Here is a 327536-nt window from a genome sequence, read left to right on the forward strand (position 1 = left end):
GCCCCGCCCCGCCGCCGAGTGCGCGGCCCTCGCCCTGACGTGGTCGGCCGTCGTCGCCGCCCCCGCGGCCCTCGCGCTCCCGCTCGGTCCCGCCCTGGCCGTCCACCTGGCGGCGACGGCAGCCGCCCTCGTCGTCGCGGTCCGCCCGTCGCTCCTGGCCGCCCTGCTTCCGGCGGCGGGGGCGGGCTGGTCACCGCCGTCGCCGACCGGACCGCCCGCCGGCGAAGGCCACGCCCCCGGCCACGCGTCCGACGACACCGCGGGCCCGGGCGGCGGCACAGGCAGCCCGGACGGCACCACCGGCGGAGCACCCGCCGCCGCCCGGCCGGGCTCCTCCTCGCGTGCGGCGGTGGACCCCGTCCGCGCCGTCGCCGGGACGGCGCTCGTCTGCGCACTGCTGTCGGCGGCCAGTGCGGCGCTGCTCGGACTGGCGACCCGGCCCGCCACGTTCACGGCGCTGGGCGTGCTCGTGGCCCTGGGCGTCGCCGCGGCGACGGCGGCACGGGGGCTCGTACGGATCGTCGCCGCCTGCGCCGCCGTGGTGGGCACGACGGGGCTCGCGGCGGCGACGGCGGTGGCCGCGGGGCTGCCCGGGCACCGCATCGGCCTCGCGCTCCTCGCCGTACCGGTGGCGGCCGCCCTGCTCGGCGCCCGGCTCGGCCGGCACCCGGTCGCCCTGCCGGTGGAGGCGACGGCCGCCGCGGTCGTACCGATCGCCGTGGCACTCGCGGTGCCGCACCCGCCCACCGTGGCGCTGGTGCTCGCTCTCGCGGGGGTGGTGGCCGCGGGCACGGCGGTCCGGGCCGAGCGCCGGCCCCTCGCCGGGTACGCCGCCGCGGTGCTGTTCGTCGCGGCGACCTGGGTGCGCCTGGCCGCGTCCGGGGTGGCCGTGCCCGAGGCGTACACCCTGCCCGTGACCGTCCCCGCACTGGCCGTGGGCTTCCTGCGGCGCCGCAGGGATCCGTCCGCGTCGTCGTGGGTCGCGTACGGGCCCGGGCTCGCCGCGACCCTCGTGCCGAGCCTGCTGGCGGCCTGGGGCGACCCGGACTGGCCTCGTCCGCTGCTGCTCGGCCTCGCCGCCCTCGGCGTGACGCTCGCCGGCGCCCGGCTGCGGCTCCGGGCCCCTCTGCTCCTCGGCGGGCTGACCGTCGCCCTGGTCGCGCTCCACGAGCTCGCGCCGTACGTCGTCCAGGTCGTCGACGCGCTGCCGCGGTGGCTGCCGCCCGCGCTCGCGGGGCTGCTGCTGCTCGCCGTGGGCGCGACGTACGAACGGCGGCTGCGCGACGCGCGCCGGCTCCGGGAGGCTCTCGGCCGGATGCGCTGAACGGGTGAACGGTGCGGGCGGCCGAGCGCGCCGAAGGCCCCGGAGACTCTCGGTCTCCGGGGCCTTCGGTCCGGGTGGTGGGCGATACTGGGTTCGAACCAGTGACCTCTTCGGTGTGAACGAAGCGCTCTCCCACTGAGCTAATCGCCCGGGCGCACCGCACACATTACCCCATGTCAGCGGTGCCTCATGACCACCTGACCACCGGCCGCGAGGGGCTCTCCGGCCGGTCGCCGTCAGGTGTCGGTCACTGGTCGATCTTCCAGGGCATCATGAACCCGAACTTCCAGAGGTAGACCGCGCACAGCACGCCGATGATCACCAGTCCGACGGTGGTGAGGATGATGTTGCGCCGACGGACCTTCGGGTCCAGCGCCCGCTGTGCCGCCTCGGTCACTTTCCGTTTCGTCCAGTGCAGCACGAGCTGCGCCCAGACGAACTCGGTCGCCCAGATCGCCATGCCTGCGAAGATCACCAGCCAGCCCGGTCCGGGCAGCGGAAGCATGATCACTCCGGCCACGACGACCGCGAGGCCGACGATGAAGACGCCGACCTGCCAGCTCAGGTGGAGCGTCCGGCGTCTCTTCACGAACTCGGGCGCCCTGGAGCCCAGAACCGGCTCGCTCGGCGCGGCCACATCCCCCGTGGCGGAGCTCCGGGCCGCAGTCGCGGCAGCCCCGGTCCGCTCGTCACTCTCCGCATTCATAAACCCAACGTACCCGACGAATCGGCGCGCCGGAATGACCGCACGGTCGTACGTGGAACTCCTCCGTACGGGGTACCCCAAGGATCACAAAACAGACAGAGGGGTTTACAACGGCACCGTAGGTGGCATGTCGATTTCGCCGACGTGCGAATCCCCGAGCGCACACTGAGCGAAAGGCCCTGGCGCTTATGAACACCACGGTCAGCTGCGAGCTGCACCTGCGCCTCGTTGTGTCGAGCGAGTCCTCACTGCCTGTACCCGCGGGCCTGCGGTATGACACGGCCGATCCGTATGCCGTGCACGCCACCTTCCACACCGGAGCCGAGGAGACGGTCGAATGGGTGTTCGCCCGCGACCTTCTCGCCGAGGGCCTTCATCGGCCCACAGGCACCGGCGACGTCAGAGTCTGGCCGTCGCGCAGTCACGGCCAGGGCGTCGTCTGCATCGCACTGAGCTCTCCCGAGGGCGAGGCCCTGCTGGAGGCCCCGGCGCGGGCCCTGGAGTCGTTCCTGAAGCGGACGGACGCCGCGGTCCCGCCCGGCACGGAGCATCGCCATTTCGATCTCGATACCGAGCTCTCGCACATCCTGGCGGAAAGCTGAACCAGGGCGAGGGCAGCAGGCGCCGTCCGACTCGGGGAGACGGCACCGCACGTACACGGACAACCGCATAGGGCATGCTCCGGCGCCGTCGTCGCGGAATCCACCGCGACGACGGCGCCGTCGCGTTCTCCGGGGACCCGCTAGAGTCAGCGCAATTCGGCGGGCGCCCAGCCCGCAGCAGGCCAGGGAGCGAATCGTGCTGATCCCTCACGACACCCGCATCGCCCTCGACATCGTCGTCGATCTGGTGAACACCGCGCCCGAGCGCGCCGGCAGCCCCGAGGTCGACGAGCTCGGGGACGTGCCGTCGCTGTACACGTTCGTGAAGAAGTACAACATCAGTGACGTGGGTGAACTCGGCGAACACGATCTGAACGCCGTGCTCGAGGTGCGGAGCCGGTTCGAGGAGGTGTTCGCGGCTCCGGACGCCCGCACCGCAGCCGAACTCATCAACCGGCTCGTGACCTCGGCGGGGACCACGCCGCAGCTGACCGACCACGACGGCTACGACTGGCACGTGCACTACTTCGCGCCCGGCGCGTCGGTCGCCGAGCACCTCGCGGCCGACTGCGGCATGGCCCTGGCGTTCATGATCGTGGCGGGCGAGCAGGAGCGGCTGCGGCGCTGCGAGGCCCCGGACTGCGGCCGCGCCTTCGTCGATCTGTCCCGCAATCGCTCGCGCCGCTACTGCGACAGCCGTACCTGCGGCAACCGCCTGCACGTCGCCGCCTACCGGGCGCGCCGCAGGGAAGCGGCCGGCTGAGTTCCGGTCGCGTCACGGTCGCCTCACAGCAGGAAGAGGTCGTGGACCGCGGCCATGAGCAGAAGACAGCCGATCACCCCGAGGAAGATCATCAGGGGCGGCTGGGAGAGCGCGAAGAGACAGCCACGCGGCTCGTCTGAGGGGGCGGGGGCCTGGCCCCGGGAGGTATCCAGCATCTCGGGGTGATGATGACGCAGGACGGGCCCCGATGATCGACCAACACGCGTGAACGCCGGGGCAGTTCACCGGATCCCGTGGTGCCGTCCACCGCCGGGACCGCGGACCGCGGGGACCGGCCGCCTCCCGCGGCACGGATGCCGTGTCACCAGCGGGTCAGATGCCGTGCTTCTTGAGGATGGCCTCGATGTCGCTGAAGTCGTCGTCCGCGCCTGCGGCGGACTGCTTCCTCCCCTTGGGCCCGGCGGTCCCATCGGGCTGAGCGGCCGGGCGGCCTGCCTTGCCCAGCGCGGGCGCCGAGGCCGAGGGCGCGACCGCGCTCCGGTGGCCGGCGCCGTCCTCAGCGGGCGCCTTGGCCAACCGGCGCCGCTCCACGGCGCGCGTGGTCATGAACAGGCCCCACGCAGCACCCAGCACGCCCACGCCGACCCAGGCCGTGGGGCTGAACACCGTGCCGGCCGCCCATTCGACGACGCCCGTCAGGACGAGGCCCAGGGGGACCAGCGCGTACGCCGCGATCCGGGCCGCCGTGAGGAAGCGCTTCCGGTACGCCGCGACCGCGGCGACGCCCAGCCCTGCCGCGGACACCGCGGCACACAACGTCTCGGCAAGCATCCGGTCCTCCTGACGGGCGGAAGGGCAACCCCGGAGGGACGCCCCGGGGACAGCGGTCACCTCCATCCTGCACCGGGCGGCGGGGCCGGGGCCACGCCCCCGTCCCACCTCAGGGAGATCTCCGGGACGCCCTCCTCCTCAGGTGCCGGGCAGATCCGGGTTGGGGCCCGGTCGCCGCGGCTGGAAGACTGGCTCCCATGAGCGACTCCTCCCCCGCCCCCGTCGTCCTGGACGTCTGGTGCGAGCTGCAGTGCCCCGACTGCCGTACCGCCCTCTCCGATCTGCGGGCCCTGCGCGCACGCTACGGCGACGGGCTGGAGCTGCGGCTGCGCCACTTCCCGCTGGAGAAGCACAAGCACGCCTTCGCCGCCGCGCAGGCCGCGGAGGAGGCCGTCGAACAGGGCAAGGGCTGGGAGTACGTGGAGGCCGTGCTCGCCCGGGTCGAGGAGCTGGACCGCGAGGGCGAGCCGTTCCTGGTCCGGATCGCCGGTGAACTCGGTCTGGACGCCGACGAGTTCGACACCGCCCTCGTCGACGGACGGCACATCCTGATCGTCGACGCCGACCAGGCCGAGGGCAAGGCGATCGGTGTCACCGGCACCCCGACGTACGTCATCGGCGACGAGCGGCTCGACGGCGGCAAGAGCCAGGAGGGGCTGCGCGAGCGCATCGAGGAGATCGCCGACCGGCTCCTCGCGGGTTGAGGTCGGCGCCCGCGGCGGCCCCGGCGGCCCGCAGCGCCCCCCGAGGCAACCCCTTCCGCCCGGACGGCGGCCCACGGCATCCGGTCCGGGCCCCCGCGGTCGGAGTGCCGGGTCCACTCGGGCGGGCCCGCCGGCCCGGCGGAGCCTGTACCGAGGGGACGGCGGGACGGGTAGCGCGCCGGGCGGTCGGCGCGGCGGAACGCACCGGGACGGACCCGCTCGACGCGAACAGCCCGCCGGCGCGCGGCGGGGTCGTACCGGTGGGCCGGACGGATCCGGCAACGCGGCGGGGTCGTGTCGACGGGACGGACAGGCCCGGCGCGGCGAGGTCGTGCCGGGCAGGCCGGACGGTCCCGGCGACAAGGCCCGGGGCTGTGCCGGTGAGACGGGCCGATCCTCGCGGAGCCGGTCTAGAGCAGGGGCTTGGTCAAGTGGTGGAGCACGGGCCGGTAGCCGAGTGACGCGTAGAGGCCGGCGGCCGGGATGTTGCCGGAAGCGACGTGCAGTCGGAGCTCGGGGGCGCCGGCCGCGTGGGCGAGCCGCTCCGCGACCAGCATCAGGGCCCGGCCGTACCCCTGGCCGCGGTGCCCCTCGCCGACGTGCACGTCGTACACGTACGCGCCCCGCTCCCCCGGGCGCGGCGGGCGCTCAGCGACCCAGACGTGGCCCACGGCGGCGCCGTCCACGACCAGGGCCCGCAGGAACGCGCCACGCGTCGCGGCGCCGTGGGGCAGCTTCTCGCGGTGGTCGGCCTCGGACCGGGCGCGGGCCCGGTCCTCGGGCAGGCCCCGTTCCGTCCAGGTGCGTGCGTACCGCTCCACGGCACCCGCCCGCCACGAGCGGAACTCCTCGTCCGTGAGGGGGCGGCCGTCCACTCCCCCGGGCAGCTCGGGCGGCTCGGGCGGCGCCTCCTTGGACAGCGTGCGGCCGCTCTCGGCGTACCAGAGCGCGCCGGCCAGACGCAGCGCGGCGGCGGCCTCCGCGGGGACGACGGTGACGATGCGCGTGCAGCCCCAGCCGCGCAGCACCTCCTCGGCGGCGAGGGCCGCGACCGTGCCCCGGCCGCGACCCCGGTCGGCCTCGTCGATCCGCAGGGACCGCAGCACGCCCGTGGGCGGACCGGCGTCCGGGTCGCGGGCGAGCTCGACGGTGCCCACGGGCCTGCCGTTGACACAGACGTCGTAGCCGCGTGCCATGGCGCCGTCCGCGCCCCGCTGAAGCGGCCCGGTCGGCCGCAGGGTGGTGGTCATCAGGGGTGTTCTACCTGTCCCCGGGCCACCCGTCACCATGCCCGTACGGGCTCAGTCCCTCAGGGCAGGGGATCGGGGTCCGCGGCGGCGTGCTCCTCGAAGATCCGCATGGCCTTGGCCGTCAGGGGCCCGGGGGCCCCGGGCAGCTCGCGGCCGTCGACACGGTGGACGGCCTGGACGTCGCGGGTCGAGGAGGTCAGGAAGATCTCCTCGGCACGCTCCAGCACGTCCATCGGCAGGTCCGCCTCCTGTGCCCCGGTCCAGTCCGCGGTCAGGGCGCGGGTGATCCCGGCGAGGCAGCCCGAGGAGAGGGGCGGGGTGAACAACTGGCCGTCGACGACGACGAAGATGTTCGAGCCGGTGCCCTCGCACAGCTGCCCGACGGTGTTGGCGAAGATCGCCTCGGACGCGCCCTGCTCATGGGCCCGGGCGAGGGCGACGACGTTCTCGGCGTACGAAGTGGTCTTCAGCCCTGCCAGCGCACCGCGCTCGTTGCGGGTCCACGGCACGGTGATCACGGCGGTGGTGTCGGGCCTTCGCGTGGCCGCGGCGAGGGCGACGACGAGGGAGGGGCCCTTGTCGCCGCGGTCGGAGCCGAGAGGCGAGAGCCCGCCCGTGTAGGTGATCCGCAGCCGGCCCAGCGGCATGGGGTTGGCCTCGATCACGGCCTCGCAGGCACGGCGCACCTCGTCGTGGTCCGGGTCGGGCAGGCCGAGGCCGCGGGCCGAGCGGGTGAGCCGGTCGAGGTGGCGGGTGAGGGCGAAGAGGCGGCCGTCGGTCGCCTTCACGGTCTCGAAGATTCCGTCGCCCACGGTCAGCCCGTGGTCGAACACGGAAACCAGGGCGTCGTCGGCGTCCCGCAGTCCGCCGTTGACCCAGATCCTCATCACGCGGTCCTTCCACTCTGCACGTACGTTCCCGACGCTACCGCGAGCAGCCGGGCCGCCTTCAGCTCGGTCTCGTCCCACTCCCTCTCCGGGTCGGAGCCCCAGGTGATCCCCGCGCCGGTGCCGAAGCGGAGCACTCCGGGGGCACGGTCGATCCAGAAGGTGCGTATGCCCACGGCGAGCTCGCCGGTGCCCCGGTCGGCGTCGACCCAGCCGATGCCGCCGCAGTACGGGCCGCGGGGTGCCGTCTCCAGCTCGGCGAGGATCCGCAGCGCGCTGGACTTCGGCGCACCGGTGACCGAGCCGGGCGGAAAGGTGGCGTCCAGCAGCTCGCGCCATCCCGCGCCCGCCACCAGCTCGCCCCGGACGGTGGAGACGAGGTGGACCAGGCCGGGGTGGGCCTCGACGGCGCACAGGGCCGGGACGGTCACCGACCCCGAGGCGCAGACACGGCCGAGGTCGTTGCGGACCAGGTCCACGATCATCACGTTCTCGGCGTGGTCCTTCTCCAGCAGGTCCGCGGCCGTGCGGCCGGTGCCCTTGATCGGCCCGGACTCGACCGTGCTCCCCTCGCGGCGCAGATAGAGCTCGGGCGAGGCGGTGGCGATCTCCACACCGTGCGCGGGGAGCCTGATCGTTCCCGCGTACGGGGCCGGGTTGCCGCGCGCGAGGAGCGCGGTCAGGGCGTCGACGTCGGCTGCGGCGGGATCGGGCAGCGGGGCCGACAGCACCCGGCAGAGGTTCGCCTGGTAGACCTCGCCGGCCGCGATGTGCTCGCGGATACGTCGCACGCCCTCGGTGTACGCGGCCCGGTCCAGGGAGGAGGTCCAGTCGCCGGGGGCGGGGCCGCGCCAGCGTTCCGGGTCCGGGACGGGCACCGGCGCCTGGCGGACGTCCCCGAAGCGGGCGCAGGTCAGACGCCCTTCGAAGTCGGCTGCGACGGCCCAGAAGCCGGACGAGTCCAGTGCCTCGGGGTCGCTGGTGACATCCCTGAGGTCGGTGGCGAAGAGGCCGCCGAAGCGGGCCATGGGAGCGAGGTCGTGCACGGCTGTGAGTCTATGGCGGGCCCCCGGCGGCCGCTCCGGCGCGCACCCGGGGACGAACCCCGCGTGAGCACAGCTCAGCACGCTGCGGAAACGCGTTTTTGTGCTGGCCCAGGAATCCGCTAAAGTTCAACACGTCGCCGGGACGCGGAAGCGGACCGGAAACGACAAGCGGACGTGGCTCAGTTGGTAGAGCATCACCTTGCCAAGGTGAGGGTCGCGAGTTCGAATCTCGTCGTCCGCTCGAAGAGGGGGATCTTCCCGACCCCCGCACTCCGGGGTGGAGTGGCCGAGAGGCGAGGCAACGGCCTGCAAAGCCGTCTACACGGGTTCAAATCCCGTCTCCACCTCCAAGGACGATTAGCTCAGCGGGAGAGCGCTTCCCTGACACGGAAGAGGTCACTGGTTCAATCCCAGTATCGTCCACGCAGCACACGCAGCACCCACGGCCTCCGGGCCGTGATCCCGAGGACGATTAGCTCAGCGGGAGAGCGCTTCCCTGACACGGAAGAGGTCACTGGTTCAATCCCAGTATCGTCCACGCAGCACACGCAGCACACGCAGCACCCACGGTCTCCGGGCCGTGGCCCCGAGGACGATTAGCTCAGCGGGAGAGCGCTTCCCTGACACGGAAGAGGTCACTGGTTCAATCCCAGTATCGTCCACAGCCCGGAGCCCCCGGCCGCACTGAGCGGCCGGGGGCTCCGTCGTGGGTGCCCGGCGTCGTGGGTGCGGAGCCACGGCCCGCGCCCCGGGCGTCCGGCCGCTGCCGGTCGGCCGCTGCCGGGAGGAACCGCTTCCGGGGCGGCCCGGCGGTCAGGACGAGAAGAGCATCCTGCCGAAGCCGCGCTGACGGTGGTGTCCGCCGTGGTGACCGTGGTGCGGGGCACCCCAGGCCGGCTGCGCGGGCGCCGGGTAGCCCTGCGCTGCGGGCGGCGGCGGCGGGGCCTGCTGCCCCCACTGGCTCTCCAGCCGGGTCAGCGCCTCCAGTTCCCCGTAGTCCAGGAATATCCCCCGGCAGCCGCTGCACTGCTCGATCTGGACGCCGTTGCGGTTGTACGTGTGCATGGGTGCATGGCACTTGGGACACTGCATCGTTGGGTCAGCTCCTCGCCGCTCGGTCTCATTGGGTGATCCCGTTCCCACACTACGACGGGATCATGTCGTCCAACTCGGGTGGGAGAGAGGCAATTCGGGCGCAAGCGTCGGTCATCGCCCTTTCCGCGTCGTCGAGATCGCGCGACTCGGCGGTGCTCTTCGCCACGGCGAGGGCGGCGGCCTGGACGGTCAGGGCGCGGGCCGGGACGTCGAGCGGCGGCCACGGGTCGGCTCCGGCGGGCCCCGCCGCGGGGCCGCCTGCCACACGGTACGCGCCGAGGAACCGCGCCCAGTCGTCCGGTGCGAGGAGGCCCGCCGCGAACCAGGCGGCGGGGCGGGCGAGGTCCCAGGCGGGGTCGCCGAGACCGAGGTCGTCGACGTCGATGAGGTGCCAGGCGCCGTCGCCTGCGGGGTGGCGGACCAACTGGCCCAGATGCAGGTCGCCGTGGCACAGCCGGGCGGGAACGGGTGCGGGACCTTCGTCCCGCGCCCAGGCCGGCAGCCGGTGCCAGGCGCCGAGCACGGCGCACGCGGCGGGATGCGCGGGGGCGGCCGTGTGCATCCGGGCGACCGCGGCGGCCGCCTTGGCCGGCCCCCGCATCACCGGCAGTGGGCCGGGCAGTGCGTCGAGCGGCACGGTGTGGAGCCGGGCGAGTAGTGCCGCGGCCTCCTCCCAGGGGGCCGCGTCCGGGTCGGAGGGGTCGACGGGGCTGCCGTAGGGCCAGGTGGTGACGGGGCGCTCGCCGAGGGTGGCGGCGTCCAGGACGGGCGGCAGCAGGATCCCGGCGAGCCGGGGGTGCGCGGCGAGGGCGACCCGTATGCGGTGGTCGGCGGGGTCGGTCCAGGGCGCGTGAGCCTTGGCGACGGCACGGCCGTGGCGTACGACGACCGCGTCGGCCCGCTCGGCCAGCACGTCCGCGTCCTGCCCGCAGGCCCGGCACGCGTCCCGCGGGCCCGGCACATGCGCCGCCTCCCGCGCCACCTCCGACAGGGCACGCACCAGCGCGCGATCGCTCTGCTCCACGCGCCGAGGGTACGGGCAGGGACGTCCGGCCCTCCGGCGGGGCCCCGCCCCGACGGCCGACGCGACGGGAGGCGGGCCGGACACGGACCGGCGGGGCCACGCCGCCGGGGCCGGGCACCAACGGAGAACCGGGCCCGGACGCGATGCGCAGGACCGCGCCGGGCCCCGGCGGACCCGAAGCCGGTCACAAGCCACGGACCGGACGGACAGGACCGGACGGACTCCGGTGGCGTCGAAGTCGCCAACCGGGCATGAGCGAGAGCGGGCGCGACTGCCTGTCCGCCGCCGCGGGGCCAGGGCCGGGGCACGCCTTCACCGCCGGGAACGCCCTGAACGCCGGGGCACACCTTGCCCGCCGGGAACGCCGGGCACGCCTGGAACGCCTGGAACGCCGGGGACGCCCATGCCGGGCACACGGCCGGACGGCAGGGCCGTCGCCCGGGGCCGGAAGGCCGGGGACCTCTCGGCCGCGACGTCCCGGGCAGAAGCTCCGTGGCAACACCCCCCGGGAGAGGGAGAAATAGCGCCGGCCGGCCAGCTCCCCAGCTGGCCGGCCGATCGCTGTCGCCCGCCGCACCCCCGTCCCCACGGGGTTTCGGGTGGGATGTCCCCGGCCCGGGCCGCTCTCCCGGGCCCGGGGCGCCGCTCAGCGCCCCAGCATCACGCCCACGGACGACGCCTGTGTGACCACTGCTTCCCAGCCGCCGAAGACGACGACGAGCAGGGTTGCGAGGGGGAGGACCATGGCCGTGGCGACCAGCGGGTGGCGACGGCCGCCGGGGCGGCCGTCGAACGCGGCGAAGGCCTTGCGCCCCTCCGTGCGGATCATGGTCCGCGATGCCGTGTCCGCCATGGTTCCTCTCCCGTCGAGTTGGCAGCGGCGGGTGCGTGACCTCGGGGGACGAGTGCCGCCCCCGCCGCTTGACCTCAACACTAGGGAGCCGGGCGGTCCTCCACGTCATGCCCGCGTACCGATTGACGGGCCTCCAGGAGGATGAGTCCACCCGGCCGCGTGTACTCCCCTGGGTGGAGAAGTGGACCTAGGTATGGGGGTCTTCCCGGAGGGGGCGGCTGTCTCCGGGCGCCTCGGCGGGCACGGGCTGCTCGACCAGCGCCAGCACCCGGTTGGCCATGAAGCGGGCCGTTCGCACGATGGAACCGGAACGCGTGACTTCGCTCACTTCGACCACCCCTCGCCGGACCGCTGTCTCGACCCGTCGGCCCGCCCGGCTTGCCACCACTTCGTACGTCCTCGTCGTGTCCCCCGCGTCCACGACTATCTCCACGCGGTCACCCTTCATCGATCCAATCCCCCTTCTGCCACGCCTCATTGGGATCGCACACGGGTCAGCGGCCCTGGATTCCGGGGGCTCCTGACCACTCCTCAATTCTCCCACCGGGCACTGACAATCGATCGGCCCGCGAGGGCGCGGCCTATGAGCACACCGGCCCGCGGGTACGTAAGCTGTGCCACGTCAGAAGGACCACCGGCCGGCGGGGATGAACATGGCGATGATGCGGCTCCGGCGCGAGGATCCGCGTGTCGTCGGCTCGTTCAGGCTGCACCGGCGGCTCGGCGCCGGCGGTATGGGGGTCGTGTACCTCGGTTCGGACCGCCGCGGTCAGCGCGTCGCGCTGAAGGTGATCCGGCCGGACCTCGCCGAGGACCAGGAGTTCCGGTCCCGCTTCGCCCGCGAGGTGTCGGCGGCCCGGCGCATCCGGGGCGGCTGCACGGCGCGGCTGGTCGCCGCGGACCTCGAGGCGGACCGGCCCTGGTTCGCCACCCAGTACGTACCCGGTCCGTCCCTGCACGACAGGGTGGCCGGGGAGGGTCTGCTGTCCGCCGCCGAGACGGCAGCCGTCGGGGCGGCGCTCTCCGAGGGGCTCGTGGCCGTCCACGAAGCCGGGGTGGTCCACCGGGACCTCAAGCCGTCGAACATCCTCCTCTCCCCCAAGGGCCCCCGGATCATCGACTTCGGCATCGCCTGGGCCACCGGCGCGAGCACCCTCACCCATGTGGGCACGGCGGTCGGCTCCCCCGGCTTCCTCGCTCCCGAGCAGGTGCGCGGCGCCGCTGTCACCCCCGCGACGGACGTCTTCTCGCTGGGGGCCACGCTGGCGTACGCCGCCACGGGTGACTCCCCCTTCGGACACGGCAGTTCCGAGGTGATGCTCTACCGGGTGGTGCACGAGGAACCGCAGCTGCACGGCGTTCCGGACGCGCTGGCCCCCCTGCTGCACGCCTGTCTGGCGAAGGACCCCGACGAGCGGCCCAGCACCCTGCAGCTGTCCATGCGGCTCAAGGAGATCGCGGCCCGCGAGGCCCAAGGGCTTTCCGAGGTGCGTCCCCCGGCGCAGCGGGAACGCACCGAGCAGGAACTGCCGTCGGGCCGTCGCACCGCGCGGTACACGGAGCGGACCACCCAGGGCAGGCCGCCCGGCACCGGGGGGAGCACGGGGTCCGCCGCCTCCCGCGAGCGGATGCCGAGGCAGCAGGCATCCCGTACGGGCGGCTCGCGGCCGCCGCAGTCGCGGGGCGGCGCGCAGACCGGCGGCCGGCCCGCGTCACGGCCGGGGACGAGGACGACGTCGACGGGACGCAGACCGGCCAATCCCCGGCTGCTGCGTCAGCGGATCTTCGTGTTCGTCGTGGTGACGCTCGTCGTGGCGCTCGGCATCACGGTCGCGCAGGGGCTGCGGGGCTAGTCAGCTCCCGGGGCGGCCCGTGGCCACCGCGTAGAACGCCACCGCCGCCGCCGCACCGACGTTGAGTGAGTCCACGCCGTGGGCCATCGGGATGCGCACCCACTCGTCGGCCGCCATCAGTGCCTTCGTGGAGAGCCCCTCGCCCTCCGCGCCGAGCATCAGCGCGACCCGGTCCAGCCGGTGGGGAGCGGCCTCGTCGATCGCCGACGCCTTCTCGTCCGGGGTGAGCGCGAGCAGCTTGAAGCCCGACTCCCGTACGGTCTCCAGACCCTTGGGCCAGGATTCGAGGCGGGCGTACGGAACGGAGAACACGGCGCCCATCGAGACCTTCACCGAGCGCCGGTAGAGCGGGTCGGCGCAGTCGGGCGAGAGCAGCACCGCGTCCATCCCGAGGGCGGCGGCGCTGCGGAAGATCGCCCCGATGTTGGTGTGGTCGTTGACCGATTCCATGATCACGACGCGGCGGGCGTTCTGCAGGAGCTCGCCGGCCGACGGCAGCGGCTTGCGCTGCATGGAGGCGAGGGCGCCCCGGTGGACGTGGTAGCCGGTGACGCGTTCGGCGAGGTCCGGGCTGACCGCGTAGACCGGGGCCGGGACCTCGTCGATGACGTCGCGCATGACGTCGACCCACTTGGCGGAGAGCAGCATCGACCGCATCTCGTAACCGGCGTGCCGGGCGCGGCGGATGACCTTCTCCCCCTCGGCGATGAACAGGCCCTCCGCGGGCTCGCGCCTGCGCCGCAGTTCGACGTCGGTCAGGCCCGTGTAGTCACGCAGGCGGGGGTCCTCGGGGTCGTCGAGGGTGATGAGATCTGCCACAGGGTGATACTGCCTTGTCCGGGAAGAGGTGCCAACGGGCGGGACGGAGTTGCGTTACCGGTGGTTACTTGTGGGGGCCCTCGGCGACGACGTCGCCGACGACGATGACCGCGGGGGGCCGGACGTCCTGCGCCCTGACCGTCTCCGCGACCGTCGCGAGCGTCGCGTCCACCCGGCGCTGAGCGGCCGTGGTGCCTTCCTGCACCAGGGCGAGCGGGGTGTCCGGCGCCTTGCCGTGGGCGACGAGGGCCTCGGCGATGGCACCGATCTTGTCGACGCCCATGAGGATCACCAGCGTGCCGGTCAGCTTGGCGAGCGACTCCCAGTCGACGAGCGAGCGGGGATCGTCCGGCGCGACGTGGCCGCTGACCACCGTGAACTCGTGCGCCACACCCCGGTGGGTGACCGGGATGCCGGCGGCGCCGGGAACGGAGATCGAGCTCGAGATGCCCGGCACGACCGTGCAGGCGATGCCGGCCTCTGCCAGCGCCTGGGCCTCCTCCATGCCGCGGCCGAAGACGAACGGGTCGCCGCCCTTGAGCCGCACGACCGACCTGCCCGCCTTGGCGTGCTCGACGAGGGCGTTGTTGATGGCCTCCTGCGCCATGAAACGGCCGTACGGGATCTTCGCCGCGTCGATCACCTCGACATGCGGCGGGAGTTCGTCGAGCAGGTCGCGCGGGCCGAGGCGGTCGGCGATGACGACGTCGGCCTCGGCGAGCAGCCGGCGGCCGCGCACGGTGATCAGGTCGGGGTCGCCCGGCCCGCCGCCGACGAGGGCGACGAAGGGCGTACGGTCACGGCTGTGCGGCGCGGCGAGGGAACCGTCGCGCAGTCCTTCGACGATGGCGTCCCGCACGGCGGCGGACCTTCGCGGGTCGCGGCCCGTGAGCACCGCGACCGTCACCCCCTCGCTGCGCCCGGTGGCCGGGGTCCAGGCGGTCGCCGCCTCGGCGTCGTCGGACCGCACGCACCAGGTCTTCGTCCTCTCCGCCTCGGCGGAGGCGGTCTCGTTGGCGACGGGATCGCTGGTGGCGACCAGCGCGTACCAGGCGTCGGCGATGTCCCCGTCCTGATAGCGGCGCCGGGTCCAGGTGATCTCGCCCGTCTCCGCCATGGCTTCGACGGACGGGGTCGCGGACGGCGAGATCAGGGTGATGTCGGCACCGGCGGCGATGAGAGCGGGGAGACGGCGCTGGGCGACCTGGCCCCCGCCCAGGACGACGACGCGGCGGCCGGCGAGACGGAGCCCCACGGGGTAGGCGGGGTGCTCCTCGCGGGCGTCCTGCTGCTGGTGCGCGGGGCTCGGGGCGTGCTTGCCGGGATCGGCCATGGCGGTGCGGCTCCTCGGTGCGGCGGGCGGGGCCGCTGCGACGGTGAAGCGGCTGGTGGGGACGGGTGGGACGGTCCTGGCGAACACGATACGGGGTGCGGGGCGCGCTGTTGCGGGCGCGCTGGGCTTGTTCGGTGGCGCCGGGGCCCGGGCGGGGACATCGGCGGCGCGGCGGTGTCCCGGGCGCGGGCAGGTGTTTCCGGTCGCGGGCAGGTGTCGGGGCGCAGGCGGGTGTCGGCGGGCGCAGGCCGGTCGGACGGGGGCAGGCCGGTCGGCGAGCGCGGGCCGGGGCGGACGAGGGCAGGCCGGTCGGCGGTCGCGGGGCTGGCCGCCCCGGGCGCGGGCCGACTGTCCGGGCGCAGGCCGGTCGGGCGCGGTCCCGGGCGGCGCGCTCCAACGAGGGCAAGGGCGGGCTGGGCCCTCGCCGCCGGGTGCGCCCCGGGGGCGCGGGGTGTGCGCAGGTGCGGGTCCTTCCAGAGCGGGGGCGCATCCGGAGGCGCGGAGGAGCGTGTTCGGGACGCTCCGGCGTGAGATGGGCGCGCCCGGCCCCGCGGCACCCGCCGTTGGGCCGGGGCGCCGTGGGTCGTGCCGACCGGCATGCGAGTCCCCCGTACCCCTGGACGCTCACGGCCGGAAGGGGCGCGCGGCCGACCGCCCGGGCCGCAGGCCGTGGCCCCGCAGCAACCCCGACGCCTACGCCCGGGACACGCCGCACACGCAACCCCCGAACCGCAGGCCGTGGCCCCACAGCAACCCCCGACGCCTACGCCCGGGACACGCCGCACACGCAACCCCCGAACCGCAGGCCGTGGCTCCACAGCAACCCCCGACGCCTTCGCCCGGGACACGCCGCACGCGCAACCCCCGAACCGCAGGCCGTAGTTCGGCAGCGCGCCATGGCGCCGCGAACCCGAGACGGCCGGACCAGGCAAGCCCGGCCCCGCCCCGCCCGGCGCGGTGGCCCGCCTCACGGCCCGGGGCTTCCGCGCCCGGGAGCCCCCGCGCTCCGAGCAGGGCCGAAGCCCCGGCACCGACCGCCGGTGCCGGGTCGCGGCGCGAGCGCCGCGCTACTTCTCCGTCACACCCGCCGAGTCGAACGTCGCCACCTCGTGCATCGCGCGGGCCGCGCTCTGGACGAGGGGGAGGGCGAGCAGCGCGCCCGTGCCCTCGCCGAGGCGGAGGTCGAGGTCCACCAGAGGACGCAGGCCCAGCTTGTTCAGCGCCGCGACATGGCCCGGTTCGGCGCTGCGGTGGCCCGCGATGCACGCCGCGAGTGCCTCGGGCGCCACCGCCCGGGCGACGAGCGCGGCCGCGCCCGCCGAGACGCCGTCCAGGACGACCGGTGTACGCAGCGACGCTCCGCCCAGGATGAAACCGACCAGGGCCGCGTGCTCCAGGCCGCCGACCGCCGCGAGGACGCCGACGGGGTCGGCCGCGTCCGGCTGGTGGAGCTCCAGGGCGCGCCGGACGACGTCGACCTTCCGCGCGTGCATCTCGTCGTTGATGCCGGTGCCGCGCCCGGTGACCTCCGCGGGGTCCACCCCGGTGTACACGGAGATCAACGCGGCCGACGCCGTGGTGTTGGCGATGCCCATCTCACCGGTGAGCAGCGCCTTGTTGCCCGCGGAGACCAGGTCGCGGGCGCTCTCGATGCCGACTTCGATCGCGGCGAGGACCTCCTCGCGGCTGAGCGCGGGGCCGGTCGTGAAGTCGGCCGTCCCGGGGCGCACCTTCCGCGGCAGCAGCCCTGGGGTGGCCGGGAGGTCGGACGCGACGCCGACGTCGATGACGCAGACCTCGGCGCCGACCTGGTTGGCGAAGGCGTTGCAGACCGCTCCGCCGCCGAGGAAGTTCGCGACCATCTGGCCGGTCACCTCCTGGGGCCAGGCCGTGACCCCCTGGGCGTGCACCCCGTGGTCGCCCGCGAAGATCGCGACGGCCGCGGGCTCCGGGATCGGCGGCGGGCACATCCGCGACAGTCCGGCCAGCTGCGCGGAGATGATCTCGAGCATGCCGAGCGCGCCCGCGGGCTTGGTCATCCGCTTCTGCCGCTCCCACGCCTCGCCGAGGGCCTTGGCGTCCAGCGGGCGGATGTTGGAGACGGTCTCCTGGAGCAGGTCGTGCGGCTCCTCGCCGGGCAGCGCGCGGCGGCCGTACGTCTCCTCGTGGACGACCCAGGACAGCGGCCGGCGCTTGGACCAGCCCGCCTGCATCAGTTCGGGCTCCTCCGGGAACTCGTCGACGTAGCCCACGCACAGGTAGGCCACGACCTCCAGGTGCTCGGGCAGGCCGAGGGCGCGGACCATCTCCCGCTCGTCGAAGAAGCTGACCCAGCCGACGCCGAGTCCTTCGGCACGCGCCGCGAGCCAGAGGTTCTCGACGGCCAGGGCGGACGAGTACGGCGCCATCTGCGGCTGGGTGTGCCGGCCGAGGGTGTGGCGGCCGCCGCGCGTCGGGTCCGCGGTCACGACGATGTTGACGGGCGTGTCGAGGATGGCCTCGATCTTCAGTTCCTTGAACTGCTTGGCCCGGCCCTTGGGCAGCGACTTGGCGTACGCCTCGCGCTGGCGCTGGGCGAGTTCGTGCATCGAGCGCCGGGTCTCGGCGGAGCGGATGACGACGAAGTCCCAGGGCTGGGAGTGGCCGACGGACGGCGCGGTGTGGGCGGCCTCGAGGACGCGGAGCAGGACGTCGTGCGGGATGGGGTCGCTGCGGAAGCCGTTGCGGATGTCGCGGCGCTCACGCATCACCCGGAGCACTGCCTCGCGCTCGGCGTCGGCGTACCCCGGTGCCGGCGCCCCGTGGATCTCCCCGGCATCCGCCTCGATGTCCTGGGCGGCGCCGTGCAGACCCTCGTCGGCGGGCTCCGCCCCGGCCTCCCGGTCCGGCTCGGTCCCGGCGGGCTCGGCCTGGACGCCGGGCTGCGCCTCGGCCGCCGGCCCGGGCTCGGCGCCCGGCTCCGATTCGGGGGCGGGTTCCGCCGCGGGGGCCGGTACGGACCCGGCGGTCCCGTGGTCGGCGGCCGCCGGTGCGACGGGCGGCTCTGCGTCCGCTGCGGCCTCGGCACCCGGCGTCTGCCCGGCGGCCGCGGCCACGGAGTCGACGGGCTCGGGCTCGGCCACGGGGCTCTCCTCGGTCACCGGTGCGGGGGGCGCGGTGGGCTGCGTGCCGTCGGGGGCATCGGCGGCCGGCCCGTCCTGCCCGGCGGCGGCGGTCCCGTCCGTCGCCCCCGCCTCGCGGGGTGCGGGGACGGTGGCAACGGCCTCCGCTTCCGTCAGGGGCTCCCGTTCCGGAGCCTCGCCGGGCGCGGCCGCGGCGGTCTGCTCCGGAGCGGTCGCGGGCTCCGCCGTCTCCGCCTCGGGGGCGGGTACGGGCTCGGCCACGGCGACCGGGGGCGCATCCGCGACCTCGGGCTCCGGCTGCTGTCCCACGGCGGGCTCGGCGGCGGACGGGGAAGTGGCGTCGGCGGTCCCGGTCACCGCCTCCCGCTCCTGCTCCGCCGACGCGGGCGCGGGCGCGGTCACGGCCACCGGTGAGGGGGCGAGCGACGGCCCCGTCGGCAGGGAGCCCTCCACCGGCACGAACTGCCCGGTGGCCATGGGGTCCTGCGGCACCTCGGCGGGCACCGCGGCCGGGTACGGCTCGGTGGGCGCCGCCTGCGCGGCGTGGACGGCCGCTTCCGCGGCAGATCCCTGTACGGCCTGCGGGGGGACCGTTTCGGCTGCGGTCGTCTCCGGTGCCGTCTCCTCGGGCGCGGCCACGGCGACGTGGGGCTGCGCCTGCTGGGCGGCCCACGGGGAGGTGGCCTGCGGCGGGATCTCACCCAGCTGCGGTCCGGGGAGCAGGTCGCCCTCGTCGCGCGGTACGTCGAGGTACTCCAGTCCACCGGTCGGCGGACCGGCGACGGGCGCCGCCACGGCGCTCTGCCGGGGCGCGGCACTGCCACCGGCCCGATGGGCGGCGGGGCCTCGGTCGGCGAGCGAACGGACGACACCGCTGTTCGCCTCGGGAACCGGCGGACCCATGTGGAGAGGACGGCGCGCCGGTGTCTGCGTGGCCACGGCCGGCGGCGGCATCCGCACACCCCCGAGGTCGAGGGAGCCGGAGTCCCGGCCGCCGGCCTCGTGGGCACCGGTCTCGTGCGCCGGCTGCTCGGCCGCGCCGTGCTGTTCCGGAGCGGACTGTCCCTGGTCGACGGGCCGCACCTGGACGGCCGGCTTGGCGTGCAAGGGGCTCTGGCCGTGAGGCGCCGGTTCCGCCGGGACGGCGTACTGCCCCGGGTCCACGGCCTGCCCGGCCACCGCCTGTTCCGCCGTCGCCTGCGGGGCGACCGCCTGCGCGTGGAGGGCCTGCTGCGGTACGCCCTGGGCGTAGGCGGCGTGCTGCTCGGCTGTGGGGAACTGCTGCTCGTGGCCCAGGTACTGCTGCTCCTGTGCGGCAGGGGCGGGCGGCTGCCCGGGCGCGGGCACGGCAGCCGCTCCGGCGTCGGCGTACCTGGGCTGGGTGCCCGGAACCGGCGCGAACCGGGCCGCCGAGGTGTCCTGGGCGACCGGTACCGGCTGGACGTGGCCCCCTTCCTGAGCCGCCGTCGGGGCCGGCTCGGACGCGGTGGGCGGGGCAGCAGCGGCCTGCGGGTCGCTCCACGCCCCCTGCGCGCCCGGCATCAGGAGGAGGTCGTCGTCCTCGGTGACGGCTTCAGGGACACTGCCGGAGTGGTCGAGGTAGGTGTACGCGCCGGGAGCGGGGACGCCCGGCTGCTCCACCATGCCTGCGTTCTCCGGCAGTCCCTCGCCCGGGACCTGGCCGGTGTCAGTCATGCGTACCCCTCGCCCATCGGTTGTGCTCCTTCAGACCTTCGCCCGGGGCGCCCGATCGCGGCACACACCCGTGCCCGTCACTACAAGAACGAGCGTGTGCCCCACGCGGCACGAAAGCCCGCAGACACAAGCATTGTCGTGGGCGTTCGCGTCCGCGGCAGCAGGATCCGCCACGGTTTGGTGTGGACTGCGCCACGTTGCGCGTCCCCCGGTCGCGCCGTACCACAGCGGGGGTCAAAATCATCCCCTTTTCCGGATATTGACGAGCGAATCGACCAACGACCGGCTGCGGTACAACGATCGGCCAGCCTACCGCGCCACGGTTCGGTGCCCGGTTCAGGGGGCGGGCCGGGGCCGGCCGGAACGGGGTCAGGAGGGCTGTTCCCGACGGTGGCCGGCGATCAGGAAGACGACCGACCGCTCGCGTTCCGACCAGTCGCCCGGATCGAGTTCGACGGACTGGAGCAGGGCGCACTCGACGGCGTAGCCGCCCTCCGTGAGCGCCGCGCCGATCGCCTCGGCCTCGTCCCTCGTGGAGGCGTGGGTGACGATGCGCTCGGGCCTTCGGTCGGCGCAGGCGGTGACGACGGGGACGCCGCCCCCGCCGATGCGCACGACGTCGGGTTCGGGAAGCCGTTCCAGGACGTGCGGCGCCCGGCCGCGGACGGTCTGCAGGAGGACGCCGTGGCGGCGGGCGGCGGCGTCCGCCCGGATGCAGGCGGCGGGGTCGTCGTCGACGGCGATGACGGCGGCGCCGAAGCGGGCCGCGTCCGCGGCGAGCTCCCCGCTGCCGCAGCCGATGTCCCACACGAGGTCGCCGAGGCGCGGTCCGAGCCGGGCGAGTTGGGCGGCGCGCAGCTGCGGCGACTCGCTCTCGGCGGCCGGCCGGCCCTCGTCGCCCGGCAGGGCCCAGCCGCGCACCTGGGCGGGGTAGCCGGGCTCCCGGCCCGCCACCCAGCCGGCACCGCCCTGGGTACTGGCGGCGCCGCCGACCACGATGACCACGTTGGGGTCGCGCCAGCTGTGGTCGGCGACCTTGTCCGAGGTCAGCACGGTGACCTGCTCGCGCTCGGTGCCGAGTTCCTCGCAGATCACGAAGGTGCGGTGGACTCCGTCGAGCAGCAGGGCGAGTTCGGCCGGTCCGGCGCCCGGGGAGGTGAGGACGGCGACCTTGGGATGGGCACGGCAGACGTTCACGGCGCGGCGCAGCGTGCGGCTGTGGGCGACGACGGTCTGGGCGTCGTCCCAGGGCATCCCGGCCCGGGCGAAGGCGGCGGCGACGGAGGAGACCGCGGGGACGACCTCCACCTCGAGGCCGTGCTGCGGTGCGCGCAGGGTGCGGACGACGCCGAAGAAGCCGGGGTCGCCGTCGGCGAGGACGACGGGGCTGCCGCGGTGGCCCGCGATCCTGCGGGCGGCGAGGTCGACGCTGCCGAGGCGGATGCGTTCGGCGCCCGGCGGCACTTCGGGAAGCGCCAGGTGGTGGGCGGCCCCGGCGACGAGCGTGGCGGCGGACAGGGCGGACCTGGCGGCCGCGGTCAGCGGCGAGCCGTCCCAGCCGATCACCGTGACCCGGTCGGCCATCGTCGTCGTTCTCCTGGTGTCGTCGCAGGTGAGGACCGTGCCCACAGGGGGTGCGGGGCAGGCAGGGCCGAGGGTACCTCGTGCGGGTGACGGGCGCTGGCGCCGCCCGGCTCGCGGGGCCCGCCCGGCCCGACTGCGGGGGGGGTTCGTTCCCCGGTCCGCCCCGGCACGGGTGGGGGGCCGTCCCCTCTCCTGGCACATCGATCGCCGGTCCGGCCCGTCGTTCCCGGGTCCGTCCGGCCGGATGCGGTGGGCTCACCGTCCGGTCTCCACGGGGTCCGGTGCGGTGGTCCGTCCCGGACCGCGGCGCCGGCGGGTGACGCGTCCGGTTCGGGCGGGTCAGTTCCAGTCGGTGTAGGCGCCGAACCCGCCCGCCTCGGCCATCTGGTCGGCGACGCCTTCGAGGTCCTCGGGGAGCAGGCTCCAGACGATGAAGTCGGTGCGCAGATCCGCCCAGCCCCCGCCCTCGACGCGGGTGCGGGCTATGCAGGCGCCGCGCAGGACGCCCTCGCTGATGCAGCCGATCTTCTGCGCGACCTGCTGGGAGGCGGTGTTGTCGGCGGCGGTGCGCAGTTCGAGGCGCTCGAACCGCTGGTCGCGGAAGAGCCACTGGGCGGTGGCGAGGGCCGCCTCGGAGGCGTAGCCCTCGCCGCGGGCCCAGGGGGCGACGATGTACGACATCTCGGTGGAGCGCACCCGCCAGTCGGTCCTGCTCAGCCTGATCACACCGACCAGGCGCTGGGTGAGGAACTCGGTGACGGCGAGGTCGATGCCCCGGCCGGCGGCGCGTTCGGTGGGGGCGTGGTCGGTGATCCAGTCGTGGGCGGCGGCCTCGGTGTACGGCTGGGGCACGGCCGTCCACGCGGCGACCTGCTCGTCGTTCATCATCTCGGCGAGTGCGGGGGCGTCGGCGGGTTCGAGCGCGCGCAGCACCAACCGCTCGGTGCTGATGGAGATGTCCGGAAAGGTGGTAGTCATGCGCAGCTCCATGCCGAAGACCGTCGTAAGGGCCGTAAAGCCACAGCATGCAGCATCGGGTCGGCGATGTGCATGGCCGGGTCGGGACGGCCCACGATACGCCGCAGGCCCCGCGCACCACCGGGGTGCGCGGGGCCTGCGTTCAGCGGTATGGCCTCAAGGCCCGTACGGGCGGCGTCACTTGGCGGGAGCGCCGAACGCCGGGACGACCGAGCCGGTGTAGGTGTCCTCGATGTACTTCTTCACCTCGGGGGAGTTGAGGAGCTTCGCGAGCTTCCCGACGCGCGCGTCCTTCTCGTTGCCCTTCTTGACGGCGAGGAAGTTGGCGTAGGGGTTGCCCTCCGCCTTCTCCAGGACGAGGGCGTCCTCGGCGGGCTTGAGGTCGGCCTCGATCGCGTAGTTGCCGTTGATGACGGCGGCGTCCACGTCGTTCAGGGCGCGGGGCACGGTCGCGGCCTCCAGCTCCTTGAACTCCAGGCCCTTCTTGTCGGTGATGTCGGACAGCTTGGCGCTGGTGCCGACACCCGGCTTGAGCGTGATCAGGCCGTGCTCGGCGAGGAGCTGGAGCGCGCGGCCCTCGTTGGTGGTGTCGTTGGGGACGGCGACGGTCTGACCGGGCTTGATGTCCTCGACCGACGTGACCTTGTTCGAGTACAGGCCGAGCGGCTCCAGGTGGACGTTGACCACCGGGACGATGGTGGTGCCGTTCTTCTTGTTGAAGTCGTCCAGGTACGGCTTGTGCTGGAAGAAGTTGGCGTCGACCTGGCCGGACTGGGTGGCGGTGTTCGGCAGGACGTAGTCCGTGAACTCCTTGACCTCCAGCTCGAGACCGGCCTTGTCGGCGAGGTTCTTCTTGACGAAGTCGAGGATGTCGGCGTGCGGGGTCGGGGACGCCGCGACGACGAGCGGCTCGAACGCCGCGGCCTTGTCGCCGGATCCGGCCGCGGCCGGGTCGGAGGAGGTGCCGCAGGCGGTGAGGCCCAGGGCGAGGGCGGCGGTGGCGGCGGCGGCCGCGGTGAGCTTGATGTTCTTGCGGGAGTTGCGCACGAAGAGTGCCTCTTTCTGGTGTTGCGGTGATGACGCCCGGACAAGGAGTGCGGGCTCGCCGGAGGTGCCGGGGCGAAGCGCCGGCACCGGAGTGGTGCCAGTGGTGGTCAGGCGGTGCGGCCGCGGCGCGACAGCAGCCGTACGATCCCGTCGCCGATCAGCTGTACGGCCGTGACGATGGCGACCAGGACGACGACGGTGACGAGCATGAACTCGGTCTCGAACCGCTGGAAGCCGTAGGTGACGGCCTTGGAGCCGAGGCCCTCCCCGCCGACCGCGCCGGCCATGGCCGAGTAGCCGATGAGCACGATCACGGTGGTGGTGACGGCGGCGACGATCGAGGGCAGGGCCTGCGGGAGCAGCACCTTGCGGATGATCGTCGGGATGGATCCGCCCATGGACTGGACGGCTTCGACGAGTCCGTGGTCGACCTCGCGGATCGCCGTCTCGACGAGTCGCGCGAAGAACGGGATGGCGCCGACGGCCAGCGGCACGATCATGGCCGTGGGGCCGATGAAGGTGCCGACCACGGCCGTGGTGAAGGGGATCAGCGCGATCAGCAGGATGATGAACGGCAGCGAGCGGCCGATGTTCACGACCACGCCGACGGCCTTGTTCACGGGGGTGTTCTGCAGCAGCCCGCCCTTGTCGGTGAGGACGAGGAGGATGCCGAGGGGCAGTCCGCCGAGCGCGGTGACCAGGGTGGACCACAGGACCATGTAGAGGGTGTCCAGGGTGCCCTGGGTCAGCAGGGGCTGCATCTCCGACCACGTCACTTGACGGTCTCCTTCACCAGTGCGGCGCCCTGGGCCCCGGTGTTCTGCGCGGGCACCGCGGCCGGCGCGTCGTCGTCCACGACGTCGACCTGCAGGCCCTGTTCGCGCAGGAAGCCGACGGGTACGACGTTGTCCTCGTAACGGCCGGGCAGTTCGATGCGCATCCGGCCGATCTGCCTGCCGCCGACGGTGTCCATCGCGGCACCGAGGATCGATATGTCGATGTTGTAGGTGCGGGACAGCTGGGAGATCACCGGCTGCGTGGCGGCCTCGCCGTGGAAGGTGACGTCCACGACCGTGCGGTCCGGGCCCGAGGCGTCCCCCGTGACGGGGAACAGCTCGCGGGCCAGTTCGGAGCCGGGCGTGGCGAGCAGTTCGCCGACCGTGCCGGACTCGACGATCCGGCCCTGCCGCATCAGGGCGGCCGAGTCGCAGACGGTCTTGACGACGTCCATCTCGTGCGTGATGAGCAGCACGGTCAGTCCGAGCTGCCGGTTGAGGTCGCGCAGCAGCTGGAGGATGGACCGGGTGGTCTCGGGGTCGAGGGCGCTGGTGGCCTCGTCGGAGAGCAGCACCTTGGGGTTGCCGGCGAGTGCGCGGGCGATGCCGACGCGCTGCTTCTGACCGCCGGAGAGCTGTCCGGGGTAGGCCTTGGCCTTGTCGGCGAGGCCCACGAGGTCGAGGAGTTCGAGAGCGCGGCGCGAGCGTTCGGCTCCGGTGACGCCGAGGATCTCCAGCGGCAGCTCGATGTTGTCCTGCACGCTGCGCGAGGACAGCAGGTTGAAGTGCTGGAAGACCATGCCGATGCGGCTGCGCGCCCGGCGGAGTTCCTTCCCGGCGCGGTTGCCGCGTCCGGCGAGGGCGGTGAGGTCGGTGCCGTCGACGACGACGCTGCCGGAGGTGGGGCGCTCCAGCAGGTTCACGCAGCGGATGAGGGAGGACTTACCGGCTCCGCTGCGGCCGATGACGCCGAAGACCTCACCCTCGCGGACGTGCAGGTCGACGCCGTCCAGAGCGGTGATGTCGCGGCCTCGCGACTGATAGACCTTCGTGAGGCCCGTAGTGGTGATCACAGGGGTTTCCGTCACTGTCGAGTGCACGGCGCGGGGTTCCCTCGCCGGGCACGGGGCATGTCGTCTTGGGGACAGTCGGCGCAGCACGGGTGGCCGTTCGGCAACGTGTGCGCGGGGCAGGCGCGGTCCGTCGCCTCACGGCGGACACGGCATGGCTGTCGGGGTCTCGCTTCGGGGCGCGAGGCTCAGGCAGGGGCCCTCAGAAGGCGCACATTCGACACATACAACGAGCACCGGGCGTCGTGATCGCCTCGGTCGCAAGGGTGCGGCTGCTCGTCGTGGTCATGCGGCAAGTAAAACAGACCGCCCCGGGAGCGGATCACGACTGTCCGAATAGCGGAATCAATGGGTCCGAAATCCGGACGTCAGGCGGTGGCGGTGAACGCGACGCCGTGGGCCGTGGCCTGCGCGGACACGGCCGAGAGGTCGGGCACGACGATGTCGGCCACCAGCTCGGAGGCGGCGTGGGCTGTGGTCGACGCCACGGTGGTCGTCCCGGCGGCGCGGCCCGCGGCCGGCCCCGCGGGCGCGTCCTCGAAGACGACGCAGCGGGCCGGGTCGACGCCGAGGGTGCGGGCGGCGAGCAGGAACGGCTCGGGGTCCATGCCCCTGGTGATGTCGTCGGCGGCCATCAGGGTCTTGGGCCGGACGCCGACCTCCGCGAGCCGGGCCTCGGCGAGCCGCCGGGTCGCGGGAGGTGACGACGGCCCATCGCTCTGCGGGCAGGGACCCCAGCAGGGCGGCAGTGCCGGGCGGCAGGACGACGCCCCCGGCGACGTCCTCGACCTCGAGTTCCTCGATCCGCGCCACGGCCTCCGGTACGACGGCCGCGGGCAGCAGGTCCGCGGCGATCTCGGTGGCGGGCCGGCCGTGCAGTTCGACGCGGGCGAAGTCCTCTGCCGCGATCCCGTACTCCCCCGCCCGTCGGGTCCAGCACCGGTGGACCGACTCCGGCGACGAGACGAGCGTCCCGTCGTCGTCGAACAGCAGGGCCTCGGCGTGGATCTTCATGGTTCCGGATCGCATGACTCCCGACCCTGAGCGCCCGAGCGCGGGCCCCGGCGGCCACCGGCCCTCGCGGACGGGTCCCGCCGGGGCCGCGCGCAGGGGCCCTTTTGGCCCGTAATACGCTCTCACCCATGCTCGACGCCCTGACGGTCGCGGTGTCCGTGGCCGCTCTCGCCCTCGCCGCCTGGTGCGGTCTCGCCGCGTTCCGGGACCAGCCCACCAAGGACTGGCACTTCATCGGCATGGCCGTGGTCACGCTGCTGGCCCTGGTCCAGCTGGTGATCGGGGTGGTGCAGCTGGCGAGGGGCGAGAAGGCCGACGAGGGCGCGACGATCTTCATCGCCTATCTGATCGGGGCGTTCGCCGCCGTTCCCGCTGCCGGGTTCCTGTCGCTGGCCGAGCGGACCCGCTGGGGTTCGGCGACGGTCGCGGCCGGGGCGGTCGTGCTCGCGGTGCTGGAGGTCCGGCTCCACGACATCTGGGGAGGCTGAGATGGCCGGGAAGAGCCGGGTGACGGGTCGCACCGCCGAGGACGGGGTCCGCGAGGCGCGGGCGACGAGGCTGGTCAAGGGGCCCGGGTTGCTGCTGGTGTGGCTGTACGGGGTGATGTCGGTGGGCGCCGTGTCGCGTTCGGTGTACCAGATCGCCACGGAGTACGACCGCGCCCCGCTGGCGTACGCACTCTCCGCGATGGCCGCCGTGGTGTACGCGTTCATCACGTACACCCTGTTCCGCGGCGGCGAGACGGCGCGCAGGGCGGCCCTGGTGTGCTGCGCCGCGGAGCTGGTGGGCGTGCTGACCGTGGGCACCTGGACGCTGGCGGATCCCTCGGCGTTCCCGGACGCCACGGTCTGGTCCGACTACGGCATGGGGTACCTCTTCATCCCGGTGCTGCTGCCCGTGACCGGGATGCTCTGGCTGCGCGGGGCCCGGCGCTGAAACCGGGCCCCGCGCCGGCACTCCGTACCGGCTCCGGGCCAGGGCGTCTCCGACGCCTGGCACGCACGCTCGCCCCGTTGTCGGAGTCATCCGAGTACGTCCAGTACGAGGACGATTTTCCGCCGTGCGATCGCACGCACCGGACGCCGCAGACCCCGCCCTGCGGGCGGACGGAGCTGCTTCCGCCACACCCCCTAGGTGTGCTGACCGGACAGGTTGGTGACGCGGCTGGCTGGTGGGTGGCCGCCGATGCGGTGCTCGCGCCGCAGCCGCAGAACTTGTGCCTCGACGGCGGCCGGAGTGCGGCGGGGCTGGTGGTGCGGGCGGCTGGAACGGTCCTGCATTCCGGCCTCGCCCAACTGCCGGTAGCGGCCCGCCCACCGGGCGGCGGTGGTGTGGCTGACCTGGAAGCGTTCCGCGGCCCGCCGCAACGGCCAGCCGTCGTCCACGACACACCGGGCCAGACGCAGCCTGCCGGTCGGCGTCAGCGGGGCATTACGGTGGGACACGAGGGCCTCCTGGCGGTCGGCGGTAGATGTCGCAATCCACACCGAACCCAGAAGGCCCTCACCTGTTCAAGCACCCAGCACGCGTGTCACCAACGTCCCGGGACAGCACACCTAGGCGCTGGTGACGAAGCTCCCCGCGGTCCGGGCCGAAGGCACCGCCGCCGCCGCGTCCTTCTCCATCGTGACGAGCGTGAGCTTCGGGTTCATGACCCGGGTGGACACGGGCGCGTAGCCGTGGCTGCGGTACAGACGCAGATTCCGCTCGCTGCGGTGGCCGGTGAGGAGCTGGAAGCGGCGGGCAGCGGGCTCGCCCGCGAAGTGCGCCTCGATGGCGTCGAGCAGCCGGCCGCCGAGACCGTGGCGCTGCATCCGGGGGTGGACGATGAGCTTGCCGAGGGTGGCGGTCCCCTCGCCGTCGACCTCGCCGCGCACGGACGCGATCACCTCGTCGCCGAGGCGTGCCACCAGGGCGTGCCCGCGGCCGAGCTCGTCCCGCAGGTCTTCGAGGGACTGGGTGAGCGGTTCCATGCGGTAGTCGCCGTAAAGCTCGGCCTCGCTCTGGTAGCACAGGTACTGCAGCTTGAGGATCTGTTCGGCGTCCTCGGCCGTCGCCGCTGAGATGGTCACGCTCGTGCCCATGTGTGCATGCCTCCCGCTCACCTGCTGCCCGGGTTGTCTACCGCTCCATTCCCCGGAGTTCAGGAGCCGCAACCTCTGTCGCGAGCATTCTGCGCAAACATCCCAGGCAGCGGGAACGCATCGGCCCCAGACTTCCTTGTGAGATTCCCAACTCTCCTGCGATTTCGCGGTATGTGGGGTCTTCCGGGGCCAGCATCGCAGTCAGGAGCCGGCGGCAGCGGCCCGGTGCGCGGGCGACCGCGGCCCTCAGGGCGCGGCGCCGTTCCGCGACGAGCGCGGCCCGTTCCGGGCAGGCGGCGGGTCCCGCGGCGGGTTCGGCGGCGTAGGGGCGTTCACGCCGGGCGCGGCGCCGGGCGCGGCGCGCCTCGTCCCGTACGGCCCCCGCGACCCAGCCCGCGGCGTCGGCCGGCGGGCCCTCCGCGTCGAGCCGTTCGAGGAGCCGTAGCCAGACGGACTGTTCGAGGTCCCCTGAGTCCAGGGCCTCGCCGTGCGCCTCGGCGCTCGCCTCCGCCGCGACGAGCGGCCGCAGATCGCGCACGAGCGCACCGGCGGCGCCGGGTGGCGCGGGCGCGGTGCGGGCCCCGGCGGCGTTCCGGGCGGGCCCCGGCCCGGGACCGCTCCGGACGACGGTCGCGGGCCGGGGCACCACGGCACTGCGCAGGGCGGCGGAGGCTGCGGCGGAGTCCTCTTCACACGGTGTCATGCCGTGCGGGACGCCCCACCGCGAGCTGCGGTTTCCGTCGCGGCACGCTCTCACCCGACCGTATGACGGCCGTTCGGCGGCTGACGCGCAGCGGCCGGGCGACGGTGGTCGGTGCCCGGCCGCTGCGCGTACGACGGACCGTCAGCCGTCAGCCGTCAGCCGTCGACGAAGTCGGCGCGGGCCAGCAGGCCCGTGTCCGGGTTGTCGGTGAAGATCCCGTCGATGCCCTGCTCGAAGTACACCTTGAAGGCGCCGAAGACGTCCCCGTAGGCGTTCGGGTCCGTGCCGCGGCGGAAGTCGGCGGGCAGGAAGGAGTTCTCGTTCCGCATCGTGTACGGGTGGAGGATCAGACCCCGGGCATGGGCGTCGCGGACGAGCGTGGTGGGCGTGCCCAGCCTGCCGCTCGCGTCCCTCGGCACGACGAGGTCGAGGGTGGGGCCGATGCCCTGGGCGTACGAGGCGATCCACTCCAGGCCCTGCGGCGTGACGAGGTCCGCGACCGTGCGCGGGTCTCCGGCCTCGACGAAGTCCCAGGGGCGGGTGTTCGCCCCGGAGAGCAGCACGACGCGCGGCGAGTCCACCAGCCTCGCGAGCCGCTGGATGCTGCTCGGCTCGAAGGACTGGAGGAAGACGGGCGAGTGCGCACGGTGCCGGCCGTGGCGGCGCAGCAGCTTCGCCAGGCGCTCCTCCAGGCCGAGGCCGATGCCGCGGAAGTAGGTGGGGTGCTTGGTCTCGACGTGCAGCCAGACCGGCCGGCCACGGCGGCGGCCCTCCTCGTCGGCCCAGCGCAGCACCTCCTCGAAGGTCGGGATCGTCCAGCGGCCGTCGTAGACGGTGTTCTCCTGGCGGGTCGCCGGTATCCGCTCCTTGGCGCGCAGCGTCTTCAGCTCGGCCAGGGTGAAGTCCTCGGTGAACCAGCCCGTGATACCGGTGCCGTCGACGGACTTGGTCGTCCGGCGGGAGGCGAACTCGGGACGGGAGGCGACGTCGGTGGTGCCGGTGATGTCGTTCTCGTGGCGGCAGACCAGGTGCCCGTCCTTGGTGGGGACCAGGTCCTGCTCGACGACGTGCGCGCCCATGTCCAGGGCCAGCTGGTAGGACCCGATGGTGTGCTCGGGCCGGTAGCCGCTCGCCCCGCGGTGGGCGATGACGGTGGGCACGGGCAGCGAGCGGTAGCCGGAGCCGTGGCCGCCGTGCCGCTCCCCGGGAGCCCGGTCGGTCCCGGCGGCGCGCTCCTCGGCGTGCGCGCCGGGCGCGGCGGCCATCCCGAGCGCCGCCGATCCGAGCACGGCCGCCCCCAGAAGGGTCCGCCGCCCGGGGGTACTTTCCGCACCGTGTGTCATGAACGCTCCTCTGTTGCCTGGTGATGTCCCGCACCCGTTCGGCGGGCCCGCGCGGCGCACAGGCTAGGCGCGGGCGCGTTACGTGCGGGAGACCCGGGGCAAACACGCCCCAAACTCAGGTCAACACTGTGTATCTGCTCGGTGAACCCAATGTGCGGTCGGGCGGCACCCGCGAGTATCGTCCTCACCTGCAGAGACTTCGCCGGCCGTACCCGCCGTTCCGCCCCTGACACCGGAGGACCCGTTGTCCCGCTTGTCGCTCATCAAGGCAGTGCTCGGACCGATCCTGCGCCTGATGTTCCGCCCGCGGGTGGAAGGCGCGGAGAACATCCCCGGGGACGGCCCGGTCATCCTCGCCGGCAACCACCTGACCTTCATCGACTCGATGGTGCTGCCGATCGTCTGCGACCGCCCGGTCTACTTCATCGGCAAGGACGAGTACGTCACCGGCAAGGGGCTCAAGGGCCGGCTGATGGCCTGGTTCTTCACCGGCGTCGGCATGATCCCCGTCGACCGGGACGGGGCGAACGGCGGTGTGGCGGCGCTGATGACGGGCCGCCGGGTGCTGGAGGAGGGCAAGGTCTTCGGCATCTACCCGGAGGGCACCCGCTCCCCCGACGGCCGTCTGTACCGCGGCCGTACGGGCATCGCGCGGCTCACCCTGATGACGGGCGCGCCCGTGGTCCCGTTCGCCATGATCGGCACCGACAAGCTCCAGCCGGGCGGCGCCGGCCTGCCGCGTCCCGGCCGGGTGACGGTCCGCTTCGGCAAGCCGATGGAGTTCTCGCGCTACGAGGGCATGGACCGCGACCGCTATGTGCTGCGGGCGGTGACGGACTCGGTGATGACCGAGGTGATGCGGCTGTCCGGCCAGGAGTACGTGGACATGTACGCCACGAAGGCGAAGGCCGCCTGAGGCCGCCCCCGGGGCCGGCACCCCGGGATCCGGACCCGGGCCGGCGGGTCCCGCACGGAGTACGGCCCCCGTCGCCCGATCGATCGAGGCGGCGGGGGCCGTGTCGTGCGTCGGTGTCGGGGCCGTGTCGCGCGTCAGTGCTCGACGCCGTCCGCCAGCTTCTGGCCGCGCATGAGGAACCACGCGGCCACGGCGGTGGCGAGCAGCACCGCGGCGCCCACCCCCGCCGCGAGCCGCAGCCCCTCGACGAACGCCTCCTGCGCCGCACCGACCAGTTCCGCCTGCTGGTGCGCCGGCAGTGCGGCCGCGGCCTCCACGGCCCCGCCGAGCGACTCACGGGCGGCGGAGGCCACGTCCGCGGGCACCCCGGCCGGGGTACCGAAGTCCCGGTACACACCGGTGACGATCGAGCCGAGCAGCGCGATGCCGAGCGCCGCGCCGAGTTCGTACGCCGTCTCGGACACGGCCGAGGCCGATCCGGCCTGCTCCTTCGGCACGCTGGACAGGATGACGTCGGCCGTGACGGTGAAGGAGAAGCCGGCGCCGACGCCGACGACGAGCAGGGCCGCGCCGAGCAGCGGGTAGCCCGTGGAGCTGCCGATGACGGTCAGTACGGCGAGTGCGGCACCCACGGCGGCGAGTCCTCCGGCCACGACGGACCGGACGGAGAACCGGCGGGCGAAACGCCCGGCGACGAGTCCGGTCGCCACCGCGCCGATCGCGGCGGGCAGTTCGGCGAGCCCGGCCTCCAGCGGCGGCCGCTCCTGGACCAGTTGGAGGAACTGGGAGAGGAAGAAGACGAGTCCCGAGAGTCCCAGGATGGTCAGCAGGTCGGCGAGCACCGCACCGGAGAAGCCGCGGTGGCGGAACAGCCGCATGTCGAGAAGCGGCGACGGCAGGGTGAGCTGCCTGCGGACGAATCCGTACAGCGCGGCGGCGCCGATGAGCGCGGCGGCGGCGGACTCCCAGCCCACACCGTGACTCGCGGTCTCCTTGATCGCGTAGACGACGCCGACCACGCCGATCAGCGACAGGGCGACGCTGATCAGGTCCCAGGGGCCGGCGACGGGGTTCTTCGACTCGGGCAGCAGCCTGATGCCGACGAGGACGAGGACGGCCATCACGGGGAGGTTGATGAGGAAGACCGAGCCCCACCAGAAGTGCTCCAGCAGGAAGCCTCCGACGACCGGTCCGACGGCGGCGCCGGCCGACGCCATGGCGCCCCAGACGCCGATGGCGATGCTGCGTTCCCGCGGGTCGTGGAAGATGTTGCGGATCAGCGCCAGCGTGGAGGGCATCAGCGTGGCCCCGGCGACGCCGAGCAGGGCCCGGGCGAGGATCATCGTCTCGGGCGTGGTGGCGTAGGCGTTCAGCACGGACACGGCACCGAAGGCGACGGCACCGGTCAGCAGCAGCTTCTTGCGGCCGATCCGGTCGCCGAGGCTGCCCATGGAGACGAGCAGGCCCGCGATGACGAACGAGTAGACGTCACCGATCCACAGCAGTTGGGTGCCGGTGGGCTTGAGGTCCTCGCTGAGGAAGGGCGTGGCCAGGCCGAGTACGGTGGCGTCCACGGCCACCAGCAGGACGGCCAGGACCAGCACCGCCAGGGCGAGCCAGCGTCCGGGGCGGTACAGGGTCTCGTCCGTCCCGCTCGTACGCTGGACGGTACTGCTGGTCATTTCTCCACACTCCGTCGTGCTCCCCCGAGCAGCAGCTCGGCGATCATGTACTGGAAGTCGTTCTTGGCGACCCGGCCGTCCATGACGGCCCAGGCGCAGGTGCCGACGAGGCCGTAGAAGGCCTCGGTGAGCCAGGTGGGCGACAGGTCGATCCGGAACTCGCCCTGCTCCTGGCCCCGGCGGAACAGGGCGCCCACGCGTGCGTCGAGCCGGGCCCAGCCCTCGTCGATCCGGTCGCCCTCGAACAGCTGGTTCTCGGTGACCAGGAACGCGAGGAGCTCCGCGGCGGGCTCCATCTCGGCGACCAGCCGGCGCAGCGCGTCGCCGGCGGGGCCTTCCTCGAGCGCGGCACGGCCGACGGCCGCCTCGAACTCCTCGATGCCGAAGGCCTCGAGCGCCTTGACGAGCGCGTCCCGTCCGGCGAAGTGCCGGTGCAGCGTGGCGCGCCCGATGCCCGCCGCGCGGGCGACCTCGTCCATCGTCGCGGTCGACTTGCGGGCAAGGAGGGCGGCGGCGGCGCGCAGCACCTGTTCACGATCCATGACCATGAGACAACCATACACCGAATGAGACGTCAATGTCTCATTCGGTAAATCAATGCCTCACCGTGGGGTGGGCAGGGAAAGTGAGCGCATGAAGCCACTGCTGCTGATCGACATCGATGGCCCGCTCAACCCCTACGGCGGGAAGCCCCAGCGCCGGCCCGAGGGGTACACGACGCACCGGATGCGGCCCCGCGGCTGGGCACACGACAAGCCCCTGCGGGTCTGGCTCAACCCGGGCCACGGCGAGGAGCTGCTCGCGCTCGGGGAACGGTACGAACTGGTCTGGGCGACGACGTGGAAGGGCGAGGCGAACGCCTGGGTGGGCCCGCAGCTGGGGCTGCCCGAACTGCCGTTCGTCGACTGGCCCGTGATGCACGGCGCCGCGCCGCGGGGGACGTTCTGGAAGACGCAGTACGTGCTGGAGTACGCGGCCGGGCGGCCGTTCGCCTGGATCGACGACGAGATCACGGATCTGGACCGCGAGTACGTCGAACGGAAGCACCTCGCCGCCGCCCTGCTGCTGCACGTCGACCACCGGATCGGACTGATCCGGCCGGACTTCGACGCGCTCGCGGACTGGGCGGCGGCGCTGTGACGGGCGGCGCAGTGAGTGGCGGTGCCGCGGTGACGGGTGGTGGTGCGGTGGCTCCGGTCGGGCCGTTGCCGCCGTGACGGTCAGTGCTTGGCGGTGGCCCAGGCGTGCTGGGCGGCGAGGTCCGCCTTGACCTCGGCGAGCTGGACGGCGACGGCCGACGGGGCCGTACCGCCGCGGCCGCTGCGGGAGGCGAGCGCGCCGGGGACGTCGAGCACGGTCCTGACCTCGGGAGTGAGGTGCGGCGAGATCTTCGCGAACTGCTCGTCGGTGAGCTGGTCCAGCTCGATCCCGTGCGCCTCGCACTCCTTGACGCACTCGCCGGCGACCTCGTGCGCGACACGGAACGGCACGCCCTGCTTCACCAGCCACTCCGCGATGTCCGTGGCGAGCGAGAAGCCGGCGGGTGCGAGCTCCTCCATCCGCTCGCGGTTGACGGTCAGGGTGGCCATCATCCCGGTGAAGGCGGGCAGCAGCACCTCCAGCTGGTCGCAGGAGTCGAAGACCGGCTCCTTGTCCTCCTGGAGGTCGCGGTTGTAAGCGAGCGGCAGGGCCTTCAGCGTGGCGAGCAGGCCGGTCAGATTGCCGATCAGCCGGCCGGACTTGCCACGCGCCAGCTCGGCGATGTCCGGGTTCTTCTTCTGCGGCATGATCGACGAGCCGGTGGAGAAGGCGTCGTGGAGCGTCACGAAGGAGAACTCCTTCGTGTTCCAGATGATGACCTCCTCCGCGATCCGGGAGAGGTTCACACCGATCATCGCGGTGATGAAGGCGAACTCGGCGGCGAAGTCCCGCGAGGCCGTGCCGTCGATGGAGTTCCCCGCGCTGCCGTGCTCGAAGCCGAGGTCCCGTGCCACCGCCTCGGGGTCGAGTCCGAGCGAGGACCCGGCGAGCGCGCCGGAGCCGTACGGGGAGACGGCGGTCCGCTCGTCCCACTGGCGCAGCCGCTCGGCGTCCCGGGACAGCGACTGGACATGGGCGAGCACGTGGTGGGCGAAGAGCACGGGCTGGGCGTGCTGGAGGTGCGTACGGCCCGGCATGGCGACGTCCGGGTGGGCCTCCGCGAGGCCGACGAGGGCGTCCTGGAGCTCTGCGACGAGTCCGCCGATGATCCGTGCGTGGTCCCGCAGGTACATCCGGAAGAGCGTGGCGACCTGGTCGTTGCGGGACCGGCCGGCGCGCAGCTTGCCGCCGAGGTCGGGACCGAGGCGCTCCAGGAGACCGCGCTCCAGAGCGGTGTGGACGTCCTCGTCGGCGATGGTGCCGGTGAAGCTGCCGTCCGCGACGTCCGCCTCCAGCCGGTCGAGCCCGGCGAGCATCCGCTCCAGCTCGTCGGCGGTGAGCAGGCCCGCCTTGTGCAGCACTCGGGCGTGGGCGCGGGAGCCGGCGATGTCGTACGGCGCGAGCCGCCAGTCGAAGTGGACGGACGCCGACAGCTTCGCCAGCGCCTCCGCGGGACCGTCGGCGAACCGGCCGCCCCAGAGCCGGACGTCACCGTTGTTGCTGCTCACAGCACTTGCTCCTCAAGAATTGCCGGGCTTCGGATGTGCGGCCGCCTCCCCTGCTCCCCGGGCCCTGGCAGGTCCGGGTCCCGGCGGGCGGGAGGGGAGGCGGCGGTGGTGCATCCAGGTAATCAGGCGAGGTCGCGCTTCGCGGCGATCTTCGACGAGAGTCCGAAGATGTCGATGAAGCCCTGGGCCTTCGACTGGTCGAACGTGTCGCCCGTGTCGTAGGTCGCGAGGTTGAAGTCGTACAGCGACTGCTCCGACCGCCGGCCGGTGACGACGGCGCGGCCGCCGTGCAGGGTCATCCGGATGTCGCCGGTGACGTGCTGGTTGGCCTCGTCGACGAAGCCGTCCAGGGCCCGCTTGAGCGGGGAGAACCACAGACCGTCGTAGACGAGCTCGCCCCAGCGCTGCTCGACCTGCCGCTTGTACCGGGCCAGCTCGCGCTCGACGGTGACGTTCTCGAGCTCCTGGTGCGCGGTGATCAGCGCGATCGCGCCCGGGGCCTCGTACACCTCACGGGACTTGATGCCGACGAGCCGGTCCTCGACCATGTCGATCCGGCCGATGCCCTGGGCGCCGGCCCGCTCGTTGAGCTGCTGGATCGCCTGGAGGACGGTGACGGGCTTGCCGTCGATGGCGACCGGCACGCCCTCCTTGAAGGAGATGATCACCTCGTCGGCCTCACGGGCCTCGGCCGGGTTGGAGGTGTACTCGTAGATGTCCTCGATCGGGCCGTTCCAGATGTCCTCCAGGAAGCCGGTCTCGACGGCCCGCCCGAAGACGTTCTGGTCGATGGAGTACGGCGACTTCTTGGTGGTCGCGATCGGGAGCTGCTTCTCCTCGCAGAACGCGATGGCCTTGTCCCGGGTCATCGCGTAGTCACGGACCGGTGCGATGCACTTCAGGTCCGGTGCGAGGGAGGCGATGCCGGCCTCGAACCGCACCTGGTCGTTGCCCTTGCCGGTGCAGCCGTGGGCCACGATCGAGGCGCCGTGCTTCTTCGCGGCGGCCACGAGGTGCTTGACGATCGTCGGCCGGGAGAGGGCGGAGACCAGCGGGTAGCGGTCCATGTAGAGGGCGTTGGCCTTGATCGCCGGGAGGCAGTACTCCTCGGCGAACTCGTCCTTGGCGTCCGCGACCTCCGCCTCGACGGCACCGCAGGCGAGCGCGCGCTTGCGGATGACGTCCAGGTCCTCGCCACCCTGGCCGACGTCCACGGCAACGGCGATGACCTCGGCGCCCGTCTCCTCGGCGATCCAGCCGATGGCGACGGAGGTGTCCAGACCGCCCGAGTAGGCGAGTACGACGCGCTCGGTCACGGGTTTCTCCTTACGGTGCATGCGGTGATGGGTATAACTATGCAGTGCTCCGTATGTTTTGTCAACGCGCGGGAAATCCGGTGGCCGCCGATCACCCCCCTGCGTAGCCTCCCCTCCATGCCGCCCAGGGGGAACGCGGCCGTCGAGCGGCTGATGCAGGGGAAGGGGCTCCACGAGGCGCTCGGGTCGACGAACCCGGACGCCTGGCTGGAGCTCGACGCGGAGGTCCGCGTCGTCCGACCGCACACACCCGCGCGTCAGCCCCGGGACCGCGCCCGCGTGCCCGCCCTGGAGCTGTGCCACCGCGACGGAAGAGTCCGGGAAGCGGCTCTGGAGCAGGTCGCCGGCGACCCGGAGCTGCTGCCGCTGCTGGTGATCCGGACCGCGGACTGGGCCGGGCCGGTCCGGACGCGGGCCCGTGAGCTGCTCCCCGCCCTGCTGGAGGCGGCGGCGCCGGAGGAACTGGTACCCCTCACCGCGCTGACGTTGCGGCTGGCACGCCGCGAGCGGGGCGGCTTCGCACGCGAGACCCTGGTCTCCTTCCTGCGGTCGTGCCCGCCCGCCGCCCTCGAGCCCCTGCTGGTCGCCCCGGACCGCCGCACGCGTCGCCTCGCCTTCGCTCCGGCCATGGAGCGGGGGCTCCTGCCCGTGCACCGCCTGGCCCGAGCGGCCGCGGCCGACGACGACACCGTCGTGCAGAACCTGTGCGCCGAGGCCGCCCTCGCACTCGACCCCGCCGGCGACGACGTGATCGTCCCCCTGCTGCACTCCCGGCATCCCGCCGCACGCTCCGCCGGGGTCACGGCCCTGCGCCGGGCCGGGCGCCACGGCGAGGCCCGTCCGTACCTCACCGACCGCTCGGGGCTGGTACGGGCCTGCGCCCGCTATGTGCTGCGGCAGGGCGGAGTCGAACCGCTCCCCCTCTACCGCGCCCTGTGCGCCGACCCCGCCGACCCGGGCATACCGGACTGGGCGCCCCTCGGGCTCGCGGAGTCCGGCGAGCCCGCGGACGCCGCGCTGCTGTGGCCGCTGACCACCCATCTCATGCCGTCGGTACGGGCCAGGGCCGTCGCCGGGCTCCGCCTGCTCGGCAGGGCCGACGTGGAGCGGCTGCGGCCGCTGCTGGACGACCCCACGCCCGCCGTCGTCCGGGAGGCCGCGACCACGCTCCTCCCGTGGGCCGACCTGCTGCCGGAGGACCGGCTCCTGCGACGGCTCACCGACCGCCGGCAGCCCGCCCACGCCCGGCGGGCGGCATTCCGTCTGCTGCGCGCCCGGGGCGGGCTCGCGGAACTGCGGGCGGCCGTGGCGCTGCTCGACGACCGGAACCCCGCGCTCCGGGCCCTCGCGGAATCCGCGATCCGGCAGTGGGAGCCGCCGGTGGGAGGAGACCACGACCCGGCCGAAGTGGACGCGCTGCTGGACCGCTGCAGGCAGCTCTTCAGCGAGTACGTGCTGCTGCGCCTCCGGTGGCGGGCGGGACTGCCCGACGGGCCCCGGGCGGACGGGGATGCGGGAACGGAAGGGGAGACGGGGGCTGCAGGGCGGCCGGTGAGGGGCGCGGTGCCGGGCGGGGCCGGAAAACCCCTGGCCAACAACGCGGAACAGCACCGCCGTTCGCGCGTCCGGGCCATAATCCGGACATGGGTCAGACGTACGCACGCATAGACGGCCGTATCCGCGCGTTCATCGAGGAGCAGCCGGTCTTCTTCACCGCCACCGCGCCGCTCGCCGCCGACGGGCATGTCAACCTCTCCCCCAAGGGCCGCAAGGGCACCCTCGTCGTCCTCGACGAACTCACCCTGGCCTACCTGGACTTCGGCGGCAGCGGTGCCGAGACCATCGCCCACCTGCGGGAGAACGGCCGCATCACCCTCATGTGGTGCGCGTTCAGCGGGCCGCCGAAGGTGCTGCGGGTGCACGGGCACGGCGAGGCGGTCTTCCGCGACGACCCGCGCTGGGCCGGCTACCTCACGCGCTTCCGGGACGCCGACGGCGACGGCGCCCGCGCGGTGATCGTCGTCCGCGCCGCCCGGATCGGCGACGCGTGCGGATTCGCCGTCCCGTTCATGGACTACCGCGAGGAGCGTACGCAGCACGCGGAGTACCTCGCGCGCAAGACCGACGAGGAGTTCGCGGCCTACTGCGAGAAGAAGCCGCACGTCGGAGTGAGCCTGGACGGGCTGCCGGCGCTCCCGCTGCCGCTGCCCGCGCGCACCGACCGGGCCGCACCGGACACGGTTCCCGCTCCCCGCTGAACACCGCCGGGGCGTCGGGCCGGGCGCCTCGCGGACTCCCCACCGGGCGTCGCTCCGACCGGGCCGCCCGGCGATTGAACTCCTCGGACCTCGTCTCCGTATCCACCTGAGCGAAACGGATGACCGAGGAGCAGCGGTGACGATGATTCAGAGCGGTCGGGCCGCCAGACGCCTGACCATGCAGGCGATCCGGCCGCGCCGCAATCCGGCGACGGTGCTGCTGGTCGCCACCTGGGCCGGGGCCGCCGCCGTCCTCTGGCTGTGGTGGGACAACACCGCGGTGGTCCACATGGACACCGCGGAATGGCTGATCGGCGGGGGCCGCATCACGGGCCTGCTCGGCGGCTACATGATCGCCCTCGTGGTGCTGCAGATGGCGCGTGTTCCGGCGCTGGAGCGGCGGGTCGGTTCCGACCGGGCGACGCGCTGGCACGCCATGAGCGGCCGGTACGCGATCAGCCTCGTCGTCGCCCATGTCGTCCTCACCGTCTGGGGGTACTCCGTCCAGGCCCGCACCGGCCTCGTCGAGCAGACCGTCACCGTCGTGGTCGACTTCCCCGAGATGATCGAGGCGACGATCGGCACCGCGCTGCTGCTGGTGGTCGGCTTCGTCTCGGCGGGCGCGGTGCGCCGCCGGATGCGCTACGAGACCTGGTACTACCTCCACCTGCTGACCTACGTCGCCGTCTACCTGACGTTCTGGCACCAGCTCGCCACCGGCTCGGAGTTCGTGGCCAGCGCGACCGCCCGCACGATCTGGTACGTGCTCTACGGAACGGTCGGCGCCCTGCTCCTGTGGTACCGGATCCTGGCGCCGGTACGGCTCAACCTCCGGCACCGGATGCGGGTGGAGTCCGTGGTCGACGAGGCCCCGGGCGTGGTGTCCGTACTGATCACGGGCCGGCGGCTGCACCGGATCGGCGCGGAGGCGGGCCAGTTCTTCCGCTGGCGGTTCCTCGCCGACGGCCTGCGCTGGAGCTCCAATCCGTACTCCCTCTCCGCCCCGCCCCGCCCCGATCTGCTGCGCATCACCGTCAAGGCCGCGGGCGAGCACAGCAGGGCGCTCGGCCTGCTGGAGCCCGGGACCCGGGTCTGGGCCGAGGGGCCGTACGGGGCCATGACCGCGGGCCGGCGCAGCCGGAACAAGGTGCTCTTGATCGCCGGAGGCGCCGGTATCACCCCGCTGCGGGCACTGTTCGAGACGCTTCCCGGTGGCCCCGGGGACCTGTCGTTGCTCTACCGGGCCGGTTCGACGGAGGACCTGGCGCTGTGGACCGAGCTCCAGGAGATCGCCGAGACGCGCCGGGCGAAACTGCTGTACGCCGTGAACGGGCCGGACGGGGCGCGTCCGGAGATCACCACCGAGCGGCTGAAGGAAGTGTTCCCCGACATCGACGAGCACGACGTGTACCTCTGCGGCCCGCCCGGGCTCGCCGAGGAGTCCTACAACGCACTGCGGGCGGCGGGTGTGCCGTCGCGTCGTATCCATCACGAGTCGTTCGAGATGTGAGGCCGTACGTGAAGAGGAAGCATCCACTGCGCCGGATGATGATCGCGGTGGCCGGCACGACGTCGGCCGTCGCGCTGCTCCTGACCCTGAAGCAGCCGGGCACCACGGTGGCGGGAGCATCGTCGCAGGCAGGCGGCGCCCCGCCGGCGGCCTCGGCGCCCGCCGGCAGCGGCGCCGTCCCCGCGGGCGGGGAGACCGTCCTGGGAGACGAGGCCGACACGCAGTTCGGGCCCGTGCAGGTCGAACTCACGCTGAGCGACGGGCGGATCACCGGCGCGCGGGCCGTCAAGGTGCCGAGCACCGACGCCAACAGCCGCAAGATCGCCGCCGACGCCGTACCCAAGCTCAACCAGGCCGCCGTCGCCGCCCAGAACGGCCGGATCGACACCGTCTCCGGCGCCACGTACACCAGCGAGGGCTACATCCGCTCCCTCCAGAGCGCCCTCGACAAGGCGGGCGCCGGGGCGGGTACGGGCCAGGGTGCCGCGCCGGGCACCGGGAGCGGCCAGGCCCCGGGCGGGAACGGGTCGGGCGAGAAGCCGGACACGGGCTCGGGATCCGGGTCGGGATCCGATGCGGGTGCCGAAGCGGGCCAGGGCGCCGGCGCGACGGAGTCGGTGCTCGGGGACGTCGCGGGCACGCAGTACGGCGACGTGCAGGTGCGCGTCACCGTCAGCGGCGGCCGGATCACCGGCGCCGAGGCCGTCAGGACGCCCGGCTCCGACGCCAACAGCCGCAAGATCGCCGCCGACGCCGTACCCAAGCTCAACCAGGCCGCCGTCGCCGCCCAGAACGGCCGGATCGACACCGTCTCCGGCGCCACGTACACCAGCGAGGGCTACATCCGCTCCCTGCAGAGCGCCCTCGACAAGGCGGGCCTGTGACCGGCGAGCAGGCGCGGATGCGCCATGTCGAGCATGTGATGGGCACGGTGTTCTCCTTCGACGTCCGGTTGGACGGCGAGGCCGACCGCGAGCGCGTGCGCGCCGGACTCGCCGCGGCGGTGGCCGGACTGCACCACGTGGACGAGGTGTTCTCGCCGTACCGCCCGGACAGCCAGATCAGCAGGCTCGCCAGGGGTGAACTCACCCCGGCCGACTGCGAGCCGGACGTCGCCGAGGTCTTCGCGCACTGCGAGACCGAGGAGCGCCTGAGCGACGGCTGGTTCACCCCCCGCTACGCCGGCGGACTCGATCCCACCGGCCTGGTGAAGGGGTGGGCCGTGCAGCGTGCGGTGGACATGCTGGCCTCTTCGGGCGCCGCCGCGGTCTGCCTGAACGGCGGCGGCGACGTCCAGCTGTACGGCGGTCCGTGGCGCGTGGGCATCTCCGACCCGCTGCACCCCGGCGGGCTGGCGGCCGTCGTCGAGGCGCACGACACGCTCTCCGTCGCCACCTCGGGCCCGGCGGAACGGGGCTGCCACATCATCGACCCGCGGACGGGCGGCGCACCGGACGACGGCCTGGCGTCCGTGACCGTGGTCAGCCGAGGGCTGACCCAGGCGGACGCACGGGCGACGGCCGCGTACGCCATGGGCCCGGGAGCACGCGCCTGGCTGGAGCAGCTCCCCGGCACGGAGGGCTTCGCCGTCGCCGCGGACGGCACCACCTGGCAGACCAGCGGTTTCGCCCGCCATCTGGCGCGGCACGGCGACGGGGAGGACCGGGCGGCCTGAGGAGGGTCCCTCGGGCGCCGGAACGGCGGTCGGGGGACGTGGACTTGTCACCGGGCGCGCCCGCCCAGCGGGAGCGCGGGGAACGGTGTTGGCGGGACGGCCGGTCGCGCCGCGTTGGCAACCCGATCCGCCCCGGCGGGACCGCCGGAACAGCGGTCGCGGACGTGCGCTCACCCCCCGGGCGCCCACCCGGCGGAAGCGGAACCGCCGGTCGCGCCGCGTTGGCGACCCGATCCGCCCCGGCGGGACCGCCGGAACAGCGGTCGCAGGACGTGCACCCGCCCGGCCGCCCACCCGGCGGAAGCGGAACGGCGTTCGCGGGACGCCGCCCGCCCCCGGACGCCCGCGCCGCCGCCGTCCCGGTTCCCAACGGCCGTGGGGACGGGGGAAGTCAGGACGGGTCGCGTCGTACCGGCCCGGTCGTGGAGGCCGCCGGTGGTGCGTCGGCGAGGGCCTTGCGTCAAGGAGGCTCCGGCGCGCTCACCCCTCCGGTCCGGGACCGGGCGGGACGGCACCCGGTCCGAACGCGCGGTGGGCGAACGTACCGGGCCCGGCCGCGCTGTGCGCGTCCGTACCCGGCCCGTACCCGGTCCGACCGTGCCGGCCGGGCCCGGTCAGCGGTCCTTCTGCGCCAGACGCAGCAGATGGTCCGCGAGTGCCTGGCCGCCCGCCGGGTCGCGGGAGATCAGCAGCAGGGTGTCGTCACCCGCGATCGTGCCGAGGATCGCGTGGAGTTCGGCCTGGTCGATGGCCGAGGCGAGGAACTGGGCCGCGCCCGGGGGCGTCCGCAGGACCACCAGGTTCGCCGAGGCCTCGGCGGAGATCAGCAGCTCGCCGGAGAGGCGGCGCATCCGCTCCTCCTTGGCGGACTCCCCCAGCGGTGCCTGCGGGGTGCGGAACCCGCCCTCGCTCGGCACCGCGTAGATGAGTTCCCCACCGGTGTTCCGGATCTTCACCGCCCCGAGCTCGTCGAGGTCGCGGCTGAGGGTCGCCTGGGTGACGCTCAGCCCGTCGTCCGCGAGCAGCTTCGCCAGCTGGCTCTGGGAGCGCACCGGCTGCCGGTTGAGAATGTCCACGATCCGGCGGTGGCGGGCCGTGCGGGTCTGCGGCACGGACGGGCCTCCCCCGGACTCCGCCTGGGGGTACGCCCCGTTCTCGGTGCCCTGGGCATCGGTCATCGTCGTCTCATTCTCCGGATCGTCCGTCCCCTTGTGCCTCGTCGAGGATGCCCGGGAGCGCCCGGAGGAAGGCGTCCACCTCCGCGTCGCCGATGATCAGCGGCGGCATGATCCGTACGACGTCGGGGGCGGGCGCGTTGACCAGGAGTCCGGCACCCTGAGCCACCTGCTGCACCTGGGCGGCGAGAGGCTCGGTGAGCACGATACCCAGCAGCAGGCCCGCCCCGCGGACGTGGGAGACCAGCGGGTGCCCCAGGGATTCGATCCCGTCCCTCAGCTTCTCCCCGGTCCGCTTGACCTCGTCGAGCGTGCCGTCGAGGGTGCCGAGGACGGCCAGCCCGGCGGCGCAGGCGACCGGGTTGCCGCCGAACGTGGTGCCGTGCTGCCCGGGCCGGAGGAGTTCGGCCGCCGGGCCGAAGGCGATGGCCGCCCCCAGCGGCAGTCCGCCGCCGAGCCCCTTGGCGAGGGTGACGACGTCGGGGTCCACGCCCTCGTGCGCCTGGTACTCGAACCAGTGGCCGGTCCGGCCGACGCCCGTCTGCACCTCGTCGAGCACGAGCAGCGTCCCGGTGGCGCGGGTGATCTCCCGTGCGGCCTGGAGATAGCCGGGCGGCGGTACGACAACGCCGTTCTCGCCCTGCACCGGCTCGATGACGACCAGGGCGGTGTCCTCGGTGACGGCGGCCCGCAGCGCGTCGGCGTCGCCGTACGGCACATGCGTGACCTCGCCCGGCAGGGGCAGGAAGGGCTGCTGCTTGGCCGGCTGGCCGGTGAGCGCGAGCGCGCCCATGGTCCGGCCGTGGAAACCGCCCTGAGTGGCGACCATGTGCGAACGGCCCGTCAGCCGGCCCATCTTGAAGGCGGCCTCGTTGGCCTCGGCCCCGGAGTTGCAGAAGAAGACGCGGCCGGGGCGGCCCGACAGCTGCAGCAGCCGCTCGGCGAGCGCGAGGGGCGGTTCGGCGACGTACAGGTTCGACACATGGCCGAGCGTGCCGATCTGGCGGGTGACGGCCTCGACGACGGCCGGATGGGCGTGGCCGAGGGCGTTGACGGCGATGCCGCCGACGAAGTCCAGGTACTCGGTGCCGTCGGCGTCCCAGACCCTGGCGCCCTCACCGCGTACGAGCGAGAGCGCCGGGGTGCCGTAGTTGTCCATCATCGAGCCCTGCCAGCGCTGGGAGAGCCGCTGGTTGGCCGTGGTGTCGCTCATGCCGGTCCCCCTTCGGTCCCGTCTGGCACGACCATCGTGCCGATGCCCTCGTCGGTGAAGATCTCCAGCAGGATGGAGTGCTGTACGCGGCCGTCGATGACCCGCGCGGTGTTCACGCCGTTGCGCACGGCGTGGAGGCAGCCCTGCATCTTGGGGACCATGCCGCTGGAGAGCTCGGGCAGCAGCTTCTCCAGTTCGGTGGCGGTGAGCCGGCTGATCACCTCGTCGCTGCGGGGCCAGTCCTCGTAGAGGCCCTCGACGTCGGTGAGGACCATCAGCGTCTCCGCGCCGAGCGCGGCGGCCAGCGCGGCCGCGGCGGTGTCCGCGTTGACGTTGTAGACGTGGCCGTCGTCGGCGGAGCGGGCGATGGAGGAGACGACGGGGATCCGCCCGTCGTCCAGGAGCGCCTTGATCGCGCCGGTGTCGATCTCGGTGATCTCACCGACCCGGCCGATGTCGACGAGCTCGCCGTCGATGGTGGGCCGGTGCTGCGTGGCGGTGATGGTGTGGGCGTCCTCGCCGGTGAGACCGACGGCCAGGGGGCCGTGCTGGTTGAGCAGCCCCACCAGCTCGCGCTGCACCTGCCCGGCGAGCACCATGCGGACGACGTCCATGGCCTCGGGGGTCGTCACACGCAGACCGGCCTTGAACTCGCTGACCAGGCCGTGCCGGTCCAGCTGGGCGCTGATCTGCGGCCCGCCGCCGTGGACCACCACGGGCTTGAGGCCGGCGTGCCGCAGGAACACGACGTCCTGGGCGAAGGCGGCCTTCAGCTCCTCGTCGACCATGGCGTTGCCGCCGAACTTGATGACGACCGTCCTGCCGTGGTGGCGGGTCAGCCACGGCAGCGCCTCGATCAGCGTCTGTGCCTTGGGGAGTGCGGTGTGCTTGCGGGTGCTCATCGGCTCCGGCTCTCTCAGGACTCGCTCGGAACTCACGTCACTGACTCGCCCGGAAGACGCCCGGTAGATGCCCGGGGGCCGCCCGGATCTCCCGGAAGACGCCCGGGAGGGGCTCGTCAGGAGGAGTAGGCGCTGTTCTCGTGGACGTAGTCGGCGGTGAGGTCGTTGGCCCAGATGACGGCGGACTCGGACCCGGCGGCGAGGTCGGCGGTGATCCGCACCTCCCGGTACCGCATGTCGACCAGCTCGCGGTCCTCGCCGACGGAACCGTTCCGGCACACCCAGACGCCGTTGATGGCGACGTTGAGCCGGTCCGGCTCGAAGACCGCCGCGGTGGTGCCGATGGCGGACAGGACACGGCCCCAGTTCGGGTCCTCGCCGTGGATGGCGCACTTGAGGAGGTTGTTGCGGGCGATGGAGCGGCCCACCTCGACGGCGTCGTCCTCGCTCGCGGCGTTGACCACCTCGATGCGGATGTCCTTGCTGGCGCCCTCGGCGTCGCCGATGAGCCGGCGGGCGAGGTCGTCGCAGACGGCCCGTACGGCGTCGGTGAACTCGTCGTGGCCGGGGGTGATCCCGGACGCGCCGGAGGCGAGGAGCAGCACGGTGTCGTTCGTGGACATGCAGCCGTCGGAGTCGACCCGGTCGAAGGTGACGCGGGTGGCGTCGCGCAGGGCCTTGTCCAGGCCGGCGGCGTCCACGTCGGCGTCGGTGGTGAGGACGACGAGCATGGTGGCGAGGCCGGGGGCCAGCATGCCCGCGCCCTTGGCCATGCCGCCGACGGTCCAGCCGCCCCGGGTCACGACGGCCGTCTTGTGCACGGTGTCGGTGGTCATGATGGCGATGGCGGCCTTCTCGCCGCCGTGAGCGCTGAGTTCGGCGGCCGCCTTCTCGATGCCGGGCAGGAGCTTGTCCATGGGCAGCAGGACACCGATGAGACCGGTGGAGGCGACGGCGATCTCGCCGGCGCTGTGGCCTTCGAGGACCTGGGCGGCCTTCTCGGCGGTGGCGTGGGTGTCCTGGAAGCCCTTGGGGCCGGTACAGGCGTTGGCGCCGCCGGAGTTGAGGACGACGGCGGAGACCTCGCCGCCCTTGAGGACCTGCTCGGACCAGAGGACGGGGGCGGCCTTGACCCGGTTGGAGGTGAAGACACCGGCGGCGGCGTGACGGGGTCCCTCGTTGACCACGAGGGCCAGGTCCGGGTTGCCGTTCTCCTTGATCCCGGCGGCGATGCCGGCCGCCGTGAATCCCTGTGCAGCGGTGACGCTCAAGGTGCCACTCCGATCGTGGAAAGGCCCGTGGTCTGGTCCAGACCGAGGGCGATGTTCATGCTCTGGACCGCGCCGCCCGCCGTGCCCTTGGTCAGGTTGTCGATGGCGCTGATCGCGATGATGCGGCCGGCGGTCCCGTCGAGGGCGACCTGGACGTGAACGGCGTTGGAACCCTGCACGGACGCCGTGGCCGGCCACTGCCCCTCGGGGAGCAGCCGGACGAACGGCTCGTCCGCGTACGCCTTCTCGTACGCGGCGCGTACGGCCTCGGCGGTGGTCCCCGGCACGGCCTTGGCGCTGCAGGTGGCGAGGATGCCCCGGGGCATGGGCGCGAGGGTGGGCGTGAAGGACACGGTGACGGGCTCCCCCGCCACCGCGCTGAGGTTCTGGATCATCTCCGGGGTGTGCCGGTGGCCGCCGCCGACGCCGTAGGGGCTCATGGAGCCCATGACCTCGGAGCCGAGCAGATGGGGCTTGAGCGCCCTGCCGGCACCGGAGGTGCCGCTGGCCGCGGTGATCACGGCCTCCGGCTCGGCGAGTCCGCCCGCGTACGCGGGGAACAGCGCGAGCGAGACCGCCGTGGGATAGCAGCCGGGCACCGCGATGCGCCTGGACCCCTCCAGCGCGGCGCGGGCACCCGGCAGTTCGGGGAGGCCGTACGGCCAGGTCCCGGCGTGCGCGGAACCGTAGAACCTCTCCCAGTCGGCGGCGCTGCGCAGCCGGAAGTCGGCGCCCATGTCGACGACCAGCACGTCGTCGCCGAGCTGCTCGGCGACCGCGGCGGACCGGCCGTGGGGCAGCGCGAGGAACACCACGTCATGCCCTGCGAGCACATCGGCGGTGGTGGTCGCGAGCACCCGGTCGGCGAGCGGCAGCAGATGGGGCTGCAACGCCCCGAGGCGCTGGCCGGCGTTCGCGTTGGCCGTCAGGGCCCCGATCTCGACCCCGGGATGCGCGAGGAGCAGCCGGAGCAGTTCCCCGCCCGCGTATCCACTCGCTCCCGCGACTGCTGCACGTAGTGCCATCGGTTCCTCCGTACTCGATGGCATGACTATACGCATCACTGCACTTTTATGCAACGAAGTGATCTCCCGGGCGGCATCGGTGTGAGACTTGGCGCTGCCGGTGCTGCCGGACCTGCCGGACCTGCCGGCCGAGGTCACCGCCGCGGCGACCGCCCGCGGTCTGACCCCCGTGGCGCTCGCGCGCAGCGAATCCCGTGCCCGTGCCCGTGAAGTCCTGCCTCCCGGCACCGAGATCGACTACGGCGGGGTCACGAACGTCCTGCACGCGCTCGAGGAGCGGGGCCCCAGGCGCTGTCGAGTCACGGTCCGGTGTGCAGGGTGCCGCCGAGAGCGGTGACGCGCGAACAGCGCTGCGGGTCGATACACCTGGCACGCGGACGGGGAGCGGTCCACGTTTCACTCTCAGTGCCTCGCCGTACCCAAGTCCCCCACAACCTGGGCAAGTGCCCGGACGGGGGCGAACTCGGTGTCGCTGCGCCAGACCAGGCCCCAGCGCAGGCCTGGCCAGTCGTGAATGGGCAGATAGACGATGTCGGGGCGGGCGTGGTACCGGGTGACGTGCGCGCCCAGGTTGTGGATGACGTCCCCGGCGGCGACCTGGGTGAACAAGTCGTCCAGGCTCTTGATGACCGGGCTGTGGCGTTCTATCGGGCGGCCGCTGGGGGTTTGGAAGGGCGTGAAGGCGTCCGCCCAGTAATCGGGTCCGGCCGGGCCCTGCCAAATGCCGAAATCGCCGAAGTCCTCCAGGGAGACCGATGGCCGGACGGCCAGTTCGTGGTCGTGGGCGACGAGTGCCACCGCGTGCTCGGTGTAGATGACCGGCCCCACCGTGAGGTCGGGCTCCTCCACGGGCAGCCAGGCGACCAGGACGTCGATCTCTCCCCGCCGCAGCGGGCCGAACGCGTCGATGAACGGGTTGTGCCGTATGCGCAGGGCCCACTGCGGGTGGCGGGCGCGGAACGCCTCCCAGTAGGGCCGTAGATCGTGGGCGTTGCTGGGCAGCATGCCCACGCGTAGCACCTCGGTCGTGCCCCGCGCGGCGAGCCTGGCCCGCTCCACGCTCTCCTGTAGCCCCCGGTAGACCGGTAGCAGGTCCTCGCGCAGTTGCTCGCCCAGCGGGGTCAGCCGCACGTTTCGGCTGGTGCGCTCGAACAACCGCGCCCCGACGCCTCGTTCCTGCTTCTTGAGAGCCTGGCTGACCCGCGCTTGCGACACGTGCAGCCGTTGGGCCGTCCTGCCGAAATGAAGTTCTTCCGCAAGCGTCAGGAAGATCTCGATGTCCCTCAGCTCCACCCGTCCCGTCCCCGTCCCCCTCGGCGCTGTGACGACGCACCACGATCCATAAGCGGCAGGTTATCCGGCCTTTCGTGATCTCCCGTTGTTCCCCCGACGGCCGGGCGAAATGCTGAAGGGGCAGGCCGGACGACCAACCCGGCGATCAAAGTGAACACAAGGGGGCGACATGTCACAGGCCACCAGACAGACCGTGAGCTGGGACGAGCGGGGGAACTGGGCTCTGAGTGGGGGCGCGGACGGTGGGCTTTCGCCGGCGGGGCTGCACCGGATGCGCGAGGTGCTTGCCGGTTACGTCGAGTCCGGGGCGGTTCCCGGACTGGTCGCCCTGGTCGGCAGGGGCGACCAGGTGCACGTCGAGGCCTTGGGCACCCTGCACGCGGCTCATCGATCGGATGCTCGGTCGGTTGGCCGTTCGGGGGGCGGATCGGACGCCGGACTCCACGGTGGATCGGAGGGCGGATCGCCGGACGGCGCTGCTCGCGGTGACCGGCGAACTGCGGGGGCTCCGGGTGGTGCGCCGATGCGTCGGGACACCCTCTTCCGCATGGCCTCACTGACCAAGCCGGTCACTGCCGCGGCGGTGATGATCCTGGTCGAGGAGTGCCGACTGCGACTGGACGACCCGGTCGAGACCTGGCTGCCCGAGCTGGCGAACCGGCGGGTGCTGGCGCGGATCGACGCCCCGTTGGACGACACCGTGCCCGCCCGGCGCTCGATCACCGTGCGCGATCTGCTGACCCTGACCTTCGGTTTCGGTCTGGTACCGGCTCCGCCGGACACGTACCCGATCCAGGTCGCCGTCCGGGAGCGGGGCGTCATCGGTGACGGGACCGCGAACTGGCCGACGGTCGGACCGGACGAGTGGATCAAGCAGCTGGGCGCTCTTCCGCTGATGTACCAGCCCGGCGAACGGTGGCAGTACCACGTCGGCTCAGACGTGCTCGGGGTCCTGGTCTCGAGAGTGGCGGGCCGGCCCTTCGGGGAGTTCCTGCGCGAGCGGCTGTTTGGGCCACTGGGGATGGTGGACACCGGGTTTCACGTGCCCGCCGACCGGATGCACCGGCTTCCCACCAGCTATGCCCACGACCCGGAGACCGGCGAACTCACGACCTGGGACGAGGCCGTCGGTGGTAAGTACAGCCGGCCGCCGGTGTTCGAGGCCGGTGGTGACGGTCTGGTCTCCACCGTCGACGACTACCACGCGTTCCACCGGATGCTGCTGAACAAGGGGAGCCACGGAGGCGAGCGCGTCCTCTCCCGCGCCTCGGTCGAGCTGATGACCATGGACCACCTGACGCCGGAGCAGAAGGTCGAGAAGGACCAGTTCGGTGACCTCTTCGGACGGCACGGCGGCTACGGCTTCGGCATGGCGGTGCGCACCCATCGCCGTGACCTCGCGTCCGTGGGGCAGTTCGGGTGGGACGGCGGCCTGGGCACGACAGCGTACGCCGACCCGGCGGAACGGCTCATCGGGATTCTGCTGACGCAGACGGCCATGGACTCCGCGGACACCCCCCGACTCCACCAGGACTTCTGGACCACCGTCTACCGGACGCTCGACGACTGACCAGAGGCGGGTACTCGGTCGGTGAACGAGTGTTCGGTCCAGTGAGCCGGCACGCGCTCGACCCGCTCGGACGTGCGGGCGCTCTGCCGTGGCAGCTCGACTGTGTTCGGGCAGCGTGCGCGGGCGGGCGCGGTGTCCGGGTCGCCGATGCGATACAGCGTGCACCGCGGGGCCGATAGCCCCCGAAGGGTCTGCTGTGTCGGGGCGGCGGCAGGACGGGCGAGATGGTCGGCCGTCTGCTCGGCCGGGGCGGCGAACTGGAGTGCCGGCTTTGCAGGAGGCCTTGGGTGGCGGTGTCCGGAAGCGGTCCTCTGGGACTCCCTGTTCAGGGCGACCGGGCTGTGATTGTGCATCGGAGTTGTCCAGCGGGGCCAACTGCGGTGCTCGGTCACACGCCGCGATGGCGTGCCCGGCACTGCTCGGGGCCACTGTGGTGATCCTCGGTTGACATCCGCCCCGGCGTCCGCCGCCCGGGCCGTTTCCTCGTTGCTCCACAGCGCGGCCGATGAGTCTGTTGCTCCCGGTCGGTCCAAGCTCGTGACGTCCCACGAAAGGACACAGCCATGTCGGAGCTTCTCGTCGACTTCATCACCTCCCTCGACGGCCATGCATCGGGAGAGGGATGGCCCGGATTCTGGGGCCTCGAGGGCCCGGAGTACCTCGCATGGCTCGGCGAGCAGCCCGAGGCCACCTACCTGATGGGAGCGAACACCTACCGCCTGATGTCGGGCTTCGCCGCAGGCGAGGTCCCCCCTGGCCAAGACGAGTTCCGGCCCGAGGAAGAGGCGTCCGTCGACGAGCTCACGCAAGCGCCCAAGGTGGTGTTCTCCTCCTCGCTCAAGGAGCCACTGACGTGGGCCAACTCCACGCTCGTCCGCGACGACGCTGTCGAGGCGGTCCGCGCCATGAAGTCGAGTGGCCCGGGGCTCCTCAGCACGATCGGCAGCCTCAGCCTGTGCCGGTCCCTGCTACGAGCCGGACTCGTCGACCGCTTCCGGGTCGTGATGTTCCCGGTGATCACCGGGGCCACGGGCGAAGAACGCATCTACGACGGCTATCCGGACGTTGCCCTCGAGATGATCGAGCACCGCACCTTCGACGGCCGCATCCAGCTGGTCGAGTACAAGCCCCGCGTGCTCGAGCACCCGCCGCTCGGCGTCCCTGCGTGACGTCGGCCCGTCCGCCGGTCTGGACGACTGCCAGGCCGGTGCCGACCGGCGCGGAGCAAGACCCAGTAGGGGGCGAACGGCCAACCCCAGAACACCCGGCCCCACCGGGCCCCGAACCGCGTCGCAGGCCAGCCCCCGTACGCCCTCCCAGGCCGCAGCCTCCGCAAAGATCCCCTTCCGGACATGGATGCGCCGCTGGACGCTTCCCCGGCAGAGCGTCGCGAGCTGAGCGCTCTACATGGCCGATGGGGCCACCTGAAGCGCTCAGTCACAATCGGCCGAGGCGGGAGGGCCGAGGGGCGCCTCGGCACCGCATCCGGCGATGCGTCGCGGAGCGGGCCCATAGGATCGCCGGCATGGCCCTTCGACCTGCCCATCTGAACATCAAGGCGCTCGACCACTCGGCGGTCGGCCGGTTCTGGGCGGAGGCGCTCGGCTGGAGTGCGTACGACACGGGATCCGGCGCGACCACCTACGTCGGACCCGCCGGCGGCCTCGTCTGGCCGGACCCGGTCACCGTCGGCATCGACGTCGTCGCCGTCCCGGAACCCGGGACGGCGACGAAGAACCGCGTGCACCTCGATCTCGCCACGGCCTCCGCGGCCCATCAGGCGGAGTTGGTCGCGCGCCTCCGGACCCTCGGCGCGACGCCGGCCCACGTCGGCCAGGGCGACGTGCCGTGGACGGTCCTCGCCGACCCCGAGGGCAACGAGTTCTGTGTACGGGAGCCCCGGGAGATCCACCGGGACACCGGGCCGATCGCCCGGATCGTGGTCGACTGCGCGGATCCGCGGGCCATGGCCCGGTTCTGGGGCGAGGCGATGGACTGGACCCTGCACGAGGCGACCGACGATCATGCGGTGCTGCGCTCCGCCAAGGATGTCGGCCCTCGTCTCGCGTTCGTGCGCACGCCCGGAGTGAAGACCGTGCCGGACCGCGTCCATCTCGACCTGCTGCCGTACCCCGGTGGCGACAAGGGCGCGGAGGTGGCCCGGCTGCGGGCACTCGGCGCCACCGACCTCGACCTCGGCCAGGGCGACGTCCCGTGGACATGCCTGACCGACCCGGAGGGCCACGAGTTCTGCGTCCTCGCCCCGTCCTGACGCGACCGGGGGGAGAAACCTTCTTGCCGGTCCGATGATCACGGGTTAGGGTCCCCGGGCACGTATCGGGGGGATCGGGCAGGCGGGGGACATGACAGACGAAATCGGCGCGTCCGCGAAGAGCGTGAGCGCCTGGGGGCAGGCCGTCGCGGCAGTGGCGTTGGTGGGGACGCTCGGCGTGGGGTTGTGGGGCCTCGGGGAGGCGTCGTCGTCCGGGACCGGCGAACGCCCGCCCGCCACCTGCTTCGACGGCGAATCCGAAGAACCGGACGACGGGACCGGCAAGGCGCGCCGGGTGCTCTCCGGTAGGCAGCTGTGCGAGGCCCTGCACCGTCCCGACCTCGCGGAGCTGCTGGGTACGCCGGGAGAGCGCGCGAAGTCCGCCGTCGGGAGCGACAGCACCGTCGGGTCCGGCAGCAACGCGCTGGCCGTCCCCTCGGCCGAGGTCGAGTTCGAGACGTACACCGTGACGCTCGGGGCCACCTACGACGGCCGCCCGGTGGCCGGGTCCACCGCGTACCCGGGGAACGACGCGCAACGGGTCACGGCCCTCGGCCGGCCGGCGGTCCTCTACTCGGACCGCACCATCAGCATCAGCTTCCGCCTCGACGGGAGCGATGCCTCCTCCGACGGCCCCGGACTGCCGGTCCGCACCCTCAGCGTGGCCCAGGACGCCGAGGACGGCGGGGGCTCCTTCGAGGTGAGCCTGTGGCGCACGGACGGCAGGGTGCCCGACGACGCGGTACTGCTCCGGGTCGCCGAGAAGGTGCTGCCGACCGTTCCGGGGTGGGCCGACCGCCGGTGAGGTCGCGGCGGGGCGCATCGCCCCGCCTCGCCCGTCGAGGGGACCGGGCCGGCCTCGGTCCCCCTCCCCGGGCAGCGGGGCCGGGCCCCGGCGTCACGGCACGAGCCGGGTCATCACCTCGGGGGGCAGCGACGGATTGGCTGCGGCCGCCTGCGCCACCTGCCGGTCCGCATCGTCGAGCAGGCCGGTCAGGACCTGCGGGGGAAGGGCGGGATGTCCCGCGGCGGCGCGCCTGCCCCGCCCGTCCGCCAGACAGGCGAGCAGCACGGCGGCCGTCGCAGCTCCGTGGGCGGCGACCTCCCTGAACACCCGCTGGACCGGGGGGTCGTGCCGCGCCAGTTCCTCCAGCAGCGCCGGCGACGCGGGGCCGGCGCGCCCGCCCCTGGGGCCCCGGCCGAACGCCCTTCGCCTCACCCGCCGGCTCGACCTCGACGCGCCTGGTTGCGCGCGCCGCCCCCCTCGTGGCGCCGTGCACGCCGGGGGCGGCGCGGACCTCACCCTTCCGGGACTGCGACCTCGGGCTCGGATCCGGTCGTGGCCCCGGGCTCGGGATCGGGCTCCCAGCGCAGCAGGTCTCCCGGCTGGCACTCGAGCACCTCGCAGAGCGCGGCCAGCGTGGCGAAGCGCACCGCCTTGGCACGGCCGTTCTTGAGCACCGCCAGGTTGGCGGGCGTGATGCCGACCCGTTCGGCCAGTTCGCCCACCGACATCTTCCGCCTGGCGAGCATCACGTCGATGTCGACGGTGATCGGCATCAGATCACCTCGTCCAGCTCGGCCTGCATCTGGGCCGCCTCGGCATCCCGCGCGACGGCCTGGGCGAGCAGCATCCGGAGGACGAGCACGATGAGCGCCACGCCGAGGACGGCCAGGACGACTCCGCCGATCAGGAGGACCACGCCCGGAGCGACGGCCTCGCCCGGCGCCAGGAGGACCGCCAGCGCGAACACCACGACGGCGGCCGCCACGAGCGCGCCGATCACCACGTCCACGTACCGGAAGGCGGCATGGGAGAAGACGGTGCCGCGCGCGACCATCGTCACCAGCCGCCACACGGAGACCAGGACGACCTGGACCGTCACCACGCCCAGGACCGTGATCACGAGGAACGGGGTGCGCAGATACGTGTAGTCCGCGTCGAGTTCCTCCATGTCGACGGCCAGCAGCGGAACCATGACCGCCTGCACGAACACCGAGCCGGCGAGCAGCACCACGAGCACGGCACGCAGCGCGATCACTGTCAGCTTTCCCATCGCCCCTCCTTCGATCGAGTCGCGATGGAAATCTATCGAAATTCGATAGGCGAGGCAAGTGAGGGCCGGACGGGGCGGCGCGGTGTCGCGCAGGCGGAGCGCACGGCAGAGCGGGGTGACGGTACGGCGGGGCCCGGCACACGTCGAAGTGCGGACAAGGGCAACGGCACGGCGCGGGCACGGTGACGGACGCGGCGCAGGCGACGGACGCGGCGCGGGCACGGTGACGGACGCGGCGCAGGCGACGGACGCAGCGAGGCCGGACCCGCCGCGGTCGGCGGACGCGGCGCAGGCGACGGACGCAGCGAGGCCGGACCCGCCGCGGTCGGCGGACGCGGCGCAGGCGACGGACGCGGCGCAGGCGACGGACGCGGCGCAGGCGACGGACGCGGCGCAGGCGACGGACGCGGCGAGGCCGGACCCGCCGCGGTCGGCGGACGCGGCCCATACGCCGGACGGGCGGGCGCGCGGGACGCGCCGCAGCGGTCGGACCCCTCAGCCCGTCAGCCCGGTCCCGCCGCCGGCCTCACTCGCCGAGGGCGACCCGCGCCGCCGCGAGACGCTCTCGCGCCCCCGCGATCCACCCCTCGCCCATGTCGAGCGGTACGGCCACCGCGACACCGGTGCTCGGGCCGTCGCAGACCTCGACCACCCAGGGGTCCTCGATGATGAACCGGAGACAGGCCGTGTCGCCTTCCCGGGGCCAGTCGGCCGTGAACGGGTCGTCAGGGTCCGGCTCCGCCTCGACCTCCTCGATCGCGTCCAGCAGACGGCCCAGATCCGTCAGGTCGTCGGAGTCGAAGCCGAGATGGACCGTCCCGCTCACGAAACCGCTGATGACCACGGCTTCGGCGGCGTAGTACCGGGCGCTCCCGCCTGAGGCGACGGGAGTCGCCGACGGGAGGCGGACGCTGACGCTCTGATCACCGTCGCCGAGTCGGATGAGTTCCAGCGCTTCCGGCGCCCGGTGCGAGTACATGGCGGGAAAGGTACCTCGGCGGTTCGTGCTCGTGTTCGGCGGGAACGGACGCGGTCCCGCCGGCCGGGCACCACTTCCCGGGCCGTCTCCACACAGGCCCTGCGGGAGCACACGGACGCCCAGCCGGACCGACAAGGGCCGCCTGGCCGGATCCGCCCGGGCCCAGCCGATTCGGACACGGCCCGCCCGGATCGGGCACGAGCCCCGCCGCGGCGCACGGAAGCCGGGCAGAACCGTGCCCCGGCACGGCCTCCGCGGACGCGAGCCGGTGCGTGATCAGGGCGTGCGTCAGCCGGGACGGTCGAGGGCGTCGCCTCCGCGTCGCAGGAACTCCCGTTCGGCGGCGTTGCCCGCCAGGTCCGCGGCGGTCTCGTACGCGGCTGCCGCCCCCTCCGTCCGGCCCAGCCGGCGCAGCAGATCGGCGCGTACGGCGTGGAAGACGTGGTAGGCCTCGAGGCCGAGGCCGTCCACGAGGGCGAGCGCCGGCCCGGGGCCTTCGGTCTCGGCGACGGCGACCGCCCGGTGGAGGGCCACGACCGGGTTCGGGGCGAGGGCGTGGAGCTGGTCGTAGAGCCGGAGGATCTGCCCCCAGTCCGTGGCAGCGGCGGTCGGCGCGTCGCTGTGGACGGCGTTGATCGCCGCCTGGATCTGGTACGGTCCGGGCCGGCCACGGCGCAGGCACCGGCGGACGAGCTCCTGCCCCTCGGCGATGAGGTCGCGGTCCCAGCGCGTGCGGTCCTGGTCGGCGAGCAGCACGAGGGCGCCGTCCGGCGCGGTGCGCGCGGCCCGGCGGGACTCGGTGAGCAGCATCAGCGCCAGCAGCCCCGTGACCTCGGGCTCGTCGGGCATGAGGGCGTGCAGCAGCCGGCCGAGGCGGACGCCCTCGGCGCACAGGTCGTCACGGACGAGCGCGTCGCCGGAGCCGGCCGCGTACCCCTCGTTGAAGACGAGGTAGACGACGGCGAGCACGGACCGCAGGCGGTCGGGGAGATCGGCTTCGGCGGGTACGCGGTAGGGGATTCCGGCGTCGCGGATCTTGCCCTTCGCCCGGACGAGCCGTTGGGCCATCGTGCGTTCGGACACGAGGAAGGAGCGGGCGATCTCCGCCGTGCTCAGCCCTCCGACGAGCCGCAGGGTCAGGGCGACCCTCGCCGCCGGCGCGAGGGCCGGGTGGCAGCAGGTGAAGATCAGCCGGAGCCGGTCGTCGCGCACGGGGCCCTCCTCGCCCGGCTCCTCCGGGGCGTACAGCAGTGCGGCCTGGGCGTGCCGGTCCTCGCGTGAGGCCTCCCGACGCAGGCGGTCGACGGCGCGGTTGCGGGCGGTGGTGATGATCCAGCCCGCGGGGCTGGGCGGTGGGCCCGTTTCCGGCCATCGCCGGACCGCCGTGGTGAAGGCGTCCTGGACCGCCTCCTCGGCGACGTCGATGTCACCGAAGACGCGGACCAGGACGGCGACCGCGCGCCCGTACTGCTCGCGGAACACGCGCTCCACCTCGGCGACGGAGGCCGTCGCCCCGCCGGATGTCATCCGCAGCTCTCACCGTGCTGCAGGGGCCGGACCTCGATCGGGAGGGTGATCGCGCGGGCGAGCTTCCGGCCCCATTCCAGCGCGGCGTCGAGGTCGTCGGCCCGGACGACAGTGAAACCGCCCAGGTGTTCCCTGCCCTCGACGTAGGGGCCGTCGGTCATCAGGACCTCGTCGTCCTCGAGGTGGAGCACGGTCGCCGTGCTCGGCGGGAACAGACCCCCGGCGAAGACCCAGGCGCCCGCCTCCCGCATCTCCGCGTTCACGGCCTCGAGGTCCCGCATGATCGGCTCCAGCACGTCGGGCGGTGGCGGGTCGCCGTCGGGCTGGTAGATGCTCAGCAGGTACTGCTTCATGGTGTCCTCCCTCAGGGGTGCCTGCACGTTCCGGCTCCGCGCCACGGCCGCGGGACCACGTACGGGTACGGGTTCCCGGTCCGGCCGCGAGGTGCGACCGAGCGGCGTCTCACCTTCTGTACGAACGGGCCGGCCCCGTATCGACACCGTCGCCGGCTTCCGGTGCGGGGCACGGCCGTCCGGCGCCTTCGCCGCCCCCGGTTTCAGCGTCCCCCGGTGCCGTCGTCCGGCGTCCGTCGTCGTCCGTCGTCGTCCGCCCTCATCGTCCCTCCGGTTCGGCGTCCCTCCGACGCGTGGCCGGGCGATTGACATGCAACCTTTTGGCTGCCTATGGTTCATGCAACTGGATGGCTGCATATCCGAGAACGGTCGACGACGGACGGACGGACGGCGGACGAGCGTTCGCGCGACGATCGGGAACGCGGAGTGGTACCGGTGGACGAGGTGTTCAGGGCACTGGCCGACCCCAGCCGCCGACGGCTGCTGGACAGCCTCAACGCCCGCAACGGGCAGAGCCTGCGACAGCTGTGCACAGGGGTGGACATGACCCGGCAGTCCGTCAGCAAGCACCTGGCCGTGCTCGAAGCGGCCTGTCTGGTGACCACGGTCCGCAGCGGCCGGGAGAAGCTGCACTACCTCAACGCCGTGCCGATCAACGCCATCGCCGACCGCTGGATCAGCCGGTACGACCGGGAGCGCGTGCGCGCCCTCGCCGCCCTGAAGGCCGCATTGGAGCGAGAACCCATGAGCGACGCCCCCGCATTCGTCTACACCACGTACATCAGGACCACCCCGGAACGGCTCTGGGAGGCCCTGACCGATCCCGCCTTCACCCGCCGCTACTGGGGCGTGACGCTCACCTCGGACTGGGCGGCGGGGTCGACGATGGCCTGGGAGCAGTTCGGCGCCACCGTGTCCGACCCCGAGCAGGTCGTGCTGGAGTCCGCGCCCGGCCGGCGGTTGTCGTACACCTGGCACACCTTCACCCCGGAGTTCTCCAAGGCCTGCGGACTGCCCGACGAGCTCGCCGACAAAATGGCGGCGGAGCCCCGGTCGAGGGTGACCTTCGAGATCGAGCCCGCCGGCGACATGGTCAGGCTGACCGTGGTGCACGACGGCTTCGAGCCCGGGAGCGCCGTCCTGGAGGGCATCGGCGGCGGCTGGCCGGCGATCCTGTCCAGCCTCAAGACGCTGCTGGAGACGGGAGAGCCGCTGGGCGAACCCCGGTGACCGTCGCCGGTCCGGTCCGGCGACGGGGGCACGGGAAGACCCGGTGACGGACGTGGCCGAGTCCGGCGGCGGAGGCGGGCGAGCCGGGTGGAAGCGGGCGGGTCCCGCGACCACTGAGCGGGCCCCGTGCCGCGGGGTCCTGGGCACGGGCGCGGCGTGCCGTCGGACTCAGCTCTCCAGCCGTAGGTTCCAGCGGCCCGACCTGCCGATCAGGACGACCGTGGACAGCGGCCGCACGTCCACGTTCCAGTACGTCGCGGGCGGCGCCTTCAGCGCGTACACGAGCGCCGCGCGCACCACGGCGGGCTCCGCGACAGCGAGGACGGAACTCCCGTCGTCGGCGGGCCGGGTGTCGAGCCAGCCCCCTATCCGCGTGATGAAGCCCAGCAGGGGCTCACCCCCGTGCGGCGCCGAGCGCGGATCGGCGAGCCAGCTGTCCACCGCGTCCGGCTCCACCGCCGCCACCTCGGCGAAGGTACGGCCGCGCCACCGGCCCATGTCGCAGTCGCTCAGGGCGGGCTGCGCCAGCGTGGCGTAGCCGAGGGCGTCGGCGGTCCCCCGGCTGCGGGCGGTCGGCGAGCAGTAGCGCAGTTCCGCCGCGCCCAGCGGAACGAGCGCGGGCGCGGCGAGCTGCACCTCGTGCCAGCCGGCCTGGTCGAGGGGCCGGTCGTCGTCGAAGCGCTCGGCCAGCCGGGACGCGCAGCGCGCGGCGGTGACGAGGGTGACCCGAACACTCATGGCGGGATCGTGGTGCCGGACGCCTCCCAGGTCAAGAGGGGTTACTGACCGTTAACGCCGTTCACCGCGGCTTCAGGGCCATCCATTTCTCCGGGTCGGTGATCGGGGCGAAGCCGGCCTTCTCGTAGACCCCGTGCGCATCGTCCGTGGCGAGGACGATCCGCCGCAGCCCGAGCGGGACCAGCCGATCGCGTACCGCCTCGGCCAGCGCGGTGCCCAGTCCCTTGCCGCGCACGCCCCTGTCGACGTAGACGTCGCACAGGTACGCGAAGGTGGCGTGGTCGGTCACGACGCGCGCGTAGGCGACGAGTTCGCCGGAAGCCCGGTCGTAGGCGCCGAAGTTGAGGGAGCCGGCGATGGCCCGGTCCTGCTCCTCACGGGTGCGGCCGAGGGCCCAGTACGCGTCGGTGGAGAGCCAGTGGTGGATCCGGGCCGGGTCGAGCCTGGCCGGATCGGAGGAGATCTCGTACGCGCCGGGGGTGACGGTGGTGTCGCTCATCCCCGTACCTTCGCAGTGCCGGCGGCGTGTTGTCAGCGGGCTCCTGCCACGTCCGTTCCGGTCACCGCACTCGCTCCCGTCCCGCTCGGCCCGCACCGCACACCTCGATCCCGGCCCGCCCCCGGCTCCGGTCCGCGCTGCCGCGTTCCCCCTCAGTCCGCGCCGCGTCCCAGCACCTCGTCGCAGGAGATGCGCAGCCGCCGCACCCCTTCGGTGATCTCGGCCGGCCCCGCGACCCCGGCGAAGCTCAGCCGGAGGTGCCCGGCCGGCGGTTCGGCGCTGAAGTACGGGCGTCCGGGCGCCACGGCGACCCCGGCTCGGAGAGCGGCCGAGACGAGCGCCGTCTCGTCCGTGCCGTCGGGCAGGCGCAGCCAGAGGTGGTGGCCGCCGGCCGGGATGTGCGGGAGGGCGAGTTCCGGCAACCGTAGGCGCAGGGCGGCGGTCATGGTGTCCCGTCGGGCCTTCAACTCGGCGGTGACGGCCCGGAGGTGACGGCTCCAGGCCGGGGCGCCGACGAGTTCGAGCGCCGCCTCCTGCAAGGGCCGGGGGACGAAGAAGTTGTCGACCACGTGGATGGCGCGCAGGCGCTCCAGCACGGGTCCGCGCGCGGCGAGCGCCCCGACGCGCAGACTCGGGGAGGTGGCCTTGGTGAGGGAGCAGACGTGGACGACGACACCGTCGGGGTCGTCGGCGGCGAGCGTGGCCGGGAGCGGGCCGGCGTCGGCATGGACGAGGCGCCGGGCGAAGTCGTCCTCGATGACGAACGCCCCGGCGGCACGGGCGATCCGCAGTACCTCGCCGCGGCGCTCGGGGGCGAGCACGGCCCCGGTGGGGTTCTGGAAGAGCGGCTGGGTGACGAGGACCCGGGCGCCGGTCGCGCGGAAGGCCGCTTCGAGGAGGTCGGGCCGGACCCCGTGGGCGGGTTCGACCGGCACCGGCACGGGCCGCAGCCCGGCGGCCCGGGCGATGGCGAGCATCCCCGGATAGGTGGGCGATTCCACGAGCACCGGTGTGCCGGGCGGGGCCAGGGCGCGCAGGGCGGTGGTCAGCGCGGACTGGCCGCCGGCGGTCACCAGCACCTCGGCGGCGCTGAAGTCCGGGCCGATGCCGCGGGCGAACCAGTCGCGGAGTTCGGGCAGCCCGTCGGTCGGCGGACGGCCCCAGGCACCCGGGCGCCTGCCGGCGCGGGCGAGTGCGGCGGCCATCGCCTGCTCGGGCTGGAGCGAGGGGTGCAGATAGCCGCCGTTGAACTCGATGACGCCGGGCGGCGGCGCGGCGAGCGTGACGAGGACCCCGGAGGCGTCCACGGCACGCGGCACGACCTCGGCGGCGACGTCCGCGCTGAGGGCGACCTCCTGCCAGGACGTGTCGACGGCGGCCCCCGGGTCCGTCCTCGGCTGCGCGCGGAAGGCCCCGGCTCCCGGGCGGGTGACGACGAGCCCTTCGGCTGCCAGTCGGGCCAGGGCGCGGGAGACCGTGACCGGCGAGACCCGATGCCGCTCGACGAGCGCTCGACTCGATGGCAGCTTCTCGCCTGGTGAGTAGCGGTTCAGCTCCACTCTCAGGGACTTCACCAGTTCGGCCACACTGCTACGCTCTTGCATGAGAGCACAGAATAGCGCTACCGGCGCGAACCCGATAGCGGTCGCCGATACGCCGCCGCCCGGTCCGTCCGTCACCGCCTCCCCGGCCGGGCCCGGATCCCGGCACGGCACTCTGCTGGCGTCGCTCGGCGTCGTCGCCTTCTCCCTCACCTTCCCGTCCACGGTCTGGGGACTGGAGTCCTTCGGCCCGTGGTCGCTGGTCGCCGTGCGGAGCGTCCTCGCCGCCGTCGTCGCGGGGGGCTTTCTGCTCGCTCTGCGGGTGCCGCTTCCCGAGCGGCGGCACTGGGGCTCCCTGCTCGTGGTCGCCGGCGGTGTGGTCGTCGGCTTCCCCCTCCTCACGACCCTCGCGCTGCGGACGTCGACCACGTCGCACGCCGCGGTGGTCGTCGGCCTGCTGCCGCTGACGACCGCCGCCTTCGCGGCCGTCCGCACGGGCCGGCGGCCGTCCCGGACCTTCTGGGCCGCGGCGCTCGCCGGCGCGGCGGTCGTGCTGGGGTTCACCCTGGGCCAGAGCGGTGGTGCCCTGTCGACCGGCGATCTGTATCTCTTCGGCGCGTTGCTGGTCTGCGCCGCGGGCTACACCGAGGGAGGCCGGCTGGCCCGGCCGATGCCGGGCTGGCAGGTGATCGGCTGGGCTCTGGTCATGTGCCTGCCGCTCGCCATGGCCGGCGCGGTGTTCGCCCTGATGGCCGAACCGGTCCGGCCGAGCGTGCAGGGGTTCGCCGGACTCCTCTGGGTGGCCGTGGGATCGACCTTCTTCGGGCTCTGGGTCTGGTACCGCGGCATGGCGGCGATCGGCATCGCCAGGGCCAGTCAGCTGCAACTCGCCCAGCCGCTGCTCACTCTCGTCTGGTCGGTGCTGCTGCTCGCCGAGCCCCTCTCGCCGGCCGCTCCCGTCGCCGCCGTCGCCGTTCTCGTCTGCATCGCCGTCACCCAGCGGTCGAGCACCTGAGGGTGACACAAGCCACACATCGGGACGTAGACTCTGAGTACCGTCAAACCCCCGTCAAGGAGGTCAGGCACGATGGAAGCGAGTGTCGGAGACAAGCTGCTCGTGCACGGCCGCGTCGTCGGTCAGCACGACCGGACGGCCGAAGTCGTCGAGGTGCTGGGGGACAAGGGCACGCCGCCCTACCGCGTCCGTTTCGAGGACGACGGTCACGAGTGCCTGATGTCGCCCGGCCCGGACTGCGTCGTACGTCACCGCCAGCAGTCCTGAGCCGGAGGTTCAGCGCGGCGGCCGGACCCGGGTCGGATAGTGGTCGGTCACCACCCTGGCCATGGCGCCGATCCGGTCCGTGACGACTTCCTTCGACGCGAAGAAGCAGTGGCCGCGCACCTCCGGGTACCGACGGGCGAGGGTGAGGTGACGGGAGAGCTCCGCCGGGTCCTGCCAGGCGGCGGGCTGTGCGGGATCGCCGGCCTTGTAGAGCGCCTCACCGACGAACAGATCCACGCCGGTGCCCCGGGCCACGTCCGCCCACCAGGGCACCAGCTTCGCGTAGTCGGCGGCGCTGAACCCGATGTTCCAGTACAGCTGCGGGATCACGTAGTCGATCCAGCCCTGGCGGACCCACTTGCGGGTGTCGGCGTACAGGTCGTCGTAGGTCTCCACACCCGCCCGCGTGGCGGAGCCGAGCGGATCGGTGGAGGAGTTGCGCCAGACCCCGAACGGGCTGATGCCGAAGCGGATCCCGGGGTCGACGCGCCTGATGCGCGCGGCCGTCTCCCGCACCAGCAGGTCGATGTTGTTGCGCCGCCACGCGGCCTTGTCCCGGAACCCGCCGCCGTACTGCCGGTACGCGGCGTCGTCGTCGAAGACCTCCCCGGCCACCGGATAGGGGTAGAAGTAGTCGTCCCAGTGCACGGCGTCGATCGGATAGCGCTCGACCGCGTGCAGCATCGCGTCCTGCACGAAGGCCCTGACCTCGGGCAGACCGGGGTTGTAGTAGAGCTTTCCACCGTACGGAAGCACCCATCCGGGGTTCCGCCGCGCCGGATGGTTCGCCGCGAGACGCCCGAGGTCGGTGTGGCCGGCGACCCGGTACGGGTTGAACCAGGCGTGCAGCTCAAGTCCCCGCGCATGCGCCTCGGCGACGGCGGTGCCCAGCGGGTCCCAGCCGGGATTCCGCCCCTGCACTCCGGTCAGGTACGCGGACCACGGCTCGTACGGGGAGGGCCACAGGGCGTCGGCGGTCGGCCGCACCTGGAGGATCACGGTGTTCAGCCGGCGGGCCACCGCGCGGTCGAGCTGGGCCAGCAGCTCGGAGCGCTGCTGGGCCGCGGTCAGTCCCGGCCTGGAGGGCCAGTCACGGTTGGCGACGGTGGCCACCCACATCCCCCGGAACTCCGGGGGGCAGCCCCGCCGGCGTCCGCCCGCCGGCGCCGCGACCGCCTCCCCCGCCATGCCCAGCGCGGCGAGCGCGCCGGCCGCCGTGACGAATCCCCGCCGGGTGATCTGCCTCATATGCCGGGTCATGTACCGAGCCTCCGCACCGCCGTGCACCGCGCCTTCGCGGGCGTCCGCGCACAGCATGCCCGCCCCGGGCACCCGTGCACACGCACCGGCGGAGTAACGTCGTGGCGTCGAGGCGGGTGCCGGAACCATACGGGGCCCGCCGCACCGAGATCAGCGAAAGGCACGATGTGACCGACACTGTGGCCGGCGTATCCCGCGTCGGAGTGGTGGGCTGTGGCCAGATGGGCGCCGGCATCGCCGAGGTCTGCGCCCGCAGCGGACTCGAGGTCAAGGTCGCCGAGACCACCGGCGAGGCCCTGGAGATCGGCCGTACGCGGCTGTGCACCTCGCTCGCGAAGGCCGCCGAACGCGGCAAGATCAGCGAGGAGGAGCACCGCGAGACGCTGGAGCGGCTGACCTTCACCACCGACCTCGGGGAGTTCGCCGACCGCGACCTCGTCATCGAGGCGGTCGTGGAGAACGAGCAGGTCAAGACCGAGATCTTCCAGGTGCTCGACCAGGTGGTGACCAGCCGGGACGCCATCCTCGCCTCCAACACCTCGTCCATCCCGCTGGTGAAGCTGGCGGTCGCGACCTCCCGCCCCGACCAGGTCATCGGCATCCACTTCTTCAACCCGGCACCGGTGCAGAAGCTCGTCGAGCTGATCCCCGCGCTGACCACGTCGGAAGAGACGATCAAGCGCTCCGAGGCCGTGGTCGAGCAGGTGCTCGCCAAGCACGCCATCCGCGCCCAGGACCGCTCGGGCTTCGTGGTGAACGCCCTCCTGATCCCCTACCTGCTCTCGGCGATCCGGATGTTCGAGTCGGGGATCGCCAGCCGTGAGGACATCGACAACGGCATGGAGCTGGGCTGCGCCCACCCGATGGGTCCGCTCAAGCTCTCGGACCTGATCGGCCTGGACACGGTCGCCTCGGTGGCCGACTCGATGTACGCCGAGTTCAAGGAGCCGCTGTACGCCGCCCCGCCGCTGCTGCAGCGGATGGTGGACGCGGGACGGCTGGGCCGGAAGACGGGCTCCGGCTTCTACACCTACTCCTGAGCCGCGTCGCACCTGCGTCGCGGCGCACCACTGCGTCGCGTCGTACCTCTGAGGCGTTCCGCGCGGCCTGCGGCGCGTGATTCGCACAGGCGTTTCACACGGGGTGTGAGGAGCGTGTCCGCATATGCCGTGCGCACACGCTCCCCTGCTCCCATCAGGGAGTGTTGACTCGGGATCGCTCGGCCGAGGGACCACCGGACGACCATCCCGAACAGGAGCACACAGGTGACCACCGACCCCGATCACTTAGCCGCCGTCGAGGAGTTCGCCGAACTGCGCCGCTCCCTCGACGTCGGCCTCGCCCGCATCGACGGGCACCTCGCCCTGCTGGCCCAGCGGCACGACCGCATCGACCGGGACGTGGACGATCTGGCCGCGCGTGTGGTGACGCTCGAGCACAGCCGATGGCCTCTGCCCGCGGTCGCCGCACTCACCGCGCTGGGCGCACTGGCGGTGGCGGTCTGGCAGGCGGTCGGCGGCTAGGCCGTGCGGCGAAAGTCCCTCCCGCCCTGCGGGCGGACGGAGCTGCTTCCGCCACACGCGCCAACGCCGACGAATCCCGCGACCGGCCACGGGCACGCACCGGCGCGGGCTCGTCCCGGGCACACCCGGGACGTCACGGGCTCACCCGAGGCGCAGATGGTGCAGCATCAGCAGCCCGGCCGCCATGCCGGCGGCCGGGACCTCGCCGCGGGCGATCATGTCGGGAACCAGCTTCAGCGGTATCCACTCACGGCGCGAGGACTCGAAGTCGTCCTCGGGCGGGCCGATGTAGGTGGCCCCCTCCGACCAGTAGAGATGGTGCCGGGCGTCGGTGAGCCCGTTGGACGGTTCCACGGTCAGCAGATGCCGGAGCCGGCCGGGGCGCCAGCCGGTCTCCTCCTCCATCTCCCGGGCCGCCGCGAAGGCGATGTCCTCGCCGTCCTCCACGACGCCCGCGGCGAGTTCCCACCCCCAGCTGTCGGTGATGAACCGGTGCCGCCACAGCATCAGCACCTCGTTGGCCTCGTTGACGGCGGTCGCGACGGCGACCGGGCGGAGCCGGATCAGGAAGTGGTCGAGATGCCGGCCGTCCGGCAGCTCGACATCAGCGAGATTGACCCTGAACCAGCGGTTCTCATAGACGGTTTGCTCGCTCAGCTTCGTCCACTGCACGGTTCTGCCACCTTCCGACAAGTAGATGGCAATATCGCAGCAGGAGCACGGGCCGAGGGGAACGCTCACAGGAGGCGCAGCAGGCTCACAGAGGTACGCGCAGGGCCCCTTCGATGACGTCGGCCGCCTCGGCGGCCGTCGCGGACCCGTTCGCCGCGAGGTTCGCCCGCACGGCCCGGAGCCGGTCCCTGAGCCGATGAGACTCCATCCCCCTGGCCCGTTCGGTCATTTCGACGGCCGTCCGCGCGGCCCGCTCGGCCTCGCCCTGACGCAGCTCGATCTGGCTGAGCATGGCCAGCCGGTGGACCCGGCCACGGTCGTGGGACGGCACGGCGGCCGCCGCGTCCGCGTGCTCCCTGGCCGCCCCCAGCTCCCCCAGACACAGCAGCGCCTCGGCGACCTGGACGTTCACCAGTCCCGGCTGCACATAGCCGGTCTCGTCCGGCTCGTGCCCCGGGTGGATCCGCTCGGCCTCCTCCTCGGCACGACGGATCCTGCCCAGCGCCGCGCCCCCGTCGCCGAGATGCGCGTACGCCTTCGCCTGCATCGCATAGAGGTCCGTGGCCAGCGCCGGGGTGATCTGCCGCCCGGCCGTCCGCAGCGCGGCCTCGGCGAACGCGACGGCCTGCCGGTACTCCCCCATGAACAGGGACTGGTTGACGAGCAGCGCGATCACGTACGCCCCGAGCCCCCGGTCGCCACTCGCCTTCGCCAGCCGCAGCGCCTGGTGGAAGTAGCGCTGTGCCAGCCCGTGGGCGTCCGAGTCGTAGGCGCAGATCCCTGCGACGGCCACCAGACCGCCGGTCGCCCGGTGCAGTTGGCGGCCGAGTGCGTCGCTGTAGGCACCGCGCAGCAGCGGGGCCGCCTCGCTGTTGAGGAATCCGACGATCCGGGAGCGGGTGGCGATGCCCCCGGCCTTGCGGTACATCAGCTCGTAGTGGGCCCGGGCGGCGCGGAGCATCTTGACGTCGGCCATGCTGACCCGGGTGCGGCCGTCACGGGAGACGTCCGCGTCCTCCGGGGGGTTCTCCCACTCCCAGACGGGCATCACGGCGGGTGTGCCGGTGACCGCCGGTGCGCCGATGACATGGGGACGCTGCTGCTCGTCGGAGCGCCACAGCGCGGTGGCGCGCTCCACGAAACCGGAGAGGGGGGAGCCGTGCCGGACCGCGGTCTCCCCCGGCACACCGAGTCCGATGTCGTCGAGGGTGACCACGCGTCGCAGCCGGCGCGCGAGCACCTCGCAGATCAGGTCGGGCACCTGGCCGCGGGGACGCTGGCCCTTCAACCAGCGTGCCACGGCCGTGTGTTCGTAGCGCAGCGAGAGGCCTCTCGCCCGGCCCGCCTGGTTCACATGGGCGGCCAGGCCCGCGTGCGAGACGCCCGCCTCGTCGAGCAGCGCGTCGAGCAGGGTGTTGGGCTGCATGGGGCCCTCCGTTGGCTCGGTGTGGCCCAGAGTAGTGGAGCGGGCTTCGCACGGGGTGTGAAACAAGTGCATATATCCGTGCCGTGCGCGCTCTGCCGCCGTCCCGCTCGCGCCGGTTGACTGTTCTTCCTCTCAAGGAGGCGGCCGGGCCGCCGGCTCCCCCTCGTACAGTGCGGCGGCCCGCATCCGCGCCGTCCGTCCTGCTGATCTGCCCGACACTCCGCGGCAGGACGGACGGCGCCGGCCGCGAACGGCCCTTTCCCCGTCGGTGATTGGAGGGCTCAGGGCGGGAACGGCGCAGCTCCGGCTCGGGACTGCGCCGGCACCCGTGCCCGGCCGTCGCGCGGCACCGCCGCTCCCGGGACACCGCTCGCCGAGCCGTCACCCTGGCACGACGGCAGGAACGCACGACCGCAGGGCCGGCACGGGCAGCGCGGACGCGGGGCCCGAGCGGTCCGGCAGCGGGACCGGCCCGGTGGTGACCGCCGCGATCACCGCCGGACGAGTGGGCGCGAGGAAGCGGGACGGTGGTGTGCATACGCAAGGGGCGCGTCCGGACCGGTCCGGACGCGCCCCTTCGTTGTCGGCGAACGATCAGGCGCCGCGCAGCACCGCTCCGGTGCGCTCGCCGGCGAGTGCGACGGCGGCGTCACGGGCGGCCGAGGCCTCCTCGACGGTCAGCGTGCGGTCGGGGGCGCGGAACCGCAGCGCGTACGCCAGCGACTTCCTGCCCTCGCCGACCTGCTCACCCTCGAAGACGTCGAACAGGCGGATGGACTCGAGCAGTTCGCCCGCGCCCTCCTGCAGCGCCTTCTCGACGTCGGCGGCGGGCACCTCCGAGGCGACGACCAGTGCGACGTCCTGCGTGGCCACCGGGAACGTGGAGATCCGCGGTGCCTGGAGGGCGCCCTCTCCGGCCCGCTCCAGCAGGTCCAGCTCCATCTCCATCGCGCAGGTACGCTCCGGCAGTCCGAGCGCCTTGACGGCGCGCGGGTGCAGCTCGCCCGCGTGGCCGACGAGGGTCTCCTCGCCGTCCACCAGGGCGTACAGCGCGGCGCAGCGACCCGGGTGCCACGGCGTGTGCCGGTCGGCGCGGACGGTGAGCTCGGCACCGGCCTCACGGGCCACCGCACGGGCGGACTCGATCGCGTCCGCCCAGTCCGCGGGACGGCCCTCGCCCCACCAGCCGGCCTGCTCGCGCGCGCCCGCCAGGACGGTGGCGACCCGGCGCGGCTGGTGCGGCAGCGCCGCGTTCAGCACCGCGATCTCCTCGTCGGTCGGGCGGCGGTCGACCGGCAGCACACCGGGGACCGTCTCCTCGCCGGTGGGCCGGAAGACCAGCCCGGTCTCGAAGAGCGCCAGGTCGTGCGACCCACGGCCCACGTTGCGCCGCAGCGCGGAGAGCAGTCCGGGCAGCAGCGTGGTGCGCAGCGCGGGCTCCTCGTCGGAGATCGGGTTGACCAGCGTGACCACCGTGCGCCGGGGATCGTCGACGTCCAGACCGAACTGGTCCAGGACCGCCTCGCCGACGAACGGGTAGTTCAGGGCCTCGACGTAGCCGGCGCCGGCCAGTGCGCGACCGACGCGCCGGTGCAGGCGCTGACGGGCGGTGAGCCCGCGGCCGGACGGCGGGGTGGGCAGCGTGGACGGGAGGTTCTCGTACCCCTCCAGCCGGATGACCTCTTCCGCGAGGTCGTTCGGCTCGTGCAGGTCGGGGCGCCACGACGGGACCGTCACGAGGAGCTCGTCCTGGCCGTAGACGTCGCAGCCGACCTCCTGCAGCCGCCGGACCACGGTCTCGCGGCCGTAGGCGACGCCGGCGACCCGGTCCGGGTGGTCGGCGCGCATCGTGATGGTGCGCGGCGCGGACGGGGCGACGATCTCGGTGACCCCGGCCTCGGCGGTGCCGCCGGCCAGGAGCACGAGCAGGTCGACCGTGCGCTGGGCGGCCGCGGCGGCGGCCTGCGGGTCGACTCCGCGCTCGAAGCGCCGGGACGCCTCGGACGACAGCTTGTGGCGGCGGGCCGTGCGGGCGATGGAGACCGGGTCGAAGTGGGCGGCCTCGACGACGACCTCGGTGGTGCCGCGGACCTCGCCCGTCTCCGGGTCGGTCTCGGAGTCGGCGATCTCCGTGTTCGCCCCGCCCATCACGCCCGCGAGGCCGATCGGTCCGCGGCTGTCGGTGATGACCAGGTCCTGGGCGTCCAGGACGCGCTTGACCCCGTCGAGGGTGGTGAACTTCTCGCCGGCCTCGGCGCGGCGGACCCCGATCGGGCCCTCGAGCCGGTTGCGGTCGTAGGCGTGCAGGGGCTGGCCGAGCTCCAGCATCACGTAGTTGGTGATGTCGACTGCCAGCGAGATCGGCCGCATCCCGGCCTTCTGCAGCCGGCGCTGCATCCAGATCGGCGAGCGGGCCTCGGGGTCGAGCCCGACGACGGTGCGCGCGGTGAAGCGGTCGCAGCCGATCGGGTCGGCGATCCGCACCTGGTAGCCGTACGAGTTGGGCGCGGGGACGTCGAGCAGCGCCGGGTCGCGCAGCGGCAGGCCGTAGGCGGTGGCGGCCTCGCGGGCGACACCGCGCATCGACAGGGCGTAGCCGCGGTCGGGCGTGACGGCGATGTCCAGGACCTCGTCGTACAGCTCCAGCAGCTCGGTGGCGTCGGTGCCGACCTCGATCTCCGGCGGGAGCACGATGATGCCGTGCGTCCCGTCGTCGCCCATGCCGAGCTCGTCGGCGGAGCAGATCATGCCGCGGGACATCCGGCCGTACGTCTTGCGCTCGGCGATGCGGAAGTCACCGGGCAGGACGGCGCCGGGCAGCGCCACGACGACCTTGTCGCCGACGGCGAAGTTGCGGGCGCCGCAGACGATCTCCTGCGGCTCGCCCGTACCGTTGGCCTGCGCCACGTCGACCGTGCAGAAGCGGATGGGCTTCTTGAACTCGGTCAGTTCCTCGATGGTGAGCACCCGGCCGACGACGAGCGGGCCGGTGAGGCCGGCACCGATCTGCTCGACGGTCTCGACCTCGAGGCCGGCCGAGATGAGTTTGGCCTGTACGTCACGGCCGGTCTCCGTCGCCGGCAGGTCGACGTACTCCCGCAGCCATGAAAGCGGGACCCGCATCAGATCTCCATCCCGAAGGGCCGGGTGAACCGGACGTCACCCTCGACCATGTCTCGCATGTCTTCGACGTTGTGGCGGAACATCAGCATCCGCTCGATGCCGAACCCGAAGGCGAATCCGCTGTACTTCTCGGGGTCGACGCCGCAGGCGGTGAGCACCTTCGGGTTGACCATTCCGCAGCCGCCGAGCTCGATCCAGCCCTCGCTGGAGCAGGTGCGGCAGGGCCGGTCCGGGTTGCCGACGGACTCGCCGCGGCAGACGTAGCAGACCATGTCCATCTCGGCGGACGGCTCGGTGAAGGGGAAGAAGTTCGGCCGCAGCCGGGTCTTCATTCCCTCGCCCCCGAAGAGCGCGCGGACCATGTGGTCCAGGGTGCCCTTGAGGTCGGCCATGGTGAGGCCCTCGTCCACGGCGAGCAGCTCGACCTGGTGGAACACCGGGGTGTGGGTGGCGTCCAGGTCGTCGGTGCGGTAGACGCGGCCGGGGCAGATCACGTACAGCGGCGGCTCGCGGTCGAGCATCGAGCGGACCTGTACGGGCGAGGTGTGCGTGCGCAGCACCACTCCGGAACCGGACTCGCCTCCCTCGCCCCCGGTGCCCTCGGCGCCCTTCACGAAGAAGGTGTCGTGCTCACCGCGGGCGGGGTGGTCGGCCGCGATGTTCAGAGCGTCGAAGTTCAGCCACTCGGTCTCGACCTCGGGGCCCTCGGCGACCTCGTAGCCCATGGCCACGAAGATGTCCTCGATGCGCTCGGAGAGCGTGGTCAGCGGGTGGCGGGCGCCGGCCGGGGTGCGGTCGTACGGCAGCGTGACGTCCACCGCCTCCTCGACCAGGACCCGGGCGTCGCGCTCGGCCTCCAGTTCGGCCTGGCGGGTGGCCAGGGCCTTGTTGACGGCCCCGCGGGCCTGGCCCACGCGCTTGCCGGCCTCGGCCTTCGCGTGGGGCGGCAGGGCGCCGATCTCACGGTTGGCGAGCGCGAGCGGCGCCGTGGGGCCGGTGTGCGCGATCTTCGCCTCGTGGAGCGCGTCGAGGTCGCCCGCGGCGGCGAAGGCGGCGAGCGCCTCGTCCCGCATGCGCTCGATCTCTTCCGGTTTCAGTGCCTCGACCTCGACAGGGTCGTACGACTTGTTCGGTGCCGACATCTCTTCCCGTACTTCCGATGGGGTGGCTGGGGCGCCCGCTCGACGACCGAGGACGCAAAGGTGCCAAAGGACGAGTTTAGCGGGGTGACAGTACGCGAATGAGCCCGTGGGGCGCGGGTGCGCTTATCAGGCGAGATAAGCAGGCGTGCCCACGGGCAACGTAAATCGGAACTCCGCGCCGCCGCCCGGGCCGCGGCCGACGGTGATCGTCCCGCCGTGCGCCTCGACGATGCCCTTCACGATGTACAGGCCGAGACCGGTGCCACCGCGCTTGCTCCCCCGCCAGAAGCGGGTGAAGACACGGCCCATCGACTCCTCGGGGATGCCGGGGCCTTCGTCGCTCACGGTGACGGTCGTTCCCTTCTCGTCGCTGCTGCCGGACGCGGGTGCCACCTCGATGGTGACCGTTCCCTCTCCGTGGCGCACCGCATTTTCCAGGAGGTTGCCCAGCACCTGGTCGATCTTGTCGGGATCCGCCCAGAGCTCGGGCAGGTCGTGGTGGACCCGGACGAAGAAGCGGTCCGGGGACTGGCCGCCCGCGGTGTACGCCTGGACGTGGCGGCCCACGGCGGCGGCGACGTCGACGGGCTGGCGCCGCACCTCCAGCCGGCCGGAGTCGATGCGTGAGATGTCGAGGAGCTCCGCGATGAGCCGGGTCACACGGTTGGCGTCGGCGTCGACGGTCTCCAGCATCAGCCGCTTCTGGTCGTCGGTGAAGCGCTCCCACTTGGCGAGGAGGGTGGCGGTGAATCCCTTGACGGAGGTCAGCGGGGAACGCAGCTCGTGGGCGACGGTGGCGATCAGCTCGGCGTGGCTGCGCTCGGTGCGGCGGCGCGCCTCGGTGCCGCGGACGCTGACGACGACACGGCGCACGGGGCCCGTGGGCGTCTCCCGTACGTAGCGGGCGGAGACCAGCACCTCTCGGCCGCCCGGCAGGAGCAGATTGCGCTCGGGCTGGCCGACCCGGGTGGCGAGGCCGCCGTACGGGTCGGTGAGGGGCCACCAGCGGCGGCCCTTGAGGTCCTCCAGGGGCAGCACGTGGTCCAGCGACCGGCCGAGGGCGCGGTCGGCGGGAACGGCGGTGATCCGTGCGGCAGCGGCGTTGAAGCAGATGATCCGGCCGTGCTCGTCGGCGACGACGAGGCCGTCGGGGAGGTCGTCCGGGCCGATGCCCGGACCGGCGCCGTCCTCGGCGCGTGCCGACGCCAGGAACGCCTCCGACGGCCCGCTCGTGCCGACAGTCATCCCCGTACCCCACCTCTCGAACCGGTGCAGTGGGTCCCCGAGTGCGTCACCCTACTAGTCGGCGGTGACGGAGCGACACCCTGCGTCCACCGGGGCCCGCCCGTGTCCGGAAAGCATCGCCGCCCTCCCGGAGGCACTCGGCTCCGGGCGGAGTCCCCCCGGCGGACACGGGCCGAAGGGCACGGCGGGGCCCCGGGACCGGGTCCGGGCCGCGGACGCGACGGCCTAGCCGTCGGTGGCGGCGCTGCAGCCACCGGGAGTGCGCTGGGCGCGTGCGGAGGCGTAGAGGCAGACGGCGGCGGCGGTGGCGAGGTTGAGGCTCTCGGCCTTGCCGTGGATCGGCACGCGCACGACGGCGTCGGCGAGCGCCCGGGTCGCCTCGGGGAGGCCCCACGCCTCGTTGCCGAAGATCCACGCGGTGGGCCCGGACATGGTCCCGGCGTCGAGCTCGTCGTCCAGGTCGTCCTCGCCGGCGCCGTCCGCGGCGAGGACGCGCACGCCTGCCGCTTCGAGACCGCTGACGGCCCGCTCGACGGGGACGCCCACCGCGACGGGCAGATGGAACAGCGAGCCCACCGAGGCCCTGACCGACTTGGGGTTGTACAGGTCCACCGAGGCGTCGGTCAGCACGACCGCGTCCGCACCGGCCGCGTCTGCGCAGCGCAGCACCGTGCCGGCGTTCCCGGGGTCGCGCACGTGCGCCAGCACGGCCACGAGCCTCGGCCGGGCGGCCAGGATGTCCTCGAACGGCGAGTCGAGGAAGCGGCAGACGCCGACGAGACCCTGCGGTGTCACGGTCTGGGAGACCTCCGCCACCACGGTGTCGTGTGCGTGGTGGATCCGGGCCCCGGCGGCGCGGGCGGCGTCGACGATGTCCGCGTACCGCTCGGCGGCCTCGACGGTGGTGAACAGCTCGACGAGCGTCGGCAGGCCGTCGCCGCCCCGGTGCGCGACCGCCTCCCGCACGGCCTGCGGCCCCTCGGCGAGGAACAGCCGCTCCTTGGAACGGAAGTTCCGCTTCGCGAGCCGTCGTGCGGCGACGACCCGCGGAGACCGCGGGGAGATCAGCTCGGGGGTCCCCATGGGGGCTCTCACTTCCTTGTGGGCTCGGCGGTGCGCGGTCGGCGGGCGGGCGTGGGTGGGGCGGCGCGGCGCGCGTACCCGGTCCGGAACACACTCGGACCCGCAGACCGTCGGCCTGCGGGTCCGGGCTGTGTCCGGTGGGACGCGACCGTCAGGCCGCGGCCTTCGGGGCGTTGACGTCGCTGGGGAGCGCCTTCTGGGCGACCTCGACGAGCGCGGCGAACGCGTTGGCGTCGTTGACCGCGAGCTCGGCCAGGATCTTGCGGTCCACCTCGACGTTGGCGGCCTTCAGACCCTGGATGAAGCGGTTGTAGGTGATGCCGTTCGCGCGGGCAGCGGCGTTGATGCGCTGGATCCACAGCTGACGGAAGTCGCCCTTGCGCTTCTTGCGGTCGTTGTAGTTGTAGACGAGGGAGTGGGTGACCTGCTCCTTCGCCTTGCGGTACAGGCGGGAGCGCTGACCGCGGTAACCGCTGGCCTGCTCGAGGATCGCCCGGCGCTTCTTGTGGGCGTTGACTGCCCGCTTGACGCGTGCCACTTGTTGACTCCTTGTAGCGGGGCCGTGGTTGTCCTCACACGGCCCGGAAACGAATTGGTCCCGGTCTTGCCCGGAAGCCCCCGGTCACCGGGGGCGGCGGTCAATCAGATGCCCAGCATCTTCTTGATCTTGGCGGCGTCACCCGGGGCCATCTCGGCGTTGCCGGTGAGGCGACGCGTCAGCTTGGACGACTTGTGCTCGAGCAGGTGGCGCTTGCCGGCGCGCTCACGGAGCACCTTGCCGGAGCCGGTGATCTTGAAGCGCTTCTTGGCACCGCTGTGCGTCTTGTTCTTCGGCATCGCGCCGTTCTCTCCTCGTCAGTGGCGCTTCCGTCGCCGGTCGTAAACCGGCAGGCGAAAGCGTCAGGTGTGTCGGTTGATGTCCGGGACGGTCGCCCCGGAATCAGGCCTCGGCGGGCTCTTCGGGGGAAGCCGCGGCCTGGGCGGACCGGTCCCCCTGGCGCTCCGCCTTCCGGGCGGCCTGCGCCTCACGGGCCTCGGCCATCGCCTCGGTCTTCTTCTTGTGCGGACCGAGAACCATGATCATGTTGCGGCCGTCCTGCTTCGGGTTCGACTCGACGAAACCGAGGTCCTGGACGTCCTCCGCCAGCCGCTGCAGCAGCCGGTAGCCGAGCTCCGGCCGGGACTGCTCGCGACCACGGAACATGATCGTGATCTTGACCTTGTCGCCCTGCTTGAGGAACCGGACGACGTGACCCTTCTTGGTGTCGTAGTCGTGCGGGTCGATCTTCGGCCGGAGCTTCATCTCCTTGATGACCGTGTGCGCCTGGTTCTTGCGCGCCTCACGGGCCTTCATGGCCGACTCGTACTTGAACTTCCCGTAGTCCATGAGCTTGCAGACCGGCGGACGGGCGTTCGCCGCGACCTCGACGAGGTCGAGGTCGTACTCCTGCGCAAGCTCCAGGGCCTTGGCAAGCGGAACAATCCCGACCTGCTCGCCGCTGGGACCGACAAGTCGCACCTCGGGAACGCGAATCCGGTCGTTGATGCGGGGCTCGGCGCTGATGGATCCTCCTCGGTAGCACCACGCGGCCGTCTGGCGGACAGCCACGCAACGTCTGTTTCTGTGTGGACCAACCGTGCCGGTGCAACAAAAATGCCCCGACGGGACACAGGCGGGGCTCCTCGAATACCGGAGCACCGACGCGTCGGCCGCGGGGCGCTGCTTCGGACGGCTCCATCGTCCGTACGGAACGATGGTCGCCGTCTGACCGGTGACCCGCCGCCCGCGAGGGCAGCCAGGTGGGAGATCGGAGCCTCCACTTGTGGGTCGGACACATGGGCGTCCGACCGGTCGTTACACAAGGTTAGCAGCTCCGGCCCGGAGGGGCGAACCGGAGGACGGACAGGCCCGGGGACGGGGCTGTGCGGCGACGGCGGGTTCAGCCGTAGACCGGGCCGGTGTACTTCTCGCCCGGGCCCTGGCCCGGCTCGTCGGGGACGATCGAGGCCTCGCGGAAGGCCAGCTGGAGGGACTTCAGACCGTCCCGCAGCGGTGCCGCGTGGAAGGAGCTGATCTCCGTGACACCCGCGTCGAGGAGGCCGGCCAGCGCGTGGATCAGCTTCCGGGCCTCGTCCAGGTCCTTGTGCTCGTCGCCGTCCTCGGTGAGTCCCAGCTTCACCGCGGCGGCGCTCATCAGGTTCACCGCGACCGTGACGATCACCTCGACCGCGGGGACCTCCGCGATGTCGCGGGTCATGGCGGCGAAGTCGGGAGCCTGCTCGCCCGCAGGCTGCTCGGGGGTGGGGGTCGCGTCACTCATGGGGCACACGATATGCGGTGCTCTCAGACCCTTGTGTACAGGGGCTCTCCCGGCGGTACCGCCGAGGCGGGCAGCAGGGCGAGGTCGAGTCCGCGCACCAGCCGGGCCCTGAGCGTCTCGTCGGCCGCGAGGGCGCGGGCGACGCGCTGCGCGGCTTCGGCGGGGGGCGCGCCGGCCCCGTTGTCGAGGACGAGGGCGAGGGTGCCGTCGGCGTTGCCGGGGCCGAGATGGGCGCGGAGCACCGCGGGCTCGGCCGCCACCACGGCCCGTACCGCACGGATGACGGCCGGGTCGGCCAGCGGGTCGGTGCTGGTGCGGCCCTCGGCCAGGGCGAGCAGCGCACGGCCGGACAGCTCGTACGGCACCGGGCCGGCGAGGTCCAGGACCACGGTGTCGGCCTTCTCGTGGGCGGCCGCCTGGAGCGCCTGGTGGAGGGGCACGGCGACGGGCCTGGCCTGCGGGTCCCACAGGGCGAGCGCGGCGGTCGACGTGAACGCCGGCAGGGCGCGGCGGTTCCCCGCCGTCAGGGTGGGGACCGCCATGTCGCTGGTCTTCTCGCGGCGCAGTCCCGACTCGTCCTCCTCGACCTCGCCGAGCACGGCGACGACGGGGACGAGGAGCCTGGCGCCCTTGAGCGCCTCCAGCACGCGGGCCTCCGCCGTCCTGTCCCGGTCCCAGGCCGCGAGCGCCGCTTCCAGGGCCGGGTCGGCGGTGCCGTCGTCGTCGGGGAAGCCGGAGTCGGGAATGTTCTTGAGCGCCACGCGTCGAGCCTAGTTCGTCGGCCGTGGTGCCCGGGACGGCGGGGGCGCGTCCTGCTGCTCCCGGCCTGGTTCGGCGTGGGCGCGCGGGTCCGTCGGGCCGCGGAGGGGCGCGCGCCCGGCGCGCGGTCAGGACCGCGCTCGCCCCGGACCGGCTCCCGGGGAGGGGCGGGCAGGTGGGGCGGCGAGCTCCGGGGCCGCCGGGGCCCGGGCACCCGCCCCGGCAACGCGGTCAGGTCCGGCGGCCACGCCACAGGACGACCGCCGCGGCCAGCAGCAGCGCGCCGAGACCGCCGGTGACGGGGGCGAGCCAGCCGCCACCGGTCTCGGCCGAGGGGCCGTCCGGGCCGGTGCCGAAGTACTCCTTGCGGTGGCCCTGCACGGACGCGGTCTTCGGGTCGGTGTCGCCCCGTACCGGTTGGCCGCCCTTCTCGATCGCGGCCGCCGGGTCGACGATGCCGTACCCCTTGGAGTCGTCACGCCCGCTCTTCGGGCCACCGCGTGCGGTGTCGGCGAGGAGCCGCTTGATCTGGGCCGGGGTGAGCCGCGGGTGCGCGGCGCGGACGAGCGCGACGGCGCCGGAGACGAAGGCCGACGCCGCGCTGGTGCCCCAGCCCTCGTAGTACTTGCGGTCGGGGTCGGCGATGACGACGTCGACGCCCGGGGCGCTCACGGTGGCGTACCAGCGCCGGGTGGAGAAGGCCGCGTGGGTGCCGTAGCGGTCGACGGCCGCGACGGCGATGACGCCGGGGTAGGCGGCCGGGTACGAGATGTGGTCGCCCTTCTCGCCCCCGTTGCCCGCCGAGGCGACGACGACCGCGCCCTTGGCGAGCGCGTACTGGACCGCGGCGTCCTCGCCGGCGTCCGGGTGGGCGGACTCGCTGTCGTCGCCGAGGGAGAGGTTGATGACGTGGGCGCCGTTGTCGGCGGCCCAGCGGATGCCCTGGGCGAGGGCGGTGCCACGGGTGCTGCGCGCCTTGGCGCGGGCCGGGTCGGCGCCTTCGAGGATCACCCGCACGGGAAGGATCCTGGCCTCGGGGGCGATCCCGAGCACCCCGTCCTCACGGCCGGGGCCATGGCCGTGACCGGCGATGATCCCGGCCATCGCCGTGCCGTGCCGGGCCCAGGCGCGGTCGCCGCGCTTCGCGCCGAACCCGATGAGGTCCTTCGTGGGCAGGACGCTGCCCTCCAGGTCCGGGTGGCTGTCGTCGACCCCGGTGTCGAGCACCGCGACGGTGATGCCCGCGCCCTTGGTCGTCCGCCACGCGTCCTCGGTGTGCAGGGCGTCCAGGGCCCACTGCCGCACCCGGATCCCGTCTGCCTGCGCGGGCGCGGCGGAGACGAGCGAGAACGCGACGGCGGCGGCCATGGCGCCCAGGAGGCGCCGGGGCGTGGCGCGGGTGCGGAATCGTGCTGCCGTCATCGGGGGCGCTCCGGTGAAGTGGCGGACGTGCGCAGCGCGCGCTCGACCTGGTCCGCGATTCCCTTGGCCTCGTGGCCGAGGCCGGCCTGGGCGGGGGCGGACGTCTCGCCGGGGACCGTGGCCTCGGCGGCGGGCATGGGTTCGGCGACGGGGCGGCCGTCGGCGAACCCGGAGACGGCGAACACGACGACGGGCGCGTCGGTGAGCACGCTGATCGTCCAGCTGGCCCGCTGGCGGTCGCCGAAACCGGCGGCGACGGTGCCGGGGACCGCGTACGTGCGGGGCATCAGGTCGGCCCGCTCGTCCAGGCCCTCCTCGGAGAACCGCTTGCGCAGGGCCGCCATGGCATCCCGGTCCGCCTCGGTGACGACCATGCCGACGGTCGTGACGCTGGAGGTGGTGGCGTCGGTGTAGGTGGCGCGGAGCACGCGCAGGCAGCCGACGGGCCGGAGCGCCTTCAGCAGCAGCGGGTCGAACACACCGCTGCACGGGCCGTCGGGCGCGACGGCCACGCGGGTCCACACCCGGTCGGCACCGCCGGGCCCCGCGCCGTCGCCCTTGATCGTGCGCGGGAAGAGGGTGTCGACGGGGACGCTGTGCCAGAGCGTGCGCGCGTCGGTGTACAGGGGCTGGGAGGCGGGTGACGCGGCCGAGTCGTCCACGAGCCAGCTCCCTGTGACCGCCCCGCCGATCAGCCCGAGTCCGAGGACGAGGCAGACGACCGCGCCCGCGGTCCTGGCGGGACGGCTGTCCCGGACGGGACGCAGCCGCGTGGTGATCTCGGTGGGTGTCTCCGGAGGGGCGCCGGCGAACGGGCGCGGGGGCGCGGCGTGCGACGTCCACGGCCAAGGGCTGCCCGGTGCGCTCGTGACTCCCTGTCCGCCTGTGCCCCCGGTGACGCCCGTGGCCGGTCCGCCGGCCGGTGGTACCGGTGCGGGTCTCACGGGTACGGGTGCCGTGGGTACGGGGGGCGGGGCGGGCGCCGCGGGTACGGGCGGCGCTGCGGCGGCCGGGGCCGTCCGGGGCTCGGTGGCCGCGCCGGGTGCCGAAGGTGCCGCGCCGGGTGCCGAGGGCACCCCACCGATACGCGGGGGCGTGAGGGGGCGCGGAGGTATCTCCCCCGCGCCACGGGGTGGTGCGGGGGGAGCGGGGGGACGGCTCCGGCTGTCGGGAGACGAGGCCGGTGACGGGGCCGGAGGCTGCGGAGAGGACGACGCGGAAGGTTGGGGGGCGTGGGGCGCGCCTGCCTCCGGGGCGGTCGGCTCGGCGGGCCGCTGCGCCCGCGTGGCCGGGGCGGAGCGGGGCCGGACGGGCGCAGAGGCGGAGCGGGAGTCCGGGGCGGGCGGCGGGGCCTCGCGCATGCCCGAGCGCGGGGCCCGTCCGCCCGGTTCGTCGGTGCCGGGCACGGGAGCGCCCGGATCACCACCGGCACCCGGAGGTACGGACGGCCGAGCCTGCCGGCCCGCAGCACTCCCCGGTTCGCCGGTGCCGGGCACGGGAGCGCCAGGGCTTCGGCCTGCGGCCCCGGGTTCCGACGGTCGCGGCCGGCGACGGGGATCCGAACCGGAGGCCGGGCCGGTGGAACGGGCAGACCCGGAGGCCGGGCCGGTGGAACGGGCAGAGCCGGTTCCGGAGCCGCCCAACTCGCTCGTGGCGCGCGCGGGATCCTTCGCCGCGCGGGCAGGATCGTCCGCCGCCCGGGCCGGCGACATCGAGAGGGCGTGGCCCGTGGTGGCGGCCGTGCGGGAGCCGGGTGCGGCGGCTGAGGGAGTGTCAGGGGATGCCGTGCGCGGGCGCGGGGCCGGGGGGACGGAGTCGGCCCGGGGGTCCGGGGTGGAGTCCGTGATCGGACGGAGACGGGTCGTCGTCTCGGTGGGTGCGGGAGCCGGGACCTGCGGGGCGTGGGGCGGGCGCGAAGGGATGCGCGGGCGCTGCGCCTCGGTGCTCATCCGCCCCCCGTTTCCTGGTGCTCGTAGCGCCGCCGGATCGCCTTTCGGTGCAGGCCCGTTCGCCGCCGCGCCCCCTCACTCTACGGGCTGGAGCGCGCCGGAAGGGAATGGGGACCGCGGCTCCGGGGGGATCTGCGCAGAACGTCCCCCTACCCTCGGGTAGACCGGTCTGGCAAGCTCTGCGCATGACTCCCCGTGCCGCGCTCAGGACCCGGTACGACCGGGCCACCGCCCACCTCGACGCGCCCCTCGCCATCGTGGACCTGGAGGCGTTCGACGCCAATGCGGCGGATCTGGCCAGGCGCGCGGGCGGGAAGCCGGTCCGGGTGGCCAGCAAGTCCGTGCGGTGCCGGGCGCTGCTGGAGCGCGTGCTGGCGAAGGACGGGTTCTCGGGGATCATGTCCTTCACGCTGGAGGAGTCGGTCTGGCTCGCCCGGGCGGGTTTCGGCGATGTGCTCCTGGCCTACCCGTCGGCCGACCGTGCCGGTTTCGCCGAACTGGCCGGCGACGCCAAACTCGCGGCCGCCGTGACGGTCATGGTCGACGACCCGGCGCAGCTGGACCTGATCGACCGCGCCCGGGACGGCGGCACCGAGGAGGTCCGGGTCTGTCTGGAACTGGACACCTCGCTCCGTCTGCTGGGCGGCCGGATCCGTTTCGGCGCTCGCCGCTCGCCGCTGCGCGCCCCCGAGGACCTGGCCGAGCTGGCCCGTGCGATCGTCGCCCGCCCCGGCTTCCGGCTGGTGGGGCTGATGGCGTACGAGGGACACGTCGCGGGTGTCGGTGACGCGGTCGGGGGCAGCCCGCTGCGCTCGCGGGCGGTCCGCCTGATGCAGTCCGCGGCCCGGCGGGAGCTCGCACAGCGGCGAGCGGCCGTGGTGCGCGCGGTGCGGGCGGTGGAGCCGGAGCTGGAGTTCGTCAACGGCGGCGGCACCGGCAGTGTGCAGCACACGGCGGCGGAGGACGCGGTCACGGAGATCGCCGCGGGCTCCGGCCTGTACGTGCCGAGGCTCTTCGACAACTACACGTCGTTCAGCGGGCGTCCCGCGGCGCTGTTCGCCCAGCCCGTCGTGCGTCGGCCGGGCGTCGGTGTGGTGACGGTGCTCGGCGGCGGCTACCCGGCCTCGGGCGCCGCCGGCCGGGACCGGCTGCCCGTGCCGTTCCTGCCGGAAGGACTCCGCTACGACCCGATGGAGGGGCCGGGCGAGGTGCAGACGCCTCTGCTGGGGCCGCCGGCGGACGATCTGCTCATCGGTGACAAGGTCTGGTTCCGGCACGCGAAGGCCGGGGAGTTGTGCGAGCGGTTCGACTCGCTGCACCTGGTCGAGGGTGAGCGGGTGACGGCCACGGTACCGACGTACCGGGGCGAGGGCCGTACGTTCCTCTGAGCCGCCGGAGCGAGCCGGTCTCCACCAGGAGCCCGGGCGGCCGCGGCCGACGGGCCCCGGACCCGGGAACGTTCAGGACTCACCGGACCGGAACGTCCGGGACGCCCCGGAACGTTCAGGGCGCGACCGTGGAGCCGACTCCGCCGCCGGCGTCCGTCAGCGGGCGGATGCCCTTGATGATCCGGTCCATGTCGCCGAGCGGCGGGGCGTCCGGCCCCGCGTCGAAGGCGAAACGGACGATGATCAGCGATTCGGAGCCGACGGCGGAGGGGAAGACCAGCGACTGGACGTAGCCACCAGGGCCGGCACCCGTCGTCACCCGCCAGCGCACCACATGGCCGGTGCGCCCGGCGACCGTGACGGGAGCGGACTTCACCAGCTCGTGCCCCTTGATGCCGCCGTGGATGCGGTTGCCGACGCGGTCGTTGTCGTACGCCCAGTCCGCGGCGATGCCGACGTCCTGGCCGGCCAGTTTCTCGGGCGACTTCACGTTGGTGACGGTGGCCGTGCGGGAGGACACCGTGCCGTGGCGGCAGAACTCGGCGGAGTCGCCGGGGCACTTGTAGGAGTCGGCGGTCACCATGGTCGGCACCGGGTCGATGCCGGAGACCGACTTCTCCCAGCCGTCGAGCAGCGGCAGGGAGATGCCGTTGAGCTGGTCGACGAGGACGTCGGGGTCGCCGGCGGCCGGGGGGCCGGGCTCCGGGCCGTTCCCCGTCGCGGCGGGCGCCGAGGGGGCGGCCTCCGCGGACTGCGGGGCCGTCCGCTCGTCGTCCTTGCCGAGGACGACGACGCCGGTGACGATCGCCGCCACGAGGACAGCGCCGGCGGTGACGAGCGCGACGATCGCGCCCCTGCCGATGCCGCCGCCCTGCCCGGATCCGCCGACGAGCGGCACGGGCGCGGTGACCGCCGGCGCGGCGGCCGGGAGCTGCGGGGCGCCGGCGGGGCGGGTGTGCCCGGTCCAGGCACGGCCGTCCCACCAGCGTTCGTGGGTCGGCGTGCCTGGGTCCGGATACCAGCCCGGGGGTCCCCCCAGGCCGCCAGGCGCAGGGGGAGGGGTCGTCATGCTCATCCGGCCACCTTATGAGGGGCCGGGCGAGGGCCTACACAGGGGTGACGTACGCGCCCGAGATGCCGCCGTCGACGAGGAAGTCGGTGGCGTTGACGAAGGACGAGTCGTCGCTGGCGAGGAAGGCCACAGCCGCGGCGATCTCCTCCGCGTCGGCGAACCGGCCGACGGGGATGTGCACCAGCCGACGCGCCGCCCGCTCGGGGTCCTTGGCGAACAGCTCCTGGAGCAGCGGGGTGTTGACCGGTCCCGGGCACAGGGCGTTGACCCGGATGCCCTCGCGGGCGAACTGCACGCCCAGCTCGCGGGACATGGCGAGGACGCCTCCCTTGCTCGCGGTGTACGAGATCTGGGAGGTCGCCGCGCCCATCCGGGCCACGAACGACGCGGTGTTGATGATGGAGCCCCGGCCCTGGCGGCGCATGTAGGGGATGGCGGCCTTGCAGCACAGGTAGACGGAGGTGAGGTTGACCTCCTGGACCCGCTTCCAGGCGTCCAGGCCCGTCTCCAGGATGGAGTCGTCGTCGGGCGGCGAGATGCCGGCGTTGTTGAAGGCGATGTCGACGCTGCCGTACGTGTCGAACGCGGTCCGGAACAGCGCCTCGACCTGTTCGGCGTCGGTCACGTCGACCTTCACGAAGGTCCCGCCGACCTCCTCGGCGGCGGTCTTGCCCGCGGTCTCGTCGATGTCGCCGCAGACGACGTGGGCTCCCTCGGAGGCGAGACGGCGCGCGGCGGCCAGGCCGATACCGCTGCCGGCTCCGGTGATGACGGCGGTGCGGCCGACGAGCCGGCGGCAGACGGGGGTGTCGCTGTGGGCAGTGGTCATGGGTTCTCAGGCCTCCGTGCTGATGAAGACGTTCTTGGTCTCGGTGAAAGCGGTGAGGGCGTCGGGACCGAGTTCACGGCCGAGGCCGGACTGCCCGTATCCGCCGAAGGGGGTCCAGTAGCGGACGCTGGAGTGGGAGTTGACGGAGAGATTGCCGGCGGCGACCGCTCCGGAGACCCGCAGCGCGCGGCCCACGTCACGGGTCCAGACGGAGCCGGAGAGCCCGTACTCGGTGGCGTTGGCGAGGCGTACGGCGTCGTCCTCGTCGTCGAAGGGCAGGACGACGGCGACGGGCCCGAAGACCTCCTCGGTGGCGACGGGGGCCTCGGGGGCGACACCGGTGACGAGCGTCGGCGGGAACCAGAAGCCGGGGCCGTCGGGGGCGCTCCCCCGTACCGTCGCGAGGTCGTCGGTGACGTACGACCGTACGCGGTCGAGCTGGGCGCGCGAGATGAGCGGTCCCATCTGTGTGGCCTCGTCCGCGGGGTCGCCGACCACGACCGACTTCAGCGCCGGGGCGAGCCGGTCGAGGAAGTCGTCGTACACGGAGCGCTGGACGAGGATGCGGGTACGGGCGCAGCAGTCCTGGCCGCTGTTGTCCAGGAAGGCCATCGGTGCGGCGTCGGCCGCCGCCTCGACGTCCGCGTCGGCGAAGACGATGTTGGGGCTCTTGCCGCCGAGTTCGAGGGTCACCCGCTTCACGCGCTCGGCGCAGAGCGCCATGATCTGCTTGCCGATCCGGGTGGATCCGGTGAAGACGATCTTGGCCACTCCGGGGTGGCGCACCAGCGCGTCGCCCGCGACGGGGCCGTGGCCCGGCAGCACCTGGAAGAGGTGCTCGGGAAGACCTGCCTCCAGGGCGAGTTCGGCGAGGCGCAGCGCGGTCAGCGGCGTGGTCTCGGCGGGTTTGAGGAGGACGGCGTTGCCGGCGGCGAGCGCGGGGGCGGTGCCCCAGGCGGCGATCGGCATGGGGAAGTTCCAGGGCGCGATGACGCCCACGACGCCGAGCGGTTCGAGGAGGGTCAGGTCGATGCCGCCCGGCACGGGGATCTGGCGGCCCGTGAGGCGTTCCACTCCCCCGGCGGAGTAGTCGAGCAGATCGCGGACGTTGCCGGCCTCCCAGCGGGCGTTGCCGATGGTGTGTCCGGCCTCGCGGACCTCCAGCAGGGCGAGTTCCTCGATGTGGTCGTCGACGGCGGCGGCGAACCGGCGCAGCAGCCTGGCCCGGTCGGCGGGTGCCGCGGCCGCCCAGGCGCGCTGGGCGCGCGCCGCCCGGCCCACCGCGGCGTCGACGTCGGCGGCGTCCACGCCCGGGACGGTGGCGATGACTTCCTCGGTGGCCGGGTTGAGCACGTCGAGTGCGTACGGTTGCGACAAGTGGTGCCTCACATGCGTTCGAAGGAGCGGCGGAGCTCCCAGTCGGTCACCGCGGCGTCGAAGGCTTCGAGCTCGACCCGCGCCATGTTGCGGTAGTGGGCGACCACCTCGTCCCCGAAGGCGGCCTTGGCGATGGGGCTGGTCTCCCAGAGTTCGGCGGCCTCGCGCAGGGTGGTCGGGACGTGCTCGTAGTCGCCGCCGTAGGCGTTGCCGGCGCAGACCTCGGGCAGCTCCAGCTGGTGTTCGATGCCGTACAGGCCGGCCGCGACCAGCGCGGCGACGGCGAGATGGGGGTTTACGTCGCCGCCGGGCAGGCGGTTCTCGAAGCGCATCGAGCGGCCGTGGCCGACGACGCGCAGGGCACAGGTCCGGTTGTCGTGGCCCCAGGCGACGGCGGTCGGTGCGAAGGAGCCCGGCTGGAACCGCTTGTACGAGTTGATGTTCGGCGCGTACAGCAGGGAGAAGTCGCGCAGGGCGGCGAGCTGCCCGGCGAGGAAGTGCCGCATGACCTGCGACATGCCGTCCGGCCCGTCGCCCGCCATGGCGTTGCGGCCGTCGGCGTCCGCGAGGGAGAGGTGGATGTGGCAGGAGTTGCCCTCGCGCTCGTTGTACTTCGCCATGAAGGTGATCGAGACGCCTTCCTGGGCGGCGATCTCCTTGGTGCCGGTCTTGTAGATCGCGTGCTGGTCGCAGGTGACGAGAGCCTCGTCGTAGCGGAACGCGATCTCGTGCTGGCCGGGGTTGCACTCGCCCTTCGCGGACTCGACGGTCAGTCCGGCCGCGGCCATCTCGTTGCGGATCCGGCGCAGCAGGGGCTCGATGCGGCCGGTGCCGAGGACCGAGTAGTCGATGTTGTACTGGTTGGCCGGGGTCAGGCCCTGGTAGCCGCGGTCCCAGGCCTGCTCGTAGGTGTCCTTGAACACGATGAACTCCAGCTCGGTGCCGACCTGAGCCGTCCAGCCGTGCTCGGCCAGACGCTCCAGCTGGCGGCGCAGGATCTGGCGGGGTGCGGCGACGACCGGGGCGCCGTCGTTCCACGCCAGGTCGGCGATGAGCATGGCCGTGCCCTCGTTCCACGGGACACGGCGCAGTGTGGCCAGGTCGGGGTGCATGGCGAAGTCGCCGTAGCCGCGTTCCCACGAGGACATGGCGTAGCCGTCCACCGTGTTCATCTCGGTGTCGACGGCGAGCAGGTAGTTGCAGCCCTCCGTGCCGTGCTCCAGGACCTCGTCGAGGAAGAACCGGGCGGCGAACCGCTTGCCCTGGAGCCTGCCCTGCATGTCGGGAAACGCCAGGACTACGGTGTCGATCTCACCGCTCGCGACAAGGACTCTCAGCTCCTCGACGGTCAGCGGGGGTGTGCGGTCTGCCACGGGATTGCGCCTCCTAAGGTCAGCCGGGAGCCATAAGGTATTGCCGAAGACCATTGCTTGGGAAGGGGAAACCGCAACGTGCCGGAGAACAGCGAGTCCGGGGACCGGCTCACGTCCGTGCTGCGGCCGGTGCGCGGGGGCAACGGTTTCGAGGAGGCCCTGGAGCAGATCCTGCAGGTCGTGCGGCTGGGCCTGGTGCCCGGCGGCGAGCGGCTGCCCGCGGAGCGCGAGCTGGCCGAGCGCATGGGGATCAGCCGGGTCACCCTGCGCGAGGTCCTGAAGGTGCTCCAGGAGGAGGGCCTGGTCGAGAGCCGGCGCGGACGCTACGGAGGCACGTTCGTCCTGAATCGCCCGCGCACCGAGGGCGAGGACGAACTGCGCCGCCGGGTCGCGGCCGTCGACGTCGAGGACACGCTGCGCTTCCGGGAGGTCCTGGAGGTCGGCGCGGCGGGGCTGTGCGCGGCGCACGGGCTCTCCGAGGAGGGGGCAGGGCGGCTGCGCGCCGCGCTGACGGCCACGCACGACGCCCCCCTGGACGACTACCGGCGGTGCGACACGCTCTTCCACCTCACGCTCGCCGAGCTGTCCGGCTCACCCACGCTGACCACGCAGTACGCGGCGGTCAGGGCGACCGTGAACGATCTGCTCGACTGCATCCCGCTGCTCGTGCGCAATCTGGAGCACTCCCAGCAGCAGCACGTCGCGCTGGTGGAGGCGGTACTGGAGGGCGACGCGGACGCCGCGCGCGAGGTGATGCGCGAGCACTGCGAGGGCACGGCGGCCCTGCTGCGCGGCTTCCTCGCGTGAGACCCGGTGCGCGGCCTCTCCGCGGGGGCGCGGATGGGGCCGCTGACGCGGGGCCTGCATGCCACCGCGCACCGCCGGGAAGGCGTCGGCGTAACCCGAAAGTAACGCACGGGTCTTGCGTTAGCCCCGTAGTCACCGCAAAGGTATGGCTCCATTCCATTGGGCCCGACGCGGGAGCTCTGCCATGACGCTGGAAGACACCGACACCACCGGGAGCGGCAACACCCCACCGGACACCTACCTCGAACGCCGGACCCTGCGCCGCGGCAGCGCGGGCTGGCTGCTGCTCACCGGGCTCGGCGTCGCCTACGTCGTGTCCGGCGACTTCTCCGGCTGGAACATCGGTCTGTCCAAGGGCGGCTTCGGCGGACTCGCCGCCGCCACCGTACTCATGGGCGTGATGTACGCCTGTCTCGTCTTCGCGCTCGCCGAACTCTCGGCGATCCTGCCGACGGCGGGCGGCGGCTACGGATTCGCCCGCCGGGCACTCGGCACCTGGGGAGGGTTCCTCACCGGAACGGCGATCCTGATCGAGTACATCCTGGCGCCTGCAGCCATCTCGATCTTCATCGGTGACTACGTCGAATCGCTCGGACTGTTCGGGCTGGAGTCCGGCTGGCCCGTCTACCTCGCCTGCTTCGCCGTCTTCATCGGCATCCATCTGTGGGGCGTGGGCGAGGCGCTGCGCTTCAGCCTCGTCGTCACCGCGATAGCCGTCGCCGCGCTGCTCGTCTTCGCGGCCGGCGCGTTCACCGACTTCCAGGTGAGCGGACTCGACGACATCCCGGTCGACAAGGACGCGGTGGGCTCCAGCTCCTGGCTGCCGTTCGGGCTGCTCGGCATCTGGGCCGCGTTCCCGTTCGGCATGTGGTTCTTCCTCGGCGTGGAGGGCGTGCCGCTCGCCGCGGAGGAGGCCAAGGACCCGGTCCGGTCGATGCCGAAGGCGCTCGCGCTGTCGATGTCGATCCTGGTGGTGCTCGCCCTGATCACGTTCTTCGCCGCCACGGGAGCCCGGGGCTCGGCCGCCATCCAGGAGGCCGGCAACCCGCTGGTGGTGGCACTGCAGGGCGACGGCGACCCGACGGCGCTGAGCCGCTTCGTCAACTACGCCGGACTCGCCGGCCTGGTCGCCTCGTTCTTCTCGCTCATCTACGCCGGGTCGCGCCAGCTGTTCGCCCTGTCCCGCGCCGGCTATCTGCCCCGCTTCCTGTCGCTGACGAGCCGCCGCAAGTCGCCGTACCTCGGCCTGCTGATCCCCGGCGCGATCGGCTTCGCGCTCGCCGCGGGCACCGGGGACGGGGCGCGGATGCTGAACATCGCCGTCTTCGGCGCGACGATCAGCTACGCACTGATGGCGCTGTCCCACATCGTGCTGCGCCGGCGCGAGCCGGAGCTGCCGCGCCCGTACCGCACGCCCGGCGGTGTGGTGACCTCGTCCGTCGCCTTCGTCCTCGCGCTGTCCGCGCTGGTGGCGACCTTCCTGGTGGACAAGGACGCGGCGTTCATCGCGCTCGCCGTGTACGGCGTCGCCCTCGCGTACTTCGCCTTCTACAGCCGGCACCGTCTGGTGGCCCGCGCACCGGAGGAGGAGTTCGCGGCACTCGCCGCCGCCGAGGCGGAACTGGCCCGCGACTGACAGCCTGGTGTCCGGACCCCGCGCCGGCCACCGGCGCGGCGGTCCGGGCGGCCGCGCGACGGGGCGGCCGGACGCCGAACGCCGGACCGCGCGCCGACGTCCGGCGCTCCCGTGCCGAACCTGCCGCGCCCTCGGACGCCGGGAGTCCGGCCGGGCACGACCCGGGGCGCCGGACCCGGGCGCCCCGGACCGACCGGACTCCCGGCCCACCCACACCACCCACCACGACCGGAGGACCCGCGACCGTGACCCAGCCGCTCATCGGCGTCAGCACCTACCTGGAGGACGCCTCGTGGGGAGTGTGGCGACTGCCCGCCGCACTGCTGCCCGTCGGCTATCCGCGCCTCGTCCAGGCAGCGGGCGGCATCGCCGCGATGCTGCCGCCGGACGAGCCGGACCGGGCCGCCGCGGCCGTGGCCCGGCTCGACGGACTGGTCGTCGCGGGCGGACCCGACGTCGAGCCCGTACGGTACGGAGCCGAACCCGGGCCGCGCACCGGACCGCCGGCCCGCGAACGGGACTCCTGGGAACTCGCCCTGATCCGCGCGGCGCTCGACACCGGCACCCCGCTGCTGGGGATCTGCCGGGGCATGCAGCTGCTGAACGTCGCGCTCGGCGGCACGCTCGTCCAGCACCTCGACGGTCACGTGGAGGCCGTAGGCGTCTTCGGCCGGCACGCCGTGACGCCGGTGGAGGGCACGCTGTACGCCTCGCTGGTGCCGGCGGAGTCGTCGGTTCCCACGTACCACCACCAGGCCGTCGACCGCCTCGGCGACGGACTCGTGGTCTCCGCGCACGCGGACGACGGCACCGTGGAGGCCGTCGAACTCCCGGAGCCGGCCTGGGTCCTCGGCGTGCAGTGGCACCCGGAGATGGACGACGACACCCGCGTCATGGCGGGCCTCGTCCGGGCCGCCTCCTGACCGCTCCCGGCCCGTCCCACCGCCGACGACCCCTGCAGGGCGGGTCGATGCCCGTCCAGGACCCCGGTGGACCGACCACACGCCGCCACGCCGACACCGCACCCGGACCCGCGCCACCACGCCGACAGCGCATCCCGACCCACCCCACGGTGCACCCGGACCCGAGCCGCCGCCCCTCGGTGCACCCGACACGCGCCGCGGGTCCCGGACTCGCCGAAGCCACCCCGGCCTCCGCCCGTCACGGCCCGCGCCGCCAGCCGCCTCCCCGCCCGGTTGCCACGCTGTCGCCGCCGGGTCCCACGCTCGTCGATGCCGCCCCGGCCCCGCGCGTCACGGCCCGCGCCGCGAGCCGCCTCCGCGCCGGGCTGCCACGCTGTCACCCCGGGCACGGGGCCTCGCAGACGACCGGTGCCCCTCACCGTGCCACGACCGGCGCCCCTCACCGGGCGGCCATCGGTTCGGGATCACGTACCCACCGGGCACCCGCGGAGCGCGCCCGCCCAGCCGCCCCGACCGCATCCCGCTCGCGCTCCCGAATCCCGTTCCCGCTCCCGCTCCCGCTCTCACCCGGCTGACCGCGTCAGCGACAGCAGGTCGCGGGCCGGGCCCGTCGGGCGGTGGCCCTGGGGCCAGACCGCGCGGAGGTCGCGGCGGAGGCGGACCGCCTCCACGGGGACGCGGACGAGGCGGCGGGAGGCCAGCTCCTCCGTCACGGCGAGTTCGCTGAGGACCGCGGGACCCGCGCCGCTGACCGCGGCCGCCTTCACCGCGGTGGTGGAGGCGAGCTCCAGCAAGGGCTCGGCCAGGCCGCCATGGCTCGCGAGAGCCGAGTCGAGCACCTGGCGCGTGCCCGAGCCGCGCTCACGCAGCACCAGCGGGGTCGCGGCGAGCCTCTCGGGCGACAGGGGCGAGCGCCGGCGCGCCCACGCGTGGCCCGGCGCCGCGACGACGACGAGCCGGTCATGGCCGATGACCGCGCCGTCGAGCCCCGGCGGCACGGCGAGGCCCTCCACGAAGCCGAGGTCGGCCTCGCCCCGCAGCAGACGCTCCGCGACCGCCGCCGAGTTGCCCGCGAGCAGCGACACGGCCGTACCCGGGCGCTCCTGTCGGAGTGCGATCAGCCAGCCGGGCAGCAGATACTCGGCGATGGTCATGCTGGCGGCGACCCTCAGCCGGGAGTCGCGCCTGTCGCGCAGCGCCTGTGCCCCGGCGTCGAACGCCTCGGCCGCCTCCACGATCCGCCGCGCCCAGTCCGTGACCAGCGCTCCCGCGTCGGTCAGCCGGGAGCCGCGCGGCGAACGGTCCACCAGCGCGACGCCCAGCTGCCGCTCCATGGACCGGATCCGGCTGCTCGCGGCGGGCTGGGTGATGCCGATCTCACGGGCGGCGCGCCCGAGGCTCCCGTGCCGGGCCACGGCCAGCAGCAGTTCCAGCGCCGCCAGGTCGGGCACCCGGTGGGCCACCGGCCCGCGTTCCCCATCGCTCATAAAGTCAGCTTATGGGGCCATAGCGAAGGACTGCCTGGTGGGAGGCCGGTCGGGGCCGGACAGTGGGATCATGGTCACCGTCGCCCATCCCCGGACCCCCAGCTCCGCCGTGCCGCCCGGGCCGGTCCTCCCGGCCCGCCCCCCGGTCCGCCAGGTCCGCTCCGGTGGGTCACTGCGCCGTCTCGGGCCGAACTGGTACGCCTCCGTCATGGGCACGTCGGCGGTGGCCATCGCGGGTGCGTCCCTGCCGCTGGTCCCGCCGGGACCGCGCGAGGTGCTCGAATCGGTCTGGGTGCTCTCCGCGCTGGCGCTCGCCGCGCTGCTCGTCGCCCGTGCCGCGCACTGGATCCGCCACCGCGACAGGGCGCGTGCCGATCTCCTCGACCCGGCTGTGGCCCCGTTCCAGGGCTGTGCGGCGATGGCGCTCCTCGCGGTCGGCATCGGCTCGCTCGCGGTCGGCGGTGGCGTCATCGGCGAGCAGGCGGCGGTCGTGTCGGCGACGGTGCTGTTCGCCGCCGGCACCGTGGTGGGGCTGACGGCCGCGGTGGGGGTCCCGTACCTGCTCGTGACCCGGGGCAGGGTGCGGGTGAGGGACGCGTCCCCGGTGTGGCTGCTGCCCGTGGTGGCCCCGATGGTGGCGGCCACCCTGGGCGCGCTCCTCGTGGGCCGGGTGCCCGCCGGACCGTGGCGGAGGGCCGCGCTGCTGGGCTGCTACGGGCTGTTCGCCCTGAGCCTGACCGCCGTCCTCGTGATCCTGCCGCTGGTGGCCGTGCGGCTCCTCCGTGACGGGCCACCGCCGCTCGCCCTCACACCGGCCCTGTTCCTGGTGCTCGGCCCGCTGGGCCAGTCCACCACGGCCGTCCACAAACTGGCGGACGCGGCCCCCTCGGCCGTCGGAGCGGCGGACGCGGCGGCCCTCGGGTCCTTCGCGGCCGGCTACGGGACGGTCGCGCTCGGCCTCGCGCTGCTGTGGCTCGTCCCCGCCGCGGCCCTGGTGGTACGGGCGGCTCGCCGGGGGATGCCGTTCGCGATGACCTGGTGGGCGTTCACCTTCCCGGTCGGTACGTGTGTCACGGGGGCGGCCGCACTGTCCGCGCGCACCGGTGTCGCCGCTCCGGCCTGGGCGGCGGCGGGTCTCTACGCGTTCCTGGTCGTGGCCTGGGCCGTCGCCGCGGCCCTCACCCTGCGGGGTCTCACCGGCGGAGCGCTGCTCGCAGCGCCGTCGGCGCCGCCGCCAGTGACGGCCCGTACCAGGTGAGCATGCGCCCGTCGACGAGCGCGGCGGGGATCCCCGGGAACGCCTCGGGGCCGTCGTCCGCGGTGAAGCGGTAGGGCTCGTCGGGGAGGACGACGAGGTCCGCGCCCGCCGCGTTCAGTTCGTCGAGCGGGATGCGGGGATAGCGGTCCGGGTGTGCGGCGTGGACGTTGTCGACGCCGAGACGGGCGAGCAGATCGCCGGCGAAGGTGTCACGGCCGAGGACCATCCAGGGCCGCCGCCAGACCGGCACCACCGCACGGCGCGGCTCGGCCGGGGGTTCGACGGCGTCCCAGGCGGCCTCGGCGTCGTCGAGCCATCGGGGGCGGGGCACGCCGCAGGCGCCCAGGACCCGTTGCAGTTCGGTGAACGCCTGGGGCAGGGTGCGCACCTCGGTGACGAGCACCTCGACCCCCGCGGTGCGCAGCGCGGCGAGGTCGGGCTCCCGGTTCTCCTCCTCGTTGGCGACGACCAGGTCGGGCCGCAGCGCGACCACCGCCTCCACGTCGGGGTTCTTCGTGCCGCCGATCCTGGCCGCGGCGAGGTCCGCGGGGTGGGTGCACCAGTCCGTGGCGCCGGCGAGCAGCCCGGGCGCGCTGACCGCGATGGCCTCGGTGAGCGAGGGCACCAGCGAGACGACCCGCGTCACGGTGCCACGGCCTCGATGTGGTCGGCGACGGCGACGACGAGGAGGCGGGTGCCGGGGCGGGTGGCGCGCCAGCGGTGGAGCACCCCGCCGGAGAGGAAGAGGGTGTCGCCCTTCTCCAGCCGGTGGGCACGGCCCTCGGCCTCGACCTCCGCGCCGCCGTCCGCCACGTACATCAGCTCGTCGTTGCGGTGCTGGTGCTCGCCTCCGGCGTCCTGCTCACCGGTGAACTCGACGGCGTGGAGCTGGTGGTGACCCCGCACCAGATGGCGCACGCCCGGCCGGGCGGCGAGGGCGGCGTCGTCCGCGCGGACGATGTCGACGACCCGGCAGGAGTCGGCGGCGGCGAGCAACTCGGCGGCGGTCGTCTCCAGCGCGTCGGCGACACGGTGGAGCGAACGCATGCTGGGCCGGGCCCGTTCGTTCTCGATCTGGCTGAGGAAGGGCACGGACAGCCCGCTGCGTCCGGCGACTGCGGCGAGCGTGAGATCCAGGGCCCGGCGCCTTCGGCGGACGGCGGAGCCGACACGGAGCGCTTCCTTGTCTCCCATGACTGAGGTCCCTCCTCCTCTCTGTACCTTACGCACGTTCCGGCCCGGGCAACCCTCCGTCGCCCCTGCCGCAACGGCGAGGACCCCGCCACGTTATGTGACGGGGCCCTCACCGGTGGGGGGATTCAGTTGGTCTGCTGCGGCGATGAGCCGTTCGCGGCGGCCGCTACCGGCGTCCACCTGTCGGCGAGGCCGGGGTTCTCCTCCAGCCAGGCGCGGACGGCTTCCTGCTCCTTGCCCTTGCCGGTCTCCTGGATCTTCGCCTCCAGGCCGGTGAGCTGCGCCTCGGTCATCTTGAAGCCCTGGAGCCACTTGCCGACCTGCGGGTTCTCCTCGGAGAAGCCCTTGCGGGCGAGGGTGTGGATGCCGTCGCCCTTGCCCCAGGTGCCCTTCGGGTCCTTCAGCTTCTTCAGGTCGTAGGTGCTGTAGGCCCAGTGCGGCGACCACAGGGTGGTGACGATGGGCTCCTTCTTGTCGTACGCCCGCTTCAGCTCGGCGAGCATGCCGGGCGTGGAGCCGTCGACGACCTCGTACTCGCCCTCCAGGCCGTACTCCTTGAGGACCTTGTCCTCGAGCAGCCCCATCATCCCGGCGCTGGGCTCGATACCGACGATGCGGCCCTTGAAGCGGTCGGCCTTGCCCTTGAGGTCGTCGAGGGAGTCGACGTCCTTCATGTACGCGGGAACGGACAGCTCCAGGGAGGTCGGGCCGTACCAGGAGCCCTTGTCCTCCAGCTTGTCGCGGTACCTGTCCCAGTACTGGGCGTGGGTGACCGGGAGCCAGGAGTCCGTCTGGAAGTCGATCTGCCCGCCGGCGAGCCCGGTGTAGAGCGACCCGGCCTCCAGCTGCTTGGCCTCGACCTCGAAACCGCGGCGCTCCAGCAGTTCCTTCCAGAGGAAGGTGGAGGCGATGCCCTCGTCCCACGGGATGTAGCCCACGGAGATCTTCTTGCCCCGGCCGACGTCGCCCGCGCCGCCCGCCCCGGTGGGCGCGGCTCCGCCGAAGACGCCCATGCCTCCCGCGACGAGCGCGAGGACCACGACGCCGACCATCGCGACGACCGGCTGGGGACGGTGGTTCCAGATCCTCAGCCCGCCTGCCGCGGCCCCGGCCCGGGCGAGGGCCCGGCGGCGGAGGGGCGAGACCTGGCGCCCCAGCGCGCCCGTCATCCGGTCCAGGTACATGGCGAGGATGACGATGGAGACCCCGGCCTCGAAGCCGAGTCCGATGTCGACGTTGCCGATGGCGCGGTAGACGGCACCGCCGAGACCGCCGCCGCCGACCATGCCCGCGATGACCACCATCGACAGGCCCAGCATGATCACCTGGTTGATACCGGCCATGATCGTGGGCAGCGCGAGCGGCAGCTGGACGCGGACCAGCGTGTTGCGCGGCGTGGTGCCGAACGCCTCCGCGGCCTCCACCAGCTCCTTGTCGACCTGGCGGATGCCGAGCTCGGTCATGCGCACGCCGGGCGGCAGCGCGAAGACGATGGTGGCGATGATGCCCGGGACCACACCGACGCCGAAGAAGATGATGCCGGGGATCAGATAGACCATGGCCGGCATCGTCTGCATGAAGTCCAGCACCGGCCGGATCGACGCGCTGACGGCCTTGGAGCGGGACGCCCAGATGCCGAGCGGCACCGCGATCACCAGCGTGACGATGGTGGCGACGAGCACCAGCGAGAGGGTCGACATGGCGTCGTCCCACAGCTCCACGGAGTCGATCAGGGCGAAGCCGGCGAAGGCCAGACCGCCCGCGAGCAGACCGCGCAGCCACCAGGCCACCACGGCGAGGATGCCCGCGAAGAGCAGCGGCTCGGGTGCGGACAGCGCCGCGTCGATGCCGTCGTACATGCCCGTGACGACCGAGCTGATCGCGTCGAACAGCCAGGAGAGATGGGACTGGAGCCGGTCGACGCCGCCGTCGACCCAGTCGCCGAGGGGAAGCCTAGGCACTCGCGCTCACCTGCTTCTGCTGCGGCAGACGGCGGACCGGGGTGTCGCAGGGCACCGGCTCACCCGGCTCGCCGCCGACGAAGCCGATCAGCCGGGACTGCGGCACGACGCCGACGACCTGGCCCGAGGCGTCCTTGACGGCCACGGGATGCGGGACGCGGGCGCTGACGGCGCACACCTCCGCGACGAGGGTGTCGGGCGTGACCGTCTCGCAGCCGCACGCGTCGGCCTCGTCGGCGCTCTGCGGCTCGCTCATCACGGCGGCGGCCGTCAGCACCCGGGAGCGGTCCACGTCCTGGATGAACGACGTCACGTAGTCGTCGGCGGGGCGGAGCAGGATGTCCTCCGCGGTGCCGAGCTGGACGATCCGGCCGTCGCGCATCACGGCGATGCGGTCACCGAGGCGCATGGCCTCGTTGAGGTCGTGGGTGATGAAGACGATGGTCTTCTCGAGCCGCTTCTGCAGTTCGAGCAGCTGGTCCTGCATGTCGCGGCGGATCAGCGGGTCGAGGGCGCTGAACGACTCGTCCATCAGCAGCAGGTCGGCGTCCGTGGCGAGGGCACGGGCGAGCCCGACGCGCTGCTGCATACCGCCGGACAGCTCGTCCGGCCAGGACTGCTCCCAGCCGGCGAGGCCGGCGAGCTCCAGCGCCTCGGCGGCGCGGCGCTCGCGCTCGGCGCGGGCCACGCCCTGGACCTCCAGGCCGTAGGCGGCGTTCTCCAGGACGCTGCGGTGGGGGAACAGCGCGAAGTGCTGGAAGACCATGCTGATCTTGTTGGCGCGCACGTCGCGGAGCCCGCGGGCGCTGAGCGCGGTCAGGTCCTGACCGTCGAAGAGGACGCGTCCGGCGGTCGGTTCCAGCAGTCCGTTGAGCATGCGCAGCAGCGTGGACTTGCCGGACCCGGAGAGACCCATGACGACGAAGATCTGCCCCGGCTCGACGGAGAACGAGGCGTCGATCACCGCGGCTGTCGTTCCGTCGGCGCGGAGCTCGTCACGGCCTGCGCCGCTCTCGAGCCTGCGTACCGCCTCGTCGGGTCGTCTGCCGAACACCTTGTACAGATGCTCGGCCTGCAGCCTGGACACATACACCTCACGCGTCGAACCGAGAAACGGCCCGCTTCCCCCGGCGGCGGGCCGTGGAGCGGCCGGGTTCTGCCCGCTGCCCGGCGCCCTCACTGCTTGCAGGCACGATGGGGTCCGCTCCGGCGCCGCGCCTGCCCCGGCCCTCGGGATGACAAACGCGAGCGTGATCCAGTTCACGGGCATGTCGGCAGGTCACGGCGGGTCGGCCGGGCGGTCATGGGCGGCTCGGTGGCCGCGCCGGGGCCGTGCGGCGCGAGGGCCGTGACGGCCGAGGGCGGAGTCCGCGGCGGCCGGTCAGCAGCCGGCCCTCACGCCCGGTGCTCCCGGGTCGGGGTTGTTGTCGGCGGCGTACGGCATCATTCGGACTGTGACGCGACGCCTGATGCTCCTCGACACCGCCTCCCTGTACTTCCGGGCCTACTACGGGGTGCCGGACTCCGTGCGCGCCCCCGACGGCACGCCCGTCAACGCCGTGCGCGGGCTGCTCGAATTCATCACCCGGCTGGTCCAGGACCACCGTCCTGACGAGCTGGTGGCCTGCATGGACGCGGACTGGCGGCCGCAGTGGCGGGTCGAGCTGATCCCCTCGTACAAGGCGCACCGGGTCGCCGTGGAGACCGAGACGGGGCCGGACGAGGAGGAGGTCCCGGACACCCTCTCCCCCCAGGTCCCCGTCATCGAGGACGTCCTGGACGCCTTCGGCATCGCACGGGTCGGCGTCGCGGGCTACGAGGCGGACGACGTGATCGGCACGCTCACGGCCCGGGCGACGGGCCCGGTCGACATCGTCACCGGCGACCGCGACCTGTACCAGCTCGTGGACGACGCCCGCCGGATCCGTGTGCTGTACCCGCTCAAGGGCGTCGGCATGATGCAGGCCACCGACGAGGCGGTGCTCCGCGAGAAGTACGGCGTGGACGGCCCCGGTTACGCGGACCTGGCGCTGCTGCGGGGCGACCCGAGCGACGGACTGCCGGGGGTGCCGGGCATCGGCGAGAAGACCGCGGCGAAGCTGCTGGCCACTTACGGGGACCTGGCCGGGATCATGGCCGCGGTCGACGACCCCGCGTCCCGGCTGACGCCGTCCCAGCGCAAGCGGCTGGACGAGGCGCGGCCCTATGTGGCGGTGGCCCCGAAGGTCGTCCGGGTGGCGGGCGACGTGCCCCTGCCCGGCTTCGATCCCGCCCTGCCGAAGGAGCCCCGTGACCCGGGCGGACTGGAGCAGCTGGCCGCGCGCTGGGGTCTCGGGAGGGCCGTCGGCCGGCTGCGTACGGAGCTGGCGACCGCGAGTCCCCGCGACTGAGGTGTTAACTTAGGCAAGCCTAAGCACCTAGAGTCAGGGGAGACCGCCGTGGCAGAGACAGCCGCCCGCAAGGCACCGCAGGTCCATGAGGCCCGCGTCCTGCGCACGGAACGGATCACCCCGCACATGGTGCGTCTCGTCCTCGGCGGCGAGGGACTGGCGTCGTTCGCCACGGAGGGCTTCACCGACCAGTACGTGAAGGTCGTCTTCCCGGTGCCGGGCGTGACGTACCCCGAGCCGTTCGACATGGCCCGGATCCGCGAGGAGCTCCCCCGCGACCAGTGGCCGAGCAATCGCACGTACACCGTCCGTTCCTGGGACGACGTCCACCGCGAGCTCGTCATCGACTTCGTGGTCCACGGTGACGAGGGCCTCGCGGGGCCGTGGGCGGCCCGGGTCCGGCCCGGGGAGACCGTGCGGCTGCTGGGGCCCGGCGGCGGCTACGCACCCGACCCGGCGGCGGACTGGCATCTGCTCGTGGGCGACGAGAGCGCGCTCCCGGCCATCGCAGCCTCGCTGGAGCACATGCCGGTGGGCTCGCGGGTCCATGCCTTCGTCGAGGTCTCGGGCCCCGAGGAGGAGCAGAAGATCGCCACTCCGGACGGGACCACCGTCACCTGGCTGCACCGGGGTGCCCGTCCCGTCGGCGAGGCGCTGATCGCCGCGGTGCGCGGACTGGACTTCCCCGAGGGCGAGGTGCACGCCTTCGTCCACGGCGAGGCGGGCGCGGTGCGCGAACTGCGCCGCCATCTGCGGCTGGAGCGGGGCGTCCCGCGCGAACGGCTGTCCATCTCGGGTTACTGGCGCCTGGGCAGGACCGACGAGGCCTGGCGGGCCGTCAAGCGCGACTGGAACGCGGAAGTGGAGCGCGAGCAGGAGGCGTAGCGACCGCTCCGCGCACCCGAAACACCGTCCGCCCCACGGGCCCCGCCGCAGGATCGTTTGCGCTGCTCAGCTCACCGTTCTCCCCCGCTGTCCCCGGCCGGTCCGCCCGCAGCGGCGGGCCAAGGACTCGGCCGGAACACGGACGCGTAAAAAGTTCGGCGCGACGGCAGTCAAGACCCGCCTCCGCTCCGTATAGGGGAAGTGACACCCGCGGTGACGCAGGTCCGGGGAAGAGGGACCCGCCGGAGCAGACCGCGGCGAGGGGAGAGCGGTGAAGGAAGCGATACGCATCACAGGGGCACCATCGGCGGGGCCGGGACTCGACGAACTGCTCGTCCGGGTCGCGCGCGGCGATCAGCAGGCCTTCTCGCGTGTGTACGACGCGGTCTGCGGACCCGTACTCGGCGTCGTACGCGGGGTGTTGCGCGATCCCGCCCAGTCGGAGGAAGTGACGCAGGAGGTCCTGGTCGAGCTGTGGCGCACCGCGGCGCGCTACCAGCCCTCCCGTGGCTCCGCCCTCACCTGGACCCTCACTCTCGCCCACCGTCGCGCCGTCGACCGCGTACGCTCCGCCCAGGCCGCCGTCGAACGCGAGCAGAAGGCCGCGCGGCTCGGCGGCACACCGGCGTTCGACGACGTCGTCGAACAGGTCGAGGCCCGGCTGGAACGGGAGCAGGTACGGCGTTGCCTGCGCACGCTGACCGAGCTCCAGCGCCAGTCGGTGACCCTGGCGTACTACCGCGGTCTCGCCTACCGCGAGGTCGCCGAACTGCTCAAGGTGCCGCTGGGCACCGTGAAGACACGGATGCGCGACGGGCTGATCCGTCTGCGCGACTGCCTGGGGGTGAACGCATGAGCGCCGCGGCGAAGGGAGCGGGGCGGGACGCCGAACTGCACACGCTGACCGGCGCGTACGCCCTCAACGCGCTCGGTGACCGGGAGCGTGCCCGGTTCGAGCGGCATCTGGCCGCGTGCCCGGCCTGTGAGCAGGAGGTACGGGAACTCGGAGCGACGGCGGTACGGCTCGGGCTCGCCGTCACGGAGGCCCCTCCGTCCGCGATGAAGACGCAGGTGCTGGCTCGGATCTCGACCGTGCGCCAGGAGCCGCCCAAGGTCGCCGCCGCGGAGGCCGGCCGTATTCCGGTCCCGGTGCACAGGGCCCGCCCGGCCGGCCGGCGCAGGCTCTCCGGCTTCGTCCTCGCCGCGTGCGTCGCGGGGCTCGCGGCGCTCGGCGGGGTCACGGTCGTGCAGCAGCGGGCCGCGGACGAGGCCAGGACCGAGGCCCGTGAGGCCGCCGAACTGGCGCAGCGGCGCACCCAGGCGCTCGCGGACATCCTCACCGCGCCGGACGTACGCACGCTGAGCGCCGCGCTCGGGGAGGGGGCGACCGGCACCGTCGCCGTCTCCCGCGAGCGTGACCGCGCCGTGTTCCTCGCCTCCGGTCTGCCCCGGCCGGACAGCGGCAAGGTGTACCAGCTCTGGTTCGCGGACGGCGGCACCATGCGTCCGGCCGGGCTGCTCGCCTCGACGGGAAGTGCGGAGGCGCTGCTGATGGACGGCGCGGTCGGCCGGGCGACGGGCATGGGCATCACCGTCGAACCATCCGGGGGATCCCCGGCGCCGACCTCCGAGCCGCTGGGCCTGCTCAGCTTCCCCGCGGGATAGCCCGGACGTTCACGCCCGCGCCCGGGCGGGGCGGGATCCCTCCCCGTGGGCCGGGAGCTTCCGCCCGCGCCCGGGCATGTGGGGGTTCCCGCCCGGCAGCGGCGGGCGTCGCCGCCGCGGCAGCGGCGGGCGTCGCCGGCCGCCGCCGCCCGGATGGGTCCGGGTGCCGCGGTGCGCCTTCGGGGCCCGCTCGGCGCGGTGTCCGTACGCCCGGGCGGGGGCGCTCGGCCGCGTCCCCCTGCTGCCGGCCCGCTCCCCCGGGCCTGTCCTTCCGGTCGGCGCACCGCGGCCTCCGCGCCCCGTACGCTGACCGGATGGGCGGCGCGCACAGGGCGGATCGGGCGGACCGGGTGGCCGGGGCGGTGGTCGGCTCCGCCGTCGGCGACGCGCTGGGCGCGCCCTTCGAGTTCGGACTGCCCGGCGTGTACACGGCCCGGTTCCCGGACGGTGTGGGGGAGATGTGCGGCGGTGGCGGCTGGGACCCCGGCGAAGCCACGGACGACACCCAGATGGCGGTCCTCGTCGGTGAGTCGCTCCTGGAGCGCGGCGGGTTCGACCCCGCCGACATGTTCGACCGCTTCCGTCGCTGGGCCGCGGGCGAGCCCAAGGACATCGGCCTGCAGACCGAACAGGTGCTGGGCAGCGGTGACCCCTGGGACCTGGCGGCCGCGCTGCACTTCCAGGTCAACGGCCGTGCGGCGGGCAACGGTTCACTGATGCGGGCGGCAACGTCCGCCGTGTACTTCGCCGGCGCAGGCCGCGCCGCGACGATGGCGGTGGCCCGCCGGATCGCGGCGCTCACCCACGGCGACTCCGCGGCGTGGGAGGGCACGGCGGTCCTCCACGAGCTGATCCGGGTGGCACTCGAAGGGAACGACCCGGTGTCCCCCCGCGCGGTCACCGCCGCGCTCGACGAGGTGCACACGGACCACCGGGAACGTTGGGCCACCGTCCTGGCGCCGGACTGGCAGCCGGACGACGCGACCGAGTTCAACGGGGCGGTCTGGCCGTGCCTGGGTTCGGCGCTCTGGGCACTGCGGGCGACGTCGTCCTTCGAGGAGTCGCTCGGTGCGGCGATCGACCTCGGCGGGGACACGGACACGGTGGCGGCGGTGACCGGAGCCCTGTCCGGGGCGGTGTACGGCGCGGGGGCGATCCCCGCCCGCTGGACGCGTCCCCTTCACGTCCCCCTCCCGGGCCACGGCCCCCGGGTCCTGCGCATGCAGGATCTCCGGCTCCTGGCGCTCACGCTCGCGCGCTAGCGGGAGGTTCGGGCGGCGTGCCCCCGCGTGCTTCCAGCCCGCCGGGCCCGGCCGCACCGAACCCCCGGCTTCCACACGCCTGGTGCACCGCACCACCGGGGGCGGCGCACCAGGCGCGAGGTCAGCCGACCGAGCTGTACGCCACCACGCCGCGCAGCACCGCGTCCACGGCCTTGCGCGCGTTGCGGGCCACCGTGGAGTTCTCGCCGGGCGCCGCTGCCGCGATCTGGCCGAGCACGTCGATGACCTGCTTGCACCAGCGGACGAAGTCGCCCGCGGGCATCTCCGCCTCGCGCAGCACCTCGTCCAGGCCCTTGCCCGAGGCCCACTGGTACGCGGCCCAGGCGAAACCGAGATCGGGCTCGCGCTGGCCCACGCCCTCGGCCTGGTTGATGCGGAAGTCCTCCTCCAGGGCGTCGAGCCGGCCCCAGATCCGCACCATCTCGCCGAGCGCGGCCTTCGCCTTGCCGGAGGGCAGCTTCGGCGCCACCGCGTCGTCGGCCTGCCGCGCCTCGTACACCAAAGCCGAGACGCAGGAGGCGAGTTCGGCCGGGTTCAGCCCCTCCCACACGCCTTCGCGCAGACACTCACTGGCCAGCAGGTCGAGCTCACCGTAGAGCCGGGCGAGCCGCCGGCCGTGCTCGGTGACCTCGTTGCCCCGCAGGTAGTCCAGTTCGGTCAGCAGCGCCACGATGCGGTCGAAGGTGCGGGCGATGGTGTTCGTCCGGCCCTCGATGCGCCGCTCCAGCTGGCGGGTGTCGCGCTGGAGCCGGTGGTAGCGCTCGGCCCAGCGGGCGTGGTCCTCGCGGTCGTCGCAGCCGTGGCAGGGATGGGCGCGGATCTCCTTGCGCAGCCGGGCGATCTCGCGGTCGTCCGCGGCGGCGGCGCGCGGCTTGCGGTGCCGGTCGGGCACGATGTGCCCGGCCTTGGTCCGCAGCGCCGAGGCGAGGTCGCGCCGGGACTGCGGCGAACGCGGGTTGAAGGACTTGGGGATGCGCATCCGCTCCAACGGCTCGACGGGGACAGGGAAGTCCATCGAGGCGAGCCGCTTGACCTGCCGCTCGGCCGTCAGCACCAGGGGGCGCGGCCCGTCGTGGTACTCGTACCCGCGGTGGCCGTTGGACCGGCCGGCGGGCAGCCCGGGGTCGAGGACGAGCGCGAGGCCGGCGAACTTGCCGGTGGGGACGTGGATGACGTCGCCGGGCTTGAGCTTCTCCAGCGAGTCGGCGGCGGCCGCGCGGCGCTGCACGGCGCCCTGCTTGGCCAGCTCCGTCTCACGGTCCTTCAGCTCGCGCCGCAGCCGCGCGTACTCCTCGAAGTCGCCCAGATGGCACGTCATGCCCTCCCGGTAGCCCTCGAGCCCTTCCTCGTTGCGCTGCACCTGACGCGAGATGCCGACGACCGACTTGTCCGCCTGGAACTGCGCGAAGGAGGTCTCCAGCAGTTCACGCGAGCGGTGCCGCCCGAACTGCTGCACGAGGTTGACGGCCATGTTGTACGACGGCTTGAAGCTGGAACGCAGCGGATACGTACGGGTACCGGCGAGGCCGGCGAGAGCCCCCGGGTCCATGCCGCGCTGCCAGAGCACGACCGCATGGCCCTCCACGTCGATGCCGCGCCTGCCCGCCCGCCCGGTCAGCTGCGTGTACTCGCCGGGGGTGATGTCGGCGTGCTGCTCGCCGTTCCACTTGACGAGCTTCTCCAGCACGACGGACCTGGCGGGCATGTTGATGCCGAGGGCCAGGGTCTCGGTGGCGAAGACGGCCTTGACGAGGCCGCGGACGAAGAGTTCCTCCACGACCTCCTTGAAGGTCGGGAGCATCCCGGCGTGGTGCGCGGCTATGCCCCGTTCCAGGCCCTCCAGCCACTCGTAGTAGCCGAGGACGTGGAGGTCCTCGCGCGGGATGGAGGCCGTGCGCTCCTCGACGACGGCCCGCACCTCGAGACGGGACTCCTCGTCGTTGAGCCGCAGCCCCGCGTACAGGCACTGCTGGACGGCGGCCTCGCAGCCGGCGCGGCTGAAGATGAACGTGATGGCGGGCAGCAGCCCTTCCGCGTCCAGCCGCTCGATGACCTCGGGCCGTCCCGGGGTCCAGATGCGGCCGCGCTGCCTGCGCTCGCGCTCGCGGTCGGCCTCGCGGACCATCTTGCCGCGGCGGCGGTCGCGCGGGTTGTACGTGCGCGAGTTCTCCATCCTGGCCAGCCGGACCAGGTCGGGGTTGACCTCGCGTCGGGCGGCGCCGCGCCCGCCGTGGTCGGTCTCCTCCTCGAAGAGGTCGTACATCCGGCGTCCGGCCAGCACGTGTTGCCACAGGGGCACGGGGCGGGACTCGGAAACGATCACCTCGGTGTCACCGCGGACGGTGTCCAGCCAGTCGCCGAACTCCTCCGCGTTGGACACCGTCGCCGAGAGCGACACCAGGGTCACCGACTCGGGGAGGTGGATGATCACTTCCTCCCACACGGCGCCGCGGAAGCGGTCGGAGAGGTAGTGCACCTCGTCCATGACCACGTGACCCAGCCCGTTCAGCGACTGGGAACCCGCGTACAGCATGTTGCGCAGGACCTCGGTCGTCATGACGACCACCGGCGCCTCGGAGTTGACGCTGTTGTCGCCGGTGAGCAGGCCGACCCTCCCGGGGCCGTACCGCTTCACCAGGTCCGAGTACTTCTGGTTGGACAGCGCCTTGATCGGGGTCGTGTAGAAGCACTTGCGCCCCTGGGCGAGGGCGAGGTGCACGGCGAACTCGCCGACGATCGTCTTGCCTGAGCCCGTGGGAGCCGCCACGAGCACGCCCTTGCCCGCCTCGAGCGCCTCGCAGGCCTCGATCTGGAAGGGGTCCAGCTCGAAGTCGTACATCTCGCGGAAGGGAGCGAGCGCGGTGGCCTGCTCGGCGGCGCGGGTCCGGGCAGCTGCGTATCGCTCGGCTGGTGAGAGGTCCTCTGTCATCTTGTAGTCGAGCCTACCCGCCAGGTCCGACAGCGGGCGCGATCTTATTCGAGCGCGGACGGAGACTCAGGGTGAGCGGCCGGACGCGGCGCGCTCACCCGGGGGGACCCTCGGAATCAGGTGACGTCGTCGTACCCGTTGACGCGGCCCCGGTCGCCGCTCTGCTGCTCGGGGAGCGCGCGGGCGGCGGGGACGGCCTCGATCTCGCCGATGGCCTCGGGCGTGAGGTCGAGCTCGGAGGCCTCGTCGTCGCTCAGGCCGGCGTCGGGGTTCTTGCGTCCCCGGCGGGCGTCGTTGAGGAAGGAGAAGCCCACGGCGACGAAGTAGAGGACGGCCAGGGGGCCGGCCAGGAGGAGCATCGAGATCGGCTCACCACCCGGTGTGGCGATCGCGGCGAAGGCCGTGAGGCCGATGATCATTCCGCGCCACCAGCGGAGCATCCGCCTGCCGGTGAGCACACCGGTGATGTTGAGCAGGATGAGGAGCAGCGGAAGTTCGAAGGCGATACCGAAGACGATCACCATGCGGGTGATCAGGTCCAGGTAGTCGTCCAGCGGCAGCAGCGGCTTCGCACCGGACGGGGCGAACCCGAGCATGATCTCCGCGGTCTGCGGCAGGATCGAGTACGCGAGGTAGGCGCCGCCCACGAAGAGCGGGACGCCGGCGGCCACGAAGCTCAGCGCATAGCGCTTCTCGTGGTGGTGCAGCCCGGGGGCGACGAAGGCCCAGAGCTGGTAGAGCCAGACCGGGGTCGCGGCCAGTACGCCCGCCATGAGGGCGACCTTCAGCGCGATCGTGAACGGCGACAGGAGGCCCTGGGTCGTCATCTCGGCGCAGAGCTGGCCGTTCCGCATGACGACCTCGCCGTTCACGCAGCCGACCGACTCGAGGATCGGCCGCATCAGGAAGGCGAAGATCTCCTTCTGGAAGAAGGCTGCGACGATCGTCACCACCGCGATCGCCAGCACCGACTTCATCAACCGGTTGCGCAACTCACGCAGGTGTTCTCCGAGCGGCATCCGCCCCTCGGCGTCCTTCTCCTGCTTGCGTGCGGACTTGAGCAACCCACTTCCTCGTCTCGTGCGGGAACCGTCGGGGGAACCGGGTCAGCTCTGGGTCGTGCGGTTCGGCTCCGAGACCGGGCGGCTGCTCGTCACATCGCCGGGGGCGGCCTGGATGGTGCGCGGGGCGCCCTTCTGCGCGGCGGGGTCGGCGCCCGGCGTCGTCTGACCGCCCGCCGGCTCGTCGTCCTTCTTCATCGCCTTGGCCTCGCTCTTCAGGATCCGAGCGGACTTGCCGAGCGAACGGGCCATGTCGGGCAGCTTCTTGGCACCGAACAGCAGCAGGATGACCACGATGATCAGGAGGATCTCGAGGGGCTTCAGATTGCCGATCATGTGCGACTTCCTTCTCACTGAGGCGGCTGAAGGGCGGGCTGCCCGGCGGCGGTCGGACAGGAGTCCGATCGCCGACATGGCAGCGATCGTAACCCGCCGGAGTAAACGCAGGGCAATGGCTGTGCATACCGGCGATTGCGACCCGAACCGGCAGCGCGTCCACCACAGGCAGGGTACCTCCGGGCCGTCCGCCGGAGGAGACCGCGTATCCGCTACCGCAGGGCCTCGCCCGTGCGCGCCAGACCCGTCGCCGCTCTCTCCAGGTCCTCCGCGGCGCGGTTGACGCGTTCCGCGGTGGCGGCCACCTGCCGGCCCAGTCGCTGGACCTCCAGGAAGACACGGACACCGAGGACGCCGAGGACGGCGATCCCGAGGAACCCCAGGGCGATGGCGAGCATGGGCCAGAACATGGAGCAGAGCCTAGTGCCGCGAGCGGAGGGGTGCGCCGCGAGGCTCGCGGCCCCCCGGTGCGCTGTGCCGCCGGGCGGACGGACTGCTCACCCACCGTGCGCATTCGGGCGACTCCGCAAACGCCGCGAAGTACTGCCGTGCGGGTTGCCGCGGGACCGGTGAACCCTTCGGTCACGGCACCGGAGGCCGGAACGGGGTCAGACGGTGGAGTGGAGGCGCAGCGTCCGCACTCCGCCGCCGGTGAGGAGTTCGACTATCCGCTCCCCCGCCGGCTTGCGGACGGCGGCCCCGCACTCGGGGCAGGTGAAGGAGTAGAAGGTGGTCCGCCGGCTCGCACCGATCGCGAGCCGCAGCGCGCCCGCCGCCAGTTCGAAGCGGCCGCGGCAGTCGGGGCAGGCGGCCTTGAAGAGGGTCGGGACCTTCGGCGCCTGAATTCCGGACAGAGCGGACATATCCCTCATGGTTCCCATCGATCGGCCGTCAGTCCTGACTGTCGTACGCGGCGAGCGCCTCACGCGCCGCCTGCCGCGCGCTCCCCGCGAGGTCGGACGGCGACACGATCCGGCCGTCGCGCCCCAGCCGGAGCGCGAGCCGCCGCAGGGACGCCGGGTCAGGGGTGCGCAGGGTGATCCGCAGACCGCCGTCGGGCTGCTCCTCCGCGCTGTCGTGCGGGTAGTACTCGGCCACCCAGCGGCCACCCGGACCGACCTCGACGACGACCTCCGGATCCTCCGCCGACGGCTGCACCAGCCCCTCCGACAGATCGCGCAGCTCCGTCTCGGGCGGTGCCGACGGCTCGTCCAGGAGCCGGATCTCGGCCACCCGGTCGAGCCGGAAGGTCCGGCGCGCCTCGGAGAGGTAGCACCAGCCCTCCATGTACGTGTGGCCGACGGCGAAGAGGCGGATGGGGTCGACCTCGCGCTCGGTGAGCTCGTCCCGCGCCGGGGAGTAGTAGCGCAGCCACAGTCTGCGCCGCTCGGAGATGGCGCGGTCGACGTCGGCGAAGACACCCCCCTCGGACTCGAAGGTCACGGAGAGCCGGGAGCTGGCGCCCGCGGACTCCCCGGCCGCGGCCTCCAGCTTGGCGGTGGCCCGCACCAGTGCCTCGCGGTCGCCCTCCCGCAGCCCGGGCAGCGTGGCGACGGCGCGCGCGGCGACCAGGAGCGCGGTCGCCTCGTCGGCGGCCAGCCGGAGCGGCTCGGCGACGTCGTCCGGGTTGTGCCACCAGATGCGCTCACCGTCGGTGTCGATGTCGAGGAGATCGCCGCCGCGGAAGCTGGTCCCGCACATGGGCAGCACGTCGAGGTCGGAGATCAGCTCGTCCTCGGTGATCCCGAAGGCCCGGGCGACGTCCCCGACCCGTGCGCCGGGGCGTTCACGCAGATACGTCACCAGCGAGAGCATCCGCCGGGTCTGGTCGATGGCGTTCGCGGCCATGCCTGTACGAGTCCCCCTCAGCCCTTGGCCACGGCGCGCAGCCGGTCCACCACATCGGCCCGCAGATCCGCGGGCTCTAGCACGACGACGTCCGGTCCGAACTCCACCAGCCAGGCGTCCAGACCGTGCCCGTACGGAATCTCCAACTCGTCCCACCCGTCTCCGAGTTCCCGTACGGATGTGGCGCGGGCGCGCAGCGGGTAGCCCGCGCCGGCCCGCAACCTGATCCGCGCGGTCCTCGTGGCGGTCTCGCCGGCCCAGCTCTCGACCGTCTCGCGCACGGTGACGACGTCCGGCACCGGCGCGGTGAAGGCGCCGGTACGGGAGCGGACCTTGCCGGTGATACGGGAGAGCCGGAAGACGCGCTCGGCGCCGCGGTCGCGGTCCCAGCCCGCGAGGTACCAGTGCCCGCGCCAGCACTCCAGCGTCCAGGGCTCGACGTGGCGGGTCTCGGGGCGCACCGCGTTGGACTTGCGGTAGTCGAAGACGACGGGCCGCCGGTCGCGGCAGGCGAGCATCAGCGGCTCGAAGGCGGTCTCGTGGACCGGGATGCGCGGCTCGAGGGCGCTGTGCTGGACCTCGTACAGGTCCTCCGCCTCGGGCATTCCGGCGGCGCGCAGCTTCTGCAGGGCTCCGCTGGCCGCGCCGGCGAGCCGGGCCTGCTGCCAGACCTTGGCGGCGAGGCCGAGCGCCGCGGCCTCCTCGGCGTCGAGGGTGATGGGCGGAAGCCGGTTGGAGTCGCGGCGGGCGAGATAGCCGGTCTCGCCGTCGAGGTTGTCCACGGTGGCGATGACGAGTCCCAGTTCGCGGAGGTCGTCCTTGTCGCGCTCGAACATCCGGTTGAAGGCGTCGTCGGAGGCGGCTTCCATGTAGGCCTCGATGGAGCCGCGCAGCTCCCGCTTGCTGAGCGGCCGCCGCGTCCCGAGCAGACACAGCGCCAGGTTCATCAGCCGCTCGGCCTTGGCAATGGCCATCGACGCCCTTCCGCCCTTCCTCACCGTTCTTCTGATCGTCGAACCTACCGCTACGGAGCGTCGTGGCAAAAGCGCGGGGCCCATGCCCGTACAGGCATGGGCCCCGATCCGGACCGGCTGCGATCAGACCGCGACCAGGTCGCAGACGAAGATCAGCGTCTCGCCCGGGGCGATACGGCCGCCGCCGGCGCCGCGGTCCCCGTAGGCGAGGTGCGCCGGGATGGTCAGCTGGCGGCGGCCACCGACCTTCATGCCCTGGACGCCCTGGTCCCAGCCCTTGATGACCTGGCCGGCGCCGAGCTGGAACTGCAGCGGGGTGCCGCGGTTCCAGGAGGCGTCGAACTCCTCGCCGGTGGAGAAGGCCACGCCCACGTAGTGGACGGAGACGGTGTCCCCCGCCTTGGCCTCGGGCCCGTCGCCCTCCCAGATGTCCTTGATCTCAAGGTCGGCCGGCGGCTCGCCGCCCGGGAAGTCGATCTCGGGCTTCTCGATGCTCACGTGTTGCTCCTTGCGTTCTCTGTGCGAGTCAACGCGGACAGTCTTACAGAACCGCCAGGATGTCGACGGAGAAGACCAGCGTCGACTTCGCCGGGATCGGGCCCTGGGCCTGGTCGCCGTAGGCCATGTCCGGCGGCACGACGAGGAGCACCCGGCTGCCGACCTTCTTGCCCTCCAGCCCCTTCGACCAGCCCGGGATCACCCCGGCGAGCGGGAAGGTGACGGGAGCGCCCTTGGAGTAGCTGCTGTCGAACTCCTTGCCGTCCTTCCACAGGACGCCCTTGTACTGGACGGCCACCGTGTTGTCGGCCTTGACCGCGGGGCCGCTGCCCTCGATGACGTAGTTGGAGACCAGCTTGGTCGGCGCGGCCTTCTTCGGCACCGTGATCGAGGGTGCCTTGCCGTCGGTGTTCGTACCGACCTTGGGCAGGTCGATGTTGTCCTGGGCCACCTCGGTGCCCTTGGCGGACACGGGGAGGGTTGTGCCCTTGACGACGTCCATGACGAACACGAGCGTGGCGTTGGGCGGGATGTCGCCCTGGCCCTGGCTGCCGTACGCGAGCGACGGCGGGATGGACACCTCGAGGCGGCTGCCGACCTTCTGGCCGTCGAGCGCCTTCTGCCAGCCCTCGATGACGCCACCGCCACCGATCGTGACGGCGAAGGGCTCGCCCCGGTCGAAGCTGTTGTCGAACGGCTTGTCCCCGTCCCAGACCTGGCCGAGGTAGTCGACCTGGGCCTGGTCGCCCTTCTTGAGGGCCTGGCCCTTGCCCTCGCTGATGACCTCGACCTTGAGGTCCTTGGGGGGCTTGCCCTCGCCCTTGGCGAGCGTGGGCTTCTCGCCGAACTTCGCACCCGCGGTGATGGCGGGCAGTCCGTTCGACGTCTGGGCGGAATTGGAGCCCTTGTCGTCGCCGCACGCCGCTGTGGAGAGCAGCAGCAGGGGCACGACGAGCAGGCCGGCAAGTCGGCGCACGTGTTCCTCAGATCTCAGACGGCACTTCGGTCGCTCGACACTCTAGGCCGTGCCGAGGGCCCCGTACGAGAGACGTACGGGGCCCGAGGGACGTTCCCGGCCCGCCCTGCCGGGTGCTGGCGGGCGGCCGTACCGCTACATTCCGGCGATCAGCTTCTCCACCCGGTCATCCACGGAGCGGAACGGGTCCTTGCACAACACGGTGCGCTGCGCCTGGTCGTTGAGCTTGAGGTGCACCCAGTCGACGGTGAAGTCCCGCCGCTGCTCCTGCGCCCGGCGGATGAAGTCGCCGCGCAGTCGCGCCCTCGTGGTCTGCGGGGGCACGGACTTGCCCTCGAAGATCTTGAGGTCGTTGCAGATCCGGGCGGCCTGGCCCTTCTTCTCCAGGAGGTAGTAGAGCCCGCGCCGGCGGTGGATGTCGTGGTACGCGAGGTCTATCTGCGCGACCCTCGGGTGCGACATCGTCATGTTGTGCTTGGCCCGGTACCGTTCGATGAGCTTGTACTTCATCACCCAGTCGATCTCGGTGCCGATGCGGTCGAGGTCCTCCTCCTCGATGGCGTCGAGGGTGCGGCCCCAGAGCTCCAGGACCTGCGCCACCGTGCCGGTGCGGATGCCCCGGCGGTCGACGAAGTCCACGGCCTTCTCGTAGTACTCCCGCTGGACCTCCAGGGCGGAGGCCTCGCGGCCGCTGGCCAGGCGCACCTTGCGCCGGCCGGTGATGTCGTGGCTGACCTCGCGGATGGCCCTGATCGGGTTCTCCAGCGTCAGGTCGCGCATGACCGTGCCCGCCTCGATCATGCGCAGCACCAGGTCGGTGGCCCCGACCTTGAGCAGCATCGTCGTCTCCGACATGTTGGAGTCGCCGACGATGACGTGCAGGCGGCGGTAGCGCTCGGCGTCCGCGTGCGGCTCGTCCCGGGTGTTGATGATGGGCCGGGAGCGGGTGGTCGCGGAGCTGACGCCCTCCCAGATGTGCTCGGCGCGCTGGCTGACGCAGTACACCGCGCCGCGGGGGGTCTGCAGCACCTTTCCCGCGCCGCAGAGCAGCTGGCGGGTGACGAGGAACGGAATCAGGATGTCCGCGAGCCGGGAGAACTCTCCGTGCCGGGCCACGAGGTAGTTCTCGTGGCATCCGTAGGAGTTTCCCGCCGAATCGGTGTTGTTCTTGAAGAGATAGACGTCGCCCGCGATTCCCTCCTCGTGCAGGCGGCGTTCGGCGTCGACGAGCAGGCCTTCGAGGATGCGCTCGCCGGCCTTGTCGTGGGTGACCAGTTCGGTCACGTCGTCGCATTCGGGAGTTGCGTATTCCGGATGCGAACCCACGTCGAGGTAGAGGCGGGCCCCGTTGCGCAGGAAGACATTGCTGCTGCGGCCCCATGACACGACTCGGCGGAAGAGGTAGCGCGCCACTTCGTCAGGTGACAGTCGGCGCTGTCCCCTGAACGTGCACGTGACGCCGTACTCGTTCTCCAGCCCGAAAATGCGGCGGTCCATGAGGGAACATTACGCCCGATGGCCTGAGCTGAAACCGGGTTCGACGGCACCGCTTCGATCATTTTCATCCGCCGGCGCGTCGTGTGCGCCGCTGCCGGGAGCTGCGAGGACCCGTCCGGTGGCCAGGAGAACGAGCAGGGCGGCGATCCCGCCGCCCCCGGCGACGGCGAAGCCCGCGGTGGTCCCGCCGAATTCCACGGCCGGGCCGGCGGCGGCCGTGCCGACCGCCGCGCCCACGCCGAAGGTGGTCACCAGCCAGGAGAACGCCTCGGTGACGGTCCCGCGCGGCGCGTGCCGATCGACGACGAGGAAGGCGCACGCGATCGCGGGCGCGAGGAACAGCCCTGAGACTACGCCGAGCGCGGTCATCGCGGGCACGGCCGGGGTGAGCAGCAGCGGCAGATAGCCCAGCGCCAGCAGGCCGGTGATCACGCGCAGCCGCCGCTCGGGAGCGCCGGCCCAGTCCCGGGCACCGTAGGCCGCACCGCCGATCAGGGCGCCGAGGCCGAGGGCCGCCATGAACCAGCCGTACACGGCGTCTCCGCCGTGCTCGTCGGCGTAGGCGAAGGCGGCGACCGTGATGGAGCCGAGGGCGAGGCCGACGAAGAAGAACGAGCCGAGCAGGGCGAGCAGCCCGGGCGAGCGCAGGGCGCCCAGCCAGTGGGCCTCGCGCGGCGCGGACCGCCAGGCGCGGGAGGGCCCGGAGACCACCACGGAGAGTGCGCCGAGGACACCCAGGACGTTGACGACGAGCAGCGCGGCGGTCGGCGACATCAGCCAGACCAGCAGCGTGACCAGCAACGGGCCGACCGTGAACATGACTTCCTGGGCTATCGCGTCCATGGCGTAGGCGCGGTGCACCCGGTCCTGCCGGTGGCCGAGGACGTCCGGCCACAGGGCGCGCAGCCCGCCCTCGAGGGGCGGGGTGAAGAACCCGGCGACGGCGACGGCGGCGTAGGCCAGGGGGAGCGAGTCGATGCCGGCCACGGCGAGCAGGCCCATGCCGAGCGCCGAGAGGACGGCGGCGGGAAGCTGGACCCTGGGCTGCCCGTGGAGGTCGACCATGCGCCCGAGGAGCGGCTGGCCGGCGGCGGTGGTCAGTCCGTAGACCGCCGCGAGGGCGCCGGCGAGGGTGTAGCTGCCGCCCTCGGCACGGGTGAAGAGCACGATCGCGATGTGCGCGACGCCGTTGGGCAGCCTGCCCACGAGCGTGCCCGTGAGCAGGCGCGCCGCGTGGGGGGCCTTGAGGATGTCCATGTACCCGGAGACTCCGGCACCCATCGCTTCCGCCTCTTCGCTCCCACCCCGGCCGGATCTCGCCCCGACCTGGGAAGTTTTACGTATAACTAGATGCGTCATACGTACCATGTCAGATGCGGCGAGTCCACTCCCGCGGTGTACGGGACCGAGCGCGGAGGCGAGTGTGCAGACCCGGGAGCCCGCCGGCGGAGCGCGGCCGACCAGCAGGGACGTGGCGCGGGCGGCCGGGGTGTCGCAGGCCACGGTGTCGCTGGTGCTGGGCGGGAAGTGGCGCGGCCGGGTGTCCGAGCGCACGGCCGGTCTGGTGCGCGAAGCGGCCTCGCAGCTCGGCTACCGGCCGAACCTCGCCGCGCGCAATCTGCGGCTCGGCCGGACGCGCACGGCGCTGCTGGTCGTTCCCGCGCTGACCAACGAGTTCTTCGCGCGCGTGTACGGCGGCGCGGCAGCGGTGGCCGCCGAGCACGGCTTCGGCGTGGTGCTGTACCCCTCCCCCGAGGGCGTGGGACCGGCACGGGACCCCTTCGCGTCCGCGCGGGCAGCCCTGGACGGGGTGATCGCCTCCTCGATGGCGGCCGGGGCGCTGGACGCGATCCGCGGTTCCGATCTTCCGCTGGTGATGCTGGACAGCGACCCGTCGGACCCGGCGTCCGCGGCCCAGGTGAACCTGGACGTCGCGGACGGTATGCGGCAGGTGACGGACCATCTCCTCGCCCTCGGCCACCGGCGCTTCGTCCATCTGTCCTCCGCCGTGCCGTCCTGGACCTTCGAGGTCCGGGCCCGGGCGCTGGAGGCGGAACTGCGGGCCGTGCCGGAGGCGGAGCTGCGGACGGTTCCCTCGCCGCTCGACGTGGCCGGTGCGCTGGAGGCGGCGGGGCGGGCGCTCGCCGCTCCGGGGCCGCGGCCCACGGCCCTGGTGTGCGACGACGACATCCTCGCGGCCGGTGCCTGCAAGGCGGTCCGCCGCCTGGGGCTGCGGGTGCCGGAGGACGTCTCGGTGACCGGTTTCGACGATCTGACCCTGGCGACGGCGGTGGAGCCGGAACTCACCACGGTCCGTCTCCCGGCCGAGCGGATCGGCCAGGCCGGCATGACGGCGCTCCTCGACGTCCTCGCGTCCCGTTCCCCGGCCTCCGGCGCCCTCCCGGTCACCCTGGTCCCCCGGGGCTCCACGGGCCCGGCACCGGCGGCCTGACGGCCTGGCGGGGTCCGCGCGGCTGGGCACACCCCCACGGACACAGGACTCCACGGGCCCGGCACCGGCGATCGCAGGCCCGTGGGGGGCCGGCCGGCGGCTGGGCGCCCGGCCGCGCACACCCCCACGGACACAGGACTCCACGGGCCGGCACCTGCGATCGCAGGCCCGGGGGCCGGCCGTGGCCGCGCACGGTGCCCGTACGGACGTCCTCGCCCCGAAACGACCGCGCCCCGCCCGTGGGATCACGGGCGGGGCGCGGAGGACGGGATGTGCGCGTTACGCCTCGTCGTCCGAGGTCTCCTCGTCCGAGGGGGCCTCCGTCGGGGTGGAGGCGGCGTCGTCGGCCCCGAGCAGACGGGACAGCTGGCGTCCCACGATCCGCTTGAACTTGCGCTGCTGGGGACGCGTGCGGTCCAGGACCGCGACCTCCAGGCGCTCCGCGGGGATCTCCCGCTCGCCGCCGTTGGTGTCGCGGGACAGGGCCTGCACCGCGAGCTTCAGGGCCTCGGCGAGCGACATCCCGTCACGGTGCCGCTGGTCGAGGAAGGAGCTGATCTGCTCGGCGTTGCCGCCGACCGCGACGGAGCCGTGCTCGTCCACGATCGAGCCGTCGTGCGGCAGCCGGTAGATCTGGTCGCCCTCGGGCGACGTACCCACCTCGGCGACGACCAGCTCGACCTCGTACGGCTTCTCGCCCGCGCTGGAGAAGATCGTGCCCAGGGTCTGCGCGTAGACGTTGGCGAGGCCGCGGGCCGTCACGTCGTCCCGGTCGTAGGTGTATCCGCGCAGGTCGGCGTAGCGGACGCCGCCGATGCGCAGGTTCTCGTACTCGTTGTACTTGCCGGCTGCGGCGAAGCCGATCCGGTCGTAGATCTCGCTGAACTTGTGCAGCGCGCGGGACGGGTTCTCGCCGACGAACACGATGCCGTCGGCGTACTGCATCACGACCAGGCTGCGGCCGCGCGCGATGCCCTTGCGGGCGTATTCCGCCCGGTCGGCCATCGCCTGCTGTGGTGAGACATAGAACGGCGTCGACACCGGCTATCCGTCCCTTTCTGTCAGTGGCGAGGAGTCACCGCCCAGCGGTGTCCTGGGGAACATCAGAGCAGTGTGGCCCTCGGGCCGTCGGGCTGCTCCCTCCGGCGCTCCAGGACCGCGTGGGCGATCTCGGAGGCCTCGGCCTCGGTCAGCTTGCGGAAGCCCTCGTCGGTGATGACGGTGATGATGGGGTAGATGCGGCGCCCCACGTCGGGTCCGCCCGTGGCGGAGTCGTCGTCGGCAGCGTCGTACAGGGCCTGGATGACCAGGGTGAGCGCCTGCTCCTCGGTCAGGTCCTCGCGGTAGAGCTTCTTCATCGACCCGCGGGCGAAGATCGACCCGGAGCCCGTCGCGGCGTACCCGTGCTCCTCGGAGCGGCCGCCGGTGACGTCGTACGAGAAGATCCGGCCCTTCTCCCGGTCGACGTCCCAGCCGGCGAAGAGCGGGACCACCGCGAGGCCCTGCATGGCCATGCCGAGATTGCTCCGGATCATCGTGGACAGACGGTTCGCCTTGCCCTCGAGGGAGAGCTGGGCGCCCTCCACCTTCTCGAAGTGCTCCAGCTCGAGCTGGAACAGCTTGACCATCTCCACCGCCAGGCCGGCGGTGCCGGCGATGCCGACGGCGGAGTACTCGTCGGCCGGGAAGACCTTCTCGATGTCGCGCTGGGCGATCATGTTGCCCATCGTCGCCCGCCGGTCACCGGCGAGCACCACTCCGCCGGGGAAGGAGGCGGAGACGATCGTCGTGCCGTGGGGTGCCTCGATCACGCCCTGCACAGGGGGCAGGACCCGCTTGCCCGGGAGCATCTCGGGAGAGTGCTCGCCGAGGAAATCCATGAACGACGAGGAGCCGGGCGTCAGGAAGGCTGCCGGCAGACGCCCGGTGCTACGAGGGTTGGCTTCCACGCGTTTCCTTCCGGATGGGCGGCGGCCCGCCTGCGGACGAGCCGCGGGCCGATCTTGAAATGCACTGCACGGACCTTACCCGTGCCGTCGCCGGTCATCCGTCCCGGCACCGGCCGCCTTGCGCGGACCGCTGCCGGGACGGACGACGGGGCTGTCCCAAACGGGAGCCGGGGCGCTACTGGCCGCCCTTCTGCACGAAACTGCGCACGAAGTCCTCGGCGTTCTCCTCGAGGACGTCGTCGATCTCGTCGAGCACGGAGTCGACGTCGTCGGACAGCTTCTCCTGGCGCTCCTTGAGGTCCTCGGAGGTCTCCGCCTCCTGCGCCTGCTCCTCGACCTCCTCGGTGGAACGCGTGGCCCGCTGCTGCCCGCCGCCGGTGTCCTTGGTCGCCATATCCCTCACCCCGCTCGGATTGCCCGCTTGGTTCGGACTCAAGATCAGACCCTACAAGGAGGGTCCGACATCGGCCCCGCACTTTCCTCAACGTCCGGGGCCCACCTTCATGATTCCCGGACGCGGGTCATTTCAGCCCCCGGAGAGGACTCGGACCAGGTCCTCCGCGGTCCGGCACCGGTCCAGGAGCTCCTTGACATGGTTACGTGTACCACGCAACGGTTCCAGCGTCGGAACGCGCTGCAGGGAGTCCCGGCCCGGCAGGTCGAAGATCACCGAGTCCCAGGAGGCGGCGGCCACGTCGTCCGCGTACTGCTCCAGGCAGCGGCCGCGGAAGTAGGCCCTGGTGTCCTCGGGAGGCTTGCTCTCGGCCCGCTCGACGTCGGGCTCCGTCAGGAGCCGCTTCATCTTGCCGCGGGCCACCAGGCGGTTGTACAGCCCCTTCTCGGGGCGCACGTCCGCGTACTGCAGGTCCACGAGGTGCAGGCGGGCGGCGTCCCAGTCCACGTTGTCGCGCCTGCGGTAGCCCTCCAGGATCTCCCGCTTGGCGATCCAGTCGAGCTCGCCGGACAGGCTCATCGGGTCGTTCTCGAGCCGGTTGAGGGTGTCCTCCCAGCGCACCAGGACGTCCTTGGTCTGCTCGTCCGCGTCGACGCCGAAGCGGTCCTCGACGTACTTGCGGGCCAGCTCGAAGTACTCCATCTGCAGTTGGACGGCGGTGAGTGTCCGGCCGCTGCGCAGCGTGACCAGCCGCTGCAGGGTCGGGTCGTGGGAGACCTGGTGCAGCGTGCGCACGGGCTGGTCGACGGCCAGGTCGACGTTGATGAAGCCGTCCTCGATCATCGACAGCACCAGCGCGGTCGTGCCGAGCTTGAGGTAGGTCGAGATCTCCGACAGGTTCGCGTCGCCGATGATCACGTGGAGCCTGCGGTACTTCTCGGCGTCGGCGTGCGGCTCGTCGCGGGTGTTGATGATGGGACGCTTCAGGGTGGTCTCCAGGCCCACCTCCACCTCGAAGTAGTCGGCCCGCTGACTGATCTGGAAACCGTGCTCGCGGCCGTCCTGGCCGATCCCGACCCGGCCGGCACCGGTCACGACCTGCCGGGACACGAAGAACGGCGTCAGGTGCCGCACGATGTCCGAGAAGGGCGTCTCCCGCTTCATCAGGTAGTTCTCGTGCGTGCCGTAGGACGCGCCCTTGTTGTCGGTGTTGTTCTTGTACAGGTGGATGGGCTGGGCGCCGGGCAGCTGGGCGGCGCGCTCGGCGGCCTCCGCCATGATCCGCTCGCCGGCCTTGTCCCAGAGCACGGCGTCCCGCGGATTGGTGACCTCGGGGGCGCTGTACTCGGGGTGGGCGTGGTCCACGTAGAGCCGGGCGCCGTTGGTGAGGATCACGTTGGCCAGGCCGATGTCCTCGTCGGTGAGCTGGCTGGAGTCGGCGGCCTCGCGGGCCAGGTCGAAGCCCCGGGCGTCGCGCAGGGGATTCTCCTCCTCGAAGTCCCAGCGGGCACGCCGCGCCCGGTGCATCGCCGCCGCGTAGGCGTTGACGATCTGGGACGAGGTGAGCATGGCATTGGCGTTCGGGTGGCCGGGGACGGAGATCCCGTACTCCGTCTCGATGCCCATTACTCGCCGTACGGTCATGCGGCCCTCCTTGCCCGGCGGCGCTCCCGTCCGGGAGCGGCGCTCAAGTACCGCTCGTTCTCCGTTGCGTGTGCGGTGCCCGTCCCCGCACGGCGCGACGCGGCGGTACGGACGAGCCTAGAACGCCTCTGCGCTGGGGGGGAGATCAATTCGGTCATTGCCCTGTGTGGTGCGATTACCCGTCCGGAACCCCTCGGAAAGCAGCCGGCTGCGGATGCCCTCCCCCGATTTCCAAGGGGAGCCCCAGGACATCCGCAGCCGGGCTGCGATCTACAGGTACTGACCGGTGTTCGCCACCGTGTCGATGGAGCGTCCGGTGTCCGCGCCCTGCTTTCCGGTGACGAGGGTGCGGATGAAGACGATCCGCTCGCCCTTCTTTCCGGAGATCCGGGCCCAGTCGTCCGGGTTCGTGGTGTTCGGCAGGTCCTCGTTCTCCTTGAATTCGTCGACGCACGCCTGGAGCAGGTGCGCGACGCGGAGACCCTTCTGGTTGTGGTCGAGGAAGGCCTTGATGGCCATCTTCTTCGCCCGGTCCACAATGTTCTGGATCATGGCACCGGAATTGAAGTCCTTGAAGTACAGGACTTCCTTGTCGCCGTTGGCGTACGTGACCTCGAGGAAGCGGTTCTCCTCGGATTCCGCGTACATCTGCTCCACGACCGACTGGATCATGCCCTGGACGGCCGCCTCCTTGGAGCCGGTGTGCTCGGAGAGGTCGTCCGCGTGCAGCGGCAGCGAGGGCGTGAGGTACTTCGCGAAGATGTCCTTCGCCGCCTCCGCGTCCGGACGCTCGATCTTGATCTTGACGTCGAGCCGGCCGGGCCGCAGGATCGCCGGGTCGATCATGTCCTCGCGGTTGGAGGCACCGATCACGATCACGTTCTCCAGGCCCTCCACACCGTCGATCTCGGCGAGCAGCTGGGGGACGATCGTGTTCTCGACGTCCGAGCTGACACCGGAGCCGCGGGTGCGGAAGAGTGACTCCATCTCGTCGAAGAAGACGATGACGGGCGTGCCCTCACTGGCCTTCTCACGCGCACGCTGGAAGACCAGGCGGATGTGCCGCTCGGTCTCGCCGACGTACTTGTTGAGGAGCTCGGGGCCCTTGATGTTGAGGAAGTAGCTCTTCCCCGCGGGCTGGCCGGTCACCTCGGCCACCTTCTTGGCAAGGGAGTTGGCGACGGCCTTCGCGATCAGCGTCTTGCCGCATCCGGGCGGGCCGTAGAGCAGGATGCCCTTGGGCGGCCGCAGTTCGTGCTCCTTGAAGAGATCGGGATGCAGGTACGGGAGCTCGACGGCGTCCCGGATCATCTCGATCTGCCCGCCGAGGCCGCCGATCTTGTCGTAGTCGACGTCCGGGACCTCTTCGAGGACCAGCTCCTCGACCTCGCTCTTGGGCACGACCTCGTACACGTACCCGGACCTGGACTCGAGCAGCAGGGCGTCGCCGGGGCGGATGGTGACGTCCAGCAGCGGCTCGGCGAGCCGTACCACCCGTTCCTCGTCGGTGTGCCCGATCACCAGGGCCCGCTCGCCGTCCTCGAGGATCTCCTTGAGGGTGACGATGTCCCCGGTGCGCTCGAACTCCATGGCCTCGACCACGTTGAGCGCCTCGTTGAGCATGACCTCCTGGCCGCGCCGGAGCTCCTCGGCCTCGACGCCGGGGCTGACGTTCACCCGGAGCTTGCGGCCCCCGGTGAAGATGTCGGCGGTGCCGTCCTCGTTGGCCTGCAGGAAGACACCGAAGCCGGCCGGCGGCTGCGCGAGCCGGTCGACCTCCTCCTTGAGGGCCACGATCTGGTCTCGGGCCTCACGGAGCGTGTTCGCCAGTCGTTCGTTCTGTGCGGACACGCCGGCCAGGTTCGTCTGCAGCTCGACGATCCGCTCCTCGAGAATCCTCGTATGACGCGGAGAGTCGGCGAGCTTGCGGCGCAGGACGGCGATTTCCTGCTCGAGATAGGCGACCTGGCCGGCGGGGTCTTCAGACCCCCGCCCCGGCCGGAAGCCGCGGTTGTTGTCGTCGTCGTGGGCTGCCACGGTCCTCACCTCCTCCAAGGGGAGCTGGACGCTTCCTGACCCTACCTGGGTGGGTGGTGATTGAAACCCCTAGATCACAAAGACGGAAGGGGTGTGTCCGATCTTCACCCTTGCGCTGCCCCTCACGCCAGGGGAATACCCACCCATCAACATCGGAAAGCGGGCGGTTGTATGGTCGGAACGGTCAACACCCGTCAGGGCTGGCCCGTATTGATACAACACGGCTCGATGCACACCGCGCAGGAACGGCAGGCGACATGAACGAGGCTCTCGAAGTCTGGATCGACCAGGAGCTGTGCACCGGCGACGGCATCTGCGCCCAGTACGCGCCCGAGGTCTTCGAGCTGGACATCGACGGTCTGGCCTATGTGAAGAGCCCCGACGACGAGCTGCTGCAGGACCCCGGTGCCACAACGCCCGTACCACTGCCCCTGCTGACCGATGTCATCGACTCGGCCAAGGAGTGCCCGGGCGACTGCATCCACGTACGCCGCGTCTCGGACAAGACCGAGGTGTACGGGCCCGACGCCGAGTAGCCCGTCCGTCACGGACCGAGGGTGACTCCTCACACACTCCCGGTGGTGTCGCCGCCCTCACCGGACTCGACGAACTTCCCCCCGCTCCAGTGCCACTTGACCGTCTCGCGCCGGTCCGGGCAGCAGCGCGGCACGTCCGGCGACGAATAGCCCAGCAGTCCGGCCGTGACGACTCCGTCACCGACGGCCAGCTCGCCGACGCTCTGCCGTCGTGCGGGCTCCAGCAGGGTGGCGACGACGCGGGAGTCGCCCGCCCGCGACCGGGCGAGCACGTAGATCCCGTTGGGCGGGGTTCCGGAACCGGCCTCGCAGCGCGCCGCCACGACCGTCTCCGGGCCGCCGTCGCCGTCCAGGTCCCCCGTCGCCTGCTTCACGACCACGGTGGGCGCTCCGCCGCACTCCAGGGGCAGCGCGACGTCGTCGACCCCGGGGGCCGGTGCGGGAGCCGCTGCCGCGGCGGTGGTGGCTCCCCGGTCCCCGGACTGCCCCGCTCTGGCGTGGTCCGGCTGCAGCAGACCCGCCATGGCGACGACCGCGGACATGGCCGTCGCGGTGGCCAGCCAGTGCACCGGGCGGGCGTGTGTGTGCGCGAGATCCGGGACGGCGGAGGTCTGCACCGAGGCGTCTCCTGTGAGCGGGCGGTTCCGGTGGGGTGCCCCGCATCGTGCCACACGTCACAGGGCGCGGGAACAGCGGGGTACGAAACCGCCGTGGCGAAAAACCGGCACAAACCGCCCGGCGCGAACCAACGCGGCCGGGCCGCCCGGGAGTTCCCCGCCGGTGACCGGAACTCGTCGTCGGCCCGGCCGCGTTGCCGGGAATGCGTCCGCCCCGCACCCGGAGCCGGGTGCGGGGCGGTCCGCTGACGGGTACTCAGCCCTTGTTCGGGCCCTCGTAGTCCTCGCCGTAGGCGCCCTTGGCGGGCCTGCGGCGGCGCATCGGCGGCTCCACGCCGTCCGCGAGCCGGCGGGCGGTGACCAGGAAGCCGGTGTGGCCGATCATCCGATGGTCGGGGCGCACGGCCAGGCCCTCGACGTGCCAGTTGCGGATCATGGACTCCCACGGCTGCGGCTCGGCGTAGCAGCCGATCTCGCGGATGGACTCGACGGTCCGCGCGAGCTGCGTCGTGGTCGCCACGTAGCAGCACAGGATGCCGCCGGGGACGAGCGCCTTGGAGACGGCCTCCAGGCACTCCCAGGGCGCGAGCATGTCCAGGATGACGCGGTCGACGTCGGCGTCCGAGAGGTTGTCCTGGAGGTCCCCGACGGTGAGCGTCCAGGCCGGGTGCGGACCGCCGAAGTAGCGCTCGACGTTGCCCCTGGCGATCTCCGCGAAGTCGTCACGGCGCTCGTAGGAGTGCAGCATTCCCTCGTCGCCGATGGCGCGCAGCAGGAAGGCGCTCAGCGAGCCGGAGCCGACACCCGCCTCGACGACGCGGGCCCCGGCGAAGATGTCGGCGAAGGCCAGGATCTGCCCCGCGTCCTTGGGGTAGACCACGGCTGCGCCGCGGGGCATGGACAGGACGTAGTCGGGGAGCAGGGGGCGCAGCGCGAGGTAGGCGACGTTTCCCGTGGTACGGACAACACTGCCCTCGGGGGCGCCGATCAGCTCGTCGTGCGGGAAGGAACCCTTGTGGGTGTGGAAGTTCTTCCCGGCCTCGAGCGTGAACGTGTAGTGGCGTCCCTTGGGATCGGTGAGCTGGACCTGGTCCCCGACCTTGAAGGGCCCGCGACGGCGGGCGGCACCGGTCGGTTCGGACATGTGACCAGTGTATGGGCTGCGGGAACCCGCCCGTGCCACGCGGTTCAGGAGCCGGGACGGGCCATCGCGGCCACGAAGGCCCGCTCGACGTCCGCAGTGGAGAGCACTCCGTAGATCTCCCCGGTCTCCTCCACCACCAGGTACTCGGTGGCCGGATTCGCGCGCAGCCGGTCCAGGAGCGCCTCGCCGGCGAGTTCGGCCGGGACCTTCATGCCGTCGGTGAGGTCCTGGGCGAGGCCGCCCACGGCGACCCAGGGGCGGCGGTGCTCGGGCACGCCGACGATCGCGGTCTCGCGGACGAGGGCCGTCGGGTCGCCGTGCCCGTCGACCACGACGAGGGCGCGGGCACCGGCCTCGTTGGCGCGCCGCAGTGCCTCGGAGAGCGGGGTGTCCGACCCGACGGGGACGGCCCGCCGGGTGAGGGCCCGGGCACGCAGTTCGGGCAGGTGCTCCCGCAGACGGGCCATGCGCAGGCTGTTGCCCGCGCCGGTCCAGATGATCGCGGCGAGGATGGCGGCGAGCAGCGCGTCGGTGACGGTCTCCATGCCGCCGATGTCCTCGGTGGCGTTGCCGAGTGCGCCGGTGTGGGTCAGCAGCGGCAGGCCGATGAGTACGGCGACGGCGAGGGCGCGGCCCACCCACGCGGCGGCGACGGTGCCGCTCATCGGCTTGCCGGTGATCTTCCAGACGACCGCGCGCAGCATCCGGCCGCCGTCCAGCGGCAGTCCGGGGAGCAGGTTGAAGGCGGCGACGATGAGGTTGGAGATCATCAGGCCGGCCAGCAGCACACCGGGGACGGTGCCGGGCTCGACCGCCTGCATGCCGGCGTAGAAGACGGCGGCGAGGACGAGCGACAGCAGCGGGCCGACGAAGGCGAGGACGAACTCCCGGCCCGGGGTCTCCGACTCCTTCTCGATCTCCGAGACGCCGCCGAAGAACTGGAGCTGGATCCGCCGCACGGGCAGCTTGTAGCGCAGCGCCGCGACGGTGTGGGCGAGTTCGTGCACCAGCACGGACGCGTAGAAGGCGACCGCGAAGAACAGGGAGACGAGATAGCGGGCGCCGCCGAGCTCCGGGAGGACCCTGTCCAGCTGGCCGCCGAAGACCCAGGTGATGAGGGCCGCGACCAGGAACCAGCTGGGGGCGACGTACACCGGCACACCGAAGGGGCGGCCCATGAGGATGCCGCCGCCGGGCTCCGCCGAGCGGTCCCGCTTGCCGCCGCCGGGGTCCGCTTCCCCCGTGCCGGACCGCGCGCGCGTACGCTCGCCGCTCTCCTCGTCCTTCTTCACGGGTTCCCTTCGTCACGAGGCGTCGCTCGCTCGATCATGCAGTGCGAGAGGGTCTGACGTCGATGGTATGCCGCTCGCTGTCGGTGGCGGGCCGTAGGGTCTGAGTCATGAGTACGAGTCAGCCGCCCGTTCCGGAAGGCCCGCCGCACCCCGAGGGGGTGCCGTCGCCCGCCGAGCGGACGCTCCCCCCCTCCGCGGCGGTGCCGCCGCAGGCCGCCGGGGTGCCGCCGCAGGCCGCCGGGGTGCCGCCGCAGCCCGCTCCGGTGGATGTGCCCGGCTCGGCCGACGGGCATCCGGTGCCGCCGGAGGATCGCCCCTCCCCGCCGGAGGGCCGGCCGCCGATGTCGCTGTCGCCCTCGCGGGCGAGCGACTTCATGCAGTGCCCGCTGCTCTACCGCTTCCGGGTGATCGACCGGCTGCCGGAGAAGCCCAGCGAGGCGGCGACCCGGGGCACGCTGGTGCACGCGGTGCTGGAGCGGCTCTTCGACGCGCCGGCCGTCGAGCGCACGCCGCCGCGTGCGAAGTCACTCATTCCCGGTCAGTGGGACCGGCTGCTGGAGTCCCGGCCGGAGCTGGGCGAGGTGTTCGCGCAGGACGAGGACGGCGAGCGGCTGGCGCGCTGGATGTCCGAGGCGGAGGCGCTGGTCGAGCGGTGGTTCTCGCTGGAGGACCCGACGCGGCTGGAGCCGGCCGAGCGCGAGCTGTTCGTGGAGACGGAGCTGGAATCGGGGCTCCGGCTGCGCGGGGTGATCGACCGGGTGGACGTGGCGCCGACGGGCGAGGTCCGGATCGTCGACTACAAGACGGGCAAGGCGCCCCGCCCCGAGTACAGCGAGGGCGCGCTGTTCCAGATGAAGTTCTACGCCCTGGTGATCTGGCGGCTGAAGGGCGTGGTGCCGCGGCGGCTCCAGCTGGTCTACCTGGGCAGCGGGGAGGTGCTCACGTACGACCCGGTGGCGGCGGACCTGGAGCGGGTGGAGCGCAAGCTGCTGGCGCTGTGGGACGCGATCCTGCGCGCCACGGAGACGGGCGACTGGCGCCCGCGGCCGACGAAGCTCTGCGGCTGGTGCGACCACCAGGCGGTGTGCCCGGAATTCGGCGGGACGCCGCCGGTGTACCCGCTTCCGGTCGTCCCGGCGGGGTGACGCACGGCCGGCCGCCGCCCGGGGGAGGGCGTCGCCCGGGGGCAGGGCAGAATGGGGCCGGTCCCGTATTCCTGAGGAGATTCCGTGGCTATCCGCGTCCTACTCGTCGACGACCAACCGCTCCTGCGCACGGGCTTCCGGATGATCCTGGAGGCCGAGCAGGACATCGCCGTGGTCGGTGAGGCCGGGGACGGCCTGCAGGCCCTGGACCAGGTGCGGGCCCTCCAGCCCGATGTGGTGCTGATGGACATCCGGATGCCGCGGATGGACGGCGTCGAGGCGACCCGCCAGATCACCGGCCCGGAGCGGGACGGCCCGGCCAAGGTGCTGGTGCTGACCACGTTCGACCTCGACGAGTACGTCGTGGAGGCGCTGCGGGCGGGCGCGAGCGGCTTCCTGCTGAAGGACGCCCCGGCGAACGAGCTGGTGCAGGCGATCCGGGTGGTCGCGGCGGGCGAGGCGATGCTCGCGCCGAGCATCACGCGCCGGCTGCTCGACAAGTACGCCGGCCATCTGCCGTCCGGCGAGGAGCCGGTGCCGAACACGCTGCACACCCTGACCGAGCGCGAGGTCGAGGTCCTCAAGCTGGTCGCCCGCGGCCTGTCGAACGCGGAGATCGCGGCGGACCTCTTCGTCAGCGAGACGACGGTGAAGACGCACGTGGGCCATGTCCTGACGAAGCTGGGCCTGCGCGACCGGGTCCAGGCAGCGGTGTACGCGTACGAGAGCGGGCTGGTGCGGCCGGGAGCGCAGTGACGGGCACACGGGCGGTGTGCGGTGCTCGGAGGGGCGCCGCACCGTAGGGCCGCGGCCGGTTGGGGCGGGCCGGCCGGTCGTCCGCCGGTGAGCGGGGCGGCGACGGCCCACCGTGGGCCCGCTGCCACCGCCGGGAGCGACGGACCCCGGGGCCGAGGGCCCCGGGGTCTTCTGCGTGCGGCCGGGCCGGACCGGGACTGCTCCCGGACCGGCCGTCGGACGGGCGTCAGTCCTTCTTGATCTCCCAGAAGCGGAAGACGGTGGAGGCGTCGAGCGTCCACTCCAGGCCCGTGATGGTGCCGTTGTAGACGGCGTACTGCTTGCCCTGCCACAGCGGGAGGATCGGCAGTTCGTCGGCGACGATGTCCTGGAGCTTGGCGAACTTGTCACCGGTGGAGGAGCGGTCGGCGACGGCCGCGGTCTCCGGGATGATCTTGCCGGTGATCTGCTTGTTCTCGTAGTTGTTGCCGAGGACGTTGCCCTCGCCGAAGAACGGCTGGGTGAAGTTGTCGGCGTCCGGGTAGTCGGGGACCCAGCCCTTGACGTAGACGCCGTACTTGCCCGCCTGGATGCCCTTCTCGTACTGCTCGAACTCGACCGACTTGACGTCCGCCTCGAACAGACCGCTCTTGTTGAGCTGCTGCGCGATCGCGGCCATCTCCAGGTCGGTGGCCGGGCCGTAACGGCTGGGCGTGGACCAGAGGGTGATCTTCACCTTCTCGTCGATGCCCGCCTCGCGCAGGGCCTTGCGGGCCTTGTCCGGCTGCGGGTGGCCGCCGTAGCGGTCGAAGAAGGCGGTGTTGTGACCGGCGATGCCGGCCGGGACGATCGAGTGCAGCGGCTCGGCGGTGCCCTTGTAGACGTCGCGGACCAGGGCGTCCCGGTCGACGAGGTAGGCGAAGGCCTGGCGCACGGCGAGCTTGCCGGTGACCGGGTCGTTCATGTTGAAGACCAGGTGCTGGACCTCGGCGCTGTTGCCCTCGACGACGGCGATGCCCTGCTTGCCGGCCTCCACGGAGGCCTGGAGCCCGTCGATGTCCTGAGCGGTGAGGCCTCGGTAGGCGACGTCGACGTCGCCCTGCTTCAGGGCCGCGCCGAGGCCCTTCTGGTCGCCGCGGAAGAACGTCAGGGTGACACCGGTGTTCCGGACCTCGGCGTTGCCCTTGTACTCGGGGTTGACCGAGAAGACGGCCTCCTTCTCGCTGAAGGAGTCGAGCTTGTACGGGCCGGAGCCGACCGCCTTGCCGTCCGTGCGCAGGGAGCCGGCCTCGTACTCGCGGTGGTCCACGATGGAGCCCGCACCGGAGGCGATCTTGCTCGGGAAGGTGGCGTCGGGCACCTTCAGCTTGAAGACGACCGTGCGCTCGTCGGGCGTCTCGATGCTGTCGATGGTGGAGAGCAGCGGGCCGGGACCGGAGTCGCTGGCGATCTTCAGCGCGCGCTCGAAGGAGAACTTCACGTCCTTCGAGGTCAGGTCGTTGCCGTTGCTGAACTTGAGGCCCTCACGCAGCGTGCAGCGGTAGACCGTGCTGCCGCTCTCGAAGCCGCACTTCTCCGCGGCCTCCGGCTGCGGGGTGGAGCCGCCCTTGGGGAAGCTCATCAGGGACTGGAAGACGTTGTTGAACAGCAGCCAGGAGCCGGGGTCGTAGCCGTCCGCGGGGTCGGTGGCGAGGACCTCGTCGGAGATGCCGACGGCGACGCGGACGCCGCCTTCGGACCCGTCGCCCTGCTCCGAGCCGCAGCCCGCCAGCAGTACGGCGGACAGCCCCGCGGCCAGCGGCGCCGTCGTGCGCTTGAATCGTGCCTTCACAGAACCTTGCCTCTTGCTCTCGTTTCCGGCCGCGCCCTTCGCGACCGGGTCATGAAGGGTCAGGCGGTGCCGCGCTCGAGTTCCCACAACTGGAGGTCGGAGGACGCGTTGAGCGTCCACTCGACCCGGTTGATGTCCGACCGGGCGGCGACGTACTGCTTGCCCTGCCACAGCGGCAGCACCGGAACATCGGTGGCGACGATGTCCTGGAGCTTGGCGAACGGGAGGGCGGCGGCACTGCGGTCGGCCTTGCGGCGGGACTCCGGGATGAGCTGATTGCGCGCGGCGGTGCTCACATACGGGGTGTTGAGGAAGTTGTCCTCGTCCAGGAACGGGGCGATGTAGTTGTCCGGGTCCGGGAAGTCGGGGAACCAGCCCAGGCCGTAGACGGCGTAGTCGCCGCGCTTCTGCGCGGGACGGTACTCGGACCACTCCGTGCCCTTGACCGTCACGTCGAAGAGGCCGCCGGCGTTGAGCTGGTCGCGCAGCGCCGCGAACTCCTTCGCCGTGCCGGGGCCGTAGTGGTCGGTGGTGTAGTGGAGGGTGAGCTTCACCGGGGTGGTGATTCCGGCCGCGTCCAGGATGCGGGCCGCCCGGCGGCGGTCGGGCTCGGCGTAGCGGTCGAAGAACGAGTTGGTGTGGCCCGTGATGCTCGTGGGGATCAGCGAGTAGAGCGGCTCGGCCGTGGCGCCGTAGACATTGCTCGCGATCTTGCCGCGGTCGACGACGGAGGCCATGGCCTGGCGGACCGCCTTGTCCTTGACGGACGGGTCGTCGGTGTTGAAGGCGAGGTAGCGGATCTCCAGCCCGGGGACCTCGCTGAGCTCGATGTCGTCCTTCGGGTGCTCCTGCAGGTCCCTGATCTGCTCCGGGGACATGGCGCGGGCCATCATGTCGATCTCGCCGGACTCCAGGGCCTCGCCCATGGTGTCGGCGTCGGCGAAGGAACGGAGCTCGACCTGGTCGTTGCGGACCTCCAGGTCCCCCTTGTAGTGGGGGTTCCTGGTGAAGACGGCCCGGACGAGCCTGTCGCCGTCGGTCTCGGCCGCCATCGTGTACGGACCCGAACCGTCGACCTGGAAGCCCTCGCGCAGCTTGTCCCCGTCGTAGCTGTCGCGGCTGAGGATGCCGGCGACCGGCGTGGAGAGCTTGTACGGGAAGGTCGCGTCCGGCGCGGTCAGGTGGAAGACGATCTCCTTCTCACCCCGGGCCTCGACGCTGTCGACGGTGGAGAGCAGCGCGGCCGTGCCGTTGTCGGACCTGATGTCCAGCACGCGCTCGATGGAGAACTTCACGTCCTCGGCGGTGACCGGCTCACCCCCGGCGAAGGTGAGTCCGTCGCGCAGGGTGCAGCGGTAGGTCTCGCTTCGGGTGTCGGTGAACCCGCAGCGGGAGGCTGCCTCGGGCACCGGCCGGCCGCCGCCGCGCGGCACGTGCATCAGCGTCTGCACGGTCTGGCGCAGGACGTTCCAGGCGCCGGTGTCGTAGGCGAAGGCGGGGTCGAAGGGCGCGGGGGTCCCGCTGTCGGCGACGAACCGGTCCGTGGTTCCGACGACAATGGCGTTGCCTCCGTCCGGCGCCCCGGGCGTCGTGCCACAGGCGGCGAGTACGGGGGCGAGCAGGCCCAGCAGGGCCGGCAGCACCAGTGTCTTGCGGTTCATCCTGGACTTTCTCCCTCGATCCCTCACTGGGATACAGCGGTTGCGGGATACTCCGCCGCGGCCGCCTGTTCGGGCGGTGCGATCGGGCCGGGATGCGGGGGCGATCGGTCCTGCGGGCACGATGACGAGGGTGGTCCTCGTGACACGTCGGTGGTGCGGCGAAGCTCTCGCGATGAGATTAGTGGTTGAGCCAGGAATGCTGGACCGGGGCCGAGTTGGGGAGTGCGTCCCGATGAGCAGGCATGGCGCAGCGTCGATATTCACGCGCCGGAATGATTCGTACACCGACCCATCAATCCGGACACATGGGGATACCCGAATCACCGCAGATCGGACCGCGACCGTCATGGCCGCACTGTTTATGCAGCATCATGCGTGATGAACGTCACGAAAGATGGATGGTCACGGAAAATACACGGTCCACTGCCCTTGGTTCCCGTGGATATTCCTCTGCACGCTCGGTGAATGCCTCAGTTCATCCGCGTAATCAGGGTGCGCAGAAAGGAGAGATCCACTTCCTCGAGCGAGCCGACCACGATCCGCCCGTCGGCCGGCGCGATGGGCGCCACCGACGGAACCGCCACGACCCGGCAGCCGGCCGCCTCGGCGGAGGCCACACCCGTGGCCGTGTCCTCGATGACGGCACAGCGGGTGGGGTCCGCGCCGAGCCCCCGGGCCGCGTGCAGATACGGGTCGGGGTGGGGCTTGGTGCGGGGCACCTCGTCCCCCGCCACGCTCAGCGCGAACCGGTCGCGGCCCAGGGAGGCGAGAACCCGGTCGATGATGCGCCGGTGGGAGGCGGAGACCAGGGCCGTGGGCACGTTGTGCGCGGCGAGCTCGGTCAGCAGGCGCTCGGCGCCGGGCATCAGCGGCACACCGCAGGCGATGCGGGTCTCGAAGCGTTCGTTGAGCAGCACGGTGAGCTCGGCGAGGGTGATGTCGGCACCGGTCGCCTCGATGAGGTAGCCCGCGCTCCGGGTCATCGGGCCGCCCACGACGACGTCGCGCCACGCCTCGTCCAGCTCGTGGCCGAGGTCGGCGAAGACCTCACGCTCGGCGTCCCACCAGAAGCCCTCGGTGTCCACGAGGGTGCCGTCCATGTCGAGGAAGACGGCCTGCAGGGCGGAGCCGCCCGCCGTGCGGGCCAGGGACGCGGGGACCGTACTGGTCATCCGGACACCTCCATCGGGGACGCGCAGGCCGGCCGCCAAATCGGGCGACCGGCCTGTATGGGACCGACCAGTGTACGACGCGCGCGACCGAAGCGCGCGATCCGTCACCGCGCGTTGAAGTACTTCGCCTCCGGGTGATGGATCACGATGGCGTCGGTGGACTGCTCGGGGTGGAGCTGGAACTCCTCCGAGAGCTTGACGCCGATCCGCTCGGGCTCCAGCAGCTCGGCGATCTTGGCACGGTCCTCGAGGTCGGGGCAGGCTCCGTAGCCGAGGGAGAACCGGGCGCCGCGGTACTTCAGGGCGAACATGTCCTCGATCTCCGCCGGGTCCTCGCCGGCGAACCCGAGCTCGGCGCGGACCCGCGCGTGCCAGTACTCGGCGAGGGCCTCGGCGAGCTGGACGGACAGGCCGTGGAGCTCGAGGTAGTCGCGGTAGGAGTCGGAGGCGAACAGCTTGGCCGTGGCCTCGCCGATCCTCGAGCCGACGGTGACCACCTGGAGGCCGACGACGTCGGTCTCGCCCGACTCCTCCGGGCGGAAGAAGTCGGCCAGGCACAGCCGGCGGCCGCGGCGCTGCCGGGGGAAGGTGAAGCGGGTGCGCTCGTTGCCCTGCTCGTCGAGGACGATCAGGTCGTCGCCCTTGGAGACGCAGGGGAAGTAGCCGTGGACGACGGCGGCCTCGAGCAGGTTCTGCGTGTGGAGCTGGTCGAGCCAGCCCCGCAGCCGCGGGCGGCCCTCGGTCTCCACCAGCTCCTCGTAGGACGGTCCGTCGCCGGTGCGGGCCTGCTTCAGTCCCCACTGGCCCTTGAAGAGCGCACCCTCGTCCAGCCAGGAGGCGTACTCCTTGAGCTGGATGCCCTTGACGACCCTCGTCCCCCAGAACGGGGGCTCCGGCACCGGGTTGTCGACGGCGACGTCGGAGCGCACGGCACCCTGTTCCTCCGGCCGCTCCTCGACGACCGCGGTGGCGGTGCTCCGTACCCGGCGCTGCTTCAGCTCGGGGAGCGCGGCGCCGGGGACACCGCGCTTGACCGCGATCAGGGCGTCCATGAGGCGGAGGCCCTCGAAGGCGTCGCGGGCGTAGCGGACTTCGCCCTCGTAGATCTCGTGGAGGTCCTGTTCGACGTAGGCGCGGGTGAGGGCGGCTCCGCCGAGGATGACGGGGTAGTCGGCGGCGAGCCTGCGCTGGTTGAGCTCCTCCAGGTTCTCCTTCATGATCACGGTGGACTTCACCAGGAGCCCGGACATGCCGATCACATCGGCCCGGTGCTCCTCGGCGGCCTCCAGGATCGCGGAGACGGGCTGCTTGATCCCGAGGTTGACGACGTTGTAGCCGTTGTTGGACAGGATGATGTCCACGAGGTTCTTGCCGATGTCGTGGACGTCGCCGCGGACGGTGGCGAGCACGATCGTGCCCTTCCCTTCCGCGTCGGACTTCTCCATGTGCGGTTCCAGATAGGCCACCGCCGACTTCATCACCTCGGCCGACTGCAGCACGAACGGCAGCTGCATCTGGCCGGAGCCGAACAGTTCGCCGACGACCTTCATGCCGTCCAGCAGGGTGTCGTTGACGATGTCGAGCGCCGGGCGGTCCGCGAGGGCAGCGTCGAGGTCGGCCTCCAGCCCGTTCTTCTCGCCGTCGACGATGCGCCGCTTGAGACGCTCCTCCAGGGGGAGGGCGGCCAGCTCCTCGGCCTTGCCGGCCTTCAGGGACTTGGCGGTGGCGCCCTCGAACAGGGCCATCAGCTTCTGCAGCGGGTCGTAGCCCTCGGAACGCCGGTCGTGGATCAGGTCCAGCGCCGTGGTGACCTGCTCCTCGTCGAAGCGGGCGATCGGCAGGATCTTCGAGGCGTGCACGATCGCCGAGTCCAGCCCGGCCTTGACGCACTCGTCGAGGAAGACGGAGTTGAGGAGGATCCGCGCGGCGGGGTTGAGCCCGAAGGAGATGTTCGACAGGCCGAGCGTCGTCTGCACGTCCGGGTGGCGCCGCTTCAGCTCGCGGATCGCCTCGATGGTGGCGATGCCGTCCTTGCGGGACTCCTCCTGGCCCGTGCAGATCGTGAAGGTGAGGGTGTCGATGAGGATGTCGGACTCGTGGATGCCCCAGTTGGTGGTGAGGTCGGTGATGAGCCGCTCGGCGATCTCGACCTTCTTCTCGGCGGTGCGGGCCTGGCCCTCCTCGTCGATGGTGAGCGCGATCAGCGCCGCTCCGTGCTCCCGGGCCAGCTCCGTGACCTTCGCGAACCGCGACTCGGGACCGTCGCCGTCCTCGTAGTTCACCGAGTTGATCACCGCCCGGCCACCCAGCTTCTCCAGACCGGCACGGATCACCTCCACCTCGGTGGAGTCGAGCACGATCGGCAGCGTCGAGGCCGTCGCGAACCGGCCCGCCAGCTCCTCCATGTCCGCCACGCCGTCCCGGCCGACGTAGTCGACGCACAGGTCGAGCATGTGGGCACCCTCGCGGATCTGGTCCCGGGCCATCTCCACGCAGTCGTCCCAGCGGGCGTCCAGCATGGCCTCGCGGAACTTCTTCGACCCGTTGGCGTTCGTCCGCTCCCCGATCGCCAGGTACGAGGTGTCCTGGCGGAACGGCACCGTCTGGTACAGCGACGCGGCACCGGGCTCGGGACGCGGGGCGCGCTCGGCCGGCTCCAGGCCGCGGACCCGCTCCACGACCTGCCGCAGATGCTCCGGCGTCGTCCCGCAGCAGCCGCCCACCAACGACAGCCCGTACTCGCGGACGAAGGTCTCCTGCGCGTCCGCCAGCTCCGGTGCGGTCAGCGGATAGTGCGCGCCGTCCTTGCCCAGCACCGGCAGGCCCGCGTTGGGCATGCAGGACAGGGGCACGCGCGAGTGACGGGCCAGATAGCGCAGGTGTTCACTCATCTCCGCCGGCCCGGTCGCGCAGTTCAGCCCGATCATGTCGATGCCGAGCGGCTCCAGCGCCGTCAGCGCCGCGCCGATCTCCGAACCGAGCAGCATCGTGCCCGTCGTCTCCACCGTCACCGAACAGATCAACGGGACGGTGAGTCCGGCGACCTCCATCGCCCTGCGCGCACCCAGGATCGCCGCCTTCGTCTGCAGCAGGTCCTGTGTGGTCTCCACCAGCAGCGCGTCCGCGCCGCCCGCGATCATGCCCTCCGCGTTCTGCTGGTAGGCGTCGCGGAGCGTGACGTACGGGGCATGGCCGAGCGTCGGCAGCTTCGTCCCCGGTCCCATGGACCCGAGCACCCACCGCTGCCGCCCCGTGGCCGCGGTGAACTCGTCCGCCACCTCGCGCGCGATGCGCGCTCCCGCCTCCGACAGCTCGAAGACGCGCTCGGGGATGTCGTACTCACCCAGGGCGGCGAAGTTCGCCCCGAACGTGTTCGTCTCCACACAGTCCACACCGACCTCGAAGTAGGCCGAATGGACCGAACGGACGATGTCCGGGCGGGTCACGTTCAGAATCTCGTTGCAGCCCTCGAGATCCTGGAAGTCGTCGAGGGTGGGGTCCTGCGCCTGCAGCATCGTGCCCATCGCACCGTCGGCGACCACCACACGGGTGGCCAGCGCGCGGCGCAGGGCGTCGGCTCGGGTCCGGCTGTCGTGGGACGTACCGCTGCCTGCGGAAGTCGGGCTGTCGGCGGAAGGGGTCGGCAACGAGGCCATGAAGGTGCTCCCTGGAGTGCGACGGCTGTCGGCTTTGCGGCTTCCCTCGGAAGGCGCACCCGGCCAGCGTAGCCGTGCGGGGCCCGGCGCGGCGGAGCGGTCCAGGAGATGGACTCCGTGTGTCCCCGGAGATGACCGGGCGCGCAGGGTCTTGCCACACTGTTCCGGCAGTAACACCGATTCGGCATCGGCCGATAGTGTTCAGCATTGTCGAACGAGGTTGGGTAGAAGGGCCGGGATGATGGCGAAGAACATCCAGTCACTGGAACGGGCGGCGGCGATGCTGCGCCTGCTCGCGGGTGGCGAGCGCCGTCTCGGCCTGTCGGACATCGCCTCGTCCCTCGATCTGGCCAAGGGCACCGCCCACGGCATCCTCCGCACCCTCCAGGCGGAGGGGTTCGTGGAGCAGGACCCCGCTTCCGGGCGCTACCAACTGGGTGCGGAGCTGCTGCGGCTGGGCAACAGCTATCTGGACGTCCACGAGCTGCGGGCCCGCGCCCTGGTCTGGACGGACGACCTGGCCCGTTCCAGCGGCGAGAGCGTCCACCTGGGCGTGCTGCACCAGCAGGGCGTCCTGATCGTGCACCACGTCTTCCGCCCCGACGACAGCCGCCAGGTACTGGAGGTGGGCGCGATGCAGCCGCTGCACTCCACGGCCCTGGGCAAGGTGCTCTCCGCGTACGACCCCGTCGCGCACAGCGAGGTCCTGGAGATCGACCGGGAGGCGTTCACGCCGCGCACCGTGACCGCCCTGCGGGCCTTCGAGGGCGAACTGGACCTGACCCGGGCACGGGGCTGGGCCTCGGACGTGGAGGAGACCTGGGAAGGGGTCGCGGCGGTGGCCGCGCCCATCCACGACCGGCGCCGGATGCCGGTCGGCGCGATCGCCATCACCGGCGCGGTGGAACGCGTGTGCGACGACGACAAGGAGCTGCGGGCCGAGCTGATCGCCGCCGTGCGGGACTGCGCCCGCGCCGTCTCGCGGGACCTGGGCGCCGGCCGCTTCTGACCCGTCGCGCCGTCGCGCACGCCCCCGCGCCGCTTCCCCGCCCCGTACCGATTGGCGCATTCCGGCCGTGGCGGGCCCCGCTCCCGCCGCGCCCGCGCCTCGGCGGGCCCCTGGAACCGGAAGCACCGGGCGCCCCCTCGCGGACAGGACACCACGCCCGCACGGGCCCGTTCCGTCCACGCACCGCGCCCGGTTCCGGACCGGCCGGGATCCCTCACAGCGGGCGATTTCGCCCGTCCGGGCGCACCATCGATAACGAAACGGTTTTCGGCCACACAACCCTTGACGCCGTGTTAACCAGAGGACAAAACTGCCGTGCATCGGTCGGCATTGTCGAACACCTACCGGCAATACGCGCTAGAGTGTGACAACGCCAAGGGCCGGTATCGCTCTCACCCCGAGGGCGCGAACCACGGAGGGACCCGTTGGTTCGCCTTCCCCTGGACGAAGGACAAAGGAGTCGCGGGTGTCCAGCTCCGACATCTTCATCGGCGAGATCATTGGTACCGCCGTTCTCATCCTGCTCGGCGCCGGCGTCGTCGCCGCCGTCGTACTGAAGCGCTCCAAGGCACAGGGCGCCGGCTGGGTCGCCATCGCCTTCGGGTGGGGCTTCGCGGTCATGACCGCCGTCTACATCTCGGGCCCCCTCTCCGGTGCCCACCTCAACCCGGCGGTCACGCTCGGCATCGCGATCACCAGCGGTGACTGGAGCAACGTCCCCGTCTACTTCGCGGGCCAGATCATCGGCGCCATGCTGGGCGCCTTCCTCGCCTGGCTCACCTACTACGGCCAGTTCAAGGCCCACCTGACGGACCCGGAGGTCGTTCCTCCGCCGCTCGAGGAGGGTCTGGTCGACGACAGGTCCGCCCCGAATGCCGGCCCCGTGCTCGGCATCTTCTCCACCGGCCCGGAGGTGCGGGTCTTCTGGCAGAACCTCGTCACCGAGATCATCGGCACCATCGTGCTCGTCCTCGCGGTCCTCACCATGGGCCTGAACGACAGCGGAAAGGGCCTCGGCACCCTCGGCGGACTGATCGTGGCCTTCGTCGTGGTCGCCATCGGCTTCTCCCTCGGCGGTCCGACCGGTTACGCCATCAACCCGGCCCGCGACCTGGGCCCGCGCATCGTGCACGCGCTGCTCCCGATGCCGAACAAGGGCGGCTCCGACTGGGGCTACGCCTGGGTGCCCGTTGTGGGACCGCTGATCGGTGCGGCCGCCGCCGCGGGTATCTACAACATCGCGTTCGCGTGAGCCGTACGCCGTCCCCTCAGAACCTTCAGGAGCACACCGTGACCGACGCACACACCGCCGGCCCGTTCATCGCGGCCATCGACCAGGGCACCACCTCGTCCCGCTGCATCGTCTTCGACAAGGACGGCCGGATCGTCTCCGTCGACCAGAAGGAGCACGAGCAGATCTTCCCGAAGCCGGGCTGGGTCGAGCACAACGCGACCGAGATCTGGAACAACGTCCAGGAGGTCGTCGCCGGGGCCATCGAGAAGGGCGGCATCACGGCCGCCGACGTCAAGGCCATCGGCATCACCAACCAGCGCGAGACGACGCTCCTCTGGGACAGGAACACGGGTGAGCCCGTCCACAACGCGATCGTCTGGCAGGACACCCGCACGGACGCGCTCTGCCGGGAGCTGGGGCGCAACGTCGGGCAGGACCGTTTCCGCCGCGAGACCGGTCTGCCGCTGGCGAGCTACTTCTCCGGTCCTAAGGTCCGCTGGATGCTCGACAACATCGAGGGCCTGCGCGAGCGCGCCGAGCGGGGCGACATCCTCTTCGGGACCATGGACTCCTGGGTCATCTGGAACCTGACCGGCGGCGTCGACGGCGGCAAGCACGTCACCGACGTCACCAACGCCTCGCGCACCATGCTGATGAACCTCCACACCATGGAGTGGGACGAGAAGATCGCCCAGTCCATGGAGGTGCCCATGGAGGTCCTTCCGGAGATCCGCTCCTCCGCCGAGGTGTACGGAGAGGTCAAGGAGGGCGTCCTTGCGGGCGTCCCGGTCGCCTCGGCGCTCGGCGACCAGCAGGCCGCGCTCTTCGGCCAGACCTGCTTCTCCGAGGGTGAGGCGAAGTCCACCTACGGCACCGGCACGTTCCTGCTGATGAACACCGGCAGCAAGATCATCAACTCCTACTCGGGTCTGGTCACCACCGTCGGGTACAAGATCGGCGACGAGGCGCCCGTGTACTCGCTCGAGGGCTCCATCGCCGTCACCGGCGCCCTCGTGCAGTGGATGCGCGACCAGATGGGCCTCATCAACACCGCGCCCGAGATCGAGACGCTCGCCGCGTCCGTCGAGGACAACGGCGGGGCCTACGTCGTCCCGGCGTTCTCCGGTCTGTTCGCCCCGTACTGGCGCTCGGACGCCCGTGGTGTGATCGCCGGCCTCACCCGGTACGTCACCAAGGCGCACATCGCGCGCGCCGTGCTCGAGGCCACGGCCTGGCAGACGCGCGAGATCACGGACGCCATGACCAAGGACTCCGGCGTCGAGCTGACCTCCCTGAAGGTCGACGGCGGAATGACCTCCAACAACCTGCTGATGCAGACCCTCTCGGACTTCCTGGACGTGCCCGTGGTGCGTCCGATGGTGGCCGAGACCACCTGCCTCGGCGCCGCCTACGCCGCCGGCCTGGCCGTCGGCTTCTGGCCCGACACCGACGCCCTCCGCGCCAACTGGCGCCGGGCCGCCGAGTGGACCCCCCACATGGACCCTGCCAAGCGTGATCACGAGTACAAGTACTGGCTCAAGGCCGTCGAGCGGACCATGGGCTGGCTCGAGCACGACGAGAGCTGACGAGGAGCAACCGAGAATGACCACCCTGCAGAGCGTCCCCTCGCTGGGGACGCACCCGGCCTCCGGCTCCCTCCCGAGCCGCGCCGAAACGAGGGAGCAGCTTGCGAAGGCGACCTACGACCTCCTGGTGATAGGCGGCGGCATCCTGGGCATCTCCACGGCCTGGCACGCCGCGCAGGCCGGGCTGCGGGTGGCCCTGGTGGACGCCGGCGACTTCGCCGGCGCCACCTCCTCCGCCTCCTCCAAGCTGCTCCACGGCGGTCTGCGCTATCTGCAGACCGGCGCCGTGAAGCTGGTGGCGGAGAACCACTTCGAGCGCCGCGCCCTCTCCCGCGAGGTGGCCCCCCACCTCTCCAACCCGCTCACCTTCTACCTGCCGGTCTACAAGGGAGGACCGCACGGCGCCGCGAAGCTCGGCGCCGGCGTCTTCGCCTACTCGGCGCTCTCCGCGTTCGGCGACGGCGTCGGCCACGTGATCTCGCCCGCCAAGGCCCAGCGCGACGTGCCGGAGCTGCGCACGGAGAACCTGAAGGCCGTGGCCGTCTACGGCGACGACCAGATGAACGACGCCCGGATGGCGCTGATGGCTGTCCGCGCGGCCGTCGAGTCGGGGGCGGTCGTCCTCAACCACGCCGAGGTCACCGGGCTCCGCTTCACCGAGGGCCGGGTCACCGGCGCCGAGCTCAGGGACCGTACGGACGGCACCGAGTTCGGTGTCACCGCCCGTCTGGTGCTCAACGCGACCGGCCCGTGGATCGACCACCTGCGGAAGATGGAGGACCCGAACGCGGCGCCCTCGATCCGCCTCTCCAAGGGCGCCCACCTGGTGCTCAAGCGCACCTCCCCCTGGAAGGCCGCGCTGGCCACCCCGATCGACAAGTACCGCATCACCTTCGCCCTCCCCTGGGAGGACATGCTGCTGCTCGGCACGACCGACGAGGAGTACGAGGGCGACCCGGCGGACGTCGCGGTCAACGAGAAGGACATCGCCCAGATCCTGGACGAGGCCGCCTTCTCCATCCGCGACCAGCAGCTGTCGCGCGATCTCATCACCTACTCCTTCGCGGGCCTGCGGGTGCTGCCGGGCGGTCCCGGCGACACCTCCAAGGCCAAGCGGGAGACGGTGGTCACCGAGGGCCGCGGCGGCATGCTGTCGGTGGCAGGAGGCAAGTGGACGACCTTCCGCCACATCGGCCGCACGGTGCTGAACAAGCTGGCGGAGCTGCCGGGCCGGCCGCTCGCCGACGACATGGAGCCGATCTCGCACCTGCCGAAGAAGCTCCCGCTGCCCGGTATCGCCAACCCGCGCGCCGTCGCTCACCGGCTGCTGGTCGACGCCCCGGCGCCCGGGCCCCGGATGGCGGCGGACACCGCGCGGCACCTCGCCACGCACTACGGCTCGCTGTCCTTCGACATCGCCCGGCTGGCGAACGAGAACCCGGACCTGGCCCAGCGGATCCACCCGGACGCCCCGGAGATCTGGGCCCAGGTCGTGTGGGCGCGCGACCACGAGTGGGCCGAGACGGCTGACGACGTGCTGCGCCGCCGCACCACGCTCACCATCCGCGGTCTGGCCACGGACGAGATCCGGGGGAAGGTCGAGGACCTGCTGAACAAGCGGTCCTGAGACCGGACCGTAGCGGGCACGGTCCGCGCGGCGAGGGCGGCTCCTCCCGGAGCCGCCCTCGCCGTACGCCGGGACGTCGGGCGACCCGAGGGCGGGGAAGGCAGTGGCCGTCACCGGCCGGGGCCACCGGTCCCACCGAGGCCGTGGGCACTCCTGTGGCGAGGCCGGCCGCGTCCTCGAAGTCCCCTGCCCGTGCCGGTGGTTGCCGACCGGCGGGCGGCCGCACGGCCCGTCGGGGTGGCGGTGCGCGGGCGCACGACCAGGGCCGCATACGGGGGGAGAAAGCGGGTACGTCTGGGGCCACACAGTGCACCCAGGCGGTCGGGCCGGGCAGGTGACGTGCTCGTGGAGGTGGTCGACGTACGCGAGGACCCGGTCCTCCCCGCAGGCGGAGGCGGCGGCGCAGTCGAACCGGCCGTCCGGTGCACGACACGACGGGAAGCCGGTGGCCCCGGTCCGCACCGAGATCGCGCGGTGGCAGCTCGCACGGATCTCCGACCGGAACCGGTGTTCCACCGGCCTGTGCCGGTGCCGTACGGAAGTTCACCCTGCCGTGCACGGGGACTGCGGACCGGTGCCAGTGAAGCCGTAAGGTTGGGGCGTACGAAAGGGAACGTCGGAAGGAGGCCTGGGTGATCGAGCTCGAGGGGGTTCCCGAGCTGATCGACCCGGTCATGGTGGCCGCGTTCGAGGGCTGGAACGACGCCGGCGACGCCGCGTCCACCGCGGTCGCGCACCTGGACCGCGAGTGGAAGGGCGAGGTGTTCGCGGCGCTCGACGCCGAGGACTACTACGACTTCCAGGTCAACCGGCCCACGGTGTGGCTGGACGCCGGAGTGCGGAAGATCACCTGGCCCACGACCCGGCTCTCCGTGGTGCGGGTCGGCGGGGAGAAACCCCGCGATCTGGTGCTGGTCCGGGGGATCGAGCCCTCGATGCGCTGGCGCTCGTTCTGCAACGAGCTGCTGGGATTCGCCCATGAACTCGGGGTCGAGATGGTGGTGATCCTGGGCGCCCTGCTCGGTGACACCCCGCACACGCGTCCCGTTCCGGTGAGCGGTGTCACCTCGGACCCTGATCTGGCCAGGACGATGGACCTGGAGGAGACCCGCTACGAGGGCCCGACCGGCATCGTCGGCATTCTCCAGGAGGCCTGCACGCACGCCGGGGTCCCGGCCGTGTCGCTGTGGGCCGCCGTGCCGCACTACGTCTCGCAGCCGCCGAACCCCAAGGCGACGCTGGCCCTGCTGAACCGGCTGGAGGACCTCATCGACCTGCGCATCCCGCTCGGCGAACTGGCCGAGGACGCGCGGGCCTGGCAGCTCGGTGTGGACCAACTGGCCTCCGAGGACAGCGAGGTGGCCGAGTACGTGCAGACGCTGGAGGAGGCCCGGGACACCGCCGAGCTGCCCGAGGCGTCCGGTGAGGCCATCGCCCGGGAGTTCGAGCGCTATCTTCGCCGGCGTGACGGCGGCCCCGGGCAGGGGCCGGGCGGTCTGGCCACGGAGGGCGGCGACGGGTCGTACCTGCGGGACACCGCGGGCGGGCGCCCGAAACCCCCGAAGCCGTCGCGGTCGGAGCCCGGGGCGGAAGGGTCCGAGGACGAGGACTCAGGCGCACCGGGGCCCTCGGAGCCCTCGGCGTCCGCGGAGTCCACGGGCGCGAAGGAGTCCTCGGGTTCCTCGGCTTCCTCGGCTTCCTCGGGTTCCTCGGGTTCCTCGGGTTCCTCGGGTTCCTCGGGGGCTCCCGAATCCACCGGGTCCACCGGGTCCACCGAGCCGTCGAGTTCACCCGGGTCCACCGGGTCGTCGAGGTCTCACGAGTCCACCGACTCCTCCGACGCGTCCGATTCCCCGGATTCCTCCGAGGACTGACTCCTCCGAGGAGCGGGCGCAGCGCGCCGAGCGGGTGGTGCCGGCTCCGGCCCCACCCGCTCACGCGCTCCCGCCCCGTCCCGCCGGGCGGCGCGCGCGGCCCGTGCTCGCCAGACGCCGGCACCTGCCCGCGGCGAGGCGCAGCCGCGCGTCCGGCACATCGCGGCGACGGGCGTGGCCGCCGGCACCCCACCGCGCCCGCGCCCGCGCCTGGCTCGCGCCGGCCCGTCAGCCGCAGTGGAAGCGGGCCGCCGCCCAGTCGCCGTGGTCACCGGACTTGGAGCCGTCGGTGTCGGTGACCTTCAGACGCACGTGCCGGGCACCGGTGACGTCGACCTCGGCCGGTACGGTCGGCGAGGCGCCGGTGACCTCGGGCGAGGTCCACAGCACCTTGCCGTCCGCCTCGACGGAGAACGCCACTTCGCCGTAACCGCCGATCTCGTCGTCGATCCCGGTGTCCGCGGTGAACGTGGTGCAGCGCCCGCCGAGGTAGACCTCGATGTCGGAGTCGGCGTGCGCCCCGATGCCCTTCTCGTACTCCGTGCCGGCGAGGGTCAGCGTGCGGCCGTCGTTCGCGCCGGACTCCCCGTTGCTGCGGTCGCGTTCGGGTGGGCCCCAGCCGTTGGTGGACGTCAGCCACACCAGGTCGCTCGCCCACACGTCGCCCGCGGGCGGCTCGGGCATCACGGCGACAGCGAACCGCTGGACGGCGGTGCGGAGTTGTCCCGCCGCGCCGTACCGGACCGCCGCGGTGAGCGTCGCCTCGCCGGGCTTCGCGTCCTTCGCGGGGGTCACCTCGACCTCGACCCTCCGGGTCGTGCCCGCGGGGATGCGGTCCACCTCCGGTGCGGGCGTCACCCGCCAGCCTGCCGGGACGTCCAGGGACACGGTGACGTCCGTGGCGTCGCGGCTGCCCGCGGTCACGTCGACGGCGACCTTCCCCGGTGTGCCGGCGCCCAGTTCCTGTCCGGCCGGTGCGGCGGCCGCTGCGGCTGCACCGGGGACGGCCCCGCCGACCGCGGCCGTGTCCTCCAGTTCCAGTGCGAAGGCGCGGTCCGTGGGCAGTGCCGCGGTCTTCACCCGGACCACCCCGCCCCGGTCGTCGCGGTCGTACCACCAGCCCTGCGGGGCCTTGGCGAAGGCGGCCGCGCCGCTCAGCCTGGGCAGGGTGCGGCCGTCGAGCCGGACCGAGCTCGGGGCGTCCCCCGTGTGCACGGTGAAGTCGTACGGGCGCGCCCGGGACTTGCCGTCGAACGATCCGCGGCTCGCGCCGATCCGTACCGTCACGTCGCCACCGCCGCGCCTCGGCGCCTCCACCTCGGCGCGCTGGGTGGCGTACTCGCCGGCGCGGTGCCGGCGCGTCACACCGTCGTCCTCGTAGAGCGTGAACGACGACGAGCCCTGCGGATAGACGTCCCAGGCGAGCGGGGAGCCGGGGCCGCGGTCGGCGTACGAGCGGATGCCGCCGGGCCACATCGGCACCGTGGCTCCGGCCCGGACGAACAGCGGCAGCGTGTCCAGCGGCGCGCTGTAGTCGTCCACCGTGGCCGGTCCCTCGTAGGTGCGTCCGCTCCAGTAGTCGATCCAGGTGCCCTTCGGCAGACGGATCCCGTCGCGCTCGGTGGCGTCCTGGTACACGGGCGCGACGAGGAAGTCACGGCCGCTCAGGAACTGGTACTTGGCGGCGTCCGTCGCGGCCTCCGGGTCGTCCGGGTACTCGAGGACGAGCGGCCGGGCGAGACCGACCCCGGTCCTCGTCGCCTCGTGCGCGTACGAGTACACGTACGGCAGCAGCGCCTCGTGGAGTTTCAGGTAGCGGCGGTTGACGGACGTGTACGGCTCGCCGTACCGGAAGGGCTGTTTGTCGTTCGCGGCCCAGCCGTCCATGGTCATGGTCACGGGCAGGAACGTCTTCCACTGCAGATCGCGGGTGTACGTCGGGGCGCTGCCGCCGAAGATGCCGTCGACGTCGCCGGTGGTGTAGGCGAGTCCGGACATGGACGCGCCCGCGTAGGTGGGGATCTGCCAGCGGATGTACTCCCAGCTGCCGGCCTGGTCGCCGGACCACTGGACGCCGCAGCGCTGGGCGCCGGACCAGCTCTCCGGGGCCCAGGTGAAGCCGCGGGCGTCGCTGTTCGCCTCGATCCCGGCGTAGGCGTCCTTGCAGCCGTCGAGGGCGAACTTGTAGCCCGGGCCCACCCAGGCCACGTCGAGCTTGGCGACCCGCTGGCCGGCCCTGACCTGTTCGGCGAGCGTGTCGAGACCGTCCTCGGTCCACAGACCGAGTTGCATCCTGCGCTGCTGGAGGCCCTGGGCGGTCTCGGAGAGGTCCTCGTAGCCGCAGCCGTAGCCGTCGTTGACCAGCATCCAGCCGTTGGGCATGTCGTGCTCCACGTAGCCGTCGGCGACCTTCAGCGCGTCGAGGGTGCGCCGCTCGCCCCGGTTGGCGTTGTGCAGGTAGCAGTCGGCGTCGCCGATCTCCAGGCCGTACACGGGCGGCAGGAAGGGCCGGCCGGTGAGCGCGGTGTACTGGCCGATCACGTCCTTCATGTCCGGGCCCGCGAAGTAGTAGGCGTCGAAGCGCTGTTCGCGCGCGGTGGTGGTCACCGGATCGCCGAAGACATAGGTGTTGGGCGCGTACGTGTTGCGGTAGACGCCGTAGCCGGCCGAGGAGAGGTAGAACGGGACGGAGTTGGGGTGGCCGCCGTCGTTCCAGTCGTAGTCGACGCCGACCTCGACGGTCTTTCCCCGGTGCGAGGTGTTGCCGCGGCCGTTCTGCATCCCCGCGCCGTAGAACTGCTCGTCCGCCCCGCGCGCCAGGGTCTGGGTGGTACGGTCCCCGGCCCACGTCAGGCCCTGGGTCTCGGCCCAGAGCCGGGTGCCGTCGGCGCGGTGGAGGGCGAACCTCAGGGGCGACTTGTAGGCGCGCAGCGTCACTTCGGACGTGCTGAGTTCGTACCGGTCGCCGCGGTCCCTCCAGCGGGTGGCCGGGGGTCTGCCCTGCGGGAGGACGATGTCGGCTCCGGTCGGGTCGGTGAAGCCGCCGTCCGGGGCGAGTTCGATCCGGAAGGTCTCCGGCGAGACGAAGCTGACGCGGGCCTCGGTCCGGCCCGCGGTGAGCCGGTAGACGGGTCCGTCGGCGGCGAAGGCGGTGACGTCCCCCACCGTCGTCGGGGACGCTTCGGCCTGGGCGGCGCCCGGCCCTGCGAACACCGTGAGGAGACCGAGCACCAGGCCGGCCACTCTCGCTCTCATGCGCATTGGTGATTGCATGGCGAGTGTTTAGCGCAGAAACGAGCATTCCGCCATGGACAAAACAACGGCCGCCCCTGGACCCGTGCGGGAGTCCAGGGGCGGCCGGGACGCCGGGGCGCAGCCCCCGGGAACGCGTCCTGGTTACAGGGCGACGCCGAGCAGGGCGTCCACGGCGCGCGACACCAGACCGGGCGCGCCCTCGTCGGTGCCGCCCTCGGCGCGCTGGGTCTCGACCCAGCGGTCCACGGCGGCCAGCGCCGCCGGTGCGTCCAGGTCGTCGGCGAGCGCCGCGCGGATCTCCTCGACGAGGGCGTCGGCGGACGGCCCGTCGGGCCGGGAGACGGCCGCGCGCCAGCGACCGAGGCGGTCCACGGCCTCCCGGAGGACCTCGTCGGTCCACTCCCAGTCGGCACGGTAGTGGTGCGCGAGCAGCGCCAGCCGGATGGCGACCGGGTCCACGCCGTCGCGGCGCAGCGCGGAGACGAAGACGAGGTTGCCCTTGGACTTGGACATCTTCTCGCCGTGCAGGGCGACCATGCCCGTGTGCACGAAGGCCTGGGCGAACGGGTGCTCACCGGTGAGGACCTGGGCGTGCGAGGCACCCATCTCGTGGTGCGGGAAGACGAGATCGGAGCCGCCGCCCTGCACGTCGAAGCCCATGCCCAGGTGGTCCAGGGCGATGGCGACGCACTCGATGTGCCACCCGGGCCGGCCGCGTCCGAGGCTGCCGCCGTCCCAGCTCGGCTCGCCGTCCCGGGCCGCCATCCACAGCATCGGGTCGAGCGGGCTCTTCTTGCCGGGACGGTCCGGGTCGCCGCCGCGCTCGGCGGACAGCGTGCGCATCACCTCGGCGTCGTAGTGCGACACCTCGCCGAAGTGGGGGTCGGACTCGACGGAGAAGTAGACGTCGCCGTCGAGCTCGTACGCGGCGCCCGCGTCACGGAGCCGCTCGACGAGCGGGACGATTCCCGGTATGGCCTCGACGGCGCCGATGTAGTGCCGCGGGGGCAGCATCCGCAGCGCGGTCATGTCCTCGCGGAACAGGGCGGTCTCGCGCTCCGCGAGCTCGGTCCAGTCCTGGCCGTCGCGCTCGGCCCGCTCCAGGAGCGGGTCGTCCACGTCGGTGACGTTCTGGACGTAGTGAACCTGCCGCTTGGTGTCGAGCCACACGCGCTGGACGAGGTCGAACGCGTTGTAGGTCGCCGCGTGACCGATGTGGGTCGCGTCGTACGGGGTGATGCCGCAGACGTAGATACGGGCGACGGGACCGGGGTCGAGGGTGACGGGGCCGCCGGTCGCGGTGTCGTGGATCCGGAGGTCGCGGCCCGTGCCGGGCAGGGCGGGGACCTCGGAAGCGGGCCAGGCATGCATGTCATGAGCGTAACCGGATGCATGTTCCGGATACGAACCGGACGCCCCCTCTTGGCCGGTTAGGCGCTCTTGCGGGGGCGTCGGACGCCGGGGTAGGGCACCGAGCCGGTCCTCTGCGGCCGGCCCGCCCGGGAGCGCTTCGGCGCGGCGGCGGGGCATCGGCGCGGCGGCCCGGGGATCGGCATCCGGTCCGGCCGGGGAGCGCAGGTCGGAGAACGGCGTGCGGCCCGGGGAGCGCAGGTCGGCCCGGGGTCGCGGGCTCGGCGCCGGGCCGGGTGCGTGCGGTCGACGGGCTCCGCCCGGGGTCGGGCGCCGGGCCGGGTGCGTGGGGCTGCCTACACCGGCGGCCAGGGGATCGCGGGCCAGTTGCCCGCGGGCTCCGGATGGCGGGCGACCGTCCGCAGGGCACGGACCCGGTCCTGCACCGCGGCCACCTCGTCCCGGGTGATCAGCACGGACAGCCGACCGGACAGCGGGGCCCCGTCGTCGAGGGAGGCGTCGAGGGCCTCCAGGACCGTGAGCGCCTCCTCCGTCAGCGGCTCCCCCGCCCAGCCCCACAGCAGGGTCCTCAGCCGGTCCTCCACGTTGAACGTGACGCCGTGGTCGATCGCGTACAGGCGTCCGTCCGGAGCGGGGAGCAGATGCCCGCCCTTGCGGTCGCCGTTGTTGATCACCGCGTCGAGCACGGCCAGCCGGCGCAGCCGGGGGTCGTCCGCGTGTACGAGGAGCGCCGTACGCCCCTCCCCCACCTCCGCGAGGCCGACCGCCTTCCAGCCGTCCTCCGGCTCGTCGCCGTCGACGAGGGCCAGCAGGGACTGCGCCGGGTCGGCCTCGATCCACAGCTGGCACATGCCCTCGCCGTACGGCCCGTCACGCAGCACGGTCGGCGGCACCAGCCCCCATCCGGTCGCCTCGGACAGCTCGTAGGCGGCCACCTCGCGCTGGGCCAGCGTGCCGTCGGGGAAGTCCCACAGCGGGCGCTCGCCCGCGACGGGCTTGTAGACGCAGTGCGCCTCCCGGCCGTCGAGGGCGACCGAGCAGTACAGCGCCGCGTTGGACGCCTCGCGGATACGGCCGCGCACGGTGATCTCGCCCCGGGTGAGCAGTTCCAGGGTCCCGTCGTGCGTCGTCACGCTCCGCGGCGGTATCCGTTCTGGCGCGGGCATACGTGTCCCTCCGGGTCGAGCGGCAGGCTGCACAGCGGGCACGGCGGCCGTCCCGCGTTCACGACGTCCAGCGCGCGCTTGGCGAAGGCCCTCGCCTGCGCGCCGGTCAGCCGCACGCGCAGCATCGGCGGACCGTTCTCCTCGTCCTGCAGCAGCCGCTCCTCGGCCTCCGCGAGGTCCTCCTCGGAGTCCGCGTCCAGCTCCACCAGCGCCTGGGCCTCGACGATCATGCGCTGTTCCTCGCCGTCCCAGGCCAGGGCCATCGTGCCGACCCGGAACTCCTCCTCGACGGGCACGTCGAGCGGCGCGGTGTCGGCGACGTCCGTGGGGGCGACGGCCGGGACCGGGGCGTTGCCCCCGGTGCGCCGCACCACCTCGTCGAGCAGCTCGTCGATCCGCTCGGCGAGCGCGGCCACCTGGGTCTTCTCCAGGGCGACGCTGGTCACCCGCCCCCCTGCGGAGGCCTGCAGGAAGAACGTACGACGTCCAGGCAGCCCGACCGTGCCGGCCACGAAGCGCTCCGGCGGGTCGTACAGGAACACCTGACGGGTCACGTCCTGCTCCCTTGGAATTCAGAGGATTCTCGGTGTCGGAAGTGGGCTTCCGGTTTCGGCCCGTCCACCCTACTGCGCCCGGCGATCACGGTGCGCCCGCGCCGCCGCCGACCACCGCCGTCCCGTCCGTCCCGCCCTCCCGGGGCTCGTTCGCGTTCTCGCGCGGCCGGAGCGAGTCCAGGTCCCCCGTGTCGCCGAGCCGCAGCAGGAACGGCCGCAGGCGGGTGTAGCGGATCGCCGTCACGGAGCACGGTTCGACGTGGATCCGCTGGAAGAGGTCGAGGTGCATGCCGAGGGCGTCGGCCACCAGCGACTTGATGATGTCGCCGTGGGAGCACATCACGTACACGGCGTCCTCGCCGTGCTCCTGCTCGATCCGGGTGTTCCAGTCGCGTACGGCGTCGACGGCCCGGCCCTGCATGGCCCGCATCGACTCGCCGCCGGGGAACGCCGCCGCGGAGGGGTGCCGCTGGACGACCTCCATCAACGGCTCGCCGGCGAGCTCCTTCAGCTTGCGGCCGGACCACTCCCCGTAGTGGCACTCCCCGATCCGTTCGTCGCTGTGCAGCGGGAGGCCGGGCCGTGCGTCGAGCAGCGGCTGCAGGGTCTCCCGGCAGCGCTGCAGCGGGCTGGTGACGGCGGCCGCGAGGGTCAGCCCGGCGAGCCGGGCGGGCAGGGCCGCCGCCTGGGCGGTGCCGCGTTCGTCGAGGGCGACGCCGGACGTCCAGCCGGCGAGCACCCCCGCGGTGTTGGCGGTGGACCGTCCGTGCCGTACGAGGATCAACGTGGCCATGCCGGCCAGCCTAGGACGTGTCCGGGCGACCGGGTGACCCGGCGCCTGCCCGACGGCGCCCGCACGGCGGTACCGGCAGCCACCACCGCCGTGCGGCCCTGCCCGTGCGGGGGCGCGTGCCCGGCGCCGCGGCCCGCCCGCCGGCGGCTCGTACCCGCCGGTCTTCGCGCCGCCCTTCCCGCCGCTCTTTCCCGCCCCTCCACCGTGGTGCGTCGTCGGCTCGTCCGTGGCGCGTCGGGCGCGAACCGGGCGGTGCGCCGCGAGGCTTCGCGCCGCCGAGGTGCGCGCGGGGCGCGGGAGCGGAAGAATGCGCGCCGTGATCGTGGACTGCGCCATCTACCGTGACGGCCGCCGGACCGAGGGCCCCGAGGATCTCTCGGACGCGCTCGCCCAGGCCCGTGCGTCCGAGAACACCTTCCTGTGGATCGGGCTGCACGAGCCGAACGAGGAGGAGTTCGGCCGGGTCAGCAGTGAGTTCGGTCTGCACCCCCTGGCGGTCGAGGACGCCCTCAAGGCCCACCAGCGGCCCAAGCTGGAGGTGTACGACGACTCGCTGTTCCTCGTCCTCAAGCCCGTCGTCTACGAGCCGGAGTCGGACAAGGTCAGCGCGGACGAGGTGATGGTCTTCGTCGGCGACTGCTTCGTCGTGACGGTGCGGCACGGCGAGGCCGCGCCGCTGGGAGCCGTGCGGCACCGGCTGGAGGCCGACCCGGACGTCCTGCGGCACGGTCCGACGACCGTCCTGTACGCCGTCAGCGACGCCATCGTCGACCGCTACATCGAGGTGGCCGCCGAGCTCCAGGTCGATCTGGAGGAGCTGGAGGCCGCCGTCTTCGAACCCGTCGGGGACACCCGGCACACGGCCGCCCGGATCTACGGCTTCAAGCGCCAGGTGCTCGAGTTCCGTCGGGCCACCGGGCCGCTGTCCGCTCCCATGGCCAAGCTGGCGGGCGCGTCGGTGCCGTTCGTGGACGAGCACTCCCAGCCGTTCTTCCGCGACGTCAACGACCATCTGACGCGGGCCAACGAGCAGGTGGACGGACTGGACCGGCTGCTGTCCGACGTCCTGTCCGCCCACCTCGCCCAGACGGGCGTGCGGCAGAACGACGACATGCGCAAGATCTCCGCCTGGGCGGCCATGGCGGCGGTACCCACGCTGGTCGCCGGCGTCTACGGCATGAACTTCGAGCACATGCCCGAGCTGCAATGGGAGTGGGGCTATCCGGCGGCGATCGTTCTCATGGTCCTCGTGGTGTGCGGGCTGCACCGGCTCTTCAAGAGCCGCGGCTGGTTGTAGGACCGGGCCCGCGCGGCCTCCCGGCGACCGGGCGGAGTCGGACGGGGAACGGGCGACGACAGGAGCCCGGGCCAGGGTGGTGGCGGCCCGGCGAGCGCCCGGGCGGAGGCAGCCGGCGGCCCGACGGGGCTCAGACGACGGGGGCCGTGGTCGCGGGGCCGCCGAGGGCGTCGCGCCGCTCGGGCATCCGGAGCGTGACCATGCGCCGCCAGCCCCCCGCGCGCTCGAAGGCGTACAGGGCGTGGATGCCGGCGGCGAGGACCGCCGACTTGGCCCGGGGCCAGTTCAGGATCCGCCCCATGTGGGACATGACGGCGAGGCTGACGTCCCGGTATACGGCGATCTCGGCGAGGGCGCACTCTCGCAGGGTGCCCTGGATGGCCCGTCCGTGCCCGGCGCGGGCGAGGCCGAGGAGTTCCTCGTGGCAGTAGGCGAGGTGGTTGTCCTCGTCGTTGCAGATCTGCTTGACGGCCTTGCCGACCTCGGGGTGGTCGCCGAAGAACTTCACCAGCATGTCCATCTGGTCGGCGGCGCGCTGCTCGGTGACCCGGCTGTGCGAGAGATAGACCACGATGTCCCGCTCGGTGAGCCGTTCGTCGCGGCGCAGTTTGTCGTGCGCCAGCCCGATCCCCTGCTTCTCCAGGAGCATCGTGTAGTCGGTGTCGGGCGGGACGTCGACCGGTTCCAGGCCCCGCTTCTTCAGGAGGGCGTCGAAGATCCGGCCGTGCTTGTCCTCGTCCGCGCCGTGGCGGGTGATCTTCGGGGCGAGACCGCGCATGCTGTCGGGGACGAGCGCGGCGATACGGCCGTTCTCCCAGCCGCCCTGGGCCTCGCCGCTGGCCGCGATCGAGCAGAAGAGCTGGTAGGAATCGTCGTTCTCGAGGATCTCCTGGAAAAGGCTTCGGGCCGAGAGCATCACTGCCACCTCCGTGAGGCCCGTGGGCGACGGGCATCCGCAAAGAACGAGTCAATTGCGGATCGGACGGACAGGCAACAGGTGAGCGGGGCGACTCGGCCGAAAGAAGGAGCACCGGCGCGTTCCGGGCCCCCGGAGGGCGTACGGGCACCCTGCGCGGGAACTCCGCGGCGCCCTCCGCGGCACGTGTGCGGGCGCCGCCGGTACGAGGTGCGCCGGCGTCGTCCGCCGGAGACGCGCGGGGACTTCACCGCGAGAGACCGCGGGTGACGGCCCGAGGCCGTTCGTCGCCGATGCGCCGGGGCCGGGGCGTGACCGAGAACGCGGTGAGGCGTTAGACCTCGTGACGGCCGTGGCGGGGATGACCCCGAGCCCCCACCACGGCCGCAGGCATGTCCGGCCCCGGGCACGCGTCGGGCACCGGAGGACCGGCACCCGTCCCGCGCCGGCCGGGTTCGCCCACGTCGACGCCCTTGCGGCCCCCGGGCGGCCGCGGCGCGGGCCGGGCGGAGCGGACGCCGGTCACGCGACGCCGGCACGCTCCAGGGCCTCGGTGCCCGCCCGCAGAGCGGTCAGCCGCTCCTCCAGGGTGAAGCCGGCGGGGGCGAGGGTCAGGGTCGTCACTCCGGCGTCGGCGTAGGCGCGCATGCGGTCCGCGATCCGGTCGACGGTGCCGAGCAGGGCGGTTGAGTCGATCAGCTCGTGCGGTACGGCCGCGGCCGCGCCTGCCTTGTCGCCGGAGAGGTACTTGTCCTGGATCTCCGCGGCTTCCTTCTCGTAGCCCATGCGCTGCGCCAGCTGGTTGTAGAAGTTCTGCTTGCGGCTGCCCATGCCGCCGACGTACAGCGCGGTGTACGGACGGAACGTGTCGGCGAGGGCCTGCACGTCGTCGCCGACGGCGAGCGGCACGGTGGGGCACACGTCGAAGCCGTCCATCGTCAGCCCGGCCTTCTCGCGGCCCGCCCGGATGTGCCGGAGCGCGGTGTCCTCGAGGTGCTCGGCGGAGGGGAAGATCAGCAGCGCACCGTCGGCGATCTCACCCGTCTGCTCCAGGTTCTTGGGGCCGATGGCGGCGATGTACAGCGGGATGCGCTCGCGCTCGGGGTGGACGGTCAGCTTGATGGGCTTGCCCGGACCACCGGGGAGGGGGAGCGTCCAGTGCTCGCCCTCGTACGTCAGGCGCTCGCGGGTCATGGCCTTGCGGACGATCTCGACGTACTCGCGGGTGCGGGCGAGGGGCTTGTCGAACTTGACGCCGTACCAGCCCTCCGACACCTGCGGTCCCGAGACGCCGAGGCCGAGCCGGAAGCGGCCGCCGGAGAGCGAGTCCAGGGTGGCGGCGGTCATCGCCGTCATCGCCGGCTGACGGGCGGGGATCTGCAGGATCGCGGAGCCGACGTCGATGCTCTCGGTCTGCGCGGCGACCCAGGAGAGGACGGTCGGCGCGTCGGATCCGTAGGCTTCGGCGGCCCAGCAGACGTCATAGCCGAGGCGGTCCGCCTCCTGCGCGACGGCGAGATTGTCGCCGTCCATGCCCGCGCCCCAGTAGCCGAGGTTGATGCCCAGCCGCATACCGCTCCCCTTACCGCTCCGCACTGCTTCGAATGTGCCGGTTTACCGACGAGTAACGTCCTTGTCGCGGGACTCTAGCGCGGGGAACCGTGCCGCGTCAGTGGTGCCCCGGTGACGGCTTCGCGGGCGAGTTGTCCACAGGGTCGCTCCGGGTGGGGCCGTGGCCAGTAATCTCGCGCCCATGGAGCAGAGGCAACTCGGCCGGACCGGCCTGCGTGTGTCCCGGATCGGGCTCGGCACCCTCACCTGGGGGCGGGACACCGGCGAGCACGACGCCGCCGACCAGGTGAAGGCCTTCTGGGAGGCGGGCGGCACGCTGGTCGACACCGCGGACGTGTACGGCGGCGGCGAGGCGGAGTACCTGCTCGGCCGGCTGGTGGAGCGGCTGGTTCCCCGGCGCGATCTGGTCATCGCCACGAAGGCCGGCAGCGTGCTCGACCCGGCGCGAAGGTTCGACGGCTCGCGCGGTCATCTCCTGTCCGCCCTGGACGCGTCTCTGGAGCGGCTGGGGACCGACCACGTGGACCTGTGGCAGGTCCACGGCTTCGATCCGCTCACACCGCTGGAGGAGACGCTCCAGGCGCTCGACATCGCGGTGAGCAGCGGCCGCGCGCGCTACGCGGGGGTGTCGGACTTCTGCGGCTGGCAGCTCGCGAAGGCCGCCACGTGGCAGCTCGCGGCCCCGGGCACCCGGACCCGCCTGGCCGGCACGCAGATGGAGTACTCGCTGCTGCAGCGCGGAGTCGAGCGGGAGGTGCTGCCCGCGGCGCTGGACCTCGGCGTGGGGCTGCTGCCGTCGTCCCCGCTGGGCCGCGGGGTGCTCACCGGCAAGTACCGGCACGCGACGCCTGCGGACTCGCGCGGGGCGTCGGAGCAGCTGGCGGCCTTCGTGGAGCCCTACCTGGACGAGTCGGCGACGCGCATCGTGGACGCGGTCGCCACGGCCGCTGACGGGCTGGCGACGACCCCGCTCGAAGTGGCTCTCGCCTGGGTCCGCGACCGGCCCGGCGTGGTGGCGCCGATCGTCGGCGCCCGCAACGCACAGCAGCTCGCGCAGGCGTTGTCAGTGGAGGGTCTTAGTCTTCCTGACGAGATCTGCCGGGCGCTGGACGACGTTTCGGCGCCCGTGCACCGCTATCCCGACCAGGACTGGAGCTCGCTGTGACTGCGCTTCCCGGGGCGAGCCCCGGCACCCCCGCCGAGGACCCCGTGTCCGGGCACTCCGCGACCGAGGAGCCCGTGTCCGGCGGTTCCGGCCCCGGCTCGTCCGTCCCCGCGGAGGAGGACGGTGCCGCCCCGGACCGGGTGTCCGACGACGCGGCGGGCGGCGAGGCCGGGGCCGACTCCTCCGGCGAGGAGGCGGGCGGCGGGGCCGGGGGCGGGTCCACCGGCGGCGCCGAGTTGACCGAGGCCCAGGCGGAGCTGGCCGCGCAGCGGGAGCTGCGGTCGCGGATCGAGCAGCGCAAGGCCGAGAAGAGCGCGCCGATCGCCGCCGGCGGCAAGCTGAGCGGCACGGCGGCCGATCTCCTGGCGGCCGTACGGGCCGTGGAGAGCGGCACCAAGCCGTCGGGCACGTTCTTCGAGGCTTCCGCCGCACCGAGGAAGCCGGCGCCGACGTCCGTGGCCGCGCCGGACCGGCCGCGGGTGCCCGCGCCGGAGCCCGCCCGGCAGCAGGTCGATCCGGGCACGGTGTCGGCCGTTCTGGAGGTCCTGGTCTCGGGCGGTGCGCCCGAGGGCCTGGCCGCGCGGGTCGCCGGAGTGCTGGGCGAGCAGGCCGCCGACGCGCTCCGGGAGGACCCCTGGCGGCTGCTGGCGGTGCCCGGGGTGCAGCCGGAGCAGGCGGACGGGTTCGCCCGGGCACTGCTCGGCGCGGAGTGCCGGCCGGACGACGGCCGGCGGGCCGCGGCGCTGGTCGCCTGGCTGCTGGAGCGTGCCGCGCTCCGCGGGCACACGGCGCTGGAGTCCGGGGCGGTGCGCTCGGCGCTCGCCGGACGCTCCGTGCCGGACCCGGACGAGGCGGTGCAGCAGGCCGTCGCCGAGGGGGCGGTGCTGGTCTTCCAGGACGGCGTCGACGCCGTCGGAGAGCCGGAGGATGCCGGAGAAGCCGAAGGCGCCGACGAGCACGAGGCGCCGGAGGCCGGGGACGCCGCCGGGCCGCAGGAGCGGGTGCCGGTCCTGCTGGGCCTGGACCGGTACGCCCTCGCGGAGGAGAGCCTCGCGGACGGCCTGGCCCGGCTGGTCAAGACCGTGCAGCCGGCGTCCTGGGAGGACGCGGCCGGCGCTGCGGGGACACCGTCCGCCGCGGAGCTGATCCGCGCCGCAGCGGGACACGGCCTGGTCGCGCACACGGGCGGCGAGGCGGCGCGCGCCGAACCGGCCGCCCTCGTCGAGGCCGCGCGCGGCCTCGGCCTCCGGGCGGTCGCCGCCGCCCACGGCGAGAACGGCCGGCGCAGGCTGGGCACCGGAGCGGTCACGGTGCAGGGACTGCTCGCCGGTACGGAGGGCCCCGGTCGGGACGAGGACGGCACGCTGGCCGTGGATCTCCTCGCGGTCCTCGACGCACCGCAGCTCGACGTCGAGACCGCCGCCGTGCTCGTGGAATCCCTGCCGGACGGTTGCCGGCTGGTGCTGAGCGGGGACCCGGGTGTGCTGTGGTCCGCGGGCCCGGGCCGCGTGTTCGCCGATGTGCTGGCTGCCCGGGTGTGCCCGGTCGTCGCCTCCCGCACGCCCGATCCCGGGCCTCTGGGCGAACTGGTCTCCGGGATCGGCATCGGCGAACTCACCCGGGTCGAGGCCCCGGGCAAGGAGGTCGTGATCATTCCGGTGCGGGACGCGGGCGAGGCCGTGCACCGTACGGTCCAGCTGGTCGCGGACTCGGTCCCGAGGGCGATCGGGGTGCCGTCGGCCGAGACCCAGGTCATCACCGTCGGCCACGGCGGGTCCGCCGGCACGAGGGCACTCAATGCCGCCCTCAAGGAGCGGTTCAACCCCGGTCCGGGCCGCTTCGGCGGCTTCGACCCGGCCGACCGCGTCGCCTATGCCGCGGCTCCCGGGCGGACCCTGACCGGCACGGTCGTCTCCGCCGAAGCGGAGGGGCTGCGCATCGACTGCGAGGGCACCGCCGTGCTCGTCCCGAAGGAGCTGGTGGAGTCGACGCTGCGGCACGGCTGGGCGATCACGGCGCACCAGGCGGCCGGGATGCGCTGGCCCGCGGTCGTCGTGGTACTGCCGGGAGACGCGGCGCAGGGTTTGAGCCGTCCCTGGGTCTACACCGCGTTCAGCCGCGGCGAGCGCCATCTGTCCGTGGTCCACGGCGTGGAGCAGGTCCTGCCGCACGCGGTGGCCGAGATCCCGTCCGAGGACCGGACGACGCGGCTGCGCCCGCTCCTGGAGAGCCTGCTCGCTCCGCGCGACGCCGAGGCCGCCCACGCCTGAGCGGGAGCGGTGGCCCGGTCGGCGCAGCCGTCAGCCCCGGCCGGCGGCCGTGCGGCGCGGTGGACGACTCGCCGGAGACGCCGGACGGGGCGCGGCGCACAGGCCCGCGCGTCCGGAGTGGCCTCCGCCCGGCCGTGAACAGGGACGGACGGAGGACCCCGGTGCCGGCCGCACCTCACCGCGCGGCGAGGCCCCGCTCGGGGATCGGTGATCTCCGGGCGGGGCCTCGCGCTGCGCTGCGAACGGTTCTCGTCACGCCGAGTGCAGACCGTCCAGGTCCTCGTCCAGGTCCTCCTCGTCGAAGACGGAGCTGACGTCGAAGCGGCAGACGACGCGCTCCGGATCCGCCTGGTCGAAGGGAGTGCTGAGCCATTCGCCGGGCTCGGGGAGGTCGTCGACGGCGGCCACCCACAGCGTGGAGTCGCCCTCCTCCAGACCGAACTCCTTGTGCCGCGACGCGATCTCGTCCGGCTCGAACTCGCCGAACAGCACCCCGAGCGCGGCGTGCACACTCGCCCCCACGACCGCCGCCGACGTGTCGTCCGCGGCCTCGTCCCGGTCGAGGTCCGCGACCCGCTGGGCCTGGGCGAGCAGCCGCTGAGGCTCCACGACGGCGTAGTCGCGGCGGATGAGAACACTCAGCGCGTTCGGTTCGTCCGGCCCCGTGTAGGGCGGCATGGAGTCGTCCGCGCCGGGGATCTCGAAGGGGGTGACTTCGTCGTAGCGGTCGTAGAGCCGCTCGTCGTACGCCTCTGCCGCGGCGGCAAGGGCGTTGAAGGCTGCGTACACCGCCGGGTCGTCCTCTCCCGTGCGGCGTTCGACCGCTTCGAGGTGGCGGTCCAGCGCGGCTTTCACCGCCTCGGCGGCGGCGCGGACCTCGGCAGCCGTGGGCTGCGCAGGAGCGGATGCATCAGACATAGTGCAGACGCTATCCGTACTCGGCCCGTGCCCGCACAATAGATGCGATGCCGGAATACGAATTTGTCGACGTGTACGTGCCTCGTGGGGTCTCCCGCAAGGAGGCCACCCGTCTGCTGACCGACCATGCCGAATACGGTCACTGGGAGTTGGACAGGCTGACTCTCCTCCGTGACGGCAGCCGCCGTGTGCGGCTGCGCCGTCGCATCATCCGACAGGTGCGCGCCACTTGGTGAGCGCCTGCCGCACGCAGGACGGAGCGGGCCCGCGATCGCGGGCCCGCTCCGTTGTGTCATCGCGCTCTCACGCGGAGGCACGGGCCTTGCGGTAGAGGACGGCTCCGCCCAGCAGCAGGCCGGCGGCCGCGGAGGCCCCCAGGCCGAGCGAGCCGGCGCCCGTCTGGGCCAGCTCCTCGGTGGCCCTGGGCGGCGTGACCGTGTTGGCACCCGGCGTGTTCGGGGTGGTGGGCTCGACCGGCGTGCCCGGCTCACCCGGCTCGACGGGCGTCCCGGGCTCACCCGGCTCACCCGGCTCCCCCGGCTCACCCGGCTCACCCGGCTCACCCGGCTCACCCGGCTCACCCGGCTCGACCGGGTTGTCGCCGTCGTCGCCGTTGCCGCACTCGTTGCCGAGGGCGCCGTTGCCGAGGCCGCCGATCGTCACGCTGTTGCCGCAGGCGTTCACGGGCACGTGGACCGGCACCTGGACGGTGTTGCCGGAGCCCACGCCGGGCGAGTTCGACGTGCCGCCCTCGGCGTGGGCGCCGTCGTCCTCGCCGTCCTCCGAGGTGTTGGCGCAGTCGTTGCCGAACGCCGGGTTCAGCGCGCCGATGACGTTGACGGTGTTGCCGCAGACGTTGACCGGGACGTGGACCGGCACCTGGACCGAGTTCCCGGAGAGCACGCCCGGGGAGTCGGAGGCGCCGCCGTGGGCCCCCGCGCCGCCGTGTGCGTGTGCGTAGCCGCCGCCGAGGGCGAGCACGCCGCCCGCGGCCGCCACGGTGATCAGGCCCTTGCGCGTGACCTGTCGCATAGCTGGTTCCTGCCTTCTGACTTCCGGACTGCCCCGGGCGTCGCGCCCGGGAGCGGGGTGGAATGCGGGCGGCCCCGGAGTGCACGGCGTGCACTCCGGGGCCGCCGGGTCAATCCCTCACAGGGGCACGTCGCAACGTCAGTCGTTGACGCAGACGTTGCCGAAGGCCGGGTTCAGCAGACCGATCACGGAGATCGTGTTGCCACAGACGTTCACCGGCACGTGGACGGGCACCTGCACGACGTTGCCCGAGAGCACGCCGGGGGAGTTCACGGCGGCACCCTGGGCACCCGAGTCGGCGACGGCCATGCCCGCACCCGCGAGAACCAGACCACCAGTGGCAGCCGCAGCAGCGACGACCTTCTTGATCATTATTCCTCCTAGTTGGCAATGCGATCCCAACTGCGGACCGCACACCTGTAACGAGGAGGGGGTAATGGGGCTACTAGCGTATGAGCCCATTCACTCTTTTCAGTCAAATACGCACGCGCGGACGAATGTTGGCGTTTCGTTTCTGCACGGCATTCCCCACCTTACCGGCGGTGACGGACGCGCCGGGGCACCGCACCGCGGCGGGGCCCCGGCCTCCGTGCCGCCGGTTCAGCTCGCGTCGAGGAAGCGGTCCAGCACCCGGACGCCGAACTTCAGACCGTCGACCGGAACGCGCTCGTCCACTCCGTGGAACATCCCGGCGAAGTCCAGCTCCGGGGGCAGCTTCAGCGGGGCGAAGCCGAAGCAGCGGATGCCGAGGTCGTCGAAGGACTTGGCGTCGGTGCCGCCGGAGAGCATGTACGGCACGGCGCGGGCGATCGGGTCCTCGGCACGGAGGGCCGACTGCATGGCGTCCACGAGATCGCCGTCGAAGCTCGTCTCCAGCGCCTTGTCGGCGTGGACGTCCTCGCGGCGGACCCGGGGGCCGAGGAGCCGGTCGAGGTCCGCGAGGAACTCCTCCTCGTGGCCCGGCAGGAAGCGCCCGTCCACGTGCGCGGTCGCCTGTCCGGGGATGACGTTCACCTTGTAGCCGGCGCCGAGCATGGTGGGCGCCGCGGAGTTGCGGAGCGTGGCCCCGATCATCTTGGCGATGCCGCCGAGCTTGGCGAGGGTCGCCTCCATGTCCTCCGGGTCGAGCGGGGTGCCCAGCGCGTCCGACAGCTCGTCCAGGAAGGACCGCACGGTCTTGGTCACCCGCACCGGCCAGGTGTGGCGGCCGAGCCGCCCGACGGCCTCGCAGAGCTCGGTGATGGCGTTGTCGTGGTTCGTCATCGAGCCGTGCCCGGCGGTGCCCTCGACCGTGAGGCGCATCCAGTGCATGCCCTTCTGGGCCGTCTCGACGAGGTAGAGCCGGAGGTTCTCGTTGACGGTGAAGGAGAAGCCGCCGACCTCGCCGATCGCCTCGGTGACCCCCTCGAAGAGGTCGGGGTGCTTGTCGACGAGGTACCGGGCGCCGTACGTGCCGCCCGCCTCCTCGTCCGCGAGGAACGCCAGGACCACGTCGCGAGGGGGCCTGCGGCCGCTGCGCAGCCGGTCCCGCACGACGGCGAGGGTCATGGCGTCCATGTCCTTCATGTCCACCGCGCCCCGGCCCCAGACGCAGCCGTCGGCGATCTCTCCGGAGAAGGGGTGGTGGGTCCAGTCGTCGGCGTTGGCCGGAACGACGTCGGTGTGGCCGTGGATGAGCAGTGCCGGGCGGGAGGGGTCCTCGCCCTCGATCCGGGCCACGGTGGAGGCCCTGCCCGGGTGCGACTCGATGATCCTCGGCTCCAGACCGACCTCGGCGAGCTTCTCCGCCACGTACTCGGCGGCCGCCCGCTCGCCCGGCCCCGAGTGGTCGCCGTAGTTGCTGGTGTCGATCCGGATCAGATCGCGACAGAGGTCGACGACCTCGTCCTCTCCGGAGACCCTCCGGGCGGTGTCCGTCTCGCTCACGCTGTTTCCTCCCGCTGTCGCTCTGGTGGTCCCTCACATCCTCCCCCTCCCGGGGCCGCGCCCCAAGAGCGGCCGCCCGCCGACACACGCCCGTCACGGACGGCGGGCGCTCCCGCTGCCCGGGCGCCGGGAGCGGGGGCGTGATCGAGCACCTCCGAATGTTTGCTATGGTTTTCCACGTCGGAACGGCCCAGGGCCGGGAGACAGACACCTTGTCCGGGTGGCGGAATGGCAGACGCGCTAGCTTGAGGTGCTAGTGCCCTTTATCGGGCGTGGGGGTTCAAGTCCCCCCTCGGACACCACCAGGGAACCCCAGCTGAGCTGGGGTTCTTTGTTTTGGCCGGGCCGGTGCCCCGGTCGGTACGGGACGAGGTGGGAAGGCCGTGGGACGCGGACGACGGGCGGCGCCGGTGGCTCCGCTGCCGCAGCGGGACGGGATCGACCCGGTGCGGCTCCGGCTGCCCGAGGACCCGGACCGGGTCTGGCCCACCGTGCGGGACCATCTCGTCCACCGCTTCGCGGGCGCGGTCGGGACCGAGCGTGTGGACGCCATGCTGCGGGACGGGCGGTTCGTCGGCACGGACGGCCCCGTCGCCCCGGACGAGCCGTACACCGCGGGGCGGTACGTGTGGTTCCACCGGGACTTCGCGCCGGAGCCGCCGGTGCCGTTCGAGATCGGGATCGTCCACCGCGACGAGTTGGTGGTGATCGCCGACAAGCCGCACTTCCTGGCGACCACCCCGCGCGGCAGCCACATCACGGAGACCGCGCTGGCCAGGCTGCGGCGTGATCTGGGACTGCCCGGGCTCCAGCCGGCGCACCGGCTGGACCGGCTCACCGCGGGGCTCGTGCTGTTCGTCGTGCGGCCCCGGGACCGGGGCGCCTACCAGACGCTGTTCCGCGACCGCCGGGTGCGCAAGGAGTACGAGGCGGTGGCCCCGTACGACCCGGGCGTCGCGCTGCCCGTGACCGTGCGCAGCCGCATCGAGAAGGAGCGCGGCGTGCCCGCGGCCCGGGAGGTGTCGGGCGAGCCGAACAGCGAGAGCCGGATCGAGCTGCTGGAGCGGCGGGGCGGGCTGGGCCGGTACCGGCTGCTGCCGGCCACCGGCCGTACCCATCAGCTGCGGGTGCACATGAACGGTCTGGGCCTGCCGATCCTGGACGACCCGCTCTATCCGACGGTGCTCCCCGAAGGGCCGGAGGACTTCTCGCGTCCGCTTCAACTGCTCGCGCGGACGCTGGAGTTCACCGACCCCGTCACCGGGGAGCAGCGCCGGTTCACCAGCCGTCTGCGGCTCGCTCAGTGGCCGCGGTCGATCCACTCCTGAAGGTGCGCGGCCTCCACGCCGATCGTGGTCGTCCCGCCGTGACCTGGGCGGACCAGCGTCTCCACGGGGAGCGTGAGCAGCCGGTCCCGGATCGAGTCGATGATCGTCGGGAAGTCGGAGAACGACCGGCCCGTCGCTCCGGGGCCGCCCTGGAAGAGGGTGTCACCGGTGAGGACGGTGACCAACTCGGGAGCGTGGAGGCAGATCGCGCCGGGGGCGTGGCCGGGGGTGTGCAGGACGGTCAGTGCGGTGCCGGCGACGGTGAGGGTCTGCCCGTCGGCGAGTTCGCCGTCGGGAGCCCGGCCGGGGTGGGTCTGCTTCCACAGGGGGAGGTCGTCCGGGTGGAGCAGGATCGGGGCGCCGGTGGCCGCGGCGAGCGCCGGTGCCGCGTCGATGTGGTCGTCGTGGGCGTGGGTGCAGACGATGGCGCGCAGCTCCCGGCCGCCGAGGGCGGCGATGATGGCGTCGGCGTCGTGGGCCGCGTCCACGACGATCGCCTCCTCGTCGTCGCCGACGATCCAGACGTTGTTGTCGACGTCCCAGGTGCCGCCGTCGAGGGAGAAGGTGCCGGAGGTGACGAGGTGGTCCACGCGGGCGGTCACAGGACCACCACCGAGCGCAGCACGTCGCCGGCGTGCATGCGGGCGAAGGCCTTCTCCACGTCGCCGAGTCCGATGGTCTCCGTGACGAACGCGTCGAGGTCGATCCGGCCCTGGAGGTGCAGATCGACGAGTGTGGGGAAGTCGCGGGAGGGCAGGCAGTCCCCGTACCAGGAGGACTTGAGCGCGCCGCCCCGGCCGAAGACGTCGAGGAGCGGCAGGTCCAGCTTCATGTCGGGGGTGGGGACGCCGACGAGGACGACGGTGCCGGCGAGGTCCCGCGCGTAGAACGCCTGCCGGTACGTCTCGGGCCGGCCGACGGCGTCGATGACGACGTCCGCGCCGAAGCCGCCCGTCAGCTCGCGGATGGCCTCCACCGGGTCGCCGGTACGGGAGTTGACGGTGTGGGTGGCGCCCATCGTCCTCGCGGTCTCGAGCTTCCGGTCGTCGACGTCGACGGCGATGATGCGGCCGGCCCCGGCCAGCCGCGCGCCGACGACGGCCCCGTCACCGACGCCCCCGCAGCCGATGACGGCCACGGAGTCCCCGCGGCCCACCTGGCCCGTGTTGACGGCGGCGCCGATGCCCGCCATCACGCCGCAGCCGAGCAGGCCCGCCGTGGCCGGGGAGATCGCCGGGTCGACCTTGGTGCACTGGCCCGCCGCCACGAGGGTCTTCTCGGCGAACGCGCCGATGCCCAGGGCGGGCGACAGTTCGGTGCCGTCCGTGAGGGTCATCTTCTGCACGGCGTTGTGGGTGTCGAAGCAGTACCACGGGCGTCCGCGCCGGCAGGCGCGGCAGTGGCCGCACACGGCACGCCAGTTGAGGATCACGAAGTCGCCCGGCTCCACCTCGGTCACCCCGTCGCCGACCGACTCGACGACACCCGCCGCCTCGTGCCCGAGGAGGAAGGGGAAGTCGTCGTTGATCCCGCCCTCCTTGTAGTGCAGATCGGTGTGGCAGACCCCGCAGGCCTGCACCTTCACCACGGCTTCCCCCGGTCCCGGGTCGGGGACGACGATCGTCTCGACCCGTACCGGCTCGTTCTTCCCGGGTGCGACCACACCTTGCACCTGCTGCGGCATTGCTGGACCTGCCCTTCGTCGCGCAGTGACGTCGTCACCCACTATGACGTGCGCGGGGGTTGGCCCGTGCGAGCCGGGCGCCGAAAACGCGTCCGCGGGCCCGAAGTGCCCGGAGCCAGGGCTCCGGGCACGGCGAGACCCCCGCCGGTGCCGGCGGGGGCCTCGTCCGGATGGTGCCGTACGGCGGCCGCGGCGTCAGACGGACTGACCCTCCGCGGCGATGCGCCGGACCCTGTTGCGGACCGTGAACCAGCCTCCGACGAGGGCGAGCGCGATCAGCGGCAGGCAGTTGACGGTGGTGCGGCTGATGCCGCCGTCCATCCACATGAGGACCAGGACGGAGGCGAGGAAGACCAGCGTGACGATCTGGGTCCAGGGGGCCCAGGGCAGCCGGTACGCCGGGCGGGTGAGGCGGCCTTCCTTGGCGCGGTTCACGAACAGCAGCGAGCAGACCATGATCATGCCCCAGGTGCCGATGATGCCGATGGAGGCGAAGTTCAGCACCAGTTCGAAGGCGTCACCCGGCATCACGTAGTTCAGGAAGACGCCGACGATGCCGAAGCCCGCGGTGAGCAGGATGCCGCCGTAGGGGACGCCGCCCTTGTTCATCACGCCCGTGAACTTGGGGGCGGAACCCGAGATCGACATCGAGCGCAGGATCCGGCCGGTGGAGTAGAGGCCGGAGTTCAGGCTGGAGAGGGCGGCGGTGAGCACGACGAGGTTCATGATGCTCGCGGCGCCGGGGATGCCGAGCTTGTTGAAGACGGTGACGAAGGGGCTCTGGTCGCCGGTGAAGGCCGTGTAGGGCAGCAGCAGGGAGAGCAGCACCACGGAGCCGACGTAGAACAGGGCGACGCGCCACATGATCGAGTTGATCGCCTTCGGCATGATCTTCTCGGGGTTCTCGGTCTCACCGGCGGCGACGCCGCACAGCTCGACGGAGGCGTAGGCGAAGACGACGCCCTGGATGAGCAGCAGCATCGGCATGACGCCGCTCGGGAAGACGCCGCCGTTGTCCGTGATGGTGGACAGGCCCGGGGTGTGTCCGCCGACGTCGTGCTGCGTGACGACGAGGAAGATGCCGATCAGCATGAAGAGCACCAGCGCGCCGACCTTGATGATCGCGAACCAGAACTCCATCTCGCCGAAGTACTTCACCGAGATCAGGTTGGCGGTGAGGACCACGGCGAGGGCGATCAGCGCGAGGACCCACTGCGGGACGTCGCTGAACGCCGACCAGTAGTGGGCGAAGACCGCGGCGGCGGTGATGTCCGCGATGGCGGTGGTCGACCAGTTGAGGAAGTACAGCCAGCCCGCCGTGAAGGCGCCCTTCTCGCCCATGAACTCACGGGCGTAGGAGACGAAGGCGCCGGAGGAGGGCCGGTAGAGGACCAGTTCGCCGAGCGCGCGGACGACGAAGAACGCGAAGACGCCGCAGAGGGCGTAGGCGATGAAGAGCGACGGGCCGGCGCTGGCCATCCGGCCACCCGCTCCGAGGAAGAGGCCCGTACCGATGGCGCCGCCGATGGCGATCATGTTGATGTGCCGCGACTTGAGGTCCTTGCGGTACCCGGCGTCTCCGGCGTCCACGTGGGGGGTGCCGGTGGCCGGGGTTCCGGCGACAGGCGTATCGGCCGCAGTCATGGTGCGGTCACTCATGTAGGTGTTCGCCTTCGTGAGGGGGTGTGCGGTACCGGAATTGCTCCGGCGGCCTTCCTGCGGTGCGGAGGTGGGTCACCGCGGCGAGGCAGGGCGGGCGCAGACGGCCCGACACCACATGGTCAGGGCAACCCTGGGATTTTGGCAGTGGCGAACCTCACTCAGACACATATCTGAGGTATTTCAGAGGTTGCGACAAGGTGAAGCAAGGTCATTCGGCGGCACCAGCGAGTGGTGGCTGCCTCAGGGGGCGAGGACGTCCAGCTCCTGGAGGGCCCCCACGGCGATCTCCCGGGTCAGTCGCTCGGCACGCTCCGCGTCGCCTTCGCGAACGGCTTCGGCGACCTGGACATGGAGGGTGACGGCGGCCGGGTCCGGGTCCTCGAACATCACCTGGTGGTGGGTGCGTCCCGTGAGCACCTCGGCCACGACGTCGCCGAGGCGGGCGAACATCTCGTTGCCGGAGGCGCTGAGCACGATGCGGTGGAAGGCGATGTCGTGCTTGAGGTAGCCCTCCAGCTGGTGGCCGCGGGAGGTGGCGACCATGCCGAGGGCGCACTCGGTGAGCGCTGCGCACTGGTCGGCCGTGGCGTTGCGGGCGGCGAGCCCGGCGGCGACCGGCTCGATCGCGGAGCGGAGCACGGTCAGGGAGCGGAGCTGCCGCGGCCGGTCGGCGCCGGCGAGCCGCCAGCGGATGACACGCGGGTCGTAGACGTTCCACTCGTCGGCCGGCCGGACGGTCACCCCGACGCGGCGCCGGGACTCGACGAGGTGCATCGACTCCAACACCCGGACCACTTCACGGACCACGGTGCGCGAGACGTCGAAGCGCTGGGCCACCTCGTCGGTGCGCAACACGCTCGCGGGCGGGTACTCGCCCGCGGTGATCGCCAGGCCGAGGCTGTCCAGAACGCGTGTGTGCAGCCCGTGGCCCTCTGTGGTCATGGGCCAAGGGTACGGGGGCACCACTCGTGAAGAAAAAGTATGACGTTTATGTCTCAGGCTCTTGAATAAGTCGTACCTATTAGGTTTCAGTAGCGCACGGCCCGACGTCCGACCGGCGTCCGGGCCGATGTCGACGAGGACAGCGAGGCACCTATGAGCACCCCCCACGTGGTTGTGGTGATGGGCATGGCAGGGACCGGCAAGACCACCATCGGTCCCCTGATCGCCGAGGCACTGGGCGTTCCCTACGCCGAGGGCGACGACTTCCATCCCGCGGACAACATCGCCAAGATGTCCGCCGGCATCCCGCTGGACGACGCCGACCGCGAGCCCTGGCTGGACGCCATCGGCCGCTGGGCACACGGCAGGGCCGGGCTCGGCGGGGTCGTCAGCTGCTCCGCGCTGAAGCGGATCTACCGGGACCGGCTGCGGGCCGCCGCGCCGGACGTCGAGTTCCTCCATCTGACCGGCGACCGCGCGCTGATCGAGCGCCGGATGGCCGAACGCAAGGGCCACTTCATGCCCACCGCGCTCCTCGACTCGCAGTTCGCCACCCTGCAGCCCCTGCAGGACGACGAGGCCGGCGTCGCCGTCGACGTCTCCGGCTCCCCCCAGGAAATCACCGAGCGGGCCGTCGCCGCGCTGCGCCGGCTCGAGGACTGAGGATTCACCGTGACCCGTCTCAGCGTCGAGATGCTGGCAGCGGACGCCACCGAGCCGATCACCTCGGCCGGCAACGCACAGCTCGGCATCGCCGTACTCGCCGGCATCGCCGTCATCGTCGTGCTCATCACCCGGTTCAAACTGCACGCCTTTCTGGCGCTGACGATCGGCTCACTGGCGCTGGGCGCCATCGCCGGTGCTCCGCTGGGCAAGACCATCGTGTCGTTCACCACCGGACTGGGCACCACCGTCGCCGGTGTCGGCGTACTGATCGCGCTGGGCGCGATCCTCGGCAAGCTGCTCGCCGACTCCGGCGGCGCGGACGAGATCGTCGACACGATCCTCGCCAAGGCCGGCGGCCGGGCGATGCCGTGGGCGATGGTCCTGATCGCCTCGATCATCGGCCTCCCCCTCTTCTTCGAGGTCGGCATCGTCCTACTGATCCCCGTGGTGCTCATGGTCGCCAAGCGCGGCAACTACTCGCTGATGCGGATCGGCATCCCGGCCCTCGCCGGACTCTCCGTGATGCACGGCCTCATCCCGCCCCACCCCGGCCCGCTCGTGGCGATCGACGCCATCGGCGCGAACCTGGGCGTCACCCTGGCCCTCGGCCTCGTCGTCGCGATACCCACCGTCGTCATCGCCGGCCCGCTGTTCTCCAAGTACGCGGCCCGCTGGGTGGACATCGAGGCTCCCGAGGGCATGATCCCGCAGCGGGCGACCGAGGAGCTCGAGAAGCGCCCGAGCTTCGGGGCCACGGTCTCCACCGTGCTGCTGCCGGTCGTCCTCATGATGTCCCACGCGCTGGTGGAGATCGTCGTCGACGACCCCGAGAACCCCCTCCAGCGGGTCACCGCCGTCATCGGCTCCCCGCTGATCGCCCTGCTCGCCGCAGTGATCGTGGGCATGTTCACGCTGGGCCGCGCCGCCGGCTTCTCCAAGGAGCGGATCGGCAGCACCGTCGAGAAGTCGCTCGCCCCGATCGCCGGCGTGCTGCTCATCGTCGGCGCGGGCGGTGGTTTCAAGACCACGCTGATCGACATCGGCGTCGGCCAGATGATCCTGGACTTCTCCAAGAACTGGGCCATCCCGACCCTGCTGCTGGCCTGGCTGATCGCGGTGGCGATCCGTCTGGCAACGGGCTCCGCGACCGTGGCGACGATCTCCGCGGCCGGTCTCGTCGCCCCGCTCGCCGCGGACATGGGCACCGCGGAGGCGGCCCTGCTCGTGCTCGCCATCGGCGCCGGCTCGCTCTTCTTCAGCCATGTCAACGACGCCGGATTCTGGCTGGTGAAGGAGTACTTCGGGATGAACGTCGGCCAGACGGTGAAGACCTGGTCGGTGATGGAGACCATCATCTCGGTGGTCGGCATCGTCTTCGTACTGCTGCTGTCCCTCGTGCTGTAGCGACGGTCAGTCCCGGTCGGGGTCCCACAGCGGGTGCTCCCGGCGGGCCCACGGGCGCTCGACCGACCCGGTGCGCATGCCACGGCGTGCCTCCGGGTCGGCGAGCGCCTTCGCGATGTGCCCGGCCAGGACGACGCCGATGGTGAGCGCCAGCCAGTCGTGCACGAACGTCGCCCCGTTGCGCCAGACCAGCGGGGCGAGTCGCGTGAACCACATCAGCAGCCCCGTGCCGAGCATCACGAGCACCGCGCCCGCGATCCACGCGGCGTACAGCTTCTGCCCGGCGTTGAACTTGCCGGCCGGGCGCTGCCCGGGGCCGTGCCGGCGGCGGAGCGCGGACCGCAGCCAGGTGCGGTCGTGCGGCCCGAAGCGGTTCAGCCGCCGCAGGTCCCTCCGGAACGCTCGGGAGGCCAGGCCCAGCAGGAACGGCACCGGGAGGAGCAGCCCCGACCACTCGTGCAGGGTCACCACGAGCCCGCGGCGGCCCACGAGCTCGGCGAGGCCCGGCACGTACAGGCACGCGGCCGTCGCGACGCACAGCAGCATCAGTGCCGCGGTGGCGCGGTGCACCAGGCGTTCGGCCGGGCTGAACCTCCTTACACGGTGCGGGGGTTCAGACGGTGGGGGCGTCGTCGCGGCCGTTCGACCGGCCGACCCAGGCGTCGATGTCATAGCCTCGCTCCTCCCAGTAACCGGGGCGCACGTCCCGGGTCAGGGAGATCCCGGAGAGCCATTTCGCGGACTTGTAGAAGTACATGGGTGCGACGTACAGCCGCACCGGGCCGCCGTGCGCGTGGGAGAGCGGTTCGTCCCGCATCCGCAGGCAGACCAGGACGTCCGAGCGGCGGGCCTGGTCGAGGGTCAGGCTCTCGCTGTACACGCCGTCGAAGCAGGTGAAGCGGACCGCACGGGCCTCCGGCCGGACACCCACGGCGTCCAGCAGGTCCGCCAGCCGGACGCCTTCGAACGGGGTGTCGGGGACGCGCCAGCCCGTCACGCACTGGACGTCGCGTACGAGGCGGGTCTGCGGCAGCCTGCGCAGGGCGGCGAGGGTGAACTCGGCGGGGCGCTCGACCAGTCCGCCGACGGTGAGCCGGTAGTCGGTGGGGGTCTTCCGGGGCACGGAGGAGGCGACCGAGTAGTAGCGGAACCCGCCGCCGTTGGGCAGCAGTCCGGTGAGCTTGGTCGGGTCCTTGTCGGCGACCGACCCGAGGAAGGCTTCGAGACCGCGCTGGAGCCAGGGCGCGGCGGCGACGCCCGCTGCGCCGAGGCCGAGCACCGCGAGCACGGTGCGCCGTCCGACGGGTGCGCCCTCCGCGTCCGCGTCCGGGGCCGGGGTCGGGGCCGGGGCCGGTTCCAGGTCCGGCTCCGGAGCCGGTTCCAGGTCCCGGGCCGCCGACGCGCCCGGGGCCAGGTCGGGTTCCGAGCCCCGGGCCGGTTCCCGGGCCGGGGCCGGTTCCCGGGCCGGAGCCGGGGCCGCCGATGCCCCCGGGGCCTGGGGCGTTCCCGGACTCGCCGAGGCGCCCGTGGACGGGACCGGCGGTGTGCCCGGGGCCGCCGAGGGACGCGGGGGCGGGTCGGACGGCGCCGGGCCCGGGGGCGGGGTGGTTGCGTTCACCCCTCGATTCGAGCACCCGCGGCCGCCGGGATCCAGCGGCCGCGGGTGTCCGTCAGACTTCCGTCACACCTGGGCGCCGGGCGCGGGCTCCGTCCCGGCTGCCTGCTCCAGCCGGAAGGCCTCGTTGCCGAGCCCGATCCGGGCGTGCACCTCGGGGCGCACCGACTTCAGGACCGCGCCGTAGACCAGACCCCCGACCAGGGCGGCGCCGATGATGCCGGGCAGGATCCAGCTCAGCCAGGAGCCGGGGCCGGCGCCGATCAGCACGTCGAAGTCCTTCACCGTGTAGACGGCGATCGCCAGGAGGGCGAGACCCGCGAGGCCGGAGGAGACGAGCCGCCAGGCCTGCGGTCCGGCCGCGCCGCGTCGTACGAAGAAGGCGATCACGGCGAAGGAGGCCGCCGCCATCAGCAGGATCACCCCGAGTGCCCCGATGTTGCCCATCCAGGTGAACAGGCGCAGCACCGGAGTGGTCGGGTCGCCCGCGGGCATGGAGTCGGTGGCGGCGAAGGCCACGATCACCGCGACGGAGACGACGGACTGGAGCACCGAGCCGGTGGCGGGGGCGCCGCTCGTACGGTTCGTCCGGCCGAAGCCGGCGGGCAGCAGTCCCTCGCGGCCCATGGCGAACGCGTACCGCGCGACGACGTTGTGGAAGCTGAGCAGCGCCGCGAACATGCCCGTCACGAAGAGGACGTGCAGCACGTCGGTGAAGGTCGCGCCGAGTCGGCTGCCGGTGAGCGAGAACAGCAGCCCGGGGCCCTGCTCGGCCGCCTCGCGGGTGACGGCGCCGGGGCCCGTGGCGACGGTGAGCGCCCAGGCGCTGAGCGCGAGGAACAGCGCGGCGTAGCCGACGGCGAGGAACATCACGCGCGAGACGACGACCTGGGGGCGGCTGGTCTCCTCCGCGTACACCGGGGACTGCTCGAAGCCGACGAACGCGGCGATGCAGAAGCACAGGGCGGTGCCGAGGCCCGCGCCGGTGAGGGTGCCGGGGTCGAAGGCGCTCAGGGAGAGGCCCTCGGGGCCGGGGTCGGTGACGGCGGCGACGTCGAAGACGACGACGAGGGCGCACTCGACCACGAGGAGGACGCCGAGCACCTTGGCGTTGAGGTCGATCTTGAGCCAGCCCAGCACGGCGACGACGGCGGCGGCGGCGAGCGCGGGGACCCACCAGGCGACGGTGAGGTCGAGGTGGGTGGCGAGCAGGCCCGAGACCTCGAAGCCGAGGATGCCGTAGATGCCGACCTGCATCGCGCTGTACGCGACGAGGGCGACGAGTGCGGCCCCGGCGCCCGAGGTGGCGCCGAGGCCGCGGGCTATGTAGGCGTAGAAGGCGCCGGCGTTGTGGACGTGGCGGCTCATCTCGGCGTAGCCGACGCTGAACAGCAACAGGACGACACCGAGGATGACGTACAGCAGGGGCTGGCCGACGATGCCCATCACGCCGTAGACGGTGGGCATGACCCCGGCCACGACCATCAGCGGTGCGCTGGCGGCGAGGACCGAGAGCAGCAGGCCCGCGGTGCCGAGCCGGTCGGCGCGCAGCGCCCGTTCCTGGCCTTTGTAGGTGTTGATCTCGCTCGTGCTGGTGGCGCTCGTGCTGGTGCTCGAACTGGCCGGCGGCATGGCGGGGCGGTCCCTTCGGGGATGGGTCGTTCAGGCGGAGCCGAGCGCGGCGTCGCGCGCGGCCTGGAAGGCGTGGTGCGGGTCCCGGTCCGGGTAGGACCAGGGGTCTGGGGTGGCGTGCGGCCCGATGCGGTGGAACAGCGCTGCCGCCTCGGCGGATCGGCCCTCGCAGTACTTGGCGTGGGCGAGGAAGTTGAGGTCGAGGCGGTTGCGCGGGTGGTCCTCGCCCTCCCACTCCAGCCACCAGTCGAAGGCGGCCTTCATCACCTGGCGGGCCCGCCGGCCGGTCCAGTGGCCGGAGGCGACGGGGTCGGCGGGCTCGCCGCCGGCCGCGGCCAGCACCCGGTAGCGCTCGGCGTGCGCGACGACGGGCAGGACGGCGAGCGGGGAGTCGGCCGGGGCCTGTTCGGCCGCCCAGGACGCGAAGTCGTACACCTCGTGGAGCGGGTCCTGGCCCGCGCCGGCGTGGCGTTCGGCGAGCCGGGCGGCCATCAGATGGTGGGCGTGGTGGTGCTCGGCGTGGCGGACGCGCACCTCGTCGAAGAGGCGGACGACCTCCTCCTCGGTGCCCAGGGTGCGGGCGAGGAGCAACTGGGCGAGCCACGGGGTGGGGTCGTGGGGCGCGAGCTCGGCCGCCGCCAGGCAGGCGGCCCTCGCGGACTCCGGCCGTTCCTTGCCCCGCAGGGCGGCCTTGACCTCGGCGCAGGCGAGCAGCGCGGCCGCGTCGGGGCTGCCGGGCTCCGCGAGGAGCCAGTCGCGCGCCCAGGCGGCGCTCGACGGCGGCTCGCCGAGGACGACGAGCCGATGGCCCCGGCGGTCCCAGTCGTCCCCGGTCGCGGTGAGCATCGAGCGCACGGCGCTCCACCGACCCTGGGTCAACTGACTGCGCACGGACACGAGTTCGGTGTCGTCGAGTGCGGGGTCGAAGGACTGACCGGAGCGCCCGGCGCGACGGCGGCGGCCGAGCGGAGGCGGAGGTGGGGGCATCCGCGTTGCTACTTTCACATCAGGCTGTGAGCGAATGATCGCGCTCAGCAAAGCGGTAGGGAAGGCTCCCCGTCAAGGCCGGCCCTTCCACAAGCCCGCCGTTGCCCATCCGCGCCATGCGGGACAGGGCGGCTCGACCACCGCTCAGCCGGTCGGTCGGTGCCGCTGTCCTGCGGCGATACCATGCAACTCGTCGCACACGATGCTCTCCTGACGAAGCGTCATGTCTCACCGGCGCCACGTCGTCGCGGCCCCGGTCACGACACCGCCTTCGCCGCCGCCCGGCCCGCCGCACGCCCCGAGAAGATGCAACCGCCGAGGAAGGTCCCCTCCAGCGAGCGGTAGCCGTGGACGCCGCCGCCGCCGAACCCGGCCGCCTCGCCCGCCGCGTACAGCCCGGGCAGCGGCTCGCCGCCGTCGGCGAGGACCCGGGACGAGAGGTCCGTCTCCAGGCCGCCGAGCGACTTCCGGGTGAGGATGTTGAGCCGTACGGCGATGAGGGGACCGGCCCCGGGGTCGAGGATGCGGTGCGGGGACGCGGTGCGGATGAGCTTGTCGCCGAGGTACTTGCGGGCGCCGCGGATGGCCGTGACCTGCAGGTCCTTGGTGAAGGGGTTGGCCATCTCCCGGTCGCGGGCGATGATCTCGCGGCGCAGTGCGGCCTCGTCGACGAGGGGTTCCTTGGTGAGCGCGTTCATGCCGCGCACCAGCGCCGTCAGGTCCTTCTCGACGACGAAGTCGGCCCCGTTGTCCATGAACGCCCTGACGGGACCGGGGACTTCGGCCCGCGCCCGGCCGATGACCCCGCGGACGGAGCGGCCGGTGAGGTCGGGGTTCTGCTCGCTGCCGGAGAGGGCGAACTCCTTGCCGATGATGCGCTGGTTGAGCACGAACCAGGTGTGGTCGTGGCCGGACCGGGTGATGTGCTCCAGCGTCCCGAGCGTGTCGAAGCCCGGGAACAGCGGCACCGGCAGCCGCCGTCCGCGCGCGTCCAGCCAGAGCGAGGACGGCCCGGGCAGGATGCGGATGCCGTGCCGGGCCCAGATGGGGTTCCAGTTCTCGATGCCCTCGGTGTAGTGCCACATGCGGTCGCGGTTGATGTGGCGGGCGCCGGCCGACTCGGCGATGCCGAGCATCAGTCCGTCGACGTGGGCCGGGACGCCGGAGAGCAGCTTCGCGGGCGGGGTGCCGAGCCGCTCGGGCCACTGGGCGCGGACGAGGTCGTGGTTGCCGCCGATGCCGCCGGAGGTGACGACGACGGCCTGGGCGCGGAGTTCGAACGACCCGGTGACCTCCCGGCTGCTCGCCTCGCCCCGTTCCACCGCGGACGGCTCCAGGATCTCGCCGGTGACGGTGTCGAGGGCGCCCGAGGTACGGCCGAGCCCGGTCACCCGGTGACGGAAGCGCAGTTCGACCAGCCCGCGGGCGACGCCTTCCCGCACCCGGCGCTCGAACGGCTCGACGATGCCGGGCCCGGTCCCCCAGGTGATGTGGAAGCGGGGCACCGAGTTGCCGTGCCCGTTCGCGTCGTAACCGCCGCGCTCGGCCCAGCCGACGACCGGGAAGAACCTGACGCCCTGCGCGTGCAGCCAGGGCCGCTTCTCGCCTGCGGCGAAGTCGACGTAGGCCTCCGCCCAGCGGCGCGGCCAGTGGTCCTCGTCGCGGTCGAACCCGGCCGTGCCGAGCCAGTCCTGGAGTGCCAGGTCATGGCTGTCCCTGATGCGCATCCGGCGCTGCTCCGGCGAGTCGACGAAGAACAGTCCGCCGAACGACCAGTGGGCCTGCCCGCCCATCGACCGCTCCGGCTCCTGGTCGAGCAGGACGACCTTCCGCCCGGCGTCGACGAGCTCGGCGGTGGCGACGAGCCCCGCCAGCCCTGCCCCGATCACGATGACATCGGCGTCGTACGCCATGGTTGGTGTCCCCCTCGGAGCGGGCGCCCGGCGGCGCGACCCAGTGCGGTGGCTCCGATCTTCTGTACGCGGCAGTAACTCGTCAACAGTTCCCACCGGGGAGAATGCGGCGGCGCCCGTCCTGCTGCGCCGGGGCGGTGCCCCGGCGCCGGTCCGGAGGCCGCGCGCCGGCCGACTGGGCGGCCGCTCCCCCGGCTGGTTGGATGGCGCCATGAGCGCCGCTTCGCATCCCGCCGAGGAGATCCTGGACATCGTCGACGAGAACGACGTGGTCGTGGGCCGGGCGCCGCGCGGCGAGGCATACGCGAAGGGCCTGCGCCACCGCTGTGTCTTCGTCCTCGCCCGGGACGCCGAGGGGCGGGTCTTCGTCCACCGGCGCACCCCGACGAAGCTCGTCTTCCCGTCGCTGTACGACATGTTCGTCGGCGGTGTCGTCGGCGCGGGCGAGTCGTACGACGACGCGGCCCTGCGCGAGGCCGAGGAGGAGCTGGGGGTCCGTGGGCTGCCGCGTCCGGTCCCGCTCTTCACGTTCCTCTACGACGCGTCCGCGCCCGCGCCCGCCGGCGGACCGGAGCCGGTCCGGCACACCTGGTGGTCGGCGGTCTACGAGGTGCGCTGCGAGCTGCCCGTGCGACCGCAGGCCGAGGAGGTCGCCTGGCACCGCTTCCTGCCGGAGTCCGAGCTGGAGGCGCGGCTCGCCGAGTGGGAGTGGGTCCCCGACGGGCTCGCGGCGTACGAGCGGCTGCGGCGGCACCGGGGGCGCTGAGCGGCGCGCGGCGTCGCGCCGTCCGGGAGCCGCGGGGTCGCCGGGCCGGGCGGCGTGCTGCCGGGCGGGTAGGGTGCGGCGCGTGAGCGACTTCGTACGGAGCCTGCGGCTGTGGGTCGCGCCGCGGCGGATCCAGGAGGAGGGCGAGACCCCGGACTACCGGTTCTCGCTCGCCAACGAGCGCACGTTCCTCGCCTGGATCCGGACCGCGCTCGCGCTCATCGCGGGGGGCTTCGCCGTCGACCAGTTCCTGCCCGACCTCCAGTGGGGAGTGCGGGTCGGGCTGTCGCTCGGACTGATCGGGGCGGGGGTGCTGTGCGCGTTCCGGGCGGTCCACCACTGGGTGCGGTGCGAGCTGGCGATGCGGCGGGGCGAGGACCTGCCGCTGTCGCGTTTCCCCTCGCTGCTCGCGCTGGTGGTGGGTGCCGTCTCGGTCACCATGGTGGTGGTCGTGGCCACGGGGCGCGGATGAGCACACCCGCGCGCGATCCGGGGCTGCAGCCGGAACGGACCCGGCTGGCCTGGCGGCGCACGACGCTGGCGTTCACCGTGGCGGCGGTGCTGGCGGTCCGCCAGGTGGTGCGCGACGGCTCGGTGACGGCGGGCGATGGCGCCGCGTTCGCGCTGAGCGCGGTGGTGTGGCTGGGGTTCCTCGCGGTGGCGCACCGGCGCATCCGGACCATGGCCGCCCGGCGTCCACCGGAGGCCATGCCCTTCGCCCAGGCGGCGGCCGCGACCGCGTGCACGCTCGGGCTCGCCGTGTTCGCCGTCGCGGTCCTGTGGTGACCGGGCGCGGGCGGCGGGCCGGCGGGGCGCCCGTGGTGGTCAGGACCCGTCCGCGACGGTGACGACGATCTTGCCGTGGGTGTGGCCCTCCTGGCTGAGCCGGTGCGCCTCGGCCGTCCGCTCCAGCGGGAAGACCCGCGCCACGTGGACGGAGACGACCTCCTCCTCGACGAGTTCGCTCAGCCGGTAGAGGTCGGCCGTGTTGGGCCGCACGAACACATAGCGGCCGCCCAGCTCGGTCACCGAGTGATCGGCGATGGAGGCGATCCTGCCGCCCTCGGCCAGCACCCGGGCGGACACCGCCAGCGTCTCGCCCCCCACGCAGTCGAAGACCGCGCTCACCCCGTCCGGGGCGAGGGCCCGTACACGCTCGGCCAGCCCCTCGCCGTACGTCACCGGCTCGGCGCCCAGGTCGCGCAGGTACGCGTGGGACGACTCGCTTCCGGTACCGATCACGCGTGCGCCGAAGTGCCGGGCCAGCTGTACCGCCATCGACCCCACCCCGCCGGCCGCCGCGTGGATCAGGACCGTGTCGACGTGCCCGACGCCGCCCAGCCCCTGGGTGATCACCTGGTACGCGGTGAGGCCGGCCAGCGGCAGTCCGGCCGCCTCCTCGAAGCCGATGTTGCGCGGTTTGCGGGCGAGGGTGCGGACCGGGGCAGCGACGTACTCGGCGAAGGTGCCCCGCGACAGGAAGTCCTCGCGGACGTACCCGATGACCTCCTCGCCCTCGGAGAACTCGGGGACCGACGGGCCCGGCCTGACGACGACGCCTGCGACGTCCCAGCCCGGGACGACCGGGAAGACGGCCTCGAGGACCGGGTCCAGCAGGCCTTCGCGGCACTTCCAGTCGACCGGGTTGACGGCCGCCGCGCGCACCTCGACCAGGACGGAGTCCGGGCCGGCCTTGGGCATGGGGCGCTCGCCGTACTCCAGGACCTCGGGTCCGCCGTAGCGGCGGTAGCTGATCGCCTTCATACGTCCGACACTCCGGCCCGCCCGTGCCTTCCGCAAGCCGGAGCGCCTCGCCTCGCGGACCACGGGGAGAAACGCGCGGCACGACTGAAGAAAACAGAACAAACAGATATTTCGGACTAGCGTGGTTCCGGCCGGATGGTCACCGGACCATCGTTCCCCGAACCACTCCGAAGGTGAGCAGGATGACCGTTGTCCACCAGGAACACCCCACGCACGAGCACGCCCACGGCCCGGGTTGCGGGCACACCGAGTTCGTGCACGGCGATCACATCGACTACGCGCACGACGGCCATGTGCACCGGTCGCACCAGGGCCACTGGGACGAGTGCGAAGCGGGCGGGCACCGGACCCACGCCGATCACCCCCATCAGCACGGGGAGGGCTGCGGACACGTGTCGGTCCGGCACGGCGACCACGTCGACTACGTCCACGCCGGCCACCGCCACGCGGCCCACGACGGGCACTGGGACGACCACTGACGCGGCGCGGCCGCACCGGGCAGCCCGGGCCCGGCGGCTCTCGACGGCTCTCGGCGGCGGCCGTGGTGCCCCGGTGGCGGACGGCGGCTCCCGACCCGCGGCCGCTGCCGTCGAAGGGATCCGGCCGGCGCCCCGCCGGTGACCGTGCCGCCGCCTTCCGCCCGGGGAGGGCCGACTGGCAGGCTGGGCGCACCAGTCGGCCATGAACCCGGGAGTCGAGCTGACCGCCACCGCCCCGTACACCGTCCGGCTCACCCCCGCCGTGCACGCGTATGTGCAGCCGGACGGGGGCTGGTGCCTCAACAACGCCGGATTCGTCAGCGACGGCGAGTCCACGCTCCTCGTCGACACCGCGGCCACCGAGCGGCGCGCCCGCCTGCTGCGCGAGACGCTGCTGGCGACCGGCGCGCCCCCGCCGCGCACGCTGGTCAACACGCACCACCACGGCGACCACACGTACGGCAACGGGGTGTTCACCCCCGGCGCGACGGTCGTGGGGCACGAGTCCTGCCGCACGGAGGTGGTCGCGGCGGGGCACCAGCTGCATCTCATCTGGCCCCGCACGGAGTTCGGGGCCATCACGATCACCCCGCCCGACACGACCTTCAGCGAGCGGCTGACGCTGCGGGCCGCCGGGACGGAGGTGCGGCTGATCCACCCGGGCGCCGCCCACACCGTAGGGGACACGATCGTCCATCTCCCGGAACACGGCGTGGTGTTCACCGGCGACCTGGTCTTCCAGGGCGGCACGCCGTTCATCCCGACGGGCTCGCTGAGCGGTTCGCTCCGCGCGCTGGGGCTGCTGCGCTCACTCGGCGCCGAGACGGTCGTGCCCGGCCACGGACCGGTGACCGACCCGTCGGCCTACGACGCGACCGAGCGCTACCTGCTGTACGTGGCCGAACTCGCCGAGGCCGCGCGGGGCAAGGGCCTGACCCCGCTGGAGGCGGCGCGCGGCGCGGACCTCGGCGAGTTCGCGGCGCTCCGGGAGAGCGAGCGGCTGGTGGCCAACCTCCATCGCGCCTACGCCGAACTGGACGGGCTCCCGGAGGGCTCCCCCCTCGACATCGCCGCGGTCTTCACGGACATGACGGCGCTGAACGGGGGCGTACCGGTGGCGTGCCACGCCTGACCGCGGCGGTACGCGGCGGCGGCCGGCGCACCGCGTCGCTCACCAGCGCGGCACCGACGGGGTCCGCCAGCCCGGCTCCGCCTTCCGCATGGCCGCCGCGTCGTCGCGGTCGCGCATCGCGCCGTCGTCCTCCAGCCAGCGCCGGTGCAGTGCGGCCAGCCGGTCCCGGTCGAGTTCGACGCCGAGTCCGGGGGCGTCGGACACGGCCAGCCGGCCGTTCCTGAAGGTGTGGCGGGCGGTGATGACGTCCTCGGCCTGCCACGGGTAGTGGCTGTCGCAGGCGTACGTCAGGCCGGGGACCGTGGCGCCCACGTGGGTCATCGCCGCCAGACTGATCCCCAGGTGCGTGTTGGAGTGCATGGACAGTCCGACGCCGTACGTCCGGCAGACCGCGGCGAGCTCCCGGGTCCGCCGCAGCCCTCCCCAGTAGTGGTGGTCGGCGAGCACGATGCGCACGGCGTCCCGCGCGAACGCCTCCGGCACCTCGGGGAACGTCGTCACACACATGTTGGTCGCCAGCGGGACCCCCGTGCCCGCCGCGACCTCGGCCATCCGCCCGGTGCCGCTCACCGGGTCCTCCAGGTACTCCAGGACCCCCTCGAGCCGGTCCGCCACGTACAGGGCCGTCGCTACGGACCAGGCCCCGTTCGGATCGAGCCGCAGCGGCCGGCCGGGGAAGGCGTCGGCGAGTGCCAGGACCGCCGCGATCTCCCGGTCGGGCTCGAACACCCCGCCCTTGAGCTTGAAGGAGCCGAAGCCGTACTCCCGCTCGAAGCGGCGCGCCTGCGCCACCACCCCGGCCGGGTCGAGCGCAGCGCCCCAGTCGTCGCTCTCGCCGCCTTCGGGATGGGCGGCCCAGCGGTGGAAGAGGTACGCGCTGTACTCGACGGAGTCGCGGACCCTGCCGCCGAGGAGGGCGTGGACGGGCAGTCCGAGGGACTTGCCGAGAGCGTCCAGACACGCGACCTCGAAGGCGGAGACGACCGAGAGCCGGAGCTTCGCCGCGGTCTGGACACCCCGCAGTCCGCCCGCGTCGACCCGTTCGTCGGCGGCCCGTGAGTCGCCGCACACCTGGTCGGCGAGGGCGAAGAGCCCGTTCAGATCGGTGACCGGGCGGCCTCGCAGCGCCTCGGCGAGCGGCCGGGCGAGGTCCAGGTACTTCCCGTCGCCGTAGGTCTCGCCCACGCCGCTCGCCCCGGAGCGGGTGACCACCTCCACGACGAGCCTCGGCGTGTAGGGCTGATGGACTCCCTGGGTGTTGAGGAGCGGCGGGTCGGCCGTGAGGACCGGGGTCAGCCGGATCGTGTCGATGAGCAACGCGGTGTCCATACGTGAACTCTATTCATGGATGCGACCATGGGGCCAGGCTCCGGAGCCGGGTCCGCGCGCTTCCCGGGCCTCACTCTGGACGACATACCGACTGGTCGGTCATCATGAGCGCAACCGATCTGCCGCCCCACCGGAGGTACCCCGATGAGCTCAGTCCACCCCCCGGGCCTCGACCCCGACAAGCTGCGGGTCCATCTCGACCGCGCGCTGCCGGGCCTGGTGAGCGGACCGCTCGAGGCCCGGCTGATCCAGGGCGGCCGCTCGAACCTCACCTACTCCGTCACCGACGGCGCCGGCCGGTGGATCGTGCGCCGCCCGCCCCTCGGTCATGTGCTCGCCACCGCCCACGACATGAAGCGCGAGCACCGGGTCATCAGCGCCCTGCACCCGACGGCCGTCCCGGTGCCCGAGCCGCTGCTGCTCTGCGAGGACGACGGGGTGCTCGGCGCTCCCTTCTACGTCATGGAGTTCGTGGAGGGCACTCCCTACCGCACCGCCGAGCAGCTCGCGCCGCTCGGTCCCGAGCGCACCCGCGACGCCGTCCTCGGCCTCGTCGACACCCTCGTCGATCTGCACGCCGTGGACCCGGAGGCGGTGGGACTGGGCGACTTCGGCCGCCCGGAGGGCTTCCTGGACCGGCAGCTGCGCCGCTGGGGCAAGCAGCTCGCCGCCTCCCGGGGCCGGGAGCTCGCGGGCATCGACGAGCTGCACGCCTCCCTCGGCCGCGCCCTGCCGGCCTCCCCCGCGCCGGCCGTCGTCCACGGCGACTACCGCCTCGACAACGTGCTGGTGGGCGAGGACGACCGGATCAAGGCCGTTCTCGACTGGGAGATGTCCACCCTCGGCGACCCGTTGACCGATCTCGGCCTGCTGGTGATGTACAGCCGGAAGCTGGAACTGCCGGACTCCCCCATCAGCACCACGGCCGGGGCCGCCGGCCACCCGGACGCCGCGGAGCTGGTGGAACGCTACGCGGCCCGCTCCGGCCGGGACACGTCCGCCGTCTCCTGGTACACGGCGTTCGCCTGGTTCAAGCTCGCCGTGATCCTGGAGGGCATCCACTACCGCTACACCCTCGGCCAGACCGTCGGCGCCGGCTTCGACCGGATCGGCGAACTCGTCCCCCTGTTCATCGAGCACGGCCTCACCACCCTGCAGGAAGGCTGATCACCCATGGACTTCGCATTCGACGCACGTACCGAGGAACTGCGGGCCAGGCTGCTCGCCTTCATGGACGCGTACGTGTACCCGGCCGAGGCGGTCGAGCAGGAGCAGCGCGCGCGCCTCGCCTCGCCGTGGGACACCCCGGCGGTCATGGACGAGCTCAAGGCTGAGGCGCGGCGGCAGGGTCTGTGGAACCTCTTCCTGCCCGACTCCGAGCACGGCGCCGGGCTGACGAACCTCCAGTACGCGCCGCTCGCCGAAATCACGGGCCGCAGCCCCCACTTGGCGCCGATCGCGCTGAACTGCGCCGCGCCGGACACCGGCAACATGGAGGTGCTGGCCCAGTTCGGCACGGACGAGCAGAAGAAGCAGTGGCTGGAACCCCTGCTGGCCGCGGACATCCGCTCCGCCTTCGCGATGACCGAGCCCGAGGTGGCGTCGTCGGACGCGACGAACATCGAGACGCGGATCGAGCGCCGGGGCGACGAGTACGTCGTCAACGGCCGCAAGTGGTACATCTCCGGGGCCATGAACCCCGACTGCCGGATCCTCATCGTCATGGGCAAGACCGACCCGGACGGCCCGGACATCCGGCGCCAGCAGTCGATGGTCCTCGTCCCGCGTGACACCCCGGGGGTGGAGGTGCGCCGGGCGATGCGGGTGTACGGCTTCGAGGACCATTCCCACGGCGGCCACGCCGAGGTCGTGTTCGACGACGTCCGGGTGCCGGTGTCGAATCTGGTCGGCGAGGAGGGCGGGGGCTTCGCGATCGCCCAGGCACGCCTCGGACCGGGCCGTATCCACCACTGCATGCGGCTGATCGGGATGGCCGAGCGGGCGATCGAGCTGATGTGCCGGCGGGCCGTGTCCCGTACGGCCTTCGGCAAGGCGATCGCCCAGCAGGGCGTGGTGCAGAACTGGATCGCCGACGCGCGGGTGACGGTCGAGCAGCTGCGGCTGCTGGTGCTGAAGACCGCGTGGCTGATGGACACGGTCGGCAACCGCGGTGCGCACACCGAGATCCAGGCGATCAAGATCGCCACACCGCGTGCGGTCGTGGACATCCTGGACAAGGCGGTGCAGGTGCACGGCGCGGGCGGGGTGAGCCAGGACTTCCCGCTCGCCGAGCTGTGGGCGGCGGCACGGACGCTGCAGCTGGCGGACGGCCCGGACGAGGTGCACCAGCGGTCGCTGGCGCGGCGCGAGCTGAAGAAGTACCTGTAGGCCGTACACCTGGTGCGGTGACCGCCGGAGGGCTCCGGCCCTCCGGCGTGCCGCGCAGTCACTCGGGCGGTGCGGGCCCGGGCGCTCCGCACCGGTCGCGGACACCGTGGGATCACGGCCCGCGCGCGAGTCAGGGACGCAGCGCCCTGAGCAGCAGGTCGGCGAGGTGGTCGGCGACCTGCTGCGGGCTGAGCGGGCCGTCCGGGCGGTACCAGGTGGACAGATGGTGGACGGAGCCGAAGTGGTAGTCCACCACCAGGTCGGCGGGGGTCGCGTCGGAGAACACCCCGCTCTGCTGCCCCTCCTCGATGAGCGCCCGGAACCGCTCGTGGTAGCGCCGGCGCTCGGCGCGGACCTGCTTGTTCTTCTCCGGGCTGAGGTGGTGCATGGAACGGAAGAAGATGGAGGCGTCGTCGAGGTTCTCGATCGTGGTGACGACGACGTCGGCGGCCGCCGACCGCAGCCGCTCCTCGACGGGGGCGTCCGCCTCCGCGAAGGCGTCGAGGCGCTCCTGCTGGAGTCTGAGGACCCGGGAGTAGACCTCCTGGAGGAGGTCCTCCTTCGAACCGAAGTAGTGGTACAGCGCGCCCTTGGTGACGCCCGCCGCCTCGACGATCTCCTGGACGGACGTACGGTCGTAGCCCTGCTCGGCGAAGAGCCGGGTGGCGGCGGCCAGCAGCCTCTGGGGGACGGGGGTGCCGTTCCCGTCCGTCGTCCTGGCCATTGCCGCCACCCGCCTTTCCGCTCGGTCGTCCTGTGCCGCGCGCCGGGGCGCGGGGGTGTCTCATGTGCGCGAACGCAGTTCCCGCCTGAGGATCTTCCCACTAGTCGTCTTCGGGAGCTCGTCCAGGATCTCCACCTGCCTCGGGTACTTGTACGCGGCGAGCCGGTCGGCGCAGTATCCGGCGAGTTCGTCGGGGCCCACGGCCGTTCCGGGGCGGAGGCTGACGTACGCCTTGACGGTCTCGCCGCGGTAGGCGTGCGGCACGCCGACGACCGCCGCCTCCCGGACGGCGGGGTGGGTGTACAGCACGTCCTCGACCTCCCGGGGCCAGACCTTGAAGCCCGAGGCGTTGATCATGTCCTTCTTGCGGTCGACCACGTAGAGCCAGCCGTCGGCGTCCATGAAGCCGATGTCCCCGGTGCGCAGCTCACCGTCCGGGAAGCCGGCCGCGGTGGCCTCGGGGAGCCGCCAGTAGCCGGGGACGACCTGGGGGCCGCGCACGGCGATCTCGCCGCGCTCGCCGAAGGGGACCTCCTCGCCGTGGTCGTCGAGGATCCGTACGACGGTTTCGGGCCCGGGGAGTCCGACGGAGAGGGTGCCGGACGCGGGGTCGACCGGGGCTTCCCGCTCGGGGGGCACCGAGGCGCAGGGTGCCGTGCACTCGGTGAGGCCGTAGCCGTTGCGGATGTAGGGACCGAAGCTTGCGCGGAACTTCTCCACGAGGGCGGGCGGCACGGGCGCGCCGCCGGAGGAGATGACGGCGAAGGACGCGAAGTGGTCGGGTCCGGCGCCGGGGTGGGCGGCCAGGGCCATGAAGGCCGTGGAGGGGCCGACGGTGTAGGCCGGCCGGTGTTCGAGGAAGGCGTCGAGGACGACGCCCGCCTCGAAGCGGTACGCGAGCGCGAGGGTGCCCGCGTTGGCCACGCAGGCCGCGAGTTCGCACACCATGCCCGTGATGTGGAAGAGCGGCGCCAGGGCGAAGTAGCAGGCGCCTTCGGGGACGGGGTGGCCGGTGCGCTGGCGTTCGGCGTTGAAGGTGAGGCCGCCGTGGAGGTTCATGGCGCCCTTGGGCCTGCCGCTGGTGCCGGAGGTGTAGCTGATCAGGGCCACGTCGGTCGCGGCCGGGTCCCGGCCCCCGGGCGCGGCGAGTCCGGCGCGGGCGACGGTGACGAGGTCGTCGGTGTCGCCGGGCTCCGGCAACCGCTCGAAGCCGAGGACCCGGCTGTCGTTGCGGGTCTGGAGGTCCAGCTCGCAGGCGGTGACGGCGAACCGTACGGGGGTGGCAGCGGCGGTCTCGCGCAGCTGCGTCTCCCAGGCGCGGTCGGAGCAGATCAGCACCGTCGCGCCCGAGTCCTCCAGGACGTGGGTGACCTCGGCCGACTTGTACATGGGGTTGAGCGGGACGACGGTGGCGCCCGCCTTCCACGCGCCGAGCAGGGCGAGGACGAACTGGGGGGTGTTCTGGAGCATCAGGGCGACACGGTCGCCGGGGGCCACTCCGCGTGCGGCGAGATGGCCGGCGACGGAGTCCGAGAGCGCGTCGGTCTCGCGGTAGCTGAGACGTCCGTCGAAGTAGGCGAGGGCCGTGCGGTCCGGGGCCCGCCCGACGGCCGAGCGGAAGGAGTGCACGACGCTCGCCGGCGGGTGCACGGGCGCCCTCTGGGCCTCCGTCAGCTGGGAGAGCCAGGGCCGGGCCGCGTAGTGGGACGTCACCGGGCCGCTCCCTCCCACTTCTGCTGGATGTGGTTCATGGTGCCCAGCCAGCGGTCGGGGTCGGCCGCGCGGGCCTGGTGGTAGTCGGCGACCTCGGGATGCGGCAGGACGAGGAAGCGGTCGGCCCCGATGGCGTCGAACAGGGCGTCGGCGACGTCCTCGGGCTCGATGGCGCTGGGGGCGAGGACGAGTTCGCCCGCCGATCCCGCCGCGGTGAGCATGTCCGTGCGGACGCCCTGCGGGCAGATGGCGTGCACGTTCAGGCCGCGGTGACGGTACGTCAGCGACAGCCACTCGGCGAAGGCGAGCGCGCCGTGCTTGGTGACGCTGTACGGGGCGGCGCCGATCATCGTGAGGAGTCCGGCGGCTGACACGGTGGACACGAAACGGCCGCTGCCGCGCTCCAGCCAGTCGGGGAGCAGGGTGCGCACGGCACGGACGTGTGCCATGACGTTCACGTCCCAGGCGGAGGCCCAGACGTCCTCGTCGGCGAGGGCGTCGCCGGGCGAGGCGAGCCCGGCGTTGGCGCAGTAGATGTCGACGGTGCCGCCGAGCGCGTCCCTGGCCTCCTCGACGACGGCGGAGGCGTCACCGGGGACGGCGAGGGCGCCGATCTCGTCCGCGACGGCCTTGGTCCGGCCGGGGTCGATGTCGTTGACGGCGACGCGTGCGCCCTCCGCCGCGAAACGGCGGGCGAGTGCGGCACCGATGCCGCCGCCCGCGCCGGTGACCACCACGTTCGCGCCCTGCACCGTACTCATCGGACCTGCCTCTCCGTCGCGGCTCGCTACGGACGGCAGACTAACCAGTCGGTATGTGCCCATGGAAGAGGGCCGTGGCGAACATCGCGCCGAGAGCGTTCCCCGCGGCCGGGCCCCGCGCTAGCGTGCGTGGCCATGACAGTTGTAGCTATCACGGAGGTAGTGCGATGAGCCTGTCCAGACGGGGTCTGCTGGCCGCGGGAGGCGCCGCCGGCGCCCTGGTCGCGACCGCCTCCGCGGCGCCCCCCGCGGCGGCGCAGGGCGGGCCGATCCGGGTGCGCACCGGCTTCGAGCGACTCGCCGCCGACGGCTACCGGCTGCTGTCCGGCGAACGGGTCGGCGTCGTCACCAACCCCACCGGCATCACGCGCGACGCCCGTCACCTCGTCGACGTGATGCACGCGGACGACCGGGTGGACCTGGTCGCCGTCTTCGGGCCGGAGCACGGATTCCGCGGCACCGCCCAGGCGGGCGGCTCCGAGGGCCGCTACGACGACCCCGCGACCGGGCTCCCCGTCTACGACACGTACCTCAAGAGCGGACAGCCGCTCGCCGATGTCTTCACCGCGTCCGGCGTGGACACGGTCGTGTTCGACATCCAGGACGCCGGGGCCCGCTTCTACACGTACATCTGGACGCTCTACGACTGCATGGTGGCGGCGGTCCTGGCCGGGAAACGGTTCGTCGTGCTGGACCGGCCCAATCCGGTCACCGGCCGCGTCGCCCTCGGCCCGGTCCTGGACAAGGCGTTCGCGACCTTCGTGGGCCGCGAACCGATCGCCCAGGCCCACGGAATGACCGTCGCCGAACTGGCCCGGCTGTTCAACGGCGAGTTCCTGACCGCTCCGGCGGAACTGGACGTCGTCCGGATGTCGGGCTGGCGGCGGGACCACTTCCACGACGCGACGGACCTGCCCTGGGTGCCGCCGAGCCCCAACATGCCGACGCCGGAGACCGCGCTCGTCTACTCCGGCACCTGCCTCTTCGAGGGCACCAACCTGTCGGAGGGTCGCGGCACCACCCGCCCGTTCGAACTGCTCGGCGCCGAGGGGATCGACCGCGCCTGGGCGGAGGCGGCGAACGCGCTGGGTCTTCCGGGCGTGCGCTTCCGCGAGGCCTACTTCGCGCCGACCTTCTCCAAGTTCCAGGGCAAGACGGTGGGCGGGGTGCAGCTCCATGTGCACGACCGCGAGGTGTTCGACCCGGTCCGCACCGGCATCGGGCTGCTGGTGACGGCGAAGCGGAGCTGGAGCGGCTTCGCCTGGCGGCCCGACAACTGGATCGACAAGCTCACCGGCTCCACGCGGGTGCGCACGATGATCGACGCGGGCGCCGGGACGGACGAGGTCGTCGGGGCGTGGCAGCAGGACCTGGCCGCGTTCCGCGCGGTGCGACGGGAGTACCTGCTGTACCGGTGAGGGAGGTCGACCCACCCCGGGCCGGGGCGGGGACGGGACGGCGGGCCCTCCGCGGGCCCGCCGACACCCATGGACCATGAACGCGTCCGCTCACCGCCGTGACCGCCGGCCGCTGATCGCCCTGCCGGGCTGCCGCGCCTCGCCCGCCGCCTCCGCAACTCCCGTCACCGGCCGCCCGTGCCGCTCCCCGCCCGCCACGGCCGTGCGGGTCGCGAATCGGCCATGGCCCACCCGTACCCACGACTTCAGGGCGCCTTCCGGGCAACGCCGCGGGCAGGGCCGGTACGGGCGCCGCAACGACCTCGGACGGGGTTCGCCCCACGTCCACGACCTCCGTGAACCGGGCGAACCGGTGCGGACGTTCACGCTCGGGCCCCGGTCGGCGGGCACACCCCCGGTCCGGGTGGCTCCGTACGCCCACCTCCTGGACCCGCGTGCCCTCCGCGGCACGGCGAGGCATCCCGTCGAGGAGCGACGCCCGGTGGCGCCCTCGGTTCCGCCCGGCCGCGGGAGGGATCCGACGCCCGGCGCGGGCCCGTCGGCGGCTACGACGTGGTCGTCCGCCTGCACCGGATCACCGCGGCCGGTTTGCTGCGTTGATACGCCGTTCTTTCCGAATCGCCACACATATCTCGCTGTACGGATGTTCGAGGGAGCCGGACGGGGTACTCGTACGTCCATTCCTTGACGCGGAAGTACCAGCGACGGCGTTCGAGCGACGGAGGTGGCAGTGCCATGGCCGGATTCCGGAGTCTTGCGAGACAGGTGCGCGACCCGCGGTGCGATCTGGCGCTGAGGCGCTACTCACTGCGCAAGTGCCTGGAGAGGTTCGCCCCCTACGGGCACCGGGCGACCTGGGACCACCTGTGTTCCAGGCACGGGATCGCGCCCGACGACAGGGATCCCGATCCGGCGCGGCTGGTGGCCGCGCTCGGCGAACTGGAGGAAGCGCGGGCCGTGTGGCTCGCGTACGAACGGGACTTCGCGGCACGGCGCAGGCGCGAGAAGCACGACGGTCTGCGGAGGCCGGGGTCCTTCGACGACTGGCACCGGCGCACCTGGGGTGGCAACGGCATCGCCCGGTGCGACGACCCCGGGGTGCACCCGACGGATCCGCTGGCCGATGTGCTGCGCCGGCTGATCACCGCTCTGGAGGCGGCGCCCTCGGCGGTCTGCCCGGTGTGCGCGGAGCGCCGGATCGTCTGGCGGCATGACCTGGACCAGGAACCGTGGTTCGGCCCGGTGTGCTCGGGCTGCGGGATCGTGGTGCCGCAGCCCGTACTCACGCACGAGGCGCTGACGGCCGCCAAGCGGGCGCACGGCAGGGAACTGGCGTCGGTGGCGTAGCGCGAGGACGCGCGGGGCGGCCCGGTCCGCAGGACGGCGCGCCCCGCGTTCGCCGGTGACGCCTGGCACCATCGGATACGTGATCCAGGTCTGTCTCAACGGGCGCCGCGGCGCGGGGGACTCCGCCGCGGTGCCCATGTCCCCGCAGGCGCTCGCCCGGTCGGCGGCGGCCGCGGTCGCCGCGGGCGCCTCGGAGGTGCACGCCCGCCCGAGAACGCCGTGCGGGAGCGGCTCGCTGTCACCACGCGTGGTGGGCCCGCTGGTCGAGGCCGTGCGCGGGGTGGTCGACGCGCCGTTCGGGGTGGCGGCGGACGGCTGGGCGGAGCCGGACCCGGAGCGCCGCGTCGAGCGCGTCCGCTCCTGGACGGTGCTGCCCGACCTCGCGTCGGTCGACTGGCACGAGGACGGTGCCGAGGAGGTCGCCGCCGCCCTGCTGGAGCGCGGCGTGGCGGTGCAGGCGGTGATCCGTTCGGGCACGGACGCGGCCCGGCGCTTCACCGCGTCCCCGTGGGCCCCCGCGGTACGACGCGTGCTGGCCCGGGTCATGGACCCCCGCCCCTCGACGGCCCCGGAGACCGCGCGCGCCCTGCTCGCCACCCTCGGGACGGTCCACGGTGTCCCGGTCCTGCCCCACGGCGTGGACGGCGGCGCGTGGCCGGTGCTGCGGCTGGCCGCGCGGCGGGGGCCGGACGTCCGCACCGGTCTGGGGGACGTGCTGCTCCTGCCGGACGGCAGGCCGGCGGAGTCCAGCGCCCAACTGGTCGCGGCCGCGGTGCGGTTGACGGGCGCAGGCCGGCGGCTCTGACCGCGCGGTGACCGGTGCCCGGCCGGGGCGCTCCGGACCAGGGCCCGGCCGGGCGCCGTCCGCGCGCAGCGCGGGGCCTGCGGCGTCCGGCGCGTGCGATCGCACGGCGGACGGTCACGCTCGTACCCGACTCACTCGGATGACTCCGACCACGCAGCGAGCGTGCGTGCCAGGCGATCGCGGGCCAGGAGGGGCCTTCGCAACACGCCTAGCAGACGGGAATTCGTTCGCCCATCGGATTTGCGCACGGGGAGAGTTGGGCCCGATGGCAAACCGACCGAGGAGCCCGACCATGTCGACGCTGCGCGTCACCGCCGAGCCGCTGACGATCCACGAGCACCCGAACGCCGACGCCCTGGAACTCGCCCAGGTGGGCCTGTACCGGGCCGTCGTCGCGAAGGGCGTCTACCGCAGCGGGGATCTCGCCGTCTACATCCCCGAACAGGCGGTGCTCCCCGCGCCGCTGGTGGACGAGCTGGGGCTGACCGGACGGCTCGCCGGCAAGGCGTCCGACAGGGTCAAGGCGGTCCGCCTGCGCGGCGAGCTGTCGCAGGGCATCGTGTGCAGGCCGAAGGCGCTCGACGGCACCGACCTGGCCCGCGCGGCCGCCGAGGGAACCGACTTCGCGGAGCTGCTCGGCATCACGAAGTGGTCCCCGCCGATCCCGCCCACGATGAGCGGCGACGTGGAGGCGGCGCCCGAGCTGCTGCCCTGGGTCGACATCGAGAACCTGCAGCGCTACCCCGACGTCTTCGCGCCCGGCGAGCCCGTCGTCATCACCGAGAAGCTCCACGGGACCGCCTGCCTCGTGACCTTCGTCGCCGACGACGGCGCGGCCCCCTCCCCGCACGGGGAGCCCTCGGGGAGGGTGCTGGTCTCGTCCAAGGGATTCGGTGCGAAAGGGCTCGCGCTCAAGGAGGACGCGCGCAACCTCTACTGGCGTGCGGTGACCGGCCATGCGGTACCGGAGGCGGCGGCGCGGCTCGCGGCCGAGCTCGGGGCGACCAGGGTCGGCGTCTTCGGCGAGGTGTACGGAGCCGGGGTGCAGGACCTGTCGTACGGCGCGAACGCCCGCTCCACCGAACTCGGTTTCGCGGTGTTCGACGTGTCGGCCGAGATCGACGGCCAGGTCCACTGGCTGGACGCCGCGCGGTTGCTCGAAGGGGGACTCCCCCTGGTGCCGCGGCTGTACGAGGGACCGTTCGCCCTGGAGAAGGTGCTGGAGCTGGCGAGCGGCCGGGAGACGGTCTCGGGCAGGGAACTGCATCTGCGCGAGGGGGTCGTCGTCCGGCCCGTGACCGAGCGCTGGAGCCCGGTGGTGGGCGGCAGGGCGATCGCCAAGTGCGTCAGCCCTGCCTATCTGACCCGCAAGGGCGGCACCGAGTACGAGTGACCCGTCCGGCGCACGGTGGCCCGTCACGGGGGTGCGGGCCGCCGTACGCCGCTGCCGCCCCGGGCGCACGACGGCCCTGCGCCCCCGTCCCCGGGGCGGACCCGGCCTCCGTGAGCCCACGGCCCGGGCCCACGGTCGGCGCAATGGGCCCCGGTCGGACGCGGGCGGGCGGAGACTCGGCGGGTGCGGCTGAGACGCGGACCTTTCCTGACGTGGGCGATGGTGGCGCTCACGCTGACGACGGGGATGGTCGAGGCGGTCAGCTTCCTCGCCCTGGGGCCGGTGTTCACGGCCGTCCAGACCGGCACCATGCTGTTCCTGTCGTTCGCGCTCGCCGGGGTGGCCGGACTGTCCGTCGCGCCGTGTCTGGCCTCGCTCGCGGGGTTCACCGTCGGAGCCCTGCTCTCCGCGCGGTTCGAGTCGCTGTCGCAGGTGCGGGGCCGCCGGTGGTTGCGGGAGGCGCTGATCGCCGAGGGTCTGGTGCTGGGCGTCGCCGCCGCGGTGGCGTGGGGCGTCGAGCGGCACGGTGAGTCCCTCACGGGGCGGCACTACGTGGTGGCCGGGCTGGTGGCGCTGGCGATGGGGATCAGGAACGTCTCCACGCTCCGGGCGGGGGTACGGGGGCTGCCGACGACGGTCACGACCCGGGCGTTCACGGCGCTGATCGGCGGCTCCCCGCTCGCGGCGGACAGCCGTATCGCGCCCGGCGCGGGCAACCAGGTCCGGCGGGCCGCCGCGGTGGCGGCCATGTTCACCGGCGGTCTGCTCGGCGCGTGGCTGCTGCACGACGGCAGGCTCAGCGCCGCCGCGGTCCTGCTGGGCACCGCGGTGCTCGTGGTGGCCATCGCGCTGAGTTTCACCCTCGTACCGAGGGAGCGGACCTCCGAGGCCGGCTGAGGGCGCGGCGCGTCCTGCGGGCCGTGGCGTCCGACGGGGCCGGCCCTCGCCGCACGTCGTCGGCCTCCGTGTCCTCAGGCCCCGGCGTCCGGCGTCCCTCTGCGCTCCGGCAGCAGCCTCGAGCCCGCCATCCGCTCGCCGAAGACGTCACCCGGGTTCGACAGGACGCAGGTCTCCAGTGACAGGCAGCCGCAGCCGATGCAGTCGGTGAGATGGTCGCGCAGGCGTTGCAACTGCTTGATGCGCTCGTCGAGTTCGGCGCGCCAGCCCTCGGACAGGCGGGCCCAGTCCTCGCGGTCGGGGGTGCGGCCCTGCGGAAGGGCGGCGAGAGCGTCGCGGATCGTGGCGAGCGGGATGCCGACCCGCTGCGCGGCGCGGACGAAGGCGACCCGGCGCAGCGCGTCCCGGCCGTACCGGCGCTGGTTGCCGGCGGTACGGCGGCTGCTGATCAGCCCCTTGGACTCGTAGAAGCGCAGCGCGGACACCGCGGCCCCGCTGCGTGCGGACAGCTGGCCGACGGTGAGTTCGGGGGCCTTCGAGGGATGGTGGGGCACCCGCGCAGCCTACGGGAGAGCCGCGCGGCCGTCCGTTGACATCAGCCGCCGACCCGAGCATGCTAAGCAGTCGCTTAGAGATGCAGGGACCGGGTGAGAGGCAGGGACAGGGACATGGCCGAGCCGAGGATCTTCACGTCCGCCGAGGAGCTGACCGCCGGGGTCGGCGAGCAACTGGGCCACAGCGACTGGCTGGAGGTCGACCAGAAGCGGATCGACCTCTTCGCCGACGCCACCGGCGACCACCAGTGGATCCATGTGGATCCCGAGCGGGCTGCCTCAGGGCCGTTCGGGACGACCATCGCGCACGGCTACTTGACGCTCTCGCTGCTGCCGGCGCTCGTCCCGCAGATCATGCGGGTCGAAGGCATGCGGATGGGCATCAACTACGGGACCAACAAGGTCCGTTTCCCCGCCCCCGTCCCGGTGGGCTCACGGCTGCGGGCGAGCGCGGTCCTGAAGAGCGTCGAGGAGGCGGGCGGCGGGGTGCAGGTGACGGCCGTGGTCACCGTGGAGCGCGAGGGCGGCGACAAGCCGGTGTGCGTCGCCGAGTCGGTGTCCCGCTACTTCTTCTGAGCAGCGCGTTCCGGGTCGCGGACGTTCCGTCAGCGCGTTCCGGGCAGCGGACGTTCCGGGCCACGAGGGCACGGTGAGCCGCGGACGTCGCGGGTCGCGGACGTTCCGGGCAGCGGAACGTCCGCACCGCGAGGACGGTGCGTCGTGGACGCTCAGCCCCGCCGGGGCGGCTGCGTCCGCGCGGACACCATGCGCAGGACGAGGTCGGCGTACAGGTCGCCGACCTCTTCCGGTGTCCTGCGTCCCTGGACGTTGAACCAGCGCGCGACGTCGATGCAGAGCGACAGCACCGCCAGCGTGGTGCCGGGCACGTCGGGGACGTCGAAGTCGCCCGACTCCACGCCGTCGCGGAGGATCCCGCGCACGACGGCGTCGCTGCGCCGGCGCAGCTCCACGATCTCGGCCCGGTGCTCCTCCGACAGGGCGTCGAGCTCGTACTGCACCACGCGTGCGGTGTCGTGCCGTCCGGCGTGCCAGCGGACGAAGGAGCGCACCGCCTCGGCGAGCCGCTCACCCGGCGTGCCACCGCCCTCGGACGCGGCCGACAGCACCTCGAGCGCCTTGTCGTGCCCGATCCGGCTGATCCGGTGGAGCAGCTCTTCCTTGGTTTTGTAGTGGATGTACAGGGCGGCCGGGCTCATGCCCGCGCGGCCGGCGATGTCCCGGGTCGTGGTCGCGTGGTAGCCCCGCTCGGCGAAGGCCTCGACGGCGGCGACGAGGAGCTTGCGCGCGGCCTCGGGCGCGACCTCGCCCCACGGCACGTCCTCGGCCGTCGTGTCGTGCGCCGCAGTCATGGCTCACCCCTTCTGCCCGCCGTCCCTGTGAGTGCGGGACGAACACCATACCCCGAACCTGAGCAAGCGCTTAGTGCATCGACGCGGCTCCTCGGCCGAAGCGCACGGGGGCTGCGGTCGACGGTCAGAACGCCGAGACCCCGGTGAGCGCCCGCCCGATGATCAGCTTCTGGATCTGGCTGGTGCCCTCGTACAGCGTCATCACCCGTGCGTCGCGGAGCAGCTTCCCGACCGGGTACTCGTCGATGTAGCCGTATCCGCCGAAGACCTGGAGGGCGTTGTTCGCGGCGCGGACGGCCGCCTCGGAGGCGAAGAGCTTGGCCTGGGACGCGGCGGTCGCGAAGTCCTCGCCCCGGTCGACGAGATCGGCGACGCGCCAGGTCAGCAGACGGGCCGCGTCCACGTCCACGGCGATGTCGCTGATGAGCTCCTGCACCAGCTGGTAGGAGGCGATCGGCTTGCCGAACTGCTCGCGCGCGGCCGCGTGGCCCACGGCGGCGTCGAGCGCGGCCTGGGCTATGCCGACGCAGCCGGCGGCCACCGACATCCGGCCCTTGGCGAGAGCGGACATGGCGACCGAGAAGCCCTTGCCCTCCGGACCGAGCATCGCGCCGGCGGGCACCCGGACGTCCTGCAGGACCAGTTCGGCGGTGGCCTGGCCGCGCAGACCGAGTTTCCCGTGGATGGTGCGCCGGGTCAGGCCGGGGGTGTCGGTGGGGACGAGGAACGCGGAGATGCCGCGGTGCCCCGGAGCCTCGCCGGTGCGGGCGAAGAGCAGGACGACATCGGCCCAGGTGCCGTTGGTGATGAACATCTTCGAGCCGTTGATCACGTAGTCGTCCCCGTCCCGCACGGCGCGGGTCGTGAGGCTGCCCGCGTCGGAGCCGGTACCGGGTTCGGTGAGGCCGAAGCAGCCGAGGGCCTCGCCCGCGGCGAGACGCGGCAGCCATCGGCGCCTCTGCTCCTCGCCGCCCCAGGCGGCGATCGTCTTGGCGACGAGACCGAGGGAGACCGAGACGATCCCGCGGACCGAGGAGTCCCCGCGGCCGAGCTCCTCGGTGACCAGGCAGTACGCGAGGTGGTCGCCGCCCGAGCCCCCGTACTCCTCGTCGATCGTCAGCCCGAGGAAGCCGACCGAGCCGAGCTTCTTCACGATCGCCCGGTCGACGTTCTCGGTCCGGTCCCACTCGGCGGCGTACGGGGCGACCTCGCGCTCCACGAAGTCACGCGCGAGCCGGCGCACGGCCCGCTGCTCCTCGCTCAGCTCCAGGTTCACCACGGGCCCACCCCACTTTTAACTAACACTGCTAGTTTCTGTTCGGCAGGGCCTACTATGTGCCGCATGGCCCGACCGCGCAAGCCCCTCCTCAGCAGAGATCGCATCGTCGGGACGGCGAGCGCGCTGGTGGACGCGGAGGGCCTGGACGCGGTCTCCACCCGGCGCCTCGCCGCGGAGCTCGGTGTCAGCGGCCCCTCGCTCTACAACCACTTCCGCAACAAGGACGAGATCCTGGACGCCGTGGCCGACGCCGTCAGCGCCAAGGTCGATCTGTCGATGTTCGACGAGTCAGACCCCCGCGACTGGCGCACCGCGCTCCACGACTGGGCCGTCTCCTACCGAGCCGCCCTCACCGAACACCCCAACGTCGTCCCGGTCCTGGCCCGCGGCCCGGGCCGCCGCCCCGCCGGACTGAAGGTCGCCGACGCGGTCTTCGGCGCCATGGTCCGCGCGGGCTGGCCGCCCGTCCGGGCCACCCACATCGGCGCCCTGATGCGCTACTTCATCACCGGCTCGGCCCTCGGCTCGTTCGCAGGCGGGTTCGTCGACGACGAGACCGCCTACGACCCCTCCGACTACCCCCACCTCGGCCAGGCCCATCTCCTCGCCGAACGCCAGGAGAAGATCGACGAGGGCGCGTTCGAGACGGGGCTGCGGGCCCTGCTGGACGGGCTGACGGCGCAGTACGAGGCGGGCGCGCGGGCGGAGCGGGCGAGGACCGCCCCGGCGGACGGCTCGTAGCGGCGCACCGTCCCGCGCCCCGCCGTCCGGCCGCTCGGCCCGGGTACGGGAACACTTCGGTCCGCGCCGAACGGTGAGTGCGCCACCCTGGACGCATGGATGCCAGGAAGATCGCCGCGCTCGCGGCGCTGCTCGCCGACGACACCCGGGCCGCCGTCTGCCTCGCCCTGCCGGACGGCCGCGCGTGGACCGCCGGGGAACTGGCGCGGCACGCCCGGGTAGCGCCCTCGACGGCCAGCGGGCATCTGGGGAAGCTCGTCGCCGGCGGACTGCCGGCCGAGGAGCGGCAGGGCCGGCACCGCTATGTGCGGCTGGCGGACGAACGGGCCGCCGGGCTCGTGGAGCAGCTGGCGTCGTACACCGCCCCGGACGAGGAGCCCTCCGGGTCCCTGAGAGCGGCGAGCGCGCGGACCGCCATGGCGCGCGGCCGCACCTGCTACGACCATCTCGCGGGACGGCTCGGCATCGCGATCACCGACGCGACGACGGGCTGCGGGCTGCTGCGCAGCGACACCGGCTTCGCACTGACCGCCGACGACGGGCTCGACTGGTTCCGAACGGGCGGGATCCCGCTGCCGCGCGGTGGACGGCGGCCGCTCGCGCGGGCGTGCCTGGACTGAACGGAACGCCGGCCGCATCCGGCCGGTTCGGCGGGCGCCGAGCTGTGCCGGCACACGCTCGCGGCCGGCTGGTGCGAGCGCATCGGCTCGGAGCGGGCCGTGCGGGTCACCGCGGACGGGGAGCGGGCCCTCGGCAGGCTGCTGGGCATCGGGACGGAGGCGCTGCGGTGAGGGGGCGCCCGGACAGGACCGGGGACGCTGCGGTGAGGGCCGAAGCGACGGCCGCGTACGGTCGCCGCATGACCTCGACCCAGTGGCGCGCCTTCGGCGCGGCGGGAACGACGGTGGTCCTGTGGGCCTCGGCGTTCGTCTCGATCCGCAGCGCGGGTGCGGAGTACTCCCCCGGTGCCCTCGCCCTCGGCCGGCTCGCCGCGGGCGCCGCGGTGCTCGGCCTGATCTGCGCGGTACGGAGGGAAGGGCTGCCGCCGCGCCCCGCCTGGCCGGGGATCGCGGTCTCCGGGCTGCTCTGGTTCGGCGTGTACATGGTGGCCCTGAACTGGGGCGAGCAGACGGTGGACGCGGGCACCGCGGCCCTGGTGGTGAACGTCGGGCCGCTCGTGATGGCGCTGCTCGCCGGATGGTTGCTCAAGGAGGGGCTGCCGCCGCGGCTGCTCGCCGGGATGGGCGTCTCCTTCGCGGGCGCGGCGGTCGTGGGTCTGTCGATGTCCGGCGGGGGTTCGGCGTCCGTGCTCGGGGTGCTGCTGTGCCTGCTGGCCGCGGTGTCGTACGCGGCCGGCGTGGTGGCGCAGAAGCCGGCCCTGCGGCACGCGTCGGCGCTGCAGGTCACGACCTGGGGCTGTGCGATCGGCGCGGTGGCCTGTCTGCCGTTCACCGGCGTACTGGTGCGCGAGGCCGCGGAGGCTCCGCTGTCGGCGACGCTCAACATGGTGTACCTGGGCGTGTTCCCGACCGCGCTCGCGTTCACGACCTGGGCGTACGCACTGGCCCGTACGACGGCGGGGCGGATGGGGGCGACGACGTACGCGGTGCCGGCGCTGGTGGTGCTGATGTCGTGGCTGTTCCTGGACGAGGTGCCGGGCCTGCTGACGCTGCTCGGCGGCGCGGTCTGCCTGGCGGGTGTGGCGGTCTCGAGGTCGGGGTCCCGTGCGCCGGCCCGGCGGGACCGGGCCGGCGACGGGAAGGCCGCTGCGGCGGCCGGGGCTCCGGAGGTCACTCCCGGGCAGCCGCCCGCTTCGCGAGAACCCTGATCGAGCCGAGCGCGATCACGGCCAGCACGGTGATGTAGGCCGAGACGGCCATCGACGTACCGGACGCCTCCAGCAGCAGCACCATGATGAACGGCGCCAGGCCGCCGCCGAACACGGCCGCGATCTGGTAGCCGAGCGAGGCGCCCGTGTAGCGCATCTCGGCGGTGAACAGCTCGGCGAACAGGGCGGCCTGCGGCCCGTACATGATGCTGAGGAAGCAGCTGGTGACGAAGGTGCCGACGGCCAGCCACAGCAACGACGCGGTGTCGATCAGCAGGAACAGCGGGAAGGCCCACACGAGCAGGCCGATCGCGCCCGCCGCGTAGATGCGCAGCCGTCCGACACGGTCGGAGAGGGCCGCGGAGGCCGGGATGAGCGCGAGCTGGGTGAGGCTGACGCACAGGGAGACCGTGAGGACCGCCTCGCGTTCCATGCCGAGTTCGCGGGTCGAGTAGTCCAGCACGCCGGTGATGATGATGTAGAACGTGGCGGTGTTGACGGCGAAGGAGCCGCCGGCGAGGAAGACGGTGCCGAGGTGCCGGCGCAGGATGGTCCGCAGCGGAGAGCGCGGCTCGCTCTTCTCCGCCTCCGCCAGGGCCTGTTCGGCCTCGCGGAACTCGGGGGTCTCCTCGACCCGGGCGTGGATGTACCAGGCGAGACCGAGCACGAGGAAGCCGACGAGGAACGGCACCCGCCAGCCCCAGGACGCGAAGGCGGCGTCGTCGGTGAGGGCGCCGGCGGCGAGGAACACGGTGTTGGCGGTCACCACGCCGATGGGCACGCCGAGTTGGACGAGGCTGCCGTAGAGCCCGCGCTTGCCCTCCGGCGCGTACTCGGTGGCCATGAGCATCGCGCCGCCCCACTGGGCGCCGACGGCGACGCCCTGCAGCACCCGGAGCAGGACCAGGAGCAGCGGTGCCGCGATGCCGATGGTCTCGTACGTCGGCAGCAGGCCGATGCCGGTGGTGGCGAGGCCCATGAGGGTGAGGGCGAGGACGAGCATGGGCTTGCGGCCGCGCTTGTCGCCGAGCTGACCCGCGATGATCCCGCCGACGGGGCGCGCGAGGAAGCCGACGGCGAAGGTCGCGAAGGCGGCGAGGACTCCGGCCGAGGCGCTGCCCGCGGGGAAGTAGAGGTCGCCGAGGACGAGCGCGGCGGCGATGCCGAAGACGAAGTAGTCGTACCACTCGACCGCCGACGCGAGGGCGGCGGCGCCGGCCACGCGGCGGCGGTGCCGGTCGGTGGGAGCGGTCGGCCCGGGATTGCCGGCGAGCGGGGAAGGGGGTGCCGTGTCCATGCGTGCACACTCCGAGGGTGCGGGGGACGAAGGGTGCGGGGACCGTACCGACCGGATGGTATGGCGGTCAACGGGTCGCGCAACAGGACTTTTTGCTCGATCATTACCCGTCAGTAGCACGCGGGGCGTGCCAGGGTGGGCCCGTGGAATTCACGCATCCGCCCGCCACCGCGGCCTGGCTCCACCAGGACTCCAGGCAGGGCTTCGAAGTGGCGTTCTTCCGGGTCACGGACGACGGCCGGCGCATCGACGGCTACGCGGCCGTGACGGAGGACGGCGAAGCCTTCGCCGTCGAGTACGACATCGAACTGGACGCGGCCTGGCGGACGCGGACGGCACGGGTCCGCGGCCGCTCGCCCTCGGGCAGCCGCACGGTGCTGCTGGAGACGGACGGCTCGGGCCACTGGGCGGTCGACGGAAAGCGGGCGCCGTACCTCGACGGCTGCTTCGACGTCGACCTGGAGGCGTCGGCGATGACCAACGCCCTGCCCGTGCGGAGGATGGCGCTGCCCCACGGCACCGAGGCGTCCGCGCCCGCCGCCTGGGTGCGCGCCCTCGACCTCACCGTGGAGCGCCTGGAGCAGAGCTACACCCGCACCACCGACCGGGGCACCCACACCTGCTACGACTACCGGGCGCCCGCCTCCGGCTTCTCGTCCCGGATCGTCTTCGACGAGTCCGGACTCCCCCTGGAGTACCCGGGGATCGCCGTCCGCGCGGGCTGACGGAGACCCCCGGGCCTCGCTACGGGAAGACGACGAGCGCCCTGCCCCCCTTGCCCGCGAGCATGTTCTCGAAGGCGGCGGGGATGCCGTCGAGGCCGATCCGCTCGGTGATGAGGGTGCTCAGGTCGAGCCGGCCGGCCCGGATGTGCTCGGCGAGGACCGGAACGTCCCTGGCCGGGTCGGAGTTGCCGTAGACGCAGCCCGAGAGCGTACGGCCCCAGTGGAACAGCTCCAGGGCGTGGAAGGTGACCTGCTGGTCCTTGCCGCCGATGCCGACCACCGTCGTCCGCCCGCCGCGCCGGGTCGAGTCCCAGGCGGTACGGATCGTCACGGCGCGGCCCACGCACTCCACGGCCACGTCAGCGCCCTGGCCGCCGGTCAGTCCGCGGATCTCGCGGGCGGTTCCGTCGGACGCGACGACGAAGTCGGTGGCCCCGGCGGCGAGGGCGAGGCCCTCCTTCGCGGGCGAAACGTCCACGGCGATGACCTTCGAGGCGCCCGCGATCCGGGCCGACTGGATCGTGGCGAGCCCGACTCCGCCGACGCCGAGGACGACGACGGACTCCCCCTCTCGCACCCGGGCCGAGTGGTGCACCGCACCGTAGCCGGTGAGGACCGCGCACCCGAGCAGGGCGGCGTCGGTGAGCGGCACCCCTTCCGGGAGCGGCAGTACGCAGTTCGCCGCGACCACGGTCTCCTCGGCGAAGGCGGCGACGTTCAGCCCCGGATGGAGTTCGGTGCCGTCCTCGGTGACGGCGTGGACGGCGCCGGCGCCCCTGAGCGCTCCGGCGCAGAGCCACACCTCGCCGAGGGAGCAGTGGTGGCAGCGCCCGCAGGACGGCGCCCAGTTGAGCACCACGGCGTCGCCGGGGGCGACATGGGTGACGCCCTCACCGACGGACACGACCGTGCCCGCGCCCTCGTGCCCGAGGACGGCGGGGACCGGCACCTGCATCGTGCCGTTGGACAGGGACAGGTCGGAGTGACAGACCCCGGCTGCGGCGAGGCGCACCCTCACCCGGCCGGGGCCGGGCTCGGGCAGTTCGATGCCGGTGATCTCCAGGGGGGAGCCGACGGCGGGCAGGACTGCGGCGCGGACCACGGTGGTTGTCTCCCGGTTCAGAACTGCAGGGACTTGGTGTGCAGGTACTCGGCCAGGCCGTGCGTGCCGAGTTCACGGCCCACGCCCGACTGCTTGTACCCGCCGAAGGGCGCCAGCGGGTTGAAGCGGCCGCCGTTGATGTCGACCTGGCCGGTGTCCATCCGGCGGGCGAAGGCGACGGCCTCGTCCTGGTCGCCCCACACGGCGCCCGCGAGCCCGTAGACCGTGCCGTTGGCGATCCGCAGGGCGTCGTCCTCGTCCTCGTACTCGATGAGCGAGACGACCGGCCCGAAGATCTCCTCCTGCGCGATGGTCATGTCCGGGGTGACGTCGGCGAAGACGGTCGGCGAGACGTAGTAACCCTTCCCGCACGGCGCCTCGGGGCCGCCGGCGACGAGCCGGGCGCCCTCGGCGACCCCGCGCTCGATGAAGCCGCGGACGCGTTCCCGCTGGCGGGCGCTGACGAGCGGGCCGAGGCGGTCGCCGGGGACGTACTTGGCGACGGCCTCCGCGGCGAGGGCCACGGCCTCCTCGTAGTGGTCCTTGTGCACCAGCATCCGGGTCCAGGCGCTGCACGTCTGGCCGGAGTTGGACATGACGTTGGCGATGCCGACGTTCACGGCGCGGCCGAGGTCCGCCCCGGGGAGGATCACGTTCGCGGACTTGCCGCCGAGTTCCAGGGCGACGCGCTTGACCGCCCCGCCCGCGGTCGCGCCGATGCGGCGGCCGACGGCCGTGGAACCGGTGAAGGACACCAGGTCCACGCCCGGGTGCTCGGCGAGAGCCTGCCCGGCGACCGGGCCGAGGCCGGTGACGAGGTTGAACACGCCGGCCGGGAGCCCGGCCTCGTGGACGGCCTCGGCGAAGAGCCGGGCGGTGAGCGGGGTGTCCTCGGCGGGCTTGAGCACCACGGTGCAGCCCGCGGCGAGGGCGGGGGCGACCTTGGCCACGATCTGGTGGAGCGGGTAGTTCCACGGGGTGATCGCGCCGACGACGCCGACCGGCTCGTGCAGCACGACGGAGTTGCCGACCTTCTCCTCGAAGGCGTACGAGGCGGCCAGTTCGGCGTACGAACCGGCGACGAGGAGCGGCAGTCCGGCGTGGACGGTCTCGGCGAGCTTGGGCGGTGCGCCGAGCTCGGCGGTGACGGTCGAGGCGATCTCGTCCTTGCGGGCGGCGAGCACGTCACGGAGAGCGGCGATGCGCGCGGCACGGTCCGCGGGCGCGGTCGCGGCCCAGTCGGGGAAGGCGTCGCGGGCGGCGCGCACGGCGGCGTCGACGTCCTCCGCCGAGCCGGCCGGGACATGGGCGATGACCTGCTCGTCCGCGGGATTGACCACCGCGATGGTGCCGGCTCCGGCGGCGGGGCGCCACCTGCCGCCGATGTACATCCCGTCGTGGGCCTTCATCCGCTACTCCTTCGGGCGTGGCAAGGGGTGACCGCAGCCCAAACTAGCGGTGTTAGTTTTTTGGCGCCAGAGTGGTCGGTACCGGGGCGGTGTGATTCTCCCCCACCCCCCGGCGGGTGGTTCGAGGGCGCGCGTCCCGGGGGCTCTCGCACGGGGGCCCGGTGCCGGATGCGCGGGTCGGACGACCACCGAGCACAGCCGGGCCGGCTCGGCGGTCGGCGCCATCGGCCGGTCGCCGGCGGTGCGCGGGCGATCGCCGCCGGAGCGATCGCCGCCAAGCGGCGTACGGCCGGCGGCCGATCGCCACGTCGCCGCCGCACGGCGCCGTCGTCGCCGACTCGCGCCCGCCGCCGTACGGCAGGGCCACCTCGCGCCGTCGCCGCCGACTCGCGCCCGCCGCCCACCCGGCGGGCCGAGAGCGGAAGGCAGTCGACGGTCCGAGACCGGACAGCGACGCAGGCGAACCGTCCGCGGCCGCTCACCGAAGCCGCCCCGTACGGACAGACCGCACGGCGCCGCCGTCGCCGACTCGCGCCCGCCGCCCGCCCGGCGGGCCGAGAGCGGAAGGCAGTCGACGGTCCGAGACCGGACAGCGACGCAGGCGAACCGTCCGCGGCCGCTCACCGAAGCCGCCCCGTACGGACAGACCGCACGGCGCCGCCGTCGCCGACTCGCGCCCGCCGCCCGCCCGGCGGGCCGAGAGCGGAAGGCAGTCGACGGTCCGAGACCGGACAGCGACGCAGGCGAACCGTCCGCGGCCGCTCACCCAGCCGCCCCGTACGGACAGACCGCACCGCGCCGCCGTCGCCGACTCGCGCCCGTCGGCGCACGTGCTGTCTCACGGACGCCGGACGCGCCGGAGTTCCTGGGGTGTCCGGGCGTCCGGCGTCCGGCCCGCGGGGGCGAGGGTGGGGATCCCGGCCCCCGCGGGGGCGCTCAGGCCGGGGTCTGACCGAGCGCCGTCGGGGACGGCTGGGGCTGGCGGACGGCCGGCGGGGAGATGGACGCGACCTGGGCCCGGCCGCGGTCGACCTGCTGGCCCCCGTTGATGGCCGGGGGCACCGACTGGCCCTTCTCCTCCGGGGACTTGGCCACCGACGACCACGTACGCAGCCGGTGACTGGCCGCCTCGTCGAGACTCACCGGGGCCCCGCGCTGCTCCGCGAGCCGGCTCGCCTCGCGGCCGAGTGCGGCCACGTCGTCCCACCGCAGCCTGAGCACCACGGAGAGTTCGGCCCCGCCGTCCGGGAGCCCCTTCATGATCGGCCCGTCACCATCAGTCATTGCCGCTCCTGTCGTTGAGGCACAGACGCTCGAATTCCCGGGTGTCCACTAGTACGCGGCGGGCGCTCCGGGTGTTCAGCGCGATGCCGCCCGGACCGCAGTCCCAGGCCGGCCGCCACGACGAGGAGCAGGCCGAGCATCACGAACGGCGCGGCCGTACCGGCGACACCCGCGACGACACCGGCCGAGGCCGGGGCGGCGACCTGCCCGAGGCGGTTGCCGGTGAGCCGGAGTGCCAGCGCGGTCGAACGGGCCTCGGCGGGAGCAGCCCGGACCACGGTCGTCATCGAGAGCGGCTGACCGGCGCCGAGACAGAAGCCGAGTCCCACCAGCACGAGGGCGAGCGCCCACACGGGTACGGGCAGGGCCACGCCCGCGCACAGCGCACCCGCCAGCAGACAGGTCACGGTGAGCAGTGCCGTACGGCCCATGAGCCGGATCATCGGGGTCATCACCAGCCGGCAGGCGATGGTGGCGGCCGCCCGCAGGCTCAGCAGCAGCCCCACGACCGACGGCGCGATACCCCGGTGCTCGCCGACGACGGGGAGGTACGCGGTGAGGACGTCGGTCGCCGACAGCACGGCCAGGCTGATGACGATGCCGCCGGGCACGCCGCGGGTGCGCAGGATGCGGTGGACGGGTACCGAGGCGCGGGCGTCGCGTCGGCCGGTCGGCACGGGGCCCTCGATGCGCCACAGCGATGCGAGGGCGACGGCGGCCACGCCTGCCGAGCCGAGCAGGGCGAGTCCGCTCGTACGGGCCGTGCCGGCGCCGATCACGGCGCCGGCGGCGAGCGGTCCCGCGAGCTGGCCGAGTGAGGCGCCGACGGTGAAGTGGCCGAAGTTGCGGTCCTGTTCGTCGGGTGCCGAGCGGCGGGCCACGATCGACTGCGCCCCGATGACGAAGCAGAGGTGACCGAGGCCCATGACCCCGCTCCAGACGGCCATCGCGGGCAGGGAGCCGGCGACCCCGCTCAGCGCGCAGCCCCCGGACATCAGGACGACGCCCGCGGGCAGCAGCGGGGCGCATCGGCCCTGGTCGGTCCTTCGGCCGAGCGGTACGGCGGCGATCAGCGGCAGCAGCGCGTACGCGCCGGCGACGACGCCGATCGCGCGCTCGTCGGCGCCGAGGGCGAGTGCCCGGTAGGAGACGGCGGGGCGCGCCATCGACACCGCCCCCTGCGCGAAGCTGAAGGCGATGACGAGACGCAGGAGCCAGCCGCGGCGCATCAGACGATGCCGAAGAGGATTCCGGCGCCGAGTACGACGAGCGAGGTGAGCGCGGCCCACTTGACCGTGAAGCGGGTGTGGTCGCCGAACTCGACCTTGGCCATGCCGACGAGGACGTACACGGCCGGGACGAGCGGGCTGGACATGTGCAGCGCCTGACCGGCCAGGGAGGCGCGGGCGATCTCCAGCGGGGAGACCCCGTGGGCGGCGCCGGCCTCGGCGAGCACGGGGAGGACACCGAAGTAGAAGCCGTCGTTCGACATGAAGTAGGTCAGCGGCAGGCTCAGCAGTCCGGTGACGAGTGCCATGTGCGGGCCCATCCCGTCGGGGATGGCGGCGACGAGCCAGTCCGCCATGTGCTGGACCATGCCGGTGCCGGTGAGCACCCCGGTGAAGACGGCTGCGGCGAACACCATGCCGGCGACGTTCAGGACGTTGTCCGCGTGGGCCGCGATGCGCGCCTTCTGGTCCGCCATGTGCGGGAAGTTGACGGTGAGGGCGAGGGCCGCGCCGAGGAGGAACAGCACGGGGATCGGCAGCACTTCCATGATCATCGCGGCCAGGAGCGCGACGGTGAGCGAGGCGTTGAACCAGTAGAGCCTCGGGCGCAGGGTGGGCCGCTCGGGGTCCAGGCCGCGGAAGCCGTCGCCGTCCCCGGACGTGCCGGCGCCGCCCCCCGCCGTACGGCCGGCGGAGTCCGGCGTTCCCGGCGCACCCGTGCCGGCCGGGACCGCGGCGGCCTCGGCGCCGCTGCCGCCGCCGGTCTTCACGAGGACGGTCCCGGCCCGAGGCGCCGGCGCCTCGGCCGGCGTCAGGTAGCCGAGGCGCCTGCGCTCGCGGCGGCCGAGGACGTAGGCGAGGGCGAAGACGAAGAGCAGCCCGACGCCGAGTGCGGGGATCATCGGCACGAAGATGTCGGCGGCATCCAGCTTGAGGGCGGTCGCGGCACGGGCGGTCGGGCCGCCCCACGGCAGGGTGTTCATCACGCCGTTCGCGGTCGCGGCGACACCGGTCATCACCACCAGGCTCATCCCGAGGCGCTTGTAGAGCGGGTACATCGCCGACACGGTGATCATGAAGGTGGTGGAGCCGTCCCCGTCGAGCGAGACGATCGCGGCGAGCAGGGCCGTACCGACCACGACACGCAACGGGTCGGCCTTGCAGAAGCGCAGGATGCCCCGCACGATCGGGTCGAACAGGCCGACGTCGATCATCACGCCGAAGTACACGATGGCGAACATCAGCATCGCCGCGGTGGGGGCGAGGTTGCCCACGCCGTCCAGCACGTAGTCGCCGAGCTTCGCCCCCTGGCCGACGAGGACGCAGAACAGCGCGGGGACGAGGACGAGTGCCGCGATCGGCGACATCTTCTTCATCATGATCAGGACCAGGAAGGTCGCGATCATGGCGAAGCCGAGGATGGTCAGCATGGCGGGCAGCACCTCACGTTCGTCCTTGAACTCCCACCGGAGCCGGCGGTCCGGACGACGTTAGGTGCCGTCGTTTCGCGTCAACAAGATGTCGGCGTGTGAGCAATAAGCGCAAAACCCCAGCTCAGGATGGGTGCGGGAGTCATGGGCGAGGTCGGCCGCGCGACAGGGAGGGCCACGCCGCGGACCGGCCCCTCAGGACCTCAGCGGGCCGGCGCCACGTCCACGGCGAAACCGTTGAGCACGGCGGTGCCGGAGAGCGGGTCGAGCAGCGAGCCGTCGAGCAACTGGTTGACGTTCACCCCCGGCCGGGCCGCCGCCACCGACAGACGGGTGCCGGGACGGTCGTGCCCCCATCCGTGCGGGAGACTCACCACCCCGGTGCGCACGTCGTCGGTGATCTCGACCGGGACCTCCAGCTCTCCCCCGGCCGCCTTGATCCGGGCGAGGGCTCCGTCGCCGAGCCCCAGCCGGGCGGCGTCGTCGGGATGGACCTGGAGGGTGCAGCGGTTCGAACCGCCGTTGAGGGCCGGGACGTTGTGCATCCAGCTGTTGTTGGACCGCAGATGGCGGCGGCCGACGAGCACGAGCCGGTCGTCGCGAGCGCCGAGCGCGGCCCGCAGCCGCGGCAGGTCCTCGGCGATGGGGCCGGGCAGCAGTTCGACGCGCCCGCTGCGGGTCCTGAGCACCTGGGGCAGCCGCGGCCGCAGCGGACCGAGGTCGATGCCGTGCGGGTGCGCGAGCAGATCGTCGAGGGTCAGGTCGTACGGGCCGAGGCGGAGCATCATGTCGAGACGCCGTTCCGGGCCGCTGCGGCCGCTCAGCCGGCCGGCGAGCTCCCCGGCGTCCTGGCCGTGCACCGGCGACCGGGGGTCGGCGACGGCCCTGGCGAGGGAGCCCGATATGACCATGTCGTCGACGACGGACGGCTCGGCGCCGTGCATGCCGCCCACGGCCAGGATCAGCCGGGCGTGGATCTCGCACTCGTCCAGGGCGCCCTCGTCGAGCGGGATGGCGGGAGGGGTGTAGCGGACCTGGTTGCGGACGGCGAGTGCGTTGAACGAGAAGTCGTAGTGCCCACTGCGCGACGGGGGCGGCGGGGGGAGCACGACGTCGGCGTGGCGGGAGGTCTCGTTCAGATAGGGGTCGACGCTGATCATGAGGTCCAGCCCGCCGAGCGCCCGGTCCAGCCGGTCGCCGTCCGGCGCGGACAGCACCGGGTTGGCGGCGATGGTGATCACGGCGCGGATCCGCCCCTCGCCGGGTGTCTCGATCTCCTCGGCGAGGGCCGCGATGGGCAGTTCGCCCTTGGCCTCGGGGTGGCCGGCGACCCTGCTGGCCCAGCGGCCGAGCGCGAAGCCCTTGCCGGGCGGAGCCGGTTCGGTCGCGGGCCGGGGCGCGCGGTCGTGCGCGGCGAGCGGGAAGAGGACGCCGCCGGGCCGGTCGAGATTGCCGGTGAGGACGTTGAGGACGTCGACGAGCCAGCTGGCGAGGGTGCCGTGCTCGACGGTGCAGCTGCCGATGCGTCCGTAGACGGCGGCGGTGGGCGCGGCGGCGAGTTCGCGTGCGATGGCCCGGATGACGGCCGCGTCCGTGTCGCAGGCCGCGGCGACGGCGTCCGGGGTGAAGTCCCGCAGCGCCTCGCGCACCGCGTCCACGCCCTCGATCCGTCCGTCGAGCGAGCCGGTGTCGGTGAGACCCTCCTCGAACAGCACCTGGACGAGCGCGGCGAGCAGCAGCGCGTCCGTACCGGGGCGGATGGCCACGTGCCGGTCGGCGAGCCGGGCGGTGCGGGTGCGGCGCGGGTCGACCACGGTGAGCCGGCCGCCGCGGCGGCGCAGCGCCTTGAGCCTGCCCGGGAAGTCGGGTGCGGTGCACAGGCTGCCGTTGGAGTCCAGGGGGTTGGCGCCGAGCAGCAGCAGATGGTCGGTGCGGTCCAGGTCCGGTACGGGGATCGCGACCGCGTTGCCGAAGAGCAGTCCGCTGGAGACGTGCTTGGGCATCTGGTCGAGGGTGCTGGCCGTGAAGAGGTTGCGGGTGCGCAGCGTGGACAGCAGGACGGGCGGGTAGAGCCCGCCGGCCATGGTGTGGACGTTGGGGTTGCCGAGGACGACACCCACCGCGTTCGGGCCGTGTGCGTCGATCAGCGGGCGGATCCGGGCGGCGATGACGTCGAACGCCTCGTCCCAGCCGACCTCGCACAGTTCGCCGTGCTCGTCGCGCACGAGCGGGGCTCGCAGCCGGTCGGGGTCGGAGTCGAGTTCTCCGAACGAGGCGCCCTTGGGGCAGATGAACCCCTCGCTGAAGACGTCGGCGCGGTCGCCGCGGACCGTGGCGACCCGCTCGCCCGCGCCGTGCCGTTCGACGGTCAGGGTCAGTCCGCAGGTGGCTTCGCACAGCGGGCAGATCCGCAGGGCGGTACGGGTGGCGTCGGTTCCTGGCATGGGGCCCTCCCCGGGGCGGCGGCAGCGATGACGCACGGGCACCGGTGAGCATACCGACCGGTACGAACGTTGGGGAGGCCCTTCGATCGTGCCCGCACGGCCGGCGCCCGAGCCGCGCCCGGCGGCTCCACGCCGCCACCCACCCGGCACCGGCGCCGCCGCCCGCCCGGGCGACTCCCACCCACCCCGTCCGGGCGGGCTCGCCACGGCGGCGGAGTGCTGCCGTTGACTGGGGCCACCCGGCAATCCTACTGTCGACCATAGGATTCCTTGGACCGGACGCATCGGGAGTGCGGATGAGCGGTATCGAGCAGGCGAGGAAGACGGCCGAAGGGCTGGAGTACCTGTCGGGGTTCGGCAATGAACACAGCTCGGAGGCCGTCCCGGGAGCTCTGCCGCTCGGGCGGAACTCGCCGCAGCGCGCACCTCTGGGGCTGTACGCCGAGCAGCTGAGCGGCAGCGCGTTCACCGAGCCGCGTGCGCACAACCGCCGCTCCTGGCTGTACCGCATCCGGCCGTCGGCCGCCCACCCCCCGTTCGTCCGCACCGACAACGGCGCCCTGCGCACCGCGCCGTTCACCGAGACCGTGCCGGACCCGAACCGGCTCCGCTGGGACCCGCTGCCGGAGCCCGCGCCCGGCACGGACTGGCTGGCCGGTCTGTGGACCCTCGGCGGGAACGGCGACGCCACCCAGCGCACGGGCATGGCCGTGCACCTGTACCACGCCGACGTCTCCATGGAGCGTCGGGTGTTCAGCGACGCCGACGGCGAGCTGCTGATCGTGCCCGAGCAGGGCGGGCTGCTGCTGCGCACGGAGCTGGGCCTGCTGTCCGTGGAACCCGGCGAGGTCGCGCTGGTCCCCCGCGGCGTGCGCTTCCGCGTGGAACTGCTCGCCGACACCGTCCGGGGCTATGTCTGCGAGAACTACGGACAGCCCTTCACCCTGCCCGAGCTGGGCCCGATCGGCGCCAACGGACTGGCCAACCCCAGGGACTTCCGGGTCCCGGTCGCGGCGTACGAGGACGTCGAGGGCGCCGTGGAGGTGGTCAACAAGTTCTGCGGCAACCTGTGGACCGCCACCTACGACCACTCGCCGCTCGACGTCGTCGCCTGGCACGGCAGCCATGTGCCGTACGTCTACGACCTGCGGACGTTCAACGTCATGGGGACCATCTCGTACGACCACCCCGACCCGTCGATCTTCACGGTGCTCACCTCCCCCAGCGACACCCCGGGCCTCGCGGGCGTCGACTTCGTGGTGTTCGCGCCGCGCTGGCTCGTCGGCGAGGACACCTTCCGGCCGCCGTACTTCCACCGCAACGTGATGAGCGAGTACATGGGCCTCATCGAGGGCGCCTACGACGCGAAGACCGCCGGAAAGGGAGGCTTCGTCCCGGGCGGCGGCTCGCTGCACAACATGATGTCCGCGCACGGGCCCGACCGGGAGACCTTCGACAGGGCGAGCGCCGCCGAGCTCAGGCCGCAGCGGATCGACGACGGTCTTGCGTTCATGTTCGAGACCCGCTGGCCGGTCACCGCCACCGCCCAGGCGGCGAACGCGGACCACCTGCAGAGGGCGTACGACGACGTGTGGCAGGGTCTGGAGCGCCACTTCCGGTCCTGAGGCCGGATCTGATACGGAGTTGCCGTGACCGCCTTCGCCCCCGACTCGCTCGTCCTGAACCGCAAGCTGCCCCTCTGGTACCAGGTGTCGCAGTCGTTGCGTGCCTCCATACTCGGCCGCAGACCGCACGACCCGCTGCGCCTGCCGACGGAGGAGCAGCTGGCCGAGCACTACGGGGTGAGCGTGCTGACCATGCGGCAGGCGCTCAAGGAACTGGAGTCGGAAGGCCTCATCAGCCGGCACCGGCGCCGCGGCACCTTCATCGAACCGGGGGTCCGGCGCAGTGCGCCCCGGCGGCTGCTGGGCTCGATCGACGCGATCGTGGCCCAGCAGTCCGGTGAGCTGACGACCGTCCTCGGGCACGCCCCGGAACCCGTGCCGGGCGAACTCGCCGAGTTCTTCCCGGACACGGAGGAGGTCGTCACCTACCGCAGGCTGCGGTGCGACGGCGACAGCGGGGAGCCCGTGAACTGGGCGGAGAACGCGGTACGGCCCGATGTCGCCGCCCTGCTGGAGGTGGCGGACCTGGAGCGCTGGCCGATGACCAAGGTGTTGCGGGACGCCGTCGGGGTACGGATCAGCCGCATCACGGACACGGTGGAGGCCCGGCTCGCCGACCCGGAGACGGCGGAGCTGCTCCAGGTCCCGCTGCTGTCGCCGATCCTCCACTACACGGGCGTGACGTACGACGCGGAGGGGCGGGTGGTGGACGTGGCGCGGATCCGTTACCGGGGCGACCGGTTCTCGTTCTCCGTGACCGTCGAGGCGGAATGAGCGGCGCGGGGGGCGGCGCGGGGGGCGGCGCGGGCGGCACCGCCGTGCCGCTGGACGACATCATGCCGTGGTCGGCCGGGCCGTTGCGGCTCGGCCGGGGCTGGGTGGTGGCGCCCGACGTGCGGACGCTGCGGGCCCGGTGGGACGCCCTGGTCGCGGCCGCGGGCGAGGAGCGCGCCGCCCTGTTCCGGGAGACCCGCGCCCGCGGTCTGGACCGCCCGGTCGCGGCGCTGCCCGGGCAGGCCGGCGGGACCGGCCGGTTCGCCGAGGAGCACGGGGCCTGCCCGGAGCCGGTGCGCTTCGCGCACGGGCCGTTCGACGAACAGTGGCTCCTGCCCGACCACCGGCTGATCGACGTGGCGCGGCCCGAGCTGTGGCGGGTCGCCGACGGCGTGCAGCTCTTCGCCGTGGAGCAGGGCCGCGTCCCGGGCGAGGACGGGCCCGCCGTCCTCGTCTCCGGCGTCCTCCCGGAGGGCCGACCGGCCGGGAAGCCGGGCCGCATACGCCCCCTGTACCGGCGGCCCGGCGGGCGGGAGCCCAATCTGGCGCCGGGGCTGCGGGCCGCGCTGCGCGAGCGCTTCCCGGACGCTGCCGGGCCCGGGGACGTGCTCGCGTGGGTGGCGGCCGCGGGACGGACCACGGCCCGGGGCTGCGAAGTGCCGTTCACGGCGGACCCCGGAGTGTGGGCCCGCGGGGTCGAGTTGGGCCGGCGGCTCATCGGCATCCAGCTCAGGGGCGCGCGGGACGGTGAGCGGCCACGGCTGCCCGGCGGGCGGCGGCCGTACGTCCGGGCCGCTGTCCCGGAGCGGCCCCTGTCCATGGTCTACGACGCGGAGGAGCAGGTCCTTCTCCTCGACGGGGGGCGGATCGCTCCGGTGCCGGCCGAGGCCTGGGGCTTCCGGGTGGGCGGCGTCCGGGTGCTCGAGGACTGGTTCGCGCGACGGACCGCGGAGCCGGCGGCGGGCACGCTGGAGGCGCTGCGGCCGTCCGCGTGGCCGCAGGAGTGGACCTCGGAACTGCTGGAGCTGATCACGGTGCTCGCGCTGCTCGGGCAGCTGGAGGGCGCGCGCGAGGAACTGGCCGGGGAGATCGCCGGTACCGGCTGGCACGATCTGCGCGTACCCCCCGCACCGAGGGCCGCCCGCGCGCCCGCGTCCGTGCTCGACCACCACGAGGAGGGGCCGGGCGGGCAGTTCGTGCTGCTCTGAGCCCGTGTCCGACACATGGCGCCGACCGCCCGCGGCTCGGCACGCCCGACCCGTTTCGGGCCCCGCCCGGCGGAGTGCCCCACCTCCCCGCAGGCCGGCACGTCCCCGTACCGGGGTGACAAAGGTGGTACGTACACGGTATTAACGGCTTCCATGAGCCAGCCGCTGCCCCTGGAAGGCATCACCGTCGTCGCGGTCGAACAGGCCGTGTCGGCCCCGTTCGCGACCCGTCAGCTCGCCGACCTCGGCGCTCGTGTGATCAAGGTGGAGCGGCCCGACGGCGGTGACTTCGCCCGCGGCTACGACACCGCGGCGGGCGGACTCGCCTCGCACTTCGTCTGGTGCAACCGCGGCAAGGAGTCCCTCGCCGTGGACCTCAAGGACCCCCGGGGCCTGGAGGCGGTCCGCCGGCTGATCGCGACGGCGGACGTCTTCGTGCAGAACCTCGCCCAGGGCGCGGCGGCCCGCCTCGGGCTGGACGCCGCCGCGCTGTGTGCCGCGCACCCGCGGCTGGTCGCGGTGGACATCTCCGGGTACGGGGCGTACGGCCCGTACGCGCACAAGCGGGCCTACGACATGCTCGTCCAGTGCGAGGCCGGGCTGGTGTCCGTGACGGGCACCGCGGAGCGGCCCGTCAAGGCCGGTATCCCGGCCGCGGACGTCGCCGCGGCCATGTACGCGTTCTCGGGGGTGCTGGCCGCCCTGCTGCGGCGCGGCACGACCGGCCGCGGCGGTCCGGTGGAGATCTCGATGCTGGAGTCGCTCGCGGAGTGGATGGGGCACCCCCTGCACCACGGGATGCACGGGGGCGACGCCCCGGAGCGCACGGGCCTCGCGCACGCCGTCATCGCACCCTACGACGCGTACCCCACGGCCGACGGGGGCCAGGTGCTGCTGTCGGTGCAGAACGACCGGGAGTGGCGGCGGCTGGCCGAGCAGGTGCTGGGCCGGCCCGGGCTGGCCACGGATCCCGGCTTCGCCACCAACAAGGCGCGGACGGAGAACCGCGGCAGGACGGACGCCGTGGTCGCCCGGGCGCTGGCCCGGCTGGACACGGCGGACGCCGTGACGGCGCTGGAGGGGGCGGGCATCGCCTGCGCCCGGCTCAACACCGTGGCGGATCTGGCGGCCCATCCGCAACTTGCGGCCAGGGAGCGCTGGCGAGAGGTCGCGACGCCCGTCGGCCCGTTGCGGGCGATGCTGCCGCCGATCACCTTCCCGGACGGTCCGGAGCCCGGCATGGGCGCGATCCCGGCGCTCGGCGAGCACACGGACGCGCTGCTGCGCGAGGCGGGGCTGACGGCGGACGACATCGCCGAGCTGCGCCGGGACGGGGTCGTTCCGGCGGGGCACTCGGACGGCGGTCGCGTCGGTTGACGCGGATGCTCACGGCCGGTTCGCGACTCCGGGACGGGACGCGACCTCTCGGCCGGTCTGGCCCCTGGGCCGGTGCGGGGCTGACCGGAGCCGGTGGCGTACGCACGCGGACCCCCGGGCAGGGCCGGGGGCCGCGCACACGCGGCACGAGACGGGACTCGGCGGGGTGGTCGGACCTACGGTGACCGGGCGGGAGCGAGGGGGACGGGTGCGCGTGAACGGTCACGCGTGCCCGGGCCGCCGGCCGGCCACCCCGCCGGTCACTGCCCTCGGCTGCCGAACAGCGACCGGCGCAGCCGCCGGAGCGGCGCGAAGAGCGAGACGCGCGCGCTCTTGCTGCGACGACTGTGCGCGATGTCACGCGTCGTCAGCTCACGCATGAGGGACGTCGCCTCGGCCGCCTCACGCTGTGGCACGGCGGGTCCGCCGAGCACCGCGAGATGGCGGTCGAGACGCGAGCTGGTCGCGCTTGTTCCGCAGGTGATCGCAGGGACCCGCGCCCTGCTGCGCATCGTTATCTGTTCCATGTCACTCCCCACCCGTACGAGGGCACCCGGCCCGGGCAGATTAACCCTATCGCCCCGGCCTCACACTCGTGTATCCCGCCTGAGCGATTCAGCACACACGTACGGGGGTTGACGACTACGCAGTGAATCCACCTGATTCCAGGGCGAGTTGGACGGCCCCGCGAAGTCGACCAAACCTCCGGCCGCACAGCCCCGAACACCTGTCACCAGGCAGCGGGGACCGGCTCGTTCACGACGGTTCCCGCAGCCGACGAGAGTCCACGACAGGACGGGACCGACATGTTCTCTCATCTCATCAGGGGCACACGGGGGCGCAGGAACCTCGCCGCGCTCGTCTGTGGTGCGCTGGCGGCAGGGGGGCTCGCGGCAGCCGGAGTGAGCTCCACGCTCGCGCCGGGCGCCGCCAACGCCTCCAGCCACCGCGAGGCCCCGCTGATCTCCGGGCAGCCCCAGTACGACACGACGGACGTGTACGCGTTCGTCAGTCCCGACCGGCCCGACACCACGACGATCGTGGCGAACTGGCTGCCGTTCGAGGAACCGGCGGGCGGACCGAACTTCTACCGCTTCGCCGACGACGCCCGCTACGACGTCCACATCGACTCCGACGGCGACGCCCAGGGCGACCTGCTCTACCGCTGGACCTTCCACGACCAGGTCAGGAACGGTGACACGTTCCTCTTCAACACCGGCCCGGTGACCAGCCTGGACGACCCGGACCTCAACATCACCCAGACCTACGACCTGGAGATGATGCGGCTGCGGGACCAGCATGTGATCTCCACCACGAAGATCGCGAACGATGTTCCGGTCGCCCCCTCGAACGTGGGCAAAGCGTCCATGCCGGACTACGCGAAGCTCCGGAAGGAGGCCGTGCGCGAACTGAAGGACGGCACCACCGTGTTCGCCGGCCAGGCCGACGACCCGTTCTTCCTCGACCTCCGGGTGTTCGACCTGCTGTACGGAGGGGACCTGTCCGAGGTCGGTCGCGACACCCTGAAGGGCTACAACGTCAACAGCATCGCCCTGCAGGTCCCCTCCGAGCACATCCGGCAGTCCGAGGGGCAGCCCGTGGTCGGCATCTGGACGACCACGCACCGCAGGAGCGCGAGCGGGGACTGGACCCAGGTCTCCCGGCTGGGCATGCCGCTGGTGAACGAGGTCGTCATCCCGCTGAAGGACAAGGACAAGTTCAACGCCTCGTCTCCCTGGAACGACGCGGACTTCCTCAAGTCCGTCACCAATCCGGAACTGCCGAAGCTCATCGAGGGCATCCACAAGATCGAGGCCCCCGAGGAGCCCCGCGACGACCTGGTGTCCGTCTTCCTCACCGGGGTGAAGGACCTCAACCAGCCGCCGAACGTACGGCCGGCCGAGGCGCTGCGTCTGAACACGGCCGTACCGCCCACGGGCGCGCCGAAGCGGCTGGGCGTGCTGGACGGCGACAACGCGGGCTTCCCGAACGGGCGCCGGCTGACCGACGACGTCCTCGACATCGCCCTGCAGGTCGTCGAGGGCGAGCTCGTCGGGAAGAAGAACGATCTCGGCGACGCCGTGGACAAGAACGACGTGGAGTTCGAGAAGGCCTTCCCGTACGTGGCACTGCCGACCTCGGGCTCGAACGGCCCCCTGGCCGAGGCCGGGGGAACCCGCAGCGGCCTCGACGGCGGCGCGGAGCTGACGTCGGGGAGCGCCGCGGACGAGCGCACGGTACTGGCCGTCTCGGCGGGCGCCGCGGGCGCGGGCGTCGTGCTCGTCGGACTCGGCCTCGCGTGGTGGCGGATGCGGCGGCGCGGCAGGTGGTCATGACGCCGGCCACCCGGTCCGTGTGGCGTCTCGGGGCCGGCGTCGTGGGACTGGCGTTCGTACTGACCGCCGCGGGTGCGGTGCTCGGCGGGCCGGACGACGCGCCCCCCGCGCCGGCCGCCGTGGGGGCGGTGGTCCCCGGGGCGGCGCCCGGGCAGAGCGTGCGCGTCCTCCAGGACCGTCTGAAGGCCCGGCCCCAGGACGCGGGCGCCTGGGCGGCGCTCGGTGCGGCGTACGTCGAGGAGGCCCGGGCCGACGGCGATCCGTCGCGGTACCCCCAGGCGGGAGAGGCGTTCACCCGCTCCCTTGGGCTGCGGCCCGACGGCAACGCCGACGCACTGGCCGGCCGGGCCGCCCTCGCGGCGGCCCGGCACGACTTCCCCGCAGCGCTCCGGGACGCCGACCGGGCGCTCGCGGTCAATCCGTACAGCGAGCGCGGTCTGGCCGTGCGGATCGACGCCCTCGTCGAACTCGGCCGTTATCCGGCGGCGTTGGAGGCGGCGCGGCAGGCGGACGCCCGCAGACCGGGCATTCCGGTGTTCACGCGGCTCGCCTACGTGCGGGAACTCCGCGGGGACACGAAGGAGGCGCGCCGCGTGCTGGAGCTGGCCCTCGATTCGGCGAGCACACGGGCCGACGTCGCCTACACGGCGACGGCCCTCGGCAGGCTCGCCTGGTCCCAGGGCGGCTACGACGAGGCGCTGCGGCAGTGCGGCCGGGCCCTGAGGGCGGAGCCGGACAACCTGGAGGCCCGTGAGTGCCGGGCGCGGGCCCTTGCCGGAAAGGGGGACATCCCCGCCGCCGTCAAGGAGTTCGAGCACATCGTCGACCGGTCCCCGCTGCCGGGGCGGCTGGTGGCGCTCGGCGAGCTGTACGAGGCGGGCGGCCGCCCCGGGCCCGCCCGCCGCCAGTACGAGGTGCTCGGCACCTGGGCGGAGCTCGCCCGGGCGGGCGGGGTGAACCCGGATCTGGACACGGCCCTCGCCGCCGCCGACCACGGCGACCGCGCCGCGGCCCTGCGCGCGGCCCGCGCCGAATGGCAGCGCCGTCGCACCGTGCACACCGAGGACGCCCTCGCATGGGCGCTGCATCGCGCGGGGCGCTCCGAGGAGGCCCTTCCCCATGCGCGGGCGGCGACCGCGACGGGCTACCGGGATGCGGCCCTCCTCTACCACCGGGGAATGATCGAACGCGCCGTGGGCGAACGGGCGGCCGCGCGTGCCTCGTTGACCCGCGCCCTGGCGCTCAACCCCGCCTTCTCCCCCCTCGGCGCGCGCGAGGCGCGCCGCGCGCTCGACGGTCTGGAGGCATCATGACCGATCCGTATCCGATCACCCTCGCGGCGCTGCTCGCGGCCCTGGCGCTGACCGCGGGGGCACGGGGGTGCCTGGGCCGGGCCCGCGGAGTCCCGCCCCTCCCGCGGCTCCGGGCACGCGCCCGCCCGGCGCTGCCGGGACGGTCCGGGCGCGGCCGGTACGGGGACGGCCGGTACGAGGACGGCACTGCGCCCGGCGGTCGCACCGACCGGACGCCGCGGGCCCTGCCCTCCGGGCGGACGGCGCCGCTCGGCGGACACGGCCCGACCCGGGCGCCCGGGCTGCCCGGGCCCGGCCGGACGGTGCGGTGCGCGACCGAGACCGCCGCGGCCCCCGAGGACACCGCCGCCCCGCCGGCGGCGACGGCGGCCCCCGGCCCGCACCCCTCTCCTGCGCCGGCCCGGCCGGCCCGGCCGGCCCGGGCAGTCGGGTCGCGGTCCCCAGGGCCCGGCGGCACACTGCGCCAACGGACGGCACACGGCGGGCCGAAGGGCACACGGCCTGAACGAGCAGCACACGACGGACCGGACGGCACACAGCGCCAACGGACGGCACACGGCGGACCGGACGGCGCACGGGCGCGCGGCCGGGGGCACACGGTCCGGGCCGCGCTGGTGGTGGCGGCCGGCGTGGCCGCCCTGCTCGTCGGGGCGGGGGCGCCCGCCGTGGCCCACCCGCTGGGGAACTTCTCCGTTAACCGCTACGACGGACTCGTCGTCTCCGAGCACGAGGTGCGCGTCGACCACGTCGAGGACCTCGCGGAGATCCCGACCGCGCGGATCCGGCCGCGGGAGATGCCCCCCGCCGCGCTGGCGGCGTGGGCGGAGCAACGCTGCGCCGTCGCGGCGCGCGAGGCAGGGCTGCTCGTGAACGGCCGCGCGGTGCGGCTCGAAGCCGGGTCCGCGCGCGCGTCGGTCCGGCCCGGCCAGGCGGGACTGCCCACCCTGCGCGTCGAGTGCGCGATGCGCGCCCCGCTGCCGGGCGGGAGGGCGGACCTGGCGTTCACCGCCGCTCCCGGTGAAGGCGCGGGCTGGCGGGAGATCACGGCACGCGGCGACCGTACGACGCTGACCGCGTCGGACGTCCCCCGCGAGTCCGTGTCGCGCAGGCTCTCCGTGTACCCGCAGAAGCTGCTGGATTCCCCGCCGGCCGGTACGGAGGCGCGGCTCACGGCCGTACCCGGCGGACCGGTGCTCGACGACGCGGCGGCTGCGGCGCCCCCGTCGGTACTGCCGCGCGGGGTCGACCGCTGGACCGGGGCACTGACGGAGCTGGTCGAACGGCGGGACCTCACCGTGCCGTTCGGCGCGCTCGCGCTGCTCGTCGCCCTGGGTCTCGGGGCCCTGCACGCGCTCGCGCCGGGCCACGGGAAGACCCTGATGGCCGCGGCGGCAGCGGCGGGCGGCCGGAGTTCGCTGCGGGAGGTCCTGGCGCTCGGCGCCTCCGTGACCGTCACCCACACCCTCGGGGTCTTCGCGCTGGGTGCGCTGATCGTGGCGGGATCGGCCGTCACCCCGGCCGTCGTCGGCTGGCTGGGCATGGCGAGCGGGGTCCTGGTCGCGGTGGCGGGGGCGCTGCTGGCGCGGCGGGCGTGGCGGGACCGGGCGCAGGGGCGGGGGCACACGCATGTCCACTGGCTCGGCGGCGGACGGTTCCGTACGTACGCGCACACGCACTCCTCCGGCGACGGCCACGAGCCCGCCCACCGGCACGGGCACGGGCACAGCCACGGGGACGGCAACGACCACGGCCACGAACGGAGCCGCGACGGCGCGAGGGACCACGGGCACGGACACCACCACGAGCCCGACCACCACCACGAGCACGAGCACGGGCACGGCCCCACGGACGAGCACGCCCACCACCAGCACGGACACGGACCCGGACACCCGCACGGACACACCGGCCACGGGCCCACCTCCACCGGCGACACGCACCGCCACGACCACGACTCCGAGCGGCAGCGCCCGCTGCGCCGCAGCATCCTGCTCGGGCTCGCGGGCGGCCTCGTCCCCAGCCCTTCCGCCGTGGTCGTGCTGGTCGGTGCCGCGGCGCTGGGCCACGCCTGGTTCGGGCTGCTCCTCGTCATCGCGTACGGGGCGGGACTTGCCCTCACCCTCACCGCCGCCGGTTTCGCCGTCGTACGCCTCGGGGCCCGGGTGGCGGCGCGGCTCGCACGGCGACGGGCGGCCGGGCGGCTGGTCGGGTTCGTCCAGCGGTCGGCACCGATCGGCACCGCGCTCACCGTGGTCCTGCTGGGATGCGGATTGGTGCTCAGGGGGGCCGCAGGAGCCATGACGTGAGCTAGCTTGGAAGGGTTTCCACCGTGATGACCGCTCTGCTGCGGACGGAGGGCTCGTCATGACCGAAGTGCCGGGCGACGGACGGGACGACGGGACACCGGTCGCGGGGCGCTACCGCCTGCTGGCCCGGCTGGGCGAGGGTGGCATGGGCGTCGTCTGGCGCGCCCGGGACGAACTGCTCGGGCGGGAGGTCGCGGTCAAGGAGGTCCGCGCGCCCGCCGGGTTGGGGACCGGCGAGGTGCAGCGGCTCTACGCCCGGCTGGAGCGCGAGGGCTGGGCCGCCGCCCGGATCTCGCACCGCAACGTGGTCACGGTGTACGACGTGGCGTCCGAGGACGGGCGGCCGTGGATCGTGATGGAGCTCGTCCGCGGTCTCTCGCTCTCCGACGCGCTCGCCGCGGAGGGCCCGATGTCGCCGCCGCGTGCCGCGCACATCGGCGCGGAGGTGCTCGCGGCCCTGCGCGCGGCCCACGGCGCGGGCGTGCTGCACCGGGACGTGAAGCCGGGGAACGTGCTGCTCGCCAACGACGGCCGCGTCGTCCTCACGGACTTCGGGATCGCCTCGGTCGAGGGCGCGTCCGGGCTGACCATGACCGGCGAACTCGTCGGCTCGCCCGAGTACCTCGCCCCGGAGCGGGCACTCGGCCGCACCCCGGGTCCCGGGTCGGACCTGTGGTCGCTCGGGGTCCTGCTGTACGCGGCGGTCGAGGGGCGGTCGCCGTTCCGCCAGGACACACCGCTCGGCACGCTCCGCGCCGCCGTCGACGAGGAACTGCCCGCCCCGCGCCGGGCCGGTGCGCTGGAGCCGGTGATCGCCGGTCTGCTGCGGAAGGACCCGGCGGAACGGATGTCCGCGGAGGAGGCGGAACGCCGGCTCCGGGTCATCGGGGCGGGAGGAACGCCCCGTACCGGCTCCGCGGCGGGCCCTGGTCCGTACGCGGCGCCCGTCGCCTCAGCCACGCCCGCCACCGCCGCCGCGCGGCCCGGTGCCGCCGGCCCGCCCACGGGTACGACGGTGTCCGCGGCCACGGTCCCGGGCGGCCCCGGCCCGTCGGCGGGGCGGCCGCGGCGCGCGGCCGTCGCGCTGACCGCGGGGATCGCCGCCCTGCTGCTGTCGCTGGGCGGTCTCACCTACGTCCTGCTGAACGACGGGAACGGAAACGGGGGCGGCGGTACCGGGGGGACGAACGGCAGCGGGGCGGACGGCGGTTCCGGGAGCGGCGGTCCGACGGGCGGGAGCGGTACGGCGTCCGGTCCGGCGACGCCGTCCGGCGCGGGCCCCTCGGCGTCGGCCGGCGGCGGGGCCGCGGCGACCGGTGGTGGCGGCCCCTCGGCCACGGAACGGGCGCCGCAGAGCGTGCACGTACGGGTCCACGCGACCCGCGCCGAGTACCGCGGGGCGTGTCCCCCGCCCGAGGCCGCGGCCCCCGCGTTCCGTGCGACGGTCACCGTGGGAAGCACCCCGGTATCCGTGGCGTACCGCTGGGTGACCGGGAGCGCCCGGAGTTCGGACGGGGGCTGGAAGACGCTCGACTTCCCCTCGGGCGAGGGGAAGTCGCGGGGGATCGATCATGTGGAGACGGCCCCTGCAGAGGGCGCGGTGCACCACGACCGGATCCGGGTGGAGATCAGGAGTCCGGTCGCGGCGCGGTCGGAGTGGGTGGCGTTCTCGGTGACGTGCGAGGAGGAGTCGCCTTCGGGCACGCCGTCGTCGTCGGGCTCGCCCTCGTACCCGGACGGGTCCGGTCAGGCCACCGAGCGGAACGGGGGCAGATAGCCACCGGACTGTCCGGAGGCCGTCGGGTGGTACGACTCGCCGATGTTCAGCCAGTTGACGCTGTGCAGCCATGAGGCGCCCGAGCAGATCTCGTGCCCGGTGAAGGACGGCACGACGTCGGCGAACGTGAAGCCGTGGTCGGCGACGCGTTTGGCGATGGCCGCGTTGAGGTGGTCGGCTCCGCTGTTGATCGCGGCGCGCTCGTTCTCCGTGAGTCCGGCGATGCAGCTGCCGTTGAGCTTGTAGAAGCGGGGATAGCCGAGGACGACGACCCGGGCCGACGGCGACTTGGACCTGATGGTCGAGTACACCGAGTCGAGCCGGGCCGGGAGGGTCGTGTCCACGAAGCGCTTGGCCTCCTGGACCCGGGCGACGCAGGTGCTCTCGGACTGCAGCACACAGGTCGTCATCACGTCGGCGAAGCCCGCGTCGTTGCCGCCGATCGTGAGGGACACGAGGTCGGTCCCCGAGTTGAGGGGAGCCAGCTGGTTCGCCAGGACATCACCCGTACGAGCGCCCGAGCATGCGGTGAAGGCGAACGACGAGGGTGAGTTGGCGGCCGCCCAGAGGGCGGGGTAGGCGCGGTTGGTGCGCTTGCACGAGCCGCTGTCGCCGAGGTAGGCGCCGGCCCCGACGCCCGAGGAGTACGAGTCGCCGAGGGCCACGTAGTCGACCGCGGCCGCGGATTGAGCGGCCTGGGCCTGGCCCGCGCCGGTGAGGGCGAGGGCGGCGCCGAGGAGGAGTGAGGATGAGATTGCCGCGATTCGGGACAGTTTCATGGAACCTCCCATTAGCAGGATCTCTGCTCAACTGTCGTAGCATGTCCCTTAGTTCGCCGGAAGTGTTCATGCCAAAAACAATGCGGGCGGACGTCCGGGGCGTTACGCAGTGGTTCTTGACGACCCGCCGGAGACGACGGGCAGGGCGGAACCCAGCATTCCGTCAATCCACCCCATACAGGGTCAAACACGCCGGGCTTCCGTGATCTCCGGCAGTCCGCCCGCACCCTGACGGACGCACACCTCCGCCACCGCCGCCCCGAGGGACCCGACAGCGGCGCTCGCGGCACTCGGACCGGCCCCGCACGCGCCGTTCACACCCTCCCGCCGCACTGCCGGCCGGACCTCCGCGGCCCTCCGTCCGACATGCGCACACCCCAGCCGCCACTGCGATTGCCTTTCGCCCCTCAGGTATCGCATTGCATAGCAGGTTTGTGCATTTCAGCGCGCGATGGCAAAAGAAGGAGAAAAGTGCGCCCTACGGCCAGGTCTTGTCATACAGTCCCAATCATCAATACCGTCGTACATCCACCCGCAACGGACCATCAAAGGCGACTCCTGGGGAGGGGTTCGACGTCGCGACGGTCCGTGGCGGGGCGCGGTAGGGGGGTGCCGTGCTCGGTCGCACTTGTGCCGAGTCGCGTACCGCGCGGCCAGCTATGCCAGCTCGCCCAGCCTGTACGGAGATCCATGCCGTCCTGGCGGGGGTGAGAACAACCCCCCTTTCGAACCGGACACTCATCCGGACCGCCCGGGGGCGGGCGGTCCACCGGACGAGAGGGAAACCGACTCATGAGCTCGTTCCTGCGCCCGGCGGTCCCGGGTCCTCACGATCCGACGCCCACGGCCGGGGCGCCCGCACCGGTCATGGCCACGGCCACCGCCACCGCCACCGCCACCCTGGGCCGCATACCGGCCCAGTACCGCCCGATCTCCTCCCACCTCGCCATCGCGCCGCCGGTCAGCGTCGTGATCCCGGCGATGAACGAGGCCAAGAACCTTCCGCACGTCTTCGGGACCCTGCCCGAGTGGATCCACGAAGTCGTGCTCGTCGACGGCAACTCCACGGACGACACGGTGGACGTCGCCCGGGAGCTGTGGCCCGGCGTCACGGTCGTCAGACAGGCCGGCAAGGGCAAGGGGGACGCGCTCATCAGCGGTTTCGCCGCCTGCACCGGTGACATCATCGTCATGGTCGACGCGGACGGCTCGGCCGACGGCCAGGAGATCGTCAGCTATGTCTCCGCCCTCGTCGGCGGTGCCGACTTCGCCAAGGGCTCCCGCTTCGCCAACGGCGGCGGCACCGACGACATGACCCCGATCCGCAAGCTCGGCAACCGGGTCCTGTGCGGCATCGTCAACGCCAAGTTCGGCGCCCGCTACACGGACCTCTGCTACGGCTACAACGCCTTCTGGCGCCACTGCCTGGACAGCATCACCCTGGACTGCACCGGCTTCGAGATCGAGACCCTGATGAACATCCGGGTCGTCAAGGCCGGACTCCGGGTCCAGGAGGTCCCCAGCCACGAGTACCTCCGCATCCACGGCATGAGCAACCTCAGAGCCGTCCGCGACGGACTGCGGGTGCTCAAGGTGATCCTCAAGGAGAAGGGCGTCCGCCGCGCCGCCCGCCGCGTGCCCGCCATCGGCCTCAACTCGCCCCGAGGTGAGGTCGCTTGAACCAGCGGACGTTCTCCGTGGTGATCTGCGTCTACACCGAGGACCGCTGGAGGGACATCCTCGCCGCCGTCGAGTCGGTGCGCCGGCAGTCGCTCCCGCCGCTGGAGACGCTGGTCGTCGTCGACCACAACCCCCGGCTGCTGAACCGCCTCACCGAGGAGTTCGCGGCCCGCCGGGAGGCGGCGTCACCGGGAGAGGTGGTGCGGGTGCTCGCCAACGCGGGCCCCCGCGGCCTCTCCGCCGGCCGCAACACCGGCATCGCCGTGGCCCGCGGGGAGTTCGTGGCCTTCCTCGACGACGACGCCGTGGCCGAGCACGACTGGCTGCGGCACTTCGCCGAGGGGTACGACGACCCGCGGGTGATGGCCGTCGGCGGCAGGACCCTGCCGGTCTGGGCCTCGGGCCGCAGGCCGGCGTGGTTCCCCGAGGAGTTCGACTGGGTCGTCGGCTGCACCTACCGCGGGCTGCCGCCCGGCCGCGTCCCCGTCCGCAACGTCCTCGGCGGCAACGCCTCCTTCCGCCGCACCGCCTTCGACGCCGCCGGCGGGTTCGCCACCGGCATCGGGAGGGACGGCGACCGACGTCCCCTGGGCTGCGAGGAGACCGAGCTGTGCATACGGCTCGGCCGGGCCCTCCCGGACGCGGTGCTGCTGATCGACGACCGTGCCGTCATCCACCACAAGGTCCCCGTGCCGCGGGAGCGCTTCCGCTACTTCCGCACCCGCACCTACGCCGAGGGGCTGTCGAAGGCGCTCGTTTCGCACAGCGTCGGCAGCGGCAAGGGCCTGGAGACCGAACGCCGGTACACCACGCGCGTGCTCCCGGCGGGTGTCGCGCGAGGGCTGCGCGACGCGCTGCTGGGCCGACCCGGCGGGGCCGGCCGGGCCTGCGCCATCGTCGTCGGCGTCGCCACGGCCGCGGCCGGGTACGCGGTGGCGCGTGCGCGGTCCGGGGTGGCGTTCTCGCACGGGCCGGTCGCCGCGTACACCCCGCGTCCGGAAGGCACCTCATGAACGAGGCCGTACCGATCCTCATGTACCACGCGATAGCGCACCGGCCCGCTCCGGCGACCCACGGGCTCTCCGTGGCACCCGGGGCGTTCGCCGAACAGATGGAGCTGCTCGGCGAGCGCGGCTTCACCCCGGTCACGGCCGCCGGGCTCGGGCGGGCCTGGCGGCTCGGGGAACCGCTGCCGCCGCGACCGGTGCTGATCACCTTCGACGACGGCTACGAGGGCGTCCACCGGCACGCCCTCCCCGTGCTCGACAAGCTGGGCTTCGCATCGACGTTGTTCGTGTCGACCGGCTGGCTGCGCGGTGCGCACGAGGAGGGCGGCGCGCCCGACACCATGCTGGACTGGGGTCAGGTGCGGGAACTGGCCGCGGCGGGCACGGAGATCGGCGGGCATTCGCACACCCATCCGCAGATGGATCAGCTGGACGACACCCGGCTCCGGTTCGAGGCGCTGAACTGCAGGGAGATCATCGCCGGGGAACTCGGCGCCGCGCCGATGTCGTTCGCCTATCCGTACGGCTACTCCAGCCGCCGCGTCCGGCAGGCGGTGCGCGCGGCCGGCTTCGCACAGTCGCTGGCGGTGGGGAACGCCCTGGCCCGCCGGCGCCAGGGGCCGTACGCGCTGGAGCGGGTGACCGTGCGCCGCTCCACCGGCATCGACGCGTTCGCACGGCTCACCGAAGGCCGCCACGTGGCCCGCGACTTCGCCCGGGACCGGGCCCTGACCAAGGGGTACGCGGTGGTGCGCCGCGCGAGGAGCGCCATCCGGTTGCTGCGTACATGAGTGACCTTTGGTGCGTACACCAGTGCGGGCTCGGAGACCGGCGGCACGCGCCAAAAGGCCGTGCACCGAGGCCCGACGTGCCGGATCATGGCGCCATGACCGCCACCCCTGAGCACGCTCTGCCGATCCGGCTCAACGTCGACGACAGCGATTCGCCGTCGGATGTCGTCGACGCGCTGTTCCTCGGCCGCTTCGCGACGGGCGAGCAGCCGTATTCGCACAGTTCGACGATCGACCGGGTCAAGCCCGGCGCCACGCTGCTGCCGCCGGGCGCCCGGGTGCTGCGGGCCGCGCGCGACGACGACCGGAGCGCGACGCTCGCGGAGGGGGACGGCTGGACCCTGCTGATCTCCCGGTGGAACCGCGGCGCGGACGTCACGGTCACCGCGGTCAGCTCCGAACTCGCCGAGAACGTCCACAAGGAGGCGACGGACGGCGTCCAGGACGAACCCGAACCCCAGCCCGAGAACGTCACCATGGGCTTCTGGTACGTCTCCCCGCGCCGGGGTCCGCACCGCACGACCCGTCAGATCAGCGCCGGCACCTGGGAGGAGGTCCGGCCCAACTACACGACCCCGGTGGCCCAGGCCATGGACCGGCTGATGAAGGTGACACCGGACGACATCGCGGGCCGGCTGCTCCTGCTGCACGGCCCGCCGGGCACGGGGAAGACCTCCGCGCTGCGGACGCTGGCCCGCTCCTGGCGCGACTGGTGCCAGGTGGACTGCGTCCTCGATCCGGAGCGGCTCTTCAACGACGTCGGCTATCTGATGGACATCGCGATCGGCGAGGACGAGGGCACGGCCAAGAGCCGCTGGCGGCTGCTGCTCCTGGAGGACTGCGACGAGCTGATCCGCGGCGAGGCGCGGCACGCCGCCGGCCAGGCGCTCTCCCGGCTGCTGAACCTGACGGACGGGCTGCTCGGCCAGGGCCGGAACGTCCTCGTGGGCGTCACCACCAACGAGGACCTGGAGCGGCTGCACCCCGCGGTCGTCCGGCCGGGCCGCTGTCTCGCGCGGATCGAGGTCGGCCCGCTCACCCGCAAGGAGGCCGTGTCCTGGCTGGGCTCGGAAGAGGGAGTCGGCCGCGAGGGCGCGACGCTGGCGGAGCTGTACGCCCTGCGGCGCGGGACGGTGCCGGCGTCCGTGCCGTCCCAGCACGACGGGGCGGACGCGGGGCTGTACCTCTAGGGGCGTGTGACGAAAGCAGCCCCGTCCGCCCGCAGGGCGGGGCGGGCCTCGGGTGTGTGCGATCGCAGGGCGGAGGATCATCCTCGTCCCGGACCTACTCGGATGACTCCGGCAACGCAGCGAGCGTGCGTGCCAGGCGTCGCGGGCCAGGAGGGACTTTCGCCACACGCCCTGTCCGGACCCCGGCCGCGGGGGGCCCGGCCACGCCCGCGCCTCCCGACCAGCACGGCCGCCGGCCCGGTCGGCCGGTGGACGAACACCGGGCCGCGCGCCTCAGGTCGACGCGGCCGGGGGCCAGGTCCCCAGGGCCGGCCGGCACGCACCGGCCCGTGCCTCAGGTCGACGCGGCCGCCGGCCGGTTGGGACCGGCCGCCCGGGTCACTTCCCGTAGGTGGCGCGCAGCGCGTCCTGTACCGCCGACAGGGCGTCGGCACGGGACAGGCCGAGGCGGTGGACCTGTTCCGCGTACGCCTGGGCGGCCGTCGCCGCCTGGCGCTCCGCCGCGTCCCCGGCCGCCGCGACGAACGTGCCGTTCCGGCCGCGGGTTTCGATCACGCCGTCTCCCTCGAGGGCGCGGTACGCCTTGGCGACGGTGTTGGCCGCGAGGCCGAGTTCCTCCGCGAGGCCCCGCACCGTGGGGAGTTTGTAGCCGACGGGCAGTGCGCCCGAGCGCGCCTGGGCGGAGATCTGGGAGCGGAGCTGCTCGTAGGGCGCGGGGGCGGCATCCGTGTCGATGACGATTTTCAAGGTCACCACGTGATTGTCCCCCACTTCCTGGCCCCGGGCACGCCGCTGGGGACCCTCCCGAAATTGAGAGGCGTACACGGGGGCGCGCGCGTAGCGTGCCGCATCATGACTGTGATCGTCCGCGCCTTCCGTGCGCCCGGTGACGCCGAAGCGGTCGCCCGGGTCCGTCGCGCCGCCCTGCCGTTCATGCTGGTCACCCCGGAGGCCCTGGTGTTCGAGACGGAACATGCGCATCCGCTCGCGCACTACCGGCCGCTGGTCGCCGAGGAGGACGGCGAGATCATCGCCACGGCCCAGGTGGGGCTCGCGCACGACAGTCCCGAGCCGGGGGTCGGCTACGCCAACGTCTATGTGCATCCCGAGCGCCGTGGACGGGGCGCGGGGACGGCCGTCGTACGCGCCGCAGAGGAGTATCTGGCCGGCGTCGGCGCCGGCGAGGTCTACACCTGGGTGCTGGACGAACCGGAGCACCGGGCCTTCGCCGAACGGCTCGGCTACCGGGCCGGGCGCACGGCGCACTTCCTCCGCCTCGATCTGGCCGCCGGGACGCTGCCGCCGCTGCGGACCCCGCCGGACGGGGTGCGGATCGTCCCGGCGTCCGACTTCGCCGGTGACCCGCGGCCGCTGTTCGAGCTGGACGCCGCCACGACGGCGGACGAACCGGGCGATGTGACGGCGGAGTTCACGGACTACGGCCACTGGCTCGACGAGACCTGGGGCCATCCGCTGTTCAGCCCGGAACTGACGTCGGTCGCCGTCGTGGACGGCCGCCCGGTGGCGTTCAGCGCGGCCCGTACGGACGGCGCGGCCCGTTACGGGACCGCCATGACCGGCACCGCACGCGCCTTCCGCGGCCGAGGGCTGGCCAGGCTCGCCAAGAACGACTCGCTGCACCGGGCGCGGGCGGCCGGGTTCACCGAGGCGTTCACCGGCAACGACGCGGGCAACGGCCCGATGCTGGCCGTCAACGAGTGGTTCGGCTACGAGATCTGCGCGACGGAGGTACGCCATGTCCGCACGCTGGGGTGAGTCCTGGGTCGACGTCACCCTGGTCAAGGCCGGTCGTACGAAGATCCGTTACCCGGCTGAGGTGGTCGCCGACGACGGCACCCGGATCACCGTCCGTGCCCCGTGGGCGGGTGAGGGTGTGAAGGACTTCGGGTTCGTCCGCTTCGAGCCGGGCGATGTGTTCACCGAGCACTACTGGCGCGACCGCTGGTACGCGGTGAAGGAGGTCCGGGCGGGCGACGGGACGCTGAAGGGCTGGTACACGGACATCACCCGGCCCGCCCGGGTGTCCCGGGACGAGCTGGTGGTGGAGGACCTGGACCTGGACCTGTGGGTGTCGGCCGACGGCTCCCTCGTCCTGCGCCTGGACGAGGACGAGTTCGCCGCGAGCGGTCTCGCCGAGCGGGACCCCCTGGCGGCCGAGGAGGCGGAGCGCGCCCTGGACGCGCTGGAACTCCTGGCCCGGCAGGGCCGGTTCACCCGGCTGCTGGACTGACGCGCGTCATCGGCAGCGGCACCGAACGGTCCGGAACGCCCGGGTCGTGGGCGACCGGGTCGTCGTCCTCGTGCCAGTGGAGGACGAAACGCTCGCCCCTCCGGTACGCCTCGAACCCCGCCCTGCCGTACGCGACCATGTCGTCCGGGAGCGCGGCGAGAGGGTGCCAGGCCAGCTCAGAGCACTTGTGGGGCTCCCGGTTGTACGGCTCGCCGCCCCTCCCGTGGTCGGCCTCGAAGAACCAGCCCGTGCGAGGCGGATCGCCCGGCCCCCGGTGCTGCATCACCAGCGCGACGCGCAGGTCCTCCGGGGCGAGTTCGACGCCGATCTCCTCGCGTGCCTCGCGCACCATGGCCGCACGCACGTCCTCACCGTCCTCGACGTGACCCGAAGGGCCGTTCCACAACCCGTCGGCGTATCCCGTGCCCGCCCGGCGGGCCAGCAGGACCTCGTCGCCGCGGCGCAGGACGAGATGGACGTCGACGATCTCGCTGTGCCGGGGCCGGACCGTGCGGACCTCCTCGTCCGCCCGGTCGGGGGCCCCGCCCGTGTCCTCACCGGACCGGTCCGCGGCGGCAGGGGCGCCCTCGTCCCGCCCTGCGCGATCCGTCCGGGCCACCAGGGCGTACCGCTCGTCGTGCACCGGCCGGCCCCAGAGCGCGGGCACGTCCGACAGCCGTTCGTGGTCGATCCTCCGTGCCAGCGGACCGAGGGCGCCGAGCAGCCGGGCCGCCGGCAGTCCGCTGCCGCCCCACACCCCTTCGACCAGCACCAGCCGCCCGCCGGGACGCACCAGGGACACCCAGTGGGCGAGGGCAGCCTCGGGGTCGGGCATCGCCCACAGGACATGGCGCACGAGCACGGCGTCGAACCGGCGGTCCCCCACCGGAGGGCGCTCCGCGGGGCCCGTCAGCACCTCGGCCCCCGTGCCGGCGAGTTTGCGGCACGCGGCCTCCACCATCCGCGGCGAGAGGTCGACGGCGGTCACCCGGTGGCCCTGCTCGGCGGCGAGCAGGGCCAGGCTGCCCGTGCCGCAGCCGAGGTCGAGCACGTCGGAGGGCGCCGGCGGCAGCCAGTGCCGCATGCGCTCCGCCCAGGCGCGGCGGACCCCGGGGTCGCGCAGCCCGTGGTCGGGCTCGTCGTCGAAGGTGTCCGCGGCGGCGTCCCAGTCGATCGTCGTCATGCGTCCGATCGTCGCAGCCGCCACTGACAACGGGTCGGTCAGCGAAGGGGCTTGCGGTAGTGGAAGCGGTCGTACGGACCTTCCGTCCGGCGCTCGACGACCTCGTAGCCGTACCGCTCGTACATCCGCCGGTTCTCCCACATCATCGCGTTCGTCAGCAGCCTTACCTCGGGCAGGCCGAGTTCGCGGGCGTGCTCCTCGACCCAGGCCAGCAGCCGGCGGCCGAGGCCGGTGCCCTGGGCGTCGGGGTGGACGGCGATGGAGTCCAGCCAGAGGTGGCCGGGTTCGGGGACCAGCACCAGGACCCCGTCGACGGGGTCACCGGTGACGCGGACCCGGCCGGCCGCCACGTTCGCCGCGTGGTCGGCCTGCATCGGGGCCGGCACGAGGCCGATCCGTTCGATGTAGTGGTGGTAGGCCGCGTCGGTCACGGCCTTCACCCGCGGGACGTCCGCGGGACCGGCCGGGCGTGGGGTGCCCCCCGCGCCCCGGAGGCGCGGGGGGTGGGAGGCGTCCGTCATGCCGTCACACTACGGCGGCGCCCGACCAGCTTCTTCACCGAGGGCCAGGCCAGCAGCACCGCGATCACGGCGTAGACCGCCACCGAGAACGGGGTGTCGACCAGGCCGGTGACGCTGCCGTCGCTGATCTGGAGCGCGCGCCGCAGCTGCTGTTCGGCTGCCGGGCCGAGGATGACGCCGATGACCGCTGGCAGCACGGGCAGTCCGTACCGCCGCATGCCGAATCCGATCAGGCCGATCAGGAGCAGGATCAGCAGGTCCAGGGGCTCCCCGCCGACCGCGTAGGCACCGACGGCGGCGAAGAAGAGGATGCCCGCGTACAGGTAGGGCCGCGGGATGCGCAGCAGCTTCGCCCACAGCGGTGCGAGCGGCAGGTTCAGTGCGAGCAGCAGGACCATGCCGACGAACAACGACGCGATCAGGCCCCAGACCAGGTCGGGTTCGCGTTCGAACAGCAGCGGTCCGGGCTGGATGCCGTACTGCTGGAAGGCCGCGAGCATCACGGCGGCGACGGCCGTCGTCGGCAGTCCGAGCGTCAGCATCGACACGAGCGTGCCGGCCGCCGACGCGGACGCCGCGGACTCCGGTCCCGCCACGCCCTCGATGGCCCCCTTGCCGAACTCCTCCTTGTGCCGGGAGAGCCGCTTCTCGGTGACGTACGACAGGAACGTGGGGATCTCCGCGCCGCCCGCGGGGACGGCACCGAAGGGGAACCCGATCAGCGGGCCGCGCAGCCAGGGCTTCCAGGTCCTGCGGACGTCGGACCCGGCGAGCCAGGGGCGGCCGACGGGTACCGCCTCGCCGGTGGTGCGGCGCAGATGGGCGGCGACCCACAGCGCCTCGCCGATCGCGAACAGGCCGACGGCGACGATGACGACGTCGATGCCGTCCGCGAGCTGGAGCGAGCCGAACGTGAGCCGCTGCTGTCCGGTCAGCTGGTCCAGGCCGACGAGGCCGAGGGTGAGTCCGACGAGCAGCGAGGCCAGTCCGCGGATGCGGGAGGAGCCGAGGACGGAGGTGACGGCGATGAAGGCCAGCACCATGATGGCGAAGTAGTCGGGGGCCCCGATGTCGACGGCGAGTGCGGCGACGGCCGGGGCGAGCGCGACGAGCAGGACCGTGCCGATCATGCCGCCCGCGAAGTGGCCGACGGCGGCGGCCGCGAGCGCCTGTGCTCCCCGGCCGGCCTTGGCCATGGGGTTGCCCTCGATCGCGGCGACCACCGCCGCGCTCTCGCCGGGGGTGTTGAGCAGGATGGACGTGGTCGATCCGCCGAACATGGCCCCGTAGTAGATGCCCGCGAACATGATGAACGCGCCGGTCGGTTCGAGGCCGTAGGTGACGGGCAGCAGCAGCGCGACCGCCATGGCCGGGCCGATGCCGGGCAGCACTCCGATGGCCGTGCCGAGCAGCACTCCGAGTGCCGCCCAGAGGAGGTTGACCGGGGTCAGTGCCGTCCCGAAGCCGTCGAGGAGGGAGTTGAGCGAGTCCATCGGCTAGAGCACCCCCATCAGCGGGCCACCGGGCAGCGGTACCCCGAGCAGGTTGTTGAAGACGAGGAAGGTGGCGAGTGAGAGCACGGCCGCGATCAGCGGGTCGCGCCGCGGGTGCCTGCTGCCCAGCGCGTACGCCGAGCCCCAGAAGAGCAGCGCCCCGGAGACGGGGAAGCCGAGCGGCTCGATGAGCACGGCGTTGCCGAGGAAGACACCGGCGAGCAGCAGCACGGTGCGCCGGTCGGCGGGTTCGGCGAGGTCGATGTCCTCGCCGGTCCCGGCCTCGCCGCGGCCGCCGCGCAGCACGTCCACGGCGAGGAGGGCGGCGGTCACCAGCAGTCCGGTGCCGACGACGAGCGGCACGGTCCCGGGTCCCACGGGACCGCGCTGGGCGAGGTCGAGGGGCATCGTCAGCGCGTCGGTCAGGACGAGGACGCCGATGACAGCGAGCAGCAGGCTCACACCGAGTTCGGAGTGGTCCCTCAGCCAGGAGCGGCCCGCCGGGGCGGCGGGTGCCTCCGGTGCGGTCGGTGTGGTCCGCGTGCTCACAACCCCAGCTCCTTCAGTACGGAGTCGACGCGGCGGTCCTGCGTCTGAAGGAAGTCGCCGAACTCGTCGCCGGGCAGGAAGGCGTCGTCCCAGCCGTTCTTCCGCATCGACTCCCGCCACTGCTTCGAGCCGTGCAGCTCGGTGACGAGGCCGATGAGCTTGTCGCGTTCGGCGGCGGAGAGTCCGGGCGGGGCGACGATGCCGCGCCAGTTGGTGAAGTCGGTGTCGAGTCCGGACTCGCGCAGGGTGGGTGCGTCGAGGCCGGGCACGCGCTTCGGCCCGGTCACGGCCAGCAGCCGCAGCTCCCCGGACCTGATCTGGTCGAGGTACTCGCCGACGCCCGAGACACCGAAGGCGATCTTGTTGCCGAGGATGGAGGCGAGGAGTTCGCCGCCGCCGTCGAAGGGAACGTAGTTGACGGACCTGGGCGCGATGCCCGCTGCCCGTGCCATCAGCATGGGGGCGAGGTGGTCGGGGCCTCCGGGTGAGGAGCCGCCGCCCACGGGCACCGCGGCGGGGTCCTTCTTCCAGGCCGCGACGAGTTGCCGGATGGTCTTGTACGGAGAGTCCTTCGCGACCACCACGATGTCCTGCTCCTCGGTGAGCCGGGCGATGGGGGTGGTGTCGGCGAGGGTCTTCGGCGACTTGTTGGTGTGCACGGCGCCGACGACGCCGAGCCCCATCGACATGGCGAGCCTGCCGTTGCCGTGTTCGCCGACGAGCCGGGTCAGTCCGACGGTGCCGCCCGCGCCGGGCAGGTTGAACACCTCGATGTTGTGGGTGAGCTCGGCCTCCTCGGCGTTCTTCGCCGCCGTGCGGGCCGTGATGTCGTAGCCGCCGCCCGGCGAGTTGGGGACCATGAAGCGCAGGCCGGGGATTCGGGTACCGGTGTCGGCGCCGCTGCCGGGGGTGAGCAGCGGTGGCCCCACGAGCACCAGCAGCGCCGCCCCGAGGAGGGCGAGGGGAGTGCGCGATCGCACGTGAGCCGCCTTTCGGTTCTGAGCAGGGGACGTGTGAAGTGGCCCACATGTTGCCTGCGCGTTAAGAAGCTGTCTCTCTTCCGGAACCAACGGACGTTGTGGTCCTTGTGGTCGCGGCCTAGCGTGTCGGCGTGACGCAGCGCTCTCCCGGCCCGCACGGCCTCCCGATGCCGCTCCACCGCGGGCCTCGACCCCGGCCGAGGCGAGGGGGCCCCGGCCGGAGCGGGCCGCCGGGCACCCGGGCCAGGGTTTCGGCGACGGTCGGCACGGGTCCGTCCGGCACGATCCCGTCCTGCGCGGGCTCGTCCCCGCCGGGCGGCCCCGGCACAGGCCGGCCCGGCGGGGACGCGTCCGTCGCGGGCCCGTCCCGCGTGGTGCGCGTCCTGCGAGGTGGTTGGCGGTGAACGTCCTCGTGGTGGACGACGACTTCATGGTCGCCAAGCTGCACACCCGCTATGTGTCCGCGACGCCCGGCTTCACCGTCGCGGGGGTGGCGCACAGCGGCGCCGAGGCGCTGCGTGCGGTGGACCGGCTGCGCCCCGATCTGGTGCTGCTGGACATCTATCTGCCCGACATGGACGGGATCGGGGTGCTGCGCGAACTTCGCGCGGCGGAGGAGCTGGACGCGGAGCGGCAGCCGGTGGACGTCCTGTTCATCACGGCGGCCCGGGACGCCGGCACGGTCCGCTCGGCACTGCGCGCCGGCGCTCTGCACTATCTGATCAAGCCGTTCAGCCCGGCGGCGCTCCAGGAGCAGCTGCGGCACGTGGCCTCGCTCCGGAGCAGGCTGGAGTCGCTTGACGAGGCACGCCAGGAGGACGTGGACCAGCTCTTCGGCACCCGTCCGCCCGGGTCCCGCGAGCTCCCCAAGGGGCTCGCCGCCCACACGGCGGACCTGGTCGACCGCATCCTGCGCGAGCACCCGGAGGGCATGTCGGCCACCGAGTGCGCGGAAGCCGGGTCCCTCTCCCGCGTCAGCGCCCGCCGGTACCTGGAGTACTTCGCGGAGACGGGCCGCGCGGAAGTGACCCTCCGGTACGGCGGCACGGGACGGCCCGAGCGCCGGTACCGGCGGCTCGGCTGAACTCCCGTTCAGTAACCCCACTGGTCAACCAATAGTTGACGCTCGTATCATCTGCCCCATCGAGGTGGGGGGTTCCACCGCGCAGCGCCGGCCGGGTCAGGGGGCCTCGCGCGCCGTGCTGCCCCTGAGCGTGGCCCCCGCCGTCAACAGTCATTGATTCCGGCGGGCGGTCGCGTTCCGCCGGTTCGACCCGAGGGGTTGACGAGTGCAGATTCGCACGCGTGGTGGCCGGCACAAGCGCCGTACGGGACTCGCGCTTCCTGCCGTGGCCGTCGTCGTCGCGCTGGCAGGGGCGGGGATCGCGGTCACCGAGTCCGGTTCCGCGGAGGCGGGTGAGGCGCCCCGGATCGGCGCGGACGCGCAGAAGCCCGTACAGCCGTCGCAGAAGGAGCTCCTGAGGCGCGTCGGCCTGGCGACGGATGCGGCGGGCGCTTCCGTCCGCAGCGACGGCACGCGCGGCGTGCCCAGCGCACGCATCATCGGTGGTTCCACGACCACCATCGCGGCCGCGCCGTGGATGGCCCAGCTCCACTACTACGACGAGACCACCGGCACCGGATTCCTGTGCGGCGGTGTGGTCATCGCCCCGTCCAAGGTCGCGACGGCCGCACAGTGCGTCAAGGGCGCCAAGTGGTACAAGGGCGGCACCGTCGTCGTCGGCACCGACCGTACGCCCACCCAGAACACCGACGGCACCTGGGACTGGCACGGCGGGACGCTGCTCGGCGCCTACCGGCAGTGGCACCACCCCCAGTTCAGCCTCTCCACGCTGGACAACGACGTGGCCGTGCTGACGCTCACCTCGCCGGTGCCGTCCACCGTCAAGCCGCTGCCGCTCGCCCAGCCGACCGACTCCGCGCTCTACCAGGCGGGGCTCGACGGCAAGGTGTACGGCTGGGGCAAGACCACGTCCGGGCCGGGTGGGGCGGCAGCGACGCTGAAGGTGGCGGACGCGGACGTCGTCTCCGACACCGCCTGCGCCGCGGCGTACCCGGGCGGCGGCTTCGTCAAGGGCCACATGCTCTGCGCCGGGGCCGCACCGACGGGCGACGACGGCACCAGCGAGACCACCTGCAGCGGTGACTCCGGCGGCCCGCTGGTCGTCGGCGGCAGGCTCGCCGGCATCGTCTCCGGGGAGAACTGCTCGACGGCGGGCAAGTACGGCCTGTACGCGAAGGTCTCCACGTACTCCGCCCCGGTCCAGGCCCGGGTGGACGACGCCAACTGGAACTACGACCACACGGCCGACCTGCTGGCCCGCCGGGCGTCGGACGGCACGCTGTTCGGCTGGACGTCGAAGGTCACCTCCCTCAGCCGTACGTTCGACCACGGCTGGTTCGGCGGGTACACCCTGTCGCTGCAGACCGACCTCGACCGGGACGACTACCAGGACGTGCTGCTCCGCGGCTCCAACGGCGACGTCTACTGGGACCACTACGTCCCGTCGTCCGACACGTACGAGCGCAAGCTCGTGGCCAAGGGCTGGAGCAAGCACAAGCAGATCGTCGCCCCCGGTGACGTGACCGGCGACGAGCTGCCCGACATGCTCGCGGTCGACTCCACCGGCACCATGCGCGTGTACCCCGGCAAGGGCAACGGCGGCTTCGCCGCGCCGATCGCCGTCGGCACGGGCTGGGGATCGTTCACGATGGTCCGCGGTCACGGTGACTTCACCGCCGACGGCAAGGCCGACATCTTCGCCCGCAAGAGCGACGGCAAGACCTACCTCTACAAGGGCACGGGTGTCGCGACCAAGCCGTGGGCGGCCCCCGTCCTGGTCGGCGCCTTCGGCAGCATGAACGCGATCGTCACCACCGGCGACGTCAACAGCGACGGCCACGCCGACGTGATGACCCGCGACACCACCGGCAAGCTCTGGCTCTACCCGGGCAAGGGCAACGGCGGCTTCAACGCCCGCGTCGCGTTCGGCACCGGCTGGCAGGCGTACAACCTGTTCGGCTGACCCGGGCGGACGCCGTGCACGCGGCCGGCGGGCGGAGCGAGTGCTCCGGCCGCCGGCCGCGGTGCGTGTGGGGGCGTCGGACGGCGGGTGGGCTGCCGGGGTGCCGGACCCTGCTGAGCTGCCGGTGGGTCCGGGTCAGCGCAGGGCCGCGTCGGTCCGGCCGTGGACGCGCGGGTCCGCACAGGACCGAGACGGCCTGCCCAGGGGCGCCTCGCGTGCCGGCTCATCGAGGGGTCACCGGAGGGCGGTTCGCCCGGAGGCACCGCCGGGCCCGGCGGGCACGACGGCGATTGACGAGCAGACCGGTCAGACAGACCGTCACCAGCAGGGCCGCCCAGCCGAACGAGGCCCAGGCGACGCGTTCCCGGGTCAGCATGAGCCACACCGCGGGCAGCAGCGCCGCGGCCGCCCCCAGCAGGGACCAGCTCACATCGCGACCCGGCCTGCTGACGTCGAGCAGGGCGCACAGACGTTCCGCGCGCTGCGCCGCCAGGGCCGCCAGCCGCGGGTCGGGCACGGGGCGGCCCCGGGCGGTGGCACCGAACAGGCCCACCCGGTCCCGCCACGCCAGTCCGGCCGCGGTCCTGATCCACTCGTCCCACCGGCTCTCCGCCCAGTACCGACGCAGGCGCTGCCGTACGAGGACGAAGAAGACGAGGAGCGCCGGCCCCGCCGCGGCGAGCAGTGCGGGAGAGCCCGGCGGCGATCGGCGCTGGACGGTCGCCACGGCGAGGACGAGCAGAACGGCGAGGAGGCGGAGCGCGGCCGCCCTCGTGAGTACGGACATGGTGTCTTCCAGGTGCGCTGGTGCCGCCGATGTCGCGGTCGGGGATCCAGCGTCCGGCGACCGGTGGGGGCGGCGGCAGTCCCGGGAGCTCGTCGCTTGACAGGGCTCGCAGTGCGTGAAGGGAGCGGGGCGGCCGGGCCGGTACGGCCGATGGGCGCGGCCCACGGCCCCACCCCGGGGCCCGCTCCCGGCCGGGCGCGGACGGCGAACGGACCCGGACGGGGCTCTGCCGGCCGGGAGCCTTCGGGCGGTGGCACTCCCCGGCCCGACCGGACGTCCTGCCGGGGCCGGCCGCTCCCCGCCACCGCCGTCCACCGGGCAGCGGCACTCCCCCGACCCCGCCGCCTCCCGGGCCGTGCCGCTCCCCGCCCCCCCACCGCCGACCGCGCCCCGGGCTTCAGCGATGATCTGCGCATGACCGAAGCGACCGCCGTCCAGACCTACCTGCGATTCGTCGAGCACCGGCTGACGGCCGACGACTGCGCCCCGCGCTGGGAGCAGTGGCACGGCGCCTCCGTGCTCGTCGGCCGGCGAGCCGACTTCCGGCTGAAGTGGGCGGCCACCAAGCTGCATCTCTTCACGGCGGTCGCCGCCGTGCCGGAGATCACGGTGCCGGCCGTCGAGTCCTTCACCTGGCAGGTCCTGGACTACGCCCGCGCCAACAAGGGCGGCCTGCCGGTCGGCCTGCAGACCGGAATCGCCGCCTTCCCCGTGCTCGTGAGCGAGCGGGTCGACCCCGCGGCCATGGCCTGGGCACAGGAACAGCAGCGCATGCGCTTCGCATGCTTCGCACGCCCGGTCGTGGTGGACATGTCCAAGGGGCATGTGGGCTTCTACCGGGACACTCCGACGCTGGGCCGCGTCTACGCCTCCCACCTGCTCGACAAGGGCACGCGCTACTTCCAGAAGTAGCGGCGCGGGGCGCCATCGGCGCGACGTGCCGTCATGGTCGGGCGCGTGTCCGGCGGGCCGGTCGGCCGCCCCGGGGACGACGGGGGCGAACCGCTCAGCTGCGGCGAGAGGTTCTCCGGGCGGCCGCCGGCACGGAGGCGGTCTGGCGTCCGGACCGTGGATGTGACACGCTCGGCGCAACCAGCCTGGTCTGGTGGGAGACCCCGCGCTGCCGAGCGGTCACACACGGTGACCGATGGACGGTACGGGTGGTCTTGCTCGGCTTTGGGCGGCACGACGCCGCACGCTTGACGGACCTCTTCCCGTACGGAAGCGACCGTGATGGGCTCCGATCCCGAACGGTGAGCATGATCATGCGCACTTTCCACGTGAGCGTCGACGAGCGTCCGGGCCGCACCGTGGTGACCCTGGCCGGCGAACTGGACGTGGACACCTGCCCCCGCGTCACCCGCGTCACCGACACCGTGCCCCTCCCCGGCAGAACACTCAGCCTGGATCTGTCGGGCGTCTCCTTCATGGACTCCAGCAGCCTCAACATGCTGCTGGTCCTGCTTCGGCGCGCCGAGGCGGAGAAGGGAGCCCTGGAGCTGTGCGGCGTGCAGGACCAGGCCCGGCGCCTTCTGGAACTCACCGGCGCCGGCGGGCTGTTCAACATTCGTCCGGCGCTGGCCGCGTGAGCCCCGGCCGCGCGTCCCGCCACCGGAGGCGCGGGCGGTGGCGTCAGCGCCCGGGCGGCCGGGGCCGTCAGTGGGACGGCGTCGTCAACGGAGACGGTTGACCAGAGCGAACGCGTCCTCGGTCTTGGGGTGGCTCCTGCCCAGCCGGGTGTGCAGGATCTGCGCACCCCGGCGGGCGAGGTCCGGCGCGGTCGGGTCGTTCACGTGGTGCAGGACCCGGGCCTGGAACAGCAGGACGTACCCGATGTACAGGTGGTCCGGGGCGTAACTGGCCTCGCGGATCCGCAGCGCCCGCGAGATCAGCGGCACGGCCGTGGCGTAGTCGCCGAGGTCGACGTGGACGTTCGCCAGCGCCACCAGGTCGAAGCTCACGTACGGGTCGTGGGGCCCGTACGCCGCCTCGTCGATCCGCAGCGCCCGCTCGGCCAGCGGCTGCGCCGCCCTGTGTTCGTCGAGAAGGCACAGTATCCGCGCCAGCGTGGCCAGGTCCGTGGCGATGGCGGGGCTGTCCGCCGGCAGACAGGAATCGTGCAGGCGCAGTGCGCGTTCCGCCAGCGGGCGTGCCCTCTCCGGCGCGCCGAGGTCCCGGTGGATCTGCGCCAGGGTGATCAGGTCGAAGCCGACCTCAGCGTCCCGGCCGCCGAGCGACTCGTCGATCGCGAGGGCACGTTCGCACAGGCGCAGCGCGACCGGGCAGTCACCGATCTGGATGAGGAACTCCGACGCCATCCTGAGCAGCACCGCGGTCTCCGCGGCGCACTCGGCCGGTGGGTCGTCCTTGGTCAGCGCGATGACGTGCGGGAGCAGCTCCTGCCAGCGCGGCCTCGCATCCGGGTCGTTGTGGAGATCCTGCGGCACGGCCGCGAGCAGCGCACGACACAGCCGGACCCGAGCGTCCGTGTGCGCCGCGTCCGGCATCGCGGCCCGGACGGCGGCCTGAACCAGCCGGTGCAGCACCAGGGACGCGTTCCCCCGCCTCGCGAGACCCAGACCTGCCAGGGCGCCGACCGTCGTGTCCCATGCCAGCGGGTCGGCTGCGGGCACGTCCAGGATGTCGGGGCTGCCCGTGAACAAGTCCAGCGGGATCGGCTCCGGCGCCAGCAGGGCGCACAGCTCCAGCAGCCGTACCGCCTGGGGCTGCTCCGCCTCCAGCCTCCGCACACTGAGCTGCCACAGGGTCGACACCACCACCGCCGGCCGGTCGGTCGGCTCGCCCTGCCCGATCATGTCCTCCAGCCGTGACGTCAGCAGGGACAGGTACTCCTCGGGCGCCGTGTGGTTGTAGCCCATGTACCCGGCCGCCTGCTCCAACGCCAGTGGCAGATCCCCCAGTTGCTCGGCGATCCGGTCCGCCACCTCAGCGGTCGTGCCGGGCACCCGCCGGACCAGCAGCTCCCGCGACTCCCGCCTGGTGAACACATCCAGGTCGATGACGTCGGCCCTGCTCGACCAGCCGCTCACCCTGGTCGTGACGATGACATGGCCGTTGCCCGCCAGGTCGCCCGACGGCAGCGCGTGCGTCAGCGTGCCGGGTCTCTCCCCGTTGTCGAAGACGACCAACCAGGGCCTGCGGTCCCGCAACGTGCCGTACACCCGTGGAATGGCCTGGTCCGAGTTCACCTCCGCCAGCCCCAGCTCGCCGGCCAGCGACACGAACTGCGCCGCCACCAGATCGGGGTGCTCGGCGTCCACGAACGCGACGAACCGGTACTTCGACAGGTAGCGGTACGCGTACTCGACCGCGAGCTGGGTCTTGCCGACGCCGCCCAGCCCGTGCACGGCCAGCGTCGCGACGTCGTCCATGGAGGTGAGCCGCTGCCGCAACTCCCGCAGGGCGGCGTCACGGCCGGTGAAGTTGATGTTGCGCGGCGGCAGTCGGTACGCCACGGGCCCGAGCGGGACCCGCGCACGGTCGCGGCGCGGCGCCTGCCACAACCCGATCAGCGCCATGGGTACCAGGACGAGGAGCACCACCCACGGGTGGACGCGCACGAAGTCGAGCGGCCCCGGCCAGCGGCTCTGACCGGACGCCGCGTTGAAGGCAAGACTGCCGACGAACAGCACGAGCAAACCGGCCACCGCACTGGCCAGCGTTCGCCACATGGCTCCCTCTTCGGTACGGCGCCGGACGATCGACAGCCGACGTGACCTTATCCCAGAAGCCGCACGGCCCGAGGGGATTCGGCCGACGTCGGCATCTGACCATGTGGTCACGCGTGTGCGCTCCGCAGCGTTCCTGAGCCCCTTCTTACCCCACCCTTAAAGCGACCATAAGGATCGCCATCACCCCGCCCCAGCAGCCCGTTTGGGCGTTTCGACGGGCTAGCTTGCTGATCGCCGGGCGGGGTCCGGGCGTCGGTGCCGCTGTGGAATCGGGGGGCTGCACCGCGGTGCGGGCCCCCGCCCGGGATCCCCCCTCCCCCTACGCCGCTCTCGAAGGAGATCCTCACCATGACCGCTCGCCGCAGGGCCGCCACCGTCGCCGCGCTCGGGATCGCGCCGCTCGCGCTCACCACGCTCGCCGCCTCGCCGGCCGTCGCGCACGGGTCGATGACGGATCCGGTGAGCCGGGTGTCCGCGTGTTACGCCGAGGGACCCGAGAGCCCCGACTCCGCGGCGTGCAAGGCGGCGGTCGCGGCCAGCGGGGCGCAGGCGTTCTACGACTGGAACGAGGTCAACATCGCCAACGCCGCGGGCAACCACAAGTCGCTGATCCCGGACGGCAAGCTGTGCAGCGCGAACCGGGACAAGTACAAGGGCCTGGACCTGCCGCGCGCCGACTGGCCCGCCTCGAAGCTCGCGGCCGGCAACCACACGTTCCACTACAAGGCCACCGCCCCGCACCGGGGTTCGTTCGAGCTGTACATCACGAAGGACGGTTACGACCCGTCGAAGCCGCTCGCGTGGTCGGACCTGGAGGCGCAGCCGTTCGCCAAGGTCACGGACCCGAAGCTGGTGAACGGGGAGTACGTCTTCGACGGCACCGTGCCCGCGAGGTCGGGGCGGCACCTGGTCTACTCGATCTGGCAGCGGTCGGACTCGCCCGAGGCCTTCTACACCTGCTCGGACGTGGTGTTCGGCCAGGACAGCGGCGGTTCCGCGGGGGGTGGCGCCCCGGCGCCGACCGCGTCCGCGCCCTCGGACGAGCAGATCGAGGAGGGTCAGGACGAGTCCACCGTCGACCACGGCGGTCACGGCGGCGACGACCACTCCGAGGCGCCGGCCGCGAACGAGCCCGCCGACGCCACCCCGAAGGCGGCGACGGAGTCGGGCACGGACGGCGGGACCGGCGCCGAGGCCAACGCCCCCGGGGCCAACGGCGCCGGGGAGAACCTCGCCGAGACCGGTGGCGACGGCGGCACCCCGTATCTCGCGGCCGGCGGTGCCGCGGTGCTCGCGCTGGGCGCGGCCGTGGTGTTCGCGACCACGCGCCGCAGGGCCGGCCGCTGAGCCGAGGGCGCAGGGAAGGGCGAAGGTGCCGCCGCGGTGTGTCGCGGCGGCACCTTCGCCGTTTCCGAGCGGACGGCGCGGGCGCCGCGGCGGGATCGCCACCGCGGCTCCGCACAGGACGGCCCGTGAGCGTGCCGGCCGTCAGCAGGTCCGGCAGGTCGGGTGCCTGCCGTCAGGTCAGTCGAAGACCGACGCGCAGGTCGTCGGCTTGGCCTTCGCCGGATCGAGGGCGTTGACCACCTCGTGGTACGCGATCCGGTCGAACAGCCCTATGGCCACGTGCTCGGAGAGGTCGATGGCGCACAGGTCCTGCAGGGTCACGTTCTTCACGTTCGGCCCGTCGAGGAACGCCGACCGCCAGGGGGTGACGACCTCGTCGTACTTGGTGGCGATGACGGTGTACCGGACGCCGGGGACGGTGTCGCCGCCCTCGTTCAGTTTGGTGAGGAACGCGGAGCCGGCCATCTGGTCGGCCAGCCCGGGGGTCGCGGAGTTGAGCAGGTCCGCCGCGCCCGGGAAGTACTTGAGCAGGCCGGTGAGCCCGTGGAGCGTCGTCCCGTGGTTGTCGGGTGCGAGGCCGATGAGGGCGTTCACCTTGTCGGCGCCCCCGAGGAACTTGAGGTAGTGACGCGGCATCATGCCGCCCTGCGAGTGACCGACGAGATCCACCTCGCCGGCTCCGGTGGCGGTGAGGACCCGGTCGACGTACGTGTCGAGTTGCTCGGCCGACTTCGCGATGGGGCCGAGGCCGTGGAAGAAGGGGACGCCCGGGAGCTGGCCGTAGTCGAGCGAGAACACGCAGTAGCCGCGCTTCACGAGGTACGGCGCGAGGGAGAGCCAGTTGTCGACGGAGTTCCCGAAGGTTCCGTGGACGAGGACCACCGGGCGGGGGTGGGCGGTGGAGGGCTTGCAGGACCAGTTGTTCCAGCCGCTCGACGGAGCGGCTGCGTGGGCGGTGGCGGCCGGCGCGAGGCCGATCGCCACCGCCAGCAGGGCGGCGGTCAGTGGTCTGAGGGCACGCTTCCAGGACAGCATCGTGCGATCTCCTTGCGGCTCAAGGGAATGCGAGGCTGATGTGGGGATGTGGGGATTCGCCCTGCGGCCCGGACCACAAGAAGGGAGGTGTGCTCATGTCAAACGTACGCACGGGTAACCAGGACTGGAAAGTTACGCGTCGGTAAAAACTGAAACACCGTCAAGATCCGTGATGGTGTGGTTACTCACAGAAACGCGGAGGTGCGGCTTATGCGGCGAGGGAGCCCGGAATGACCGCGCGGGGGCCGAACTTGGCCCGCGCCCGGTCGGCAACCGCCTCCAACCGGCGTGCTTTGTCATCGGCGGGGTCGAAGGTGAGCTGGTGCGCGGCCCGTTCGGCGGGGATCAGCCCTTCGGCGCGCAGCGCGAGGGCACGCACCCGGGCGCGCTGCAGACCGAGCGCGTCCAGGAGCCGGTACGCGGCACCGGTGAGCGACGCGGAGTGCGCGGTCGGCTCGGCCAGGGCGCGGGTCCTGGTGGTCGTGGTGCGGTCGGCGTAGCGCACGGTGAGCGTCAGGGAACGGCACACCTGCCCCTCCCCGCGCATCCTCGCCCCCAGTTCCCCGGCGAGCGAGAGCAGCGCGCGGCGGTGGCGGTCACGGTCCAGCTCGTCCCGGGGGAAGGTGCGTTCGGCCGCGACGGAGCGGGCCGCCGCGTTGGGGACGACCCGGGTCCGGTCGACGCCGTGGGCCTTCTCGTACACCTCCCGCCCCGTGCGTACGCCGAGGATCCGCTGGAGCACGGCGAGGGGGGCGGCGGCGACCCGGTCGACGGTGTCGAGCCCGTAGCCGCAGAGGGTGCGGGCCGTGGCGGGGCCGACGCCGTGCAGCGCGGCGACCGGGCGGCCGGCGAGGAACTCCGCAGCGTCGCCCACGACCAGGGTCGTACCGGGGCCGGCCTCCCGCGCCGCCATCCTGGCGAGCAGCGGGTTGGGCCCTGCGCCGATCACGCAGTCGACGCCGTACAGGGCGAGGGCCCGCACCCGGATCACCGCGGCGAGTCCGGCGGCGTCCCGGCCGAAGTACCTCAACGCGCCCCGGACATCGGCCAGCGCGCCGTCCTGACCGACCGCCTCCACCACCGGGGTGAACGCACCGAGCAGCCCGAGCAGCCCCGCGTAGGCGGCACCGTCCGGCGCCTCTCCGCCGGCGCCGCGGAAACGCACGTACAGGACGGTCGGCGCGTCCGGCTCCCCCGCCGGCACGGACGGCACAGAGGGCACGGGCGCGGAGGACGCGGACGCGCATGCGGACGCAGGCACGGAGGACGCGGGCACGACGGGCACGGGCGCATCCGTCCCGCCCCCCGCGCCGTCGCCGCGCGGGGGAAGCGTGTTCCCCTGCCCGTTCGTCATCCCGCGCTCCCGGGGCTCTGGTGCCACAACTTCCGTGCCGGTGCCGCCCCTTCACCCGCGGGGCGGAGATCGGCCCAGGCGTTCATCTCGTACCCGGTGGACATCCGGATGCGGCGGCCACCGTCGGCCGGGGCGCCGGACGCACCCTCACTCCCGGCGCCGTCCCCGCCGCCCCCACCCGCGGTCCCCGCGGCGAGCCGCTCGGCCACCGCGTCCAGGCCGCCCGTGCGCCGGAGTTCGATCAGGTCCGCGAGGTTCCACGCCGCGGAACCGACCACACTGAGGCTGCGCGGCCCCCGGCGCTGGACGACGCCGCGCACCAGCAGCAGCCAGGAGTGGAAGACGGTGTGGGCGCACGCCTCGTGGCTGTCGTCGAAGAAGGCCAGGTCGACCAGGCCCGTGCCGTCGTCCAGGGTGGTGAAGATGACTCGTCGCCCGGAGCGGATCGGCGGCGTCTGGGTGGCCGCCTTGGCGCCTGCGACCAGCACCGTCGCGCCGTGGTCCGCATCGCGCAGCCGCTTCGCGGGGATCGCGCCGAGTTCGTCGAGGAAACGGTGGTGGTCGGCCATCAGATGGCGGGACGCGTCCATACCGAGGACGCCCAGTTCGGCGCTGAGCCGCTCGGCCTCGTTGAGGTCGGGCAGCCCGACGGACGCGGTCCTGCGGCCGCCGTCGAGCGGGAGCTGCCCGCCGCGTCCGCCGTGGGAGACCGAACTCCGCTGGGCGCGGTGCAGTTCGGCGATGTGCAGCAGCAGATCGCGCCGGTTGGCACCGAACTCGTCCAGCGCGCCGACCTGTGCGAGCCGTTCCGCGACCGGCCGTCCGGGGCGGGCCCGCTCCCAGAAGTCCAGCAGCGAGGAGTACGGCTGCGCGGCCTCGATCCGTTCCGCTTCCACCTCGCCGATGCCGTGGACGTCGGAGAACGCCAGCCGCAGACCCCAGGTCCCGGACCCCCCGTCATCGGACACCAGTTCGATGCGATGGGTGACCGCGGACCGGTTCACATCGAGCGGGAGCACCGGCACCCCCCGCCTCCGCGCGTCCGCCAGCAGCAGCCGCTTCGGGTACATCCCGGGGTCGTGCGTGAGCAGCCCCGCGTAGAAGGCCGCCGGATGGTGCGCCTTGAGCCAGGCCGACTGGTACGTCGGCACGGCGAAGGCGACGGCGTGCGCCTTGCAGAAGCCGTACGAGCCGAACGCCTCGATGATCTCCCAGGTCCGTGCGACCACCTCGGCCGTGTACCCCTTCCGCTCCGCCTGCGCGGCGAACCACGTCCTGATGCGCTCCTGCGACTCGGGGTCGGAGAGTCCGCGCCGCACCCGGTCGGCCTCGTCCCGGCCGCAGCCGGTCATGATGTCCACCATCTCGATGATCTGCTCGTGGAAGACGACGACGCCGTACGTCTCCGCCAGCGGCCCGGCCAGATCGGGGTGCGGGAAGCGGACCGGCGCCCGCCCGTGCCGCGCCTCGATGAACGGCCGCACCATGTCCGCCGCGACCGGCCCCGGCCGGAACAGCGAGATGTCCACGACCAGGTCGTGGAAGCTCGCGGGCTGCAGCCGGCCGACGAGATCGCGCTGGCCCGGCGACTCGATCTGGAAGCAGCCCAGCGTCTCGGCGGAGCGGATGAGCCCGTACGTCGCCGGATCGCCCGGCGGCACCTGACCTGCGTCGTCCAGGTCGATCCGCCGGCCCGTCGTCCGCTCGATCTCCGTGACGGCGTGCGCCATGGCGGACTGCATCCGTACACCGAGCACATCGAGTTTGAGCAGCCCGAGGTCCTCGACGTCCTCCTTGTCGAACTGCGACATCGGGAAGGGGGAGGCTCCCCCGCCCGAAGGACCGCCGGGGATCTCGCCGCTGGTCGGCATCACGGGGGTGCGCCGCAGCAGTGAGGAGTCGGAGATGAGCACCCCGCACGGGTGCATGGCGACGCCTCGCGGCAGCGCGTCCAGGCTCTCGACCAGCTCCCACAGCCTGCGGTGACCGCCCTTCTCCTTCGCCACCTCGCGCAGTTCGGGCAGCTCCTCCATGGCCGCGCGGGCATCGCGGGCGCGGATGTGCGGGAACGCCTTCGCCAGCCGGTCGATCTCGGCCGGGTCCATGCTCAGCGCGGCACCCACGTCCCGGATCGCGTGCCGCACCCGGTAGGTCTCGGGCATGGCGACGGCCGCGACCCGCTCCTCGCCGAAGCGGTCGAGGATCGCGCGGTACACCTCCAGCCTGCGGGCGGACTCGACGTCGATGTCGATGTCGGGCAGCGCGAACCGGCGCTTGGACAGGAAGCGTTCCATCAGCAGGTGCTGCTCGACCGGGTCGGCGTGCGCGATGCCGAGGAGATGGTTCACGAGGGATCCGGCGCCGGAGCCGCGGGCCGCGACCCGGATACCCATCTCCCGCACGTCGTCCACGACCTGAGCAACCGTCAGAAAATAGGTGGCGTTGCCGTGGAAGGCGATGACGTCCAGCTCGGAGTGCATCCGCTCCCAGTACGCGCGGGACTGCGCCGGCGGCAGCCGGTCGTAGCCGCGCAGCACCATCCCCGCCGCGGCCCGGGAGGCGAGGACGCGCTGGGCGCTGCGTCCGGCGGCGCCCACGAGGTGCGGCTCCGGGTAGTAGGCGTAGCCCATCCCCAGGTCGCGCTCGGGGTCGACGCGGCATTCGGCGGCGGTCTCCTCGGTGACGGCGAGCAGCCGGTGCGCGGCGTCGCGGCGCCCGCCGGCGGCCTCGGCGATCCGCTCGGCCGCGCGGGCCATGTCGTCCGCGCCCTTGAGCCAGCGCTCGCCGCTGTCGAGCCCCCGGGCGGGGTCGACGGGGACGAGCCTGCGGGCCGCGTCGAGGACGTCGGCGACGGGGCCCTGGCCGGGATCGGCGTAGCGCACGGCGTTGCTGAGGACGGCCCTGACGCCCTGCTCGGCGGCGAAGCCCGCGGTGCGGGCGGCGAGGCGGAGCGAGCCGGGGCCCGTGCCCTCGGTCCCGTGGTGCACGACCTCGAGACGGAGTGCGTCGCCGTACCGCTCCCGCCAGGGCGCGAGCAGCCGGGCGGCCCGGTCGGGACGGCCCGCGGCGAGAGCCCTGCCCACCTCGGAGGCCGGGCCGAGCAGCACGGTGAGCCCGTCACCCCAGGAAGCTCCGGCGGGCCCCGTGGCTCCGGCGAGGGCGTCCCGGTCGAGGACCGGCCGGCCTTCGGCGGTGTGGGCCGCGGTGATCAGCCGGCAGAGCTCCGCCCAGCCGGCGGCGCCGTCACGGGCGAGGAAGGTGACGCGGGGCGCGGACTCGTCGATGAAGGCGCCACCCCGGACCGGGGTGCGCCGGCGCTCGGCTCGGGCGGTCGTGCCCTCGGTCCGTACGCCCTGCTCGCGCACGGCGAGCTCGGCCCCGAAGATCGGGCGGACCCCCGCCCTGGCGCAGGCCTTGGCGAAGCGGACCGCGCCCGCGACGGTGTCGCGATCGGTCAGGGCGAGGGCGCCCATGCCCCGCTCGGCGGCGCGCTCGGCCAGCCGCTCCGGGTGCGAGGCCCCGTACCGCACGGAGAAACCGGACACGGTGTGCAGATGCGTGAAACCGGGCACCCGCACCTCCTGGATCAATCCGTTCTCACCTCCCCCTCGCCTCCACCATAGACCAAGTTTCGAACATTCGTACGATGCCCATACGGGTGGGCTCGGCTACGATCCGGGACCGTGATCCGTACGGCTCCCCCGCGCCCGGCGGACGTGGAAACGCTGCTCCCCGAGGTCGCCGCGTACCGCAAGGAGGAGGCGATACGGCTGCACCCGCGGGCCGGGGCGCCCCGGCGTGCTGGACAGCCCGGTGGGCGGTCCCCTGCTCCGGCCGGCCGGGGAGCCCTGGCCGCACTGCGACGACGACGCCCCGGACACCGAGCGCGCACCGGACGGGCCGGGACCGCGGCCGATGGTGCCGGCGCCGCAGTTGTTCGCTTCGGGCGTCCCCGGGCTGCCGTTCCCGGAGGGTACGGACGTGCTGCAGCTCCTGGGGTGCATGCCCTACGACCACCGCGCCGACTGCTCCTGACGGCCGGGCCGCGCACCGGGGGTCCGCACGCCGGAGCCGCCGGGCCGGGGAAGCGTCCGAAGACACCGGGCCCGGAGGCACCCGGTGCCCGAAGGCCCGGATGTCCGCACGCCGGAGCCGCCGGGATCCCGGACGTCCGCACACCGGAGCCGCCCGCCCCGGGCAGCGACCGGAGCCACGGGGCTCCGGAGGGGACGGGGCCCTGCCCGAAACCGGCCCCGGGCCCCTGCGCCCGCCCCGCGGGACCCCGGCCGGGCCGCGCGGCCGTGCCTCGGGCGAAGCCGTGCCTTCGGGCGAATGAGGGCCCGCGCGCGTTGGGCCCGCCTCCGCCGGTGGTACCAGTCCGGGCAATGCCCACACGATCCGCCCACCCCCGGCACCGGATCCGCGCGGCGCGCGGCGTCGCGCGCGGTGACGCCCGCCCGGCGCCGGGCGCCCACCCCGCCGCCGAATCCCCGGTGGCACCCGCCCTGCGGACGGCCGCCGCCTACGCCTGGCGGCTGCTGGTGGTCGGCGCCCTCGTGTACGCCGTCTTCTCGGTCCTCGGGCGGTTCCACGAGATCGGCGTGGCCGTCTTCCTCGGTCTCGTCGGCACGGCGATGCTCCGGCCGGTCGTCGATCTGCTGACCCGGCGGCTGCCGCGCCCGCTCGCCGTGACCATCGCGCTGATCGGCAGCATCGCCCTCGTCCTCGGTGTGCTGGCCCTGGTGGCGGAGACCGTCGCCGGCGAGCGGACCGTGCTGCAGCACGAGTTCGGCGCCGGGATCGAGAGGATCGAGCGCTGGCTGGAGCAACCGCCGTTCCGACTGAACCCGGAGGCGCTCAACGATCTCCAGTCACGGATCGGCCGGTTCCTCTCCAGCCACCGGTCCACGCTGATCAGTACCGCTCTCAGCGGCGCGGGCCGGCTGGTGGAGGTGCTGACGACCCTGGCGCTCGGGCTGTTCTGCGCGGTGTTCTTCCTGCACTCGGGCGACCGCCACTGGCACTGGTTCTGTGCCCAACTGCCGCTCTCCGCGCGGGACCGGGTCTCGGTGGCGGGCCACGCGGCCTGGCGCACCTTCACCGGTTACACGCACGGCATCGTGCTGGTGGCGGCGACCAACGCGATCCTGGTCGGCGTGGCGCTGTACGCCCTCGGCGTGCCGCTCGCCGTGCCGCTAGCGCTGCTGGAGTTCTTCGCCGCGTTCATCCCGCTCATCGGCTCGCCCATCGCGCTCGCGGTCGCCGCGGTCGTGGCGCTGGCGGCCAAGGGCCCGGTCATCGCCGCGGTCGTCATCGCGCTGATCGTGGTCATCGGCCAGATCGAGGGACACGTGCTGCATCCGCTCGTGCTGAGCTGGGCCGTACGGCTGCATCCGCTGGTCGTGGCGCTCTCGGTCGTCGCCGGGGCGATCGCCGCCGGGGTGATCGGCGCGGTCGTGGCCGTACCGCTCGTGTCGGTCGTCTGGTCGGTGCGCCAGGCGCTCGGCGCGCGCAACGGCCGCGGCCCGGCCCGCCCCTGAGGGGACGGACCGGGCCGGGGGCTGCCGTGCCGGGTGGTGCTGTGCCGGGTGGTGCTGTGCCAGGTCATGCTCTGCAGAGGTCACTCGGCCGGGTGGTGCTCCGTCAGAGGTCCCCCGTCAGGCGGTGCTCGCCCGGGGACGGTGTCCCCGGCCGCGCTCCCTCGGGGGTCCCTCTGCCGGGTGGGTGCCCGGCCGGACGGCGCCTGCCAGTGGCGCCGTGCCGGTCGGATCAGCCGATCTCGGCGCCGAGGACCTGCAGCGCCTCCGTCACCGGCTGGAAGAACGTCTCGCCGCCCGCGGAGCAGTCACCGCTGCCGCCGGAGGTCAGACCGATCGCGGCGTCACCGGCGAAGAGCGAGCCGCCGCTGTCGCCGGGTTCGGCGCAGACGTTCGTCTGGATGAGGCCGTTGACGACCTGGCCGTTGCCGTAGTTCACGGTGGCGTCGAGGCCGGTGACCTCGCCGTCGTGGACCTGGGTGGTGGAGCCGCTGCGGGTCACCTGCATGCCGACGGTCGCGTCGCCCGCCTTGGTGATCTGCTGCGTGCTGCCGTTGTAGAGGTTGACCTCGCTCGGGTGGGCGGTGTCGCCGCTGTACTTGACGAGGGCGAAGTCGTTCTCGGGGAACTGCGAGTCGACCATGCTGCCGATCGCGGCGCCGCCCGCGGAGTCCGACCACTCGCTGCCGGCCTCACCGCAGTGGCCGGCCGTGATGAAGTGCGGGGCACCGTCCTTGACGACGTTGAAGCCGAGCGAACAGCGGCCGCCACCGCTGTGGATGGCGTCACCGCCGGCCACGAAGGGCTTGAACTCCCCGGCCGTCTTCTTCAGCTCCGCCTTCGCACCGAGGCCCTTCACGACCTCCTGGAGCTTCGTCAGGTCCGCACCCCCGACCGTACGGTCGGCCGTGACGACCACCTTGTTGGTCACCGGGTCGGTGGCCCACGAGGTGCCCGGGATGGTGGCCCGGTCGGTGAGGGTCTGCCGGGCGGTCTTCAGCTCGGCCAGCGAGTTCTCGACGACTCTCGCCTTGCCTCCGGCCGCGCGGACGGCGTCCGCCGCCGCCTCGTCGACGACGTTCATCACGAGGGCCTTGGCCTCGGCGTCGTAGTAGGCGCCGGCCGCGTCGCCGCCGAGGCTCTTGTTGAGCGTCGAGGCGAGAGTTCCGGCCGCCGAGGCGGAGAGCGTCTTCACCGTGACCGCGGGCTTGTCCTCGCTGGCGTTCGCAGTCTGGAAGGTGACGCCGGCCGCCACGAGAGCGGCGACGGCTCCACCTGCCATCGCCGCGCGCCTCTTGGGTATTCGTCGGTGCTTCACGTAGGACCTCCTGTGGGGGGCCGCGAACGGGCAAGTGGGGTACCCGGACGCGGAGGATCGGGCGCCCACTATTCCGATACGCGCCGGTAGCACACAAGGTCGACTTCAGGACGCGCACACGACACCACCAATGCGCCCTCTGCTTCTTCACGACCCCGGGCCCGTACAGGTCGGTTCCGTTTGCGAACACCCCTTGCTACCGGCCGATGGGCAGCACGTAAGGACTAGTCCTGTCCGAATCGCCATGCCCAACCGGCTCATTGGGGACTTACGCCGACCTCGCTCCGACGGGTAATCATCAAGGGGGCGGGGAATGCCAGGACAGTATTGCTGTACATGGCACATGTGGACGGCACTTACGGCATGTGCGGAATGTGCGGCATTTCCTGATTCTTGGAACCCCACGGCGAAGGAGGCGCGGGTGCGACGTCGGGTGCACGCGTCGGACGGGCGGCATCTGATGGTGGAGCGCCTCGGGGACCCGCGCGGCAGACCGGTCTTCCTGCTGCACGGCACCCCGGGCAGCCGTCTCGGGCCCGCGCCGCGCGGCATGGTGCTCTACCAGCGCGGAATGCAGCTGATCGCCTACGACCGGCCGGGATACGGCGGTTCGGACCGGCTGGCCGGGCGCAGTGTGGCGGACGTGGTCGCGGACGTACGGGCGATCGCCGACGCGCTGGGGCTCGACCGGTTCGCGGTGGTGGGGCGTTCGGGCGGCGCACCGCACGCGCTGGCCTGTGCGGCCCTGCTGCCCGACCGGGTCACCAGGGCCGCGGCGCTCGTGACGCTCGCGCCGCGGGACGCGGACGGCCTGGACTGGTTCGAGGGCATGGCCGCCTCGAACGTCCTCGAGTACACGACGGCCACCGTCGACCCGGACGGGCTCACGGCGCGGTTCATCCTGCGCTCGGCGGAGATCCGGCGCGACCCGGTCCGGCTCCTCGACGATCTGCGCAGGGAGCTCACCGACTCGGACCGGATGGTCGTCGCGGACGCCGGCGTGCGGTCGATGCTGCTGCGCAACTACCAGGAGGCGCTGCGCACTTCCGCGTACGGCTGGATCGACGACGCCCTCGCCTTCTGCAGCCCCTGGGGTTTCGACCCCGCCGACATCACCGCGCCCGTGCTCCTGTGGCACGGCGAGAAGGACGTCTTCTCACCGGTCGGCCACTCCCGCTGGCTGGCGCAGCGCATCCCGGGGGCCACGGCCGTCCTGGAGCCGGCCGCCGCCCACTTCGACGCGCTGCACGCGCTCCCCCGGATCCTCACCTGGCTGCTGGAGGACCACCCGGGGGTACCCGGTCCGTGACCGGTGGGGACGCCCGGCCGAGGCACCGGACGGCGGGGCGCGTCGCTGCCGCGCACGGGTCCCGGGCTCCCCGCGGAGGGCGGGGAGAACCGGGCCCCGATACGGTCAGACGGCCAGCGGCTCCAGGTCGCGGTGGGTCCTGCGCTCGTCCCGGGCGATCCGGGTCAGCGCGTGCTCCTCCCCCAGCAGCCGCGCCAGTTCCTCCGCCGTCTCCGCCCGCAGCGCCGCCGCCTCGTCCTTGCGGCCCAGGGCGCTGAGGGTGACGGCGATGTTGGAGGAGACGGCGAGGACCTCGGGGTGGTGGAGGCCCAGGACCTCGCGCAGCTTCGTCACCGCCCGCCGCTCGGTCTCCAGCGCCGACTCCAGTTCGCCCAGGTCGGCACGGGCGTTGGCGAGGTTGACGGTGCAGAACAGCGTGTGCGGATGGGCCGTGCCGAGGACGTCGGTCATCCGGCGGACGGTGGGCACGAGCAGCTGCTCCGCGGTCTCGGGGTCGCCGCAGCCCCACTGGTAGATGCCGAGGTTGTTGATCGCGGCGAGGGTGTAGGGGTGCTTCTCGCCCGGCACCTTCATGTACTGGTCGACGACCTCCTGGGCGAGGTCCCGGGCCGCCACCGGTTCCCCGGCAGCGAACAGGTCGGCCGCCAGGTTCAGATCGCAGGCGAGCGAGTCAGGGTTCGCCGAGGTGTACTTGGCGCGGTAGCGGTTGCGGGTGGCCGTCGTCAGCCTGCGGGCGTCCTCCAGCCGGCCGGCCCGGCGCAGCGAGACGGCGAGGCTCTTGCCCGCCGCCAGCGTGCCGGGGAAGGCGCGGCCGAGGGTCTGCTTGTAGCTCTCGTAGGTGCGGCTGAGCAGGCTGACGGAGTCCTCGTACCGGCCGACCTCGCGCAGGTCGCGGGCGAGCGAGGTGGCCGAGGAGAGCGTGTACGGGTGCTCGGGACCGAGCACCTCGGTGCGGCGGTCGAAGACGTCCTGGTCGATCTCGCGGGCCCGTGCGTAGTGGCCGACCATGCGCAGGTTCAGTGCCAGGTTGTTGGCGGCGGCCAGGGTGCGCGGGTGGGACTCGTGGAAGATCTGGCTGAACCCCTCGTGCGCCTCGGTGGCCAGTTCCATGGCCTTGCCGTACTGGCCGAGGGTGCCCAGGTCCATCGCCAGGCCGCTGGTGGTCATGTACGTGTGCGGGTGGGAGGGGCCGAGCACGGCGCGCTGGCGCTCCAGGGTGACCTCGTCCAGTTCCCTGGCCTCCACGTAACGGCCCTGCGAGCGGAAGATGTTGGAGAGGTGGAAGCGCAGGTACAGGTACTGCAGGTCGTCGTTGCCGAGCATCTCCCGCCAGGCTTCGCGCAGATCGTCGCCGAGGGCGCCGGCGGCCTGCCAGTCACCGCGCTTCCAGAGGTAGCGCACCCGGTCGATGAGCAGCCTGCGGGTCTCGGGCTCCTTGCAGTAGCGGGCCTCGGAGGGGCCGAGGTGCGGCCAGATGGTGTTGAACCGTGGCCAGGTCTCGGGGTTGTCGATCGGTTCGTCGTCGTCGGGGCGGGCGCCGGCGAGGATCCGGTGGACGGCGTGCCGCGCGTCCATCTGCTCCTCCTCGCTGAGCTGGGCCCGGATGACGGCCTGCACCAGCCGGTGCACCTGGATGGAGTTGGAGACCTGGTCGACCTTGGCGAGGGCGAACCGGCCGATCTCGCGGATGACGCGACCGAGTACGAGCTTCTCCTGGAGGGACGCGTCGTACGGCTTGAGCGCCTCGATCATCTCCTTGCTGTAGAGCAGGTTCGCGGAGATCGGCTCGGGGGCGAAGAACGCGCAGAGCTGGAGCAGCCGTACGGCGGCCGGTGAGCGCTCCTTGAGGCGCTCGATGGAGACGTTCCAGGTCGCGGCGACCGGCTCGGGGTAGCCGGCGGGCTGGTTGAGCGCGAGGACACTGGGCGCCTGCCGGCCGAGCTGCTCCAGGTAGGCGGCGACGGGTGTGGCGGTCTCGGCGATCCAGGCCGCGGCCTGTTCGACGGCGAGCGGCAGGTCACCGACCGCGGCGGCGACCTGGTCGGCGTCCTGCAGGGTGAGTCCGGGCGCGCGGCGCTGGAGGTGCTCGACGGACTCCTCGCGCAGGAAGACGTCGACCGGCAGGGCGTCGCCGTACTGGGACCAGGTCTGGTTCCGGGAGGTGACGAGGATGTGGCCGCCGGTCGGGAAGAACCGCTTGAGCTGCTCCGGGTCGTCGGCGTTGTCGAAGACGAGCAGCCAGCGGGAGGTCGGTACGCCGCGCCTGAGCAGGTCGACCGCCTCCTGGGAGGCGGCGGCCATGTCCTCGCCGCCCTGGGCGCCGAGCCGGGTGGCGAGTTCGGCGAGCCCGGCGACGACGTCGTCGGTCTGCTCGGAGGAGATCCACCACACCAGGTCGTAGTCGGCCATGAAGCGGTGCACGTACTCCAGGGCCACCTGGGTCTTGCCGACGCCGCCGAGGCCGTACAGCGTCTGGGGCTGCGGGAGCACGACGGCCATGCCGCCGCCGAGCTGGTCGCGCATCCGCTCCAGGACGACGGACCGTCCGGTGAAGCCGGGGTTGCGGGCCGGCGCGTTCCAGATCTTGGGGACGGTGCCGGGGAACCGCGGGCCCGGCGCGACCCCGTCGGTGAGCTGGACCGGACGGTCGAGCGCGCGCAGCAGTGCGCTGGTGGCGTGCACCTCGTCGAGGCGGAAGAGGTCGACGGGGTTGCGGTCGATGTAGGGGGTGGTGAGGCGTACGTCGCCGACGCGCAGCGGCAGCAGATGGCGGCCGCGGCCGCCGCCGGGGTCCTCGGCCGCGGCCCGTTCCCACACCTCCACGGCGCGGGCGGACTTGAGATAGGCGCTGGAGAGGAGGACGACGGTGCGGGCCGCGTTCTCGGGGGCGAGGGCGGCGGAGCCGTCCTGGGGCGGTTCCGCGGAGACGTCGCGCGGGACGACGCGGAAGCCGGCGCGGGTGAGGACGGACTCGATCCAGTCGGCCCACATGCGGTTCTCGGCGACGTAGCTGAGGAACAGGTCGGCGGGCAGCGCGGGGCGGCGGCGGGTGAAGGCGTCCCTGATCCGCAGCCTGATCTCCTCGCCGACGGTGGGCATGGCGGTGATCTCCCCTTCGGTGACCACGGCGGTGAGCCGTTCGAAGGCGGAGAGCAGGGAGTTGGTGAGTCCGGCCTCGTCGCCGAAGGTGGCGAGGGTCTCCTCGTAGGCGTAGTAGGGGCGGTACGGGATCTCCACCGCGCCCCAGTAGGAGGTGAGTTCCTCGCCGGCGAGCCCGGTGGGGAACCGGTCGAACTTCAGCCGCGCGAGGGCCCGTCCGGCGTCGGCCTTCTCCTTCTCGCCCTCGTCGATGCGCATGGGGACGGGGAGGATGCGGATGCCGCGGCCGCCGTAGCGCTCGTCGATCTGGCGGGCGACGGCGGCGGCGCCGTCGATGGACTGGTCGCTGAGGGTGAAGCAGTCGACGAGGACGTCCGGGAGGTGGACGGTGCAGATGTCGGCGATGTCGCTGAGACCGGTGCGGCTGTCGATGAGGACGTAGTCGTAGTTGGCCTTCATGTCGTCGCGCAGTGCGTCGAAGAAGTGCCCGCCGCCGAGCCGGTCGTAGAAGTTGTCCCAGTCGAAGGTGGAGACGGTCGCCGAGTACTCGCGGTTCTGCTTGCCCGCGGAGACGAAGTCGAGGGTGCCGCCCTCGGGGAACTCCCAGCCGAGGTTCTCGGGGGTGAGGGAGACGGCGTGCGGCTGGATGCGGGCGTAGTCCCGGTGCCAGTCGTCGGGACGCTGCACGGGGCTCGTCGCGGCCCAGGCGTACTCGGTGATCAGGTCGATGACCCCGGTGGTGGCACCGAGCGTGGACGGGTCGAGGAAGGGGTGGAAGAACCGGTGCAGGCCGGGGGCTTCCAGGTCCCAGTCCACGGCGAGGACCCGCTTGCCGTTGGCAGCGAGTATCCAGGCGGTGTTGGCCATGGCCATCGTCCGCCCGGTGCCTCCCTTGTACGAGTAGAACGTGACGATGCGTCCGTCACGACTGGCTGTCATCCGTGTCCTCCGCATCCGGCGCGTGGTCGAGCGTGTCGGGGATGTAGTGCGTGGTGGCGTACTCGGCCGCCATGGGACCGCGCAGCCGCGGACGTTCGGTGTGGCTGCCGCCGGCGGGCGGATAGACCTGGGCGTGGCGCAGGTACTGCTGGGCGGCCGCCTCCACGACCTGGGGGAGGATCTGGCCGAAGGCCTCCATGCTCGGTACGCCGCGGGCGGCGGCGCGGCAGGCGGCGCGGCCCTGGCTGAGTTTGGTCGGCAGGGTCTGTTCGAGCTTGGCGGTGAGCTCGCTCTCGGCACCGCGGCTCTGGTGGTCGTCGCGGTTCCAGGGGACGACGACACTGACCCAGGGCCGGTTCTCGGCGTCGAAGGCGGCGAGCCGCTCGCGTCTCTCGTCGTCCTCCAGGGCCCAGCGGTCGACGATCAGCAGCTCGGGCCTGGTCGGGGGCTGCTTGCTGTCGAGCGGTGTGCTGTCGTGGTCGAACGAGGCGACGGTGGCCTGGTAGTTGAGGGTCCGCACCAGGTCGCGGGCGACGTAGGCCAGCGGCCGGTGCGCCTCGGGGTAGTAGGGGTTCCAGTCCTGCGGCATGTCGCCGTAGTAGTCGGGGTCGCGCCCCGGGGGCAGGTCGTGCCGGGTCGGGGCGGCCACGGTGACCTGGATGGGGCGGGGGCCGGTGCTGCGCGGTCTGGCCGGGTCCGGGGTGCCGAAGGCGCTGGGGGCCTGCCGGTAGTCGAGCGGTCTGCCGGGCCCGACCGGGGTGGTGTCCGCGACGCTGACGATGCGTTTGGCGAGTTCGTAGACCGCGCGCTCGTACTCCTCGGCGAATATCCGGAGTTTGATCAGACCGTAGAGTCCGTCGGTGACGTAGCGGTCACCGAAGGCACGGTGGTTGAACTGCAACCGCTCGGCAGGTCCGGGCAGTTGCTCGGGCGGCACCGGGACCCACAGCGCGGGCACGATGGCCTCGGCGGGCCGGTTGCTCTTGGCCTGGTGGTAGATCTCCCGCTGGGCGAAGGCGTACCACTCCTTGCCGCACATCTCGCTGGCGAAGAAGCGCGGGGAGAACAGCGGCACGAAGACCCGGCAGGTGGCGAGGACTTCGGCGAGCCGCTCGGACCATCCCTCGCCGGAGCGTATCTCCCGGTCCATGAATCCCGCGGGCGCCCCGGCGGGGAGATCGGTCATGGCCATCACATGGCCGCACAGATCCCGGAAGAGACGCTCGACCCACATGTCGGGGTCCGGCCCGCCCGCTCCGTACCTCGGTGTGTGCGCATAGCTCAAGAAGAAGTACGGCCGATGGTCCGCCGCTCGCTGCTGCGATGACGCGTGCACACGACCCCCGTCCTGTATGAACACCCGCACTCCATGGTGATGAGGTGCGAGCGGACCAATCATTCCGGAGCAGACCTTGCTCCATCCCCTAGTCGTTCGGTCAATCAACGCCGCTTTTCGGACATCCACGCCACCGCATGGTCCACCGCATCGGTGATCGAGAACAAGGTCGCGGTCGTTCCTCCCAGTTGTCCTTTCTGTTCGAGATTCCAGGAGAAGGCGGCTCCGATGGCGTCGAAATCACTGTCGTCGAGTTCGACGTCCCGGTATTCCGTCCATTCCGGGCCGTGCGCCCCGCGCACCACACAGGCGTACCGGCGCAGAGGCGCGCCGATTCGGTACTCCGCGAGGTGAAAGGCGGTGCACACGGAGAACCCCACATTGATCATCAATACCCGTGCCCCGGCCCGGTAGAGCGCCCCGAGCGGGGATTCCTCTCCGAGATGGCAGGTGAGCGGATGCCGGGAGAGGAGTTCCCCCGCCCTCCGGCCGAGGGCGGCGAACGACGTCTGGGGGTGGGCGCTGCGCACCGCGCCTCCGGTGGTCCGCACGGACTCGGCCAACCGGCCCATCCCGGTGCTCGGAGTGGTGGCCGGGTCGAAGGCGGGCATCGTGGCCCGGAAGGCCGCCGCCTGAGTGGGTGTCAGGCCGGACACGCGCCGCAGATGGGCGGAGGACGTGTCGGAGTTCTCGGCGGTGAAGGCGGGGACCACGAGCGTGCCGTCCTCGCCGACCGCCCGCAGCAGGGCGTCGCGGAGCTCCGGGGCGTCCATGCCCGTGCCGCCGAGGCCCGCGTGGACGAGGACCGTCTCCCCCGTCCGTAACCCGAGTTCCGTCAGTTGCCGCGCGAGCCCGTCGCGCTCAACGACTGTGTCGGTCACGGTCCGCCTCTTCCCACAGCAGCGCCAGCAGACGTTTCCCGCCGACGGTGAGTTCCGCGGCGCGGCCCAGGGTGTCCAGCGCCCGCAGGGCGGCATCCGCGCCGTCCGGGTCGAAGGCGCGGAGCCCGGTCCGCTCGTACGCCCCCGCCAGCAGTTCGGACACCGGGACCGGCGCCTCCTGCCACGGTGCCGGGTGGGTCCACAGGCCGTCGTCGGCGTAGAGGTCGGTGGCCTCCAGCAGGGCCTGGAGGCGCGCCCGGCGCCAGCCGCGCAGCAGCGCGGGCGCCAAGTCCCCGGCCTCGGCGTGCAGCGGGACGCCGAGAGCCCCGAGCCCGTGCCGTCCGACCCGGGGCCGGGCGCCGCCGACGGGGGTGAGCGTGGTGAGCGACGCCGCGGCGGCCGCGGCCTGTTCCGGTGCGCGGGCGCGCAGCAGCCCCCAGGCACGGGCCAGCCGGTCCGTCCAGCCGGCCGCCTCGTCGTGGCCGAGCCGGGGCAGCACCGGGGCGTCGAAGCAGTCGCGGTAGGGGTCGAGGTCGTCGACGGCGAGGTCGGGCGCCCCGTCCCGGCCGAGCCGGCGGACGGGCCGCCAGTCGGCGGACGGCTCCTCGGCCCGGGAGATGTGACGCTCCCGGTCGCCGGTCCGCACGAGGAGGCCCTTCTCGACGGGCCGCACCTCCGCGGTACCGCGCGGTTCCGTCCCGGTGAGCCGGAGTTCGCCGAGCGTGGGCAGCAGCAGCGCCCCGCCCTCGTACGGGACCTGCACCGGCAGGTCGAGGCCGCCGCGGACGACGGCGGCGGCGGCCGACGACGCCAGCCGGGCGGCCGGGAGGAGGGCGGCGCCGGGCACGCCCTCGTGCAGTGCGTCCAGGGCGGCCAGCAGCCAGCCGCGGGTGTACGGGTGGGTCAGCACGCAGTCGAGCGCGCCGGGATGCCGGTCGACCGCGCCGGCCAGTTCCCAGGCACGGTCCCACTCCTCGCCGCCCCGCCCGTCGAGCTCCCGGTGGAGGTCGGCCAGGAGCAGCCGCGTCAGCTCGTGCTGCTCGGTCCGCAGCTCCCCGTCGTCGGTGACCGCTGCGGGCACCGACCGGGCGGCGGTGCGGTGCTCGATGCCGCGGACGAGGGCCTCGAGGTCCGTGCAGTAGACGGAGGTGTTGTCGAAGCCGGCGCCACTGCGGTAGCGGTGGGTGTAGAGACCGCCCCCGCAGGAGCGGACGACGGCGCAATCGCGACAGGTGTCGCCGACACCGGCGAGGCCGAGCTGTCGGGCCCGCACGCCCGGATGGGCGGCGACCTCGTCGAAGGTGTGGGCGAAGACGTCGAAGCCGGTGGCCGCGGCACCCTCGTAGGCGCTCTTGAGCGAGTCGACCTGCTCCAGGGTGCCGTCGGTCTCGACGACGACGAGGTCGGTGGGGGTGAGACCGAGCGACTCGGTGAGCCCGGGGCCCCCGGAAAGGGTGGAGAGGACGGAGGCGAAGAGCCGCACCGGCACCCGTCGGCCCTGCCGGTCCCAGCGGTCGAAGACGGTGAGGAGCCAGTCGGCGTACGCGGTCGGGGAGCCGCCGGGCCGCGGCGGCGGCTCGTCCCACGTGGCGTGCGGCAGCAGGAAGTCGATGCGCGGGGGGTCGAGCTCCATCAGCGCGTCGTGGACGGCGACCGGGTCGTTGGCGACGTCGACGGTGCACAGGAGGCCGAGGTTGAGATGGCGCCAGCGGTCCGTGCTCAGCACCTGGACGGCCTTCAGCACCAGAGGGTGGCTGCTGCGCCCGTCCGCGAAGCGGCGGTGGCGGTCGTTGGCGGCCTTGTCGCCGTCGAGGGAGATGCCCACCTTGACGTCGAACTCGTCGAAGAGTTCCAGATAGCGGGGGCTCAGCTGGAGGCCATTGGTGTGAATTCGCAGGTCGAGGGCGGCGACACCGTCGAGGGCTTTGGTGAGTTCCTCACAGACCCGGCGTAACCGGGCGGGGCCGGCGAGCAGAGGCTCCCCTCCGTGCAGGATCACTGACACGGAGGGCAGGGCATGTTTCTTCGCATGCTCGGCCAGTCGCAGAGCTGTCCAGAAAATCGCCTCGTCAGAGATTGCTTTCGGGCGGGTGCGCCAGCTCTGATCAGCGTGTTCGTAGATATAACAGTGGTCGCAAGCAAGATCACATCTGCTGTGGACCTTCAAGACGATCTCGCGGAACGGGACCACGGGTCGGGTCATTCCGCCAGTCTAGGGCAGCCCGTCCGCCGTACGGACGGTCTGGAACCGGACTAGAGCGCGGAGTTGAACGTGGACATCCGTGCGGAACGGTCGGCGCCGGCAGGGCGCACACGACCCAGCTTCCTGGCCGCCTCGGCGTCACGCACGTCGATCTCGGTGAGGGGCACCCGGTCCTTCTTCACAGAAGCAAAGGTGACTGAAGTCTGGAGGGTCACGACGGCCGTCCTAGGTCATGTTGTGCTAACGGGGGAGCACCGGGCACCGTTGCAGTGTCGGCGGCACGACTTTACTCTCATGGCCACCCGCAGCAACTCGGCACGTAGAGCTGAAACAAAAGCGTTGCGCGAGTATGCCCCACTCCGAACGGAACAAGCCATTCCATCGAACGAGTGAAGCCAAAATCCGCCGAGGGGGGTACGCATGACCGGTATTCCCGGCCATCTGCAAAGCATGGTCTTTCGAAATGCTGATCTGCCGGCACTGTTCCACCGAGCGGACGAGACGGCCGTCGACCGGCAGCGGGAGGCGGTCAAGGGCACCCGGCTGCAGCTGCTCCTCCTGGTCCTGGGCTCGGCGTTCGCGGCGCTGCCCTGGCGAGGGAGGGTCGGCGACTCCTTCCAGCTCATGGGACTGCTCAGTGCCTCGGCGTACGCCTGGGTGCTCGTGCTGAGCTTCCGCGGGACACGCCGTCGGGCAAAGTCGCACTGGCAACTCAACCGCTCCGCAGCGGAGTTCATCCGCTCGATGTGCTGGCGCTACGCGGTGCACGGGGCGCCCTTCGACTCCGACTCCCCCGATCCGGACCGGCTGTTCACGACCCGGCTGGAGGAAGGGCTCGGGGAACTGCGCAAGGTCGGCTGGGTGGACCCGCGCGAGGAAGGCGGGAGCACGGTCTCCGCCGAGCTGATCACCACTCCGATGCGTCTGCTGCGGGGCAAGGTCTTCAGCGTACGCAAGGAGACGTATGTGAGGGACCGTCTGATCGAGCAGCGCAACTGGTACCACCGGCGTGCGGAGATCTCCCGGCGCGCGACCGCGCTGTGGACGGTGACGATCGGCCTGCTCACCGCGCTCGCGCTGCTGTTCGGGGTACTGCGCACGTTCTCCGTCACCGAATCGGCCGAACCGGTGCCACTGCTGTCCGCGGCCGCCGCGGCGTGTCTGGCGTGGAGCGAGATCCGCCGCCACCAGCCGCTGATCGCGGCGCACTCCCTGGTGGAGGAGGACCTGGCGGCGATCCACATCGCGATGGAGACCTCGGTGACGGAGGAGCAGTGGCCCTCGGCGGTGTACGAGACCGAGCGGATCGTCTCGCCCCAGCACACCGACTGGCTGGTTCAGCACCGTAGTTGACGGACGGACGGGGGCGCGTGGCGCCGGACGGCCGTCCGGCGCCGGGCCCCGTACCGCCCCGCCGGAGCCTGACGTCCCCGCCGTCGCCGCCTTCCGTGGCCGGCCGGCTCGCCGCCGACCGCCGCGAGGAGTTCGCCGGGCCCGCGTGCGTCAGGGCCGCTCGACCCCGTCGCACCACACCACCGTCACCGGCGTGCCGCGCTCGCGCGCGTACCGGACGATGTCGCCGGTGCCGCCGAGCCCGCGGGCGGGGCGGCCGTCCCAGACCGCCAGGAGCCGGTCGCAGTTGTCGGCGATGTACGTGCCGGCCGCGTAGTACGCCTCGTCCGTGGAGCGGGGGAAGGCCAGCCGGACCTCCTGGCTGGCCCTGCCCCTGAGCCGCCGGTAGCAGGCCAGCGCGCCGGGGTCGTCGAAGCCGTCCTCGTAGTCCCCGCTCGGGATGACCACGGTGAGTTCCGCGCCGCAGGCGAGGGCGATGTCGGCGAAGAGCTGGTCGGCCCCCTCGGCGAGGCTGGAGAGCGCTTCCAGCGCACCCTCGTGGCCGCGCAGCAGCGCCTCCATCCCGGCCAGCACATGCGGCATGGCCTCGGGCGGAATGCTTCTGTGGCCGGTCACTCCGATGCGCTTCATCCGCCCCCCCGATCCGTTGTGGCCGACCGCTGTGCCATCCTCTCAAAAGTGTGCAAGACGTCGAGCCCCCGCCGTGCACGGCGGGGGCTCTTGTGACCGCTGGGACGTCCTCGGCGTCCGCGGGACCGGCCTTGGGCCGTTGCGCCCTAGTAGACGCTGACCCCGTAGGCGCTCAGGGCCTCGGTGACGGGCTGGAAGAAGGTCGTACCGCCACTGGAGCAGTTGCCGCTGCCGCCGGAGGTCAGACCGATAGCCCGGCTGCCGGAGTACAGCGGGCCGCCGCTGTCGCCCGGCTCGGCGCAGACGTTGGTGCGGATCATGCCGTAGACGATGTCACCGCCGCCGTAGTTGACCGTGGCGTTGAGACCGGTGACGGTGCCGCTGTGGGTGCCCGTGGTGGAGCCGCGGCGGGTCACGGACATGCCGACCGTCGCGTTGGCCGCGCTGGTGATGTCGACGCTGCCGACCGTGCCCGGCTTGGAGATGGAGGTGTTGCTGTAGCGCACGATGCCGTAGTCGTTGCCCGGGAAGCTGGAGCCCGCGGTCGGGCCGAGGACGGTCGTGCGGGCGGAGTTCGCGTACCAGGTGCCCGCGCCGTCGGTGCAGTGGCCCGCCGTCAGGAAGTACGAAGTGCCCGCGCTGTTGCGGACGTTGAAGCCCAGGGAGCAGCGCCAGCTGGTGGCGTAGACGGCGTCGCCGCCGGAGATGAGCTTGCTGAACGTGCCGGGGGTGCGCTCGATGCGGAGGGCACCGGCGTTGGCGCCGGCCTCCCGCTTGATCCTCGCGATCTCGGCCTTGGAGACGGTGGAGTCGGCGGTCACGACGAGGGTGTTGGTCGCTTTGTCGACATGCCAGGCGGTACCCGCCACATCGGCGGTCAGCACGGAGTCGCTCGCGGCGGAGAGCTGGGACGCGCTGAAGGTGACGGGAGCCTCGTCCGCGGCGGCGGTGGGGACGGCCAGTGCGGCGGCGGCGACGAGACCGGTCGTCACGGCGAGCAGACGGGTTCGTCTGGCCACGCCGTGGGTGGGGGTGGTGCGCTTGATCCTCACTTCTCGTTCCTCCCGAGGGGAATCGGGGGCCCGACTGTGGGGTGACGGGCCCGTGAGGCGCAGTCAGCGGGCGCGGGGATGCGTCCGGAATCCGGTCACGTTGTGCCCCTGACAAGCGCTGTTCGGGAGTATTCGGCGAGCCAACTTGCCGCGCAAGGGCACCTTTCGGCCGTGCGGCGCCGTGGCACGCCGGAGGGCCCCCGAGGTGTGGTACCTCAAGGGCTGCCGCGGTCCGTCGCGGGTGGGACGGACCGACTGGCGGTCAGGTTCCGTTCCCCGGCCGGGAGTTCGGGCTCCGGGCCTGCCGTCCCCCGCCGGGGAGGGGCGGGTGACATGGGCCGGGAACGATGAGCGGCCATGGAGGTCCGCCGTACGGCGCGCGCCGTGCGGGGCGGCGCCCGCCGGGAGGTGCGCGGCGACAACCCGGCTCGTGCCGGGCTCGGTGTGGAGGCGCGGTCGGAGTTCGAACCCCCGTACGCAGGCGGGAGTTTCACGGCACCGGGCGCCCGGCCGCGTGCCGCCGGGGGCGGCCCGCGATTGTCCCCCTCGGCCGTCCGCGTCGAGGAGGACGGCGCGGTCAGCGGCTCGCCGCCACCGGCGGGCCCACCGTGGACGGCGGTCGTCGGCGTCGCATCTCACCCCTCCCTGGCCGGGCCCGGGTTGACCGGAATTCGCTCTTCCGCGCGGCCGGAGTGACCGCTGGCACCTCCGTCCCGCATCAGGAGGGGCCGGCCGGCCGGGCGCCGCCCAGGGCATGACCGCCTTCGAAGCGCCCGTTTCCCGTCCTTTCCCCGGTTTCCCCGCGAAGCGCCGCCACAGCGTCAGTCGTTCCCCTGGCGGCCTCGGTCGCGGAGATGCCGACGACCCGGCCGGACCGGCCGCGGCTCACCCGGTCCAGGGTCGCCACGGTCGTGGACACGGGGAACGGCTCGGTGCGGGTGGTGGTGACGGTGGGCACCAGCCCGATCCGCCCGGTGGTGGGGGGCGACACTCGACAGCACCGCGAGTGCGTCGAGCCCCGGCCGGGCGAAGGAGTCGCCGAGGGTGACGAAGTCGAGGGCACCCCCGCTCGGCGAGCCGGGAGGGGGCGACGGTAGTGGTGTGCGTCGTACCGCGCCGGCCGCCGAGGGCGACGGTGAGGTGCCGCGGACGGGTGGAGGTCATGGCTGGGTGCCTCTCCGCGTGGTCGGTTCCGGGGGCGGTGGGGCACCGGGCCCGATGGGTGCCCGCAGGGGACGGGGGTCGCGTGTCATGCGCTGAGCGGGGTGCGGCGGTCGAGGTCCCGGAGGGGGCAGAGCACCGCCGTGGCAGCGGCGTCGTTCCGGGCGAACGCCGGTCGCCGGTGCGCGGTCCGGTGAAGACGCCGCCCGGGCGTGGTGTGCCGGCCGAGCGCGAACCGCCGCGGGTGGGAACGGCCGCCCCGCTCCGGCACGCGCCCGTCGGCGGGATCCACCTGCACCGGGCACCCCTGCCGCGAGCGGGCCGGGGCCGGGAGAGGGCGGGGTACGCGCGGGCTCGGTGGCGCGCCCGTCGGGGCCCGGAGGGGATGAGGGGGACCAGGGGCCGCGAACGGCCGGGGGAGCGCGAAGGAGCCGTGTCCGCGAGGTGGCGCACCCGTCCGAAGGACGGTTCTGCCCGCATCCCGTACCACGACCGTCGCAGGCGGCCGGGCCGCGGCGCGCCCGGCTCCGGCGGCGCGTACACGTGCCGGACGACCGCGGGACGGGCCGTCGGCGCGCCCGGCTCCGGCGGGGGCACGCGCGCCGGGCGTCACCGACCGGCTCCGGCGGGGGCACGCCGGCCGGGTGTCGCGGACCGGCTCAGCAGCCGTCGCAGGGGCAGCAGCAGTCGCAACCGTCGCAGCCGCAGTCGCACTTGTGGCAGCAGCCCTCGCGCTTCTTGCGGGACCAGGGGCCCTCGTACTCCTCGGCGCAGCAGAGCCGACAGGTGCAGCACAGGCCGATGAAGGCCGCGCAGCCGGCCCAGAAGCCGCGGGGCTTGGGCTTGGGGGGCTCACCGCCGAAACCGAACAGGGGCGGCTCGCCGCCGTTCCCGCCGGACCCGCCGCCGTAGGGGGTGCCACCGTACGGACTGCCGCCTCCGTAGGGGTTGGCCGAGCCGTACGGTCCCGCGGCTCCTCCGTGGGGGCCGCCGTACGGATTGCCGCCCTGCGGCGGCTGTCCGCCGTAGCCCTGGTGCGAGCAGGCCGCCGTGCCGAAGGCCCGGTCCACGGAGCGCGGGAGCTCGTGCGCGAGGAGCACGTGCAGCAGCCGGTCGTCGACGAACTCCGCGTCCCGCAGGGCGAGCCTGATGCCGTGGAGGGCGTCGTCGGCGAGGCGGCGGGCCTCGGCGAGGCTCGTGCCGGTCGCCGTGAGCGGGTTCCAGGCGCCCGCAGTGGCATCGGCCTCCCGGTCCTCCACGGCGTCCAGGAGATGCGCCAGCCGTCCGAAGAGCCGGCCCGCCTCGGCGAGCGGCGCGGCGTTGGCGGGGCGCCCGGCGAGCACCGCGGTGTGCGCGAAGGCGGCGGCGGTCGCCGTCTCCGTCGGCTCGGTCACGACCAGCAGCGGGGTGCCGGGTCCCGCCAGGGACTCGATGCCGGTCTGCCGGTCCACCGCGTCGACCAGCACCGCCGTGTCGAAGCCCAGCGCGGCGCCGGCGCGGGCGCCCGCCCGGTCCCAGCCCTTCGCGATCCGGCGCGCCGCAGCGGCGACCGGCCTGCGGGCCAACACCCCGTCCCGGTCGGCCACGTGGTCGCGGACCTTGGCGGACGCGAGGACGAGCGAGACGGCGGCGGCGAGCCGGGCACCCTCGCCCCGGGCGACGGGCGCGGTGCGCATGGCCCGCAGCGGACAGGGCCCGGCCGTGCGCCGCTGCGCGGGGGTGCGCTCGGCCTGAGCCTCCGTCAGAACCGAGACGATGAGCCCGTCGTAGTTCGTGACGACCCTGGCGAACTGTCCGTGGTCCGCCCGAAGTGCCAGGCAGAGCCCGCACAGATGGGCCATCCACTCCGTCTTGAGGCCGTTCGTGAGGCGATGGGTGCAGGGCCGGACGATTCCGAACACGACGTTCCCCCGAGTGTCGTTCGAGTGTGCGGCCCGCATCGTATCCGGCCGGCCCGTTCACCCGGACGCTCCGACGCTCACCCGTCTGCCGAGACATTCATATTTTGCTTCGATATGAGCCCCTTCAGGGCCCCTACGCTGGAAGAACCTTGACGAACCGCCACATGTTCTGCACCAGTACCGTCACGAATCCCCTGCGCGGCGACTATCCACTTGGCGCGCGATCCGCATTATGGACGACCATAGGGATATGCGGAACCACAAGTGACCGCGGTCGAAAGGAGGCGTCCATGGGATCGGTGCGCAAGGCGAGTGCATGGCTCGGTCTCGTCGAGGACAACGACGAGCGCTACTACGACGACGAGTACGCCGAGGGTACGGGAGCCGGCGACCAGTGGGTGACCGACCCGCGCGTCCGGGTGGCCTCCGAGACGGCCGAGGAGCAGGGTCGCCGGATCGCCACCGTCTCCCCCGACAGCTTCCGGGACGCACGCGGCATCGGGGAGCACTTCCGCGAGGGCGTTCCCGTCATCGTCAACCTGACCTCCCTGGAGCCCGCGGACGCCAAGCGCGTGGTGGACTTCGCGGCCGGGCTGACCTTCGGGCTGCGCGGCTCCATCGAGCGCGTGGCGACCCGGGTCTTCCTGCTGACCCCCGCCGACACGGAGATCGTCAGCGGGGAGTCGGCGGGCCGCCCCGGCGACGGGTTCTTCAACCAGAGCTGAGCAGGGCGCTCGCCGGCCGGCCGGGACGGTCGGCCTACCGGAACGCGTCGAGGCCGGTGAGCGCCTTGCCCAGCACGAGCTGGTGCATCTCGACGGTGCCCTCGTAGGTGAGCACCGACTCGAGATTGGTGGCGTGCCGCATCACGGGGTATTCGAGGGAGATCCCGTTGGCGCCGAGGATCGTGCGCGCGGTGCGGCAGATCTCGATCGCCTCCCGCACGTTGTTCAGCTTTCCGAAACTGACCTGCTCCGGGCGGAGCGTCCCGGCGTCCATCCGCCGCCCGAGGTGATGGGCGAGCAGGATTCCCTTGTGCAGTTCGAGCGCCATGTCGGCGAGCTTGGCCTGGGTGAGCTGGAAGCCCCCGATGGGCTTTCCGAACTGCTCCCGCGTCCGCGCGTAGTCGAGCGCCGCCTCGAAGCTGGAGCGTGCCGCGCCCATCGCGCCCCACACGATTCCGTAGCGGGCGTGCGAAAGACAGCTGAGCGGCCCCTTGAGTCCCGTCACGCCCGGGAGGACGGCGTCCTCGGGCAGTCGCACCTCGTCCAGGACGAGTTCGCTGGTGACGGAGGCCCGCAGCGACCACTTGTGCCGGATCTCGGGGGCCGAGAAGCCGGGGGTGTCGGTGGGGACGGCGAAGCCGCGGATGCCGTCGTCGGTCTGGGCCCAGACGACGGCCACGCCGGCGACGGAGCCGTTGGTGATCCACATCTTGCGCCCGTTGAGCACCCAGTCGGAGCCGTCGCGCTTGGCGTAGGTGCGCATGCCGGCCGGATCGGAGCCGTGGTCGGGCTCGGTGAGCCCGAAGCAGCCGATGGTCTCACCGGCCGCCATGGACGGCAGCCACCGCTGCTTCTGGTCCTCGGAGCCGTACTTCCAGATCGCGTACATGGCGAGCGAGCCCTGGACGGACACGAGCGAGCGGATGCCGGAGTCGGCGGCCTCCAGTTCCAGGCAGGCGAGTCCGTACTGGACCGCGGTGGCGCCGGCGCAGCCGTAGCCGGTCAGCGACATGCCGAGGGCACCGATCGAGCCGAGTTCCCGGGCCAGTTCGCGTACGGAGGGCAGTTCACCGCTCTCGTACCAGTCGGCGATCTGCGGAAGCACGCGGTCGGCGGCCCAGGAGCGGACGGTGTCGCGTACCGCGAGGTCCTCGGGCTCCAGCAGATCGTCGATGCCGAGGGGGTCGGCGGGGTCGAAGGGCGGGAGCTTCGGGGGTGCGGACATGAGGGTGCCTCCGGCGGCTCGCACGGCACTGTCCAGGTCCGGGCGGCTGCCGGTGACCTGGGAACCTAGCAGTGGTAGTTAATGCTCGGCGCTGACGTTACGGCTCAGTGTGCCGTGCGTCCAGTGCGTGCCGGGCCGGCCGCCTCCGCGGGCGTACGGCGTGCCGGCACCGCCGACTCGGCACGGACGTGGTCCCGGAGCGGGGCGCCCGGCAGCGCGGGTTCGGGCACGGCGTGCCCGGACCGGGCGGGCGCCGGCTGCTCCGCGGCCGGGAGGCCGGTCGGGTCGTCGGGCTCGGCGCACTCCATGACCTTCGGCAGCCGCAGCGCGGCGAGCGCCCCGAGCAGCAGCAGGCCCGCGCTGACGAACAGCGTCACGTGCAGTCCGTGGACGAACGCGTGCCGGGCGGCGCTCCGCAGCGCGTCCCCCACGGGTCCGCCGAGCTGGAGGGCCACCTGGTAGGCCTCGCCGAGCGAGTGCCCGGCGGCGCTGCGCGCCGCGGGCGGGACGCTCGTGGCGTCGTCGAGCCCGGGGGCGTAGGCGGCGTTCATGACGCTGCCGAGCAGCGCGATGCCCATGCCCGCGCCGAGCTGGTAGGAGGTCTCGCCGATGGCGGCCGCGCCGCCGGCCTGCTCGGGCGGGGCTTCGCTGAGCATCGACTCGTACGCGCCGAAGAGCGTGGTCTGCAGCCCGAAGCCGAGGAGGACGAATCCGGTGGTGAGCAGCAGCGGCCGGTCGTGCTGCCCCATCAGGGTCAGCAGGACCACGGCGGCGGCCGTGAGCACGAAGCCCCAGCCGACCATCCGGCGGGGGCCGAGGCGCCGGAGGGTGAAGGAGCCGGTGGCCCCGGCGGCCATCGCGGCGAAGGTGAGCGGCAGCAGCCGCAGACCGGTCTCCAGCGGGCTCAGCCCGAGCACGAGCTGGAGGTACTGGACGGCGATGAGCTCCAGGCCGACCAGCGCCAGCATGGCGAGCACGATGCAGCCGACCGAGGTGGAGAAGGTCGCCCTGGCGAACATCCGGATGTCGACGAGCGGATGCCTGCGGCTCTTCTGGCGGCGGACGAAGAGGGCGAGCAGCACGGCCCCGGCGAGCAGCGGGCCGGCCGTGCGGAGGTCCAGCACGGCGTCGCCGGCGCCGAGCCGCTTCACTCCGAGGACGATGCCGAGGACTCCCGCGGCGGCCATGAGCGCCCCGAGGACGTCCCACGGCCCTTCGCGGTCGCCCCGGGACTCGGGGAGCAGCCAGCGACCGACCGGCAGGATCAGCAGCATCAGCGGGATGTTGATCAGGAAGACCGAGCCCCACCAGAAGTGCTGGACGAGGAAGCCGCCCAGGACCGGACCGGTGGCGGCGCCGACCGCGGCGACCGCGGTCCAGATGCCGATGGCCGTGGCCCGCTCGCGCCGGTCCGGGAAGACGGCCCGGAGTATGGAGAGCGTCGCCGGCATGATCATCGCGCCGCCGACGCCGAGCAGGGCCCGGGCGCCGATGAGCACCTCGGGCGTGGTGGCCAGCGCGGCGACGGCGGAGGCGACGCCGAAGAGCGCGTAGCCGAGCAGCAGGACGCGCCGGCGCCCGACCCGGTCGCCGAGGGTGCCGAACAGGATCAGCAGCGACGCGCACACCAGGGGGTAGGCGTCGACGATCCACAGGAGTTCGACCCCGGACGGGCGGAGGTCCTCCGTCACGGCGGGCACGGCGACGTGCAGGACGGTGGCGTCCAGCGCGACCAGGAGCAGGCTCACGCACAGGACGAGCAGGACGACCCAGCGGTTGGCACCGCCGCCGGCGGCACGCGGGCGTGCTCCGGCCGTGGTCCTCCCGAACATGTACGTACCTCCTGCTGGGTTTCTCGCGTCGGTGGGCCCGGCCGGGGCTTGGCCCGGTGGGCGGCCCGGCATCGACGGGCGAGTGATCAGCCAGAGTACGCGAGTCCCGGGCGGCGGCGCGTGGTGCACCTCTCACCTCGACGGCCGCGCGGGTGTGGCGTACGCCACGCCCGGCCGGCCCTCCGGACGGCGCCGCGGAGGCCCCGAACGGTTCCGGAATTCGGTTCGGCAATCCCGTGAAGCGTTACCGACGCCTGCAAACACACTTGCGGAGAACCGGCCGGCGCAATAGGGATCGGGGCCGCCGGGATTTAGCCGGCGGCGCCCTTTCAATGGGCCGCTGAGACATAGTCCACATCACATCGTCATCACGAAGAGCCTGGATCGGCCTGGGCGGACACTCACTCGCTGTAACGTCGATTGGGTGCGTACCGACATCTTTGCCCGTCTGGACCGGGAGCCGGAGCCGCCGAAGATAGAGATCCCGCGGATGAGCCGCACCCGTCTCGCCCTCTTCGGCGGGACTTCGGCGTTCTATCTCGCGATCGTCGTCGCCGTGCTCATCTCGTCCTGGCTGGTGATCGTCGACTGGAAGGTCATGCTCTTCCGGCCGTATCAGCAGTGGCCCGAACTGCACGCGTTCCTGGACTACTTCGTGGTGCTCGGCCAGCGCGGACCGACGGCCGTGATGGTCGCCGCCTGGCTCGGCTGGCGCTCGTGGCGACAGCACACGCTGCGCCCGCTGCTGGTCCTGGGCGCCTCGTTGCTGCTGCTGAACGCCACCGTGGGAGCGGTCAAGCTCGGCCTGGGCCGGCTGGGCCCGCACTACGCGACGCAGATCGGCTCCGCCGAGCTCTTCGCCGGCGGCGATATATTTCCTTCGGGCCACACCGCCAATGCCGTCGTGACCTGGGGAATCCTCGCCTATCTGGCCACCACGCCGCTGGCCCGGCGGTACCTGTCGGCGCTCTCCGCCGTGGTCGCCCTGGGCGTCGGTCTGACGACCGTCTACCTGGGCACGCACTGGCTCAGCGATGTGCTGCTGGGCTGGGCCGCCGGACTGCTGATCCTGCTCGCCCTGCCGTGGTGCGAGCCGCTCATCGGACGCGTCGAGGACGCGATCCTCTCGCTGCGGGACCAGCTGCGCGCCCGTCGGCTGCCGGTGCCGTCGCTGCCCGTCGCCTCCGGCGGCCCGCGGCCGGCCATATACCCGCAGCGGCTGCCGGCCGAGGACGGCGGGGAGCCCGTGCGGCGCCCGGTGGGCGCGACGAGCGGCGTCCGTGCGGCCGGGACGCGGAGCACCGTCGGCAGCGCGGCGGTACCGGCCGGGCAGAAGCAGGCGGGCGCGTCCGGCACGCCCGCCGTGACGGCGACCGCCCGGCATCCGCAAGCCCGTACGCACGCCGTGGGGCGGTCCCCGCACGCGACGCACGCGTCCCTGACCCCGGCCGGCAACCGGCGCCCGCCCCGCTCGCGCCCGGTGGGCGGCTGACGGCCCGCCGCCACGCCGCCCGCGCAGAGCCCCGTGGTGAAGGCCCCGACCCCGGTCGGGGCCTTCACCGTGTCCGCCGGGCCGTCCGGGCGCGTCCGGCCCGTGCGGTCAGCCCTTCCAGCAGCGGCGGACCGTGCCGTCGTCGACCTCGAAGTTCAGCCGGCCCTCCAGGAACTCCATGGTGATGACGGAGCCGGGCGGAAGCGATCTGACGGTGGTCCAGCCGCGGCTGCGCGCGCGACGCTCGGCCGTGCCGGAGTCGAGGCCGACATAGGACTCCGGGGCGTCGTCCGGCTGTCCTGAGGGGGTCGGTATCGGTGCCATGGACATCACCGTAGGCGGCAGCGGACGGTGACGGAAGGCCCGCCGGCGGCCGGCGAAAAGCGGGCCGGAAGCGCGGGACCGTACTCATCTGCCGTCCCACGTACCCCACCGGTCACGCTTCTGTCACAGGTTCACGACACACGTTTAGCGGACGGTCGATCACCAGTGCGGTCAATCCGAATTGTTCGCACAGAAATTCCCCCGGAATTCCCGGACCGTCGTCGCACCGTCCCGTCCCGAGCCGTGAATACCTTCCGCCGCACACATTCCCCCGCCGTCCGCGCAGCACGAATTCATCGCGTCTTATGCACGTCCTACTTCTGGACGAACCGCAGATGCTTCCGGACGAATCGGTGACGGCTCAGGACGAACCGGTCGCTCACCCGTACGCGTATCGCGCCGCGCTCCGTTCCGTGTCCCACCGGCCCGTCGGGACCCCCGTGGCTAGCATCGCCCCATGGGCACGGACACCGCCGAGGCCGCCGCCTCACCGGCGCCGGTGCGTCGGCGGGGCCGGGTGGTAGTGGACTGGCTGACGACCACCGACCACAAGAAGATCGGGCACCTCTACCTGGTCACGTCGTTCGTCTTCTTCCTGATCGCCGGGCTGATGGCGATGCTGATGCGGGCGGAGCTGGCCCGCCCCGGACTCCAGTTGATCACCAACCAGACGTTCAACCAGGCGTTCACGCTGCACGGCACGATCATGCTGCTGCTCTTCGCGACGCCGACCTTCGCGGGCTTCGCCAACGAGATCGTGCCGCTGCAGATCGGCGCGCCGGACGTCGCCTTCCCGCGGCTGAACATGTTCTCGTACTGGCTGTTCCTCTTCGGTGGGCTGATGGTGCTGGGCTCGCTGCTGGTGCCCACCGGCCCCGCCGCCTTCGGCTGGACCGCCTATGCGCCGCTCAACAGCCTGGAACGCTCACCCGGCGCCGGCATCGACCTGTGGATCATGGGCCTCGCGCTGTCCGGTTTCGGCACGATCCTCACGTCCGTGAACTTCCTGGCGACGATCATCGGGATGCGGGCGCCGGGCATGACGATGTTCCGGATGCCGATCTTCACCTGGAACATCCTCTTCACCACGATCCTGGTGCTGGTGGCGTTCCCGGTCCTGGCGGCGGCGCTGCTGGTGCTCGAGTCCGACCGGCGGTTCGGCTCGGTGGTCTTCGAGGCGGGGAACGGGGGCGCGCTGCTGTGGCAGCACCTGTTCTGGTTCTTCGGCCATCCCGAGGTCTACATCATCGCGCTGCCGTTCTTCGGCATCATCACGGAGATCATCCCGGTCTTCTCCAGGAAGCCGATCTTCGGCTATCTGACGCTCGTCGGGGCCACGATGGCGATCACCGGGCTCTCGGTGGTGGTGTGGGCCCACCACATGTTCGCGACCGGCGCCGTGCTGCTGCCCTTCTTCTCGCTGCTGTCCTTCCTGATCGCCGTGCCGACCGGGGTCAAGTTCTTCAACTGGAGCGGCACGATGCTCAAGGGCTCGCTGTCGTTCGAGACGCCGATGCTGTGGGCGGTGGGCTTCCTCGTCTCGTTCCTCCTGGGCGGGCTGACCGGCGTCATCATCGCCTCGCCGCCGATGGACTTCCACGTGACCGACTCGTACTTCATCGTGGCCCACTTCCACTACACGGTCTTCGGGACGGTCGTCTTCGCGATGTTCGCCGGCTTCTACTTCTGGTGGCCGAAGTTCACGGGCAAGCTCCTCGACGAACGCCTCGGGAAGATCCACTTCTGGACGCTGTTCCTCGGCTTCCAGATCACCTTCCTCGTCCAGCACTGGCTGGGCGCGGAGGGCATGCCCCGCCGGTACTCGGACTATCTGGCCGCCGACGGCTTCACCGCGCTGAACACGGTCTCCACGATCGGCGCCTTCCTGCTCGGCGCGTCCACGCTGCCGTTCCTCTACAACGTGTGGAGGACGGCGAAGTACGCCGAGAAGGTCACCGTCGACGACCCCTGGGGGTTCGGCCGGTCGCTGGAGTGGGCGACGTCGTGCCCACCGCCGCGGCACAACTTCACCACCATCCCGCGGGTGCGCTCGGAGTCGCCCGCGTTCGACCTGCACCACCCGGAGTACGCGGCGCTGCGCCCGGCCGTGCCGGACTCCCCGCACGACGACGTCAGCCGGCGGCGTCCAGAGACCGGCCCAGACGGTCGCGGACCGTCCTGATGTGCTCGATCAGCTCCGCGGGCTCGACCACCTCGAAGTCGAAGCCCATCAGCACCACGTGAACGACCATCACGTCCAGGCTGCCGGCACCGGTACGCAGCAGACAGCTGTCCGGCCCCTCGGGCTCCAGCACCCCGGCGGACGGTGACACGGCCGCGGCCGCGCGCTCGACGGGCACCCGCAGCCTGATCACCGCCTTCTCCGCGTACGTCGCCGTCGACACCCCCCGCGACACGTACGCGGCGAGGTCCTCGGCGGGCGGGGTGCGCGGCGGGACGCGCGGCCCGTGCGGCGGTTTCGGGGTGACCCGGTCGACGCGGAACGTGCGCCAGTCGTCCCGGTCGACGTCCCAGGCGACGAGGTACCAGCGGCGCTCGGTGCAGACGAGCCGGTGGGGATCGACGGTCCGGCGGCTGACCGAGCCGTTGTGGTCGCGGTACGCGAAGCGCAGCCGCTCGCTGTCGCGGCAGGCGTTCGCCAGCTCGGTCAGGACCGAGGGGTCCGCCTGGTCCTGCGGGGCCCGCAGCATCGGCACCGTGAAGGCGTTGAGCGCGCCGATCCGGCGGCGCAGCCGGTGGGGCAGGACCTGCTCGAGCTTGGCCAGGGCGCGTACCGAGGTCTCCCCGATGCCCTCGATGCCGTTCCCGGCGGCGGTTCGCAGCCCCACCGCGACCGCCACGGCCTCGTCGTCGTCGAGCAGCAGGGGTGGCAGCTCGGCACCGGCGCCGAGCTGGTAGCCGCCGCCGGTGCCCGGGCTGGCGTTGACGGGGTAGCCGAGTTCACGCAGCCGGTCGACGTCCCGGCGCACGGTGCGCGCGGTGACGCCCAGCCGGTCGGCGAGCTCCGCCCCGGACCATTCACGGTGGGCCTGCAACAAGGACAGCAGACGCAGCAGTCGCGCCGAGGTCTCCAGCATGGGGGCGAGTCTGCCGGAGATCGCGGACAGGCGCTGTCCTGATCGGGAGTTCCGGGGTGACGCGGCCGGTGGCGTCGCCGGCGACAGCCACACGCACAGGTCGCGGCCGGTCACGTCACGGGCGACAGCCGCACGCAGAGGTCGTTGTCGGCGGTGTAGCAGGGCGCCGCGCGGTAGCCCTCCCCCTCGTGCGCCGGGTACACGAAGACGTTCCGCCGGTCCCAGACGTCGTCGAGGATGCGGGAGATCCGTACCGGCCCGGCTCCCTCCGAGGGGCGCAGCCACAGGGTCCACAGCCGGTCCCCGTCCACGGAGGGCCCGGCGAGCGTCGCGTACGGAACTGCCAGGGCGAAGCGTTCGCCCCCGTCCCCGACGGCGGTCAGCGGCACCTGGTGCACGGTCCCGCCCAGCCGGGCCTCCGCCACGGCCCCGGTGCCGAGCACGGCCCCGTACAGCACCCCCTCGACCGTGCACGCCCCCTGCGCCACGCCGATGTCCCCGGCCTCGGCGTGCGGTTGGCGCAGCCAGCAGCGCACGGCGAGGCGCCCGTCGGCGGTCGGGTACGGGACCCGGGCGGCGATCCGGCCCGCCTCCGGCACCCGGCCGACCAGGGCCCGCAGATCGCGGATGCCGGGCTCGACGGCGGCGCCGTCGTCCGTGTACGCGTCCCAGTGGCCTTCGGCGAGTTCGACGGTGCCGGGCAGCACCGCGCGGGAGTGGTCCCCGCCGGCCGGGGTCAGCGGGAGCCGGACGGTGTCCCCCGTGCCACCGCCGCGGCGCCGCAGGACGAGCAGGGCGTCCGGGGCGCCGGTGCCCGCGATGTCGAAGGTGACGCCGCCGGCCGCGTCGGCGATGCAGTCGGCACGCGGCACCCTCCCCCGGGTCGGCGTGGTCATGCCGCCCTCCCCCTGCGGATCGCGTCGCCCGCCCGGTGGCGCAGTGCGTACGCCGCGTCCAGCACGGCGCCGCGCGAGCGGTGCAGGACGTCCCGGAGCGCGGAGCGGGAGCGCAGGCGCGCGTCCCGGGCGACCAGTTCGGCGAAGAGGCTCTCGTGGCGCTCGGCGATCCGCGCCGGGTCGAACCGCTCGGACGCCTTCAGCGCCGCCGCCCCCGCTCTCCGCCGCAGCTCGTCGTCGTTGATCAGGGCGAGCAGGGCGTCGGCGATCGCGTCCTCGTCCCCGACCGGCACCAGCAGTCCGTCGACGCCGTCCTCGATGATCTCGCGCGGCCCGTGCGGGCAGTCGGTGGCGACGACGGGCAGTCCGCAGCGCATCGCCTCGACGATGGTCATGCCGAACGACTCCCTGTTCGAGGTGACCGCGGCGATGGAGCCCTTGACCCACTCCGGCTCCAGCGGATGGACCGGTCCCATGAGGAACACGTGGTTGTGCAGACCGCGCCGGGCGATCAGGTCCAGCAGGGCGTCGCGTTCGTTGCCGGTCGCGTCGCCGCCGCCGTAGATCCGCAGCCGCCAGTCGGGGCGCGCGGTGACGACCTTGGAGAAGGCCTTGACGAGCAGGTCGTAGCGCTTGACCTTGAGCAGCCTGCCGGCGGCGACGACACAGGTGCTGTCCCCGTCGGCGGGGGCCACGGCCGGCAGGGGCACGCTGTTGGGCACGGCCTCGATGCGGACGTCCGGCAGCCTCAGGCGCGTCCGGTAGGCCCGGGCGTCGGCCTCCGTGACGGTGGTGACCGCGTCCAGCAGGGCGTAGCGGTGGGCGATCTCGCGGCGCAGCCGGTAGTCGTGGCTGTCCAGGGTCAGGTGCTCCTGGCCGACGCGGACCGGGCCTCGGGGCGCCTGACGGGCGATGTGGACGTTGAGCCCGGGACGCGTGCCGACGACGACGTCGGCCTCCAGGGCCTTCAGATACGCGGCGATGCGCGCGTCCGTGAGGCGGCTGTACTGCTTCCAGCGTCCGTCGCCGCGCGGGAACACCCGGGCGGGGCGTGTGTAGTCGGGATCGGTGCCGTCGTAGGTGGGGCTGCCCCGCCGGAGGTCCAGGAGGTGACGCAGGGTCACACCCGGCGGAGCACCCAGGGTCGGCTCCTCACGGTGGCGGAAGACCGACACGATCTCCACGTCGTGCCGCTCGGCCAGGGTGGCGGCGAGGTTGAACGTCGTGCGGATCGTCCCGCCGATTCCGTAGGCGTTGTGGAGCAGGAACGAGATGTGCATGCGGTGCCGCTCCCCCTGGCGATTCGTGGTGGTCGGGACGGGACTTCGCCGGGCCCGGGAACGCGGGGGCCGGCCGGGGACGGGGTCCGTTTTCCCCTGTCGTGTCCCTACTGTGGGCGATCGGACCGCTCGCGTCCTGTCGGCATGCCGTCGCCGGTCGTATCGGTGCCGTCGGACCGGCGTGTCGCCCCTGACCGGCGGATGTTCACGATTTGTCGATGTATCGCCGTGACGATCTGTCGGCCGGACGCCGCCGTCGCGTGACTCTTGCCCTGAGTCTCCCGTTGTGCTCGTTACGAGCCGGGAACCGCCCGGCGCACCACCACGCACCGAGTCCGAGGAGCAACCCGTGCCGCGCATGCTCGACGTCAGCGAGGACGTACGCGCCGAGATCGGCGACGAAGAAGCCGACCGGCTGCTCGCCGGCGAGAACGCCCCGGGCAACTACGACTGCACCTCCTGCCGCACCCCGGGCGACTCCGAGCAGGAGCGGACCAGCACCGTGCTGTTCGTCGGCGAGGAGACCGCCGTCCTCGCCTTCGCCCACGCCAGCTGCATCCCCTCCCAGGTCGTCCAGGTCGCCGAGGAACAGCTCAAGGGCGCCGTCCGCTCCATCACCGGCGAGGCCGCGGCCCCGGCCGCCCACCAGCCGCAGGGCTTCCACCAGGGCCACCACCCGGGCCACGGCATGCAGGCCGCGCCGCAGGAGCAGGCGGTGCTCGGCGTGACCAGCGGCCTGGTCCTGATCGGCGACGAGCTGCACCCCGCGCTCGTCGTGGAGCCGACGGCACCGATCGCCCGCCCCGGCAGCTTCGGTGAGGGCGGCGACGACTTCCTGCCGCTGCTGATCGAGCAGGGCTTCCTGCCGGTCTCCACCGTCGACCAGCTGCCCCCCGCGCTGCACGGCTGGTCGGTGCTGCTCGCCATGGGGCAGCTCCACGCCGTGCTCCAGCCGGGCACCGGCGGGAGCGGCCAGGTCGCCTGGTGGCAGGCGCACCAGCCGCTGCAGGTCACCGACGGCTGGCGGACCGCCGCCAACAAGTCGCACAAGGTCCTGGTGTTCGCCGCCCCGGTCGGCTCGATCGGCCAGCAGCCGCGCGAGGACCTGCTCCGCGACGCGCTCGACAAGGCCGCCGCGAACGGCCGGCTGGTCGCCGCCGCGATGCCGCTCGCGGGCACCTGAGCGCCAGGGGTCCCGTGCCGGACACGGACCGGGGCGTGCGCCCCCCGTACCCCCGCCGAACTGCGTTTTCCGGGACGGGCCCGCATCCGACGGGCATCGGGGTCGTTGGCTCCTATGTGCACACAGACGACCCCACCCGCCGGCCGTACGAGGGCCGAAACGCTTCGGCCACCCCGATCTACGACGCGCTGTACTCCGAGTACCGAAGGGCCTTCCGGGCACTGCCCGGTGACCGTACGGGCGAGGAGGACCTCGCCTTCAAGGGATTCGGAACCGGTCTGCACGGCAGTGGCGCCGGTCTCGGCGCCGTTGCCGGCGGCCGGCTCAGCCCCTGGCCGGCCGGGCTACGGCAGCACGTCGGAGGGCTTCACGCCCGCGCACTGCCACCCGCGCCCCGCAGGGGGCTGTGAGGGGCCGCGGAACACGGAAACGGCCGGGACGCAGGGCGTCCCGGCCGTTTGCGCATGCGGCGCGGGGTGTGCGGGGCTTCCCCGGGGTGGCGTCGAGTGCCCGCCTCCGGGGCCCTGTTCGGGCGCCGGCCGCCGTCCCCGTACGTCGCGGTGGGCGTGCCGCGGCTCGCTCCCGTGCCTTACTTCTTCCTGGACCGCTTCTCGCGCACCCGCACGGAGATGTGGATCGGGGTGCCCTCGAAGCCGAACTCCTCACGCAGCCTGCGCTCCACGAAGCGGCGGTAGCCGTGCTCCAGGAAGCCGGAGGCGAAGAGCACGAAACGCGGCGGCTTGGTACCCGCCTGCGTACCGAACAGGATGCGGGGCTGCTTGCCGCCGCGGATCGGATGGGGGTGGGCGGCGACCAGCTCGCCGAGGAAGGCGTTGAGCCTGCCGGTCGGCACCCGGGTCTCCCAGCCCGCCAGCGCCGTCTCGATCGCCGGGACCAGCTTCTCCATGTGGCGGCCGGTACGGGCGGAGACGTTCACCCGGGGCGCCCACGCGACCTGCTGCATCTCGGTCTCGATCTCGCGCTCGAGGTAGTAGCGGCGCTCCTCGTCGAGGGCGTCCCACTTGTTGTAGGCGATGACGAGCGCGCGGCCCGCCTCGACGGCCATCGTGATGATGCGCTGGTCCTGGACGGAGATGGACTCGCTGGTGTCGATCAGTACGACGGCGACCTCGGCCTTCTCGACGGCGGCCGCGGTGCGCAGCGAGGCGTAGTAGTCGGCGCCCTCCTGGAGATGGACGCGCTTGCGGATACCGGCGGTGTCCACGAACTTCCAGGTCGTGCCGCCGAGTTCGATGAGCTCGTCGACCGGGTCGCGGGTGGTGCCCGCCATCGCGTCGACGACGACCCGCTCCTCGCCGGCGACCTTGTTCAGCAGGGAGGACTTGCCGACGTTCGGGCGGCCGATCAGGGCGATGCGGCGCGGGCCGCCGACCGCGGTGCCGAACGTCTGGGCGGGGGCCTCGGGGAGGGCCTCGAGGACCTCGTCGAGCAGGTCGCCGGTGCCCCGGCCGTGCAGCGCGGACACCGGGTACGGCTCGCCGAGACCGAGCGACCAGAGCATGGCCGCGTCGGCCTCGCCGGAGGGGCCGTCGACCTTGTTGGCCGCGAGCACGACGGGCTTGCCGGCGCGGCGCAGCAGCTTCACGACGGCCTCGTCGGTGTCGGTGGCGCCGACGGTGGCGTCCACGACGAAGACGACGGCGTCGGCGGCCTCGATGGCGAACTCGGCCTGGGCGGCCACCGAGGCGTCGATGCCGAGGACGTCCTGCTCCCAGCCGCCGGTGTCGACGACCTTGAAGCGGCGGCCCGCCCACTCGGCCTCGTACGTGACGCGGTCACGGGTGACGCCGGGCCTGTCCTCGACGACGGCCTCGCGGCGGCCGATGATCCGGTTCACGAGGGTCGACTTGCCGACGTTCGGACGGCCGACGACGGCGAGGACGGGCAGCGGGCCGTGGCCGGCCTCCTCGATGGCACCTTCGACGTCCTCGAGGTCGAAGCCCTCCTCCGCGGCGAGCTCCATGAACTCCGCGTACTCGGTGTCGCCGAGTGCCCCGTGGTCGTGCTGGTCGTTCATGAAGTCCGTTCCTCGTTCATTCGTGGTCGGTGAGCCGGGCCCGTGCGGCCGCGGCTCACTACTGAAGTCTCGCTCAGCGCCCGCTGAGGCGCCTGGCGTTTCCCAGGTGGGCGGTGAGGCGTTCCTGGATGCGTACGGTCGCCTCGTCGAGCGCCCTGCGGGTACGCCGACCGCTGCCGTCGCCGGGATCGAAGGGCTCGCCGAAGACGATGTCGAAGCGGCTGCGCAGCGGCGGCAGCGCCCGTATCAACCGTCCTCCCCGCTCACTGCTTCCCAGCACGGCGACCGGGACTACCGGGGCCCCGGAGCGCACGGCGAAGTACGCGAGCCCGGCGCGGATGGAGGTGAAGTCGCCGCCGCCCCGGGTCCCCTCGGGGAAGATCCCGAGGACGCCGCCCTGCTCCAGGACACCGAGGGCGTTGGTCACGGCGGCCCGGTCCGTGCTCGCACGGTCCACCTTCAGCTGCCCGATCCCGGTCAGGAACGGGTCGAGGGGCCCGATGAACGCCTCCTTCTTGATGAGGAAGTGCACCGGCCTGGGCGCCGTGCCCATGAGCATGGGGCCGTCGATGTTGTGCGCGTGGTTGACGGCGAGGATGACCGGACCGGTGGCCGGCACATGCCAGGCGCCCAGGACCCGGGGCCGCCACAGCGTGTTCATGAGGCCGATGCCGATGGCCCGGCCGACGGCGGCGCCCCTCGCGGACGGAACGGTCACTTCGCGGCCCGCTTCTCCTCAACGAGAGCGACGACACACTCGATGACCTGCTTGAGCGTGAGATCGGTGGTGTCGACCTCGACGGCGTCGTCCGCCTTGGCGAGCGGGGAGGTCTTCCGGCTGGAGTCGGCGGCGTCCCGCTTGATCAGCGCCTCGCGGGTGGACACGAGGTCGGCCGCCTCCTTGCCCTTCAGCTCGCCGCTGCGTCGGGCCGCGCGCGCCTCCGGGGACGCGGTGAGGAAGATCTTCACGTCGGCGCCGGGCAGCACGGTGGTGCCGATGTCCCGGCCCTCGACGACGATGCCCTTCTCGGCGGCCGCGGCGATGGTCCGCTGCAGCTCGGTGATCCGGGCACGCACCTCCGGGACCGCGCTGACGGCGCTCACCTTGGAGGTCACCTCGCGGGTGCGGATCGGGCCGGAGGCGTCCGCGCCGTCGACGCTGATCGCCGGTGCGAGCGGATCCGTGCCGGACTCGATCACCGGCTTGTCGCAGACGGTGGCGACGGCTGCCGGGTCTTCCACGTCGATGCCGTTGGTCAGCATCCACCAGGTGATCGCCCGGTACTGGGCGCCGGTGTCCAGGTAGCTGAGACCCAGCTCTGCGGCGACCGCCCTGGAAGTGCTCGACTTGCCCGTGCCGGAGGGGCCGTCGATGGCGACGATCACGGATTCCACGGTGTCGGAGACCTTCCTGAAGCTGGTGTGCGGGCAGGCCGGAGTGCCAAGGTGCCCTGCACAAGGTTACCGAGTGCGCGAGGCACCCCATGCACCGCTTCCCGGACCGGCCGGCAGGGCCCGGGAAGCAGCCGCCCCACGGGTCACTGGCGCAGCGCCCAGCCCCGCTCCCGCAGCGCCGCCGCCAGCACGGGGGCGGCCGACGGCTCCACCATGAGCTGGACCAGACCCGCCTGCTGTCCGGTCGCGTGTTCGATACGGACGTCCTCGATGTTGACGCCGGCGCTGCCCGCGTCGGCGAAGATGCGGGCGAGCTCGCCCGGCCGGTCGCTGATGAGGACGGCGACGGTCTCGTACACCGCGGGGGCGGCGCCGTGCTTGCCGGGGACGCGCTCGCGGCCCGCGTTGCCGCGGCGCAGGACGTCCTCCACCCCGCCCGCCCCCTCGCGCCGCTTGTCCTCGTCGGAGGACTGCAGGGCGCGCAGGGCGCGGACCGTCTCGTCGAGGTCCGCGGCGACGCCGGCGAGGACGTCGGCGACGGGGCCCGGGTTGGCGGAGAGGATGTCGATCCACATCCGGGGGTCGGAGGCCGCGATCCGGGTCACGTCGCGGATGCCCTGCCCGCACAGCCGCACGGCCGTCTCGTCCGCGTCCGCCAGCCGTGCCGCGACCATGGACGAGATCAGCTGGGGCGTGTGCGAGACCAGCGCGACCGCGCGGTCGTGGGCGTCGGCGTCCATCACGACGGGAACCGCGCGGCAGAACGCGACGAGCTCCAGCGCCAGGTTCAGCACCTCGGTGTCGGTCTCGCGGGTCGGCGTGAGCACCCAGGGCCGCCCCTCGAAGAGGTCGGCCGTGGCGGCCAGCGGCCCGGACCGCTCCTTGCCGGACATGGGGTGCGTGCCGATGTACGTCGACATGTCGACGCCCAGCGCCTCCAGCTCGCGGCGCGGCCCGCCCTTGACGCTGGCGACGTCGAGGTAGCCGCGCGCGATCCCTGCGCGCATCGCCTCGGCGAGCGCGGCGGGCACATGGGCGGGCGGCACCGCGACGACCGCGAGGTCGACGGGGCCCTCCGGGGCCTCGTCGGTGCCCGCGCCGAGCGCGGCCGCGGTCCTCGCCCGGGCGGGGTCGTGGTCCGTGAGGTGGACGGTGACCCCGCGCCCGGCGAGCGCCAGGGCCGCCGAGGTGCCGATCAGGCCCGTTCCGATGACGAGGGCGGTTCTCACTGGGCGATGTCCTTGCGGAGGGCGGCCGCGGCACCGAGGTAGACGTGCGCGATCCCGGACTTGGGCAGGTCGGACTCGACGTGGGCGAGGATGCGCACGACGCGGGGCATCGCTCCGGCGATGTCGAGCTCCTGGGCGCAGATGAGCGGGACGTCGACGATGCCGAGGCCGCGCGCGGCGGCGGCCGGGAAATCGCTGTGCAGGTCCGGTGTGGCCGTGAACCAGATGCTGATCAGGTCGTCCGCCGTCAGCGCGTTGCGCTCCAGGATGGCGGTGAGCAGTTCACCGACCTGCTCGTCCATGTGCCCGGCCTCGTCCCGTTCCAGCTGGACGGCTCCCCGGACGGCTCGTACCGCCACCTCGTGCTCCTCCTCGGCCTCGACTCCCGCGGCTCCAGCCGGCGGATGCTCCGATCAGCCTAGTGCCGTGACCGGGAAGCCCCGCCGGGAAGGTCGCGGCGTCCGGTGCGATGCCTCGCGGGGCGGAGGATCGCCCTCGTACCGGACGTACCCGGGGGGCGACGACGCGGCGAGGTGCCGTTCGGGGCGTCGCGCCCCGCTGGACCCTTCCGGTCACGGCGCCGGTCAGCCGCCGGACGCCGGTCGCGGAGGCCGGCCCGCGGGACGCGGCACCGGACCGGCCGTGGGCTCCGCGCGGGTCAGATCCGCTGCTGCCGGATGATCTCCTCCAGCGAGGCGCCCTGCGGCAGTTGCCCGGACGGGGTCAGCCTGTCGACGGCCTGCGGCAGGGACCGGGCGATCTGGTCGGCCGCCTGCTGCGGTGTCACGCCGGTGTCCCGGGCGACCTTGTCCAGGGTGTCGTTCGGCAGTGCCTCGGCGATCTGCCCGCCGCTGACCTGCTGGTTCTGTCCCGTACCGATCCAGGACTGGGCCTGCTCCCCGAGGCCGGACCGGGCCAGCATCTCGAGCAGCCCGCCGAGCGGGTTGCCTGCGGCTCCCCCACCGGCGCCACCGGTCGCTCCTGCCGCTCCTGCCGCTCCGCTCTGGCCGTTGCCGGTGAGCGCGCCGAGGAGCGCGCCGAGGATGTTCCCTCCGGAGGACCCGCCCTGCCCGCCGCCGAGGAGGTTGCCCAGAAGACCGCCGAGATCGTTACCCGCCATGGTCCTGTCCTTTCGCGCGGGGAAATGGTGGACAACGGTCAATGTCACCCACGGCGGCACCTGCCGCCACTCGGGCTATCACGGAGTGTCGCCCCGGTGGACACGGAATGTGACATCGGCTTGCATGGTCATCCCACTGCCCGGTCGTCCCGCGGGAGGCGCCGATGAAGCGTGCAGGGCCGCTGATCACGCTGTTCGCCGGACTGCTGCTCGGCCTGTTCGTGCTGTCGCTCAACGCCACGACCGGCGAACCCGCTCCCACCTCGCTCGACCGGTCGACCGCGAGCCCGGCCGCGAGCCCGGCGTCCCCCACGAGCCCGGCCGCCAGCCCGCCCGTGCAGCCCAGGGTGCCCGCGGTCCGGTCGCCCTCCCCGGCGCCGCCCCCGGACGCCAAGTACGCGGGGCGCACCCAGGACGACAGGGCCTCCGTCGCCATCACCCTGCGGAAGGGCAAGGCGGTGGCCTACTACTGCGACGGCCGCACGCAGGAGGCATGGCTGCGCGGTGACGTGGCCGCGGACGGGAGCATGCGGTTGAGGAGCAGGACCGGCGCGACGCTCGACGGCACCGTGAACGAGGACGGGGTCGACGGGACGGTCACGGTCCAGAACGCGGGCCACCCGTTCACCGCCGCCCGTGCGGCCAAGCCCGCGGGTGTCTACCGCGCCACCACCGAGGTGCGCGGGACCAAGGTCGACGGCGGCTGGATCGTGCTGCAGAACGGCCGCCAGGTCGGCATCGTCAACCGCGACGGCGAGCCCGCCGCCGCTCCCCCGATCGATCCCGGCACGGGCGCCGTCACGATCGACGGCGAGCAGGTCACCGCCCGTCCCGTCATCCCCTGAGCATCCGCGAGGCGCACCCATGAGCGTGGACCCGAACGCACGCACCCAGGACTTCCCGCCCGGCGGGCCGGACGGCCGGACCCTGCGCGGATCGGCGCGCCTCGCCGTCCCGGTGCTGGTCGGGGCCGCGGTGGCGGTGGTCCTCGGGGTGTACGGCAGATTCCACGACCCGGCGGGGACCGCGTTCAACCTCGCCGGCTTCAGCAGCACCGGCGCGGTGAAGTCGTGGCTGGCGACGGCGGCCTTCGCGTTCGGAATGGTGCAGCTCGTGTCGGCGCTCGCGATGTACGGCAGACTGCCGGGCGTCCGGCCTGCCTCCTGGACGCCGGTTCTGCACCGCTGGTCGGGCCGGGCGGCCTTCCTCCTCGCGGTGCCGGTGGCGGTGCACTGCCTGTACGCCCTGGGGTACCAGACGCAGAGCGCCCGCGCGGCCTGGCACTCCCTGCTCGGGTGCTTCTTCTTCGGCGCGTTCAGCACGAAGATGCTGCTGTTGCGCATCGAACGGTTGCCCGGGTGGCTCCTGCCCGTCGTCGGCGGACTCGTCTTCGCCGCGCTCACGGTCCTGTGGCTCACCTCGGCGCTGTGGTTCTTCCGTATCTTCGGAGTGACGACATGACGGAGGACGGAGGCGGCAGCGGAACGGCCGGCGCCACGACCGGCCGCACCGGCGCGGAGGGCGTGGCCCGGCGGACGGTGGTACGGGCCGGGGCGGCGGGCGCCCTGGTGGTGACGGCGGCCGGCTGCAGCCGGTACGGCGAGGAGGACGGCGGCGGGACGCCCCCGCCGCCCACACCGGAGGGGACCGGCGGCCCGACACGGCCCCAGGCGCCCGGGGGCACGCCGCTCGGCACCACGTCCGAGGTTCCGGAGGGCGGCGGAAAGGTCTTCAAGGCCGAGAAGGTCGTCGTGACCCAGCCGACGGCGGGGGAGTTCAAGGCGTTCTCGGCGGTCTGCACCCACCAGGGCTGTCTCGTCGGCAAGGTGGCGAACGGCACCATCGACTGCCCCTGCCACGGAAGCGCGTTCGCCGCGGAGGACGGCGCGGTGCTGAAGGGTCCCGCGACCCGGCCGCTGGGGGAGAAGCGGATCACCGTGTCCGGGGGCGAGATCCGCCTCGTCTAGTCCGTGCCGCGGGTCGGGGACTCCCCCCGTTCGGGCCCGCCGTCGGTACCGCCGGGCTTCCGGGGCCCGGCCGGGGCGACGCGCCGACCAGAGGCGTTCGCGCCATGCCGGCCGAGTCGAGGACTCCTCCCGTCGCGTCGGCCGAGTCGGGGGCTCGCGTCGACCCGGCCGGCTCGGGACCACGCGTCGGCCCGGCCGACCTGGGAGATCCGCGCCACGCCTCGTCCGGCCGCGGACGTCCGCCTCGATCCGCGCGGCTCGGGGACACGACACCCCCGACTTGATAGGCAAGTGTTCACTTGCCTATTCTGCGGGCGTGGCCGACGACCTTTTCAAAGCCCTGGCCGACCCCACCCGCCGCACCATCCTCGACGAGCTCGCGGAGAGGTCCGGACAGACGCTGTTCGAGATCTGCGCGCGACTGAGCATGAAGCACGGGCTCGGCATCTCGCGCCAGGCGGTCTCCCAGCACCTCGCCGTGCTGGAGTCCGCCGGGCTCGTCGAGGCCAGGCGGGAGGGCCGCTACAAGTTCCACGACCTGAACACCGCCCCGCTGCGGCAGATCGCCGAGCGATGGCTCGCGCCCGACACACCCGGACCGGAGAAGAGCACCTCATGAAGATCCATCTGACCAGCGTCCTCGTCGACGACCAGGCCGAGGCCCTGCGCTTCTACACCGAGATCCTCGGCTTCGTGAAGAAGCACGACGTCCCGGTCGGCGAGGAGGACAGGTGGCTGACCGTCGTCTCGCCCGAGGAGCCCGCCGGCACCGAACTCCTCCTGGAACCCGCACGCCACCCGGCCGCCAGGACCTATCGCGACGCGCTCGTCGGGGACGGCATCCCGCTCGCCCAGTTCGCCGTCGACGACGTGAAGGCGGAGTACGAGCGCCTGAGCGCCCTCGGGGTCCGCTTCACCCAGGAGCCCCTGGAGATGGGCCCCGTCACCACCGCCGTCCTCGACGACACCTGCGGCAACCTCATCCAGATCGCGACACAGCCGCAGTAGGCCGGGCGCGCGCCCGGCTCTCCCCGGCGGGCCGCTCCGGGGAGCCGGGCCGCCGCGCCGGCCCGCGGGCGGGGGTCCCGTACCCTTCGGCCATGACTCCCGAGGGCCTGGTGCGCGACCACACGATCTACTCCTGTGTGATGGGTTCACGGGCCTTCGGCCTGGCCACGGACGGCAGTGACACCGACCGGCGCGGTGTCTTCCTCGCGCCCACCGCCCTGTACTGGCGGTTCGACAAGCCGCCGACCCATGTGGAGGGACCGGCCGAGGAACAGTTCTCGTGGGAGCTCGAGCGCTTCTGCGAACTGGCGCTGCGGGCCAATCCGAACGTCCTGGAGTGCCTGCACTCCCCGCTGGTCGAGCACGTCGACGACACCGGCCGTGAACTGCTCGCGCTGCGCGACGCGTTCCTGTACCGGGAGGCCCACGGGACGTTCGTGCGGTACGCCCTCGGCCAGCGGCGCAAGCTGGAGGCCGACGTACGGCAGCACGGCGCTCCGCGCTGGAAGCACGCGATGCACCTGCTGCGACTGCTGGTGAGCTGCCGCGATCTGCTCCGCACGGGCCGGCTGGTGATCGACGTGGGCGACGACCGGGAGCGGCTGCTCGCGGTCAAGCGCGGCGAAGTCCCCTGGCGGGCGGTCGAGTCCTGGATGACCCGGCTGTCCGAGGAGGCCGACGAGGCGGTGCCGGGGACTCCGCTCCCGGCCGAACCGGACCGTGCCCGGGTCGAGGACTTCCTCGTACGCGTACGGCGCGCGTCAGCGCTGCGGGAGGTCCAGCCGGGTCCGTACGACGAGGTCGTGCAGGGCGTCGCGGGCGGTGGCCTCCGCGGGCAGTGACGAGCGGGCCTGGGCCTCGTCCAGGACGGCGTGCAGTACCTCCACCTCCGCGCGGACGGCGTCGGTGTCCACCGGCGCCGGCCCGTGCTCGGCCTCCGCCTTCGCCGCGATCAGCTCGGGCAGCCGGGCCGGCGCCGCCACCTCCCCCAGCAGCGTGGGCAGATGGGCGACGACCTCGCCCGAGCGCATCAGATGGATGCCGGTGAGCAGCGCCCGGAAGGTGTAGAGCAGCGGCTTCAGCTCGCCGGTCTTCTCGAACAGCCGCCACTGGGTGCCGGCGAATCCGCGGTAGTGGTGGGCATGGTGGGCGGTCAGCACCCCGGGCGCGAGCGCGACCAGTTCCCCGTGGGCCGCCGAGGTGTGGGCGAGCAGCGGGGACAGCAGCTGCTCCAGCACATAGCCGTTGCGCCGCAGCATCAGCCGGACGAACTTTCTGAGGTCGTGTGTGACGAGGTCCATCTCGACCCCGTCCCTGACCCACGTCAGGGACCGGGTCTCCTCCGGCTCGATCAGCCCCACCAGCTGCTCCACCGGCAGCAGATGCACACCGCGCAGGTCCACGTCCGAGTCACGGGACGGGAATCCGTACAGATGAGCGCCGGAGACCGTGGCGAAGAGCAGGGGGTGGGGCTGCTCCCTGACGATCGGGCCGAGTTCGGCGGGGTGGAGGGCGAGTGTCATGGCTCAAGCGTCCCAGAGGGCACCGAGGGTCAGCAGCTCGCTCCGGTACTCGATGCGCTCCTCCCACTCCTTGGGCCAGGCCCGGGCACCGAGGTGGGCACCCGCGAAGGCGCCGGCGAGACAGGCGATCGAGTCGGAGTCGCCGCGGGTGCAGGCGGCGCGCCGCAGGGCCAGCAGGGGCTGCTCGGGGAAGAGCAGGAAGCAGTGCAGGGCGGTCGCGAGGGCCTCCTCCGCGATCCAGCCGTCCCCGGTGGCGAGACACGGATCGGTCTCCGGGTCGGCGTCGCGCAGGGCGGCGGCCAGGCGCTCCAGCACCCCGAGGCATTCGTCCCAGCCGCGTTCGACGAACGCCTCGGGTGTCGCGTCGTGGGCGTACGTCCAGAGGTCGCCGAGCCAGCTGTGGTGGTAGCGCGAGCGGTTCTCGTACGCGTAGGACCGGAGCCGGCCGACGAGGCCGAGCGGTTCCGTGCCGCGCGCCAGGAGGTACACCGCGCGTGCCGTGAGGTCGGACGCGGCCAGCGCCGTCGGGTGGCCGTGGGTGAGCGCGGCCTGGAGCTGGGCGGCCCCGGCACGCTGCCCGTCGCTGAGGCCGGGCACGAGGCCGACGGGCGCGACGCGCATGTTGGCGCCGCAGCCCTTGGACGCGATCTGGCTCGCCTCCTGCCAGGGCATGTCGCTGTCGAGCTTGTGGCAGGCGACCATGCAGGTGCGGCCGGGTGCGCGGTTGTTGTCGGGCGAGTGGTACCAGTCCACGAACTCCTCGCGCACCGGCCGGGTGAGCCGCAGCGGGGCGAGCAGTCCCCGGTCCGTCGCCGTGCGGATGCCGCGGGCGACGGCGAGCGTCATCTGGGTGTCGTCGGTGACGATCGCGGGCCTCGGCAGGTCCATCTCCCGCCAGGGCCCGAACGTGGCGAGGATCGAGGGCACGTCCTTGAACTCGGTGGGGAATCCGAGCGCGTCGCCGAGGGCCAGCCCGACGAGGGTGCCGGTGGCGGCCTGCTTGGTTGCGGTCCTCGTCGCCGCCAGGTCGGTCGTGTCCGTCATGTCGAATGCCGTCCTTCCGGTCGCAGAAGCGGTGGGTGCAGGGCGTTCGCCGGCCCCGCGCGGTAGAGCGCGGCCGGTTTCCCCCGGCCGCCGGTCAGGCGCGCGCCTCCTTCGACGGCTTCCACGAAGCCGGGCGTGGTGAGGACCTTGCGCCGGAAGTTGGGGCGGTCGAGCTCGACGCCCCAGACCGTCTCGTACACCTGCCGCAGCTCGCCGAGGGTGAACTCGGCGGGGCAGAAGGCGGTGGCGAGGCCGGTGTACTCGAGCTTGGCGCCGATGCGCTCGTGGGCGTCGGCGAGGATGCGCTCGTGGTCGAAGGCGAGGCGGCCCTGGCTGCCGTGGGGCACCCATCGGGCGTGTGCGGCGTCGCCTCCGCCGCGCGGTTCGGGCAGATCGGGCACGAGGGCGGTGTACGCGACCGAGACGACCCGCATCCGGGGGTCGCGGTCGGGGTCGCTGTAGGTGCGCAGCTGCTCCAGGTGGAGGCCGGCGACGGTGTCCGCCGACAGGCCGGTCTCCTCGGCGAGTTCGCGGCGGGCGGCCTGCCCGGCGGACTCGCGCGGGAGGATGAAGCCGCCGGGCAGCGCCCAGGCGCCCTTGTACGGTTCCGCGCCGCGCTCGATCAGCAGGACGTGCAGGTCACCGTCGCGGACCGTGAAGACGGCGAGGTCGACGGTGACGGCGAAGGGCGGGAAGGCCCTCGGGTCGTATCCCTCGACGGTCATCGGAACTCCGGCACGGGGGCGTCCCCGCCGCGGGTGGGCAGGGGGTCGGCGAAGTGCCGGCCCTCGGCGAGCAGTTCGTCTACGGCGGCGACGGCCGTGGCGAGCCGCTGCTCGTGCGGGCCGGTGACGGTGACGAACCGCCGTCCGGTACGGGTGAGTTCCTCGGCGAACCGGGCGGTCATCCAGGGACGCAGATGCTCGCCGTCGCGCAGCCCGTCGTCCTCGAAGGGCACGCCCTCGTGGTCGGTGAGCAGCCAGAGGTCGCCCAGGCCGGCCGCGGCGATCCGGGCGACCTCCTCGTGCTGCCCGCCCAGGTAGCGCTCGTGCCAGACGGTGGTGGCGAAGGCGTCCGTGTCGCAGATCAGGACCGGGGAGCCGATCCGTGCGGCGGCGTTCTCCAGTTCGGTCTGGCGCCGGGCGATCAGCGGGAAGTCGTCGCTGTCGAAGCGGACGTCCGGCCAGGAGGCGCCCGGCCGTTCGGCGCGCAGCGCGGCGAGCTTCCGCTCGCTGAACTCCCTGCCGTACTCGGGCACGGCGGCGGTGCGCGACCAGACCCCGCCGCGTGCCCGGTAGTGCGCGGCGAGCGCCTCGGCGAGGGTGGTGGTGCCGGTGGACTCCGCGCCGAGGACGACCACCCGCCGGGCGAGGGCGGCCCGTACGGGCGGCTCCAGGAAGTCCCAGCAGGCGACGGGGTCCTTGCGCACGGCCGTGCCGGAGACCGGGAAGACCGTACGCCCCGGGTCGACGCAGATCGAGTCGGCGCGGAACCTGCGGGCCAGTTCCTCCCCGTACGCCTCGGAGGTGAACACGGCGTCCACCCGGCCGGGGACGGCCGCACGGAACACCGCCATGTGCGCGTCCCAGACGGCCGGGTCGGTGATGTCGACGGGGATGTCGTCGACGGCGCCGACCACCCGGACGTCCGGGTGAACCTCGCTCATCCACGCCATCCGCACGTCGAGCGGGATCGACTCCACGGACGCGGCGCACACGAGGACGGTCAGCCGGTCGCAGCGGTCGCGCGCGGTCCGTACGAGGTGGTGGTGGCCCGCGTGCGGCGGATAGAACTTGCCGAGGACGAGCCCGTGCCGGTAGCGCTTCACGTCGTCGCCTCCGCGGTCGTGTCCCGCCGCCCTGCGTCCTCGGGCACCGGGAGCGCGCGCCGCGCCGCCAGGTCGCGCGACCAGTGCCGCAGCCCGAGGACGCAGAGCGTCATGAAGCCGATGTACAGCAGCGCGGTGAGGTAGAGCTCCTTGTACGCGTACAACGGCACGTAGACCACGTCCGCCGCGATCCACAGCCACCACGACTCCAGCCGCTTGCGGCACTGCCCGTACGTCGCCATCAGGGACAGCGCGGTGGTCAGCGCGTCCCAGAACGGGACGTCCGAGTCGGTGGCGCGCTCGAGGAGCAGGGTCAGCCCGAGTGTCCCCACCACCCCCGCCGCGAGCAGCCACGTCCACTCGGTGCGCGTGGTGCGGCGCACCGGGAGGGCGTCGGAGCCTGGTCCACCCCCGTGGGTCCAGGTCCACCAGCCGTACACGGCGAGGGTGATGAAGACGACCTGCAGCCCCGCGTCGGCGTACAGGCCGGCCTGGGTGAAGAGCAGGACGAAGAGGACGTTGTTCGCGATGCCGACGGGCCAGTTGGCGATGTGCTGCCGGGCCACCAGCCAGACGCACAGGGCCCCGCTGCCGAAGCCGAGCACCTCGGTCCAGCTGACGGGCGTGCCGAGCAGTGTGAACAGCGGCTGCTGCAACGGTGCGAGTACGTCCGCGAGGCTCACGACCCGCCCCCCTTCTTTAGAGTCACTATGACTATAAAGGCGCCAGGGGTGGTCCGACAAGCACAACAACGGAAGGCTGGACGGCGGAGTCCGGCGCGGCACCCGCCGCACCGGCGGAACACGGAGGAAGGGAACGGGGCGGAATGAACGAGCCGTTGCTGCACAGGCGCTTCCCCGAGGCGGCCGGGGCACTGCCCCGTGTGCCGCTCGGCGACGGGCCGACGCCCGTGCGCGAACTGAGCGGTCTCACCGGCCGGGTCCCCCTGTGGTGCAAGGACGAGAGCGGCTACGGCTCCGGGGGCTGGGGCGGCAACAAGGTCCGCAAGCTGGAGTGGATCCTCCCCGACGTGCGCCGCCGCGGCGCCCGCACGATCCTCACGGTGGGCGGCACGGGCACCAACTGGGGCCTCGCGACGGCCCTCTACGCGAGGGAACAGGGGCTGCGGACGGCCATCGCCCTGGTCGACCAGCCCGCCGACGACCATGTCCGGCGGCAGCTGGAGCGTCTGCGCCGCTCCGGCGCCACCCTCCACTTCACCCGGACGAAGGCCCGGACGGTCGCCGCCGCGCCCTGGCTCTTCCTGCGCCATTCGTCGCTCGGGCACCTGCCGTACTTCCTGCCCGCAGGCGGCTCGGCCCCGGTCGGCACCCTCGGCTGCGTGGAGGTGGCCCTCGAACTCGCGGACCAGGTCGCCGCGGGCGCCCTCCCCGAACCGTCCCACGTGGTCACCGCCGTCGGCTCGGGAGGAACGGCGGCGGGACTCGCCCTCGGTCTCCGGCTCGCCGGCCTGGAGCGCACCCGGGTCGTCGGCGTCGTCGTCAACGACACGCTCAGGCTCGACGCGCACACCGTCGCCGGGCTGGCCGGGCGCACGCAACGGCTGCTGCGCGCCCGGGGCGCGGACCTCCCCCGCGCTCCGGTCGCCCCGGACGACCTGACGCTGGTACGGGACTGGCTGGGCCCCGGCTACGGGCACCCCACCCCGCGGGCGCTGGAAGCCCGGCGCCTGGCCGCCGACCGGGCGGGGCTGGACCTCGAACCCGTCTACACCGCCAAGGCGTTGGGCGCCCTGCTCGACCTGGCCGCCGACGGACGCCTCGGCGACGGGCCCGTGCTCTTCCTCCAGACCCACGGGCCCCGGGACAGCGACTGACGCGCGGCCCGGGCACGCGGCGGCCACCGCTCAGGAACGCCGGAGGGCCGTCACCGGGGCACGGCACCGGGCTCAGGCACGGCGGCGCGGCGGCCCCCACAGCGAGGGGCCGCTGCGACGGGACTGCGTGCGGCGGCCGAGCAGCGGACCTCACGGGCGGTCGCCCCGCCGCTCACCGCACGGTGGGGCGGAGGACCGACGCCCCGGGACGGGGACGCCGTGCACTGCCGGGACGGGCCGTCGCCGACGGCCCTGCGTCACCGCCGGGGACGGTCGACGCAGGGACCGGGCGCCGCCCACCGCCCTGCCGCTCACCGCCCGCGGGCAGACCACGGCGGGACGGGACGGAAGGGCGACAGCGGACGCCGGACAAGAGCAGGCGTCAGAGCCCGACTTCCTTCATCAGCATGCCGACCTCGGTGTTGCTCAGGCGGCGCAGCCAGCCGGACTTCTGGTCGCCCAGCGTGATCGGACCGAACGCGGTCCGCACGAGCTTGTCGACCGGGAAACCCGCCTCGGCCAGCATGCGGCGGACGATGTGCTTGCGGCCCTCGTGGAGCGTGACCTCGACGAGGTAGTTCTTGCCGGTCTGCTCCACGACCCGGAAGTGGTCGGCGCGGGCGTAGCCGTCCTCCAGCTGGATGCCCTCCCTGAGGCGCTTGCCGACCTCGCGCGGGAGGGGGCCCTGGACCGCGGCGAGGTAGGTCTTCTGAACGCCGTACTTGGGGTGCGTCAACCGGTGCGCCAGCTCGCCGTGGTTGGTGAGCAGGATGATGCCCTCGGTCTCGGTGTCGAGCCGGCCGACGTGGAACAGACGGGTCTCGCGGTTGGTGACGTAGTCCCCGAGGCACTGGCGGCCGTCCGGGTCCTCCATCGTCGAGACGACCCCGGCGGGCTTGTTGAGGGCGAAGAACTGGTACGACTGCGTGGCCACCGTCAGGCCGTCGACCTTGATCTCGTCCTTGGCCGGCTCGACCCGCAGACCCTGCTCGGTCACGATCTCGCCGTTGACCTCGACACGGGCCTGGTCGATCAGCTCCTCGCAGGCCCGCCGCGAGCCGTAGCCGGCGCGGGCGAGCACCTTCTGCAGCCGCTCGCCCTCCTGCTCGGCACCGGGGAAGGTCTTGGGCGTGCTCGTCCGGGGCTTGCCTGCGTAGCGCTCGCGGTTGCGCTCCTCGGCCCGCGCCTCGTACTCGCGGGAGCGGGCGGGGCTGGTACGGCCGCCACCGCGCTGCGGGGACTGCTTGGGGCCGCCCTTCGCGCCGCCCCGGGCGGCCGCGCCGCGGCCCTTCCTCGGGCCCTCGGACGCCGATCCCCCGACGTCGTAGCGGCGCTCCTCGGGACGGGGCTTGCCCGCGCGCTTCTGCTTGTCGTCGCGCTGTCCCCCGGTCCTCGACCGGCCGGCGCCCCCACCGGCACCCCGGTTGTCGCCGCGTCCGCTGCTGTTCCTGCCGCTGCTTCGCATCAAAGTTCCGTCGTCGTCGTGTCGTCTGCGTCTGGGTCCGGAGCGTCCGGATCGAACGACGGGACGCCTTCCTGGGTCTCGGCCTCGATCGCCTCCGCCTCGGGGAGGAACGGCGCGAGCTCCGGGAGCTCGTCCAGACCGCGCAGGCCCATCCGCTCCAGGAAGTAGTTCGTCGTCCTGTACAGGATCGCACCTGTTTCGGGTTCCGTGCCCGCCTCCTCGACCAGACCGCGCTGGAGCAGCGTGCGCATGACGCCGTCGCAGTTCACTCCGCGGACCGCCGAGACCCGGGAGCGGCTGACCGGCTGCCGGTACGCGACCACGGCCAGCGTCTCCAGGGCGGCCTGGGTGAGCCGGGCCTGCTGCCCGTCGAGGACGAAGCGCTCGACGGCGGCGGCGTGCTCGGGACGGGTGTAGAAGCGCCAGCCGCCGGCGACGAGCCGCAGCTCGAAGCCGCGGCCCTGGATCGTGTACTCGTCGGCGAGCTCGCGCAGGGCGTCGGCGACGGCGCGGCGGGGCTGCTCGAGGACCTTGGCGAGGTGCTCCTCGGTGGCCGGTTCGTCGACGACCATGAGGACGGCCTCGAGGGCGGGCCTGAGCGCGGAGCGGGTCCCGGCCGGGTCCCCGGCCCCGGCCGTGCCGGCATTTCCGTCCGCGCCGCCGCCCTCGGGCCCGGAGGCGGTAAGGGTCCCGGGCACGGCCGGCCGCTCGAGGTCGTCGCTCACGCCTTCTCCTCCATGCTCTCGGGAGCCCGGTCGAACTCGTCGGTGACGTGCGCGTCGGCCTCGCCACCGGCCCAGGTGACCACCAGCTCCCCCAGGGCGTCCTCCTGGTCCAGGACGACGGCCTTCTCACGATAGAGCTCCAGCAGGGCGAGGAAGCGGGCGACCACGGTGAGGGTGTCCGTCACCCCGTCGGTCAGCTCCCGGAAGCTCGCCCTGCCGCGCTCGCGCAGCAGGCCCACGACGACCTCGGCCTGCTCGCGCACGCTCACGAGGGGCGCGTGGATGTGGTCCACGTACACCTGCGGCTTCGGCTTGGGCTGCATCGCCTTGACCGCGAGCCGGGCGAAGCCCTCGGGGCCGATGCTGATGACGACGTCGGGGAGCAGCTCGGCGTGGTGGTCCTCCAGGCCGACGGTACGGGGGTACCGCCGGGACTCCGCGTCGAGCCTGTTGCTGAAGATCTCCGCGACCTGCTTGTACGCGCGGTACTGGAGCAGCCGGGCGAACAGCAGGTCCCGCGCCTCCAGCAGCGCGAGATCCGCCTCGTCCTCCACCTCGGCGGCCGGCAGCAGCCGGGCGGCCTTCAGGTCCAGCAGGGTCGCGGCGACGACGAGGAACTCGGTGGTCTGGTCGAGGTCCCAGTCGGGTCCCATGGCGCGGATGTGCGCCATGAACTCATCGGTGACCTTGGAGAGGGCGACCTCGGTGACATCGAGCTTGTGCTTCGAGATCAGCTGCAGCAGCAGGTCGAACGGCCCCTCGAAGTTCGCGAGCCGTACCGTGAACCGGCCGTCGTCGACGGGCTCGGCGGCCTCCTCCGCGACGGCCTCCGGCGCGGGTGGGTGGGCCTCGGCGACCGGGGCGGGGACCTGTCCCCCGTCGGCGGGAGCGGCGGCGGACACCGGGGCGCCGGACCCGGAGGCCCGCTCGGGCCGTTCTTCCCGCTCCGACCGCTCCGGCCCCTCCGTACGCCCGGAAGCGTCCGCATCGCGCTCCGTGGCCCGCCCGGTCCGTGCGGACGCCTCTTCCACGCCCCCGGACACGTCCGGGGCACCGCTGGGTCCGCCCGCGCGGGGCGGTGGCGCCGCCCCCGTCCTGGTGGCCTCCTCGGACCCTCCCGGCACGGTGCCGCGGTCGGTGCCGTCGTGGTCGACGGCGTCGTGGTCCACGGCAGGAGCGGGAGGAACTCGACTGGGTACGGCAGTCGAAGCCGGGACCCCGTCCGGACCCTCGGGGGGAGCCGGGATCCGGCCCGGGAACTGAGGAGCCGGGAAGTGAGGAGCCGGAAGCCGGGGATCCGGGAGCTGGGGCGCCGGCACCTGGTCCGGGGCCGGGATCCCCACGGCGGCCGCAGGCGGAGTCCGCCGAGCGGCCGGTGCGGCGGCGGGGTCGCCGGACTCCGGGCCGGGCTCCCCCTCCCCGTCGGACTCCGCGTCCCGCTCAGGGCCGGAAGGCGTCTCGCCGGGTTCGTCGCCGCGGCCCGGGGCCTTGCCGGGGGCCGTGGGATCCGTACCGGCCTCCGGGAGCGCCTCCGAGGCGCCGCCGGGGTCCGCCGGCGGCAGGGGTGCCGTCCCCGGGCCGCGGCCCAGCGTGCGACGGGGCGTGCGGGCCGGGGGCCGGGGGGCGGCGGGGTCGGTCGGCGGCATCGTGGTCCAGGGAGCGGAAGGAACGTCGCGCGCAGGCTACCCCGTCAGCGACCGCGCAGGCGCCGCACCAGGATGCTCGCGTCGCCCCGGGACTCCAGGTCCGCCAGGACGACCGCCACCGCTTCGCGGACGATGCGCCCGCGGTCCACGGCCAGCCCGTGTTCGCCGCGCAGCACCAGCCGGGCGTGCTCGAGGTCCATCAGTTCCTCGGCCGAGACATAGACCGTGATCTTCTCGTCGTGCCGTTCCCGGCCGCTGGGCCGGCGGCCCGCCGCGCGTCCCCGGCGGCGCGGGGCGGCGGCCTCCTGCGGACGCCGGCCCTTCGGCGCCGACTGCGCCGCCGCGCCCGGCTGGTCGCCGTCCGTCCCGCGGCTCCGCGGTTCGGCGGCCTCCGCCTCCCCGGCCGGGGAGTGCTCCTCGGAAGCCGCCGAGGCGCCCGCCCCGGACGACGGCGGCGGGGTCTGCTGCGCGGCCGGAGGCGACTCCACCGGGTCGCTCTCACCGGCCGGCGCCGGAACCCGGGCCTCGCCGTTCGCCCCCGCCTGGCCCCGCCTCGGGGACGAGGACTGCAGCCCCATGCCCCCGGTCGTACGGAACAGTTCGTCGGCTCCGGGCAGACTCACTCGGCGTGACACCGGGCGAGCACCTCCCTGGCGAGCTGGCGGTAGGCGGCGGCGCCGACGGAGTTGGAGGCGTACGTGGTGATGGGCTCACCGGCGACCGTCGTCTCCGGGAAGCGCACCGTGCGCCCGATGACCGTGTGGTAGACGTGGTCGTCGAACGCCTCGACCACCCGCGCCAGCACCTCGCGGCTGTGCACCGTGCGCGAGTCGTACATCGTGGCCAGGATGCCGTCGAGTTCCAGTTCCGGGTTGAGCCGCTCCTGGACCTTCTCGATCGTCTCGGTGAGCAGGGCGACGCCGCGCAGCGCGAAGAACTCGCACTCCAGCGGCACGATGACCTTGTGAGCCGCCGTCAGGGCGTTCACCGTCAGCAGGCCGAGCGACGGCTGACAGTCGATCACGATGTAGTCGTAGTCCTGCATCAGCGGCTTGAGGGCGCGCTGCAGCGTCGACTCGCGCGCGACCTCGCTCACGAGCTGGACCTCCGCCGCCGAGAGGTCGATGTTGCTCGGCAGCAGGTCCATGTTGGGCACGGCGGTCTTCAGCAGGACCTCGTCCGCGGACATGCCCCGCTCCATGAGCAGGTTGTAGACGGTGAGGTCGAGCTCCATCGGGTTCACGCCGAGGCCGACCGACAGCGCGCCCTGCGGGTCGAAGTCGACGAGCAGGACGCGGCGTCCGTACTCCGCGAGCGCGGCACCCAGGTTGATGGTCGACGTCGTCTTGCCGACGCCGCCCTTCTGGTTGCACATCGCGATGATCTTCGCGGGGCCGTGGTCGGTGAGCGGGCCCGGGATCGGGAAGTACGGCAGCGGGCGCCCGGTCGGGCCGATGCGCTCGCGGCGCTGGCGGGCCGCGTCGGGCGCGAGCGTGGCCGCGTACTCCGGATCGGGCTCGTACTCGGCGTCAGGGTCGTAGAAGTGCCCCTCGGGCACCTCGTCGTAGTCGGCGAAGTGGGTGGACTCTCGGCCACTCTCGTTGCCGGCCATGGCGTTCACGTGTTGGCCGTCCATCATCTTCATCGTGTGGGCTGTCGTCGTCATGTGCTGGTGAGTCGCGAAGGTACGGACAGCGACGGAGCCGACAGCTTCGAGGCCGGACGAGGGCGCCGGGCCCGGCGTCGGGGGTACCTCCACGCCCGTGGGGCGCACCGGGAGCACTCCTGGTTGACCGCCCCCGGGAGAAAATGTCGACTCATTCACAAGTCGTCTTACCTCCTTGGACGTGACCAGGAAACTTATCGATAGGTCAGCGTGGCACCATGCCGACGGTTGGCGACTCTATGGCGTGTCACCGGTCCGCAGCAACACAATCCGCCGGACCCGGCCCGATGTGTCGGCAACCGAACACCCCGCTGTCAAGGGTGCACAGCAGCCGTTCCGCGCCGTTCGCGGGTGTGCGAATCGGTTGAAGGGTTACGTTCAAGGCGAGTTGAGCGAGCGGGCCGCGCCGGCCGGACACACGTCCGGCCGGACCTTGCTCCTCAAGGTCCGGCCGGATACGTGATGTTGACGACCCCGGTTGACGGGGCGGTCGGTTGCCGTCGCGCGTCAGCCGAGCAGCGTGTTCAGCTCGACGGACTCGAGGCCGTGCGCCTCGGCGACCTCCTTGTAAACGACCTGGCCCTCATGGACGTTGAGGCCCTTGGCCAGCGCGGGGTCGCGGCGGAGCGCCTCGGCCCAGCCGTTGTTCGCCAGCGACACGACGTACGGGAGCGTGGCGTTGGTGAGCGCGTTGGTGGAGGTGTTCGGCACGGCGCCGGGCATGTTGGCGACGCAGTAGAAGACCGAGTTGTGGACCCGGAAGGTCGGCTCGGCGTGCGTGGTCGGACGCGAGTCCTCGAAGCAGCCGCCCTGGTCGATCGCAATGTCGACAAGGACACTTCCCGGCTTCATCCGGGAGACGAGCTCGTTGGTGACCAGCTTCGGGGCCTTGGCGCCGGGGATGAGGACCGCGCCGATGACGAGGTCGGCGTCGAGGACGGCCTTCTCCAGCTCGAAGGAGTTGGACATGACGGCCTTGACCTTCGTACCGAAGATCTTGTCGGCCTCGCGCAGCTTGTTGATGTCGCGGTCCAGCAGCGTCACCTCGAAGCCCATGCCGATGGCGATCTGCGTGGCGTTCCAGCCGGAGACGCCGCCGCCGATGACGACCGCCTTCGCCGGGGTCACGCCCGGGACGCCGCCCGGCAGCACGCCGCGGCCGCCGGCCGGGCGCATCAGGTGGTAGGCGCCGACCTGCGGGGCCAGCCGGCCCGCGACCTCGGACATCGGAGCGAGGAGCGGCAGGGCGCGGTTGGGGAGCTCGACCGTCTCGTAGGCGATGGCGGTGGTGCCGGACTCGATCAGGGCGTCCGTGCACTCCTTGGAGGCGGCAAGGTGCAGGTAGGTGAAGAGCACCTGGTCCTTGCGCATGCGGTGGTACTCCTCCGCAATGGGCTCCTTGACCTTGAGCACCATGTCGGCGGTGGCCCAGACCTCGTCCGCGGTGGGCAGGATCCGCCCGCCCGCGGCGACGAACTCCTCGTCCGTGATCGAGGAGCCGACCCCGGCGTTCGCCTCGATGAAGACCTGGTGGCCGTTGCGCACGAGCTCGTGCACACCGGCGGGGGTGATGGCCACCCGGAACTCGTTGTTCTTGACCTCGCGGGGGATGCCGACCTTCACGTCGATCACGGTCCTTGACTCAGGGGGATTCTCGTGCAATTCCATAGTTACCCGGATACGCCGGGCGTATCGGATGGACCGGGGCGACACCCGGCAGAGCCAGTCTAATGAAGGACTTCCAGCTGTCTAGCCTTGCAAAGCAAATTTCTCTGACGAGAACACTACGGATTTCGTAGGCCGGAAACGTCGCCTCCCAGCAGTCGCTCAGCGGCGGAACGGTGCAGTCCGGCCGCGGCGGCGTCGCCGAGACGGTCCAGGGTGTCGGCCAGCCGCAGCTGGAGCGCGGCCTGGAGCCGCACATCCCCGGCCCGGCGCGCCCAGGCCACGGCCTCCTCGCAGGTGCGCAGCGACTCCTCCGGACGTCCCGCGTACTCCTGGACCCGGCCCGCCTCGCTCAACGCCCGTGCGTGACCGGACAGATCGCCGAGGCGCCGGTATCCGGCCGCGGCGGCGCGCCAGCTGCGGAGCGCCTCCCCGTAGCGCCCGGCATAGGTGTGCACGCCGCCCAGCCGGCCGTACAGCCGGGCCTCGTCGGCACGCTCGCCCCGGGCGAGCCGCTGGGAGAGGGCCCGCCCGTACCAGTCCGCCGCCCGCTCCCAGTCCCCCAGCTCCTGGTAGGCACCGCCTACGGATTCCATGGCCCGGGCCAGGGCGTACGGGTCGTTTCCGCGCCGCCCGGCGTCCAGAGCCGCCCGATACCGCACCAATGCGTCCTCTGTCCGCCCCGTCCGGGCATCCAGGTCGGCCAGGTTCAGCAGCGCGGCGGCCTGCTCCCGGTGCAGTTCGCGGCGCACGGCCACGTCCAGCACGAGCTGGTGGAGTCCGTAGAGCTCGGGCGCGGCGGACTCGGTGCCGTGGTGCGCGACCAGGGCCCGGACCAGCGCGGCGATCAGCCGCCGGGCCAGGGTGTCCAGCTCCCCGTCGGCCACCGCGATCCGGGCGGCGCCGAGCAGCGCGGGCCGGCGTGCGTCCAGCCAGGCCCCGGCGGCCCCGGTGGTGGAGAAGCGCAGGGCCCGCGGCAGCCCCGCGAGCTTCTTGCGGGCCGTGGATCCCTCGGGTTCGGTGACGGCGCGGCAGGACTGCAGCAGCCGTACGGTCCGCTCCAGCATCCGGGCCCGCGCGAGCTGCACATCCGCGGGCCGTTCCTCCTCGGTCACCAGCGCGAGCAGCAGCGGGGCGAGGCAGCCGGGCACCTCGTACCGCTCGCTCCCCACCGGCTCGTTCGCCTGCTGCGTCCCGACGACGGCGTGCAGGAGTCCGAGCGCGGCGAAGTCGTCCAGGGTCGAGCCGGCCGCCGACACCGAGCAGCCGGCCAGCGCGGACGCGATGTGGGCGTCCACCAGCCCGGCGGGGGCGAGGGCGAGCAGCCGCAGCAGCCGCGCCGCGGACTGCGGGAGCGAGTCGTGCACGAGCCGGAAGGCCCGGGCGAGGGGCCGGGCCCCGACGGGTGCCTCCGGGTCGTCGTGCAACCCGCGCAGCTGCTTCGTCGCGTCGGCGACCGACGCCTTGGGACGGGCCGCGAGCCAGCCGCCGACCAGCACCATCGCGGCGGGCTGTCCGCCGCACTGCTCGACCAGCGACTCGGCGGCCTGGGGGTCGACGGTGACCCGCACCGAGCCGGTGAAGCGGCTCAGCAGCTCGATCGCCGACTTGGCGTCCATGCCGCCGATGGTGCACGGCCGGACGTCGGGGATCCCCGTGAGCGGGCCCTGGGAGACGGCGACGACGAGGCAGTCCGGGTTGTCCGGCAGCAGCGGGTCCACCTGCTCCGCGTCGGCCGCGTCGTCCAGCACGAGCACGCACCGCCGCACCGCGAGGGCCTCCCGGACCATCTCGGTGAGCAGGTCCTCGTCTGCGCCCGCCGGCGTGCCGACGCCGAGCGTCTCCAGCAGTCCGCGGGCGGTGCGGTCGGTGGGGACGGGTTCGCCGCCGGCCTCGGTGAGCCTGGCCCACAGCACCCCGTCCGGGTACTCGTCGGCCAGCTGCCGCGTCAGTTCGGCGGCGAGCGCGGTCCTCCCGGAGCCGGGCCGCCCGGCGACGAGCAGCACCCGGGCACGCGGCGCCTTCCGCCCGGAGATCGTGTCGAGTCCGGCCCGTTCGATGTCGGCCCGCAGCGCCTTCAATTCCCGCTGGCGCCCGATGAATTGCCCACCCACAGGGCCAACGGTCCCATGACCGGCCCGTTCCTCGGACACGGGCCCTGCCTGCGACGGGCGGTTCTCGGACGAGGGCTCCTCGAAGTCCACCGCCTGTTCCGTCACGGGCCACGCTCCCCAGTCCGTCACCGTACGAGCCGAGCCCGCGCCGGGTGCCCGGGCGGGCGCTCCGAGCGTAATTCAGGCATCTCGCCGAAACGGGGAGAGCGCGGCGGAGCGCGGCGGGAGGATCCCTCGATCGGATGAGCGGATGGTCACACCGCACCCGTGACGCGCGCTCCGGCGGTCACGGCGGCGCCCCGGGCCGGGGCGCCGCCGTGACCGTGGGGACCTACGCCTCGAAGGGGCGGGCCGGCCACGGGGCCTCGGCGGGGCGGAGGGCGTCCAGGCCGTCGCCCGTGAGCGCCGCGGTGAGCGACAGGACGCCGACCACCAGGCAGTTGTTGTGCAGATCGCCGGCGAGCACGCCGCGCACCAGGTCCCCGAGGGGGACCCGGGCCAGCTCCATGTCGGCCTCCTCCTCGGAGACCTGGAAGCGCTCGCCCTCCGCCTCGGACAGATCGCGGGCCAGGAAGATCCGCACGGCCTCGTCGCAGCCGCCCGGTGTGGTGTAGACGTCCGCGAGGACCCGCCAGTCGACGGCCTTGACGTGCGCTTCCTCGTACAGCTCGCGCTGGGCCGCGGTCAGCGGGTTCTCACCGGGGACGTCGAGGAGACCGGCCGGGATCTCCCAGAGCTTCTGGCGCACGGGGTGCCGGTACTGGCGCAGCACCAGGACCCGGTCGTCCTCGTCGAGCGCGAGCACCGCCACCGACCCCGGGTGCACCTGGTAGTCGCGGCGCACGACGGAGCCGTCGGGCATGACCACGTCGTCGGTACGGACACTCGTCTTGTTGCCCCTGAACGGCGTCGCGGTCGCGGTGACCCGCCACTCCTCGGGGGCGTCCTTGATGGTCATGTGCGTCCTCCCAAACGCCGGAACCGGGGCGCGGGACCTCTCCCGTCCCGTGCCCCGGCCCACCGTAATGCCTTTGCCTTACTTGCCCGTCTTGTGCCCTGCGCCCTGCGCCGCGGTCTTCCGCTCGACGGCCGCCTTCACCAGGCCCGCGAAGAGCGGGTGCGGACGGGTCGGGCGGGAGCGGAGCTCCGGGTGGGCCTGGGTCGCGACCAGGTACGGGTGCACCTCGCGCGGGTACTCGACGTACTCGACGAGCTTGTTGTCCGGAGAGGTTCCGGAGAACACGATGCCCGCCTTCTTCTCCAGCTCGGCGCGGTAGGCGTTGTTCACCTCGTAGCGGTGGCGGTGGCGCTCCTCGACGTACGGCTCGTTCGCGTAGACCTCGCGGACGATGGAGCCCTCGGCGAGCTTCGCCGGGTAGAGGCCGAGACGCATCGTTCCGCCGAGGTCGCCCGCGCCCTCCACGTACGCCAGCTGCTCCTCCATCGTGGAGACGACGGGGTGGGCGGTGCCCGCGTCGAACTCCGTGGAGTTGGCGTCGGGGATCCCGGCCAGGTTGCGCGCGGCCTCGATCACGATGCACTGCAGGCCGAGGCAGAGGCCGAGCAGCGGGATCTTGTTCTCGCGGGCGTACTGGATCGCGCCGACCTTGCCGTCGACACCGCGCTCGCCGAAGCCGCCCGGGATCAGGATCGCGTCGACGTCGCCGAGCTGCTTCTGCGCGCCGGCGGGCGTGCGGCAGTCGTCGGACGTGACCCACTTCACCTTGACCCGGGCCTTGTTCGCGAAACCGCCGGCCCGCATGGCCTCGGTCACCGACAGATAGGCGTCCGGCAGGTCGATGTACTTGCCGACGAGCGCGACACTGACCTCATGGTCGGGGTTGTGCACGCGGTCCAGCAGGTCGTCCCAGATCGTCCAGTCGACGTCGCGGAACGGCAGGTCGAGCTTGCGCACGACGTAGGCGTCCAGGCCCTCGGTGTGCAGCACCTTCGGGATGTCGTAGATCGACTTGGCGTCGATGGCCGCGACCACGGCCGCCTCGTCGACGTCGCACATCAGCGAGATCTTGCGCTTGATGGCGGTGGGGACCTCGCGGTCGGCGCGCAGCACGATGGCGTCCGGCTGGATACCGATGTTCCGCAGCGCCGCGACGGAGTGCTGGGTCGGCTTGGTCTTCAGTTCCCCGGACGGCCCGATGTACGGCAGCAGCGAGATGTGCACGACGAAGACGTTGTCCCGGCCGACCTCGTGGCGGACCTGGCGGACGGTCTCCAGGAACGGCAGCGACTCGATGTCGCCGACCGTGCCGCCGACCTCGGTGATGACGACGTCGACGTCGTCGGTGGCCATGCGGCGGATGCGGTGCTTGATCTCGTTGGTGATGTGCGGGATCACCTGGACCGTGTCGCCCAGGTACTCCCCGCGCCGCTCCTTGGCGATCACGGTCGAGTACACCTGGCCGGTGGTGACGTTCGCGGAGCCGTCCAGGTCGACGTCGAGGAAGCGCTCGTAGTGGCCGATGTCCAGGTCGGTCTCGGCGCCGTCGTTGGTGACGAACACCTCACCGTGCTGGAACGGGTTCATCGTCCCCGGGTCGACGTTCAGGTACGGGTCGAGCTTCTGCATGGTGACCCGCAGGCCCCGCGCCTTGAGGAGAGCGCCCAGGCTGGAGGCGGTCAGGCCCTTGCCGAGGGAGGAGGCGACACCCCCGGTGACGAAGATGTGCTTGGTCGTCGTAGATGTCGAGGATCGAGCCGGCATGGCCAAGAGGGGGCTCCCGTGGTCGCGAGGTGGTCGTGCGTAACGGCGCCCCACAGGGAACATCCGGGGATCACCTGGGGTGCCGTCGCTGCGGTTCGGGGGCCGCCATCCCTAGTGGGGGCACCACCGGTCCACGGGCTACCAGGGTATCAGCGCCCGGGGGAGACTGCTTCCGGCCACACAGGGCATGATGGCCTTCAGCGGGCTCCACCGGGGTTCACCAGGCGCTCACCCGTTCGGCCGCGATGCATTGTCGAGAGCATCGCGCGGATCACCGGGGTGCGTCGTATCCTGCTCGGACACTTGATTCGGAATATCGCTGCCGAGCCAGGCCGGTGAACGGCACCACCCCCGCCCTTCCCTCACAGTTTCGCCTGGGTGGGACACCCTTCCCGGAGCGAGCTCGTCATCGACCGATTGACCCCCTTGACCGCAGTAAGTGCCACGCTGGGCGGACGTGGCCGTTCGACTGGAGATCCACGTGGCCGGGCGCATCGAGGACTACGCACTCATCGGAGACATGCAGACCGCTGCCCTGGTCTGCCGGGACGGCACAGTCGACTGGCTGTGCCTTCCCCGCTTCGACTCGCATGCCGTCTTCGCAGGTCTTCTCGGCACCGAGGAGCACGGATTCTGGCGTCTCGGGCCGGCGTACCCGGCCGACGCGGAGCCGCCGACGGCCAGCCGCCGCCGGTACCGGGGCGACTCGCTGATCCTGGAATCGGAGTGGGACACGCCACGCGGCACGGTCCGCGTAACGGATTTCATGCCGCCCCGTGACGGCGCGCCCCAGCTGATCCGGATCGTGGAAGGCGTCAGCGGTCGGGTGCCCATGCGGTCGGCCCTGCGGATGCGGTTCAGCTACGGCCGGGTCGTGCCCTGGGTGCACAAGGTCGACAACCGCACGGTCGCCGTCGCGGGCCCCGACTCGGTGTGGCTGGACACCTCCGCCGACACCTACGGCCAGGACCTGACCACCTACTCCGACTTCACGGTCTCCCCCGGTGACCGGCTCGCCTTCACCATCAGCTGGCAGCCGTCCCACCACCAGCCGCCCGCGCTGCCCGACCCCGAGGGGTCGCTGGAGGCCACCGAGGAGTTCTGGCGCGAGTGGGTCGAGCACTGTACGTACCACGGGCCCTACCGTGAGTCGGTGGTCCGCTCGCTGATCACTCTGAAGGCCCTCACGTACGCCCCCACCGGCGGCATCGTCGCCGCGCCCACCACCTCGCTGCCCGAGGAGATCGGCGGCGTACGGAACTGGGACTACCGCTACACCTGGCTGCGCGACGCCGCCATCACCCTCTCCTCGCTGCTGCGCACCGGCTACCGCGAGGAGGCCCGGGCCTGGCGCGAGTGGCTGCTGCGCGCCGTCGCCGGCGACCCGGAGAACCTGCAGATCATGTACGGCATCGCCGGCGAGCGGGAGCTCGGTGAGGCGGAGCTGGACTGGCTGCCCGGCTACGAGGGCTCCGCGCCGGTCCGGGTCGGCAACGGCGCCGCGAACCAGCTCCAGCTGGACGTCTACGGCGAGGTCACCGAGGCCCTGCACCTGGCCCATATGACGGGCCTGTCGCGCAACGACTACGCCTCGGTGCTCCAGCTGAGGCTGATCCGGTACCTGGAGGACCACTGGGACCAGCCCGACGAGGGCATCTGGGAGGTCCGCGGTCCGCGCCGGCACTTCGTGCACTCCAAGGTGATGGCGTGGGTCGCCGTCGACCGCACGATCAAGCTCATCGAGTCCGGCGACGCGGACGGCCCGCTGGACCGCTGGCGCGAGCTGCGCGACGAGATCCACCGCGACGTGTGCGAGAAGGGCTACGACAAGGAGCGCAACACCTTCACGCAGTCCTACGGCTCCAAGGAGCTCGACGCCTCGCTGCTGCTCATCCCCCAGATGGGCTTCCTGCCGCCGGACGACAAGCGCGTCATCGGCACCATCGAGGCGATCCAGCGGGAGCTGTCCACGCCGGACGGCTTCGTGCTGCGCTATCCGACGGCGGGCGACGAGGCCGGCGTCGACGGGCTCGAGGGCGACGAGGGAGCGTTCCTCGCCTGCTCGTTCTGGCTCGCGGACGACCTGGCGATGATCGGCCGCGTCGACGAGGCACGCCGGCTGTTCGAGAAGCTGCTGTCGCTGCGGAACGACCTCGGGCTGCTCGCCGAGGAGTGGGACCCCCGGCTCCAGCGCCAGGTGGGCAACTTCCCGCAGGCGTTCAGCCATGTCCCCCTGATCGACACCGCGCTGCGGCTCACCGCGTCCGGCGCGTACGGCGGCTGACGCCCGCCCCCTTCCGCGGATGTGCGCCGCGGGACCGCTCGTACCTACGATGAGAAGGTCCTGCTCGCGCCCCGGAAGGGGGCATCATGGCGCCCCAACCGTTCGCGGAGCCGGCCCTGACGGGACTCCGCGCATCCCTGGCCGGTGAGGCCATCACCCCGGGCGACGCCGGTTACGACGAGGCCCGGGCGCTCTTCAACGCAATGATCGACCGACGGCCCTCGGTGATCGTCCAGTGCGAGTCCGCGGCCGACGTCGCGACGGCGATCCGCTTCGCCCGCGAACACGATCTCGAACCGGCCGTCCGCGGTGGCGGCCACGGCGTCGCCGGGCCGGCGACCACCGACGGCGGCCTCGTGATCGATCTGCGGCGCATGCACGCCGTCACGGTGGACCCGGACGCCCGTACCGCCCGTGCCGGCGGCGGCGCCACCATGAGCGATCTGGACCGGGCCACCCAGCCGTACGCGCTGGCCACCACGGGCGGACGGGCCTCCACCACCGGTCTGGGCGGCTTCACGCTCGGCGGCGGATCGGGCTGGCTGGAGCGGAAGTTCGGCCTCGCCTGCGACAACCTCCTGGCCGTGGACCTGGTGACGGCAGACGGCACCGAGGTGCACGCGAGCGAGGAGGAGAACCCGGAGCTGTTCTGGGCCCTGCACGGCGGCGGCGGGAACTTCGGCGTGGCCACGTCGCTGACGCTGCGGCTGCACCCGCTGCCCGCCATGTCCGTCGCGTTCCTGTTCTTCCCGGCGGCGCGCGCGGCGGAGGTGCTCCCGGTGTACCGGGATCTGCTGGAGTCCGCGCCCGACGAGATGGGCGGCGGCTTCATCTGCCTCACGGGCCCGCCCGAGGACTTCATGCCCGGGCACCTGGTGGGGCGGGCCGTGGCCCTGGCGCTGGTGACCTATGCCGGTACGGAGCCGGAGCTGCGCAAGGCCGCGGCGCCGCTGCTCGGTCTCGGCCATGAGGCCGAGGTCCTGATGGAGCTTCCGTACGCCGAGCTCCAGTGCATGATCGACGACCCGCCCGGCCTGCGGAACTACTGGTCGGCGGAGTATCTGCGGGCCCTGCCCGACCCGGCGGTGGACGTCTTCTGCGCCCGCACCGACAGCATGATCGTGCCGTCCAACTCCCAGCACATCCTCTTCCCGATGGGCGGGGCGCTCGGCCGCGGCGACCCGGGCTGGCCGCTGCCGTGGCGCACCGCGGCCTGGGTCCTCCATCCCTTCGGCATCTGGGAGGACCCGGCGGACGACGAGCGCGGCCGGCAGTGGGTCCGTGACGCCCGGGCCGATGTCATGCCCTGGTCCGTCGGGCAGGTGTACCTGAACTTCATCGGCGACGAGGGCCGGGACCGTGTGGTGGCCGGATTCGGCGCCGAGAACTACCGGCGGCTCGCCGCCGTCAAGGCCGCTTACGACCCCGACAACGTGTTCCGGCGGAACCACAACATCAAGCCGGGCTGACAGTTGTCCTTCGAACTTTCGCCCAGGTAGCGTCCCGGCAATGGAAACACAGGGCGGGATCACGGTGCAGCGGGCGATCGAACTGCCCGCGCTGCGCGGCGGGCTCCCGGAGGTCGTCGCCGGAGCGGACCGGCTGAACCGCACCGTGCGCTGGGTGCACGCCGGCGAGGTGCCCAACATCGCCTCGCTGCTCAAGGGCGGCGAGCTGCTGCTGACGACGGGGCTCGGTCTGGGCACCCGGCCGGCCGAGCAGCGCGCCTTCGTCCACCGGCTCGCGGACCGGGGCATCGCGGCGCTCGTCGTGGAACTCGGCCCCCGTTTCACCCGGCTCCCCGCGAGTATCGTCGAGGCCGCCAGGACGGCCGGACTGCCGCTGATCCAGCTCCATCGAGAGGTCCCCTTCGTCTCGGTGACCGAGGAGGTCCACACCGAGATCGTCAACGGGCACTACGCCCTGCTCCAGCAGGCGGAAGAGGTGTACCGGCAGTGCACCCAGGCCCTCCTCGAGGGCGGCGGGATCCCCCAGGTACTGCGCCTCCTGGCCGACTTCACCGCCAACCCGGTGTTCCTGGAGACCGCCGACGGCCGGCTGCTGTACGCCGCGGGCACCGGCACCGGTCCGGCCGCGGCGGATCCGCTGCAGGTGTGGGAGGGGCTGCGCGGCCAGCGGTCGGCGCGGGAGGCGGGACCACCGTCGGGATCGGTGCTCGTGGACGTGCCCGGCGGCGGGCTCGGGGCCGGGGCGGTCCGGGCGCGCCTCGTACTGCTCGCCGCGTCCGGGCCGCTCCTCCCGGTGCACCGCATGGCGGCCGAGCGGGCGGCCGGGGTGCTCGCGGTCGTCCTCATGCAGGCCCGGCAGGAGGAGGAGCTGGCGGCGCGCGGCCGCGGCGACTTCCTCACGGATCTCGCCGAGGGCCGCATCGCGGCCGACGACGCGCCCGCCCAGGCGAAGGTCCTGGGCTTCCGGCCCGGCGACGGTCCGCTGCTGCCGGTGGTGATGCGGCTCGCGCCCGAGCTCTCCCCGTCGGGCAACTGGGCGCTGCTGGCCCGGGCGGTGCTGGAGGAGCTGGCCTCGGTCGGGGTTCCGGTACTCCTCGGGGTGCGCCCCGTCGAGGGCCGGGTGCCGCTGCTGCTGGGGCTGCGCTCGGAGTCGGAGCGTACGGCCGTGGCCGACCGCGTCGCGGCCGCGCTGCGCGCCGGCCTGGAACGGGCCGGGATGGCGGGTGCGCCCCGGGCCGGGGTCCATCCGCCGGTGGTCGTGGTCGGCGTCCCCGGCGGCTGGGCGGCGGCCTCGGCGGGCCTGCGGCACGCGGCGGAGACCGCGGCGGCGGCTCAGGGACTGCCCGACCGTCCCTGGTACGACGCCCGCCGCCTCGACATCGACCTGCTGCTGTGGCGGCTGCGGGACCACCCGGACCTCGCCGCTTTCGTGGGCCGCGCGGTCGGCCCGCTCCTGGAGCACGACCGCACGTCCCGCCCGCCGTTGCTGCCCACCCTCCAGACGTTCCTCGCCCATGCGGGCCGCAAGGCGGAGACGGCCCGTGAACTCCATCTCAACCGACAGACCCTCTACAACCGCCTGGCCCGCATCTCCGAACTCCTCGGCACCGATCTGGACGACCCCCAGACGGTCCTGGCCCTCTCCCTGGCCCTGCGCGCCCGCCGCCACACTCTGTGAGCACGGGCCGGACCACCGGGGGTTCCGGCGTTCCGGCGTTCCGGCGTCCGGCGTCCGGCGTTCCGGCGTTCCGGCGTTCCGGCGTCCGGGTGGCGGGAGGGGTGCTCCGGCTCCCGTTCGCTCGGAGCGCTCGGACGCCCGGGAGGGCTGGGACGGAGGCGCGGCCCCGGAGGTGGCCGTGCGCGGACGGCCGGTCGCCGGATTACGGCGACCGGGACCGGATCAGCCGCGTCCGCAGCCGGGGCCGGGGACGGATGAGCCGCGCGACGCGCCGGTCCCCCGGAGCATCCGGGAGATGCGGACCACGCAGAAAACGGCATCGGGCGGCGAGGCAGGCGGAGCCGGGCGGCACCCGGAAGCGGGCTGGGCGCCCTGCGAAGACGGCAGCCTAGGAAGGACGGCGGTCTCGCCGGCCCCGTGGTCCGGGGCACGGTCCCGCCGACCGCGCTCAGGCCCGGCGCGGGCGCGGCGGCTGCGTGAGTTCGTCGTAGATGCTCAGCACCTGGGCGACGGTCTCGTCCTCCGTCGGCCAGGTCGCCGCCTGGACACGGCCCGCCGTCGCGAGCCGGCGGCGGCGCTCGGGGTCCGCCAGCAGCCGGCTGACGGCGGCCGCGAGGGCCACGGCATCGCCGTACGGCACGAGTTCGGCGGCGTTGCCCACCAGTTCGGGCGTGCCGCCGACCTGCGTCGCGACGAGCGGGACGCCCAGTCGGAGCGCCTCCTGGGCGAGGAGCGAGCGGGCCTCCCAACTGCTCGGGAGCAGCGCCAGGTCCGACACCGCCAGCAGCTCGCTGACGTCGTCACGGCGGCCGAGGAGACGTACCGGCAGGCCCTCCCTGTCGATGCGCCGCTGCAGCGCGGCGCGATCCCGCCCCTCCCCCGCGATGGCGACCAGCGGCACCGGGTCCAGCCCGAGCCACCGGTGGGACGCGTCGAGCAGGGTGCTGTGGCCTCGACCTGGTTCGAGCCTGCCGACGGCCGTCAGCAACGGCCGCTCGACCGCGCCGAGTTCGGCCCGCGCCTTGCTCTCGGGCCGGTCCGGGCCGGGGGGCGGTACGGCGACCGGGGCGAGACGCGCGTCGCGCGCGCCCCGGCTCCTGGCCCGGTCCACCAGCTCGGACGACGTACCGAGGACCACCGCCGCGGCCCTCACCACCCGTCGCTCCAGCATCCGCGACACCCTGCCACGCGCGCCCGCCGCCCGGGTCCGGGTGTGCCAGGTGACCACCAGCGGCACGCCCTGCCCGCTGATCGCCAGGGCCGTCCGCACCGCGGCGTCGAGCCCGTGCGCGTGGACGACGTCCGCTCCCGCGCACACCGCCCGGAGCGCCCCGACCGTCGCCGGGTCGCCGCGGCGCGGCACGGGCACGAAGTGCGCCCCGGCGCCGAGGAAGTCGTATTCGTGTTCCAGGGGTGCGGGCGCGCACACGGTCACCCCCACTCCCCGCGCCACCAGGCCCCCGGCCAGTGACCTGACGTGAGCGCTGCTGCCCGCGCTGCCGCCGCCCAGTACCTGGACCGTACGCAGCTGTGTCACGCGCCAAGGATGCCAGTCCGTACGCACGTTCCGGCACCGCCGGGATGTCGTTCCCGTGTCAGGAGCCTCAACAGCCCCGGCCGGATCACCCACACGGGTGAGCGCACACCGGTGGTCATCCGCTCGCCCGAGACGGCTCCGCGCCCGCGATTGCCGGGCGAGGGACGGTCTCGACCGGCGTCCGGCGGCGTGCGACGGGCGACATTGGTGCGCTCCTACCGCGCACGCCGCCGTGCGCGCGCCCGCATCGCGCCGTACACCACCCCAGCGAGGACCACCGCGCGCCGCCCTGCAGCACCGCCCCACGACGGGTCCCGGACGGCCCTTGTGTGCCCGTACGGGCCCCGCGGAGCACGCACGCGTCTTCAGGGCCATCGGCGGCCGTCCCGGGCCGCACCGCTCGCCCTGGGCCGGAGCAGAAGTGGCCTCGCGCCCCGCGGCCCGGTCACACCCGCGCGCTCAGACCTCCGCGCGCGCCGTCGCCAGCAGTTCCTCCGCGTGCGCCCGCGCCGTCTCCGAGTCCTCCTGGCCCGCGAGCATCCGCGACAGCTCGCGCACCCGGTCCTCACCCTCCAGGACCGTGACGCCGGACCGGGTCACCGATCCGTCGTTCGTCTTCTCGACCAGCAGCTGCCGGTCGGCGAACGCCGCGACCTGCGGAAGGTGGGTCACCACGACGACCTGCGCGGTCTTGGCGAGCTTGGCGAGGCGCCGGCCGATCTCCACGGCCGCCTTGCCGCCGACTCCCGCGTCGACCTCGTCGAAGAGGTACGTCGGCACCGGGTCGGTCCCCGCGAAGACGACCTCCACCGCCAGCATCACCCGCGAGAGCTCACCGCCGGACGCGCCCTTGGCGATCGGCCGCGGCTGGGCGCCCGGGTGCGGCGCGAGCAGCAGCTCCACCTCGTCCGCTCCCGACGAGGTGTACGCGACGGTGCGCCCGTTGACCTCGACCCCCTCGGGGTCGTCGGTCTGGCGGATGGCGATGGTGACGCGCGCGTGCGGCATCGCGAGATGCGCCAGCTCCGCCGTCACCGCCTCCGCGAACCGGGCCGCGGCCGCCGTACGGGCGTCCGTCAGTGCCTGGGCGAGACCGGACAGTTCGGCGCGCAGCGCGTCGCGCTCCGCCGTCAGCTCGCCGATCCGGTCGTCGTCGCCCTCCAGCTCGGTGAGCCGGCCGGCGCCTTCCTCGGCCCAGGCCAGGACGGCGTTGACGTCCTCGCCGTACTTGCGGGTGAGCGCCCCGAGCGCGGCCCGCCGTTCCTCGACCGCCGCGAGCCGCAGCGGATCGGCGTCGAGGTCGTCCGCGTATCCGGCGAGTTCGCCCGCCACGTCGCCGAGCAGGATGGAGATCTCGCCCATCCGGTCGGCGAGCGCGGCCAGCGCGGGGTCGTGGGCCCGAACGGCGTCCAGGGCCCGGCCGGCGCCGGCGACGAGGGTCGTCGCGTCGACGCCCTCCGGGTCCTCCGGGTTACCGGCGAGCGCCGCGCGCGCCACGGACGCGGCGGAGGCGAGGGCCTCGGCGTGCCCCAGCCGCTCGGCCTCGGCGGCCAGCTCCACGTCCTCGCCCGCCCTCGGTTCCACGGCCGCGACCTCGTTCAGCCCGAAGCGCAGCAGATCGGCTTCCTGGGCGCGTTCACGGGCACGGGTGGTGAGCTCTGCCAGCTCGGCGGAGACGGCCTTCAGCCGCCGGTACGCGGCCACGTACTTGGCGTGCGGTCCGGCGACCGCGTCGCCCGCGTACCGATCCAGTGCCTGCCGCTGGCGAGCCGCCTTCAGGAGCCCCTGCTGGTCGGTCTGCCCGTGGACGGCGACGAGCTCGTCGGCCAGCTCGGTGAGCATGCCGACCGGCACGGAGCGCCCGCCGAGGTGCGCCCGGGAGCGGCCCTCCGCGGAGATCGTACGGCTGATCAGCAGCGCCCCGTCGTCGAGTTCGGCACCGGCCTCCTCGGCCCGCACGGCCACGGAGGCGTCGGCGGGTACGGTGACCCGCCCCTCCACGACGGCCGACTTGGCGCCGATCCGTACGAGGGCGGGGTCGGCGCGCCCGCCGAGCAGCAGCCCGAGGCTGGTGACGACCATGGTCTTGCCCGCACCGGTCTCACCCGTGACCGCCGTGAACCCCGGCGACAGCTCGACGACGGCGTCGTCGATGACCCCGAGCGACCGTATCCGCATCTCCTCCAACACGGGGAAGACCTTACGAGGTCCGGGGCCGGGTGTGCGACGGCCCCCGCCTCCCGGGTACGCAGCCGCAGGTCGGCGCGGCCGTCATCACCCGTGGGAGTGGCCCGCGGATCCCGGAGCCACGGGCCGGGAGGAGGACGAGGACACGGGCCGGGAGCGAGGGAAGCGAACCGGGGCGGGGAGCCCGGCCCCGGCTCACCCGCCGCCGTCCATCCCGGAGCGGGCCCTCACCCGTCGCGGGACCGGCCGCCCGCCTCGCGTCAGGTGTCGCCGTGCGGCGCGCCCCGCCAGCCCGAGACGGGCAGCGCGAACTTCGCCACCAGCCGGTCGGTGAACGAGGCGTGGTGCAGCCGGGCCAGGCGTACGGGCACCTCGCCGCGTCGCACCTCCACCCGAGCGGCGGCCGGGAGCTCCACGGCGCGGCGCCCGTCGCACCACAGCACACCGTGCGGGGTGTTCGGCTGCACCTCCACCGCGAGCACCGACGAGGGCGATGTGACCAGGGGCTTCGCGAACAGCGCGTGGGCGCTGATCGGCACCATCAGCAGCGCCTCGACCTCGGGCCACACCACCGGCCCGCCCGCCGAGAACGCGTACGCGGTCGACCCGGTCGGGGTGGCACACACGATGCCGTCGCAGCCGAAGCCGGTCACCGGGCGCCCGTCGATCTCCAGGACGACCTCGAGCATCCGCTCGGGGGAGACCTTCTGCACGGCGGCCTCGTTCAGCGCCCAGTCACGGTGCACGATGTCGCCGTTGCGGCGGACGGCCACGTCGATGGTCATCCGCTCCTCGACCTCGTACTCCCGCGTCACGACGCGGTCGACGACCTTGTCCAGGTCGTCCCGCTCGGCCTCCGCGAGGAAGCCGACCCTCCCCAGGTTGACCCCCAGCATCGGGACCCCGGAGGCGCGGGCGAACTCGGCCCCCCGGAGCAGGGTGCCGTCACCGCCGAGCACGATGAGCAGCTCGCACCCGTCGAGCACCTCGGGCGTCGCCTCGGGCACGGTCTCCACGGACTGCGGCAGCGGGAGGTCGGCGGCCTCGAAGGCGAGCACCCGCACCCCGATGCCCGCGCGCAGCAGGCCCTGGACGACGAGTTCGGCGCTGCGGATCGCCGCGGCCCGGCCCGTGTGGGCCAGCAGGAACACGGTACGGGTCCGTGTCCGGGTGTCCATGATGGTCTCGCTCGTATCGGTCAACGCGGCCCCTCCGCCACTGCGCGCTCGACGTCCGCCGGGTCGAGATCCGGTGCTCCGGCCCGGAGCCAGAGAAAGTACTCGACATTGCCCGAGGGTCCCGGCAGCGGGCTCGCGGTCACTCCCAGCACGCCGAGCCCCAGCTCGGCGGCCTGCCGTGCCACGGTCCGCACCGCCTCGGCACGCAGCTCCGGGCTGCGGACCACTCCGCCGCTGCCGAGGCGCTCCTTGCCGACCTCGAACTGCGGCTTGACCATGAGGACGAGATCGGCGGCGGGCGTCGCGCAGCGCACCAGCGCGGGCAGCACCAGGCCCAGCGGGATGAAGGACAGGTCCCCGACGATCAGGTCCACCGCCTCCCCGCCGATCGCCTCCAGGGTCAACTCGCGCACATTCGTACGGTCCTTGACCGTCACGCGTTCATCGCTCCGGAGGGACCAGGCGAGCTGTCCGTAACCGACGTCGACGGCGACGACACGGGAGGCGCCGGCCCGCAGGAGCACATCGGTGAACCCGCCCGTGGAGGCACCCGCGTCCAGCGCCCGCCGGCCCTCGGTCTTCAGCCCCGCGGGGACGAAGGCCGCGAACGCGCCCGCGAGCTTGTGGCCGCCGCGAGAGACGTACTCGGGGTCGCCGTCGTCCTGGGCGACGACGATGGCGGCACTGGTCTCGACCTGGGTGGCGGGCTTCCCGGCGGTGTTGCCGCCGACGGTCACCCGCCCCGCCGCGATCAGCTGGCTCGCGTGCTCGCGCGAGCGGGCGAGCTTGCGGCGTACCAGCTCGGCGTCGAGACGGCGGCGTGCCACTCCTGCCACGTTCGGTTCAGCTCCTGTGGTCGTGCGATTCGTCCGGTCGGGCGTCCAGCGCGGTCAGAGTGTCGCGGAGCCCTCTGTGTACATCCTCGTACACCTCCAGGTGGCCGTCCGCCGGGAGGTGGTCGGCGTCGGCCAGCCGCTCGAGGTGCGCGTCGACCCCGGCGTGGCCGGTGGCTGCGCGCTCGACGCCCAGGGGCGCGGGGGCGGCCGGGTCGTACGTCTCCTCGCGCGCCGAACCGCCCGGGGCGCCACTCCCGGCGTCCTCCTCGCCGGACGGCTCGCCGTCGCCGGGCCCGGGCACGTGTCCCGCGCGCGGAAGGCCCGCCGCCGGCCCGGGCACCGGGAACGGCGCCCCTGTACCGCCGGGCGCCGCCCCGGACGCCTCGTGCGCCGTCCGGGACGTGTCCATCGAGTCGCTCATGCCCAGACGCTACCGCGAAGCCCTGGGGTACCGTCGATCACGATGGCGACGACAGAGGAGTGCCGCGGCGCACTCGACAGACTTTCGGACAATCTCGCGAAGGCGGACGGGGACGTGCGCAGCGCGGCCTCGCTCGACCGTTCCCTGAGCTGCCACATCAAGGACCTGGACGTCACCTTCACCGGACGCCTCTCGGCCGGCCGGATCGAGGTCCTCGACACGCTCGACGGGCCGCCTCCCGAGAAGGCCGACATCCGGCTCGCGATGACCGGCGACGACCTGGTGGCGATGGTCGACGGGCAGCTGAACTTCGCGAAGGCCTGGGCCTCGGGCCGGGTCGGGCTCGAGGCCGGCTTCCGCGATCTGCTGCGCCTGCGGGCACTGCTGTGACGACGGCGCTGCCGCACACCGTCCCGGCCACGCCGTCTCAGGACGCCGCCGCGGCCGTCTCCGCCGAGGCGCCCGGGCCGGACGGCCGCGACGCGTCCGAGGCGGCCCTGCCGCGCCGCGCCAGCGGCACCACCAGCGGCGTACCGGTCTCCGGGTCGTCGATGACCTGGGAGCGGACCCCGAAGACCCGCTCGACGAGCTCGGCCGTGACGACGTCCCCGGGCGCTCCCTCCGCGGCGATCCTCCCGCCCCGCATCGCGATCAGATGGGTCGCGTAGCGCGCGGCCTGGTTGAGGTCGTGCAGCACCGCCACGAGCGTGCGGCCCTGTGTCTCGTGCAGTTCGGCGCAGAGGTCGAGGATCTCCAGCTGGTGCTGGATGTCGAGGAAGGTGGTCGGCTCGTCGAGCAGCAGCAGCGGCGTCTGCTGCGCGAGCGCCATCGCGATCCAGACGCGCTGGCGCTGACCCCCGGACAGCTCGTCCACATGGCGGTCGGCCAGCTCGGCGACGCCGGTCGCCGCCATCGACTCCTGGACGATCCGCTCGTCGTCCGGCGACCACTGGCGCAGCAGGCCCTGGTGCGGGTACCGGCCGCGGGCCACCAGGTCCCCGACGGTGATGCCGTCCGGCGCCACCGACGACTGCGGCAGCAGGCCGAGCGTCCGCGCGACCTTCTTCGCCGGCATCGAGTGGATCGTCTGCCCGTCCAGCAGCACCCGGCCCTGACTGGGCTTCAGCATCCGTGAGAGCGCCCGCAGCAGGGTGGACTTGCCGCAGGCGTTCGGGCCGACGATGACCGTGAAGGAGTTGTCGGGTATCTCGACCGAGAGGTCCTCGGCGATCACCCGCCGGTCGTAGGCGAGGGTGACCGATTCCGCGGTGAGGCGCTGCATGGACGTACTCCTGGAGGTCTTCTGGTGCGGGTCTGCGCTCCTGCGCCCGGCGCTGGCCGTCATATCCGGCCCGCCTTGCGTTCGGTGACGAGCAGCCAGAGCAGGTAGACGCCGCCGAGCACCCCGGTGACGACACCGACCGGGAGCTGGCGGTCGCCGAACGCCGAGGTGGCGACCCAGTCCGCGACGACCAGCAGGGCGGCGCCCATCATGGCGCTCGCGGCCAGGTTCGGCCCGGGCGACCGCGTCAGCCGGCGGGCGAGTTGCGGGGCGCTGAGCGCGACGAAGACGATCGGGCCGGCCGCCGCCGTGGCCACGGCGGTGAGCAGCACCGCGGAGCCCGTCAGCACGGCGCGGGTCCGTTCGACCCTGATCCCGAGCGCATACGCCGCGTCGTCGCCCATCTCCAGCATCCGCAGGGGCCGCCCGTACGCCAGCGACAGCGGGACGAACACCGCGCAGACGGCGAGCAGCGGCCAGAACTGGCTCCAGTCGCGGCCGTCGAGGGAACCCGTCATCCATACGACGGCGCGGGTGGCGTCGACGAGATTGGCCTTGGTGATGAGGTAGTGGATGGCGCCGGTGAGCATGGCGGCGATGCCGATGCCGATCAGCACGAGCCGGTAGCCGTGCACGCCCCGCTTCCAGGCGAGGAGGTAGACGACGGCGCCGGTGACCAGGCCGCCGACGATCGCGCCGCCCGCGGTGGCGAAGGCGTCGCCCTTGAACAGCACGATCACCGTCAGCGCGCCGACGGTCGAGCCCTGACCGAACCCGAGCACGTCCGGACTGCCCAGCGGATTGCGGGAGATGGACTGGAAGAGCGCCCCGCCGACCGCGAGCGCCGCGCCGACCAGCAGCGCCACGAGGACCCGCGGCAGCCGTACGTCCCGGACGATGAACTCGTGCGCGGGTGTGCCGTCGCCGAGCAGGGTGGCGACGACCTCGCCGGGCGTCATCGGGAAGTCGCCGCTGCCGACGAGCACGACGGCGACGGCCAGCGCCGCGGCGAGGAGCAGCAGGACGACGAGGGCCGCCCTCGGGTCCACACGGACGGACAGCCCGCCCGGGGTGCGTATCGCTTTCACGGCCCTCACAGCTGCGCCATCCTCTTGCGGCGTACGAGATAGATGAACACGGGGCCGCCGATGAACGCGGTGACGACGCCGACCTGCAGCTCCGAGGGACGGGCGACCACGCGGCCGACGACGTCCGACCCGAGCAGCAGCACCGGCGACAGCACCGCGGCGTACGGGAGGATCCAGCGCATGTCGGGGCCCGTGATGGCCCGGACGAGATGCGGGACCATCAGCCCGATGAAGACGATGGGCCCGCAGGCGGCGGTCGCCGCCCCGCACAGCAGGGTGACCGCGACCATGGCCAGCACCCGCGTCCGGGTCAGATGGGCGCCCAGCGCACGCGCGGTGTCGTCGCCCATCTCCAGGGCGTTGAGGGGCCGTGCGATCAGCAGGGCCAGCACCACCCCGGCGCCGATGAACGGCGCCACCTTGCCGATCGTCGCGGGATCGGCCGAGGCGAGCGAGCCGACGGTCCAGAAGCGCAGCCGGTCCAGCGCGGCCGAGTCCAGCAGCTGTACGGCGTTGACGTAGCCGAAGAGCGCGGCCGTGGCGGCCGTGCCGGCGAGTGCGAGCCGTACCGGGGTGGCGCCTCGGCTCCCGCCCAGCACGTACACGACCACCGAGACCACACCGGCGCCGAGGAAGGCGAACCAGACGTACTCGGTGATCGAGGTGACGTCGAGGAAGCTGATGGCGGTGACGACCGCGGCGGCCGCGCCCGCGTTGACCCCGAGCAGGCCGGGCTCGGCGAGCGGGTTGCGGGTCAACGCCTGCATCACCGCGCCGGCAAGCCCCAGGGCGACACCCACCAACAGGCCCAGCACCGTGCGCGGCACCCGGACATCGCGGATCACCACGTCGTTGCCGGTGCCGGAGTTCTGGAAGAGCCCGTGCCACACATCGGCGACCGGTACCGACTTGGCACCGATCGCGATGCTCGCGACACAGACCAGCAGCAGGACACCGAGGGCGAGCAGCAGGCCGGCCGCGCGCAGCGCATGGCGCTTGCGCGGCTCGGACGCGGATGCCGCGGCCGTCCGGTCCGCGCTCTGTTCGGGAGGACTGTCGACCAACACGCGGTTAGGTTAGCCTATCCTCCCATAGTGCTCTGATCGGGGCGCCGTCCGGACCCCCTCCCACCGGACCTTTCCCGCGCGGCCGTTCACCAGCCGAGCCGGGCCAGCGCCTTGCCCGCGTCCACCGAGCCGGACCGGTCCCCCGCGTGGGTCCACGCCGCCGCGCACAACGCCCGCAGCCCGTCGAGCCGTTGGCCGTCACCTTCGATCACGAGCGCGTCGCCCCGCACGGACGCCGTCCAGCCGCCGCACACGAACCCCCCGTCCGGAGAACCGGCGGGCTCCACCGCGGGCTGACCGGTGAGCAGCCCCCGCAGGTCCTCGTCCACATAGGTCGGCCGGTGCTTCGGCTCCGCCCGAAGCAGTTGCGCCGGGTCCGTCACCCCGGTCAGCACGAGCAGCGAGTCCACGCCGCCGTTGCACGCGCCCTCGATGTCGGTGTCGAGCCGGTCCCCCACCACCAGCGGCCGCTCGGCACCCGTCCGCAGGATCGTCTCCCGGTGCATCGGCGTCAGCGGCTTCCCCGCGATCTGCGGCGCGCCACCGGTCGCGATCCGCACGACCTCGACCGCCGCGCCGTTCCCCGGCGCGATCCCGCGGGCACTCGGGATCGTCAGGTCCGTGTTGGAGGCGAACCACGGCACCCCGCGTGCCACCGCGTACGAGGCCTCCGCCAGCCGTCCCCACGGCAGCTCCGGCCCGCCGTACCCCTGAACGACCGCCGCCGGGTCGTCGTCGGCCGAGTCCACCGGCTCCAGACCGCGCTCGCACAGCGCCACGCGCAGCCCCTCACCGCCGATGACCAGCACCCGCGAACCGGCCGGGACCTGTTCGGCGATCAGCCGTGCCACGGCCTGCGCCGAGGTGATGACATCGCCCGCCTCCGCCGGCACACCCAGCTCGGTGAGGTGCTCCGCCACCGCGTCCGGCGTCCGCAGGGCGTTGTTCGTGACGTACGCCAGATGCATGCCGCCGTCACGCGCGGTCTCCAGGGACGCCACCGCGTGCGCGATGGCCTCCCCGCCGGCGTACACCACCCCGTCGAGATCGAGCAGAGCCGTGTCGTACACCTCGCTCAGCGCCCGTGCGCTGCCACTCGGCCTGGTCCTGCCCCGCTCGCCCATGCTGGTCCGCTCCTCACTCCCGGCTCCCGGTCCACCCGGCCGGGGGCCATCGATCGGCGGCGCGTCCCGATCGCCGCGCACTCCCCCGATCATCGCGCATCGCCCCGGCCACATACGATGCTCCAATGAGCACGCGAGGTGACAGGGCAGCCGAGGGTCTGCACATGGTCCCGTTCCGTGGACTGCGCTACGTCCCCGAGCGGGTCGGCAGTCTGGCCGCCGTCACCTCGCCCCCGTACGACGTCGTCGTGCGGCCCGACGGCCTGCACCACCTGGAGTCCGCGGACCCGTACAACATCGTCCGGCTGATCCTCCCCCAGGCGGCGACCGCCACCGCGCGCCACGAACAGGCCGCAGAGACCCTGGACCGCTGGGTCGCCGAGGGCGTCCTCGCCCCCGACCCGCAGCCCGCGCTGTACGTCTACGAGCAGCGCAGGGGCGTCATCCTGCAGCGCGGCATCATCGGGGCGCTGGCACTGTCGGCCCCCGATGAGGGCATCGTCCTCCCGCACGAGGACGTGATGCCGCACGTGGTGGCCGACCGCACGGCCCTGATGCGCACCACCGGCGCCAATCTCGAACCCCTGCTGCTCACCTACCGCAGCGACGGCCCGGCGAACGGGGCGAGCGCGGTCATCGAGCGCGTCATCCACGAGGAGCCGCTGCTGTCGACGACGACCGAGGACGGGTTCAGTCACCGCCTCTGGTCGGTCACCGACGCCGGCGACCTCGAGGAGATCGCCTCCGACCTCGCCCGCCAGCAGGCCCTCATCGCCGACGGCCACCACCGATGGGCCACCTACCTCCGGCTCCGCGACGAGCAGCCCGCGCCCGGGGCCTGGAACTTCGGCCTGGTCCTGCTCATCGACACCGCGCGCTATCCCCTCCAGGTCCGTGCGATCCACCGGCTGCTGAACCGGCTGCCGGTCGCGGACGCGCTCGCCGCCGTCGACGGGATCTTCCGCGTCCGCGAGATCGACGGGCCGCTGTCGCATGCCCTCGGCGCCCTGGCGGAGGCGGTCGGCGAGGGCAACGCGTACGTCCTCGCCGGAGACGGCCGCTTCCATCTGCTCGACCGCCCCGACCCCGCGCTTCTGGAGCGCACGGTCCCGGCCGACCGCCCGGACGCCTGGCGCCGGCTCGACGCCACGGTCCTCCACGCCACCCTGCTGGAGCGGGTCTGGCACATCCCGGACTCCCCCGAGGAGATCACCTACATCCACGACACGGAGGCCGCGGTCGTCCAGGCCGAGCGCCGGGGAGGCACGGCCGTCCTGATGCATCCGGTACGCGAGGAGGTCGTACGGGACCTGGCCCGGCAGGGTGTGACGATGCCCCGCAAGTCGACGTCCTTCGGCCCGAAGCCGGCGACGGGCCTGGTACTGCGCAGCCTGAACCTGGACTGAGAGCGCGAACGCCGCAGAGGACGAAAAAGGGCCCGGCCCCTGAGCGGAATCGCTCAGGGGCCGGGCCCTTTCTGCGGACGCGCAACCGTGACGCGCGGCGGGATCAGGCCTTGTCGCCGTCACCCTGGGCGTCGTCGTCCTGCTCGTCGTCGTGCTCGTCCTGCTCGTCGGCCTTGTCGTCCTTGTCGTCCTCGGAGGCGGCGCGCGGGGCCTCGGGGGCGTCGGCCTCGTCCGCCTCCTCGGCGTCCTCCTCGGCGCCGGTGCCCGTCTCGCTCCCGGTGTCGGCGTCGTTCTCGTCGACCAGCGCGTCGACGAACTCCACCCCGTCCAGCTCGGCAAGCCGGTCGGAGGCGTCGGTCGAACCGTCCTTGTCCGCCTCGACCGCCTTAGCGAACCACTCCCGTGCCTCGGGCTCCCGGTCGGCCGCGAGAAGTGCGTCCGCGTACGCGTACCGAAGGCGCGCGGTCCACGGCTGCACTGCGTTGGACGCCAGCTCAGGGCTCTGCAGCGTCACGATCGCCGCGTCCACCTGGCCCATGTCGCGCCGGGCACCCGCGGCGACGAGCCGCATCTCGACCTGGCCCGCCTTGTCGAGCTTCTGCACCTCGGCCTCACCGGCCATCGCGAGCGCCCGCTCGGGCCGGCCCATGCCGCGCTCGCAGTCGGCCATGACGGGCCACAGCTCGACACTGCCGGTCATCCGGCGCGCGGCACGGAACTCCGCCAGGGCCTCCGAGTACCGCTGCGTCGCGTACGCGGCGAAACCGGCGGCCTCACGCACAGCGGCCACCCGGGAGGCGAGCCGCAGCGCCACGCGCGAGTACCCGTACGCCTGCTCCGGCTCCTCGTCGATCAGGCGCGCGACCATGACGAGGTTCCTCGCGACGTCCTCGGCGAGCGTCTTGGGCAGGCTCTGCAGCTCCTGCCGGACGTCCTTGTCGATCTCCTCGCCGGTGACGTCCTCGGGGATCGGCAGCCGCTTGATCGGCTCCCGGTCCCGGCCGCGATCGTCCCTACGGTCGTCGCTACGGCCGTAGCCCCCGCGGTCGTCGCGACCGCGGTAGCCCCCACGCGACCGGTCGTCGCGCCGGTCGTCCCGACGCGGCCCACGCGGCCGGTCCTCACGGCGGCCGTAACCCCCGCGGTCGTCATCACGACGCGGACCACGATCGTCACGACGGTCGTCCCGACGGAAACCCCCGCGGTCGTCGTCCCGACGAGGCCCGCGATCGTCACGACGGTCGTCCCGACGGAAACCCCCGCGGTCGTCGTCCCGACGAGGCCCGCGATCGTCACGACGGTCATCGCGACGGAAACCACCACGGTCGTCGTCCCGACGAGGCCCGCGATCGTCACGACGGTCATCGCGACGGAAACCACCACGGTCGTCGTCCCGACGAGGCCCGCGATCGTCACGACGGTCATCGCGACGGAAACCACCACGGTCGTCGTCCCGACGAGGCCCGCGATCGTCACGACGGTCATCGCGACGGAAACCACCACGGTCGTCGTCCCGACGAGGCCCGCGATCGTCACGACGGTCGTCCCGACGGAAACCACCACGGTCGTCGTCACGACGAGGCCCGCGATCGTCACGACGGTCATCGCGACGGAAACCACCACGGTCGTCGTCACGACGAGGACCACGATCGTCACGACGGTCATCGCGACGGAAACCACCACGGTCGTCGTCACGACGAGGACCACGATCATCACGACGCGGACCACGGTCGTCATCACGACGAGGCCCGCGATCATCACGACGCCCGTAACCACCTCGGTCATCACGACGGAAACCACCACGGTCGTCGTCGCGACGCGGACCGCCGTAACCGCCACGGCTCTCACGACGGAAGCCCCCGCGGTCGTCGTCCCGACGAGGCCCGCGATCGTCACGACGGTCATCGCGACGGAAACCGCCCCGGTCGTCATCACGACGCGGACCACGGTCGTCATCACGACGAGGCCCGCGGTCATCACGACGGTCATCACGACGACCATAGGAACGGTCGTCGCGGGGGAAACGGCCGTCCCGGCTGTCGTCCCGCCTGTCGTCACGGCGGCCGTAGCCCCGATCGTCGCGGGGGAAGGAACCCCCACGGTCCCGGTCGTCGCGGCGGAAACCACCGCGGTCGTCGCGACGGAAGCCGCCTCCACGGTTGTCGTCACGACGAGGGCCCCCGCGATAGCCGCCCCGGTCGCCGCCGCCGTCGCGGCGGCGCGGCTCGCGCTCGGGACGATCGTCGGCTGAGTTGGTGGGCATCGGTGAGGCTCCTGTCTTCGGGTACCGCAGTCAATTCTCGCGCAGCCGGCCAACCGGCGCGCTTCGGGAAAAAGCACAAAACAAAAAGGACCCGTGGTCCAGCTGAACGCTGGGACCACGGGTCCTGAAAGATTGTTCGGCGGCGTCCTACTCTCCCACAGGGTCCCCCCTGCAGTACCATCGGCGCTGAAAGGCTTAGCTTCCGGGTTCGGAATGTAACCGGGCGTTTCCCTAACGCTATGACCACCGAAACCCTATCGGGTTCGAGCGAACAAGCACACTTTTCAATTGATCAAGTGAATCTGGTTCGACCGGTGCGACTGTTCGCAACCCGGGAACCACACAGTGGACGCGAGCAACTGAGGACAAGCCCTCGGCCTATTAGTACCGGTCAACTCCACCAGTCACCTGGCTTCCATATCCGGCCTATCAACCCAGTCGTCTACTGGGAGCCTTACCCCATCAAGTGGGTGGGAGTCCTCATCTCGAAGCAGGCTTCCCGCTTAGATGCTTTCAGCGGTTATCCCTCCCGAACGTAGCCAACCAGCCATGCCCTTGGCAGGACAACTGGCACACCAGAGGTTCGTCCGTCCCGGTCCTCTCGTACTAGGGACAGCCCTTCTCAAGACTCCTACGCGCACAGCGGATAGGGACCGAACTGTCTCACGACGTTCTAAACCCAGCTCGCGTACCGCTTTAATGGGCGAACAGCCCAACCCTTGGGACCGACTCCAGCCCCAGGATGCGACGAGCCGACATCGAGGTGCCAAACCATCCCGTCGATATGGACTCTTGGGGAAGATCAGCCTGTTATCCCCGGGGTACCTTTTATCCGTTGAGCGACGGCGCTTCCACAAGCCACCGCCGGATCACTAGTCCCGACTTTCGTCCCTGCTCGACCCGTCGGTCTCACAGTCAAGCTCCCTTGTGCACTTACACTCAACACCTGATTGCCAACCAGGCTGAGGGAACCTTTGGGCGCCTCCGTTACCCTTTAGGAGGCAACCGCCCCAGTTAAACTACCCATCAGACACTGTCCCTGATCCGGATCACGGACCCAGGTTAGACATCCAGCACGACCAGAGTGGTATTTCAACGACGACTCCACCTGAACTGGCGTCCAAGCTTCACAGTCTCCCACCTATCCTACACAAGCCGAACCGAACACCAATATCAAACTGTAGTAAAGGTCCCGGGGTCTTTCCGTCCTGCTGCGCGAAACGAGCATCTTTACTCGTAGTGCAATTTCACCGGGCCTATGGTTGAGACAGTCGAGAAGTCGTTACGCCATTCGTGCAGGTCGGAACTT

At 72.9% G+C, this 327536-nt stretch carries 286 protein-coding genes, 7 tRNA genes, 2 rRNA genes and 4 pseudogenes (2 of these 299 only partly in view); 113 read left to right on the forward strand and 186 right to left on the reverse strand.

Translation table 11 applies throughout. From position 1 onward, the window contains the following. Positions 1-1324, forward strand: the 3' portion of a protein-coding gene (locus tag QRN89_RS05725) for an SCO7613 C-terminal domain-containing membrane protein (protein ID WP_290348264.1). It extends 1241 nt beyond the left edge of the window; the window shows 1324 of its 2565 coding nt (coding positions 1242-2565); the start codon falls outside the window, past its left edge; its stop codon occupies positions 1322-1324. A gap of 75 nt (positions 1325-1399) precedes the next feature. Here QRN89_RS05725 and QRN89_RS05730 read toward each other — a convergent pair. Further along, positions 1400-1474 (reverse strand) — tRNA-Val (locus tag QRN89_RS05730). 97 nt (positions 1475-1571) lie between these two features. Then, positions 1572-2030: a TIGR02611 family protein gene (locus QRN89_RS05735; protein ID WP_290348265.1), complete on the reverse strand. Its 459-nt coding sequence runs from the start codon at positions 2028-2030 to the stop codon at positions 1572-1574. A gap of 188 nt (positions 2031-2218) precedes the next feature. On the opposite strand from QRN89_RS05735, the gene QRN89_RS05740 reads away from it, so the two are divergent. Then, positions 2219-2632, forward strand: coding sequence for an SsgA family sporulation/cell division regulator (locus QRN89_RS05740; protein WP_003959770.1), 414 nt, complete (start codon positions 2219-2221; stop codon positions 2630-2632). Positions 2633-2828: 196 nt separating this feature from the next. Beyond that, positions 2829-3395 carry a CGNR zinc finger domain-containing protein gene (locus QRN89_RS05745; protein WP_290348266.1) on the forward strand — a complete coding sequence of 189 codons (567 nt, stop codon included), beginning with the start codon at positions 2829-2831 and terminating at the stop codon, positions 3393-3395. A gap of 23 nt (positions 3396-3418) precedes the next feature. On the opposite strand, the gene QRN89_RS05750 is transcribed toward QRN89_RS05745, so the two are convergent. Both QRN89_RS05750 and QRN89_RS05755 read right to left on the reverse strand, forming a co-directional pair. Further along, complete coding sequence (locus QRN89_RS05750; protein ID WP_017945528.1) at positions 3419-3571, reverse strand: hypothetical protein; 153 nt, start codon at positions 3569-3571, stop codon at positions 3419-3421. A gap of 157 nt (positions 3572-3728) precedes the next feature. Then, a complete protein-coding gene (locus QRN89_RS05755) occupies positions 3729-4187 on the reverse strand; it encodes a hypothetical protein (protein ID WP_290348267.1) in 459 nt (152 codons plus the stop codon). A 197-nt stretch (positions 4188-4384) separates the two neighbouring features. On the opposite strand from QRN89_RS05755, the gene QRN89_RS05760 reads away from it, so the two are divergent. Then, entirely contained in the window at positions 4385-4891 is a 507-nt protein-coding gene (locus QRN89_RS05760; protein WP_290348268.1) for a DsbA family protein, read from the forward strand. A gap of 410 nt (positions 4892-5301) precedes the next feature. On the opposite strand, the gene QRN89_RS05765 is transcribed toward QRN89_RS05760, so the two are convergent. Genes QRN89_RS05765 through QRN89_RS05775 form a run of 3 tightly spaced genes read right to left on the reverse strand, consistent with a single transcriptional unit; the run spans position 5302 to position 8074 of the window. After that, positions 5302-6141: a GNAT family N-acetyltransferase gene (locus QRN89_RS05765; RefSeq protein ID WP_290348269.1), complete on the reverse strand. Its 840-nt coding sequence runs from the start codon at positions 6139-6141 to the stop codon at positions 5302-5304. A gap of 59 nt (positions 6142-6200) precedes the next feature. Beyond that, entirely contained in the window at positions 6201-7028 is an 828-nt protein-coding gene (locus QRN89_RS05770) for an aminotransferase class IV (RefSeq protein WP_290348270.1), read from the reverse strand. Continuing rightward, on the reverse strand, positions 7028-8074 hold the full coding sequence (locus tag QRN89_RS05775; protein ID WP_290348271.1) for a chorismate-binding protein: 1047 nt from the start codon (positions 8072-8074) through the stop codon (positions 7028-7030). The genes QRN89_RS05770 and QRN89_RS05775 overlap by 1 nt, the downstream gene beginning before the upstream one ends. A gap of 168 nt (positions 8075-8242) precedes the next feature. On the opposite strand from QRN89_RS05775, the gene QRN89_RS05780 reads away from it, so the two are divergent. The 5 genes from QRN89_RS05780 to QRN89_RS05800 all read left to right on the forward strand — a co-directional run bounded on the left by QRN89_RS05780 (position 8243) and on the right by QRN89_RS05800 (position 8736). Continuing rightward, positions 8243-8315: transfer RNA gene (locus tag QRN89_RS05780), tRNA-Gly, on the forward strand. Between the two features lie 35 nt (positions 8316-8350). After that, positions 8351-8424: transfer RNA gene (locus QRN89_RS05785), tRNA-Cys, on the forward strand. A gap of 1 nt (position 8425) precedes the next feature. Next, a tRNA-Val gene (locus QRN89_RS05790) sits at positions 8426-8497 on the forward strand. A gap of 43 nt (positions 8498-8540) precedes the next feature. After that, positions 8541-8612, forward strand: a tRNA-Val gene (locus tag QRN89_RS05795). 52 nt (positions 8613-8664) lie between these two features. Then, positions 8665-8736 (forward strand) — tRNA-Val (locus QRN89_RS05800). 151 nt (positions 8737-8887) lie between these two features. Here the strand turns inward: QRN89_RS05800 and QRN89_RS05805 are convergent. The 4 genes from QRN89_RS05805 to QRN89_RS05820 form a co-directional block, all read right to left on the reverse strand. Further along, a complete protein-coding gene (locus tag QRN89_RS05805) occupies positions 8888-9166 on the reverse strand; it encodes a TFIIB-type zinc ribbon-containing protein (protein WP_290348272.1) in 279 nt (92 codons plus the stop codon). A 52-nt stretch (positions 9167-9218) separates the two neighbouring features. Further along, positions 9219-10169 carry a phosphotransferase family protein gene (locus tag QRN89_RS05810; RefSeq protein ID WP_290353577.1) on the reverse strand — a complete coding sequence of 317 codons (951 nt, stop codon included), beginning with the start codon at positions 10167-10169 and terminating at the stop codon, positions 9219-9221. Between the two features lie 670 nt (positions 10170-10839). Next, a complete protein-coding gene (locus QRN89_RS05815; protein ID WP_290348273.1) occupies positions 10840-11046 on the reverse strand; it encodes a hypothetical protein in 207 nt (68 codons plus the stop codon). A 187-nt stretch (positions 11047-11233) separates the two neighbouring features. Continuing rightward, positions 11234-11494 carry a DUF8836 family protein gene (locus tag QRN89_RS05820; RefSeq protein ID WP_290348274.1) on the reverse strand — a complete coding sequence of 87 codons (261 nt, stop codon included), beginning with the start codon at positions 11492-11494 and terminating at the stop codon, positions 11234-11236. A gap of 199 nt (positions 11495-11693) precedes the next feature. Here QRN89_RS05820 and QRN89_RS05825 point away from each other — a divergent pair, with 199 nt between their 5' ends. Then, positions 11694-12899, forward strand: a complete 1206-nt coding sequence (locus QRN89_RS05825; protein ID WP_290353579.1) for a serine/threonine-protein kinase — start codon at positions 11694-11696, stop codon at positions 12897-12899. Here QRN89_RS05825 and QRN89_RS05830 read toward each other — a convergent pair whose 3' ends face one another. The 9 genes and pseudogenes from QRN89_RS05830 to QRN89_RS05870 all read right to left on the reverse strand — a co-directional run bounded on the left by QRN89_RS05830 (position 12900) and on the right by QRN89_RS05870 (position 26337). Then, on the reverse strand, positions 12900-13718 hold the full coding sequence (locus tag QRN89_RS05830; protein ID WP_290348275.1) for a TrmH family RNA methyltransferase: 819 nt from the start codon (positions 13716-13718) through the stop codon (positions 12900-12902). 64 nt (positions 13719-13782) lie between these two features. Then, positions 13783-15051, reverse strand: a complete 1269-nt coding sequence (gene cobA / locus QRN89_RS05835) for a uroporphyrinogen-III C-methyltransferase (protein WP_290348276.1) — start codon at positions 15049-15051, stop codon at positions 13783-13785. 1067 nt (positions 15052-16118) lie between these two features. Then, positions 16119-19868, reverse strand: coding sequence for a nicotinate-nucleotide--dimethylbenzimidazole phosphoribosyltransferase (cobT, locus tag QRN89_RS05840; protein WP_290348277.1), 3750 nt, complete (start codon positions 19866-19868; stop codon positions 16119-16121). Between the two features lie 369 nt (positions 19869-20237). Further along, positions 20238-21452 carry a precorrin-6y C5,15-methyltransferase (decarboxylating) subunit CbiE gene (cbiE, locus tag QRN89_RS05845; protein ID WP_290348278.1) on the reverse strand — a complete coding sequence of 405 codons (1215 nt, stop codon included), beginning with the start codon at positions 21450-21452 and terminating at the stop codon, positions 20238-20240. Between the two features lie 339 nt (positions 21453-21791). Next, positions 21792-22430: a GNAT family N-acetyltransferase gene (locus QRN89_RS05850; RefSeq protein ID WP_290348279.1), complete on the reverse strand. Its 639-nt coding sequence runs from the start codon at positions 22428-22430 to the stop codon at positions 21792-21794. Positions 22431-22607: 177 nt separating this feature from the next. Next, complete coding sequence (locus QRN89_RS05855) at positions 22608-23477, reverse strand: MetQ/NlpA family ABC transporter substrate-binding protein (RefSeq protein WP_290348280.1); 870 nt, start codon at positions 23475-23477, stop codon at positions 22608-22610. A gap of 107 nt (positions 23478-23584) precedes the next feature. After that, positions 23585-24253 (reverse strand): methionine ABC transporter permease, encoded by a 669-nt coding sequence (locus QRN89_RS05860; RefSeq protein WP_290348281.1) that lies wholly within the window; start codon positions 24251-24253, stop codon positions 23585-23587. Then, the gene (locus QRN89_RS05865; RefSeq protein WP_290348282.1) at positions 24250-25326 is read right to left on the reverse strand and encodes a methionine ABC transporter ATP-binding protein; all 1077 of its coding nucleotides are present in this window, start codon (positions 25324-25326) and stop codon (positions 24250-24252) included. The genes QRN89_RS05860 and QRN89_RS05865 overlap by 4 nt, the downstream gene beginning before the upstream one ends. 365 nt (positions 25327-25691) lie before the next feature. Further along, positions 25692-26337, reverse strand: a pseudogene (locus QRN89_RS05870) (HAD-IA family hydrolase). Between the two features lie 128 nt (positions 26338-26465). Between QRN89_RS05870 and QRN89_RS05875 the strand changes: the two are divergent. Both QRN89_RS05875 and QRN89_RS05880 read left to right on the forward strand, forming a co-directional pair. Further along, positions 26466-26825: a hypothetical protein gene (locus tag QRN89_RS05875; RefSeq protein ID WP_290348283.1), complete on the forward strand. Its 360-nt coding sequence runs from the start codon at positions 26466-26468 to the stop codon at positions 26823-26825. 1 nt (position 26826) lies between these two features. After that, positions 26827-27273 (forward strand): hypothetical protein, encoded by a 447-nt coding sequence (locus tag QRN89_RS05880; protein WP_390702059.1) that lies wholly within the window; start codon positions 26827-26829, stop codon positions 27271-27273. A 245-nt stretch (positions 27274-27518) separates the two neighbouring features. On the opposite strand, the pseudogene QRN89_RS05885 reads toward QRN89_RS05880, so the two are convergent. From QRN89_RS05885 to QRN89_RS05900, 4 genes and pseudogenes are all read right to left on the reverse strand, one after another. Then, positions 27519-27782, reverse strand: a pseudogene (locus QRN89_RS05885) (leucine zipper domain-containing protein); the annotation flags it as partial. Positions 27783-27893: 111 nt separating this feature from the next. Continuing rightward, positions 27894-28421 carry a GNAT family N-acetyltransferase gene (locus QRN89_RS05890; RefSeq protein ID WP_290348284.1) on the reverse strand — a complete coding sequence of 176 codons (528 nt, stop codon included), beginning with the start codon at positions 28419-28421 and terminating at the stop codon, positions 27894-27896. A 37-nt stretch (positions 28422-28458) separates the two neighbouring features. Further along, positions 28459-29124 (reverse strand): sigma-70 family RNA polymerase sigma factor, encoded by a 666-nt coding sequence (locus QRN89_RS05895; protein ID WP_290348285.1) that lies wholly within the window; start codon positions 29122-29124, stop codon positions 28459-28461. 155 nt (positions 29125-29279) lie between these two features. Then, on the reverse strand, positions 29280-30467 hold the full coding sequence (locus tag QRN89_RS05900) for a glycerophosphodiester phosphodiesterase (RefSeq protein ID WP_290348286.1): 1188 nt from the start codon (positions 30465-30467) through the stop codon (positions 29280-29282). A 253-nt stretch (positions 30468-30720) separates the two neighbouring features. Between QRN89_RS05900 and QRN89_RS05905 the strand changes: the two genes are divergently transcribed. Beyond that, entirely contained in the window at positions 30721-31383 is a 663-nt protein-coding gene (locus QRN89_RS05905) for a lysophospholipid acyltransferase family protein (protein ID WP_269731376.1), read from the forward strand. Between the two features lie 134 nt (positions 31384-31517). Here the strand turns inward: QRN89_RS05905 and QRN89_RS05910 are convergent, their stop codons facing one another. Continuing rightward, a complete protein-coding gene (locus tag QRN89_RS05910; RefSeq protein WP_290348287.1) occupies positions 31518-33065 on the reverse strand; it encodes an MFS transporter in 1548 nt (515 codons plus the stop codon). Next, complete coding sequence (locus tag QRN89_RS05915; protein WP_290348288.1) at positions 33062-33613, reverse strand: TetR/AcrR family transcriptional regulator; 552 nt, start codon at positions 33611-33613, stop codon at positions 33062-33064. Before QRN89_RS05915 ends, QRN89_RS05910 begins: the two co-directional genes overlap by 4 nt. Before the next feature lie 85 nt (positions 33614-33698). Here QRN89_RS05915 and QRN89_RS05920 point away from each other — a divergent pair, with 85 nt between their 5' ends. Then, on the forward strand, positions 33699-34205 hold the full coding sequence (locus QRN89_RS05920) for an HAD domain-containing protein (RefSeq protein WP_290348289.1): 507 nt from the start codon (positions 33699-33701) through the stop codon (positions 34203-34205). A gap of 80 nt (positions 34206-34285) precedes the next feature. Here QRN89_RS05920 and argH read toward each other — a convergent pair whose 3' ends face one another. After that, positions 34286-35713, reverse strand: a complete 1428-nt coding sequence (gene argH, locus QRN89_RS05925) for an argininosuccinate lyase (RefSeq protein ID WP_290348290.1) — start codon at positions 35711-35713, stop codon at positions 34286-34288. A gap of 122 nt (positions 35714-35835) precedes the next feature. Continuing rightward, positions 35836-37029, reverse strand: a complete 1194-nt coding sequence (locus QRN89_RS05930; RefSeq protein ID WP_290348291.1) for an argininosuccinate synthase — start codon at positions 37027-37029, stop codon at positions 35836-35838. 117 nt (positions 37030-37146) lie between these two features. Between QRN89_RS05930 and QRN89_RS05935 the strand changes: the two genes are divergently transcribed. The 5 genes from QRN89_RS05935 to QRN89_RS05955 all read left to right on the forward strand — a co-directional run bounded on the left by QRN89_RS05935 (position 37147) and on the right by QRN89_RS05955 (position 42472). After that, complete coding sequence (locus QRN89_RS05935) at positions 37147-38697, forward strand: hypothetical protein (protein WP_290348292.1); 1551 nt, start codon at positions 37147-37149, stop codon at positions 38695-38697. Continuing rightward, entirely contained in the window at positions 38673-39287 is a 615-nt protein-coding gene (locus QRN89_RS05940; RefSeq protein WP_290348293.1) for a pyridoxamine 5'-phosphate oxidase family protein, read from the forward strand. The genes QRN89_RS05935 and QRN89_RS05940 overlap by 25 nt, the downstream gene beginning before the upstream one ends. Positions 39288-39429: 142 nt before the next feature. After that, on the forward strand, positions 39430-40797 hold the full coding sequence (locus QRN89_RS05945) for a ferredoxin reductase family protein (RefSeq protein WP_290353581.1): 1368 nt from the start codon (positions 39430-39432) through the stop codon (positions 40795-40797). Between the two features lie 38 nt (positions 40798-40835). Continuing rightward, positions 40836-41681, forward strand: coding sequence for an FMN-binding protein (locus QRN89_RS05950; RefSeq protein ID WP_290353582.1), 846 nt, complete (start codon positions 40836-40838; stop codon positions 41679-41681). A 38-nt stretch (positions 41682-41719) separates the two neighbouring features. Next, complete coding sequence (locus QRN89_RS05955) at positions 41720-42472, forward strand: FAD:protein FMN transferase (protein WP_290353583.1); 753 nt, start codon at positions 41720-41722, stop codon at positions 42470-42472. A 614-nt stretch (positions 42473-43086) separates the two neighbouring features. Here QRN89_RS05955 and QRN89_RS05960 read toward each other — a convergent pair. The 5 genes from QRN89_RS05960 to argC all read right to left on the reverse strand — a co-directional run bounded on the left by QRN89_RS05960 (position 43087) and on the right by argC (position 48058). Next, positions 43087-43650: an arginine repressor gene (locus tag QRN89_RS05960; RefSeq protein ID WP_290348294.1), complete on the reverse strand. Its 564-nt coding sequence runs from the start codon at positions 43648-43650 to the stop codon at positions 43087-43089. 7 nt (positions 43651-43657) lie between these two features. Further along, positions 43658-44860: an acetylornithine transaminase gene (locus tag QRN89_RS05965; protein WP_290348295.1), complete on the reverse strand. Its 1203-nt coding sequence runs from the start codon at positions 44858-44860 to the stop codon at positions 43658-43660. Beyond that, on the reverse strand, positions 44857-45762 hold the full coding sequence (argB, locus tag QRN89_RS05970; RefSeq protein WP_290348296.1) for an acetylglutamate kinase: 906 nt from the start codon (positions 45760-45762) through the stop codon (positions 44857-44859). Before argB ends, QRN89_RS05965 begins: the two co-directional genes overlap by 4 nt. A gap of 116 nt (positions 45763-45878) precedes the next feature. Next, a complete protein-coding gene (gene argJ / locus QRN89_RS05975) occupies positions 45879-47033 on the reverse strand; it encodes a bifunctional glutamate N-acetyltransferase/amino-acid acetyltransferase ArgJ (RefSeq protein ID WP_290348297.1) in 1155 nt (384 codons plus the stop codon). Beyond that, positions 47030-48058 (reverse strand): N-acetyl-gamma-glutamyl-phosphate reductase, encoded by a 1029-nt coding sequence (argC, locus tag QRN89_RS05980; protein ID WP_290348298.1) that lies wholly within the window; start codon positions 48056-48058, stop codon positions 47030-47032. Before argC ends, argJ begins: the two co-directional genes overlap by 4 nt. 88 nt (positions 48059-48146) lie before the next feature. On the opposite strand from argC, the gene QRN89_RS05985 reads away from it, so the two are divergent. Beyond that, positions 48147-48395: a hypothetical protein gene (locus tag QRN89_RS05985; protein WP_290348299.1), complete on the forward strand. Its 249-nt coding sequence runs from the start codon at positions 48147-48149 to the stop codon at positions 48393-48395. 65 nt (positions 48396-48460) lie between these two features. On the opposite strand, the gene QRN89_RS05990 is transcribed toward QRN89_RS05985, so the two are convergent. Next, complete coding sequence (locus QRN89_RS05990; protein WP_290348300.1) at positions 48461-49351, reverse strand: LysR family transcriptional regulator; 891 nt, start codon at positions 49349-49351, stop codon at positions 48461-48463. A 271-nt stretch (positions 49352-49622) separates the two neighbouring features. On the opposite strand from QRN89_RS05990, the gene QRN89_RS05995 reads away from it, so the two are divergent. The 4 genes from QRN89_RS05995 (at position 49623) to QRN89_RS06010 (ending at position 53998) form a co-directional block, all read left to right on the forward strand. Beyond that, positions 49623-50921, forward strand: coding sequence for a serine hydrolase domain-containing protein (locus QRN89_RS05995; protein ID WP_290353584.1), 1299 nt, complete (start codon positions 49623-49625; stop codon positions 50919-50921). A gap of 563 nt (positions 50922-51484) precedes the next feature. Beyond that, positions 51485-52090, forward strand: coding sequence for a dihydrofolate reductase family protein (locus QRN89_RS06000; RefSeq protein ID WP_290348301.1), 606 nt, complete (start codon positions 51485-51487; stop codon positions 52088-52090). Positions 52091-52446: 356 nt separating this feature from the next. Then, positions 52447-53193, forward strand: a complete 747-nt coding sequence (locus tag QRN89_RS06005) for a VOC family protein (protein WP_290348302.1) — start codon at positions 52447-52449, stop codon at positions 53191-53193. A 91-nt stretch (positions 53194-53284) separates the two neighbouring features. Further along, positions 53285-53998 carry a DUF6215 domain-containing protein gene (locus tag QRN89_RS06010; protein ID WP_290348303.1) on the forward strand — a complete coding sequence of 238 codons (714 nt, stop codon included), beginning with the start codon at positions 53285-53287 and terminating at the stop codon, positions 53996-53998. A gap of 93 nt (positions 53999-54091) precedes the next feature. Here QRN89_RS06010 and QRN89_RS06015 read toward each other — a convergent pair whose 3' ends face one another. From QRN89_RS06015 to QRN89_RS06040, 6 genes are all read right to left on the reverse strand, one after another. Further along, the gene (locus tag QRN89_RS06015) at positions 54092-54412 is read right to left on the reverse strand and encodes a hypothetical protein (protein ID WP_435833241.1); all 321 of its coding nucleotides are present in this window, start codon (positions 54410-54412) and stop codon (positions 54092-54094) included. A gap of 80 nt (positions 54413-54492) precedes the next feature. Next, positions 54493-54753 carry a helix-turn-helix domain-containing protein gene (locus QRN89_RS06020; RefSeq protein ID WP_290348304.1) on the reverse strand — a complete coding sequence of 87 codons (261 nt, stop codon included), beginning with the start codon at positions 54751-54753 and terminating at the stop codon, positions 54493-54495. Beyond that, positions 54753-55250, reverse strand: a complete 498-nt coding sequence (locus QRN89_RS06025; RefSeq protein ID WP_290348305.1) for a DUF2975 domain-containing protein — start codon at positions 55248-55250, stop codon at positions 54753-54755. Before QRN89_RS06025 ends, QRN89_RS06020 begins: the two co-directional genes overlap by 1 nt. 526 nt (positions 55251-55776) lie before the next feature. After that, positions 55777-56229, reverse strand: a complete 453-nt coding sequence (locus tag QRN89_RS06030; protein WP_290348306.1) for a DUF5959 family protein — start codon at positions 56227-56229, stop codon at positions 55777-55779. A gap of 288 nt (positions 56230-56517) precedes the next feature. Beyond that, a complete protein-coding gene (locus tag QRN89_RS06035; RefSeq protein WP_290348307.1) occupies positions 56518-57756 on the reverse strand; it encodes an RNA polymerase sigma factor in 1239 nt (412 codons plus the stop codon). After that, positions 57753-58109 carry a YciI family protein gene (locus QRN89_RS06040; RefSeq protein ID WP_290348308.1) on the reverse strand — a complete coding sequence of 119 codons (357 nt, stop codon included), beginning with the start codon at positions 58107-58109 and terminating at the stop codon, positions 57753-57755. Before QRN89_RS06040 ends, QRN89_RS06035 begins: the two co-directional genes overlap by 4 nt. A 435-nt stretch (positions 58110-58544) precedes the next feature. Between QRN89_RS06040 and QRN89_RS06045 the strand changes: the two genes are divergently transcribed. After that, complete coding sequence (locus QRN89_RS06045) at positions 58545-59339, forward strand: ArsR/SmtB family transcription factor (RefSeq protein WP_290348309.1); 795 nt, start codon at positions 58545-58547, stop codon at positions 59337-59339. Positions 59340-59507: 168 nt separating this feature from the next. Here QRN89_RS06045 and QRN89_RS06050 read toward each other — a convergent pair whose 3' ends face one another. From QRN89_RS06050 to QRN89_RS06060, 3 genes are all read right to left on the reverse strand, one after another. Further along, positions 59508-60077, reverse strand: coding sequence for a histidine phosphatase family protein (locus QRN89_RS06050; RefSeq protein ID WP_290348310.1), 570 nt, complete (start codon positions 60075-60077; stop codon positions 59508-59510). A 61-nt stretch (positions 60078-60138) separates the two neighbouring features. Further along, a complete protein-coding gene (locus tag QRN89_RS06055) occupies positions 60139-60576 on the reverse strand; it encodes a GNAT family N-acetyltransferase (protein WP_290348311.1) in 438 nt (145 codons plus the stop codon). A gap of 152 nt (positions 60577-60728) precedes the next feature. Further along, positions 60729-62180: an aminotransferase-like domain-containing protein gene (locus tag QRN89_RS06060; RefSeq protein WP_290348312.1), complete on the reverse strand. Its 1452-nt coding sequence runs from the start codon at positions 62178-62180 to the stop codon at positions 60729-60731. Between QRN89_RS06060 and QRN89_RS06065 the strand changes: the two genes are divergently transcribed. Further along, positions 62179-63132 carry a DMT family transporter gene (locus QRN89_RS06065; protein WP_290348313.1) on the forward strand — a complete coding sequence of 318 codons (954 nt, stop codon included), beginning with the start codon at positions 62179-62181 and terminating at the stop codon, positions 63130-63132. The two genes, QRN89_RS06060 and QRN89_RS06065, sit on opposite strands and share 2 nt — an antisense overlap. Before the next feature lie 72 nt (positions 63133-63204). Further along, on the forward strand, positions 63205-63399 hold the full coding sequence (locus QRN89_RS06070) for a DUF1918 domain-containing protein (protein WP_138056243.1): 195 nt from the start codon (positions 63205-63207) through the stop codon (positions 63397-63399). A 9-nt stretch (positions 63400-63408) separates the two neighbouring features. On the opposite strand, the gene QRN89_RS06075 is transcribed toward QRN89_RS06070, so the two are convergent. Beyond that, positions 63409-64647 (reverse strand): glycoside hydrolase family 10-like protein, encoded by a 1239-nt coding sequence (locus QRN89_RS06075; RefSeq protein WP_290348314.1) that lies wholly within the window; start codon positions 64645-64647, stop codon positions 63409-63411. 191 nt (positions 64648-64838) lie between these two features. Between QRN89_RS06075 and QRN89_RS06080 the strand changes: the two genes are divergently transcribed. Next, positions 64839-65699, forward strand: a complete 861-nt coding sequence (locus tag QRN89_RS06080) for a 3-hydroxybutyryl-CoA dehydrogenase (protein ID WP_290353585.1) — start codon at positions 64839-64841, stop codon at positions 65697-65699. Between the two features lie 225 nt (positions 65700-65924). Next, a complete protein-coding gene (locus QRN89_RS06085) occupies positions 65925-66182 on the forward strand; it encodes a hypothetical protein (RefSeq protein ID WP_290348316.1) in 258 nt (85 codons plus the stop codon). A 141-nt stretch (positions 66183-66323) separates the two neighbouring features. On the opposite strand, the gene QRN89_RS06090 is transcribed toward QRN89_RS06085, so the two are convergent. From QRN89_RS06090 to QRN89_RS06150, 13 genes are all read right to left on the reverse strand, one after another. Next, positions 66324-66854: an NUDIX hydrolase gene (locus QRN89_RS06090; RefSeq protein ID WP_290348317.1), complete on the reverse strand. Its 531-nt coding sequence runs from the start codon at positions 66852-66854 to the stop codon at positions 66324-66326. Positions 66855-66939: 85 nt separating this feature from the next. Beyond that, positions 66940-68280 (reverse strand): NsdA family TPR-like regulatory protein, encoded by a 1341-nt coding sequence (locus tag QRN89_RS06095; RefSeq protein ID WP_290348318.1) that lies wholly within the window; start codon positions 68278-68280, stop codon positions 66940-66942. Positions 68281-68874: 594 nt separating this feature from the next. Beyond that, positions 68875-71403 carry a phenylalanine--tRNA ligase subunit beta gene (pheT, locus tag QRN89_RS06100; protein WP_290348319.1) on the reverse strand — a complete coding sequence of 843 codons (2529 nt, stop codon included), beginning with the start codon at positions 71401-71403 and terminating at the stop codon, positions 68875-68877. Beyond that, positions 71403-72545, reverse strand: a complete 1143-nt coding sequence (gene pheS / locus QRN89_RS06105) for a phenylalanine--tRNA ligase subunit alpha (protein WP_290348321.1) — start codon at positions 72543-72545, stop codon at positions 71403-71405. The genes pheT and pheS overlap by 1 nt, the downstream gene beginning before the upstream one ends. Positions 72546-72671: 126 nt before the next feature. Further along, positions 72672-73790 (reverse strand): sensor histidine kinase, encoded by a 1119-nt coding sequence (locus tag QRN89_RS06110; protein WP_290348322.1) that lies wholly within the window; start codon positions 73788-73790, stop codon positions 72672-72674. A gap of 225 nt (positions 73791-74015) precedes the next feature. Next, positions 74016-74873: a TrmH family RNA methyltransferase gene (locus QRN89_RS06115; RefSeq protein ID WP_290348323.1), complete on the reverse strand. Its 858-nt coding sequence runs from the start codon at positions 74871-74873 to the stop codon at positions 74016-74018. Between the two features lie 151 nt (positions 74874-75024). Further along, a complete protein-coding gene (gene rplT / locus QRN89_RS06120) occupies positions 75025-75411 on the reverse strand; it encodes a 50S ribosomal protein L20 (protein WP_017945472.1) in 387 nt (128 codons plus the stop codon). Between the two features lie 104 nt (positions 75412-75515). Next, complete coding sequence (rpmI, locus tag QRN89_RS06125; protein WP_019884943.1) at positions 75516-75710, reverse strand: 50S ribosomal protein L35; 195 nt, start codon at positions 75708-75710, stop codon at positions 75516-75518. A 103-nt stretch (positions 75711-75813) separates the two neighbouring features. Next, on the reverse strand, positions 75814-76482 hold the full coding sequence (infC, locus tag QRN89_RS06130; protein WP_290348324.1) for a translation initiation factor IF-3: 669 nt from the start codon (positions 76480-76482) through the stop codon (positions 75814-75816). 331 nt (positions 76483-76813) lie between these two features. Then, positions 76814-77194 carry a DUF1844 domain-containing protein gene (locus QRN89_RS06135; protein WP_290348325.1) on the reverse strand — a complete coding sequence of 127 codons (381 nt, stop codon included), beginning with the start codon at positions 77192-77194 and terminating at the stop codon, positions 76814-76816. 23 nt (positions 77195-77217) lie between these two features. Beyond that, positions 77218-77955, reverse strand: a complete 738-nt coding sequence (locus tag QRN89_RS06140; protein WP_290348326.1) for an SseB family protein — start codon at positions 77953-77955, stop codon at positions 77218-77220. A 229-nt stretch (positions 77956-78184) separates the two neighbouring features. Continuing rightward, on the reverse strand, positions 78185-79375 hold the full coding sequence (gene mycP / locus QRN89_RS06145; protein WP_290348327.1) for a type VII secretion-associated serine protease mycosin: 1191 nt from the start codon (positions 79373-79375) through the stop codon (positions 78185-78187). Then, a complete protein-coding gene (locus QRN89_RS06150; protein WP_290353588.1) occupies positions 79372-80154 on the reverse strand; it encodes a hypothetical protein in 783 nt (260 codons plus the stop codon). Before QRN89_RS06150 ends, mycP begins: the two co-directional genes overlap by 4 nt. Before the next feature lie 1355 nt (positions 80155-81509). Here QRN89_RS06150 and QRN89_RS06155 point away from each other — a divergent pair. Then, positions 81510-82712: an amino acid deaminase/aldolase gene (locus tag QRN89_RS06155; RefSeq protein ID WP_290348328.1), complete on the forward strand. Its 1203-nt coding sequence runs from the start codon at positions 81510-81512 to the stop codon at positions 82710-82712. Positions 82713-82827: 115 nt separating this feature from the next. Here QRN89_RS06155 and QRN89_RS06160 read toward each other — a convergent pair whose 3' ends face one another. From QRN89_RS06160 to QRN89_RS06175, 4 genes are read right to left on the reverse strand one after another with little or no spacing between them, the layout of a single operon-like run. Then, positions 82828-83787: a DUF2510 domain-containing protein gene (locus QRN89_RS06160; RefSeq protein ID WP_290348329.1), complete on the reverse strand. Its 960-nt coding sequence runs from the start codon at positions 83785-83787 to the stop codon at positions 82828-82830. 31 nt (positions 83788-83818) lie between these two features. Beyond that, on the reverse strand, positions 83819-84613 hold the full coding sequence (locus QRN89_RS06165) for a 3-oxoacyl-ACP reductase (RefSeq protein ID WP_290348330.1): 795 nt from the start codon (positions 84611-84613) through the stop codon (positions 83819-83821). 6 nt (positions 84614-84619) lie between these two features. After that, the gene (locus tag QRN89_RS06170; protein ID WP_290348331.1) at positions 84620-85990 is read right to left on the reverse strand and encodes an aldehyde dehydrogenase family protein; all 1371 of its coding nucleotides are present in this window, start codon (positions 85988-85990) and stop codon (positions 84620-84622) included. 8 nt (positions 85991-85998) lie between these two features. After that, entirely contained in the window at positions 85999-87363 is a 1365-nt protein-coding gene (locus QRN89_RS06175) for a glutamine synthetase family protein (protein WP_290348332.1), read from the reverse strand. 78 nt (positions 87364-87441) lie between these two features. Here QRN89_RS06175 and QRN89_RS06180 point away from each other — a divergent pair, with 78 nt between their 5' ends. From QRN89_RS06180 to QRN89_RS06190, 3 genes are all read left to right on the forward strand, one after another. Then, positions 87442-88170 carry a FadR/GntR family transcriptional regulator gene (locus QRN89_RS06180; protein ID WP_290348333.1) on the forward strand — a complete coding sequence of 243 codons (729 nt, stop codon included), beginning with the start codon at positions 87442-87444 and terminating at the stop codon, positions 88168-88170. A 184-nt stretch (positions 88171-88354) separates the two neighbouring features. Continuing rightward, a complete protein-coding gene (gene eat, locus QRN89_RS06185) occupies positions 88355-89806 on the forward strand; it encodes an ethanolamine permease (protein WP_290348334.1) in 1452 nt (483 codons plus the stop codon). 245 nt (positions 89807-90051) lie between these two features. After that, positions 90052-90729 carry a gamma-glutamyl-gamma-aminobutyrate hydrolase family protein gene (locus QRN89_RS06190; protein ID WP_290348335.1) on the forward strand — a complete coding sequence of 226 codons (678 nt, stop codon included), beginning with the start codon at positions 90052-90054 and terminating at the stop codon, positions 90727-90729. A gap of 563 nt (positions 90730-91292) precedes the next feature. Here QRN89_RS06190 and QRN89_RS06195 read toward each other — a convergent pair. Beyond that, a complete protein-coding gene (locus QRN89_RS06195) occupies positions 91293-92216 on the reverse strand; it encodes a LysR family transcriptional regulator (protein ID WP_290348336.1) in 924 nt (307 codons plus the stop codon). 70 nt (positions 92217-92286) lie between these two features. Here QRN89_RS06195 and QRN89_RS06200 point away from each other — a divergent pair, with 70 nt between their 5' ends. Further along, a complete protein-coding gene (locus QRN89_RS06200; RefSeq protein WP_290348337.1) occupies positions 92287-93474 on the forward strand; it encodes a TDT family transporter in 1188 nt (395 codons plus the stop codon). Here QRN89_RS06200 and QRN89_RS06205 read toward each other — a convergent pair. The 4 genes from QRN89_RS06205 to QRN89_RS06220 all read right to left on the reverse strand — a co-directional run bounded on the left by QRN89_RS06205 (position 93410) and on the right by QRN89_RS06220 (position 97716). Further along, positions 93410-94120: a helical backbone metal receptor gene (locus QRN89_RS06205; RefSeq protein WP_290348338.1), complete on the reverse strand. Its 711-nt coding sequence runs from the start codon at positions 94118-94120 to the stop codon at positions 93410-93412. The genes QRN89_RS06200 and QRN89_RS06205 overlap by 65 nt on opposite strands. Next, complete coding sequence (locus QRN89_RS06210; RefSeq protein ID WP_290348339.1) at positions 94117-94668, reverse strand: helix-turn-helix domain-containing protein; 552 nt, start codon at positions 94666-94668, stop codon at positions 94117-94119. Before QRN89_RS06210 ends, QRN89_RS06205 begins: the two co-directional genes overlap by 4 nt. A gap of 125 nt (positions 94669-94793) precedes the next feature. Then, complete coding sequence (locus QRN89_RS06215; RefSeq protein ID WP_290348340.1) at positions 94794-96629, reverse strand: ABC transporter permease/substrate binding protein; 1836 nt, start codon at positions 96627-96629, stop codon at positions 94794-94796. Beyond that, complete coding sequence (locus QRN89_RS06220) at positions 96622-97716, reverse strand: quaternary amine ABC transporter ATP-binding protein (RefSeq protein ID WP_290348341.1); 1095 nt, start codon at positions 97714-97716, stop codon at positions 96622-96624. Before QRN89_RS06220 ends, QRN89_RS06215 begins: the two co-directional genes overlap by 8 nt. A 382-nt stretch (positions 97717-98098) precedes the next feature. Here QRN89_RS06220 and QRN89_RS06225 point away from each other — a divergent pair, with 382 nt between their 5' ends. The 5 genes from QRN89_RS06225 to QRN89_RS06245 all read left to right on the forward strand — a co-directional run bounded on the left by QRN89_RS06225 (position 98099) and on the right by QRN89_RS06245 (position 102831). Beyond that, positions 98099-99019 (forward strand): 5'-3' exonuclease, encoded by a 921-nt coding sequence (locus QRN89_RS06225; protein ID WP_290353589.1) that lies wholly within the window; start codon positions 98099-98101, stop codon positions 99017-99019. Positions 99020-99067: 48 nt separating this feature from the next. After that, on the forward strand, positions 99068-99904 hold the full coding sequence (locus QRN89_RS06230) for a siderophore-interacting protein (protein ID WP_290348342.1): 837 nt from the start codon (positions 99068-99070) through the stop codon (positions 99902-99904). A gap of 271 nt (positions 99905-100175) precedes the next feature. Next, positions 100176-100760 carry a sigma-70 family RNA polymerase sigma factor gene (locus QRN89_RS06235; RefSeq protein WP_290348343.1) on the forward strand — a complete coding sequence of 195 codons (585 nt, stop codon included), beginning with the start codon at positions 100176-100178 and terminating at the stop codon, positions 100758-100760. Continuing rightward, a complete protein-coding gene (locus tag QRN89_RS06240; RefSeq protein WP_290348344.1) occupies positions 100757-101569 on the forward strand; it encodes an anti-sigma factor in 813 nt (270 codons plus the stop codon). The genes QRN89_RS06235 and QRN89_RS06240 overlap by 4 nt, the downstream gene beginning before the upstream one ends. A 314-nt stretch (positions 101570-101883) precedes the next feature. Next, on the forward strand, positions 101884-102831 hold the full coding sequence (locus QRN89_RS06245) for an ADP-ribosylglycohydrolase family protein (protein ID WP_290348345.1): 948 nt from the start codon (positions 101884-101886) through the stop codon (positions 102829-102831). 121 nt (positions 102832-102952) lie between these two features. Here QRN89_RS06245 and QRN89_RS06250 read toward each other — a convergent pair whose 3' ends face one another. The 11 genes from QRN89_RS06250 to QRN89_RS06300 form a co-directional block, all read right to left on the reverse strand. Continuing rightward, positions 102953-105781: a DEAD/DEAH box helicase gene (locus tag QRN89_RS06250; protein ID WP_290348346.1), complete on the reverse strand. Its 2829-nt coding sequence runs from the start codon at positions 105779-105781 to the stop codon at positions 102953-102955. Positions 105782-105897: 116 nt separating this feature from the next. Continuing rightward, positions 105898-106845: a twin-arginine translocase subunit TatC gene (gene tatC, locus QRN89_RS06255; RefSeq protein ID WP_290348347.1), complete on the reverse strand. Its 948-nt coding sequence runs from the start codon at positions 106843-106845 to the stop codon at positions 105898-105900. Between the two features lie 42 nt (positions 106846-106887). Next, complete coding sequence (gene tatA, locus QRN89_RS06260) at positions 106888-107178, reverse strand: Sec-independent protein translocase subunit TatA (protein ID WP_290348348.1); 291 nt, start codon at positions 107176-107178, stop codon at positions 106888-106890. A gap of 212 nt (positions 107179-107390) precedes the next feature. Further along, positions 107391-107588, reverse strand: coding sequence for a hypothetical protein (locus tag QRN89_RS06265; protein ID WP_290348349.1), 198 nt, complete (start codon positions 107586-107588; stop codon positions 107391-107393). A 198-nt stretch (positions 107589-107786) separates the two neighbouring features. Beyond that, complete coding sequence (locus QRN89_RS06270; RefSeq protein WP_390702049.1) at positions 107787-108050, reverse strand: CpXC domain-containing protein; 264 nt, start codon at positions 108048-108050, stop codon at positions 107787-107789. A 19-nt stretch (positions 108051-108069) separates the two neighbouring features. Then, positions 108070-109026 carry a helix-turn-helix transcriptional regulator gene (locus tag QRN89_RS06275; protein ID WP_290348351.1) on the reverse strand — a complete coding sequence of 319 codons (957 nt, stop codon included), beginning with the start codon at positions 109024-109026 and terminating at the stop codon, positions 108070-108072. Positions 109027-109043: 17 nt separating this feature from the next. Continuing rightward, entirely contained in the window at positions 109044-110000 is a 957-nt protein-coding gene (locus tag QRN89_RS06280; RefSeq protein ID WP_290348352.1) for a helix-turn-helix transcriptional regulator, read from the reverse strand. Between the two features lie 123 nt (positions 110001-110123). Beyond that, on the reverse strand, positions 110124-110498 hold the full coding sequence (locus tag QRN89_RS06285) for an FKBP-type peptidyl-prolyl cis-trans isomerase (RefSeq protein WP_290348353.1): 375 nt from the start codon (positions 110496-110498) through the stop codon (positions 110124-110126). Between the two features lie 43 nt (positions 110499-110541). Further along, positions 110542-111474, reverse strand: a complete 933-nt coding sequence (locus QRN89_RS06290) for an FKBP-type peptidyl-prolyl cis-trans isomerase (RefSeq protein WP_290348354.1) — start codon at positions 111472-111474, stop codon at positions 110542-110544. A 135-nt stretch (positions 111475-111609) separates the two neighbouring features. After that, a complete protein-coding gene (gene pafA, locus QRN89_RS06295; protein WP_290348355.1) occupies positions 111610-112971 on the reverse strand; it encodes a Pup--protein ligase in 1362 nt (453 codons plus the stop codon). Between the two features lie 9 nt (positions 112972-112980). Beyond that, positions 112981-114252, reverse strand: a complete 1272-nt coding sequence (locus QRN89_RS06300; protein WP_290348356.1) for an MFS transporter — start codon at positions 114250-114252, stop codon at positions 112981-112983. 142 nt (positions 114253-114394) lie between these two features. Between QRN89_RS06300 and QRN89_RS06305 the strand changes: the two genes are divergently transcribed. Beyond that, positions 114395-115423, forward strand: a complete 1029-nt coding sequence (locus QRN89_RS06305) for a LacI family DNA-binding transcriptional regulator (RefSeq protein WP_290348357.1) — start codon at positions 114395-114397, stop codon at positions 115421-115423. Between the two features lie 279 nt (positions 115424-115702). Here QRN89_RS06305 and prcA read toward each other — a convergent pair whose 3' ends face one another. The 6 genes and pseudogenes from prcA to arc all read right to left on the reverse strand — a co-directional run bounded on the left by prcA (position 115703) and on the right by arc (position 121447). Then, a complete protein-coding gene (prcA, locus tag QRN89_RS06310) occupies positions 115703-116464 on the reverse strand; it encodes a proteasome subunit alpha (RefSeq protein WP_290348358.1) in 762 nt (253 codons plus the stop codon). A gap of 62 nt (positions 116465-116526) precedes the next feature. Next, complete coding sequence (gene prcB, locus QRN89_RS06315; protein ID WP_290353591.1) at positions 116527-117342, reverse strand: proteasome subunit beta; 816 nt, start codon at positions 117340-117342, stop codon at positions 116527-116529. Beyond that, positions 117324-117410: pseudogene (locus QRN89_RS06320) on the reverse strand (endonuclease VII domain-containing protein); the annotation flags it as partial. The gene prcB and the pseudogene QRN89_RS06320, both read right to left, overlap by 19 nt. Positions 117411-117547: 137 nt before the next feature. Further along, positions 117548-117766 (reverse strand): ubiquitin-like protein Pup, encoded by a 219-nt coding sequence (locus tag QRN89_RS06325; protein ID WP_290348359.1) that lies wholly within the window; start codon positions 117764-117766, stop codon positions 117548-117550. Between the two features lie 132 nt (positions 117767-117898). Then, a complete protein-coding gene (dop, locus tag QRN89_RS06330; RefSeq protein WP_290348360.1) occupies positions 117899-119410 on the reverse strand; it encodes a depupylase/deamidase Dop in 1512 nt (503 codons plus the stop codon). A gap of 270 nt (positions 119411-119680) precedes the next feature. Continuing rightward, on the reverse strand, positions 119681-121447 hold the full coding sequence (gene arc, locus QRN89_RS06335; RefSeq protein ID WP_290348361.1) for a proteasome ATPase: 1767 nt from the start codon (positions 121445-121447) through the stop codon (positions 119681-119683). Positions 121448-121704: 257 nt separating this feature from the next. Here arc and QRN89_RS06340 point away from each other — a divergent pair, with 257 nt between their 5' ends. Next, the gene (locus tag QRN89_RS06340; protein ID WP_290348362.1) at positions 121705-121983 is read left to right on the forward strand and encodes a ferredoxin; all 279 of its coding nucleotides are present in this window, start codon (positions 121705-121707) and stop codon (positions 121981-121983) included. Between the two features lie 29 nt (positions 121984-122012). On the opposite strand, the gene QRN89_RS06345 is transcribed toward QRN89_RS06340, so the two are convergent. The 3 genes from QRN89_RS06345 to QRN89_RS06355 all read right to left on the reverse strand — a co-directional run bounded on the left by QRN89_RS06345 (position 122013) and on the right by QRN89_RS06355 (position 125036). After that, positions 122013-122600 carry a hypothetical protein gene (locus QRN89_RS06345; protein ID WP_290348363.1) on the reverse strand — a complete coding sequence of 196 codons (588 nt, stop codon included), beginning with the start codon at positions 122598-122600 and terminating at the stop codon, positions 122013-122015. A 256-nt stretch (positions 122601-122856) separates the two neighbouring features. Then, complete coding sequence (locus QRN89_RS06350; RefSeq protein WP_290348364.1) at positions 122857-123744, reverse strand: tRNA (adenine-N1)-methyltransferase; 888 nt, start codon at positions 123742-123744, stop codon at positions 122857-122859. Positions 123745-123788: 44 nt separating this feature from the next. After that, positions 123789-125036 (reverse strand): site-2 protease family protein, encoded by a 1248-nt coding sequence (locus QRN89_RS06355; RefSeq protein WP_290348365.1) that lies wholly within the window; start codon positions 125034-125036, stop codon positions 123789-123791. Between the two features lie 341 nt (positions 125037-125377). Here QRN89_RS06355 and QRN89_RS06360 point away from each other — a divergent pair, with 341 nt between their 5' ends. After that, positions 125378-126181 carry a RecB family exonuclease gene (locus QRN89_RS06360; protein ID WP_290353592.1) on the forward strand — a complete coding sequence of 268 codons (804 nt, stop codon included), beginning with the start codon at positions 125378-125380 and terminating at the stop codon, positions 126179-126181. A gap of 84 nt (positions 126182-126265) precedes the next feature. Next, entirely contained in the window at positions 126266-126937 is a 672-nt protein-coding gene (locus tag QRN89_RS06365; protein WP_290348366.1) for a response regulator, read from the forward strand. Positions 126938-127163: 226 nt separating this feature from the next. Here QRN89_RS06365 and QRN89_RS06370 read toward each other — a convergent pair whose 3' ends face one another. The 4 genes from QRN89_RS06370 to metH form a co-directional block, all read right to left on the reverse strand. Continuing rightward, the gene (locus QRN89_RS06370) at positions 127164-128747 is read right to left on the reverse strand and encodes an ABC transporter substrate-binding protein (protein WP_290348367.1); all 1584 of its coding nucleotides are present in this window, start codon (positions 128745-128747) and stop codon (positions 127164-127166) included. A gap of 59 nt (positions 128748-128806) precedes the next feature. After that, positions 128807-130408: an ABC transporter substrate-binding protein gene (locus tag QRN89_RS06375; RefSeq protein WP_290348368.1), complete on the reverse strand. Its 1602-nt coding sequence runs from the start codon at positions 130406-130408 to the stop codon at positions 128807-128809. A gap of 470 nt (positions 130409-130878) precedes the next feature. Next, the gene (locus QRN89_RS06380; RefSeq protein ID WP_290348369.1) at positions 130879-131580 is read right to left on the reverse strand and encodes an HAD family hydrolase; all 702 of its coding nucleotides are present in this window, start codon (positions 131578-131580) and stop codon (positions 130879-130881) included. Between the two features lie 104 nt (positions 131581-131684). Beyond that, positions 131685-135236 carry a methionine synthase gene (gene metH / locus QRN89_RS06385; protein WP_290348370.1) on the reverse strand — a complete coding sequence of 1184 codons (3552 nt, stop codon included), beginning with the start codon at positions 135234-135236 and terminating at the stop codon, positions 131685-131687. Positions 135237-135477: 241 nt separating this feature from the next. Between metH and QRN89_RS06390 the strand changes: the two genes are divergently transcribed. The 5 genes from QRN89_RS06390 (at position 135478) to QRN89_RS06410 (ending at position 142566) form a co-directional block, all read left to right on the forward strand. Continuing rightward, on the forward strand, positions 135478-136245 hold the full coding sequence (locus QRN89_RS06390; protein WP_290353593.1) for an IclR family transcriptional regulator: 768 nt from the start codon (positions 135478-135480) through the stop codon (positions 136243-136245). Between the two features lie 466 nt (positions 136246-136711). Further along, positions 136712-137497: an MIP/aquaporin family protein gene (locus QRN89_RS06395; RefSeq protein WP_290348371.1), complete on the forward strand. Its 786-nt coding sequence runs from the start codon at positions 136712-136714 to the stop codon at positions 137495-137497. 38 nt (positions 137498-137535) lie between these two features. Next, positions 137536-139065, forward strand: a complete 1530-nt coding sequence (glpK, locus tag QRN89_RS06400) for a glycerol kinase GlpK (RefSeq protein WP_290348372.1) — start codon at positions 137536-137538, stop codon at positions 139063-139065. Between the two features lie 16 nt (positions 139066-139081). Continuing rightward, positions 139082-140692 (forward strand): glycerol-3-phosphate dehydrogenase/oxidase, encoded by a 1611-nt coding sequence (locus tag QRN89_RS06405; protein ID WP_290348373.1) that lies wholly within the window; start codon positions 139082-139084, stop codon positions 140690-140692. Between the two features lie 632 nt (positions 140693-141324). Continuing rightward, on the forward strand, positions 141325-142566 hold the full coding sequence (locus QRN89_RS06410) for a PAC2 family protein (RefSeq protein ID WP_290348374.1): 1242 nt from the start codon (positions 141325-141327) through the stop codon (positions 142564-142566). Positions 142567-142794: 228 nt separating this feature from the next. Here QRN89_RS06410 and QRN89_RS06415 read toward each other — a convergent pair whose 3' ends face one another. From QRN89_RS06415 to QRN89_RS06435, 5 genes are all read right to left on the reverse strand, one after another. Next, positions 142795-145839, reverse strand: a complete 3045-nt coding sequence (locus tag QRN89_RS06415; protein ID WP_290348375.1) for an NPCBM/NEW2 domain-containing protein — start codon at positions 145837-145839, stop codon at positions 142795-142797. Between the two features lie 123 nt (positions 145840-145962). Then, on the reverse strand, positions 145963-147192 hold the full coding sequence (gene mshC / locus QRN89_RS06420; RefSeq protein ID WP_290348376.1) for a cysteine--1-D-myo-inosityl 2-amino-2-deoxy-alpha-D-glucopyranoside ligase: 1230 nt from the start codon (positions 147190-147192) through the stop codon (positions 145963-145965). A 335-nt stretch (positions 147193-147527) separates the two neighbouring features. Continuing rightward, complete coding sequence (locus tag QRN89_RS06425) at positions 147528-148358, reverse strand: SCO1664 family protein (protein WP_290348377.1); 831 nt, start codon at positions 148356-148358, stop codon at positions 147528-147530. After that, positions 148322-148912 carry a DUF3090 domain-containing protein gene (locus QRN89_RS06430; protein ID WP_290348378.1) on the reverse strand — a complete coding sequence of 197 codons (591 nt, stop codon included), beginning with the start codon at positions 148910-148912 and terminating at the stop codon, positions 148322-148324. The genes QRN89_RS06425 and QRN89_RS06430 overlap by 37 nt, the downstream gene beginning before the upstream one ends. Positions 148913-148997: 85 nt before the next feature. After that, a complete protein-coding gene (locus tag QRN89_RS06435) occupies positions 148998-149705 on the reverse strand; it encodes a histidine phosphatase family protein (protein ID WP_290348379.1) in 708 nt (235 codons plus the stop codon). A gap of 307 nt (positions 149706-150012) precedes the next feature. Here QRN89_RS06435 and corA point away from each other — a divergent pair, with 307 nt between their 5' ends. Further along, on the forward strand, positions 150013-151002 hold the full coding sequence (gene corA, locus QRN89_RS06440; RefSeq protein WP_290348380.1) for a magnesium/cobalt transporter CorA: 990 nt from the start codon (positions 150013-150015) through the stop codon (positions 151000-151002). Between the two features lie 130 nt (positions 151003-151132). Here the strand turns inward: corA and QRN89_RS06445 are convergent, their stop codons facing one another. Together QRN89_RS06445 and QRN89_RS06450 are read right to left on the reverse strand one after the other, a co-directional pair. After that, positions 151133-151918: a ferritin-like domain-containing protein gene (locus QRN89_RS06445; protein WP_290348381.1), complete on the reverse strand. Its 786-nt coding sequence runs from the start codon at positions 151916-151918 to the stop codon at positions 151133-151135. 522 nt (positions 151919-152440) lie between these two features. Further along, on the reverse strand, positions 152441-153490 hold the full coding sequence (locus QRN89_RS06450) for an LLM class F420-dependent oxidoreductase (RefSeq protein ID WP_290348382.1): 1050 nt from the start codon (positions 153488-153490) through the stop codon (positions 152441-152443). A 181-nt stretch (positions 153491-153671) separates the two neighbouring features. Between QRN89_RS06450 and QRN89_RS06455 the strand changes: the two genes are divergently transcribed. Then, complete coding sequence (locus QRN89_RS06455) at positions 153672-154655, forward strand: aldo/keto reductase (RefSeq protein WP_290348383.1); 984 nt, start codon at positions 153672-153674, stop codon at positions 154653-154655. Then, positions 154652-156925: a helix-hairpin-helix domain-containing protein gene (locus QRN89_RS06460; protein WP_390702045.1), complete on the forward strand. Its 2274-nt coding sequence runs from the start codon at positions 154652-154654 to the stop codon at positions 156923-156925. The genes QRN89_RS06455 and QRN89_RS06460 overlap by 4 nt, the downstream gene beginning before the upstream one ends. A gap of 252 nt (positions 156926-157177) precedes the next feature. On the opposite strand, the gene QRN89_RS06465 is transcribed toward QRN89_RS06460, so the two are convergent. After that, on the reverse strand, positions 157178-157843 hold the full coding sequence (locus tag QRN89_RS06465; RefSeq protein ID WP_290348384.1) for a hypothetical protein: 666 nt from the start codon (positions 157841-157843) through the stop codon (positions 157178-157180). A gap of 47 nt (positions 157844-157890) precedes the next feature. On the opposite strand from QRN89_RS06465, the gene QRN89_RS06470 reads away from it, so the two are divergent. Further along, a complete protein-coding gene (locus QRN89_RS06470) occupies positions 157891-158079 on the forward strand; it encodes a DUF5703 family protein (protein ID WP_093657245.1) in 189 nt (62 codons plus the stop codon). Positions 158080-158146: 67 nt separating this feature from the next. On the opposite strand, the gene QRN89_RS06475 is transcribed toward QRN89_RS06470, so the two are convergent. The 3 genes from QRN89_RS06475 to QRN89_RS06485 form a co-directional block, all read right to left on the reverse strand. Continuing rightward, complete coding sequence (locus QRN89_RS06475; protein ID WP_290348386.1) at positions 158147-158875, reverse strand: chaplin; 729 nt, start codon at positions 158873-158875, stop codon at positions 158147-158149. A 138-nt stretch (positions 158876-159013) separates the two neighbouring features. After that, positions 159014-159247, reverse strand: coding sequence for a chaplin ChpH (gene chpH / locus QRN89_RS06480; protein WP_093657249.1), 234 nt, complete (start codon positions 159245-159247; stop codon positions 159014-159016). Positions 159248-159475: 228 nt separating this feature from the next. Next, positions 159476-160801: a M20/M25/M40 family metallo-hydrolase gene (locus QRN89_RS06485; RefSeq protein ID WP_290348387.1), complete on the reverse strand. Its 1326-nt coding sequence runs from the start codon at positions 160799-160801 to the stop codon at positions 159476-159478. Positions 160802-161015: 214 nt separating this feature from the next. Between QRN89_RS06485 and QRN89_RS06490 the strand changes: the two genes are divergently transcribed. Beyond that, positions 161016-161103 (forward strand) — tRNA-Leu (locus QRN89_RS06490). A 108-nt stretch (positions 161104-161211) separates the two neighbouring features. Further along, positions 161212-162129 (forward strand): RluA family pseudouridine synthase, encoded by a 918-nt coding sequence (locus QRN89_RS06495; RefSeq protein ID WP_290353595.1) that lies wholly within the window; start codon positions 161212-161214, stop codon positions 162127-162129. Here the strand turns inward: QRN89_RS06495 and QRN89_RS06500 are convergent. The 4 genes from QRN89_RS06500 to QRN89_RS06515 all read right to left on the reverse strand — a co-directional run bounded on the left by QRN89_RS06500 (position 162102) and on the right by QRN89_RS06515 (position 166417). Beyond that, complete coding sequence (locus tag QRN89_RS06500; protein ID WP_290348388.1) at positions 162102-162731, reverse strand: MBL fold metallo-hydrolase; 630 nt, start codon at positions 162729-162731, stop codon at positions 162102-162104. The two genes, QRN89_RS06495 and QRN89_RS06500, sit on opposite strands and share 28 nt — an antisense overlap. Further along, on the reverse strand, positions 162728-163813 hold the full coding sequence (locus QRN89_RS06505; protein ID WP_290348389.1) for an S-(hydroxymethyl)mycothiol dehydrogenase: 1086 nt from the start codon (positions 163811-163813) through the stop codon (positions 162728-162730). Before QRN89_RS06505 ends, QRN89_RS06500 begins: the two co-directional genes overlap by 4 nt. A gap of 195 nt (positions 163814-164008) precedes the next feature. Beyond that, positions 164009-165472, reverse strand: a complete 1464-nt coding sequence (locus QRN89_RS06510) for an amino acid permease (RefSeq protein WP_290348390.1) — start codon at positions 165470-165472, stop codon at positions 164009-164011. 243 nt (positions 165473-165715) lie between these two features. Then, on the reverse strand, positions 165716-166417 hold the full coding sequence (locus tag QRN89_RS06515; protein WP_290348391.1) for a FadR/GntR family transcriptional regulator: 702 nt from the start codon (positions 166415-166417) through the stop codon (positions 165716-165718). A 153-nt stretch (positions 166418-166570) separates the two neighbouring features. Here QRN89_RS06515 and QRN89_RS06520 point away from each other — a divergent pair, with 153 nt between their 5' ends. Both QRN89_RS06520 and QRN89_RS06525 read left to right on the forward strand, forming a co-directional pair. Next, a complete protein-coding gene (locus tag QRN89_RS06520; RefSeq protein WP_290348392.1) occupies positions 166571-167080 on the forward strand; it encodes a gluconokinase in 510 nt (169 codons plus the stop codon). Positions 167081-167089: 9 nt separating this feature from the next. Further along, the gene (locus tag QRN89_RS06525) at positions 167090-168487 is read left to right on the forward strand and encodes a GntP family permease (RefSeq protein WP_290348393.1); all 1398 of its coding nucleotides are present in this window, start codon (positions 167090-167092) and stop codon (positions 168485-168487) included. Between the two features lie 6 nt (positions 168488-168493). Here QRN89_RS06525 and QRN89_RS06530 read toward each other — a convergent pair whose 3' ends face one another. The 5 genes from QRN89_RS06530 to QRN89_RS06550 all read right to left on the reverse strand — a co-directional run bounded on the left by QRN89_RS06530 (position 168494) and on the right by QRN89_RS06550 (position 174634). Continuing rightward, the gene (locus QRN89_RS06530; protein ID WP_290348394.1) at positions 168494-169159 is read right to left on the reverse strand and encodes a cytochrome b/b6 domain-containing protein; all 666 of its coding nucleotides are present in this window, start codon (positions 169157-169159) and stop codon (positions 168494-168496) included. Then, positions 169101-169847, reverse strand: coding sequence for a molybdopterin-dependent oxidoreductase (locus tag QRN89_RS06535; RefSeq protein ID WP_290353596.1), 747 nt, complete (start codon positions 169845-169847; stop codon positions 169101-169103). Before QRN89_RS06535 ends, QRN89_RS06530 begins: the two co-directional genes overlap by 59 nt. 321 nt (positions 169848-170168) lie before the next feature. Next, positions 170169-171734, reverse strand: coding sequence for an APC family permease (locus tag QRN89_RS06540; RefSeq protein WP_290348395.1), 1566 nt, complete (start codon positions 171732-171734; stop codon positions 170169-170171). Between the two features lie 30 nt (positions 171735-171764). Next, entirely contained in the window at positions 171765-172721 is a 957-nt protein-coding gene (locus QRN89_RS06545; protein WP_290348396.1) for a hypothetical protein, read from the reverse strand. Between the two features lie 257 nt (positions 172722-172978). After that, a complete protein-coding gene (locus QRN89_RS06550; RefSeq protein WP_290348397.1) occupies positions 172979-174634 on the reverse strand; it encodes an FAD-binding dehydrogenase in 1656 nt (551 codons plus the stop codon). A 211-nt stretch (positions 174635-174845) separates the two neighbouring features. Between QRN89_RS06550 and QRN89_RS06555 the strand changes: the two genes are divergently transcribed. The 3 genes from QRN89_RS06555 (at position 174846) to QRN89_RS06565 (ending at position 176186) form a co-directional block, all read left to right on the forward strand. Further along, positions 174846-175400, forward strand: coding sequence for an NUDIX hydrolase (locus QRN89_RS06555; RefSeq protein ID WP_290348398.1), 555 nt, complete (start codon positions 174846-174848; stop codon positions 175398-175400). Positions 175401-175482: 82 nt separating this feature from the next. After that, positions 175483-175872, forward strand: coding sequence for a YidH family protein (locus tag QRN89_RS06560; protein WP_290348399.1), 390 nt, complete (start codon positions 175483-175485; stop codon positions 175870-175872). Further along, positions 175869-176186, forward strand: coding sequence for a DUF202 domain-containing protein (locus tag QRN89_RS06565; protein WP_290348400.1), 318 nt, complete (start codon positions 175869-175871; stop codon positions 176184-176186). Before QRN89_RS06560 ends, QRN89_RS06565 begins: the two co-directional genes overlap by 4 nt. A gap of 39 nt (positions 176187-176225) precedes the next feature. On the opposite strand, the gene QRN89_RS06570 is transcribed toward QRN89_RS06565, so the two are convergent. Then, entirely contained in the window at positions 176226-177164 is a 939-nt protein-coding gene (locus QRN89_RS06570) for an NADP-dependent oxidoreductase (protein ID WP_290348401.1), read from the reverse strand. A 182-nt stretch (positions 177165-177346) separates the two neighbouring features. On the opposite strand from QRN89_RS06570, the gene QRN89_RS06575 reads away from it, so the two are divergent. Both QRN89_RS06575 and QRN89_RS06580 read left to right on the forward strand, forming a co-directional pair. After that, complete coding sequence (locus QRN89_RS06575; RefSeq protein WP_290348402.1) at positions 177347-177643, forward strand: hypothetical protein; 297 nt, start codon at positions 177347-177349, stop codon at positions 177641-177643. A 220-nt stretch (positions 177644-177863) separates the two neighbouring features. Beyond that, positions 177864-178775 (forward strand): MBL fold metallo-hydrolase, encoded by a 912-nt coding sequence (locus tag QRN89_RS06580; protein ID WP_390702068.1) that lies wholly within the window; start codon positions 177864-177866, stop codon positions 178773-178775. A 39-nt stretch (positions 178776-178814) separates the two neighbouring features. Here QRN89_RS06580 and QRN89_RS06585 read toward each other — a convergent pair whose 3' ends face one another. Continuing rightward, entirely contained in the window at positions 178815-180104 is a 1290-nt protein-coding gene (locus tag QRN89_RS06585) for a glucarate dehydratase family protein (protein ID WP_290348404.1), read from the reverse strand. A gap of 144 nt (positions 180105-180248) precedes the next feature. Here QRN89_RS06585 and QRN89_RS06590 point away from each other — a divergent pair, with 144 nt between their 5' ends. Next, a complete protein-coding gene (locus QRN89_RS06590; protein ID WP_290348405.1) occupies positions 180249-181271 on the forward strand; it encodes a phosphotransferase family protein in 1023 nt (340 codons plus the stop codon). Positions 181272-181277: 6 nt separating this feature from the next. After that, entirely contained in the window at positions 181278-182492 is a 1215-nt protein-coding gene (locus QRN89_RS06595) for an acyl-CoA dehydrogenase family protein (RefSeq protein ID WP_290348406.1), read from the forward strand. A gap of 130 nt (positions 182493-182622) precedes the next feature. Here QRN89_RS06595 and QRN89_RS06600 read toward each other — a convergent pair whose 3' ends face one another. Genes QRN89_RS06600 through QRN89_RS06610 form a run of 3 tightly spaced genes read right to left on the reverse strand, consistent with a single transcriptional unit; the run spans position 182623 to position 185690 of the window. Then, positions 182623-183216 (reverse strand): TetR/AcrR family transcriptional regulator, encoded by a 594-nt coding sequence (locus QRN89_RS06600; protein WP_290348407.1) that lies wholly within the window; start codon positions 183214-183216, stop codon positions 182623-182625. A gap of 60 nt (positions 183217-183276) precedes the next feature. Then, positions 183277-184929: an AMP-binding protein gene (locus QRN89_RS06605; protein ID WP_399010688.1), complete on the reverse strand. Its 1653-nt coding sequence runs from the start codon at positions 184927-184929 to the stop codon at positions 183277-183279. Next, the gene (locus QRN89_RS06610) at positions 184926-185690 is read right to left on the reverse strand and encodes an SDR family oxidoreductase (protein ID WP_290348409.1); all 765 of its coding nucleotides are present in this window, start codon (positions 185688-185690) and stop codon (positions 184926-184928) included. The genes QRN89_RS06605 and QRN89_RS06610 overlap by 4 nt, the downstream gene beginning before the upstream one ends. A gap of 167 nt (positions 185691-185857) precedes the next feature. Between QRN89_RS06610 and QRN89_RS06615 the strand changes: the two genes are divergently transcribed. The 5 genes from QRN89_RS06615 to QRN89_RS06635 all read left to right on the forward strand — a co-directional run bounded on the left by QRN89_RS06615 (position 185858) and on the right by QRN89_RS06635 (position 191550). After that, a complete protein-coding gene (locus QRN89_RS06615; protein ID WP_290348410.1) occupies positions 185858-187108 on the forward strand; it encodes an exo-beta-N-acetylmuramidase NamZ family protein in 1251 nt (416 codons plus the stop codon). A 735-nt stretch (positions 187109-187843) separates the two neighbouring features. After that, entirely contained in the window at positions 187844-188455 is a 612-nt protein-coding gene (locus QRN89_RS06620; RefSeq protein ID WP_290348411.1) for a hypothetical protein, read from the forward strand. A 79-nt stretch (positions 188456-188534) separates the two neighbouring features. Continuing rightward, a complete protein-coding gene (locus QRN89_RS06625) occupies positions 188535-189260 on the forward strand; it encodes a 3-keto-5-aminohexanoate cleavage protein (RefSeq protein WP_290348412.1) in 726 nt (241 codons plus the stop codon). A gap of 292 nt (positions 189261-189552) precedes the next feature. After that, a complete protein-coding gene (locus tag QRN89_RS06630; RefSeq protein ID WP_290348413.1) occupies positions 189553-190653 on the forward strand; it encodes an RNA ligase (ATP) in 1101 nt (366 codons plus the stop codon). A 183-nt stretch (positions 190654-190836) separates the two neighbouring features. Beyond that, positions 190837-191550, forward strand: coding sequence for a YoaK family protein (locus QRN89_RS06635; protein WP_290348414.1), 714 nt, complete (start codon positions 190837-190839; stop codon positions 191548-191550). A 74-nt stretch (positions 191551-191624) separates the two neighbouring features. On the opposite strand, the gene soxR is transcribed toward QRN89_RS06635, so the two are convergent. Next, entirely contained in the window at positions 191625-192104 is a 480-nt protein-coding gene (gene soxR, locus QRN89_RS06640) for a redox-sensitive transcriptional activator SoxR (RefSeq protein WP_290348415.1), read from the reverse strand. A 114-nt stretch (positions 192105-192218) separates the two neighbouring features. Between soxR and QRN89_RS06645 the strand changes: the two genes are divergently transcribed. After that, positions 192219-192680: a MaoC family dehydratase gene (locus tag QRN89_RS06645; RefSeq protein WP_290348416.1), complete on the forward strand. Its 462-nt coding sequence runs from the start codon at positions 192219-192221 to the stop codon at positions 192678-192680. 152 nt (positions 192681-192832) lie between these two features. On the opposite strand, the gene QRN89_RS06650 is transcribed toward QRN89_RS06645, so the two are convergent. Together QRN89_RS06650 and QRN89_RS06655 are read right to left on the reverse strand one after the other, a co-directional pair. Then, a complete protein-coding gene (locus tag QRN89_RS06650) occupies positions 192833-193474 on the reverse strand; it encodes a TetR/AcrR family transcriptional regulator (protein ID WP_290348417.1) in 642 nt (213 codons plus the stop codon). A 124-nt stretch (positions 193475-193598) separates the two neighbouring features. After that, positions 193599-194750 carry an acyl-CoA dehydrogenase family protein gene (locus QRN89_RS06655; protein ID WP_290353597.1) on the reverse strand — a complete coding sequence of 384 codons (1152 nt, stop codon included), beginning with the start codon at positions 194748-194750 and terminating at the stop codon, positions 193599-193601. A 66-nt stretch (positions 194751-194816) separates the two neighbouring features. Here QRN89_RS06655 and QRN89_RS06660 point away from each other — a divergent pair, with 66 nt between their 5' ends. The 3 genes and pseudogenes from QRN89_RS06660 (at position 194817) to QRN89_RS06670 (ending at position 197322) form a co-directional block, all read left to right on the forward strand. Then, a complete protein-coding gene (locus tag QRN89_RS06660) occupies positions 194817-195494 on the forward strand; it encodes a TetR/AcrR family transcriptional regulator (RefSeq protein ID WP_290348418.1) in 678 nt (225 codons plus the stop codon). 95 nt (positions 195495-195589) lie between these two features. Further along, a pseudogene (locus QRN89_RS06665) lies at positions 195590-196285 on the forward strand (ArsR/SmtB family transcription factor). Between the two features lie 68 nt (positions 196286-196353). Beyond that, positions 196354-197322, forward strand: coding sequence for a DMT family transporter (locus QRN89_RS06670; protein ID WP_290348419.1), 969 nt, complete (start codon positions 196354-196356; stop codon positions 197320-197322). Here the strand turns inward: QRN89_RS06670 and QRN89_RS06675 are convergent. Continuing rightward, on the reverse strand, positions 197285-198619 hold the full coding sequence (locus QRN89_RS06675; protein ID WP_290348420.1) for an MFS transporter: 1335 nt from the start codon (positions 198617-198619) through the stop codon (positions 197285-197287). The two genes, QRN89_RS06670 and QRN89_RS06675, sit on opposite strands and share 38 nt — an antisense overlap. A gap of 143 nt (positions 198620-198762) precedes the next feature. Here QRN89_RS06675 and QRN89_RS06680 point away from each other — a divergent pair, with 143 nt between their 5' ends. Next, entirely contained in the window at positions 198763-199344 is a 582-nt protein-coding gene (locus QRN89_RS06680) for a putative glycolipid-binding domain-containing protein (RefSeq protein ID WP_290348421.1), read from the forward strand. Positions 199345-199363: 19 nt separating this feature from the next. Here QRN89_RS06680 and QRN89_RS06685 read toward each other — a convergent pair whose 3' ends face one another. The 6 genes from QRN89_RS06685 to QRN89_RS06710 all read right to left on the reverse strand — a co-directional run bounded on the left by QRN89_RS06685 (position 199364) and on the right by QRN89_RS06710 (position 208242). Next, positions 199364-200446 carry a Zn-dependent alcohol dehydrogenase gene (locus QRN89_RS06685; protein WP_290348422.1) on the reverse strand — a complete coding sequence of 361 codons (1083 nt, stop codon included), beginning with the start codon at positions 200444-200446 and terminating at the stop codon, positions 199364-199366. A 17-nt stretch (positions 200447-200463) separates the two neighbouring features. Beyond that, positions 200464-201855 carry an aldehyde dehydrogenase family protein gene (locus QRN89_RS06690; RefSeq protein ID WP_290348423.1) on the reverse strand — a complete coding sequence of 464 codons (1392 nt, stop codon included), beginning with the start codon at positions 201853-201855 and terminating at the stop codon, positions 200464-200466. A 936-nt stretch (positions 201856-202791) separates the two neighbouring features. Further along, positions 202792-203139: a hypothetical protein gene (locus QRN89_RS06695; protein ID WP_290348424.1), complete on the reverse strand. Its 348-nt coding sequence runs from the start codon at positions 203137-203139 to the stop codon at positions 202792-202794. Then, on the reverse strand, positions 203136-204368 hold the full coding sequence (locus QRN89_RS06700; RefSeq protein WP_290348425.1) for an MFS transporter: 1233 nt from the start codon (positions 204366-204368) through the stop codon (positions 203136-203138). Before QRN89_RS06700 ends, QRN89_RS06695 begins: the two co-directional genes overlap by 4 nt. Next, positions 204368-205798: a CitMHS family transporter gene (locus QRN89_RS06705; RefSeq protein ID WP_290348426.1), complete on the reverse strand. Its 1431-nt coding sequence runs from the start codon at positions 205796-205798 to the stop codon at positions 204368-204370. The genes QRN89_RS06700 and QRN89_RS06705 overlap by 1 nt, the downstream gene beginning before the upstream one ends. 203 nt (positions 205799-206001) lie before the next feature. Next, on the reverse strand, positions 206002-208242 hold the full coding sequence (locus QRN89_RS06710) for a molybdopterin oxidoreductase family protein (RefSeq protein ID WP_290348427.1): 2241 nt from the start codon (positions 208240-208242) through the stop codon (positions 206002-206004). Positions 208243-208538: 296 nt separating this feature from the next. Here QRN89_RS06710 and hmgA point away from each other — a divergent pair, with 296 nt between their 5' ends. From hmgA to QRN89_RS06730, 4 genes are all read left to right on the forward strand, one after another. Further along, a complete protein-coding gene (gene hmgA, locus QRN89_RS06715) occupies positions 208539-209867 on the forward strand; it encodes a homogentisate 1,2-dioxygenase (RefSeq protein ID WP_290348428.1) in 1329 nt (442 codons plus the stop codon). 24 nt (positions 209868-209891) lie between these two features. Further along, on the forward strand, positions 209892-210641 hold the full coding sequence (locus tag QRN89_RS06720; protein WP_290348429.1) for a GntR family transcriptional regulator: 750 nt from the start codon (positions 209892-209894) through the stop codon (positions 210639-210641). After that, positions 210638-211849 carry a type ISP restriction/modification enzyme gene (locus QRN89_RS06725; RefSeq protein WP_290348430.1) on the forward strand — a complete coding sequence of 404 codons (1212 nt, stop codon included), beginning with the start codon at positions 210638-210640 and terminating at the stop codon, positions 211847-211849. Before QRN89_RS06720 ends, QRN89_RS06725 begins: the two co-directional genes overlap by 4 nt. A 153-nt stretch (positions 211850-212002) precedes the next feature. Next, positions 212003-213226, forward strand: a complete 1224-nt coding sequence (locus QRN89_RS06730; RefSeq protein ID WP_290348431.1) for a CaiB/BaiF CoA transferase family protein — start codon at positions 212003-212005, stop codon at positions 213224-213226. 260 nt (positions 213227-213486) lie between these two features. Here the strand turns inward: QRN89_RS06730 and QRN89_RS06735 are convergent, their stop codons facing one another. Continuing rightward, positions 213487-213753, reverse strand: coding sequence for a hypothetical protein (locus QRN89_RS06735; RefSeq protein WP_290348432.1), 267 nt, complete (start codon positions 213751-213753; stop codon positions 213487-213489). Positions 213754-214032: 279 nt separating this feature from the next. Here QRN89_RS06735 and QRN89_RS06740 point away from each other — a divergent pair, with 279 nt between their 5' ends. The 4 genes from QRN89_RS06740 to QRN89_RS06755 all read left to right on the forward strand — a co-directional run bounded on the left by QRN89_RS06740 (position 214033) and on the right by QRN89_RS06755 (position 220955). Continuing rightward, positions 214033-215562: a DUF4331 domain-containing protein gene (locus tag QRN89_RS06740; RefSeq protein WP_290348433.1), complete on the forward strand. Its 1530-nt coding sequence runs from the start codon at positions 214033-214035 to the stop codon at positions 215560-215562. After that, entirely contained in the window at positions 215559-216875 is a 1317-nt protein-coding gene (locus QRN89_RS06745; RefSeq protein ID WP_290348434.1) for a tetratricopeptide repeat protein, read from the forward strand. Before QRN89_RS06740 ends, QRN89_RS06745 begins: the two co-directional genes overlap by 4 nt. Positions 216876-217504: 629 nt before the next feature. Continuing rightward, positions 217505-219178 carry an urease accessory protein UreH domain-containing protein gene (locus tag QRN89_RS06750; RefSeq protein WP_290348435.1) on the forward strand — a complete coding sequence of 558 codons (1674 nt, stop codon included), beginning with the start codon at positions 217505-217507 and terminating at the stop codon, positions 219176-219178. Positions 219179-219236: 58 nt separating this feature from the next. Further along, on the forward strand, positions 219237-220955 hold the full coding sequence (locus QRN89_RS06755; protein WP_290348436.1) for a serine/threonine-protein kinase: 1719 nt from the start codon (positions 219237-219239) through the stop codon (positions 220953-220955). On the opposite strand, the gene QRN89_RS06760 is transcribed toward QRN89_RS06755, so the two are convergent. Then, on the reverse strand, positions 220925-221734 hold the full coding sequence (locus QRN89_RS06760; protein ID WP_290348437.1) for an SGNH/GDSL hydrolase family protein: 810 nt from the start codon (positions 221732-221734) through the stop codon (positions 220925-220927). The two genes, QRN89_RS06755 and QRN89_RS06760, sit on opposite strands and share 31 nt — an antisense overlap. Positions 221735-222526: 792 nt before the next feature. Between QRN89_RS06760 and QRN89_RS06765 the strand changes: the two genes are divergently transcribed. From QRN89_RS06765 to QRN89_RS06780, 4 genes are all read left to right on the forward strand, one after another. After that, positions 222527-223414 (forward strand): glycosyltransferase family 2 protein, encoded by an 888-nt coding sequence (locus QRN89_RS06765; protein ID WP_290348438.1) that lies wholly within the window; start codon positions 222527-222529, stop codon positions 223412-223414. Beyond that, positions 223411-224427 carry a glycosyltransferase family 2 protein gene (locus QRN89_RS06770; protein ID WP_290348439.1) on the forward strand — a complete coding sequence of 339 codons (1017 nt, stop codon included), beginning with the start codon at positions 223411-223413 and terminating at the stop codon, positions 224425-224427. Before QRN89_RS06765 ends, QRN89_RS06770 begins: the two co-directional genes overlap by 4 nt. After that, positions 224424-225212, forward strand: a complete 789-nt coding sequence (locus tag QRN89_RS06775; protein ID WP_290348440.1) for a polysaccharide deacetylase family protein — start codon at positions 224424-224426, stop codon at positions 225210-225212. Before QRN89_RS06770 ends, QRN89_RS06775 begins: the two co-directional genes overlap by 4 nt. A gap of 95 nt (positions 225213-225307) precedes the next feature. Then, positions 225308-226402 carry a DUF5925 domain-containing protein gene (locus tag QRN89_RS06780; protein WP_290348441.1) on the forward strand — a complete coding sequence of 365 codons (1095 nt, stop codon included), beginning with the start codon at positions 225308-225310 and terminating at the stop codon, positions 226400-226402. A 378-nt stretch (positions 226403-226780) separates the two neighbouring features. On the opposite strand, the gene QRN89_RS06785 is transcribed toward QRN89_RS06780, so the two are convergent. Then, positions 226781-227155 carry a GntR family transcriptional regulator gene (locus QRN89_RS06785; RefSeq protein ID WP_290348442.1) on the reverse strand — a complete coding sequence of 125 codons (375 nt, stop codon included), beginning with the start codon at positions 227153-227155 and terminating at the stop codon, positions 226781-226783. A 99-nt stretch (positions 227156-227254) separates the two neighbouring features. Here QRN89_RS06785 and QRN89_RS06790 point away from each other — a divergent pair, with 99 nt between their 5' ends. Both QRN89_RS06790 and QRN89_RS06795 read left to right on the forward strand, forming a co-directional pair. Further along, the gene (locus QRN89_RS06790; protein ID WP_290348443.1) at positions 227255-228178 is read left to right on the forward strand and encodes a GNAT family N-acetyltransferase; all 924 of its coding nucleotides are present in this window, start codon (positions 227255-227257) and stop codon (positions 228176-228178) included. After that, positions 228159-228653, forward strand: a complete 495-nt coding sequence (locus QRN89_RS06795) for a ribonuclease FAU-1 family protein (protein WP_290348444.1) — start codon at positions 228159-228161, stop codon at positions 228651-228653. The genes QRN89_RS06790 and QRN89_RS06795 overlap by 20 nt, the downstream gene beginning before the upstream one ends. Here the strand turns inward: QRN89_RS06795 and QRN89_RS06800 are convergent. Genes QRN89_RS06800 through QRN89_RS06820 form a run of 5 tightly spaced genes read right to left on the reverse strand, consistent with a single transcriptional unit; the run spans position 228634 to position 233379 of the window. Beyond that, the gene (locus QRN89_RS06800; RefSeq protein ID WP_290348445.1) at positions 228634-229836 is read right to left on the reverse strand and encodes a methyltransferase domain-containing protein; all 1203 of its coding nucleotides are present in this window, start codon (positions 229834-229836) and stop codon (positions 228634-228636) included. The genes QRN89_RS06795 and QRN89_RS06800 overlap by 20 nt on opposite strands. A 38-nt stretch (positions 229837-229874) precedes the next feature. Beyond that, positions 229875-230357, reverse strand: a complete 483-nt coding sequence (locus QRN89_RS06805; RefSeq protein WP_290348446.1) for a GNAT family N-acetyltransferase — start codon at positions 230355-230357, stop codon at positions 229875-229877. Next, positions 230354-231850: a tripartite tricarboxylate transporter permease gene (locus tag QRN89_RS06810; RefSeq protein ID WP_290348447.1), complete on the reverse strand. Its 1497-nt coding sequence runs from the start codon at positions 231848-231850 to the stop codon at positions 230354-230356. Before QRN89_RS06810 ends, QRN89_RS06805 begins: the two co-directional genes overlap by 4 nt. A 3-nt stretch (positions 231851-231853) precedes the next feature. Then, the gene (locus tag QRN89_RS06815; RefSeq protein ID WP_290348448.1) at positions 231854-232399 is read right to left on the reverse strand and encodes a tripartite tricarboxylate transporter TctB family protein; all 546 of its coding nucleotides are present in this window, start codon (positions 232397-232399) and stop codon (positions 231854-231856) included. Continuing rightward, positions 232396-233379: a Bug family tripartite tricarboxylate transporter substrate binding protein gene (locus QRN89_RS06820; protein ID WP_290348449.1), complete on the reverse strand. Its 984-nt coding sequence runs from the start codon at positions 233377-233379 to the stop codon at positions 232396-232398. The genes QRN89_RS06815 and QRN89_RS06820 overlap by 4 nt, the downstream gene beginning before the upstream one ends. Before the next feature lie 400 nt (positions 233380-233779). On the opposite strand from QRN89_RS06820, the gene QRN89_RS06825 reads away from it, so the two are divergent. After that, entirely contained in the window at positions 233780-234463 is a 684-nt protein-coding gene (locus QRN89_RS06825) for a response regulator (RefSeq protein WP_290348450.1), read from the forward strand. A 205-nt stretch (positions 234464-234668) separates the two neighbouring features. Further along, positions 234669-236426: a trypsin-like serine protease gene (locus QRN89_RS06830; RefSeq protein WP_290348451.1), complete on the forward strand. Its 1758-nt coding sequence runs from the start codon at positions 234669-234671 to the stop codon at positions 236424-236426. 223 nt (positions 236427-236649) lie between these two features. Here QRN89_RS06830 and QRN89_RS06835 read toward each other — a convergent pair whose 3' ends face one another. Continuing rightward, positions 236650-237213 (reverse strand): hypothetical protein, encoded by a 564-nt coding sequence (locus QRN89_RS06835; RefSeq protein ID WP_290348452.1) that lies wholly within the window; start codon positions 237211-237213, stop codon positions 236650-236652. 414 nt (positions 237214-237627) lie between these two features. On the opposite strand from QRN89_RS06835, the gene QRN89_RS06840 reads away from it, so the two are divergent. Both QRN89_RS06840 and QRN89_RS06845 read left to right on the forward strand, forming a co-directional pair. Then, positions 237628-238125: a levansucrase gene (locus QRN89_RS06840; RefSeq protein ID WP_290348453.1), complete on the forward strand. Its 498-nt coding sequence runs from the start codon at positions 237628-237630 to the stop codon at positions 238123-238125. A 353-nt stretch (positions 238126-238478) separates the two neighbouring features. Beyond that, positions 238479-238802 (forward strand): STAS domain-containing protein, encoded by a 324-nt coding sequence (locus tag QRN89_RS06845; protein ID WP_290348454.1) that lies wholly within the window; start codon positions 238479-238481, stop codon positions 238800-238802. Positions 238803-238886: 84 nt separating this feature from the next. Here the strand turns inward: QRN89_RS06845 and fxsT (QRN89_RS06850) are convergent, their stop codons facing one another. Further along, positions 238887-240905, reverse strand: a complete 2019-nt coding sequence (gene fxsT / locus QRN89_RS06850; protein WP_290348455.1) for an FxSxx-COOH system tetratricopeptide repeat protein — start codon at positions 240903-240905, stop codon at positions 238887-238889. Between the two features lie 348 nt (positions 240906-241253). On the opposite strand from fxsT (QRN89_RS06850), the gene QRN89_RS06855 reads away from it, so the two are divergent. Beyond that, on the forward strand, positions 241254-242252 hold the full coding sequence (locus QRN89_RS06855; protein WP_290348456.1) for a lytic polysaccharide monooxygenase auxiliary activity family 9 protein: 999 nt from the start codon (positions 241254-241256) through the stop codon (positions 242250-242252). 177 nt (positions 242253-242429) lie between these two features. Here QRN89_RS06855 and QRN89_RS06860 read toward each other — a convergent pair whose 3' ends face one another. The 3 genes from QRN89_RS06860 to QRN89_RS06870 all read right to left on the reverse strand — a co-directional run bounded on the left by QRN89_RS06860 (position 242430) and on the right by QRN89_RS06870 (position 248213). Continuing rightward, the gene (locus tag QRN89_RS06860; RefSeq protein ID WP_290348457.1) at positions 242430-243287 is read right to left on the reverse strand and encodes an esterase/lipase family protein; all 858 of its coding nucleotides are present in this window, start codon (positions 243285-243287) and stop codon (positions 242430-242432) included. A gap of 208 nt (positions 243288-243495) precedes the next feature. Beyond that, positions 243496-244452 carry a DNA polymerase Y family protein gene (locus tag QRN89_RS06865; protein ID WP_290353598.1) on the reverse strand — a complete coding sequence of 319 codons (957 nt, stop codon included), beginning with the start codon at positions 244450-244452 and terminating at the stop codon, positions 243496-243498. 185 nt (positions 244453-244637) lie between these two features. Then, the gene (locus QRN89_RS06870) at positions 244638-248213 is read right to left on the reverse strand and encodes a DNA polymerase III subunit alpha (protein WP_290348458.1); all 3576 of its coding nucleotides are present in this window, start codon (positions 248211-248213) and stop codon (positions 244638-244640) included. A gap of 226 nt (positions 248214-248439) precedes the next feature. Between QRN89_RS06870 and QRN89_RS06875 the strand changes: the two genes are divergently transcribed. After that, positions 248440-248676, forward strand: coding sequence for a hypothetical protein (locus QRN89_RS06875; RefSeq protein ID WP_290348459.1), 237 nt, complete (start codon positions 248440-248442; stop codon positions 248674-248676). Between the two features lie 350 nt (positions 248677-249026). Further along, positions 249027-250181 carry an AI-2E family transporter gene (locus QRN89_RS06880; protein WP_290348460.1) on the forward strand — a complete coding sequence of 385 codons (1155 nt, stop codon included), beginning with the start codon at positions 249027-249029 and terminating at the stop codon, positions 250179-250181. Between the two features lie 229 nt (positions 250182-250410). On the opposite strand, the gene QRN89_RS06885 is transcribed toward QRN89_RS06880, so the two are convergent. After that, complete coding sequence (locus tag QRN89_RS06885; RefSeq protein ID WP_290348461.1) at positions 250411-251496, reverse strand: S1 family peptidase; 1086 nt, start codon at positions 251494-251496, stop codon at positions 250411-250413. A 421-nt stretch (positions 251497-251917) separates the two neighbouring features. On the opposite strand from QRN89_RS06885, the gene QRN89_RS06890 reads away from it, so the two are divergent. Continuing rightward, positions 251918-252805, forward strand: coding sequence for an alpha/beta fold hydrolase (locus QRN89_RS06890; protein ID WP_290348462.1), 888 nt, complete (start codon positions 251918-251920; stop codon positions 252803-252805). 105 nt (positions 252806-252910) lie between these two features. Here the strand turns inward: QRN89_RS06890 and fxsT (QRN89_RS06895) are convergent, their stop codons facing one another. The 5 genes from fxsT (QRN89_RS06895) to fxsA form a co-directional block, all read right to left on the reverse strand. Continuing rightward, positions 252911-256843 (reverse strand): FxSxx-COOH system tetratricopeptide repeat protein, encoded by a 3933-nt coding sequence (gene fxsT, locus QRN89_RS06895; RefSeq protein WP_290348463.1) that lies wholly within the window; start codon positions 256841-256843, stop codon positions 252911-252913. After that, the gene (gene fsxC, locus QRN89_RS06900) at positions 256827-258203 is read right to left on the reverse strand and encodes an FxsC protein (protein WP_290348464.1); all 1377 of its coding nucleotides are present in this window, start codon (positions 258201-258203) and stop codon (positions 256827-256829) included. The genes fxsT (QRN89_RS06895) and fsxC overlap by 17 nt, the downstream gene beginning before the upstream one ends. A gap of 80 nt (positions 258204-258283) precedes the next feature. Further along, positions 258284-259060: an AAC(3) family N-acetyltransferase gene (locus QRN89_RS06905; RefSeq protein ID WP_290348465.1), complete on the reverse strand. Its 777-nt coding sequence runs from the start codon at positions 259058-259060 to the stop codon at positions 258284-258286. Continuing rightward, positions 259041-261263, reverse strand: a complete 2223-nt coding sequence (fxsBH, locus tag QRN89_RS06910; protein WP_290348466.1) for a radical SAM/SPASM protein FxsBH, inactivated beta-hydroxylase extension form — start codon at positions 261261-261263, stop codon at positions 259041-259043. The genes QRN89_RS06905 and fxsBH overlap by 20 nt, the downstream gene beginning before the upstream one ends. 50 nt (positions 261264-261313) lie before the next feature. Next, positions 261314-261478 carry an FxSxx-COOH cyclophane-containing RiPP peptide gene (gene fxsA / locus QRN89_RS06915; RefSeq protein ID WP_290348467.1) on the reverse strand — a complete coding sequence of 55 codons (165 nt, stop codon included), beginning with the start codon at positions 261476-261478 and terminating at the stop codon, positions 261314-261316. 235 nt (positions 261479-261713) lie between these two features. On the opposite strand from fxsA, the gene QRN89_RS06920 reads away from it, so the two are divergent. After that, on the forward strand, positions 261714-262616 hold the full coding sequence (locus QRN89_RS06920; RefSeq protein WP_290353599.1) for a DUF4231 domain-containing protein: 903 nt from the start codon (positions 261714-261716) through the stop codon (positions 262614-262616). A gap of 150 nt (positions 262617-262766) precedes the next feature. On the opposite strand, the gene QRN89_RS06925 is transcribed toward QRN89_RS06920, so the two are convergent. From QRN89_RS06925 to QRN89_RS06940, 3 genes are all read right to left on the reverse strand, one after another. Continuing rightward, entirely contained in the window at positions 262767-263246 is a 480-nt protein-coding gene (locus QRN89_RS06925; RefSeq protein WP_290348468.1) for a hypothetical protein, read from the reverse strand. Between the two features lie 146 nt (positions 263247-263392). Continuing rightward, complete coding sequence (locus tag QRN89_RS06930; RefSeq protein WP_290348469.1) at positions 263393-264298, reverse strand: S1 family peptidase; 906 nt, start codon at positions 264296-264298, stop codon at positions 263393-263395. Positions 264299-266118: 1820 nt separating this feature from the next. Then, entirely contained in the window at positions 266119-267360 is a 1242-nt protein-coding gene (locus tag QRN89_RS06940) for a DUF5685 family protein (protein ID WP_290348470.1), read from the reverse strand. A 290-nt stretch (positions 267361-267650) separates the two neighbouring features. Between QRN89_RS06940 and QRN89_RS06945 the strand changes: the two genes are divergently transcribed. Then, positions 267651-268085 (forward strand): cell division protein SepF, encoded by a 435-nt coding sequence (locus QRN89_RS06945; RefSeq protein WP_290348471.1) that lies wholly within the window; start codon positions 267651-267653, stop codon positions 268083-268085. Positions 268086-268119: 34 nt separating this feature from the next. Here the strand turns inward: QRN89_RS06945 and QRN89_RS06950 are convergent, their stop codons facing one another. Both QRN89_RS06950 and QRN89_RS06955 read right to left on the reverse strand, forming a co-directional pair. Next, positions 268120-269310 carry an acyl-CoA dehydrogenase family protein gene (locus QRN89_RS06950; RefSeq protein WP_290348472.1) on the reverse strand — a complete coding sequence of 397 codons (1191 nt, stop codon included), beginning with the start codon at positions 269308-269310 and terminating at the stop codon, positions 268120-268122. A gap of 104 nt (positions 269311-269414) precedes the next feature. Continuing rightward, positions 269415-271142, reverse strand: coding sequence for an MFS transporter (locus QRN89_RS06955; RefSeq protein ID WP_290348473.1), 1728 nt, complete (start codon positions 271140-271142; stop codon positions 269415-269417). Positions 271143-271566: 424 nt separating this feature from the next. Here QRN89_RS06955 and QRN89_RS06960 point away from each other — a divergent pair, with 424 nt between their 5' ends. After that, complete coding sequence (locus tag QRN89_RS06960) at positions 271567-272634, forward strand: phosphatase PAP2 family protein (protein WP_290348474.1); 1068 nt, start codon at positions 271567-271569, stop codon at positions 272632-272634. Positions 272635-272742: 108 nt separating this feature from the next. Here the strand turns inward: QRN89_RS06960 and QRN89_RS06965 are convergent, their stop codons facing one another. Then, the gene (locus QRN89_RS06965) at positions 272743-272958 is read right to left on the reverse strand and encodes an I78 family peptidase inhibitor (RefSeq protein WP_290348475.1); all 216 of its coding nucleotides are present in this window, start codon (positions 272956-272958) and stop codon (positions 272743-272745) included. 457 nt (positions 272959-273415) lie between these two features. Here QRN89_RS06965 and ctaD point away from each other — a divergent pair, with 457 nt between their 5' ends. Then, positions 273416-275140 (forward strand): aa3-type cytochrome oxidase subunit I, encoded by a 1725-nt coding sequence (gene ctaD, locus QRN89_RS06970; RefSeq protein ID WP_290348476.1) that lies wholly within the window; start codon positions 273416-273418, stop codon positions 275138-275140. On the opposite strand, the gene QRN89_RS06975 is transcribed toward ctaD, so the two are convergent. From QRN89_RS06975 to QRN89_RS06985, 3 genes are all read right to left on the reverse strand, one after another. Next, positions 275091-276056 (reverse strand): helix-turn-helix transcriptional regulator, encoded by a 966-nt coding sequence (locus tag QRN89_RS06975; protein WP_290348477.1) that lies wholly within the window; start codon positions 276054-276056, stop codon positions 275091-275093. The genes ctaD and QRN89_RS06975 overlap by 50 nt on opposite strands. A gap of 110 nt (positions 276057-276166) precedes the next feature. Then, positions 276167-276952 carry a hypothetical protein gene (locus tag QRN89_RS06980; RefSeq protein ID WP_290348478.1) on the reverse strand — a complete coding sequence of 262 codons (786 nt, stop codon included), beginning with the start codon at positions 276950-276952 and terminating at the stop codon, positions 276167-276169. After that, positions 276949-278232, reverse strand: a complete 1284-nt coding sequence (locus tag QRN89_RS06985; protein ID WP_290348479.1) for a glycosyltransferase family 4 protein — start codon at positions 278230-278232, stop codon at positions 276949-276951. Before QRN89_RS06985 ends, QRN89_RS06980 begins: the two co-directional genes overlap by 4 nt. Positions 278233-278581: 349 nt before the next feature. On the opposite strand from QRN89_RS06985, the gene QRN89_RS06990 reads away from it, so the two are divergent. Both QRN89_RS06990 and QRN89_RS06995 read left to right on the forward strand, forming a co-directional pair. Beyond that, entirely contained in the window at positions 278582-279415 is an 834-nt protein-coding gene (locus tag QRN89_RS06990) for a DUF8842 C-terminal domain-containing protein (protein ID WP_290348480.1), read from the forward strand. Between the two features lie 116 nt (positions 279416-279531). Further along, on the forward strand, positions 279532-279825 hold the full coding sequence (locus tag QRN89_RS06995) for a hypothetical protein (RefSeq protein WP_290348481.1): 294 nt from the start codon (positions 279532-279534) through the stop codon (positions 279823-279825). A gap of 179 nt (positions 279826-280004) precedes the next feature. On the opposite strand, the gene der is transcribed toward QRN89_RS06995, so the two are convergent. The 6 genes from der to QRN89_RS07025 form a co-directional block, all read right to left on the reverse strand. Continuing rightward, complete coding sequence (gene der / locus QRN89_RS07000) at positions 280005-281453, reverse strand: ribosome biogenesis GTPase Der (RefSeq protein ID WP_290348482.1); 1449 nt, start codon at positions 281451-281453, stop codon at positions 280005-280007. A gap of 73 nt (positions 281454-281526) precedes the next feature. Next, a complete protein-coding gene (locus tag QRN89_RS07005) occupies positions 281527-282171 on the reverse strand; it encodes a lysophospholipid acyltransferase family protein (protein ID WP_290348483.1) in 645 nt (214 codons plus the stop codon). Then, positions 282168-282848, reverse strand: coding sequence for a (d)CMP kinase (gene cmk / locus QRN89_RS07010; protein ID WP_290348484.1), 681 nt, complete (start codon positions 282846-282848; stop codon positions 282168-282170). The genes QRN89_RS07005 and cmk overlap by 4 nt, the downstream gene beginning before the upstream one ends. A gap of 143 nt (positions 282849-282991) precedes the next feature. Continuing rightward, a complete protein-coding gene (locus QRN89_RS07015; RefSeq protein WP_290348485.1) occupies positions 282992-284077 on the reverse strand; it encodes a prephenate dehydrogenase in 1086 nt (361 codons plus the stop codon). Then, the gene (gene aroH / locus QRN89_RS07020) at positions 284074-284436 is read right to left on the reverse strand and encodes a chorismate mutase (RefSeq protein ID WP_290348486.1); all 363 of its coding nucleotides are present in this window, start codon (positions 284434-284436) and stop codon (positions 284074-284076) included. The genes QRN89_RS07015 and aroH overlap by 4 nt, the downstream gene beginning before the upstream one ends. Positions 284437-284735: 299 nt before the next feature. Continuing rightward, positions 284736-285197 carry a YidB family protein gene (locus QRN89_RS07025; RefSeq protein ID WP_290348487.1) on the reverse strand — a complete coding sequence of 154 codons (462 nt, stop codon included), beginning with the start codon at positions 285195-285197 and terminating at the stop codon, positions 284736-284738. A gap of 164 nt (positions 285198-285361) precedes the next feature. On the opposite strand from QRN89_RS07025, the gene QRN89_RS07030 reads away from it, so the two are divergent. The 6 genes from QRN89_RS07030 (at position 285362) to QRN89_RS07055 (ending at position 289014) form a co-directional block, all read left to right on the forward strand. Next, positions 285362-286042, forward strand: coding sequence for a hypothetical protein (locus tag QRN89_RS07030; RefSeq protein ID WP_290348488.1), 681 nt, complete (start codon positions 285362-285364; stop codon positions 286040-286042). Positions 286043-286061: 19 nt separating this feature from the next. Then, a complete protein-coding gene (locus QRN89_RS07035) occupies positions 286062-286658 on the forward strand; it encodes a DUF6529 family protein (protein ID WP_290348489.1) in 597 nt (198 codons plus the stop codon). After that, entirely contained in the window at positions 286655-287164 is a 510-nt protein-coding gene (locus QRN89_RS07040) for a Rieske (2Fe-2S) protein (RefSeq protein WP_290348490.1), read from the forward strand. The genes QRN89_RS07035 and QRN89_RS07040 overlap by 4 nt, the downstream gene beginning before the upstream one ends. 316 nt (positions 287165-287480) lie before the next feature. Then, the gene (locus tag QRN89_RS07045) at positions 287481-287783 is read left to right on the forward strand and encodes an ArsR/SmtB family transcription factor (protein ID WP_290348491.1); all 303 of its coding nucleotides are present in this window, start codon (positions 287481-287483) and stop codon (positions 287781-287783) included. Further along, positions 287780-288172 (forward strand): VOC family protein, encoded by a 393-nt coding sequence (locus tag QRN89_RS07050; RefSeq protein ID WP_290348492.1) that lies wholly within the window; start codon positions 287780-287782, stop codon positions 288170-288172. Before QRN89_RS07045 ends, QRN89_RS07050 begins: the two co-directional genes overlap by 4 nt. A gap of 92 nt (positions 288173-288264) precedes the next feature. Next, a complete protein-coding gene (locus tag QRN89_RS07055; RefSeq protein WP_290348493.1) occupies positions 288265-289014 on the forward strand; it encodes a nucleotidyltransferase domain-containing protein in 750 nt (249 codons plus the stop codon). Here QRN89_RS07055 and QRN89_RS07060 read toward each other — a convergent pair. The 5 genes from QRN89_RS07060 to pnuC are packed head-to-tail and all read right to left on the reverse strand — an operon-like array spanning position 288934 to position 293250. Beyond that, the gene (locus tag QRN89_RS07060; protein WP_290348494.1) at positions 288934-289695 is read right to left on the reverse strand and encodes a nucleotidyltransferase domain-containing protein; all 762 of its coding nucleotides are present in this window, start codon (positions 289693-289695) and stop codon (positions 288934-288936) included. The genes QRN89_RS07055 and QRN89_RS07060 overlap by 81 nt on opposite strands. A 3-nt stretch (positions 289696-289698) precedes the next feature. Then, positions 289699-290739: an ADP-ribosylglycohydrolase family protein gene (locus QRN89_RS07065; RefSeq protein ID WP_290348495.1), complete on the reverse strand. Its 1041-nt coding sequence runs from the start codon at positions 290737-290739 to the stop codon at positions 289699-289701. Next, positions 290736-291464 carry an NUDIX hydrolase gene (locus QRN89_RS07070; protein ID WP_290348496.1) on the reverse strand — a complete coding sequence of 243 codons (729 nt, stop codon included), beginning with the start codon at positions 291462-291464 and terminating at the stop codon, positions 290736-290738. Before QRN89_RS07070 ends, QRN89_RS07065 begins: the two co-directional genes overlap by 4 nt. After that, positions 291461-292567, reverse strand: coding sequence for an AAA family ATPase (locus QRN89_RS07075; protein WP_290348497.1), 1107 nt, complete (start codon positions 292565-292567; stop codon positions 291461-291463). The genes QRN89_RS07070 and QRN89_RS07075 overlap by 4 nt, the downstream gene beginning before the upstream one ends. Then, a complete protein-coding gene (gene pnuC / locus QRN89_RS07080; RefSeq protein WP_290348498.1) occupies positions 292564-293250 on the reverse strand; it encodes a nicotinamide riboside transporter PnuC in 687 nt (228 codons plus the stop codon). The genes QRN89_RS07075 and pnuC overlap by 4 nt, the downstream gene beginning before the upstream one ends. 143 nt (positions 293251-293393) lie before the next feature. Here pnuC and QRN89_RS07085 point away from each other — a divergent pair, with 143 nt between their 5' ends. Beyond that, positions 293394-294404, forward strand: coding sequence for a 1-aminocyclopropane-1-carboxylate deaminase/D-cysteine desulfhydrase (locus QRN89_RS07085; RefSeq protein ID WP_290348499.1), 1011 nt, complete (start codon positions 293394-293396; stop codon positions 294402-294404). A gap of 382 nt (positions 294405-294786) precedes the next feature. On the opposite strand, the gene QRN89_RS07090 is transcribed toward QRN89_RS07085, so the two are convergent. The 9 genes from QRN89_RS07090 to pyrG all read right to left on the reverse strand — a co-directional run bounded on the left by QRN89_RS07090 (position 294787) and on the right by pyrG (position 306407). Further along, a complete protein-coding gene (locus QRN89_RS07090; RefSeq protein WP_290348500.1) occupies positions 294787-295869 on the reverse strand; it encodes a pseudouridine synthase in 1083 nt (360 codons plus the stop codon). Further along, on the reverse strand, positions 295869-296441 hold the full coding sequence (gene scpB, locus QRN89_RS07095; protein ID WP_290353600.1) for an SMC-Scp complex subunit ScpB: 573 nt from the start codon (positions 296439-296441) through the stop codon (positions 295869-295871). Before scpB ends, QRN89_RS07090 begins: the two co-directional genes overlap by 1 nt. A gap of 149 nt (positions 296442-296590) precedes the next feature. Beyond that, positions 296591-297763 (reverse strand): segregation and condensation protein A, encoded by a 1173-nt coding sequence (locus QRN89_RS07100; RefSeq protein ID WP_390702021.1) that lies wholly within the window; start codon positions 297761-297763, stop codon positions 296591-296593. A 521-nt stretch (positions 297764-298284) separates the two neighbouring features. Beyond that, complete coding sequence (locus QRN89_RS07105) at positions 298285-298863, reverse strand: hypothetical protein (protein ID WP_290353601.1); 579 nt, start codon at positions 298861-298863, stop codon at positions 298285-298287. Continuing rightward, complete coding sequence (locus QRN89_RS07110) at positions 298860-300014, reverse strand: ParA family protein (protein WP_384074478.1); 1155 nt, start codon at positions 300012-300014, stop codon at positions 298860-298862. Before QRN89_RS07110 ends, QRN89_RS07105 begins: the two co-directional genes overlap by 4 nt. 399 nt (positions 300015-300413) lie before the next feature. Beyond that, positions 300414-301529 (reverse strand): alanine dehydrogenase, encoded by a 1116-nt coding sequence (gene ald, locus QRN89_RS07115; protein WP_290353603.1) that lies wholly within the window; start codon positions 301527-301529, stop codon positions 300414-300416. Between the two features lie 161 nt (positions 301530-301690). After that, positions 301691-303790: a tetratricopeptide repeat protein gene (locus QRN89_RS07120; RefSeq protein WP_356948610.1), complete on the reverse strand. Its 2100-nt coding sequence runs from the start codon at positions 303788-303790 to the stop codon at positions 301691-301693. A 226-nt stretch (positions 303791-304016) separates the two neighbouring features. Continuing rightward, on the reverse strand, positions 304017-304643 hold the full coding sequence (locus QRN89_RS07125) for an NUDIX domain-containing protein (RefSeq protein ID WP_290348502.1): 627 nt from the start codon (positions 304641-304643) through the stop codon (positions 304017-304019). Between the two features lie 78 nt (positions 304644-304721). Next, positions 304722-306407, reverse strand: a complete 1686-nt coding sequence (gene pyrG / locus QRN89_RS07130) for a CTP synthase (RefSeq protein WP_290348503.1) — start codon at positions 306405-306407, stop codon at positions 304722-304724. A gap of 481 nt (positions 306408-306888) precedes the next feature. Here pyrG and QRN89_RS07135 point away from each other — a divergent pair, with 481 nt between their 5' ends. The 3 genes from QRN89_RS07135 (at position 306889) to QRN89_RS07145 (ending at position 311838) form a co-directional block, all read left to right on the forward strand. Then, positions 306889-308691: a glycoside hydrolase family 15 protein gene (locus QRN89_RS07135; RefSeq protein ID WP_290353604.1), complete on the forward strand. Its 1803-nt coding sequence runs from the start codon at positions 306889-306891 to the stop codon at positions 308689-308691. Between the two features lie 86 nt (positions 308692-308777). Then, complete coding sequence (locus QRN89_RS07140; RefSeq protein WP_290348504.1) at positions 308778-310160, forward strand: FAD-binding oxidoreductase; 1383 nt, start codon at positions 308778-308780, stop codon at positions 310158-310160. A gap of 40 nt (positions 310161-310200) precedes the next feature. Continuing rightward, positions 310201-311838, forward strand: coding sequence for a PucR family transcriptional regulator (locus tag QRN89_RS07145; RefSeq protein ID WP_290348505.1), 1638 nt, complete (start codon positions 310201-310203; stop codon positions 311836-311838). Between the two features lie 448 nt (positions 311839-312286). Here QRN89_RS07145 and QRN89_RS07150 read toward each other — a convergent pair whose 3' ends face one another. The 5 genes from QRN89_RS07150 to QRN89_RS07170 all read right to left on the reverse strand — a co-directional run bounded on the left by QRN89_RS07150 (position 312287) and on the right by QRN89_RS07170 (position 317997). Beyond that, positions 312287-313375 (reverse strand): glycosyltransferase family 4 protein, encoded by a 1089-nt coding sequence (locus tag QRN89_RS07150; RefSeq protein ID WP_290348506.1) that lies wholly within the window; start codon positions 313373-313375, stop codon positions 312287-312289. Positions 313376-313834: 459 nt separating this feature from the next. Continuing rightward, on the reverse strand, positions 313835-315553 hold the full coding sequence (gene recN, locus QRN89_RS07155) for a DNA repair protein RecN (RefSeq protein WP_290353605.1): 1719 nt from the start codon (positions 315551-315553) through the stop codon (positions 313835-313837). A 269-nt stretch (positions 315554-315822) separates the two neighbouring features. Continuing rightward, complete coding sequence (locus tag QRN89_RS07160) at positions 315823-316740, reverse strand: NAD kinase (RefSeq protein ID WP_290353606.1); 918 nt, start codon at positions 316738-316740, stop codon at positions 315823-315825. Between the two features lie 20 nt (positions 316741-316760). Continuing rightward, a complete protein-coding gene (locus QRN89_RS07165; RefSeq protein ID WP_290348507.1) occupies positions 316761-317576 on the reverse strand; it encodes a TlyA family RNA methyltransferase in 816 nt (271 codons plus the stop codon). A 7-nt stretch (positions 317577-317583) separates the two neighbouring features. Further along, positions 317584-317997: a hypothetical protein gene (locus QRN89_RS07170; RefSeq protein WP_290348508.1), complete on the reverse strand. Its 414-nt coding sequence runs from the start codon at positions 317995-317997 to the stop codon at positions 317584-317586. Between the two features lie 42 nt (positions 317998-318039). On the opposite strand from QRN89_RS07170, the gene QRN89_RS07175 reads away from it, so the two are divergent. Then, positions 318040-318387: an SCP2 sterol-binding domain-containing protein gene (locus tag QRN89_RS07175; RefSeq protein ID WP_290348509.1), complete on the forward strand. Its 348-nt coding sequence runs from the start codon at positions 318040-318042 to the stop codon at positions 318385-318387. A gap of 37 nt (positions 318388-318424) precedes the next feature. Here QRN89_RS07175 and QRN89_RS07180 read toward each other — a convergent pair whose 3' ends face one another. The 4 genes from QRN89_RS07180 to QRN89_RS07195 form a co-directional block, all read right to left on the reverse strand. After that, positions 318425-319279 (reverse strand): ABC transporter ATP-binding protein, encoded by an 855-nt coding sequence (locus QRN89_RS07180; protein ID WP_356948611.1) that lies wholly within the window; start codon positions 319277-319279, stop codon positions 318425-318427. A gap of 59 nt (positions 319280-319338) precedes the next feature. After that, complete coding sequence (locus QRN89_RS07185) at positions 319339-320376, reverse strand: FecCD family ABC transporter permease (protein WP_290348511.1); 1038 nt, start codon at positions 320374-320376, stop codon at positions 319339-319341. Then, positions 320373-321434 (reverse strand): FecCD family ABC transporter permease, encoded by a 1062-nt coding sequence (locus tag QRN89_RS07190; protein ID WP_290348512.1) that lies wholly within the window; start codon positions 321432-321434, stop codon positions 320373-320375. The genes QRN89_RS07185 and QRN89_RS07190 overlap by 4 nt, the downstream gene beginning before the upstream one ends. A gap of 86 nt (positions 321435-321520) precedes the next feature. Further along, positions 321521-322558 carry an HAD hydrolase-like protein gene (locus QRN89_RS07195; RefSeq protein ID WP_290348513.1) on the reverse strand — a complete coding sequence of 346 codons (1038 nt, stop codon included), beginning with the start codon at positions 322556-322558 and terminating at the stop codon, positions 321521-321523. A gap of 125 nt (positions 322559-322683) precedes the next feature. Here QRN89_RS07195 and QRN89_RS07200 point away from each other — a divergent pair, with 125 nt between their 5' ends. Continuing rightward, a complete protein-coding gene (locus tag QRN89_RS07200) occupies positions 322684-323964 on the forward strand; it encodes a DUF1015 domain-containing protein (protein WP_290348514.1) in 1281 nt (426 codons plus the stop codon). Positions 323965-324067: 103 nt separating this feature from the next. Here QRN89_RS07200 and QRN89_RS07205 read toward each other — a convergent pair whose 3' ends face one another. The 4 genes from QRN89_RS07205 to QRN89_RS07220 all read right to left on the reverse strand — a co-directional run. Next, positions 324068-324907, reverse strand: a complete 840-nt coding sequence (locus QRN89_RS07205) for a hypothetical protein (protein WP_290353607.1) — start codon at positions 324905-324907, stop codon at positions 324068-324070. Further along, positions 324817-326346 carry a hypothetical protein gene (locus QRN89_RS07210; protein WP_290348515.1) on the reverse strand — a complete coding sequence of 510 codons (1530 nt, stop codon included), beginning with the start codon at positions 326344-326346 and terminating at the stop codon, positions 324817-324819. Before QRN89_RS07210 ends, QRN89_RS07205 begins: the two co-directional genes overlap by 91 nt. Before the next feature lie 15 nt (positions 326347-326361). Next, positions 326362-326478 (reverse strand): 5S ribosomal RNA (rrf, locus tag QRN89_RS07215). Between the two features lie 110 nt (positions 326479-326588). Further along, a 23S ribosomal RNA gene (locus QRN89_RS07220) occupies positions 326589-327536 on the reverse strand; it runs 2173 nt beyond the window's last position.

The sequence above is a fragment of the Streptomyces sp. HUAS CB01 genome (assembly GCF_030406905.1).
GTDB lineage: Bacteria > Actinomycetota > Actinomycetes > Streptomycetales > Streptomycetaceae > Streptomyces > Streptomyces chengbuensis.

Coding starts and splice junctions, on each gene's coding strand:
- QRN89_RS05735 (WP_290348265.1), bottom strand. CDS start 2,030: ATGAATGCGGAGAGTGACGAGCGGACCGGGGCTGCCGCGACTGCGGCC.
- QRN89_RS05740 (WP_003959770.1), top strand. CDS start 2,219: ATGAACACCACGGTCAGCTGCGAGCTGCACCTGCGCCTCGTTGTGTCG.
- QRN89_RS05750 (WP_017945528.1), bottom strand. CDS start 3,571: ATGCTGGATACCTCCCGGGGCCAGGCCCCCGCCCCCTCAGACGAGCCG.
- QRN89_RS05755 (WP_290348267.1), bottom strand. CDS start 4,187: ATGCTTGCCGAGACGTTGTGTGCCGCGGTGTCCGCGGCAGGGCTGGGC.
- QRN89_RS05760 (WP_290348268.1), top strand. CDS start 4,385: ATGAGCGACTCCTCCCCCGCCCCCGTCGTCCTGGACGTCTGGTGCGAG.
- QRN89_RS05765 (WP_290348269.1), bottom strand. CDS start 6,141: ATGACCACCACCCTGCGGCCGACCGGGCCGCTTCAGCGGGGCGCGGAC.
- QRN89_RS05770 (WP_290348270.1), bottom strand. CDS start 7,028: ATGAGGATCTGGGTCAACGGCGGACTGCGGGACGCCGACGACGCCCTG.
- QRN89_RS05805 (WP_290348272.1), bottom strand. CDS start 9,166: ATGCAGTGTCCCAAGTGCCATGCACCCATGCACACGTACAACCGCAAC.
- QRN89_RS05815 (WP_290348273.1), bottom strand. CDS start 11,046: ATGGCGGACACGGCATCGCGGACCATGATCCGCACGGAGGGGCGCAAG.
- QRN89_RS05820 (WP_290348274.1), bottom strand. CDS start 11,494: ATGAAGGGTGACCGCGTGGAGATAGTCGTGGACGCGGGGGACACGACG.
- QRN89_RS05825 (WP_290353579.1), top strand. CDS start 11,694: ATGAACATGGCGATGATGCGGCTCCGGCGCGAGGATCCGCGTGTCGTC.
- cobA (WP_290348276.1), bottom strand. CDS start 15,051: ATGGCCGATCCCGGCAAGCACGCCCCGAGCCCCGCGCACCAGCAGCAG.
- cobT (WP_290348277.1), bottom strand. CDS start 19,868: ATGACTGACACCGGCCAGGTCCCGGGCGAGGGACTGCCGGAGAACGCA.
- cbiE (WP_290348278.1), bottom strand. CDS start 21,452: ATGGCCGACCGGGTCACGGTGATCGGCTGGGACGGCTCGCCGCTGACC.
- QRN89_RS05850 (WP_290348279.1), bottom strand. CDS start 22,430: ATGACTACCACCTTTCCGGACATCTCCATCAGCACCGAGCGGTTGGTG.
- QRN89_RS05875 (WP_290348283.1), top strand. CDS start 26,466: ATGCTCGACGCCCTGACGGTCGCGGTGTCCGTGGCCGCTCTCGCCCTC.
- QRN89_RS05880 (WP_390702059.1), top strand. CDS start 26,827: ATGGCCGGGAAGAGCCGGGTGACGGGTCGCACCGCCGAGGACGGGGTC.
- QRN89_RS05890 (WP_290348284.1), bottom strand. CDS start 28,421: ATGGGCACGAGCGTGACCATCTCAGCGGCGACGGCCGAGGACGCCGAA.
- QRN89_RS05895 (WP_290348285.1), bottom strand. CDS start 29,124: ATGACACCGTGTGAAGAGGACTCCGCCGCAGCCTCCGCCGCCCTGCGC.
- QRN89_RS05900 (WP_290348286.1), bottom strand. CDS start 30,467: ATGACACACGGTGCGGAAAGTACCCCCGGGCGGCGGACCCTTCTGGGG.
- QRN89_RS05910 (WP_290348287.1), bottom strand. CDS start 33,065: ATGACCAGCAGTACCGTCCAGCGTACGAGCGGGACGGACGAGACCCTG.
- QRN89_RS05915 (WP_290348288.1), bottom strand. CDS start 33,613: ATGGTCATGGATCGTGAACAGGTGCTGCGCGCCGCCGCCGCCCTCCTT.
- QRN89_RS05920 (WP_290348289.1), top strand. CDS start 33,699: ATGAAGCCACTGCTGCTGATCGACATCGATGGCCCGCTCAACCCCTAC.
- QRN89_RS05935 (WP_290348292.1), top strand. CDS start 37,147: ATGCCGCCCAGGGGGAACGCGGCCGTCGAGCGGCTGATGCAGGGGAAG.
- QRN89_RS05940 (WP_290348293.1), top strand. CDS start 38,673: ATGGGTCAGACGTACGCACGCATAGACGGCCGTATCCGCGCGTTCATC.
- QRN89_RS05945 (WP_290353581.1), top strand. CDS start 39,430: ATGATTCAGAGCGGTCGGGCCGCCAGACGCCTGACCATGCAGGCGATC.
- QRN89_RS05950 (WP_290353582.1), top strand. CDS start 40,836: ATGATCGCGGTGGCCGGCACGACGTCGGCCGTCGCGCTGCTCCTGACC.
- QRN89_RS05955 (WP_290353583.1), top strand. CDS start 41,720: ATGGGCACGGTGTTCTCCTTCGACGTCCGGTTGGACGGCGAGGCCGAC.
- QRN89_RS05960 (WP_290348294.1), bottom strand. CDS start 43,650: ATGACCGATGCCCAGGGCACCGAGAACGGGGCGTACCCCCAGGCGGAG.
- QRN89_RS05965 (WP_290348295.1), bottom strand. CDS start 44,860: ATGAGCGACACCACGGCCAACCAGCGGCTCTCCCAGCGCTGGCAGGGC.
- argB (WP_290348296.1), bottom strand. CDS start 45,762: ATGAGCACCCGCAAGCACACCGCACTCCCCAAGGCACAGACGCTGATC.
- argC (WP_290348298.1), bottom strand. CDS start 48,058: ATGGCACTACGTGCAGCAGTCGCGGGAGCGAGTGGATACGCGGGCGGG.
- QRN89_RS05995 (WP_290353584.1), top strand. CDS start 49,623: ATGCGCGAGGTGCTTGCCGGTTACGTCGAGTCCGGGGCGGTTCCCGGA.
- QRN89_RS06000 (WP_290348301.1), top strand. CDS start 51,485: ATGTCGGAGCTTCTCGTCGACTTCATCACCTCCCTCGACGGCCATGCA.
- QRN89_RS06005 (WP_290348302.1), top strand. CDS start 52,447: ATGGCCCTTCGACCTGCCCATCTGAACATCAAGGCGCTCGACCACTCG.
- QRN89_RS06010 (WP_290348303.1), top strand. CDS start 53,285: ATGACAGACGAAATCGGCGCGTCCGCGAAGAGCGTGAGCGCCTGGGGG.
- QRN89_RS06020 (WP_290348304.1), bottom strand. CDS start 54,753: ATGCCGATCACCGTCGACATCGACGTGATGCTCGCCAGGCGGAAGATG.
- QRN89_RS06025 (WP_290348305.1), bottom strand. CDS start 55,250: ATGGGAAAGCTGACAGTGATCGCGCTGCGTGCCGTGCTCGTGGTGCTG.
- QRN89_RS06030 (WP_290348306.1), bottom strand. CDS start 56,229: ATGTACTCGCACCGGGCGCCGGAAGCGCTGGAACTCATCCGACTCGGC.
- QRN89_RS06035 (WP_290348307.1), bottom strand. CDS start 57,756: ATGACATCCGGCGGGGCGACGGCCTCCGTCGCCGAGGTGGAGCGCGTG.
- QRN89_RS06040 (WP_290348308.1), bottom strand. CDS start 58,109: ATGAAGCAGTACCTGCTGAGCATCTACCAGCCCGACGGCGACCCGCCA.
- QRN89_RS06050 (WP_290348310.1), bottom strand. CDS start 60,077: ATGAGTGTTCGGGTCACCCTCGTCACCGCCGCGCGCTGCGCGTCCCGG.
- QRN89_RS06055 (WP_290348311.1), bottom strand. CDS start 60,576: ATGAGCGACACCACCGTCACCCCCGGCGCGTACGAGATCTCCTCCGAT.
- QRN89_RS06065 (WP_290348313.1), top strand. CDS start 62,179: ATGAGAGCACAGAATAGCGCTACCGGCGCGAACCCGATAGCGGTCGCC.
- QRN89_RS06060 (WP_290348312.1), bottom strand. CDS start 62,180: ATGCAAGAGCGTAGCAGTGTGGCCGAACTGGTGAAGTCCCTGAGAGTG.
- QRN89_RS06070 (WP_138056243.1), top strand. CDS start 63,205: ATGGAAGCGAGTGTCGGAGACAAGCTGCTCGTGCACGGCCGCGTCGTC.
- QRN89_RS06075 (WP_290348314.1), bottom strand. CDS start 64,647: ATGAGGCAGATCACCCGGCGGGGATTCGTCACGGCGGCCGGCGCGCTC.
- QRN89_RS06095 (WP_290348318.1), bottom strand. CDS start 68,280: ATGCAGCCCAACACCCTGCTCGACGCGCTGCTCGACGAGGCGGGCGTC.
- pheT (WP_290348319.1), bottom strand. CDS start 71,403: ATGCGGGTCCCGCTTTCATGGCTGCGGGAGTACGTCGACCTGCCGGCG.
- pheS (WP_290348321.1), bottom strand. CDS start 72,545: ATGTCGGCACCGAACAAGTCGTACGACCCTGTCGAGGTCGAGGCACTG.
- QRN89_RS06110 (WP_290348322.1), bottom strand. CDS start 73,790: ATGACTGTCGGCACGAGCGGGCCGTCGGAGGCGTTCCTGGCGTCGGCA.
- QRN89_RS06115 (WP_290348323.1), bottom strand. CDS start 74,873: ATGGGGACCCCCGAGCTGATCTCCCCGCGGTCTCCGCGGGTCGTCGCC.
- rpmI (WP_019884943.1), bottom strand. CDS start 75,710: ATGCCGAAGAACAAGACGCACAGCGGTGCCAAGAAGCGCTTCAAGATC.
- QRN89_RS06135 (WP_290348325.1), bottom strand. CDS start 77,194: ATGAGTGACGCGACCCCCACCCCCGAGCAGCCTGCGGGCGAGCAGGCT.
- mycP (WP_290348327.1), bottom strand. CDS start 79,375: ATGACGGCAGCACGATTCCGCACCCGCGCCACGCCCCGGCGCCTCCTG.
- QRN89_RS06155 (WP_290348328.1), top strand. CDS start 81,510: ATGACTCCCCGTGCCGCGCTCAGGACCCGGTACGACCGGGCCACCGCC.
- QRN89_RS06160 (WP_290348329.1), bottom strand. CDS start 83,787: ATGAGCATGACGACCCCTCCCCCTGCGCCTGGCGGCCTGGGGGGACCC.
- QRN89_RS06165 (WP_290348330.1), bottom strand. CDS start 84,613: ATGACCACTGCCCACAGCGACACCCCCGTCTGCCGCCGGCTCGTCGGC.
- eat (WP_290348334.1), top strand. CDS start 88,355: ATGACGCTGGAAGACACCGACACCACCGGGAGCGGCAACACCCCACCG.
- QRN89_RS06195 (WP_290348336.1), bottom strand. CDS start 92,216: ATGAGCGATGGGGAACGCGGGCCGGTGGCCCACCGGGTGCCCGACCTG.
- QRN89_RS06200 (WP_290348337.1), top strand. CDS start 92,287: ATGGTCACCGTCGCCCATCCCCGGACCCCCAGCTCCGCCGTGCCGCCC.
- QRN89_RS06210 (WP_290348339.1), bottom strand. CDS start 94,668: ATGGGAGACAAGGAAGCGCTCCGTGTCGGCTCCGCCGTCCGCCGAAGG.
- QRN89_RS06225 (WP_290353589.1), top strand. CDS start 98,099: ATGCTCCTCGACACCGCCTCCCTGTACTTCCGGGCCTACTACGGGGTG.
- QRN89_RS06240 (WP_290348344.1), top strand. CDS start 100,757: ATGAGCGCCGCGGCGAAGGGAGCGGGGCGGGACGCCGAACTGCACACG.
- QRN89_RS06245 (WP_290348345.1), top strand. CDS start 101,884: ATGGGCGGCGCGCACAGGGCGGATCGGGCGGACCGGGTGGCCGGGGCG.
- QRN89_RS06250 (WP_290348346.1), bottom strand. CDS start 105,781: ATGACAGAGGACCTCTCACCAGCCGAGCGATACGCAGCTGCCCGGACC.
- tatA (WP_290348348.1), bottom strand. CDS start 107,178: ATGATCGGCAATCTGAAGCCCCTCGAGATCCTCCTGATCATCGTGGTC.
- QRN89_RS06265 (WP_290348349.1), bottom strand. CDS start 107,588: ATGTTCTGGCCCATGCTCGCCATCGCCCTGGGGTTCCTCGGGATCGCC.
- QRN89_RS06270 (WP_390702049.1), bottom strand. CDS start 108,050: ATGAGGGATATGTCCGCTCTGTCCGGAATTCAGGCGCCGAAGGTCCCG.
- QRN89_RS06275 (WP_290348351.1), bottom strand. CDS start 109,026: ATGGCCGCGAACGCCATCGACCAGACCCGGCGGATGCTCTCGCTGGTG.
- QRN89_RS06280 (WP_290348352.1), bottom strand. CDS start 110,000: ATGGCCATTGCCAAGGCCGAGCGGCTGATGAACCTGGCGCTGTGTCTG.
- pafA (WP_290348355.1), bottom strand. CDS start 112,971: ATGGACCGCCGCATTTTCGGGCTGGAGAACGAGTACGGCGTCACGTGC.
- QRN89_RS06300 (WP_290348356.1), bottom strand. CDS start 114,252: ATGGGTGCCGGAGTCTCCGGGTACATGGACATCCTCAAGGCCCCCCAC.
- QRN89_RS06325 (WP_290348359.1), bottom strand. CDS start 117,766: ATGGCGACCAAGGACACCGGCGGCGGGCAGCAGCGGGCCACGCGTTCC.
- dop (WP_290348360.1), bottom strand. CDS start 119,410: ATGACCGTACGGCGAGTAATGGGCATCGAGACGGAGTACGGGATCTCC.
- QRN89_RS06340 (WP_290348362.1), top strand. CDS start 121,705: ATGAACGAGGCTCTCGAAGTCTGGATCGACCAGGAGCTGTGCACCGGC.
- QRN89_RS06350 (WP_290348364.1), bottom strand. CDS start 123,744: ATGTCCGAACCGACCGGTGCCGCCCGCCGTCGCGGGCCCTTCAAGGTC.
- QRN89_RS06360 (WP_290353592.1), top strand. CDS start 125,378: ATGTCGCTGTCGCCCTCGCGGGCGAGCGACTTCATGCAGTGCCCGCTG.
- QRN89_RS06375 (WP_290348368.1), bottom strand. CDS start 130,408: ATGAACCGCAAGACACTGGTGCTGCCGGCCCTGCTGGGCCTGCTCGCC.
- QRN89_RS06380 (WP_290348369.1), bottom strand. CDS start 131,580: ATGACCAGTACGGTCCCCGCGTCCCTGGCCCGCACGGCGGGCGGCTCC.
- metH (WP_290348370.1), bottom strand. CDS start 135,236: ATGGCCTCGTTGCCGACCCCTTCCGCCGACAGCCCGACTTCCGCAGGC.
- QRN89_RS06390 (WP_290353593.1), top strand. CDS start 135,478: ATGGCGAAGAACATCCAGTCACTGGAACGGGCGGCGGCGATGCTGCGC.
- QRN89_RS06405 (WP_290348373.1), top strand. CDS start 139,082: ATGACCACCCTGCAGAGCGTCCCCTCGCTGGGGACGCACCCGGCCTCC.
- QRN89_RS06415 (WP_290348375.1), bottom strand. CDS start 145,839: ATGCAATCACCAATGCGCATGAGAGCGAGAGTGGCCGGCCTGGTGCTC.
- mshC (WP_290348376.1), bottom strand. CDS start 147,192: ATGCATGCCTGGCCCGCTTCCGAGGTCCCCGCCCTGCCCGGCACGGGC.
- QRN89_RS06425 (WP_290348377.1), bottom strand. CDS start 148,358: ATGCCCGCGCCAGAACGGATACCGCCGCGGAGCGTGACGACGCACGAC.
- QRN89_RS06435 (WP_290348379.1), bottom strand. CDS start 149,705: ATGGCCACGTTGATCCTCGTACGGCACGGACGGTCCACCGCCAACACC.
- corA (WP_290348380.1), top strand. CDS start 150,013: ATGCGCGCCGTGATCGTGGACTGCGCCATCTACCGTGACGGCCGCCGG.
- QRN89_RS06445 (WP_290348381.1), bottom strand. CDS start 151,918: ATGCTCTCGGCCCGAAGCCTTTTCCAGGAGATCCTCGAGAACGACGAT.
- QRN89_RS06450 (WP_290348382.1), bottom strand. CDS start 153,490: ATGCGGCTGGGCATCAACCTCGGCTACTGGGGCGCGGGCATGGACGGC.
- QRN89_RS06455 (WP_290348383.1), top strand. CDS start 153,672: ATGGAGCAGAGGCAACTCGGCCGGACCGGCCTGCGTGTGTCCCGGATC.
- QRN89_RS06465 (WP_290348384.1), bottom strand. CDS start 157,843: ATGTCTGATGCATCCGCTCCTGCGCAGCCCACGGCTGCCGAGGTCCGC.
- QRN89_RS06470 (WP_093657245.1), top strand. CDS start 157,891: ATGCCGGAATACGAATTTGTCGACGTGTACGTGCCTCGTGGGGTCTCC.
- QRN89_RS06475 (WP_290348386.1), bottom strand. CDS start 158,875: ATGCGACAGGTCACGCGCAAGGGCCTGATCACCGTGGCGGCCGCGGGC.
- chpH (WP_093657249.1), bottom strand. CDS start 159,247: ATGATCAAGAAGGTCGTCGCTGCTGCGGCTGCCACTGGTGGTCTGGTT.
- QRN89_RS06505 (WP_290348389.1), bottom strand. CDS start 163,813: ATGCCGCAGCAGGTGCAAGGTGTGGTCGCACCCGGGAAGAACGAGCCG.
- QRN89_RS06510 (WP_290348390.1), bottom strand. CDS start 165,472: ATGAGTGACCGCACCATGACTGCGGCCGATACGCCTGTCGCCGGAACC.
- QRN89_RS06515 (WP_290348391.1), bottom strand. CDS start 166,417: ATGACCACAGAGGGCCACGGGCTGCACACACGCGTTCTGGACAGCCTC.
- QRN89_RS06520 (WP_290348392.1), top strand. CDS start 166,571: ATGAGCACCCCCCACGTGGTTGTGGTGATGGGCATGGCAGGGACCGGC.
- QRN89_RS06530 (WP_290348394.1), bottom strand. CDS start 169,159: ATGACATCGACGCCTGGGTCGGCCGGTCGAACGGCCGCGACGACGCCC.
- QRN89_RS06540 (WP_290348395.1), bottom strand. CDS start 171,734: ATGCCGCCGGCCAGTTCGAGCACCAGCACGAGCGCCACCAGCACGAGC.
- QRN89_RS06545 (WP_290348396.1), bottom strand. CDS start 172,721: ATGCCCCCACCTCCGCCTCCGCTCGGCCGCCGCCGTCGCGCCGGGCGC.
- QRN89_RS06550 (WP_290348397.1), bottom strand. CDS start 174,634: ATGGCGTACGACGCCGATGTCATCGTGATCGGGGCAGGGCTGGCGGGG.
- QRN89_RS06555 (WP_290348398.1), top strand. CDS start 174,846: ATGAGCGCCGCTTCGCATCCCGCCGAGGAGATCCTGGACATCGTCGAC.
- QRN89_RS06565 (WP_290348400.1), top strand. CDS start 175,869: ATGAGCACACCCGCGCGCGATCCGGGGCTGCAGCCGGAACGGACCCGG.
- QRN89_RS06570 (WP_290348401.1), bottom strand. CDS start 177,164: ATGAAGGCGATCAGCTACCGCCGCTACGGCGGACCCGAGGTCCTGGAG.
- QRN89_RS06575 (WP_290348402.1), top strand. CDS start 177,347: ATGACCGTTGTCCACCAGGAACACCCCACGCACGAGCACGCCCACGGC.
- QRN89_RS06585 (WP_290348404.1), bottom strand. CDS start 180,104: ATGGACACCGCGTTGCTCATCGACACGATCCGGCTGACCCCGGTCCTC.
- QRN89_RS06590 (WP_290348405.1), top strand. CDS start 180,249: ATGAGCTCAGTCCACCCCCCGGGCCTCGACCCCGACAAGCTGCGGGTC.
- QRN89_RS06595 (WP_290348406.1), top strand. CDS start 181,278: ATGGACTTCGCATTCGACGCACGTACCGAGGAACTGCGGGCCAGGCTG.
- QRN89_RS06600 (WP_290348407.1), bottom strand. CDS start 183,216: ATGGCCAGGACGACGGACGGGAACGGCACCCCCGTCCCCCAGAGGCTG.
- QRN89_RS06610 (WP_290348409.1), bottom strand. CDS start 185,690: ATGAGTACGGTGCAGGGCGCGAACGTGGTGGTCACCGGCGCGGGCGGC.
- QRN89_RS06615 (WP_290348410.1), top strand. CDS start 185,858: ATGAGCCTGTCCAGACGGGGTCTGCTGGCCGCGGGAGGCGCCGCCGGC.
- QRN89_RS06620 (WP_290348411.1), top strand. CDS start 187,844: ATGGCCGGATTCCGGAGTCTTGCGAGACAGGTGCGCGACCCGCGGTGC.
- QRN89_RS06630 (WP_290348413.1), top strand. CDS start 189,553: ATGTCGACGCTGCGCGTCACCGCCGAGCCGCTGACGATCCACGAGCAC.
- QRN89_RS06645 (WP_290348416.1), top strand. CDS start 192,219: ATGGCCGAGCCGAGGATCTTCACGTCCGCCGAGGAGCTGACCGCCGGG.
- QRN89_RS06650 (WP_290348417.1), bottom strand. CDS start 193,474: ATGACTGCGGCGCACGACACGACGGCCGAGGACGTGCCGTGGGGCGAG.
- QRN89_RS06660 (WP_290348418.1), top strand. CDS start 194,817: ATGGCCCGACCGCGCAAGCCCCTCCTCAGCAGAGATCGCATCGTCGGG.
- QRN89_RS06670 (WP_290348419.1), top strand. CDS start 196,354: ATGACCTCGACCCAGTGGCGCGCCTTCGGCGCGGCGGGAACGACGGTG.
- QRN89_RS06675 (WP_290348420.1), bottom strand. CDS start 198,619: ATGGACACGGCACCCCCTTCCCCGCTCGCCGGCAATCCCGGGCCGACC.
- QRN89_RS06690 (WP_290348423.1), bottom strand. CDS start 201,855: ATGAAGGCCCACGACGGGATGTACATCGGCGGCAGGTGGCGCCCCGCC.
- QRN89_RS06695 (WP_290348424.1), bottom strand. CDS start 203,139: ATGACTGATGGTGACGGGCCGATCATGAAGGGGCTCCCGGACGGCGGG.
- QRN89_RS06700 (WP_290348425.1), bottom strand. CDS start 204,368: ATGCGCCGCGGCTGGCTCCTGCGTCTCGTCATCGCCTTCAGCTTCGCG.
- QRN89_RS06705 (WP_290348426.1), bottom strand. CDS start 205,798: ATGCTGACCATCCTCGGCTTCGCCATGATCGCGACCTTCCTGGTCCTG.
- QRN89_RS06710 (WP_290348427.1), bottom strand. CDS start 208,242: ATGCCAGGAACCGACGCCACCCGTACCGCCCTGCGGATCTGCCCGCTG.
- hmgA (WP_290348428.1), top strand. CDS start 208,539: ATGAGCGGTATCGAGCAGGCGAGGAAGACGGCCGAAGGGCTGGAGTAC.
- QRN89_RS06725 (WP_290348430.1), top strand. CDS start 210,638: ATGAGCGGCGCGGGGGGCGGCGCGGGGGGCGGCGCGGGCGGCACCGCC.
- QRN89_RS06730 (WP_290348431.1), top strand. CDS start 212,003: ATGAGCCAGCCGCTGCCCCTGGAAGGCATCACCGTCGTCGCGGTCGAA.
- QRN89_RS06735 (WP_290348432.1), bottom strand. CDS start 213,753: ATGGAACAGATAACGATGCGCAGCAGGGCGCGGGTCCCTGCGATCACC.
- QRN89_RS06740 (WP_290348433.1), top strand. CDS start 214,033: ATGTTCTCTCATCTCATCAGGGGCACACGGGGGCGCAGGAACCTCGCC.
- QRN89_RS06745 (WP_290348434.1), top strand. CDS start 215,559: ATGACGCCGGCCACCCGGTCCGTGTGGCGTCTCGGGGCCGGCGTCGTG.
- QRN89_RS06755 (WP_290348436.1), top strand. CDS start 219,237: ATGACCGAAGTGCCGGGCGACGGACGGGACGACGGGACACCGGTCGCG.
- QRN89_RS06760 (WP_290348437.1), bottom strand. CDS start 221,734: ATGAAACTGTCCCGAATCGCGGCAATCTCATCCTCACTCCTCCTCGGC.
- QRN89_RS06765 (WP_290348438.1), top strand. CDS start 222,527: ATGAGCTCGTTCCTGCGCCCGGCGGTCCCGGGTCCTCACGATCCGACG.
- QRN89_RS06775 (WP_290348440.1), top strand. CDS start 224,424: ATGAACGAGGCCGTACCGATCCTCATGTACCACGCGATAGCGCACCGG.
- QRN89_RS06780 (WP_290348441.1), top strand. CDS start 225,308: ATGACCGCCACCCCTGAGCACGCTCTGCCGATCCGGCTCAACGTCGAC.
- QRN89_RS06790 (WP_290348443.1), top strand. CDS start 227,255: ATGACTGTGATCGTCCGCGCCTTCCGTGCGCCCGGTGACGCCGAAGCG.
- QRN89_RS06795 (WP_290348444.1), top strand. CDS start 228,159: ATGTCCGCACGCTGGGGTGAGTCCTGGGTCGACGTCACCCTGGTCAAG.
- QRN89_RS06800 (WP_290348445.1), bottom strand. CDS start 229,836: ATGACGACGATCGACTGGGACGCCGCCGCGGACACCTTCGACGACGAG.
- QRN89_RS06805 (WP_290348446.1), bottom strand. CDS start 230,357: ATGACGGACGCCTCCCACCCCCCGCGCCTCCGGGGCGCGGGGGGCACC.
- QRN89_RS06810 (WP_290348447.1), bottom strand. CDS start 231,850: ATGGACTCGCTCAACTCCCTCCTCGACGGCTTCGGGACGGCACTGACC.
- QRN89_RS06835 (WP_290348452.1), bottom strand. CDS start 237,213: ATGTCCGTACTCACGAGGGCGGCCGCGCTCCGCCTCCTCGCCGTTCTG.
- QRN89_RS06840 (WP_290348453.1), top strand. CDS start 237,628: ATGACCGAAGCGACCGCCGTCCAGACCTACCTGCGATTCGTCGAGCAC.
- QRN89_RS06845 (WP_290348454.1), top strand. CDS start 238,479: ATGCGCACTTTCCACGTGAGCGTCGACGAGCGTCCGGGCCGCACCGTG.
- fxsT (WP_290348455.1), bottom strand. CDS start 240,905: ATGTGGCGAACGCTGGCCAGTGCGGTGGCCGGTTTGCTCGTGCTGTTC.
- QRN89_RS06855 (WP_290348456.1), top strand. CDS start 241,254: ATGACCGCTCGCCGCAGGGCCGCCACCGTCGCCGCGCTCGGGATCGCG.
- QRN89_RS06860 (WP_290348457.1), bottom strand. CDS start 243,287: ATGCTGTCCTGGAAGCGTGCCCTCAGACCACTGACCGCCGCCCTGCTG.
- QRN89_RS06880 (WP_290348460.1), top strand. CDS start 249,027: ATGCCCACACGATCCGCCCACCCCCGGCACCGGATCCGCGCGGCGCGC.
- fxsT (WP_290348463.1), bottom strand. CDS start 256,843: ATGACAGCCAGTCGTGACGGACGCATCGTCACGTTCTACTCGTACAAG.
- fxsBH (WP_290348466.1), bottom strand. CDS start 261,263: ATGACCCGACCCGTGGTCCCGTTCCGCGAGATCGTCTTGAAGGTCCAC.
- QRN89_RS06920 (WP_290353599.1), top strand. CDS start 261,714: ATGGTCTTTCGAAATGCTGATCTGCCGGCACTGTTCCACCGAGCGGAC.
- QRN89_RS06925 (WP_290348468.1), bottom strand. CDS start 263,246: ATGAAGCGCATCGGAGTGACCGGCCACAGAAGCATTCCGCCCGAGGCC.
- QRN89_RS06945 (WP_290348471.1), top strand. CDS start 267,651: ATGGGATCGGTGCGCAAGGCGAGTGCATGGCTCGGTCTCGTCGAGGAC.
- QRN89_RS06950 (WP_290348472.1), bottom strand. CDS start 269,310: ATGTCCGCACCCCCGAAGCTCCCGCCCTTCGACCCCGCCGACCCCCTC.
- QRN89_RS06955 (WP_290348473.1), bottom strand. CDS start 271,142: ATGTTCGGGAGGACCACGGCCGGAGCACGCCCGCGTGCCGCCGGCGGC.
- QRN89_RS06965 (WP_290348475.1), bottom strand. CDS start 272,958: ATGGCACCGATACCGACCCCCTCAGGACAGCCGGACGACGCCCCGGAG.
- ctaD (WP_290348476.1), top strand. CDS start 273,416: ATGGGCACGGACACCGCCGAGGCCGCCGCCTCACCGGCGCCGGTGCGT.
- QRN89_RS06975 (WP_290348477.1), bottom strand. CDS start 276,056: ATGCTGGAGACCTCGGCGCGACTGCTGCGTCTGCTGTCCTTGTTGCAG.
- QRN89_RS06980 (WP_290348478.1), bottom strand. CDS start 276,952: ATGACCACGCCGACCCGGGGGAGGGTGCCGCGTGCCGACTGCATCGCC.
- QRN89_RS06985 (WP_290348479.1), bottom strand. CDS start 278,232: ATGCACATCTCGTTCCTGCTCCACAACGCCTACGGAATCGGCGGGACG.
- der (WP_290348482.1), bottom strand. CDS start 281,453: ATGAACGACCAGCACGACCACGGGGCACTCGGCGACACCGAGTACGCG.
- QRN89_RS07025 (WP_290348487.1), bottom strand. CDS start 285,197: ATGGCGGGTAACGATCTCGGCGGTCTTCTGGGCAACCTCCTCGGCGGC.
- QRN89_RS07030 (WP_290348488.1), top strand. CDS start 285,362: ATGAAGCGTGCAGGGCCGCTGATCACGCTGTTCGCCGGACTGCTGCTC.
- QRN89_RS07035 (WP_290348489.1), top strand. CDS start 286,062: ATGAGCGTGGACCCGAACGCACGCACCCAGGACTTCCCGCCCGGCGGG.
- QRN89_RS07040 (WP_290348490.1), top strand. CDS start 286,655: ATGACGGAGGACGGAGGCGGCAGCGGAACGGCCGGCGCCACGACCGGC.
- QRN89_RS07050 (WP_290348492.1), top strand. CDS start 287,780: ATGAAGATCCATCTGACCAGCGTCCTCGTCGACGACCAGGCCGAGGCC.
- QRN89_RS07055 (WP_290348493.1), top strand. CDS start 288,265: ATGACTCCCGAGGGCCTGGTGCGCGACCACACGATCTACTCCTGTGTG.
- QRN89_RS07060 (WP_290348494.1), bottom strand. CDS start 289,695: ATGACACTCGCCCTCCACCCCGCCGAACTCGGCCCGATCGTCAGGGAG.
- QRN89_RS07065 (WP_290348495.1), bottom strand. CDS start 290,739: ATGACGGACACGACCGACCTGGCGGCGACGAGGACCGCAACCAAGCAG.
- QRN89_RS07070 (WP_290348496.1), bottom strand. CDS start 291,464: ATGACCGTCGAGGGATACGACCCGAGGGCCTTCCCGCCCTTCGCCGTC.
- QRN89_RS07085 (WP_290348499.1), top strand. CDS start 293,394: ATGAACGAGCCGTTGCTGCACAGGCGCTTCCCCGAGGCGGCCGGGGCA.
- QRN89_RS07090 (WP_290348500.1), bottom strand. CDS start 295,869: ATGCGAAGCAGCGGCAGGAACAGCAGCGGACGCGGCGACAACCGGGGT.
- scpB (WP_290353600.1), bottom strand. CDS start 296,441: ATGGTCGTCGACGAACCGGCCACCGAGGAGCACCTCGCCAAGGTCCTC.
- QRN89_RS07125 (WP_290348502.1), bottom strand. CDS start 304,643: ATGACCATCAAGGACGCCCCCGAGGAGTGGCGGGTCACCGCGACCGCG.
- pyrG (WP_290348503.1), bottom strand. CDS start 306,407: ATGCCGGCTCGATCCTCGACATCTACGACGACCAAGCACATCTTCGTC.
- QRN89_RS07140 (WP_290348504.1), top strand. CDS start 308,778: ATGGCGCCCCAACCGTTCGCGGAGCCGGCCCTGACGGGACTCCGCGCA.
- QRN89_RS07145 (WP_290348505.1), top strand. CDS start 310,201: ATGGAAACACAGGGCGGGATCACGGTGCAGCGGGCGATCGAACTGCCC.
- recN (WP_290353605.1), bottom strand. CDS start 315,553: ATGCGGATACGGTCGCTCGGGGTCATCGACGACGCCGTCGTCGAGCTG.
- QRN89_RS07160 (WP_290353606.1), bottom strand. CDS start 316,740: ATGGACACCCGGACACGGACCCGTACCGTGTTCCTGCTGGCCCACACG.
- QRN89_RS07170 (WP_290348508.1), bottom strand. CDS start 317,997: ATGAGCGACTCGATGGACACGTCCCGGACGGCGCACGAGGCGTCCGGG.
- QRN89_RS07175 (WP_290348509.1), top strand. CDS start 318,040: ATGGCGACGACAGAGGAGTGCCGCGGCGCACTCGACAGACTTTCGGAC.
- QRN89_RS07180 (WP_356948611.1), bottom strand. CDS start 319,279: ATGCAGCGCCTCACCGCGGAATCGGTCACCCTCGCCTACGACCGGCGG.
- QRN89_RS07195 (WP_290348513.1), bottom strand. CDS start 322,558: ATGGGCGAGCGGGGCAGGACCAGGCCGAGTGGCAGCGCACGGGCGCTG.
- QRN89_RS07200 (WP_290348514.1), top strand. CDS start 322,684: ATGAGCACGCGAGGTGACAGGGCAGCCGAGGGTCTGCACATGGTCCCG.